Source organism: Micromonospora sp. WMMA1363 (genome assembly GCF_030345795.1).
In the GTDB taxonomy this organism is placed as follows: Bacteria; Actinomycetota; Actinomycetes; order Mycobacteriales; family Micromonosporaceae; genus Micromonospora.
On sequence record NZ_JAUALB010000001.1, the window covers coordinates 1,130,208 to 1,584,741 of the forward strand.

The 454,534-nt window shown below is 71.4% G+C and carries 405 protein-coding genes, 1 tRNA gene, 35 pseudogenes and 1 riboswitch (2 of these 442 only partly in view); of the genes and pseudogenes, 231 read left to right on the forward strand and 210 right to left on the reverse strand.

Going from position 1 to position 454,534, the window contains the following annotated elements; genetic code table 11:
• From QTQ03_RS05175 to QTQ03_RS05200, 6 genes and pseudogenes are all read left to right on the forward strand, one after another.
• Window positions 1-847: the 3' portion of a cytochrome P450 gene (locus QTQ03_RS05175; RefSeq protein WP_289276970.1), read on the forward strand. Its footprint begins 377 nt before the window's first position; the window shows 847 of its 1,224 coding nt (coding positions 378-1,224); its start codon lies beyond the left edge, outside the window; its stop codon occupies window positions 845-847.
• 76 nt (window positions 848-923) lie between these two features.
• A pseudogene (gene lipP1 / locus QTQ03_RS05180) lies at window positions 924-1,847 on the forward strand (LipP1 family hormone-sensitive lipase); the annotation flags it as partial.
• Between the two features lie 121 nt (window positions 1,848-1,968).
• Window positions 1,969-3,081 carry an alpha-hydroxy acid oxidase gene (locus tag QTQ03_RS05185; RefSeq protein WP_289276971.1) on the forward strand — a complete coding sequence of 371 codons (1,113 nt, stop codon included), beginning with the start codon at window positions 1,969-1,971 and terminating at the stop codon, window positions 3,079-3,081.
• Window positions 3,082-3,084: 3 nt separating this feature from the next.
• On the forward strand, window positions 3,085-4,404 hold the full coding sequence (locus QTQ03_RS05190; RefSeq protein WP_289276972.1) for an aminotransferase-like domain-containing protein: 1,320 nt from the start codon (window positions 3,085-3,087) through the stop codon (window positions 4,402-4,404).
• A gap of 74 nt (window positions 4,405-4,478) precedes the next feature.
• A complete protein-coding gene (locus QTQ03_RS05195) occupies window positions 4,479-4,730 on the forward strand; it encodes a hypothetical protein (protein WP_289276973.1) in 252 nt (83 codons plus the stop codon).
• 105 nt (window positions 4,731-4,835) lie between these two features.
• Window positions 4,836-6,080: a D-alanyl-D-alanine carboxypeptidase family protein gene (locus QTQ03_RS05200; RefSeq protein WP_289276974.1), complete on the forward strand. Its 1,245-nt coding sequence runs from the start codon at window positions 4,836-4,838 to the stop codon at window positions 6,078-6,080.
• A 174-nt stretch (window positions 6,081-6,254) separates the two neighbouring features.
• Here QTQ03_RS05200 and QTQ03_RS05205 read toward each other — a convergent pair whose 3' ends face one another.
• From QTQ03_RS05205 to QTQ03_RS05220, 5 genes and pseudogenes are all read right to left on the reverse strand, one after another.
• Window positions 6,255-7,850, reverse strand: coding sequence for an ABC transporter permease (locus QTQ03_RS05205; RefSeq protein WP_289276975.1), 1,596 nt, complete (start codon window positions 7,848-7,850; stop codon window positions 6,255-6,257).
• Entirely contained in the window at window positions 7,847-8,731 is an 885-nt protein-coding gene (locus QTQ03_RS05210) for an ABC transporter ATP-binding protein (RefSeq protein ID WP_289276976.1), read from the reverse strand. The genes QTQ03_RS05205 and QTQ03_RS05210 overlap by 4 nt, the downstream gene beginning before the upstream one ends.
• A gap of 357 nt (window positions 8,732-9,088) precedes the next feature.
• Window positions 9,089-9,652, reverse strand: a pseudogene (locus QTQ03_RS05215) (IS3 family transposase); the annotation flags it as partial.
• A 43-nt stretch (window positions 9,653-9,695) separates the two neighbouring features.
• Window positions 9,696-9,986, reverse strand: a pseudogene (locus QTQ03_RS30220) (IS3 family transposase); the annotation flags it as partial.
• Window positions 9,983-10,303, reverse strand: a complete 321-nt coding sequence (locus tag QTQ03_RS05220) for a transposase (RefSeq protein WP_502889683.1) — start codon at window positions 10,301-10,303, stop codon at window positions 9,983-9,985. The gene QTQ03_RS05220 and the pseudogene QTQ03_RS30220, both read right to left, overlap by 4 nt.
• Window positions 10,304-10,404: 101 nt before the next feature.
• On the opposite strand from QTQ03_RS05220, the gene QTQ03_RS05225 reads away from it, so the two are divergent.
• Together QTQ03_RS05225 and QTQ03_RS05230 are read left to right on the forward strand one after the other, a co-directional pair.
• Window positions 10,405-10,797 carry a type II toxin-antitoxin system RelE/ParE family toxin gene (locus tag QTQ03_RS05225; protein WP_289276977.1) on the forward strand — a complete coding sequence of 131 codons (393 nt, stop codon included), beginning with the start codon at window positions 10,405-10,407 and terminating at the stop codon, window positions 10,795-10,797.
• Window positions 10,797-11,111 (forward strand): helix-turn-helix domain-containing protein, encoded by a 315-nt coding sequence (locus tag QTQ03_RS05230; protein WP_289276978.1) that lies wholly within the window; start codon window positions 10,797-10,799, stop codon window positions 11,109-11,111. Before QTQ03_RS05225 ends, QTQ03_RS05230 begins: the two co-directional genes overlap by 1 nt.
• A 203-nt stretch (window positions 11,112-11,314) precedes the next feature.
• On the opposite strand, the gene QTQ03_RS05235 is transcribed toward QTQ03_RS05230, so the two are convergent.
• On the reverse strand, window positions 11,315-12,655 hold the full coding sequence (locus tag QTQ03_RS05235) for a sigma-70 family RNA polymerase sigma factor (RefSeq protein WP_289276979.1): 1,341 nt from the start codon (window positions 12,653-12,655) through the stop codon (window positions 11,315-11,317).
• 117 nt (window positions 12,656-12,772) lie between these two features.
• On the opposite strand from QTQ03_RS05235, the gene QTQ03_RS05240 reads away from it, so the two are divergent.
• From QTQ03_RS05240 to QTQ03_RS05255, 4 genes and pseudogenes are all read left to right on the forward strand, one after another.
• Entirely contained in the window at window positions 12,773-13,057 is a 285-nt protein-coding gene (locus tag QTQ03_RS05240; RefSeq protein WP_289276980.1) for a type II toxin-antitoxin system Phd/YefM family antitoxin, read from the forward strand.
• A complete protein-coding gene (locus QTQ03_RS05245) occupies window positions 13,057-13,359 on the forward strand; it encodes a type II toxin-antitoxin system RelE family toxin (RefSeq protein WP_289276981.1) in 303 nt (100 codons plus the stop codon). Before QTQ03_RS05240 ends, QTQ03_RS05245 begins: the two co-directional genes overlap by 1 nt.
• Window positions 13,360-13,630: 271 nt before the next feature.
• Window positions 13,631-14,869 carry a hypothetical protein gene (locus QTQ03_RS05250; protein ID WP_289276982.1) on the forward strand — a complete coding sequence of 413 codons (1,239 nt, stop codon included), beginning with the start codon at window positions 13,631-13,633 and terminating at the stop codon, window positions 14,867-14,869.
• Window positions 14,870-15,246: 377 nt separating this feature from the next.
• Window positions 15,247-16,447: pseudogene (locus tag QTQ03_RS05255) on the forward strand (RtcB family protein).
• A 123-nt stretch (window positions 16,448-16,570) separates the two neighbouring features.
• On the opposite strand, the gene QTQ03_RS05260 reads toward QTQ03_RS05255, so the two are convergent.
• The 4 genes from QTQ03_RS05260 to QTQ03_RS05275 all read right to left on the reverse strand — a co-directional run bounded on the left by QTQ03_RS05260 (window position 16,571) and on the right by QTQ03_RS05275 (window position 20,343).
• Window positions 16,571-17,449 carry a Gmad2 immunoglobulin-like domain-containing protein gene (locus tag QTQ03_RS05260; protein WP_289276983.1) on the reverse strand — a complete coding sequence of 293 codons (879 nt, stop codon included), beginning with the start codon at window positions 17,447-17,449 and terminating at the stop codon, window positions 16,571-16,573.
• Entirely contained in the window at window positions 17,446-18,987 is a 1,542-nt protein-coding gene (locus QTQ03_RS05265; protein ID WP_289276984.1) for an ATP-binding protein, read from the reverse strand. The genes QTQ03_RS05260 and QTQ03_RS05265 overlap by 4 nt, the downstream gene beginning before the upstream one ends.
• A gap of 12 nt (window positions 18,988-18,999) precedes the next feature.
• A complete protein-coding gene (locus QTQ03_RS05270; protein ID WP_289276985.1) occupies window positions 19,000-19,680 on the reverse strand; it encodes a response regulator in 681 nt (226 codons plus the stop codon).
• 90 nt (window positions 19,681-19,770) lie between these two features.
• A complete protein-coding gene (locus QTQ03_RS05275; protein ID WP_289276986.1) occupies window positions 19,771-20,343 on the reverse strand; it encodes an AMIN-like domain-containing (lipo)protein in 573 nt (190 codons plus the stop codon).
• Between the two features lie 335 nt (window positions 20,344-20,678).
• Here QTQ03_RS05275 and QTQ03_RS05280 point away from each other — a divergent pair, with 335 nt between their 5' ends.
• Window positions 20,679-21,500, forward strand: coding sequence for a S1 family peptidase (locus QTQ03_RS05280; protein WP_289276987.1), 822 nt, complete (start codon window positions 20,679-20,681; stop codon window positions 21,498-21,500).
• Between the two features lie 113 nt (window positions 21,501-21,613).
• Here QTQ03_RS05280 and QTQ03_RS05285 read toward each other — a convergent pair whose 3' ends face one another.
• The gene (locus QTQ03_RS05285) at window positions 21,614-22,936 is read right to left on the reverse strand and encodes a right-handed parallel beta-helix repeat-containing protein (RefSeq protein ID WP_289276988.1); all 1,323 of its coding nucleotides are present in this window, start codon (window positions 22,934-22,936) and stop codon (window positions 21,614-21,616) included.
• 524 nt (window positions 22,937-23,460) lie between these two features.
• Here QTQ03_RS05285 and htpG point away from each other — a divergent pair.
• From htpG to fxsT, 7 genes are all read left to right on the forward strand, one after another.
• On the forward strand, window positions 23,461-25,371 hold the full coding sequence (htpG, locus tag QTQ03_RS05290; protein WP_289276989.1) for a molecular chaperone HtpG: 1,911 nt from the start codon (window positions 23,461-23,463) through the stop codon (window positions 25,369-25,371).
• A 175-nt stretch (window positions 25,372-25,546) separates the two neighbouring features.
• Complete coding sequence (locus QTQ03_RS05295) at window positions 25,547-26,449, forward strand: DUF4231 domain-containing protein (RefSeq protein ID WP_289276990.1); 903 nt, start codon at window positions 25,547-25,549, stop codon at window positions 26,447-26,449.
• Between the two features lie 233 nt (window positions 26,450-26,682).
• Window positions 26,683-29,184, forward strand: coding sequence for an FxsB family cyclophane-forming radical SAM/SPASM peptide maturase (locus QTQ03_RS05300; protein ID WP_289280687.1), 2,502 nt, complete (start codon window positions 26,683-26,685; stop codon window positions 29,182-29,184).
• Window positions 29,181-30,035: an AAC(3) family N-acetyltransferase gene (locus QTQ03_RS05305; RefSeq protein WP_289276991.1), complete on the forward strand. Its 855-nt coding sequence runs from the start codon at window positions 29,181-29,183 to the stop codon at window positions 30,033-30,035. Before QTQ03_RS05300 ends, QTQ03_RS05305 begins: the two co-directional genes overlap by 4 nt.
• The gene (locus QTQ03_RS05310) at window positions 30,032-30,709 is read left to right on the forward strand and encodes a TIR-like protein FxsC (protein WP_289276992.1); all 678 of its coding nucleotides are present in this window, start codon (window positions 30,032-30,034) and stop codon (window positions 30,707-30,709) included. The genes QTQ03_RS05305 and QTQ03_RS05310 overlap by 4 nt, the downstream gene beginning before the upstream one ends.
• A complete protein-coding gene (locus tag QTQ03_RS05315) occupies window positions 30,696-31,838 on the forward strand; it encodes a TIR-like protein FxsC (protein ID WP_289276993.1) in 1,143 nt (380 codons plus the stop codon). The genes QTQ03_RS05310 and QTQ03_RS05315 overlap by 14 nt, the downstream gene beginning before the upstream one ends.
• On the forward strand, window positions 31,835-35,770 hold the full coding sequence (gene fxsT, locus QTQ03_RS05320) for an FxSxx-COOH system tetratricopeptide repeat protein (RefSeq protein WP_289276994.1): 3,936 nt from the start codon (window positions 31,835-31,837) through the stop codon (window positions 35,768-35,770). The genes QTQ03_RS05315 and fxsT overlap by 4 nt, the downstream gene beginning before the upstream one ends.
• Here fxsT and QTQ03_RS05325 read toward each other — a convergent pair.
• A pseudogene (locus QTQ03_RS05325) lies at window positions 35,764-36,716 on the reverse strand (alpha/beta fold hydrolase). The gene fxsT and the pseudogene QTQ03_RS05325 sit on opposite strands and share 7 nt — an antisense overlap.
• Window positions 36,717-37,282: 566 nt before the next feature.
• Between QTQ03_RS05325 and QTQ03_RS05330 the strand changes: the two are divergent.
• On the forward strand, window positions 37,283-38,620 hold the full coding sequence (locus tag QTQ03_RS05330; RefSeq protein ID WP_289276995.1) for a nicotinate phosphoribosyltransferase: 1,338 nt from the start codon (window positions 37,283-37,285) through the stop codon (window positions 38,618-38,620).
• Window positions 38,621-38,662: 42 nt separating this feature from the next.
• Here the strand turns inward: QTQ03_RS05330 and QTQ03_RS05335 are convergent, their stop codons facing one another.
• Both QTQ03_RS05335 and QTQ03_RS05340 read right to left on the reverse strand, forming a co-directional pair.
• On the reverse strand, window positions 38,663-39,379 hold the full coding sequence (locus QTQ03_RS05335) for a hypothetical protein (protein ID WP_289276996.1): 717 nt from the start codon (window positions 39,377-39,379) through the stop codon (window positions 38,663-38,665).
• Window positions 39,380-39,499: 120 nt separating this feature from the next.
• Entirely contained in the window at window positions 39,500-40,270 is a 771-nt protein-coding gene (locus QTQ03_RS05340) for an FkbM family methyltransferase (RefSeq protein WP_289276997.1), read from the reverse strand.
• A gap of 256 nt (window positions 40,271-40,526) precedes the next feature.
• Here QTQ03_RS05340 and QTQ03_RS05345 point away from each other — a divergent pair, with 256 nt between their 5' ends.
• The 4 genes and pseudogenes from QTQ03_RS05345 to QTQ03_RS30225 all read left to right on the forward strand — a co-directional run.
• The gene (locus QTQ03_RS05345) at window positions 40,527-41,147 is read left to right on the forward strand and encodes an L-threonylcarbamoyladenylate synthase (protein ID WP_289276998.1); all 621 of its coding nucleotides are present in this window, start codon (window positions 40,527-40,529) and stop codon (window positions 41,145-41,147) included.
• A 30-nt stretch (window positions 41,148-41,177) separates the two neighbouring features.
• Window positions 41,178-42,260: a PIN domain-containing protein gene (locus QTQ03_RS05350; protein WP_289276999.1), complete on the forward strand. Its 1,083-nt coding sequence runs from the start codon at window positions 41,178-41,180 to the stop codon at window positions 42,258-42,260.
• A 426-nt stretch (window positions 42,261-42,686) separates the two neighbouring features.
• A complete protein-coding gene (locus tag QTQ03_RS05355) occupies window positions 42,687-43,664 on the forward strand; it encodes a YHYH protein (RefSeq protein ID WP_289277000.1) in 978 nt (325 codons plus the stop codon).
• A gap of 151 nt (window positions 43,665-43,815) precedes the next feature.
• Window positions 43,816-43,887 (forward strand): annotated as a pseudogene (locus QTQ03_RS30225) (ester cyclase); the annotation flags it as partial.
• A gap of 168 nt (window positions 43,888-44,055) precedes the next feature.
• Here the strand turns inward: QTQ03_RS30225 and QTQ03_RS05360 are convergent.
• Window positions 44,056-44,493 (reverse strand): hypothetical protein, encoded by a 438-nt coding sequence (locus QTQ03_RS05360; RefSeq protein ID WP_289277001.1) that lies wholly within the window; start codon window positions 44,491-44,493, stop codon window positions 44,056-44,058.
• Window positions 44,494-44,904: 411 nt separating this feature from the next.
• Here QTQ03_RS05360 and QTQ03_RS05365 point away from each other — a divergent pair.
• Window positions 44,905-45,282, forward strand: a pseudogene (locus QTQ03_RS05365) (putative PEP-binding protein); the annotation flags it as partial.
• Between the two features lie 227 nt (window positions 45,283-45,509).
• Window positions 45,510-46,580 (forward strand): IS110 family RNA-guided transposase, encoded by a 1,071-nt coding sequence (locus tag QTQ03_RS05370; RefSeq protein ID WP_289277002.1) that lies wholly within the window; start codon window positions 45,510-45,512, stop codon window positions 46,578-46,580.
• An 18-nt stretch (window positions 46,581-46,598) separates the two neighbouring features.
• On the opposite strand, the pseudogene QTQ03_RS05375 reads toward QTQ03_RS05370, so the two are convergent.
• Window positions 46,599-47,851 (reverse strand): annotated as a pseudogene (locus QTQ03_RS05375) (D-alanyl-D-alanine carboxypeptidase family protein).
• Between the two features lie 326 nt (window positions 47,852-48,177).
• Here QTQ03_RS05375 and QTQ03_RS05380 point away from each other — a divergent pair.
• The gene (locus QTQ03_RS05380) at window positions 48,178-49,812 is read left to right on the forward strand and encodes a hypothetical protein (RefSeq protein WP_289277003.1); all 1,635 of its coding nucleotides are present in this window, start codon (window positions 48,178-48,180) and stop codon (window positions 49,810-49,812) included.
• A gap of 26 nt (window positions 49,813-49,838) precedes the next feature.
• Here the strand turns inward: QTQ03_RS05380 and glpK (QTQ03_RS05385) are convergent, their stop codons facing one another.
• Window positions 49,839-51,362 carry a glycerol kinase GlpK gene (gene glpK / locus QTQ03_RS05385; RefSeq protein WP_289277004.1) on the reverse strand — a complete coding sequence of 508 codons (1,524 nt, stop codon included), beginning with the start codon at window positions 51,360-51,362 and terminating at the stop codon, window positions 49,839-49,841.
• A gap of 38 nt (window positions 51,363-51,400) precedes the next feature.
• Complete coding sequence (locus QTQ03_RS05390; protein WP_289277005.1) at window positions 51,401-52,168, reverse strand: IclR family transcriptional regulator; 768 nt, start codon at window positions 52,166-52,168, stop codon at window positions 51,401-51,403.
• A 187-nt stretch (window positions 52,169-52,355) separates the two neighbouring features.
• Between QTQ03_RS05390 and QTQ03_RS05395 the strand changes: the two genes are divergently transcribed.
• The 4 genes from QTQ03_RS05395 (at window position 52,356) to QTQ03_RS05410 (ending at window position 58,341) form a co-directional block, all read left to right on the forward strand.
• The gene (locus tag QTQ03_RS05395; protein ID WP_289277006.1) at window positions 52,356-53,195 is read left to right on the forward strand and encodes an MIP/aquaporin family protein; all 840 of its coding nucleotides are present in this window, start codon (window positions 52,356-52,358) and stop codon (window positions 53,193-53,195) included.
• A 40-nt stretch (window positions 53,196-53,235) separates the two neighbouring features.
• Window positions 53,236-54,753 carry a glycerol kinase GlpK gene (gene glpK, locus QTQ03_RS05400; protein ID WP_289277007.1) on the forward strand — a complete coding sequence of 506 codons (1,518 nt, stop codon included), beginning with the start codon at window positions 53,236-53,238 and terminating at the stop codon, window positions 54,751-54,753.
• 74 nt (window positions 54,754-54,827) lie between these two features.
• Complete coding sequence (locus QTQ03_RS05405; RefSeq protein WP_289277008.1) at window positions 54,828-56,552, forward strand: glycerol-3-phosphate dehydrogenase/oxidase; 1,725 nt, start codon at window positions 54,828-54,830, stop codon at window positions 56,550-56,552.
• A 118-nt stretch (window positions 56,553-56,670) separates the two neighbouring features.
• Window positions 56,671-58,341 (forward strand): right-handed parallel beta-helix repeat-containing protein, encoded by a 1,671-nt coding sequence (locus tag QTQ03_RS05410; RefSeq protein WP_289277009.1) that lies wholly within the window; start codon window positions 56,671-56,673, stop codon window positions 58,339-58,341.
• 7 nt (window positions 58,342-58,348) lie between these two features.
• Here QTQ03_RS05410 and QTQ03_RS05415 read toward each other — a convergent pair whose 3' ends face one another.
• From QTQ03_RS05415 to QTQ03_RS05425, 3 genes and pseudogenes are all read right to left on the reverse strand, one after another.
• Window positions 58,349-60,187, reverse strand: coding sequence for a glycoside hydrolase family 15 protein (locus tag QTQ03_RS05415; RefSeq protein ID WP_289277010.1), 1,839 nt, complete (start codon window positions 60,185-60,187; stop codon window positions 58,349-58,351).
• Between the two features lie 192 nt (window positions 60,188-60,379).
• A pseudogene (locus tag QTQ03_RS05420) lies at window positions 60,380-60,857 on the reverse strand (DUF421 domain-containing protein); the annotation flags it as partial.
• 126 nt (window positions 60,858-60,983) lie between these two features.
• Complete coding sequence (locus tag QTQ03_RS05425) at window positions 60,984-61,511, reverse strand: MarR family winged helix-turn-helix transcriptional regulator (RefSeq protein ID WP_289277011.1); 528 nt, start codon at window positions 61,509-61,511, stop codon at window positions 60,984-60,986.
• A gap of 39 nt (window positions 61,512-61,550) precedes the next feature.
• Here QTQ03_RS05425 and QTQ03_RS05430 point away from each other — a divergent pair, with 39 nt between their 5' ends.
• Window positions 61,551-62,414 carry a potassium channel family protein gene (locus QTQ03_RS05430; RefSeq protein ID WP_502889697.1) on the forward strand — a complete coding sequence of 288 codons (864 nt, stop codon included), beginning with the start codon at window positions 61,551-61,553 and terminating at the stop codon, window positions 62,412-62,414.
• Window positions 62,415-62,496: 82 nt separating this feature from the next.
• Window positions 62,497-64,044: a metallophosphoesterase gene (locus QTQ03_RS05435; protein WP_289277012.1), complete on the forward strand. Its 1,548-nt coding sequence runs from the start codon at window positions 62,497-62,499 to the stop codon at window positions 64,042-64,044.
• 125 nt (window positions 64,045-64,169) lie between these two features.
• Here the strand turns inward: QTQ03_RS05435 and QTQ03_RS05440 are convergent, their stop codons facing one another.
• The 3 genes from QTQ03_RS05440 to QTQ03_RS05450 form a co-directional block, all read right to left on the reverse strand.
• Window positions 64,170-64,769, reverse strand: coding sequence for an STAS domain-containing protein (locus tag QTQ03_RS05440; protein WP_289277013.1), 600 nt, complete (start codon window positions 64,767-64,769; stop codon window positions 64,170-64,172).
• A 361-nt stretch (window positions 64,770-65,130) separates the two neighbouring features.
• The gene (locus tag QTQ03_RS05445) at window positions 65,131-65,286 is read right to left on the reverse strand and encodes a hypothetical protein (protein WP_289277014.1); all 156 of its coding nucleotides are present in this window, start codon (window positions 65,284-65,286) and stop codon (window positions 65,131-65,133) included.
• A gap of 421 nt (window positions 65,287-65,707) precedes the next feature.
• Window positions 65,708-66,139 carry a VOC family protein gene (locus QTQ03_RS05450; RefSeq protein ID WP_289277015.1) on the reverse strand — a complete coding sequence of 144 codons (432 nt, stop codon included), beginning with the start codon at window positions 66,137-66,139 and terminating at the stop codon, window positions 65,708-65,710.
• A 261-nt stretch (window positions 66,140-66,400) separates the two neighbouring features.
• Here QTQ03_RS05450 and QTQ03_RS05455 point away from each other — a divergent pair, with 261 nt between their 5' ends.
• The 4 genes from QTQ03_RS05455 (at window position 66,401) to QTQ03_RS05470 (ending at window position 72,024) form a co-directional block, all read left to right on the forward strand.
• Window positions 66,401-68,287 carry a glycoside hydrolase family 15 protein gene (locus QTQ03_RS05455; RefSeq protein WP_289277016.1) on the forward strand — a complete coding sequence of 629 codons (1,887 nt, stop codon included), beginning with the start codon at window positions 66,401-66,403 and terminating at the stop codon, window positions 68,285-68,287.
• Between the two features lie 58 nt (window positions 68,288-68,345).
• A complete protein-coding gene (locus QTQ03_RS05460; RefSeq protein WP_289277017.1) occupies window positions 68,346-69,194 on the forward strand; it encodes a slipin family protein in 849 nt (282 codons plus the stop codon).
• Window positions 69,195-69,607: 413 nt separating this feature from the next.
• Window positions 69,608-71,296, forward strand: a complete 1,689-nt coding sequence (locus QTQ03_RS05465; protein ID WP_289277018.1) for a serine/threonine-protein kinase — start codon at window positions 69,608-69,610, stop codon at window positions 71,294-71,296.
• Window positions 71,293-72,024, forward strand: coding sequence for a hypothetical protein (locus tag QTQ03_RS05470; RefSeq protein WP_289277019.1), 732 nt, complete (start codon window positions 71,293-71,295; stop codon window positions 72,022-72,024). The genes QTQ03_RS05465 and QTQ03_RS05470 overlap by 4 nt, the downstream gene beginning before the upstream one ends.
• Window positions 72,025-72,105: 81 nt before the next feature.
• Here QTQ03_RS05470 and QTQ03_RS05475 read toward each other — a convergent pair whose 3' ends face one another.
• Window positions 72,106-72,594, reverse strand: coding sequence for a hypothetical protein (locus QTQ03_RS05475; protein ID WP_289277020.1), 489 nt, complete (start codon window positions 72,592-72,594; stop codon window positions 72,106-72,108).
• 177 nt (window positions 72,595-72,771) lie between these two features.
• On the opposite strand from QTQ03_RS05475, the gene QTQ03_RS05480 reads away from it, so the two are divergent.
• Window positions 72,772-74,046 (forward strand): lycopene cyclase family protein, encoded by a 1,275-nt coding sequence (locus QTQ03_RS05480; RefSeq protein ID WP_502889698.1) that lies wholly within the window; start codon window positions 72,772-72,774, stop codon window positions 74,044-74,046.
• A gap of 15 nt (window positions 74,047-74,061) precedes the next feature.
• On the opposite strand, the gene QTQ03_RS05485 is transcribed toward QTQ03_RS05480, so the two are convergent.
• The 4 genes from QTQ03_RS05485 to QTQ03_RS05500 form a co-directional block, all read right to left on the reverse strand.
• Window positions 74,062-74,289 carry a hypothetical protein gene (locus QTQ03_RS05485; protein WP_289277022.1) on the reverse strand — a complete coding sequence of 76 codons (228 nt, stop codon included), beginning with the start codon at window positions 74,287-74,289 and terminating at the stop codon, window positions 74,062-74,064.
• Between the two features lie 35 nt (window positions 74,290-74,324).
• Window positions 74,325-74,561, reverse strand: a complete 237-nt coding sequence (locus QTQ03_RS05490) for a preprotein translocase YidC (RefSeq protein ID WP_289277023.1) — start codon at window positions 74,559-74,561, stop codon at window positions 74,325-74,327.
• 220 nt (window positions 74,562-74,781) lie between these two features.
• On the reverse strand, window positions 74,782-75,651 hold the full coding sequence (locus tag QTQ03_RS05495; protein ID WP_289277024.1) for a pentapeptide repeat-containing protein: 870 nt from the start codon (window positions 75,649-75,651) through the stop codon (window positions 74,782-74,784).
• A 238-nt stretch (window positions 75,652-75,889) separates the two neighbouring features.
• Window positions 75,890-76,297 carry an SSI family serine proteinase inhibitor gene (locus QTQ03_RS05500; RefSeq protein WP_289277025.1) on the reverse strand — a complete coding sequence of 136 codons (408 nt, stop codon included), beginning with the start codon at window positions 76,295-76,297 and terminating at the stop codon, window positions 75,890-75,892.
• Window positions 76,298-76,682: 385 nt separating this feature from the next.
• Here QTQ03_RS05500 and QTQ03_RS05505 point away from each other — a divergent pair, with 385 nt between their 5' ends.
• Genes QTQ03_RS05505 through QTQ03_RS05540 form a run of 8 tightly spaced genes read left to right on the forward strand, consistent with a single transcriptional unit; the run spans window position 76,683 to window position 86,197 of the window.
• Window positions 76,683-79,478 carry a beta propeller repeat protein gene (locus QTQ03_RS05505; RefSeq protein WP_289277026.1) on the forward strand — a complete coding sequence of 932 codons (2,796 nt, stop codon included), beginning with the start codon at window positions 76,683-76,685 and terminating at the stop codon, window positions 79,476-79,478.
• A gap of 25 nt (window positions 79,479-79,503) precedes the next feature.
• Window positions 79,504-80,385, forward strand: a complete 882-nt coding sequence (locus QTQ03_RS05510; protein ID WP_289277027.1) for a carbohydrate ABC transporter permease — start codon at window positions 79,504-79,506, stop codon at window positions 80,383-80,385.
• The gene (locus QTQ03_RS05515; protein ID WP_289277028.1) at window positions 80,382-81,707 is read left to right on the forward strand and encodes an ABC transporter substrate-binding protein; all 1,326 of its coding nucleotides are present in this window, start codon (window positions 80,382-80,384) and stop codon (window positions 81,705-81,707) included. The genes QTQ03_RS05510 and QTQ03_RS05515 overlap by 4 nt, the downstream gene beginning before the upstream one ends.
• Complete coding sequence (locus QTQ03_RS05520) at window positions 81,704-82,759, forward strand: ABC transporter ATP-binding protein (protein ID WP_289277029.1); 1,056 nt, start codon at window positions 81,704-81,706, stop codon at window positions 82,757-82,759. Before QTQ03_RS05515 ends, QTQ03_RS05520 begins: the two co-directional genes overlap by 4 nt.
• 38 nt (window positions 82,760-82,797) lie before the next feature.
• A complete protein-coding gene (locus QTQ03_RS05525; RefSeq protein ID WP_289280689.1) occupies window positions 82,798-83,667 on the forward strand; it encodes a carbohydrate ABC transporter permease in 870 nt (289 codons plus the stop codon).
• Between the two features lie 56 nt (window positions 83,668-83,723).
• Entirely contained in the window at window positions 83,724-84,095 is a 372-nt protein-coding gene (locus QTQ03_RS05530) for a hypothetical protein (RefSeq protein ID WP_289277030.1), read from the forward strand.
• Window positions 84,096-84,148: 53 nt separating this feature from the next.
• Entirely contained in the window at window positions 84,149-84,769 is a 621-nt protein-coding gene (locus QTQ03_RS05535; protein ID WP_289277031.1) for a GNAT family N-acetyltransferase, read from the forward strand.
• A 9-nt stretch (window positions 84,770-84,778) separates the two neighbouring features.
• Window positions 84,779-86,197, forward strand: coding sequence for an RtcB family protein (locus QTQ03_RS05540; protein ID WP_289277032.1), 1,419 nt, complete (start codon window positions 84,779-84,781; stop codon window positions 86,195-86,197).
• Window positions 86,198-86,204: 7 nt separating this feature from the next.
• Here QTQ03_RS05540 and QTQ03_RS05545 read toward each other — a convergent pair whose 3' ends face one another.
• Window positions 86,205-86,633, reverse strand: coding sequence for an archease (locus QTQ03_RS05545; protein ID WP_289277033.1), 429 nt, complete (start codon window positions 86,631-86,633; stop codon window positions 86,205-86,207).
• 147 nt (window positions 86,634-86,780) lie between these two features.
• On the opposite strand from QTQ03_RS05545, the gene QTQ03_RS05550 reads away from it, so the two are divergent.
• The 3 genes from QTQ03_RS05550 (at window position 86,781) to QTQ03_RS05560 (ending at window position 89,526) form a co-directional block, all read left to right on the forward strand.
• Window positions 86,781-88,316 carry a multicopper oxidase family protein gene (locus QTQ03_RS05550; protein ID WP_289277034.1) on the forward strand — a complete coding sequence of 512 codons (1,536 nt, stop codon included), beginning with the start codon at window positions 86,781-86,783 and terminating at the stop codon, window positions 88,314-88,316.
• Window positions 88,317-88,457: 141 nt separating this feature from the next.
• The gene (locus QTQ03_RS05555) at window positions 88,458-88,970 is read left to right on the forward strand and encodes a mycothiol transferase (RefSeq protein ID WP_289277035.1); all 513 of its coding nucleotides are present in this window, start codon (window positions 88,458-88,460) and stop codon (window positions 88,968-88,970) included.
• Window positions 88,971-89,175: 205 nt separating this feature from the next.
• Window positions 89,176-89,526 (forward strand): nitroreductase/quinone reductase family protein, encoded by a 351-nt coding sequence (locus QTQ03_RS05560; RefSeq protein ID WP_289280690.1) that lies wholly within the window; start codon window positions 89,176-89,178, stop codon window positions 89,524-89,526.
• 136 nt (window positions 89,527-89,662) lie between these two features.
• On the opposite strand, the gene QTQ03_RS05565 is transcribed toward QTQ03_RS05560, so the two are convergent.
• Complete coding sequence (locus QTQ03_RS05565; RefSeq protein WP_289277036.1) at window positions 89,663-90,313, reverse strand: TetR/AcrR family transcriptional regulator; 651 nt, start codon at window positions 90,311-90,313, stop codon at window positions 89,663-89,665.
• A 115-nt stretch (window positions 90,314-90,428) separates the two neighbouring features.
• Here QTQ03_RS05565 and QTQ03_RS05570 point away from each other — a divergent pair, with 115 nt between their 5' ends.
• From QTQ03_RS05570 to QTQ03_RS05585, 4 genes are read left to right on the forward strand one after another with little or no spacing between them, the layout of a single operon-like run.
• A complete protein-coding gene (locus tag QTQ03_RS05570; RefSeq protein WP_289277037.1) occupies window positions 90,429-91,916 on the forward strand; it encodes a flavin-containing monooxygenase in 1,488 nt (495 codons plus the stop codon).
• Window positions 91,909-92,787 carry an SDR family NAD(P)-dependent oxidoreductase gene (locus QTQ03_RS05575; RefSeq protein WP_353890567.1) on the forward strand — a complete coding sequence of 293 codons (879 nt, stop codon included), beginning with the start codon at window positions 91,909-91,911 and terminating at the stop codon, window positions 92,785-92,787. The genes QTQ03_RS05570 and QTQ03_RS05575 overlap by 8 nt, the downstream gene beginning before the upstream one ends.
• Complete coding sequence (locus QTQ03_RS05580; protein WP_289277038.1) at window positions 92,784-93,455, forward strand: alpha/beta fold hydrolase; 672 nt, start codon at window positions 92,784-92,786, stop codon at window positions 93,453-93,455. Before QTQ03_RS05575 ends, QTQ03_RS05580 begins: the two co-directional genes overlap by 4 nt.
• The gene (locus tag QTQ03_RS05585; protein WP_289277039.1) at window positions 93,428-93,646 is read left to right on the forward strand and encodes an alpha/beta fold hydrolase; all 219 of its coding nucleotides are present in this window, start codon (window positions 93,428-93,430) and stop codon (window positions 93,644-93,646) included. The genes QTQ03_RS05580 and QTQ03_RS05585 overlap by 28 nt, the downstream gene beginning before the upstream one ends.
• Here QTQ03_RS05585 and QTQ03_RS05590 read toward each other — a convergent pair.
• A complete protein-coding gene (locus QTQ03_RS05590; protein ID WP_289277040.1) occupies window positions 93,643-94,809 on the reverse strand; it encodes a low temperature requirement protein A in 1,167 nt (388 codons plus the stop codon). The genes QTQ03_RS05585 and QTQ03_RS05590 overlap by 4 nt on opposite strands.
• Before the next feature lie 219 nt (window positions 94,810-95,028).
• Here QTQ03_RS05590 and QTQ03_RS05595 point away from each other — a divergent pair, with 219 nt between their 5' ends.
• From QTQ03_RS05595 to QTQ03_RS05605, 3 genes are all read left to right on the forward strand, one after another.
• Entirely contained in the window at window positions 95,029-96,105 is a 1,077-nt protein-coding gene (locus tag QTQ03_RS05595) for a CapA family protein (RefSeq protein ID WP_289277041.1), read from the forward strand.
• A 197-nt stretch (window positions 96,106-96,302) separates the two neighbouring features.
• Window positions 96,303-97,388 (forward strand): S-(hydroxymethyl)mycothiol dehydrogenase, encoded by a 1,086-nt coding sequence (locus QTQ03_RS05600; protein WP_289280691.1) that lies wholly within the window; start codon window positions 96,303-96,305, stop codon window positions 97,386-97,388.
• A 324-nt stretch (window positions 97,389-97,712) separates the two neighbouring features.
• On the forward strand, window positions 97,713-98,426 hold the full coding sequence (locus tag QTQ03_RS05605) for a hypothetical protein (protein WP_289277042.1): 714 nt from the start codon (window positions 97,713-97,715) through the stop codon (window positions 98,424-98,426).
• Window positions 98,427-98,507: 81 nt separating this feature from the next.
• On the opposite strand, the gene QTQ03_RS05610 is transcribed toward QTQ03_RS05605, so the two are convergent.
• Both QTQ03_RS05610 and QTQ03_RS05615 read right to left on the reverse strand, forming a co-directional pair.
• On the reverse strand, window positions 98,508-99,953 hold the full coding sequence (locus tag QTQ03_RS05610; RefSeq protein ID WP_289277043.1) for an MFS transporter: 1,446 nt from the start codon (window positions 99,951-99,953) through the stop codon (window positions 98,508-98,510).
• A 36-nt stretch (window positions 99,954-99,989) separates the two neighbouring features.
• Complete coding sequence (locus QTQ03_RS05615) at window positions 99,990-100,226, reverse strand: hypothetical protein (protein ID WP_289277044.1); 237 nt, start codon at window positions 100,224-100,226, stop codon at window positions 99,990-99,992.
• Window positions 100,227-100,362: 136 nt separating this feature from the next.
• On the opposite strand from QTQ03_RS05615, the gene QTQ03_RS05620 reads away from it, so the two are divergent.
• Window positions 100,363-101,556 (forward strand): geranylgeranyl reductase family protein, encoded by a 1,194-nt coding sequence (locus QTQ03_RS05620; RefSeq protein WP_289277045.1) that lies wholly within the window; start codon window positions 100,363-100,365, stop codon window positions 101,554-101,556.
• A 60-nt stretch (window positions 101,557-101,616) separates the two neighbouring features.
• Here QTQ03_RS05620 and QTQ03_RS05625 read toward each other — a convergent pair whose 3' ends face one another.
• Together QTQ03_RS05625 and QTQ03_RS05630 are read right to left on the reverse strand one after the other, a co-directional pair.
• A complete protein-coding gene (locus QTQ03_RS05625; RefSeq protein WP_289277046.1) occupies window positions 101,617-102,276 on the reverse strand; it encodes a nucleotidyl transferase AbiEii/AbiGii toxin family protein in 660 nt (219 codons plus the stop codon).
• Window positions 102,273-102,613 (reverse strand): annotated as a pseudogene (locus tag QTQ03_RS05630) (hypothetical protein). The gene QTQ03_RS05625 and the pseudogene QTQ03_RS05630 overlap by 4 nt, the downstream one beginning before the upstream one ends.
• Before the next feature lie 504 nt (window positions 102,614-103,117).
• Between QTQ03_RS05630 and fdh the strand changes: the two are divergent.
• The 8 genes and pseudogenes from fdh to QTQ03_RS05670 all read left to right on the forward strand — a co-directional run.
• Window positions 103,118-106,325: pseudogene (gene fdh, locus QTQ03_RS05635) on the forward strand (formate dehydrogenase); the annotation flags it as partial.
• Window positions 106,326-106,439: 114 nt separating this feature from the next.
• On the forward strand, window positions 106,440-107,453 hold the full coding sequence (locus QTQ03_RS05640; protein ID WP_289277047.1) for a 4Fe-4S dicluster domain-containing protein: 1,014 nt from the start codon (window positions 106,440-106,442) through the stop codon (window positions 107,451-107,453).
• Window positions 107,450-108,541: an NrfD/PsrC family molybdoenzyme membrane anchor subunit gene (gene nrfD, locus QTQ03_RS05645; RefSeq protein ID WP_353890568.1), complete on the forward strand. Its 1,092-nt coding sequence runs from the start codon at window positions 107,450-107,452 to the stop codon at window positions 108,539-108,541. The genes QTQ03_RS05640 and nrfD overlap by 4 nt, the downstream gene beginning before the upstream one ends.
• A 139-nt stretch (window positions 108,542-108,680) precedes the next feature.
• A tRNA-Sec gene (locus QTQ03_RS05650) sits at window positions 108,681-108,776 on the forward strand.
• A gap of 18 nt (window positions 108,777-108,794) precedes the next feature.
• Window positions 108,795-110,096, forward strand: coding sequence for an L-seryl-tRNA(Sec) selenium transferase (gene selA, locus QTQ03_RS05655; protein WP_289277048.1), 1,302 nt, complete (start codon window positions 108,795-108,797; stop codon window positions 110,094-110,096).
• Between the two features lie 2 nt (window positions 110,097-110,098).
• The gene (selB, locus tag QTQ03_RS05660; RefSeq protein WP_289280694.1) at window positions 110,099-111,850 is read left to right on the forward strand and encodes a selenocysteine-specific translation elongation factor; all 1,752 of its coding nucleotides are present in this window, start codon (window positions 110,099-110,101) and stop codon (window positions 111,848-111,850) included.
• Between the two features lie 257 nt (window positions 111,851-112,107).
• On the forward strand, window positions 112,108-112,305 hold the full coding sequence (locus tag QTQ03_RS05665; protein ID WP_018255788.1) for a hypothetical protein: 198 nt from the start codon (window positions 112,108-112,110) through the stop codon (window positions 112,303-112,305).
• 102 nt (window positions 112,306-112,407) lie between these two features.
• A complete protein-coding gene (locus tag QTQ03_RS05670; protein ID WP_289280695.1) occupies window positions 112,408-112,578 on the forward strand; it encodes an amidophosphoribosyltransferase in 171 nt (56 codons plus the stop codon).
• Window positions 112,579-112,582: 4 nt separating this feature from the next.
• On the opposite strand, the gene QTQ03_RS05675 is transcribed toward QTQ03_RS05670, so the two are convergent.
• A complete protein-coding gene (locus tag QTQ03_RS05675; RefSeq protein ID WP_289277049.1) occupies window positions 112,583-113,233 on the reverse strand; it encodes a hypothetical protein in 651 nt (216 codons plus the stop codon).
• A 142-nt stretch (window positions 113,234-113,375) separates the two neighbouring features.
• Between QTQ03_RS05675 and QTQ03_RS05680 the strand changes: the two genes are divergently transcribed.
• Entirely contained in the window at window positions 113,376-113,570 is a 195-nt protein-coding gene (locus QTQ03_RS05680) for a hypothetical protein (protein ID WP_289277050.1), read from the forward strand.
• A 60-nt stretch (window positions 113,571-113,630) separates the two neighbouring features.
• Here the strand turns inward: QTQ03_RS05680 and QTQ03_RS05685 are convergent, their stop codons facing one another.
• The 3 genes from QTQ03_RS05685 to QTQ03_RS05695 form a co-directional block, all read right to left on the reverse strand.
• On the reverse strand, window positions 113,631-114,098 hold the full coding sequence (locus QTQ03_RS05685; RefSeq protein ID WP_289277051.1) for a hypothetical protein: 468 nt from the start codon (window positions 114,096-114,098) through the stop codon (window positions 113,631-113,633).
• The gene (locus QTQ03_RS05690; RefSeq protein WP_289277052.1) at window positions 114,095-114,307 is read right to left on the reverse strand and encodes a phosphatidylethanolamine-binding protein; all 213 of its coding nucleotides are present in this window, start codon (window positions 114,305-114,307) and stop codon (window positions 114,095-114,097) included. The genes QTQ03_RS05685 and QTQ03_RS05690 overlap by 4 nt, the downstream gene beginning before the upstream one ends.
• 82 nt (window positions 114,308-114,389) lie before the next feature.
• Complete coding sequence (locus QTQ03_RS05695; protein WP_289277053.1) at window positions 114,390-115,271, reverse strand: universal stress protein; 882 nt, start codon at window positions 115,269-115,271, stop codon at window positions 114,390-114,392.
• 503 nt (window positions 115,272-115,774) lie between these two features.
• Between QTQ03_RS05695 and clsA the strand changes: the two genes are divergently transcribed.
• From clsA to gcvP, 15 genes are all read left to right on the forward strand, one after another.
• Window positions 115,775-116,386: a cardiolipin synthase ClsA gene (clsA, locus tag QTQ03_RS05700; RefSeq protein WP_289277054.1), complete on the forward strand. Its 612-nt coding sequence runs from the start codon at window positions 115,775-115,777 to the stop codon at window positions 116,384-116,386.
• Entirely contained in the window at window positions 116,383-117,315 is a 933-nt protein-coding gene (locus tag QTQ03_RS05705) for a DUF881 domain-containing protein (RefSeq protein WP_289277055.1), read from the forward strand. Before clsA ends, QTQ03_RS05705 begins: the two co-directional genes overlap by 4 nt.
• Window positions 117,312-117,644 carry a small basic family protein gene (locus QTQ03_RS05710; RefSeq protein ID WP_130325434.1) on the forward strand — a complete coding sequence of 111 codons (333 nt, stop codon included), beginning with the start codon at window positions 117,312-117,314 and terminating at the stop codon, window positions 117,642-117,644. Before QTQ03_RS05705 ends, QTQ03_RS05710 begins: the two co-directional genes overlap by 4 nt.
• Before the next feature lie 10 nt (window positions 117,645-117,654).
• Window positions 117,655-118,587: a DUF881 domain-containing protein gene (locus QTQ03_RS05715; protein ID WP_289277056.1), complete on the forward strand. Its 933-nt coding sequence runs from the start codon at window positions 117,655-117,657 to the stop codon at window positions 118,585-118,587.
• Between the two features lie 62 nt (window positions 118,588-118,649).
• Window positions 118,650-119,030 carry a glycine cleavage system protein GcvH gene (gene gcvH / locus QTQ03_RS05720; protein ID WP_289277057.1) on the forward strand — a complete coding sequence of 127 codons (381 nt, stop codon included), beginning with the start codon at window positions 118,650-118,652 and terminating at the stop codon, window positions 119,028-119,030.
• 214 nt (window positions 119,031-119,244) lie between these two features.
• Window positions 119,245-119,694, forward strand: coding sequence for an oxoglutarate dehydrogenase inhibitor Odhl (gene odhI, locus QTQ03_RS05725; protein WP_289277058.1), 450 nt, complete (start codon window positions 119,245-119,247; stop codon window positions 119,692-119,694).
• A 50-nt stretch (window positions 119,695-119,744) separates the two neighbouring features.
• Window positions 119,745-120,440 carry a transcriptional regulator FtsR gene (gene ftsR / locus QTQ03_RS05730; protein WP_289280696.1) on the forward strand — a complete coding sequence of 232 codons (696 nt, stop codon included), beginning with the start codon at window positions 119,745-119,747 and terminating at the stop codon, window positions 120,438-120,440.
• A gap of 173 nt (window positions 120,441-120,613) precedes the next feature.
• The gene (locus QTQ03_RS05735) at window positions 120,614-121,078 is read left to right on the forward strand and encodes a bifunctional nuclease family protein (protein ID WP_289277059.1); all 465 of its coding nucleotides are present in this window, start codon (window positions 120,614-120,616) and stop codon (window positions 121,076-121,078) included.
• Between the two features lie 171 nt (window positions 121,079-121,249).
• On the forward strand, window positions 121,250-121,825 hold the full coding sequence (locus QTQ03_RS05740) for a MerR family transcriptional regulator (protein ID WP_289277060.1): 576 nt from the start codon (window positions 121,250-121,252) through the stop codon (window positions 121,823-121,825).
• Between the two features lie 951 nt (window positions 121,826-122,776).
• Window positions 122,777-124,021: a nitric oxide synthase oxygenase gene (locus QTQ03_RS05745; protein WP_502889700.1), complete on the forward strand. Its 1,245-nt coding sequence runs from the start codon at window positions 122,777-122,779 to the stop codon at window positions 124,019-124,021.
• A gap of 3 nt (window positions 124,022-124,024) precedes the next feature.
• Window positions 124,025-125,260: a globin domain-containing protein gene (locus QTQ03_RS05750; protein ID WP_289277062.1), complete on the forward strand. Its 1,236-nt coding sequence runs from the start codon at window positions 124,025-124,027 to the stop codon at window positions 125,258-125,260.
• On the forward strand, window positions 125,253-125,879 hold the full coding sequence (locus tag QTQ03_RS05755; protein WP_289277063.1) for a hypothetical protein: 627 nt from the start codon (window positions 125,253-125,255) through the stop codon (window positions 125,877-125,879). The genes QTQ03_RS05750 and QTQ03_RS05755 overlap by 8 nt, the downstream gene beginning before the upstream one ends.
• A 334-nt stretch (window positions 125,880-126,213) precedes the next feature.
• Window positions 126,214-126,516, forward strand: coding sequence for a ParB family protein (locus QTQ03_RS05760; RefSeq protein WP_289277064.1), 303 nt, complete (start codon window positions 126,214-126,216; stop codon window positions 126,514-126,516).
• Window positions 126,517-126,598: 82 nt separating this feature from the next.
• Complete coding sequence (locus tag QTQ03_RS05765) at window positions 126,599-127,495, forward strand: NAD-dependent protein deacetylase (RefSeq protein ID WP_289280697.1); 897 nt, start codon at window positions 126,599-126,601, stop codon at window positions 127,493-127,495.
• 118 nt (window positions 127,496-127,613) lie between these two features.
• Window positions 127,614-127,711: riboswitch (glycine riboswitch) on the forward strand.
• 71 nt (window positions 127,712-127,782) lie between these two features.
• Complete coding sequence (gene gcvP, locus QTQ03_RS05770; RefSeq protein WP_289277065.1) at window positions 127,783-130,602, forward strand: aminomethyl-transferring glycine dehydrogenase; 2,820 nt, start codon at window positions 127,783-127,785, stop codon at window positions 130,600-130,602.
• 92 nt (window positions 130,603-130,694) lie between these two features.
• Here gcvP and QTQ03_RS05775 read toward each other — a convergent pair whose 3' ends face one another.
• The gene (locus QTQ03_RS05775) at window positions 130,695-130,895 is read right to left on the reverse strand and encodes a DUF5999 family protein (protein ID WP_289277066.1); all 201 of its coding nucleotides are present in this window, start codon (window positions 130,893-130,895) and stop codon (window positions 130,695-130,697) included.
• A gap of 97 nt (window positions 130,896-130,992) precedes the next feature.
• On the opposite strand from QTQ03_RS05775, the gene QTQ03_RS05780 reads away from it, so the two are divergent.
• Window positions 130,993-132,228, forward strand: coding sequence for a chorismate-binding protein (locus QTQ03_RS05780; RefSeq protein WP_289277067.1), 1,236 nt, complete (start codon window positions 130,993-130,995; stop codon window positions 132,226-132,228).
• 103 nt (window positions 132,229-132,331) lie between these two features.
• The gene (gene def / locus QTQ03_RS05785) at window positions 132,332-132,835 is read left to right on the forward strand and encodes a peptide deformylase (RefSeq protein WP_289277068.1); all 504 of its coding nucleotides are present in this window, start codon (window positions 132,332-132,334) and stop codon (window positions 132,833-132,835) included.
• Between the two features lie 138 nt (window positions 132,836-132,973).
• On the opposite strand, the gene QTQ03_RS05790 is transcribed toward def, so the two are convergent.
• A complete protein-coding gene (locus QTQ03_RS05790) occupies window positions 132,974-133,750 on the reverse strand; it encodes a TSUP family transporter (protein WP_289277069.1) in 777 nt (258 codons plus the stop codon).
• 191 nt (window positions 133,751-133,941) lie between these two features.
• On the opposite strand from QTQ03_RS05790, the gene QTQ03_RS05795 reads away from it, so the two are divergent.
• Window positions 133,942-134,721, forward strand: a complete 780-nt coding sequence (locus QTQ03_RS05795; protein WP_289277070.1) for an endonuclease/exonuclease/phosphatase family protein — start codon at window positions 133,942-133,944, stop codon at window positions 134,719-134,721.
• 189 nt (window positions 134,722-134,910) lie between these two features.
• On the opposite strand, the gene QTQ03_RS05800 is transcribed toward QTQ03_RS05795, so the two are convergent.
• The 4 genes from QTQ03_RS05800 to QTQ03_RS05815 all read right to left on the reverse strand — a co-directional run bounded on the left by QTQ03_RS05800 (window position 134,911) and on the right by QTQ03_RS05815 (window position 138,054).
• Window positions 134,911-135,528, reverse strand: a complete 618-nt coding sequence (locus QTQ03_RS05800; protein ID WP_289277071.1) for a hypothetical protein — start codon at window positions 135,526-135,528, stop codon at window positions 134,911-134,913.
• 454 nt (window positions 135,529-135,982) lie between these two features.
• Window positions 135,983-136,723, reverse strand: a complete 741-nt coding sequence (locus QTQ03_RS05805; RefSeq protein ID WP_289277072.1) for an alpha/beta fold hydrolase — start codon at window positions 136,721-136,723, stop codon at window positions 135,983-135,985.
• A 36-nt stretch (window positions 136,724-136,759) separates the two neighbouring features.
• Window positions 136,760-137,716: a coiled-coil domain-containing protein gene (locus QTQ03_RS05810; protein WP_289277073.1), complete on the reverse strand. Its 957-nt coding sequence runs from the start codon at window positions 137,714-137,716 to the stop codon at window positions 136,760-136,762.
• Between the two features lie 62 nt (window positions 137,717-137,778).
• Window positions 137,779-138,054: a hypothetical protein gene (locus tag QTQ03_RS05815; RefSeq protein WP_289277074.1), complete on the reverse strand. Its 276-nt coding sequence runs from the start codon at window positions 138,052-138,054 to the stop codon at window positions 137,779-137,781.
• A gap of 100 nt (window positions 138,055-138,154) precedes the next feature.
• Here QTQ03_RS05815 and QTQ03_RS05820 point away from each other — a divergent pair, with 100 nt between their 5' ends.
• On the forward strand, window positions 138,155-138,793 hold the full coding sequence (locus tag QTQ03_RS05820) for a hypothetical protein (protein WP_289277075.1): 639 nt from the start codon (window positions 138,155-138,157) through the stop codon (window positions 138,791-138,793).
• 110 nt (window positions 138,794-138,903) lie between these two features.
• Here the strand turns inward: QTQ03_RS05820 and QTQ03_RS05825 are convergent, their stop codons facing one another.
• From QTQ03_RS05825 to QTQ03_RS05840, 4 genes are all read right to left on the reverse strand, one after another.
• Window positions 138,904-139,212 carry a YlcI/YnfO family protein gene (locus QTQ03_RS05825; RefSeq protein WP_289277076.1) on the reverse strand — a complete coding sequence of 103 codons (309 nt, stop codon included), beginning with the start codon at window positions 139,210-139,212 and terminating at the stop codon, window positions 138,904-138,906.
• A 180-nt stretch (window positions 139,213-139,392) separates the two neighbouring features.
• Window positions 139,393-139,806 (reverse strand): PIN domain-containing protein, encoded by a 414-nt coding sequence (locus tag QTQ03_RS05830; RefSeq protein WP_289277077.1) that lies wholly within the window; start codon window positions 139,804-139,806, stop codon window positions 139,393-139,395.
• Entirely contained in the window at window positions 139,803-140,120 is a 318-nt protein-coding gene (locus tag QTQ03_RS05835) for a hypothetical protein (RefSeq protein ID WP_289277078.1), read from the reverse strand. Before QTQ03_RS05835 ends, QTQ03_RS05830 begins: the two co-directional genes overlap by 4 nt.
• Window positions 140,117-140,476, reverse strand: a complete 360-nt coding sequence (locus QTQ03_RS05840; RefSeq protein WP_289277079.1) for a hypothetical protein — start codon at window positions 140,474-140,476, stop codon at window positions 140,117-140,119. Before QTQ03_RS05840 ends, QTQ03_RS05835 begins: the two co-directional genes overlap by 4 nt.
• Window positions 140,477-140,721: 245 nt before the next feature.
• Here QTQ03_RS05840 and QTQ03_RS05845 point away from each other — a divergent pair, with 245 nt between their 5' ends.
• The 8 genes and pseudogenes from QTQ03_RS05845 to QTQ03_RS05880 all read left to right on the forward strand — a co-directional run bounded on the left by QTQ03_RS05845 (window position 140,722) and on the right by QTQ03_RS05880 (window position 146,864).
• On the forward strand, window positions 140,722-141,327 hold the full coding sequence (locus QTQ03_RS05845; protein ID WP_289277080.1) for a DUF4913 domain-containing protein: 606 nt from the start codon (window positions 140,722-140,724) through the stop codon (window positions 141,325-141,327).
• Between the two features lie 16 nt (window positions 141,328-141,343).
• Complete coding sequence (locus QTQ03_RS05850; protein WP_289277081.1) at window positions 141,344-142,054, forward strand: hypothetical protein; 711 nt, start codon at window positions 141,344-141,346, stop codon at window positions 142,052-142,054.
• A 252-nt stretch (window positions 142,055-142,306) separates the two neighbouring features.
• The gene (locus QTQ03_RS05855; protein ID WP_289277082.1) at window positions 142,307-142,615 is read left to right on the forward strand and encodes a hypothetical protein; all 309 of its coding nucleotides are present in this window, start codon (window positions 142,307-142,309) and stop codon (window positions 142,613-142,615) included.
• A gap of 170 nt (window positions 142,616-142,785) precedes the next feature.
• A complete protein-coding gene (locus tag QTQ03_RS05860) occupies window positions 142,786-143,928 on the forward strand; it encodes an IS701 family transposase (protein ID WP_289279559.1) in 1,143 nt (380 codons plus the stop codon).
• Window positions 143,929-144,346: 418 nt separating this feature from the next.
• Window positions 144,347-144,919, forward strand: a complete 573-nt coding sequence (locus tag QTQ03_RS05865; RefSeq protein ID WP_289280698.1) for a transposase family protein — start codon at window positions 144,347-144,349, stop codon at window positions 144,917-144,919.
• On the forward strand, window positions 144,882-145,532 hold the full coding sequence (locus QTQ03_RS05870; protein WP_289280699.1) for a transposase: 651 nt from the start codon (window positions 144,882-144,884) through the stop codon (window positions 145,530-145,532). The genes QTQ03_RS05865 and QTQ03_RS05870 overlap by 38 nt, the downstream gene beginning before the upstream one ends.
• Window positions 145,486-145,863, forward strand: a complete 378-nt coding sequence (locus tag QTQ03_RS05875) for a transposase (RefSeq protein ID WP_289277083.1) — start codon at window positions 145,486-145,488, stop codon at window positions 145,861-145,863. Before QTQ03_RS05870 ends, QTQ03_RS05875 begins: the two co-directional genes overlap by 47 nt.
• 108 nt (window positions 145,864-145,971) lie before the next feature.
• A pseudogene (locus QTQ03_RS05880) lies at window positions 145,972-146,864 on the forward strand (IS982 family transposase).
• Window positions 146,865-147,117: 253 nt separating this feature from the next.
• On the opposite strand, the gene QTQ03_RS05885 reads toward QTQ03_RS05880, so the two are convergent.
• Window positions 147,118-148,707, reverse strand: a complete 1,590-nt coding sequence (locus tag QTQ03_RS05885) for a DUF6194 family protein (RefSeq protein ID WP_289277084.1) — start codon at window positions 148,705-148,707, stop codon at window positions 147,118-147,120.
• Between the two features lie 64 nt (window positions 148,708-148,771).
• Between QTQ03_RS05885 and QTQ03_RS05890 the strand changes: the two are divergent.
• Window positions 148,772-149,520: pseudogene (locus tag QTQ03_RS05890) on the forward strand (MerR family transcriptional regulator).
• Between the two features lie 240 nt (window positions 149,521-149,760).
• A complete protein-coding gene (locus QTQ03_RS05895; RefSeq protein WP_289277086.1) occupies window positions 149,761-149,970 on the forward strand; it encodes a hypothetical protein in 210 nt (69 codons plus the stop codon).
• A 195-nt stretch (window positions 149,971-150,165) separates the two neighbouring features.
• On the opposite strand, the gene tnpC is transcribed toward QTQ03_RS05895, so the two are convergent.
• Window positions 150,166-151,611 carry an IS66 family transposase gene (gene tnpC / locus QTQ03_RS05900; protein ID WP_289277087.1) on the reverse strand — a complete coding sequence of 482 codons (1,446 nt, stop codon included), beginning with the start codon at window positions 151,609-151,611 and terminating at the stop codon, window positions 150,166-150,168.
• A gap of 137 nt (window positions 151,612-151,748) precedes the next feature.
• On the opposite strand from tnpC, the pseudogene QTQ03_RS05905 reads away from it, so the two are divergent.
• A pseudogene (locus tag QTQ03_RS05905) lies at window positions 151,749-153,041 on the forward strand (Tn3 family transposase); the annotation flags it as partial.
• Window positions 153,042-153,300: 259 nt separating this feature from the next.
• On the opposite strand, the gene QTQ03_RS05910 reads toward QTQ03_RS05905, so the two are convergent.
• The gene (locus tag QTQ03_RS05910; RefSeq protein ID WP_289277089.1) at window positions 153,301-154,299 is read right to left on the reverse strand and encodes a tyrosine-type recombinase/integrase; all 999 of its coding nucleotides are present in this window, start codon (window positions 154,297-154,299) and stop codon (window positions 153,301-153,303) included.
• A gap of 803 nt (window positions 154,300-155,102) precedes the next feature.
• The gene (locus QTQ03_RS05915) at window positions 155,103-155,732 is read right to left on the reverse strand and encodes a hypothetical protein (RefSeq protein WP_289277090.1); all 630 of its coding nucleotides are present in this window, start codon (window positions 155,730-155,732) and stop codon (window positions 155,103-155,105) included.
• Between the two features lie 227 nt (window positions 155,733-155,959).
• Between QTQ03_RS05915 and QTQ03_RS05920 the strand changes: the two genes are divergently transcribed.
• Complete coding sequence (locus tag QTQ03_RS05920; protein ID WP_289277091.1) at window positions 155,960-157,612, forward strand: FAD-binding oxidoreductase; 1,653 nt, start codon at window positions 155,960-155,962, stop codon at window positions 157,610-157,612.
• Between the two features lie 25 nt (window positions 157,613-157,637).
• Here QTQ03_RS05920 and QTQ03_RS05925 read toward each other — a convergent pair.
• Window positions 157,638-157,842 (reverse strand): annotated as a pseudogene (locus tag QTQ03_RS05925) (oxidoreductase); the annotation flags it as partial.
• 126 nt (window positions 157,843-157,968) lie between these two features.
• Here QTQ03_RS05925 and QTQ03_RS05930 point away from each other — a divergent pair.
• Window positions 157,969-158,628: a hypothetical protein gene (locus QTQ03_RS05930; RefSeq protein ID WP_289277092.1), complete on the forward strand. Its 660-nt coding sequence runs from the start codon at window positions 157,969-157,971 to the stop codon at window positions 158,626-158,628.
• Window positions 158,629-158,700: 72 nt separating this feature from the next.
• Here the strand turns inward: QTQ03_RS05930 and cydB are convergent, their stop codons facing one another.
• Complete coding sequence (gene cydB, locus QTQ03_RS05935) at window positions 158,701-159,699, reverse strand: cytochrome d ubiquinol oxidase subunit II (protein WP_289277093.1); 999 nt, start codon at window positions 159,697-159,699, stop codon at window positions 158,701-158,703.
• Window positions 159,700-159,713: 14 nt separating this feature from the next.
• A complete protein-coding gene (locus QTQ03_RS05940) occupies window positions 159,714-161,126 on the reverse strand; it encodes a cytochrome ubiquinol oxidase subunit I (protein ID WP_289277094.1) in 1,413 nt (470 codons plus the stop codon).
• 198 nt (window positions 161,127-161,324) lie between these two features.
• On the opposite strand from QTQ03_RS05940, the gene QTQ03_RS05945 reads away from it, so the two are divergent.
• The 4 genes from QTQ03_RS05945 (at window position 161,325) to QTQ03_RS05960 (ending at window position 165,194) form a co-directional block, all read left to right on the forward strand.
• On the forward strand, window positions 161,325-162,095 hold the full coding sequence (locus QTQ03_RS05945) for a lysophospholipid acyltransferase family protein (protein ID WP_289277095.1): 771 nt from the start codon (window positions 161,325-161,327) through the stop codon (window positions 162,093-162,095).
• Between the two features lie 157 nt (window positions 162,096-162,252).
• Entirely contained in the window at window positions 162,253-163,026 is a 774-nt protein-coding gene (locus tag QTQ03_RS05950; RefSeq protein WP_289280700.1) for a glycerophosphodiester phosphodiesterase family protein, read from the forward strand.
• Window positions 163,027-163,042: 16 nt separating this feature from the next.
• Window positions 163,043-164,431 carry an MFS transporter gene (locus tag QTQ03_RS05955; RefSeq protein ID WP_289277096.1) on the forward strand — a complete coding sequence of 463 codons (1,389 nt, stop codon included), beginning with the start codon at window positions 163,043-163,045 and terminating at the stop codon, window positions 164,429-164,431.
• Between the two features lie 94 nt (window positions 164,432-164,525).
• On the forward strand, window positions 164,526-165,194 hold the full coding sequence (locus QTQ03_RS05960; protein ID WP_289280701.1) for a thymidine kinase: 669 nt from the start codon (window positions 164,526-164,528) through the stop codon (window positions 165,192-165,194).
• Window positions 165,195-165,362: 168 nt separating this feature from the next.
• Here the strand turns inward: QTQ03_RS05960 and QTQ03_RS05965 are convergent, their stop codons facing one another.
• The 4 genes from QTQ03_RS05965 to QTQ03_RS05980 all read right to left on the reverse strand — a co-directional run bounded on the left by QTQ03_RS05965 (window position 165,363) and on the right by QTQ03_RS05980 (window position 167,653).
• Entirely contained in the window at window positions 165,363-165,821 is a 459-nt protein-coding gene (locus QTQ03_RS05965; protein ID WP_289277097.1) for an Rv0361 family membrane protein, read from the reverse strand.
• Between the two features lie 125 nt (window positions 165,822-165,946).
• Entirely contained in the window at window positions 165,947-166,141 is a 195-nt protein-coding gene (locus tag QTQ03_RS05970; RefSeq protein WP_289277098.1) for a hypothetical protein, read from the reverse strand.
• A gap of 2 nt (window positions 166,142-166,143) precedes the next feature.
• Window positions 166,144-167,133: a tyrosine-type recombinase/integrase gene (locus tag QTQ03_RS05975; RefSeq protein ID WP_289277099.1), complete on the reverse strand. Its 990-nt coding sequence runs from the start codon at window positions 167,131-167,133 to the stop codon at window positions 166,144-166,146.
• A 94-nt stretch (window positions 167,134-167,227) separates the two neighbouring features.
• Entirely contained in the window at window positions 167,228-167,653 is a 426-nt protein-coding gene (locus tag QTQ03_RS05980) for an Hsp20/alpha crystallin family protein (protein WP_289277100.1), read from the reverse strand.
• A gap of 278 nt (window positions 167,654-167,931) precedes the next feature.
• On the opposite strand from QTQ03_RS05980, the gene QTQ03_RS05985 reads away from it, so the two are divergent.
• From QTQ03_RS05985 to QTQ03_RS06010, 6 genes and pseudogenes are all read left to right on the forward strand, one after another.
• A complete protein-coding gene (locus tag QTQ03_RS05985) occupies window positions 167,932-169,089 on the forward strand; it encodes an ISAs1 family transposase (RefSeq protein WP_289277101.1) in 1,158 nt (385 codons plus the stop codon).
• A 389-nt stretch (window positions 169,090-169,478) separates the two neighbouring features.
• Window positions 169,479-171,245 carry a reverse transcriptase/maturase family protein gene (locus QTQ03_RS05990; protein ID WP_289277102.1) on the forward strand — a complete coding sequence of 589 codons (1,767 nt, stop codon included), beginning with the start codon at window positions 169,479-169,481 and terminating at the stop codon, window positions 171,243-171,245.
• A gap of 187 nt (window positions 171,246-171,432) precedes the next feature.
• A complete protein-coding gene (locus QTQ03_RS05995) occupies window positions 171,433-171,597 on the forward strand; it encodes a hypothetical protein (protein ID WP_289277103.1) in 165 nt (54 codons plus the stop codon).
• 1 nt (window position 171,598) lies between these two features.
• Window positions 171,599-172,937: pseudogene (locus tag QTQ03_RS06000) on the forward strand (amino acid permease); the annotation flags it as partial.
• Between the two features lie 113 nt (window positions 172,938-173,050).
• The gene (locus QTQ03_RS06005) at window positions 173,051-173,518 is read left to right on the forward strand and encodes an HNH endonuclease (protein WP_289277104.1); all 468 of its coding nucleotides are present in this window, start codon (window positions 173,051-173,053) and stop codon (window positions 173,516-173,518) included.
• A 225-nt stretch (window positions 173,519-173,743) separates the two neighbouring features.
• The gene (locus tag QTQ03_RS06010; protein WP_289277105.1) at window positions 173,744-174,268 is read left to right on the forward strand and encodes a hypothetical protein; all 525 of its coding nucleotides are present in this window, start codon (window positions 173,744-173,746) and stop codon (window positions 174,266-174,268) included.
• Between the two features lie 73 nt (window positions 174,269-174,341).
• Here QTQ03_RS06010 and QTQ03_RS06015 read toward each other — a convergent pair whose 3' ends face one another.
• The 5 genes and pseudogenes from QTQ03_RS06015 to QTQ03_RS06030 all read right to left on the reverse strand — a co-directional run bounded on the left by QTQ03_RS06015 (window position 174,342) and on the right by QTQ03_RS06030 (window position 177,468).
• The gene (locus tag QTQ03_RS06015) at window positions 174,342-175,292 is read right to left on the reverse strand and encodes a CU044_5270 family protein (RefSeq protein WP_289277106.1); all 951 of its coding nucleotides are present in this window, start codon (window positions 175,290-175,292) and stop codon (window positions 174,342-174,344) included.
• A complete protein-coding gene (locus QTQ03_RS06020; RefSeq protein WP_289277107.1) occupies window positions 175,289-175,888 on the reverse strand; it encodes an RNA polymerase sigma factor in 600 nt (199 codons plus the stop codon). The genes QTQ03_RS06015 and QTQ03_RS06020 overlap by 4 nt, the downstream gene beginning before the upstream one ends.
• 533 nt (window positions 175,889-176,421) lie before the next feature.
• A complete protein-coding gene (locus QTQ03_RS30230) occupies window positions 176,422-176,724 on the reverse strand; it encodes a C2 domain-containing protein (protein ID WP_353890627.1) in 303 nt (100 codons plus the stop codon).
• Window positions 176,724-177,027: pseudogene (locus tag QTQ03_RS30580) on the reverse strand (MAB_1171c family putative transporter); the annotation flags it as partial. The gene QTQ03_RS30230 and the pseudogene QTQ03_RS30580, both read right to left, overlap by 1 nt.
• A 54-nt stretch (window positions 177,028-177,081) precedes the next feature.
• Window positions 177,082-177,468, reverse strand: coding sequence for a hypothetical protein (locus tag QTQ03_RS06030; protein ID WP_289277109.1), 387 nt, complete (start codon window positions 177,466-177,468; stop codon window positions 177,082-177,084).
• Window positions 177,469-177,790: 322 nt separating this feature from the next.
• Between QTQ03_RS06030 and QTQ03_RS06035 the strand changes: the two genes are divergently transcribed.
• The 4 genes from QTQ03_RS06035 (at window position 177,791) to QTQ03_RS06050 (ending at window position 182,194) form a co-directional block, all read left to right on the forward strand.
• On the forward strand, window positions 177,791-177,997 hold the full coding sequence (locus QTQ03_RS06035) for a hypothetical protein (RefSeq protein ID WP_289277110.1): 207 nt from the start codon (window positions 177,791-177,793) through the stop codon (window positions 177,995-177,997).
• 1,059 nt (window positions 177,998-179,056) lie between these two features.
• Window positions 179,057-180,397 carry an IS110 family RNA-guided transposase gene (locus tag QTQ03_RS06040; protein ID WP_289277111.1) on the forward strand — a complete coding sequence of 447 codons (1,341 nt, stop codon included), beginning with the start codon at window positions 179,057-179,059 and terminating at the stop codon, window positions 180,395-180,397.
• A 134-nt stretch (window positions 180,398-180,531) separates the two neighbouring features.
• Window positions 180,532-181,263 carry a DUF2785 domain-containing protein gene (locus QTQ03_RS06045; RefSeq protein WP_289277112.1) on the forward strand — a complete coding sequence of 244 codons (732 nt, stop codon included), beginning with the start codon at window positions 180,532-180,534 and terminating at the stop codon, window positions 181,261-181,263.
• Window positions 181,264-181,336: 73 nt separating this feature from the next.
• Window positions 181,337-182,194, forward strand: a complete 858-nt coding sequence (locus QTQ03_RS06050) for an alpha/beta fold hydrolase (RefSeq protein ID WP_289277113.1) — start codon at window positions 181,337-181,339, stop codon at window positions 182,192-182,194.
• Between the two features lie 200 nt (window positions 182,195-182,394).
• Here the strand turns inward: QTQ03_RS06050 and QTQ03_RS06055 are convergent.
• Window positions 182,395-182,490 (reverse strand): annotated as a pseudogene (locus tag QTQ03_RS06055) (sigma factor-like helix-turn-helix DNA-binding protein); the annotation flags it as partial.
• A 197-nt stretch (window positions 182,491-182,687) separates the two neighbouring features.
• Here QTQ03_RS06055 and QTQ03_RS06060 point away from each other — a divergent pair.
• The 7 genes from QTQ03_RS06060 (at window position 182,688) to QTQ03_RS06090 (ending at window position 191,448) form a co-directional block, all read left to right on the forward strand.
• Window positions 182,688-184,034, forward strand: coding sequence for a cytochrome P450 (locus QTQ03_RS06060; RefSeq protein ID WP_289277114.1), 1,347 nt, complete (start codon window positions 182,688-182,690; stop codon window positions 184,032-184,034).
• A 390-nt stretch (window positions 184,035-184,424) separates the two neighbouring features.
• Window positions 184,425-186,830 carry a sensor histidine kinase gene (locus tag QTQ03_RS06065; protein ID WP_289277115.1) on the forward strand — a complete coding sequence of 802 codons (2,406 nt, stop codon included), beginning with the start codon at window positions 184,425-184,427 and terminating at the stop codon, window positions 186,828-186,830.
• Window positions 186,831-186,894: 64 nt separating this feature from the next.
• Window positions 186,895-187,329, forward strand: a complete 435-nt coding sequence (locus QTQ03_RS06070; protein WP_502889701.1) for a roadblock/LC7 domain-containing protein — start codon at window positions 186,895-186,897, stop codon at window positions 187,327-187,329.
• Window positions 187,326-187,718, forward strand: a complete 393-nt coding sequence (locus QTQ03_RS06075; RefSeq protein ID WP_289277116.1) for a DUF742 domain-containing protein — start codon at window positions 187,326-187,328, stop codon at window positions 187,716-187,718. The genes QTQ03_RS06070 and QTQ03_RS06075 overlap by 4 nt, the downstream gene beginning before the upstream one ends.
• The gene (locus QTQ03_RS06080) at window positions 187,699-188,307 is read left to right on the forward strand and encodes a GTP-binding protein (protein ID WP_289277117.1); all 609 of its coding nucleotides are present in this window, start codon (window positions 187,699-187,701) and stop codon (window positions 188,305-188,307) included. Before QTQ03_RS06075 ends, QTQ03_RS06080 begins: the two co-directional genes overlap by 20 nt.
• A gap of 586 nt (window positions 188,308-188,893) precedes the next feature.
• The gene (locus QTQ03_RS06085; RefSeq protein ID WP_289277118.1) at window positions 188,894-189,814 is read left to right on the forward strand and encodes a terpene synthase family protein; all 921 of its coding nucleotides are present in this window, start codon (window positions 188,894-188,896) and stop codon (window positions 189,812-189,814) included.
• 14 nt (window positions 189,815-189,828) lie between these two features.
• Window positions 189,829-191,448, forward strand: a complete 1,620-nt coding sequence (locus QTQ03_RS06090; protein ID WP_289277119.1) for a prenyltransferase/squalene oxidase repeat-containing protein — start codon at window positions 189,829-189,831, stop codon at window positions 191,446-191,448.
• Between the two features lie 90 nt (window positions 191,449-191,538).
• Here the strand turns inward: QTQ03_RS06090 and QTQ03_RS06095 are convergent, their stop codons facing one another.
• From QTQ03_RS06095 to QTQ03_RS06135, 9 genes are all read right to left on the reverse strand, one after another.
• Complete coding sequence (locus QTQ03_RS06095) at window positions 191,539-193,041, reverse strand: aminopeptidase P family protein (RefSeq protein WP_289277120.1); 1,503 nt, start codon at window positions 193,039-193,041, stop codon at window positions 191,539-191,541.
• Window positions 193,042-193,148: 107 nt separating this feature from the next.
• Window positions 193,149-193,640: a MaoC family dehydratase gene (locus tag QTQ03_RS06100; RefSeq protein WP_289277121.1), complete on the reverse strand. Its 492-nt coding sequence runs from the start codon at window positions 193,638-193,640 to the stop codon at window positions 193,149-193,151.
• A 42-nt stretch (window positions 193,641-193,682) separates the two neighbouring features.
• A complete protein-coding gene (locus tag QTQ03_RS06105; RefSeq protein ID WP_289277122.1) occupies window positions 193,683-195,041 on the reverse strand; it encodes a hypothetical protein in 1,359 nt (452 codons plus the stop codon).
• Window positions 195,038-195,994 carry an ornithine cyclodeaminase family protein gene (locus QTQ03_RS06110; RefSeq protein WP_289277123.1) on the reverse strand — a complete coding sequence of 319 codons (957 nt, stop codon included), beginning with the start codon at window positions 195,992-195,994 and terminating at the stop codon, window positions 195,038-195,040. Before QTQ03_RS06110 ends, QTQ03_RS06105 begins: the two co-directional genes overlap by 4 nt.
• Window positions 195,991-196,851 carry an HpcH/HpaI aldolase/citrate lyase family protein gene (locus tag QTQ03_RS06115; protein ID WP_289277124.1) on the reverse strand — a complete coding sequence of 287 codons (861 nt, stop codon included), beginning with the start codon at window positions 196,849-196,851 and terminating at the stop codon, window positions 195,991-195,993. Before QTQ03_RS06115 ends, QTQ03_RS06110 begins: the two co-directional genes overlap by 4 nt.
• A complete protein-coding gene (locus QTQ03_RS06120; RefSeq protein ID WP_289277125.1) occupies window positions 196,848-198,101 on the reverse strand; it encodes an 8-amino-7-oxononanoate synthase family protein in 1,254 nt (417 codons plus the stop codon). Before QTQ03_RS06120 ends, QTQ03_RS06115 begins: the two co-directional genes overlap by 4 nt.
• Window positions 198,101-198,907 carry a cupin-like domain-containing protein gene (locus tag QTQ03_RS06125; RefSeq protein WP_289280703.1) on the reverse strand — a complete coding sequence of 269 codons (807 nt, stop codon included), beginning with the start codon at window positions 198,905-198,907 and terminating at the stop codon, window positions 198,101-198,103. Before QTQ03_RS06125 ends, QTQ03_RS06120 begins: the two co-directional genes overlap by 1 nt.
• A 79-nt stretch (window positions 198,908-198,986) precedes the next feature.
• A complete protein-coding gene (gene dmpG / locus QTQ03_RS06130) occupies window positions 198,987-200,000 on the reverse strand; it encodes a 4-hydroxy-2-oxovalerate aldolase (protein ID WP_289277126.1) in 1,014 nt (337 codons plus the stop codon).
• Entirely contained in the window at window positions 199,997-200,926 is a 930-nt protein-coding gene (locus QTQ03_RS06135) for an acetaldehyde dehydrogenase (acetylating) (protein ID WP_289277127.1), read from the reverse strand. Before QTQ03_RS06135 ends, dmpG begins: the two co-directional genes overlap by 4 nt.
• A 716-nt stretch (window positions 200,927-201,642) precedes the next feature.
• On the opposite strand from QTQ03_RS06135, the gene QTQ03_RS06140 reads away from it, so the two are divergent.
• Complete coding sequence (locus QTQ03_RS06140) at window positions 201,643-202,941, forward strand: MFS transporter (protein ID WP_289277128.1); 1,299 nt, start codon at window positions 201,643-201,645, stop codon at window positions 202,939-202,941.
• On the forward strand, window positions 202,938-204,356 hold the full coding sequence (locus tag QTQ03_RS06145; RefSeq protein WP_289277129.1) for a hypothetical protein: 1,419 nt from the start codon (window positions 202,938-202,940) through the stop codon (window positions 204,354-204,356). Before QTQ03_RS06140 ends, QTQ03_RS06145 begins: the two co-directional genes overlap by 4 nt.
• On the opposite strand, the gene QTQ03_RS06150 is transcribed toward QTQ03_RS06145, so the two are convergent.
• Window positions 204,335-204,547 carry a hypothetical protein gene (locus QTQ03_RS06150; RefSeq protein WP_289277130.1) on the reverse strand — a complete coding sequence of 71 codons (213 nt, stop codon included), beginning with the start codon at window positions 204,545-204,547 and terminating at the stop codon, window positions 204,335-204,337. The genes QTQ03_RS06145 and QTQ03_RS06150 overlap by 22 nt on opposite strands.
• 114 nt (window positions 204,548-204,661) lie before the next feature.
• Entirely contained in the window at window positions 204,662-204,820 is a 159-nt protein-coding gene (locus QTQ03_RS30235) for a hypothetical protein (RefSeq protein ID WP_353890569.1), read from the reverse strand.
• Here QTQ03_RS30235 and QTQ03_RS06155 point away from each other — a divergent pair.
• Window positions 204,797-205,297, forward strand: coding sequence for an MmyB family transcriptional regulator (locus tag QTQ03_RS06155; RefSeq protein ID WP_353890570.1), 501 nt, complete (start codon window positions 204,797-204,799; stop codon window positions 205,295-205,297). The genes QTQ03_RS30235 and QTQ03_RS06155 overlap by 24 nt on opposite strands.
• A 304-nt stretch (window positions 205,298-205,601) precedes the next feature.
• Here the strand turns inward: QTQ03_RS06155 and QTQ03_RS06160 are convergent, their stop codons facing one another.
• The 3 genes from QTQ03_RS06160 to QTQ03_RS06170 all read right to left on the reverse strand — a co-directional run bounded on the left by QTQ03_RS06160 (window position 205,602) and on the right by QTQ03_RS06170 (window position 208,530).
• On the reverse strand, window positions 205,602-206,465 hold the full coding sequence (locus QTQ03_RS06160) for an SDR family NAD(P)-dependent oxidoreductase (protein WP_289277131.1): 864 nt from the start codon (window positions 206,463-206,465) through the stop codon (window positions 205,602-205,604).
• Window positions 206,462-207,805: a flavin-containing monooxygenase gene (locus QTQ03_RS06165; RefSeq protein WP_289277132.1), complete on the reverse strand. Its 1,344-nt coding sequence runs from the start codon at window positions 207,803-207,805 to the stop codon at window positions 206,462-206,464. The genes QTQ03_RS06160 and QTQ03_RS06165 overlap by 4 nt, the downstream gene beginning before the upstream one ends.
• 74 nt (window positions 207,806-207,879) lie before the next feature.
• A complete protein-coding gene (locus tag QTQ03_RS06170) occupies window positions 207,880-208,530 on the reverse strand; it encodes a TetR/AcrR family transcriptional regulator (protein ID WP_289277133.1) in 651 nt (216 codons plus the stop codon).
• 75 nt (window positions 208,531-208,605) lie between these two features.
• Between QTQ03_RS06170 and QTQ03_RS06175 the strand changes: the two genes are divergently transcribed.
• From QTQ03_RS06175 to QTQ03_RS06185, 3 genes are all read left to right on the forward strand, one after another.
• Entirely contained in the window at window positions 208,606-209,955 is a 1,350-nt protein-coding gene (locus QTQ03_RS06175; protein WP_289277134.1) for an MFS transporter, read from the forward strand.
• Between the two features lie 119 nt (window positions 209,956-210,074).
• Window positions 210,075-211,193, forward strand: a complete 1,119-nt coding sequence (locus QTQ03_RS06180; RefSeq protein WP_289277135.1) for a coiled-coil domain-containing protein — start codon at window positions 210,075-210,077, stop codon at window positions 211,191-211,193.
• 313 nt (window positions 211,194-211,506) lie between these two features.
• The gene (locus tag QTQ03_RS06185) at window positions 211,507-211,848 is read left to right on the forward strand and encodes an RNA polymerase-binding protein RbpA (protein WP_046564157.1); all 342 of its coding nucleotides are present in this window, start codon (window positions 211,507-211,509) and stop codon (window positions 211,846-211,848) included.
• Between the two features lie 88 nt (window positions 211,849-211,936).
• Here QTQ03_RS06185 and QTQ03_RS06190 read toward each other — a convergent pair whose 3' ends face one another.
• The 9 genes and pseudogenes from QTQ03_RS06190 to kdd form a co-directional block, all read right to left on the reverse strand.
• Window positions 211,937-212,449 (reverse strand): FxsA family protein, encoded by a 513-nt coding sequence (locus tag QTQ03_RS06190; protein ID WP_289277136.1) that lies wholly within the window; start codon window positions 212,447-212,449, stop codon window positions 211,937-211,939.
• A 102-nt stretch (window positions 212,450-212,551) separates the two neighbouring features.
• Window positions 212,552-213,340: a polyprenol monophosphomannose synthase gene (locus QTQ03_RS06195; RefSeq protein WP_289277137.1), complete on the reverse strand. Its 789-nt coding sequence runs from the start codon at window positions 213,338-213,340 to the stop codon at window positions 212,552-212,554.
• Window positions 213,341-213,372: 32 nt separating this feature from the next.
• Window positions 213,373-215,012: pseudogene (gene lnt, locus QTQ03_RS06200) on the reverse strand (apolipoprotein N-acyltransferase).
• An 810-nt stretch (window positions 215,013-215,822) separates the two neighbouring features.
• Window positions 215,823-217,166, reverse strand: a complete 1,344-nt coding sequence (locus tag QTQ03_RS06205) for a glutamate mutase L (RefSeq protein WP_289277139.1) — start codon at window positions 217,164-217,166, stop codon at window positions 215,823-215,825.
• Entirely contained in the window at window positions 217,163-217,561 is a 399-nt protein-coding gene (kal, locus tag QTQ03_RS06210; protein WP_289277140.1) for a 3-aminobutyryl-CoA ammonia lyase, read from the reverse strand. Before kal ends, QTQ03_RS06205 begins: the two co-directional genes overlap by 4 nt.
• Complete coding sequence (kamE, locus tag QTQ03_RS06215) at window positions 217,558-218,328, reverse strand: lysine 5,6-aminomutase subunit beta (RefSeq protein ID WP_289280705.1); 771 nt, start codon at window positions 218,326-218,328, stop codon at window positions 217,558-217,560. Before kamE ends, kal begins: the two co-directional genes overlap by 4 nt.
• A gap of 2 nt (window positions 218,329-218,330) precedes the next feature.
• On the reverse strand, window positions 218,331-219,890 hold the full coding sequence (gene kamD, locus QTQ03_RS06220; protein WP_289277141.1) for a lysine 5,6-aminomutase subunit alpha: 1,560 nt from the start codon (window positions 219,888-219,890) through the stop codon (window positions 218,331-218,333).
• Between the two features lie 59 nt (window positions 219,891-219,949).
• A complete protein-coding gene (locus tag QTQ03_RS06225) occupies window positions 219,950-221,515 on the reverse strand; it encodes an amidohydrolase (protein WP_289277142.1) in 1,566 nt (521 codons plus the stop codon).
• A 5-nt stretch (window positions 221,516-221,520) separates the two neighbouring features.
• The gene (kdd, locus tag QTQ03_RS06230; RefSeq protein WP_502889702.1) at window positions 221,521-222,582 is read right to left on the reverse strand and encodes an L-erythro-3,5-diaminohexanoate dehydrogenase; all 1,062 of its coding nucleotides are present in this window, start codon (window positions 222,580-222,582) and stop codon (window positions 221,521-221,523) included.
• A 145-nt stretch (window positions 222,583-222,727) separates the two neighbouring features.
• Between kdd and QTQ03_RS06235 the strand changes: the two genes are divergently transcribed.
• On the forward strand, window positions 222,728-224,122 hold the full coding sequence (locus tag QTQ03_RS06235; RefSeq protein WP_289277143.1) for a KamA family radical SAM protein: 1,395 nt from the start codon (window positions 222,728-222,730) through the stop codon (window positions 224,120-224,122).
• Window positions 224,123-224,331: 209 nt separating this feature from the next.
• On the opposite strand, the gene QTQ03_RS06240 is transcribed toward QTQ03_RS06235, so the two are convergent.
• On the reverse strand, window positions 224,332-224,526 hold the full coding sequence (locus QTQ03_RS06240; RefSeq protein ID WP_289277144.1) for a CsbD family protein: 195 nt from the start codon (window positions 224,524-224,526) through the stop codon (window positions 224,332-224,334).
• Window positions 224,527-224,700: 174 nt separating this feature from the next.
• On the opposite strand from QTQ03_RS06240, the gene QTQ03_RS06245 reads away from it, so the two are divergent.
• The gene (locus QTQ03_RS06245; protein ID WP_289277145.1) at window positions 224,701-225,312 is read left to right on the forward strand and encodes a histidine phosphatase family protein; all 612 of its coding nucleotides are present in this window, start codon (window positions 224,701-224,703) and stop codon (window positions 225,310-225,312) included.
• On the opposite strand, the gene QTQ03_RS06250 is transcribed toward QTQ03_RS06245, so the two are convergent.
• The 3 genes from QTQ03_RS06250 to QTQ03_RS06260 all read right to left on the reverse strand — a co-directional run bounded on the left by QTQ03_RS06250 (window position 225,242) and on the right by QTQ03_RS06260 (window position 227,678).
• Window positions 225,242-225,748: an Lrp/AsnC family transcriptional regulator gene (locus QTQ03_RS06250; RefSeq protein WP_289277146.1), complete on the reverse strand. Its 507-nt coding sequence runs from the start codon at window positions 225,746-225,748 to the stop codon at window positions 225,242-225,244. The genes QTQ03_RS06245 and QTQ03_RS06250 overlap by 71 nt on opposite strands.
• Before the next feature lie 86 nt (window positions 225,749-225,834).
• Window positions 225,835-226,977 (reverse strand): acyl-CoA dehydrogenase family protein, encoded by a 1,143-nt coding sequence (locus tag QTQ03_RS06255; protein WP_289277147.1) that lies wholly within the window; start codon window positions 226,975-226,977, stop codon window positions 225,835-225,837.
• Complete coding sequence (locus QTQ03_RS06260) at window positions 226,974-227,678, reverse strand: aminopeptidase P family N-terminal domain-containing protein (protein ID WP_289277148.1); 705 nt, start codon at window positions 227,676-227,678, stop codon at window positions 226,974-226,976. The genes QTQ03_RS06255 and QTQ03_RS06260 overlap by 4 nt, the downstream gene beginning before the upstream one ends.
• Before the next feature lie 170 nt (window positions 227,679-227,848).
• Between QTQ03_RS06260 and QTQ03_RS06265 the strand changes: the two genes are divergently transcribed.
• Entirely contained in the window at window positions 227,849-228,067 is a 219-nt protein-coding gene (locus QTQ03_RS06265; RefSeq protein WP_289277149.1) for a hypothetical protein, read from the forward strand.
• 59 nt (window positions 228,068-228,126) lie between these two features.
• Entirely contained in the window at window positions 228,127-229,038 is a 912-nt protein-coding gene (locus QTQ03_RS06270; RefSeq protein ID WP_289277150.1) for a 5'-3' exonuclease, read from the forward strand.
• Between the two features lie 61 nt (window positions 229,039-229,099).
• On the opposite strand, the gene QTQ03_RS06275 is transcribed toward QTQ03_RS06270, so the two are convergent.
• Window positions 229,100-230,137, reverse strand: coding sequence for an ABC transporter substrate-binding protein (locus tag QTQ03_RS06275; RefSeq protein ID WP_289277151.1), 1,038 nt, complete (start codon window positions 230,135-230,137; stop codon window positions 229,100-229,102).
• A gap of 65 nt (window positions 230,138-230,202) precedes the next feature.
• Between QTQ03_RS06275 and QTQ03_RS06280 the strand changes: the two are divergent.
• The 5 genes and pseudogenes from QTQ03_RS06280 (at window position 230,203) to QTQ03_RS06300 (ending at window position 235,953) form a co-directional block, all read left to right on the forward strand.
• A pseudogene (locus QTQ03_RS06280) lies at window positions 230,203-231,304 on the forward strand (FecCD family ABC transporter permease).
• The gene (locus QTQ03_RS06285; RefSeq protein WP_289277152.1) at window positions 231,301-232,326 is read left to right on the forward strand and encodes a FecCD family ABC transporter permease; all 1,026 of its coding nucleotides are present in this window, start codon (window positions 231,301-231,303) and stop codon (window positions 232,324-232,326) included. Before QTQ03_RS06280 ends, QTQ03_RS06285 begins: the two are co-directional and overlap by 4 nt.
• Before the next feature lie 29 nt (window positions 232,327-232,355).
• Window positions 232,356-233,165, forward strand: coding sequence for an ABC transporter ATP-binding protein (locus tag QTQ03_RS06290; RefSeq protein ID WP_289277153.1), 810 nt, complete (start codon window positions 232,356-232,358; stop codon window positions 233,163-233,165).
• Complete coding sequence (locus tag QTQ03_RS06295) at window positions 233,162-235,324, forward strand: penicillin acylase family protein (protein WP_289277154.1); 2,163 nt, start codon at window positions 233,162-233,164, stop codon at window positions 235,322-235,324. The genes QTQ03_RS06290 and QTQ03_RS06295 overlap by 4 nt, the downstream gene beginning before the upstream one ends.
• 38 nt (window positions 235,325-235,362) lie before the next feature.
• Complete coding sequence (locus QTQ03_RS06300) at window positions 235,363-235,953, forward strand: GNAT family N-acetyltransferase (RefSeq protein ID WP_289277155.1); 591 nt, start codon at window positions 235,363-235,365, stop codon at window positions 235,951-235,953.
• Window positions 235,954-235,995: 42 nt separating this feature from the next.
• Here QTQ03_RS06300 and QTQ03_RS06305 read toward each other — a convergent pair whose 3' ends face one another.
• Genes QTQ03_RS06305 through QTQ03_RS06335 form a run of 7 tightly spaced genes read right to left on the reverse strand, consistent with a single transcriptional unit; the run spans window position 235,996 to window position 241,587 of the window.
• A complete protein-coding gene (locus QTQ03_RS06305; RefSeq protein ID WP_289277156.1) occupies window positions 235,996-236,685 on the reverse strand; it encodes a RibD family protein in 690 nt (229 codons plus the stop codon).
• On the reverse strand, window positions 236,678-237,337 hold the full coding sequence (locus tag QTQ03_RS06310; protein ID WP_289277157.1) for a GTP cyclohydrolase II: 660 nt from the start codon (window positions 237,335-237,337) through the stop codon (window positions 236,678-236,680). Before QTQ03_RS06310 ends, QTQ03_RS06305 begins: the two co-directional genes overlap by 8 nt.
• 11 nt (window positions 237,338-237,348) lie before the next feature.
• Window positions 237,349-238,299, reverse strand: a complete 951-nt coding sequence (locus QTQ03_RS06315; protein ID WP_289277158.1) for a lysylphosphatidylglycerol synthase transmembrane domain-containing protein — start codon at window positions 238,297-238,299, stop codon at window positions 237,349-237,351.
• A gap of 48 nt (window positions 238,300-238,347) precedes the next feature.
• On the reverse strand, window positions 238,348-239,175 hold the full coding sequence (locus QTQ03_RS06320; protein WP_289277159.1) for an SAM-dependent methyltransferase: 828 nt from the start codon (window positions 239,173-239,175) through the stop codon (window positions 238,348-238,350).
• A complete protein-coding gene (locus tag QTQ03_RS06325; protein WP_289277160.1) occupies window positions 239,172-240,206 on the reverse strand; it encodes a glycosyltransferase family 4 protein in 1,035 nt (344 codons plus the stop codon). The genes QTQ03_RS06320 and QTQ03_RS06325 overlap by 4 nt, the downstream gene beginning before the upstream one ends.
• Complete coding sequence (locus tag QTQ03_RS06330) at window positions 240,203-240,601, reverse strand: 6-pyruvoyl trahydropterin synthase family protein (protein ID WP_289277161.1); 399 nt, start codon at window positions 240,599-240,601, stop codon at window positions 240,203-240,205. The genes QTQ03_RS06325 and QTQ03_RS06330 overlap by 4 nt, the downstream gene beginning before the upstream one ends.
• A 5-nt stretch (window positions 240,602-240,606) precedes the next feature.
• Entirely contained in the window at window positions 240,607-241,587 is a 981-nt protein-coding gene (locus tag QTQ03_RS06335) for a zinc-dependent alcohol dehydrogenase (protein ID WP_289277162.1), read from the reverse strand.
• A 91-nt stretch (window positions 241,588-241,678) separates the two neighbouring features.
• On the opposite strand from QTQ03_RS06335, the pseudogene QTQ03_RS06340 reads away from it, so the two are divergent.
• Both QTQ03_RS06340 and QTQ03_RS06345 read left to right on the forward strand, forming a co-directional pair.
• A pseudogene (locus tag QTQ03_RS06340) lies at window positions 241,679-242,392 on the forward strand (CDP-alcohol phosphatidyltransferase family protein); the annotation flags it as partial.
• A 192-nt stretch (window positions 242,393-242,584) separates the two neighbouring features.
• Window positions 242,585-244,264 (forward strand): annotated as a pseudogene (locus tag QTQ03_RS06345) (sulfatase-like hydrolase/transferase); the annotation flags it as partial.
• Window positions 244,265-244,377: 113 nt separating this feature from the next.
• On the opposite strand, the gene QTQ03_RS06350 reads toward QTQ03_RS06345, so the two are convergent.
• Genes QTQ03_RS06350 through QTQ03_RS06360 form a run of 3 tightly spaced genes read right to left on the reverse strand, consistent with a single transcriptional unit; the run spans window position 244,378 to window position 246,523 of the window.
• The gene (locus QTQ03_RS06350; RefSeq protein ID WP_502889843.1) at window positions 244,378-245,091 is read right to left on the reverse strand and encodes a methyltransferase domain-containing protein; all 714 of its coding nucleotides are present in this window, start codon (window positions 245,089-245,091) and stop codon (window positions 244,378-244,380) included.
• 56 nt (window positions 245,092-245,147) lie between these two features.
• Window positions 245,148-245,852, reverse strand: coding sequence for a TIGR04282 family arsenosugar biosynthesis glycosyltransferase (locus tag QTQ03_RS06355; RefSeq protein ID WP_289277163.1), 705 nt, complete (start codon window positions 245,850-245,852; stop codon window positions 245,148-245,150).
• Window positions 245,849-246,523 (reverse strand): glycosyltransferase family 2 protein, encoded by a 675-nt coding sequence (locus QTQ03_RS06360; RefSeq protein ID WP_289277164.1) that lies wholly within the window; start codon window positions 246,521-246,523, stop codon window positions 245,849-245,851. Before QTQ03_RS06360 ends, QTQ03_RS06355 begins: the two co-directional genes overlap by 4 nt.
• A gap of 145 nt (window positions 246,524-246,668) precedes the next feature.
• Between QTQ03_RS06360 and QTQ03_RS06365 the strand changes: the two genes are divergently transcribed.
• Window positions 246,669-248,069: a hypothetical protein gene (locus QTQ03_RS06365; RefSeq protein WP_289277165.1), complete on the forward strand. Its 1,401-nt coding sequence runs from the start codon at window positions 246,669-246,671 to the stop codon at window positions 248,067-248,069.
• A gap of 70 nt (window positions 248,070-248,139) precedes the next feature.
• Here the strand turns inward: QTQ03_RS06365 and QTQ03_RS06370 are convergent, their stop codons facing one another.
• On the reverse strand, window positions 248,140-249,267 hold the full coding sequence (locus QTQ03_RS06370; protein WP_289277166.1) for an NAD-dependent epimerase/dehydratase family protein: 1,128 nt from the start codon (window positions 249,265-249,267) through the stop codon (window positions 248,140-248,142).
• A gap of 245 nt (window positions 249,268-249,512) precedes the next feature.
• Between QTQ03_RS06370 and QTQ03_RS06375 the strand changes: the two genes are divergently transcribed.
• The 5 genes from QTQ03_RS06375 (at window position 249,513) to QTQ03_RS06395 (ending at window position 253,309) form a co-directional block, all read left to right on the forward strand.
• Window positions 249,513-250,850 carry a molybdopterin-dependent oxidoreductase gene (locus QTQ03_RS06375; protein ID WP_289277167.1) on the forward strand — a complete coding sequence of 446 codons (1,338 nt, stop codon included), beginning with the start codon at window positions 249,513-249,515 and terminating at the stop codon, window positions 250,848-250,850.
• Window positions 250,843-251,313: a hypothetical protein gene (locus QTQ03_RS06380; RefSeq protein ID WP_289277168.1), complete on the forward strand. Its 471-nt coding sequence runs from the start codon at window positions 250,843-250,845 to the stop codon at window positions 251,311-251,313. Before QTQ03_RS06375 ends, QTQ03_RS06380 begins: the two co-directional genes overlap by 8 nt.
• Before the next feature lie 136 nt (window positions 251,314-251,449).
• Window positions 251,450-252,193 (forward strand): hypothetical protein, encoded by a 744-nt coding sequence (locus tag QTQ03_RS06385; protein WP_289277169.1) that lies wholly within the window; start codon window positions 251,450-251,452, stop codon window positions 252,191-252,193.
• The gene (locus tag QTQ03_RS06390; protein ID WP_353890572.1) at window positions 252,193-252,819 is read left to right on the forward strand and encodes a DUF6529 family protein; all 627 of its coding nucleotides are present in this window, start codon (window positions 252,193-252,195) and stop codon (window positions 252,817-252,819) included. Before QTQ03_RS06385 ends, QTQ03_RS06390 begins: the two co-directional genes overlap by 1 nt.
• A gap of 28 nt (window positions 252,820-252,847) precedes the next feature.
• Window positions 252,848-253,309, forward strand: coding sequence for a Rieske (2Fe-2S) protein (locus QTQ03_RS06395; protein WP_289277170.1), 462 nt, complete (start codon window positions 252,848-252,850; stop codon window positions 253,307-253,309).
• 96 nt (window positions 253,310-253,405) lie between these two features.
• Here QTQ03_RS06395 and QTQ03_RS06400 read toward each other — a convergent pair whose 3' ends face one another.
• Window positions 253,406-254,305: a siderophore-interacting protein gene (locus QTQ03_RS06400; protein ID WP_289277171.1), complete on the reverse strand. Its 900-nt coding sequence runs from the start codon at window positions 254,303-254,305 to the stop codon at window positions 253,406-253,408.
• 233 nt (window positions 254,306-254,538) lie between these two features.
• Here QTQ03_RS06400 and QTQ03_RS06405 point away from each other — a divergent pair, with 233 nt between their 5' ends.
• The gene (locus tag QTQ03_RS06405) at window positions 254,539-256,011 is read left to right on the forward strand and encodes a coiled-coil domain-containing protein (protein WP_289277172.1); all 1,473 of its coding nucleotides are present in this window, start codon (window positions 254,539-254,541) and stop codon (window positions 256,009-256,011) included.
• 448 nt (window positions 256,012-256,459) lie between these two features.
• Here the strand turns inward: QTQ03_RS06405 and QTQ03_RS06410 are convergent, their stop codons facing one another.
• Entirely contained in the window at window positions 256,460-257,092 is a 633-nt protein-coding gene (locus QTQ03_RS06410; protein ID WP_289277173.1) for a MerR family transcriptional regulator, read from the reverse strand.
• Between the two features lie 2,051 nt (window positions 257,093-259,143).
• Between QTQ03_RS06410 and QTQ03_RS06415 the strand changes: the two genes are divergently transcribed.
• The gene (locus QTQ03_RS06415; protein ID WP_289277174.1) at window positions 259,144-259,914 is read left to right on the forward strand and encodes a helix-turn-helix domain-containing protein; all 771 of its coding nucleotides are present in this window, start codon (window positions 259,144-259,146) and stop codon (window positions 259,912-259,914) included.
• 666 nt (window positions 259,915-260,580) lie between these two features.
• Here QTQ03_RS06415 and QTQ03_RS06420 read toward each other — a convergent pair.
• The 9 genes from QTQ03_RS06420 to QTQ03_RS06460 all read right to left on the reverse strand — a co-directional run bounded on the left by QTQ03_RS06420 (window position 260,581) and on the right by QTQ03_RS06460 (window position 274,972).
• On the reverse strand, window positions 260,581-261,939 hold the full coding sequence (locus tag QTQ03_RS06420) for a cytochrome P450 (protein ID WP_289277175.1): 1,359 nt from the start codon (window positions 261,937-261,939) through the stop codon (window positions 260,581-260,583).
• Window positions 261,936-262,490: a flavin reductase family protein gene (locus tag QTQ03_RS06425; RefSeq protein ID WP_289277176.1), complete on the reverse strand. Its 555-nt coding sequence runs from the start codon at window positions 262,488-262,490 to the stop codon at window positions 261,936-261,938. The genes QTQ03_RS06420 and QTQ03_RS06425 overlap by 4 nt, the downstream gene beginning before the upstream one ends.
• Window positions 262,490-262,951 carry an acyl-CoA thioesterase gene (locus tag QTQ03_RS06430; RefSeq protein ID WP_289277177.1) on the reverse strand — a complete coding sequence of 154 codons (462 nt, stop codon included), beginning with the start codon at window positions 262,949-262,951 and terminating at the stop codon, window positions 262,490-262,492. Before QTQ03_RS06430 ends, QTQ03_RS06425 begins: the two co-directional genes overlap by 1 nt.
• 4 nt (window positions 262,952-262,955) lie before the next feature.
• The gene (locus tag QTQ03_RS06435; RefSeq protein ID WP_289277178.1) at window positions 262,956-268,730 is read right to left on the reverse strand and encodes a type I polyketide synthase; all 5,775 of its coding nucleotides are present in this window, start codon (window positions 268,728-268,730) and stop codon (window positions 262,956-262,958) included.
• Window positions 268,727-269,716: an enediyne biosynthesis protein gene (locus QTQ03_RS06440; RefSeq protein WP_289277179.1), complete on the reverse strand. Its 990-nt coding sequence runs from the start codon at window positions 269,714-269,716 to the stop codon at window positions 268,727-268,729. Before QTQ03_RS06440 ends, QTQ03_RS06435 begins: the two co-directional genes overlap by 4 nt.
• Window positions 269,717-269,721: 5 nt before the next feature.
• Window positions 269,722-271,686, reverse strand: coding sequence for a CRTAC1 family protein (locus QTQ03_RS06445; RefSeq protein WP_289277180.1), 1,965 nt, complete (start codon window positions 271,684-271,686; stop codon window positions 269,722-269,724).
• Between the two features lie 4 nt (window positions 271,687-271,690).
• Window positions 271,691-272,665 carry a DUF1702 family protein gene (locus QTQ03_RS06450; protein ID WP_289280709.1) on the reverse strand — a complete coding sequence of 325 codons (975 nt, stop codon included), beginning with the start codon at window positions 272,663-272,665 and terminating at the stop codon, window positions 271,691-271,693.
• Between the two features lie 191 nt (window positions 272,666-272,856).
• Window positions 272,857-273,834, reverse strand: a complete 978-nt coding sequence (locus tag QTQ03_RS06455; RefSeq protein ID WP_289277181.1) for a DUF1702 family protein — start codon at window positions 273,832-273,834, stop codon at window positions 272,857-272,859.
• Between the two features lie 61 nt (window positions 273,835-273,895).
• Window positions 273,896-274,972, reverse strand: coding sequence for a carboxymuconolactone decarboxylase family protein (locus tag QTQ03_RS06460; RefSeq protein WP_289277182.1), 1,077 nt, complete (start codon window positions 274,970-274,972; stop codon window positions 273,896-273,898).
• Between the two features lie 240 nt (window positions 274,973-275,212).
• Between QTQ03_RS06460 and QTQ03_RS06465 the strand changes: the two genes are divergently transcribed.
• Window positions 275,213-276,277 carry an NAD-dependent epimerase/dehydratase family protein gene (locus QTQ03_RS06465; RefSeq protein WP_289277183.1) on the forward strand — a complete coding sequence of 355 codons (1,065 nt, stop codon included), beginning with the start codon at window positions 275,213-275,215 and terminating at the stop codon, window positions 276,275-276,277.
• Here QTQ03_RS06465 and QTQ03_RS06470 read toward each other — a convergent pair.
• The 3 genes from QTQ03_RS06470 to QTQ03_RS06480 all read right to left on the reverse strand — a co-directional run bounded on the left by QTQ03_RS06470 (window position 276,201) and on the right by QTQ03_RS06480 (window position 279,571).
• Window positions 276,201-277,289 (reverse strand): carboxymuconolactone decarboxylase family protein, encoded by a 1,089-nt coding sequence (locus QTQ03_RS06470; protein WP_289277184.1) that lies wholly within the window; start codon window positions 277,287-277,289, stop codon window positions 276,201-276,203. The two genes, QTQ03_RS06465 and QTQ03_RS06470, sit on opposite strands and share 77 nt — an antisense overlap.
• A gap of 99 nt (window positions 277,290-277,388) precedes the next feature.
• Window positions 277,389-279,044 carry an FAD-dependent oxidoreductase gene (locus QTQ03_RS06475; RefSeq protein WP_289277185.1) on the reverse strand — a complete coding sequence of 552 codons (1,656 nt, stop codon included), beginning with the start codon at window positions 279,042-279,044 and terminating at the stop codon, window positions 277,389-277,391.
• Entirely contained in the window at window positions 279,041-279,571 is a 531-nt protein-coding gene (locus QTQ03_RS06480) for a DUF5987 family protein (protein ID WP_289280710.1), read from the reverse strand. Before QTQ03_RS06480 ends, QTQ03_RS06475 begins: the two co-directional genes overlap by 4 nt.
• A 400-nt stretch (window positions 279,572-279,971) precedes the next feature.
• On the opposite strand from QTQ03_RS06480, the gene QTQ03_RS06485 reads away from it, so the two are divergent.
• The 3 genes from QTQ03_RS06485 to QTQ03_RS06495 are packed head-to-tail and all read left to right on the forward strand — an operon-like array spanning window position 279,972 to window position 282,029.
• Entirely contained in the window at window positions 279,972-280,568 is a 597-nt protein-coding gene (locus tag QTQ03_RS06485) for a hypothetical protein (RefSeq protein WP_289277186.1), read from the forward strand.
• 1 nt (window position 280,569) lies between these two features.
• Window positions 280,570-281,226 (forward strand): copper resistance CopC family protein, encoded by a 657-nt coding sequence (locus QTQ03_RS06490; RefSeq protein WP_289277187.1) that lies wholly within the window; start codon window positions 280,570-280,572, stop codon window positions 281,224-281,226.
• On the forward strand, window positions 281,223-282,029 hold the full coding sequence (locus tag QTQ03_RS06495) for a TIGR03084 family metal-binding protein (protein ID WP_289277188.1): 807 nt from the start codon (window positions 281,223-281,225) through the stop codon (window positions 282,027-282,029). The genes QTQ03_RS06490 and QTQ03_RS06495 overlap by 4 nt, the downstream gene beginning before the upstream one ends.
• A 135-nt stretch (window positions 282,030-282,164) precedes the next feature.
• Here the strand turns inward: QTQ03_RS06495 and QTQ03_RS06500 are convergent, their stop codons facing one another.
• Genes QTQ03_RS06500 through QTQ03_RS06510 form a run of 3 tightly spaced genes read right to left on the reverse strand, consistent with a single transcriptional unit; the run spans window position 282,165 to window position 284,748 of the window.
• Window positions 282,165-282,728 carry a GerMN domain-containing protein gene (locus QTQ03_RS06500; RefSeq protein WP_289277189.1) on the reverse strand — a complete coding sequence of 188 codons (564 nt, stop codon included), beginning with the start codon at window positions 282,726-282,728 and terminating at the stop codon, window positions 282,165-282,167.
• Entirely contained in the window at window positions 282,725-284,077 is a 1,353-nt protein-coding gene (locus QTQ03_RS06505) for a sensor histidine kinase (protein WP_289277190.1), read from the reverse strand. Before QTQ03_RS06505 ends, QTQ03_RS06500 begins: the two co-directional genes overlap by 4 nt.
• Window positions 284,074-284,748, reverse strand: coding sequence for a response regulator transcription factor (locus tag QTQ03_RS06510; protein ID WP_289277191.1), 675 nt, complete (start codon window positions 284,746-284,748; stop codon window positions 284,074-284,076). Before QTQ03_RS06510 ends, QTQ03_RS06505 begins: the two co-directional genes overlap by 4 nt.
• 155 nt (window positions 284,749-284,903) lie before the next feature.
• Between QTQ03_RS06510 and QTQ03_RS06515 the strand changes: the two genes are divergently transcribed.
• The 6 genes from QTQ03_RS06515 (at window position 284,904) to QTQ03_RS06540 (ending at window position 289,285) form a co-directional block, all read left to right on the forward strand.
• A complete protein-coding gene (locus tag QTQ03_RS06515; protein WP_289277192.1) occupies window positions 284,904-285,332 on the forward strand; it encodes an STAS domain-containing protein in 429 nt (142 codons plus the stop codon).
• A gap of 12 nt (window positions 285,333-285,344) precedes the next feature.
• Window positions 285,345-285,689, forward strand: coding sequence for a hypothetical protein (locus tag QTQ03_RS06520; RefSeq protein ID WP_289277193.1), 345 nt, complete (start codon window positions 285,345-285,347; stop codon window positions 285,687-285,689).
• A complete protein-coding gene (locus QTQ03_RS06525; protein WP_289277194.1) occupies window positions 285,686-286,234 on the forward strand; it encodes an STAS domain-containing protein in 549 nt (182 codons plus the stop codon). The genes QTQ03_RS06520 and QTQ03_RS06525 overlap by 4 nt, the downstream gene beginning before the upstream one ends.
• Window positions 286,235-286,308: 74 nt before the next feature.
• On the forward strand, window positions 286,309-286,605 hold the full coding sequence (locus tag QTQ03_RS06530) for a BON domain-containing protein (RefSeq protein ID WP_289277195.1): 297 nt from the start codon (window positions 286,309-286,311) through the stop codon (window positions 286,603-286,605).
• A gap of 258 nt (window positions 286,606-286,863) precedes the next feature.
• On the forward strand, window positions 286,864-287,427 hold the full coding sequence (locus QTQ03_RS06535) for a sigma-70 family RNA polymerase sigma factor (RefSeq protein ID WP_289277196.1): 564 nt from the start codon (window positions 286,864-286,866) through the stop codon (window positions 287,425-287,427).
• Between the two features lie 418 nt (window positions 287,428-287,845).
• Window positions 287,846-289,285, forward strand: coding sequence for a PepSY-associated TM helix domain-containing protein (locus QTQ03_RS06540; RefSeq protein WP_353890573.1), 1,440 nt, complete (start codon window positions 287,846-287,848; stop codon window positions 289,283-289,285).
• 71 nt (window positions 289,286-289,356) lie between these two features.
• Here QTQ03_RS06540 and QTQ03_RS06545 read toward each other — a convergent pair whose 3' ends face one another.
• Window positions 289,357-289,719, reverse strand: coding sequence for a MaoC family dehydratase (locus QTQ03_RS06545; protein WP_353890574.1), 363 nt, complete (start codon window positions 289,717-289,719; stop codon window positions 289,357-289,359).
• Between the two features lie 85 nt (window positions 289,720-289,804).
• Window positions 289,805-290,977, reverse strand: coding sequence for an acyl-CoA dehydrogenase family protein (locus QTQ03_RS06550; RefSeq protein ID WP_289277198.1), 1,173 nt, complete (start codon window positions 290,975-290,977; stop codon window positions 289,805-289,807).
• 77 nt (window positions 290,978-291,054) lie between these two features.
• On the opposite strand from QTQ03_RS06550, the gene QTQ03_RS06555 reads away from it, so the two are divergent.
• Together QTQ03_RS06555 and QTQ03_RS06560 are read left to right on the forward strand one after the other, a co-directional pair.
• Complete coding sequence (locus QTQ03_RS06555) at window positions 291,055-291,204, forward strand: hypothetical protein (protein ID WP_289277199.1); 150 nt, start codon at window positions 291,055-291,057, stop codon at window positions 291,202-291,204.
• Window positions 291,205-291,282: 78 nt separating this feature from the next.
• Window positions 291,283-291,969 carry a TetR/AcrR family transcriptional regulator gene (locus QTQ03_RS06560; RefSeq protein ID WP_289277200.1) on the forward strand — a complete coding sequence of 229 codons (687 nt, stop codon included), beginning with the start codon at window positions 291,283-291,285 and terminating at the stop codon, window positions 291,967-291,969.
• A 208-nt stretch (window positions 291,970-292,177) separates the two neighbouring features.
• On the opposite strand, the gene QTQ03_RS06565 is transcribed toward QTQ03_RS06560, so the two are convergent.
• Together QTQ03_RS06565 and QTQ03_RS30240 are read right to left on the reverse strand one after the other, a co-directional pair.
• On the reverse strand, window positions 292,178-294,010 hold the full coding sequence (locus QTQ03_RS06565) for an AMP-dependent synthetase/ligase (protein WP_289277201.1): 1,833 nt from the start codon (window positions 294,008-294,010) through the stop codon (window positions 292,178-292,180).
• 315 nt (window positions 294,011-294,325) lie between these two features.
• Window positions 294,326-294,581: pseudogene (locus tag QTQ03_RS30240) on the reverse strand (transposase); the annotation flags it as partial.
• Window positions 294,582-295,331: 750 nt separating this feature from the next.
• On the opposite strand from QTQ03_RS30240, the pseudogene QTQ03_RS06575 reads away from it, so the two are divergent.
• Window positions 295,332-295,778, forward strand: a pseudogene (locus tag QTQ03_RS06575) (esterase/lipase family protein); the annotation flags it as partial.
• Between the two features lie 7 nt (window positions 295,779-295,785).
• On the opposite strand, the gene QTQ03_RS06580 reads toward QTQ03_RS06575, so the two are convergent.
• Window positions 295,786-296,568 carry a transposase family protein gene (locus tag QTQ03_RS06580; RefSeq protein WP_289277203.1) on the reverse strand — a complete coding sequence of 261 codons (783 nt, stop codon included), beginning with the start codon at window positions 296,566-296,568 and terminating at the stop codon, window positions 295,786-295,788.
• Window positions 296,569-296,735: 167 nt separating this feature from the next.
• Between QTQ03_RS06580 and QTQ03_RS06585 the strand changes: the two are divergent.
• The 4 genes and pseudogenes from QTQ03_RS06585 to QTQ03_RS06600 form a co-directional block, all read left to right on the forward strand.
• A pseudogene (locus tag QTQ03_RS06585) lies at window positions 296,736-297,005 on the forward strand (lipase); the annotation flags it as partial.
• A gap of 461 nt (window positions 297,006-297,466) precedes the next feature.
• Entirely contained in the window at window positions 297,467-298,945 is a 1,479-nt protein-coding gene (locus tag QTQ03_RS06590; RefSeq protein ID WP_289277204.1) for a S1 family peptidase, read from the forward strand.
• A gap of 224 nt (window positions 298,946-299,169) precedes the next feature.
• Window positions 299,170-301,029 (forward strand): transketolase, encoded by a 1,860-nt coding sequence (locus QTQ03_RS06595; protein WP_289280711.1) that lies wholly within the window; start codon window positions 299,170-299,172, stop codon window positions 301,027-301,029.
• Window positions 301,030-301,114: 85 nt separating this feature from the next.
• Window positions 301,115-301,303: pseudogene (locus QTQ03_RS06600) on the forward strand (DUF2267 domain-containing protein); the annotation flags it as partial.
• A gap of 117 nt (window positions 301,304-301,420) precedes the next feature.
• Here QTQ03_RS06600 and QTQ03_RS06605 read toward each other — a convergent pair.
• From QTQ03_RS06605 to QTQ03_RS06630, 6 genes are all read right to left on the reverse strand, one after another.
• On the reverse strand, window positions 301,421-302,419 hold the full coding sequence (locus QTQ03_RS06605) for an ABC transporter ATP-binding protein (RefSeq protein ID WP_289277205.1): 999 nt from the start codon (window positions 302,417-302,419) through the stop codon (window positions 301,421-301,423).
• Window positions 302,416-303,399 carry an ABC transporter ATP-binding protein gene (locus tag QTQ03_RS06610; protein ID WP_289277206.1) on the reverse strand — a complete coding sequence of 328 codons (984 nt, stop codon included), beginning with the start codon at window positions 303,397-303,399 and terminating at the stop codon, window positions 302,416-302,418. The genes QTQ03_RS06605 and QTQ03_RS06610 overlap by 4 nt, the downstream gene beginning before the upstream one ends.
• On the reverse strand, window positions 303,396-304,277 hold the full coding sequence (locus tag QTQ03_RS06615) for an ABC transporter permease (protein ID WP_289277207.1): 882 nt from the start codon (window positions 304,275-304,277) through the stop codon (window positions 303,396-303,398). The genes QTQ03_RS06610 and QTQ03_RS06615 overlap by 4 nt, the downstream gene beginning before the upstream one ends.
• Window positions 304,274-305,218 (reverse strand): ABC transporter permease, encoded by a 945-nt coding sequence (locus QTQ03_RS06620; RefSeq protein WP_289277208.1) that lies wholly within the window; start codon window positions 305,216-305,218, stop codon window positions 304,274-304,276. The genes QTQ03_RS06615 and QTQ03_RS06620 overlap by 4 nt, the downstream gene beginning before the upstream one ends.
• Before the next feature lie 18 nt (window positions 305,219-305,236).
• Window positions 305,237-306,775, reverse strand: coding sequence for an ABC transporter substrate-binding protein (locus QTQ03_RS06625; RefSeq protein ID WP_289277209.1), 1,539 nt, complete (start codon window positions 306,773-306,775; stop codon window positions 305,237-305,239).
• Window positions 306,776-307,359: 584 nt separating this feature from the next.
• Window positions 307,360-307,953, reverse strand: coding sequence for a hypothetical protein (locus QTQ03_RS06630; protein WP_289277210.1), 594 nt, complete (start codon window positions 307,951-307,953; stop codon window positions 307,360-307,362).
• Window positions 307,954-308,560: 607 nt separating this feature from the next.
• Between QTQ03_RS06630 and QTQ03_RS06635 the strand changes: the two genes are divergently transcribed.
• Together QTQ03_RS06635 and QTQ03_RS06640 are read left to right on the forward strand one after the other, a co-directional pair.
• Window positions 308,561-310,144: a beta-1,3-glucanase family protein gene (locus QTQ03_RS06635; protein WP_289277211.1), complete on the forward strand. Its 1,584-nt coding sequence runs from the start codon at window positions 308,561-308,563 to the stop codon at window positions 310,142-310,144.
• A gap of 438 nt (window positions 310,145-310,582) precedes the next feature.
• Window positions 310,583-310,969 (forward strand): DUF2267 domain-containing protein, encoded by a 387-nt coding sequence (locus QTQ03_RS06640; RefSeq protein ID WP_289277212.1) that lies wholly within the window; start codon window positions 310,583-310,585, stop codon window positions 310,967-310,969.
• A 177-nt stretch (window positions 310,970-311,146) separates the two neighbouring features.
• On the opposite strand, the gene katG is transcribed toward QTQ03_RS06640, so the two are convergent.
• From katG to QTQ03_RS06655, 3 genes are all read right to left on the reverse strand, one after another.
• Window positions 311,147-313,402 carry a catalase/peroxidase HPI gene (gene katG, locus QTQ03_RS06645; protein ID WP_502889704.1) on the reverse strand — a complete coding sequence of 752 codons (2,256 nt, stop codon included), beginning with the start codon at window positions 313,400-313,402 and terminating at the stop codon, window positions 311,147-311,149.
• A gap of 3 nt (window positions 313,403-313,405) precedes the next feature.
• Window positions 313,406-313,807, reverse strand: coding sequence for a Fur family transcriptional regulator (locus QTQ03_RS06650; RefSeq protein ID WP_289280712.1), 402 nt, complete (start codon window positions 313,805-313,807; stop codon window positions 313,406-313,408).
• A 193-nt stretch (window positions 313,808-314,000) separates the two neighbouring features.
• Entirely contained in the window at window positions 314,001-315,014 is a 1,014-nt protein-coding gene (locus tag QTQ03_RS06655) for an SDR family oxidoreductase (protein ID WP_289277214.1), read from the reverse strand.
• Between the two features lie 225 nt (window positions 315,015-315,239).
• Here QTQ03_RS06655 and QTQ03_RS06660 point away from each other — a divergent pair, with 225 nt between their 5' ends.
• Window positions 315,240-317,027: a glycoside hydrolase family 15 protein gene (locus QTQ03_RS06660; protein WP_289277215.1), complete on the forward strand. Its 1,788-nt coding sequence runs from the start codon at window positions 315,240-315,242 to the stop codon at window positions 317,025-317,027.
• Here QTQ03_RS06660 and QTQ03_RS06665 read toward each other — a convergent pair.
• The 5 genes and pseudogenes from QTQ03_RS06665 to QTQ03_RS06685 all read right to left on the reverse strand — a co-directional run bounded on the left by QTQ03_RS06665 (window position 317,011) and on the right by QTQ03_RS06685 (window position 322,356).
• Window positions 317,011-317,415 (reverse strand): hypothetical protein, encoded by a 405-nt coding sequence (locus QTQ03_RS06665; RefSeq protein WP_289277216.1) that lies wholly within the window; start codon window positions 317,413-317,415, stop codon window positions 317,011-317,013. The genes QTQ03_RS06660 and QTQ03_RS06665 overlap by 17 nt on opposite strands.
• 1 nt (window position 317,416) lies before the next feature.
• The gene (locus QTQ03_RS06670) at window positions 317,417-318,505 is read right to left on the reverse strand and encodes an enolase C-terminal domain-like protein (RefSeq protein ID WP_289277217.1); all 1,089 of its coding nucleotides are present in this window, start codon (window positions 318,503-318,505) and stop codon (window positions 317,417-317,419) included.
• A pseudogene (locus QTQ03_RS06675) lies at window positions 318,502-320,079 on the reverse strand (FAD-binding protein); the annotation flags it as partial. The pseudogene QTQ03_RS06675 and the gene QTQ03_RS06670, both read right to left, overlap by 4 nt.
• An 86-nt stretch (window positions 320,080-320,165) precedes the next feature.
• On the reverse strand, window positions 320,166-321,932 hold the full coding sequence (locus tag QTQ03_RS06680; RefSeq protein WP_289277218.1) for a thiamine pyrophosphate-dependent enzyme: 1,767 nt from the start codon (window positions 321,930-321,932) through the stop codon (window positions 320,166-320,168).
• Between the two features lie 241 nt (window positions 321,933-322,173).
• The gene (locus QTQ03_RS06685; protein WP_289277219.1) at window positions 322,174-322,356 is read right to left on the reverse strand and encodes a hypothetical protein; all 183 of its coding nucleotides are present in this window, start codon (window positions 322,354-322,356) and stop codon (window positions 322,174-322,176) included.
• 310 nt (window positions 322,357-322,666) lie between these two features.
• Between QTQ03_RS06685 and QTQ03_RS06690 the strand changes: the two genes are divergently transcribed.
• The 3 genes and pseudogenes from QTQ03_RS06690 to QTQ03_RS06700 form a co-directional block, all read left to right on the forward strand.
• The gene (locus QTQ03_RS06690; protein ID WP_289277220.1) at window positions 322,667-323,797 is read left to right on the forward strand and encodes a hypothetical protein; all 1,131 of its coding nucleotides are present in this window, start codon (window positions 322,667-322,669) and stop codon (window positions 323,795-323,797) included.
• Between the two features lie 205 nt (window positions 323,798-324,002).
• Entirely contained in the window at window positions 324,003-324,641 is a 639-nt protein-coding gene (locus QTQ03_RS06695) for a hypothetical protein (protein WP_289277221.1), read from the forward strand.
• A gap of 465 nt (window positions 324,642-325,106) precedes the next feature.
• Window positions 325,107-326,162 (forward strand): annotated as a pseudogene (locus QTQ03_RS06700) (hypothetical protein); the annotation flags it as partial.
• A 622-nt stretch (window positions 326,163-326,784) separates the two neighbouring features.
• Here the strand turns inward: QTQ03_RS06700 and QTQ03_RS06705 are convergent.
• On the reverse strand, window positions 326,785-327,666 hold the full coding sequence (locus QTQ03_RS06705; RefSeq protein ID WP_289280713.1) for a hypothetical protein: 882 nt from the start codon (window positions 327,664-327,666) through the stop codon (window positions 326,785-326,787).
• 121 nt (window positions 327,667-327,787) lie between these two features.
• Between QTQ03_RS06705 and QTQ03_RS06710 the strand changes: the two genes are divergently transcribed.
• On the forward strand, window positions 327,788-328,375 hold the full coding sequence (locus QTQ03_RS06710; RefSeq protein WP_289277222.1) for a hypothetical protein: 588 nt from the start codon (window positions 327,788-327,790) through the stop codon (window positions 328,373-328,375).
• Between the two features lie 67 nt (window positions 328,376-328,442).
• On the opposite strand, the gene QTQ03_RS06715 is transcribed toward QTQ03_RS06710, so the two are convergent.
• From QTQ03_RS06715 to QTQ03_RS06725, 3 genes are all read right to left on the reverse strand, one after another.
• Window positions 328,443-329,387, reverse strand: a complete 945-nt coding sequence (locus QTQ03_RS06715) for an NAD(P)-dependent alcohol dehydrogenase (protein ID WP_289280714.1) — start codon at window positions 329,385-329,387, stop codon at window positions 328,443-328,445.
• 185 nt (window positions 329,388-329,572) lie between these two features.
• Window positions 329,573-329,782 carry a hypothetical protein gene (locus QTQ03_RS06720; protein ID WP_289277223.1) on the reverse strand — a complete coding sequence of 70 codons (210 nt, stop codon included), beginning with the start codon at window positions 329,780-329,782 and terminating at the stop codon, window positions 329,573-329,575.
• Between the two features lie 47 nt (window positions 329,783-329,829).
• On the reverse strand, window positions 329,830-330,114 hold the full coding sequence (locus tag QTQ03_RS06725; RefSeq protein WP_289277224.1) for a hypothetical protein: 285 nt from the start codon (window positions 330,112-330,114) through the stop codon (window positions 329,830-329,832).
• A 38-nt stretch (window positions 330,115-330,152) separates the two neighbouring features.
• On the opposite strand from QTQ03_RS06725, the gene QTQ03_RS06730 reads away from it, so the two are divergent.
• Complete coding sequence (locus QTQ03_RS06730; protein ID WP_289277225.1) at window positions 330,153-331,400, forward strand: MalY/PatB family protein; 1,248 nt, start codon at window positions 330,153-330,155, stop codon at window positions 331,398-331,400.
• A gap of 53 nt (window positions 331,401-331,453) precedes the next feature.
• On the opposite strand, the gene QTQ03_RS06735 is transcribed toward QTQ03_RS06730, so the two are convergent.
• Entirely contained in the window at window positions 331,454-332,230 is a 777-nt protein-coding gene (locus QTQ03_RS06735) for a peptidase (protein WP_289277226.1), read from the reverse strand.
• Window positions 332,227-333,510, reverse strand: a pseudogene (locus QTQ03_RS06740) (VWA domain-containing protein). Before QTQ03_RS06740 ends, QTQ03_RS06735 begins: the two are co-directional and overlap by 4 nt.
• Window positions 333,511-333,930: 420 nt before the next feature.
• Here QTQ03_RS06740 and QTQ03_RS06745 point away from each other — a divergent pair.
• From QTQ03_RS06745 to QTQ03_RS06755, 3 genes are all read left to right on the forward strand, one after another.
• On the forward strand, window positions 333,931-334,575 hold the full coding sequence (locus tag QTQ03_RS06745; protein ID WP_289277227.1) for a DUF4360 domain-containing protein: 645 nt from the start codon (window positions 333,931-333,933) through the stop codon (window positions 334,573-334,575).
• 224 nt (window positions 334,576-334,799) lie between these two features.
• Window positions 334,800-335,441, forward strand: a complete 642-nt coding sequence (locus QTQ03_RS06750) for a cyclodehydratase (RefSeq protein ID WP_289280715.1) — start codon at window positions 334,800-334,802, stop codon at window positions 335,439-335,441.
• 104 nt (window positions 335,442-335,545) lie between these two features.
• Window positions 335,546-337,570 (forward strand): discoidin domain-containing protein, encoded by a 2,025-nt coding sequence (locus QTQ03_RS06755; RefSeq protein WP_502889705.1) that lies wholly within the window; start codon window positions 335,546-335,548, stop codon window positions 337,568-337,570.
• A gap of 130 nt (window positions 337,571-337,700) precedes the next feature.
• Here QTQ03_RS06755 and QTQ03_RS06760 read toward each other — a convergent pair whose 3' ends face one another.
• Complete coding sequence (locus tag QTQ03_RS06760; protein ID WP_289277229.1) at window positions 337,701-339,116, reverse strand: NAD(P)-binding domain-containing protein; 1,416 nt, start codon at window positions 339,114-339,116, stop codon at window positions 337,701-337,703.
• A gap of 75 nt (window positions 339,117-339,191) precedes the next feature.
• Window positions 339,192-339,689 carry a GNAT family N-acetyltransferase gene (locus QTQ03_RS06765; protein WP_289277230.1) on the reverse strand — a complete coding sequence of 166 codons (498 nt, stop codon included), beginning with the start codon at window positions 339,687-339,689 and terminating at the stop codon, window positions 339,192-339,194.
• Between the two features lie 102 nt (window positions 339,690-339,791).
• Between QTQ03_RS06765 and QTQ03_RS06770 the strand changes: the two genes are divergently transcribed.
• The 6 genes from QTQ03_RS06770 to QTQ03_RS06795 all read left to right on the forward strand — a co-directional run bounded on the left by QTQ03_RS06770 (window position 339,792) and on the right by QTQ03_RS06795 (window position 342,962).
• Window positions 339,792-340,172: an ArsR/SmtB family transcription factor gene (locus QTQ03_RS06770; protein WP_289277231.1), complete on the forward strand. Its 381-nt coding sequence runs from the start codon at window positions 339,792-339,794 to the stop codon at window positions 340,170-340,172.
• Between the two features lie 69 nt (window positions 340,173-340,241).
• Window positions 340,242-340,928 carry a metalloregulator ArsR/SmtB family transcription factor gene (locus tag QTQ03_RS06775; RefSeq protein ID WP_289277232.1) on the forward strand — a complete coding sequence of 229 codons (687 nt, stop codon included), beginning with the start codon at window positions 340,242-340,244 and terminating at the stop codon, window positions 340,926-340,928.
• A complete protein-coding gene (locus QTQ03_RS30245; protein ID WP_353890575.1) occupies window positions 340,925-341,581 on the forward strand; it encodes an arsenate reductase ArsC in 657 nt (218 codons plus the stop codon). The genes QTQ03_RS06775 and QTQ03_RS30245 overlap by 4 nt, the downstream gene beginning before the upstream one ends.
• A 36-nt stretch (window positions 341,582-341,617) precedes the next feature.
• A complete protein-coding gene (locus QTQ03_RS06785; RefSeq protein WP_289277233.1) occupies window positions 341,618-342,379 on the forward strand; it encodes an MIP/aquaporin family protein in 762 nt (253 codons plus the stop codon).
• Complete coding sequence (locus tag QTQ03_RS06790; RefSeq protein WP_289277234.1) at window positions 342,376-342,558, forward strand: hypothetical protein; 183 nt, start codon at window positions 342,376-342,378, stop codon at window positions 342,556-342,558. The genes QTQ03_RS06785 and QTQ03_RS06790 overlap by 4 nt, the downstream gene beginning before the upstream one ends.
• Window positions 342,555-342,962, forward strand: coding sequence for an arsenate reductase ArsC (locus tag QTQ03_RS06795; protein WP_289277235.1), 408 nt, complete (start codon window positions 342,555-342,557; stop codon window positions 342,960-342,962). Before QTQ03_RS06790 ends, QTQ03_RS06795 begins: the two co-directional genes overlap by 4 nt.
• A 110-nt stretch (window positions 342,963-343,072) precedes the next feature.
• Here the strand turns inward: QTQ03_RS06795 and QTQ03_RS06800 are convergent, their stop codons facing one another.
• A complete protein-coding gene (locus tag QTQ03_RS06800) occupies window positions 343,073-343,636 on the reverse strand; it encodes a PadR family transcriptional regulator (RefSeq protein ID WP_289277236.1) in 564 nt (187 codons plus the stop codon).
• Window positions 343,637-343,731: 95 nt separating this feature from the next.
• Here QTQ03_RS06800 and QTQ03_RS06805 point away from each other — a divergent pair, with 95 nt between their 5' ends.
• Together QTQ03_RS06805 and QTQ03_RS06810 are read left to right on the forward strand one after the other, a co-directional pair.
• Window positions 343,732-344,148 carry a nuclear transport factor 2 family protein gene (locus QTQ03_RS06805; protein ID WP_289277237.1) on the forward strand — a complete coding sequence of 139 codons (417 nt, stop codon included), beginning with the start codon at window positions 343,732-343,734 and terminating at the stop codon, window positions 344,146-344,148.
• A 16-nt stretch (window positions 344,149-344,164) separates the two neighbouring features.
• Window positions 344,165-345,190, forward strand: coding sequence for an LLM class F420-dependent oxidoreductase (locus QTQ03_RS06810; RefSeq protein WP_289277238.1), 1,026 nt, complete (start codon window positions 344,165-344,167; stop codon window positions 345,188-345,190).
• A gap of 139 nt (window positions 345,191-345,329) precedes the next feature.
• Here QTQ03_RS06810 and QTQ03_RS06815 read toward each other — a convergent pair whose 3' ends face one another.
• The 4 genes from QTQ03_RS06815 to QTQ03_RS06830 are packed head-to-tail and all read right to left on the reverse strand — an operon-like array spanning window position 345,330 to window position 350,034.
• Window positions 345,330-346,640: a toxic anion resistance protein gene (locus QTQ03_RS06815; protein WP_289277239.1), complete on the reverse strand. Its 1,311-nt coding sequence runs from the start codon at window positions 346,638-346,640 to the stop codon at window positions 345,330-345,332.
• Between the two features lie 10 nt (window positions 346,641-346,650).
• Window positions 346,651-347,793: a hypothetical protein gene (locus QTQ03_RS06820; protein WP_289277240.1), complete on the reverse strand. Its 1,143-nt coding sequence runs from the start codon at window positions 347,791-347,793 to the stop codon at window positions 346,651-346,653.
• A 10-nt stretch (window positions 347,794-347,803) separates the two neighbouring features.
• The gene (locus QTQ03_RS06825) at window positions 347,804-348,403 is read right to left on the reverse strand and encodes a hypothetical protein (RefSeq protein ID WP_289277241.1); all 600 of its coding nucleotides are present in this window, start codon (window positions 348,401-348,403) and stop codon (window positions 347,804-347,806) included.
• Window positions 348,400-350,034, reverse strand: a complete 1,635-nt coding sequence (locus QTQ03_RS06830; RefSeq protein WP_289277242.1) for a vWA domain-containing protein — start codon at window positions 350,032-350,034, stop codon at window positions 348,400-348,402. The genes QTQ03_RS06825 and QTQ03_RS06830 overlap by 4 nt, the downstream gene beginning before the upstream one ends.
• A 225-nt stretch (window positions 350,035-350,259) precedes the next feature.
• Between QTQ03_RS06830 and QTQ03_RS06835 the strand changes: the two genes are divergently transcribed.
• The gene (locus QTQ03_RS06835; protein WP_289277243.1) at window positions 350,260-350,499 is read left to right on the forward strand and encodes a CPCC family cysteine-rich protein; all 240 of its coding nucleotides are present in this window, start codon (window positions 350,260-350,262) and stop codon (window positions 350,497-350,499) included.
• 36 nt (window positions 350,500-350,535) lie between these two features.
• Here QTQ03_RS06835 and QTQ03_RS06840 read toward each other — a convergent pair whose 3' ends face one another.
• Both QTQ03_RS06840 and QTQ03_RS06845 read right to left on the reverse strand, forming a co-directional pair.
• Window positions 350,536-351,012: a nitroreductase family deazaflavin-dependent oxidoreductase gene (locus QTQ03_RS06840; RefSeq protein WP_289277244.1), complete on the reverse strand. Its 477-nt coding sequence runs from the start codon at window positions 351,010-351,012 to the stop codon at window positions 350,536-350,538.
• Window positions 351,013-351,258: 246 nt separating this feature from the next.
• Complete coding sequence (locus tag QTQ03_RS06845; protein ID WP_289277245.1) at window positions 351,259-352,071, reverse strand: SAM-dependent methyltransferase; 813 nt, start codon at window positions 352,069-352,071, stop codon at window positions 351,259-351,261.
• A 113-nt stretch (window positions 352,072-352,184) separates the two neighbouring features.
• On the opposite strand from QTQ03_RS06845, the gene QTQ03_RS06850 reads away from it, so the two are divergent.
• From QTQ03_RS06850 to QTQ03_RS06860, 3 genes are all read left to right on the forward strand, one after another.
• The gene (locus QTQ03_RS06850; RefSeq protein ID WP_289277246.1) at window positions 352,185-352,745 is read left to right on the forward strand and encodes a TetR/AcrR family transcriptional regulator; all 561 of its coding nucleotides are present in this window, start codon (window positions 352,185-352,187) and stop codon (window positions 352,743-352,745) included.
• 180 nt (window positions 352,746-352,925) lie between these two features.
• Window positions 352,926-353,747: an NAD-dependent epimerase/dehydratase family protein gene (locus QTQ03_RS06855; RefSeq protein WP_289277247.1), complete on the forward strand. Its 822-nt coding sequence runs from the start codon at window positions 352,926-352,928 to the stop codon at window positions 353,745-353,747.
• Window positions 353,747-353,959, forward strand: a complete 213-nt coding sequence (locus QTQ03_RS06860; protein WP_289277248.1) for a hypothetical protein — start codon at window positions 353,747-353,749, stop codon at window positions 353,957-353,959. Before QTQ03_RS06855 ends, QTQ03_RS06860 begins: the two co-directional genes overlap by 1 nt.
• 84 nt (window positions 353,960-354,043) lie before the next feature.
• Here the strand turns inward: QTQ03_RS06860 and QTQ03_RS06865 are convergent, their stop codons facing one another.
• Both QTQ03_RS06865 and QTQ03_RS30585 read right to left on the reverse strand, forming a co-directional pair.
• Window positions 354,044-354,949, reverse strand: coding sequence for a haloalkane dehalogenase (locus tag QTQ03_RS06865; protein WP_289277249.1), 906 nt, complete (start codon window positions 354,947-354,949; stop codon window positions 354,044-354,046).
• A 114-nt stretch (window positions 354,950-355,063) separates the two neighbouring features.
• Window positions 355,064-355,219: a hypothetical protein gene (locus tag QTQ03_RS30585; RefSeq protein ID WP_502889844.1), complete on the reverse strand. Its 156-nt coding sequence runs from the start codon at window positions 355,217-355,219 to the stop codon at window positions 355,064-355,066.
• 72 nt (window positions 355,220-355,291) lie between these two features.
• Here QTQ03_RS30585 and QTQ03_RS06870 point away from each other — a divergent pair, with 72 nt between their 5' ends.
• The 6 genes and pseudogenes from QTQ03_RS06870 to QTQ03_RS06895 all read left to right on the forward strand — a co-directional run bounded on the left by QTQ03_RS06870 (window position 355,292) and on the right by QTQ03_RS06895 (window position 361,234).
• Window positions 355,292-356,182, forward strand: coding sequence for an SDR family NAD(P)-dependent oxidoreductase (locus tag QTQ03_RS06870; RefSeq protein ID WP_289277250.1), 891 nt, complete (start codon window positions 355,292-355,294; stop codon window positions 356,180-356,182).
• Between the two features lie 66 nt (window positions 356,183-356,248).
• On the forward strand, window positions 356,249-356,830 hold the full coding sequence (locus tag QTQ03_RS06875; protein ID WP_289277251.1) for a TetR/AcrR family transcriptional regulator: 582 nt from the start codon (window positions 356,249-356,251) through the stop codon (window positions 356,828-356,830).
• A gap of 336 nt (window positions 356,831-357,166) precedes the next feature.
• A complete protein-coding gene (locus tag QTQ03_RS06880) occupies window positions 357,167-358,084 on the forward strand; it encodes an oxidoreductase (protein ID WP_289277252.1) in 918 nt (305 codons plus the stop codon).
• 30 nt (window positions 358,085-358,114) lie between these two features.
• Window positions 358,115-359,108 (forward strand): annotated as a pseudogene (locus QTQ03_RS06885) (AraC family transcriptional regulator ligand-binding domain-containing protein).
• 312 nt (window positions 359,109-359,420) lie between these two features.
• A complete protein-coding gene (locus QTQ03_RS06890; RefSeq protein WP_289277253.1) occupies window positions 359,421-360,575 on the forward strand; it encodes a sensor histidine kinase in 1,155 nt (384 codons plus the stop codon).
• The gene (locus QTQ03_RS06895) at window positions 360,572-361,234 is read left to right on the forward strand and encodes a response regulator (RefSeq protein ID WP_289277254.1); all 663 of its coding nucleotides are present in this window, start codon (window positions 360,572-360,574) and stop codon (window positions 361,232-361,234) included. Before QTQ03_RS06890 ends, QTQ03_RS06895 begins: the two co-directional genes overlap by 4 nt.
• A 118-nt stretch (window positions 361,235-361,352) precedes the next feature.
• On the opposite strand, the gene QTQ03_RS06900 is transcribed toward QTQ03_RS06895, so the two are convergent.
• From QTQ03_RS06900 to QTQ03_RS06940, 9 genes are all read right to left on the reverse strand, one after another.
• On the reverse strand, window positions 361,353-362,156 hold the full coding sequence (locus QTQ03_RS06900; protein ID WP_289277255.1) for an ABC transporter permease: 804 nt from the start codon (window positions 362,154-362,156) through the stop codon (window positions 361,353-361,355).
• Window positions 362,134-362,982 (reverse strand): 2-aminoethylphosphonate ABC transporter permease subunit, encoded by an 849-nt coding sequence (locus QTQ03_RS06905; RefSeq protein WP_289277256.1) that lies wholly within the window; start codon window positions 362,980-362,982, stop codon window positions 362,134-362,136. Before QTQ03_RS06905 ends, QTQ03_RS06900 begins: the two co-directional genes overlap by 23 nt.
• Entirely contained in the window at window positions 362,979-364,121 is a 1,143-nt protein-coding gene (locus QTQ03_RS06910) for an ABC transporter ATP-binding protein (protein WP_289277257.1), read from the reverse strand. Before QTQ03_RS06910 ends, QTQ03_RS06905 begins: the two co-directional genes overlap by 4 nt.
• Window positions 364,122-364,203: 82 nt before the next feature.
• Window positions 364,204-365,247, reverse strand: a complete 1,044-nt coding sequence (locus QTQ03_RS06915; RefSeq protein ID WP_289280717.1) for a 2-aminoethylphosphonate ABC transporter substrate-binding protein — start codon at window positions 365,245-365,247, stop codon at window positions 364,204-364,206.
• A complete protein-coding gene (locus tag QTQ03_RS06920; RefSeq protein ID WP_289277258.1) occupies window positions 365,247-365,948 on the reverse strand; it encodes a phosphonatase-like hydrolase in 702 nt (233 codons plus the stop codon). Before QTQ03_RS06920 ends, QTQ03_RS06915 begins: the two co-directional genes overlap by 1 nt.
• Complete coding sequence (locus QTQ03_RS06925; RefSeq protein ID WP_289277259.1) at window positions 365,945-367,063, reverse strand: TIGR03364 family FAD-dependent oxidoreductase; 1,119 nt, start codon at window positions 367,061-367,063, stop codon at window positions 365,945-365,947. Before QTQ03_RS06925 ends, QTQ03_RS06920 begins: the two co-directional genes overlap by 4 nt.
• Before the next feature lie 147 nt (window positions 367,064-367,210).
• On the reverse strand, window positions 367,211-367,951 hold the full coding sequence (locus QTQ03_RS06930) for a GntR family transcriptional regulator (RefSeq protein WP_289277260.1): 741 nt from the start codon (window positions 367,949-367,951) through the stop codon (window positions 367,211-367,213).
• Between the two features lie 52 nt (window positions 367,952-368,003).
• Complete coding sequence (locus tag QTQ03_RS06935) at window positions 368,004-368,261, reverse strand: hypothetical protein (protein ID WP_289277261.1); 258 nt, start codon at window positions 368,259-368,261, stop codon at window positions 368,004-368,006.
• A 117-nt stretch (window positions 368,262-368,378) separates the two neighbouring features.
• Entirely contained in the window at window positions 368,379-369,488 is a 1,110-nt protein-coding gene (locus QTQ03_RS06940) for an alkaline phosphatase family protein (protein WP_289277262.1), read from the reverse strand.
• Between the two features lie 305 nt (window positions 369,489-369,793).
• Here QTQ03_RS06940 and QTQ03_RS06945 point away from each other — a divergent pair.
• Window positions 369,794-370,318: pseudogene (locus QTQ03_RS06945) on the forward strand (HD domain-containing protein); the annotation flags it as partial.
• Window positions 370,319-370,598: 280 nt separating this feature from the next.
• On the opposite strand, the gene QTQ03_RS06950 reads toward QTQ03_RS06945, so the two are convergent.
• The 11 genes and pseudogenes from QTQ03_RS06950 to QTQ03_RS07000 form a co-directional block, all read right to left on the reverse strand.
• Entirely contained in the window at window positions 370,599-371,036 is a 438-nt protein-coding gene (locus QTQ03_RS06950; RefSeq protein WP_289277263.1) for an SRPBCC family protein, read from the reverse strand.
• 11 nt (window positions 371,037-371,047) lie between these two features.
• Window positions 371,048-371,383: a hypothetical protein gene (locus tag QTQ03_RS06955; RefSeq protein WP_289277264.1), complete on the reverse strand. Its 336-nt coding sequence runs from the start codon at window positions 371,381-371,383 to the stop codon at window positions 371,048-371,050.
• 50 nt (window positions 371,384-371,433) lie between these two features.
• Window positions 371,434-372,789 carry a carotenoid oxygenase family protein gene (locus QTQ03_RS06960; RefSeq protein ID WP_289277265.1) on the reverse strand — a complete coding sequence of 452 codons (1,356 nt, stop codon included), beginning with the start codon at window positions 372,787-372,789 and terminating at the stop codon, window positions 371,434-371,436.
• 16 nt (window positions 372,790-372,805) lie between these two features.
• Entirely contained in the window at window positions 372,806-374,197 is a 1,392-nt protein-coding gene (locus QTQ03_RS06965; RefSeq protein WP_289277266.1) for an MFS transporter, read from the reverse strand.
• A 128-nt stretch (window positions 374,198-374,325) separates the two neighbouring features.
• On the reverse strand, window positions 374,326-374,886 hold the full coding sequence (locus tag QTQ03_RS06970; protein ID WP_289277267.1) for a TetR/AcrR family transcriptional regulator: 561 nt from the start codon (window positions 374,884-374,886) through the stop codon (window positions 374,326-374,328).
• Window positions 374,887-374,957: 71 nt separating this feature from the next.
• On the reverse strand, window positions 374,958-375,500 hold the full coding sequence (locus QTQ03_RS06975; protein WP_289277268.1) for a carboxymuconolactone decarboxylase family protein: 543 nt from the start codon (window positions 375,498-375,500) through the stop codon (window positions 374,958-374,960).
• Entirely contained in the window at window positions 375,500-376,891 is a 1,392-nt protein-coding gene (locus QTQ03_RS30250; RefSeq protein ID WP_353890628.1) for a thiamine pyrophosphate-binding protein, read from the reverse strand. Before QTQ03_RS30250 ends, QTQ03_RS06975 begins: the two co-directional genes overlap by 1 nt.
• Window positions 376,886-377,092, reverse strand: a pseudogene (locus tag QTQ03_RS30255) (thiamine pyrophosphate-binding protein); the annotation flags it as partial. The pseudogene QTQ03_RS30255 and the gene QTQ03_RS30250, both read right to left, overlap by 6 nt.
• A 51-nt stretch (window positions 377,093-377,143) precedes the next feature.
• Window positions 377,144-378,070, reverse strand: a complete 927-nt coding sequence (locus QTQ03_RS06990; protein WP_289277269.1) for an IS3 family transposase — start codon at window positions 378,068-378,070, stop codon at window positions 377,144-377,146.
• The gene (locus QTQ03_RS06995) at window positions 378,067-378,426 is read right to left on the reverse strand and encodes a transposase (RefSeq protein ID WP_289277270.1); all 360 of its coding nucleotides are present in this window, start codon (window positions 378,424-378,426) and stop codon (window positions 378,067-378,069) included. Before QTQ03_RS06995 ends, QTQ03_RS06990 begins: the two co-directional genes overlap by 4 nt.
• 336 nt (window positions 378,427-378,762) lie before the next feature.
• A pseudogene (locus tag QTQ03_RS07000) lies at window positions 378,763-379,970 on the reverse strand (IS110 family RNA-guided transposase).
• A gap of 253 nt (window positions 379,971-380,223) precedes the next feature.
• Here QTQ03_RS07000 and QTQ03_RS07005 point away from each other — a divergent pair.
• Together QTQ03_RS07005 and QTQ03_RS07010 are read left to right on the forward strand one after the other, a co-directional pair.
• Window positions 380,224-380,604, forward strand: a complete 381-nt coding sequence (locus QTQ03_RS07005) for a hypothetical protein (protein ID WP_289277271.1) — start codon at window positions 380,224-380,226, stop codon at window positions 380,602-380,604.
• 438 nt (window positions 380,605-381,042) lie between these two features.
• Complete coding sequence (locus QTQ03_RS07010) at window positions 381,043-383,196, forward strand: MMPL family transporter (protein WP_289280719.1); 2,154 nt, start codon at window positions 381,043-381,045, stop codon at window positions 383,194-383,196.
• 110 nt (window positions 383,197-383,306) lie between these two features.
• Here the strand turns inward: QTQ03_RS07010 and QTQ03_RS07015 are convergent, their stop codons facing one another.
• On the reverse strand, window positions 383,307-384,935 hold the full coding sequence (locus QTQ03_RS07015; RefSeq protein ID WP_289277272.1) for an alkaline phosphatase D family protein: 1,629 nt from the start codon (window positions 384,933-384,935) through the stop codon (window positions 383,307-383,309).
• Window positions 384,936-385,218: 283 nt separating this feature from the next.
• Here QTQ03_RS07015 and QTQ03_RS07020 point away from each other — a divergent pair, with 283 nt between their 5' ends.
• Window positions 385,219-386,178, forward strand: a complete 960-nt coding sequence (locus tag QTQ03_RS07020) for an alpha/beta hydrolase family protein (RefSeq protein ID WP_289277273.1) — start codon at window positions 385,219-385,221, stop codon at window positions 386,176-386,178.
• Between the two features lie 89 nt (window positions 386,179-386,267).
• On the opposite strand, the gene QTQ03_RS07025 is transcribed toward QTQ03_RS07020, so the two are convergent.
• Both QTQ03_RS07025 and QTQ03_RS07030 read right to left on the reverse strand, forming a co-directional pair.
• A complete protein-coding gene (locus tag QTQ03_RS07025) occupies window positions 386,268-386,492 on the reverse strand; it encodes a hypothetical protein (protein ID WP_289277274.1) in 225 nt (74 codons plus the stop codon).
• Between the two features lie 141 nt (window positions 386,493-386,633).
• Window positions 386,634-387,377 (reverse strand): SDR family oxidoreductase, encoded by a 744-nt coding sequence (locus QTQ03_RS07030; RefSeq protein WP_289277275.1) that lies wholly within the window; start codon window positions 387,375-387,377, stop codon window positions 386,634-386,636.
• Between the two features lie 86 nt (window positions 387,378-387,463).
• Between QTQ03_RS07030 and QTQ03_RS07035 the strand changes: the two genes are divergently transcribed.
• Window positions 387,464-388,072 carry a TetR/AcrR family transcriptional regulator gene (locus tag QTQ03_RS07035; RefSeq protein ID WP_289277276.1) on the forward strand — a complete coding sequence of 203 codons (609 nt, stop codon included), beginning with the start codon at window positions 387,464-387,466 and terminating at the stop codon, window positions 388,070-388,072.
• A 161-nt stretch (window positions 388,073-388,233) separates the two neighbouring features.
• Here the strand turns inward: QTQ03_RS07035 and QTQ03_RS07040 are convergent, their stop codons facing one another.
• The 4 genes from QTQ03_RS07040 to QTQ03_RS07055 are packed head-to-tail and all read right to left on the reverse strand — an operon-like array spanning window position 388,234 to window position 392,600.
• Window positions 388,234-389,256 (reverse strand): 3-oxoacyl-ACP synthase III family protein, encoded by a 1,023-nt coding sequence (locus tag QTQ03_RS07040; RefSeq protein ID WP_289277277.1) that lies wholly within the window; start codon window positions 389,254-389,256, stop codon window positions 388,234-388,236.
• A complete protein-coding gene (locus QTQ03_RS07045; RefSeq protein ID WP_289277278.1) occupies window positions 389,253-389,909 on the reverse strand; it encodes an SRPBCC family protein in 657 nt (218 codons plus the stop codon). The genes QTQ03_RS07040 and QTQ03_RS07045 overlap by 4 nt, the downstream gene beginning before the upstream one ends.
• Window positions 389,881-391,566, reverse strand: a complete 1,686-nt coding sequence (locus QTQ03_RS07050; protein WP_289280720.1) for a thiamine pyrophosphate-binding protein — start codon at window positions 391,564-391,566, stop codon at window positions 389,881-389,883. Before QTQ03_RS07050 ends, QTQ03_RS07045 begins: the two co-directional genes overlap by 29 nt.
• A gap of 17 nt (window positions 391,567-391,583) precedes the next feature.
• On the reverse strand, window positions 391,584-392,600 hold the full coding sequence (locus QTQ03_RS07055) for a GlxA family transcriptional regulator (RefSeq protein WP_289277279.1): 1,017 nt from the start codon (window positions 392,598-392,600) through the stop codon (window positions 391,584-391,586).
• A gap of 904 nt (window positions 392,601-393,504) precedes the next feature.
• Here QTQ03_RS07055 and QTQ03_RS07060 point away from each other — a divergent pair.
• Both QTQ03_RS07060 and QTQ03_RS07065 read left to right on the forward strand, forming a co-directional pair.
• Entirely contained in the window at window positions 393,505-395,175 is a 1,671-nt protein-coding gene (locus QTQ03_RS07060) for a right-handed parallel beta-helix repeat-containing protein (RefSeq protein ID WP_289277280.1), read from the forward strand.
• 381 nt (window positions 395,176-395,556) lie between these two features.
• Entirely contained in the window at window positions 395,557-396,687 is a 1,131-nt protein-coding gene (locus QTQ03_RS07065; RefSeq protein WP_289277281.1) for an oxalate decarboxylase family bicupin, read from the forward strand.
• A 77-nt stretch (window positions 396,688-396,764) separates the two neighbouring features.
• On the opposite strand, the gene QTQ03_RS07070 is transcribed toward QTQ03_RS07065, so the two are convergent.
• Together QTQ03_RS07070 and QTQ03_RS07075 are read right to left on the reverse strand one after the other, a co-directional pair.
• The gene (locus QTQ03_RS07070) at window positions 396,765-398,807 is read right to left on the reverse strand and encodes a LuxR family transcriptional regulator (RefSeq protein WP_289277282.1); all 2,043 of its coding nucleotides are present in this window, start codon (window positions 398,805-398,807) and stop codon (window positions 396,765-396,767) included.
• A gap of 328 nt (window positions 398,808-399,135) precedes the next feature.
• Window positions 399,136-399,777: a response regulator transcription factor gene (locus QTQ03_RS07075; RefSeq protein WP_289277283.1), complete on the reverse strand. Its 642-nt coding sequence runs from the start codon at window positions 399,775-399,777 to the stop codon at window positions 399,136-399,138.
• Between the two features lie 65 nt (window positions 399,778-399,842).
• Between QTQ03_RS07075 and QTQ03_RS07080 the strand changes: the two genes are divergently transcribed.
• The 3 genes from QTQ03_RS07080 (at window position 399,843) to QTQ03_RS07090 (ending at window position 402,612) form a co-directional block, all read left to right on the forward strand.
• Window positions 399,843-400,568, forward strand: coding sequence for a sensor histidine kinase (locus QTQ03_RS07080; RefSeq protein ID WP_289277284.1), 726 nt, complete (start codon window positions 399,843-399,845; stop codon window positions 400,566-400,568).
• 75 nt (window positions 400,569-400,643) lie between these two features.
• The gene (locus QTQ03_RS07085) at window positions 400,644-401,504 is read left to right on the forward strand and encodes a manganese catalase (protein ID WP_289277285.1); all 861 of its coding nucleotides are present in this window, start codon (window positions 400,644-400,646) and stop codon (window positions 401,502-401,504) included.
• On the forward strand, window positions 401,497-402,612 hold the full coding sequence (locus QTQ03_RS07090; RefSeq protein ID WP_289277286.1) for a putative manganese transporter: 1,116 nt from the start codon (window positions 401,497-401,499) through the stop codon (window positions 402,610-402,612). The genes QTQ03_RS07085 and QTQ03_RS07090 overlap by 8 nt, the downstream gene beginning before the upstream one ends.
• A 46-nt stretch (window positions 402,613-402,658) precedes the next feature.
• Here QTQ03_RS07090 and QTQ03_RS07095 read toward each other — a convergent pair whose 3' ends face one another.
• Window positions 402,659-403,693, reverse strand: coding sequence for an LLM class F420-dependent oxidoreductase (locus QTQ03_RS07095; protein ID WP_289277287.1), 1,035 nt, complete (start codon window positions 403,691-403,693; stop codon window positions 402,659-402,661).
• A 27-nt stretch (window positions 403,694-403,720) separates the two neighbouring features.
• Window positions 403,721-404,812, reverse strand: coding sequence for a Zn-dependent alcohol dehydrogenase (locus QTQ03_RS07100; protein ID WP_289277288.1), 1,092 nt, complete (start codon window positions 404,810-404,812; stop codon window positions 403,721-403,723).
• Window positions 404,813-404,914: 102 nt separating this feature from the next.
• On the opposite strand from QTQ03_RS07100, the gene QTQ03_RS07105 reads away from it, so the two are divergent.
• The 3 genes from QTQ03_RS07105 to QTQ03_RS07115 all read left to right on the forward strand — a co-directional run bounded on the left by QTQ03_RS07105 (window position 404,915) and on the right by QTQ03_RS07115 (window position 407,039).
• Window positions 404,915-405,592 (forward strand): TetR/AcrR family transcriptional regulator, encoded by a 678-nt coding sequence (locus QTQ03_RS07105; RefSeq protein ID WP_289277289.1) that lies wholly within the window; start codon window positions 404,915-404,917, stop codon window positions 405,590-405,592.
• Window positions 405,593-405,669: 77 nt separating this feature from the next.
• Window positions 405,670-406,596: an SDR family NAD(P)-dependent oxidoreductase gene (locus QTQ03_RS07110; protein ID WP_289277290.1), complete on the forward strand. Its 927-nt coding sequence runs from the start codon at window positions 405,670-405,672 to the stop codon at window positions 406,594-406,596.
• Window positions 406,593-407,039 (forward strand): pyridoxamine 5'-phosphate oxidase family protein, encoded by a 447-nt coding sequence (locus tag QTQ03_RS07115; protein ID WP_289277291.1) that lies wholly within the window; start codon window positions 406,593-406,595, stop codon window positions 407,037-407,039. Before QTQ03_RS07110 ends, QTQ03_RS07115 begins: the two co-directional genes overlap by 4 nt.
• A 15-nt stretch (window positions 407,040-407,054) precedes the next feature.
• On the opposite strand, the gene QTQ03_RS07120 is transcribed toward QTQ03_RS07115, so the two are convergent.
• Both QTQ03_RS07120 and QTQ03_RS07125 read right to left on the reverse strand, forming a co-directional pair.
• Window positions 407,055-408,563 carry an aldehyde dehydrogenase family protein gene (locus tag QTQ03_RS07120; protein WP_289277292.1) on the reverse strand — a complete coding sequence of 503 codons (1,509 nt, stop codon included), beginning with the start codon at window positions 408,561-408,563 and terminating at the stop codon, window positions 407,055-407,057.
• Window positions 408,564-408,597: 34 nt separating this feature from the next.
• Window positions 408,598-409,386 carry an SDR family oxidoreductase gene (locus QTQ03_RS07125; RefSeq protein WP_289277293.1) on the reverse strand — a complete coding sequence of 263 codons (789 nt, stop codon included), beginning with the start codon at window positions 409,384-409,386 and terminating at the stop codon, window positions 408,598-408,600.
• Between the two features lie 145 nt (window positions 409,387-409,531).
• Here QTQ03_RS07125 and QTQ03_RS07130 point away from each other — a divergent pair, with 145 nt between their 5' ends.
• The 4 genes from QTQ03_RS07130 (at window position 409,532) to QTQ03_RS07145 (ending at window position 413,018) form a co-directional block, all read left to right on the forward strand.
• Window positions 409,532-410,278: an enoyl-CoA hydratase family protein gene (locus QTQ03_RS07130; protein ID WP_289277294.1), complete on the forward strand. Its 747-nt coding sequence runs from the start codon at window positions 409,532-409,534 to the stop codon at window positions 410,276-410,278.
• Window positions 410,279-410,314: 36 nt separating this feature from the next.
• Window positions 410,315-411,157 (forward strand): CoA transferase subunit A, encoded by an 843-nt coding sequence (locus tag QTQ03_RS07135; RefSeq protein ID WP_289277295.1) that lies wholly within the window; start codon window positions 410,315-410,317, stop codon window positions 411,155-411,157.
• A complete protein-coding gene (locus tag QTQ03_RS07140; RefSeq protein WP_289277296.1) occupies window positions 411,154-411,885 on the forward strand; it encodes a CoA-transferase subunit beta in 732 nt (243 codons plus the stop codon). Before QTQ03_RS07135 ends, QTQ03_RS07140 begins: the two co-directional genes overlap by 4 nt.
• Before the next feature lie 71 nt (window positions 411,886-411,956).
• Window positions 411,957-413,018: an NAD(P)H-dependent flavin oxidoreductase gene (locus QTQ03_RS07145; RefSeq protein ID WP_289277297.1), complete on the forward strand. Its 1,062-nt coding sequence runs from the start codon at window positions 411,957-411,959 to the stop codon at window positions 413,016-413,018.
• Here the strand turns inward: QTQ03_RS07145 and QTQ03_RS07150 are convergent.
• Entirely contained in the window at window positions 413,002-414,135 is a 1,134-nt protein-coding gene (locus tag QTQ03_RS07150; RefSeq protein ID WP_289277298.1) for an acetyl-CoA C-acetyltransferase, read from the reverse strand. The genes QTQ03_RS07145 and QTQ03_RS07150 overlap by 17 nt on opposite strands.
• A gap of 58 nt (window positions 414,136-414,193) precedes the next feature.
• On the opposite strand from QTQ03_RS07150, the gene QTQ03_RS07155 reads away from it, so the two are divergent.
• Both QTQ03_RS07155 and QTQ03_RS07160 read left to right on the forward strand, forming a co-directional pair.
• Window positions 414,194-415,399, forward strand: a complete 1,206-nt coding sequence (locus QTQ03_RS07155; protein ID WP_289277299.1) for an acyl-CoA dehydrogenase family protein — start codon at window positions 414,194-414,196, stop codon at window positions 415,397-415,399.
• Window positions 415,396-416,499, forward strand: a complete 1,104-nt coding sequence (locus QTQ03_RS07160) for an acyl-CoA dehydrogenase family protein (protein ID WP_289277300.1) — start codon at window positions 415,396-415,398, stop codon at window positions 416,497-416,499. The genes QTQ03_RS07155 and QTQ03_RS07160 overlap by 4 nt, the downstream gene beginning before the upstream one ends.
• A 279-nt stretch (window positions 416,500-416,778) precedes the next feature.
• Here the strand turns inward: QTQ03_RS07160 and QTQ03_RS07165 are convergent, their stop codons facing one another.
• Entirely contained in the window at window positions 416,779-417,168 is a 390-nt protein-coding gene (locus tag QTQ03_RS07165) for a hypothetical protein (RefSeq protein ID WP_289277301.1), read from the reverse strand.
• A 346-nt stretch (window positions 417,169-417,514) separates the two neighbouring features.
• On the opposite strand from QTQ03_RS07165, the gene QTQ03_RS07170 reads away from it, so the two are divergent.
• Window positions 417,515-418,021, forward strand: coding sequence for an SPFH domain-containing protein (locus QTQ03_RS07170; protein WP_289277302.1), 507 nt, complete (start codon window positions 417,515-417,517; stop codon window positions 418,019-418,021).
• Window positions 418,022-418,219: 198 nt separating this feature from the next.
• On the opposite strand, the gene QTQ03_RS07175 is transcribed toward QTQ03_RS07170, so the two are convergent.
• Window positions 418,220-419,551: an IS4 family transposase gene (locus QTQ03_RS07175; protein WP_289277303.1), complete on the reverse strand. Its 1,332-nt coding sequence runs from the start codon at window positions 419,549-419,551 to the stop codon at window positions 418,220-418,222.
• A gap of 125 nt (window positions 419,552-419,676) precedes the next feature.
• Here QTQ03_RS07175 and QTQ03_RS07180 point away from each other — a divergent pair.
• From QTQ03_RS07180 to QTQ03_RS07195, 4 genes and pseudogenes are all read left to right on the forward strand, one after another.
• Window positions 419,677-420,093, forward strand: a pseudogene (locus tag QTQ03_RS07180) (SPFH domain-containing protein); the annotation flags it as partial.
• 150 nt (window positions 420,094-420,243) lie between these two features.
• On the forward strand, window positions 420,244-420,528 hold the full coding sequence (locus QTQ03_RS07185) for a DUF4339 domain-containing protein (RefSeq protein ID WP_289280721.1): 285 nt from the start codon (window positions 420,244-420,246) through the stop codon (window positions 420,526-420,528).
• Between the two features lie 88 nt (window positions 420,529-420,616).
• Window positions 420,617-421,708: a TFIIB-type zinc ribbon-containing protein gene (locus QTQ03_RS07190; RefSeq protein ID WP_289277304.1), complete on the forward strand. Its 1,092-nt coding sequence runs from the start codon at window positions 420,617-420,619 to the stop codon at window positions 421,706-421,708.
• A gap of 281 nt (window positions 421,709-421,989) precedes the next feature.
• Window positions 421,990-422,403: a nitroreductase family deazaflavin-dependent oxidoreductase gene (locus tag QTQ03_RS07195; RefSeq protein WP_289277305.1), complete on the forward strand. Its 414-nt coding sequence runs from the start codon at window positions 421,990-421,992 to the stop codon at window positions 422,401-422,403.
• A gap of 49 nt (window positions 422,404-422,452) precedes the next feature.
• Here QTQ03_RS07195 and QTQ03_RS07200 read toward each other — a convergent pair whose 3' ends face one another.
• Entirely contained in the window at window positions 422,453-423,016 is a 564-nt protein-coding gene (locus QTQ03_RS07200) for a GNAT family N-acetyltransferase (RefSeq protein WP_289277306.1), read from the reverse strand.
• 282 nt (window positions 423,017-423,298) lie between these two features.
• Between QTQ03_RS07200 and QTQ03_RS07205 the strand changes: the two are divergent.
• A pseudogene (locus QTQ03_RS07205) lies at window positions 423,299-423,531 on the forward strand (IS5/IS1182 family transposase); the annotation flags it as partial.
• Between the two features lie 119 nt (window positions 423,532-423,650).
• Here the strand turns inward: QTQ03_RS07205 and QTQ03_RS07210 are convergent.
• Together QTQ03_RS07210 and QTQ03_RS07215 are read right to left on the reverse strand one after the other, a co-directional pair.
• On the reverse strand, window positions 423,651-424,757 hold the full coding sequence (locus QTQ03_RS07210; protein WP_289277307.1) for an NAD(P)H-dependent flavin oxidoreductase: 1,107 nt from the start codon (window positions 424,755-424,757) through the stop codon (window positions 423,651-423,653).
• A gap of 17 nt (window positions 424,758-424,774) precedes the next feature.
• Window positions 424,775-426,457 carry an acyl-CoA synthetase gene (locus tag QTQ03_RS07215; RefSeq protein WP_289277308.1) on the reverse strand — a complete coding sequence of 561 codons (1,683 nt, stop codon included), beginning with the start codon at window positions 426,455-426,457 and terminating at the stop codon, window positions 424,775-424,777.
• 63 nt (window positions 426,458-426,520) lie between these two features.
• Between QTQ03_RS07215 and QTQ03_RS07220 the strand changes: the two genes are divergently transcribed.
• The gene (locus QTQ03_RS07220; RefSeq protein ID WP_289277309.1) at window positions 426,521-427,321 is read left to right on the forward strand and encodes a crotonase/enoyl-CoA hydratase family protein; all 801 of its coding nucleotides are present in this window, start codon (window positions 426,521-426,523) and stop codon (window positions 427,319-427,321) included.
• Window positions 427,322-427,362: 41 nt separating this feature from the next.
• On the opposite strand, the gene QTQ03_RS07225 is transcribed toward QTQ03_RS07220, so the two are convergent.
• Window positions 427,363-428,910 carry an acyl-CoA synthetase gene (locus QTQ03_RS07225; RefSeq protein WP_289277310.1) on the reverse strand — a complete coding sequence of 516 codons (1,548 nt, stop codon included), beginning with the start codon at window positions 428,908-428,910 and terminating at the stop codon, window positions 427,363-427,365.
• Window positions 428,911-429,000: 90 nt separating this feature from the next.
• Between QTQ03_RS07225 and QTQ03_RS07230 the strand changes: the two genes are divergently transcribed.
• From QTQ03_RS07230 to QTQ03_RS07245, 4 genes are read left to right on the forward strand one after another with little or no spacing between them, the layout of a single operon-like run.
• Window positions 429,001-430,002 (forward strand): OB-fold domain-containing protein, encoded by a 1,002-nt coding sequence (locus QTQ03_RS07230; RefSeq protein WP_289277311.1) that lies wholly within the window; start codon window positions 429,001-429,003, stop codon window positions 430,000-430,002.
• Window positions 430,003-430,016: 14 nt separating this feature from the next.
• Window positions 430,017-431,069: a thiolase family protein gene (locus tag QTQ03_RS07235; RefSeq protein ID WP_289277312.1), complete on the forward strand. Its 1,053-nt coding sequence runs from the start codon at window positions 430,017-430,019 to the stop codon at window positions 431,067-431,069.
• Window positions 431,066-432,283, forward strand: a complete 1,218-nt coding sequence (locus tag QTQ03_RS07240; RefSeq protein ID WP_289277313.1) for a thiolase family protein — start codon at window positions 431,066-431,068, stop codon at window positions 432,281-432,283. The genes QTQ03_RS07235 and QTQ03_RS07240 overlap by 4 nt, the downstream gene beginning before the upstream one ends.
• 21 nt (window positions 432,284-432,304) lie before the next feature.
• Window positions 432,305-433,936: a GMC oxidoreductase gene (locus tag QTQ03_RS07245; RefSeq protein ID WP_289277314.1), complete on the forward strand. Its 1,632-nt coding sequence runs from the start codon at window positions 432,305-432,307 to the stop codon at window positions 433,934-433,936.
• A gap of 35 nt (window positions 433,937-433,971) precedes the next feature.
• Here the strand turns inward: QTQ03_RS07245 and QTQ03_RS07250 are convergent, their stop codons facing one another.
• Window positions 433,972-435,198, reverse strand: coding sequence for a cytochrome P450 (locus QTQ03_RS07250; protein ID WP_289277315.1), 1,227 nt, complete (start codon window positions 435,196-435,198; stop codon window positions 433,972-433,974).
• A gap of 114 nt (window positions 435,199-435,312) precedes the next feature.
• Here QTQ03_RS07250 and QTQ03_RS07255 point away from each other — a divergent pair, with 114 nt between their 5' ends.
• The gene (locus QTQ03_RS07255; RefSeq protein ID WP_289277316.1) at window positions 435,313-436,476 is read left to right on the forward strand and encodes a steroid 3-ketoacyl-CoA thiolase; all 1,164 of its coding nucleotides are present in this window, start codon (window positions 435,313-435,315) and stop codon (window positions 436,474-436,476) included.
• A 48-nt stretch (window positions 436,477-436,524) separates the two neighbouring features.
• Here the strand turns inward: QTQ03_RS07255 and pgfA are convergent, their stop codons facing one another.
• The 3 genes from pgfA to QTQ03_RS07270 form a co-directional block, all read right to left on the reverse strand.
• Entirely contained in the window at window positions 436,525-437,514 is a 990-nt protein-coding gene (gene pgfA, locus QTQ03_RS07260; RefSeq protein ID WP_289277317.1) for a cell envelope lipid trafficking protein PgfA, read from the reverse strand.
• A gap of 111 nt (window positions 437,515-437,625) precedes the next feature.
• A complete protein-coding gene (locus tag QTQ03_RS07265) occupies window positions 437,626-438,420 on the reverse strand; it encodes an SDR family oxidoreductase (RefSeq protein WP_289277318.1) in 795 nt (264 codons plus the stop codon).
• On the reverse strand, window positions 438,417-439,577 hold the full coding sequence (locus tag QTQ03_RS07270; protein ID WP_289277319.1) for an acyl-CoA dehydrogenase family protein: 1,161 nt from the start codon (window positions 439,575-439,577) through the stop codon (window positions 438,417-438,419). The genes QTQ03_RS07265 and QTQ03_RS07270 overlap by 4 nt, the downstream gene beginning before the upstream one ends.
• Before the next feature lie 67 nt (window positions 439,578-439,644).
• Here QTQ03_RS07270 and QTQ03_RS07275 point away from each other — a divergent pair, with 67 nt between their 5' ends.
• Genes QTQ03_RS07275 through QTQ03_RS07295 form a run of 5 tightly spaced genes read left to right on the forward strand, consistent with a single transcriptional unit; the run spans window position 439,645 to window position 445,448 of the window.
• Window positions 439,645-441,228, forward strand: coding sequence for a FadD3 family acyl-CoA ligase (locus tag QTQ03_RS07275; protein WP_289277320.1), 1,584 nt, complete (start codon window positions 439,645-439,647; stop codon window positions 441,226-441,228).
• The gene (locus QTQ03_RS07280) at window positions 441,225-442,070 is read left to right on the forward strand and encodes an enoyl-CoA hydratase (RefSeq protein ID WP_289277321.1); all 846 of its coding nucleotides are present in this window, start codon (window positions 441,225-441,227) and stop codon (window positions 442,068-442,070) included. The genes QTQ03_RS07275 and QTQ03_RS07280 overlap by 4 nt, the downstream gene beginning before the upstream one ends.
• A 14-nt stretch (window positions 442,071-442,084) precedes the next feature.
• Window positions 442,085-443,269, forward strand: a complete 1,185-nt coding sequence (locus QTQ03_RS07285; RefSeq protein ID WP_289280722.1) for an acyl-CoA dehydrogenase family protein — start codon at window positions 442,085-442,087, stop codon at window positions 443,267-443,269.
• A complete protein-coding gene (locus tag QTQ03_RS07290) occupies window positions 443,266-444,273 on the forward strand; it encodes an acyl-CoA dehydrogenase family protein (RefSeq protein ID WP_289277322.1) in 1,008 nt (335 codons plus the stop codon). The genes QTQ03_RS07285 and QTQ03_RS07290 overlap by 4 nt, the downstream gene beginning before the upstream one ends.
• Window positions 444,270-445,448, forward strand: coding sequence for an acyl-CoA dehydrogenase family protein (locus tag QTQ03_RS07295; protein WP_289277323.1), 1,179 nt, complete (start codon window positions 444,270-444,272; stop codon window positions 445,446-445,448). Before QTQ03_RS07290 ends, QTQ03_RS07295 begins: the two co-directional genes overlap by 4 nt.
• On the opposite strand, the gene hsaB is transcribed toward QTQ03_RS07295, so the two are convergent.
• Genes hsaB through hsaA form a run of 4 tightly spaced genes read right to left on the reverse strand, consistent with a single transcriptional unit; the run spans window position 445,358 to window position 448,868 of the window.
• Entirely contained in the window at window positions 445,358-445,897 is a 540-nt protein-coding gene (gene hsaB, locus QTQ03_RS07300; protein ID WP_289277324.1) for a 3-hydroxy-9,10-secoandrosta-1,3,5(10)-triene-9,17-dione monooxygenase reductase subunit, read from the reverse strand. The genes QTQ03_RS07295 and hsaB overlap by 91 nt on opposite strands.
• 7 nt (window positions 445,898-445,904) lie before the next feature.
• The gene (gene hsaC, locus QTQ03_RS07305) at window positions 445,905-446,804 is read right to left on the reverse strand and encodes an iron-dependent extradiol dioxygenase HsaC (RefSeq protein WP_289277325.1); all 900 of its coding nucleotides are present in this window, start codon (window positions 446,802-446,804) and stop codon (window positions 445,905-445,907) included.
• Window positions 446,801-447,679, reverse strand: a complete 879-nt coding sequence (hsaD, locus tag QTQ03_RS07310; protein ID WP_289277326.1) for a 4,5:9,10-diseco-3-hydroxy-5,9,17-trioxoandrosta-1(10),2-diene-4-oate hydrolase — start codon at window positions 447,677-447,679, stop codon at window positions 446,801-446,803. Before hsaD ends, hsaC begins: the two co-directional genes overlap by 4 nt.
• A 13-nt stretch (window positions 447,680-447,692) precedes the next feature.
• Window positions 447,693-448,868, reverse strand: a complete 1,176-nt coding sequence (gene hsaA / locus QTQ03_RS07315; RefSeq protein WP_289277327.1) for a 3-hydroxy-9,10-secoandrosta-1,3,5(10)-triene-9,17-dione monooxygenase oxygenase subunit — start codon at window positions 448,866-448,868, stop codon at window positions 447,693-447,695.
• A gap of 160 nt (window positions 448,869-449,028) precedes the next feature.
• Between hsaA and QTQ03_RS07320 the strand changes: the two genes are divergently transcribed.
• From QTQ03_RS07320 to chsH3, 4 genes are all read left to right on the forward strand, one after another.
• Window positions 449,029-450,171: a 3-ketosteroid-9-alpha-monooxygenase, oxygenase component gene (locus QTQ03_RS07320; RefSeq protein ID WP_289277328.1), complete on the forward strand. Its 1,143-nt coding sequence runs from the start codon at window positions 449,029-449,031 to the stop codon at window positions 450,169-450,171.
• Window positions 450,168-450,440 (forward strand): hypothetical protein, encoded by a 273-nt coding sequence (locus tag QTQ03_RS07325; protein WP_289277329.1) that lies wholly within the window; start codon window positions 450,168-450,170, stop codon window positions 450,438-450,440. The genes QTQ03_RS07320 and QTQ03_RS07325 overlap by 4 nt, the downstream gene beginning before the upstream one ends.
• The gene (locus tag QTQ03_RS07330) at window positions 450,437-451,456 is read left to right on the forward strand and encodes a ferredoxin--NADP reductase (RefSeq protein WP_289277330.1); all 1,020 of its coding nucleotides are present in this window, start codon (window positions 450,437-450,439) and stop codon (window positions 451,454-451,456) included. The genes QTQ03_RS07325 and QTQ03_RS07330 overlap by 4 nt, the downstream gene beginning before the upstream one ends.
• A 112-nt stretch (window positions 451,457-451,568) precedes the next feature.
• Complete coding sequence (gene chsH3, locus QTQ03_RS07335; protein ID WP_289277331.1) at window positions 451,569-452,402, forward strand: enoyl-CoA hydratase ChsH3; 834 nt, start codon at window positions 451,569-451,571, stop codon at window positions 452,400-452,402.
• 22 nt (window positions 452,403-452,424) lie between these two features.
• Here the strand turns inward: chsH3 and QTQ03_RS07340 are convergent, their stop codons facing one another.
• The 3 genes in view from QTQ03_RS07340 to QTQ03_RS07350 are tightly spaced (each overlapping or abutting the next) and all read right to left on the reverse strand, a layout consistent with a single transcriptional unit that may run on beyond the window.
• Window positions 452,425-453,594: a lipid-transfer protein gene (locus QTQ03_RS07340; RefSeq protein WP_289277332.1), complete on the reverse strand. Its 1,170-nt coding sequence runs from the start codon at window positions 453,592-453,594 to the stop codon at window positions 452,425-452,427.
• Complete coding sequence (locus tag QTQ03_RS07345; RefSeq protein WP_289277333.1) at window positions 453,591-453,980, reverse strand: MaoC/PaaZ C-terminal domain-containing protein; 390 nt, start codon at window positions 453,978-453,980, stop codon at window positions 453,591-453,593. The genes QTQ03_RS07340 and QTQ03_RS07345 overlap by 4 nt, the downstream gene beginning before the upstream one ends.
• On the reverse strand, window positions 453,977-454,534 hold the 3' portion of the coding sequence (locus QTQ03_RS07350) for a bifunctional MaoC family dehydratase N-terminal/OB-fold nucleic acid binding domain-containing protein (protein WP_289277334.1). It continues 363 nt past the right edge of the window; the window shows 558 of its 921 coding nt (coding positions 364-921); its start codon lies off the right edge, out of view — the gene reads right to left on this strand; it ends in the stop codon at window positions 453,977-453,979. The genes QTQ03_RS07345 and QTQ03_RS07350 overlap by 4 nt, the downstream gene beginning before the upstream one ends.

Genomic DNA, 454,534 nt, shown 5'->3' on the forward strand with positions numbered 1-454,534 from the left:
GGCAGAAGCCGGGAGCAGTGCCGTCGACTTCGTGACGGACTTCGCGTACCCGCTGCCGGCCCGGGTGATGGCCGAGTTCATCGGCATTCCCGAGACCGACCTGTCCTGGTACCGGGAGCGGGTGGACCGGATCGACGAGTACCTCGACGTGGCCGGCAAGACCCCGCAGCGGCTCACCGCCGCCAACACCGCCGCGGCCGAGCTGCGGGCCTTCTACGCGGACCTGCTGGCGCACCGCCGCCGCACCCCCGGTGAGGACCTGATCAGCGGGCTGGTCGGGGCCGTGGACACGGGCGGCGTCGAGCTGACGGACGACGAGCTGATCAGCAACCTGATCGTGTTGTTCAACGCGAGCTTCGTGACCACCGTCTACATGTTCAGCAACGGCCTGCCACTGTTGCTGGCGCACCCGCAGGTGGCCGCGGCGCTGCCCGGTGACCCGGGGCTGACCGGCCGGTCGGTCGACGAGATCCTGCGGCTGGAGGCGCCGGTTCACTTCCTGGCCCGGGCGGCGCCGCGGGATTCGGTGCTCGGCGGGATCCAGATCGCCCGCGACCAGAACGTCCTGCTGGTCATCGCCGCGGCCAACCGCGACCCGAGCCGCTTTCCCGACCCGGACCGGTTCGACCCGCACCGCTCCGGACCGCCGTCGCTGGCGTTCGGCATCGGCCCGCACTACTGTCTCGGCGCCGCCGTGTCCCGCCTGGAGGGTCGGCTGGCGCTACCCCGGCTGCTGTCGCGCTTCCCCCGGATGCGCATCGATGAGCCCCCGACCTACAGCGGCAGCCTGTTCCTGCGCGGCATCGACAAGCTCCTGGTGAGCACCGGGAGAGAGGAGCAGCGGTGAGCAACTGTGGCGAGCCAACGATCGGACCCGCGGCCGGGACGCCCCGGGTGGCCGCCGCGCGGGGCGTGGTGGCGGAGTGAGCCTGCATCCCCAGGCTGAGGCGTACCGCGCCGCCCGGAAGGCGGCCGGCATCCCGCCGCTGTACAGCCAGACCCTCGCCGAGGCCCGTGCCGCCGACCTCGCCGCGATCCGCGCCGGATCCGGTGCGGTCGAGCCGGTGTACCAGGTACGCGACACGCACGTTCCCGGCCCCGTCGGTGACCTACCGGTCCGGATCCACCGGCCGGCCGGCGTCGGGCCGCTGCCCACGCTGCTGTACTTCTTCGGCGGAGGGTGGACGCTGGGTAGCGCCGACACCGCCGACGGGATCTGCCGGCGGCTGGCCAACGCGGTGCCCTGCCAGGTGGTCACGGTCGGCTACCGGCTCGCTCCCGAGCATCCTTTCCCGGCGGCGGTGCACGACTGCCACGCGACCCTGCGCTTCGTCGCCACGCACTCGCAGGAGTTCGGCGCCGACCCTGCGCGCCTCGCCGTGGGCGGCGACAGCGCGGGCGGCAACCTGGCCGCCGCGGTCACCCTACTGGCCCGCGGTGACGGCCCCGGGCTGGTCGCGCAGCTGCTGGTCTACCCGAACACCGACCAGACCGCCGAGCCGGGCGGCGACGACGACCCGCTGCTGTTCAACCGCCGCTCGGTCGCCTGGTACCGAGACCACTACCTGGCCACTCCGGCGGACGCGCGCCACCCGCTCGCCTCACCACTGCTCGCCGAGGACCTGACCGGCCTGCCGCCGGCGCTGGTGGTCACCGCGGAGTACGACCCGCTGCGCGACGAGGGCGAGCGGTACGCCCACCGGCTCCGCGACGCGGGCGTCCCGACCACTCTCACCCGGTACGCCGGGATGGTGCACGGCTTCTTCGCCATGCCCGGGACGTTCGACGATGGCCGCCGCGCCCAGGAACAGGCCGCCGCGTTCCTCCGGGACCACTTCGGCCGCAGCCCCGGCGCGGCGGTCGCCGCGCCGGGGGACGCGGTTGCGACCGGGGCGGGCGACGCGGACGGCGCCGGTCGGACCGCGACGGTCGACGGCGTCGGAGGGGCGCTGGGCACGGTGGTCGGCGATGGCTGACAGCGCGCTGCCGAAGCCGGACGTGCCGCCCGCCCCCGCCGGGCTGGCCGACTTCGCCGACCTCGCCCGTGCCGTGCTGCCGCCGGAGGTGTGGGACTTCGTCGACGGCGGCAGCGGCGCCGAGACCACCCTCGCCGCGAACCGCCGCGCCCTGGATCGGGTCGGCGTGCTGCCCCGGGTGCTGCGCGGCGTGCACACCCCGTGCACCGAGGCCCGGTTGCTCGGCGCCAGCCACTCGCTGCCGGTGGCGGTCGCACCGATGGCGTACCAGCGGCTGCTGCACCCCGACGGCGAGGTCGCGCTGGCCGGGGCGGCCGGAGCGGCCGGTGTCCCCTATGTGGCCAGCACGCTGAGCAGCGTCTCGATCGAGGAGATCGCCGCGGTCGGCGGGACGGTCTGGTTTCAGCTCTACTGGCTGCGCGACCGGGGGCTCGTCACTGACCTGCTGGACCGGGCACAGGCGGCCGGGTGCACCGCGCTGGTGTTCACCGTGGACGTCCCGATCCTCGGCCGGCGGCTGCGCGACGTGCGCAACTCCTTCACCATCCCGCCGCACATGGTCGCGAACCGGTCCGTCGGCCCGGACCACCGCGCGCCCGCCGCCACCCTCGGCGTGTCCGCGGTGGCCGCGCACACGGCGGAGTTCTTCGCGCCGGCGGTGACCTGGTCCGATCTGGACTGGCTGCGGGAGCGTACGGCTGTGCCGCTGGTGGTCAAGGGTGTCCTCGACCCGCGCGATGCCGTCCGCGCAGCGGAGGCCGGGGTGGACGCGGTGGTGGTCTCCAACCACGGCGGGCGGCAGCTCGACGGCGCGCCGGCCACCGCCGCCGCGCTGCCCGAGGTGGTGGCGGCGGTCGCCGACCGGTGCGAGGTGCTGCTCGACAGTGGCGTCCGGGGCGGCGCCGACGTGTTGCGGGCCCTCGCTCTCGGCGCGCACGGCGTGCTGGTGGGGCGCCCGATGCTCTGGGCGCTCGCGGCCGGGGGCCGCGCCGGCGCGGAGATCGCGCTGTCGCTGCTGACCGGCGAGTTCCGCGACGCGCTGGCGCTGGCCGGGTGCGCCGATCCGGTCGCCGCCCGCGACCTGCGAACGACGACGGTGGAGTGAGTCGTGACGGTGGACCTTCGCCTGTCCGACCTGCACCCGGCGCTCGACGATCCCGCGCTGAACTCGATGAGCTTCCTCAACGAGATCGCGCAGCGTTACCCGGACGCCGTGTCGCTGGCCGCCGGCCGGCCGTACGAGGAGTTCTTCGACGTCGCCGCGCCGAACCGGTATCTGGACACGTTTCGCCGGCATCTCACCGAGGACCTCGGGCAGAGCCCGGAGCAGGCGCGCCGCACGCTGTTCCAGTACGGGCGGACCAAGGGGATCATCCACCACCTGGTCGCCCGCAACCTCGCCGTCGACGAGGGGATGACGGTCGACCCGGAGGCGATCGTGGTGACGGTCGGCTGCCAGGAGGCGATGGTCCTCGTGCTGCGGGCGCTGCGGGCCGGCCCCGAGGACGTGCTGCTCGCCGTCGCGCCGACGTACGCCGGGCTCACCGGCGCGGCGCGCCTGCTGGACCTGCCGGTGCGCCCGGTGGCCGCCGGCACGTCCGGGCTGGACGCGGTGGACCTGCGCGCCCAGCTGCGCCGCGTCCGCGCCGACGGGTTGCGCCCGCGTGCCTGCTACCTGACGCCGGACTTCGCCAACCCCTCGGGGCTGAGCGTCGCGGAGGACAGCCGGCGGGCGCTGCTGGAGCTGGTCGCCGAGGAGGGACTGCTGCTGATCGAGGACAACCCGTACGGCCTGTTCCCGGCCGGGGACGATCGGCGGCCGCCCACGCTCAAGTCGCTGGATACCGCCCGCCAGGTGGTCTACCTGGGGTCGTTCGCCAAGACGGTGCTGCCGGGCGCCCGGATCGGCTATGTCGTGGCCGACCAGCGGGTGGCCGGGCTGGACGGCACGGTCGGTCTTCTCGCCGACCAGCTCGCCAAGATCAAGAGCATGGTCACGGTGAACACCTCACCGATCGCCCAGGCGGTGGTCGGGGGCGCGCTGCTCGAACACGGCTGCAGCCTGGTCGCCGCCACCGCCCGTGAGCGGGCCGTGTACGCCCGGAATCTCCGTCACCTGGTCGATGGCCTGCACCGGCGCTTCCCGGCCGGGTCGCCGGTGCGCTGGACCGTACCCGCCGGGGGCTTCTTCGTTGTCGTCACCGTGCCGTTCCCGGTCGATGACGCGTTGCTGCATCGCTCGGCCCGCGAGTACGGGGTGCTGTGGACGCCGATGGCGCACTTCTACGCCGGCAGCCCGTCCGTGCCCGCGCTGCGGTTGTCGGTCAGCGCGGTCACCCCGGCCGACATCGACCTCGGACTGGACCGGCTGGCCGCGCTGGTCGCCGACGAGCTGGCCGGTAGGGCAGCGACGGCGGAGCTCGGTTGACACACCGCGTTCATCGCATGGCAAACCGCGACGGCCGTGTTCCGCCGTCCTCGGTGGACAACCATAATGGGTGCATGGTCGCCTGGGAGTACGCTCTGCTGGTCCGCCGCTATCAGGGGCAGGGTCGGAGTTTCCACGTCAGCTTCACCTGGTACGGCCCGGACGGGTCGCGTCGGGACGTCACCGCGTATGGCGACACCGCGGTCGCGCACCTCAACCGTGTCGGGCGCGAGGGGTGGGAGCTGGTCTCCGCGGCCGAGGACGTGAACAATGTCCAGGGCAGCACCGAGGTGCACCGCTATCATCTGAAGCGTCCCATGCCGTGACCGCCGGCGATGGCGCACGGCCCGCACCCGGCGAGTGACAGCCGGTTTCCCTCGGTGCGGCGGGTCCGCTTCCACCCGGCCGATCTTGTTGACTAGGGTCGGGGAATGCGAGTTCGGCTGCTGGTGGCTACCGCGTGCGCCCTCCTCGTGCCGGTGGCCGTTCCCGCGCCGGCCACGGCGGCGCCGGCGCGTACCGGTGCCGCCGAGACACCCTGTCCACGCGTCGCGGTGTCGACGTCCGCGCCGTCTCGACCGCCCCGGCCGTCCCCGCCCCCGGCGGTGGCGGAGGACCGGGTCGTCGGCGGACCGGCGCTGGCCGCCTCCGGTCTGGTGATCCCGGCCGGCGCGCGGTCCGCGCCGGCGGTGACCGCGACCTCGTGGCTCGTGGCCGACCTGGACACCGGCCAGGTGCTCGGGGCCTGCGGCCCGCACGAGTACGCCACCCCGGCGAGCGTGCAGAAGCTGCTGCTGGCCGCCGCCGTGCTGCCCCGCCTCGACCCGGAGCGGGTTGTCACGGTGACCGGCGAGGACCTGGACATCGAACCCGGCTCGTCGGCCGTCGGTCTCGTCCCCGGTGGGCGATATCGGGTGGAGACGGTCTGGCTCGGTCTGCTGCTCCAGTCGGGCAACGAGGCGGCGAACGTGCTCGCCCGCCTCGGTGGCGGCCAAGCGGGCCGGGCCGGTGGTGTCCGGGCGATGAACCAGCTGGCGCAGCGTCTCGGTGCCCGGCAGACGCACGCGGTCACCCCGTCCGGGTTGGACGGGCCGGGGCAGTTCACCAGCGCGTACGATCTCGCGTTGATCGCCCGGGTCTGCTTCGCCGACCCCGCGTTCCGCCGGTACGCCCTGACCGAGACGCACCAGATCCCGGCCCAGCGCCAGCCGCGCGCCAACGGCTTCCAGATCCAGAACGAGAACCAGCTGATCTACCGCTACCCGGGTGCTCTGGGCGGCAAGACCGGCTTCACCGACCTGGCCCGGCACACGTACGTCGGCGCGGCCGAGCGGGACGGCCGACGCCTGGTCGTGACGCTGCTGGGCGCCGAGTCCCGGCCCGCGCGAGGTTGGGAGCAGGGGACCGCCCTGCTCGACTGGGGCTTCGCGCTGCCCCGGGACGCCGCGGTCGGCCGGCTGGTCGAGCCAGGCGAGCTGGACGAGTCCACCTCCGACCCGCCGCCGAGGCCGGTACCGCCCGTGGCCGACGCCCGCCCCGCCGCGGCGTCGGGCTCGGCCCGCAACGGTCTGGCCGGGGCGCTGCCCGCGGCGGCGGCGGTGGCCGGCGTGGGTGTCCTGCTGGCGCTCGCGATGCGCCGCGCCCGCGCATCCCGGCGACGCCGAGGTCGCGCCTGACCGCAGCTGGCCAGAGCCGCCGGCAGGGCGACCGGTACCGGGAGACCGGGCCAGGGGAGCGGGCTTGGAGCACGCGGGTGAGCGGCGTCGACGACGGCGTGGCCACGCCGCGCTTCCTCGGCAAACCACGTCGGCCGCCGGCGGTCGCCGCTCGTCGGCGGTGGGTAGCCGGATTCAGCCGCGCAGGTCGCGCCGCCGGAGGCCGACGGCGCCCAGGCCGGTGGCGACCAGCGCCAGCCCGACCATGGCGAGGGCCGCCAACCAGTTCGGCTCGCTGGCCGGCACGGCCGCGAGGTGCGCGAACGGCGACAGGTCACCCACCCAGGCGGGTGCGTCGACGCTGTCGGCGAGGACCTGGAGCAGGAAACCACCAGCCGCCGGCAGGGCACCGAGACCGGCCACCACCCGGGGCGCCCAGCCGAGGCCCAGCACCGCGGCGCCCAGGCAGAGCAGCACGACCGGCAGGACGTTCAGCGTTCCGGCCAGCGCCGCGCCCGGTGGCAGGGCCGCGTCGACGGTCGCAGCGCCGGCCCAGGTGGCCATCGCCGCCACGGTGAGCAGCACGACCGACCCGGCCAGGACGGTCAACACCTCGGCACCGAGCAGACGCGTCCGGGTGACCGGGAGGGCGTACAGCGGGGTGAGTCGCCGTTCGACCTCGGCCGTGGCGAACGCGGCCAGGCGGACCGCGGCGAACCCGCCCACCGGTACGGCGAGCAGGGCGAACAGGGTGGCCGCGTATCCGCGGACGCTGCCCAGGTCAGCAAAACCGGCCTGGGCAGCCAGGTCGGCGAAACGCGGGTTGTCGGCGAGGAAACGCGTCATCGACGTCGCCAGGACCCCGATCAGCAGGAAGTACGCGCCGACGCCGGCCGCCCAACCGGCGAGCGGGCGCAGCAGCCGCCGCACCGCGAACCCCGACACCGAGCCGAGGAGGCGACGACGGGGCGGTCGGCCGGTGACACCGGCCACCAACCCACCGCCGACGTCCCGGCGGCCGGCGAGCAGCACCGCGGCGACCGCGACGGTGGCCGTGGCGGCGGACAGCACCACCAGCGGCAGTGTCCGGTCGTCCAGGTACGGCCGGGTGAGCGCCAGCAGCCCGAACGGGGACAGCCACCGCAGCCAGGCCAGCGTGGTGACCCCGTCGCCGACCATCCGCGCCACCAGCCCGACGCCGAGCACCGCCACCGTGGCGCCGGTCGCGCCGGCCCGGGTGGGGAACACCTGGGCAGCGAGAGCGGCCAGCGCGACCGCGAACATCCCGGCCAGCGCGAGACCCGCGCCGTGCCGGACCGCTCCGGGGGCCGGGGTGCCGACGGCGGCGAGCGCCCCGGTGACGGCCACGCCGACGGCCACCATCACGGCGGCCAGCACGAGCAGGTGCCGGCGCAGCACGGTGGGCGGCGTCAGCCGCCCGGCGAGCAGCAGGCTCCACCGGCCGGACTCCTCCTCACCGCGGGTGATCCGGGTGGTCGCCAGCAGCCCCCACACCGACAGCAGGACGGCGAGCACCGTCCCCGTACGCCAGACGGTGAACCCGCCGGCGGTGTCCAGCGCGACGGGCTCGCCGAACAGCGTCCGGATCGCGGGGTTCTCGGCCAGTGCGGCCAGTGCGGCGGCGTCGGCTTCGGTGCCCATCGTGCTCTCGTAGGTCGTGGCGACCAGGGCGGACATGCCGGCGGTGACGGCGAGGAGCAGCAGCCCGCCGCGTCGGACCTGGTGCGCCGCGAGGCGGGTGACGGGCCAGCCGCCCGTCATGGTGCTCATCGTTCCTCCCCGTAGTAGTCGAGGAAGATCTCCTCCAGGGTGGGCTCGCGCATGCTGATGGCCGTGACGTCGGCCGTCGCGATCTGCCGCAGCGCCGGGCCGGGCGGCCCGGTCAGCGTGAACCGCAGGGCGGCGTCATCGCGTTCCACCGCCCCGACGCCCGGGACGTCGGCGAGCTCCGGCGCCCGGCCGGCGAACCGGACCAGGACCTCGGTGCGGTGCAGCGCCCGCAAGTCGGGCACCGACGCGACGTCGACCAGCCGGCCGGCCCGGAGGATCCCGACCCGATGGCAGACCGCCTCCACCTCGGCCAGCTGGTGGGAACAGAGGAAGACCGTGCGGCCGTCGGCCCGGGCCTCGGCGACGGCCCGCCGGAACTCCCGTTCCATCAACGGGTCCAGCCCGCTGGTCGGTTCGTCCAGAACCAGCAGCGGCGCTCGGGTCGCGAACGCGGCGACCAGGGCCACCTTCTGCCGGTTGCCCGTCGAGTACGTGCCAGCCGGCTTCGACAGGTCGAGCGCGAACCGTTCCACCAACTCGTCCCGGTAACCGCGGTCGACGCCCGGCCCGACGGCACCGAGCAGTTCCAGCACCTCGGCCCCGGTCAGCCGCGGCCAGAGCGCCACGTCGGCCGGCACGTACGCGAGCTGCTGGTGCGCGGCGGCGACGTCGGTGGCGTCGACACCGAAGATCCAGGCCCGCCCCGACGTGGGTCGGGCCAGGCCGAGCAGCAGCCGGATGGTGGTGGACTTCCCGGCGCCGTTCGGGCCGAGGAAGCCGAAGACCTCACCGGCGGCGACGGTCAGGTCCAGCCCGTCGAGGGCGGCCACCGGACCGTACCGTTTGGTCAGGCGTTCGGTGCGGATGGCGGGCTCGCTCACTGCGGCCTCCCGGGGCGGTCGGGGCTATGACTGCCGACCAGACTTCCCGGCGCACCGACGTCAGCGTAGTGCCGGTCGGCAACCCCGGCCGGGGCGGCAGCCGGGAATGGTAGACAGGGTCGGTGCGGGGACGACGGCAAGCCCTGCGGGGATGCGCGGCCCTGCTCGCGTCAACACCAAGACCAAACGAATCGCACGTCAAATGCACGGACGAGCAGGCTTCACCCTGCTCCGCCACCGCATCCTCCTCGGATAACAGCACCCTCCGTCACCACCGAAAGTGAGACAGGGCCGTTAACTTGACACTCCCTTCGCTGGGGTTGACCCGGTTTGACGGACAGGGTCGGTAAGTTGATCTCACGCTACCTTGCTCGTTGGCCTGCGGGAATAGGCCGTCGCCTCATACTCGGCCGGGCTCATGTAGTCCAGGGTGGAATGGCGGCGGCGGGTGTTGTACCACCCCTCGATCCACTCGAAGATCGCCGCACGGGCGGCGGCCCGGGTCGGCCACGCCCTCCGGTCGAGCAGTTCGGCCTTGTAGAGGGAGTTGAACGCCTCGGCCATCGCGTTGTCGTAGGACTGACCCCGCCCACCGACCGACAACCGCACCCCGTTGCGGTCGGCCAGCCGGGCGTACTGCGCACTCGTGTACTGGCAACCCCGGTCGCTGTGGAAGATCACCGGCCCGGTCGGGCGTCGGACGGCGATCGCGTTGGACAACGCCTGAGCGGGCAGATCGGTCCGTAGGTGGTCGGCGGTCGCCCAGCCCACAACCCGGCGTGAGGCGATGTCGATGACGGTGGCGAGGTACAGCCAGCCCTCCCACGTGTGGATGTAGGTGATGTCGCCGCACCAGCGGGTGTCGACCCGGCCGGCGGCGACGTCGAAGTCCCGGCGGATCAGGTCCGCCGACAACGCCGCCCCCCGGGTCGGGCACGGTCGTGGTGCGCCACCGCTTCGGCGTGCGGCCGCACAACCCGGCGCCCCGCATCAGCCGGGCGACCCGCTTGCCGGAGTGCCGCCGCCCCTGGGCGGCGAGTTCGGCGCGGACCCGGGGTGCGCCGTAGGTGCCGGCCGAGTCGGCGTGGATCTGCGCGATGCGGGCGGCGAGGTCTGCGTCGTCGCGTTCCCGCCGCGACGGCCCGGCACGGTGCTGGTAGTAGGCGGACCGGGAGACCTCCAGCAGCTCACAGGAACACTTCACGTTCCCGTCGGGCCGCGCCTTCTCCGCCTTGATGAACGGGTACACGTTCACCGGGTCTCCCTCACGAAGAAAGCCGTGGCCCGTTTCAGGATGTCGACGTCCTCGCGGAGCCGGCGGTTCTCCCGCCGCAGCCGCGCCAGCTCGTCGCGCTCGTCGCTGGTCAACCCGTCGCTGCGGGTGCCGGCGTCGATGTCGGCCTGCCTGACCCACTCACGGACCGCGGTCTCGGTCAGGTCGAAGTCCCTCACGACCTGCGCCACCGATCGGTCACCCCGCCGGCACACCTCGACGATCTCCGCCTTGAACTCCGGCGTGAACGCTCTGCGCGGCCGGCGTGGTTTCTTGCCCATGCCTTCCATGATGAACATCCTCCCGAGGAGCACACAGCCCCTCTGACCTGGGATGTCCGTCAAACCGGGTCAGGCCCACGCATGCTGCCCCGAGGTATAGGTTGGGCTATAGTTTGCTCATGCCTCACGGCCCTGCCCGCCGCTGGGCGATCAGGACAACCAGCGATGTCCGTGACTGGTTGCGGTCGCTCCGCCAGACCGATCCGGCGACATACCGAGCGGTCAACGTAGCGATTGACATGCTCGCGGAGACCGGTCCGGGGCTAGGGCGTCCGCTGGTCGACACGCTCAGAGGTTCGACCATCAGCAATCTCAAGGAGCTGCGGCCGAGGTCCGGGCGGGACGTCGCCATCCGGGTTCTGTTCGTCTTTGATCCCTGGTCGCAGGCGGTGCTGCTGGTGGCTGGCAACAAGGCCGGAGCCTGGTCCCGATGGTACGAGGAAGCGATTCCGGTCGCCGAGGTCGCGTACGAAGGCTGGCTCGCCTTCGAGAGGAAGCGGAGGGAGAGCTGATGAGCGACTTCCATGACTGGGACGACATCCGTGCCGAGTTGCACGATGGGGACGACAACGCGCTCGATGTGGAGCGTGCTCGCACCGAAGCGTGGATCAGCGCGTTCCACCTGGCCGAGGAGCGTAAGCGTCTCGGGCTCACCCAGCGGCAGGTGGCCGAGCTGATGGGTGTCACGCCCGGCCGGGTCGGCCAGATCGAGAACGGCGATCTGGAGGCCAACGAGGTCGCGACCCTGAGCCGGTACGCGCGAGCGCTGGGCGCCCGGATGCGGATCATCTTCGACTACGGCAGCGACCTCCGGCAGATTGCCTAACCCTGCGCCGGAACGGTGAGCCGGGCTCCTGGCTCGGGCAAGGGCAGCGGCAGTGGTGCGCCGGCGATGGTCGCGGTGTGGTTCGCATGGTGGTGCCTCCGGCCCACCGAAACGGATACCCAAACGGAGGGGTCCGAGAGCCGCAAAGGCGCAGTTCAAGGCCGATTTTCTGGCGTCCTGCCACGCCCCGCGCCCGACTCCCCTCACGCCGGGGCGGTCCGGCGAGCGGGTCCCGCAGCGCCGCCATGCGGCTCCACCATGTGCGGCCAAGCGTCGTGGACGTCGTGCGCTTGGCGGCGAAGGTGTTCGAGTGCTTCGGCGAGGCGGGTTTCGACCTCGTCGGGCGGGAACCCGACGCGCCGAGCGATCTCGTGGACGTCAGCGTCGTGCAGGTATCGGAGCTCAATCAACCGACGTTGCTCGGGACGGAGCGGACCGAGTAGTTCGTGGACAAGGTCGGCGCTTTCGATCTCGAACGATTCGCTCTGCGATGGTGCGGGCAGGATCGCTTGGATCGGCTGGGTGTCTCGTTGATGTGGGATGTTGATCGAGATGGGCGTGGAGGCCCGCCATGCCTGGAGGCTTTTCTCCAGGGTGCTTGCCGGTACGCCCAGGCGCGCGGCGAGTTCCGTGTTCGTGGGATCCCGCGCAAGTTCCTGGGTCAACGCGTCGCGTGCGGTGGTGACCGCTGTTCGGCCCAGGGGTGTGCGGAGTGTCCCGGAGAGGGACAAGGAGCGGGCGTGTGCGCGGATAGACCCGGCAATCCATTTGCCAAGATAAGGGATGAAGTCGCCATACTTGGGGTCGCAGCGGTCAACGGCACGGATGAGCGCCTCGCACGCGACCTGCTCGGCGTCATCGCAGGTTACCCGGTAGTGCTGGTACCGGCGGGCCAACATGCGGGCGAGATCGAGATGCTCGACGATGAGTTGATTACGGAGGGCCTCGTGCTCGGCCAGTCCAGGCTGGAGGTTGCGGAGGGTCGCGAACATGTCCCGGAGCCGGCGGTCCCGCAAGGTCGGCCGCAGCGTGCGGAACTGCGCGGCGACGTCCTGGTACCGGACCCACGGTGTGGTGTGCCGGCGGACAAGGGTGCGAAGGACGTCACCGTCGGGCTTCACGCGGTGCTCATACGCGCGGACGGCGCTCGCCGTGCACCCGACGGTGGCGGCGAACCCCGCCCGGGTGTAGCCGAAGAAGACGCGCACAGCCGTCACATACTCGTGGACGGAACGGTGCGCCGCTGGGTCGATCGTCGTGATCGGCCGATACTCGTACCACGTGGCCACATCGTTGAAGTTGACGCCGTCGACGGGCATGGCGTCCAGGAGATCGAGCAACAACGGCCTCGGTGGCCTCCGCAAGCCCTGCTCGTACGAAGCAACACTCGCGACGCTCCGGCCGACGATCGTGCTCAGCTCGGCTTGGCTGAAACCGTGTTCGCGTCGAATCCAAGCGATGAACGCACCGACGTTCGGCCACGGCGACCCAGAGTCGGGGATCCCGGACGATAAGGGGTGGCGGGGGTGGCGCCGGACAGCCATAGGAGGGTCCTCCGAGGCATCGATTCGTGATCCGGACGTTCAACGAGCGGGCAGGGGCCGGGTCGCGATGCGAAGTCAGATTGGTCATAATTAGGACCGGTCGCTAGAATGGCCGTCATGGAGACCATTCCCATCACGGAAGCCAAGGCCCGAATCGCCGAACTCGCCGACCGGGTCGCCCGGGAGCATGACCACTTCACGATCACCCGCAACGGCCGCGCCGACGTGATGCTGATCTCGGTGGCCGAGTACGAGTCGATGCGGGAGACGCTCGACCTGCTGTCCGACGACGAAGCCCTCGCAGACCTGCGCCAGTCACGGGAGGACTTCGCAGCCGGCGACACGTTCTCGGTGGACGAGGTTCGTGCCGAGTTGGAGCGGCGTCGAAGCAGGGCGGCCTGATGCCTCCGGCGCACGAGCGCACCGACGAGCCGCTCAGCCCGTACACGGTGATGTTCTCCCGGCAGGCTCGCCGCAACCTGCACGAGGACCTGCCGTTGGAAGTGGCGGTCGCGGCGACGGAAACCATCCAGCGGGCGATCGCGATCAACCCGTATCGGGTGGGTAAGCCTCTCGACCAACCCTTCGACGGCTTCCACTCCGCCCGGCGTGGCACCTACCGGATCGTCTACCGGATCAACGAGGCAAAACGAGTCGTGGAGATCCACTCGATCCGCCACCGGCGCGACGCCTACCGTTCGTAGCACCCATGGTCAGCTCCGGCGACGCCGCCGCTGTGGCCGCGACGGCACGACACTCCTGAGCTGGGCTCTCAGCGCTGTAAGCTGGGCGGATTCAGTGGCAGGGACTCATCGGCGATGGTGGCGGTGTGGTGCAGGGTCCCTCTGGAATGTGGACGACGGCGGTAGTGTCGCCGTGTCGTCCTGGGTAGGGTGTGCTGCCGTGCCCGTTTCTCGTAAGCGAAAGAAGAAGTCTCAGTCCGGTCGCCGGTCCCAGCGTCAGCCGGTGACCCTGATGCCTGACAGGGTTGCCCAAGTCGACGCAGTCACCGAACTGTTCGGCTTCCGTCGGAGCGTCACCGAGCATCGTGCAGCGCTGGCCGCGGACACGGCCCGCCTGATGGTGGACGCTCTGATCGCGGGCGCCCCAGGGTTGTCCGATGACGGCCTTGAGGATGACTTCTGCATTCGCTACGGCGCGGCGATGGGGCAGTTCGACGGTGGTCGACTGGAAGACCTGGTCAACCCGGAAGACCTCGCCGGGGCGCTGCTATCAGCGATCGATGAGCGGCTGCACGAGGCGGTGGAGTCCGGCGCTGACGTCGCTGTTCTGCAGCGACTGCTGACCGTCGTCGCCGGCGTGGTGCCGCCGCCGCTGTGTGCGTTCGCTCGCGATCTGGTCGCCGGACATGTCGACGGCCGGGCGGCAGGAAAGGTGGCACGGGGGCGGGCCCTGACCGGTGAGGTGCTGTGGGGGCATGATGCCTACGGCAGCCGCTGGGCGGTGGTGGCACCGTTCGCCTCGGTAGGCGGCCGGGACCGGTGGTATCTGTGGGACGTGGACACCTGCGGGTACGAGATCGCCACCGTGTACAGCGGCTTCTATCCCTCGGCCGAGTCCGCGTTGGCCGCTTGGTCGGAGTCAGTTGGTCACGCGGCAGCTGAGGCGACCCTGACGGCGGTGGACGACGCGGAAACGCTCGGTGCCCTTCTGGGCGGCGAGGTCGAGCAATTCCGGATCGGCGGTGAGAGCCAGGAGCAGTACTCCGAGTTCCTGCGCAGTCGGCGGCTCGGCCGAGCCGCCCGGGAGGCGGCGCGCGGGGTGCGCGGGCGGGCTTGCGGAGGGCTGACGGTGCAGGAGGCGAGTGAAGGGTTCGCCCAACGGCTGCGGCGGATCGGCTACCACGACCGGCCGGCCGGCGACGGCTCGGGCGAAGGTCCGGCGGGGGCTGACGATCTCGCTGCGGAGTTGGCCGATTCCTGGTTCCAGCGTGATCACCCCAGGCTGTATCCGCTCTGCTCGCCGCACAAGGTCGCGGCAACGGTGCTGCACCTTTGCGATTACTACCAGGACGACTTCGCCGCCGAACTCGTCGCAGTGCTACCCGAATGGATCCGCTTCCTGGCCGAGCAGACCGGGATGGCGGAGGAGTTGACCGATCGCTGCCTTGCGTACGCCTCGGGCGAGCTCAAGTTCCCCGGGAACCTCGACGATCGAGAACGGCCGAATCTCATGGCACGAGTAGCCGAGTAGCTCCGCCAAGCGCCCACCGCACTGATCTCCCCGAGCGACCGCGCGGTCGCAGGGTGCCGGGAGCTGGAACGACCCGAGTCTCGCGTCAGCGGGCCGCACCGGCGGTCCGAGCGCCGCGGCGCAGTCATCGGCCGCCACCCGATCCCTGTGAGCTGGGCAAACTCAGCGGTAGCGGGTCACCGGCGATGGTGACGGTGTGGTTCGCATGGTGGTACCTCCGGCCTGCCTGTCGACGCCGGCGGCGGGGCGCGTACGCGGTTGTAGCGCGCCCCAGGGTGGCGGGCAGCCACCACGAGGCTGGCCGGGGTGAACCCGGCCAGCCGCTCCGCCGTCCGGCCCGGCAGGGGCCCGACCACCACCGACACGAGGAGACAACGATGGGTTTCACCCCGCTCGCGGGCACCCGGGCCCCGGTCCGGGTCTGGACCGACCCCTACGGCATCGAACCGCAGGCGGCCCGGCAGCTGCGCAACATTGGCGCGCTGCGGTGGGTCGAGGGGGTTGCCGTGATGCCCGACGTCCACTTCGGCAAGGGTGCCACGGTCGGCTCGGTCATCGCCATGCGGCAGGCGGTGTCGCCGGCCGCGGTCGGCGTCGACATTGGCTGCGGCATGTCCGCTGTCCGTACCTCGCTCACCGCCGACGACCTGCCGGACGATCTGGCCGGCCTGCGGTCCGCCGTCGAGTCGGCGATCCCGGTGGGTTTCGCCCAGCGGGACACGCCGGTTGACCCGCGGCGCGTCCGCGGGCTGGAGCAGCGCGGCTGGGACGACTTCTGGCGGCGGTTCGGTGAGCTGGACCGGCGGGTGGCCCCGTTGGAGACCCGGGCCCGGCGGCAGCTGGGCACCCTCGGCGGCGGCAACCACTTCATCGAGGTCTGCCTGGAGCAGGGCGGCACCGACGCCGGCCGGGTGTGGCTGATGCTGCACTCGGGGTCCCGCAACATCGGCAAGGAACTGGCCGAGCGGGCATGTCGCGGTGGCGCGGCACCTGCCGCACAACGCCGACCTGCCCGACCGGGACCTGGCGGTGTTCCTCGTCGGCACCCCGGAGATGGACGCCTACCGCCGGGATCTGTGGTGGGCGCAGGAGTACGCGCGGCGCAACCGCGCGGTCATGCTCGCCGTGCTCTGCGAGGTCGTCCGGGAACGCTTCGCGCACGTACGGTTCGACGAGCCGGTGAGCTGCCACCACAACTACGTGGCGGAGGAGACGTACGACGGCGTCGACCTGCTGGTCACCCGGAAGGGGGCGATCCGGGCGGGCCGGGGAGAGCTGGGCATCATCCCGGGGTCGATGGGGACCGGCTCGTACATCGTGCGCGGCCGGGGGAACCCGGACGCCTACCACTCGGCGTCGCACGGTGCGGGGCGGCGGATGTCGCGGGCGCAGGCGAAGCGGACGTACGGCACGGCGGATCTGGCCGCGCAGACCGCCGGTGTGGAGTGTCGCAAGGACGCCGGGGTGGTGGACGAGATCCCGGCCGCGTACAAGGACATCACCGAGGTGCTGGCGCAGCAGGAGGACCTGGTCGAGGTGGTGGCGCACCTCAGGCAGGTGGTCTGTGTGAAGGGCTGACCCGCCGTCCGGGACGCCGGCCGGTGACGAACCGGTCGGCGGCGGCGCGTGGCCGACTACGTTCGCGGTGAACGGTCGCTGCCCTCGATCTGCGTGTCCCGGTGAGTGTGCCGGGAGGCCGGTTCAGCGGCTCGGGGTGAGCAGCACCGGCACGGCGACGGTGTGGGTGCGCGAGCCGTCCTTCGCGGACACCTCGTACACCTCGACGGTGCCGGCCTGCTCGCGGTCCACCCGGTAGTTCACCGCGACCCGGTAGTCACCCCGGCAGCCGGAGCCGCAGGCGGCGGTGGTGAACGTGGTGGCGATCTCGCGGCGTGCGCCGTCGAGGACGCGGACGCTGACCGTCGCCTCGTACGCGTCGGCAGTGCCGGTGACCGTCACCGGGCTGGTGACCGGCGTGCCGATGACGGGGGTGGTCACCACGATCGGCGGCAGCAGGTCGACGTAGTCGGCACGGTCGACCGGGTCGGCGGTGCCGAGGCGGACCCGCCGCACGGTGGGGAACTGGGTGAGCGTCCAGACCACCTGCGCCTCGCGCAGCCGTACCGCGGCTGACCCGTCGGTCGCCGGCACCGCCGGAAGCACCGCCGTCCCGTCGGCGATTCGGGTGACCTCGACGCCCGCCGGCACCAGCGTCGTCAGTCCGGTGCCGGCCTCCGCCGCCGTTGGTCCGGTGGCCAGTTCGGTCAGTGCCAGGCGGGACGTCGCGACTGTCGCCGGACGGGTCCGCCGGGTCGGGGCGATCCGGCCGTCCCGGGCGTACCACAGCTCGATGGTGACGGTGCCTGTCGGGGCGGCCCGGCCGATCGGTGCCGACGCCGTGGCGACCGGATCGGGTTCGGTGGGCGGCGGCTGGCTCGGGCTCGTGCGCGACGGCGTGGTGGCGCCGGGCGCGGTCGGCGGCGCGGTAGGCGCCGGCCCGAGCGAGCCCGACCGGGACTCGGCGCACCCGCCCACCGCGAGCAGGACGGCGACGATCACCGTGCGTGTGCCTCGTCTCATCGCGCACCGTCCGGCGGTCGGGCACCCGGTTCGTGGCTGATGGCATCGGTCGGTGCGTCTCGGCTCAGCGGCAGGGTGTGTGGCTCGGCCGCCGGGCCGGTGTCGCGTGGTGGTTCGGCGGTGTGGCGCGGCGTCGCCGGGCGGGTGGTGAGCGGTGACTCCGGGCCGGCGGGAAGGGTGAGCCGGAAGCGGGTTCCGTCGCCAGGTGTGCTCCGCACATCGAGCCGACCGCCGAGCAGGCGGGCGTTCTCCCCCGCGATCGCCAGGCCGAGCCCGCTGCCCCGGACGGACCGGGACGGATCTACCTTGTAGAAGCGGTCGAAGAGCCGGGACAGATGCTCGGCGGGGATGCCCGGGCCCTCGTCGGTGACGTCGAAGACGACCTCCGAGTCGGTCGGTCGGGCGGTTACCCGCACTTGGCCGCCACCGTGTTCGACCGCGTTGGCGACGAGGTTCGCGAGGACCCGTTCCAGGCGGCGGGGGTCGGTACGCAGGTCGACCGGTGCCGCGTCGACGACCACCCGCTCCGACCATCCCCGCGCCCGCAGGATGGACCGCAGCAGCGCGGCCGGGTCGACCATGGACACGGTGAGCGACTCCCGTCCCGCGTCCAGGCGGGAGATCTCGATCAGGTCCTCCACCAGCCGGCGTAGCCGGACCACGTCGGTGACCAGCAGCTCCCCGGCGCGTCGGGCGTCGCCCGGTAGCTGTTCCAGATGCTGGCGCAGCAGCGAGGCCGCGGCCACCAGCGCGGTCACGGGGGTACGCAGTTCGTGCGTGACGTCGGCGGTGAACCGCCGCTCCCGGTCCTGCGCCCGGGACAACGCCTCGATCTTGGTCTGCAACGCTTCGGCCATCTCGTTGAACGAGGCCGCCCACACGCTGAACTCGTCCCGGCCGTGTACCGGCAGCCGGGTGGCGAGCAGCCCCTCGGTGAGCGCGCGGGCGGCCCGGCTGGCCCGGCCCACCGGGTCGAGGGTGCGGCGGGCGAGGACGTGTCCCACCGCGGCGGCGAGCATTACGACCAGCGCCCAGCCGACCAGCAGCGCCGTGCGGAGTTGGTCGAGGTCGGCCGCGATCTCGTCCTCGACGGTGACCACGTACAGCTCGGCGGTGGAGCCGGGGACGCGACCACCGACCAGCAGCAGCCGGGGCCGGGCTTGTGGTGTCGACCGCTCGTAGCCGAGCTGCCCGGCGGCCACGGTCGCGCGCAGCTGCGCGCTCAGCGGTGGCGCGTACGCCGGGTTCGACGGGTACGTCCCGCCGTCGACGAGCAGCACGTGCCGGCCGCTGCCCTCGAAGCTGGTCAGCAGCTCACCGCGGCGCTGCCCGGTCAGCGGCACGAACTGTCCCGCGAGCACCAACTGGTAGCGGGCGTCGGCTGCGGCCTGCTGGACCGAGGCGTCGAAGCGAACCTGCCGCAGCAGCGCGTACGACCCGCCGGCGAGGAGCCCGGCGGAGACCCCGGCGACGAGGACGAACGCCACCGTCAGCCGTCGGCGCAGGCGACCGGGAACGAGCGGGTCCGCTGTCCGCACCGTGCACCTCCCTCATGCCGGTGACAGCTTGTAGCCGACGCCGCGGACTGTCCGGATCAGTCCGGGATCGGCCGGGTCGTCTTCGACCTTGGCCCGCAGCCGCTGCACCGCCACGTCGACCAGCCGGGAGTCACCGAGGAAGTCGTGGTTCCACACCCGCTCCAGCAGCAGTTCCCGGGAGAAGACCTGACCGGGTCGACGGGCGAGTTCCAGCAGCAGCCGGAACTCGGTGGCCGTCAACGCGATCTCCCGCCCCTGTTTGCGGGCCACGAAGCTGGCTGGGTCGATCTCCAGCCCGCCGACCGTGATCGTGGTCGGCGCGGGCAGGGCGGCGGCCCGGCGCAGCACCGAGCGCACCCGGGCGACCAACTCTGGCAGGTCGAACGGCTTGCGCAGGTAGTCGTCGGCGCCGCATTCGAGCCCGACGACCACGTCGATGGTGTCCGTGCGCGCGGTGAGCATCAGGATCGGCACCTGGCTGGTCCGCCGGATCTCCCGACACACCTCGAAGCCGTCCAGGACCGGCAGCATCACGTCGAGGACGATCAGGTCGACCGGCCGGGCCCGCCACGTGGCGAGCCCCGACCGGCCGTCCTGGGCGGTGTCTACCCGGAAGCCTGCGCGCCGCAGACCGAGGGCGGTGACCTCACGGATGGCGGTATCGTCCTCGACGACCAGCACCCGGCCTTCCATGTGGTGAGCGTAGCCCCCACCCGGGTGCCAGCCGGCCTGACGAAACGGTCGATGTCCAGCACCCGTCCGGCGCCGGACCCGCCGCCGTGGTCACTCCTGCCACTGGTGCGCGACGTCGAGCACGATCCGGCTGTGGGTACCGGGGCCGGCCAGGGTGAACACCCGGAACGGCAGCCGCGCGCGCACCCCGACCGCGAAGGTGGTGTAACCCTCGTAGCTGCCACCGAACACGACGTCCCGCAGCGTCTGGTAGCGCAGCACGTTGGCAGTGTGCTCGCCGACCCGGTAGGGAACGGTGGCGACGTAGCCGTCGTCGTGCGCCGGTGCCTGCAGCGAGACCCGCAGCAGCTCGCCCCCGGCGGTGTACGGCGACAGCGCCAGCCCCTCGCCTCCGGTCCACGTCTCGCCGTAGGTGACCGTGTAGCCGGTCACCGGGCCGGTGAACTCGAAGACCACCCGATCGAAGCAGCTGTGTCGGCCGGTCCGCACGTCGACCAGCGGGGCGGTGCTCAGTGATTCGGCGGCCTTCGTCCCGCTGCCCCAGGTGATCCCGCAGTAGGGCGACCCGGTGGCCATCGCGCTGGTCGGCGCACCGGTGGTCGCGGCGGCGCCCGCGCCGGCGACGACTATCGCCAGCACCATGAGTCCTCTTCCGATCCGCATCTGTCTCCTCCTGCCGTTCGTGGCTTTCCCCCTGGCGGGTCCGCCGGGAGCCGACGGTCCGGTGTCGCCGGTGGACGGGGTGTGCACGGTCCGGTGTCGCCCGGGCCCGGATCCACGGTGGAGCGCGTCCGCCACAGCAGCTTCACCGTGCCGTAACGCCCGGGTAACGGCTGCCCGTGGTGACGCGGCATGGGTGGGACGCTGGGCCGACCGTCTTTGGACATAGACAGCAGACGATATGACGCTTCCGGTATGTCGGACATCTGTGGTGGTCGATCTAATATTCACATATATCGATGGATGGCGGCGATGCCGCCGATGACCAGGGGAGAGAGATGTTCAGACGACAACTCTTGCGTACGGCCGGAGCCGTGCTGGCGGCGGCGCTCGCGGCGGCCGGGGTGCAGGTCGCCACCGGTGCTCCGGCCGCCGCACGTACCGTCTTCGACGACGCGAGCCGGGCCGGCGAGTTCCGCGCCAACCTCGACCAGACCGCCCAGGACTGGAACAGCTCGGTCACGCCGTTCGTGGTCGGTGGCCGGCCGGCCACCGAGAACTACCCGTGGCTGGTCTACACCTCCGGCTGCACGGGCACGTTGATCAAAGCGAACTGGGTGGTCACCGCCCGGCACTGCCCGACGCCTTGGGCGGTCCGCGTCGGCAGTGTCAACCGCACCAGCGGCGGCACGGTGGTCGGGGTGAGTCGGTCGGTCAGCCACCCCACGATCGACGTCAAACTGCTGCAACTGTCCAGCTCGGTTGGGTACGCCCCGGCACCGATCCCGACCACCTCCGGCGCGGTCGGCACCGCCACCCGAATCATCGGCTGGGGTCTGACCTGCCCGTTCCGGGGCTGCGGCTCCGCGCCGACCACCGCGCACGAACTGGACACCTCGATCGTGTCGGACGGCAGTTGCATCGGCATCAACGGCCCGTACGAGATCTGCACCAACAACACGGGCGGTAACTCCGGTGCCTGCTACGGCGACTCCGGCGGCCCGCAGGTGCGCATGATCGACGGGGTGTGGAACCTGATCGGCGCCACCAGCCGCTCGGGCAACAACAACGCGATCTGCGCCACCGGCCCGTCCATCTACGGCGACCTGTCGTCGATCCGATCCTGGATCAACACCCAGGTTGGCGGCCTACCCGCCTGACGCGTTAGGAAGGAAGGGTCCCTCGTCGACACCCAGCGTGGCGCGCGGGACCCTTCCCTGGCCGATCCGGCATGGTGTCACCCCGCCCGGGCGTCGGGGTGAGTCTCCCAGAGCTAGCAACCGGGCACGTTGCGGCAGTTGGTGGGCCGGTTGTCGGCGACCCGCGTGCGGTCGAGGGTCACCTCGCCCGCGTCGTTGAGAATGCCGCCGGGGCGCAGCGTGGACACGTTGCGCGTCACCCTGCTCTTGACCAGGGTGACGTCTCCGTCGCCGGTGTTGTAGACGCCGCCGGCCCGGGAGTCCGCACCGACCGCCCGGTTGGCTTTGACGAAGGTTCGGCGGGCCGTGACGGTGCCGCTGTCGTTGTGGAATCCGCCGCCGTCGCCCTCGGCGGTGTTGTCCGCGATCACGCTGTCGTCGATCAGGATCTCACTGTCGTCGATCAGGTAGAGCCCGCCACCGTGGATGTTGGCGTGGTTGCGCGCGACGACCACGTGACGCAGGGTGACCCGGGATCCGATGGTGAATAGTCCGCCGCCCTCTTCGGCGGCGGTGTTGTCGGTGATGCGCGAGTGGGTGACGGTGGCGGCGGAGCCGGGGCCGATACCGATCCCGGCGGCGCCGGTGAGTGCCGTGCTGTTGCCGGAGATGGTGCTGTCGTGCACCAGCAGTTCCCCGGCGATGCTGGCGATCCCGGCGCCGCCGTCCGTGGTGGTGGTGTTGTCGGCGATGCGCGACGTGGTCACCGTCGCGGAGTTGGTGTTGTGGAGACCGCCGCCGAGACGCTCGGCGTCGTTGCGCGCGATGGCCGAGTTCTTGATGGTGACCTTGCCGAGATTGGCGATGCCGCCGCCGTCTCGCCCGCCGGTGTTGTCGACGATGGCGCTGTGGGTGACGGTGGCGGTGCCACCGGGCCTGACGAGGAGTGCCCCGCCATCGGTGTCGGGCGCGGAGTGGCCGCCGCGCAGGGTGAGGCCGTCGAGGGTGAGTCGGCCGCCGGCGGCGACCGTGGCGATGCGGAACGGTTCGGTGCCTGGTGCCCGGGCGACCGTCGTCCGGTCACCGACGACGGTGACCGACTGGGTGATCGGCGGAAGCCCGCTGCCGCGCCGGTGGTCGGTGAGGGCGTAGGCACAGTTCGAGGCCAGTCTGAGGAGGCCGCCGCCGGTACGGTTGGCGCGGTCGATCGCCGCGACCAGACGGTCCGCGTCGCAAGGCACCGTCGTGGTCCTGGGTTCGGTTCTCGTGCCGGCCGGTCCGTCGGTCCCGTCGCGTGGCTGACCGGAGTCCCATGCCGGTGCGCGGCCGCTGTCGTCGGCGGCGAGCGTGCCCGCGCTGACCTGGGTCTGAGTCCTCAAGTCGGTGCCCCGCCCGCCGGCCGTCGCCGGTCCGGCTCCCACCGCGATCAGGGTGACCACCCCGGTCAGCCCGAACACGCCAGTGGCGAACCGCCGTCTGGGACGGGCGGGCGCGGATCCGAGGTGCGGGCAGCGGGTTGCCGCGCCGTGGTGCGGTCAGACATCTCGGCCGGATCCTCTCTCCAGCGAGCCCGTCGCGGTACGACCGGACGGGCAGGTAGGTGTGTTGTCCCGTGGGTCCATCCGACACATCGTATGAGAGGAATTCACAGCCTGTAGGCGGTAAGACACGATTGCACGATAAGTATGAAGAACAGCTGCTATATCAGGTAGCTCCCTATGCCCGCGGACGGTCCGTGACGGGTCCGACCGGCGCCGCCGTCCCGCCGTCTCGACCGGTGGTGGCGCGTCGCTCCGGCAGGCGGGCCGGCCGGACCCCGGGGACACCGGCGGCGTACTGGTGGTCCCGGCGCGGGATGTCGTGGAGAAGGCGTCGCCAGCCTTACGGCCGGAACCACGGACGCCGGCCGGATCGCCCTCCGTGGGTGCTCGTATTCTTTCGGCGAACGACTTTGTGGGCGGCACGGACGAAAGGACACGGTGTGAGCACCGAGACGTTGGAGTTTCAGGCCGAGGCGCGTCAGCTACTCCAGCTGATGGTCCACTCGATCTACTCGAACAAGGATGTCTTCCTGCGGGAGCTGATCTCGAACGCCTCGGACGCGCTGGACAAGCTGCGCCTGGCGTCGCTGGTCGACAAGGACCTCCAGGTCGACACCTCCGACCTGCACGTCGCGATCGAGGTCGACCGGACGGCGCGCACCCTGACCGTGCGGGACAACGGCGTCGGCATGTCCCGCGACGAGGTCGTCGAGGTGATCGGCACGATCGCCAAGTCCGGTACCGCCGAGCTGTTGCGCAAGCTGCGCGAGTCGACCGACGCCGGCGTGTCCCAGGAACTGATCGGCCAGTTCGGGGTTGGCTTCTACGCCGCCTTCATGGTCGCCGATCGGGTGGAACTGGTCACCCGCCGGGCGGGGGAGAGTGTCGGTACTCGGTGGGAGTCGACCGGCGAGGGCACCTACACGATCGCGCCGGTATCGGACGCGCCGCAGGGCACGGCCGTCACCCTGCACCTCAAGCCGGCCGACACCGAGGACAACCTGCACGACTACACCGCCGAGTGGACCATCCGGCAGATCGTCAAGCGATACTCCGACTTCATCGCCCACCCCATCCGGATGGCCGTCGAGCGGCCGGGCACCGACGGCGGCGAGCCCACCACCGAGGTGCAGACCCTCAACTCGATGAAGGCACTGTGGGCGCGGTCCCGCGACGAGGTCGAGCCGGCCGAGTACCACGAGTTCTACAAGCACGTCAGCCATGACTGGGCGGACCCGCTCGAGGTCGTGCACATGCGGGGCGAGGGCACCTTCGAGTACGAGGCGCTGCTCTTCCTACCGTCGCATGCCCCGCTGGACCTCTTCTCCCCGCAGGGCCGCCGCGGGGTGCAGCTCTTCGTCAAGCGCGTCTTCATCATGGACGACTGCGAGGCGTTGATGCCGCCCTACCTGCGTTTCGTCAAGGGCGTGGTGGACGCACACGACCTGTCACTGAACATCTCCCGGGAGATCCTCCAGCAGGACCGGCAGATCCAGGTCGTCCGCCGCCGCCTGGTGAAGAAGGTTCTCGCCACGGTGAAGGACCTCAAGGCCAACCAGCCGGAGCGGTACCGCACCTTCTGGACCGAGTTCGGCGCCGCGGTCAAGGAGGGCCTGGTCGACGACACGGAGAACCGGGACACCCTGCTGGAGATCGTGTCCGTGGCCTCCACCCACGACGCGGCCGAGCCGACCGACCTCGCTGGCTACGTCAGCCGGATGAAGGACGGGCAGGCGGACATCTACTACGCCACCGGCGAGAACCGCGCCACCATCGAGAACTCCCCACACATGGAGGCGTTCCGCGCCAAGGGCTACGAGGTGCTGCTGTTCACCGACCCGGTCGACGAGGTCTGGGTGGAGCGGGTCGGCCAGTACGACGGCAAGACCCTGCGCTCGATCGCCAAGGGCCAGGTCGACCTCGACACCGAGGAGGAGAAGGAGGCGGCCGAGGCCGAGCGGGAGCGGCAGCGCACCGAATACGCCGACCTGCTCACCTGGCTGGGGGGCGCGCTCGCCGACCAGGTCAAGGAGGTCCGCCTGTCGTCCCGGCTCACCACCTCCCCGGCCTGTGTCGTCGGCGACGCCCACGACCTCACGCCCACCCTGGAGAAGATGTACCGGGCGATGGGCAACGAGGTGCCGCAGGTCAAGCGGATCCTGGAGCTGAACCCGAGCCACCCGCTGGTCAGCGGCCTGCGCAAGGCCCGCGAGCAGGGCGGCACCGAGGAGTCGCTGACAGAGACCGCGGAGCTGTTGTACGGGATGGCGTTACTCGCCGAGGGCGGTGACCTGGCGGACCCGTCGCGGTTCACCCGGATCCTGGCCGAACGACTCGCCCGTACCCTCTAGGAACGACTCGTCCGTCTAAAGCGGATCCGCCGGGCCGTCGGCGTCCACGTCGGCGGCCCGATGGATGGTGACCTGGGGTTTCCTCCCGCTCGCCAGGCGCTGACCGGGTGCCCGGCTCGCACCGGCGGCATCGCGACAGCCGGGCGCGCACGACGGGGTGACTTACCATGCGAGAGTGTCGACCGTCGATCCGCAGGCCGCGCTCGAGGCGGTCTGGCAGCAGCAGGGAATCTGGTCCGCGGCGGCAGACACGGTCCGTCGGCGGATCGTCCGGGGCCGGCGCCTGGTCGCCGGCCTGACCGTGGTCGCCGCTGTCGCCGGCACCGCTGCCGCCCAACTCGCGGCGGTGCACCTGGCGGCGAGCCGGGCGCTGGCGATCGTCGCCGGCGCCGCGCTGGGCCTGGTACCGCTGGCGGCCCGGTCCGCCGGCCGCGAGCCGGTGCAGGTGTGGACGCGGCTGCGGGCGGTCGCCGAGTCACTCAAGGCCGAGGTGCACCGCCGGCTGGCCGGCGTGACCCCGTACCGGGGGGCGGACCGCGACGCGGTCCTGCTGAGCCGCGTCGACGCGGTTCTGGACGAGGCCGGTGACCTGGTTGGGCGCACCGTCGATGTCGCGCCGCCGGCCCGACCGCTGCCGGCGGTGTCGGACGTCGAGTCCTACCTTGTGTTGCGGGTGGGGCGTCAGGTCGAACGGTACTACCTGCCGGAGGCCCGGCGGATGGCTGCCGCCATGCGCCGGATCCGGGCGGCGACGACCGGGCTGACCGTCGTCGGCGCGCTGCTCTCCGCCGCGGTCGGTGTGCTCGGCGACGGGCTTAGCTTCGCCGCCTGGGTGGGCGTTGTCGCCACGGTCACGACGGCCGTCGTCGGGTACGGCGCGGCCCAGCAGTACGAGCAGCACCAGATCGAGTATGCCCGCACCGCGGACCAGCTCGCCCGGCTACGCCGGGCCCGGCGGGACCGGGGCGGTTGGACAGACGACGACGCGGTCGTCGCCGAGGCGGAACGGCTGATCGCACTGTCCAATGAGGCATGGACTGCCAGAACGCTTGAAGAAGATGGCATACCGCACCGCTGAGGCTACTCGGCGTGTTGTAGAATCATCGATAGCTGTCAGAGCTGCCGTTCGGGTGGCTCCGCTGACCCACAAGTCCGATGGGGGGACTCACGTGGATCGCAACGCAGGCCGGCCGATGGCCATCGCTCCGCTGGCCGATCTCCGGCATACTCCGCTTGGCAAGATCCCGCTCTCTCGCGCCCGCACCGTGGCGCTGCCTGACACCCGCACCGGGGACCGGCCGGCCCGTGTCGATGTTGCCGCCTTCGGCTCTTCGATCTGACGCCGGTGAGCCCGCGACGAACGCGACGCCTGGGCGGTCCGCGCCGGCCACGACCCTGAGCCAGTACGTTCTGAAGATCGTCAGCCGGTGCGATCTGTCCTGCGACCACTGCTACGTCTACGAGCACCCTGACCAGTCCTGGCGCCGGCAGCCGCGCACGATGGCTTCCGCGACCGTGACAGCCGCCGCCCAGCGCATCGCGGAGCACGCGACGGCGCACCGGCTGGACGCCGTACGGGTGGTGCTGCACGGCGGTGAGCCGCTGCTCGCCGGGGCGGCCGCGCTCGCCGCCACCGCCGCCGAGCTGCGGCGGCGGCTCGACCCGGTGACGCGGCTGGATCTGCGCATGCAGTCCAACGGTGTGCTGCTCACCGAGGAGATCGCCGAGGTGCTCGTCACGCACGGCGTCGCGGTCGGTGTCTCCCTCGACGGCGACCGGGCCGCCAACGACCGGCACCGCCGCTATGCGAGTGGCGTGAGCAGCCACGGCAAGGTGCTGCGGGCGCTTGCGCTGCTGCGCCGCCCGGAGTACCGGCCGAGCTATGCCGGGCTGCTCTGCACGGTCGACATCGACAACGACCCCGGCACCGTCTACCGGGCGCTGCTGGCCGAGGAACCGCCGCACATCGACTTCCTCCTGCCGCATGCCAACTGGGATCGTCCCCCGCCGCGCCCGGCGGGCGCCACCCCGTACGCCGACTGGCTGCTCGCGGTGCACCGGGCCTGGACCGCCGACGGGCGTCCGGTGCCGATCAGACTGCTGGACTCGCTGCTCGCCACCGCCGCCGGTGGCACCACCCGCACCGAGGCGGTCGGGCTCGCGGCCGTCGACCTGGCCGTGATCGAGACCGACGGCAGCTACCAGCAGGTCGACTCGCTCAAGTCCGCGTACGATGGGGCGCCGGCGACCGGGCTGGACGTGTTCACCCACCCGGTCGACGCGGTCGCCGTCCACCCGATGATCGCCGTCCGGCAGGCGGGGCTCGACGGGCTGTGCGCCACGTGCCGGGGATGCCCGGTCGTGCGCCAGTGCGGCGGCGGCCTCTTCGCCCACCGATACCGCACCGGCGCCGGCTTCGACAACCCGTCGGCCTACTGCGTGGACCTGGCCCGACTGATCCGCGGGGTTACCCGCGACCCGCTCCCGGCACCGTCGTCGGCGGCCGGGCCGGATGCCACGCCGGCGGCGACATCGAGTCGAGCATCCGCGCCTCCGGAAACGTCGGCGCTGCCGGGGCCGGCTGGTCCGGACCCCGCCATGCCGCCGGCGTCGGGCCCGTCATCCGCCGACAGGCCGGTCGTCCGGACGGTGGAGAACGGCGCCGGTCCCGACGCGCTGGACCCGGCGGTGCTCGACGATCTCGGTACCGGGCGCGGGACAGATGCCTCGGTGCGCCAGCTCGCCGCCGTCCATCTGGCGAAGACACGGGCGCTGTTGGTCGCCCTGAGCCCGGCGGTGGCCGGGCATCCGGTCGCCGCCGCGGCCTGGGACCGGCTGGTCGAGCTGGACGTCACCGCGCCGGCGGCGGTGCGGGAGGTGCTGGCCCACCCGTTCGTCCGTCGGTGGGCGCACCGGTGCCTCGAGATTCCGGCGCTGGCCGACCTCGGTCACCTCGCCTCGGTGGCCGCCGCGGCGGCGGTGCGCGCCCGCGCCGCCGTCGACCTCGTCGTGCCGGTCCGCGACGGAGTGCTCAGCCTCCCCACCCTCGGCGCCCTGGCCCTGCCGGGGGTGTCCGGCCCGGTCACGCTGTCCCCGGTGGGCGGTGGATTCGTGGCGCGCGTGGACGGGCGGACGGTCCCCGTCCGGCCTGACGACCCCGCGCCGGGCTGGCGCCCGGCGCGCTGGCTCGACGGCCACGGCGTGCTGATCGAGGACACCGACCCGTACCGGGACTGCTACCAGGACCTGGTGGTGGCGCCGCGGCTGCCCGCCGACTCCGCCGCGCGCTTGGGCGGACAGCTCACCGCGGCCCTCCGGCGGGTCGACACCGAGGTGGCGGCGTACGCCCCCGGGGTGCGGGCCCTGCTGCGCGCGGTCGTCCCGTTACGCCGGGACCGGCGCGGCCGACAGCGCAGCGCCGCCGCCGCCTCCGCCTTTGGCGCGGTGGCCGTCACCGCGGTGCCCGACGACACCGCCCTCGTCGTGCTGCTCGTCCACGAGGTGCAGCATGTCAAGCTCGACGGGGTGCTCGACGTCTGCGAACTGGTCGATCGCCGGGACGCCCGGCTGCTGACCGTGCCCTGGCGGGACGACCCGCGCCCGGTGGAGGGCGTGCTGCACGGCACCTACGCCCATCTCGCGGTCGCCGACGTGTGGCGCCGGCGACCGGGCCCGGAGGCCGCAGCCCACCACCGCCGCTACCGCGACTGGACCGACGGCGCGCTTGACGCGCTGCTCGGGCTCGGCGTGCTGACACCGGCGGGAGAGCGGTTCGCCACCCGGATGCGCGCCACGGTTGACCGCTGGAGATGACCGTCGGCCGCGACCTCCTGGCCGCCGACCTGCGGGCGTTGGGCCTGCCGGCCGGCGCGACGGTGTTGGTGCACGCGTCGATACGCCGGATCGGGCCGGTCGCCGGTGGCCCGGCGACCGTCCTCGCCGCCCTGCGCGACGTGCTCGGCGACGGGACGGTGGTGGTGCCGACCCAGACCGCCGGGAATTCGAACACGTCGCCGGCCTTCCGGGCCGCCACCGCCGGTCTGAGCACTGCGGAGGCGACCGGCATGGAGGCACGCATCCCGCCGTTCGACCCCGACCACAGCCCGGCGGAGGGCATGGGCGCGTTGGCCGAGCACGTGCGACGGCTGCCCGGGACGGTGCGCAGCCGGCACCCGCAGACGTCGTTCGCCGCGCTCGGCCCGGCCGCCGCCGCCCTGACCGCCGTGCACGACCTGGAATGCCACCTGGGTGAGCGGTCCCCGCTGGGTGCCCTGTACGCCGCCGACGCCCGGGTGCTGCTGGTCGGCGTCGGCTACGCGAAGTGCACCGCCTTCCACCTCGCCGAGTACCGCCTGGCCCGCCCTGCCGCCGTGCGTCCGTACCGCTGCTACGTCCGGGACACCGAGGGCCGGCCCGTCCGGCGTGACTTTTTTGCGCTCGACCTCGACGACTCCGACTTCCCGCGCATCGGCGCGGCGTTGGACGATCGCCTGTGGGTGCGGCGCGGACCGGTGGGCACCGGAACCGCGCGGCTGTTGCCGGTGCGGGCCGCCGTCGACTTCGCCGGCGGTTGGATGAGCCGGCATCGAACGCGACCGGGGTTTTGTAGCTGTCGATATTGTAGTCGCGTGGTGGTGTCCCCTTCGGACGGGAGCGGCGGGTGACCGAGGAAGAGTTCCGGGTGGACCCGCGTGCCCCCGTGTTCTTTCTCAGTTACGCCCGAGCCAAGCAGCGGCCCGCCGAGCCGCCGCGGGACACCAACCGGAAGGTCTTCCAGCTCTATGTCGACCTGTCCGACCACGTGTCGGAGCTGCTGGGGCTGCCGGCGGGTGGCACCGCCGGCTTCTTCGACCGGGTCCTCGACGGCGGCCAGGTGTGGGCCGACGACCTGGCCTTCGCCGCCGGGCACTGCCAGGTCTTCATCCCGCTGATCTCCCCGCAGTACCTGCGCAGCGTGTGGTGCGCCCGGGAGTGGAACGCTTTCGCGCGCCGTCGGCAGGTGCGGCGCCCCGAAGCGCGGGCCACCGCGGGGGAGCGGCCGATCGTCCCGGTGAACTGGTCGGTGATGGGTCGTCGTCGCCTGCCGGAGGCGATCCGCCGCCGGCAGATGTTCTCGCCGACCGGGCTGCCACCGGACATCGCACCGCAGTACCAGCAGGAAGGCATCTACGGCCTGCTCAGCTTGGGCAGCAACGGCAAGGACGCGTACGACGCGGTGGTGTGGCGGCTGGCGCAGCGGGTGGTGCGCGCGGTGGACACGCACTGGGTCGAGCCGTACGTGTCGGACATCGAGGAGCTCGGCGAGAAATTCGAGGAGGCCGGGGATGAGCTGGATTGACGCCACGCCGTCCCGCACCGGCCGGGAGACGTACTTCTTTCTCAGCTACGCCCACTCGGTGCCGCTGTCGGCGGCGGCCCGGCCGGACACCGACTACTGGGTCACCCGATTCTTCCAGGACCTGCACGCGGCTGTGCAGCGTGGCGCGCGACGCGGCGACGCTCTCGACATCGGGTTCTTCGACGGGCTCGTTGCCCCCGGCGCCGATTTGAAGGAGACGCTGACCGACGCGCTCAGCCGCACCCATGTCTTCGTCCCGCTGTACTCGCCGAACTACTTCAGCAACTCCTGGGCGGTCGGCGAGCGAGCCGCCTTCCGGTCCCGCCTGGGCCGGCTGCGGCCGGGCGAGGCCGACCGGCACATCCTGCCGGTGCTGTGGATTCCCTTCCCGCCGTGGGACGACCGCCGCGAGATGGCCGAGGCGCTGGGACCGGTCGGTGGGCCCGCCGAGTACGCGGAGAACGGGCTGCGGGCGCTGTGCAAGCTCAGCGCCTACCGACGGCAGTACGACCTGGTGCTCAGCGCGATCGCCGAGCGGATCATCGCGGTCACCGAGACCGCACCGCTGCACCGCTCCCGCGCCGCCCCGGTGGGCGCCGTCCCGGTCGAGGACCGGGGGGACCCGGCGCTGGTCGTGACCACGCTCGCCACCGCCGACGGGCGGCGGTGGCGGCCCTTCGCCGGCCGGCACGTGCTGACCATCGCCGACTACGTGGCCGCCACCGCCCAACGGCTGGGACTGCCGACCCGGGTCGTCGAGTTCGCCGGTGCCCGGGATCGCGCCCCGGACAGCCCCACCATTCTGCTGATCGACGCCGGTCTGGGCGTGGCGGCCGTCCGGGACGCGGTGGTCGGACTGCCGCGCTGGGTGGTGCCGCTGGTCGTCGCCGGCCCCGGAACGACCGCCGACGAGATCGGCGCCGTGCTCCGCGACGCACCTTTTCCGGAGGTACGGCCGGTGCGCGGTGTCGACGAGTTCGAACGCGGCGCGCCGTTGCTGGTGATCGAGGCGCGTAAGCAGTTCCTCCGGCACGGCCCGATCTACCCGCAGGACGGCCCGGGCGCCCCCCGGCCGAGTCTGCGCCCGACCCATCTATCCGACCAGTGGCGGCGAGGGGAAGACCGATGACATCTCAGCGCGACGGTCAGGTCGTCACCTTCTACTCGTACAAGGGTGGCACCGGACGCACGATGGCCCTGGCGAACACCGCCTGGATCCTCGCCGCGAACGGCCAGCGGGTCCTTGTCGCCGACTGGGACCTCGAGTCTCCCGGGCTGCACCGGTTCTTCGCGCCGTTCCTCGACCCCGAGCAGGTCGCTTCCACCGGTGGCGTGATGGACCTGATCGTCGAGTACGAGTGGGCGAACCTGGAGCGCCGCCGGAAGGCGAGGGAGGCTGACCAGCCCGAGACGGTGGAGTCCCGACCCAGCGATTGGCACCGCCATCTGGCCAAGGTGCAGAAGTACGCCTTCTCCATCGCCTGGGAGTTTCCCGGCGGGGGTGGCCTCGACCTGTTGCTCGCTGGCCGGCACAACCCCGACTACGCCAGCGCCGTCACCGGCCTGAACTGGGACAACTTCTACAACCGGCTGGGCGGGGCGCTCTTCTTCGACGCGCTGCGTGAGGACATGAAACGCCACTACGACTGGACGTTGGTCGACAGTCGCACCGGTATCAGCGACGTCGCCGAGATCTGCACCATCCACCTGCCGGACGTGCTGGTCGACTGCTTCACCCTGAGCGACCAGGGCATCGACGGGGCCGCCACGGTCGCCGACCGGGTCCGCGGCTACGAGGGGCGCCGGGCGCGGCGGGTGCTGCCGGTGCCGATGCGGGTGGACGAGGGGGAGAAGGGCAAGGCGGACGCCGGCCGGGCGATGGCGATGCAGCGTTTCGCCGGCCTGCCGGGCGGCATGACCGACGCCGAGCGGCGGGAGTACTGGCTCACCGTCGAGGTGCCCTACCGGGCCTACTACGCGTACGAGGAGACCCTCGCCACCTTCGGCGACATTCCGGGCAGCCGCACCACCCTGCTGTCCGCGTACGAGACGCTGACCAGCCATGTCACCGGCCGGCGGATCACTACGTTGCCCCGGATGGACGAGACGCTACGCCGCGGCACGGTCGCTCGCTTCGAACGCAAGCCCGCTGTCGCCGACGAGCTGATCGTGCTTCGGCACGTCCCCGCGGACACCGCGTGGGCGGAGTGGGTGCAGGCTGTCCTCACCGCCGTCGACCTGCGGGTGGTCACGGCGGCGGTGGGAGACCCGCCGCCGCGGCGGCCGGGCACCGTAACCCGCGAGGTCACCCTGGTCTCCCGGGCCGAGCGGGCGGCGCACGGTGAGCAGGCGGACCGGCGCCGGGCCGGCGCGGCGCTGACCGTGTACGTGGACAGCAGCACGCCCTCGCCGGACACGCCGATCGGCAGTTGGGTGTCGCTGCACGAACTGTCCGCCGACGAGGCCGTCGACCGGCTGGTGCAGCTGCTCGGGGCGGCCCCACCGCCCGGCCACGGGCGGCCCTTGGTGCGCACCGCCCGCTACCCGGGTACCCGGGCGGCGGTGTTCAACCCGCCCAGCCGCAACCTTCGCTTCACCGGCCGGGAGGAGCTGCTGGGCCGGCTCCGTGAGGAGCTGAGGGCCGCCGGGAGTACGGGCATCCCGGTGGCGCTGTGCGGTGGGCCGGGCATCGGCAAGACCCAGCTCGCCGTCGAGTACGCGCACCGTTTCCGCGGCGCGTACGACATCGTCTGGTGGATCCACGCCGACCCGCCGCAGTTCGTCGACGAGCGGATCGCCGATCTCGGCGCCGAGCTCGGCCTGCCCCGTCAGCCCACCGTCCCGGAGATGACCCGGGCCGTGCGGCAGCGGCTCGGCCGCCCCGAGCGCCGCCCCGACGGGGGTCCGTCGGAGCAGTGGCTGCTGGTCTTCGACAACGTCGACCAGTACGAGCACGTCCGTGACTATCTTCCGCAGGGCGTCGGGCACGTACTCGTCACCACCCGCAACCCGGACTGGGGTGACCTGGCCCGGGCACTGGACGTGGAGGCGTTCCAACGGGCGGAGAGCGTCGCGCACCTGAGGGCCCGCGTCGGCGAGCGGTCGATTACCGTCGCCGAGGCCGAGCAGGTCGCCGACGCGGTGGAAAACGTGCCGATCTTCGTCGCGATGGCCGGTGCGTGGCTGGCGGACACCGGCACCCCGGTCCCCGACTACCTGGCCGGTCTGGAGCGCACCGGCCCCGCCGAGGACATCTGGGACTTCTCCCTGCAGCGGCTGCGGGAGGGCTCGGCGGGCGCGTACCGCCTGTTGCAACTCGCGTCCGTGCTCGCCCCGGAGATCTCCCTCGAGCTGCTGTACAGCGACCAGGTCGCCAAGGTTGTCGCCGCCCACGACCCGGTGGTCGCCGCCCGGGTCGCCGACCGGGTCTCGGAGCGGGACATCGCCGCCGCGCTGGTGCAGCGCGTCAACCGGCTCGCCCTGGTCAAGGTCGACCTGCACGCGCAGCAGGTGCAGGTGCACCGGCTGCTCCAGGTGGCGCTGCGGGCTCGGATGACCCCCGAGGAACTGGCCGGCGTGAAGCACGACGTGCACCGCATTCTCGCCGGCTCCCGTCCCTCTGGCGAGGTGGAGGATCCGGCCGCCCAGGCGCGCCTCCGCCTGCTCTGGCCGCACCTCGACGGCGCGGACGCGCTCTCCTCGCCCGACGACGAGGTGCGCCAGCTCGTCATCGACCGGATCCGCTACATTTACTTCAACGGTGGTTACGCGCAGGGCTGCCGGTATGCCGAGCAGGTCGACGCCGCCTGGATGCGGCTGCTCGACCAGCTTGCCCCGGACACGGCCGAGCGCCGGGCACTGCAGGTACAGCTGCTGTATCTCCGGTTCAACCGGGCCAATCTGCTGCGCGGCCTCGGTCGGTTCGACGACGCCCGCCGCCTCGACGAGGAGACCCTCAGCGCCCAGGAGAAGCTGATCGGATCCAGCCATCCGTACACGCTGATGACCGCCGGCGGCTACAGCGGCGACCTGCGGGCCATCGGCCGTTACTCCGAGGCGCTGGAACGGGACCTGCGTACGTACGCCGCCTCGGTCGACGTGTTCGGCGAGGATCACCGCCGCACGCTTACCGCCGCGAACAACCTGGCCGCCTCGTACCGGCTGATGGGGGACTTCAAACGGGCGCTCGACAGCGACGAGGCCACCTACCGTCGGCTGCGGGTGGTGCTCGGCCCGGGGCATCCGCGTACCCTGCTCACCGCCAACAACCTGGCCCGCGACCTGCGGGAGGCCGGTGACTACGAGGGGTCGGTGGCGCTGGTGCAGACCGTGGTCGCCGGGTACCGCGACCTCTTCGGCGACCAGTCCCGCGACGTGCTCACCGCCCAGATGAACCTCGCCGCATCGCTGCGCAGCACCGGTGGGACGGCCGAGGCGGCACGGCTGCTCGACGACGTGTACGAGCAACTGCTGGCCGGGTTCGGCCCGTCGAACCCGGACACCGTGTTCAGTCGGTTGTCCCGGGCGGCGAACCTGATGCTGGCGGGGGAGGGGGAGCGGGCCCGGCTCGAACTGACCGAGACCGAGGAGCAGTTGGTGCGGGTCTTCGGGGAGGGCCACCCGTACGTGCTGGCGTGCCGCAACAATCTCACCGTGGCGTTGTGGGACGCCGGGGAGGTGGCAACGGCCCGGGAGATCGCGGCGGCGACGGCGACGGCGGTGACCGCCGCGCTGGGCGAGACCCATCCGTTGACCATGGCGGTCGCCGGTAACCTCGCTGTCTTCACGATCCTGCACGGTGAGCTGGAGGCCGGGCGGGAGCAGCTACGCGTCGTCGTCCGCCGGCTGCGCGAGGCCCTCGGCGAGGATCACCCGGACACCCTGCGCGGCCGCGGTAACCTGGCGCTCGCCGAGCAGACCGGCACCGGTGGCGCCGGCAGCATCGAGCGGATGCGGTTGGCCGACCGGCTGGCCAACCGGATCGGCCAGCATCACCGGAGCGTGGTGAACCTGCGGGAGGGGCGGTACGTGCGCCGGGTGGTCGACCCGCATCCTTACTGACCAGTGCGCGCCCCGATCAGGACATCCTGGCTCGCCGCCGCCGCGTCGTCGACGGTGAGCCAGCGCAGGATGCGCGGCAGCGCCTCCATCGCGTCGAAGTGCGCCGCACCGGCCTGCACCTCCAGCTCCGCCCCGGGATGCGGGAGGCCATCCACCGCGTGTGGCTGACCGGGGCGAAGGTGTCCTCGGCGCCGTGCCAGAGCGTCACCTTTGTCACCGAGGTGTCGATCAGCCCGAGGTCGAATTTCCAGTCCCGGCGCAGCGCGAGCACGTCGTCGATCCACCCGTACGGGCCGGCGCGGAGTGCGTTCTCGAAGGTGTCGGCGAGCATCCGGCGTAGCGCCGGATCACGAATCACCCGTCGGTCGGCCGTGGTCATCTGCGCCGTGATGTCCTCGAGCAGCCGCCGTGGGTCCTCGCTGGCCCGCTGTGCCCGGCGGCGGATCTCCTCCACCAGGGCGGCGGTGTCGGAGCGGCCGGCGCCGAAGCCGTTGACGTTGTCGTCGTTCATCCCACCGAACCAGTCCAGCTCCGGTGCGTCGGAGGGAGCGAACCCGACCAGCGCCGCCACCCGGGTGATCCGGTGCCGCAGCGCGGGGTCCGCGGCGCAGGCCAGGGCGTGCGGCCCACCACCGGAGCGGCCGGCGACCGCGAACCGGGGCAGGTCCAGGGTGTCGGCGATGACCTCGACGTCGCGGGCCGCGTCGGCCACGTCGCGGCCCTCGAACCGGTCCGAGTCGCCGTAGCCGGGGCGGTCGTAGGTGATCAGTTTCACCCCGAGTCGGTACAGGACGATGCCCCGCGGTCTCGGCCCCTTGCGGCTGCCCGGTGTGCCGTGCATGAGGAAGACGGGGTGCCCGTCGGGTGCCCCCGAGACCTCGAACGCGAGTCGCTTGTTGTCCGCGCGATAGGCGATTTCGGTCGCCGGCTCCCCTTCTCGGACCACTCCAGCCTGCCTTCCGGTGCTGCTGACCAGCGAATATCCGTCATGTCGGCCCAGAGCGAAGATGATTGATCGGCGGTGAACGACTCCACTCGGCAGTTGAGCGTATCGGTCGGCCCGGCCACGCCGCTATCCACTGGTTCGACAACCCGCCGGATCTGTCGGAAAGGACACCGCCGGGCCGGTCCGTGGTGGAACTTCCACCGACCCGTTTCCGATCGAATCCGGTCGACGTCGTGCTGCGCATCGTCGCTGTTCGACGCGGGTTTCGGTCAGTCGACGAACGGGCCGGCCGCTGACCGCGGTCGTGGGCCGTCTTTTCGACCACGCCCACACGGGGCGCTGTCACGTCGGTGAGCTGCGCGGCCCGGCCGGTTCGTGGTCGTCGGCGCCGGTCCACGTCCGGCGCACCGCCCTGCGGTCCGTCGACGTGCCGACGCGGCGTGCGGGGACGGAGGTGGCGGTGGGTGATGTCCGCGTTTGTCGGACACACACCGTCGGGTCGAACACAGTGAAAACCTGGGGGTGGCCGGTCCGGGGCCGGACCAGCGAGCACCATGGGAGGTGACATGACCGGGTTGCGTACCGACCTCTACGAGCTGCGGATGGCGGCCAGCTACCTGTGCCGGGGGATGACCGACCGCGCCACCTTCAGCCTCTTCGCCCGTCGGCTGCCGCACCGGCGCGGCTTCCTGGTCGCCGCCGGGCTCGACGAGGCCCTGACGTTCTTGGAGACGTTCTCCTTCGACGACGACGAGCTGGTGTACCTGCGCGACGTCGGCGGTTTCGACCCCCCGACCCTGGCGGCGCTCGCCGTGCTGCGGTTCACCGGCGAGGTCTGGGCCGTGCCGGAGGGCCGGGTGGTGTTCGCCGACGAGCCGCTGCTCGAGGTGACGGCGCCGATCGCCGAGGCGCAGCTGGTCGAGACCGGCCTGCTGAACCTGATCACCTTTCACACCACGGTGGCCAGCAAGGCGGCCCGCTGTCGTATCGCCGCCGGCGGCGCGCAGCTGATCGACTTCGCGTTCCGGCGCACCCACGGGGTGGCGGCCGGCGCCGGCGTGGCGCGGGCGTCCGCGATCGCCGGCTTCGCCGCGACCAGCCACGTGGAGGCCGCCCGCCGGTACGGGCTGCGGCCCTCCGGCACGATGGCCCACTCCTACGTCGAGGCGTTCCCCGACGAGCGGGCGGCGTTCCGCGCGTTCGCCGTCGACTTCCCCAACAATCCGATCTTCCTGGTCGACACCTACGACACGCCTGCCGGGGTGCGCGCCGCCGTCGACGTCATCACTGAGCTGGGCCTGACCGGGCCGCTCGGCGTCCGGCTGGACTCGGGGGATCTTGCCGTCCTGGCCCGACAGACCCGTGCGATCCTCGACGAGGCGGGGCTGACCCAGGTCCAGATCGTGGCCAGCGGCAGCCTCGACGAGGACGTCATCGGGGGACTGGTCGCCGAGGGCGCGCCGATCGACGGGTACGGCGTCGGCACGAAAATGGGGGTCTCCTACGACGCGCCGTCCCTGGACAGTGCCTACAAGCTGGTCGCCTACGGCGACCGGCCGGTGCTGAAACTGTCGCCGGGCAAGGCCACGCTGCCGGGGGCCAAGCAGGTCTTCCGGGATCGCACCCGCACCGCCACGGACATCGTCGGGCTGCGCGACGAACCATCACCCCCGGGCCACGAGGCCCTGCTCGTGCCGGTCATGCGCGGCGGACGCCGGCTCGACGCCGCCGATCCGGGCGGCGCGGTCCGTGCCGCCCGGGAGCGTTTCGACGCCGACCTGGCCTGGCTGCCCGAGGCGGCGCGCCGGTTGGCGGACCCGCTGCCGCCCACGGCCACGGTCAGCCCGGGGCTGGCGGCGCTGCACGAGCGGGTCGCCGGGCAGGTCGGCGTCGGCGGACACTGACCGCCGTGCCGCCCGCGCCGGCCCCGCGACCCACCGTGACGGTCACGGCGCCGCTGGCGTAGCACTCGTCCCGCCCGGCGTGGGCACCGGGTCGGGCGCCGGAACACCGGTCGCCGGTGGCTGCCCGAACATCGCCTCGCCCTTGGCGAACCAGGCGACACCGAAGGCGAGCACCGCGACCGCCTCGCACCAGAACAGCGGCCTGAGTAGCTCGCGGGTGGATTCCGCAAGCGCGTTGCTGGCCACGGCGGCCACGATCGCGGTGAGGATAAGGCCGCCGCAGGCGTAGTACAGGACGTTGCGAACCGGTTCGTGCGTCTCGTGGGGATGCCGCCGGGGGAACAGGACGATGCAGAAGATCGCCAGGATGGCGAACAGCGCCGCGGCCGCGACCTGGTGCACGCGCCCGACGAGGACGTCGTTCGAGGAGATCGTCGCGTCGGGCTGCTGGGTCGCGGCGGGGAAGAGGGCGACCACGATCGCCAGCCCACCGGCGACGGTGCTGAGCAGGTCGTCGAATTTCCGGCGCCGGTAGGAGATCAGGAAGACGCCGATCGCGCACAAACTACCGACGAGGACGTCCCGCAGCGGCGTGTAGTAGTACGCGCTGATGGAATCGAGCAGCGTCAGCCGGCCGGTGACCAGCGCGTGGCCGACGATCAGCACAGCCGGCAGCGCGACGCCGACAATGCCGATGCCGAGGCGCAGGCGGCGTACCGTCTGGGTGTCCTGCGGTCGTCTGGTGGGCGAGGAGTCCACGGTCGCCTCCCGATGTTCGCAGCATCACGGGCGGTACCTGCTCGGCATGCGCCGCTGACACCAGTGCATGTCAATCCGCGGCGCGTGTCAACCGCCGGCGCGTGGTGTTCCACGGTGGTTCTACGGCGTGCAGTACACGTCGCCGGAGTTCGCGGCGTGCGGCAGGGTGTCCAGGACGGCCGCCATCGCGGTCGCGGACATCCAGGCCGGTTCGGCCAGGGCCATGGTATCGCCGAGGGCGAGGTTGAACCGGGTGAAGCCGAGCGCGGTGGCCCGGTCGAGGCCGGCCCGGGCCACCCCCCGGTCGATCGTGGTGAACTCGAAGGACAGCGCCGGCAGCGGGCGGGTGAGCCCGGCCAGCACCGCGTCCTCGAAGCCCTCCACATCGATCTTGACGAACGCCGGTACGCCGTGCTCGGCGATGAGTGCGTCAAGGGTGGTGGTCGGGACGTCGATCCGGGCGTCCCAGGTCTCCTGCCGCCACCCATCGGCGCCGCCCGCCGCCTGGACGAAGCGCGGTGACGCGGTGGAGACGGTGGGGTTGGCGGAGTTGACGTGTAGTTCGAGGGTGCCCGGGGTGGCGCCGCAGGCCGCCTCGACCAGGATCACCCGGTCGTCCCCGCCGTACAGGGCCCGGATCGTCCTGGCGCACAGCGGTTGCGGCTCGACGGCGACCACGCGGGCACCCAGGCGGCGGAAACCGCCGGTGCGGTCGCCGACGTGCGCGCCGACGTCGAAGACGAGGTCCTCGGCGTGGACGAACTGGGCGTAGAAGCGGTCCATCGCCGCCGCTCGCTTCGGATCGCCGTACGCGACGTCCAGCGAGCGGCGGAGTGGGGACGCGGCGGGGTCGGCCTTGACCGACTCGACGACCTCGGCGTTGACGTGCACGGGCGGACCCTAGCGCCCGGCACCCGGGAACGGGTAGCCCCCCGGCCGATGCCGGCACCCACTGTGCCGTCGACGGCGACACCCGGTGATGTGGCGCGACCGCGCCGCACGCCTCCACGGACCGGACGACAGCAGTTGTTCGTGTGGCGGAATCCGGACCTCAACGGCCGCGGCGCGGAACTCAGTCGCCGCTGGCGCGTCGGCTCTGGGAGGACGGCGGTGCGGACGGCGCTCCACACCGCATAGGCTCGGGCACATGGCGAGGTACTACGACGTACACCCGGACAACCCCCAGCCCCGGATCCTGCGGCAGGTCGTCGACCTTGTCCGGGACGGCGGCCTGATCGCCTACCCCACGGACTCGTGTTTCGCGTTCGGCGCGCGTCTGGGCAACCGCGACGGGATCGACCGGATCCGCGGCATCCGGCACCTCGACGATCGGCACCATTTCACGCTGGTGTGTCGGGACTTCGCGCAGCTGGGCCAATTCGTGCACGTGAGCAACTCGGTCTTCCGGCTGGTCAAGGCATCCACCCCGGGCAGCTACACGTTCATCCTGCCGGCCACCAGGGAGGTGCCGCGCCGGATGTTGCATCCCCGCAAGCGCACCGTCGGCGTTCGGGTCCCCGCGCATTCCGTCACCCAGGCGCTGCTGGCCGAACTCGACGAGCCGCTGGTGTCGAGCACCCTGATCCTGCCCGGCGAGGACGAGCCGCTGACCCACGGTTGGGAGATCAAGGAACGGCTGGACCACGCTCTCGACGCGGTGGTCGACGCGGGTGACTGTGGCAAGGAGCCGACGACGGTGGTCGACCTGTCGCAGGACGAGCCGGAGATCCTGCGCCGGGGAGCCGGCGACCCGTCCCGTTTCGAGTAGTCGCGGCACGGCGGGCGTAGGCTGGCTGCCGTGGATCAAGAGGACCGTATCGCCCTGTTCCTCGACTACGAGAACCTCGCCCTGGGGGTACGCGACCACGGCGGCGGTGTCGCCTTCGACTTCCGCCCCATCGCCGACGCCCTCGCCGAGCGTGGCCGGGTCGTGGTGCGCCGGGCGTACGCCGACTGGTCGTACTTCGACGAGGACCGGCGGATGCTGACCCGGTCCCACGTCGAACTCATCGAGATGCCGCAGCGCATGGGCGCCTCCCGGAAGAACGCCGCTGACATCAAGATGGCCGTCGACGCGGTGGAGTTGGCCTTCGAGCGGGACTACATCGCCACGTTCGTGATCTGTACCGGTGACAGCGACTTCACACCGCTGGTGCACAAGCTCCGTGAGCTCAACAAGCGCGTCATCGGTGTCGGCGTCGAGAAGTCGACGTCGGCGTTGCTTCCGCCGGCCTGCGACGAGTTTCTCTACTACGACCGTCTCGAGGGTGTCGAGATCCCGTCGCCCCGCGGGCGGCGTGGTCGACCCACCCGGGTGCCGACCGTGGAGCCGCCGCGGGTGGTGCAGCAGCCCGAGCCGCAGCCCGAGGACGCGGAGCCGGTTCGGGACGTCGACACGCTCGCCGCCCTCGTGGCCCAGACCGTGGCTGGCCTTCAGGGCAGCGCCGGCGGTGAGGTGACCGCCTCGCGCCTGAAGCGCACGCTGCTGCGCAAGGACCCGACCCTCAGCGAGTCGGACTACGGGTTCCGCACGTTCGGCGAACTGCTGCGGCACCTCGCCGAACACAACGTGGTCGAACTGGCCGAAGGCCCCGCCAAGGGCGACCCGGAAGTGTCCCTGCCGGAGCATGGTGAACGGGAGGTCGCCTTCGGGCTGCTCCGGTCAGTGGTGCTGGACCTGGCCGGTGGAGACGGAGACGGCACTGTCCCCCTGTCCGGCCTGAAGAATCAGCTGCTGCGGGTGCGGCCGGACTTCAGCGAGAAGAAGCTCGGCTACCGCGGCTTCCTCCAGTTCTGCCGGGCGGCCGCCACCGGCGGGGCCGTCGACCTGCGGTGGAGTCCCGAGGCCGACGACTATCTGCTGACAGCCGCGACCGGCTGACCGCCCGTCCGGGTGCCGGGCACCGGATCCGGCCGCGAGCGGGTCGGAGCAGGCCCGGCCGGGGCAGTCCGTTCGGACACGACCAGGGGGCCGGACAGGTGAGCCGCACCGCGCAACGCGATCGCCGCCGAGGCTGCGGCATCCCGTCCGGCGCGTCCTGACCCGGGTTCCCGGGCCTGCTTCCTGGGCCTGCTTCCCGGGTCCGCGACGGGCCGCCAAGGCAGGCAGTCTAGATCAGCTGAGGACACGGGCTAGATCAGCTGAGGACACGGGCAAGCGGCGGACGCTGTGGTGCCCCGGGCCAAGGAACCTGACGAAGTAGTCCCTGTGCGACGCCCGGGGCCCGGACAGCGGGACCCGACCGTTCGCAGCCGGCCCACAGGCGGACCACAGCCGACACCGGAACTCGGCGGGCACGGTGACGACATGACTCCTCCTCAGCACGGTCCCGGTCGACCCACCCGCCGCATCTTCCTGCTCGGTGGACTCGCCGCCGCCCTCGGAGTGTCGGCGTGCGGCCGGACGGTGGTCACCGGCGTCAGCGATCCCTCGGCGCCGGCTTCGGCCGGTTCCATCGACTCGTCCAGCACTGCCGTGTCGACCGGGCTGACCGGCAGCTACTCGATCGCCGACACCGTTACCGGGACGCAGATGGACGTCACGGTCACCGCGGACAGCAGGGTCATCCGCGCCAACGGCCTGCCAAACCACCAGACGGGCAGCTTCCCGAACGTCAACAACCCCAACACCATCTCGGCGCAGACCTACGAGTTCCAGCTTCCGCTGCGCGGCACACGGGCGGATCGCGCCACCCAGCTCGTTTTGCCGCAGCCCTTCGGCATCGCGACCAACGGAGTGTTGTTCGACCCCCTCGCCGCCGAGTGGTACCGGCGCGACCGGACCTCCGGCTGGACGATCGAGGCGATCGGTCCCAAGGCCACCCTTGGTCTGGACGACAACAACGCCCACGTCCAGCCGACCGGGGCCTACCATTACCACGGCCTGCCTACCGCGGTGCTCGGCAACCAGGGCGGAGCTGGCCACTCACCCCTCGTGGGCTGGGCCGGAGACGGATTCCCCATCTACGCGAGATTCGGATACACCGACCCGATGGACCCGACCTCCGGCGTCGCGGAGTTGACCCCCTCGTACCGACTCCGCTCCGGCGTCCGAGCGGACGGCCCGGGCGGAGCGTACGACGGCACCTACACCGAGGACTTCGAGTACGTCGCGGGACACGGCCCACTCGACCTGGCCAACGGACGATACGGAGTGACGCCCGAATACCCCGACGGCACCTACCACTACGTCCTCACCGAGTCCTTTCCGTTCATTCCCAGGTACTTCGTCGGCACCGTCGCGGACGGCTTCGGACCTGCGGGCCGACCGGGTGGACGGCGGTAGCCGCCGGTTTCCCGTAGCGCGGCCCCCGTGGCACCGAGGCGGTCACGTCAATTTGGGGTCGACTGTGGCCGCTGCCGGTTCGGGTCGCCCCCATCCATCCACCGAACCTCTCCGAGGAGCATGATGTCCCCCGACCCTTCCGCCCGAGGACGTGCTGCGCGCCCGGGAGAAACTCGTCCTCGACCACGTCGAGGACGAGGTCCGCCAGGAGTGGGACAACGTGCCGGCCGGATCGGTGGTGCCGCCGCCGGTCGACGGCACCTTCGACTGAAGCGTGGTTTGTCGGCGGCGGGCGGGTCGTCAGTGTCCGCCGCGCGCGCCCCACGAATCTAGGTGATTCGTGGGGCGTGCGTCGGCCAGACCGAGACTGTGTCTGTCGGGATCGTCTGGGTCACCTGGCGGGTGGACCGTCCACGATGGGTCGGGGCCAGGTAACGGTCACCGTGATGACAACCTCTTCACTCGCACCCGCCTCGACGACACCGGACGCGCCCACGAAGCTCTCCGTGCCACCGGTGATCGCGAACAGTCGGACTCCCTCCTCGGGATCCAGGCCCATGGCGGTGATCTGGCCGTGCGGGGTGTCGAAGATGCCGGACACCTGCCTCGTGACGTGCTCTCCCTCGACGGTCACGACGGTTGCCAGCTCGCTCCAGGTCCCGAAGGGCTTGCCCGTCCTCGCCGTGGTTGCCGTTCCGTAGTTGATCCGTACGTCGCCGACCTGTGGGCGGCGCGACTCGGAGCTGTCCAACGTCGAGGTGGCCTCGAGGACGAGCTCGATCACCAACGTTTTGCCGCGCGAGCGGTCCCAGTCGCGCGAGTGCCCCATGTCGCGCGGGCGCGTCCTCTCCGAATCCGCCGATGCGGCTGTCGGCGCGATCGTCGCAATCACGGCGAGTGCTGCCAGGCCAACCCCTGCGACCCGACCAGGACGGCTAGACATGACCATAGTCTCCTCACGATTAATGGACGGAAAGTCCCTCACAACAACTTTATGGAGAACTTTTCACGTCTGTGGTGTGTTGCCGCTAGAAGTGCCCGATCGTGAGGCGAAGCCGTCGTGAGGGTTCGTCCGTGGCCGGTTTCTCGATGCCGATGACCGGTGATCTCACTGTGGGGGCCAGCGGGCCGGTGTCGGCGCGTCGGCCACGAACCGATGGGTGAGCCCGATGACGAGAACGACCACCGGAACATTGACAAAGAAGACCGCCAGCTCACCTCATCGGTGAGAACCCACCGACGGCGGGCCGAGTGCCAGAACCTCGGCGCGGGTGCCGACAAACCGCTGCCGTTCCTCGTGAACGGCGAGGAGCCGAACCCGGCGCTGGGCGTACGCGGCCTGCGGTTGTCCCGGCGGCGGCCGGACGCGCTCCGTACCCAGCTCAAAGGCGACTCCACAGGCGGCCCGGGGACACGGCGGCCGAGGTGTGGGTGATGGCGCCGATGGTGGCGACGGTCGCCGAGGCCGCCTGGCCTCGGGGTGACCAGCCTGTCCATGGCTCCGCGAGCCGTGCCCGAGGTACGGGAGGCGCTCGCCGCGCACACCCTCGCCGACTGCCGACGGCTTGCCGCCGAGGCGTTGTCCGTGGCGGACACGGCGCTGCTCACCGCCACCTGACAGAGATGATGTTCATGAGCACCTCCCGCCCGGGGTCTGACCCACCACCTGACTGACTTCGGGTCCTTAACGGGATTTGTCGGCCTCGGTCGGGAGGTGCTCGTGCACTCACTGGACGTGGCGTTGTGACCTAATAGGAGCCTGGCCAGAGGCCCCATCTCTGTCTTGTCCGCGTTGCCCGGCTGGTGCGTGCCGCCCTGCCCCCAGTCACGAACGACAGGACGACGATGCCTCCCATTACACCCGATGAAGCCGCGATCGAGGTCGTCGGTGGAGTCGACACCCATCAGGACACGCACACCGCGGCGGTGATCGACCTGGTCGGACGGGTGCTGGGCACCCAGCAGTTCCCCGCCACGCGGGCCGGCTACGCCGCCCTGCTGGCCTGGATGCACGGACACGGCCGGCTGAGCCGGGTCGGGGTCGAGGGCACCGGCGCCTACGGAGCGGGGCTCGCCCGCGTGCTGCGCGACGACCACGTCGACGTGATCGAGGTCGACCGCCCGGACCGCAAGACCCGCCGGTTCCAGGGCAAATCCGACCCGATCGACGCCATCCAAGCCGCCAGGGCGGCCCTGGCCGGAGAACGCACCGGCACCCCCAAGCAGCGTGACGGCCGCGTCGAGGCCCTGCGTAACCTGCGGGTGGCCCGGCGCAGTGCGGTCGAGCAGCGCGCTGACACCCAACGCCAGATCAAGTCCCTGATCGTCACCGCCCCCGACGAGCTGCGTGCCCGGCTGCGCGGCCTGACCGTCAAACAGCTGATCGCCACCTGCGCGAACCTGCGCCCCGACCGGGCCGACGCCGCGACCCCGGCCACCGCCGTCAAGATCGCCCTACGCTCCCTCGCTCGCCGCCACCAGCAGCTCGCCACCGAGATCGCCGACCTGGACGAACTACTGCAGCCCCTCGTCGCCGCCATCAACCCCGGCCTACTGGCCGCCAACGGCCTCGGCGCCGACACCGCCGGCCAACTGCTGGTCAGCGCCGGCGAGAACCACGACCGGCTCACCTCCGAGGCCGGGTTCGCCATGCTCTGCGGCGTCGCCCCGATCCCCGCCTCGTCCGGCAAGACCACCCGGCACCGCCTCAACCGCGGCGGCGACCGGCAGGCCAATGCCGCCATCTACCGCGTCGTGCTCTGCCGCCTGCGCTGGGACCCCCGCACCCGCGCCTACACCGAACGACGCACCAAAGAAGGCCTGTCCAAGAAAGAGATCATCCGGTGCTTGAAGCGCTACATCGCCCGCGAGCTCTACCAGATCATCACAGCCAACGATCTTGAACTCGCCGCTTGACATCCATAGGAGCATCCGTCACCGGCGGCGGGCCGTCCGACCGGTCCCGGACGTTCCGCCGTCGGGCGCCCGCCGTGCCCGGACCCGCCGTCCGACCGTCGCCCCCAGCACGACGGTCAACAGGAGAGCGGCGCCCAGACCGAGGGTGGCCGGCAGCGGCAACGAGGACGAGCCGCCGGCCCCACCGTGCTCGCCTCCGGCGGCGATCACGACGCGGTTGTCCTTCTGCTTCCTCTCCTCGGGCGCGACCAGCCGGCCGACGGACGTGTCGGGGGAGAGGGCGAAGCCCCAGTCGAGCAGCGCAGTCGCCTCACCCAGGCTGCCCAGCGGCGCGGTCTCCGCGCCGAGCAGGGTCACGGCGAGCCGCCGGCCGTCGCGTTCGGCCACCCCCACGTACGTCTGCCGGGCCAGGTCGGTGAAGCCTGTCTTTCCCCCGAGCATCCCCGGTAGCTGCCCAGCAGGGCGTTGTCGCTGGTGATGGTGAGCGCCGGTCGTTCCGGCTGGGCTGGCACGTGTGTCACCCGGGTCGCCATGTACCGCCGGAAGTCCTCCCGGGCGAAGGCGACCCGGGCGATCAACGCGAGGTCGTACGCGCTGGTGTACTGACCGGGGCCGTCCAGGCCGGAGGGGGTCGCGGCGTGGGTCTGGTACGCGCGCAGCCGGTGTGCCTCGTCGTTCATCATCTGCACCCCGCCCGCCCGCCCGGCGGTCCCACCGCCGACCCGGGCCAGCACGTTGGCCGCGTCGTTGCCGGACTCGAGGAGCAGCCCCAACCACAACTCCTCGACCGAGTACCGGCCGCCCGCCACCACCCCCATCAGCGAGCTCTCCGGATCGAGGTCGTGTAGATCCGCGCGCCGCACCTCGACGATCTCGGTCGGATCGAGCCGCGGCATCAGGGCCGTGGCCAGCAGCAACTTCTGAACGCTTGCCGGCGTGCGGTGCTCGTGTGGTCCGCAGCCGCCCAACACCAGACCATTGGTGAGGTCGGCCACGACCCACGAGGTGGCGGTGACGGCCGGTGGCTTCGGCGCGCCCGCGGGTGCCGCCAGCCCGGCTGTCGCCAGCGCGTCCCCGCCGACCGCACCGTGCGTGGGGTCGACCGGTGGCGGCGACGGAGTGTTGCTCGGGCGTGCCGGCGGCTGCACAGCCGGGCACGGTCGGTGCGGTGCGGCCGCCGCCCGGCGGGGCGTCACCAGCGCTCCGGCGGGCGAGACGAGGAGGGCACTGAGCGTCACGGCGACAGCACGGCAAAGGTTCACGTCACGCACAGTAGTTGCCTGCCCGGGCCTTCGCTCCGGTTGGGCAAAGCACGTGGTATCGACGCTTCGGCGAGCCCTGAACGGTTCCCGCCGGTGGGGGGCGGTGTGTTCACCATTGCCGGTGTCGTCCGCAACCCCTGCCGATCGTCCGTTCGTCGGGGCACTAGGTCCGAGCCTGGTCCGACGTGGGGAACGGTGGGCAGGTGTCCGGGCGGCGGGGCGGTAGGCGTTCTCGGCGACACCGTGCCACCCGCGCCGCAACGGTGTACTGCGGGGCGCGGCCGGTTGCGGTGAATCGCCGCGGATCGTGATGGCCACCGGGCATCCTACGGACGATGCACATCACACTGGCCGACCGCCGTCCGGGCACTGCGCTGCTGCTGCTGGCCGCGGTGCCGTCGATGCTGGAGATGGCGGTGTTGGCCGGGCTCGGGTTCTTCGCCCCGCAGCCGTTGGCTCCGCAGGTCACCGCGGTGTGGCCGTACGACTCGTACCACGACCTGCGCTGGTTGTTGGTCTACCACGATTCGTGGGTGACGTTCGCGCTCGGCCTGGTGATCGTCATTGCCGTGCGGGGCCTGCTGAGCGCCGGCCTGACCGCGCTGGCATGGCCGCCGGAACTGCCCCGCCCGTCGTGGCGCTGGCTGGTGTCGCGCAACCTGGAGGTCGCCGCCCTCGCCATCGTGATCATTTCGCCGTGGGCGGCGATCTCCGTCGCGTTCTCCGCCGTGGCGCTCTCCTGGTATCTGTTCGCCTCGGTGGTTCCGATCCTGCTCATCGCCCCGTTCCTCCAACGCGCCGGGGTCGTCCGGCGCTGGTGGCGGGGCCTGCCCTCGGTCGCCCTGCTGGGCTGGTCGCTGCTGAACTTCCTGGTGCTCACCCTGGCCGGTGCCGTGATCGTGAGCGTGCCGGCCTGGGCGCGGATCTTCGTGGCGGGCCTGGCCGGTGTGGTGAACGCGCTGCTGTGGCGACGCACGGTGTGGGCCGCCGCCCGCCGGCCGGTCCGGTGGGCGCGGGTGCCGGTGGCGCCGATCGCGATCGTGATCACGATGGTCGCCGCGGTCGGGATGCCGCCGCTGGCCAAAGTAGCCGCCGGTACGGGGACCTGGCGGCCGCCGCTGGTCACTCGGCCGCTCCCGGAGCGGGTGCCGTACGCGGTGATCGTCCTGGCCGGCTTCGAGTCGAGGTGGGACGGACAACCGCCGGTGGACCCCCGGGTGGCGCGCTTCTCGTACGCGGGTACGGACGACTCGGGCCGCCCGTTGCCATACCGGGCCGAGGACACCCACCGGTCGCTGGACTCCAGCGCGGCGCTGCTCGCCACGCAGATCGACGCCCTGCACCAGCGGACCGGCCGGCCGGTGGCCCTCGCCGGAGAGAGCGAGGGGGCGCTGGTGATCCGCACCTTCCTGGACAAGCTGCCCCGCGGGCCGGTGGAGGTGGCGATGCTGTTCAGCCCGCTGATCTGGCCCGGTCGTGCCTTCTATCCCCGCCCGGGGCGCGACGGGTGGGGCGTGGTGACCGGCTGGGAGCTGCGCGCCATCGCCGGGGTGTTGAACATGTTCCGGAACGTCGACGCGGGGCCGGACGAGCCGTTCGTCCGGTCGGTGATCGTGGAGGCGCCCTTCTACCGCAACCGCATCCTGTGTCCCGTGCCCGGCGTCCGCGTGATCGCGTTCCTGCCGCTGGTCGGAGCGGCCGAGGCGCCGCCCGGCGAGTACTCCAGGGTGCCCGTCTACGAGGTTGCCGCCCTGCACGGAGACGTGCTGAGCCGGGAGGACGTGTACCAACAGGTCATCAGGTTTCTCAGCGGCGAGCGGGTCGACCAGCCCCTCAGGGTGTACGAGGTGGTGCAGCGGCTCGGTGCGGCCTGGCAGCCACCGCCCCTCGTCCTCGAGGTCAACCCGCTCTGGTCGGTGGGCCGTGAGGGTGATCCGGCGGTGACCGGTCGGATCTGCGAGGCCTCGTGACGGGCGCGGGCCGGCGCCGCCGCGGATCAGCCGTCGCCGGCGCGTGCCTCGGGTTTGATCCAGCCGAAGGTCCGCTCCACCGCACGTCGCCAGTTCTCCCGCTCCTGCGCGCGAACCGCGTCGTCCATCTTTGGTACCCAGCGGGCGGCCGGGTGCCAGTTGCGGCGCAGGCCCTCCAGGTCGGGCCAGTACCCGACGGCGAGCCCAGCCGCGTACGCGGCCCCGAGGGAGACCGTCTCGGCCACCATCGGGCGTACCACCGGCACCGCGAGCACGTCCGCGACGAACTGCATGAGCAGGTTGTTCGCGGTCATTCCGCCGTCGACCCGCAGGGCGGTCAGGTCCAGCCCGGAGTCGGCGTTCATCGCGTCGACCACCTCCCGGGTCTGCCACCCGGTCGCCTCCAGCACCGCCCGGGCCAGGTGCCCCTTGGTGATGTACGAGGTGAGTCCGACGATCACGCCGCGTGCCTCGCTGCGCCAGTGCGGGGCGAACAGCCCGGAGAAGGCGGGCACGATGTAGCAGCCGCCGTTGTCGTCGACCGTCCGGGCGAGGGTCTCGATCTCCGGTGCGGTGCTGATCAGCTCCAGCCGGTCCCGGAACCACTGCACCAGGGACCCGGTGATCGCGATGGATCCCTCCAGGGCGTACACGGCGGGCTCGGTGCCGATCCGGTAGCCGACGGTGGTGAGCAGGCCGTGCCGCGAGTGCACCGGTTCGGTGCCGGTGTTCAACAGCAGGAAACTGCCGGTGCCGTAGGTGCACTTCGCATCGCCGGGGGCGAAGCAGGTCTGGCCGAACAGGGCGGCCTGCTGGTCGCCGAGGGCCGCCGCGATCCGCACCCCGGGCAGGACGGTGGTGGCGGTGCCGTACACCTCGGACGAGGATCGGATTTCCGGCAGCATGGCGGCCGGCACGTCGAAGAAGGCCAGCAGTTCGGGGTGCCAGTCGAGGGTGCGCAGGTCCATCAGCATGGTGCGGCAGGCGTTGGTGACGTCGGTCAGGTGCAGGCCGCCGTTCGGGCCACCGGTGAGGTTCCAGATCAGCCAGCTCTCCATCGTCCCGAAGAGCACCTCGCCGCGTTCGGCGCGCTCGGCGAGGCCGGGGGTGTGGTCGAGCAGCCAGCGAAGCTTCGGGCCGGAGAAGTACGTGGTCAGCGGCAACCCGCAAAGCTGCTGGACGCTCTCGGCGCCCGGGGCGCGGGCCAGCGTCTCCACCACCAGATCGGCGCGGGTGTCCTGCCAGATGATCGCGGGAGCGACCGGTGCGCCGGTGCGCCGGTCCCAGACGACCGTGCTTTCGCGCTGGTTGGCGATGCCGATCGCGGCGATCCGGTCGGCGGTGACCCCGGCCTGGGCGAGTGCGCGCGGGACGACTTTGCCGACGTTGCGCCAGATCTCCATCGCGTCGTGCTCGACCCAGCCGGGCCGGGGGAAGTGCTGCTGGTGCTCCCGCTGGGCCACCGAGACGAGGTTGCCGCGGCGGTCGAACACGATGCACCGGGTGGAGGTGGTTCCCTGGTCGATGGCGACGACGTAGCTCTCGGTCATTGCTCCGTCCTTCGTGAAGCCGGGTGGTGGGTGGCGGATCACCAGCGCGCGGCGCCGAGATCGCGGGACACGGCGCGGGCGGCGTCGCGGACGTACGCGACGAGGGCCGGGCGGGGTTTGCCCGGCCCGTCGCAGATGCGGTCCACCGGGCCGGAGAGCCCGATCGCGCCCACGACCAGGCCGCCGTAGCCGCGGATCGGCGCGGCGATTCCGGCCCTGCCGGGGGTCATCTCTTCGATTTCGGCTCCCCAGCCCCCGTCCCGGATCTCGCTGAGGGCCCGGGTGAGGGCCCGCGCGGTGACCAGGGTGCGGCGGGTGTACGGCTCGGGCTCGCCCCGCACGACGGCGTTGGCGGCGCCCACGTCGTAGGCGAGCAGGACCTTTCCGAGCGCGGTGGCGTGCGGGGGCAGCAGGGACCCGACGTCCAGCGTCTGGAGGGTGTCGTCGGGCCGGAACACGTGGTGGACCACCAGCACCTTGCCGTCCAGCAGGGTGCCGATGCGGACGGCCTCGCCGCTGCGTGCGGCGAGCGGGTCGGCCCAGTTGATGGAACGGGAACGGAGTTCGTTGACGTCGAGGTAACTCGTGCCGAGGTGCAGCAGGGCGGCACCGAGCTGGTACTTGCCGGAGTTCTTGTCCTGTTCCACGAACCCGACGTCCTGCAGGGTGCGCACGATGCCGTGCGCGGTGCCCTTGGGCAGGTCGAGGGAGCGGGCGATCTCGCCGATGCCGAGCCGGCCGGAGCTGCTGGCGATCAGCCGGAGGATCGCCGCGGCCCGCGCGATGGACTGCACCTGACCCGGCATGGGGCGGAATGGTAATCGCGTTCGGGCTATCGCAACAGTGTTCGGCATTGTCGACCGTGGTTCGTTGACCCGCCTCCCCAGGTTTCCTACGGTTCACCGCACGGCGACGTTCGACACCTCGCCGACATCGCACCGGCCCTTCCCGTCCCCCAACTCCGGAGGGCCGCCACCCCCACCTGGAGGCACCATGGCACCGCGTGTGAGAGCGCCGGGACTGCTCGGCGAACTGGCGGCCGAATTCGCCGGCACCGCGATCCTGATCCTGTTCGGCGTGGGCGTCGTCGCCCAGGTCGCGGCCGCCGGCACCGGCGAGTTCGACAGCATCGCCTGGGCCTGGGGCCTCGGCGTCACGCTCGGCGTGTACGTCGCCGGTCGGATCAGCGGCGCGCACCTCAACCCGGCGGTCACCCTCGCCCTCGCCGTCTTCAAGGGCTTCTCCTGGCGCAAGGTCATGCCGTACGCGCTCGCCCAGACCACCGGCGCGTTCGTCGCGGCCCTGATCGTCCGGTGGAACTACAGCGAGGTGCTGTCCCGGTTCGACCCGGGCCTCACCAGCAAGAGCCAGGGCGTGTTCTCCACCCTGCCGGGCGCCGGCGTCACCGAGTGGGGCGCGCTGCGCGACCAGATCATCGGCACGGCGATCCTGCTGTTCCTGATCCTCGCCGTCACCGACGCCCGCAACTCCCTGCCCGGCGCCAACCTCGCCCCACTGATCGTCGGCCTGGTCGTCGTCGCGATCGGAATGGCCTTCGCCGCCAACGCCGGGTACGCCATCAACCCCGCCCGCGACTTCGGTCCCCGCCTCGCGTCGTTTCTCACCGGGTACGAGACGGCCTTCCTCGACACCAGCGGATATCCGTACTTCTGGGTGCCCATCGTCGGGCCGCTGGTCGGCGGCGTCCTCGGGGCCGGCCTCTACGAGCTGATCGTCGGCCGCTTCCTGCCGAGCGACGAGCCGGAGCCGGGCGCCGTCGGCACCGAGACCGCGACCGAGACGGTTGCGGCGCCCGCGCCCGCCCGCGTCTGATCGACACACACCTCCGGAACCCGCAAAGGAGACCTCCCGCATGGCTGACTTCGTCGGCGCGGTGGACCAGGGCACCACCAGCACCCGCTTCATGATCTTCGACCACGGCGGCAACGAGATCGGCCGCCACCAACTCGAACACCAACAGATCCTGCCGCGGGCCGGCTGGGTCGAGCACAATCCGGTGGAGATCTGGGAGCGGACCCAGACCGTCATCCAGACCGCGATGAACGAGCGCGGCCTGACCGCCGCCGACCTCGCCGCGTTGGGCATCACCAACCAGCGCGAGACCACCGTGGTGTGGAATCCGCGCACCGGTCGTCCCTACTACAACGCCATCGTCTGGCAGGACACCCGGACCGACCGGATCGCCGCGGCGCTGGAGCGCGACGGCAAGGGCGACGTCATCCGCCGCAAGGCCGGGCTGCCGCCGGCGACGTACTTCTCCGGCGGCAAGATCCAGTGGATTCTGGAGAACGTCGACGGGGTTCGGGCTGCCGCCGAGCGCGGCGAGGCGGTCTTCGGCAACACCGACACCTGGTTGCTGTGGAACCTCACCGGCGGCACCGGGGGCGGCGTGCACGTCACCGACCCGACCAACGCCAGCCGCACCATGCTGATGGACCTGGAGACGCTGGACTGGGACGACGAGCTGCTGTCGTTCTTCGACATCCCACGTGCCATGCTGCCGGAGATCCGGCCGTCGTCGGACCCGCGCTCGTACGGGACAACCGTCCCGCACGGCCCGTTCACCGGCCCGGTCCCGCTCACCGGCGACCTCGGCGACCAGCAGGCCGCCACCGTCGGGCAGGTCTGCTTCGCCCCCGGCGAGGCCAAGAACACCTACGGCACGGGCAACTTCATGCTGCTCAACACCGGCACCGACATCGTCCGCTCCGAGGCGGGGCTGCTCACCACGGTCTGCTACCAGTTCGGGACGGACGCCCCGATCTACGCCCTCGAAGGCTCGATCGCGGTCACCGGGTCGGCGGTCCAGTGGCTGCGTGACCAGCTCAAGATCATCAGCTCCGCGGCGCAGAGCGAAATCCTCGCCGGCCAGGTGACGGACAACGGCGGGGTGTACTTCGTTCCGGCGTTCTCGGGGCTGTTCGCCCCGTACTGGCGCTCCGACGCCCGCGGGGCGATCGTCGGCCTGTCCCGGTACAACACCGACGCGCACATCGCCCGCGCCACGCTCGAGTCCATCTGCTACCAGAGCCGCGACGTGGCCGAGGCGATGGAGCAGGACAGCGGGGTGCACCTGGAGAGCCTCAAGGTCGACGGCGGCGTCACCGTCAACGACCTGTGCATGCAGATGCAGGCCGACATCCTCGGTGTGCCGGTGAGCCGGCCGGTGGTCGCCGAGACCACCGCGCTCGGCGCCGCGTACGCCGCCGGTCTCGCCGTCGGCTTCTGGAAGAACACCGAGGAGCTGCGCGAGAACTGGAACGAGAGCCGGCGTTGGCAGCCCACCTGGTCGCCAGAGCAGCGCGAGACGGGGTACGGCCGCTGGAAGAAGGCGGTCCAGCGCACCCTCGACTGGGTCGACGTCGACTGATCACCACCATCCACCGAGGAACCGGGCGGCCGGTGCCCGTCGCCGGTCGCCCACAGGCAGGAGAGAGAAGAAGGATGCACTCCGCGACACTGTCCCCGGCCGCCCGTGAGCGGTCCCTGGCTGCGCTGAGCGGAGGTCAGGAACTGGACGTCCTGGTGGTCGGCGGCGGCGTCACCGGCGCCGGCTGCGCCCTCGACGCCGTCACCCGGGGCCTGTCGGTCGGCCTCGTCGAGGCCCGCGACTGGGCCAGCGGCACGTCGAGCCGCTCCAGCAAGCTCATCCACGGTGGCCTGCGTTACCTGGAGATGCTCGACTTCGGGCTGGTCCGCGAGGCGCTGCGCGAGCGGGGCCTGCTGCTGCAACGGCTCGCCCCGCACCTGGTCCGTCCGGTGCCGTTCCTCTACCCGCTGCGGCACCGTGGCTGGGAGCGGCTGTACGCGGGCGCCGGCGTCCTGCTCTACGACACGATGAGCATCTCCGGCAGCCACGCCCGGGGCGTACCGGCCCACCGGCACCTGACCCGGCGCGGCGCGGTCCGTGCCTGCCCGTCGCTGCGTCCGGAGTCGCTGGTCGGCGCGTTGCAGTACTACGACGCCCAGGTCGACGACGCCCGGCTGGTGACCTGCCTGGTGCGCACCGCCGCCGCGCACGGCGCGCACCCGCTGTCCCGGGCCCGGGTCGTGGGATTCCTGCGCGACGGTGACCGGATCACCGGCGCGCGGGTGCACGACCTGGAGACCGACCGGGTCTTCGAGGTCCGGGCCCGGCAGGTCATCAACGCCACCGGGGTGTGGACCGACGACATCCAGTCTCTCGTGGGCGAGCGCGGGCCGGTGCGGGTCCGGGCGTCGAAGGGCATCCACCTCGTGGTGCCCCGCGACCGGATCCACTCCACGACCGGCCTGATCCTGCGTACCGACTCCAGCGTGCTGTTCGTGATCCCGTGGGGCCGGCACTGGCTGATCGGCACCACCGACACCGACTGGGACCTGGACAAGGCACACCCGGCGGCCACCAGCCGTGACATCGACTACCTCCTGGAACGGGTCAACGAGGTGCTGGCCACCCCGCTGACCCGCGACGACGTCGAGGGCGTGTACGCGGGCCTGCGCCCGCTGCTGTCCGGGCACTCGGACGCGACCGCCAAGCTTTCCCGCGAGCACACCGTGGCCAGCCCCGCGCCGGGTCTGGTGATGGTCGCCGGCGGCAAATACACGACCTACCGGGTGATGGCACGCGACGCTGTCGACGAGGCCGTGCGGGAGTTCGGCGACGGGGTGCCGGCCTCCTGCACCGACCGGCTGCCCCTGCTCGGGGCCGAGGGATACGTCGCCCGGTGGAACCAGCGCCGTCGGATCGCCCGGCAGCACGGCCTGGCCGTGGAACGGGTCGAACACCTGTTGCGCCGCCACGGCGCCGCCATCGACGAGGTGCTGGACCTGCTGCGGAAGGATCCGACCCTCGCCGAGCCGCTGGACGGCGCCGACGACTACCTGCGCGTGGAGGTCGTCCACGCGGCGTCGGCGGAGGGCGCCCTGCACCTGGAGGACGTGCTCACCCGGCGAACACACATCTCGATCGAGACGTTCGACCGGGGCCTCGCCGCCGCCGGCCCGGCGGCGCGGCTGATGGCGCCGGTGCTCGGCTGGGACGCCGAGCGGGTGGACCGTGAGGTGGCGCACTACGGTGCCCGGGTGGACGCCGAGCGGAGCGCGCACGAGCAGCCCGACGACGAGGCCGCGGACGCGGCCCGGCTGGGCGTACCGGACGTGGTGCCGCCGGTGGCCCTCGTGGCCTGACCCCGCCCCGGCGGTCCGCGCCGCGCGTACCGCCGGGCGGGCCGGCCCGAGTTTGCCGGGCGGTCCGGTGGGAATGCGGGCGACGTAACCAGCCGACCGACGGCCGGAGGAGCCCGACGTGTCACACCAGGGTCTGTCCACCTCGGTTCCGAAACGGCTCACGCCGGTCGCCGGTACGCCCCTGTGGTGCGACGCCCGGGACTTCGGGCTGCGCGGCGACGGGGTGACCAACGACCAGCCCGCCCTGGCGGCGCTGGTGGACCGGCTCGGCGAGGGCTACGCGGCCGACGGGCGCGCCCGTACCATCTACTGCCCGCCCGGGATCTACTCGATCCGCGACGCCGGCACCGTCTGGCGCAGCGGTGTGTCGATGGTCGGGGCGGGTCCGGCGGCGACCCGCTTCCTGCTCAGCAACGAGGGCAACCGGTCGGATCCGGTGCCGCTGGCCTTCTGGACCACCGTGCAGCACGGGGCGGACCGGGACCGGCACATCGCCGAGTGCACGTTCGCCGACTTCGAGATCGACGGCTCGGGCGTGGCGATGACCGCGTACAGCTACCTCGCCAAGGGGCTGGGCCTGCAGTACGTCGTACGGGGCGTGTTCCGCAACCTCTACATCCACCACACCGGCGCGACCGGGCTGGGCTGCGACTTCCTGCAGGACACCGTGATCGACGGGGTGGTCGTGGTCGGCTGCGGTCGCCTGGACAACGGGCTCCAGATGGGCGGTGCGGGCATCGGTATCGGCGTCGGCGGCTGGGGCGACGTCGAGCGCTGCACCATCACCAACTGCACCACGCTGGCCAACGGCACCAACGGCATCTTCCTCGAACTCCAGAAACCCGACTGGACGCCGCCGCGCGGCTATCGGATCGTCGGCTGCCACAGCCAGGCCAATCGCTTCGGCATCTCCGACTGGGGCACCGACGGCCTCGTGGTCTCCGCCTGCACCCTCACCGGGAACCTGGAGGCCGGCTTCGACGTCTCCGCCAACGGCACCGCGAGTGTGGCCGGACGTGGCGGGATCCTCGCCGACTGCGTGATCGACCGCAACGTCGGCAACGGCATCAGCATGGGGAACACGCCCGGGCCGTACACGATCCGGGGCAACCGGATCAGCGGCAACGGCGGGTACGGCTACCACGAGCACGACCAGGGCAACGGCTTCCGGGGTGCCGCCACGAACGTGGTGATCGACGGCAACGAGTTCTGGGCCAACGGCCTGGACGCCGTTCGGATCGACCAGCCGATGGTGGACGCGTTCGTGGTCGGCAACCGGATCCGCGACAACGGCAGGCGCTGCGCGCCGGCCAGCGTCGGCTCGGGCGACTCGGTGCGGTTCGGGCGGAAGGCGGTGACCGACATGGACGCGAACTGGCCGACAGATGGGCACCGCGGCAAGGTCGTCGAGGTCGGCGGCCGAACGGCGGTGGTCGCCGGGAACAGCGAGACCCGGCTCACCCTCGCCGAGGTGCGGCCCGACTCCTCCACCGCCTGGAACGAGGACACCCCGCCACCGGGCAGCCACTACCGGCTTCCCGCCCCGCCACGGCTGCGCGCGGGTGTCACGGTGAACGCGGCGGTGGACTCGGCGACCGTGCGGGCCAACCGGGTGTGGGACACCGGCGCCGGCACCCAGACGCACGGGCTGTGGATCACCGAGCGGGGCAGTTGCGTGGCGTGCCGGATCGAGGACAACGACCTCGCCGGCAACGCCGAGGCGGCACTCCGGCTGGACACCCCGCCGGTGGGCGGCCGGTGGACCCGCAACCACACCGACGAGGGCTGAGCGCGGGCTACCGGCCCCGGCCCTCGGCGTCGAGCAGGCCGTCGAGGGCGAGCGCGGTGGTGATGAGGGAGAGGTGGCTGAACGCCTGCGGGAAGTTGCCGATCTGCTGCCCGGTCAGGGCGATCTCCTCCGCGTAGAGGCGGAGGTGGTTGCTGAAGGTGAACATCTTCTCGAAGGTGAGCAGGGCGTCCTCCAGACGTCCGGAGCAGGCGAGGGCGGCCACGTACCAGAAGGTGCACATGTTGAACGTGCCTTCGTCGCCGGGCAGCCCGTCCGGGGCGGCGGACGGCTTGTACCGGTGCACGAGGCTGTCGGAGACCAGGTCCTGCTCGATGGCGCGCAGGGTGGACTGCCAGAGCGGGTCGCTCGGGGTGACGAAGCCGACCGACGGCATGACCAGCAACGCGGCGTCGAGGACCTGCTCGCCGTACGCCTGCACGAAGGCGCGGCGGCCCCGGTGGTAGCCCCGCGCCATGATCTGGTTGTAGATGGCGTCCCGCGACGTCACCCAGCGGGTGACGTCGCCGGGCCGGCCGGTGCGGGAGACGAGGCGGATCGCCCGGTCGAACGCCACCCACGACATCAGTCGACCGAAGGTGTAGTCGCGCGGGTGGCCGCGACTCTCCCAGATACCCGCGTCGGGCTGGTCCCAGTTGTCGCAGAGCCAGTCGACCATCCGGACCGTGCTGCGCCACACCTGGTGCGAGGCGCGGATGCCCTGCTCGTCGGCGAAGAGCATGGCGTCGAGGGCCTCCCCGTGGATGTCGAGCTGAAGCTGGTCGGCCGCGCCGTTGCCGATCCGCACCGGCCCCGACCCGAGATAGCCCTCCAGGTGGTCGAGGATCTCCTCGTGCAGGTCTGACGAGCCGTCCACCCGATACATGATCTTCAGGGGCGCGGCATTGTCACCGGCCTCCCGGATCCGCCCGTCCAGCCACTCCGTGTAGCGGGCCGCCTCCTCGGTGAAGCCCAACCCGAGCAGGGCGTGCACCGAGAAGGACGTGTCCCGGATCCAGGTGTAACGGTAGTCCCAGTTGCGGGCGCCGCCGAGTTCCTCGGGGAGCGACGCGGTCGGTGCCGCGATCATCGCACCGGTCGGTGCGTACGTCATGAGCTTCAGCGTGATCGCGGACCGTTCGACCATCTCGCGCCACCGACCGGTGTACCGGGACCGTTCGAGCCAGCGGCGCCAGTAGTCGCGGGTCTGCTCGAACAGCACCTGCACCTCGTCGATGGCGAACGCGCGCGGCGGGCCCGGGGCGGCGGTCTCCATGATGATCGCGCCCGTGTCGCCCTCGTTCATCGTGGCGAAGGTGAGCAGGTCGTCGTTCCGGTTCTGTAGGTCCTCCACCGGGATCAGCCGCCCGTCGGGGCGGGACGTGTGCAGCGTCAGGGTCGTCGACGGGGCCCGGAAGACGCTCCCGTCGGGGTGCACCTCCAACTCGTGTGGCTCGCGTCCGTAGTTGAACCGCGGTCGGCAGGCGGTGCGGAAGCGCATGCTGCCGCGCACCATGTTGATGACCCGTACCAGGCGGTGCTGTTCGGTGGGGCGTTCGTCCGTCACCGGCATGAAGTCGATGATTTCCCCGACCCCGTCGGTGCTGATGAACCGGGTGATCAGGATCGGGGTGTTGGGGAGGTAGAGCTGTTTGCTGACGTAGCGCACGCCGTCCGGGACGATGGAGAAGTAGCCGCCGCGGGACCGGTCGAGCAGGGCGGCGAAGATGCTCGGCGAGTCGAACCGCGGGGCGCAGAACCAGTCGACGGTGCCGTTGCGCGTGATCAGGGCAGCTGTCTGGAGGTCCCCGACGAGGCCGTGATCCTCGATGGCCGGGTAGTCCTCCACACCCGCCTCCCCGCTCGTCTACGACACCATCGGAGGCTAGAGCGGCGCCGGCGTCGTCGGGGGCGGACGACGGCCGGTCACCCGCCCGGGGGAGACGCGGACGGCCAGCAGGCGGCGGCACGGTCGCAGGTGGTGGGCGGGTCGGGCCCACGGCCAGGTCAGCGGCCCGCCGCCGGCGCCGCCGCCCCGCGGACGCATGATCACGCTGAACTCGCCGTCGGACTCCATTCGGACCTCACGGACGTCGGCCACGTCGTCGATCCCCTGCTGGCGCAGCTTGGCACACAGCTCCTCCTCGCTGATCAGTTCCCGGCGCATGTTGTGGCGCAGCAGCCGGCCGTCACGGACCAGGACCAGAGACCCGGGACGGATCAGCCGGGCGAGCAGCGGGACGTGGTAGGCGAGCGTGTCGAGCAGGTAGGCCCAGCCGATGATCACAGCGACCAGCAGCACCCCGTCGGCCAGCGACGTGTAGTTGTTCGCCATGCCGTTCTGGGCCGCGTCCGCGATCAGGACGATGACCAACAGATCCGTGACACTCGACGTGCTGCTCTCCCGCTTCAACAGTATCCGGAGCAGAAAGAAGAGCGCGAGGTACATGACGCTGCCGCGGGCGACGATCTCCAGCAGGGGGGGTGTCCGGGGTGAACATCGCCCGCCAGTCGACCACGGCACCGGCTACCCGCCCGCGGCGTCGTCATGCCGCCGTGCGGGCCGGAACACGTGGTGTCGCCCACGGCGTCACGCCTGCGCCGGCACGTCCGCCTCGTCGGTGAACGACGGCCGGACGGCCCGACTATGCCGGCGGGGTGGCCGGCCCGGTGCACCGTTCCCAGCGCCGCCACCACTGTCGCTCGTCCGGTTCCCCGGCAGCGGTCACCAGCGCCTCGATCGACTCGACCGTGCCGCTACCCGGTCGTCTCCCGATCGTCGTGACCAGCCGACGGATCTCGTCGGTACGGTGGCGGATCACCTCACCCACCAGGTCCCTGCCGGAATCGGTGAGGCTGAGCCAGGAGACCCGGCGGTCGGTCTCGCCGGCCCGCCGCACGACCAGGCCGCGGCGGACGAGACGATCACACGCGCGCGTGACGGTGGACGGATGGAGGTGCAGCGCCGCGGCGAGGTCGACGACCCGTAGCGGCCCCCGTGAGGCGAGGACGACGACGGTTCGGTACTGCGACGTGGTGAGGTCGACCTCGAGGGCGGCGAGCGTCCGGGCGGTGATGCCGACCAACGTCCGGCTCAGCGCCGCCAGCGCGTCGACCAGCGCCTCCGCCTCCACCGCCGGCGGCAGCTCGGTCGGCTCCACGTACAGTCTCATCGGGCAATGGTTGCACGTGTACACGGATCTTCGTCGGGGGTGACCATGGGAAACGCCGGCTCCACCGGCGGGCCGGCGGGGTGGATCGGTCGCTGGGAGCGCCTGACCGCGCTGCCGTTGACCGTTCTCTCGCTGGTGTTCTTGGCGGCCTACGCCGCGCCGATCCTGGATCCGCAGCTCGATGCCGTCTGGGCCCGTGCCTGCCGGGTGACGAACGTTGCCGTCTGGCTGCTGTTCTGGCTTGACTTCGGCGTCCGTCTCGTCCTGCACCCCGAGCGGCGTCGATTCCTCCGGGAACACCTGTTCGACCTGGCGGTCCTGGTCCTGCCGATGCTGCGTCCGCTACGCGCGTTGCGGCTGGTGACGGTGGTGCTCACGCTCAGCCGGCGGACCGAGATCTGGGTGCGCGGCCGGCTCAGCCTCTACGTGGGGGCGACCACGCTGTTGCTGGTACTGGTGGCCGCCCTGGCGGTTCTGGACGCCGAGCGGCGCGCGCCGGAGTCGAGCATCACGAGCTACAGCGACGCTCTCTGGTGGGCGGCGGTGACCATCACGACCGTCGGCTACGGGGACTTCTATCCGGTCACCGCGGAAGGACGGCTGGTGGCGGTCGGTCTGATGATCGGTGGCATCGGGCTGATCGGCTTCGTGACCGGCTCGCTGGCCAGCTGGATCGTCGACCGGATTTCGCGCCGCGGCCAACAGGTTCCGGGCCGCGGCCAACAGCAGGCCGCCACCGCCGAGGACGTCGCGGCGCTGCGCGCCGAGATCGCGGCGCTGCGCCGGCGTCTGGAGGCCTCGGGTATGCCCTCCGACCGGTCGGCGGCGCCCGGCCAACCGACGCCGCCGACGAACCGACCGGCCGGCTCGTCGGCGGTGGTCGCACCCGAGTCCGGCGGGTAGCCTCTCGGGGCGGAGACGGTCGCGTCCGCGCACCGCACCGACGGCCCGACACCCCCTCGACCCGACCTGATCGGACCGACACGTGACGCCACAGCCCGACTGGTTCGCTCGACTCCCGCGGCGTCCGGCTGCCGACCGACCGGACCCGGCCGACGACCGACGGCGACGGTGGACCCGCTTCGGGCGGCGGCTGGCGACCGCCGTCGCGGTGCTGGCGGTCGCGCTGACCGGGGCGTACGCGGGCGTGTTCTTCGGCGCGCGCAGCAGCGCGGACGTCGGTCCCTTCCGGGTCGAGTTCCGGCTCACCCCGGCCACCGAAGGCGGCACCCAGGTTGCCGTCCCGCCGCTGGGCGCGCTGTTCCTCGACAGCCACGCCGGACCCACCCGGCTCACCGTCCGGCTCGACTCGCTCGACCAACGGCGTACCCAGGCGCTGATCGAGGACCCGCAGGGCCTGGCGGCGTCCAGCCGGTCGGCGCCGGAGGACGTCCGCGACGCCGTCCAGCGGTTGGCGCTGCGGACGCTCGCCGTGTCGACCCTCGGCGCGTTGCTGCTGTCCGCGCTCGCGTTCCGGGACACCCGGCGGGTCGCCTGGTCCGGCGCGCTCGCCCTGACCGTCACCGCCGGTGTCCTCGGCACCGCGGCGTCCACCATCCGGCCGCAGGCGCTCGACGAGCCCCGCTACGAGGGGCTGCTGGTCAACGCCCCCGCACTCGTCGGTGACGCGCGGCGGATCGCCGACGACTACGAACGCTACGCCGCCCAGTTGCAGCGCCTGGTCGGCAACGTCGGCCGGCTCTACACCACCGTCTCCAGCCTGCCGATCTACGAGGCCCAGCCGGACACGACCCGGGTCCTGCACGTGTCGGACCTGCACCTGAACCCCGCCGCGTGGCCGATGATCCGGACCGTTGTCCGGCAGTTCGACATCGACGTGGTCGTCGACACCGGCGACCTGGCCGACCGGGGCAGCGAGCCCGAGCCCGCGTACGTGTCCATGGTCGGCGAGCTCGACGTGCCGTACGTCTACGTCCGCGGCAGCCACGACTCGCCCGCCACGGTGGCGGCGGTGGCCGGCCAACCGAACGCGATCGTGCTGGACGACCAGGTGGTCACGGTTGCTGGCGTGACCGTCGCGGGCATCGGCGATCCCCGCTTCACCCCCGACCAGCAGCACGCCGAACTCGAGGAAGCGCCCGCCGAGAACGTGGACCCCGGCGGGCAGTTGGCGGCGACCGTCCGGACGACCGGGCACGCGGTGGACATCGCCGTGGTGCACGACCCGGCGTTCGCGCCCCCGCTCAACGGTCACACACCCCTCGTCCTGGCCGGGAGCACCCACGACCGCCGGGTCGACGTGCTGCCCCCGATCGGCGGCCGGGACGCGACGCGCCTGATGGTGCAGGGCTCGACCGGCGGCGCCGGCATACCAGGGCAGGAGGACCCGAAGCCCGGCCCGATGACGATGTCCGTGCTCTACCTCGACGAGCGGCAACGTCTGGCGGCGTACGACGACATCCGGGTGAGCGGCACCGGGACGACCCAGGTGAGCCTGGACCGACGCGTGATCGAGGGGACGGATCCGACCGCCTCCGACGCCCCGCCGGCCACCGACACCGTGCCCCGGTGAGAACGCCACGCCCCACGGTGGTGCGCGGACGGTTCATCGCGCCAGGTTGTCCCGGTCCCGTTCGGCGTCCTCCCGGTCCCGTTCGGCGTCGACGCCACAGATCCTCCGGTCGAAGCGGGGCGGGCTCAGGCCCGGGGCACCGCCGTGGTCGACGACCCAGCCCGCCCGGTCGCGTGTTCGACCGCCTCGTCGCGGCTGTCGAAGACGGGCAGCACCCCCTCCAGGCGCAACGTCCGCAGGACGGTCCGGAGGAACGGCGAGGGGGCGGCGAGGCTCACCGCGGCGCCGCGGGCGACGGCGTCACGATGGGCGCGGACCAGCAGACCCAGCCCGGTGGAGTCGATCAGGCGCACGTGGGTCACGTCAACCACCACGCTCCCGCCCATGTCGGCGGCGTGCCGCAGCGCGGTTCGTAGAGTGTCCTCGCCGTCCACGTCGATGTCACCAGCGCACGTGATCACAGTCGCGCCACCGCTGTGGTCGATGCCGAGGATCCCGCCGGGGCCCGGTGCGCTGTCGTCCACCGGCGCACCGCCGGATTTCGACGACAGCGTGCAGTGGGCGCAGCGGTGGGGACCCTCGGCGAGGGGCGAGCCGGTCCAGCCGAGGTCGGACACGAGCGTCCAGACCACGCCACCGTCCGCCGGAGCGTCTGGCGTGTCGACCGTGTCTCCGCAGATGTCACAGATCAGTGTCGTCTGATCGTCGCACCGGACGACCGTCATCGTGCCGGTCCTTCCTCTGTCCGCGGGCCAGGTCGGTCCGGTGTCGCCGTCCCCGCCAGGCCCGTGGCCCTCGCTCTGTCGGTCCACAACCTGCCGCGCGGGATCGTCGGTCACCCCGCGAAATCATGACGGTTCCGTGACAATCTGTCGTCGGTAGGCCGCGTCGGGGGGCCGGTAGGGCCGCCCCGACCGGCCGTATCGGCTGGCGTCGACATGCGGCCGGAGCAGCGGGTACGGCGGCACGGTCCCTCGCCCGCGCCGGTCTTCCGACAGTCGGGGTGGCCCCGTGAGTGGTTACGGACAGGTACCTGCCGGGCTCGCGCCCATGTGGCTGCCCGCGCCGGCACGTCGTCCGGTCGGATCAGAACGCGCGGTGGCGCGGATGCGGGATCCAGCCGAGGAACCGCTCCCGCAGAGCGGCCGGCGGTGCCCGTAGGTCGGCGGTGGCGGCGGTCAGGCAGGCCGCCAGGTAGACGCTCAGGTTCGCCGGCTGTGGGCCGTACTCGCGCAGCAGCAACCTCCGGCGGGGTGGGCACGGCCAGCTCTGCCCGCACGGCCGCGCAGGCGCGGGTCGTCCCGTTGCTCGACCGACGCGTAGAACGCATCCAGGTCGGCGTGCAGGACGGTGGCCTCGGTCGACACGGACAACATGTTCGCACACATGTTCGGAATAACGCGCTGACCTGCACGAACGGTGTCGCCGACGAGTCCGGCCCCGGCCCGTCCCTCGGCGCGGTGCACCCTCCTGCCGACGGCCGCTGCCTCCGCCGCACCGTCCGGGAAGCTGACCCAGCTACCGCGACTACCCTGCTGGAGCGCGGCGCCGGGCCCCGACCCGGCGGGGCGCAGGTCCGCGGTCCGCCGGCGGTGGCGGTACGGCTCGGCCGGCCGGGCTCATACCTGTTCTCCGCCGGACCGTCGAACGGATGTGCGGGAGGTCAGGGCTGCGGAGCGGTGATGTTGACCATCCAGGAGATGCCGTACCGGTCGACGCACATGCCGAACTCGTCGCCCCACATCTGCTTTTCCATCGGCACGGTGACAGCGCCGCCAGCGGACAACTCGTCCCAGTAGCCGTGCAGCTCGTCGGCGTTGTCGCCGCTGAGGCTGATGGCGATGGTGGTGCCGGCCCGGTGCTCCGTCCCGGGCGCGGTGTCGGCGGCCATCAGCGTCAACCCGCCGTTCGACTTCAGGAGGCTGTGCATGATCTGGTCGGTCAGTGCCGGGTCGGTCTCGCCGAACTCCCCGAATGTGGTCAGGAAGAGTTCGCCGCCGAACACGGAGTGGTAGAACTCCATCGCTTCGCGGGCGGTGCCGGAGAAGTTGACGTATGGGTTGAGCTGCGTGTGCACCGTGTCCTCCTTGGTCACGACGTCAGCGTCCTCCTTGGCCACGACGTCAGCGCCATCGTCGCAAAGAGAGGCGGGCCGCCCAACGAGGCGCGCCCGGGCGCGCCTCGTTGGGCACGGGAAACGCGCCCGTCGTTCCGGCACTGGGTACGACCGCCAGCCGGGCCGCACGGACCGCCGCCCACCGCGCCAGCGGTCGGCATCGATCGGAGATCGGCGGACCGATGTGTGCCCCGGGCGAGCGGGGGTAGTCCGCGGTCGGCGAGAGCACGGGGGGATGGCGTGGATTCGTACCCTGCGGTGGAGGCGCACGGCCTGATCGGTGATCTGCAGACCGCGGCGCTGGTGACGACGGACGGCACGACCGACTGGTTCTGCGCCCCGCGGTTCGACTCACCCAGCGTCTTCGGTGGTCTGCTGGACCGGTATCGGGGTGGCTACTGTCGGGTCTCGCCGGTCGGCGACAACTACGTCGCCAAGCAGCTCTACCTGCCCGGTACGCCGATTCTGATCACCCGCTTCATGAGCGAGGACGGCGTGGGAGAACTCGTGGACTTCATGCCCCTGGCGGGTGACCAGCCCACCGACCGCCACCGACTGGTCCGGATGCTCCGCATGGTCAGAGGCACCATGCGGTTCCGCGCCGACTGCCGTCCCCGGTTCAACTACGGCCGGGATCCGCACGACCTCGAGACCCACCCGGGCGGAATCGTCTTCCGAAGTCCCACCATCTCCCTCACGCTCAGCCACGTCCACTATCCGGATCGGCTGGCCGATCAGCCGGACATTCGGCGCAGCGAAGACGGCGTCTGCTTGTTCGCGACCCTGCACGAGGGAGATGCCGGGGGTGTGGTCCTGGAAACCGCCACGAGGCCAGACCCGCCGCGTCCCGTCACCGCGGGCGAGGTGGAGGACATGCTGGTACGGACCCGGGACCACTGGCGGGGCTGGCTGGCGCGCTCCCGCTACAGCGGGCGTTGGCGGGAGATGGTCGAGCGGTCCGCGATGACCCTCAAGCTCATGACGTACGCGCCGACTGGCGCGCTGATCGCCGCCCCCACCGTCGGACTGCCCGAGCGGATCGGTGGCGAGCGCAACTGGGACTACCGCTACACCTGGATCCGCGACGCGTCCTTCTCGATGCGGGCGCTCCTCGGTCTGGGTTTCGTCGACGAAGCCGCGCGGTACATGTACTGGGTGCGGGACCGGATCCGGGACGCCGGCAGAGACGGTCAGCCGCTGGAAGTCATGTACGCGGTCGACGGCGCGCCCGTACCGGCGGAGAGGTCGCTCGACCACCTCGAGGGGTACCGCGGGTCGGCGCCCGTGCGGGTGGGCAACGGCGCCGCGAAGCAACTGCAACTCGACGTCTTCGGCGAGGCACTCACCGCGCTGCACATCGCCGACCGCCGCGGACTGCACCACGGCGACCAGACGTGGGCGAGCGCCGTGCGGCTGGTGGACTGGCTCTGCGACAACTGGGACCAGCCCGAGGACGGGATCTGGGAGACCCGCGGCGGTCGCCAGGACTTCACGTACGGGCGGATGATGTGCTGGGTCGCCCTCGACCGGGCCGTCCAGCTCGCGCACGGACGCCGGCACCCCGTCGACCTCAGCCGCTGGACCCGGGTCCGTGACCGCATCTACCACCAGGTCATGAGGCGGGGTTTCCATCCCGGGCGTCAAGCCTTCGTGCAGCACTACGCCACCGACGTGCTGGACGCGTCGCTGCTTGTCATGCCCGCCGCCGGGTTCGTCTCGCCCACCGACCCGCTGTGGCGGTCGACGCTCCTGGCGGTGGAGGCCGAGTTGGTCTCCGACAGCCTTGTCTACCGATACGACCCGAGCGCCGCCCCCGACGGCCTGCCCGACGATGAGGGCACCTTCACCATGTGCACGTTCTGGTACGTCCAGGCGCTCGCGGAGGCCGGTCGGCTGGAGGACGCCCGGCTGACCTTCGAGAAGATGCTCACCTATGCCAGCCCGCTCGGCCTCTACTCCGAGGAGATCGCGCCCACCGGCGCGCAGACCGGAAACTTCCCGCAGGCCCTCAGCCACCTCTCGCTGATCAGCACCGCCACTCTCCTCGACCGGCTGGTCGACACCCCGCCGGTGACGATCCCCGGGCACGGGGCCGGGCCGTCCGGCTCGCCGAGCTGGGAGGACTAACCGGAGGCGCAGCGGGAAAGGCCCGCCGAGTGGATGCGTTTCTCGGATCGGGGGTGCCATGACGGCCACCGTCGTCGGCGTGGTGATCGTGCTCGCGATCCTGGTGCTGCTGGGCGCGTTGAGCATTCGGATCGTCCAGCAGTACCAGCGCGGCGTCGTGTTCCGGTTCGGTCGTGTGGTGGCGGTCCGGGAGCCAGGCCTGCGACTGATCATCCCGATCGCCGACCGGATGGCGCGGGTGAGTATGCAGACCACGGTGATCGACGTGCCGGCGCAGGGCGCCATCACCCGGGACAACGTCACCCTCACCGTCGACGCGGTCGTCTACTACCGGGTGGTGGACCCGGTCAAGGCACTGGTGAACGTGCGCCAGTACCCCGCGGCCGTGCTCCAGATCTCGCAGACAGCGCTGCGGTCGGTGATCGGCAAGGCGGACCTGGACACCCTGCTCGGTGATCGGGACAAGGTCAACGCCGACCTGAAGGCGGTGATCGACACGCCGACGGAGGGCCCATGGGGGTTGAACATCGAGCGGGTCGAGGTCAAGGACGTGGCCCTGCCGGAGGGCATGAAGCGGTCGATGTCCCGCCAGGCCGAGGCCGAACGGGACCGCCGGGCGCGGGTGATCGCCGCCGACGGTGAGTTCCAGGCCTCCCGTCGGCTGGCCGACGCGTCCCGGGCGATGGCCGGCACCCCGGGGGCGTACCAGCTGCGCCTGTTGCAGACCGTGGCGGACGTGGCGGTGGAGAAGAACAGCACCCTGGTGATGCCCTTCCCGGTGGAGCTGCTGCGCTTCTTCGACCGGTACGCGCGTACCGGCCCGGCGGAGGAGGGGTCGGTCCCCGGCGAGGCCGCGTTGCAGCCGACCGGCGATGGTCACCGTGGCGACGCCGGCCGGCGCCGGTAGCCGGCCGGCCCGGCCGGGCGACAGGATGTTCAGCTCACCGCCGGTCCGTCCGACTGCCCGGGTACGACGAGGACCGCGTCGTCGCCGGCGAGCCGCGGCGCGGCCCTCGTCAGCAACCTGACACGCAGCCAGCGGCGGGTCGTCATCGTCCGGACGGTCGCCCGTGGTGGGGTTGCGCTGCTCGTCGCGAGGTGTCCGGCGGGATACCAGCCTGGTGACAGCACGTTGGTTGCCCCCTCCTGCTACCACTGAGGTGTTCGCAACCGACCAGGTGCACGCCGTTGCAGCGACGGCCCCGGCCGACGTCCGGGTCGGGAAGCAACCGTTGCGCCGATGGCCCGGCCTGCCGGCCGGACGACAATGACCAGCAGGGCGGCTCGGTGGCCCGCCCCGCGACCCGAGGAGGTTCGGACGTGACCGGCTGGCGGGTCTCCGGCTACACGCCGGTGCGGCAGCTCGGGGCGGGCGCGTCCGGGCGGGTCGAGCTGGCCGTGCACGACGGCACCGGGACGCCGGTGGCGATCAAGTACCTGACCAGTGCGGTCGGGGGAGACCCCTCCTTCCGGGAGACGTTCCGCGCCGAGGCCCGGCTGCTGGCCGAGATCGACAACGCGCATGTCTCGCGCCTCTACGAGTACGTCGAGTCGCCCGCCGGCGCGGCGATCGTCATGGAACTGGTCGACGGCGTGTCGCTGCGCCAGATGCTGCGCGCCAACGGCGCGACCACCCCGGAGGCGGCGCTGGTGGTCCTGAAGGGATCCCTGGCCGGGCTCGGCGCGGCGCACGCCCACGGTGTGGTGCACCGGGACTACAAGCCGGAGAACGTGCTGCTCACCGCCGAGGGGGCGAGCAAGCTCGTGGACTTCGGCATCGCCCTGCCGGCCGGTACCGGCGCCGGCGGCACGGTCAGCGGCACGCCCCGATACATGGCGCCCGAGCAGTGGACCGGCGCACCCGCCAGCCCGGCCTGTGACGTCTACGCCGCGACCGCCACCTTCTACGAGTGTCTCGCCGGGCGGCCCCCGTACGACGGCCGGGACCTGCTCACGCTGCGTCGGCAGCACGCCGAGGCTCCGATCCCGCTCGATCCGACCCCGGTGCCGGTGCACGACCTGCTCCGGCACGGCATGGCCAAGCGCCCGGACGAGCGCCCCCAGCCTGCCGAGGTGTTCCTCGAAGCGCTCCAGCGGGCGGCGGCGGACGCCTACGGGCCGGAGTGGGAGGAGCGTGGCCTGCGGGAACTGGCCCGCCGGGCGGCTCTGCTCGCCGCCCTCTTCCCGTTTCCCGAGGGCAGCGGCGGCGCCACCAGCGTGGCGACCACGACGCTGGGCTCCGGCGTCGGTCGGTGGGGCTGGCTGCGCGGCGGCCGTCCCCGGCCGGCCGTGCTCGCCGGCGCGGTTGTCGCGGCCGGGCTGATCGGGGTGGGCGGCGCCGGGTTGAGCTACGCCGCGCGGGAGGACGGCGGCCGCTCCGCCGCTGCCGCGAAGCCGGCCGTGAGCACCGTGGTCACATCCGGGCCAGGCCCGACACCCGCTCCGACGGTCACTGGTACGCCGACCAGCACCGCGGCCGCGCCGACACCGGGCGGCACCCCGGGCGCCCCGACCACCACCGCCCCGACCACGCCGGGTGCGCCGGTGACCACCGCACCCGCGACCACCCCACCAGCACCCAGCCCCACGCTGTCGACCAGCCCGCCGCCTCCGCCGGACAGAGCCGCACCGACCGTCGGCAAGGTCACCGTCAGCCCCACCCGGCTCGACCCGGTGGGCTGCCCGTACGGGCCGACGGCCAGCACGGTCACCGCCACGGTCTCCGACGACCGGACGGCCGCGGGGGACCTGCGGGTGCGTCTCCGGTACCCGCTGGGTGGGGTCGACACGTATGTCCGGCTGACGTCCGACGGCCGGGGTGTGTTCACCGGAGTGATCGCCGACCTTCCCCGCCCGGTCCGTAGCACGCCTATCCCGGTCCGGGTGGCCGCGACCGACCGGGCCGGCAACACCTCGGCGGAGAGCGCGCCGGTCTACGTGACCCTCAACCGCTTCTGCGGCCAGGGGCTGACGATGCCCGACACACCGACGGGGGGCGGCCTGCCGTGACCCAGCCGACCGACCGGACCACGCCAGGTGGGTGGGGTCCCGACGACGGCGCGACCGTGCGTCTGGGCGGTCCGCACCCGTCGGACGAGCCGACCGCGGACCTGGACGCCGCGACCGTCCGACCCGGAGTCGAATCGACCGTCCACCTCGGCGCGGCGACGCTGATACCCGGTGGGTCCGCCCGCGGACCGGGTGGCGACGAGCCCACCACCGGTCTGAGCGGGACCGCCGGGCGCGAGGTGCGGTTCGGGCCCGGGGTGCCCGCCGCGCCGCCGTCAGCGCCGCCCTGGCCGGTGGTTCCCCCGCCGGTACGGCGCCGGCCGCTCTGGGGGCGGGTGACGTCGGTGCTGTCCACCCTGCTCACGGTGGCCTTGGTAGCGGTCGTCGGGTGGTACCTGTGGCAGCGGATCAGTCCGCTGGAGATCACCGGTGTGACCGTGGCGGTGCCCGAACCGGCGGGTGAGAGCTGCGACGTCACCGTGGACGTGGTCGCCACCGTCACCACCAACGGCCGGGCGGGGGAGATCCGCTATCAGTGGCTACGCTCCGGTAGCGCGCCGGGCGCCGTGCTGACCGAACGGGTGGGCCGTGGGCAGCGTGCCGTGGAACTGACGTTGCGGTGGTCCTTCGCCGGGGTGGGCAGCACCTCGGAGACGGCCACGGTCAACATCACCGGGCCTTCGCCGGCGCAGGCCCGGACGGTGGTCACCTACGACTGTCGCCGCTGACGGCGGACGACGTCCAGGCCATGGCGGGCCGTTCCTGCGGTGCCGGAACCAGGGCAGGACGGTGCGTGCGGGTCGGTGACGTCAGCGGGTCGCGGCCAGGGCCGCGTGCCGCCGGCGGCGGGCCAGGATGAGGGCGCCGCCGGCGGCGGAGCCGAGCAGCGCGATCCCGGCGGCGACCGATCCCGCGCCGCCGCCGTCCGGGTGGCCCCCGGCCCGGGCGTCGCCGACCGGGGTGACGGTGAACGTCGCACTGCCGGCGGCGCTGCCGTCGCCGCAGGTGGCGGCAACCGTGTAGGTGCCCAGAGGGAAGCCGGCGGTGGAGAGTTCGGTGCTCAGTCCGCCGTCGGCCGCGGTGGTGGTGGACCGGCCGTTCTGGTCCCGGTCGGGACCGACGACGTGGAAGATCGCGTCACCCGACTTCGGGTTACAGGTGGTGGTGAGCACGACCGTTCCCCCGACCGGGGTGGTCGTCGGTGACACGCTGGTCTCGGCCCACGCGGCGCCGGGTGGCACGAGGGTGCCGAGGCCGACGCCGACCGTCGCCGACACGAGGACCGTCTTCGCCTTCATGCGCGTCTTCCCTCACTTCCCGTCCGTTGCTGGGTGGGACGTCGCCCGGTGGTCGACTCCGCGACCGGCGCCGGTGTGCCCAACCCTAGGAGGGTTGGCCGCCGGATCCGGTGAAATGAGAAATCATCGCTGCCGCCACGTCCCCGGCCTGGCGCCGGCCACCATCCGGCCCGGGCGGTGTGGCAGCGTGGAGGCGTGCACCGCTGCGGACCGATCGACGTGGACCTCGCCCTGGTCGGTGGTGGCGGCGCCGCCTCCCTCGTGCTGGCCGCCCTGGACCGGCGCCGGGTCCGTGACCTGCGGATCGCCGTCGTCGACCCGGTGCACCGGCGTGGCCAGGATCGCACCTGGGCGTTCTGGGACGAGCCCGGCAACGACCTCGACCCGCTGCTGGCCGCGAGCTGGCACCGGGTCGAGGTGGTGACGCCGTGGCGAAGCCGCGTCCTCGACCTCGCCCCGCTGCGGTACGCGATGGTGCGCTCCCGCCCGATCTACGACCGGGCGGCCGAGGCGGAGCGGCGACTCGGCGCGGTCCGCGTCGATGCCCCGGCCGACGTGCTGGACGACGGCGGCGGGCGGGTCACCGTACGCGCCGACGACGGTACACCGCTGGTCCGGGCGTCCTGGGTGCTGGACTCCCGGCCCCGGCCGCCCCGCCGGGCTGGGCGCACCAACTGGTTGCAGCACTTCCGGGGCTGGTGGCTGGCGGCGGACGTCCCGCTGTTCGACCCGGACCGGGCGATCCTGATGGATTTCCGTACCCCGCAGCCGGCCCGGGGGGTGTCGTTCGGCTATCTGCTGCCGGTGAGCAGCCGGTACGCCCTGGTCGAGTACACCGGGTTCACCCCGACCCTGCTCAGCGACGCCGGATACGACGCGGCGCTGACCGACTACCGGGACCTGCTCGGTTTGGATCCCGCCCGGCTGACCGTGCGGGAGGTGGAGAACGGGGTGATCCCGATGACCGACGCCGCGTTCGACTCGCGGCCCTCGCCCCGGGTGACCCGCCTCGGCACGGCCGGCGGTGCCACCCGTTCCTCGACCGGCTTCACATTCTCCGCCATGCGCCGGCAGGCCGAGCAGGTCGCCGCCGCGCTGGCGGCCGGTCGCCCGCCGGTGCCGGCGCCCGCGTACCCCGGGCGGCACCGCTGGATGGACGCGGTCGCGTTGCGGGCGTTGGATCGCGGCTGGGTCGCCGGCCCGGAGTTCTTCGACCGGCTGTTCGACCGTAACCCGGTCGAGCGGGTGCTGCGCTTCCTCGACGGGACCACCACCCCGGCGGAGGAGGCCGCGGTGATGGGTTCGACCCGCCTGCTGCCGATGGTCGCCGCGACCGTCGGTGATGCCGCGGCCCGGCTGCGCGACCGCCTCGTGCCGGCCCGGCGCGCGGCCACCTGGACCGTCCCGCCAGCCGTGGTCGGCGATCCGGTGCGGGAGAGCGACACCGGCTGACCGGTCAGTGCCGCTTCACTCCCGGTTCGGGTCGGTGGTCCCGGAGACGTCCGCCACGTCGTACCCGGCGCGGCTGATCTCACGGGCCGACCGGCGGTCCTCGGCCGGCAGTTCGGCGAAGTCGTCGCCCACGTCCTCGGTGGTGTGCAGCGATTCTCCCGGCGGTCGCAGCGACGCCTCCATCGCGGTGGCGCCGTCCGGCTCGTCCGTGTCGGCCAGGTCGAAGCGGTGTTCGTCGGTCATGGCGCACTCCTGCCCCGTCAGTCTCGTCGGAAACGTCAGCGAGCCGCGTCCGGGTGACCCGGCATGTTCGACCCGCCGCTGCTGCTCCCCGACGCGCCGCCCGCCATCCCGGAGCCGTCGTCCTCCGTGACGATGTCCGGTTTCGGCGCCGCCGGTTTCGGCGCCGGCACGTCGGTGCCCGCGTCGACCTGGACGAGTCGGGCCTGACCGGCCTCGTCCTCGGCGTGCTCCGGATCAACCGGCAGCTCACCGTCCCGTGCTCGGTATCCCACGTCTGCCTCCCGTCGGCGACGGTGCCCGTACCCGAGGTCGGCTACCCGGGTACCCCGGGGGGAAACGTCGGCCGGCCACGATCCCCGCCGGGCGGGCACGGGCGGTGCTGCCGTGCCCGAAGTGGCGACGGCGTGTCGCCCGGGCCCGGCAGCCGGTTCGTGGTGCCGGCGATGGGGAGTACCGCCCTGCCCGCCGTGCACCGGCTACGGCGGCCCGCGGTCAGCGGCGCCGTCGCCCGGCCGTGCCCGTGGGTGGGCGACGTGGGACCGGAGTGAGCCGTAGCGCGGTCCAGTGCGCGGGACGGGAACGGCCGGGCGGTAGCCCGGTGTTCCGGTCGCCCCCAGCCGCGTCGAGCTGGGACTGGTGCACGAAGAGACCGGCGGACAGGTCGGTACCGCGCAGGTCCGCCCCACGCAGGTCCGCCCCGGTCAGGTCCGCCCCGGTCAGGTCGGCGCCGCGCAGGTCGGCCCCGATCAGCACGGCGCCGCGCAGGTTCGCTCGTCGCAGGTCGACCCGTCGCAGGTCGGCCCCGATCAGGACGGCGCCCCGCCGGTCGATACCGGGCCGGCCGCCCCGGGCGTGCTCCCCCACGCGGGACAGCAGCGGGTTGACCCGGCCCCGGTGTGCGTCGACGTCCAGCGCTCGTAGCGTCCGGGTGTCACCACCGGCCAGGAGATCGGTCTCGGCGAGCGCCTCGGCCAACGCGGCGCGCAGCTGCGGTGGCGGGTCCAGCGCCAACGCCTCGGTCAGATACCAGAGCAGCTCGTGCAACGGCCGTACCACGGCGAAGGCGTCGAACATCGCCTGGCCGACATCCGGGCCGTCCCGCCAGCCCCGCCCGCTGAAAGTGACCTGGGTCACCCGCTGACCGGCTCCGAAACAGTCGAACACGGTGCAGCCCGGAAACCCTCGGTCGCGCAGGTGGGCATGGATGCCGCAGCGGAAGTCGGCACGCAGGTTCGGGCAGGGTCGGCCGGCCGGCTTGTCGACCGCGAAGTCCGCCGAGGCGGCGAACGCCGGGGCGACGCAGCACAGCCCCACGCACCGGGAACAGTCGGCGCGCAGCCCCTCCGGGCTGGTTTCGGACACGCTGGCGCTTCTCCTGCTCTGCCTGCTCGGCCGCTTGTCGACGCCGTCCATCCTTCCACGCGTTTCGCTGGACGACGGATGTCGAAAAGTTCATGGGAGTAGCCAGCCCCAGCTGGGGCTGGCTACTCCCATGATATCCCGAGCGACGTCGGGCCGTCCCGATCAGGTGGGGACCAGGTGTCCGGCTGCGCCGATCGGGGCCGCGCGGCGCCCGGGGGAGCGGGCGCCGCGCGGCGGATCAGAAGGCGAACAGGGAACCGGTCTCGCGCAGCAGCTCACACTGGTTGCCGAAGGTTTCGGTGTACGACACCGGGCGGTCCCGCCACAGCCCGAGGGCCCGGACGGTCACCGGGGCGTACTCCAGGGTGCAGAAACCTGGGTTGACGCTCAGTGCGGCGAGGTTCCCGTCGACGGCGGCGACGTCCTGGCAGGCGGACGCCGCCCGGGGGTGCGTACCACCGGCCGGCTCGCAGCGGAGCACGGTGGCCCGGGGCACGCCGGTGGCGTGTGGCGTGGCGGTCAGCAGCAGCACGGAGGTGGCCTGCTCGGTGGAGGCGGCGTGGGCGGGGGCGGCCGCGACGGTGAGCGCGGCGGCGCCGAGGACGGCCGCCGCGCAGAGCGCGGCGACCCGCTGGGCGAGGGACATCGTGGGTCCTTCCGTTGGGGCCCGGGTAGGGGCCGGTCGTCGGCCCGGCCGTCGTGTGGCCGGGCCGACGACCACCCTATGTGGATACTGTGAACCCATTGCGTAACAGGCTGTTACGTCGGTTCGATCGATGTCAGGTGCCGGCGGGCCGTGTCGTGGCCTTGCGGACCTCGCCCTGCATCCCGCCGTGCCGCGCGTCTGCGCCGGATCCGGTGCGAGCTGGCGGTGAGCTCCATCGCGTCCCACACCGGTGTTGCACGGAAATCGACGCAGAGGATTGTGTCCCCCATCACCCTCTGACATCCTCCTGCATGGACGTTGCCAGCGACGGTCGCCAATCCGGGTGCCGCGCTGCGGCGATGCCTTCTCTCCTGGAGGGACCCTCGTGAAGCGCAGACGTCGCCACCTAATCGCAGGACTAGCGGTCGCCGCTCTCGTCGCGACGACGGGTGCCGCGGGCATCCACTTCACCGGCGCCGAGGTGCCGGCCGCCGCGGCGGCCGTCGGGGACGGCGAGCTGCCGCACGCCCTCGGTGGCCACCTGGAGCGGCTGCGGCAGGCGGTGCCGGGCGACGCCGGCATGTCGCCGGACGGCCCGGGCGGCGCCGCCCAGCAGGAGTTCCTGGAGCGGGCCTATCCGGCGAGCACGATCAGCATCGTCCAGGCGGACCGCTCGAAGGCCGCGTACGCCGCGGCGGAGCGGCGGTTCCGGGGCTCGCAGCGCTGGGTCAACGTCGGCCCGAGCGAAGCTCTCTACCCGTTCACCGAGTACCGCAACGCCTTCAACTACGTGCCCAACGAGTACGTGGCGGGCGGCCGGGTAACCTCGATCGATATCAGCCCGGACTGCAACAGGCTGCTCTGCCGGGCGTACGCCACCCCGGCCGGCGGCGGTGTCTGGGGCACCCTGAACATCCTCGCCCCCAAGCCCACGTGGTTCTACCTGGGTGGCCCGCTGGGCATCAACGCCGCCGGCTCGGTGAAGATCGACCGGAACGACCGCACCGGCCTGACCATCTACGTCGGCACCGGCGAGGCGAACACCTGCGGCTCCGGCTGTGTGGCCGGCGTCGGGCTCTACAAATCGACCAACGGCGGTCTGACCTGGCAGGGACCGCTCGGCAAGGACGTCCTCTCCGGTAAGGGCCTCGCCGAGATCACCATCAAGCCGGGCGATCCGAAAACCATCTACGTCGCCACCACCATCGCGCTGCGTGGCATGTCCAGTGCCTGCTGCACCGGGGTGACCCGGCCGGTGCCGGACGCCGAGAAGTGGGGCCTGTACAAGACCACCGACGGCGGAAAGAACTGGACCTTCATCCATAACGGCTCGGTCGACGGCGCCGACTGCACGGGCAGCGCCGCGGAGTACGCCAACACCGCCACCTGCTCCCCGCGTGGCGTTCGTTACGTCAAGCTCGACCCGAACAACTCCGACATCGTGTACGCCTCGTCGTACGCCCGAGGTGTCTGGCGCTCACCGGACGCCGGCGCCACCTGGACCCAGATCAAGCCGTCGCTGAATCCGGCGGTCTTCCAGACCCGTGCCGCCATCGACGTCACCGCCCTGCCCGACGGCGACACCCGCATGTACGTCTACGAGGGCAACTTCGGCAATCCGTACTCGCGGCTGTTCCGCAGCGACGACGTGGCCGCCGGCGCCCCCACCTTCGCCGACCTGACCAGCTCGAACCCGGCCGATCCGGGCTTCGCCACCTACAACCAGTGCACCGGCCAGTGCTGGTACGACGTGTTCGTGCACACCCCGGCCGGGCACCCGGACATCGTCTACACCGGTGGCGCCTACGTCTACGGCGAGACGGTTGCCCACAAACGGGCGGTCATCCTCTCCACCGACGCCGGGGTCAGCGGCACCGACATGACCTACGACGGCACCGACGAGTTGCACCCCAACGGCCTGCACCCGGATCAACACGCGATCGTCACCAACCCGCGCAACCCGTACCAGTTCTTCGAGGCCAACGACGGCGGCATCATGCGTTCCAGCGGAACGTTCGTCGACCGCTCGTCCTGGTGCGACAACCCGGGGCGCAACCTGACCACGCAGGCCCAGCAGGACCGTTGCCAGCAGATGCTCTCGAAGATCCCAGCCAGGCTGGAGGGGATCAACAAGGGCATGACCACGTTGCAGTTCATCAGCCTGTCGGTCAGCCCGCACGACGCGGACCTGCTCCAGGGCGGCACACAGGACAACGGCACCTGGGAAAACAAGGGCGACCGGCGGCGCTGGGTCAACACGATGATCGGTGACGGCGGAGCCTCCGGCTTCGACGTTGGCAAGCCGGAGTTCCGCTTCCACACCTTCTTCGACGCCTCGCCCGAGGTGAGCTTCGGCAACGGCGACATCAGCAGCTGGATCTGGACCGCGGACCCGATCTACGGCCAGCCGGGCAACCTGTTCTACGCCCCGGTGATCAGCGACCCGAAGGTCAGCGGCACGATGTTCGCCGGCACCGCCCGGACCGTCTACCGCACCAAGACCTTCGGCCTGGGCGATCGGACCCTCGACGAGGCCAACCGGATCTGCAACACCTGGACGGGCACCTTCGAGGCCCAGTGCGGCGATTGGCAGGAGCTGGGCACCATCCGGCTCACCGACGCCGCCTGGGGAGATCGGGCCGGCGGTGCCGTCTCGGTGGTCCAGCGGGTCGACACCGACTCGTCCACCGCGTACGCGGCGACCAGCACCGGCCGGGTCTTCGTCACCCGTAACGCCGACGCCGAGCCAGCGTCGGCGGTGACCTGGACCCGGATCGACAACGTCAGCACGCCGAACCGGTTCGTCACCAGCATCCACATCGACCCGGCCGACCGGGCCCGGGCGTGGGTGTCCTACAGCGGGTTCAACTCGAACACCCCGGCCACCCTCGGGCACGCGTTCGAGGTGAAGGTGGACGGCGCGACGGCCACCTGGGCCGACCGGTCGTACGACTTCGGAGACCAGCCGATCACCGACCTGGTCCGGGACGACGTCACCGGTGACCTGTACGCCTCCACCGACTTCGGCGTCCTGAGGCTGGCCAGGGGCTCGACGAGCTGGGCCAAGGCAGCCGGCGGCATGCCGAACGTCGAGGTTGCCGGGCTCACCATCGTGCCGGGCAAACGGGTCCTCTACGCCGCCTCGCACGGTCTCGGCGCCTGGCAGCTGAAACTGAAGTAGGTAGATCATCGAACGCACCGACCGGGTGGGGGGTCGCACGAGCGGCCCCCCACCGCTGCCCGGGGTGGCCCGCCGCAGCTGGCGTACGCTCGGCGCGGCGTTCGTCGTCCTCGGGTTCGTCCCGCCGCTGCTGCTGCTGGTCTCCGGGTCGCTCACCGAGCCCGGCCTGCCGCCGTCGCCCACGCCGCGGCTGCTCCCGGACCCGGTCGCCACCACCGGCTACCAGCAGGCCCTGGAGATCGGCGGTCTGCTGCGGGCTTCGCTCAACTCGGTGCTCGTCGCGGCCATCGCCGTGCCGCTGAGCGTGCTGGTCGCCTCGCTCGCCGGCTTCGCGCTGGCCCGGCTCGCCCCCCGAACCGCCGCCACCGTCGTCGCGGCTTCCCTGGTCGCCCTGATGGTGCCGGCGACCGCGCTGCTCGTGCCCCGGTTCGCGATCTTCCGCGCGCTCGGGCTGACCGATACCCTGGTGCCGTTGATCGCTCCGGCGTTGCTGGGCACCTCGCCGCTCTACGTCCTGGTCTACTACCTGGCGTTCCGGGCGCTGCCGCGGGACCTCTACGACGCCTGCCTGGTGGCGGACCTGTCTCCCATGCGCATCTGGTGGTTGGTCGCGTTGCCGCTGGTCCGCCCGGTCACTGCCGCGCTCACCGCCCTCACCTTCCTGGTGACCTGGTCGAATTTCCTCGACCCGCTGATCTACGTCTACGACCGCGAGCTGTTCACCCTGCCGTTGGCGCTGCGCTCGCTGTCCGTGCTGGACCCGACCGACTTCCCGGTCTTCCTGGCCGGCGCGGTCCTCGCCACCGGGCCGGCTCTGCTGGTGTTCGCGTTCGCCCAGCGTCGCTTTCTCCACCACGACGATCCGATCCTCCACCACGACGATCCGACGGGACGGGACCGCCGATGAGACCGAAGACCCGACTGGCCCTGCTGCTCTCCGCGGTGCTGCTCGCCACCGGGTGCGGCGCCGGCTCCGGCGCCGCCGAGCCGAGGGGCGCGGTGCAGCTGCTGGTCTTCGGCGCCCCCGAGGAACTGGCGGCGTACCGCACGCTCACCGAGGCGTACGAGAAGGCGCGGCCCGGCACCGAGGTGCAGCTGATCGAGGCGAGTGACCGCAAGGATCTGCTGGCCCGGCTCGCCACCTCGGTAGCCGGGGGCGCCCCGCCGGACCTTTTCCTGATGAACTACCGCTTCTACGGCCAGTTCGCGGCGAAGAACGTGGTGGAGCCGCTGGACGAGCGGATCGCCCGCTCCGACGCGATCAACCCGGCCGACTACTACCCGGTGGCGATGGACGCCTTCACGTGGGGCGGCAGGCAGCTCTGCCTGCCGCAGAACGTTTCCAGCCTCGCCGTCTACTACAACCGCACGCTGTTCCAGAAGTACGGCGTACCCGAGCCGCGGGCCGGGTGGACCTGGAACGACATGGTCGGCGCCGCCATCGCGATGACCCGGGACTCCCGTGGCGTGGTGGTCAGGGGCACCGAGAGCGAGGGGGCCGCCGCGCGTCCGGTCGTGCACGGCGTGGCCGTGGAGCCGTCGATCATCCGCCTCGCTCCGCTGGTCTGGTCCAACGACGGCGAGATCGTCGACGACCCGGACCGGCCCACCCGGCTGAACCTGGACACCCCGGCCGGCCGGGAGGCCCTGAAGAACCTGGTGGACCTGCGTCAGGCGTACGGGGTGGTGCCCACCGACGAGGAGGTCGAGGCCGAGGACGACGAGTCTCGTTTCGCCAACGGCCGGCTCGCGATGCTGTTCTCGTCGCGCCGCTCCACCACCACGTTCCGCTCGATCACCGACTTCGAGTGGGACGTCGCCCCGCTGCCGGTCTACCGGAAGCAGGTGGGTGTGCTGCATTCGGACGCGTACTGCATGACCCGGGGCGCCGAGCGCAAGGACGCCGCGTGGCGGTTCCTGGAGTTCGCCATCTCCGAGCAGGGACAGCGGATCGTCGCGGCCACCGGCCGAACCGTCCCGTCGCACATCGGCGTCTCGCGGTCCCCGGCGTTCCTCGGTCCGTCCCAGCCGCCGCGCAGCGCCAGGGTGTTCCTCGACGCGATCCCCACCGTGCGGGCCCTGCCGACCGTGTCCACCTGGCCGGAGATCGAGGACGTGACGCACGGGATCCTGGAGAACGCGGTGCACCGCGGCGACCGGCTCGACGAGGTCATCCGTGACCTGGACCGGCAGACCCGCCCGCTGTTCGCCCGCGGCGAGCACGGGTGAGCGGGGCCGGCCTGTCCCTCGACGGGGTCAGCGCCGCCTACCGCGGCGATCAGGTCCTGCACGAGGTGGACCTGACCGTCCACGGGGGCGAGCTGCTGGTGGTGCTCGGCCCGTCCGGCGCGGGCAAGTCGACTGTGCTGCGGGTGGCGGCCGGTCTGGAGCCGGTCACCGCCGGCCGGGTGCGGATCGCCGGCCGGGACGTGACCACCGACCGGCCCGGCCTGCGCAACGTGTCGATGGTCTTCCAGTCCTACGCGCTCTTTCCGCATCTCACCGTCGCCGAGAACATCGCCTTCGGCCTGGAGGTCCGGGACACCCCGCGGGTGGTCGCCCGGCAGCGCGCCCGAGCGGCGGCCGAGACGGTGGGCTGCGCCGCCCTGCTGGCTCGCCGGCCGGGGCAGCTCTCCGGCGGGGAGCGGCAGCGGGTGGCGCTGGCCCGGGCGTTGGTGCGCGAGCCGGCCGTGTTCCTGCTCGACGAGCCGCTGTCCAACCTCGACCTCGCCCTGCGCGTGGAGATGCGCGCCGAGCTGCGAGCCCTGCACGACCGGCTCGGCGCCACCATGGTGCACGTCACCCACGACCAGACCGAGGCGCTGGTGCTCGCCGACCGGATCGTCGTGCTGCGCGACGGGCGGGTCGAGCAGGCGGGTACCCCCGACGAGATCTGGCGGGCGCCGGCGAGCGTGTTCGTGGCCCGCTTCGTCGGTTCACCGGCGATGAACCTGCTTCCCGTCGACGGTCCCGTCCACCCTGCCGGGGATCCCCCGCCGGGCTTGCCGGCCGGCCTGCGGATCGGGTTCCGTCCGGAGGCGGTCACCCTGGGCGAGACGGTGGGCGCGGCGGCTACCGTCGATCGGGTCGAGGTGGTCGGCGAGGACGCGTACGCGTACCTCACCCTCGCCGCCGGGCACCCGGTGGTCGCCCGGGTGCCCGCCGACCGGCGGCCCGGCCGGGGCGACGCCGTCCGCGTCGGGGTTCGCTGGGCCGACACGCACGTCTTCCACGCCGACTCCGGCCTGCGGTACGCCCCCGTGAGGGTCGCGGGGACATGACGCGACCGGATGCCCGCTCCCGCCGGCAGTTGGCGATGATGCTCGCGCCGTACCTGGTCGGCCTGGTCGGCCTGGTGCTGCTGCCCGCCGCCGGCACGCTCGCGCTGGCCTTCACCGACTTCGACCTGCTGAACCCACCGATGTGGGTCGGTCTGGACAACCTGACCGAGCTGGTCGCCGATCCGGTGTTCCGGGTGTCGCTGGCCAACTCGCTGGTGTTCGCGCTGGTGGCCGTGCCGCTGCGGGTGCTGCTCGCGCTCGGCTTGGCGCTGCTGCTGCACCGTCGCGCCGCCGGTGTGGGCACCGCCCGTGTCGCCGCGGTGCTGCCGACCGCCGTGCCGGAGATCGCCTACGGCCTGCTCTGGCTTTGGCTGCTCAACCCGCTGTACGGCCCGATCAACCAGCTGCTCCGGGTCGGCGGCGAGAATGGGTTGACCGTGCTCGGCCGCACGCCGCCGCAGTGGCTGACCGACCCGACCGACGCCCGCGCCGCGATCATCGTCATGAGTGTGTTCACCATGGGGGAGACCTTCGTGGTGCTGCTGGCAGCCCGGCGGGCGTTGCCCCGCGACGTGTACGAGATGGCCGCGCTCGAGGACGCCACCGGCTGGGACGTGTTCCGCCGGGTCACGCTGCCGTTGATGGCGCCGGTGCTCGCCCTGCTGGCGGTCCGCGACGCCATCGCCAGCCTGCACTTCTCGTTTGTCCCCGCCTTCGTGGTCACCGACGGCGGACCACCTCCGTACGCCACCACGTACCTGTCGCTGTTCATCTACCGCACCGGCTTCGAGTACCTGCGATACGGCTACGCCGCCGCCGCGACGCTGGTGATGATCCTGCTGACCGTGGCTGCGGTGGTGGTGCAGTGGCGGCTGTTCCGCCGGTACCGGGCCTTCTACCGGCTCTGACCGGGGAAGCAGGTCCGGGTTGCCGCCGTGTTCCAGGTGACGGGAGAGTTGGCGTCATGCGCGCAGTGTCGGTCCTGCTCGCCGCGATTGGCCTGGTCTTCAGGCTGACCGCCACCGGGGACGCCGGTTCGGGTGGCGAGCCGCCGCCGACACCGTCTCCCGGCGGCGACGCGGTCGGAATGCCCTTCGGCCCGCGCACCCTCACCGGGACGGTGGAGCGTGCCGGGGACTGCACCATGCTGCTGGTCGGCGAGCGACGCTGGGCGTTGACCGGGGAAGCCGCGGCGGCGTTGCGCCCGGGCACGCGGGTCACGATCCGCGGCAACCTCGCCCCCCGGCCGGCCGCGTGTGGCGACCGGGACCTCGCCCAGACGGTCGCCGTCACCCGGGTCGACCCGGGTGACGAGGAAATCCCGCGGCGGACGTGATCAGGTCGTGCGATGATCGCCGACCGGGGTCACGGCGGATGGGGAGGACGGTCGTGGAGGTGCGGCGGATCGGGCCGGAACTGGCCGACGCGGCGGCTGGGGTGCTCGCCGAGGCGTTCGACGGGTATCCGTGGACCGCCTGGACCGTGGCGGCCGACCGACACCGGGAACGGTTGGCCGGCCTGTTCGCCGCGACGGTGACGACGGTCGGAGTGCCGTACGGGGATGTGTGGGCTGCGCTCGACGGAAGTGGCCGGCCGCGGGCGGTGGCCGTGTGGCTGCGGCCGGACCGGCCGGTGCCGGATCGTGTCTGGGCCGAGGTTTCCGCGCGCGACGCGGAGCTGGCCGGTGACCGGCACCGGGCAATGGTCGCCGCCGAGGCGGCCTGTGTCCCGCTTCAGACGGCGGAGCCGGCTTTCCTGCTGGCCACGGTCGGTGTGTGCCCGGCCGACCAGGGCCGGGGAACCGGCGGGCGGCTGCTGCGCCCCGGGCTTGCCGAGGCGGACCGGTCCGGCCTGTCGGCGGTGCTGGAGACGTCGGCGTCGGCGAACGTGCGGTTCTACCGGCGGCTCGGATTCGAGGTGACCGGGCAGGTGACTGTGCCCGGCGGTGGTCCCCCCGTGTGGGCGATGCGCCGTCCCGCGCCGGCGTGTAGGCCTCGCCGGACCGGGTAGGTCGCGCGGATGGAGCTGGTCGAGGAGTCGCCGTATCGCTTCCGGATCGACCGGCACGACCCGATGCGGGTGCCGGGGGTGGTGTTCGCGACGGAGTCGCTACTGCCCGACGCCGGAGCGGACAAGTCCCTGGAGCAGGTGGTCAACGTCGCCACCCTGCCGGGCATCGTCGACGCGTCGTACGCGATGCCGGACGTGCACTGGGGCTATGGGTTTCCGATCGGCGGGGTCGCCGCCACCGACGTCGAGGCCGGCGGGGTGGTGTCGCCGGGCGGGGTGGGATTCGACATTTCTTGCGGGGTGCGGCTGCTCGCCGCCGACCTCGACCTCGCCGCGCTGCGCCCGAGGCTCGAGGCGGTGATGGACGGGCTGGGCGACTCGACGCCGCGCGGCGTGGGCAGGGGCGCGGTGTGGCACCTGTCGGGGAGATCGGAACTCGAGGCGGTGTTGCGCGGCGGGTCCCGGTACGCGGTCGAGCGTGGCTTCGGCGTCGAGCGGGACCTTGAGCGCTGCGAGGACTACGGCGCGGTGGACGACGCGAACCCGGCGCTGGTGGGCGAGCGGGCCATCGAGCGGGGTGCCCGACAGGTGGGCAGCCTCGGTTCGGGCAACCACTTCCTGGAGGTGCAGTCGGTCGAGGAGGTCTACGACGAGGCGGTCGCCGGCGTCTTCGGCCTGCGGCCGGGTCAGGTCACGGTCATGATCCACTGCGGTTCCCGGGGCCTGGGCCACCAGATCTGCACCGACTATGTGCGGACGATGGAGGCGGCGATGCGCCAGCACCGCATCCAGGTGCCGGACCGGCAGCTCGCCTGCGCCCCGGTCGACTCGCACGAGGGCCGTGCCTACCTGGGCGCGATGGCTGCCGCCGCCAACTACGCTCGGGCGAACCGGCAACTGCTCGCCCATGCCGCCGGCACGGTCTTCCGGCGCGTCACCGGCAGCCGCCTCGACCTGGTGTACGACATCTCGCACAACCTCGCGAAGCTCGAGACCCACGGAACCGACGGGGACGCCCGCCGCCTCTGCGTGCACCGCAAAGGCGCCACCCGGGCGTTGCCCCCGGGACATGCGGACCTGCCCGCCGACCTGCGTGACGTGGGCCAGCCGGTGCTGATCCCGGGCTCGATGGGCACCGGCTCGTACGTGCTCGCGGGGGTGCCTGGGGCGCCCGCGTTCGCGTCCACGTGCCACGGCGCCGGCCGGGTGCAGAGCCGCAAGCAGGCGGTCAAGGCCGAGCGCGGCCACGATCCGCGCCGCCAACTGGCGGCGCGGAACGTCGCCGTACGCGGGGTTTCCCGAAAGGGACTGGCCGAGGAGATGCCGGCGGCCTACAAGGACATCTCGGCGGTGGTCGAGGCGGCCGAGGGCGCCGGGCTGTGCCGAAAGGTGGCCCGCGTGGTCCCGATCGGAGTGGTCAAGGGCTGACTGCCCGTCACACGTCGAGGGTCACCGTGCAGGACCATCCCGGTCCGTCCGGGCTGAACCGCAGCTCGTGCAGGGCGACCGCCTTGGGCACCGAGCCGACCAGCTCCACCTCGTCGGTGTCGACGGTGTGCCAGCGGACCCGCAGCCCGCCGGCGCCGTCGTCGGTGACCTCGGTTTCCAACGGCAGCTCGCCCGCGGTGTCCATCCGGAAGATCACCTCATCGAGGACGCTCACGAGGAGATCCTCGTCCTGCTCGGCGCGGGCGTGGAACTCCCGCTCGTCCTGCGGACGGGCCCCGCCCGGGTCGGTGAACATGTCCACCAGCGCGGTCACCGCCTCGGCCACGCAGGACTCCCGGGTCGGCGCCCACGCCTCGATCCGGACGTCCGCGGTGTGTGGGACGCACCGGTGGCCACGCTCCGGTCGGGGATCCACCTCCCGATCATCCGGCACGGTGTCCTCCGACGGGGCGGGGTTCTCTCCGGGGCATCCCGGAGAGAACCCCGGAATTCGGTCCGGTGGGTGGCCGTCCGACCGATAGGAAGGGAAACTACAGGTACCGACGCTACTGGAGGTACCACCGTGGCCGTCCGACGACCATCCTTGGTCCGACTCCTGCTCGGCCTGCTCGCCGTCAGCCTCGTCCTCTGCTGTGGTGGGGTGGCGGCCGGCGGTTGGGCGTACGTCCGGGTCGGCACCGACACCGTCGGCCAGGTCGACTTCGTCCGCCCGCTCGCGGTCCCGCCACTCGCCGAATCGCGGGTCGACGAGCGTGGGCGCCGCGTTTTCGACCTGCTCGCCCGCGCCGGGCGACGGGATTTCCACGGCGATGGCCGACTGACCCACACGGCTGGCTTCGACGGCGACTTCCTCGGTCCCACGCTGCGCGCCCGGCGCGGTGAGCAGGTGGTGGTCAACGTGGTGAACCGGCTGACCGTGTCCACCAGTGTGCACTGGCACGGCATGCACCTGCCGGCGCGGATGGACGGCGGACCGCATCAGACGATCCGGCCCGGAGCCACCTGGTCGCCCACGTGGACGGTGAACCAGCCTGCCGCCACGCTCTGGTATCACCCGCACCCCCACGGGGAGACCGAGGACCATGTCTACCGCGGTCTCGCCGGCCTGTTCCTCGTCGACGACGAGTGGGAGGCAGCGCTGTCGCTACCGCGCCGCTACGGCGTCGACGACGTCCCGGTGGTCGTGCAGGACCGCAGTTTCTCCGGTGACGGGCAGTTCCGCAAGACCCGCAACATGATCAACGCGATCGGGGTACTCGGTGACACGCTGCTGGTCAACGGGACGGTGGGGCCCTATCTCGACGTCACCACCGAGCGGGTACGGCTGCGGCTGCTCAACGGCTCCACCGCCCGGCTGTACAACTTCGGCTTCGCCGACGACCGTCCGTTCGACCTGATCGCGAGCGACGGTGGACTGCTCCCACGCCCCGCCCGGCTCACCCGCGTCCAACTGTCGCCGGGCGAGCGGGTCGAGATCGTGGTGACGGTTCGGCCGGGTGAGCGGGTGATCCTCCGCAGCATCGCACCGGACTTGGGCGCCGGTTTCCTCGCCGACCGTTTCGCCGGTGGCCGGGACCGCTTCGACGTGCTGCAACTGCGGGCCGCCGACCGGCTCACCCCGGCGCCGGTAGTGCCTGCCGCGCTGGCCCCGGTGGACCGGATCGACCCCGCCTCGGCGGCCGTGACCCGCCGCCTCGAATTCGCCGGCCGCAGTATCAACGGCCGGTCGATGGACCTGGACCGCATCGACTTCGCCGCCACCCGGGACACAACCGAGGTGTGGGAGGTGGAGAACACCGACGGCACCCCGCACAACTTCCACGTCCACGACGTGCAGTTCCAGGTGCTCTCGGTCGCCGGGGCGGACCCGCCGCCGGAGCTTTCCGGCTGGAAGGACACCGTCTATCTGGCACCCCAACGGCCGGTCCGGATCGCGATGCGCTTCACCGACCACAGCGACCCGAACCTGCCGTACATGTACCACTGCCACCTGCTGTACCACGAGGACGCCGGGATGATGGGCCAGTTCGTGGTGGTCGAGCGGGGCCAGCGACCGGGGCGCCCGCCCGTGCGCAGCGCCCACGGCGGGCACGGTTGACGCGGCCGGCGCGGGTCACCGCGGGAACGCCGTACGGTCGGCCGATGCGGATCACCGAGCTCACCCACCGCGGCTACGCCCGGAGCACGACGGGCGGGTACTCGTGATCGACCGAAACAATCCCATCCGAGGAGGAGTGACATGTCGCTGACGTCGTACGCGGCGGACGAGCGGGAGATGCTGCTGGCGTTTCTGCAACGCCAGCGGGACCAGGTGCTGCGCGGTGTCGCCGATCTGCCGGAGGAGGCGTGCCGGGTGGTCACGCCCGGCGGCCTGACCGTGCCACGGCTGGTGGGTCACCTGCGCGACGTCGAGCGATGTTGGCTGCGACAGCGCTTCGCCGGCGAGAAGGACCTGCCGGCGTTCGGACTGGACACCGACCACCTGGGCGGGCCACCCTCTCCGGATCGGGTGCCGCTGCCGGAACTGGTGGCGGCGTACGTGGCCGAGTCCCGGCGCTGCGACGAGGTGGTGGCCGCGCACCGCCTGAACGACGTGGCGGCGGACGGCCGGCACACGCTGCGTTGGATACTGCACCACCTTCTCGCGGACACCGCTCGCCACCTCGGTCACCTCGACCTGCTCTGCGAGGTGGCTGGCACCAACACCGGGGAGGCGCCGGTTCAGTCGGTCGGGACTGCGGTGCCCGGCTGAGTCGGCCACCGTCCGCACCCGGCCGGTGGTGCGGACGCTGCCGCGCTGGACGGTCCTGGCCGACCCCGAGGGCAACGAGTTCTGCCTGTTCCGCAAGCACTGAGCCGCTGGGGCCGGCCCGGTCTGCCGGAACGAGCACGGGACGGTCCGCCGGTCCATAGCCTGACAGCAGGTACCGGTCGTGGAACGGAGGACCAGCGTGAGCATGGAGGCGGCGAGGGACGCGTTCGCCGGCGAACGCGAAGTCGAGATCACGGTGACCGGCCGGAACACCGGCCGGCAGATCTCTCACCCGGTGTGGTTCGTGCAGGACGACGAGGCCATGTTCCTGGTGCCGATCACCGGATCGGACAGCGACTGGTACAAGAACGTCCAGAAGACCCCGATGATCGAGGTGTCCACGAACGGCGCCGCGGTGAACGGTCCCGCCACCCCGATCACCGACCCGAACCGGGTCGAGCACATCGTGGCGATGTTCCGCGAGAAATACGGCCCGGACCAGGTGGAACAGCACTACCCGAAGCACGACGTCGCCGTCCAGGTGCCGCTCGGCTGACCCGACCGCGCATGGCCTTACCGGTAGCCGACCAGCTCGCCCCGACCAGCTCGCCCCGACCGGCTCGCCCGCACTCGGCCAGCCCCGCGGTCGTTTGCTGGCGGCGATCGGACCTGGCATTCGGCGGAGGCGCCGGTCAGGTCGGTGGTGGGGTGGCGTTGTGGTAGATGGCGGCGAGCCAGACGTCGAGGAGGACGTCGACCACGTCGGACTCGGCGACGGCCGGGCCGTCGCCGGCGAAGGTCGTGTACCAGACGCGTTCGTTCATCGAGGTCAGCGCGATGGCGAGATCCCGGGCGGGCCGTCCGGCCGGGGCCGCGCCGCGCTTCCGTTCGGCGTCGATCGCCGCCTCGACAACTCCCACCCAATGTTCCAGCACGGTGGCCCAGAGCCGGCGCACCTCCGCGTTGGTGCCGCGCACCTGGGCGCAGGCCAACACCACCGCCCGGTGGCCCCCGAACGTCTCGTGGAACCGGCCGATCAGCTCTCGCCAGCGGGCGCACGGGTCCTCGGCGAGCCGGTCCAGCACGTCCCCGACGGCGGTGTCGGCCTCCTCGATGACCCGGTCGAGCAGGGTCAGCAGGACCGCGTCCTTGGACGGGAAGTAGAAGTAGAACGTGGGGCGGGAGATCCCGGCGCCCCGGGCCAGGTCGTCGATGGAGATGTCGGCGAACGGGCGCTGATCGAGCAGCCGCTCGGCGGTGGCGAGGATGGCCGACTCCCGATCGTCCCCGGCGGACCGGGCCGCGCGGCGACCCCGTGGCGACGACGTCGCGATGGGTGTCATGACCGTGGATGTTACACCCGCTCGACACCCTGTCGATTGTTCTCGACAGGGTGTTGACGCATGTCGATGTCGGTGGATAGTGTCCGGCATCACCGCCCTCGTCACGGGAGACGACATGTCCACCAGCGACCACGTCGACGTGCTCATCGTCGGTGCCGGCATCTCGGGCGTCGGCGCCGCCTGCCACCTGCGGCGCAACTGTCCGGACAAGACCTACACGGTGCTGGAGGCCCGGGACGCCATCGGCGGCACCTGGGACCTGTTCCGCTACCCGGGCATCCGGTCGGACTCCGACATGTTCACCCTCGGGTACTCGTTCAAGCCGTGGACGAACCCGAAGGCGATCGCCGACGGGTGGTCGATCCGGGAGTACGTCCGCGACACCGCGCGCGAGCACGGCGTCACCGAGCACATCCGTTTCCACCACCGCGTCGTCCGCGCCGCGTGGGAGAGCCGCACCGCCCGGTGGACCGTCCACGCGCACCGGGCGGACACCGGCGCGGACGTCACCCTCACCTGCTCGTTCCTGCACATCTGCGCCGGCTACTACCGCTACGACGAGGGCTACACGCCGGACTTTCCCGGCGTCGAGCGGTTCACCGGGCGGATCGTGCACCCGCAGCACTGGCCGGACGACCTCGACCACACCGGCAAGCGGATCGTCGTGATCGGCAGTGGCGCCACCGCGGTGACGCTGGCGCCCGCGCTGGCCGAGCAGGCCGCCCACGTCACCATGCTCCAGCGCTCACCCACGTACATCATCGCGCTGCCGTCGCGTGACACGGTTGCCGACGCGCTGCGCCGCGTCCTGCCCGAGCGCGCCGCCTACTCGGCCATCCGATGGAAGAACGTCCTGGTCACCACCGCGCTGTTCCAGCTCAGCCGCCGGTTACCCGGCGTCGTGAAGCGGCTGCTGCGCCGGGCCGCGCGGAGCCGGCTGCCGGCCGGATACGACGTCGACCGGCACTTCTCACCCCGCTACGACCCGTGGGACCAGCGGCTGTGTGTGGTGCCCGACGGTGACCTGTTCACCGCGATCTCACGGGGTCGTGCCTCGATCGTCACCGACACCGTCGACACCTTCACCGAGACGGGTGTCCGGCTCCGCTCCGGCACCGAGTTGGCGGCCGACGTGATCGTCACCGCCACCGGGCTCAACCTGCTCGCCCTCGGCGACACCGAACTCACCGTGGACGGCGCGGTCGTCGAACCGGCCCGTACGGTCGCGTACAAGGGCATGATGCTCTCCGGCGTCCCCAACTTCGCGATGACCATCGGCTACACCAACGCCTCCTGGACGTTGAAAGCCGACCTGGTCGCCACGTACGTGTGTCGGCTGCTGACGCACCTGGACCACACCGGTCAGCAGATCGTCATGCCGCTGCCGCCACCCGACGGCGAGTTGCACCCGATCCTCGACCTGACCGCCGGCTACGTGCTGCGCAGCGTCGACGCGCTACCCAAACAGGGGGCGCGGGCGCCGTGGCGACTGCACCAGAACTACCCCAGGGACGTGCTGGTGATGCGCTATGGCCGGCTCACCGACCAGGGTGTCCGGTTCTCCGCGTCCGGCACCTCGGAAAGGAGTGCCCTCCGTGCGTAGGTTCGACTTCACCAGCGGCACGGCCGTGGTCACCGGAGCCGCCAGCGGGATCGGCGCGGCCCTCGCCCACGAACTGGCCCGCCGCGGCAGCGACCTGGTCCTGCTCGACCGGGACGTCGCGCGCCTCGACGCCGTGGCGGCCGCGATCCGCGCCGGCCATCCGGAGCGGCGGATCGACCCGTACGTCGTCGATCTCGCCGACGACGCCGCCACCACCGGCGCCGCGGCGGAGATCCGCGCCCGGCACCCGCGGATCCGGCTGCTGGTCAACAACGCCGGCGTCGCCCTGGGTGGACGCTTCGACCAGGTGACCCTGGACGAGTTCCAGTGGGTCGTCGACATCAACTTCCGGGCCGTCGTGCAGCTGACCCACGCGCTGCTGCCCACGCTGAAGGCCGAGCCCGGATCCCACCTGGTCAACGTCTCCAGCCTCTTCGGGCTGATCGGCCCACCCGGGCAGGCCGCGTACTCGGCCAGCAAGTTCGCCGTGCGCGGCTTCACCGAGGTGTTGCGCCACGAACTCGTCGACGACGGTGTCGGCGTCACCTCCGTGCACCCCGGCGGGATCGCCACCCGGATCGCCGAGAACGCCCGCATCGGCAGCGGCGTTTCCTGCGACGAGTTCGAGGAGAATCGGCGGACGTTCGACAGGCTCCTGAGCATCCCGCCGGCAAAGGCGGCGCAGGTGATCCTGCGCGGCGTCGAGCGGCGCCGGGGCCGCGTCCTCATCGGCTGGTCGGCGAAGCTGCCGGACCTGCTGGCCCGGGTCGCTCCCGCCTCGTACGGCAGGCTGCTGGCGGTCGGGGTCAACCGGGCGGCCGGCGGCCCGGCCCGCCGGCCGGCGACCGACCCGTCCGGGGAAGAGGTGTGACCGCCCCGCGGCGGCACCGGCACGTCACCGTCGCCGGGCGGCGGGTCTGCCACCGGGTGGACGGCGACGGCCCGCCCGTGCTCCTGCTGCACGGCATCGGGCGGAGTATGCGCGACTTCGACGACCTGCACGAGCGGCTCGCGTCGCGGTACCGGGTGCACAGCGTCGACCTGCCCGGGTACGGCGGATCACTGCCGATGACCGCCCCCTACACGCTGCCCGAGCTGGGCGCGTTCGCCGGCCGATACCTGGATGAGGTCGGCGTGGACCGGCCGGTGCACCTGGTGGGAAACTCCCTCGGCGGGGCGGTGGCCATGCAGTTCGCGGTCACCGAACCGGCCCGCACCGCCAGCCTGGGCCTGATCACACCCGCCGGCTTCGGCCGGGAGGTGACGATTCTGCTGCGGCTGCTCGCCCTGCGGCCGTTCGGGCGGCTGCTGCTGCGGCCCAGCCGGTGGTCCGTCCGCCATGCCGAGCGCACCCTGTTCCACGACCCGGCGTTCGCCACCGCCGAGCGGATCGCGTACGCGCTGGAGGTGGCCCGCCAGCCGCACGCCGCGCGGGTGATGCTGGAGACCGCCCGCAACCTCGGCACCTTCCGGGGGTCCACGAGCAGTGGCGGGAGGAACTGCTGGCCCGGATGGAGCGGCTCGACCGGCCCACGCTGATCGTGTGGGGTGACCGCGACCTGATCCTGCCCGCCACTCACCTGGCGGCGGCGCGGGCGCGGCTGCCCCGGGCCCGCACCCACCTGTTCCGCGGCTGCGGGCACATGCCGCAGATCGAGCGGGCGGAGGAGTTCCACCACATGCTGGTCGACTTCTGGTCCGCTGACCGGGTCAACCCGGGCAGCGACTAGGCGCCGGCGGTGCGTGGCGCCCGGCGCCGCGCCAGCACCGTGACCGCGGCCAGGCCGAACAGCAGGGTGGCGACCACGTACACCGGGCCGGGCACCAGCGGGGCGAGCAGCACGAGCACCGCGGTGACCGGGAACGCCGCCGGCGCCGTCCCGTACGGGCGTGGCCGCACGTGCAGCAGCCACAGGGTGACCAGGAAGACGGCCACCGGCGCCGACACCGCGTAGCCGACGGTCAGCGGACCGGTGTGCGCGAGGTGCCGCTCCCGGTCGATCGCCACCGCCATACCCGCCCCCACCGCCGCGATCGACGCGAAGATCAGGTAGTGGCCGTACCCCCAGGCGAAGGTGCGGCTCAGCTTGGCCGGCACGTCGACCGGCCGGTCGAAGTAGAGCCACCACAGCGCGAACACGATCACCGCCCCGGCCGCTCCCAGGCTGTCGAGCCCCTCGTCGCCGGCGTCCACCCCGGTCTGCACCGCGACCGAGGTCGCCAGCACCACCTCGCCGAGCACGATCAGCGTGAACAGCCCGTACCGCTCGGCGATGTGCCGGGGGTGCCACGGCGTCGCACCGGGGCGTTCGGCGATCACCGGTACCAGCAGGTCGACCGCGGCCAACAGCAGGAAGGCGGCCAGCCCCCAACCGCCGGGTAGCAGCAGCCGAACCAACCAACCGATCTGCACGGCGGCGACGCCGATCGCGTAGCGGCGGGCCGCGGCCCGGTGCCCCGGGTCGCCGATCGCGGCCCGCGTCCACTGCGTGACCGTGCCCAGCCGCATCACCACGTACCCGTAGGTGATCGTGCTGAAGTCAGCGTCGGTGAAGGCGCGCGGCACGCCGGCGGCCAGGATCAACGCTCCGCCGATCTGCACCAGCGTGGTGATCCGGTAGACGTCGTCGTCGGTGTCGTACGCGGAGGCGAACCAGGTGAAGTTCATCCACGCCCACCAGATCGCGAAGAACACCATCAGGTAGCTCACCACCGCCTGGGCCACGTGATCGGCGGAGACCTCGTGGTGCAGGTTCGCCGCCGCCTGGGCCACCGCGACCACGAAGCACAGGTCGAAGAACAGCTCCAGCGGCGTCGTCGAGCGGTGCTCCTGGTCCCGCTGGCGGGCCACCATCGGTCGGTACCACGGCCGCAGCGGACGCGTCGTGGTCACCCCGGTCTCCTCGCGCCGTGCGCCGGGCGGCGCCCGCTGGTCGGAGTGCGCCGTGCCGGCGCTCCGCCCTCACGATAGGTGGCCGCGGGTTCTCGCCGGGCCGGTTCGCCGCAGGACCCGGTCGTGCGGGCAAGCCAGGCCGACACCCCGACCTCCGACCCGATCTCCCGGGTAACCCGAGACGGGTGAGGTGGCGGCCGGACGGGGAACACCCCGCCGATGGGTGACGTGACGCTCCTGCTCGGCGGCGACGTGATGACCGGCCGCGGCGTCGACGCGATCCTGTCCCGGCCGGCCCCGCCGGACCTGCGGGAACCGGCGGTACGCGACGCCCGCGAGTACGTGGCCCTCGCCGAGGGCGCCGGCGGGCCGGTACCGCGTCCGGCGCCGCCGTCGTGGCCGTGGGGTGACGCCCTCGACCTGCTCGCCGCGGCCGCCCCCGACGTGCGGATCGTCAACCTGGAGACGGCGGTGACCGGACGGGGGACGCACGATCCGGCGAAGACCATCCACTACCGGATGCACCCGGCGAACGTGACCACCCTGACCGCCGCCCGGCTCGACGTCTGCACCCTCGCGAACAACCACTGCCTCGACTTCGGTCCGGTCGGTCTCGCCGACACCCGGGACACGCTGGCCGGCGCCGGGTTGGCGATCGCCGGCGCCGGGCCCGACGCGACCGTCGCCTGGCGTCCCGCCGTGGTGCCCCTCGTGGACCGCCGTCTGCTGGTCTGGTCGGTCGCCGCGCCGTCGGCCGGGGTGCCGCCGCACTGGGCGGCGACCGCCGACCGGCCGGGGGTGGCGTACCTGCCGGCGGTCTGCACCGCGTCGGCGGACGCGCTGGCGGCTCGGATCGCCGCCGTGGCCGGGCCGGGAGACCGAATCGTGGTCTCGGTGCACTGGGGCACCAACTGGGGGTACGACGTCCCGGCCGAGCACGTGGCGTTCGCCCACCGCCTCGTTGACGCCGGTGTGGATCTGGTGCACGGCCACTCCTCGCACCATCCGCGCCCGATGGAGGTGTACCGGGACCGGCTGGTCCTGTACGGCTGCGGCGACCTCGTCGACGACTACGAGGGCATCGGCGGGCATGAGGAGTACCGGCCGGAGTTGCGCCTGCTCTGGCTGCCCACCCTCGATCGGGCCACCGGCCGGCTGCGCGGGCTGCGGGCCGCCCCGGTGCGCATGCGCCGGCTGCGACTGGAACGGGCGGGCCCGGCGGACGCCCGCTGGCTCGCCGACCGGCTTGCCCTGCTCACGGTCGACGCCACCGGCCTGCTCACGTTGCGCGGGTAGGCGGTCCACCGCCGGCGGCCGGTGGCGTAGGGGCCGGGTCAACACCCCGGTCCCGTCGACATGGGCCGATGCGGTGATGGGCCGGACGGCGTGGTCGGCGGTAGGTTCGCGGCAGAGCGTGATCCCGTGCGGTGCGCCGTACCCTGGCGACGCCGCCCTCGACGGGCGCCGACCTCGGCGTGGAGCAGGAGGAGAACGTGAGCCAGCACGTCCGGGGAGTCGTCTCCCGCCGCAGGGGCGCACCGGTCGAGGTCACCACGATCGTGCTGCCGGACCCGGGGCCGGGCGAGGCGGTGGTGGCTGTCCGGTCGTGTGGGGTCTGCCACACCGACCTGCACTACCGCGAGGGCGGTATCACCGACGAGTATCCGTTCCTGCTCGGGCACGAGGCCGCTGGCGTCGTCGAGCGGGTCGGCGCGGGGGTCGACTCCGTCGCCCCCGGCGACTTCGTGGTGCTCAACTGGCGGGCCGTCTGCGGCGTATGCCGGGCCTGCCGGCGTGGCCGCCCCTGGTACTGCTTCGCCACCCACAACGCGGCCAGCAGGATGACCCTCACCGACGGCACCGACCTCACGCCGGCCCTGGGCATCGGCGCCTTCGCCGAGAAGACCCTGGTCCACGCCGGACAGTGCACCAAAGTCGACCCGGCTGCCCGACCGGCCGCGGTGGGTCTGCTCGGCTGCGGCGTCATGGCGGGCCTCGGTGCGGCGATGAACACCGGCGGGGTCACCCGGGGCGACTCCGTGGCGGTCATCGGTTGCGGTGGGGTCGGGGACGCGGCGGTGGCCGGCGCGGTCCTGGCCGGTGCGACGACGATCGTCGCCGTGGACACCGACGCCCGCAAGCTCGACTGGGCCCGCCGGTTCGGCGCCACCCACACCGTCGACGCGTCGTCGGAGGACGTCGTCGAGGCGATCCGGTCCGTCACGGGTGGGTTCGGCGCCGACGTGGTCATCGACGCGGTCGGCCGGCCGGAGACGTGGAAGCAGGCGTTCTACGCCCGCGACCTCGCGGGCACGGTGGTGCTCGTCGGCGTGCCGACTCCGGAGATGGCCGTGGATGTGCCGCTGCTGGACGTCTTCGGCCGTGGCGGCGCGCTCAGGTCCAGTTGGTACGGCGACTGCCTGCCGAGCCGGGACTTTCCGCTGCTCACCCAGCTTTACCTGCAGGGAAGGCTGGACCTGGACGCGTTCGTCACCGAGGAGATCGCGTTGGACCGGGTCGAGGATGCCTTCGCCCGGATGCGCCGCGGGGATGTGCTCCGTTCGGTGGTGGTCTGCTGACGGCGGCCCGGGTCTGATCACACCGTTCACACACGCCGGCCTCGTATCACCGTCGCGTCGTGTGCTGTCCGGTTATGTGCCAGCCGTGTGAGATCGCCAGGTGTGCGCCAGGTGGCGGTCTGTGGGCTTGGTGCCTTCGCCGTCGGGTGTCCGGAAACCCCGTGACCTGACTCGCAGCGCCATGAGCAGGGCGCATTTCCGGAATGGCGGGCGGGTCAGGCGGGTTGTGTCCCCCGTACCGCCGGAGTCCAAACCTCCCGGCGGCGTAGTTCCCCCGAGGAGTGCTCATTCCCGGAGCGCTTCGCCTGACCGAAAGGGCACATCGTGAAGTACGACTTCACTCGATGGCTCCCGGCCATCGCGAAGGACCCGAACCGCAAGTTTGCGCTGAGCGTGGCGGGCGTGGCCGCCATCGGTGGCTTGGCCGTCGCGCCGGCGGCCGTGGCCAGTCCGATCACCAGCGGCCCGCACGAGGGCGCCGTTGCGGCGATCGAGCTGGCCACCGGCAAGCAGGCCGAGTCAGCTCCGACCGCCGAGCCGACCGCCGAGCCGACCGCCGAGGCGACCGGCGGCACCGACCAGCCCGCAGCCGACAAGCCGAGCCGCGAGGAGCTGACTCCGTACGGTGTGCAGGGCGCCCAGTCCCGCATCCCGCTCGACGACGCCCAGCGCGAGAACGCCAAGGCGATCATCGAGGTCGCCAAGGAGACCGGCGTCGGCGAACGGGGCGCGGTCATCGGCATCGCCACCGCGCTGCAGGAGTCGAAGCTGTACAACCTGGGCCACCTGGGCATGTACAACGACCACGACTCGCAGGGCCTGTTCCAGCAGCGTCCGTCGTCGGGTTGGGGCACGCCCGAGCAGATCACCGACCCCGAGTACGCGGCCACGGCGTTCTTCGAGGCGCTCAGGAACGTCGGCGGCTGGGAGGACCTGCCGCTGACCACCGCGGCGCAGACGGTGCAGGTCTCGGCGTACCCGTTCCACTACGCCCAGTGGGAGGAGCAGGCGGCCGACATCGTCGTGCAGCTCTGGTGACACCCCCCGTGCGGCCGAACGGCCGGTCCCCGCCCGGGGACCGGCCGTTCCCGTGTCCCGCCCGGAACGGCGCCGTGGGGATCAGCGGCGCTCGCCGGCGCTGGCGACCAGCGCCGCGACCAGCGCGAGGGCGAGGATGCCGGTGGCCAGCAGCAGGGAGTGGCGGAACGCGGCCGACCAGTCGCCGCCGCTCGTCCGGACCGTGGAGAAGAAGACGGATCCGACGCCGGCGACGCCGGCGGCGGAGCCGATGCGTTGCCCGGTCTGGAGCATCCCCGCGCCGCTGCCGGCCCGGGGCACCGGCACCTGGGCCAGGGTGAGGGTCTGGTTCGGCCCGTGTACCAGGCCGCCGCCGAGCCCGGCCAGCAGGAGCGGCGCGGCCGTCCACCACGGGGTGGGCACTCCGGCGGGAACCCGATCGCCCGTCAGGGCGACGGTGAGCAGGCCGGCGATGACGGTGAGCAGGCCGACCGCCACCAGGGGCCGGTGGTAGCGGTTGACGAGTCGACTGCCGAGCGCCGACGCGGCGGCGAGGCCGACCGCGAACGGCGTGATCGCCAGGCCGGTGACGAGCGCGCTGTAGCCCAGGCCGTGCTGCAGGTACAGGGCGAGGACGAAGAAGATCGCGGCGAAGGTGCTGTAGTAGAACAGGGCGATCAGCGCGCCGAGCCCGTACGAGCGCAGGCCGAACAGTCGCAGGTCGAACAGCGGGTCCCGGGCGTACCACCGTTCCCAGCCGGCGAAGGCGGCCAGCGCGAGCAACCCGGCTGGGACGAGCAGCCACTTCGTCTGGTTCCGCCAGTGGTCTTGCACCAGGGGCAGCAGGACGAACAGCACGCCGAGCCCGAGCAGCAACACGCCGACCGGGTCCCACCGGATGCGGTCGGCGCCGGTTCGGGCGCGATGGGGCAGAACCCGCCAGCCGAGAACAACGGCGACGAGCCCGATCGGCACGTTGACGAAGAAGACCCACCGCCAGCCGTGTTCGGGGCCGCCGAGGTGGATGAGCAGACCGCCGAGCAGTGGACCGACGGTGGTGGAGATGCCGATGCTCGCCCCGAGAAGTCCGAACGGCCGGGCCCGCTCGGAGTCCCGGAACAGTTCCTGGATCAGCCCGGCGACCTGCGGGTTGATCATGCCTGCGGCGGCCCCCTGAAACAGGCGGGCGGTGACCAGCCAGGCGGGGGAGGGTGCCACTCCGGCGGCGGCGCTGGCGACCGTGAACAGTGTGATGCCGACCACGAACGCGGTACGTCGTCCGCGTGCGTCACCGAACCGTCCGGCGGGCACGAGCACGAGCCCGAACGTCAGCGCGTATCCGGCGAGTACCCACTGCACGTTGCTCGGGGAGGCGTCGAGCGCACGCTGGATCGATGGGATGGCGACGTAGACGATGCTGATGTCGAGCAGGGTCATGAAGGCGGAGAGCAGACCGACAGCGAGAGCCGGCCCGCGGCGGCGGCGCCGCAGCGGTGGGCTGCCGCCGACCCGGTTCGTCGTCGGGCCCGGGGACGGACGGTCACGCATGCCTCGACCGCTACCCCGAGCCCGGATACCGAACCGTCACGCCATCTGGCGTGCGCAGAACCGCGGGCCGAAGTCCAGGCCGGCCATCGGCGAGTCCTCGCGGTGCAGCAGGTTCTTCTCGGTGAGCTGGTGTAGGGGCGCGAGCAGCTGCTCCTCGGTCAGCCCGGACTCCTCGGCGATGAGGTCCGGGTAGGGAACCTGGCCGCGCGCCTCCAGCGCCGCGACCGCGTCGTACACCCGTTCCTCGACCTCCGACAGTTGCACCTGCTGCATGGTCCTCCTCCTTCGGTACCCGCCCACGGCGCAGGCGGCCTGCGCCGCGGTTACCCGGCAGGTGACCGAAGATGCCCACCCGATCGGGCGGTGTCGGCGTCGTGCCGATCCGCGTGCCGTGCCCTAGGCTGCAGCGGTGACCGTCTGGGATCTCGCCGTGGTGGGCGCGGGCCCCGCCGGCCTGTCCGCCGCGTACGTCGCCGCCCGTGCGGGCGTCCGAACGCTGGTCGTCGAACGCGCCACGCATCCGCGTTACAAGACCTGCGGGGGCGGCCTGATCGGCACGTCGTTGGCCGCGGTGGCCAGCCGAATCGAGGTGCCCGCACACGACCAGGTGGACCGGGTGACGTTCACCCGGGACGGGCGACGTGGATTCACCCGCCGCCATGTTGGTGGCCCGCTGGTCGCGATGGTCCGCCGGGAGGAGTTTGACGACCGGCTTCGGGCGGCCGCGGTCTCGGCCGGGGCGGTGCTGCGACAGCGGGTCGCGGTCCGCGCCGTCGAGCAGGAGCCCGAAGGGGTACGCCTGCGGCTGGCCGACGGGGACGCGGTGACCGCCCGTACGGTGGTCGGCGCGGACGGGTCCTCGGGGGTGACCGCCCGGTACGTGCGGGTTCGCCATCGGCAGATCGACCTGGGGCTGGAACTGGAGCTGCCGGTGCCGCCGGCGGAGCGGGACCACTGGCGTGGCCGGGTGCTGCTCGACTGGGGCCCGCTGCCCGGCTCGTACGCCTGGGTCTTCCCGAAGGGGGACCTGCTCACCGTCGGGGTGATCGCGGCGCGTGGGGCGGGCGAGCGGACCCGGGCGTACCTGCGGTCCTTCGTCGCCCGGCTGGGGCTGGCCGGCGTCGAGCCGGTCCAGGACTCCGGACACCTCACCCGCTGCCGCAGCGAGGATTCTCCGCTGCGGCGGGGGCGGGTGATCGTGGCGGGTGACGCCGCCGGGCTGCTGGAGCCGTGGAGCCGGGAGGGGATCAGCTACGCCCTGCGCTCGGGTGCCCTCGCCGGTGCGGCCGTGGCCGCCGACGACCTGACCCGTTACGAGCGGGCGGTCACCGACGACCTGGTTCCTTCGATGCTGGCCGGGCACCGTCTCCTGGACGCGTTCACCCGGCGGCCGGAGGTGTTCCACTCGTTGCTGGCGACGCCGCCCGGGTGGCGGATGTTCGTCCGGTTCTGCCAGGGACGGGCCAGCTTCGACGAGACCCTGTCCAGGGTGCCGGTGCGAGCTGCGTTGGCGCTGGTGAACCGGCTGCCCACCCGGGCGGTCGACGTGCTTGCGCCGGCTTCCAGCACCACCGACCCATCGTCATACCACCCAGGATCCTAGGATGGCTACCGGGTGTGCGCCCCACGACACGAGCGTCGAGTAGCACCGGAGTCACCGGAGTCACCGGGGCCAGCCAGCGAAGCGTTGCCTGACGTGGGCGACGTCGACGGCGTCCAGCCCGTAGCGGACGAACCGGGACTCGGCGAGCCGGTCCAGATAGCGCCCGACCGCGCGGACGTCGTCCGGGTCGAGGGCCGGGTCGAGCTGCCGAGCCAGCGCCAGGAGCCCGGCCACGTCATGCCGGTCGAGGACCGCCGCCACGTCGATGTAGTCGCGGACCTCCCGTCGGTTCACCAGGGCGGCCGTCTTGCTGGCGACGAGATCCCGTACGTCCATCACCGGGCCGAGATCCATCACGACCGGGCTGCGGTGCCGGTCCAGTCGGGCCAGACTGAGCCGGAGCCGCCGCCCGTCCCGGCTGACCACGAAGTCCCGCATGTCCCGGTCGAATCCGTCGAACAGCCCGGGCAGGTCGCTGTCGGGATCCGCGTCCGCCACCGCGAACCCGGCGCGTTCCAGTACCGCCCGGACATCCCCGGCCGCTGCCGCGGCGGCCCCCTCGACGTCGGCGAAAAGGTCGACGTCCTCGGTTGGGCGGGTCACCAGCCCGTACGCTGCCCAGGCCACCCCACCGCCGAGCACGAACCGGTGCGGCCCGGCCGCTGACAGCGCCAGCCGGGCCACCTCGCGGTAGAACCCGTGCAGGTGGTCGGTGGTCACCCCGAGCGTAAGCCCGGGTGGCGGCTCTCCCACGCCTGTCGTACGCCCGGGGCAAGTTGAGCAGCCGCCACACCCGTTGCAGCGTGCGCCCGTCGATCAGGCCGCGGAGGTCGTCGCTGCGGGTGGTCTCCCGGAGGACGTTCTCATACATCCACAGCACGTGGTCCGGGTCGTCCAGGTCGAAGCTCCGGTCCGGACACCACATCAACCGCACCGGCAACTCGATCATGCCGTGGGTCGGGCCGGTCAGTTCGGCGAGGGTGCGGGTCACGACGACGGGTCGGCCCGGACGCGCCAGGTGAGGCACGGGGGCCGTGGTGGGGGAGCGGACCTGCACCCCGTCAGCGTAGCGCCGGTGCGGCCGGCGGCGTGCCACCGGCATGGTCCGGCGTCCGGCGGTGGACGTTGTGGCGCGTCGGCTGGTCGCTTGGCGGCCGAGAGCTGGCCGCGGGCGGCTGCGGTGTCCGGGCTGTGACCGCCGTCACCAGCCATGGCGGAAGACGTTGCCCGGGCGGCGTGTTGAGTCGAGCGTCGGTGTGTCCAGTGTCCCCGGGCCTCACCCATATCGCCTTCGCGGAATACCGTCCGGCTGGAGCCGCGTCGTGCCACTCGCCGAGAGGCGACCTGCACGCCGACACGCGGCGCCGCCCCGTGCCCCTACCAGGCACGGGGCGGCGCCACACATGCGGCGTCCCCACCGTCGAGGTCCGGGCCCGGACGGGGGAGACCCAACCCAACGCCAGCCGGGCGGCACACGCCGGCTCGGTGAACCGGTCGCGCGACCGGGGCGACTGTCTTATGTTCAGGAGGTCAGCATCGGTCGGTGGAGAGGAGGAACGCGGTGGGTCTGCGCTCCTTCCTCGCGGGGTGGCCCGTTTACCGGCAGCTCACCGGCGCCGACCGGCTCGGCCGGGGCGCCGCGGCCCAGTCGGCGCGGTCGGCCGAGTTGGCCGCCCGGACCGGGACCGCCGACCGGACCGCCCGGTCGGTGTGCCCGTACTGCGCGGTGGGATGCGGTCAGCGGGTGTACGTCACCGACGAGCAGGTCGTCCAGATCGAGGGCGACCCGGACAGCCCGATCTCGCGGGGGCGGCTGTGCCCGAAGGGGGCGGCTAGCAAGAGCCTGGTGACCAGCCCGTTGCGGGAGACGCGGGTGCGCTACCGCCGGCCGTACGGCACCGAGTGGGAGGATCTGGACCTCGACACCGCGCTGGACATGATCGTCGACCGGATCCTCGACGCCCGCGCGCAGACCTGGGAGGACGTCGACAGCGAGGGCCGCCCGCTGAACCGGACGCTCGGCATCGCCGGCCTCGGCGGGGCGACGCTGGACAACGAGGAGAACTACCTCATCAAGAAGTTGTTCACCGCGATGGGGGCGCTCCAGATCGAGAACCAGGCCCGCATTTGACACTCCGCCACCGTCCCCGGTCTGGGGGCCAGTTTCGGTCGTGGTGGCGCGTCCGCCTTCCAGCAGGACATCGCCAACGCTGACGTCGTCATCATCCAGGGCTCCAACATGGCGGAAGCCCACCCGGTGGGTTTCCAGTGGGTGGTGGAGGCCAAGCGGCGTGGGGCCAGGGTGTTCCACGTCGACCCGCGGTTCACCCGCACCAGCGCCCTGGCCGACAGTTACCTGCCGATCCGGGCGGGCACCGACATAGCGCTGCTCGGCGGCGTGGTCAACCACATTCTGAGCAACGAGCTGGACTTCCGGGAGTACGTACTCGCGTACACCAACGCGGCCACCATCGTCAGCGAGGATTTCGTCGACGCCGAAGACGGCGACGGCATCTTCTCCGGCTTCGACCCGCGGACCGGCACGTACGTACAGGACAGCTGGCAGTACGCGGGCCATGAGCAGGACTCCGGCGGCGGGCACACCGCGACGGAACGGGATGTCGCGGCGGGCATGCAACACGAGTCACACGGCCCACGGGTGCACGGCACCGCGCAGCGGGACGAGACGTTGCGGCACCCGCGCTGCGTCTACCAGATCCTCAAGCGGCACTTCGCCCGCTACACGCCGGAGATGGTGCAGCGGGTGTGCGGCATCCCCCGGGAGGGGTTCCTGGAGCTGGCCCGCGCCTGGACGGAGAACTCCGGCCGGGAGCGCACCGGCATCCTCATCTACTCGGTGGGCTGGACGCAGCACAGCGTCGGCGTGCAGTACATCCGCACCGGCGCCATCATCCAGCTGCTGCTGGGAAACATGGGCCGGCCGGGCGGCGGGGTGCTCGCCCTGCGCGGGCACGCGAGCATCCAGGGTTCCACCGACATCCCGACCCTGTTCAACCTGTTGCCGGGCTACCTGCCGATGCCGCACCACGCCGACCACCCGACGTTCGACGACTGGGTGAACAGCGTCGTCCACCCCAACCACAAGGGCTTCTGGGGCAACGCCCGGTCGTACGCGGCGAGCTTGCTGAAGGCGTACTGGGGGGACGCGGCGACCCCGGACAACGACTTCTGCTACGGATACCTGCCCCGGCTGACCGGTGACCACGGCACCTACCAACAGGTGCTCAACATGATCGACGGAAAGGTCAAGGGATACTTCCTGCTCGGCCAGAACCCGGCCGTCGGCTCGGCGCACGGCCGGGCGCAGCGTCTCGGTATGGCCAACCTGGACTGGCTGGTCGTCCGTGACCTGTTCCTGATCGAGTCGGCGACGTTCTGGCGCAACGGCCCGGAGGTGGCCACCGGGGAGATCGTGCCGGAGCGGTGCGGCACCGAGGTGTTCTTCCTGCCGGCCGCCGCGCACGTGGAGAAGGAGGGCTCCTTCACCCAGACGCAGCGGCTGCTCCAGTGGCGGGAGAAGGCCGTCGATCCACCGGGCGACGCCCGCTCCGAGCTGTGGTTCTTCTACCACCTGGGGCGAAAGCTACGGGAGAGGCTGGCCGGCTCGACCACCGCCCGGGACCGACCACTGCTCGACCTGACCTGGGACTACCCCACCCACGGCCGGCACGCGGAGCCGAGTGCCGAGGCGGTGCTACGGGAGATCAACGGGTACGACGTGGGGACCGGTCGCCCGTTGTCCGGGTTCAGCGAGGCCCGCGACGACGGCACGACCGCCGTCGGTTGCTGGATCTACGCCGGCGTGTACGCCGACGGCGTCAACCAGGCGGCCCGCCGCCGCAGCCGCCACGAGCAGGACTGGGTGGCCGCCGAGTGGGGCTGGGCCTGGCCGGCGAACCGCCGCCTGCTCTACAACCGTGCGTCGGCGGACCCGCAGGGCCGGCCGTGGAGCGAGCGGAAGAAGTACGTGTGGTGGGACGCCGACGCGGGTGAGTGGACCGGCTGGGACGTGCCGGACTTCGAGCGGACCAAGCCGCCGACATACCGGCCACCGGCAAGGGCCACCGGGCCGGCGGCCCTCGCCGGTGACGACCCGTTCGTCATGCAGGGCGACGGGAAGGGCTGGCTGTACGCGCCGTCGGGCGTGCTGGACGGTCCGCTGCCGACGCACTACGAGCCGGCCGAGTCCCCGGTGCGCAACCCGCTGTACCAGCAGCAGGCCAACCCGACTCGCAAGGTGTACCCGCACCCGGTGAACTCGGTGAACCCGAGCCCGCCGCAGCAGCACGGCGACGTCTTCCCGTACGTGTTCACGGTCAGCCGGTTGACCGAGCACCACACCGCCGGTGGGATGAGCCGCACCGTGGCGCCCCTGACCGAGTTGCAGCCGGAGATGTTCGTCGAGGTGTCCCCGGCGGTCGCGGCGGAGTGCCAGCTGGTCCATCTGGGCTGGGCGCACCTGGTCTCCGGCCGGGCGGTGGTCGAGGCGCGGGTGCTGGTCACCGACCGGCTCACGCCGTTGCGGGTGGACGGGCGGCTGATCCACCAGGTGTGGCTGCCGTACCACTTCGGCTACGAGGGGCTGGTCACCGGCGACTCCGCCAACGACCTGTTCGGCATCACAGTGGACCCGAACGTGCTGATCCAGGAGAGCAAGGTCGGCACCTGTGACGTCCGCGCGGGCCGCCGTCCAACCGGGCGGGCGCTACGTGAGCTGGTCGCCGACTACTGCCGCCGGGCCGGGATAGTGGCGGGTCACCCACCGCCGACGGTGACGCCGGGCACGCTGCCGACGACCGGATCCGGCGAGCGGTCGGGTCCGGTCACCGACACCGCGGCGGGGGACAGCGACGGGGGTGCCGATGTTTCCTGACCCGAACAGCCGGTCCGGGCCCCGGGGCCCGGCCCCGGAAGCCGGCTGGCCTGACGCCCCGCCCCGGGTGGGCTTCTTCACCGACACCAGCGTCTGCATCGGCTGCAAGGCCTGCGAGGTGGCGTGCAAGGAGTGGAACGACGTGCCCGGATCGGGGCTGGACCTGCTCGGCATGTCGTACGACAACACCGGCGCGCTGACCGCGAACTCCTGGCGCCACGTGGCGTTCGTCGAGCAGCCACTGCCCGCCGGGCAACCGTCGTCCCGCGTGGCTGTCGGTGGCACGGACAGCGCGTCCCCGACGACGGTGGCCGCGGGCACCGGCCCGGGCGCCCCGTCGGGCGCGCCCGACGGGGCCGTCCGGGCCGGGACCGAGTTCCTCGGCATGCCCGGGTCACAGCCGCCCGGGCGAGGCGTCGGTGCGCAGGAGCGTACCGAGTTCCGCTGGTTGATGATGTCCGACGTGTGTAAGCACTGCACATATGCCGCGTGCCTGGACGTCTGCCCGACCGGTTCGCTGTTCCGCACCGAATTCGGCACGGTCGTGGTGCAGGAGGACATCTGCAACGGCTGCGGCTACTGCGTGTCCGCCTGCCCGTACGGGGTGATCGACCGGCGCCGGGACGACGGTCGGGTGTGGAAGTGCACGCTGTGCTACGACCGGCTCGGCGCCGGGATGACCCCGGCGTGTGCGCAGGCCTGCCCCACCGAGTCCATCCAGTATGGTCCCCTCGACGAGCTGCGGGAGCGGGCTGCCGCCCGGGTGGCGACCCTGCACGAGGGTGGCGTCACCGAGGCCCGCCTGTACGGGCACGAGCCGACCGACGGCGTGGGCGGCGACGGCGCGTTCTTCCTGCTGCTTGACGAGCCGGAGGTGTACGGTCTGCCGCCGGAGCCGGTGGTCACCACGCGGGACCTGCCCCTGATGTGGAAGCGGGCCGGGCTGGCCGCCCTGGCGATGGCGGCGGCGGCCGTCGTCGCGTTCGTCGGAGGTTCCTCGTGAGTCCGCCGGCCAACGGCCGATACCACCGGCCCCGCGTCCGGCTCGACGGGGCCGGTCCGGAGGTTCCGGGCGCGGCCGGTGTCGGCCGGGACCCGGCGGGGCGGGCGGCCGGGCGACGCGGTCGAGGCGGGGAGGAGGTCCGCGTCCCCACGGCGGAGTTCACCTCGTACTACGGGCAGCCGATCCTCAAGGCACCGGTCTGGACGCGGGACATCGCCGGGTACCTGTTCACCGGTGGCCTGGCGGCCGGTTCGTCGTTGCTGGCCGCCGGCGGCCAGCTCACCGGCCGACCGGCGCTTCGCCGAGCCGGGCGGGTCACCGCGTTGGCGGCGGTCACCGCCAGCGCGGGTCTGTTGATCAGGGATCTGGGTCGGCCGGAACGGTTCCACCACATGCTGCGGGTGGCCAAGCCGACCTCCCCGATGTCGGTCGGCACCTGGATCCTCACCGCCTACGGACCGGTCGCCGGGCTCGCGGCGGTCGCCGAGGTGGCGCCGTGGCTGCCCCGCCGCGGGCCGCTCGGGCCGCTGCGTGGGGTGCTTCCATGGGTCGGGCACGCCGCCGGGCTGACCGCGGCGGTGACCGCGCCCGCCCTGGCCACGTACACCGGGGTGCTGCTGGCCGACACGGCCGTGCCCTCGTGGCACGAGGCGTACCCGGAACTACCGGTGATCTTCGCTGGTAGCGCGTTGGCCAGCGGCGCCGCCGTGGGCCTGCTCGCCGCGCCGCCCGACCAGGCCCACCCGGCTCGCCGACTGGCGGTGGCCGGCGCGGTGCTGGAACTGTCCGGCGTGCACCGGGTGGAGACCCGGCTCGGCCTGCTCGGTGAGCCCTACACCACCGGGCGGGCGGGTCGGTTGCTGCGCGTCGGCCGCGCGTTGACCGCCGCTGGGGTGACCGGGGCGCTGCTTGGCGGGCGCAGCCGTGCGGTGTCTGCGCTGTCGGGGGCGGCGCTGCTCGCGGCGTCGGTGGCCACCCGGTTCGGGATCTATTACGGCGGGGTCGCCTCGGCGCGGGACCCGAGGTACACGGTGCTGCCGCAGCGGGAACGCGCCGCCCGGCGCCGGGCGGCGGCCGGCGAGGGCTGACGGCCGGCGAGGGCCTCCGGCGAACGACGGTCGACCGGCATCGGGTGCCGCGGTCCCGGGCACGTGCCGTCGACCGCGCGGTCCGGGCGTCCCGGCATCCGATCCGGATTCGCTGCGGCGGTGTGGTCAAATGCTGTGTGGAGACGTTCAGGCGGCTGGTGCTCCTCCCGGTCTTCAAAACCGGTGTGGCCCGGGATCCGGGCCAGGCGGGTTCGATTCCCGTCCGTCTCCGCCAAGCCTGGTGGGAGCAGACGTGACAGCCGACGGCAACGCCGATCCGCGCCGACGGGTGCCGCGCACCGACGCACTGCTGGCGGATCCGCGGTTCGCCGGCGTCGGCCGCGACCGGGTCAAGGCGGTGGTGCGGCGGGCGCAGGAGCGGGCCCGGCGGGGTGAGATCACACCCGAGGAGGTGCCGTGCGCCGCGCTGGCCGCCCTGGGCGTGTCACCGGCACCCCGGGCGGTGCTCAACGCGACCGGGGTCGTGCTGCACACCAACCTCGGCCGCGCGGCGCTGTCCCCGGCGGCGGTCGCCGCGGTCGTGGCGGCCGCCGGTCACACCGATGTGGAGCTCGATCTGGCCACTGGCCGGCGGGCCCGGCGCGGACGGGACGCCCTCGACGCGCTCGCCGCCGCGGTACCCGCCGCCGGGGCGGTGCACGTGGTCAACAACGGGGCTGCCGCCCTGGTGCTCGCCGCCACCGCCCTCGCCGCCGGCCGGGAGATCGTGGTGAGCCGCGGTGAACTGGTGGAGATCGGTGACGGTTTCCGCCTGCCCGATCTGCTGGAGAGCACCGGTGCCCGGTTGCGCGAGGTGGGCACCACGAACCGCACCAGCCTGGCCGACTACGCCGCGGCGCTCAGCCCGCGGACCGGTTTCGTGCTCAAGGTGCATCCGTCGAACTTCCGGGTCAGCGGCTTCACCTCGGCGGTGCCGGTGGGGGCGCTGTCGACCCTCGGGGCGCCGGTCGTCGCCGACATCGGTTCCGGGCTGCTCGTCCCGGAACCGCTGCTGCCCGACGAGCCGGACGCCACGACCACCCTGCGGGCCGGGGCGGCGCTGGTCACCGCCAGCGGTGACAAGCTGCTCGGCGGACCGCAGGCCGGGTTGCTGCTCGGCGACGCCGAACTGGTACACCGGTTGCGCCGCCATCCCCTCGCCCGGGCGTTGCGGGTGGACAAGCTGACCCTCGCCGCGCTGGGGGCGACCCTCGCCGACCCGGCCCTCACCCCGACCCGGGCGGCGCTGTATGCCGACGCGGCCGCGCTGCGGGAGCGTGCCGAGCGGCTGCGCGAGGCCCTGGTCGCTGACGGGTGCAAGGCGGAGGTGGTGCCGGTCGCCGCGGTGGTGGGTGGCGGCGGCGCCCCGGGCGTGGAGCTGGACTCGTGGGCGGTGAGCCTGCCCGAGTCGTACGCCCAGCCGCTGCGCACCGGAGCGCCGCCGGTGCTCGGCCGGGTGGTCCGGGGCCGGCTGTTGTTGGACCTGCGCTGCGTTCCCGCCGCTGACGACGCCGCCGTCCGCGCCGCCGTGCGACGTGCCCCGGTGGACGGTTGAGCATGCTCGTGGTGGCCACCGCCGGGCACGTCGACCACGGCAAGTCGACCCTGGTGCGGGTGCTGACCGGGATGGAGCCGGACCGGTGGGCCGAGGAACGTCGCCGGGGAATGACCATCGACCTCGGGTTCGCGTGGACGGCACTGCCGTCGGGGCGTACGGCCGCGTTCGTCGACGTGCCCGGGCACGAGCGGTTCGTGCCGAACATGCTCGCCGGGGTGGGCCCGGTCCCGGCGGCGCTGGTCGTGGTCGCGGCCGACGAGGGCTGGATGCCGCAGTCCGTCGAGCACGTGGCCGCGCTCGACGCGCTCGGCGTGTCCGCCGGACTGCTGGTGGTGACCCGGACGGACCTGGCCGCGCCGGGGCCGGCGCAGGCGCGGGATCGGTTGGTCGGTACGTCGCTGGCCGCGATCGACGCGGTGGCGGTGAGCGCGGTGACCGGCGCGGGGCTGCCGGAGCTACGAGCGGCCCTGGACCGGCTGGCCGGCACTGTGCCCGCCCCGGCGACGGACGCGCCGGTGCGGCTGTGGGTGGACCGCAGCTTCACCGTCCGGGGCAGCGGCACGGTGGTGACCGGGACGTTGGGCGCGGGCCGGATCGCCGTCGGCGAGGAGCTGGAACTCGCGGCCACCGGTGAGCCTGTGCGGGTACGCGGGCTACAGGCCCTCGGCGTCGCCCGGGGCGAGGTCGCCGCGGTCGCCCGGGTGGCGGTGAACCTCCGCGGCATCTCCCGTGAACGCCTCGGTCGGGGCGACGCCCTGCTCACGCCGGGCCGGTTCGGCCGCACCGACCTGCTCGACGTCCGGGTGACCGGTGACCTTGCCGCCGATCTGCCGGCCACGCTCACCCTGCACGCCGGCTCCGCCGCCGTGTCCGCCCGGGTCCGCCCGCTGGGTCCGGACACCGTCCGGCTGCGGCTGGCCCGCCCGCTGCCGCTGCTGGTCGGCGACCGGGCGTTGCTGCGCGACCCCGGTCACCACCACGTCGCCGGTGGCGTGACCGTGCTGGACGTGGCGCCTCCGCCGCTGCGCCGGCGGGGCGCGGCGGTCGCGCGGGCAGCCGTGCTGGCGACCGTGGACGGTCGCCCGGATCTCCCCGGCGAGCTGCGCCGTCGTGGGCTGGTCAGCGCCGGCGACCTCACTCGGATGGGTGTCGTGCCGGCCGGTCGGCCGGTCACCGGGCAGTGGCTGGCCGACCCGGAGCACTGGCGGCGACTCGGCCTCCGGCTCGCGGCGGAGGTCGACCGGCACGCCCGCGCGCACCCGCTGGATCCCGGCGCCCCGGTGGAGTTGTTGAGGCAGCGCCTCGACCTGCCCGATCGGACGCTCGTCGCGGCCCTCGTGCAGCCACCGTTGCGGTTGGACGCCGGCCGGGTCACAGCCGGGTCGGCCGACGCGTTGCCCGAGCCGGTGGCCCGGGCCGTGGCGCGGGCCCGCGCGGCGTACGCGCCGCACCCGTTCCGAGCCCCGGGGGCGGAACGTCTGGCCGAACTGGGACTGGGCCCCCGGGAGATCGGCGCCGCGGTGCGGGCCGGGGCGCTGCTCCGGCTGGCGGACAACGTGGTGCTGCTGCCCGGGGCGATCGACGACGCCGTGCGAGTGCTTGCCGGGCTGCCGCAGCCGTTCACGCTCAGCACCGCCCGGCAGGCGTTGGACACCACCCGTCGGGTGGCCGTGCCCCTGCTGGAGTTGCTGGACCGGCGGGGTGTGACCCGCCGGCTGTCCGACGACATGCGGGTCGTCGTGGGCCGATAGGGCGGTTGCGGGGGACTGCCAGTGGTCGGGTGCTGGCGTACCGGGGTGGCCGACGCGAGCCGCTGATCGACCTTCTGTCTCGGCCTGCTCCGGCTCGGCGCCCTGGTGGACGCGGCGCTCTGTCGACCGGCATTCGCCGGTCCGTGGTCGGCCGGCCCTGTCGATCCTGTTTTTCCCGCTGGTCTCGTGCCGCGGGCGCGTGCTCGGGTGGGTCCCAACCGGCCCCGGGGCGGATGGCGGTCCCCTAGCGTCGAGCCATGGACCCTTCCGCGATCTGGCGGGACCGGCAGCACCGGTGGCGGATCGAGGCGTACCGGGCACCGGACCTGCGCTTCGCGATCTTCGCCACCAACGGCACCACCGAGTCCGCGCCGCTGTGGTTGTTCGGGATGTCGGCGCTGGCCCGCTGGCTGATGAGCCACAAGATTTCCCTCGATGACCTGGAGGTCGACTGAGACCTGAAGGTCGACTGAATGCCTATTAAGGGGGAGAATGCATGATTTGTGCCCGCCCGGGATGGCGCGCAGCTAATGTCGCTGGGCGTGAAGGACCGAGGACTGCGCAGCGCCGTCGCGGTGCTGGCCGGGCTCGCCGTGATCTACTTCGGCACGTCCGGCCGCGACCCCGAGGACGGCGAGGGGATCTCCGGCGGCCTGGTGGTGCTCGCCCTGCTCGCGGCCCTGCTGGTGTGGCACCTGACGAAGCCGGGCGGCAACGCGGCGAAGTGAAGGCTCAGCGGGCCGCCGCCCGCGCGACCTCGCCGGCGGACTCCTCGCCGAGCGCCACCCGAACCAGGGCCGACGCCAGACGGCCGAAGTCCCCGTCGTCGACCAACCCGGCAAGCCGCTCCGGGCTGCCGGGCAGGCCCAGCCGCTCGGCCCCACTCAGTGCGCGCCGGTCGGCGTACGGGCGCAGATCCGGCCACACCGCCTGAGCCTCGCGCAGGAAGATGTCCGCGCCGGTGGGCCCGATGCCGGGGAACTCGGTCAGCAGCCGGCGCAGCCGGGCGGGCTGCCCCTCGGCCGCGCGGTGCAGCCGGCGCAGGTCGCCGTGCCACCGGTCCAGGCAAAGCCGCGCGCCCGTGCCCAGCATCGTCGCGGTCCGCTCGTCGTAGCGGCGATAGTGGCCCCGGCCCAGGGCGTCCACCCGGTCCTGCCAGCCGGCCGCCTCCATCGCCTGCGGTGTGCGGTAGCCGGCGGTGAACAGTTCCCGGGCAGCGGCAACCGCCACCTGCGCGCGGATCCGGGTGCTCAGCAGGGTGGTGAGCACCAGCAGCTGGTAGAGCGGGCCGGGCCGGTCGGCCAGGTGAACACCGGCCTCCTCGGCGTACGTGCGTCCCCGCCGCTCCAGCAGCGCCCGTGCGGTCCTCCGGTTGTCGCCCACTGTGGGGGCGTACCCGCGACGCGCCGGGTTAGCCGCACCGGTCGCCACCGACGTCGGTCCGGCATGGCACCGGGGGCGGTGGGTACGCGGCAGGGGAGGCGGCGTACGCCGTGCGCCGTCGGCCACCGGGAAGGAGACACCCGTGACGAACCCGCAGCAGCAGGAGTTCCGGCGCAACGCTCGGGGCTCGACCAGCCAGGACAGCAAGGGGCCCCGGCCGACGGGTCATCCGCTCAACCGTGGCTCGTCGCACGGTGACGAGGGCCGTCCGGTACCCAAGGGGCAGGTGTCCCCGTATGGCCCCGCGCCGGAACCGGTCGCCGAGGATGAGAGTTGACCGCCGACGCCGTCGCGCTGCCCGTCCCGGCCGGGACGGGCAGCGCGACGGCGTCGGCGGTCAGGCGCGCGGCGACCGCAGCCGGCTCAGGGTGACGGCCGCCGCCAAACCGAAGGCCAGGTGCGGGATGAGGTCGGCGAGCCAGTCGGAGCGTCGCCAGCTGCGCGGGTCGGCGACGCCGAGCGCGGTCAACGTTCCGTCCGACATGGTCATCACCCCACCACCGAGCAACCCGCTGGCCGTCGCCAGCGGCAACCGCCGGCCGTGGGTCAGCAGCGCGAACGCGACCCCGGCGGTGACACCGAGCCCGTAGCCGAACAGGGGCCCGAGACCCGACCGGCGGTTCGTCGCCTGATCCTCGGGCCCCAGGTCGACGTGCGCGAGGTCGGCCATTCGGCGGGCGCTTTCCTCCGGGGTGCTGCTGGCCGGTCGGGCCCGCAGCGTCATGTCCAGGTAGGTGACCGCGTTCAGGGCGGTGCTGCCGACCGCGCCGGCGATCGCCCCGTCGGCCAGGTCCGCCATCCTCACCTCGGGTCACCGGCTTCCCGTTCGCCCTTGGGACCGTAGATCCGCTCGCCGCGGACCACGCCGCGCTGACCCCGGTCCTGCTGCAGGATCCGGTTGGCGACGTCGTTCGCCTTGCGGTCCGGCACGTGTCGTCCGGAATCGTCGATCGCGTTCCGGATGCGGGCGCGCTGCTTGTCGTAGGCGTTGCTGCCCGGCCGTGGTCCTGCCATCGCTGCCTCCTCCGGTCGTCCTCGCCGTTGCGTGCCGGGCTCGGTCTACCCGTCGACGCGGCGGCCAACCCTGCCGAGGTGGTCAGCGTGGCGCGCGGACCACCGCCACCGGACAGTCGGCGTGATGCAGCACGGACTGGCTGACCGAGCCGAGCAGCAGCCCGGTGAACTCGCCCCGCCCCTGCCCGCCGACCACCATCAACTGGGCCCGCCGGGACGCCTCGGTGAGCAGCCGGGCGGGCCGGCCCCGGATGGTCTCTCGGCGGAGCGGTACGTCCGGCCACCGCTCGGCGATTCCGGCGAGTGACTCGGCGAGCACCCGCCGCTCCTCGTGGCGCAGTTGCTCCTCGTCGTAGACGAGGGGCAACATGTCGCCGGGACCGCCGGAGACCGGGTACCGGTAGGTGTGCAGTGCCATCAGCTCGGCGTCGCGCAGCGACGCCTCCGCCACCGCGAACTCCACCGCCAGCCGGGACACCTCGGACCCGTCGACGCCCACCACCACCGGCCCGTCGGTACGGTCGGCACCCCGGGCGACCAACACCGGGCAGTCGGCGTAGGTGGCGACCTGGACCGCGACGGAGCCGACCACCAGGCTGGTGAACCCGCCGAGCCCCCGGTCACCCAGAACGATCATCACGGCGGTCGGCGACTCGCCGAGCAGGACCGCGGCGGCCTCCCCGTCGATGATCCCGCCGGTGACGCGCAGCCCCGGCGCGGTCGCCTCGGCCTCGGTGACCGCGGCGGCGACCAGCTGCTCGGCCTGCTGACGCAGGCCCGCGCCGGGTGGGCCGCCGGCGGGCGTCTCCAGCGGTACGCGCAGCAACGGCCAGATGAACCCGTGGACGACGCGCAACGGTCGGTTCCGGCGGTACGCCTCGACGGCCGCGAGGCGTACCGCCCGCAGCGCCGGCTCGGACCCGTCCACGCCGACCACCACCGCCGCACCGTTGGCCGAGTTCACCGTTCACCCCCGCGGCCAGTATCCCGGTCACCGTACGGTCGCGGGGCGGTACCGCCCGAACCAGGTCGTGGGCACGTCGACCACGGGGGGAGGGGCACCGTCGCGGGTCGACGTGCCCACGACCTGGCACTGTGCGCGAGCCGCCCGACGCGTCGGTGGAGCGACCGGACCGGCGTCGTGGACGGTGGCGCCCCGGCGTGGGTGGGGCGCTCGCCGGTCCGGCTAGCGTCCTAGGACGCCGTACGCGACGTGACGCCGCCCACAGACAACCGACAACGCACCCCACGGCCGACACACGCATCCGAGACGGTGTCGAACGGACGGATATAGTGGCAGCGCAACTCGACCGGCCTGTGATCACCTACGATCACGGGCCGCGCCGAAAGTCAGCCCCGGAACCGGGGCCGCAGGGGAGCCGGGGTCAGCCGGCCCGACAGTGCGTACGACCCTCGGTACCGTCCGGTCTCGGTCGGGTCGCCGGAGCGCGTCGCGGAGGAGGTTCGGTGTCGCGTCGGCCGGCTCGGGCAGGGCACCCGCGAATCCCCGGCTACCTGGGCGACCAGGTCCTCACCCTGCCGAACCTGATCAGCTTCGTCCGGTTGCTCGGTGTTCCGCTGTTCCTGTACCTGCTGCTGGTGGCACGCGCCGACGTGGCCGCGATCGTGGTGCTGGCGATCGGCGGCACCACTGACTGGGTGGACGGTTGGGTCGCCCGGCGGCTGGGCCAGGTGAGCCGCGTGGGCGAGCTGCTGGACCCTCTCGTGGACCGGCTCTACATCCTGGCCACCCTGGTGGCGTTCACCGCCCGCGAGGTGGTCATGTGGCAGTTCACGGTGGCGCTGGTGGCACGGGAGCTGCTTCTGGTGGGGTCCCTCGCCGTGCTACGGCGCCACGGGTACGGGCCGCCACCGGTGCACTACGTCGGCAAGACCGCCACCTTCCTGCTGTTGGCCGCGTTCCCGATCCTGCTGCTCTCGACGGCGGTGCCCGTCACGGCAACGGTCGCCGGCGCGATCGGGTGGGGCCTCGCGTGGTGGGGCCTGGCACTGTATTGGGTGGCCGGCGGCATGTACGTGGTGCAGGCTGGCCGCCTGGTCCGTGAGGTGGGGCGATGACCAGCACGCCGACGGAGGACGCGGAGCGCAAGGCACGGGTTTACGCCCCGGATTTCCTGACGGAGCTGTTCCGTAACCCGCTCGATCCGGGATACGCGGACGCGGCGGCTCGCCGGCGGGTGACACCGCCGGCGAGGTGGTGGCAGTGGTCGACCCGGTCGGTGAGTTTCGTCGTCCTGGTGCTGCTGGGTTTCCTGTTCGCGGTCGCGTACCGGCAGACGGTGGCCGAGGCGCCGGGACGCAGCCAGGCGCGGCAGGGCCTGGTCGAGCAGATCAAGCAGCGTGAGAGCGAGACGGACCGGCTGTCGGAGCGGGCCGAAGACCTGCGGGCGGAGGTGGCCCGGCAGCGGGCCGCCGCGCTGGGCGACTCGGCGGCCGCCCGGCTGCGGACGTTGGAGGCGGGGACCGGACTGGGCCGGGTGAGCGGTGACGGCGTGGTGGTGCGGCTGGCTGACGCGCCGCCGGACGAGGACCCGGTTACCGGTGCGAACGTGACGTCGGGGCAGATTCTCTATGTCGATCTGCAGTGGGTTACAAACGACCTGTGGGCGGCAGGCGCCGAGGCTATCGCGATCAACGGGCAGCGGTTGACGGCGACATCGACGATCCGGTCGGCGGGACAGGCAATCTTGGTGGACTTCCGACCGGTGACAGCGCCGTATGAGGTCTCGGCGATCGGCCCGGACGAGATGCGGGAGCGGTACGAGCGCAGCCGCAGCGCGTCGGCGATGCGGGCGGTGGCCGCGGACGAAGGGACCTCGTTCGGGGTGCGGGAGGCCGAGGACCTCACCCTGCCGGCAGCTCCGGAGCCGCGACTACGCTACGCCCAGCCGCCGGCCAGCCCGACGCCGACGCCGTCGGGTCGGTCGGCCAGTCCCGGGGCGTCCGGTTCTTCGGCGCCTACCACTGCCTCCGGAGGTAATCGATGATCGCGGTGTTGGCGTTGCTCGCAGGCGTGGGGCTCGGGTTGTGGCTCGACCCGACGGTGCCGGCGGCGTTGCAGCCGTACCTGCCGATCGCGGTGGTGGCGGCGTTGGACGCGGTGTTCGGCGGGGTGCGGGCGAAGCTGGACCGGATCTTCGACGACAAGCAGTTCGTGGTGTCGTTCATCTCGAACGTGCTGGTGGCCGCCCTGATCGTGTATCTGGGGGACCAGTTGGGCGTGGGGAGCCAGTTGTCGACGGGTGTGGTGGTCGTGCTGGGGGTGCGGATCTTCGGGAACGTGGCGGCGATCCGTCGGCACCTGTTCCGGGCGTAGGTTCGTGGCGATGAGTAGTGACGAGCACACCGAGACCGGCACCGGTTGGCCGCAGCCGGTGGAGCCCGGTCGTCCGTCCGGTCCCGTGGCGGATCCGGACCCGCGGCCGGACGCACCGGATCCGGACGAGTTGAGCCCGCCGGCGACGGATTCTCCGGCGCCCCACTCGGTGGAGCCGGCGGGGCCTCCGGCGCCGGCGGATGGATCCGGGTCGGCTGAGGCTCCGGTGGTGTCGGGCGGGCGGTGGCGGGTCAGTTCGGCCACGATGATGATCGCGGTGTTGCTGGGGTTGCTGGGGTTCACCCTGGTGGAGCAGCTGAGAACGACGTCGGTGGATCCGACGACGTCGGCGGCGCGCCAGGAGGACCTGGTGCGGATCCTGTACGACCTGAACGCGCGGGAGGATCGGCTGCGCCAGGACATCGCGACGTTGGAGGACAGCCAGCGCCAGCTGCGCTCCGGTCAGATGGGTCTGCAGGCGGCCCTGGAGGAGGCGACCCGGCGGGCGGACGAGCTGGAGATCCTCGCGGGGACGCTGCCGGCGACCGGGCCTGGGCTGTCGGTGCGGTTCGAGGCCGGTGGTGGCAAGCCGATCTCGGCGACGCGGGTGCTGGACGCGGTGCAGGAGTTGCGGGGCGCGGGCGCGGAGGCGATGCAGATCTCCGGTGGTGACCGGGCGACGGTGCGAATCATCGCGTCGACGTTCTTCCTGGACGGGGAGAACGGGTCGTTGATCGTGGACGGACGTCGGTTGACGGGTCCGTACACCATCACGGTGATCGGGGATCCGGCGACCATGCGTACGGCGTTGAACATTCCGGGCGGGGTGGTGGCGACGGTCGTGGGTGACGACGGTACGGTGATCGTCAAGGATCGTGGGGTCGCCGAGGTGTCGGCGCTGCACGCGCCGATCAAGCTGGAACACGCCCGTCCGGTCTCGTGACCGGCGCGGCCGCGCCGGTGTCCTTCGGGGCCGGTGCGTCGATGGGATGAAGGACGCGTCTGGTGATTCCTGAGGATCTGCGGTATACCGCCGAGCACGAGTGGGTGGCGGGTGGTGGCGACGGCGCTGTCCGGGTCGGCATCACGCACTTCGCGCAGGACGCGCTGGGTGACATCGTGTACGTCCAGTTGCCCGAGGCGGGCGCGGTGGTGGCGGCTGGTGAGTCGTTCGGTGAGATCGAGTCGACGAAGAGTGTGTCGGAGATCTACGCCCCGGTCGGTGGGACGGTGTCGGCGCGCAACGAGGCGCTCGGCGACACTCCTGAGGTGATCAATACTGACCCGTATGGTGCGGGTTGGTTGCTGGAGATCGCCCCGGACGATCCGGCTGCGGTGGACGCGCTGCTGTCGGCGGGTGCGTACCGCGAGCTCACGGAGAGCTGAGCGTGCCCATTGCCGGTCGGCGGTTGGATCCGCGCGTCCGGTTGCCCTGCTTTTCGGCGCTGGCTAGGCTCGCCCAGTCGACCGAGAATCCGATAGTTGAGCGTTGCGGAATTGCCTTCCCTGGCACGGGGAGCCAGCCGCCGGGTGAGAAATGGCCCGGCGGCCAGACCCGCCACTACCGTGCGCCGACCGAACAGATCCGTGAGGTGGTCCCATGACTCGCCCAGACGACGAGTTTCCCCCACTCGACGTCACTTCGACGCTCAATCTCGGTTCGCTCGACGAGGTTCTGGAGGGTCCGGACACCGATGTGGTGCCGAGCAGGATGTCCGGTTCGTTGCCGCCGGGGATGGCGCTGCTGGTGGTCCGGCGGGGTCCGAACGCGGGTGCCCGGTTCCTGTTGGACCACGATGTGACGACGAGCGGCCGGCATCCGGACAGCGACATCTTCCTTGACGATGTGACGGTGTCGCGGCGGCACGCCGAGTTCCATCGGGATGGTGGAACGTTCACGGTGCGAGACGTGGGGAGCCTGAACGGCACCTACGTGAACCGGGAGCGGGTCGAGGCGGCCACGTTGAGTAACGGCGATGAGGTGCAGATCGGCAAGTTCCGGGTGGTGTTCATTGCCGGCCCGCGTCCGGTGGAGGCCGGCCGGGGGTGAACGAGCCTGCGGCCTCCGCCGCGCCGGGGTCGGCCCGTGCCCAGCCGTTGATGAGCATCGGCGAGGTGTTGGCCCAGTTGCGGGTGGACTTCCCGGACACGACGTTGTCGAAGCTGCGGTTCCTCGAGGCTGAGGGTCTGGTGGAGCCGCAGCGGACGGCTGCGGGGTATCGGAAGTACAGCTGGGACGATATGGCGCGGTTGCGGTTTGTGTTGACCGCGCAGCGGGACCAGTATCTGCCGTTGCGGGTCATCCGTGAGCAGTTGGCGGATGGGGACGTGCTGGGTGAGGCGCCGGGGCGGTCGCGGCCGACGTTGGTGGCGGTGGGTCCCGGTGGTGAGGTGCCGGGGCGGGAGGCGGAGGCCGAGTCGTCGGAGTTGCGGCTGGGCCGGGCCGATCTTGTGGCGCGTAGCGGGGTGGACGAGTCGACGTTGGCGGAGTTGGAGCGGCTCGGTGTGGTGGTGTCGGATCCGCCGGGCTGGTACGACAGCGATGCGCTGACCATCGCGCGGGCGGTGGCGGGTCTGGCGGCGTACGGGTTCCAGCCGCGGCATCTGCGGGGGTACCGGTCGGCGGCGGATCGTGAGGTGGGTTTGTTCGCGCAGTTGGTGGCGCCGTTGGCGCGGCAGAATGATCCGGCCGCGCGGGCGCGGGCGGCGGAGATGGCGCGGGAGTTGGTGGCGTTGTCGCAGCAGTTGCACGCGGCGTTGGTGCGGGTGGGGTTGCGGTCGACGTTGGGCCGCTGATCGGGTCTGTGCGAAAGATCTGGTCGGGGAAGCGTGCCGTAGGCTTGCCGGGGTAAGCCCTCTCTGGCGCGGGGCGCGGCGCTCGCGAGCGTGTGGGACGGCCGTGTCGCGGTCCGTGTACCGTGCAGGGAGGGTTGCGGTGCGGCGTAGGTGACAACGACACGGAGGCGGCGGTGCGCGAGCTGAGCGTGGTCGGGGTTCGGGTGGAGCTGCCGAGCAACCAGCCGATCGTCCTGCTCAGGGAGGTCGAGGGGGACCGCTATCTGCCGATCTGGATCGGCGCGGTCGAGGCGACGGCGATCGCCTACGAGCAGCAGGGGGTCAAGCCGGCGCGTCCGTTGACGCACGATCTTCTGCGGGATGTGTTGGCGGCGTTGCAGGCGCCGTTGCAGGCGGTGGAGATCACCGAACTGAAGGAGAACGTGTTCTACGCCGACCTGTTGATCGGGGACGGTGTGCGGGTGTCGGCGCGGCCGAGTGATTCCATTGCGTTGGCGTTGCGGGTGGGGGCGCCCATTCGTTGTGCCGAGGAGGTCCTCAGTGAGGCCGGGATTGTGATTCCGGACGAGCAGGAGGACGAGGTGGAGAAGTTCCGCGAGTTCTTGGATCAGGTGCGCCCGGAGGATTTCGCCGGCTGACCGCCGGGCCGGTTCCGTCACGGTGAGTGATGATGGGTTCGGTGTGTGGTGCGCCCGGCGTGTCGGGCTGTTGTTCCGTGGTAGCCGTCCGATGCGGCGTTAGGGTTTGCGTATCGAGGGGTGCGCGTCCCGGAATCGACGTGTCACCGCACGGGCGGGGAGGTTGTCCGGATGCAGGAGCCGCGGGATCCCGATTCGGGTACGGAGCAGGGCACGTCGCTGTCGGCGACGGACGGTGACGGCGCGGTGGGCTACCGCGGTGTGACGGCGTGCCACGCGGTGGGCATCAGTTACCGGCAGTTGGACTACTGGGCGCGGACGGGTCTGGTGGTGCCGAGTGTGCGGGACGCGTCGGGTTCGGGGACGCAACGGTTGTACTCGTTCCGGGACTTGGTGGTGCTCAAGGTGGTGAAGCGGCTGTTGGACGCCGGGGTGTCGTTGCAGAACATCCGGAAGGCGATCGAGGCGCTGCGGTCGCGGGGGGTGGCGGACCTGGCGGGCATCACGTTGATCTCCGACGGGACGACGGTGTACGAGTGCCGGTCTCCGGAGGAGGTGGTCGACCTGTTGCAGGGTGGCCAAGGGGTGTTCGGCATCGCGATCGGCGGGGCGTTCAAGGAGATTCAGGGTTCGCTGTCGCATCTGCCGGCGGAGCCGGCGGGTGTCGCACCGGCGGCTGCCGAGCCGGCTGCGGATGTGGTGGGTGACGAGTTGGCGGCGCGTCGGGCGCGTCGACGGGCGGGTTGATGGTTTCGTGAGTTGGCGGGTGAATGCCCGGGCGGGTACGACGCGCCCGGGCATTTTGGTGTTTGGCGACTGCTGCGGGTTGTCGCCGGTGGTGTGGGGCTTGGGCACGGGTCCTGTCGGGTGGACCGCCGGGCGCGGGTACTCGACGGCGGAAAGTGTCACCGTGCCGCCGCTTGCGTGCGGCCAACGGGACTGTCTTGTCCACGGTGGAGCGTAGCGCGGGGGGCCGTGACCATGTGCGCTGCACGCGCTACTCACCATTGATCAAACGGGTGGCATTTTATCACTCTCCACGCCAAGTTGTTGTCGGCATTTTGATAGGGCGGCCGTGACCGGACACGCGTGACCCGCTATCGTCCCTGACGCGTCCTCCCGGCGTCGGCGTCCATCGCGGACCTTGAAGCCTTGGTTCGGACGGGCGAGACCCTCACGCGTTGACCCAGCGCGAGCCCGACACCTCTGGAAGGAACCGACCGTGACGGTTACCGAAGAGCCCGCCCCCGGTCCCACCACGACCGCGTCGGTGGTGCCAACTCGGTGAAGGCGGGCCGTGAAGCTGTTCACAGCTTCGCCGCTGGAGTGCGCGATCCTCTGTGTCGTGTCGATCCGCAGTCCTCCCGCATCGCCTGGAAGAACGCGGGGTGGTCCCCGAGCGGTGACGGCCAGGGGCGGTCGCACGGGCTGCGGCAAAGCCTGTGTCCAGCTGGCCAGCGGCGCGGGCCTGGTGAGGACGCCGGCCCGCCCGCCTGAACAGGAGATCGTGCTTGTTGCCGGCAATGGTCTGACCTGTGTCAACTGTGATGTTTCCAAGCTGGACTCACCTATTGACAGCCGAGAAGTTCCCAGGAACTCTAGTCCCGTTCGCCGGCCGAATCCGTGTCATCACGCAGCGTAGCAGGCCAGCGGGAGAAGTGACGTACGACCATGCGGGGACGCAGCGGAACCTGCCCAATGATCGGGAATGAGCCAAAATTGACGACCGGCAGCGTTGCCGCTGGCGACAGCCGAGTGGGGTGCCCCGCGCGCCACACCACCCCACCTTCAGTCGACCCAGTCGAGGACCTCTCCACCGAGGCAGTGAAGTTTATCACCGCCTACTACAGAGAGCGGCAGATCCCCAACGTCGCCGACCGAATCTCCGGTGTGCTCAACGAGATCGCCACGACCGGTACCTACTGGCAGACAAGGAACGAGCTGACATATGGCGCCAAGGTGGCGTGGCGGCAGTCCGTACGGTGCATCGGCCGGGTCCGCTGGGCGGGCCTGAAGGTCCGCGACCGTCGCACCGTCACCACCATTGACGGCATCGCCAGCGAACTGACCGAACACCTCCGAATAGCGGACAACGGGGGGCGGATCCAGTCCGTCATCACGGTGTTCGCTCCGGATCATCCGCTGGCAGGACCACGAGCCCGCGTCTGGAACGACCAGCTGATCCGGTACTGCGGGTGGCAACTGGACGGCCGGGTGCTCGGCGACCCCGCACAGGTCGACATGACCGACGCCGCGCTGCGGCTTGGCTGGCGGCCACCCGCCGTCCCCGGCAGATTCGACCTGCTGCCCTGGGTGATCGAGACCGTCACCGAGGACCCGACGCTCGTCGACGTCCCCCGGGAGCTCGTGCGAGAAGTCGCGTTGACGCACCCTCGACACGCCTGGTTCGCGGACCTCAGGCTCCGGTGGCACGCCCTCCCCGTGATTGCCAACATGCGCTTGCGTATCGGTGGCGTCGACTACAGCTGCGCCCCGTTCAACGGGCACTACCTCGCCGATGAGATCGGCACCCGCAACATGGGTGACGTCGACCGGTACAACCAGCTGAGGGCGGTGGCCGCGGGGTTGGGGCTCGACACCAGGGACGAGTCCACCTTGTGGCGGGAGCACGCCGCCCTGGTCATCAACCAGGCGGTCCTGCACTCCTTCCAGGCCGCCGGCGTGCGGATCTCCGACCCGCACGCCGAGTCGGACCTGTTCATGCGTTTCTGCGCCGCCGAAGAGCGAGCCGGCCGGCCCGTCTACGGCGACTGGTCCTGGATCAACGGGTCGGTCGGGTGGGCCGCCCTGCACGCCGTGCACCACCGCTACTACGACACCCGGGTGCCTAACCCGAACTTCTGGCCAGGTGCCCGCACGCCGTACTCTCCGGAGCCGTCTCTGCGTGAGCGCCACTACCTTGCCAACCGGCAGGAGGGCTGACACATGGACATCGAGGCGCTGCGCCAGAGCTGGAACCAACTCGCCGTGGCCGGTCCCGAAGCAGCGAAGTACTTCTACGCGACTCTGTTCGTGATCGCCCCGGAGACCCGGGCCATGTTCTCGGCAGACATGCAGTACCAGGAGGACAAGCTGCTCGCCGCGCTCGGGCACATCATCACGAGCGTCGACGACCCGGACGCGCTCACCACGTTCGCGCATCGTCTCGGCGCCGACCACAGACGGTTCCACGGAGCCGACTCCGAGGGCCGGCCGGTGCAACTGGCGGAGCGGCACTACATCTGGGTCGGCCAGGCTCTCCTGGCGACACTGGAGCACTTCATCGGGCCCCGGTGGACGCCAAGCCTGAGAGCCGAGTGGGCCGGGGCGTACGAGGCGGTCGCGAAGCTGATGCTCGCCGGCGCCGCCGAATCCGAACAGGTCGCGCCCCCGTTCTGGCAGGCCGAGGTGATCAACACCGAGCGCCGCCGCGCCGACATCTGCGTGTTCACCGTCCGACCGAACTACCTGTGCGACTACCTGCCCGGACAGTCCCTGCCGACGCAGGTATCGACCATGCGTACCTGGCGGTACCTGTCACCCGCCAACGCGCCCCGCCCAGACGGAACACTCGAGTTCCACGTCCGGGCGGCGGGCCGGTTTTCGACCCATTTGGTCAGGCGGTTGGCGGTCGGCGACACGCTCCTGCTGGGACACCCGGTTGGCACCGCCCTGTCGTCATACCACCGCGCACCCCACCGGCGGCTCCTGCTGATCGCCGGCGGCACCGGCGTGGCGCCCCTGCGGGCCGTCGCCGAAGAGCTTCAGCAAGGCTCTGGGCGTCCCACCACTCTGGTGGTGGGGGGAAGAACCCCCGACGATCTGTACGATCACCAAGCACTCCTGAAGCTGGCCGCGACGTCGCCGGCGGCGGTATGGTCGGCCAGCCGCGGCGAGCAGTGGCTCCGCTACGTCCCCACCGTGGAACTTGGTTGGGGCTGGGACGGTCACGTGGGTCGAGCCGTCGACACCGCCCTCCGGCTCGGCTCGTGGACGGACGCGGACATCCTCGTCTGCGGGTCTCCCGCGATGACCCGTGCCACGGTCACTGCCCTCACCGCCTCCGGTGTTGGCCCCGACCGCATCTTGACGGAAAGGTACGACCACTCGCTCTACCCACCTCTGTCGGCGGCGGCGGGCCGGCGCCGCGTGACCTCACCCAGACAGGAGTCCGATGACTGACGACGGTGCCCGACACAACGCACCGGACGCGAAGCAACCGCAGCCCGGCGAGGTCACCCAGCGGGTCAACCTGGTAGAGACCCGTCGCTCCCGCGGCCAGCAGTGGTATTCGGCCGCTCAGGTGGCCGCGGTGGCTCGCTTCGCAGACGACCGGATCGCGCTGCTCAACGGCGAGATCGACCGCAAGGGGCGCGAAGTGCGCGGCCTGCTCAACCAGATCGAGATGCTCCGCCACGGAACCCTGCCGAGCATCGCTCCGCAGGCGGCCGACCCAATCGCCGTCGAGCTGACCATGCGCGCTCAGGAGGAAGCCAACCGCACCATCGGCGACGCCAGCGCGGAAGGCGCGGAGATCCTCGCCGAAGCTCGGCGGCAGGCCGAGGACATCATCGCCCACGCCCACCAACAGGCCACCCAGATCACCGAGGTCAGTGAACTCCAGCGCCAACTACAGAATCTGCAGGCGAGGCACGACGCACTGGTGACCGCCAGTCAGGCTACGCACGAGAACCTGACCCGGTGGCAGTCGTACCTGGCCGACCAGGCAGAGCAACTGCGGGCCAGCGCGCAGGCGGCTGGGGAGGTCGGCGAACAGCTGCAGTTGGCGATCAAGGAGTAACGGACGTGCTCGTCTCGTTCCCTGGATCGCGGGAGGACGACGACCGACGCCCCGACGCCGGTAGCACCACCGCGGTACGTCGACATCATCACCGAAGGCACGGCGCGGCTGCCGCGTCGGTCTGATCGGAGTGCGGGCATGGCGCTACTCATGCCGTGGGGGCAGGCGGCGGCGCCGCGGGGCAGGATCCCGAGGAGTGCTGCGGAACGCCGGATCCACCATCACCTCAACGGCCGCCGCCAGCGAGCGATGTTGGTTGATCTCGGTGTCCAGTGAGTCCGTCGCCCCCGCCGGTGCTCTGGTCGTGACGGCCAGTGGGACATGATGTGCGGTCATGACCTCGCCGAAGCCCGTGAAGATCACGATCGAGGTGTCGAGCGTGACCTACGAGCGCGTACGAGCAGCACTGCGGTTCCTCCTCGACGACGCGACAGGCCAACAGGAGGACGTGCGAGGCCTCAGCGAGCTCACCGAACGGGCTCTGATCCGGGAGACGAGACGGTTGGAGCGCGACTACAACGCCCAGCTGGCGTTCCCCACCGACACCACGCCGATCCGCCGGGGACCGCGGGGTCGCGCGCCGATCGACCGGCAACGCTGGGTGGACAAGTGGTGGAACGATCGGGAGGCGTTGTGAGCATGATCAACCGTGGTCGGGGCGACCGGGACGGCGATGGTGTCGTTCCTCGTGGTGGGCGGTGGTTGTGGGGTGCGGCAGCATTGGTGGGGTGAGCGAACGGATCGAGGAGCTGGCGCGGCTGGTCGGCGGCGGTGGGGTGGTGGTGCTCAGCGGTGCGGGCCTGTCCACCGAGTCGGATATTCCGGACTATCGTGGGCCCAGCGGCCCGGCCCGGCGGCGCACGCCGATGACGTACCAGATGTTCACCCGAGACGCGCAGGCGCGGCGGCGCTACTGGGCGCGCAGTCACCTGGGGTGGCGGAACGTCGCCCGGGCGGCCCCGAACGACGGCCACCGCGCGGTGGCCCGGTTGCAACGCGCCGGGTTGGTCGATGGGGTCATCACGCAGAACGTCGACGGGCTGCACACGTCGGCGGGCAGCAGCGGTGTGCTGGAGCTGCACGGCCGCCTGGCCGACGTGGTGTGTCTGGACTGCGGTGACGGCACCTCCCGGGAGGAGTTGGACCGACGGCTGTCGGAGGCCAATCCGGGCTTCGACGGGCCGATAGCCGCGACCAACCCGGACGGGGACGTGGATCTCGCCGACGCGGCGGTGGCCGGGTTCCAGACGGTCGACTGCGCGGTGTGCCGTTACGGCATGCTCAAGCCGGACGTCGTGTTCTTCGGCGAGACGGTGCCCGCGGGGCGGGTGACCCGTTGTTTCGCGATGGTGGAGTCGGCCCGGCTGCTGCTGGTGCTGGGGTCGTCGTTGACGGTGATGTCGGGGCGGCGGTTCGTGCTGCGGGCGGCGAAGCTGGGCATCCCGGTGGCGATCGTCAACCAGGGCCCCACCCGCGGCGACGGCTACGCGACGTTGCGGCTGGATGCGCCGCTGGGTGGGCTGCTGTCGGCGTTGGCCGACCGGCTGGACGCCGACCGGTCGGGCGGCGCCGGCGTGGGCGCGACACTTACGGCCGTGGAGCCGCTCGCGCGTTGATCCTCGACGGGTGGTTGGCAGCGTCGGGCACCAGGTGCCCGCGGGTCGTGCCGATCCCGCTGCGGGGGACACGGCAGCCGCGGGAAACCCCGGCGCTGGTAGCGTTGGCCGCGCCGGTAGCACCCACGTGGGAGAGACCCCCGGAAACCATCCGGACGGCGCCGAAGGGGCAAATCCTCCCCGGAACCTCTCAGGCAAAAGGACCGCGTGGGCAGGCACTGTGGAGCGTCCGTGGGCGTGACAGAGGGGGAGGCCGACCTGTCGACCTCGCCCCGGGAGCGCAGTCCATGACCGCAGAGCAGTTCGCCGCCCGCCACGTCGGCCCCGACCCGGACGACGAACGCCGGATGCTGGACGTCGTCGGCCACGGCACGATCGACGAGCTGATGGACGCGGCGATCCCCGAGGTGATCCGCTGGCAGGGCACCCTCGACCTGCCGGAGCCCGCCACCGAGCACGACGCGCTCACCGAGCTGCGCGCCCTGGCCGCCCGCAACACCGTCGCCGTGTCCATGATCGGGCTCGGCTACCACGGCACCCACACGCCGGCGGTGATCCGCCGCAACGTGCTGGAGAACCCGGCCTGGTACACGGCGTACACCCCGTATCAGCCGGAGATCAGCCAGGGCCGTCTCGAGGCGCTGCTGAACTTCCAGACCATGGTGACCGATTTGACCGGCCTGGCCACCGCGAACGCCTCGATGCTCGACGAAGGCACCGCGGCGGCCGAGGCGATGACTCTGGCCCGCCGCGCGTCCAGGAGTAGGAGCAGTGTGTACGTGGTCGACGCGGACACCCTGCCGCAGACCGTCGCGGTGATCAGGGGTCGGGCGGAGCCGCTCGGCATCGACGTGCGGGTGCTCGACCTCGACGTCGAGGAGCTGCCGGCGGAGTTCTTCGGCCTGCACCTACAGTATCCGGGCGCGTCCGGGGCGGTCCGCGACCACGCGGGTCTGGTCGGGGCCGCCCACACCGCCGGTGCGCTGGTGACCGTGGCAGCGGACCTGCTGGCGCTGACCCTGCTGCGTCCGCCCGGCGAGATGGGCGTGGACATCGCCGCCGGCACCACCCAGCGGTTCGGCGTCCCCATGGGGTTCGGGGGGCCGCACGCCGGCTACCTGGCGGTGCGGGCGGGGCTGGAGCGGATGCTGCCCGGCCGGCTGGTCGGCGTGTCCAGGGACGCCGACGGCAACCCGGCGTACCGACTGGCGCTGCAGACCCGCGAGCAGCACATCCGGCGGGAGAAGGCGACCAGCAACATCTGCACCGCGCAGGTGCTGCTCGCGGTGATGGCCGGCATGTACGCCGTCTACCACGGCCCGGCCGGGCTGCGGGCGATCGCGACTCGTACGCACGAGATGGCGGCGCGGCTCGCGGCCGGGCTGCGCGCCGGCGGCGTGGTGGTCGCGGACGTGGCGTTCTTCGACACCGTGACCGCGACCGTACCCGGCCGGGCCGCCGAGGTGGTGGCCGCGGCGGCGGCGGACAACGTCAACCTGCGGCTGGTCGACGCCGACCGGGTGGGGATCTCCTGCGACGAGACCACCACGGATGCGCACGTGCAGGTGGTGTGGGCGGCGTTCGGGGTGCCGGCGTTCGACGGGGCGGTCGGCTCCCACCTGCCCGCCGGGCTGGCCCGCACGTCGCAGACGCTCACCCACCCGGTGTTCCACAGCCACCGCTCCGAGACGGCGATGCTGCGCTACCTGCGGCGGTTGGCCGGCTTCGACTACGCCCTGGACCGGGGCATGATCCCGCTGGGCTCGTGCACGATGAAGCTCAACGCCACCACGGAGATGGAGCCGGTGAGCTGGGCGGAGTTCGCGCACATTCACCCGTTCGCACCGGCCACCCAGACCACCGGCTACCGGGAGATGATCGCCCAGTTGGAGGGTTGGCTGGCCGAGGTGACCGGTTACGACGCGGTCAGCGTCCAGCCCAACGCCGGCTCGCAGGGGGAACTGGCGGGGCTGCTGGCGATCCGGGCGTGGCACCGCGACCGCGGCGAGGGGCACCGGGACGTGTGCCTGATCCCGTCGTCGGCGCACGGCACCAACGCCGCCTCCGCGGTGATGGCGGGGATGCGGGTGGTCGTGGTCGGCTGCGACGCCGGCGGCAACATCGACCTGATCGATCTGGACGCGAAGATCGACAAGCATCGGGACGCGCTCGCCGGGATCATGGTGACGTACCCGTCGACGCACGGCGTGTACGAGACGGGCATCGCGTCGCTGTGCGCGAAGATCCACGACGCGGGCGGACAGGTGTATGTCGACGGCGCGAACCTCAACGCGCTGGTCGGGTTCGCCAAGCCGGGGAGGTTCGGGGCGGACGTGTCACACCTGAACCTGCACAAGACGTTCTGCATTCCGCACGGCGGCGGCGGGCCCGGCGTGGGCCCGGTGGCCGTGCGGGCACACCTGGCGCCCTTCCTCCCCGGCGACCCGCTCGCCGCCGGAGACGGCGCGCCGGCGATCTCCGCGGCGCCGTACGGGTCGGCGGGAATCCTGCCGATCCCGTGGGCGTACCTGCGGATGATGGGCGCGTCCGGGCTGGCCCGGGCCACCGGGGTGGCGGTGCTCGCGGCGAACTACGTGGCGGCGCGGCTGCGCGGTCACTTCCCGGTGCTGTACGCGGGTAACAAGGGCCTGGTGGCCCACGAGTGCATCCTCGACCTGCGGCCGTTGACGAAGGCGACCGGGGTGAACGTCGACGACGTGGCGAAGCGGCTGGTCGACTACGGCTTCCACGCGCCGACGATGTCCTTTCCGGTGGCGGGCACGCTGATGGTGGAGCCGACCGAGAGTGAGGACCTGGCCGAGCTGGACCGGTTCTGTGACGCGATGATCGCGATCCGGGCGGAGATCGACAAGGTGCGGTCAGGGGAGTGGCCCGCTGACGACAACCCGCTGGTCAACGCGCCGCACACGGCGGCGATGGTGTCGGGTGACGAGTGGCCGCACCGGTACCCGCGGTCGGTGGGCGCCTACCCCGGCGCCGTCGACCGGGCGGGGAAGTACTGGCCGCCGGTGCGGCGCATCGACGGCGCGTACGGGGACCGGAACCTGGTCTGTTCATGCTTGGCACCGGAGGCGTTCGAGAACTGACACGGGTGCCGTCGACTCCGCTGGGCAGGTCCTGGACCGGGCGGAACCAGCCTGGGGCCGACGTGGACAGGAAAGTGACGCGTAGTGGTTGGTCAGGCGACGAGGGCGTGGCGGGCCGGGCCACGGTGCGGGGCGATCGTGCGCCCGTCCGGGAGCAGCTCGCCGGTGTCCTCGAATAGGATGACTCCGTTGCAGAGCAGGCTCCAGCCCTGCTCAGGGAAGCAGGCGATGACTCTGGCGGCGTCCCGGTCGGTCGCTTCGGCGGAGGGGCAGGTGGGTCGGTGCTGGCACATCGGGTTTCTCCGGACTGTGGGGGCACTGTGTCATGGTTCACATGACCAGTGACGCACAGTACCAAGCGAAAGCGACCGGTATCGAGCAGGTTCACGGGTGCGGCGTGTGGAATCCACTGAACGGACGAGACGGCTTGGACCAGACGTCATGAGAGCGCTCCCGCGGGGGATGGTCGACACGCCCCCCGGGGCGCCGGCCGGCTGCCGCCGTAGCCTCACCGAATTGGCCCGCTGGGAATGGCGGCCCGCCGACGGCGGCGACCCCGCCGCACACGCCCAGGAGTTCCTCGCCGCACACGGCCTGGCCGCCGCCGACCTCACCCGCCCGGTCGGCGGCCACACCCCCACCGGTGTGTGCGGAGCCGCCCTGTACGTCTCCGCCGCCGCCGGCGCGGCCATCACCGCCGGCGGGGTTCGCCGCGCCGCCGGCGCGGCGAACCCCGCGACGACGCTGCCCGAGGTCGCCGTCGTCGTCTACGGCCACACCGCCGCGCCCGCACCGACCCGCCGGCCCGCCACCGACTGGAGGCTGGACGCCTGGACGGAGAGCTGGACCGAACGTCAGCACGCCGACGCCGTGCGCGCCGTGCAGACCGCCATCGGACGCGGCGACGTCTACCAGGTCAACCTCGTCGGGCACGCCGCCGCCCCCTACACCGGTGACCCGCTGCCGGTCCTCGCGCGCCTCGGGACGCTGCCCGGCGCCCGCTACGGCGGCACCCTCTCCGGCCCCGGCTGGGCCATCGGCTGCGCCTCCCCGGAGACGCTGGTCGAGGTCACCGGCGGGCGGGTACTCACCCGACCGATCAAGGGCACCCGACCGGCCACCCCCACCGGCCGGACCGAACTGCTCGCCTCGGCCAAGGAACGCGCCGAACACGTCATGATCGTCGACCTCAAGCGCAACGACCTGGCCCGCGTCGCCCGCACCGGCAGCGTCCGCGTCGACGAGCTGTTCGCCGTACGCCGCTGGTGCGACCTGTGGCAGGCCGAATCCACCGTGTCGGCCACCATCGGCGACGGGCTCGGTTTGGCCGACCTGCTCCGCGCCGTGTGCCCCGGCGGGTCCGTCACCGGCGCGCCGAAGCTCGCCGCCCTGAAGCAGATCGCCGCCCTGGAGCCCGTCGGCCGCGGCGCCAGCATGGGCGCACTCGGCTGGGTCGCCCCCGGCCGGGTCAACCTCGGCCTGACCATCCGCACCGTCGCGGCCGACGCCGACCGGCTGCACCTGTGGGCCGGCGGCGGGATCACCTGGGACAGCGACCCGGATGCCGAGGTCGCCGAAGCCGCCGCGAAGTCGGCCCCGGTCCGCGCCACCCTGGCCGCTGGCTGACCGGCGTCCCGCCCCGCGACGTACCGGCGGCCAGACGCGAAGCCACCAGCGGAACCGACAGCGTGACCACCGGCACCGGACAGGCCAAGATAATCTTGCCGGCATGACGATGCGCCCAATCCGGATCATCGGCGACCCGGTACTGCGGACCCCCACCGAACCGGTGACCAGCTTCGACGCCGAGCTGCGCGCACTGGTCGCCGACCTGATGGACACCCTGCTCGGTGCGCCCGGCCGGGCCGGCGTAGCCGCCCCGCAAATCGGCGTCAGCGCGCAGGTGTTCGTCTACGACGCCGACGGGCACCGCGGCCACCTGGTCAACCCCACCCTGAAGCTGTCCGACGAGCAGCAGCACGACGACGAGGGCTGCCTGTCCATCCCCGGTCTGTACTTCCCGACCCCACGGGCGATGCACGCCACCGCTCACGGCTTCGACCAGCACGGCGAACCGCTGACCGTCGCCGGCTCCGGATTCCTCGCCCGCGCCCTGCAACACGAGACGGACCACCTCGTCGGGCGCCTCTACGTCGACACACTGCGCGGCGAAACCCGCCGTCGAGCGCTGCGGGAGATCCGCGCCGGCCGCTTCGACTCACCCCGCCGGTAGCGGACGCGGTACCAGCCACCGCACCCACCGTGCGGTCAGCGGGAACTCCCGCGCCGCGAGCCCCGGCAGCGTCGCCGGCACCGCCCCCCGTGGCACAGCATGATCACCCCGGGCCGGATCCGGCAGTCCGCGGCGGGGTCAGCCCACCCACTGGTCATAGCCGAGCCTGACGACCAACGCCAGCACCACCACCAGCAGCACCAGCCGCACGAACCCGGACCCGCGACGCAACGCCATCCGCGCCCCGAGCATCGCCCCCGCGACGTTGCACACCGCCATCGCGGCCCCCAGCAGCCACCACACGTGCCCGATCGCGGCGAACACCACCAGCGCACCCAGATTCGTGCCCGCGTTGACCACCTTCGCCATCGCCGACCCGTGCACGAAGTCCGCGCCCACCAGCGCGGTGAACGCCAGCACCAGGAAGGTGCCCGTGCCCGGCCCGATCAACCCGTCGTACAGGGCGACGCCCACCCCGGCCACCGCGACCGCTGCCACCATCCGGACCCGGGTGCGCCGCTGCGGCTGCGCCACTACCCCCAGCCGTGGCCGGGCCACCACGAACACCGCCACCGCCAGCAGCACCACCAGCACCACCGGCCGGTACGCCGCCGGCGGCACCGCCCCGGCCAACACCGCGCCCAGCCCCGCGCACAACACCGCCAGACCCGCCGCCGGACCGGCCACCGCCCAGTCCAGCTTGGTCCGCCGCGCATAGGTCACCGCCGCGGTCGACGTGCCCGCGATCGCCGCCAGCTTGTTCGTGCCCAACGCCGTCGCCACCGGCATTCCCGGCGCCCCCAGCAGCAGCGCCGGCAGCAACAGCAGACCACCACCGCCAACAACCGCGTCCACCCAGCCAGCAAGCGCGGCAACGGCGAGTAACGTGGTCAGTGCCACCGGGTCCAGGTCCACGGGCGGTCATTCTGCCCACCCCGGCCCGCCGACACGGACCGGCTGTGGCAAGCCTCACGACCGGCGCGTCGCCGCACGCGGATCACCGACCCCGACGCTGCCGCAACCACACCCCCGCGGCGCCGACCGCCACGAACACAACAGCACCCCGAGCACCCGGCAACCGTGCCACGGCGGCATACAGTGACACAGTGCGCCTGGTCACCTTCAACCTCCTACACGGCCGGTCCCTCACCGACGGGCTCGTCGACCCCGACCGGCTCACCGCCGCCGTCAGCGCACTCGACGCCGACATCCTCGCCCTGCAGGAGGTCGACCGCGACCAGAGCCGCAGCGGCAAGCTCGACCTGACCGCCATCGCCGCCCGCGCCCTCCACGCCCCCGAGCACCACTTCGCCGCCGCCGTCGTCGGCACCCCCGGCGAACAGTTCCGCCCGCTCACCCACGACGACGACGGCCACGGAGAACCCCGCTACGGCGTCGGACTGGTCACCCGACACCCCGTCACCACCTGGCGGGTTACCCGTTTGAAGCCCGCACCCGTCCGCTCACCCGTCTACGTGCCCGGCCCCGGCGGCGGGCTCATCCTGCTACGCGACGAACCCCGCGTCGTGCTCGCCGCCGTGCTCACCACCCCCCACGGCCCGCTCACCGTCGCCGCCACCCACCTGTCGTTCGTGCCCGGCTGGAACGCCTACCAACTCCGGCAGACCGTCCGCGCGCTGCGCACCCTGCCGGCGCCGCGGATCCTCCTCGGTGACCTCAACCTGCCCGCCGGCGCTGCCCGGCTACTCACCGGCTGGTGCCCGCTAGGCCGCCGCCCCACCTACCCGGCAGGCCAACCCCGCGTCCAACTCGACCACATCCTCGCCGACCGCCACGGCCTCGCGTTGCTCCCGCCGGTCACCGCTGTACGCACCCCCCTGTCGACCATCTCCGACCACCGGCCACTGATCGTCGACCTCGGCTAGCGACACCCGTCGAACCCCGGACTCCGATGCCGGCACATCAGGTCCCGGAACGGGATGCTGCACCCGGCACCCCGTGCACAGGTGCCCCGTCGGCGATCCAGCCGCAACGCCCGCCGGCGTAACCTGACCCGCCCGCCTCGCCGCCACTGAACCTCTATCGGGAAGTCCCGGGCCCACAGGGACGGTGCCTCAAGATTCGGCAGTAGCCCGCCGCTCATGTACTGCTGGCCGCCGCCTGCCAGCGGCAAGGACTCGAAGGCAGCCCACCACTCCGGCCGTCAACAGCACCAGACCACTGACGATGTGGGCCACCCGGGTCGGCCAGGGCAGGATCGCGGGGGTGGTGAACCGACCGACGACGAACGGCTCGAGCACTGCTCCGACGGGGACGACAAGGCGGGCCGCCACCCCCCACGGATCCAACCGGCGAGCGGTCGCGCCCATCAGGCCGAGCGGTCCGCCCACCACCATCGCCGCCAGGAGCCAGTGCACGTTGGCCGCCCAGACGTTCAGATCGAACATGCCGAAGGCCATCCCCACGCCGTAGTGTACGACGCAAGCGGTGAGCAAGGCGACGACCCCAGCGGCAGCAGCCGGCGCGGGGCGTCGGACGAGCCACCCGGACACCACTGCCAGCCCCGCCCAGACCGTCCCCGCGTTGACCAACTGGCCTACGGTCAACCGGCCGGCCAGCAAGATGTCCGCCTTGCCTTCGAACTGGCTCGAGGTCGTCACGTTCGAGGCAAGCGACACCAGAGCCAGCACACTCGCGGCGACAACGACCCGGCTCCACCCCCGTCGGTTCATAGCCAGAGGCTACGCACCTGCAGTTCGGCCCCTGCGACGGGTCGCAGTCGACCAGGAGCACACGCTGATGTGCGCGAGCCGGGTACGTCGGATGCACACCGTACTAGCTTGATCTTTAACCTGGGTCGGTTTGTAGTGACCCTGGCTGATCATCCCGCAGCCCTTGGTTGATCATTCTTCTTGTCGAGGGAAGTGCGGCGCTGGCAGCAGCGCCGCGATCCGGCCAGTCGACGTCGTTAGCCGTCGGTGAAAAGGGCTGTTGATAGCGGCTTTGCGGTCGGCGTCGGTGGGCAGGTTGTACGCCTGGGTGGTTCGAGGCGGGCGTGTCCCATGGCGGTCAGCCGGTCCTACCGCGTATCGCTATCCGATAGCGTCGTCAGCAATGCCATTGATAGCTGCTACGCGGTAGCTATCCATATCCTCGCAGCTCACCGGGCTGCGAGGGCGCAGGGTTTCACCACGTGACGCTCTTGCGAAGGAAGGTCTCCAGCTGTTCGGCGAAGCCCGGTGCTGCGGCGACGAAGTGACCAGCGCCCGGATGCACGCTGCGCGTGCCACCGAGCGCATCCGCGAGAGCGTCGCAGATCCGCTCAAGCGCGGCTGCGTGGTCCCCGGACGCGACGAGTACTGGGACTCCGGCGTTCCGGATTGTGTCAAGCTGCGGGTGCGCCTCACTGGTCGGCCGACCACCGTGCGCCCGCCGAACGCTGGCAACCACGTCCTCGGGGAGCGGTCCGTCCCCGATGGGCGCGCCCGCGAGATGGAGGAACTCGCGCAGCTCGGTCGGGTCCACATCCATCCCGTGAGTGAGGACCGCATCGCCGATGCGCCCAAGCCGCGCCACCTCGAGATCGTCAGGGACAAGGTAGTTGAGCGGTGGCTCGATCAACGTGAGCGAGCGCACGCGGCCCGGCGCGGCAGCGGCCGCAATCAACGTCCCGAGAACGCCGTAGGAGTGGGCGACAACGTGCGGCCGGCCGACGAGCAGCGGTGCCAGATCCAGGGCGTCCACCTGGAAGTCCTGGCGCTCCTGCGGTGGGGGACTCGGCGGATAGCCTCGGCGATGGACGTATCCCAGCGTCCACCGGGCGGCCAGCGGAGCGATAGCGCCCCACGTCGTCCGCGGGCCGGCACCGCCATGCACCAGCAGGACCTCCGGCCCCGAGCCATCGCGCACCACCACGATCTCGCCCACGAAAACGAGCGTAGAGCAGGTCGTCCAGGTCGCCGTTCACCGCTTCCCACCCTCCGGGCGGGCTTGGTCGAGTTGGGTCTGCAGGCGGTCGGCGCGGGCTTCGGCGGTCTGGGCGCGGTTGGTGGCGGCCGCCGCGGTGTTCTCGTGTCGGATGGCGTCGGCGCGGGCGTCCTGGGCGGCCTGCTCGGCGGCGCGGCGCTCGGTGTGTAGCTGTTCGGCCTGGCGGCGGACCTCGGCGAGGGTGGCCCGTTCGGCGTCGAGGTCACGGCGGGCGTTCTCGGCGGCGGTGGCCTCGGCTCGTTCGGCGCGGGTGGTCTCCGCCCGCAGGGCCTTCTCGCCCGCGCGCAGCTCGCCGGTGAGGGTCTTGATCTCAACGCGGGCGTCGCGTAGTTGCCCGCGCTGGTCCTCGTGGCGTTCTTCGAGGGCGCGGCGGCGTTCGGTCTCCCGGGCGGCGGTGGCGGCGCGGGCTTCGGCTTCGGCCTCGGCGCGGCCCTGGGCTTGGCGGGCGTCGGCGACGTCCCGGGCGGCGCGGGCGACCGCGGCGTGCCGGTCGGTGTGGGCCTGGGCGCGGTCCCGCTCGGCGGTGTGGGCGGCGTTGAGGGCCTGGTCCCGCTCGGTCTCGGCGGCCTGGGCGCGTTGCACGGCGGCCGTCATCGCGGTTTCGGCCTCGGCGATGCGGGCCAAGGCGCCGGTCTCGACGTCGCGTACCGCCGGCAGGACCGGCTCCAGCCGGGCCGCCAGGGCGGTCAGCGCCGGCGTCAGGTCGGCGACGGTGGCCCGCCACGCCGTCAACGGCGTGTCCAGCCCGGTGGCCAGCTCCGCCGCCCGGTCCGCGGCGGCCATCTCCTTGCACGTCCGGTTGCCTGGCTGCCATCGCGTGTCATCCGGCGCGCAGAACTCCTTCGGACGGCCGAAACCGCTGTAGACCAGCACCTTCTGGCACTGGAGGTAGCCGCAGCGCCGCTCACGCGGTCCGGACTCCGACCTCGGCACGGCCGATTCACCCACACGCGACTCGCTGAGCCTGGCCCGGTGGTGGGAAAGGGGCGCCCCGGTTAGCGGGCGGCGCCCGGGGGAGAGCCCTCGCCGGGCTGCGGGGTGTGCGCGGCCACTCCTCGACGTCGCCGGCGATGCAGCGGGCGGCGTGACGGCCGGCGCCGGGCCCAGCCCGGACGGCCCACTGCGCCCGGGCGGCGTCGCGGGCTGCGACCCGTCGCGGCGGCCTGGTCCACGACGTCACGCCGCCACGCGGCCGCCACCTCCTGAACGTGCCGCTCGCGGCGACGGGCCGGGTACGGCGGCTCGGTCAGCGCCGCCTCCAGCAGCGCCATCAGGTAGCGGCCGCCGTACTACCCGCCGTAGCCGAGCGTTGACACACCCTGCGCGTACGGTGACCCTCTACGTTGACCGACCCCCTCGGGAGAGCCAGCCATGGGCCTGTTCAGCCGCCGTCAACCCACTCCGCCGCCGCCGGACGACGACGACCGCGCCATCGGCGAGTTGATGGACCGCCACCACCATCGGGCGAGCATCCTCGACGGCAACGACAGGATGATCATCGATCCGGGCCAGGTGCTGGAGAACTTCGCGCTGACGATGGAACGCCTGGACAACGACATCGACACCGTGCTGGAGAACTTCGCGCTGACGATGGAACGCCTGGACAACGGCATCGACACCCCCGTCGGAGTCTCCGACGCCGCCTCGTTCGAGGAGGTCCTCGGGATGGTCCAGACGGGGATGGGGTCCTTCCTGGCAGTGCACCTGCTCAACACGGCGATGCGGATCATGTCCGCGCGCTACCCGGAGGAGCTGGTCAGACTGCCCCTGCCGGAGCAGTACGACCTGCGGAAGCTGGTACCGGTGCTGACGTTCACCGACGAGCAGCACGAGACAGCCCGCCAGATCTTCAATCAGCGGACCCGCAGCGCCACCGATCTCCAGGCGGAAGACCTCGACGAGACCTGGTCACACCTGAACGAAGGCGACCAGGTCCAGATCATCACCGCCCTGTTCTTCATGTACGGCAACAAGATCGGCGCGATGAAGTACCGCACCGGCATCCGATAGCACGCGACGACCGCCGGACCTGCGGCTTTGTAGCTGCCCGGCGCGTGGCGAGCCTGAAAGGGCAGGGCTCCTGGCCCGGAGCTGACGAGGTCGGGAGCGCCGCCGCTCTGTCAGGCGGCGCGGCCTGCCTGGGTGGCGTGGGCGATCGCGCGGCGCAGCGCCGACAGCGACACCGGCCGGTCGTTCTCCAGCTCGGTCAACCCGACCTCGATCCACTCCCGGATCAGGGTGGACGGCTTGACGCCGGCCGCGTCGGCGGCCGCACGCACCCGCTGGTCCAAGTCGACGGGAAGGCGCACCCCGCGCATCACCATCGGCTCGACCTCGGCCGCCGGCGGTAGCTCCACCACGGCGGTGTCGTCGTACTCGACCTCGCCCCGGGCGAACGCCTCGGCCGCCCGCACCACGTCCTCGCTCATCACGCGTTCCTCTCCCATGCCTCGAACCGCTTGCGCTCCGCCGGGGTCATACCTCGTTCCGCCCCTGGTCAGACGTCGTCGGGTGGAATGGCGTGTACCTGGCCGGCGGGGATGACCGAGGAAGCCAGGTGCGGCTCGCTGGTGAGTAGGCGCCGTGGTCGAGGTCGGCGTACGAGCCTGTCACGGACCTTGTCCAGGCATGTGGATCACGGGTAGGCCATCGCCGTAGCGGTGGCCTTCGCTGGTCAGGATCGACGCTCGATGCTCCAGTGCTGCCCTCACCGTGGTGGCTAGATCGGCGCGGCTGGTGACCTCGCGCCAGTAGGCCAGTTCCAGCCAGTCCTCACCCCAGGTCGGCAGCACCGCGCAGGCGGCCATGCCCAGCAGCGCGTGCAGGTCCTCCCGGCCCTTCGGGTCGGCCAGCAGCGCCAGGGCCTCGGCAACGGTGACGCTGGTGATGCCGACCCGCTGCCGGTCGGTGACGACCTCTGCCACCGGCTCGACGGCGTGGATCGACCCGGCCACGTACGCCAGCACCGCCGACCGGTCCAGCACCAGGGTGATCGGAGGCCACTCGTGGCCTCCAGCGCTCACGCGGCTGGTGCCTGCTGGTCGCCGCCGGACAGTTCGCTCTCCATGTGCTCGCGCACCTGCTGCCGTAGGGCGCCGATCCGCTCGGGCGTCCACTCGGCCTGCACCGCGTACCGGCGAGCACGAGCAGCAGCCATCCCTTCCTCGGTGAGGATGACGCCCCGGCGGGCCTGCTCGTCGCGGAAGTCCTCCCATGCCCGTTGAGCGCGCACCGCCCCGGTCACATAGGCACTTGCCTTCCCCTTGCCCTGACTCTCCAGGGTCTCGGCCACGTCCGGAGGTACGGAGATCGACAACTTGCGGAACGACTCAGTCATACCGGCATCCTACTTCGGTAGCACCCGTCACGTCGGTGCACTACCCCCTCGGGGCGGAGCCCGGCGTTGACGACGCCCGCCAGGGCCGGCGTCCTCGCCCGCGCCGCCGGCGGCGACATCGCCCTCGGCCACGCCGCCCGCACCGCCATCGCCCACCAGGCGCACCACAGCCCTGGGAAGTGCCGCTGCCGCCGGTACGACGGGAACGAGCGTACCGGCCGCGCCGACTCCAACGGCACCGACCAGGCATCGGTCAGCGGAACCCGCCGCTCGCCCCCATCGGTGCGGAACGCCAGCTCAACCCCGTCACCGACCAGCGCGGAGCCCCCAGGCAGTACCCGCAGCGACGACAACATGGCGGCCGTCTTCGGCGGGCGCGGCGAATCCCTCGGCGGCCAGCTGCGCGGCCGTGGGCCGTGGCTGGTACGGGTACGCCGTGGCGATCCGGGCGGCGGCCTCGATCGCGTTCGCGTCGCGGGAGCACCGCCCCCTGGCAGAACAGCCCCCACGCGGGGGCGATCCGCGCCTCGATCGCCCACTGGGACCCCGACAGCCGAACCGCCTGGACCCTCACCCCCGACACCCCGCCGGAGCCCATCACATGACCACCCCGGCCCCCAGCCCCGGCCCTGTCGACAACCCGGTCGCCGGCCTCAGCGCACTACTCGGTCAGCTCGCCGGCGACCCCGCCCCGCCGGCCGCCGAGCCGCCGCCCGAGGAACCGGCCAGCCCGGTGTACCGCAACGTGGAAGCGTTCATCGGGGACTACCTCGCCCACGTCGTCGAGCGCCGCATCGCCTCCGGCCCGGACTCCGGGCTGAACTGGTGCCCCCGATGGTGGGCACATCCCGAGGCGATCTCCCGCCTGTACGCGCTGTGGCGTGCATGGGAGACGCTACGGGTCAACGACCCGCAGACCGGCATGAGCATCTGGTGGCGCGACCACCTCGACCCGCACCTCACCGCGCTCACCGCCGAATACGGCCCGTTCAACCGATGCAACCCGACCAAGCACACCGAGACTCGGCCGCTTCCGGTCGAGCTGGCACCGCCGGAGGTGCTCGCTCAGCTCCCCGACGGGTCAGTCCGGCAATACCTGGTACGTGACATTCCAGACCGTGAGGCTAGCCGAACCGCAGCCACTCGACCTGGTCCTTACCGAAGCGGACTACCGCGCCCGTTGCTCCTGGCGACAGTGGATCGGTGAGGTCACACGCGGGGCCGTGATCAGCCACGATAGCCTTAACCGCTACCACAGGGATGATCCCAATTGGCAGCGCAGCTCGGGGGTGCGGCCGTGGTGGTTGTGTCATGATCCGCTGGTGATGAACTCAGCAGTTCGAGTGTGGGCCGCTGCGCTCGTGCTTCCCCTCAGCCTTGTCGCCTGCGCTGACCGTCCCGGTCTGGCGGGAGCCGAGCCGACACCGCCCGTGTACCGGCTGGTCGACGATCTGTGTGCGAAGCTTGACCCCAAGCACCTGACCGACCTCGGCAACGGTGAGTCGAAAGTGCGGAACAAGCCCGACAGGCCAGACCGTTCCATGAGGAGCTGCTCGCTCGGCGCTGTCAACCGGGACCCCGTCTCCCTATATAAGGTTGACGTCACCACCAGGATTTTCGAGGGGCCTGACCAGGAGGCCGATGAGCTGCGGAACTGGCCGGGACCCAAGGCAAGGGGCGACTGGCGGGACGTACCGGAGTTGAATGGATCGGCGCGGGTGTGGATTCTCCCAATTGACAACCTCACCGACCCACCGTCTCCCTTCACCGGACCTATACAGAGCAGGCAGACCTGGCTGCGCGCCGTCCACGACGGCGCATCCATCCTGGTGCGGCTCGACTTCACGGCGGAACGCGTGCCGGACGACACCACCACCGAAACCGTCGCGGTGGCATACGTGCGGCAGGTGCTGGCCCTGATGGCCCAGCCGTAGTTTCCAGCCCGGATCGCGCCGACCGCCGACGCCGGATCCCGGCGAGCCTCGACCGCCAACCGGGTCGCACGCTCACGAAGCTCATCGTTGTACTTCTTCGGTGCAGGCATCGCTGGTGTTCCTCCCAGGTTTCGATGTCTCCATCAAACCCGGTGCGGGACAGACAGCGGCATCAGGCAGCCGTTGCCCGGGGGCGGTGCCGGGATCAACCGGCGGACAGCCACACTGGACGGTCGAAGGTAGCCTGACCCGATGCTTCCCGACGACCCCACCCAACACCAGCCGCCGCCGGGCCCACCGCAGCCCGGCGCGTACCCGCCACCGCACGGCGGCCCGCAGTACCCGCACCAGCCGTACCCCCCGGCGGGCTACCAACAGACCACCGTCGCCTCGGGCGGGATCCCCGGCTGGATGCACGTCCTCTACGCCGTCGGCGGTTTCCTTACCTGCGGTGTCGCCTGGATTATCTGGCCGATCCACTGGTGGTTCGCCCAGTCCAAGAGCCGCTCGACCACCACCGTGACTCAGGTCGCGCCGCCGCACCATGACCCGCCGCTGTAGACCAGGACGCAGACAAGCGCCCGCCGGGTACGTGGTCCTTGGCGGGCGCTCCCATCTCCCTCAGCCGTGGCGGCTGCGTGTCGGCCCCGCCGCAACCGCTTTAGTACTGCAACGGCGGGTCGTAGCTTCGGGTGCTGATCATTCGTTGGTTGGTTGTGGTGGATGCGCGGGTGGTCGGGTCGTGGGATGCCGGGTTGGAGGAGTTGTTCTTCCGGTTCGCGCATCGGTTTGAGCGGGTGGAGCCGCGGCGGCGGGCATGGGCGTATGTGCGGGGGCTACTGGCACCGTTGGAGCGGCGTAACGGCTGGACCCTCGCGGAGCAGGCTGGGCATGTGTCGCCGGACGGGTTGCAGGGCATGTTGTGCAGCGCGGCGTGGGACCGGGACGCGGTCCGCGATGACGTGCGCGATTACGTGGTGGACCAGATCGGCGATGCGGCCGGGGTGCTCATCGCTGACGAGACGGGGTTCGTCAAGAAGGGCCGTGCGTCGGCGGGGGTCCAACGGCAGTATTCGGGTACGGCGGGCAAGACCGAGAACTGCCAGATCGGCACGTTCCTGTGCTACGCCACGCCGCGGGGTCGGGCGTTGATCGATCGGGAGTTGTACCTGCCGAAGTCGTGGACCGGTGATCGGGACCGGTGCCGGCGCTCGGCGATCCCGGACGCCGTCGGGTTCGCGACCAAGCCGCAGCAGGCGCAGGCCATGCTGGAGCGGGCGGTCACCGCGGGGGTGCCGTTTTCGTGGTTCACGGCCGATGAGGCCTACGGGCAGAACCCTGGCCTGCGGGGCTGGTTGGAGGATCGGGACATCGCGTACGTGATGGCCACCCGACGCGACGATCGGGTGCCCTCCGGGCTGCACACCACCACCGGTGTCGACGAGCTGATCGGCAGGGTGCGTGCGGGCGCGTGGCAACGACTGTCGTGTGGTGACGGCGCGCACGGGCCGCGCCGCTACGACTGGGCTCGGCTGCCGATCCGCCGCACCTTTGCCCACGGCCGCCGCGGCTGGGTCCTGGCCCGACGCTCGATCACGGATCCCGGCGACATCGCCTACTACGTCTGCTTCGGCCCCCGCGGCACCCGACTACGCGACCTGGTGCGGGTCGCCGGTAGCCGTTGGTCGGTGGAGGAATCGTTCCAGACCGCGAAGAACGAGGTCGGCCTGGACCAGTACCAGGTCCGCCGCTACGACGCCTGGTACGCCCACATCACCCTCGCGATGGCCGCCGCCGCGTTCCTCGTCGTCACCCGCGCCCTCGAAGCCGCAAAGGGGGCACCACCGCAAACGAGCGCAGCCAGATCCCGCTGAGCAGCAACGAAATCCGCCGCCTGTTCGCCCACCTCGTCCTGACCACCCGCCGTCGAGCCGACCACATCCTGCGCTGGTCCGACTTCCGCCGTCGCCGCCAGGAACAAGCCCGAGCCGCCCACTACCGCAAACGACTCAAACCGCCATAAGTCACGACCCGCCGTTGCAGTACTAGGGGGCCGACCGGGATACGCCGGAGACCGGCAATAGGTCGGTGAATCCGCTGGTTAGCGGTCGGTGAGGAGGCTTTTGTGTCCGCGGCCAGTAGATACTGGCTCTGGCACGAAGTTGGTGAAAGCCGGGATCGGCTCGACCCCGGCCGCCGGGTGTGATCCACTATGGACGATCATGTTCATGGTGTGATGATCATAGCTTGGGAGGGTTGCTGCCCCATCTCGCGGCCCTGCGGATCCGGCACGTGCGTGCCGAGGGACGGTCGGTTTGGCTGGAAGCTGACGTTTCGGCTGCTGACGCAGGGTGCCCGGCCTGTGAGTCGAGGTCGGTGCGGGTGCACAGCCGCTACCAGCGTGTCCTGGCCGACCCGGCGATCGGTGGCCGGCCGACGCTGCTACGCGTACGTGTCCGCAGGTTCTTCTGCGACAACACCGTCTGTGAACGGCAGACCTTCGCCGAACAGGTGCCGGAGCTGACCACACCGTATGCTCGCCGCACTCCGCTGCTGCGCGGTGTCCTGGAGAAGATCGCCTTGGCGTTGGGTGGCCGGCCGGGCGCGCGGATGACCCGTCTGCTGGCCGTGGAGGTGTCCCGCACGACCATGTTGCGGCTGGCCCGGGCGCTGCCAGTGCCGGATCCCGGCACTATCGCGGTGGTCGGGGTCGACGATTTCGCGTTCCGTAAGGGCAACACCTACGGCACCGTCATCGTCGACATGCACACCGGTCGACCCGTCGACCTGCTGCCCGGACCGCCACGCCGACACGTTCGCCGACTGGCTGCGCGCACACCCGGGTGCTCAGGTGATTTGTCGTGATAGGGCCAGCGGCTATGCCGAGGGTGCCCGGCTCGGTGCGCCGGACGCGATCCAGGTCGCCGACCGTTTCCACCTGCTGCAGAACCTCACCCAGGCGGTCGACCGGGTCGTTCGTGCCCACCGTGCCTGCCTCAAGGACCGACCCGAGGCCGACGCCGTCGCGCAGCCGCGCCCGTCCACCGAGGGTGAGCCGGGCCGCCGGGCCGAGGTGACCCGGCAACGGCACGCCGAGATCCATGCCCTGCACACCACCGGCATCGGCACCACCGCGATCAGCCGCGCGTTGAACCTCGACGGCAAGACGATACGCCGCTACCTACGCGCGGCGACCGCGGACGAGCTGCTCACCGAGACCGTCCCACGACCCCGTGACCTCGACGAGCACACCGCCTACCTCGTCTCCCGGTGGGGAGCAGGGCTGCACCAACGCGGTCCGGCTGACCACCGAACTGCGCGAACGCGGCTACCGCGGCAGCGCCCGCACGGTGCGCCGACTGCTGCAGACCTGGCGCGACGGCACAATCAAACCGACCGCCGTGACCGCGGTCGCGCCGAAACCCAGGCAAGTGACCGGCTGGATCATCCGGCCCGCCGGCGATCGCACCGAAGATGAGCAGTGCGGCCTGACCCGGATCCTTGAGCGGTGTGACAGCCTGCGCACCGTCGACCGGCTGGTCAGCGACTTCGCCGGGATGCTGCGCCAACGTCAGGGCCAGCACCTGGACACCTGGATCGCCCAGGCCAAGGAAAGCGGCGTCGCGCAGCTGGCCGGCTTCGCCGCCGGCCTGTTCAAGGACTACGACGCCGTCCGCAACGGCCTCACCCTGCCCTACAGCAGCGGCGCAGTAGAGGGCAACGTTTGTCGATTGAAAGCGATCAAAAGGCAGATGTACGGCCGTGCGAACTTCGACCTCCTCCGGCTCCGCGTCGTCCTCGCCGAATAGCCACCGCAGATGAGGCGGAATCACGAACTTCGTGCCTGGTCTAGACGAGTAGTTCCGAAGTCAGGGGTCGATGTGTGGGCGTGAAGAGAGGGTGCCCATGATCATGTTGTGACGCAAGACCTGGACACCCTCTTGACCGCACTGTACGTGAAGATCGACGACAGCATCCGCACGCCCCGGTGGCGAGGCCGGCCGCCGCTGTTGACCGACTCCGAGTTGGTGTGCCTGGCCGTGGCGCAGGTCCTTCTCGGGGCCCGCTCGGAAGCACACTGGATCCGCTACGCCCGCGTCCATCTCGCCGGTATGTTTCCCTACCTGCCGCAACGGTCGGGCTACAACAAGCGGCTCCGCGCGGCGCTTCCGCTGGTCAAGAAGGTGATCCGGGACCTGCCCGCGACAGTGACTTCTGGTTCGACAACCACTGGATCGTCGACTCCACCCCCATCCCGTGCGGGATGTCGCGGCCGACCGCGCAACGCTCGGACCTGGCCGGCTGGGCCGGATACGGCTACTGCGCCTCACATTCCCGGTTCTTCTGGGGTCTACGGCTGTACCTGGTGTGCACCCCGACCGGGATGCCGATCCTGTGGGCCCTGGCGAACCCGAAGATCGGCGAGCGGGAGGTCCTCGCGATGATGCTGGAGATCGAGGCGGACGTGGTGGCCGAGCACGACGGGATCCTGCTGATCTCGGACAAGGGCTTCGCCTCCAGACCGTTCGAGCGGCAGTTGGCCGAACAGGGCATCGAACTGCTGCGCCCGTCCCGCAAGAAGGAGAAGGCCCGCTACGGCGAACCGATACTCAAGAAGGTCCGCCAGTTGATCGAGTCGGTCAACGACACCCTCAAGGGCCAGCTTGACCTGGAACAACACGGCGGACGGACCTTCGCCGGCGTAGCCGTCCGGGTCGCTCAACGCCTCCTGGCCATGACCGCCGCGATCTGGCACAACACCAAGACCGGCGCACCCGTCACCCGATCACTGATCGCCTACGACCACTGACCGACATTCGGAACAACTCGTCTAGATACTCCCCATAGGCGGCCATTTACCGCCCCGCTGGTGGTCGGGGATCTCCCCGTGGATGGCCAGATGCCTCCCCGCTGATCATGTCCAAGTGCTGGTCGGTGAGGGTCGACCGGTGAAACGCGGCAGGGAGATCGTGGAAATCTTGGAGGCGTACGACCTCACGGGTGGAGAGGCGCCCGAATTGCGACGCCTTGGAAGCCGGGCGGGATCGCAGCATTTACTTCGGTCATCGACTCCTGCGGTGCTCGCGATCAGCGGCGCGGGCACGTGCTTGTGTCAGCAGCCGTTCTACCGCGTCCGCGGTGGCTGGACCCGGGTTGACCAAGCTGGCCCACCCCTGCACGGCGTAGGCGGGGTGGGGCATCAGTTGATCGGTCTGTGCGAAGTCGAGCTTGTCGCTGTGGGCGGCGAACTCCTCTGGTCCGTAGCCGAACAGGTTGCGGAACTCGGCGCGCCCTACCTCGATGTTGAGCCGGTATCGTCCGGGCTCGGACAGCCGGGATCGTTCGTCGAAGCCGGGGACGTCGTGTCCGACAATCGTGGCGAACGGTCGCATCCGGCGGTCCTCGCCGGCGAAGAAGAACCGGTCGCCCCAGGTGTAGGGCGGCATCTCGGAGCCCGGTTCGATCCGGGTCTCGGTTACTCCGGGCCGGCCGGCGATGCGGGCTGCGTCAGCCGCGCCGGGTTCGGAGCCGATGTGCAGGATCGCGTCGCAGGTCTCGATCGTGCCGGCGTCGAGTGGGGAGTACCCGAGCAGGTCCGTCACGCGGGCGCGCAAGTCGCTGTCGGCGGGCGGTGCGAAGATGCCGGTCTGCGGGCCGAGGTGCTCCTCGTAGGTGCCGGCTTCCGGTTGGCCGAGGCCGACCGGGCCGCTCGCCCCGAGGCTTCCGGCCACGTAAAGGTATCTGTCGCCGAGCAGTGGCGAGACGATCGAGCCGGCGCCGTTCCACTGTGCCGCGAGGTCCTGGCCTTCCCAGTGGGTGTCCCACCGGCTCGGGTGTCGCTGTAGGTGTGCGTTGTTGGCCCAGACCAGGACCGGTCCGCGGTCGCGTTCGGTGGCGAGGATGTCGAGCAGGTTCTGCGCCATCAGCGCGTCTCGCGCCGCGAGTAGGTGGCCGATCCGCTGGGACTGGGTGCCCGGCTCGGCCATCGCGGCGTGGTAGGTGAGCAGGCCGATCGCCGTGGTGGCGAGCACTCTGGCTCGGTTCCACGCCTCGGCGGAGGTGTCGCCGATGAGGCGGGGCGCGTCGGCGTATAGCTGGGATCGCAGGTCCTCGGCGAGGCCGCGTAGCGCGGCGGCCTCGGGTGAGCGGCCTGGTGAACGCGACGCGTCGTACATGATTTCCGGGGCGCTCCAGCGGTCGTCCTCGCCGACCAGGCGGTCCAGGTCCGCGGTCGCCGCGCCGAGGTAGGCGCACAGCTCACGCAGCAGCGGGCCGGGGCTGGGCGCGCCGGTGATCTCGGTCGGGGCGTCGAAGCCATGGAAGGTGACGCGCTCTGCGGGTGGCAGTTTCTCGTTGTGCTCGCGTAGCCAGTCGACCAGTTCGCGGGTGGCCGGGTGAGCACCCCAGCCGTGACTGATGCCGGTGCTCAGGTCCACCTCGTCGCGGTGGCCCTGGATGTAGTCGTCGACGGCGAGGCCGGCGGCCCGGTCCGACTCGATCGCGATCGACCGGAAGCCGTGCCCGGCGAGTGTTTCGAGGATCCGGTTACGTAGGCGGGGGAATGCCGGCTCACCGTGGTAGGGCTCACCGATCGCGAGCAGGTGCGGCCGGCGAGCGCAGACAAGGGACAGCAACTCGGTGTCGAAAGCCATGACCTCAACCGTATCGTTGAACTAGCGTGTGAAACTTCGCCTCAATTCTCCTCGGGAGTGCCGCTTGAAGCCTCAAACTCTCAGGTACCGGCCCGTGGATCTGGGCCGAGCAGTCGGGCTGTCCGCGCAGGCGGTCCGCAACTACGAGCAGGCCGGGATGATCCCGCCCGCCGCCCGCACGGCCAGCGGCTACCGGGTCTACACCGATGACCACGTCAGCGCGCTAACCACTTACGTCGCGCTCATCGCCGGATACGGCCACCGCGCCGCCGGCGAGATCATGAAATCGGTCCTCGGCGGCGACCTCCCGACGGCGCTAGCCGTGCTCGACACCGCTCACGTACAGCTTCACCGTGACCGCGAGACCGTGGAACGAGTCGCCTCAGCGGTCGTCCTGCTCGCCTCTAGCCCGCCTGCACCGCAGGGCGCCGATGGAGCCGTCTCGATCGGGATCCTCGCCCATCGGCTCGGTGTCACACCGGCCACCCTGCGCAAATGGGAACGAGCCGGCATCCTGGCCCCAGCCCGGTCACGGACCGCGCGCGCCTACAACGCCGACGACGTACGCGACGCCGAACTCGCCCATCTGCTACGCCGCGGCGGCTACCCGCTGCAACACATCGCCGCCGTGATCGAACAAGTCCACGCTGCCGGCGGCCCAGGCCCGCTGGCAGCGTCGATCGACCAGTGGCGCGAGCGGATCACGGCCCGCGGCCGGGCGATGCTCACCGGCTCGGCCCGCCTCGCGGACTACCTGTCCTCCTCGATCTGACGCACAACAATGCGTGTGAAGCCATCGGCCCACCAGGCTGATGCCGCCGAGCAGCGTTGCGCCCATCAGGAACTCTCCGGCGTCGAGCGGCGGTGACCTCTACGTCTCGCGGGCAGCATCAAGACCGAGCGGCGCGATCAACTTGAGCACGGCGACCACATAGATGATCTCCATGGTGCGGAGAAGGGGCCAGCCGACGCCCCGCTGATCGGCGGCGACAGGGTCAGCGTCATCGGCATCCCGAAGAACCGGCAGTCCGATCCCTCGATGACGGACAACACGTGATCACCGAAGGCCCTGACTACGTCCGCAACGACTCGGCCGGCGCCGACCTGGCCGTGTTCGTCCGCATGGTCGACGACCTCGGCGCCGACGAACTCATCCACGCCGCGAACCGGCTCTCCGACGAACGCTACGCCGACCTGGTCATCTCCACCGCCCACAAGTGGGTACCGGTAGTCCTGGCCGACAAACCAACGGATACGGCGTGAGCTGGGCGGGCCGATGCCGAACTCGCCCGCCGCCCAACGCGCCGCAGAAGCCGACGCCGCACACTCCGCCCAGCGCCTCACCGACCTGCGGGAGCAGTACGCGGGAGCAGTACGAGGTCAGGGCCGTTCCGGCGCTGCGGGACCTCCCGACGCGCAGCGCTGGCGGCCGCGGTGGGCTCGTCTTCGGGTGACTGATCAGGTGGTGGCTGTCGTGGTGGGTAGCCAGGGACGGCCGGCGGCGAGTTCGGTGAGGACGTGCATGGTGTTGCGGCCGTGTGCGGTGGCGGTGGCGAGGTAGGAGCGGATCAGCGCGAACTGTTGCGCTCCGTCGAGGGTGCGTAAGCTCCCGGATACTTTCTGCCGGATCTTGACCATGCGGATCTGCTGCTCGGCGCGGTTGCTGTCGAACGGGGACCGTAGGTCGACCGAGAAGCGCAGGTAGTCGTCGATCCGGTCGCGCATCCGCCGGGCGAGGGCGGCGAGTTTCCGGCCGGTCTTCGATGTCTCGTGGTGGTGGTCCTTGACGGCGACCAGGGCGGCCTGGCGGAACAAGCTGGTCTGCTCGGCCAGCAGGCCCGGTTCGATCCCGGCCTCGTCGCGGGCACGGACCGTGTCAGCGGCGGTCTTGAGCGCCAGTAGCGCGTCGGTCGCCTGACCGGGCCACACCGCCTGCGGTGCCACCTCGCCAGCGGCGGCCAACTCCCGCAACAGGTGCGCGCAGCACAACTGGTGTCCGGCCGGGGTGTAGGTGTCGTACGGCGCCCACGCGTCGTGCACGGCGATCCCCGTCATGGAGGTGACCTGCCCGGCGTCGATACCCGCCCGGCCACGTTTCGGGTGCACCCACACCAGGGTGTATCTCCCGGTGGTGGCCACATGCGTCCAGTGCAGCCTGCCCGCGACCCGCAACCCGGACTCGTCGACGTGCACCACCGGCGCCGCGACGAGCGCGTCACGGACCTGGTCGACGAACTCCGAATCCGCCAGGACGTCACCGGCGCGGGCGTGCGCGACGGCGACCGCGCCGACCGACATCGGCACCCCGAACAGATCGCCCATCGCCCGCGCGGTGCGGGCCTGCGCCCCGAACAACGCCTGCTGCAGATACACCGCAGCCGCGGTGGCCCTCGGCCCGTACTGCACCGGGGCATCCACCCCTACCGGAGCCTGGCCGGCGGTGACATGCCCGCACCGGCACCGCCGCGACACGAGCCGATGCTCGGTCACCCGCACGCCGACCTCCGGCAGGTCGAACACCTCCCGGACGGCCACCCCGGTCACCGGCGCCGCATCCAGGCCCTCACCGCACCCACCGCAACCGGCCGGCTCGTACGCGATCCGCTCGTGCGGATCATCCACCTGCCGCAACGTACGACCCTCATGGCCGGGCTGCCCACCCGGCCGCCGACCCGACCGCCCCCGCAACGACTTCGGCGCAGGTTTGGCCAGGCCGTCCGACGACGGCGGCCGCGACGAGTTCGACGAATCCTGCCCCAGCCGGGCCCACAGATCCGCGTTCTCCGCCCGCAACACCGCGTTCTCCCGCCGCAGCCCGGCGTTGTCCCGCTCAAGCTCAACGATCCGAGCCTCCATCCAGGCAAGCCGCTCAAGCAGCTCAACGATGGACGGCGTTCCGGACACCCCACCATGATCCAAAACAGACAGCGCGGGTCAAGGCAACCCGCCGAGGGACGACCACCTGATCAGTCACCGCTGATATAGCTGTTCCGCCCTGTCGACATCCGCATCCTCCTCGCGCAGGCGCGCCAACGACACCGAGCCTGACGGACCTGCGCCGGCAGGTGGAGGCGATGCTGCCGCGCGTCGACATGGGCGAGTTGCTGCTGGAGGTGATGACCTGGCAGCCGCAGTTCCCGGCGGCGTTCACCGCGGTGTCCGGCGGTGAGGCCCGGCTGGCCGACCTGCACGTCACGATCGCGGCCGCGCTGACCGCGCACGCGCTGAACGTCGGCTACAACCCGGTGGTGTCCGGGGCGCCGGCGCTGACCCGGGCCCGGATCAGCCACGTCGACCAGAACTACCTGCGCGCCGAGACGTACGCGGCGGCGAACGCCCCGCTGATCGAGGCGCAGGCCGGGATCGACCTCGCGCAGGCATGGGGCGGCGGCCTGGTCGCCGCGGTGGACGGCATCCGGTTCGTCGTGCCGGTCCGCACGATCCATGCCCGGCCGAACCCGAAATACTTCGGCCGGCGCCGCGGCACGACCTGGCTCAACCTGATCAGCGACCAGGCCGTCGGGCTGGCCGGGCGGGTGCTGTCAGGCACTCCACGCGACTCGCTGCACATGATTGACCTGCTGTTCCGGCAGGACGGCGGCCGCCGTCCCGAGGTGATCGTGTCGGACACCGGCTCCTACTCTGACGTGGTCTTCGCCCTGTTGCGGCTGCTCGGCTTCGACTACCGGCCCCAACTGGCCGACCTGCCCGACACCAAGCTGTGGCGCATCGACCAGGGCGCCGACTACGGGCCGTTGAACGCGACCGCCCGCGGCCGGATCGCCCTCGACCGGGTTCGCCGGCACTGGCCGGACATCCTGCGGCTGGTCGCCTCCATTCATGTTGGCGCGGTCAACGCCTGCGACGCGATGCGGATGCTGCAACACGGTGGCCAGCCCACCCAGCTCGGCGACGCCCTGGCCCACTTCGGCCGGATCTTCAAGACGCAGCACGTGCTTGCCTACGTCGACACCGCCTCCTACCGCCGGAACATTAAGAGCATCCGCAACCTGCAGGAGAGCCGGCACAGCCTCGCCCGGCACGTCTTCCACGGCCGCAAGGGCGAGTTGCACCGCGCCTACACCGAGGGTATGGAAGACCAGCTCGGCGCGCTCGGCTTGGTCCTGAACTGCATCACGCTGTGGAACACCGTCTACCTGGACGCGGCCCTGGCCCAGCTGCGCGCCGACGGGTACCCGGTCCTGGACGCCGACGTGCCGCGGCTCTCCCCATACGTCAGCGCCCACATCAACGTGCACGGCCACTACTCGTTCCACCTCCCCGACCTCGGCGGCCAGCGCCGGCGTCCGCTGCGCAACCCGGACGCAGGCTAGAGGTGGCAGCGCTCCGGTGGCCGGATAGAAGACCGCGTCGATCGTGCCGAAGAGCGCAGCGAGGACGAGGAGAAATGCCAGCGGCGTGCCAGCGGTGGCGACGAACGCCGCAGCGACCAGCATTAAGACGCTGCGGGCTGCGTCGCTGAACAGGGCGAGGCGTTTGGCGCCGAGGCGGTCCACCAGTACGCCGCCGGCCCGCCTCGGCAAAGCCCACCGGATTCGTCACCGGCGACGCGAACCGAACTCCCCGCGATCCTCACTGCCCGGCCGCAGCCAACCCCGCCAGCGCCCGGTGCGTCCGGTTCGACCGTACCGCCGCCCGCTGCTGACTCGCCGTCACCTCGATGTACGCCTGCGACGACGCCAGCGACGCGTGCCCAAGCAACCGCATGATCTCCGCCGCACTCGCCCCGTCCTCGGCCAGGCGCGTCGCGAACGTGTGCCGCAACGCGTGCAGGCGCGCACCCTGCGGCACCCGATCACCGATGCCGGCGCGCCGGTAGCAGGAGTCCGCCAGGTACTGCAACCCGCCCCGGCGCAGCGGCTCACCCCGGCGGTCCACCAGCAACGGGGAGCCCGGCGCTACGCTACGGGAACCAAAGCGACGACGGCGACTGTCCAAAAAGGTCAGCAGGAGCCCGTCCAGCTCCGGCTCGATCGGCACCACCCGCGGTCGCCCGCCCTTGCCAGCGACCTGCAGCCGCCGCTCGCCGGCCCTGCCGGTCAGCGAGCCGACCCGCAGGGCCAGCAGTTCCGACAGCCGTAGCCCCGCGCACAGCGCCAGGGCCAACACCGCCAGGTCCCGCTCCGGCCACGGGTCCCGCTGTCGACCGTCGGGACGGGCTACCGCCGTCAGCAACTGCTCCGGTGTGTCGGCGCCACGCAGTGGCTTGGGTTGGGGGAGCGGGGCGCGGGGTCGGCCCACGGCCGGCATCGGGTTGCCACCGACGATCCCGTCGGCGACAAGAAAGCTGAAAAAGCTGTTCCACGTCGACCAGGCCCGGTGCACCGAGGCGGCGGACCGGGAAGCGGCGAACCGCGCGAACGCCGCCCGCAGGACCCGGGGAGAGACAGCTTCCAGCACCAGGGCGCCGAGGGGGAGGGGAGGGGTGACCTCCTCCGCAACCAGCGCCGCCACCGTGCGCAGATCCCGACGGTAGGCGGCCAGGGTGTGCGGGGAGGGTTTGCGGGTGGCCCGGGCGGTCAGGAACTCCTCGATCAACCATTCTACCGAATCATCCCCTCTATCATGCATAAGCAATATTATGCATGATATTCATACTCATGACCAGAAAAGGGGGGGGGGGGAGGGAGACGGTGGCACGCACCCGCCGTGTTCCGACCGGCGGCGCAGGCGGTCCACGCTCGCCGCGGCGAGCGTGGACAGGTGTTCTTCGTCGAGCCGCCGGAGTCCGACTGGCCAGCGGTGGATCGGTCACACCGAACCGTCGATCATCGGCCAACCGTGCCGGAACGGTCACGGGTCGGCAACCGTAGACCCGTGACCGTGTGTCTGGTGGGGTGTGCTGGTCGGGGGCCGGACTGACGTTCTCCCCGGTAGAGCAGGAGCCGCGAGGGTCGACTTGACATAATGTGGATTATCGAATCGCGTGGAAGCGAGGGGGTGCGAGAGTCAAGAGTCGATACTGACTGGGAAGACCGCCCGTCAACACGGCTCGATGAGCAGCTATCCGCACGCCCGGCTGAAACCAGGCCGCTCCCGACTCGGGCAACGGCGGCGGAGCGCAACGTCCAGCCTGACGGGGTGATCGGCGCGGCGACCATCCACCACCCTCCCGACGAGATCCCGCCGCCACTCGACCTCAACGGACAAGGCCGCCGCGCCGCCACAGACTTGCCGGTACCGCTGCAGGCAGATCCGGGTCACGGTCACTCGCTCGATCGATGGCCGGCTTATGGCGCGTAGCTGGTTGCCCCGCAGTGCCGACCGGCTACCTGTGAGCGTACGGATTCGGGCTCAGGAGCATGCGGTGGCGGCGGGCACCCCTCGACCCTGCATCGCTGAGACGGGCCGTACGCAAATCCCGACCGCCATCATCATCCGATCCTCTCGGTCCCGGATGGTCCCGACGGCTGGTGGGCGGGAGGGTGGTGGCGCTTCGAATGCTTGATCAGTCCAACGCCCAGCGCCACGTACCAGGCTGCGAGGACCGCCTGAAATCCGGTGACTATCGCCGGCCCGAGGAGCCAGGGAAAGGAGGCCAGGGCCTGGGTGACTCCCGCGGCGAGCCCGATCGCGCCCACGAGGGAACTGTCGGTGCTGCGGACCATGGTGAGCCCGAGCGTGGCACCGGCCGCGGCGAGTATCAGACTCACTGCGTGGGCGCCACCAGCCCAGGTAGTGACTACCAGAGCGAGGGTCTGTGGGTCGCCGGCGACGTCAATGTCGTAGGCCGGGTAGACCAGCCGTCCATGTGTCACGCCGGTGACAATGGCGACCGGTGCCGACAGAGCGAGCAGGCTTGTCGCGGTGGCGACGCCCGGACGCCGATCGGCGCCCATTCCTCGCCACAGCCCGATCGCACCGGGGACGAGCAGCGCCGCCCCGATGACCGTGAACTCATTTACCAGAATGAGTGCGGTGCGATGGGACTCCGCCCATCGCGGTAGGTCCGCGACCAGTGACGGTGGCCACGCCGTTGCTTGGCAGCCGGCCGCAGCGGCCACGAGGAGGCCCGCGGCGAGAAGGGCGACGCCGCCGGCCGGTCACCGGGGCTGGCGGTCTGCTCACGACGCCGACACTATCGGGGCACGGTCACTCGACGATCGTGATGAAGATCACGAACTCTCCTCGACCGTGACCGCATGCAACGGGGACACGGAGCCGGCGCGCGGGGACACCCGGCGTCGAGTACGTTACGGCGAGTCGAGTTTGGCGACATTGGGGAGGCCGAATGCCCGCGAAGCGTCGTTCCTGGTGGGGCTGGGGATACGTCGAGGACGCGGTGACCGGCGCGGAGGCCGCGAGGCTGGCCGACCGGGTACGGGTCCTGCTACCCGACGCCGACCTGACCCCGCACGAACCGCCGCCGGTGGCCGAGTTGGAGCTGCGGCAGTCGCGGGTCAGCCCGCCGGCGGCGCTGGCACACCTGTGCTCGACCGAGCAGGCCGACCGGGCGGCGCACGCGCACGGCAAGGCGTTCCGGGATGTGGTCCGGAACCTGCACGGCGACGTGCGGTACCCGCCGGACCTGGTCGCCCGCCCAGCATCCGAACGGGATGTCGTCGACGTGCTGGATTGGTGCGCGCGGGCCGGCGTGGCGGTCATCCCCTACGGCGGCGGCTCGTCGGTCGTCGGCGGTGTGGAGCCCCGGGTGGGCGACGGCTACCCCGGCGTGGTCAGTCTCGACCTCGGCCGGCTCGACCGGGTGCTGGAGGTCGACCGGACCAGTCGGGCGGCTCGGGTCCAGGCCGGCGTGTTCGGTCCGGCGCTGGAGGATCAGCTCCGCCCGTACGACCTCACACTGCGGCACTTCCCGCAGTCGTTCGAGTTCTCCACGCTCGGCGGCTGGTTGGCGACGCGGGCGGGTGGGCACTACGCGACGGTTCTCACTCACATCGACGATCTGGTGGAGGCGCTGCGGGTGGTCACCCCGGCCGGCATCAGCGAGTCCCGGCGGTTGCCGGCCTCGGGTGCCGGGCCGTCGCCGGATCGGTTGTTCCTCGGCTCGGAGGGTGCGCTCGGTGTGATTACCGAGGCGTGGCTTCGGGTGCAGCATCGGCCGCGCTGGCGGGCGGACACGGCGGTGCACTTCGACGAGCATGACGCCGCGGTGGCAGCGACCCGGGCGATCGCCCAGTCCGGGCTGCATCCGGGCAACTGCCGGCTGCTCGACCCGGCGGAGGCGCTGCTCAACGCTGGCGCCGCCACCGGCGGCGGGGTGCTCGTGTTGGGCTTCGAGTCCGCGGACCATCCGGTCGGGCCTGCGCTGGAGCGGGCCGTGGAACTGTGCCGCGACCATGGCGGGACGGTGCCCGATCCGCCCCGGGACCACGACGCGTCCGGGCCTCGGGGGCGCGGCGCCGTGGACGCCTGGCGGTCGTCGTTTCTGCGGATGCCGTACCAGCGCGATGCGCTCGCGGCGCGGTCGATGATCGTGGAGACCTTCGAGACCGCCTGCACCTGGGACCGGTATCCGGCGCTGCGTGCCGGGGTGCTCGACGCGGTGGGCGTGGCGTTGCGGGAGGTGGGCGCGGCCGGCGTGGTCACCTGCCGGCTGACCCACGTGTACCCGGACGGGCCGGCTCCCTACTTCGGCGTGTACGCCGCCGGCCGGTGGGGTGGATTGCTCGCCCAGTGGGACCAGATCAAGCACGCCGTTTCCGAGGCTCTGCTCGCCTCGGGTGGCACGATCACTCACCACCATGCTGTCGGGCGCGACCATCGGCCCTGGTACGACCGGCAGCGTCCGGACCCGGTGGCGCTGGCGCTGCGCGCCTCGAAGGCCGCCCTCGATCCGTCGTGGGTGCTCAATCCCGGCGTTCTCGTTGATCCGGGAGGCGTGGGCGGCGATCTGCACTTGGTGCCCGGCCGTACGGCCGGGTAGACGCGAGGTCGGCCAGGAGGTCCGGTTTGGCCAGGCCGACAGTGAGGGTGTCGGTGGCGGCCTTGACGGCGGCGTAGTTGGACCGGGGCTGCCGAGGTGGCGGCGGCCTGCTGGGCGACCAGAACGTAGCCGACGACGTCGACGTGGCGTAGGTCGGTGGGGTCGAGGTCGACGAAAGGGCCGATGGGGCTGGTGACGCCGGCGGTTGCCGGAGCTCCTGGCGTCGGGCCGCTGTTCCGCTGCCTCGGCGGGGGCGGACATGGACGATCATGGCGCGGGCGCTGGGGTGATCGTCTGCCTGTCCCACCGGCCTGGTATCAAGGCGGCAGTCAAACAGGTGTACGGAAGAGGGCGTGATGGCAGGGCAGGGTTTGTCCACCGAGGACGTGGCGGGCATCCGGGAGGCGCTGGCTGCGGGGCGTAAGCCGAAGGTGGTGTTCACGGCGTCGGCGGGGCAGATCGCCGGGCAGGTGGGTCAGGTGGTGGCGTTGACCGACCCTGAGGTGTCGGAGGAGTTCGTCGTGGTGCGGTTCGGGCGCGATGAGTTGCCCTTTCCCCCGTCCGATGTGGCGGTCGCGCCGCGCGGGGTGAGCCGTAGGACGCCGGAGCCGAAGCCGGCCGAGGAGCTGGCGGAGCCGGAGTTCGTGCTGGGCACGCCGCCGGCGCCAGGCGGGGCGGAGCCGGGATCGGCGGTGGAGGCGGCGAAGCCGGCGCGGCGGGCGGTGAAGGCCGGGAAGCCCAAGGTGCCGGCGGGGCTGACGGTCACCCTCGCGTACGTCGAGGGCGAGTGGACGGTGGCGGCGCAGCAGGGCGCGAAGGTGCTGGCGAAGCCGTACGTGGTGAGGCCGGCGGAGGCGTTGCGGATGGTGGCGCTGGTGGACGTGCCGGGAGTACACGAGGCGGTGGAGCAGATCCTGGCGGCCGAGCGGGCGGAGGCGGAGCGGCAGGCGGAGAAGTTGCGGGCGGAGTTGGCGGAGGTGGAGGCGCGGCTGGCGGAGCTACGCGAGGCCGGCTGACCCGGCATCGGTGTTGGTCTCCTCCGTGCCCGGCCCGAGGCGGGTGGAGCCGCCTCGGGCCGGGCACGGGGGTCAGTGCTGGGGGATGTTCGCGACGCCGATGCGCTTGCGGAACACCCAGTACGTCCAGCCCTGGTAGGCCAGCACGATCGGGGTGAACACGACCGCCACCCAGGTCATGATTTTGAGGGTGTAGGGGGTGGAGGCGGCGTTGGTGGCGGTGAGCGTGCCGGCGGCGTCGAGGGTCGACGGCAGCACGTTCGGGAACAGTGCGGAGAACAGGGTCGCCACGGCCAGGCCGATCGCCACGGCGGTGCCGGTGAACGCCCAGCCCTCCCGGCGTGCCCGGGCGGCGGCGAGGCCACCGAGCAGGGCGAGGGCGGCGCCGACGGCGAGGACGACGGCGGCGGCGCTGGAACGGATGGTCAGGGTCCAGGACAGGAAGGCCACCGCGACAACAGCGGTGCCGACACCGAGTTTGACCGCGAGCGCGCCGGCTCGGTCGCGGATGTCGCCGGTGGTCTTGAGGGCGAGGAACACCGCACCGTGGGTGAGGAACAGTCCGAGGGTGGTCAGGCCGCCGAGCAGGGCGTACGGGTTGAGTAGGTTGAAGAACCCGCCGACGTATTCGTGGTCACCGCTGAGCGGCACTCCCCGGAAGATGTTGGCGAAGGCGACGCCCCACAGGACGGCCGGGATCAGAGAGCCGAAGAAGATGGCCCGATCCCAGCGGCGCTTCCAGGATGCCTCGGGGCGCTTGTGCCGATACTCGAACGCCACGCCGCGGGCGATCAGGGCGAGCAGGATCAACAGCAGCGGCAGGTAGAACCCGGAGAACAGGGTCGCGTACCACTCGGGGAAGGCGGCGAACATGGCGCCGCCCGCGGTGAGCAGCCACACTTCGTTGCCGTCCCAGACCGGGCCGATGGTGTTGATGAGGACGCGGCGTTCCCGGTCGTCGCGGCCGAGGACGGGCAGCAGCATACCGACGCCGAAGTCGAAGCCTTCGAGGATGAAGTAGCCGGTGAACAGGACGGCGACGAGAAGAAACCAGACGGTGGTCAGTTCCACGTGGGGCTCCGGGGTCAGTAGGCGAACGCGAGCGGGCGCTCGGCGTCGTCGGTGTCGTCGTCTGCGGGATGCGGGGTGATGGCGGGTACGCCGGCTTTTGCGTAGCGGATGAGTAGTTTGAACTCGACGACGGCGAGGGCGGCGTAGATGAGGGTGAAGGCGGTGAACGAGGTGAGGACCTCGGTCAGCGACACGCTGCGGGATACGCCGTCGCGGGTGAGCATCTCGCCGAAGACGATCCACGGCTGGCGGCCCATCTCGGTGAAGATCCAGCCGAAGGAGTTGGCTAGCAGCGGTAGCAGCGGCATGACCAGGCCGGCGCGCAGCAGCCAGCGGCTGGTGGGGGTGCGGCCCTTGCGGTGGGTCCAGAGCACCAGCAGGGCGATGGCGGCGGCGGCCAGTCCGAAGCCGATCATGAAGCGGAAGCTCCAGTAGGTGACCGGGATGATCGGCGTGTAGCTGCCGGCGCCGTACTGGGCGGTGTATTGGGCCTGCAGGTCGTTGATGCCCTGGACGGTGCCGTTGGGGTCGCCGGTGCCGAGGTACGACAGCAGGTACGGGATCTTCAGAGCGAACAGCTCCCGGGTACCGTCGAGGCTGCCGACGGTGAGCACGGAGAACGAGGCGGGGCTCTCGGTGGTGTAGAGGCCCTCGGCGGCGGCCATCTTCATCGGCTGAACCTGGGTCATGATCTTGCCCTGGATGTCGCCGGTGATCACGACGGCGGCGGTGGAGATCAGGGTGACCCAGGCGCCGAAGCGCGCGGCGAACCGGTAGGCCGGCGTGTCGGCCGAGTCGCGGTTGCGGATCAGGTGCCACAGGGCGACCGCCACCAGCAGGGAACCGGCGACGAGGAACGCGCCGGCGATGGTGTGCGGGAAGGTGATCAGGGCGACCTTGTTGGTGAGTACGGCGACGAAGTCGGTCAGTTCGGCGCGGCCGGTCTCCGGATTGATCCGGTAGCCGACGGGGTTCTGCATGAAGGAGTTCGCGGCGAGGATGAAGTACGCCGACAGGTTGGTGCCGATCGCGGCGGCCCAGATGCTGGCCAGGTGTAGTCGCTTGGGCAGTCGGTCCCAGCCGAAGATCCACAGGCCGATGAAGGTCGACTCGAGGAAGAACGCCACCAGGGCCTCGATGGCCAGCGGCGCGCCGAAGATGTCGCCGACGAAGCGGGAGTAGTCGCTCCAGTTCATGCCGAACTGGAACTCCTGGACGATGCCCGTGACCACACCCATGGCGAAGTTGATCAGGAAGAGCTTGCCGTAGAACTTGGTGAGCTTGAGGTACTTCTCGTCGCCGGTGCGGTGCCACCGCGTCTGGAGGATGGCGACCAGCACGGACAGGCCGATGGTCAGCGGTACGAAGAGGAAATGGTAGACGGTGGTGACACCGAACTGCCAGCGGGCGACGTCCAACGCGTCCACCTGTGAAACCCCCAGCTGTGGATACTACAAGACGTAGTACATACTACTGCTCGTCGTAAGGAAGTCGGCAGGGGCGGGGGTCCCGAAGCGACCCGGGACCAATGACCCTGATCACCCGGCCCCCCGACCCGGCGCCGGGTCGGGGGGCCGGGTCTCCCCCGCCCCGGCCCCCGCCGGGCGTGCGACTATTACGCGCTGATGAACACCGCACGCTCGCCCTGGCGCCCACCACTGATCTGGCGGGCCGCGCAGCTGCTCGCCAGCTGCGTCGTCGCCCCCCTGGCCCGGCTGGAGGTCACCGGACAGGTGCCGGCGCATTTGCGGCGTGGGCCTCTCGTCCTGGCCGCCAACCACATCAGCCCGTTCGACCCGATCGTGCTGGCCGCCGCCTGCCGGGCCGCTGGCGTTGCCCCGAGGATCATGGCCACCGGGGGGCTGTTCCGCGCCCCTGTCGTCGGCGCCGCCATGCGGCGGGCCGGGCACATCCGCGTCGACCGGGGTACCAGCGCCGTACACAAGGCCCTCGACGACGCGGCGGCGGCCGTGGCCGGCGGTTCGGTGATCCTCGTCTACCCCGAGGGAAGGATCGGCCTGGACCCCGGACTGTGGCCCGAACGAGGCAGGACCGGCGTCGCCCGTCTCGCTCTGGCCTCCAACTCTCCGGTGGTCCCGGTCGCCCAGTGGGGCTCCCACGAGGTACTCCCCTACCGGGCGCCCAAGGGGCTGCTCCGCGGCGTCGCCCGCTCCCTGCGCCGACGCCCGGTGGTGCGGGTGCACTTCGGCACCCCCATCGACCTCGCCGACCTGACCCACGGGGCACCCGGCGCCGCCCGCCGCGCCACCGACCGGATCATCGACGCGCTCACCGACACGCTGGTGCCGCTGCGGCCGGACGAGCCCGACCGACCCCGCCACGTCGACCCCGGCCGGCCGGTCGACACCAGCCGCTCCCACCCCCGCCGGCGCTGACCGGCACCGGCGCGCCGACGCCGGATCGGTCCGGACCGGCATCCACGCGGCATCCCGCCGCGGATGCCGACACCGAGCGCGACGGCCTCGCCACCATCCATCTCCGGTAGAGCGGATCGGCCGCCCACCGGTCACTTGCGGGCCACCCGCGCCCGGCATACTGCCTCGCGTGCCACACCCCTACCTCGACGCACCCGCACCACTGGCGTTCGCCCACCGCGGCGGCGCCGCCGACGGCGACGAGAACACCGCCGCGGCCTTCACCCGGGCCATCGACCTCGGCTACCGGTACGTCGAGACCGACGTGCACGCCACCGCCGACGGGGTGGCGGTGATCTTCCACGACGCCACGCTGCGCCGGGTCACCGGCGAACCCGGCCGCATCGCCGACCTGCACTGGGCCGATCTGGCGACGATCCGGGTCGGCGGGGCGGCGGTGGTACCCCGGCTGGACGAGGTACTCGACGCGTGGCCGCAGATCCGGTTCAACGTCGACGTCAAGGCCGACGGCGGGGTCGAGCCGACCGTGGCGACCGTGACCCGGGCCCGGGCCGGCGAGCGGGTGCTGCTGGCCTCGTTCAGCGACGCCCGGCTGGCCCGGATGCGGGCCCTCACGCAGGGACGGGTGGCCACCAGCCTCGGTATGCGTGGCGTCGCCCGGCTGCGGATGGCGTCGCTGACCGGCCGGCCACTGCGGCTGCCCCCCTCGGTGGTCGCCGCGCAGGTGCCGGTGCGCTACGGGCGGATCCCGGTGGCCGACCGGCGGTTCCTCGCCCACTGTCACCGTATCGGCCTGCAGGTGCATGTCTGGACGATTGACGAACCTGCCGAGATGCACGAGTTACTGGACCTCGGCGTGGATGGCATCATGACCGATCACGTCGGCGTGCTGCGCGACGTCTACCGCAGCCGCGGCCACTGGGCCGCCTGACCCGCCGAGGACCGCGATGGCCACCACCGCCACCACCGTGGATGACGTCCCCACCCCGTCGAGCACCCGCCGGGAACGCACCGGCTGGTACGTCTACGACTGGGCGAACTCGGCTTTCCAGACCACCGTCATCACGGTTTTCCTCGGCCCGTTCCTCACCACCGTCACCGAGCTGGCCGCCGGCTGCGAACTCGGCGCCGACAGCTGTGCCGGGTACGTGTACCCGCTGGGCGTCAAGGTCGCCGCCGGATCGTACTACCCGTACCTGATCTCGCTGTCGGTCCTGCTCACCGTCTTCGTGCTGCCGGTGGTCGGCGCCATCGCCGACCGATCGACGCACAAGAAGCGGCTACTCGCCGGCGCGGCCTTCACCGGCGCCGCCGCGACCATCGCGATGGCTTTCGTCACCGGTGATCGCTATCTGCTCGGCGGGGCGCTGTTCCTCGTCGCCAACATCTCCTTCGGCGCCGCTATTGTGGTCTACAACTCGTTTCTACCGCAGCTCGGCGGCCCGGACGAACGCGACGGCATCTCCAGCCGCGGCTGGGCGTTGGGCTACCTCGGCGGTGGTTTGCTGCTGGCACTCAACCTGGTGGCGGTCACTCTGCTCAGTGAGGACGGTGACCCGCAACGGACCCTGGACCTGGCTCGCTGGTCGATCGTGTCGGCCGGGGTGTGGTGGGCACTGTTCACCCTGGTGCCGTTGCGGTGGCTGCGGGACCACCCCACCGCCGCGGCGCTCGCCGGGGGCGGCAACGTGCTCACCGACGGTTTCCGCCAGCTCGGCCGCACGCTGCGACAGATCAAGGCGTACCCGCTGACGCTGTTCTTCCTGTTGGCCTTCCTGGTCTACAACGACGGCATCCAGACCGTCATCACCCTGGCCAGCCAGTACGGCACCGAGGAACTGCGGCTGGACCAGAGCACCCTGATCGTCACCATCCTGCTGGTGCAGTTCCTCGCCTTCGGCGGTGCGCTACTGCTCGGCGCGCTCGCCCGGCGGATCGGCGCGTGGAAGACCGTCCTGCTGAGCCTGCTGCTGTGGACCGCCGTGATCCTCGGCGCGTTCCGGCTGCCCGCCGAGGCTCCGCTGCCGTTCATGGTCCTCGGCGCGGCCATCGGTCTGGTGCTCGGCGGTAGCCAGGCGTTGAGCCGGTCACTGTTCAGCCAACTCATCCCGGCGGGCAAGGAGGGCGAGTACTACGGCTTCTACGAGATCAGCGACAAGGGCACCAGTTGGCTGGGTCCGCTGGCGTTCGGTCTGGTGTTCCAGCTCACCAGCTCCTACCGGGTGGGCCTGGTCTCCCTGCTGATCTTCTTCGTCATCGGGTTCCTGCTGCTGCTGGCCGTGCCGATGCGCCGGGCGATCGTGGCCGCCGGTAACATCCCACCGCGAGTGCTCTGAGCCGGTCCCGGGCCACATCACGCACCGGGGGCGAAACATGGTCGATGGGCTAGGCTGCCCGAACGTGACAGACGACGCCGCCACCCCGACCTGTCTGGTGCGCCCGCTACCGGGCCCCGACGAACGAGCCACCGGCCGCGCCGCCGACGGACGGTCCCTGCACGCGGCGGCGCTGCGGTTCTACTGGGGACCGATGGACTGCGGCAAGTCCACGATGGCCCTGCAGATGAACTACAACCACGCCCGGCAAGGACGTCGTGGGCTGGTCACCACCCGCATCGACCGGTCGTTGGGCCCGCAGGTCACCACCCGCATCGGGCTGGCTCACGAGGCGATCGAGGTCACCGAGGACCTGGATCTGCGCACCCTGGTGCGCGGCACCTGGGCCGAGGACGTCCGCGTCGACTACCTCATCTGCGACGAGGCGAGCTTCTACAGCGTGGCGCACGTCGAACAAATGGCCGAACTGGTCGACAGCTACGACGTCGACGTGTACGCGTTCGGCCTGGCCACCGACTTCCGGTCCGGTCTGTTTCCCGCCGCGCAGCGGCTGTTCGAACTCGCCGACTCGGTGGCCCGCATTCAGGTTGAGGTGCTGTGCTGGTTCGGCCGGGAAGGGCTGCTCAACGCCCGCGTCGTCGACGGCCGGGTGGCCCGGGAAGGCGCCCAGGTCGTGATCGGCGACACCGCCGAGTCGGCGGAGGTCCGCTACCAGGTGCTGTGTCGCCGGCACTACCGCGCCGGGGAGCTGGGCATCGGCTGATCCGGCGTGCGGGATCCGTTGGAACCGATTTCCATGCTGGTCAAGGGTCACCTTGTCGGTGACCGTCGGGTTCGGGTTCCAGTCGTTCGGGCTGATCCTGTCCGCGGCGGAGAACATCGGTGCCGCCTGGCAGAGCTATCCGCCGCCGAACGCGAGCAGCCGGCCTAGCTAGTACGGGTCGCCGCACACCCGCCAGCGACCGGCCTCTTTCACGACGGTCAGCTCCCGCTGCTCGGTCATGCCGCTGCCGCGGACCAGCCGGACGGTGACCGTGCCGTGGGCGCGGCCGCCGCGGGTGGCCACCGACACGTCGAGAATCTCGTAGGTCTCGACCGTCGGCGGGGTGCGGACCCAGCTGGTGAAACCGAGTTGGCTCCACCGGGTGCGGGTGTCGGCACACAGCCGCTCGTACGCGCCGTCGGTGTCTCCGGCGGTGACCGACCGGAGGAACTCGTCGGCGGTCTCCCGTACCGGGCCGCTGGCCTGGGTCACCACCTGCACGTTCCACGCTCCCAGACCCGCGACGCCGACGAAGCACAGTCCGACGCCGACGCCCACGACCATCAGGCCGGCGCGCAGCGGCCGGTGCGGCCGCACCGGCCGGCTCCACGGCTGTTCAGCGCCCACCTGTCGACCGTAGGCAACGGGCCGGCCCACGCGCAGGGAAGTTGGCCTGTCACCCGCGCCGGATTGTCTACCGTCAGGCGGCCGGTACGGCAGCGTCGTGGTCGTCGGGAGTCACTGCTGGTGGTCTACCCGCCGGTCGCCGGCGGGCACCCATGCCAGCCGTCACCACCCGCATCCGTCATCTCCGGCACCCCGTCCCAGCCGGAAACGCCCCGCCAGCTCATCCGACTCGAACGGGTGGACATGGCGGCGGCCGAGGCGTCGCGGCAGCAGATCTTGGTCCGTGCGACGTCGGCGTACCGTGCGGTCTGGGTGTACACGGTCAGCCGCGGCGACGCGAGCGGGCCGCCCAGATCGCGTAGGCCGGGTCCCGGTCCAGGTTGTACCGGTCCCGGTCGTAGCGACGGGTGGTGCGTGGGTCGGCGTGTCCCATCGCGTCCTGCACGTCCTCCAGCGGCACCCCCTCGGCGCGGGCGGTGGTGGCGAAGGAGTGCCGCAGCGAGTGCGGTGACAACCGCGCCCAGGCCGCGATGCCGGCCTCCCGGGCCAGGCGGCGCACCAGGCGGAACACCGAGTGCCGGTCGAGGCGGGCGCCGGTCGCGGTGACCAGCAGCGGGCCGGTCAGCTGGTGGACCGGCCCGCCCCGGGAGGCGGCCCGCTGCGACAGGTATGCGTCCAGCGTGTAGGCGGTTCCGGGGGTCAGCGCGCGCCGGCGGGCCTTGCCGCCCTTTCCGACGAACCGGATGCTGCGGTGGCCGCGTTCGGCCCCCAGGTCGGTGACGTCGAGCGAGATGAGTTCTCCCACCCGTAGCCCGAGGTCGGCGAGCAGGGCGATCACAGCCAGGTTACGGGCGGCGGTCGGGCCGGTGGCGGCCTCGGCGGCGGCGAGCAGCGCGTCGACCTCCGCGGGGGTGAGCCCGACCGTGTTGGAGTGGTCGCGGTCGATGCGGGGGCGGTCCGCGCCGGCGACCGGGTTCGCGTCGACCGCGCCCAGCTTGACGAGGAAGTCGTACCAGCTGGATACCGCGGAGAGCTTACGGCCGACGGTGGCCGGGGTGAGCGGCTTGCCGGTGCGCGCGGCGAGAGTGGCTTCCAACGTTCGGGCGAACTCGTTGACGTGCAGGAAGGTGGTGCGCAACGGATCCAGCTCGTGGCCGGCGCACCAGGCGAGCCAGTCGGCCACGTCCCGCTGGTAGGCGCCGCGGGTGTGCTCGCTCAACCGCCGGTTACGCAGCCACGCCTCGGTGAACTCGGCAGCCGGTCCGGCGGGTAGGGCCGGCCGGTGTCGCGTGGGCGCGTCGGGGAGGCGCATGCGAGAAAGGCTCTCAGTATTCGGCGAAGAACGGGCGCAGGCGCGCCCGGCGGGCCGGCCGCTGCCGGCCCGCCGGGCGGGCTGCCCCTGGGTCTCAGGCGTTGATCTGCCGGTGGCCGCTGCCGCCCGCGGTGACGGTCACCCGACGCGGCTTGGCCCGCTCCGCGACGGGAATGCGCAGCGTGAGCACGCCGTTGTCGTAGCCCGCCTCCAGCTTGTCGGTGTCGAGCGTGTCGCCGAGAAGGAGCTGCCGGGTGAAGGTGCCCATCGGCCGCTCGGCGGCGACGAGTTCGACCGCGTCGCCGCTGGGGCGGCGACGCTCGGCGCGCACGGTGAGCACGTTGCGCTCCACCGTGCACTCGATGCTGTCCGAATCCACGCCCGGCAGGTCGAACGCCGCGTAGAAGTACTCCCCGTCGCGGTAGGCGTCCAGGTGCATCATCGCCGGTCGGGTCGCGGTGCCGAAGAACTGCTCGGCAAGCCGGTCGATCTCCCGGAACGGATCAGTGCGCATCAGCATGGTCATGCCTCCTCGGTCTCCACTGGCCGTAGTAGGAGGTTGAGTCACCTCGACTCAACCTCCTACTGTGATAGCTCACCGCATGGGCGGCGTCAACTCCGGCCACATCCGTCGTGCGTGTTCCGCAGGGCTGTTGCGTAGTCGATCAAAGGGCGGTTGAACTGGGGTTTCGCAGGGGGTTCGGCGAGGTCCGGGGTCCATGTGGGACGGGTACGGCCCGTTGGTGATCATGGTGTTTGCGAAGACAACCGTGATCGAGAACAGGACCGTACCCGCTGATGTCATCATCACTGACCGAGATCGTGCTGCCGCACCGACCCCCCAGCCTGCCGTCACCGGTTGTGGTCACCGGTAGCGACCGTGACAGTGACCGCCGCAGCTTGTTCGTGGCGTTGGCGGTCATCAACGACCCGCGCGATCCGCGGGGCCGGCGGTATCCGCTGGTCAGTGTCCTGGCGGCGGCGGTGTGCGCGGTACTCGCCGGGGCGTGCACGTTCGCCGCGGTCGCGGACTGGATGCGCTTCCAGGACGAGTCGGTGTGGACCCGGCTCGGGTTCGACGGCCGGGTACCGGCCGCGACGACGGTGTGGCGGCTGCTGATCCGGCTCGACGCCGAGGTGTTGTCGCAGGTCCTCGCGTGTTGGTTGCGGGAGCGGGCCGGGCCGGTCGTGATCGGCGGGCGCCGGGGGCGACTCGTCATCGCCATCGACGGGAAGGTCGCCCGGGGTGCCCGCCTCGCCGACGGGCGGCAGGTGCATCTGCTCTCGGCCTACGACACCAGCACCGGGATCGTGCTCGCCCAGGTTCAGATCACGGCGAAGTCGAACGAAATCCCGGCGTTCACCCCACTACTACGCCTGGTTGCGGCCGTGCTGGGATCCCTGAAGGACGTCCTGGTCGTCGCCGACGCGCTGCACGCCCAGACCGGGCACGCCGATCTGCTCGCCTCCGCCGACGCTCATCTGATGGTCCCGATCAAGGCCAACCAACCCAAGCTGTTCGCCCAGCTCAAGGCCCTGCCCTGGGCGCAGGTCCCGGTCGGGGCACAGACCCGCGAGACCGGTCACGGCCGCAAAGAGACCCGCACCGTCAAGGCACTCACCGTCAAGACCCCCGGCGGGCTGGGCTTTCCCAACGCCGAACAGGCCGTCCGGATCACCCGGACCCGCACGATCAAGGGCAAGACCACTCGCGAAACGGAGTACCTGACTATCTCGCTGCCCGCCGACCAGGCCCAACCCGCCGACCTCGGCACCTGGGCGCGCTCTGAATGGCATATCGAGAACCGCCTGTGCGCCACGCAACGCCTCGTCTGTATTCCCGGCTCAGCCGGGAGAGATTGGAGGGACATCTCTGGGTCTGATGGCTTACCCGGATGCCGAAAGGCGAAGGGGATCAGAGCATGCCAGCAAACCATCGGCCGTGTCCAAGCGTGAGGAGCGGTGCGGTGGGAGACCCGCGTGATATGGCGAAAGCTGAATTGCCTGAAGCCCAATCTCCAGCGAGGCAGATTTCGACTCCGTCGGCACCACGCTCGAAGCCGACGCCGCGCTCTGCACCGGCATGTATCTACGGGGCTGGTGCAACCTCCGGGCGCTGGGCGATGCCCAACGAGGGCATTTAAGGAGATGAGTGGGACGCCTACGTCACGCTGTCACGTACGACGAGGACGAACGTGGGATCGCCTAACGGGCGCGAGCCCTATGGCGACGGAGGCCCCGTAGTAGTCGCCGGAGTCACGACCGGCCAGGGAGGACGGGAAAGCCGTCCGCACGGGCGAAGGGGGCCAGGTGATCGGACACCACAGAACTGGGAGGTATGCGTAATGCAGAGCGCCGAAACGGTGCTGGGTGTCCTGCGTGAGCGCGGCAGGCGTGGCCTGCCGCTGGAAGAACTGTATCGACAGATGTTCAACCCGCAGTTGTATCTGCTGGCCTACGGACGCATCTACGCCAACAAGGGTGCGATGACGCCCGGGGTCACCCAGGAGACCGTGGACGGCATGTCGCTGGGCAAGATCGGCCGCATCATCGAGGCGATGCGCCACGAGCGTTACCGGTTCCGTCCGGTGCGCAGGGTCATGATCTCGAAGAAGGGCGGCAAGCTCAGGCCCCTCGGCCTGCCTACCTGGTCAGACAAGCTGGTCGGCGAAGTGGTGCGCCTGCTGTTGGAGGCCTACTACGAGCCCCAGTTCTCCGACCGGTCCCACGGATTTCGTCCCGGCCGGGGCTGCCATACCGCGTTGCGGGAGGTGGCCAACACCTGGACCGGAACGGCCTGGTTCATCGAGGGAGACATCGCCGACTGTTTCGGGAGTCTCGATCACGAGATCTTGATCTCGATCCTGGCGGAGAAGATCCACGACAACCGGTTCCTGCGGCTGGTGCGCAACATGCTCACCGCCGGATACCTGGAGGACTGGAGATGGGGCGCCACGCTGTCCGGCGCGCCGCAGGGTGGGGTCGCCAGCCCGATCCTGTCCAACCTCTACCTGCACAAGCTGGACGTCTTCGTCGAGAAGGTTCTGATTCCCGAGTACACCCGAGGGGGACGCCGGGCACGTAACCCGGCCTACCTTGAGGTGGCCAACCTGCTGGCGACGGCCCGTCGACGCGGCGACCGAGCCGAGGCCCGGACGCTGCTCAAACGGATGCGCACCCTGCCCAGTTCCGATCCTGACGATCCGGAGTACCGGAGGCTGCGCTACTGCCGCTACGCAGATGATCACCTACTCGGGTTCACCGGACCGAAGGCCGAAGCTGAGGAGATCAAGCAGCGACTCGCGGCGTTCCTGCGAGACGAACTCAAGCTGGAACTGTCGCACGAGAAGACGCTGATCACCCACGCCCGCTCCAGCGCGGCGCGGTTCCTCGGCTACGACATCACCATCCAGCACGACAGCCGCAGGATCGTCCGTGGCCGCCGTTCGGCGAACGCGGCGATCGGGCTGCGCGTGCCCAAGGACGTGATCAAGGCCAAGTGCTCCCGTTACCTCGCAAGCGGCAAACCCGCCCACCGGGGTGCCCTGATCCACAACGATGATCACCCAATCATCGCCACGTTCGGGGCCGAGTATCGGGGCATCGTCCAGTACTACCTGCTGGCCGGTGACGTTCACCGGCTGCACCGCCTCGAATGGGTCATGAAGACCTCCATGCTCAAGACCCTCGCAGGCAAGCACCACTCGACGGTGTCGAAGATGGCGGCCCGACACAAAGCCAAGATCGAAACACCGCACGGGTTGCGCACCTGCTTCGAGGCACGCATCGAACGCGACGGCAGGCAACCACTGGTAGCACGGTTCGGGGGCATTCCACTCAAGCGACAGAAAACGGCGGTCATCTCCGACCGTCGGCCGCTCCAGGTGAGTTACCCGCACAAGGAGCTGATCAGCAGGCTCCTGGCGAACACGTGCGAGATCTGCAAGCAGACGGACAACATTCAGGTTCACCACGTCCGAAAACTCGCTGACCTCGCCAGAACCGGAGACGCACAGCCCGACTGGATGCAGCTCATGGCACGACGACGCCGCAAGTCCCTCGTGGTCTGCGGCTCATGCTACGACCGCATCCAGGGCTGGCAGTCGGCCTGAACGCTCACGCAGCAGTCACTGGAGAGCCGGATGATCAGGAAACTATCATGTCCGGTTCGGAGGGAGGCCGCATGGAAAAGGACCTGCCCAACAGGCACCTCGCCATGCGGCCGACCCTACACATCACGTCCGAGACGTCACGCTACGTGAAGACGCCCACCAGGCCAGGACCCACAACGGTCCTGCCGTGTTCGCCACCCTCCGTAACACCGCAATCGGATACCACCACACCGACGGCGCCACCAACATCGCCGAAGCAACTCGCCGGGCCAGTCACCGCCCACACGAGCTCATCGACGCCGTGACTACCGGAAAACCGACCGTGACCAGCAGCAACACGACAATGCAATAGCCCTGGCGTGTTCCGGTGGGTCGGGGAGGAATTCGGGTGTCGCTGGGCATTCCTGGCCATATTCATGCTCATCGCCGAGGTGACGATCTGGTTTCCTGTTGTCCTCACGTTCGGCGCGGTCTCCCTGGCGTGCACCGGTCCGCATGCGACGCTCGACCGGAGGCTGTCCGAGGACCGGCTCTACATCCTGTTGATCGTGCTTGCGGTGTACTGGCTCGCCATCGCCGTCCGCGGGGTGGCCGCGTTCGCCCGTATCGCGAAGTGGGGCGGCATCGTCGGCACCATCATCCCGGCCGCCATCCTCGTCGCCCTCGGCTTCGCATACCTGCTCGCCGGCGGGCGTCACAGATCCCGTTGCGGTGGAGCGATGTGGTCCCGGACCTGAGTCGATTCAGCAACCTGGTGCTCGCCGCGAGCATCGTCCTGTTCTATGCCGGCATGGAGATGAACGCGGTCCACGTACAGGATGTGAAGAACCCGGCCCGGAACTATCCGCTCGCGGTGCTGATCGCTGCGTTGGGAAAAACGAGCATCTTGGTGCTGGGCACGCTGGCGATCGCCTTTGTCGTGCCGCGATCAGACATCGACCTGACCCAGGGCCCACTGGTCACCTTTGCCGATATCCTGAGATTGGCTGGTCTGTCGTGGGCCGCGCCGATCATGGCCCTCGCGCTGGCCATCGGCGTCCTAACCGCCATCGTCACCTGGGTCGCCGGCCCGTCGACCGCCATGCTCGCTGTGGCGAAGGCCGGTTACCTGCCGCCCTTCTTCCAGGCCACCAACAAATACGGAATGCCCACCCACATTCTGCTGGTCCAGGCACAATCACGTGACCGCCGTGGCGGTGGTGTTCGTGTTCATGCCCTCGACGCAGACGGCCTTCCAGATTCTCAGCCAACTCGCCGGACTCCTCTACCTGGTCATGTATTTGGCCATGTTCGCCTCGGCGATCCACCTACGCTACAGCCAACCTGATCGGCCGCGGCCGTACCGGGCACCCGGCGGGCTGGTGGGTCATCGGCGGAGCCGGCTTCGTCGCCTCGGCACTCGCACTCGCCTCCAGCCTCGTACCGCCAAGTCAGATCGGCGTCGGCAGCCCAGCCCGGGTACCTCGGTCTGCTCATCGGACTGGCCGCCTGCTCATCACGGTCCCACTCATCGTGTACGCCTGGCGCAAGCCGCACTGGCGCGACCCGGCCAGTGACGTCGCACCGTTCGCCTGGGAGGCGCACGGCGGCAACAGCGTCCGGGGCCAGGCCGCGGTCACGCACGTCGCCCGTTCCTTGAACCTCCATCTCTACGATGCCGCGCACATCGCTGGTGCGACCAGGACGCCGTGACACTTCTGGTCGCTTCCGCCGGCACATGATTCTCACGGGCTGCATTCTCTCGGCGACGCGCGCGCCTGAATACCGCCGTCGAGGGGGTCTTGCGCCTGACCTACGGTGAAGCCGTGCTCTCTCAGATCACCGGCCTTTCCCGACACTTCACAGAGGAAACCCTCCGAGCCTACCTGCGGAGCCGTTCCATACGTCTTGACAACGGATGTCTGATCGTGCGGGGCTACGGCAACCGGCGCGGCGTGCACCAGAAGCTCGCCGGCCGGGCCTGGGCGCACGTCGCGGCCTATGTGATCTTCGTGGGCGGCTACGATCCCGCCCTCGAGATACACCACGACTGCGGGGTTCCGGACTGTATCGAGCCGACGCATCTTCGCCAGCTCAGCCACGCGGAGAACTGCCGAGAACGTCGCCAGCGCCCCCAATGCCGCAACGGACATGACCGGGAAATCGAATCGGCGACGGGTCGCTTCCGCCGGGCATGCCGGATCTGCAACAGGCAGGCGCAGAAGCGCTGGCGCGAACGTCAGGCTGCCCTCGTGGCTGAGGGACGGGCGGCCTACGGCCGCCTCGGTCCCTGACCCGTCGGGTCGCATGCCCTGCGGCGGGTGGACGAATCACGCTGTACCGTATGAACCCGCCGGCACCGCCGCGAACTCGGCTCTTTCTCGGCAGAGCTGACGAGGACTTGCCCGCCGAGTTCGAGAACCACGTCCGATACCTGAAGTAGATGGGTCGGCGCTCTGGGTGACGGTGGGGTAAGTTCGCGTTGCCGGAGCAAGCGATCTACTTCTATGGGAGAACTTGTGCTGCACAAACTGGCAATGGCCGTGATCCTGGCGTCGACCACCGCGCTGACCGCGCTGTCGGCTCCTGCTGCCGCGTCCACCAGGGACGAGACGATGGGGGCCGCCAGCAGCAACGCCACCTACTGGGTGGAGGAGAACCCGCCGCCGCCTTCGAGTGGCGCGCTCGAGCTCGCGGCCGAATTGCGGGAGGCGATGGCGCCGTCGGCGAGCGGGGGCGGCTGCAGGAACACCCAGGGCGTGGGTGTCTGCATCAGTTGGACCAACAACCAGCTCAAGGGCGACTTCTACGTCAACTACTGGAGCGGCGTGACGTACCGCGGCACCGCTCGCGTGTACATCAGTGTCAACGGCAGCCATCACTACAAGTACACCGTCGCGACGGACCACACTGGCCGCTATCCGGTTGCCACCCACAACACCGGATCCGGAAGCAGCGGATACGCCTACACCATCGTCGACACCTTCAACCAGAGCGGCTCGGTGGTCGGGGGCGGCATCAGTCCGTTCCAGTACTGGCCGTGACTGTCCTGGACGGATGAGGGGTGGCCATCTGTGCCCACCCCTCATACCGGCTGTCAAGATCCGAGGTGCGGCGTTACGGCACCTGGCCCGCGCGGTCAACGACGACCACGTTGATGATCACCTCACGTCGGGATGGCTGGACAGCGTTCTCGGCCTTCGACACGACCTGCCAGCCGAGGAACCGATACGTCTGCGGATCGAAGATGAGGTCGTACCGGTCGATCTTCCCGACGAGGGACACTCCTGTGCCGGAGCGGCCCGCACCGTCGGTTATGGTGGGAATCGCGACGACCCCGGGGATCCTCGTTGCCGCCTCGTACAGAGCGGCTCGCGTCGACGCGGGCAGATACCCACGCCGGATCAGCACTCCAACGTTGGCGAACATCTGTTCGTCGCTCGGTGCGCCGCCGTTCATCCGTTGTAGGTAGTCCACCATTCTGGTGGCGTCTGTCGGCAGATCGTCCAGGTGTGCCGGCGCTGGAGCACATGGGCGGGTGGAGTCCAGGAGAGTGCCGTCCGGCGCCCACTCCGCGGCCCGTCCGTTCCGGCAACCGGGAATCACCGTGGACTGCCGACCGCCGGGCGGCGGGTCGCTGACCCAAATAAGGCCGTCGCGGGTGCCGTCGACCGACATCCACGACCGGGTGGTCGTCGCTGCAGGCTCGTCCTGCCCGACGACGGGAGCGAAACCCTTCGTGGTCGTCAGGATGAACTGGTCGGAGCGCGGGATCGGATTCGGGTCCGCCCGAGCGGCGTCAGCAGCCCGGTAGAGAATCTCCGCCGCTTGGGCGCTCGCGGCGGGTGGTTCTCCGCCGATGCTGACCACCGCGCCGACGAGCAGAGCAAGGACCCCGGTGGTGGCCGCAGCAGCCACCACGGCGAGCTTCCACGTCCGGACCCGCGTCGGCTCAGCCGATGCGACCGATGCGGCCACCTTACGGATCACCTTCCCCCGCAGGTGCGGCGGCGGATGCACTGGTTCGAGCAACGTTCTGACCTGGTCGATCATCTGCTGGTCGTTCACATCGTCTCCTCTACCGCCCGCGTCGGATCGTGGCCGCCGAACGCGCTGCTGACCTTGCGTCGGGCGCGATTGAGCCGCGACCGCACTGTCCCCACGGGGATGCCGATCGCCTGGGCGGTCTCCTCGTAGCTGAGCTCACCCCACGCGATGAGCAGCAGGACGTCGCGATCTCTGGCGGACAGGTCGGCCAGGGCCTGGGCCAGCGGCGCCCGGAGCGCGTGGGCCGCCGCGCCAGCCACCGCCAGCTCCGCGGGATCCGGCACGACATCGGCCACGCCGCACCGCGCCATCGCCCGGTAACGCGCCTGCTCTCGCCGTCGGTGACGCGAAACCTCCTTGGTCAGAATCCCGAACAGCCAGGGCCGCGCATCCGGGCGGTCCGCGTCGTAACGGTGACGGCGCCGAAAGGCGGCCAGAAACGTGTCGGACACCACGTCGTCTGCCGCATCAGCACCCACCCGGCCATGGGCGTACCGGTACAGGGCCGCCGCATGCCGGTCATAAAGAACAGTGAACAGGGAGTGGTCCGCCAACGATGCCCGCACATACCAGGCATCCGACTCCTGCTCCACGACGAACTGCTGCTCAAACAGCATGATCGGCAAATCGACCAGCTCGCTCCACGCCAGACCACCTCCACACGTACCGCTTCCTCCACCCATGTGTCGCCACTCGAGGCCCGGCGAGTTCACGCGGCCCACGAACCGCCGCCGCCGTACGTCGGTGCCGACGGATGCTCACCGACCGGGGGTGAGGAGACGCCGGTACAGAATGGCGGCAAGAATGATCTTGTGCGCGCGTGGACACGCGCCGACCATTCGGTGCGCCCAGCCCGTGTGCTCCAGCCAAGAGCGGCACGTCGGCTGCTCGGCAGGACGCCCCGGCAACCCGGAGTGGTTCTCCGCCGGTCGAGGACGACGTGCCGCCACGGGCGAGAGCCGGGGTCTCTCGATTGCCCCCGAGGTCCTCAGCGATCTGCGCGATCGTCGCCCTTGGCCGGGACCTGTACAACGCGACCGCGTCGGCCCTGAACTCGGCGGGCTAGGGCCTGTCCTGTCTGGCACGAAGCAGATGGGCCGCTTCGGCGACAACGCGCCGGCCAGGCAGGTGACCGGCGCCGTCAGGAGCTCTACGACGACAACCGCTCGTCACGAACGACATCGAGATTGATGAAGCGGGGTCCGTCGGTGCACAGCGGCACGAATGCTTCGTGGGTGGCGTTGCTCACGGCCAGCTCGGAGTTCACCGCCGCGTCGGCGTAGGATTCGAACTCAAGCATCTCCATGTAGTGGGTGGGGTCGTCGCGGTCGCGGCAGACCCGGGTGCGCTTGGCGGTACGCAGAGCGTCGCTTGCGTTGATCCAATCGGTCAGGAGTTGGTCCACCTCCTCGGGACGGTTGGTCCGGTAGTCGATGATCTGGATGAAAGTCATGACAGCAGCATGCCGACCGACAACGCCATCAGACTGATCCGCATAGCGCCCGGCGTGACCGACGGCTGGCCTCAGCACAGCCCGACGGCCAGCAGATGCACCGACTGCGTGGGACACCGACAGAATGTGCCAGTAGCCCAGCGCCACCTCAGGCGGGACATCAACTGTCGCGGGCTCCGGCCGGGCCGCGACGTAGACGGCGACCATCGTGGCCGTCACCGCCACGCCGGCAGCCACGACCGGCAGTTGGAAACGCGGGCGCACCAGAGCAGGTACATACCCCGATCCCCCGCCGACACCCACCCGCACGGTGCCGGCCCACGGTGCCCAGAACATCTGGCTGGTCAGCCCGGGCGTTCATCGGCCCGGCGGTATCTCCGTAGCGGCGGCGGCACGTCCGGCTGGCTGGTTCTCAGGCCGCCTGGGCGGGTGTCGGTCAGCAGCCTGCCTGAGCGCCTGGCGCAGCCCCTCCGGTGGCGGCACCCCAGAGCTCGCGGTGTCGTCGCGGTACAGCCGGCACGCCAGCGCCGGACGCTGATCCGGCTCGGTGAACGGGTCCCGCCCGTCGATGAACACGCTGGGCGAGCCGGTGAAGCCGATCTGCTCGGCCTCGTCCTGATCTTCGATGATCCGCGTGGTGAACTCCACCGTCGTCAGGCCCACATCATCGAGCGCGCGGCGCAGCACCTCGGCGGCGGGTCCTTCGTTGGGGCAGTCGGCGACCACGAGCAGCTGCACGTCCATGCATCCATCATGCGCCGGGGTCGTCGCGGTCGGCCGGCGGCCCCGGACAGGACCAGCGGGCCGCCATGGGCTCGCGCAGCGGCCCGGTAGCCGTCAGCGTGCTGGCCGCGACCGCGTCACCGCCCACGGCCTGGTCCTGGAGATGCTGGCCGGCCCGCTGCCCGGTATCTACGACCCCGGCGGCGCGGGCGCATGTTGTTCGGCTTCTTCGCCGCCATGACCGACACTGAGCGAGAGAGCATCCGCGACGCACGCTCGAAGGACTCGATGCGGCCGCTGGCAAGGGAAGGAACGGCGGCCCCCGCCGGTCATCACTGACGACATGCTGCACACCGTGTGCTCCGGCCGCCGGGCGACAGGCGAGTCCGTCGAGCAGATCCGACCGGACCTGATCGTCCCCACCGGCAAGCGCAAAGGGCAGAACCCGGGCCTGGCCAGCATCTACCGGGCGCTCGCAGAGCACGAGCGGGCTCAGACGTACCCCGAAGCCGTCAACCAGGCCCACGCCGACTCCTGTCACCAGCACTGACATGCTGCCGAACAGCCTGCGGAACGACGGTGCCCGCTTCTGTTGCCGACGACGCGCGGCTGGCCCACAGTTTCCAGTTTCGCCCGACAGGAGCCGGCGCCCGTTACGGCCGGTATCCGGAGCAGGGTGGGGTGAGCTTCGGGGGACAGCGGGCCGTCTCAGTAGTCACTTGATCTGCCATAACCGGAGGAACTTGACAGATCAGGTTCCACAGCGGGTCGCCGTGCTCGATGCGCCGCAGCGCCCGATACTCCTTGATCGCGTGGTGAGCGCGCTCTGCTGCCGCTTGGGCACGCGCAGCTTCCCGGGGACCAGGGCTGCGGGTACGGGTTCCGACTACACCACAGCAAGTACTTACGCACAAGAACTGTCATTATGATGTAGCGACTCTTTGTCCGGTTTCTAGGATGGTCACCCTGATTATCGGATTAGAAATTTCGATAATCTGATAATCAGGATCGCGTGCGTGTCCCGTCTTGGGTTGAGGCGGATCGGTGCAGCGGCCAGCCGCAGTGACGATCTTGGCTGGGGTCTGCCAGGCGAACGGGATCGACGCACGCGACGCATCAACCAGGGTGCCGACTACGCGCTGACGAACAAGGCCACCCGCGGGCAGATCGACCTGGACAAGGTCTCTCGCCATTGGCCGGACATCCCTGCGGGTCATCTGCTCGATCCACACCCCGCACGTCCCGCGTGGGTAGCCGTAGATCACCCTGCGGTCACGGACCGTGTGGCTAGCCCGGAGAGGTTCGCCTGACGGCGGATACTGGCTGGTGGCCGCAGGCGTCTGCGGGATAGCCTCGCCGACTGTGACTGACTGGAACAAGTCACCCGGTCTCTTCGCGACGCCACGCAGGCGTGAAAATAGCGGCCGGGTCGCCCGCCGACGTCGATCGATCTTGGGACATGTGTAGCCCGTGAACAAGTCTGACGCCGGGGCCCGGACCTGAAGGGTCAACGCATTGTTGCTTCGAGCACGCCGGTCAGATTTTCGGTTCCCGACCGAGGCCCCCGGGCGGCCCACCTGTTGTCCGTTGCGCGCGAAGGGCGGTATCGATGCGGGCGTCTCCCGAGGAGATCCCTGACGAGGAGTACGAACAGGTTCTGGAGCGGGTCGCCGCGGTCGATGTCGCCAAGGATTCGGGCATGGTGTGCACCCGGCTGCCCAGCGGGGCGGGTGTGCGGCGGACCAGCCGGGTGTGGCAGGTGCCGGCGACGACCAACGCGGTCAGCGACCTCGCTGCCCAGCTCGCCGAGCTGGGGATCGAGAAGGTGACCGTCGAGTCCACCTCGGATTATTGGCGGATCTGGTACTACCTGCTCGAATCGGCGGGTCTGGACGTGCAACTGGTTAACGCCCGCGATGTCAAGAACGTGCCGGGCCGCCCGAAGACGGACAAGCTCGACGCGGTGTGGCTGGCCAAGCTCACCGAGAAGGGCATGCTGCGACCCTCGTTCGTGCCACCGGCTGCGATCCGGGTACTTCGTGACTACACCCGGATGCGGGTCGACCTGACCAGGGACCGGACCCGCAACTGGCAGCGGCTGGAGAAGCTCCTCGAAGACGCGTTGATCAAGGTCACCTCGGTGGCCAGCAAGCTGCAGACGCTCTCGACGCGGGACATGGTCGAGGCGCTGATCGCCGGGCGCAGCGACCCGCAGGAACTGGCCGGCCTGGCACGCGGGCGTCTGCGCGGCAAACACGCGGCCCTGGTGGAAGCGCTGACCGGACGGTTCGACGAGCATCACGGCGAGCTGGCCCGGATCCTCCTCGACCAGATCGACCGCCTCGACACACAGATCACCCAGCTCACCGCCCGGATCGGCGAGCTGGTCAACGACATCGGCCCCGCCCAGCCGGCGGTGCCGCCGGACTCCACCGGCGACGGATCGCCCCCACCCGCGGCCAGCGCGGTGCAGCGCCTGGCCGAGATCCCCGGATTGAGTCCCGAGACCGCCCAGCTGATCATCGGGGAAGTCGGTCTGGACATGACTCGATTCCCCACCGCCGGGCATCTGGTGTCCTGGGCCCGGCTCTGCCCCCGCACCATCCAATCCGGCGCCAGCAGCAGCGCGGGCAAAGCCGGCAAGGGCAACCCGTACCTCAAAGGCGTCCTCGGCCTGGCCGCCGGCACCGCCGCCCGCAGCGGCGGCAGCTTCCTCGCCGAACGCTACCGGCGCATCGTCAAACGCCGCGGTAAAGGCAAGGCCCTCGTCGCCGTCGCCCGCTCCATCCTGGTCATCATCTGGCACCTGCTCGCCGACCCGACCGCCCGCTACCAGGACCTCGGCCCCGACTACTACGACCGGCGCGTCAACACCGACCGCAAGCTCAACACCCTCGTCCGGCAACTCGAAGCCCTCGGCCATACCGTCACCCTCAACGCCACCACCTGACCGACCCGCCACCAACCGGTCCAGGCGCCGCCGGCCCGGTGATACCGCCTGCCCAAACCCCGACGTGGTCAAGGTCATTTTCCGGTCAGATCTACGCCGCGGATTGTGCGTTTCCCACCGGTCAGGATCTCGATGTGCTGATCGCTGAGCTGGCCTTGTGCTTGAAAGACCCGGACCCGCAGGTACGCGACGGCTACCCGTACGTGGTGCTGCGCACGTGGATCGAACGCGACGTGATCGCTGGTGAACGGCGGGCATCGCTGGGTGACGAGATGGCCGCCCGGTTCACCGATCCACAGACCGAGGCCCGCACCTTCGCGCCGCTGGTCCTCGACATGATCGTCAGCCGGGGTGACTTCCGGCAGACCTGGCTGGACGCGTTCACCGCCTGGTATCCGGCCGAACTCGACCTGCGTGGCTACGACGAGAAGTTGGGCTGGCTGCACGCGGTAGCGCACGGCGCGGACCTGCTCGGCGCGTTCGGCCGCCACCCCGGGGTGGAACCGGCCGCGATGCTCGACCTTGCCGCCGCGCGGATGCTCACACCGACCGGGTATCTGTACGCGGAGCGGGAGGACGACCGGCTGGCCCGGGCGATCGCGCTGACCCTCACCCGCCCCGAACTGACCCCAGACCGGTCGGTCTGCTGGCTCGACGCGATCGGGGCGGACTTGCGGGCCGTGGCCAGCGGCACCACCCCGGTCTACGTCTCCAACGCACTGCGCACCCTGCGGATGCTGTACCTGCTGGCCGACCGTGGCGTACCGGCGCAGGCAAGCGGCACCCGGCGACCGCTCGCCCACGCGGACGCGGTCAAGCAACGCCTCGTCGAGGTGCTGGAATCCGACGCGAAGTCGATCGGCTGAACCGCACGGGCCTGTCCCCTGCCCGATCGCAGGATGCGACCGCGGACTTCCCTCAACCAGATGGGGCCCACGCTTGCCGGAATTCTTCACCTCCTATGACGGCACCCGGCTGGCGTATCACCGAAGCGGCGACGGTCCGCCGCTGGTCGTGATACCCGGTGATCCTGGCCGGGCCAGCACCTACCTGGGAACCGTGGGTGGCCTGGACGCACACCACACCCTGATCATCCTCGATCACCGTGGCACCGGAGCGTCCAGCGATCCCGTCGATCCGGCGACCTTGCGCGGCGACCGGCTGCCCGCTGACGTCGAAGTGCTCCGCGAACATCTGCGGCTGGGAACGTTTGACCTGCTCGGGCACTCCGCCGGGGCGCAGGTCGCCGTCTTCTACGCCGCTGCCCACCCACATCGGCTGCGGCGCCTGGTACTGGTCTGCGGCGGACACCGCACCACCGGGGCGGTCATCGACGGCGGCTTCGCGGCCGCCTGCCAGGCCCGCCGCGAACAGTCGTGGTATCCGGCCGCCCGCACCGCCCTGGACATCCGGACCGCACGCGGCGCACACACACCGCCTCAGGTCATCGCCGCGATGGCACCGTTCTTCTACGGCTCCTGGGACGCCTCGGCCCAGGCACACGCCGCCGCCGAAGCGTCCCAGCGACGCGACCCCCAGGCAGCACACCGCTTCCACCACGGCCTACACATCGACACCACCGCCATGACAGCCGCTCTCGGCGTGCTGCCGTTCCCGGTACTCGTACTCGCCGGCGAGTACGACCCGCAGCCGGTACCCCAGGAAGCCGCCCAGCTGGTCGCCGTGTTCCCCGACGCGCAGCTACATGTCCAGATCGGCGCCGGGCACTACCCTTGGGTCGACGACCCCACTGCGTTCACCACTACGGTGGCCGGCTTCCTCGGCCACGTCCCGTAGTCCACGACGCCAACGACGACAACGACGACAACGATGACAACGGCGCAGTAGCGGACCGGCGCACCGTGGGGTGCCGGTCCGCTACCCGCGTTCGCCGTAGTCGTCAGGGACGCCGCCGTCGAGATGGCCCCATGGCCGCCGGAAGGCCAAGGACAAGACGTGACGGTCAGGTCCTGCTCCATCCGGCGGCATCGCCGGGTGGCGAGGGCCGTGCGGCCACAGGCGAGGCGGGCCTTGACGGTGCCGCTGGGCGTGTCGGTCTGCGCGGCAATCTCGGCGATTGACAGGTCAGCCACGGGACCTACATCGCCGCCGGACAGTGAAACAGACACACATTGCACGCTGGCGGTTGCACAGTGCACACTGAGCGGCGCTTGGCTTGAGCCGCGAGTCAGTCTGTTACGACACCGTCCTGTTGCGACACCGTCCACGTGGGGAGGCGCTGTGGAGGTACTTGATGTCTAGAGCGATGCCAGGAGTGCGAGCCAGTACGGTGCCGGCCTGGAGGGCGCTCCCGTCGGTTCTCCGCGATGCCCACCGAACGTTCGTCGATGTTGGGAACTGGTCCAACGGCGACGTCGTGCGCATAGGGCTGGGTGTCTCTCGTCCGTATCTCGTCACCAATCCAGCCCACGTGCATGAGGTGCTGCAGCAGAAGGCGGCCATCTATCCGCGGGGTGACGACACGGCGATGTGGCGCTCCGTGCGCAAATTCGTCGGCGACGGCATCCTCGCCGAGGGAGCGACGTGGGCGGCCAGCCGGCGAACCCTGGCACCACTGTTCCGGCCAACCCGCATCAACGCCATGGTCGACGCCATGGCCGACGCGATCGCAGTCGCCGTGGACGAACTCGACGCCTCGGCCGCCACGGCAATCCCCATCGACGTCGGCCGCGAGTTGTCCAGGATCGTCTGCGGCGTGATTACGCGAACGTTCTTCGCCGGTCGGATCACGGTGGAGCAGGCTCTTACGATCATGGCGGCGCAGGAAACGATCGTCACCGCGATGGCGCCCCGGATCCTGGCGCCATTCGTGCCGTGGTGGCTCCCGATGCCCGGCGACCGCCGCTTCCGCGATGCCGTGCGGGCCATCGACGACATCTTGCTGCCTGTTCTGCGCGGCGCGCTACGCGAGCCAGGCGACGGAGACGACCTCCTCTCCGCACTGGCCCGAGGGCGTACCGAGGACGGCGATCCCCTGAGTGAGAAGCAGATGCGCGATGACCTGGTGTCCATGGTCGCGGTGGCCACCGAAACCAGCTATGTGGCGCTCACCTGGCTCTGGCCGGTCCTCGCCAACCATCCCGACGTGGCGAGCAAGCTCTACGACGAGATCGAACGCGTGGTGGGTGCCGGCCCCGTCCGCGCCGACCACCTGCCCGCGCTGACCTACACCAAGATGGTCCTCGAGGAACTCCTGCGTCTGTATCCCGCGGGCTGGTTCGTGCCGCGCCGCGCCGCCGCCGACGATGTCCTCGGTGGAGTCCGGATCGACAAGGGCGCCACCGTGATCCTGTCCCCCTATGCCACCCAGCGGATGACCGCTTGGTGGGGCCCGACCGCGGAACTGTTCGACCCCGAACGGTTCGCCCCCGGCCGCGCGGCCGGGGGCGAACGCCATCGCTATGCCCACTATCCGTTCGGCGTGGGCATGCACCGTTGTCTTGGCGAGCATCTGTTCAACCTGGAGGCCGTCCTGATCGTGGCCACGCTGTTGAACAGGTTCCGGTTCACCGTCACCGACCCCAGCATCCCGCGCATCAAGGTCGCCGGATCCTTGCGTCCCGCACGCAGGGTCGAAATGATCCTGATCCCTGTCGAACGTTCGGCCACTCGATAGGGGCGAGCGGATCCGCACACCTACCGGCAATCGGCGGCCCGCGGCGCCGATGTGGACGCTTCCGACCGGGAACGGCGATCGGGCGTGTGGCCCGCGACAAGGACCTGCCCCTGGCCGACGCTGATCATTGGCGCGGTAAGTGCTGGCAGTGGAATTCCCAGCGCCGCGCCAGGGCGGCGACCCGACCGCCTGGCTCCTCGCGGCAGCACAATGGCGGCCACCTGCGCTGATGTGAACGCCTGTTGGGTCACGGCCCGTCGGTCCCCTCCCGCCGGGGTTGTGCGGTCTTGAGCAAATAGTCTGACAACTGCTAGCGTGCGTCAGTCTGCACGACAACTTGTTCGGCATGCCCCGCCGGCAAGTTCCTAATGCCCGGCATGGGACGGTTAAATGCGGCCTCGCAGCACGAATTTGCGCAACAAGGTTATTGCCCTCCTTGCCTCACTCGTTGCCCTCTGGGCCTTTGCCGCGTGGGTGACATTGCGGGAAGGGGTGAACCTGCTCGGCGTGCAGACGATCAACAGCCAGATCGTCCTGCCGAGCGAGCCCCTGCTCCTGGAGTTGCAGGTCGAGCGGCGCCACGCCGTCGCCTACCTCGGCGGACCGACGACCGCACGACGCGAGGCGTTCGAGGCCGCCAGCAGCGCCGTTGACCGGAACACCAACTCGTTCAAGGCCGCAGCGCGTAGTTGGAAGGCCAGACTGGCCGGCGACGCCGACACCGAACGACACGTGGACGCGACGATCGCTGCGCTGGACGGCCTGTCAAACGTCCGTAAGTCCATCGGCGACCGATCCGTCGACCGGGCAGCCGCCGCTACCTCCTACAGCACCGTCATCGAGTCACTGTTCCAGCTCTATAACGTCGTGGGCAGCATTGACGACCCGGAAATTAAGGAAGACGGCCAGCACCTGATCGAGTTGTACCGTGTCCGCGAGCTGATCTCGCAGGAAGACGCACTTCTTTCGGGCGCGCTGGCCGCCGGAAGGATTACCCCCGGCGAATACCTTCAATTCACCCAGCTGGCCTCCGTGCAGCAGTATCTTGCTGATCAGGTCGAGGTCAAGCTGCGAGAACCTGACCGGACGCTGTTCCGCCAGCTGATCGCTGGCGAGTCGATCGCTGACCTGCGGCGCGTAGAACAACAGGTCATCTCGGCCGACCGCGAGCAGACCAGGATTGCCGTCACGGCAGCGGAGTGGGACCGCGTCTCCGACGCCGCGCTGACCGAGATGCAGGACATGGTGCTCGACAGTGGGCACGCCCTTGTGGACCGGTCGACGCCAGTCGCTATCGGGGTGATCGTCCGCTTGTTCCTGGCCGCGGGTCTCGGTCTGCTCGCTGTCATCGCCTCCATCGTCGTGTCCATCACCACCGCGCGGGCTCTCGTGGCCCAGCTGCAGCGGCTTCGCGATGCCGCCCACCAGCTCGCCGAGGAGCGACTGCCCCGCGTGGTCGCCCGGCTCCGCGGAGGCGAGCAGGTGGACGTATCCGCAGAGGCCCCACCACTGGACTTCGGCGACGACGAGATCGGGCAGGTGGGCCAAGCATTCAACCGCGTCCAGGAGACCGCCATCCGGACCGCGGTGGAACAGGCCGAACTACGGCGCAACGTGCGCGAGGTGTTCCTCAACCTTGCCCGACGTACCCAGGCGCTCGTCCACCGGCAGGTGACGCTGCTCGACGACATGCAGCGGCAGGAGGAAGACCCGGACACGCTCGAGGGCCTGTACGGAGTCGACCACCTCGCGACCCGGATGCGGCGCAACGCGGAGAACCTGATCGTGTTGTCCGGAGCGAAGCCCGGCCGCGCGTGGCGGAAGAGCGTTCCCATGATCGACGTTGTGCGTGGCGCCATCCAGGAGGTCGAGGACTACCGACGGGTCGATGTGCGGCACGTCGGCTCCGTCAGCCTGGCCGGCCGATCCGTCAGCGATGTGATCCATCTGTTGGCAGAACTGATCGAGAACGCCCTGTCGTTCTCGCCGCCGCACACACGGGTCAACGTGAAGGGGCAACTGGTCGGTAACGGCTACGTGATCGAGATCGAGGATCGCGGCCTCGGCATGAGCCAGGAGGATCTCGCCGCCGCCAACGCGCAGATCAACAGCCAGGAAGAGTTCAACCTGGCCAACGCCTCTCGACTGGGCCTGTTCGTGGTGAGCAGCCTCATCCACCGGCACGGAATCCACGTGCAGTTGACGGAATCGCCATATGGCGGTACCACTGCCGTCGTTCTCATCCCCACCGACCTCGTGACCGAGGTCTCCGACAACGAGCTCCCAGCCGCTTCTCGGGTAGGCGGGCGAGTGTCGGCTGCGACCCGCCGCAGCGACGATGGTGCACAAGCAGGCGGCAACGCGCTGCCTGCCAGCGCGATCGGTCTTGCCGATCCGCCCGCCCCCGCCGCGGACCGTCAGCGGGCGCGAAGCGGCCGGGCACGGAAGGACCTGTCGCCGTCGGTCGAACCTGCGCCAACCGCGACCGGCGTTCGGGCCTCCGCCAATCCGGCCACGCCTCCGGCGACCTCGCACACCCCGGGCGGCCTGCCACTGCGGGTACGTCAGGCCAGCCTCGCGCAACAGTTGCGGGATTCCACGGGTGCACGTACCGGTGCCGGCTCAGACGATGAGGACGCGCCCCGACCACCCGAGGAGGTGCGCAAGATGATGAGTTCCTACCAGAGCGGTACCCAACGCGGCCGCACCGATGCCACGCGCCTGCTCGACGACGAGTCCGGCCAGGCGAGCGACCCCGGTGGAGGCCCGAACGACGTGCCGGCGGCGGATGAATAGCCCAGTAACTAACCGGAGCTGCGAGATCACACTTCGGCCGCTGGCCGGACAGAAAGAGGACAACGTGGTGCACAGAGAAGCCGCGAGCCCTGACCTGGCCTGGTTGCTCAACGATCTGGTCGGGCGCGTCAGGCAGGCGGAGAATGCGGTCGTCCTCTCCGCGGACGGTCTGGTGCTGGCCGCCTCAGAGGGGCTGAGCCGCGACGACGGAGACCATCTGGCGGCCATGGCGGCCGGGATTCAGAGCCTGGCCAGAGGAGGGGCGGAACGATTCCACGGCGGCTCCATCCGCCAGACCATCATCGAGATGGCCGACCGGTTCCTGTTCGTCACCGCGGCTGGTCGTGGCGCATGTCTCGCGGTGCTGGCCTCCGGTGACGCTGACGTGGGTCTCATCGCCTACGAAATGGCCATGCTCGTCACCCGGACAGGCAAGTATCTGGCGTCGCCGGCGCGGAACAGCGATCAGCCGTTCGAGGAGAGTTTGACGCGACGATGACCCTTCCCCCAGACGAATCCGCGCAGGAGCTGTGGGTCGACGACGCAGCCGGCCCGGTCGTTCGACCGTACGCGCTGACGCATGGGCGAACCCGACCTATCAAGGGCAGTCTGCTCGACCTGATCTCGCTCGTGACCACCGTCCGATCGCCGGCCGCGCACGACGTCGGCATAGGACCTGAGCAGCTCCGAGTGGTCAGCATGTGTCGACGTCCACTGTCGGTGGCGGAGGTCGCGGCACACCTCAACCTTCCCGTCGGCACCGTGCGGGTACTCCTCGACGACCTGCTCGACCGGCAACTCGTCCAGGTCCGCGAGCCCCGGCCTACGACAGATCTTCCCGACGACAGCATCTTTGAGGCAGTTATCAATGGACTTCGAGCGCTCTGACGGACCTGCGGGCGGCAACCGGGTACCGACCGCCACCAAGATCCTGATCGCCGGCGGGTTTGGGGTGGGCAAGACCACCATGGTCGGCACGGTCAGCGAGACCAAACCCCTGCGCACGGAGGAAGTGCTCTCCGAAAGGGGTGTCGGGGTCGACGACATCTCCGGCGTGGAGGAGAAGAGCACCACCACGGTGGCGATGGACTTCGGCCGGATCACCATCAGCGAGGATCTGGTGCTCTACCTGTTCGGCACGCCCGGACAGGACCGGTTCTGGTTCGTCTGGGACGAGTTGGCGCTCGGCGCGCTCGGCGCGGTCGTCCTCGCCGACACCCGCCGACTCGCCGACTGCTTCCCGTCCGTCGACTACTTCGAGCGGCAGGGCACCCCGTTCATCGTGGCGGTGAACTGCTTCGACGGTGCCCGGCAGTACAGCCTCGAAGAGGTGCAGATGGCGTTGGACCTCGACCCGGATGTGCCGGTGATGCTGTGCGACGCCCGTAAACGGGAGTCCAGCAAGGAGGTCCTCATCACCCTGCTTCAGCACGTGATGAAGGGACGGAGGCGCGAGCCCGAGTCGGTGGGGCCTTGAGGTTGGAGGAGGGTGACGCCGCCGAACTGATTCCCCGCATCCGCGCCTTCGCGGGATGACCCGATGGATGCTCCATGACGGACCAGCGGCCGTCCTGCCGGCGTTGCGGGTCGCGCGAGCTGCCCACGCCGGCGGCGCGTACCGACCAGCGGATGGGCGACAAACTGACGGGCCACCGGCACGGGTGAAGACCCCTCGCGCGCTCACGACCCGTCGATCCAGTGCCACCTTCGGTAGCTGCCCGAGAGTCTGACGGCTTCGAGCGGAATGTCGCGCCACCTGGCGTGGCGGGGGCATGCATGCGATGATCATCCATGCCCTTGCTTCACCAGACCGGTGGCCGGGCTACCGCCCCAAAGCGTCCGGGTGAACGACGGATCGGTAAGGAGCTCAATGTCTGAGGCGAACGCCGTCGCCGGCCGGGCCGTAGCCAGCGTCTCCTCTTGCACGAGGCCTCCATCATCATGGCTACGCTGCTGAGCCGGTATCGGTTCCGGCTCAGCCGACCTCACGCCACGGCTCGGTGCATCGCCGCGGACCGGCCGAACACGCCCGCTCTGCCATCGTGCGGAAGATCCTCGGTCTCGTGACTCCGACCCCGCACGTACCGCTCGCCGCCGGCGACGCGCTCACCGCAGCGGAGCAGGGACGGGCCTGCGCGTTGGCGGTCAGCCTCGAACGTGACCTACACGAAGTCGTGTCCCACCACCAGGACCTGTTCGTCGGCCGGCCGTTCGACCCTGCGCTCGTCAGCGGCATCGCGATGTCGGTTGCCTTCACCGCGCCCGAGTGCACCTTCGAGCAGCTGCGGCCTACCGCTCGGACTGTGTTGTGGGTGTTCGCGGCGGACTGGCACGTCGACTATCTGGCGCAGACGGAAAGGGACGTCTCGGCTCTCGTCGCTGGCTGCCTCGCGGTCGCGGATGGCAGCCGCCGCGACGACGAGCACCCGCTGGCGCGGCTGCTTGCCGACATTCGGGACGAGTTGGCTGTGGCACCGGGGTTCGCGGCCGTGTATCCGATGTGGCGAGAAGAACTCGGGCGCGTGTTCGCAGCGATGGCGCTGGAGTTGAGGTGGAAGACCACGCACGAGGCGCCACCAGCCTCTCGACGTTCGGCTCCGACGCTCGACGAGTACCTGGCCAACGCCGACAACGTCGCCGGCGTTCTGGTCAGCGTGACGCACTGGGCTCACCTCGCTGACCCGGACAGCCTCGATCACCTCGACGACCTGAGAGCGGCCAGCCGGGCGGTGCAGCGCGCGATCCGGCTGATCAACGACCTGGCGACGTATCGGCGTGACCTCCAGTGGGGAGATCTGAACGCACTCATGTTGGTGAGCGACTCCACCGAGGTGACCACCAGGCTCGCGGCGGTCATCGAGGCCTGCCACGACCTGATTCGGCCCCTGGAAACAACCTGCCCCCGGCAGGCCGCTTTCCTGAGACGGCAGGTTACGTTCACCAGCGGCTTTTATCAGCTGTCAGACTTTTGGGGCAACCTGTGATCAGCGAGGGGACCGTGCCCACCGGCGCCGTGAACGGCGACATCGGGGCCGCCGTTCGTGATCTGATCGCCGGGTTGGAAGCGGAGCCGTGGGGTCAGGTTGCCCCCTCGGTGCACGAGACCGCACGGTTCGTGACACTGGCACCGTGGCTCGACGGGCACGCCGATCGCATCGCGCACCTGCTGCGCGCCCAGCGGACGGACGGAGGGTGGGGCCCGCCGCAGGGGTACGCACTGGTTCCCACCCTGAGCGCCACCGAGGCGCTTCTCGCGACCCTCCGGGCAATAGGGGCAGGGGCACAGCGGGATCATGGGGCGGCGCGCCTGGCCACCGCGGCCGCCCGAGGCATGCAGGCGCTCAGCAACTGGCTCCGCGCAGACCTGCTGGTGCCGGACACACCGGGAGCGGACCTCATCGTGCCGTCCCTGGTGACAGAGATCAATCAGCACCTTGACCGAATCGAGCATGCGGCGGCGCCCTGCCTCGAACCCTGGCAGGGCGTGCGGTTGGGTCTGCCGGCGGGCATGGACGAGGCCCGCCTACTCAAGGTCCGGCAGGCCTTGGCGGCTGGAGCTGAGCTGCCCGGCAAGTTGCTGCATTTCCTGGAGGTCTTGGGCCCTGCTGCCCGGCGCGCCGCGGGTATCCGCCCGGTGGGGCCCGGCGCCGTCGGTGCCTCGCCGGCGGCAACGGCTGCCTGGATCGGCGGCCCCGATTCACTCACCCCCACCGAGCCCGCCCTGGTCCACCTGGCGAACGTCGCTGATGGTGGACCTGTCCCCTGTCCGTTTCCCATCACCGTCTTCGAACAGGCGTGGGTGGTGAGCGGACTGGCACGCGCCGGCATGCGGATCGCGGTGCCCCCGGGCATCGTGGCGAGCCTGGGCGCGGCGATGGGCCCGAAGGGGACCCGCACCGGGCCTGGACTTCCCGCCGACGCGGACACCACGTCGGTGGCGCTGTATGCGCTCGGACAGCTCGGCCGGCCACTGGACCCCGGATGCTTGTGGACGTACGAAACCGCGGACGGGTTCTGCACGTGGCCAGGCGAGGACGGGTTCTCCGTCACCACCAACGCACACGTCCTGGATGCCTTCGGTCAGCACGTGCACGGTAACGCCCACCCCGCGGCTCGGTACGTGGCAGCCATCGAGCGGCTGACGACGACCCTGCGAGAGCACCAGCTGCCCGATGGACAGTGGCACGACCGATGGCACGCCTCGCCGTACTACGCCACCATGTGCTGCGCCCTCGCCCTCGGTGAATTCGGCCGCCGCCCCATCGCGGTCGACGCGGTGGTGAAGGCCGTCGACTGGATCGTGTCCACCCAACGGTCCGACGGGTCGTGGGGGCGTTGGGGCGGCACCGCCGAGGAGACCGCTTATGCGCTGCAGGTGCTCCTGACCGCGTCCCCGGGCACCGCTGGAGTCCACGCGGCGACGAGGCGCGGCTGGGCGTACCTGCGTGACGCGGCGGGCCACAGCCCCCGTCCGCCGCTCTGGTATGGCAAGGAGCTCTACCACCCGACGGCGATCGTCCAGGCCGCGGTGCTCGCCGCACTTCACCTCGCACGACAGCAGCCGGAGCTGACCGCAGCGGCATCACCACAACCACCCCCAACCGTGACAGGCTGGTGAAGGGCGCCGGATCGCACCGGTCTGGCGGGCCGGACGGGGCGAGGCCCACGGCCGGAGCACGCCGGTCGCGGGCCTCGCCCCGACGTCGGGTCAGGCGTTCGCCCACACCCGCGTGATCCACTCCTCCACCTCGTGGGAGGTACGCGGCATCGCCGCGGACAGGTTCTCGCAGCCGTCCTCGGTCACCAGCACGTTGTCCTCGATGCGCACGCCGATGCCGCGGAACTCCTCCGGTGCCAGCAGGTCTTCAGCCTTGAAGTAGAGGCCCGGCTCGACCGTGAGGATCATGCCCGGCTTCAACTCGCCGTCCATGTAGTCCTCGCGCAGCAACAGCTGACAGTCGTGCACGTCCATGCCCAGGTGGTGGGAGGTGCCGTGGACCATCCAGCGACGGTGCCAGCCGCCATGCTCCCGGTCCAGGGTCTGCTCCAGGGTGACTCCCTCGGGCAGCAGCCCCCACTCATGCAGGATCCGGGCGATCACCGCGTTCGCCGCGGCGTGGATGTCACTGAACTTGTTGCCCGGCTTCACCGCGGCCAGTCCGGCCTGCTGCGCCTCGTACACCGCGTCGTAGATCCGGCGCTGCACGTCGCTGAAGCGGCCGGTGACCGGCAGGGTGCGGGTGATGTCGGCGGTGAACAGGGAGTCGATTTCGATCCCGCAGTCGATCAGGATCAGATCGCCCTCGCGGACCTCACCGGTGTTCCTCGTCCAGTGGATGGTGTTGGCGTGGTCACCGGCGGCGCAGATCGACTCGTAGCCGACGCCGTTGCCCTCGTGCCGGGAGTACAGGCCGAAGACACCCTCGACCCAACGCTCACCGCGACCCTTGCGGACCGCCTCGGGTAGCGAGGCGATGATCGCGTCGAAGCCCCGGTGGGTGGCGGCGACCGCTTTGCGCATCTCGGCCACCTCCCACTCGTCCTTGACCAACCGCATCGCGGACAGGTGGGCGGCCAACTCCGCGTCGGCGTCCTCCCGTTCCTGCGCGGACCCGGTCGCGCCCGCCTGGGCGCGGACGGCGTCGACCAGCTCGGCGAGCTGTGGGTCGGCCGCGCGGACCACCCGCATCCGGGCGGCAGCGTCGTCCTTGGCCAGGTCGTCGGCGAGCGATTCGAGGTGGCGCGCGGTGATGCCCAACTCCGACTCCCGGTCGGCGATGGTCGGCCGGGGACCGACCCAGAACTCGCCGTAGCGGGAGTCGGCGTAGAACTCCTCGCTGTCGCGTGGGGCCAGCGGGCGGAAGTAGAGGATGGCCTGGTGGCCGCCGCCCGGCTGCGGATCGAGCACCAGGACGCTGTCCGGGTCGGCGTGCGCGCCGAGGCCGGAGAGGTGGGCGAAGGCGGTGTGCGGGCGGAACGTGTAGTCGGTGTCGTTGCTACGCACCTTCAGGCCGCCGCCGGGGATGACGAGCCGTTCGCCGGGGAACCGTTGCGACACAACGGCGCGGCGGCGGGCGGCGTGGTCTGCCACCTCGGCGCGGGGCGTGGGCTCCCGGTCGGGGGTGGCCCAACCGGAGGCGATGAAGTCACGGAACTCGTTGCTGCTGGGAATGCCGCGGTGGCTGGCCTTCGCCTGCTTCTCGCTCGTCATGCCGTCATACTGCCAGACCCGGCCGCCGTCGCCGCCCGGCGGATTCCCGACGACGGTCGGTGGTCCGGGGGGCCGCGGTACCGTTCGGAACGCCGCGGCCCCCCGGTTCAGCCAGCGTCGCAGCAGCGGACCAGAAAGGACCGCTCGAAGACGATCACCGGCTCGCCGGTCGCCTTCGTGCCCGTCGTCTCCACCGTCACGATGCCGTTTCCGGGCCGCGACTTCGACAGTCGCTTGTGCAGGATCCGGCTCGTCGCGTAGAGGGTGTCACCGACGAAGACCGGCTCCTTGAGGCGCACCTTGTCCCAGCCCAGATTGGCCACCGCCCGGGCGGAGAGCGCCTGCACGGTCATCCCACCGATCAGGCACAGCGTAATACCGCTGTTGACCAGCACCCGACCGTACTCGGCGGCGGTGGCGTAGTGCTGGTCGAAGTGCAGCGGGTGCTGGTTCATGGTCAGCAGGGTCAACCACGTGTTGTCGGCCTCGGAGATGGTACGCCCCGGCCAGTGCCGGATCACCATGCCGGGCTCGAAGTCCTCGTAGTCCCCGCCGTGTTCCTCGACGTACTCGTTGTCGTTGACTCGGCGCAGCGTCATACGTTGGTTCTCCGGAGGTTCGGTGGACGGGATCAGGGGCGGTCAGATCGCCACCATGGCGTTGTCGGCGCTGCTGGTCCACCCCCGGACGCTGACGATGCCGGCGGAGCCGTCGGTGAAGTAGCGGCAGAACAGCCCGGCCGGGCGACCACCGAACAGCAGCGGCCCCAGCACCGGGGCGACGTCGACATCGTGGGGTTCGTCGGCGCCGTCGGCGATCAGCGCCACCCGGCAGGTCCGGGGCGCGACGTACTCCTGCACGACGCTGGACCCGTCGGCCGCGGCGGCCACGGCGGATTCCCACGCCGAGCGACCCACCTCCCGACCGATCACCACCTGCTTGCCACACTCCCCCAGGGCCTCCTTGAGCACCAGTCGCTCGCGGTTGTTCACCACGTACGGCAGCAGGTCGACCTGCTGACCCCCGCACTCGGTCTTGCGGTCGGAGAGCACCCGGGTCCACGGCAGGTAACGGTCGACCAGCTCCCGCTCCGCCGTGGTCATCCAGGGCCGACCCTCCGACAGCAAACCCATGGTCAGCTTGCTGTGCATGAAGGTCGACGTCTGCGTTCCCACCAGCAGACAGCCGTGGTCCAGGGCGTCCTGCACCGGTGCCGTCGCCACGCCTGCGTCGGCCCAGTCCGGGATGGTGAAGTTGCGCAGCCCGACCGGATAGCGCAGGTGCGGCGGGCGGTCCCACGCCTCGTGCAGGTCCTCCGGCTCGAAGAAGCGGGTGGTCAGCCCGTGCGCACGGTGGTGCTCGGCCTCGACCTCGAAGTACCGGCTGGTCGCTCCCTCGACCCGGGCGCTGCCGACGATGGCCACCCGGGGCGCCACCGCCAGCTCCGCGCTGAGCGAGCGGAACATCGTGGCGCGCACGGCGAACGGCTCCGGCGAGTGGAACGGCGCGCGGCCGTCCTCGTCGGCATACAGCGCCCGCCACACGTCGAGGCGGCTCTGCGTCTCGACCACGCCGCCGAGCGCGCCGCTGACGTTGAACTCCAGGAACCGCGGCCCGTCCGGCCCGATGATCAGGTCCGGCCGCACCACGCAGTGCGGGTACCCCTCGTCGAGGAGCAGGTCGCGCATCCAGAGCTGGTCCTCGCTGTCCGGCATGCGGTAGACCGCCAGCCGCTCCCGCGTGCTGGGTGCTGTCTCCAGGGCGGTACGCCGCAGCAGCTCGACCAGAACGCCGGCCACCCGGAAGATCTCCGCGTACGAGGCGCTTGGGATGGTCATCGGCGCGGCGGGCAGCACCGGCTGGTACGGCCAGCCGGTGTCTTGCAGTCCGCTGCGCAGCAGGTGCCGGATGGTGTCCACCGGTGCGGCTGGCGCCAGCCGCCGGTCACCGAACCACGGGTGCCCGGCCGACCCGGCGTCGACCTGCTCAAACCCGCTCATCCGACGTCCCCTCCCCCGTTGTGCAACGCCACGGCCGCGGCGGTGTCCTCGATGGCCATGCCCACGGTCCGCAGCACCGAGCTCCGGCCACCGACCTCGACCTCGCCGCCGACGAGCCGGCCCAGCTCGTGCAGGTCGTCCGGGCCGAGCAGGCCGGCGGCCAGCGCGGCCCGGACCTCCCCCGCGCCGTCCAGCGCGGCGGATTGGTCTTCGACCACGGTCACCGCGTCACCCAGCAGGGCCGGGTCCAGCTCGATCGCGTCCGGGTGGGTACCACCGATCACGTTGACGTGCGCCCCTCGAGCCACCCAGTCCGCCGCCACCACCGGGGTGCTGTCGCCGGTGGAGGTGGCCGTGCAGATGATCGGGGCGTCGGCGACGGCGGCCCGCGCGCTGTCGCAGACCGTCACCCGGATCGCCGTTGTCGCCCGCACCTCGTCGGCGAGTTTCTCCGCGCCGGCGCGGGTCCGCGAGAAGACCCGGACGGTACGGATCGGACGGACCGTCGCCACCGCCCGGATGAGGGCGCGGGCCTGCACGCCCGCGCCGACGACGGCGAGGTCGTCGGCGTCGGCGGCGGTGCAGAAGCGGGTGGCCAGCGCCGCGACCGCCCCGGTACGCACAGCGGTGAGTTCGGCGCCGTCCAGCAGCGCCGTGATGCGCCCGGTTTCCAGGTCGGTGAGCGCGACGATCCCGTGGATCAGCGGCAGGCCCCGCCCGGGGTTGTCCGGGGTCAGTGTGGTGATCTTGACGCTGCCCACCCGGCGCCGCTCCCAGACCGCCGGGCTGACCAGCAGCACCTTCTGCTCGCCGTGCTCCACGACGGTGCGGGCCGGGGACCGGGTCCGGCCGGCGGCCAGGTCCACGAACATCTCGGCGAGCACGTCGACAACCCGGGTCATCCGCCGCGGACCAGCCATGTCCGCTGCGCCGACCGTCACCGGTGCGGTCATCCGACGCCGCCGAACCGGGCCTGCCAGGCGTCCTCGCGGGCCACGGTGGCGCGGGCCATCCGGGCGAACGGCGGGCCCACCATGTTGCCGTCCAGAACGGCGATGCCACCGTTGGCCGCCCCGACGGTCGCCGCGACTCGCCGGGCCAGCCGCAGGTCGTCGGCCTGGGGTCGCAGGGCCTGGTTGATGGCGGCCAGCTCGCCCGGGTGCACCGTCGCCTTACCGTGGAACCCGAGGGCCCGAACCCGTGCTGTCTCCGCGGTGAGCACGGACGGTTCGGAGAGCCGGAAGTTGGCGGTGTCGACGCAGGCCGTGCCGTGGCGCGCGCAGGCCATCGCCATCGCCTGCCGGGCCGCGAGCATCGCCTCCCAGGTGATCTCGACGTTGAGCGTGGCGGCCAGGTCGGCCGAGCCCAGCACCATGCCGTCGGCCTCCCGGGCGATCGCGTCGATGTCGGTGACCGCTTCGACGGTCTCCACCGTCACGTAGATCTCCGGCTGCGCGCCGGCCGAGGCCAACATCCGTCGCAGTAGGGTGACCTCGGCCGCCGAGGTCACCATGGTCATCATGACGATGCCGGGCCGTACCGTGCTGTCGGTGAGCATCAGCAGGTCGTGGACCGCAGCGATGCTGCCCAGTTCGTTGATGCGTACGGCGACGTTCGCCGGCTGCGGCGCCTTCTCCAACGCGTCCCGGCAGACCACCCGCGCGGCCGGCTTCTCGGCCTGCGGGACGGAGTCCTCCAGGTCGATCAGGTGCACGTCCGCATCGTACGACCACGCCTTCACGACCCGGTCCAGAGACAGTGCCGGGGTGTAGAGGATGCTGCGCGGGATCGCGCGCACCACGGCGCTCACCGGGTCGCTGGCTTGTCGAGTGCGGCGGCCGGGCGCGCCCCGGCCCGCACCAGGACCGTGCAGAGCCGCCGGATCTGCTCCTCGGTCTGGCCGGCGCGGAGCATCACCCGCAACCCGGCCGTCCCCCGGGCAACGATCGGGAAGAACACCGGCGAGGTGTAGAAGCCGGCCGCGAAGACCTGCTGGGCGGCCTCGACGACCGTGTCGTCTCTCATCGGCACCAGCCGGATCGGGTACGACTCGCCCGACTGCCTGGTCGCCAGCAGCGAGTCGAACAGCGCGATGTTGGCGCGCAGCCGCCCCTGAAGCTGGTCGAGCTCCGCCGTGCGGTGGATCTCAGCGGAGGCGAGCGCCGCGCCGACCGCGGCGGCGTTCATCTTCTGTGAGTAGCCCAGCGGGCCGGCGAAGCGTTCGACGAGCCGGCGCGTCTCGTGTGGGTAGCCGTCGAGCAGGATGGCCGTGCCGCCCGCGCCGAAGCCCTTGCTCAACGTGGCCACCGAGATGGTCCGCTGGTCCAGCACCGGCGAGTGGGTGCGCACGTAGCCGATGCCCCGCTGTCCGTACGCCGACAGCGAGTGCGAGTCGTCGTAGAAGACCAGCATGTTGTATCTGTCCTGCAACTCGGCCAGTTCCTTGACCGGTGCGTAGCCGCCGAGGCTGTCGGAGCCGTCCACCACGTAGCAGACCCGCTGGTAGGTGCGGCACATGTCCTCGAGGTAGTCGAGGTCGTGGTGCTTGCAGGTGACCACCTCGGACTCGTCGGCGCAGCTCGGCTTGGCGTTGGCCAGCGACACGTGGGCGTTCTTGTCGAACACCATCAGCGGCCGGGTGCCGTTGCCGAGGTGGCCTGAGGCGACCAGCGGTAGCAGGCCGGTGCTGGCCGCCGCGGTGGAGATCGCGCTGATCACCGTCGCCCCGAACAGTTCGCTGAGCGACTCCTCCAGCTCCAGCAGCACCGGCGTCTGCACTCGGGTACGCGGGATGCAGTGGTCCAGTACGTTGAACCGGCGCAGCGCCGTGACCGCCCCGTCGATGACCTTCGGATGTGTGTCCAGGTCCAGGTAGGAGCAGACGGTGAAGTTCACGAACTGGTGGCCGTCGGCCGTGGTGAACACGCCGTCGGAGAGGCCACCGACGATGCCGGCGACCCCGTGTTCCTCGGACATGTTCCAGAAGGTGTTGCCGATGCCGATGAGCTTGTCGTTGTTTCGGTAGCGGTGCGTGGGGGTGATGGTCTTGCGATCACTCATCACGAGTTCACCTCGGTGGGCTTGTAGCTGTAGACACCCTTGACCCGCCGGTAGGCGTACGTGTAAAGCGCGACGCCCAGTACGTGTGGCCTGCGGATAATCTTCTTCGACTTCAGCCAGAAGTTGACATTGATGTTCAGTTCGTCCAGCGACTCGGCCTGGTGCCACCAACCGAGCGGCAGATAGAGCATGTGGCCGGGTTCGAGGACGAAGTCGCGGCGCTGAGCGAGCTTGGGCGCCAGCCTCGGGTAGCGGCCGAGGTCGACGTTGTCGAGGTCGAACACCCGGGACTTGTCGCCGAACCCCCGCAGCACCGACCGGGGGTAGTACTCACGGGATCCGGGCGGGGCGATGATGAACCGCTTGCGGCCCTCCAGCGCGATGTTGAAATTCTCGAACTCGTCGAAATGGTTCTTGGTGAAGACGCCACGGTGGCTGATCCACAGGTTGGCCGCGTACAACGAGCTGCCGTAGCCGAAGAACTCCTCCGCGTCGAAGCCGGTCACGGCGTTGACGTCGGCCGGGCTGTTGCGGATGTTCGACACCACCCGGTGCCAGGTGTCCGACTCGGTCAGGTTGCGCTCGTCGGCGAAGAAGTCCCGCAGCTTGATGTCCCGGGTCTCCCAGCGCCCCGGGTGGTTCTTGTCGCCCGGCTCGGTGAACAGGGTGACGGTCATGTCGGCCAACCGGGCCGCCACGCCCTCGCGCCCGAGCCCCCGCACGCTGTCCGGCAACGAGATCACCACCGGCACGTCGGCCTTGAACAGGCCACCGGGGCCGAGTGCCTGGAACTCCTCGAACGTCATCCGGGCGACCGGTACGCCCGACTCCTGCGAAACTGCCATGTCCTCTGTCCTCACTGCTGGCGGGCGCCCACGCGCTCGGTCACCGGGTGGTCCGGCGGGCACTCAGCTCCGCCACCACGTCCACGATCAGGTCCTCCTGGCCGGCGATCGCCTGCCGCCGGCCAAGTTCGAAGAAGACGTCGCGCGGGTCGACGCCGGCGGGTGCGCAGAGCTCGACCACCCGGTGCTTGAAGCCGGAGAACACCCCGGCCAGCCCGCTGACGATACTCATCGAGGCGGTCACCGGCGGCGCGGGCATCAGCTCACGCTCGGCCAGATCAGCCGCGTCGAGCAGCGCGTACAGATCGATGCCGGTGGTGAACCCGCTGCGTTCCAGCACCGGCACCAGCACTTCGAGCTGGGTGTTACCCGCTCCCGCTCCGAAACCGCGGGCGCAGCCGTCGATGATCCGGGCGCCCGCGTCGGCGGCGGCCACCGAGTTGGCGACGGCCATGCCGAGGTTGTTGTGCCCGTGGAAGATCACCGGGACGGCGTCGACCGCCTTGACCATCGCGGTGATCCGTGCCGTGACGTCCGAGGGCAGGAAGTGGCCCGCCGAGTCCATGATCCCCACCGCCTGCGCGCCGTACCCGACGGCGCGGGCGACGTGTTCGGCCAGCTCGTCGGGGGTGGCCATGTGGCTCATCATCAGCACGCACTGAGCCTCGGCGCCGGCCTCCCGCAGGAAGCCCAGATGCCGTTCGGCCAGCGAAGTCTCGGTGGCGTGCACCCCGATGCGCACGACGTCGGCGCCGTGCCCGATCGCCCGCCGCAAATCGGTGGAGGTGCCCCAACCGGGCAGCATGAACACGCCGAGCCGGCTGTGCCGCAGCGCCTCGCGTACCGTCGCCAGCATCTCGTCGTCACTCACCGCGGCCTGCCCGACCTGCATCGACGAGGCGCCGAGCCCGTTGCCGTGGCCGACCTCGACCACCGGGATCCGGGCCGCGTCAGCGGCCTCCGCGTACCGGCGCAGAGCGGTCACCCCGAGCTGGTGCCGGACCGCGTGCTGGCCGTCGCGCAGGGTCGGATCGTGGACCAGGACCTGCGTCACCGCGTCACCTCCGCCCGGCGGTCGCGGCCCAGCCGCGCCGCGTGCTGTTCGGCGACCAGCACGGCCGCCGCGTTGATCATGTCGAGATTCCCCGCGTACGACGGAAGTACGTCGCTGTGCGCCATGACCTGCACGGATACGCTCACCCGGTCACCGACCACGGCGCAGGCGGTGACCGCGTACCCGGGAGCGAAGGAACGCACCCGCTGCACCACCGGCTCGACGGCCGCGCGCACCGACGCGACGTCGACGCCGGGGATCCGGGCGTGCACGGCCGTGCGGAAGGTAGCCGGCGGCACCGCCGGGCTGATGTTCAGGATCGCCTTGACATCGGTCACCCCGGAGAACGCGCGGACGGCCTGCCCGGTGGCCGCCACGTACTCGTCGAGGTTGAGCCTGGTCGCGCGGCCGGCGGACGCGCTCGCCACGGTGGAGACGACCTCCAGGTACGACACCGGAAAGCGCTCCGCGAGCGCGTGCACGATCGGCACGGAAGCCTGGCCACCACAGCTGATCAGGTTGACGTTGCGTCCGGTCACCGCCTCGAGCCCGGTGAGGGTGGGCACCACCATCCGCCCGACCTTGCTGGGGGTCAGGTCGACCACGAGCGTGCCCAGCGGCTCGAGCAGCCGCCAGTGCTCCCGGTGGGACACGGCGTTGGTGGCGTCGAACACCACATCGAACGGACGCTCGGCGGCCAGGACGGCGTCGATTCCGTCAGCCGTGGTGGGGTAACCGAGGCCCTCGGCGTAGCGTAGCCCCGCCGATTCCGGGCTGCGCCCGGCCACCAACCGGCACTCCAGGGCAGGCGAACGATCGACCTTGCTGACCAGATCCTGGCCGATCGCCCCGGTGCCGATGACGGCGACGGTCGCGGTCGCCGGGACGTCCAGCCCGGTGCCGGGCACTTCCGCGACCAGACTCACCGCCGGCCTCCGTGGGATCGGCGGCCACGGCTCAGGTGGCTGTCAGCATCCGGATCGTCGGTTCTCATGGGGGTCGTCCTCACCGTTCGTTCGTTGCGTGGTCGCTGTGCCCTGCTCGTCGCTGTGCCCTGCTCACCGAGCGGCGAGCAGGGCACAGCCGGGGCTGCCCGCGGAATACCAACGGGGACAGACGGCCTCGGAATGTTCGCCTTCGCCCTCGCGCCGAGCCATCGGACGGTGGAGTGCCGGGTCGACAGTCGGGTGCCCGGCAGCCGGGCTCATCCCTGCCGTGCCGTGGGGCAGCCTCACCGCGAACATCGAACCGCGCATGGGACGTGGGACCTCGATGCCGTACCCGGTGGCACCCGCGACGACATGCCTTGCCCGAAGGCCGGAACCGCCGTTGTCGCGGGTCGACTGGCGACACCGCGAGTGTCAGGCGACGGTGCTTGATGGACCGACCCGAAGCGACGCACCCACGCACCATACAGACCGCTGTGGACTTGTGGTGAACGGCCTTGTCCACCATGGCCGGCCTGACACCCCCCCGAACTCCCTCGGCACCCGCGGAACGGCATCGACTATCCTCGGCAGTCCCGTGCGTCGTGGTCGCATGGGACACCCACACGGTTGCGGGCCGACGCTCGCTGACGGCCGGGACGCACACCGGACGAAGGGGACCCGATGGAACACCGGTCGCACCGCCACAGCGCGCCGTGAGCGCGGTGACGGCCGCCGCGAAGGCGAGTGGGGCCCGACCTCGGCTGAGCCCCGACTTCTTTCGGCTGTGGTGGGCCGACGGCATCTCCGCCATCGGAGACGGCGTCACCATCGCCGCCGCGCCGCTGCTGGCCACCCGGTTGACCGACGACCCCCGCCTGATCGGCGCGGCGTCGGTCGCGTTCACCGCGCCGTTCGTGCTCTTCGGAATCCCCGCCGGCCTCCTCGTCGACCGCCTCGACCTCCGCCGCACGATGATGTGGGTAAACCTGGCCAGGGCCGGGCTGCTCGCGGTGCTCGCCGCCGGGATCCTCGGCGGGTGGGCCGGCCTGCCGCTGCTGTACCTCTGTATGTTCCTCCTCGGCACCGGCGACGTCTTCTGCCGCAACGCCGCGCAGGTGCTCGTCCCCCGGATCACCCCGAAGGGGGACCTGGCGGTCGCCAACGCCAGGATCATGGCCGCCCAGGAGGCCGGTGCCGGCTTCGTCGGACCGTTGATCGGCGCGTTGCTGTTCGGCGTGGCGGTCGCCCTGCCGTTCGGTCTGGACGCGGTCACCTTCCTCTGCTCGGCGATGCTGCTCAGCCGCATCCGCTACCGCGGGCCGGCCACGGCGCCAACCGCCACCGCCGGGGTGCTGTCGGAGATGCTCGCCGGCGCGAGGTGGCTGTGGCGGCACTCCCTGCTACGCAGTCTCGCCCTGCTCTCCTGCCTGATCAACCTCGCCGGCAGTGCGATGCTCGCCGTGCTCGTCGTGCACAGCACGGAGGTGCTGCACCTGAGCCCGTTCGGCTACGGCGTCATGCTGGCGTGTCAGGCTGTGGGAGCCGTGCTCGCCTCCCGGTTCGCCCCCGTGCTGACCGACCGGTTCGGCCGGGAAGGCGCCCTGGTCGCCACCGCCGTCCTGATCGCCACCAGCGAGTTGGTGCTGGCCACTGCGCCGTCCCCGTACGCGGCCGGCGTCGCCCTCGCGCTCTTCTCCTGCGGCACGGTGACCTGGAACGTGGTGGTGGTGGTGCTGCGGCAGACGCTGGTCCCCACACACCTGCTCGGCCGGGCCAACAGCGTGTACCGGCTCATCGCCTGGGGTGGCCTGCCGATCGGCGCGGCGACCGGCGGCGTCCTTGCCGCCGCAGCCGGCACGCCCGCCGTGTTCGGCGCGGGAGCGGCGGCCATGGGGGTCATCGCGGTGGCGCTGCTGCTGGGGGCCCGCCGCCACTGGATCCGCCGGATCGAGCCGGATGCGCGGCCCGCCACCGGGCACGACGTCGAGGACCGAGCGAAGGACGAACGATGACGACCATCCCCCCGCACCCGCCACACCGGTCGTCGTTGGGTCGCGCGTACGTTGATCAGCTGGCCCAGCAGGCACCCCCGGGCGATCCCACCGCCGGCGTCCTGGAGAAGGCCGGTCTGGCTCCGTTCCGCGACCGGTTCCTGGCCGGCCCCGCGTTCCTCGCCGAACCCGAGCGGGACACCGTCGCCCGGGACCTGCGGATCGTCTACGACCTCCTGCGGTCCCTGCCGGATCGGCTGCACGACGGCGACCTCACCACGCTCGCCGGCGCGGTCGGCATGGACGCCCGGCAGTGTGCACTGATCACCCGCAGTGCCCGCACCGGCTCGCTGCTCCCGCTCGGCCGCGGCGACCTCTACCACGACGGTACGGGCTTCAAGCTGCTCGAATTCAACATCACCAGCGCGCTGGGCGGCTTCTGGAACGCCGACCTCAACCGCGCGATGCTGGCGCACCCGCCGCTACGTTCGTTCGTGCGGGAACACGCGCTGGACTACCACGACACCCTGGCCAGCATCGTGCGCACCATCCGTGCCGAGTGCGCCGAGGTGATCCCCACCGACCGGCCACCGGTCGTCGCCGTGGTGGACACGGAGGAGAACTTCGCGGCCGTGGGCGACCGCTTCGTGGTGTTCGCCGCGATGCTGGCCGACCACGGTGTCGAGGGCGTCGCCTGCCACCTCGGCGAGTTCACGTACCCGAACGGACAGCCCACCGTCGACGGCCGAGCCGTCGACGTCGTCGTACGCTACTTCCTGGTCGAGGACCTGTCCGACGCCACGTCGGCGGCCCTGCTGGAACCGCTGCTGACCGCCGTCGAGCAGGGGCGGGTCGGGCTGTTCAGCCGGCTCGACGCCGAGCTGTACGGTAACAAGGGCACATTGGCGATGCTCTCCGACGACCGGCACCGCGACCGCTTCGACGCCGCCGAACTGGCCTGCATCGACCGGGTCCTGCCGTGGACCCGGTACGTACGCCCACTCGCCACCGCACCCGACGGCAGCCGCACCGACCTGCTCGGCTACGCCCACGCCCACCAGCACGAGCTGGTTCTGAAGCCGACCCTGCTACACGGCGGCCACGGCGTCGTTCCCGGCTGGACGGTGGACCCGGCCGAGTGGGACAAACATGTCAGCTCGGCCATGGACGGCCCGTACGTGCTGCAACAGCGGGTCCGCCCGACCGCCGACCCGTTCCCCGACGGCACCGGCGGCGTGCAGGACCTCGTTGTCAACTGGGGTGTCTTCCTCGACAAGGACGGCTACGCGGGCGCGTTCGTCCGCGCCAGCACCGACCCGGAGGTGGGGGTGGTCAGCTTCGGCGCCGGCGCCAGGACCGGTTGCGTCTTCCACGGCGGCTGGGCGCAAGGCTCCGCCGCTGGGCGGGCCGCGCCTCAGCGTACGAGGCGGCGCTGAAGCTGCTGGCAGGGCAGGGCAGGGCAGGGCAGGGCAGCCGCGGCGCCGACTCCGGATGACTCCATCAGGACAACCGCCCCATCCAGCTCGTCGCTCGCGTGCGGGGCGAAGGAACCGATGAGCCCGAGAAACCAGGCCAGGGGGTTGTCGAACACCCGGGTCGAGCGCAGGCCAACGACGAGCGTGGCCACTGCGAACACGGTGATCGGTAGGGCGGCCTGACCGACGACGGGGCGAGGGAGGCGATCGGAAGCTGCGCGGCTACGGCAAGCGCCAGACCGGACCAGAGACAGACGCAGGGCTCCCTACACCGTGGCAGGGGCAGCGGTCACCGTGAGCAGGTCGGCGAGCTTCTGGCCCACCTGGTCCATCAGCCCGGCGTACCTGCTGTCGTACTCCGCCACTACGTCCTTGTCGGTCGGGCGACCGGAGTGGGCGAAGTGGTTGGTGCCGCTGGTGAACACGCCGGGGACCACGATGGCCGCGCTCGTCGGCCGGTCCCCGGTGACGCGAGGCCGCGAGGCCGCGAGGCGAGCTTCGTCTACCGCTGGTTCACCGACCCCGGCGCCCGCACCGTCCACCCGGCCGACGACCATCCCCACCACTCCCGGGTCTTCGTCGCCGACCTCCAGGCCGTCGCGGCCCGGCGTGGCCGCGACACCGAGGTGAAACAGTTGGTGGATGACCTGCGGCGTCGCAGTCACGAGTTCGCCACTCTCTGGGACACCCACGACGTCGCCCTCCGGCGGACCGACCACATGCGCATCGCCCACCCCGCAGTGGGCGTCATCGAGCTGGACTGCCACAGCCTGTTCAGCGAGGACGGCTGCCAGCGCCTGCTGTGGTTCACCGCCCCGCCCGGCACCGAGGGCGCCGGTCAGCGGGAACTGCTCTCCGTCATCGGCGCACAGGACATGGCCGCCGCGAACGGGTCCGGGTGACTGCGGGGCCTGACCAGGTCTCGCGGCCCATCGGCGGGCACCCACCCGTCGCATCCTGCTCGACCGTCCCGATTCACGGCGGGTCTCTGCACCGCAGCGGCCCGTCCGCCGGCGTACCGGCGGACGGGCCGCTGGAGGCGTTGGGCGCGCCTCCCGGATCTCGTTGAGCCACGAGAGGCGATATCGCCAACCCGCCGCCAGTCGCCAGCCGGGTCCGCCGCGGGCCGGCGATGATCCGGGAGTCGCGCCCTGATCCTGGTGGCGGCGCCCGGCCGGCCGGGCGCCGCCACCAGGCAGCCGACGGTCAGCCTGAGGCGTCGCGGTGGCGGCGGACCAGGCCGGCGGCCAGGGGCGCGCCGTCCAGGTCCCCGGCGGCGATCCGCCCCGCGACGGTACGCCGGACCAGCCGCTCAGCGAGGGCCGGTGCGTGCCGTGCGAGGGCCAACTCGACCCGTCCCCTGGTGGTGGTGGCCACGTCGCGGGGGGGCCGCCGGGTGGTGGCCGCCCGCAGGATCGCCGCCACCACCCCGTGCACCGGCTCCAGCCGGGACACCCCGGCCAGGGACAAGCCGGCGGCCGCGGTGCTGTCGTGGATCGGCGAGGCGACCATGCTCGGGTAGACGACGCTCACGCCGACGTGCGTGCCGACTTCGAGGCGCAGTGATTCGGCGTACGCGACGAGCGCTCGCTTGCTGACCCCGTACGCGGCCGCGAGGGGCAGCGGCAGCAACGCCATCCGGCTGGCCACGAACACGACCCGGCCGCGGGCGGCCTCCAGGGTGGGCAGAGCGGCCGCGGTGGTCCGCCACGCGGCCAGCAGGTTGACCTCCAACTGCTGGCGGACCACCGCGTCGGGAGCCAGCTCGGCCGGGGCCGGTCCGCCGACGCCCGCGTTGTTGATCAGCAGGTCGAGCCCGCCGAGTCGGTCGACCGCCGCGGCGACAGCGGCGGGAACCGCCCCCGGGTCGGTCAGGTCGCAGGCGAGGACGGGCACGTCCACCCCGTCGAGGGGGCGCAGGTCCAGCCCGACGACCCGGGCGCCGGCGCCGGTCAGCGCCGCGCAGAGGTGGCCACCGAACGTGCCGCGGGCCCCGGTGACGAGTACCCGTCGCCCGGTGAGGTCACGGGCGCGCCGGCCGATCCGGGCGCCGTTTCCGGTCGCCGTCATCGGGCCACCGTCGGATGCAGCGGCCGGACCCGGCCGGCCCGTCGGGCCGCCCGCCGGGTCCCCTCGACGAGTTCCCGGCGCAACTGTGCCAGGTACGCGTCGAAGTCGACCCGCATGGCGGGACGGCGCTCGCCCCACCGGTCGCGGGCGGCGCGCAGCTCGGTGGCGATGTGTGCCCGCTGGACCGCGGGCGACGGCAGCGCGTACGTGCCGGCGAACTGGGCGGCGACCAGCTTGGCCTGCGCCTCGACCAGCGGGAACGCGGCACCGGTGGACTGCATCAGGCCGACGAACGCCAGCCCGGACGCGTCCAGGTGGAAGACGTGCCGGTACAGCGGCAGAGTCTGCGCGCCGTCGCCCAGCAGCGCCGGGTCGAGGAAGGGAACGTCGATCTGGTAGCCGGTGCACCACACGATCAGGTCCACCTGGTCGGCGTGGCCGTCGTCGAAGGTCACCAGGTCGCCGTCGAATCCGGTGATGCCGGGACGCGGCTCGATCTCGCCGTGGGTCAGCCGCGACAGCAGCCCGTCCGAGAGGGTCGGATGGTCCTGCAGGAACCCGTGCGCCGGTGCGGGCAGCCCGTAACGTGCCGGCGGCCCGACGGCGGCGGTGAGCATGGCCTGGGTGAGGCGCTGGCGCAGCCGCCAGGGCAGCCGCCGGGCCAGTGCCCCGTTGAGGGTGTCCGAGGGGCGGCCGAACAGGTGTTTCGGCACCACCCACACACCTCGACGCAGCGACAGCAGGGTGCGTGCGGCGGCGTGCGAGGCGTCGACGGCGATGTCCATGGCCGAGTTGCCGCCGCCGACCACCAGGACCCGCCGGTTGGCGAGCTGTTCCGGGCCGCGGTAGGCGTGACTGTGCAACTGCCGCGCGGTGCAGGTGCCGGGGTAGGCGGGCAACGGTTTCGGCACGCGGTTGTGTCCGTTGGCGACGACGACCGCGTCGACGGTGACGTGCGTGGGTCCGTCGGGGCCGTCGGCGTGCACCGTCCACCGACCGTCTGGCGCGGGGGCCACCCGGTCGACGGTGTGCCCCAGTCGCACGCGTTCGTGCAGTCCGAACCGGTCGGCGTAGCTGGCGAGCCAGCCGGCGATGCTGGCGTGGTCGGGGTAGTCGGGCCAGTGCGCTGGCATGGGATGGTCGGCGAACTCGGTACGGGTGCGGCTGGTGTTCAGGTGCAGGGTGCGGTACGCGGGCGAGCCGGCCGCCTCGTACACCCACAGGCCGCCGACCTGGTCGCCGGACTCGAAGGCCACGGCGGGCAGATCGGCGTCGGCGAGCGCTTTGAGCGTAGCCAGTCCGGCCGCGCCCGCGCCGACGACCGCCACGGTGGGCTGCATGGACGACTCCTCCCCTAGGTCGACACTCAATTAATCCAACACGCGTTGGATAATGCCGGCACGTTTGCAGATCGTCAAGGGCTGGGCGGACCGTAGAGGGCGTCGAGGAACCGGTGCACGAACACGCGGAACTCACGCCGCTCGCGCGCCCCCGACCCGACCCCGGCGGCGAGGGCGGTCACGTGCCCGTGCACCGCCCACACGAGGCTGCGCACGGCCACCTGCGGCGTCGGTTCGACCAGCGCCCCGACCCCGGCCGCCGCGGCCAGCAGATCGACGACCAGCGCGTACAGCGGCGCCGCGTAGCGGGCGTCGAGGTCGGCGTGCCGCTGCGGCTCGAGCCAGCGCCGCAGCCACAGCGCGGTGGTCTCCGGACGATCCTCGAGAAAGTCGACGAACACGTCGACCAGGTCGTGCAGGGCCACCAGCGCCTTCTCCGGGCCGGCCGCCAGGGCCTGGCGTGCCCGCTGCGCCGCCTCCCGCAGCACCTGCTGCTCGGCGGTGAACACCCGGGCGAAGCAGGCGTCATAGAGCTGGGCCTTCGTGCCCGCGTGGTGGGCGACCGTGGCCACGTCCACGCCGGCGGCGGCGGCGACCTCCCGCAGCCCGACGGCGTCGAAGCCCCGCTGTGCGAACAGGTCGGTCGCCGCGGCGAGCACCCGCTCGCGGGTCGGCGGCGTGTCGGTGCGGCGGGGCCGACCCGGTCGGCGACGGGGCGTGGTCATGCCCGCCATTGTGCCCCTACAATCCAGCAACCGTTGGATTGAGGTGGGCCGACGAGCCCGGACGGGAGACCTGCGATGACCGCTGCTGCCCGGCAGCACACCGACGACGCCGTCGCGCTGCCCCGTGGACCCCTGGTCGGCTTCGCCGCCGGCTCGGTCGGCATGGGTATCTGGGTCACCGTGCCCGGCCTGCTGCTGTTGTACTTCCTCACCGACGTGCTGGCCGTCGCTCCGTGGCTGGCCGGGTTGGCGCTGCTGCTGCCCAAGGTCGCCGACGTGCTGCTGCATCCGTGGATCGGGCACCGCTGCGACATCGAGCAGGCCCGCCGGGGTGACCGCCGCCGGCTGCTGCTGCTCGGCTGTGCCCTGCCGGTGGCCTTCGCCGCCCTGTTCGCCGCGCCCGCCGGCCTGACCGGCGGGCCGGCCGCCACCTGGGTGGCGGTCGCGTTCGTCGCCGGCAACCTGCTGTTCGCCACCTACCAGGTCCCCTACCTGGCCACCCCGGCCGACCTACGGATCGGATACCACGAGCGGACCCGGCTGATGGCGTTCCGGATGGTGGTGCTCACCCTGGGCATCCTGGTCTCCGGGCTGCTGGCCCCGCTGTTGGCCGGCGGGGACGAGGCCACCCGGGCCGGCTACCAGCGGATGGGGGTGCTGCTGGCCGCCGGGATGCTGGTGACCATGTTGGTCGGGGTCGTCGGCATCGCGCGGCTGCGCCGGGTCGCCGTCGCCGGAGTCACCAGGCACACCGGCGGCTGGCGGGCGCTGGTGTCGGCGCTTCGGGACCGGCAGTTCCGGGCCCTGGTGGGCGCCTACCTGGCCATGTCCACCACCACCCACCTCGTGCTGGCCGGGGTGCCTTACTACGCCGAGTACGTACTGGGCCGCCCCAACCTGACGGTGGTGCTGGTGGCGGCGTTCGTCGCGCCGGCGCTGCTGGTGACTCCGGCCTGGCTGGCGATGGCCCGTCTGACCGGCAAGCAGCGCGCGTTGCTGACCGCCCAGGGTGCCTTCGCCAGCGGCTCGCTGGTGCTGGCGGTCGGCGCGCCGGCCGGTCTGCCGGTGCTGGTCACGGCGGTGGCGGTGCTCGGGGTGGCGTTCGCCGGCATGCAGCTGCTGCCGTTCTCGATGGTGCCGGACGTGATCCGTTCGGCCGGTGGTCAGGCCGGCGCGGGCACCTACACCGGGGTGTGGACCGCCACCGAGGCCACCGGCGCCGCTCTGGGGCCGTGGGCGTACGCGTTGTGCCTGGCCGCCGGCGGGTTCGTCGCCTCCACCGCCGGGGCGGCCGTGACCCAGCCGGCCGCCGCGCTGGACGCGATCCGGTGGGGCTTCGGGCTGCTGCCGGCCGCCCTGATGCTGGTGGCGGTGCTGCTGCAACGCCGCTACACACTCGACCGTGCGGCCCGCGCCGCGACGTGAGGCCGTCCCAGCCGCCACGGTGCACCGGGACGCGACCGGCCCGGTGGTGTCGCCGGCGAGGTCGACGTGCCGGCGCGACCGGCGACCGGGCCGACCGGCGGCACTAGACTTCCCGTTCGATGGACGAGCAGGCCGCCCCCACCGACATCCGTCCCTGCGCCCACTGTGGACGGGAGGTGCCGCAACGCGCAGGCGCGGGGCGGCCGTTCCGCTACTGCCGGGACAACGACGGCGCCTGCCAGCGCGCCGCCCGGAACAGCCGGATGCGGCACCGCCACGCGCCGGGACTGCCCGGGCAGGTGGCCCGCACCTGGGAAGCGGTGGACCGGCTCGACCAGGTCGTGGCGACCCTCACCGAGGCACTGCACGCCGAGCTGTCCCCGGTCGGGGTGGAACGTCAGCTCGCCCAGTCCCGCGCCGACGCGGCGACGCAGGTCGCGGCGGCGCAGACCGAGCGGGACGAGGCCCGCCGCGACGCCGAGGACGCCGCCGCGTCAGCCGCCCGCGCCCGCGAGGCGGCGCGGGCCGCCGGCGCCGAGCGGGACGCAGCCCGCGCCGACGCAGCCCGCGCCACCGAAGCGAGCACGGCCGCGGTCGAGCGCGCCGACCGGGCCGAACACGCCCGGGACGGTGCGCGCCAGGAGGCCGGGGCGGCGCAGGCGCTGCGGGCCCAGGCGGAACGGGACCGCGACACCGCCCGCGACGAGCTGCGGGCCCTGCGCGCCGACCTGGAGACTGAGCGCCGCCGCGCCGGCGACCTCGCTCGGGACCGCGACGCCGCCCGTGCCGACGCCGGGCGGGCGGCCCAGGCGGCGGCTGAGGCGACCGACGCCGCGCAACGCCACCGGACCGACGCCGAGCGGGCCCGCGCAGACGCCGAGCGGGCCCGCGCCGAGGTGCAGCGGGCCCGGGCCGAGGCCACGGAGGCGGCGCAGGCCCGCGAGCGGGCGGTGGCCGACCGGGACCGGGCCGGCACGGAGCACCGGCAGGCCGCCGCGGAGGCCGAGCGGACCCGGGTGGAACTGGTCACGCTCGCCGAGGCGCTGCGCGCCGAGCTGGCCACCGCCCGCGCGGCCGGGGCCGCCGCCGAGGCCCGGCTCGGTGAGCTGGCGCAGCGGCTGCGCGTGGCCGAGGGTGACCGGGATGCCGCCCACCGCCGTGTCGCCCAGCTCGCCGATCAGGTGGGTCAGCTGGCCGCCGCGGTCGCCCACCGCGAGCCGAGCACCCCCACCGGTTGACCGCCACCGCCCGCACCGACGCGTCGCCGGTTCACCCGGCCCTCAGAAGCTGCGCCCGGCGGGTGGTCGGGAAACCGACCGGCGCGGCCCCGGCCGTGCCGGGCCTCCACCGTCGCTGGGCGACTAACATCTCCGCTGCCGGCACACTCCACCTTTCGGCCCGGTCGGGGACGACCCCGCCGGGTCACTGCCATGGCCGGCTACCCTGGATCGGGCCCTCCGGCGCGGCAGCGCTTCCAGGACGGGAATGGCCCGGCGGACACCGCCTGTTACACCGAGAAGACCAGCACCACGGACGAGGGGAAAGACGATCATGGGCGAGCGCATGCTGCGCGGAAGCCGCCTCGGGGCGGTCAGCTACGAGTCCGACCGCAACACGGAGCTCGCGCCGCGTCAGACCCGCGAGTACCTGTGCGCCAAGGGCCACCAGTTCGAGGTGCCGTTCGCCGTCGATGCCGAGGTCCCCACCACGTGGGAGTGCAAGTTCGACGGCAGTGTCGCCCGGCTGGTCGACGGCAGCGAGCCGGAGCAGAAGAAGGCCAAGCCGCCGCGCACCCACTGGGACATGCTGCTGGAGCGGCGGTCGATCGCGGAACTGGAGGACATCCTCGCCGAGCGGTTGCAGGAGGTCCGTACCCGCCGCGGCCGCGCCTGACACACACCGCGCGCCCCCGGGAGTCCTTCTTCCCGGGGGCGCGCGGTGTGTGGGTGGGCACGAGGGTCACGCGACTCGAGCGCGGCGGTCAGCCCTGACGGGGCTCCACGATCTCGCCCTCGATGGCCCGCCCGCCGTCGACGACGGGCGGCTCGGCCGGCGGCTGGTACGGCGCGCCCCGGCGCACCCGCACCCGACGCGGGCCGAACAGGTCACCGGCGACCATCGACGACACCCGCCGCTCGGTGGCACGTCGCACTCCGGAGCGGGCCAGCCGCCGCACCGGCGGCGGCAGCAGCAGCAGCCCCAGCGCGCCACTGAGCAGACCCGGGATGGCCAGCAGTAACGCCCCCGCCAGACCTACCAGCCCGTCGGTGACCTGCGGCCCCGGCGGCTGCCCCGCCTGTGCGGCGGCACGGAAGCCCCGCCAGGCGCGCGTCCCCTCCCGGCGCAGCAGCACCATCCCCAACAGCGACGCCGCGAACACCGCCAGCACCGCCGCGCCGAACCCGACGGCCCGCCCCACGGCGACGAACACCGCCAGTTCCGCTATGACCGCCAGCAGCAGGGCCAACGGTACGAACCTCAGTCCTCGGCGCATCTCACCTCACCCGCCCGGTCGTGACGCCCAGATGTCGGTTCCGCCGGCTGCCGGGCGGCCCCCGCGGCGTCGTCCCGCCCGTCCAGCATGACACGCCCGCGCTCAGGGCCACCGCGACTGGCCGGTGGAGGTGCCGTGCAGGCCGCGCCGCACCGCGCGTCGCCGGTCCGCCACCGCCCATCCGGTGATCCGCCACAGCGCCTCCGCCACGATCAGCGGGCTCATCTTGCTGCTGCCCCGCTCCCGCTCGGCGAACGTGATCGGCACCTCCACGATCCGCACACCGGCCTGGTGGGCGAGACGGGACAGTTCCACCTGGAACGAATACCCCTGTGAGCACACCGACTCCAGATCGATCGCGGCCAGCGCACTGAGCCGGTACACGCGGTAGCCGCCGGTGGCGTCGGAGACCGGCATCCCGAGGGCCAACCGCGCGTACAGGTTGCCGCACCGGGACAGCAGCAGCCGCCGCAGCGGCCAGTTGAGCACCCGCGCCCCGCGGGTCCACCGGGACCCGATCACCACGTCGGCGTCACGGGCGGCGGACAGCAGCGCCGGGAGGTCCTCCGGGGCGTGCGAACCGTCGGCGTCCATTTCCACCACGGCGTCGTAGCCGCGATCCCGGGCCCACCCGAACCCCGCCAGGTACGCTGCGCCGAGCCCCTGTTTGCCTTCCCGATGAAGTACGTGTACCCGCGGATCAGTGCCGGCTAGGGCGTCAGCGAGCGCCCCGGTGCCGTCCGGGCTGTTGTCGTCGGCGACGAGGACGTCCACCGCCGGCGCCGCCTGGTGCACACGGTCCACGATCTGCGTCAGGTTGTCGGCCTCGTTGTAGGTCGGGATCACCACGAGCACCCGCCCCACCTCGGGGTGACCGGTCTCGTCGCCCACCGTCGCATCCCCTTCCACCGGCGTGCCGGCCGTCACCGATTCCCGGCGCGCTCCAGTACACGCCGGGGCTCTCCCGCGCCCGCTGTGTGCTCCCGCCGGCGCCGGACCGCGGCCGCCGCGAGGGCCGCCACCGCCAGGCCGGTCAGCGCCACCTCCGGCCACAGCCCGACCCGGGTGGCCAGCGACCGCCCGTCGGCGAGGCGAAGCTGCCGCACCACGACTGCGCGGGTGTTGAACCCGGTGGCATCGCTTACCCGCCCGTCCGGGGAGACGAACCCGGACACGCCGACGGTGGAGGCCATCAACGCCGGTCGGCCGTGCTCGACCGCCCGCAACCGCACCATCGCCAGTTGCTGGCGGGCCTCGGCCACGTCGAAGGTGGCGTTGTTGGTCTGCACCACCAGCAGCTGCGCGCCACCGACGACGGTGTCGCGGACGACCTCGTCGTAGGCGACCTCGAAGCAGATGACGTCACCGAGCACGGCGGGACCGGTACGGAGCACGCCCGGGGCGGCCCCGGGCACGAAATCCGCCCGTACCCGGTCGACCTGGCTGCTGACCAGACGGGCCACCTCCCGCAGAGGCACATACTCGGCGAACGGCACCGGACGCCGTTTGGTGTACAGCTGCCGCAGGTCCGGCCCGCTACCCGGACGCCACAGCAGTCCCGCGTTGCGCACCTGCCCCTGGTCGGGCCCACGCAGCACCGCCCCGACCAGGATCGGCGCCCCGATCGCGTCGGCGGCCGACTGGATCCGGGCGCCGGCGGTGGCGTCGCGCAGCGGGTCGATGTCGCTGGAGTTCTCCGGCCACACCACCAGATCCGGGCGGGGTCGGACGCCGTCGGCGACCTCGGCGGCCAGGTCGACCGTGGCGTCGACGTGGTTGTTGAGCACCGCCCGGCGTTGGGCGTTGAAATCCAGCCCGAGCCGGGGCACGTTGCCCTGCACGATCGCCACGGTGACCGGATCCCCACCGCCCCCGGCCCCCACCGGCACGAGCAGCCCACCCGCCGGCACCGCCAGCGCGGCGGCAGCCACCACGGCCACCGGCACCCACCGCCGGTCGACGGCGGGGCGACGCCGCGTCTCGTGCCACCACCACACCGCGGCGACACCGCACCCACCGGTGAGCGCCGCCGCGAAGGTGACCAGCGGCGCCCCGCCCACGGCGGCGAAGCGCAGCAACGGCGACTCGTCCTGGCTGAACGCCAGCCGGCCCCACGGGAACCCGCCGAACGGGGTGCGGTCCCGCAGCGCCTCCTGCGCCACCCACAGCACGCCGGTCAGCGCCGGCCACGCCCACCGAACCCGGTCCGCGAGGGGCGACACCCACGCGGTGGCCGCGCCCAGCAGCGCCAGGTAGCCGGCCTGCAACAGCGACAGCAGCACCCACGGCAGGTAGCCGGTGTGCAGGTTCGTCCAACTCAACATCGGCGCGAACAGCGCCACCCCGGTCAGGAAACCCAGCCCCGCCCCGGCGCGCGGTCCCCGCCGGTGCGCCGCGGCGGCCAGCAGGGCCACCCCGACCGGCGCGAGCGGCCACACCCCGTACGGAGGGAACGCGAGCAGCATCGCCAAACCCGCCGCTGCCGCCGCGGGCACGGCCACCAGGTGCGGCAGCGGGCCCGGCGTCGTCTGCGTGGCCGTCACCGGCACCTCACCTCGATCACGCACCGAAGGCTACCCGGCCAGGGTGGTGTGGCCCGGCCGGTGGCTCGCCGGCGAGGTGCGTCACCGCGGAGGTGTACGCCGCCAGCCGGTCCCGGCGGGGTGCCGTCCGCGACGGTCACGACGTCGACGTTCGGCCCGGCGAACACGCCAGCGAAATACCCCTGCTCGCGGATAGGCCACGAACACGCCCAGGTCGACGGCGCTCACCGCCTCGGCCGCGCGACAGGGACGAAATCGGGGCGCGGCGTGAGCCGCGCCCCGATGCTCCCAGGCCCTTCCCGGCCGGTGGGGCGAGGATGCGACGCGCCGACCTTCGGACCGACCCGACGCTGGGCTGGCTGCCCCCGCCTGACCGTTGTCTACTGGCCGTGCTCCTCATCCTGCCCGTACACCGGTAACCGCGGCCGGTTCGCGCCGCCCCGCCGACCCCCGCCCGCTGGACCTGGCCGCCGCGACCACGTGCACGTGTCGCTCGGCCAGCGGACGAAGGGACGAAGCGAACAACAGCCGCTTCCCGTAGTAGGACTCAAAGACGGTACGTGCTACCCCCGGGCGCTGTCAACCCAGCCCCGACGAGTCGCGGCGTGAACCCCCGGCGTGTCGCGTCGGCTCGACCACGGGCCGAGGAAGATCGGTATACAGCGCCCGCACCACGCTTCCCTTCCGGCGGCCTTGGGGATTCGAGCCTGCCGACGTCCCCGGTCCGGTGCGCTTGTGCCACGGAACCGGAACAACCAATGGCGCTGTTCGTTCTCGTTCGGGTACACCCAGCAACGGATCGGACCGCACGGGTGCCTCCACCACGCCTGTCAGCAAGGGCCCCCTTCCTGCACACGCAACGCGAGGGCACGGGCCGCGGCCGGGTGGTCGGCGGCGAGCAGCCCGGCCGCGGCCAGAACATAGTCCACGTCGACGACCGGCCGGGCGGCGCGCGGCAGCGGCCACCCACCGGCGTGGTCGGCGAGCACCGCGGCGAGCACGGCAACGGCGTCGGCGGGCGGAGCGTGCCGCAGCACCCCGCCGGAGCCGACCAGCAGCGTGACGTCCCGCAGATCCCGGCCGGCGCGTTCCCCGGTAGCGGCGCCGCGGGCGTGCCGCCGCAGCGCCACCGTGGCCGCGAAAACGGCGATCCGCGCGTCGACCGCCCGCTCGGCGGCGTCACCGGGAAGGTAGCCCGGATCCGCGGCGCGGGCCACGGCAGCCGCAGCCAGCCCATCGGCCCCACCAGGGTCGAGCAGGCGTTCCTCCACCGCCGCCCGCACCACGCCCGGCGCACTCCACCGCATCCCCAGGTCACCCTCGACGGTGCGGGCCCGCCACAGGCTACCGGCGACCTCCCGGCCGGGACCGGTTTCCCGCTCGTCGGGGGTGAGCACCGAGTAGACGTCGGTGGTGGCGCCACCGACGTCGACGACCGCCAGGTCCCCGCCGAGGGCGTCGGCGAGCACCTCCACCCCGGTCAACACCGCGTCGGGGGTGGCCGCCCCGACCAGCCTGGAAAACCGCGGACCGCGGGACAGCCGCTTACCGCCGATCACGTGCCGCAGGAACACCTCCCGGATCGCCGCGCGCGCGCCGGCGGGGGCGAGCACCCCGATCCGGGGCAGCACGTTGTCGGCGACAGTGACCGGCACCCGCGCGGCGGCGAGCAGGTCATGCAGGTCGTCGCGGACATCGGCGTTGCCGGCCAGCACCACCGGCACCCGCCAGCGGGCCTTCGCCAGCCGGGTCGCGTTGTGCGCCAACGTGTCCGCGTCACCGCCATCGGTGCCGCCGACCAGCAACACCACGTCCGGACGGGCAGCGCGCAGCGCCGCCAGGTCGGCCCCGCCGAGCCGGCCGGCGGCCACGTGCACCACATTCGCCCCGGCCGACAGGCCGACCCGCCTACCCGCCTGCGCCGTGACCAGACGCTCGTGGCCGATCACCGCCAACCGCAGCCCGCCGCCAGCCGACGAGCACACATACCACGGGGCGTCGCCGGCCGACAGCCCGGCGGTGGCCGCGGCGACAGCAGCGTCGAGGCCGTGCAGCACGTCGCTGTTCACCGTCGTGGGCGCCGCCGCCGCCGAGACCAACCCACCGCCGTCGAGGTCGACCACCGCCACCTTGGTGTACGTGGAGCCGACGTCGGCGCAGACGGCGACGGTCACGCCGGCGTCGGGACGACCACCGTGCCGGTGGCGGTGACCGCGACGACCGGCGGGTCGAGCACCTCGGCCGCGGACTCCCCCTTGTCGGGACGGCCCCGGCACACCACCACACAGCTCAACTCCAGCGTGCGGCTGCGGCTGCCCACCCGGCTGACCCGCGCGGTCACCTCCACCACGTCACCGGCGCGGACCGGCGCGGCGAACCGCACGTCGGAGTACCCGGCGAACAGCCCCTCGTCGCCGTCGGTGCGGATACACACCTCGGTGGCCACATCACCGAACAACCCCAGCGCGTACGCCCCGTCGACCAGGTTCCCGGCATAGTGCGCGTGCGCGTACGGCACGTACCGCCGGTGTGTCACCGTCAACCCCAGCCGGGGATCCTGCCCGCTCATGCCACCTTCTTCCTGTTCGTGATCAGCGCGTGCACCAGATAGCTGGCCACCTCACCCGGAGTGGTGCCCCGGCCGAAGATCCGGTCCACCCCCAGCTCGTCGGCCATTGTCTCGTCGAACCGGGGCCCGCCCACGATCAGCAACGGCCGTCTGCCGGTCGGCATCGCCTCCCGGAACGCCGCGGACATCTCCCGGGTGTTGTGCAGGTGCGCGTCGCGTTGGGTGACCACCTGCGACACCAACACCGCGTCCGCCCGTTCGGCGCGGGCCGCCTCCACCAACTCCGGCACGCTCACCTGGGCACCCAGATTGGTGACCTTCAACTCCCGGTAGTACTCCAGGCCCTTCTCCCCCGCGATGCCCTTGACGTTGAGGATCGCGTCGATGCCCACGGTGTGCGCGTCCGTCCCGATACACGCCCCCACCACCGACAGCTTCCGCCGCAGCTGACGCTTGACGGCGGCGTTGACCTCCTTCGCGCCCAGCAGCGGATAGTCCCGCTCCACCACCTGCACCGCAGACAGGTCCACCAGGTGGCTCACCCGCCCGTACACCACGAAGAAGGTAAACCCGTCACCCATCTGCTTCGCGTGCACCAGCATCGCCGGGTCGATGCCCATCTTCCCGGCCAGCTGCACCGCCGCGCCCTCGGACCGCTTGTCGTGCGGCACCGGAAGCGTGAACGACACCTGCACCATCCCGTCGCCGGTCGTGTCCCCGTACGGCCGGACGATCGTCTTCCCGCCGCCGCCATCCCCCTCGAACACAGTCACGCCGCCGCCTCCAGGATCTCGGCGGCCGGGTTGTAGTAGTCGGCCTCCTGCCGCGCCACCCCGTCCAGACCCTTACCCCGGTCCGCCGGCCGCTTCATGATCCCGAACGTGCCCTCGGCGATCGCCGTCAGCAGCGACTGCTCCCCGATCCGCTCCAACAGGTCCACAGCCTCACCCAGCACGCGGTGAGCGCGCCGCTGGATGAACCCGCCAGGCGCCGGAACGAAGTCCTCACGCAGCCCACCGGCCGCACCGAGCACGTAGCGCACATTCTGCAGGGCGATGTCCCGGTCCGACAGCCACGGCGTCACCACCGCCTCGGTCATCATCCCCACCAGCAGGATGCCCTGCCCCGTCATCGTGCCGACCAGATTGAAGAACCCGTCCAGCAGGTTGCCCCGGAACACGTCGCCGGTCATGTGCTTCGTCGGCGGCATCCACTTCAACGGCGCGTCCGGGAACAGCTCCCGCGCCAGCAACGCGTGCGCCAACTCCAGACGGAACGACTCCGGCACATCCGGGTTGATCTCGAACGCGTGCCCCAGCCCCAACAGCCCGTCCGGCAACCCCGCCTCGTGCGCGAAGTACTCGTTGAGCAGCTGTGACACCGTCACCGTGTGCGCCTCATCCACCGCGTCGGCGGTGGTCAGGTAGTTGTCCTCGCCAGTGTTGATGATGATCCCCGCCCGGGCGTGCACCTGCCGCGAGAACCGCTGGTCGACGAACGTGCGGATCGGGTTGATGTCGCGGAACAGAATCCCGTACATCGAGTCGTTGAGCATCATGTCCAGCCGCTCCAGGCCAGCCAGCGTCGCCATCTCCGGCATGCACAGCCCCGACGCGTAGTTCGTCAACCGCACATACCGGCCCAGCTCCTTCGACGACTCGTCCAGCGCCGCCCGCATCAGCCGGAAGTTCTCCTGCGTCGCGTACGTACCGGCGAACCCCTCCCGGGTCGCGCCCTCCGGCACGTAGTCCAGCAACGACTGCCCGGTGGAACGGATCACCGCGATGACATCCGCCCCCGCCCGCGCCGCCGCCTGCGCCTGCGGAATGTCCTCGTAGATGTCCCCTGTCGCCACGATCAGGTAGATCCACGGCCGCTGCCGCGGATCCCCGTACCGCTTCACCAGCCGGTCCCGCTCGGCACGGCGACGATCGATCCGCCGGACGCCGGCGGCGACTGCCCTACGGGCAGCCCGACGCGCCGCCGTCGCCGCCCGCCCCGTCGGCTGCGTGAACCGCACCGACCCGGCAGCGGCCTTCTGCGCCAGCAGCGTCACATCCATGATCTGCTCCCGGGCCAAGGCGTCGAACACCGGCACCGCCACCCCGTGCCCCAGCCCCACATCGGCCACCACCGCGTCCACCAGACGGTTCACCCACGGGATGCCGTCCGGGTCCGCGCCGGACACCCCGGCCAGCCGCAGCACTGCCCGCTCCACCGACACCGTCGTGTGACTGCGCGCCAGCTCCACCACCGGCGCCCCCACCCGGGCCGCCAGCTCCCGCGCCCGCGCCACCAGCGCCGGATCCAGATCAAGCTTGGAACTCACACCGTCACCCCACCCCGCCGGCGACGACGCTTCGCGCCCCGCCGCGATGGTCCGCTCCCTCACAACGACCCTTCCTCATAAATCACCTCACCACGCAGCACCGTGCGCCGGCACACCGGCAACGGCGTCAGATCCTGCGGACCGCGCGTCTCCGGATCGTCGGACTGCACCACCGGCAGCCCCCGCTCCACCCCCGCCGGGGTGTCCCACACCGCGAACGTCGCCGGCGCACCCAACGCCAGCACCCCGTCGCCGTCCAGGTGCACCGCCCGCCACCCACCCCGGGTGTGCGCCGCGAACGCCGCCCGCACGCTCATCCGCTGCGCCGGATTGTGGTGTGCCGCCGCTGCCCGCACCGCCCCCCACGGGTCCAGCGGTGTCACCGGCGAGTCCGACCCGAACGCCAGCGCCACCCCGACCGAGTGCATCGCTCCCAACGGATTCGACTCCAACGACCGGTGCAGACCCAACCGCGACTCGTACATCCGGCCCGCCCCACCCCACAACCGGTCGAACGCCGGCTGCACCGACGCGACGACCCCGAACTCCACGAAACCGGCGATCAGCCGCTTACTCATGATCTCCGCATGCTCCACCCGGTGCCGCGCCGCCCGCACCCGGTCGGTGCCCAACGTCCGCGCCGCCGCCGCGAACCCATCCAGCACCGTCGCGATCGCCGCATCCCCGATCGCGTGGAACCCGCCCTGCAGGCCGTGCGCCGCGCAGTCCAGCAGATGGTCACGCACCTGGTCGACCGACAGATACCCGTGCCCGCACCCGTCCCCGTCCAGGTACGCCTCCGACACGTGCGCCGTCCGCGCGCCCAACGCACCGTCCGCGAACAGATCCCCACCAGCGCCCACCGCACCCAGGTCCCGGGCCCGCGCCGCCCCGCCCAGCTCACCCCAGTACCCGTACACCTCCGGCAGCCCCGCCCCGGACATCGCCAACAGCCCGGTGAAATCCTCCTCGTCGGAGATCTCCGGGCCACCGCACTCGTGCACCGCCGCGATCCCCAACGACGCCGCATGCGCCAGAGCCACCCGCTGCGCCTCGACCCGCTGCGCCCGACTCACCGACGCGAACGCCGCCGCCCGCACCACGTGGTGCGCGTCCCGCCGCAGCCACCCCGACCCGTCGTACCCCGCCGCGGCCACCACGTCCGGACACGCCGCCAGCAACGCCCGCGACACCAGTGCCGAATGGATCGACGCCTGCGACAGGTACACCCGCCGGCCACCGGCCGCCCGGCCCAGCTCGTCCGCGTTCGGCGGCTCGGACACCGGCCAGCCCGACTCGTCCCAGCCGTGCCCCAGCACCACCGCGTCCGCCGGCAGGTCACCGGCGAACGCCGCCACCGCGTCCAGCAGCCCCGCCGCCGACCGCACACCGGACACGTCCAGACCCGACAACGCCAGCCCCGTGTCGGTGGCGTGCACGTGCGCGTCCACGAACGCCGGCGTCACCAACGCCCCGGCCAGATCCACCACCCGGTCGGCGGCCGGCGCTTCAGCGTCCGACCCCAGCCAGGCGATCCGGCCACCGGACACCAGCAGGGCCGTCGCGTTCGGGTCCGCGGGGCAGTGCAGCATCCCGCCGCGGTACAGAGTCGAGGGGTTCGTCATGGCACTCAGTCTGCCGCCAGCCGCGCCTCGAACAGCCGGCGCACCCCCGGCTCGGCGCGCAGCAGCTCCAGCGCCAACTCGGCGTGACCCGGCACATACCCGTTGCCCACCAGCATCGTCACATCCGCCGCCAAGCCCTCCGCGCCCAGCGCCGCCGCGGCGAAACTCGTCGCCATCGAAAAGAACACCACCGTGCCACCGTCGGCGGTGGCCAGCACCGCGCCGTGCTCACACCCCGGCACGTCCACGCACACCACGGTCACGTCCGCCGGTGCCCCCAACGCCGACGTCACCGCCGCCGCCAACGACACCGGATCCCGCGCGTCCGCCAGCGCCACCACGTCGGCAAGCCCGGCCGCCTCGAGCGCGTCCCGTTCCGCGGCCACCGGAACCACCCCGACCGTACGCGTCGCACCCGCCCGCCGTGCCGCCGTCAGCGACAGCGACCCGCTCTTGCCGGCACCGCCCACCACCGCCACGCTGACCGGCCGGGCGTCCCCCTCGCGCGCCCGGTCGGCCACGTACCGCCCCACCACCCGCGCAGTGAGCGCCGGCGCACCACACACGTCCAGCACCGCCAGGGACAACTCCGGGTGCAGGTCCGCCGGCAGCACCGCTGCGATCGAGCGGGCGAACAGGACCGCGTACCCGTCGCACGGCACCTGCTCGCTACGCCCGTCCCAGCCGGCCAGGCCGTCGACGATGGCCAGCGGCGTCAGCGTCAACGAGACCAACGTCGCCACCCGATCACCCGGCCGCAACCCCAGCGGCGATCGCCGGCCCACCTCCTCCACGGTGCCGATCAGCATGCCGCCCGAACCCGTCACCGGGTTCTGCATCTTCCCCCGGGCCGCGACGATCTCCAGCACCTCGGCGCGGACCCGCTCCCCGTCCCCACCGTGCTTCTCCCACAGCTGCCGGAAGCTCGCCGCGTCCAGGTTCAGCCGTTCCACCCGGATCCGCACCTCGTCCGGCCCGATCACTGGGCTCGCGTCCAGCCGCCGAGCCGCCTGCGGCAGCACCCCCGCCGGCTCCAGAACGCGGTGCAGACCCACCGGTGACGTCACGCCGACCTCCCCTGTCCTGCCGCCCGAACCCCGGATCAGGATTCGCGTCGCGGGAAAACTTCCGGCAGAATAATTACTGCACCGGATATTTTCCAGTAGCGTACGGGACCACTGATCATCCGCACCACACCCCGGAGGAGGGGCCGTGACCCAGACCCAACCGGCGCCGACCACCCCCGCGCCGGCCCCCACCCCCACCGCCGGCCAGCCATACGAATACCGACGGGCCCCCCTCGTCGAACCCGACTGGACCCGCTTCCCCGGCTGGCGCCACGTCACCCGCGACCAGTGGGAATCCGCCCAGTGGCAACGCGTCAACTGCATCAAGAACATCAAGCAGCTCCGCGCCGTCCTCGGCGACGACATCGACGAGGCCTTCTACGCCGACCTCGAGGCCGACCAGAAGGCCCTGGCCACCATGTCCATGCTGGTGCCGCCACAGATGCTCAACACCATGGCGCCGTCCGTCCCGATGACCACTGAGGCGTTCTACGCCGACCCGATCCGGCGCTACATGATCCCCGTCGCCTCCGACCGGCGCACCGACTGGCCCTCACACCCCTACGCCAGCCGCGACTCACTGCACGAGCACGACATGTGGGTCGCCGAGGGCCTCACCCACCGGTACCCCACCAAGGTCCTCGCCGAGCTACTCTCCACCTGCCCGCAGTACTGCGGGCACTGCACCCGGATGGACCTGGTCGGCAACTCCACCGCCGCCGTCGACAAGCTCAAGCTCACCCTCAAGCCCGTCGACCGCTACGACGCCCACATCACCTACCTCAAGGCCCACCCTGGGGTCCGCGACGTCGTCGTCTCCGGCGGCGACGTGGCCAACGTGCCCTGGCGCAACCTCGAGTCATACCTGATGCGCCTGCTCGAGATCGAGACCATCCGCGACATCCGGCTCGCCACCAAGGCGCTCATGGGCCTGCCCCAGCACTGGCTCCAACCCGACGTGGTCGAAGGCCTCGAACGGGTAGCCCGCACCGCCGCCCGACGCGGCGTCAACCTGGCCATCCACACCCACGTCAACCACGCGCAATCCCTCACGCCGCTGGTCGCCAAGGCTGCCCAGACCGCCCTCGACGTCGGCGTCCGCGACGTCCGCAACCAGGGCGTCCTCATGCGCGGTGTCAACGCCACCACCCCCGACCTGCTCGACCTCTGCTTCGCTCTACAGGGCGAAGCGGGCATCCTCCCGTACTACTTCTACATGTGCGACATGATCCCGAACGCCGAACACTGGCGGGTCCCGGTCTGGTACGCCCAGCAACTCCAGCACGACATCATGGGCTACCTGCCCGGCTACGCCACCCCGCGGATCGTCTGCGACGTCCCGTTCGTCGGCAAGCGCTGGGTCCACATGCTCACCGAGTACGACCGCGACCGCGGCATCTCCTACTGGACCAAGAACTACCGCACCTCCATCGAGTCTGCCGACCTGGAGGCTCTGAACAAGCAGTACGCCTACTACGACCCGATCGACACCCTGCCGGAGGCCGGCCAGGCCTGGTGGCACGCCCACCGCGACGACTGACCGCCGCCTACGCCGTCACCCCGGGTCCCCAGGGCCCGGGGTGACGGCGTTCCCGGCCCACCCGCGAAGCCGGCGGACAGTTCCACAGTGGTGCGGGACGGACACCGCATCCGCATCCGCCGCCATGCCACCAGGCACGGGCTGTCCGCGGCCGGACCGGTGACAGCGGTGCCCCCGGGGACACGTCCCCGGGGGCACCGCGCCGCACGTCACCGTCGGACGGCGCGCTTCATGTCACGCCCCGCCTGCTTGACGTCCTCGCCCGCCTGCCGGGCCCGCGCGTCACCCCGCTGCGCGACTCCCTCGGCGCGCAGCCGATCGTCGCCGCTCACGTCACCGATCCGCTCCTTGGCCGCACCGGTCACCTCGGCGGCCTTGTTCCTGGCCTTGTCGGCGAAGCCCATCGCTGCTCCCCTCGGTCGATTGTCTCGGCGCTGTCATGGGGTTCCCGGCCTGCCGAGTGTTATGTGTTCCGGGGAGGGCGGAGTCACGTCGCCTAAGGCATCCTAGGAAGATAGACTGGTAGCTCGGACTGCCGACACGGTGCGAATCGGCCGGACGGATGGTTGACTGTGCCGGTGAGCGAGATCCTCCTCATCCGGCACGGCGAGACCACCTGGAGCGCCAGCCACCGGCACACCTCGTACACGGATCTGGCGCTGACCCCCGACGGCGAGCGGCAGGCCCGCGCGCTCGGCGAGCTGCTCGCCGGCCGGCGGTTCGCCGCCGTCGTCACCAGCCCCCGCGCCCGGGCCCTACGCACCGCCCAGCTCGCCGGCCTCACCGTCACCCGGGCAGAAGAGGACCTCGCCGAGTGGAACTACGGCGAGTACGAGGGCCGCACCACCGCCGGGATCCGCGCGGAGCGCCCAGACTGGACGATCTGGACCGACGGCGCCCCCGGCGGTGAGTCACCCGACCAGGTCGGCACCCGGCTGGACCGGGTGCTCGCGCGGGTCACCCCGCTGCTGGAGCACGGGCCGGTGGCGCTGGTCGGTCACGCGCACAGCCTGCGGGTGGCCGGAGCGCGGTGGATCGGCCTGCCGCCGGTCGCCGCCGGTCGGCTACGGCTCGACACCGCCACCGTCAGCGTCCTCGGCCACGAACACGGCCAGCAGGTCATCCTGCGCTGGAACCAGCCGTCTCCCCTGTCGTCCGGGTCCGCGACCGCGACGTCCGCCCGGCATTGATCCTCGGCGAGCGGCCCTCGTACGGCGTCGACAGCACCACCGTCGTCCGGGTGGTCACGTTCGCCGCCATCCGGATCTCCTGAAGCACCCGTTCCAGGTCCGCCGGGCCGGCCACCCGCACCAGCAGCAGGTAGAAGTCCTCCCCCGCCACCGAGTAGCAGGAGTCGATCTCCGGCAGGTGGGCCAGCCGCTCCGGCGCGTCGTCGGGTTGCGACGGGTCGAACGGACGGATCGCCACGAACGCCGTCAAGGGCAGGTCCAGCGCCTCGAAGGAGACCCGGGCCTCGTACCCCTTGATCACGCCGCGCTGCTCCAGCCGGCGGACCCGCTGGTGCACAGCGGACACCGACAGCCCCACCTTCTCCGCGAGATCCGTGTACGACAGCCGACCGTCGACGGTCAGCGCGGCGACGATGGCGCGGTCGATCTCCTCCACGGCGAGCAACCTACCGGGAAAACGCCGCACGTGCGACGACAGGCCGACCGACCACCACGGTCGGTCGGCCAGCCCGTCACGTACCGTCAGCTCTTGGCGAGAGCGCGGGAGATCACCAGGCGTTGGATCTGGTTGGTGCCCTCGACGATCTGGAGCACCTTCGCCTCGCGCATGTAGCGCTCGACCGGGTGGTCGGCCACGTAGCCTGCGCCACCGAGCACCTGCACCGCGTCGGTGGTCACCCGCATCGCCACGTCGGTCGCGAACAACTTCGCCTTGGCCGCCTCGATCGAGTACGACCGCCCGGCGTCGCGCAGCCGAGCCGCGGCCAGCATCAGCGCCCGCGCGGCCGAGATCTGGGTGGCGGCGTCGGCGAGCATGAACCCCAGCCCCTGGAAGTCGACGATCGCCCGCCCGAACTGCTGCCGCTGGATCGCGTACCCGACGGCGTAGTCCAACGCCGCCTGGGCGAGGCCGACCGCGCAGGCGGCGATGCCCAGCCGGCCCGAGTCCAGCGCGGACATGGCGATGCCGAAGCCCGCGCCGTCCCCGCCGATCAGACGGTCGGCCGGCACCCGCGCGTCGTCGAAGGCGATCTGCGCCACCGGCGACGCGTGCAATCCCATGGTCCGCTCCGCCGCCTGCGGGTGGATGCCGGCGGTGGACCGGTCGGCGAGCAGGCAGGAGATGCCCTTCGGGCCGGGCCCGCCGGTGCGGCAGAAGACGTTGTAGAAGTCGGCGACCCGGGCGTGCGTGATCCACGCCTTGGTTCCGGAGACGACGTAGACGCCGCCCTCCCGCACGGCCCTGGTGGTGAGGGCGGCGGCGTCCGAGCCGCCCTGCGGCTCCGACAGGCAGTACGCCCCGAGCAGCTCTCCGCCGATCATGTCAGGCAGCAGCTTGCGCTGCTCGTCCGTGCCGTACCGGGCCAGCGGGAAGCAGGACAGCGTGTGCACGCTGACCGCCTCGGCAACCGCGAGCCACCGGCTGGCCAGGATCTCCAGCACCTGCAGGTAGACCTCGTACGGCTGGGCGGCACCGCCGTACTCCTCGGGGTAGGGCAGGCCGAGCAGGCCCGCCCGGCCCAGGGTGCGCAGCACCTCCCGGGGGAACTCGGCGCGCTCCTCGAAGCCGGCGGCCCTGGGCGCGAGTTCCCGGTCGGCAAGGTCGGTGGCGAGGTCGAGCAGGTCGTGGGCCTCGTCGGTGGGGAGGATCCGGTCGACAGTCATAGCGCGATGAGCTCCGTGGGGGTGGTGTTGAGCCGTCGTACGCCGTCCGTCGTGCAGACGACGATGTCCTCGATCCGGGCACCATGCCGCCCGGGGAGGTAGATACCGGGTTCGATCGAGAAGGCCATTCCCGGCTCCAGCGCCCGGGTGTTGCCGGCGGCGACCTCGCGCTCGGTGCGCCCCGGCCGCAGCCACTCCCCCATCCGCTGGTGCACGGCGTCGATCGCCGCGCCGGCCTCGGCAAGGGCGGCCACCTCGGCCGGGGACCTGCGGATGCGCAGCTCGCGCAGCACGTCGGAGGCGAGGCGCTGAGTCGCGCCGGGCAGCGCCGCGCGCAGCGCGAGCACCTGCTCCGCCCACATCCGGTCCGCCAGTCCGACCGCCGCGACCGGCCCGCCGAGGGCCGCCGCGACCAGCGGGTACGGGTCGGTCCCGTCGCCGTGGTCAACGATGCGGACACCGGTGGCCGGCGCCGGGGACGCTTCGGCGGCGGGCCGCTCCAGGGTGGGCACGATCAGCGTGGGCGTTCCCTCGGCGGGCACCACCAGCAGGGTGAGCCGCTCCCCGGGGTGCGCGTCGTACCCGGTCAGGTAGCACAGATCCGAGCCGGGGCTGAGCAGCAGCGCGTCCAGGCCGGCGGCGGCGGTGGCACGCCGCGCGGCGGCCAGCCGGCCCGGCGGGTACAGCGCGTCGAGTCCCACCCGGTCAGCTTAACGCTCGTTCGGCCCGCCCCGGTCCGGGCGTCGGCTCACGACCTCGGCTACCGGCGGAGCGGGCGCCCCACGCCAGCCTTGTCGGGTTGCGGCGCGCCGACGCCGAGACACCGATAGCCTCGGGACAGACCGTGACCGGGCGGGAGGGACCGACGACCGTGGCAGCGAGCGATCCGGGCCGGGCCGGGATCCGCAGCCGGCTGCTCTGGTCCGGCATCCTCGCCGTGATCGGCTTGATCCTGCTCTTCGTCGGCCTGACCGTCGCCGACGGCACCGCCGCCTGGATCGAGGTGGCCGTCGCCATCGTGCTGTTGCTGGTCAGCTACGGACTCCAGTACGTCGCCCGGCGGGAGGGCGTCTACCGGGACCGCGGCTGACCCCGCCACCGGCGTCGGCGTCCACCCGGTCGTCGGTGCGGTGTGCCACGCTGTCGGGCGTGACAGCCCCGATCATGCTCGTCGACGCGCCCAGTCTCTACTTCCGGGCGTACTTCGGTATCCCCGAATCCGCCGCCACCACGCCGGACGGCCAACCGGTCAACGCCGTCCGGGGCTTCCTCGACATGCTGGCGACCCTGATCCGTAACCGCCGGCCGGGCCGGATGGTCTGCGCGATGGACCACGACTGGCGGCCCGCCTGGCGGGTGGCGCTGCTGCCGTCGTACAAGGCGCACCGGGTCGCGCCGGAGGGCGGCGAGGTGGTGCCCGACACGCTCGCCCCGCAGGTGCCGGTGATCCTCGACGTGCTCGACGCTGTGGGCGTCACCACCCTCGGTGCCGCCGGGTTCGAGGCCGACGACGTGCTCGGCACCCTGTCGGTCACTCAACCCGGGCCGGTCGAGGTGGTCTCCGGCGACCGCGACCTGTTCCAGTTGGTCGACGACGCTCGGGACGTGCGACTGCTCTACGTGGGGCGGGGCGTGGCCAAGCTGGAGGACTGCGACGACGCGGCGGTCCGCTCCCGCTACCGTGTGCCGGCCGCCCGGTACGCGGACTTCGCCGCGCTGCGCGGCGACCCCAGCGACGGGCTGCCGGGCGTGCCGGGCGTCGGCGAGAAGACCGCGGCCCGGCTCGTCGACCGGTACGGCGACATCGACGGCATTCTCGCCGCGCTGGACGACCCGGACTCGGGCTTCGCACCCGGGCTACGGACGAAACTCGCCGCCGCGCGGGACTACCTGACGGTCGCACCGAAGGTGGTTAGGGTCGCCCTCGACGTGCCGCTGCCGGACCTGCCCACCGACCTGCCCGCTGCCCCGGCCAACCCGGAACGACTGCTCGAACTCGCCGAACGGTGGAACCTCGCCGGATCCGCCCGCCGCCTGGTCGACGCCATCGCCACCCGGTAGGCCACCACGCGGCCCCACCGGTCACCGCCCGGCGGCTGCCGGGCGGTGACAACGACCGCGGTCAGGTGGTGACCTTCTTCGCGCCCTTGATCGCGGTGGCCAGGTTCTCCAGCAGCGGCGCGGCGCCGGAGTACGAGAAACGCGGTACGGCGTCCCACGGGGTGACCTGGCCGGCCCGCACCGCGGGCAGTTGGGTCCAGGTGGGCTTGGTGGCGAGATCCGCGGGCTGCAGCGCGGTGCTCCGGTTGTCCAGCAGGATCAGGTCGGCCGGGAACTTGCCGGCGTTCTCCCAGCTGAGCGCCTCGAAGTAGTCGCCCGCCTCGAGTTTGGTGGGCACCACGATGTCGACGCCCAACTCGGCGAAGTACATCAGGTCGGTGCTGACCTTCGGGTTGGACACGTAGAACACGTCGGGGCTGCCGGAACAGGCCATCACCCTGAGGCCCGGGTTGGCCCGCACCGCCTGGCGGACCGACTCGGCGGCGGCCTCGAAGCGGGCCTTGGCGTCGGTGACCCTCGCGGCCGAGAGGTCGGCGCCGAGGGACTCGGCGAGCTGCGCGTACCGCTCGATGGGCGTGGTCATCGGCACCCGGGCGGTGGTGATCGCGGCGACCGGGGCGAGGGGAACGATCTTGTCCTTGCTCTCGTCCGGCACGTACCAGAGGGCACCCGGGTCGTACATGTGGGTGACCAGCAGTTGCGGGTCGAGAGCGGCGTACTTCTCCAGGTTGAACTCACCCCAGACGTTGCCGAGGATCTCGACGCCGGCCACGTCCAGGTCGCCGGCCTGCGGATCCTTGCTGCCGTCGGAGCGCGTCGTCTCGCCGAACACGCCGACGATTTCCTTGTCGAGGCCGAAGTCGACCAGTGCGGCGGCCACGCCGGTGAAGGCGACCACCTTGCTCGGGCGGGCGGCGGCAGAGAGCTTCTCGCCCCGGTCGTCGGTAAAGGACCAGGGGCCGCCGGAGCTACCGCCGGTGGACGGTGCTGCGGTGTCGTCGCGGCCGCAGCCGGCGAGGAGGGCGGCCACGCCGGCGCCACCTGCGGCGGCGAGCAGGCCACGACGGGAGAGTCGGCGGGCGGAGACGGGATGCGACATGGCAGGGTCTTTCGTCGGGGTCGCAGATGACCATGGACAGCGCGGTTAGGTTAACCTAGCCTAAGATGCTGTCAAGTCCGGCTTGCGCACCGCACCACCTCGGAGCTCACCCTGTCCGTCACGCACCCACCCCGGTCCGACCTCGTGGCGGCGAGCCCGGCCGCGCCGCCACGCCGAGATCGCGTCGCCGCCCGCACCGCCGGGCTCGCCGCCGCCGGGCTCCTACTCGGCGCGGTCGTGGCGCTCAGCATCGCCGTCGGCGCGAAGGCGCTACCCCTCGCCGAGGTGTGGCGCGGCCTGCTCGACCCCGCCGCCGCCGAGTACCCCGTGGTGCACCGCATGCGGCTCCCCCGCACGCTGCTCGGCCTACTCGCCGGCGTCGCGCTCGGCGTGGCCGGCGCGGTCATGCAGGCGCTCACCCGCAACCCGCTCGCCGATCCCGGACTACTCGGTATCAACGCCGGGGCCTCAGCGGCGGTCGCCACCGGCGCGGCCGTGGTCGGCGTCGCGGGTGTCCGTGGGCAGGTGTGGTTCGCGCTGCTCGGCGCCGCCACCGTCACCGCCGCCGTCTACCTGATCGGCGGCGGTCGGGGCGCCACCCCCGCCCGGCTGGCCCTTGCCGGAGCGGCGCTCAACGCCACCCTCTACTCGTACGTGAGCGGTGTCATGCTGCTCAACACCGCCTCACTGGAACGGCTGCGGTTCTGGACCGTGGGGTCCCTGGCCAACGCCGAACCCGCCACGGTCGCCACGGTGACCCCGTTCATCGCGGCCGGGCTGCTGGTCGCGCTCGCCGCCGCCCGGCCGCTCAACGCGCTCGCGCTCGGCGACGACACGGCGCGGGCGCTCGGCGCCCGGCCCGCCCTGATCCGGGGCGCGGTCGTCGTGGCGGTCACGCTGCTCTGCGGTGCCGCCACCGCCGCCTGTGGACCCATCGTCTTCGTCGGGCTGCTCGTGCCGCACCTGGTGCGCGCGCTCACCGGGCCGGACCTGCGCTGGCTGCTGCCGTACTGCGCGGTGCTCGCGCCGGTGCTTCTGCTCGGCGCCGACGTCCTCGGTCGGGTGCTGAGCCGGCCCGGCGAGCTCCAGGTCGGCATGGTGACCGCGGTGCTCGGCGGGCCGCTCTTCCTCTGGCTGGTGCTCCGCCGGCGGGTGGCACACCCGTGATCGTTCTGCGTACCCCCGGCGGCTGGTCGCTGCGCCTGCGGCCCCGTGCCCTCGCTGTCGGCACCACCTGCGCACTGCTCACCGTCGCGGTGGGCGTGCTGGCGCTCGGTTACGGCGACTACCCGATGAGCGCCGCCGACGTGCTGCGCACCCTGGCGGGAAACGGCACCCCCGCCGAGGACTTCGTCGTTCACGAGCTGCGGCTGCCCCGCCTGGTCACGGCTGCCGCCGTGGGCGCCGCGCTGGCGCTGGCCGGCGCGGTCTTCCAGTCACTGGTCCGCAACCCGCTCGGCAGCCCCGACATCCTCGGCTTCACCCAGGGCGCGGCCACCGGCGCGCTGCTGGTGGTCGTCGCCGGCGGGAGCAGCGCACTGCTGTCCGGCGCCGCCGTGGCCGGCGGGCTCGGCACCGGCGTGCTGGTGTACGCGCTCGCCTGGCGGCGCGGCGTGCACGGATACCGGCTGGTCCTGGTCGGCATCGGGGTCGCCGCGATCCTCACCGGCGTCAACGGGTGGCTGCTCACCCGCGCCCCGCTGATGGACGCCGCCCGCGCCGTGCTCTGGCTCACCGGCAGCCTGGACGGACGCGGCTGGTCGCACGGCGTACCGGTCGCCCTGGCCGTGCTCGGGACGGCCGTCGTGCTCGCCGGCGCCGGGCCGGCGCTGCGGCTGGTCGAACTGGGCGACGACGCCGCCACCGCCCTCGGCGTCCAGGTGCGGCGGCTGCGGCTCGCCCTGCTCGCCACGGCCGTGCTGTTGGTCTCCCTCGCCGCGGCCGCCGCCGGCCCGGTCAACTTCGTCGCGCTCACCGCGCCGCAGCTGGCTCGGCGGCTCACCCGCGCCCCCGGGCCGAACCTGCTGCCCTCGGCGGCCCTCGGGGCGCTGCTGTTGGTCTCCGCCGACCAGGTGGCGCAGCGCGCCTTCGCCGGCCACCAGCTGCCGGTGGGCGTGGTGACCGGGATACTCGGCGGCGGGTATCTGATCTGGTTGCTCGCCAGCGAGCGCCGGGCCGGCCGGTTGTGACGGCACCGAACGAGAACGGAGCACCGAGCATGCAGTCCCGGTTGCGCGGCACCGCGATGACCCTCGCCTACGAACGGCGGACCATCGCCCGCGACCTGACCGTCGACATCCCGGACCAGTCCTTCACCGTGGTCATCGGGCCGAACGCGTGCGGCAAGTCGACGCTGCTGCGGGCCCTGTCACGGTTGCTCAGGCCGGCCGCCGGCGCGGTGCTGCTGGACGGAGAGGACATCCAGCGGCGACCGGGGCGGGCCGTGGCCCGCGCCCTCGGCCTGCTGCCGCAGTCGTCGATCGCGCCGGACGGCATCGGCGTCGCCGAGTTGGTCGCCCGGGGCCGCTACCCGCACCAGGGACTGCTGCGGCAGTGGTCCCGCGAGGACGAGCGGGTGGTTACCGAGTCAATGGCCGCCACCGGCGTCACCGACCTCGCCGACCGCCCGGTCGACGAGCTCTCCGGCGGGCAGCGGCAGCGGGTGTGGCTCGCGATGGCCCTCGCCCAGCAGACCCCGCTGCTGCTGCTGGACGAGCCGACGACCTATCTGGACATCGCCCACCAGATCGAGATCCTCGACCTGTGTGCGCGGCTGCACGAGGAGCAGGGCCGCACGCTGGTCGCCGTGCTGCACGACCTGAACCACGCCGCCCGGTACGCCACTCATCTGATCGCGATGCGCGACGGGCGGGTGGTCGCCGCCGGAGCGCCCCACGAGGTGGTGACCGCCACCCTCGTCGGGGAGGTGTTCGGACTGTCCTGCCGCGTCATCGACGACCCGGAGACGGGCACTCCGCTGGTCGTCCCGGCGGCCCGGCGCCGCGTCGCGGACGAGGTCACGGCGTGACCGCCCGGGTGTTCCGGGACCGGTGGGGGGTGCCGCACCTGCGGGCCGACGACCCCGCCGAGCTGGCCTTCGCACAGGGCCGGGTCACCGGGCACGACCGGGCCTGGCAGATCGAGGTCGAACGGCACCGGTCGCTCGGCACCAGCGCCGCGTTCCTCGGCGCGGACGCGGTGCCGTGGGACCGTTTCGCCCGCCGGACCCGCCTGGACGACACCGCCCGACGGTGCCACGCCCGGCTCGACGCGGCGACCGCCGCCTGGGTGGGGCGATACGTCGACGGGGTCAACGCCGGGCTCGCCGACGGCGCGGCCCGCGACCCCCGGTTCGGCGCCGTCGCGCTCCCTCCCGGCCGGTGGGAACCATGGACGCCGCTGGCGATCTGGCTGACCCACCACGTGCTCTTCGCCGGTTTCCCCGGCAAACTCTGGCGCGAGCACGTCGCCCGCCGGCTCGGCCCGGCCGCCGTGCCACTGTTCCACGCGGACGGGCCGGCCAGTTCCGGCAGCAACGGCTGGCTGCTCGCCGGTTCGCGGACCGCCACCGGCGCCGCGTTGCTGGCCGGCGATCCGCACCGGTACATCGAGGACCCCGGGATCTACCAGCAGATCCGCCTGGCCTGCCCGGAGTACGACGTGGTCGGCCTGGCCGTGCCCGGGGTGCCGGGCATCGCCCACTTCGGACACACCGGTGCCGTCGCCTGGGCGATCACCAACGCGATGGCCGACTACCAGGATCTGTACGCCGAACGGCTGCGCCGCCACGGCGGCGGTGTCGAGGCGTACGGGCCGGACGGCTGGCGGCCCGCGCGGACGCACACCGAGCCGATCGAGGTGGCCGGCGGCGACCCGGTCGAGGTGGAGGTCGTGGAGACGGATCGGGGACCGGTGGTGGTCGGCGGACCCGACTCGTCCGAGGCGATCAGCCTGCGCTACCCGTCCCGGGCCACCGGTGAACTGGGGTTCGCCGCGCTACCGGCGCTGCTGCGCGCCCGGACGGTCGCCGACGTGGACGCGGCGGTGGACCGCTGGGTCGAGCCGGTCAACGTCGTCCTCGCGGCGGACACCGCGGGCGGTCTGCTGCACCGCGTCGCCGGTGCGGTACCCGACCGGCACACCGACAACCGGCTTGGCGTCGTGCCGGCGTGGGCGCCCGCGTACGCCTGGCGGGGCTGGCACCCGATGCCGCGGGCCGACGTCCGGGACGTCGCGGTGATGGCCAACGAGTGCGGCGTCTCCGCTCCGCTCGGCGTGGAGTTCGCGCCCCCGCACCGGGCCCGGCGGATCCGGGAACTCCTCGACGCCTCGTCCGGCTGGAGTGCCGGGCGGATGGGCGAGGTGCACACCGACACGTACCTGGCCCCGGCCGAGCCGCTGCTCGCGCTCCTGGCCGACCTGGCCGACCTTCCGCCGGAGGCCGCCACGCTGCGGGACCGGCTGCTGCGCTGGGACCGTCGGATGGCCGCCGCCAGCGGCGACGCGGGAGCGTTCGCCGCCCTCCGGTCGGCCCTGGTCCGGCGGATCGCCACGCATCCCGCCCTGGCCGCGCTCGCCGAGCCGCCGGCGTACCCGGAGGTGTTCGCGCCCTGGCTGGCGGTATCGCCCCGGGTGGCGATTGCGCTCAACACGCTGCTGGTTCCCGGCGCGCTACCCGGACTGGACGCGTCGGCGCTGACCCGGGACGCGCTGCTGGAGGTCGCCGGCAGCGACCAGGACCCCGCCGTCGGCGGGACGGGCGCCCGGTGGGGTGCGCGGCACCGGCTCGCACCGTGGCGGGCCCTGCCCGATCCCGGGCCGGGCGACCCGCCGTCGGATGCGGACACCGGGCCGGACGCGGAGACCGGGCCGGAGCTGCCGGTCGGGCCCGACCGCGGCGCCGCCGGCGGGCCGGAGCTGGACGGAGACCACGACTGCGTGCTAGCCACGTCCAGCGTGCCCGGGTTCACCGACCTGTGCCTGCGTGGGCCGGCGGCGCGGTACGCCTGGGACCTGGCCCGACGCGAGGACAGCCGCTGGGTGGTGCCGCTCGGCGCGGACGGCGTGCCCGGCACCGCGCACCACGACGACCAGCTGGCGGCGTGGCGGCGCGGGGAGCTGCTGGCGGTGGTCACCGACTGGGCCGAGCTGACCGAGGAACGTGGCACCGACGAGGGCCGTGACTGAGCGGCACGGGCCGAGGAACACGACGCGTGAGGAGTGACATGGGTGCCCCGGCGGTGTTCGGGCGGGATGTCGCCGGCTTCGGCCGAATCGAGCTGCGGGCGGTGGACCCGGGTCGCGACGCGGACCTGATCCACGGCTGGGTGAGCCAGGAGCGGGCGCGTTTCTGGGGCATGCGCGACGCCGGCCGGGACCGGGTCGCGGAAATCTACCGGCACGTCGACTCGCTGCCCACCCACCACGCGTGGCTCGCGTACCGGAACGGGATGCCGGCGGCGCTGTTCCAGACGTACGAGCCGGCCGCCGACCCGGTCGGCGAGGTCTACGACGTCCAGCCCGGCGACCACGGCGTACACCTGATGATCGGCCCCCCGGTTCGCCCGGAGCGCGGCTTCACCGGCCAGCTACTCGGCGTGCTCGTCTCGTTCGTCTTCGCCGACCCGGAGCACCGGCGGATCATCGCCGAACCGGACGCGCGCAACGATCGAGCGGTGACCCGCCTGCGCCGAACCGGCTTCGTCGACGGGCCGCTGGTCGACCTGCCCGACAAGCAGGCCCGCCTGATGTTCCTCGACCGTCCGAGCCGAGCATCGGCGGATGCGTCGCACCGTCGGAGCGCGGCGGTGCGCTGACGCCAGGCAGGAGACGGCCTGCCCGGGGGGACGAAACTCACACTAGCCGGTGCAGCGGTCGGAGAGCGCGTAGCGGACCAGCGCGACGTCGCCGATCTGGCGGACCTCGGCGACGCGGGCGCGGCGCCGGGCATGCCAGGGGAAGCGGCCGTCGCCGACGAACCGGGGGGCGCGGCTGTCCCCGACGAAGAACGGCGCCACCACCAGATGCAGCTCGTCGGCGAGCCCAGCGGTGAGGAACTGCGCGTGCACGCTGGCGCCGCCCTCCACCATCAGCCGCCGCACGCCCCGGCCGGCCAGGTCGGACAGTGCCCAGGCCAGGTCGGCCGGCTCCCCGGCATCGACCACGGTAGCCCGGCCGCCGATCCGCTCCCGGGTCTTCTCGGTCGTCGCGGTCGTGCAGTAGACGATCCGGTCGGTGTCGCCGACGGTGAAGAACCGGGCTCCCGGATCGAGGTCGCCGCAGCCGGTGAGGGTCACCCGGGCCGGCGAGGCGGGCAGCCCCCGGGCGACCCGGGCGGCGCGGCGGGCGGCGGAGCGCACCAGCAGGCGCGGGTCGTCCCGCCGGACCGTGCCCGCCCCGACCAGGATGGCGTCACACCCGGCCCGCACCTGGTCGATCCGGTCCAGGTCGGCGTCGTTGGACAGCAGCAGTCGGTCCGCGGTGGCGTCGTCGATGTACCCGTCGATCGACGCAGCGCAGCTGAGCAGGACGTACGGGCGCTCAGTCATGGACGAAAGGCAGATCGAGGGCGTGGTCGCCGCGGGTGACCTTCGCCGCGAGGTATCCGGCGTTCACCGGTGAGAGGAACACGCCGGTGGGCACCCGGTCGGCGACGGCGACCCCGAGCCCGCTCAGCTGGCTGGCCTTGTCCGGGTTGTTGCTGAGCAGGGCGATCCGGTCCACGCCGAGCGCGGCGAGCATCTGCGCCGCGACCGTGTAGTCCCGCTCGTCCTCGCGGTGGCCGAGCGCGAGGTTCGCCTCGTACGTGTCGAGTCCGGCGTCCTGCAGCGCGTACGCCTCCAGCTTCGCGTACAGGCCGATGCCCCGCCCTTCCTGCCGCAGGTAGAGCAGATAGCCGCCGGTGGCGGCGATGCGTTCGACCGCCTCCCGAAGTTGCGGGCCGCAGTCGCAGCGCTGGCTGCCGAACACGTCCCCGGTGAGGCACTCGCTGTGCGGCCGAACCAGCGGCACCGACCGGTCCGCCTGTGCCGTCGCCTCGGTCGTGCGGGCCCGGTCGCCGAGCCCGAAGGCCAGATGCTCCCGCCCGTCGGTCAGGCCGTCGAAGGAGAAGACCCGGGCCGCGGCGACGTAGCCGTCGGAGAAGCGCAGTGGGACGGTGACCTGCGTACGGATGGTGGTGGCGGGCAAAGCTGGAAGCATCGGACTCCTCGTCAGACGGTGCCGGCCGGCACGCGGACACGACGGGCCACCAGGACGGCGGCACCGGGAAGGCTCGCGACGAGCACCAGTGCCCCGTAGACCATGGCCGCCGCGACGCCCTCGGCGGCGGAGAGGCCGGCGGCACCGAACGCCCATGCGGCCACCCCCTCCCGGGGCCCGAATCCGGCAACGTTCGCCGGCACGCCCATCGCGAGCAGGGCGAGCAGGGTCAGGGGTACCAGCAGGGACAACGGCGCCGTGGAGCCGGCCGTGCGGGCGGCGAGCACGAAGGTGGCCAGGTGCCCGGCAACCGCGACGGCCGAGGCGACCAGCACGCCGAGCCAGGTACGGCGAGCGAGCAGGCCGGCGCGGACGTCGGCGACCGCGGCGCGCACGGCCCGCGCCCGACGGGACGGGCCCGTCACCGGCAGCACCCGAGCCAGCAGGAGGGTGCCGAGGCCAACCGCCACCACCGCCGCCGCGACGGCCGGCAGGTACGGCCGGACCGGGGACGGGAACGCGGCCAGCACGACCGCCGCCACCGCGGCCAGGACCACCTGCCCGGCGGCGCGCTCCCAGACCACGGCCCGGATGCCCCGGCCGACGTCGCCGGAGTCCCGGCCGTGGCGGACCGCCCGGTGCACGTCGCCAAGGATCCCGCCGGGCAGAGTCGCGTTGAGGAAGATCGCCCGGTAGCAGTGCGCCACGGCGGTGCGCAGCGGCAACCGCACCCCCAGGCCTCCGGCGACCAGGCTCCACCGCCACGCGCAGCAGACCGTCGTGAGCACGCCGATGGCCAGCGCCACGGCCAGCGCTGGAACGTCGATCAGGCGCAGCCCGTCGAGGAACGGGCCGGCCCCGACCCAGCACAGGAGCGCGGCGAGCACGCTGACGCCGCCCAGCATCCGGGCCCACGCCCAGGCCCGCCGGTACGCCGGTACGCCGGTCGCCTCCGAGTCCATCCGGACCTCCTCACGATCTTTCTCGTGAGTAGGCACGCACCGGAGCGGTCACGGGTTCACCGCAGGCACGGCAAGCAGGTCGCGGTGATCGATCAGCACGTGGAGCCGACCCGCGGCGAGGTCCGCACGGCGGCGCACGGCGTACGCCGTGACCGGGCCGGCCAGGTCCGGTCGCTGCTCGCAGGCGGCGGTGAGCCAGCCGCCGAACCACTCGTCGACGAGGCCCGCGTCCGCCGGGCCGAGCCGCCACGGGCTGGACCGCAGCGCCACGTCGGCGCCGTGCCGGTCGAAGGCGACGGCGGCCGCGTCGACGGCGTCCGGTCCGAGCAGGGTACGGCCGGCTACGGCCCGGCGCTGGTGGTCGTCGAACGCCGCGGCGATCTCCGCGTCGAGCGGGTCGGCGGGAGCGAACCGGACGTGGCCGGCCACGGACAGGGCGAACAGGGTGGGCCGACCGGCACAGGCCGCGGCGAGCCGGTCCACCTCGTCCGCGGTCAACATGTCCAGCAAAGCGGAGGCGGTGACCAAAGACGCGCCGGCCAGGTCGGCAGCGGTGAGCCGGGTCAGGTCACCGGGACGGGTCTCGACGGTCACCGGGCTGCCGTCGCCGGCCGCCGGGGGCGGGTCGGCGGCGGCGCGGGCGAGCAGGTCGGCGTCCCCGTCGTGCAGGATCCAGTGCTGCGGGCCGGGCAGCCGCGGGGCGAGCCAGCGCCCCATCGAGCCGGTGCCGCTGCCGAGGTCGTGCACGACCAGCGGGGTGGCGCCCGCGAGCCGGGCCCGGACCAGGTCGACCAGGTCCGTCGCGCGGGCCGCGGCGTCGGCCGGCTCGCGCAGGGTGAGCCAGTCCGCGAAGCCGACCGGCAGGTCCACTGTCATGCCGTTCCTTCCAGCGCCGTCGCCAGCGCGGTGGTGGTGGTCGTCCAGTCGGTCAGGGCCGCTCGACGGTGGTGGGCGGCCCGGCGGAGCCGTCCGCGCAGGGCCGGGTCGGTGAGCCAGCGCCGCAGCGCGCCGGCCAGCGCCGCCGGGTCGCCGGGGGGCACAAGCAGCCCCGGCGGCGTGCCGTCCGGGGCGCGGCCCAGGGTGTCCGGCAGCCCGCCGGCGGCGGTGGCGAGCACCGGCACAGCCCGGGCAAGGGCCTCGGTCACCACCATGCCGTACGTCTCGACGCGCGAGGCGAGCAGCAGCAGGTCGGCGGCGGCGTACGCGGCGTCCAGCGCGGGCCCGGCACGCGGCCCGGCCAGCCGCACCCGCCCGGCGAGCCCGTTGCCGGCGATCCGCCGCCGCAGCCGGTCGACGAACCCCGGGTCCCGGCTGAGCGAACCCACCCAGACGCAGCGCCAGGGCAGGTCGGCCACCAGGGCGAGGGCGTCGACGAGGGTGTCGTGTCCCTTGAGCGGGGTGACCGCCGCGACGCAGAGCAGCTGCCCGCCGGCCGGAGACCCGGGCGCCGGCGGCGCCGGGTCGACGCCGGGCGCGGCGACGCGCACCCGGCCGACGGGCAGCGCGTACCGGTCGAGCAGCCACCGCCGGGTCCAGCCGCTGGTGGTCACGACCAGCGTCGCGCACCGCAGGGCCGCGGACTCCGCGGCGTGGTCCAGCGGCAAGTGCACCAGCACGACCAGGCGCAGCCGCGTGGCCCGCGGGCCGAGCACCTCCGGCACCGTCGAGGCGACGAGGCCGTCGAGCAGGACGACCGCCCCGTCCGGCAGGGCGTCGAGCAGCCCGGCGAGGCCGACCCGGTCGACGGGTTCCGGGTGCGGCCAGCCGCCGGGCACCGGGTGCTCGTGGACGACCCAGCCGCCGGCGGCGAGGCCGTCGAGGACCCGGCGGTCGTAGCGGTTGCCGCCGCTCGGCGTGGCCGGATCGTCGACGTCGCCCGGCAGCACCGCGTGGACGGTGCCCGTCACAGCGACCGTTCGTAGCTGGCCCAGGCGACGTGTGACTCGTGCAGGGTCACCGTGATGCCGGCCAGGTCCCGCGCCCCCGAGCCGAGGTCACCGGCGTGGGCGCGGTCGGCGAGCCGGTCGGCGATGGTGCGGGCGAGCACCTCGGTGGTGGTGTTCACGCCCGCGAAGTCCGGCTCGTCGTCCAGGTTGCGGTAGGTCAGCTCGCCGAGGACCGCCCGCAGCTGCTCGGTGGCCCGGCCGATGTCCACCACGATCCCGTCGGAGTCGAGGTCGGGACGACGGAAGGTCGCGTCGACGACGAAGGTGGCGCCGTGCAGGCGCTGCGCCGGGCCGAACACCTCGCCCCGGAAACTGTGGGCGACCATCATGTGGTCACGGACGGTCACGCTGAACATGGTTCTCACTCCTCGTCGTACGTGATGAGGTGACACAGGGCCGGCAGCCGCCCGTCGGCCAGCCGGGGCAGCACGTCGGGCAGGTCGGCGAACCGGGACTCCCCGGTGAGCAGGGCGTCGAACACCGGGTCGGCGAGCAGGTCCAGGGCCAGCGCGAGCCGGTCGTGGTAGCCGCGGCTGCTCCGCCGGGACGGCGCCACCCGGCCCACCTGGCTGCTGCGCAGCGTGAGGCGCCCGGAGTGGAACTCAGCCCCGAGGGGCAGCGTCACCTCGCGGTCGCCGTACCAGCTCAGCTCCAGCACGGTGCCCTCCGGCGCCACCAGCTCCAGGCACCGTCGCAGACCGGCCGAGGTGGCGCTGGCGTGCACCACCAGATCGCGCCCGGTCGCCGCGTCGGCCGGCGGGGCGAATCCGACGCCGAGGGCATCGGCCAGTACCGCCCGCCCCGGGTCGACGTCGACGAGCTGCACCCGCACGCCGGGGAACCGGGCCAGCAGGGCCGCGACGGCGGCCCCGACCATACCGGCACCGACCACGGTGACCCGGTCGCCGACCAGCGGTGGGACGTCCCACAGCGCGTTCACCGCTGTCTCCACCGTGCCGGCGAGCACCGCGCGGGCAGCCGGCACCTCGTCGGGTACGACCGCCACGGCGTCCGCGGGGACCACGTACCCGGTCTGGTGCGGGTGCAGGCAGAACACGGTGCGACCACGCAGGTGGGGTGGGCCGTCCTCGACCGTGCCCACGCTCAGGTAGCCGTACTTCACCGGGGCCGGGAAGTCGCCCTCCTGGTGGGGGGCGCGCATCACGGCGTACTGGCTGGTGGGGACGCCGCCGGTGAACACCAGCGTCTCGGTGCCACGGCTCACCCCGGAGAAGCGGGCGCGGACGAGCACGTCGTCGGGGCCGGGGGCAGACAGCGGCGCCGGTCGGATCTCCCCCTCGCCGGGTGTCCGCAGCCAGAAGGCCCGGGCCGTCCACGTCACCGGCTGCTCCTTTCCGCGCCCCGGCGAACCGGACCGCCGTTTCCTGCGTAGTTCCCTGGCAGAAGCTGTCGATCATAAACACGGAGGCACGGTGGCCACGGTTCGAAACGGTCCGCTAGTCGGGCTGGGTGTCCAGATTGTTCTTCTTGCTGGGCTCGCCGGGACGGCCGGTCTCGGGCGTGCCGGCTGGCTCGCCGGCCTCGTGTACGGGCTGGTGGTGTTCCTGGCGCTCAGCCGAGGCCTACACCGGGCGGGTAGCCGCACCCTCGGACCGGCCGACCGGGTGACCCTCGCCCGGGCGGTGCTCGTCGGCGCCGTCACCGCGCTGGTGGCCGACGGGCTCGCCGGGCGCTCCGTGCCGGTCGGGCTGCTCGCCGGCCTCACCGCGGTGGCGCTGGCGCTGGACGGGGTGGACGGCTACGTGGCAAGGCGCACCGGTACCACCAGCGCGCTCGGTGCGCGGTTCGACATGGAGATCGACAGCGTTCTCGTCGCCGTGTTGAGCCTGCATGTGGCGCCGGCGGTCGGGCCCTGGGTGCTCACCGTCGGCGCGATGCGGTACGCGTTCGTCGCCGCCGGCCAGGTGCTGCCATGGCTGCGTCGACCGCTGCCGCCACGGTACTGGCGTAAGGTCACCGCGGCGGCGCTGGGCGTGCTGCTGCTGGTCGCCGCGTCGCAGGTGCTGCCGCCGCCGGTCGCGGCGGCACTGCTGTCGGGGGTCCTCGCGATGCAACTGGAGTCGTTCGGTCGGGACGTGCTCTGGCTCTGGCGGCGCCGCTGCGCGCCGCCCGTCTCCGAGCCGGTTGTGGGAACGCGGGCGACGGGCAGGCCGGTCGTCACCGCGCCGGTCGCGGCCAGGCCACGACCGGCCGCCGCCGGTCTGCCGGATGCCGATCCGGACCGCCCGGCCGCCCGCCGGGAACTCGTCGCCGTCCACGACTGATTCGTCGCCGTCCACGACAGGTCAAGGAGCACCGTGCAACAGAACGCAGACTCCGTTCCGTCCCCCGGACCGGACCCGGGGCGTACCCCGGAGGAGGCGGTCCGGCCGGCGCGGTGGCGGCGGGGCGCCGGGTGGCTGGCCACCAGCGTGGCCGTGCTGGTGGTGCTGGTCGCCCTGGGCGCGCCGCACCGGCCCGGTCAGTTCACCTGGACCACGCTCGTCCGACTCCCCCTGGAGGGCCTGGTGCTGGCGGCGGTCCTGCTCGCGCTGCCCGTACGGGCCCGTCGCCCGGTAGCGGTGCTGGCCGGGGTGACGCTCGGGCTGCTGGTGGTCCTCAAGGCCGCCGATCTCGGCTTCGGGTCGACGCTCGGCCGTCCGTTCGACCTCGTGCTCGACTGGGCGCTCGTCGACGAGACGTTCTTTCTCGTGAGCGGTTCGGTCGGGCGGGCCGGCGCGGTCGCCGTCGCCGTCGGCGCGGTGCTGCTGGCCGGCGGACTGCTCGCGACCCTGACCTGGGCGGTGCTGCGACTGGCCCGGCTGCTGGCCGACCATCCGGGCCGGGCCCGGCGGACGCTGGCCGCGCTGGTGGTGGTGTGGCTGGTCACCGCCGCGACCGGGTTCAGGATCGTTCCCGGCGTGCCGGTGGCCGACGCGGCGGCGAGCACCCTGGTCGGTGCCCACGCCGCGCAGGTGCAGGCGCGCCTGCGGGACCGGGCGGTGTTCGCCGGCGAGGTCGACGCCGACCCGTACCGGAACGCGTCGGGTGACGAGCTGCTGACCGCGCTGCGCGGCCGGGACGTCGTGGTCGCCTTCGTGGAGAGCTACGGGCGCGACGCGGTGCAGGAGGAGGAGTTCGCCAACGTCGGCGTGGTGCTCGACCAGGGGCAGCGGCGGTTGACCGGCGCGGGCTACGGCACCCGTAGCGCGTTTCTCACCTCCCCCACCACCGGCGGCGGCAGCTGGCTCGCGCACGCCACGTTGCTCTCCGGCCTGTGGATCGACAACGACCAGCGGCACCGCGCCCTGCTGGCCAGCGACCGCACCACCCTCGGCGGTGCCTTCCGCCGGGCGGGCTGGCGGACCGTGGGCGTCATGCCGGCCGCCAACCAGCCCTGGCCGGAGGGGTCGTTCTACGGCTACGAGCAGTTCTACGACGAGTACAGCCTCGGCTACCGGGGCCCACGGTTCGGTTTCGCTCCGATGCCTGACCAGTACACCCTGTCGGTCTTCCAGCAGCGGGAACGGACCGACCGGGACCGCCGCCCGGTGATGGCCGAACTGGCCCTGGTCTCCAGCCACTCGCCGTGGACGCACATCCCCCGGCTGGTCGACTGGGACGCCCTCGGTGACGGCCGGGTGTTCCGCGACGCCACCGAGCGCAACTCGTCGAAGCAGCCCCGCGCCGGCTACCGCCGCTCGATCGAGTACACCCTCGGCGCCCTCATCTCGTACGTTCAACGGTACGGCGACGACGACCTGGTGCTGATCCTGGTCGGCGACCACCAACCCGCACCGGTCGTCATCGGCCAGGACGCCAGCCGGGACGTGCCGATCAGCATCGTCACCCGGGACCCGGCCGTGCTCGACCGGATCACAGGGTGGGGCTGGCCGGACGGGTTGCGGCCGGCACCCGACGCGCCGGTCTGGCGGATGGACACCTTCCGAGACCGCTTCCTCGCCGCCTTCTCCCCCGGCCTCGACCCGCCGGCTGCGGTCGCCGAACCGGCCCGCTGACCGCGGCGCGCCACGTGTCGCACACCGCCCACCCCTCGGCGACCAGGCACGGGCGGTCCGATCGGCGTCGCCCGGGCCGACGCGATGCGCCGGCGGTGGGGACGCGGCGCCGGTCAGGACCGGCCGAGGACGCCGAACCACCGGCCGTCCCGGTCAAGCAGATCACGCACCACGAGGCCGACCGTGGCGGCGACGCCGGGCAGTGCCAGCTGGTCGAGGCGGGCCCACCGGAACCACGGGCCACACCGCAGGACGCCGTCGGTGGTCCGGTAGGCGACGTGGCTCTCACCACGCCACAGGCCGGGCCCGGACGGTTCCACCTCGACCAGGATGGTGCCGTGTGGGTGGACCAGCTCCCGGCACCGGCGCAGCAGGGCGGCCGGGTCACCGCCGATCCCGATGTTGCCGTCGATGAGTAGCGCGTGCCCCCAGCGGCCCTCGCCGGGCAGCGGGTCGAACACGTCCCGTCGCAGGGCGACCGCCCCCCGCGCCCGGGTACGGCGGACCGCCTCCGCGCAGACGTCCACCCCGACGGTGGTGACGCCAGCCGCCATCAGCGCGCGGGTGACCCGGCCCGGCCCGCAACCGACGTCCAGGGTGGGGCCGCCGCACCGGCGCAGAACCGCCCGCAGCGCTGGCTCCGCCGTCGCGTGCCAACGATCGGTCGGGAGGCGGATCCACGAGCCGTCGTTGCCGGCCAGCCAGTGTGCACCGGACGTGGTGGCCAGCGCCGCCGCGAAGCCGTCACGGACCGGTTCCGCCGCACGGCCGTCGACCGTGCGGCCCCCCGGAACGACCGTGGCCCCGCCGGCCTCGACCGGGCCGATCAACGGTTGGCCGGCGGTGGCCGACTCGGTCGCGGGTTGACCGGCGGCGAGCAGGGTCACCGCGAACCGCCCGGAAGCAGCACCGGCCGGACGGCCGCGACCTGACGCGCGAACCGGCTGTCCGGCACGGTCGCGGCCACGGCCAACGCGTCGGCCCACTCGTCGACGTCGCGGACCACCGGCAGTGGCTGCACCCGCAGGCCCCGGCCGGACAGCGCCACGGCGGTGCGTCGCCCGGTCTCCGGGGTGGACATCGGCACGCCGCGCAGGACGGCGGCGTGCCGGGGCTCACGCAGCCCCAGCGCCCACCACCCGCCGTCCGCGGCGCGGCCGAGCAGGGCGTCCGCGTCGGCCAGCCGCCGCGCCGCCGCGCCGAGCAGGGCCGGGGTCAGCTGCGGCGTGTCCATGCCGATCTGGAGCACCGGCTGACCGGGATAGGCGACGGCGACGTCCGCGTACGCGGCGGCGAGCCGGTCACCCAGGCTGACGCCGCGCTGCGGCAGGACCACCCAGCCGGTGGTGACGGCGCACAGCACGGCCGCGTCCTCGGCATCGGCATCGGCATCGGCATCGGCATCGGCAAACCGTCCGTGCAGGGCGAGCACGGGAGTCACGCCCGGAGTCGCCGCGACCGTGTCGAGCGTGTCACGCAACGCGGCGGCGGCCACCCGCGCCGCCTGCGCGGGGGTGGCGGGTGGGCACAGCCGGGTCTTCACCGCCCCGGGCACCGGGGACTTCGCCACCACGAGCAGGACGGTCACCGGGTGCCGCCCATGGTGCGCAGCACTCCGGCAAAGTCCCGGGTCGCCCGCAGGGTGCCGCGGAGCGACCCGGAGACCTTCGACCGGGTGCCGGCGGCGCGGTGGGCGTACGTGACGTCCACCTCGCGGATGCGCCAACCGGCGGCGGCCGCCCGAATCAGCAGTTCGAGCGGGTAGCCGAAAGCCCGGTCGGTCACCCCGAGGTCGAGCAGCGCATCCCGCCGGGCCACCCGGATGGGGCTCAGATCGCGTAACGGAACCCCGCGCTGACGCAGCAGCGCCGCGATCAGTGCGGTCCCGGCCCGGGCGTGCCACGGCCAGGCGCCGGCCGACACCGGGCGACGGCGCCCGACCGCGAGGTCCGCCGAGTCGTCCGCGACCGGGGCGACCAGGGCCGGCAACTCCGCCGGGTCGAAGGAGCCGTCGGCGTCCAGAACGCACACCAGCTCGGTCTCGGCGGCGACGATGCCGGTGTGGACGGCGGCGCCGTAGCCACGGCGGGGTTCGCGCACCACTCGGGCGCCATGCCGGGCGGCCACCTCCGGCGACCCGTCGCGCGACCCGTTGTCCACCACGACGGCCCGGTACCCGGGCGGCAGCGCGGTGAGGACGCCGGGCAGCGCCGCCGCCTCGTCGAGGCAGGGCAGGACGACGTCGATCTGTGTGGGCATGCGTCCGACGCTAGGACCGCGTCGGGTCCAAGGCGGTCGAAACGTGCTTACGGATCGCTTACCGGGCGACGGATTCTTACCGACCGGTGACGGGATGGCGCTTCGCCGGCGCCGCGGCAGCCGGGACCCGTACCGTGCGGTCGTCATGACGTCCACTCCGACGCGGCCCACCGCCCGTTCCGTGCCGCCCGCCCGCCGAGGCCGGGCCGATCTGGTGGTACTCACCGTCGAGGTGGCGCTGGTGGCGGCCGCCGTGGCGGTCGGGGCGCTGCTCAACGCCCGGGATGCCGGCCTGCACGCCGACGCGGCCCCGCTCTACGCCACGTGGCAGCCGCACGTCGGCTGGGGTACGCCCGCGGCGGTGCTGGTCGCGGCCGTCGTCCTCAGCCGGGGCGTGCGGTGGGCGCAGGTTGCCCCCTGGGGTCGGCTGCTCGCCGTGGGCTATCTCGCGGCGGTCGCGTGGACGCTGTCCCTGGCCCTGGTCGACGGCTGGTCGGCCGGTCTCACCGAGCGGCTGACCCCGCAGGCCGAATACCTGCACGAGGTTCCCCGGGTCACCGACGTGGCGACGATGCTGGCCGGCTTCACGGGGCGGATCCTCGACTTCCAGCCCGGCTCGTGGTCCACCCACACGGCCGGACACCCACCCGGCGCGCTGCTGGTCTTCGTGGGGTTGGACCGGGTCGGGCTGGGCGGCGGCGCCGCGGCCGGGTTGGCCTGCGTGCTGGTCGGCGCCACCGTCGCCGTGTCGGTGCCGGTGACCCTGCGGGCGCTGGGGGCGGCCGAGGCCGCGCGGGCCGTGCTGCCGTTCCTGGTGCTGCTGCCGGGAGCTGTCTGGGTGGGAGCGTCGGCGGACGGCCTGTTCGCCGGCGTGGTCGCCGCCGGATTGGCGCTGCTCGCGGCGGGCGGCCGGTGGGTCGCCACTGTCGGTGGGCTGGTGCTGGGCTTCGCGCTGCATCTGTCGTACGGCTTCGCGCTGGTCGCGCTGCTGGCGGTGGCCGTGCTGGCCCTTCGGGGCCGACCTGGCTGGGGGGCGTTGGCTGCCGCCATCGCCGGGGTCGCCGTCGTCGTCGCGGCGTTCACCGCCGCCGGATTCTGGTGGTGGGACGGCTACCACCTGGTGGTCGAGCGCTACTACCAGGGCTGGGCGGCCGACCGGCCGTACGGGTACTGGGTGTGGGCGAACCTGGCGGCGTTGCTCCTGTCCGCCGGCCCGGTGGTCGGCCCGGCGCTGCGCCACGCGTCGCGGGCCGCGACCCGGTCGGCGCGCGCCGCGTTCGTCGGGCGGCCGTGGCCGGCGGTGGTGGTCGGCGCGGTGCGGGGTGCCGGACCGACCACCGTGCTTCCGGCCGCCGCGGCGCTGGCGGTCCTGGCGGCGGACCTGTCCGGTCTCAGCAAGGCCGAGGTGGAACGGATCTGGCTACCGTTCGCGGTGTGGCTGCTGGTCGCCGCCGCGCACCTGCCGGCGAGCACCCGCCGCTGGTGGCTCGGCGGCCAGGCGATCACCGCGCTGGCCGTCAATCACCTGCTATGGACGGTCAGCTGACCGGCTGCCGATCCGACGTGCTCCGCGCCACGCGCCGACCGCGCCTCCGGATGCCGGCCCGACCGGTCGTTCAGGCCGGCAGCGCGGTCGGCTCGGCGGACACGGCGGACACGGCCGGGGCCGGCAGGGGCGGGCCCGCGGCGGGCCGGGCGGCCGGTTCCCGCAGCGGATCGTGGGCGAACGCGACCACGCCCTCGGCGAACCCGACCCGCGCGGTGTAGCCGAGCAGGTCGGCGGCGCGACGCGGGTCGGCGACGACGTGGCGTACGTCGGCGGCGCGGGCACCGCCGACCACCAGGGGCGCCGGCCCGCCCATCGCCGCGGCGAGCGTGTCGGCCAGTTCGCCGACGGTGTGCGGCTGGCCAGAGCAGACGTTGACCGGCACCAGGCCATCCGGGGGCGGGGCGGCCAGCGCCAGCAGGTTCGCCCGTGCCACGTCGGTGACGTGCACGAAGTCGCGACGCTGGCGGCCGTCCTCCAGCACCCGGGGCGGCCGGCCGGCGGCCAGGGCGGAACGGAAGATCGCGGCCACGCCCGCGTACGGGGTGTCTCGGGGCATCCGAGGGCCGTAGACGTTGTGGTATCGCAGGGCCCACACTCCGCCGCCGGTCTGGCGGGCCCAGGCAGCGGCCAGGTGCTCCTGCGCCAGCTTGCTGGCCGCGTACGTGCTGCGCGGCTCCAGCGGCGCGTCCTCGGGCACCAGGGTCGGGGTGAGCGGAGAGTGGCAGGCCGGGCAGGTTGGCTCGTACCGGCCGGCGGTCAGGTCGGCGGGGCGGCGCGGGGCCGGGCGCACGGCGCCGTGGGTCGCACACCGGTATCCGCCCTCCCCATAGACGACCATGGAGCTGGCCAGCACCAGCCGGGTCACCCCGGCCCGGTACATGGCCGCCAGCAGCACCGCGGTGCCGTAGTCGTTGTGGCTGGCGTAGGCCGGCGCGTCGGACGGATCGTGCCCGTGACCGACCATGGCCGCCTGGTGACAGACCGCGTCCACGCCGGGCAGCAGCCGGTCCAGCAGCCCCGCGTCCCGGATGTCACCGACCTCCGGCCGGTGGGTGCGCGACCAGGCGGGCAGCGCACCGCCGTGCGCCTCAGGCAACAGCGCGTCCAGTCCGACCACCTCGTGCCCCTCGGCGACCGCCAGGTCGACGACGTGGGACCCGACGAAGCCGGCGGCGCCGGTGACGAGTAACCGCATCCGATCACGCTAGGCCGGCCGTGTCGGCCGGTCGGCCGACACGGCCGGCCCGTCACGACTTCGTAAGAAGTCACCCCGGACGGCGGACACCCGACCACCTCGACGCCGCCCGGCCCTGGTCGGCGCCGGGCAGGATCCCGGCGCGGCTGCGGTAAGCGGCTCGTAATGACGTAACCGGGACCGAGCCGCCCGGGCCGGGTCTAGCGTCGCGGATGGAGCCACCAGGCGAACGTGAGGAGCGAACCATGTCCGGTCGAGGCTACGGCGATCGGCCCGCGGGGTACGGCTTCCCGGCCTCGTTGTGGCGCGCACTCGCCCGACACCGCCCGCCGGGCACCGACGCCGCCGCACGGGGCTGGCGCAGCCCGCTGCGCGGGCCGTGGCTCACCTCCGTGTACGGGGTCGTCCTCCTCGTCGCGCTGCCCGTGGTGTTCCTCACCGGCCTACTGGACCACCTGGCCTACGGGCCGCAGTTCGGCCAAGCGTTCCCGCGCGACGTGGGCTGGCTGCGGCTGCCGCCGTTGGACTGGCCGACCCACCCGTCCTGGCTGTTCCGCTTCACCCAGGGGCTACACGTGACCCTCGGGATCATGCTGGTCCCGGTGGTGCTGGCGAAGCTGTGGTCGGTGATCCCGAAGCTGTTCGACTGGCCGCCGGCGCGCTCGCCCGCGCAGGTGCTGGAGCGGCTCTCGCTGCTCCTGCTCGTCGGCGGGATCCTCTTCGAGATCGCCACCGGCCTGCTCAACGTCCAGTACGCCTACCTGTTCGGCTTCGACTTCTACACGGCGCACTACTTCGGTGCGTGGGTGTTCACGGCGGCGCTGGTGGCGCACGTGTCGCTGAAGCTGCGACGGATGCTCTCCGCGTTGCGGGCCCGGCCCGCGGCCGCCGAGGCGCGGACGGGCACGGCGACGACCGTGCCGGAGCCTCCCGACCCGGATGGACTGGTTGCCGCACGACCCGGGCCACCGACGGTGAGCCGACGCGGCGCGGTCACTCTGGTCGGCGGCGGCGCCCTGCTGCTCGGGGCGCTCACGGTGGGGCAGAGCCTGGACGGGCCGCTGCGGCGCACCGCCCTGCTCCTGCCCCGGGGCCAGGATCCGGGGAGCGGTCCGAACGGCTTCCCGGTCAACCGTACCGCTGCGGCAGCGGGAATCTCCGCCAGCGACACCGGCCCCGGCTGGCGGTTGGGGCTGCGAGGCGGCGGACGCGAGGTCACCGTCGACCGACCGGCTCTGCTCGCCATGGCACAACACACCGCACGGCTGCCGATCGCCTGCGTGGAGGGCTGGTCGACGCGGCAGACGTGGACCGGCGTCCGGCTGAGGGACCTCGCCGCCCTGGTCGGGGTGACCGACCCGGTGTCGGCCCAGGTGCGTTCCCTGGAGCGGGCCGGCCTGTTCAACCAGGCCACCCTTCAGGCCAACCAGGTCCTCGACGCGGACTCGCTGCTGGCGCTGCGGGTCAACGGCGCCGACCTGTCGGCGGACCACGGGTACCCGGCCCGGGTCATCGTACCGGCCCTACCCGGCGTGCACTGCACGAAATGGGTGGCCACGATCGACTTCCGGTCCGATGGTTGAGCGCGCGTCCCGGTTCCGGACGGCGTACGGGGCCGGGCCGGCGCACCTGCTGGTCCTGCTGGCCTGCTTCACCCTCACCGGTTGGGTGGCGCTGCGGCTGTCCGGCGAGGCGGATGCCATTCGGATGCTGCTCTGGTTCCTCGGCGCGGTGGTCGCCCACGACCTGGTTCTCTTTCCGGTCTACGCCACGATGGACCGCGGGCTGCGGCGGTTCGCCCACCGGCCGGCGGTGGTCAACCACATCCGGGTCCCGGCCCTCGCGTCAGCGCTGCTGTTCCTCGTCTACCTGCCCGGGATCCTCGGTCTCGGGGGGTCGACGCACACGTCGGCGACGGGCCGGGAGCCGACCCCGCTGGTTGGTCGCTGGCTGGTGCTCAGCGCGCTGTTCTTCGCGCTGGGCGCGATCACGTACCTCGTGCGGCGGCGCCGCGGGCCGTCGGCGGGCGACCGGACCCGGCGCTGACCTCACCCGCCGCGCCCACGGCTGGTTGGCGGCCCGGGTCGGGACCCGGATGGGCGGACGCATCCGCACCGGATCTCCGCGGTGGATTGAACGACCCGGGCCAGGCAACCGTACGTCCGGGTGGAGGGAGATGCCCATGAAGCGGATGACCCCGATGCTCACCCTGGCGTCCGGAACCGCGCTCGCGGCCGGGCTGTTCACGATGAGCGCCCAGGCCGCGCCACCGGCTCCGACCCCGGCCGCGGACGCGGGACAGGCGAGCCCCACCCCACCGGCCGCCGACGCGGCGGCGCCGACGGCCACCGGCTCGGCCGAGGAGTCGACCGGTGCGCCCGCGCTGCCCGGCGCCCAGCCGGGTGCGACGTCGCCACCGCCCTCCACGCCCGGCCCCACGCCGGGAACCACTGCGGGGGACGGCACCTGGACCGGCCGTCTGGGCACAGGGGCCACCATCGCGCTGACGGTCCGGCAGGGCCGGGCGGTGGCGTACGTCTGCGACGGCAGGCACCTGGAAATCTGGCTGCGGGGCGCGGTCACCGACGGCGAACTGGCTCTCCGCGGCGCCGACGGCGCGCGGCTGACCGGCACGATCGACGGTGACCGGGTCAGCGGCGAGGTACGCGCCGCCGACGAGCGGTGGGCGTTCACCGCCACCGAGGGCACGTCCCCGGCGCTGTACCGGGCCACGGCGCAGGTCCGCGACGCGGGCGTGGACGGTGGCTGGATCCTGCTCGCCGACGGCACCCAGGTCGGGGTGGTGACCTGGAACCGGAAGCCGGTCCAGGCGCCACCGCTCGACCCGGCCTTCGGTACCACGGTCGTCAACGGAATCGCCATCACCGCCGTACCGGTCGTCCCCGAGCCCGGGCCCGGCCGGTGATGGTGGAGCACCACCGGGGCGACAGCCACGGGCTGCCCGACCTCGGCGCGGCACCGACCGGCCAGGTGTTGCCGGATCCCCTCGCCGACCCACCCGCCGCCCCGCGCGCGTCCATCGTCGTGCCACTGCTGGTGGGTGCGGCGGTCGCGGTGACGCTCGGCGCCTACGGCCGTACGCACACCCCGACCGGGGTCGCGGTCAACCTGGCCGGCTTCTCCGGGCCGCAGACGGTGAAGGTCTGGCTGGGAACCGGCGCGGCGTTCCTCGCCGTGGTGCAGCTGCTGTCAGCACGGGCCATGTGGGGTCGGCTCGGTGCCGTCCCGCCGTCCTGGGCCGCCACCGCACACCGCTGGTCGGGTCGGGTCGCCTTCCTGCTGGCGGTGCCGGTCGGGGTGCACTGCCTCTATGCGCTCGGCTTCGCCGAGACCGACCTGCGGACACTCGCGCACTCGGTGTTCGGCTGCTTCTTCTTCGGCGCGTTCACCACCAAGATGCTCGCGCTGCCCCGCCGGGGGCTGGCCGACTGGGTCCTGCCGGTCGTCGGCGGGGTGGTCTTCGCCGTGCTGATGCTGGTCTGGCTGACCTCGTCGGTCTGGTACTTCACGACGTTCGGGTTCCGGTGGTGACGTTGCCCCGTCTGGAAAGGACACACGGATGACGGAGGACAGGGGCACGGCGACGCGCCGGGCGCTGCTGGCCGGGACCGGGGCGGCAGGGGTAACCACCCTGTTGACCGGCTGCCAGACCTACGGTGCGCCCCCGGCGGCGCCCGGGACTGCCGGACCGGCCACGGCGATCGGGGACGGTGCCGCCGAAGGGGCGGCCGACGCTCCGGCGCTGGCGAGCCTCGCCGACATCCCGGTCGGCGGGGGTCGCGTCTTCCCCGACCGGGGGGTGGTGCTGACCCAGCCCACGGCGGGCATGGTCAGGGCGTTCTCCGCCCGGTGCACGCACCAGGGCTGCACGGTCACCTCGGTGGCCGACGGCACCATCCTGTGTGCCTGCCACAACAGCCGGTTCGACATCGCCGACGGGTCGGTGCGCGGGGGTCCGGCCGAGCAGCCGCTGCCACCGACCGCGGTGAGCATCGACGGCGGCACCATCCGCATCCCGTGACTCCTCCCTACCCGCCCCACCGTTCTTGCGCTCTGTCCGTTCTGCGCGGCTCAGCCGGTTCGTCCGGACAGGATGTGCGGGCTCGGCGGAGTGCGGTCAGGCGGGGTCGGCGCGGCCGAGGCGCCAGTAGCCCATGAAGGCCACCGCCCGCCGGTCCACGCCGCACTTCCCGACCAGGTGCCGGCGCAGGGTACGGATCACGCCGGCCTCGCCGGCCAGCCAGGTGTACACCGGCACGGGCGCGGTCGTAGCCGGCACCTCCCAGAGGATCTCGGTGTCGACGTCGACGACCTGCTCCCCGGCTCGGCCGGGCGCGCCGGAGAGCAGGTCCGCCGCGGCGGCCGAGACCGCCGGCACCAGCCGGGCGCCGTGCGCGTCACCGCCGCGGGCGAACCAGCTCACCGCGACTCCCGGCGGCGCCGCCGTCGGCAGCACGTCGTCAGCCTCCGGGACTTCCAGCAGCGCCCGGCCGCGGGCGGTCGCCGGGAGCCGGTCCAGGATGGCACAGATCGCCGGCGCCGCCGTCTCGTCGCCGGCCAGCAACAACTTGCCTGCGCCTTGCGGCCGAAACTCGACACCACCGTGGTCGCCGTCGAAGCCGGCGTCTGGCCCGAGCATCACGATCCCGTCGCCGGGGCGGGCCCGCCGCGCCCAGCGGGTGGCCGGGCCGCCGTCGCCGTGCAGGACGAGATCGACGTCCACCTCGGACCGCTCCGGCCGGACCAACCGTACGGTGTACGTGCGGATCGGGTTGCGGTCCCGCTCGGGCAGGGCCCGCCACCGCGGGTACCAGTCCGGGCCTTCCGGCAGCCGCGCCCCACGCTCGCCCGGCAGCGGGAACGCCAATTTGATCCGTTGGTCGTAGCCGTTGTCGGCGAACCGGTGAAGGTCCGGCCCGGTGAAGGTGACCCGCACGAACGACGGGCTGAGCCGGCGTACCGCGCCCACCTCGACGGTGAACAGCCGCCAGGGGGCGACGGGCAGGGTCTGGGTCATGGGCCTCTCCGGGTGTCAGGCAGACGGCAGTGATTAGGTTAGCCTTACCTGAAGCTGAACGCGACGCGGGTCCGGACGTCCGAGCCGGACCGGCCGCTTGGCCACCTCTGCTTGCGACTGACGGGGCAGGGCTTCAACCCACACCCCGGCGGCGGTAGCGTGTCGCCACATCGTCGCCCGCGGGGCCGCACCTGTCCCCGCGTGGCGCTCGCGATCCTACGGAGGATTCCAGCATGTCCCACGGCGACGAGCCGTTCGCGGTTCGCGGCGACAACCCGTCGCGCCCGAGCTTCGACCTCATGCTGCGCGGCTACGACAAGCGGCAGGTGGACCGGCACCTCGACCAGCTCGAAGGCGGCCTGTCCCGCGCCGCGACCGACCGCGCCGAGGCGCGCACCCGGGTCGAGGAGTTGACCGCGCAGGTCGCACAGCTCGAGGCGGAGGTCACCGAGCTGCGCGAGCGACCCCCACGGGTCGACCGGGCCGCCTTCCGCGACCTGGGTCCGATGGTCGAGCAGATCCTGGCCCTGGCCGAGCGGCAGGCCGAGGCGATCGGCGAGGCGGCCAGCGAGCGGGCAGCCGAGCTGGAGGCCCGGGCGGAGAACTCGCTCACCGACGCCCGCGAGCGCGCGGAGCGGATGACGCGCGAGTTCGAGGAGGAACTGGCCGCCCGCCGCGCCGAGCAGGAGAAGGTCGACGAGGAACGGCGCGCAGCGGCCAAGACCGAGTTGACCGAGATCCGCGCCGCCGCCGAACAGCTACGGGAGGCCGGCGAGGCCGCCCACGAGCGGGCCCGGCAGGAGGCCAGCCGGATCGAGGAGCAGAGCGCCCAACGGATCGAGCAGGCCCGGGCCGAGGCCGAGGCGTTCCTGACCTCGGCGCGGACCCAGATCCAGCAGGAGGTGCAGGCGGCCCGCACCCGTACGCAGGAGGACCTGACGCGCTGGCAGACCACCGTGGAGCGGGAGCTGAGCGATCGCCGCGCCGCCGCCGAGCAGGAGCTGACCGAGCAGCGCGGCGCGGTCGAGCGGGAGTTGGCCGGCCAGCGCAGCGCCGCGGAGCAGGAGATCGGCGCGCTGATCGCCGAGGCGCAGCAGTACGCCGCGAAAGTACGTCAGCGTGCCGACGAGCAGGCCGCCGCCCACCAACAGCAGCTCAACACGGTACAGCAGGGGATCCGGGACCGGCGGGAAACACTCACCCGGCTCCAGTCCGAACTGGAGGGCACGCAGCAGCAGCTCGAGCAGGTCAAGCAGGAGGGGGGCGTGACCGAGCGCGAGCTGGCAACGGTCCGCCAGCGCCTCGGCGAGACCCGTCGGGAACTGGCCGACCAGTCGCACCGGCTCGAGGAGGCCCGACGCTCGGCGGATTCCGCCGAGAAACACGCCAAGGAGGTGCGGGCACGGGTCAAACGGGAGGCGAAGCGGGTGGCCGACCTGGCCGCGGCGGCAGTGATGGCGGCCGCCGCGGGCGGCGCCGAGACGGCCGAGTACCCGCAGGTGGTCGCACGCACCGGCGGTGACGGCACGGGCGACGGGCGAGCGGAGCCGGATCCGCAGACCCGCGATGGTGCCCACCGGACGTCGAACGGGGCATCCGAGCAGCCCGGTGAGGACACCGCCGACGAGCGCCAGTCCGACGCGGAGCCGCGGGCGTCGGCGGCGGACCCGGCCGGGGAGGTAGCGACGGTTCCGGCCGGCGGATGATCGCCCCGACCACGACGACGCGGACGGGTGCGGAGCGGCCAGGCCGAACGGCTATTTGGCGGTCCTTTTCCGCCGACACCGCTCGGCCGGCGAGAATCGCCATCGGCTGGCGTGGAAGTTTCACGATCGCCCGGTCGCACCCGGCCGAACGGATATTCAACGGTCCCTTTCGCCGACACCGCTCGGCCGGTAAGAATCCCAACGGCTGGCGCGGAAGTTTCGCGTTCGCCGACGCCGAATGCCGGGGCATTCCCTAGCCGTCCCGTCGCCCAGACACCCCGACGGGGCGACGGGGGCGAGCCCACGGGCAATCCCCGACCCCGGAGGTATCACGAAAAGCGACTTCCCGCGCACAGGACGTGGTGGCAGGGCCACCCGGACGTCTCTCGGGTGTCGCAGTCGAGCTTCGCTGAGGTGGTGCGACTGACTCAAGGACGAACACGCTCCGCTATGGAACTTGCGACTCCGAGCGATGGCGGCTACCGACATGATGGGTCAGCGCCATCCGGCGCAGCGCGGTGAGCGCCACATCCAGCAGCACCAACCGTGCTGTCAGACGCATGCGCGCCTCCACGTCGGGCGGCTCGGCCGGCAGTTCCCCGGCCTCGGACGCGCCCAGTTCGCGCGCGGCCGACGCGTAGGCGTCGAACACCTCAACCCCGTCCGACCAGCCCAGCCCACGCAGCATGACCAGCACCTGGGCCAGGGTCTGCCGCTCCGCCGCGTCGGTGTCCACCTGCCAGCCGAGCCGGTCGACGTACTCGTCGACCTCCCGGCGCACCTCGTCCTCACCGACCACAGTGGGCATCGACGTCACCGTGACATTGATCACAGTGCATAGCCCATGCAGCGGCCATCCCCGCGAGTCGATCGCGGCCAGGACCTCGCGCACATCCGAGATCCCGAGCCGCCCTGGTCCAGTGAGCACCTGGATGAACCGCAGCCGGGCAAGGTGCTCCTCGGCGTACTCCGCCTGGTTGCGACCTGTTCGAACGCCCGGCTGGAGCAGCCCCTCACGCAGGTAGAACTTGATTGTCGGGACCGACAGACCGCTCTGCTTGCTGAGCTCCGAAATGCGCATCGAATTCCATTACACTCGCTGCCGACCTCGTACGCCATAGTGTCCCACAACGACTCACCGCCAGCGAGAGCATCGATCGGACAGAAACTCCTCAGCCGCCGCTACTCCGGTGACTCCCACTGTCCGTCCACCCATCCCGCTCCACTGGGATTCTCATTTCCCACGGTTACGAAGCGTCACCGCGGGCGGGCGAGAGGCAGTCCACCGTCGCCACCCACAATCACGTCCACTAATACAATCCGTGCCGACCCACCAGTCCACCCCTCACGAGTCGAATCGACCGGGAACCGACCGGGGACGAAGGATGAGGGATCACGCACCGGCTGAACGAACACGACGACCACCCGTTGACGATTCGGCCCGGCCGGCGAACCGAATGTCGTCACGAAGCGCCCACCGCACACCAACCTCGGGAACGGTCAGCAATCGAGCTGAATCGCAATATCGGCCACAGTGCCATAGAACTGACAGATCAGCGTCGGATTCGGCTAGCAGCCGAGCACGGCGACCTTCATCACAGAAACCACATCGCGGAGACGAAGCGACGGCATCCGCCACCAGGCGCATTTCGTTCGACGTCCGGCCGCCGAAAGGGCGCCGACGCGGGACGGCCGCCGCTGGCCTGAGGCCTGGGCGACGTCGGCGACACCGGCCAGGCGAAGCAAGCTGATCGCGTTCCTGCTCAGGTCGGGCTCGGGTACGCGAGGGCGGGACCGCGGCGCGTCCTGTCGCTCCCGCGACCCAGTCTCCGGCACCGCTGCCCGCCGCTGGTTTCGCCCCCACCTCCGGACGGACCCGACCGGGTCATCACGACGACCTGGCAGCCGCCGGGACGCCGCCGGCCGGGCCACCTGACGGCGATTCAACGCGCGCCGGGCCCGAACCCAGCAGCCCCGGGCTGACCCGCGACGCTCACCGCCGAACAGGTCGGAGCGCGCCCTGTCACCGCTCACCGCCTGCTTCTTCCACGTTGCTCTGCCTCCGACCCGACGTCACGTTCGGTGAGCACCGGCAGCCTCACCCCACCCAGAGGAGGATCTGGCGATCCCCGCCGTGGCGGGCCAGAGCGTTCCGGCGCCACGTCGACCTTGACACTCTGCGCGGTTCGCCGTCCGGGGTACGTACATCGTCGAGATCGTTGGACAGCCGAGCCGCGCGCCGCCAGCCGCCGCGCGGCTCGGCTGCGTCGGCGGAGCGCCGACCGGGAGCCCGCCGACGCACCGCGGCGCACTCCGCACCGACGCCAGGCTGGTGCCGGTCGACCCGCAGCACCCGGTCGACGCCGGGTGCGCGTCGACTCGGCCCGGTCTGTTTCGCCGCGGACTTCGCGTCCGGCCGCGGTGGGGAAACCGTGCCCATTTATGTGCGGACGGAGTCCCTGTTCGGGGCGTCCGCGATCGTCGGTCGCGCGGGATCCTCGGACGCCGAAGCCAGCACAAGGCTCATACGACGTGAACGCCTCAAGGCGGCAGGCCTCCCACCGGGAGAACCTGACGGTCGCCACCGACGTACCACACCGTTTGGTCGGCCCGGTATCCACATTCAGCCCCTAGCCGGGATCACCGTTTGTTTCGCACGGGTGTGCTAGAGGTCACACCAATCGCACCTCATGGATAGCAGTTATATCCGGTATCGACCAACGCCAGTCAAAGCCGCCCACGGACCAGAAAAACGGATAGCAGGGATAACCACTGCTCGCAAGCCGCAGGCCGCAGCAGCAAGCCTGCGCAACGGCCACAACGGACGGTAGCGGCGTCGTCACGTGGATATTGCACGGGCGGCGCAGCTTGGGCTAGCATCCTCGCATCATTAGAGCGACGATTGCGGGTGCAATTAGTAGGCCGGGACGTTGCGCGTCACAGGCATCCCCTCTGCCACGTTGACCGTTAGGTAACGAGACGCCACGAAGCGACCCGGCGACCTATGGGTCGAACAGCCTGCGGGCAATAGATTCATAGGCATGCATTGGCGTCCATGATTGTTGCTCATATCGTAAGGGGGACGAGTTGCTGGATCCAGGCACTAGGGCCGCCGAACGTGTCATCGCCTTCATGCATGACAATCTCGGGGAGCAACTGACCATCGATGACATGGCTCGGGCAGCATTCTTCAGCAAGTTCCACTTCTCGAGGATCTTCCAGCGAGCCACGGGGATCTCGCCCGGACGGTTCCTCTCCGCACTGCGGCTCCAGCGGGCCAAGCAGTTGTTGGTGTCCACCTCGCTGAACGTCGCGGACGTCAGCCTGCGGGTCGGCTACGCCAGCGTCGGCACGTTCAGTTCACGATTCACCCGCAGCGTCGGGCTCTCCCCGACCACGTACCGGCGCCTGGGCGGTTACACCTCCCACGTCCCGGTGGCCGACACGCACTCGGTGACCAGCCGGCCAACCGGCAGCCTGCGGGGCCGGGTGGTGCCGGCGTCGAATGTCCTGGTCGACCGCGTGTTCGTCGGCGTCTTTCCCGACCGCATTCCGGAGGGCCGACCGGTGCAGTGCTGCGTCCTCAACGAGCCGGGCGAGTTCGTGCTGGACCGGGTGCCCGTCGGAGTGTGGCACGTGCTGGCGCACTCGGTGGGACCGGACCTACTCGGTCAGCCCTCGGCGGAGGTCGGCGCCGTGGGTAGCAGCGGGCCGATTTTGATCAGACGGGACGGCGTGGTGGAGCTGCAGCTGTCCCTGCAACCGATGCGGATTCTGGATCCGCCGGTCCTGCTCGTGCTCGAGGACGTGCGCCGCTCGGCGATGCAGCGGACGGAGACGCGACACGGTCCCGCCGCGGCCGACCGGGACGTGCGGGAGCCGGTAGGCGCGGGGCTGCGCTGACCGGCGACGCCTCCTCGACCGGCGCGGGATCGGCAGGCTGCCGCTGACCCCGCGCCGGTACTGCGCACGTCGAAGAACGAAACCACCGCCGAGACCACTCTGCTGCTCGCGAAGATGGTCCGCCACAACGGTCTCGGCCTCGATGGCTTCGTCAGCATCTGCACCACGGCCCCACCTGATCAGCTGCTTCCGGCGGTGGCAGCCGCTGGCCCGCCGCCGCGCTGCCCGGTGCGGCTCGCCCCGCTCGCCCGGGTCCCCACCGCGCCGCTCGCCACCGGCCCCGTACCGCCGTGGCGCTCGGCCCGATCGCAGGGTTCCCGTGCCGGACGGCCGCCGAGGGTGGTACCCGGAACACAGCCCGACCGGCCGCCAAAAATGCGCTCGACGGCCGGTGGAACCATCACGGCTGCGGCCCGCACGGAACTCGCCGGCAAGTCGGCGAGGTCCTGCCGCGGTTGCACAGGCGGCCCCAGCGACAGGCGGAGAGCCGACGCCTCCACCGACGAGGTCGCCGAGGCTCTCGCCACGCGGGGCATCCCGCGGATGCGGATGGCCGCCCGGTACGGCGGCCATGAATCCGACCCGGCGCCGTCGTCGACGTGCTGTCCCAACTCGGCCGGGCGACGGCTCGACCGGCTGCGCACCAGCCCGCCTCCCGGTGCTGGTTCAGCTGATCGTCCGTACCGTCATCGACAGACCGTCACGGACCCGCAACGACAGCATCGGCTCGGCGATCACCTGTTGGCCGGCCGACGCCACGAGCTCGAACTCGCGCGACACCATCGCCACCACGAACACCGCTTCCATCAGGCCCAAGTGGTTGCCGACGCAGAACCGCGGCCCGGCGCCGAACGGGACGTAGGCGTACCGGGGCCGGGCCGTGGTCACCTCCGGGTCGAACCGCCCCGGGTCGAACCGCTCCGGCTCGGGCCAGAACGCCGGGTGCCGGTGCAGGGTGTACGGGCAGATCAGCACATCCGCTCCGGCGGGCACCGGATACCCGTCCACCACGTCGACGTCGCGCGCCCGGCGGGACAGCATCCACACCGGCGGGTACAGGCGCATGGCCTCGCTGACCACCATCTTCGTGTACGTGAGCCGCCCCAGGTCGGCGTACTCGGGCAGCCGGTCACCGAGCACCTCCACAGCCTCCTCGCGCAGCCGGCGCCGCACCCAGGGGTTCCGGTCGACCAGATGGAAGGTCCACCCGAGCGTGCTCGCCGTGGTCTCGTGCCCGGCCAGCAACAGCGTCACCAGCTCGTCGCGCATCCGCTGACGGGCCACCCGGGAGTCCGCCTCGTCCCCGGTGGAGGCGATCAACCGGGACAGCGCGTCGTCGGCCTCCGCCACGTCGCCACGGGTGGTCCGGTCGGCCACCAGCCGCTCGACGATCCGCTCCAGTTCCCGGCGGGCCCGCCGGAACCGCAGCTGCTGCGGCAGCGGCACCCACATCGGCAGCACGCTCATCGAGGCCATCTCGAACATGGCCTGGTTCTGCATCTCTTCGAATGCCTCCCCGACGGTGGTGAAGGCGTCGAGGTCGGCGTCGAGCAGCGTCCGGCCGAGGACACCGAGGGTCAGCGCGGTGAACTCGTCGGTCAGGTTCACCGGGCCGTCGCCTCGGCGCCCGCGCAGCCGGGTGAGAAGCCGGTCAGCCTCTTCCGCCACCGCGCCGGCCTGGCCGGCGATCCGCTTGGCCTGGAACACCGGCTGGATCACCCGCCGCTGCTTGCGCCACAGCTCACCCTCGCTGGTCAGCAGGCCGTCGCCGAGCGCCCGCCGGGCGTGTACCAGGCCCAGCCCCTTGACGTAGTTCTGGCTGTTGTCGGCCAGCACGTGCTTGGCGTGGTCGGGATGGTTGAAGAAGTACAGCGCTCGGGGCCCGACCCCGAGCCGGACGGCGTCGCCGTAGCGGGCGGCGGAGGTCATCAGGCCGAGCCGGTCCCGACCAAGCTGCCACAGCGAACGGAGCAGGGCAGCACCGGTCGGACCGGGATACCTCCGGCCGGCCGCCACCAGCGTCATGTCGCCACCCCACTCCGCTCGGCCACCCCACTCCGCTCGGCCGCCACCCGACGGAACCGGCCACGGAAGAACACCACGGGGTCGTCCTCGCCACGCCGCTCGACCGACAGCAGCCGGCCGGTGAAGATGCTGTGGTCGCCCCCGTCGTACACCTGCCAGACAGCACACTCGAACCGGGTCAACGCCCCGTCGATCAGCGGCGCCCCGGTCACCCGGCCCGGCGTCCACTTCACCGCCTCGAACTGCGCGGCGCCCAGCGGGCGCCGGCGGTCGGCGAAGTGCCTCGCCACCGGCTCCTGGCCCTCGGCGAGCACGGAGACGCCGAAGACCCCGACGGCGAGAAGCCGGTCGTGCATCACGGCCCCACGATCCACGCAGACCAGCACCAGCGGCGGATCCAGGGAGACCGAGGTGAACGAGTTGGCGGTCATGCCGTGGGGCAGCGAGCCACCGACCGACATCACCGTCACCCCGGTCGCGAACGTCCCGAATGCCCCGCGCAGCGCATCCGGGTCAGTCGTCGTGACGGACGCCAGATGATCAATGCTCATCATGTCCTCCTGGTTCCCGCCAGCTGCGGCCCACCCGGGGCGCGGTACGGGCGCAGCGCCCGCACCAGCGCCTCCGGGACGCGGGTCGGCTGCGTGCGGGTGTTCGGTCCCCGCATGCAGGCCACCCGCTGCCGGCCCCGAGCGACGAGCGTGCCGCCGCCCGGGTCAAGCCGGACGTAGTCGAAGCTGAACTCCAGCTGGGTCTGTGCCAGGTCGACCAGCCGCATCCGGATCGACAGCTCGTCGAAGGCGGTGATCTCAGCGAAGAACTCGCAGTCGACCTTCAAGGTGAACAGCTTCAGGTCGTCGCGGACGTCGGCGAGCACCTCCGGAGCGCGCTCGAACAGGAACATCTCCCGGCAGCGGCCCTGCCAGCGCAGGTAGTTGACGTAGTAGACGTTGCCGACCAGGTTCGTCTCCTCGAACCCGACGGTGTGCCGGTACTCGAAGTAGTCCTGCACCGCCTCAGCCGTCCTTCCCGGTCAGCACCGCGAAGACCACCGGTTCGGTGTGGTCACGCAGGGTCACTGGCGCCGTGGCGATCCGCAGGTCCCCGGAGGCGAGCAGCACCCGTCCGTCCCGGCCGCCGGAGAGCAGCGACAGCGGGGAGCGCTGCGGCAACCCCACCTTCTGCAGGCACTCGGTCGCCGTCCAGACCCGGGTCGCCGCGACGGCGAGGTCCTCGCCGGTCTCGGCGGCGATCAGGTCGGCCAGGCCACGGTTCGGGCCCAGCAGCCCGTCCCACTCGGGCGCCGGAAGCGCCACCACCGGCTCGACGTCACAGCCGAGCGGGCCGACGCCCAGCACACACAGGGTGAGCCCCGCGCCGTGCGCGGCGGACACCTGCCGCTCGCCGTCGAGCTCGGGTCGCCCGTCGGGCCGGTACCGGACGTCGACCGCCCGGCCCAGCGTCCGGCCGGCCGCCCGGGCGGTGCGGCCCCGCCCGGCGACACCGGCGCCGCCGTCGGTGGGGGCGTCGGGCTCGACCGTCACCGCGATCGGGGTGCCGAGCAGATCACCGAACTCCCGTTCCAGGTACGGTCCGAGCAGGGTCGGCACCCAGCGCAGGTCGCTCCGCTTACGGACGGCCTGCAACCGCAGCCCGTCCCAGCGCTCCAGGACCCGGCCGGCGCCGTCCCGGACGGCGATGTCGTAGATGTAGGTGTCCCCGTCGCGGCTGCGTTCGCGGGCGCAGTAGCGCACCTCTCCCGCTGCCGCCAGGGCTGCCCCACCCGGGTGGACCCGCTCGATGCCGGCGGGCAGCAGCGTGGCGTGCGGCACGCAGACCTGGTTGCCGTGCATCAGCGCGTCCCGCATGCCAGGGTCGCCGAGGATCAGCTCCGCCGGCAGGAAACCGGCGAACCAGTCCGTGTCGCCGCGCACCGCGAGGTCCGCATCGACGTCCCGGGCGGAGGCCCGGTGGTAGCGGCGAAGCCGCTGGAACCGGTCACCCTGGAACAGGATGTCGCCGTAGAGGTCGCGGTCCGGGGCGAGTGGTACCTCCGGTAGGCCGGGCCCGACCTGCTCGGGCGGACCGTCCGGCGTCGGGGCGTCGACGAAGCGCAGGCGGGCACGGAAGTGGTCGGCGGCGAAGCCGGTCTCCGCGCTGCGGATGCTCACCTGCACCGTGTCGTCGTCGGTCACCACCGCCGCCACCCGGATCGTGGTGCTGCCGTCGGGCGGCACCACGATCGGCCGGGCGAACTCGACGTTCTCGATCAGCGGGACCGACCGCCGGCCGGTCAGCGCGGTCGCGACCTGGGACATCGCCTCCATCCCGAAGACCGCAGGGAACAGCAGGTTGCCGTCGAGCAGGTGGTCGGGCAGATAACGGTCGATGTCCGGGCTGAGGGTGGTTTCGGAGACCAGTTCGACGCCCGGATAGTGAACCGGCAGCCGGTCGACGAAGCGCAGCAGGGGTAGGTCGGGGATGTTGTACCGAACGGTGTCGATGTCCTGCGTGCGACCGCTGATGACCACGACCGTCGGCGCGGCGGCGTCCACCAGCAAGCGCCGCATGATCTCCACGCCCTGGTCCAGGGTGATCGGCGTGACACCGTCGCGTTCCAGAGCCTCCACGACGGACAGCCGCTCCCCCATTCCCGTTCCGGACCAGACCGACCACTCGAGACAGAGCGCGCGGCATTCTGGGTGGCGGCGGCCGAACTCCGCGGTCAGCTCCGCGAGCCAGTCGTTGGCCATCGCGTAGTGCGCCTCGCCGCGCAGTCCGCTGCGGCCGATGATGCTGCCGAACGTGACGAGAGCCTTCAGCCGATCCGCGTCGACCGCGTTCAGGACCGCCCGCAGGCCGTCGATCTTCGGCGCGAACGTCCGCCGCACGGCCGCCTGGTCGAGGCTGGCCAGCGCCGTCGGCTCGTTGCGACCGGCGCCGTGCAGCACGCCGGTGACCGGGCCGAGCGCATCGGTCACCTCAGCCACCGCCGCCCGGACCTGTTCGGCGTCGGTGACGTCGGCACGGGCGTAGTGCACGGTGAGCCCCTGCTCGGTCATCCGCCGCAGGTTCGCCGCCAGCTCCTCGTCGCCGGCCGGGTCGGAGCGGCCCAGCACGGCCAGCCGGGCCCCCGTGTCGCGTCCGATCACGATCGCGCACTCGGCGGTGATGCCCTTGCCCCCACCGGTGACCAGCAGGACGTCGTCCGAGCCCAACGGTGACACGGGCCGCGCCGGCCGCACCGGCATGGCCCGCAGGGTCGGCACCAGCCGACGTCCCTGCTCGTCATAGTGGACCTCGGCGAACTCCTGGGTCGCGGCGATCTCGGCCAGCACCCGCTCGACGGCCGGCCCGGCTGCCGGAGTCCGCACTATGGTCACCCGGACCTGCGGCGCCTCCAGCCGGAGGGTCTTGGCCAGGCCGGCCGCCCCCCGACCCGGCTGGACGAGAACGAATCGGTCGCCGAGCTGGCCGCCGAGGACGGCCCGGGCGCCCTGGCGGGCGAGGTCCAGATGCTCCTCGGCGCAGTCGGCGGGCAGACAGACCAGCACACCGGAGCCGAGTTGCCCGCGTTCGAGGCCGCGCCGCAGCTCCTCGGCCAGCGGATCGTCCGCCGCGGCGTACACCCGCCAGTGGCCGTTCTCCTCGGCCGGCCCGCGGGCCGGCAGCGGGACCGGGTCCAGATCCAGCCGGAACGGCCGGGACCAGGGGGCTGCCCCGACAACCGCCGGCTCCCGCTCGGTGTCGATCGGAAGGGCGGTCCGGTGTAACTCGCCGAACGCCTCCGCGAGCTCCCGCAGGGTGGCGGTGGCGAAGTTCGTCGGCGTCTCGGCGGCCCCGATGCCGAGACGCTGGGCGGCCTGGTTGACCACCTGGCCGACAGTGATCGAGCTGAGGTGCAGGTCGTCGAGGAGCCGACTGTCGTCGCGCACCATCTCCAGCGGCAGTTCGGCACGTTCGGCGGCCAGCCGCCGGAGCAGTTCCAGGCCGGATTCCCCGCTCTCGGCGGAAGCGGCGGGCGGCGTGGCGACCGGTGGCCCCGCCGCGGTCGGGACCGCGCGGACGTCAACGGCGGGAGCCGCCTCGCAGGGGCTGGCGAAGAAGCTGAACTCCTGCCCGAGCTGCACCGGCCGGATCAGCCGGCCGTGGAACAGACCCGGGTGGACGTCGGCGGCACCGATGACGTACGCGGCGGCGACGACCCGCAGCACGCTGGTCAGCGACTCGTCGTCGGTGTCCAGCGCCACGGCCGGCACCTCGGTCACCGCGGCGGCCAGACCACTGAGCACCCGCCCGGGCCCGACCTCAACGATCAGGTCGATGTCCTTGGCGGCGAGGGCCACGGCTTGGGCGAAGAGCACCGGGTCGGTGATCTGCCGGTGCAGGAGCGCCGGGATGTCGGTGTCCGGGGCGAGAACCTCACCGGTGACGGTGGAGACCACCGGTTCGCGGAGCGGTCCGAAGCGCTCGCCGGCCAACCGGTCGCCGAAGGCCGCTGCCGCCGGGGCCACCAGCGGAGAGTGGAACGCGTGCGACACCGACAGCCGGGTGGCTCCGATCCCGGCCTCCCGGGCGGCCCGACTCACCGCCTCGACGGCGTCGACCGGGCCGGCGACGACCGTCTGCTGGGGGCCGTTGTAGCCGGCGACAACCACCGGCTGCCCGGCCAGCAGGCCTGCCACCGGGTCTGGCGCGGCGGCCAGGCTGGCCATGGTGCCGGAGGCGCTGTGCTCGGCCATGGTCCGGCCGCGTACCGCAGCGACCCGCAGCAGGGTCTCACCGTCCATCGCGCCCGCCCAGTGCAGCGCGGACAGCTCGCCGAGGCTGTGCCCGACGGCTACCTGCGCGCCGATCCCGAGGTCGCACAGCACCCGCAGGCCAGCCATGGATCCGGTGACGATACGGGGCTGGGCGACGGCGGTGGCGACCATGTCGCCGGTGGTCGGCAGGGCAGCCCGCTCGTACACCTCCTCGGCCCGGCCGAACCGGCGGCGCAGCGCGCCGCCGCTGGTTCCGCGACCCGAGCCCTGGCCGGGGAAGAGGAAGCCAATGCGCCCCTCCTCCACCACGTGCCCGCACAGGGCGCGCCCGTCGGCGGTGAGGAGCCGGGTCTCACCGGCGTCCAGCGCCTCCCGGACGCGCAGTAGCTGGTGCTCCGCGTCCTCCGGGGAGGACACGACCAGCGCCGCCCGCCAGGGCCGGTCCTGCTGTTCCCGGTGCAGGGTGGCGGCCAGATCGGCGAGCTGGGCGTACGCGAGCTGGGGAACGAACTCGATCAGCTGCTGTACCCGCTCGCGCAGGAGGCCGGCCGAGTCGGCGTCGACCACCAGCAGCTCCATGTCCTGCACCGAGCGGCGCAGGTTACGGCTGCGGCTGTCCAGCCGGACACGCCGCTTCGGCTCCCGCTTGTCCAGCACCACGTGGGTGTTGATGCCGCCGAAGCCCATCGCGGTGATGCCGGCGCGCACCGGGGTTTCCGCCGGCCACGGCTCCGCCTGCCGCAACACCCGCAACGCGGCGTCGTCGGCGGTGAGCAGCTCGTGCGGGTCGACACAGCCGATCGCCGGCGGAAGCAGCTCGTGGTGCACCGCCATGGCGGCTTTGATCAGACCCGCGACCCCGGCCGCCGCCTTGGTGTGCCCGATCATGCCCTTCACGGAGCTGATCGCGGCCTTCGGCGCCCGGGGGTCGGCCGACCGGCGGGCCATCGAGAGGGCCCTGAGCTCGGTGGCGTCCCCGACGGCGGTGCCGGTGCCGTGGCCCTCGAACAGTCCGACGGTGTCGATCCCGAAGCCCGCCCGCTCGTACGCCCGACGCAGCGCCAGCTGGTAGCCGTTGACCTCGGGACGGGTGATGCCGCCCTTACCGTCCGAGGAGATACCCCAGCCGGCGACGGTGGCGTACACGCGGTGCCCGGCCTCGAGGGCGTCCCGCTCGCGCATCAGGACGATCATCCCGCAGCCTTCGCCGGGCCAGAAGCCGTTGGACTTGCGGTCGTAGACGCGCATCTCCGTCCGGGCCAGCGCACCGGTCTTGGCGAAACCGATGATCTCGAAGGGGTCGATGGAAATGTCCACCCCCCCGGCCACCGCGACGTCCACCTCGCCGTCGAGCAGCGTCTTGCACGCGGTGGCGACGGAGAGCAGCGAGGACGAGCAGGCGCCGTCGACGGTGTACCCGCCGCCCTTGAGATCGAAGTGGTTGCAGATCCGGCCGGCGATGGTGTTGGACAGGCCACCGGCCAGGGTGTCCTCGTCGATGCCGGGGAACGGCGCCTTGTAGCGGGCCTCGAAGTCGGCGAGGAAGGTGGCCAGTTGGTCGTCGTCCCAGTCCTGTTCCTTGAGCGCGGCGGCCACCATCCGCTGCACGTACGGCCACCGCAGCCGCATCTGGTTGGCGCGGGAGAACTCCCCGGTGAGGCTGTTGCCGACCACCACGCAGGTGCGCTCGCGGGGCAGTCCCTCGGCCATCGGGAAGCCGGCGTCGGCCAGGGCCGTGGCGGCGACGTCCAGCGCCAGCCAGTGGGTGAGGTCGGTGGACCGGTACGTGCTGCCGGCGATCTTGTAGGCGATCCGGTCGAACTCGTAGCCCTCGATGACGGCGGCGGTCCGGGCGTAGAAGCGGTCCGGGGCGGCCGGATCAGGGTCCCAGTAGTCGTCGAGCCGCATCCGCACGTCCGGAAGGCGGCGGAAGGCGCGCCGTCCGGCGACGGCGTTCTCCCACAGCTCGCCGGGCGAGGTGGCGTCGGGATAGCGGTTGGCCATCCCGACGATGGCGATCCTGCTCATGCCGGCACACGCTCCTTGCCGGATTCGGGGGCGACGACCACGGGAACGGCCGACGTCCGGGCGAGCGACGGTGCCGCCTGGGCCTCGCGCCGCTCGCGGGCCTGGTTGACGAAGTGCAGCGCCCAGTGGAAGCCGCCGCGGGAGGCGCAGACCAGGGCGGTGGCGAAGAAGATCCCGTACGCGATGCCCGCGCCGGTGAGGAAGCCGTAGACGACCGCGACGCCGGCGCCGAAGGCGAACTGCGCGGCGGGCGGGGACGGGCTGGTCCCCGGGTCGGTGACCATGTAGTTGGTGAACAGCACGAAGGCGGTGCCGGTCATCATGGCCAACGCGCCGGGGATCGAGGTGTCCAGGACCATGCCGCGGACGACGGCCTGGAGCACGAAGAACGACGTCCAGCCGAGGATGAGCCACATCCGGCCGGTCAGCTTCCCGTTGATCATGGTGCCGCCGACGATGATGATCGCCGGGACGAACCAGTCCCAGAAGCCGGTGATGTGCTCGGTGAAGTGGTACGGCGGGGCGATGCTGGCCCACGGAAAGAGCAGCAGGATCATCGCGATGCCGAAGTTCGACGGGTTCATGTAGTGCCGCATCCGGCCCCTGAGCGGTGCGCGCAGCACCCACTTCGCGCCGATCGCCACGGCCACGCCGAACATCAGCACCAGGATCTGGTCGTTGACGTAGATCAGCATGTTCACCGCGAGGCTGGTGATGTGGGCCGGATAGAGGAACTCGACGAGCCCACGCAGTCCGTTGCCGAGGTAGCGGGGGGTGCGGCCCTCTGCCCGGGCGCCCACCGTCTCCAGGACGATCTCCAGCGTGTAGCCGGTGGCGAGCGCCACGAACGGCCACAGCCATGGCTGCTCGAAGCCCAGCACCGTGTAGCCGACGATGTTGAACACCGTGATCGAGATCGCGAAGTTGCGCAGCGCCTTGATAACCTTGGGATCGTGGCGGGGGCCAGAGGGCGTGGTCGCGGCCATGTCGCTCACCTTTCCTGGGCCTGGGAGCCGAGCCGCAGCGTGTGCCAGCCCGGGGCCAACCGAATTTCCTGCTGCCGGACCTCGCCGGCGCGGTCGCGCCACCGCAGGTCCACCCGGACCGGGCCGGTGATGTCACGGCCCAGGCCGACATGCGCCTCGTGGCTGCGCTTGCCGGAATGGCCGCTGCCACCGTCGACGCGGGTGACGAAGGTGCGCCCGTCGGCGGTGGTGACCCGAACCTGGGCGCCGACCACCGGGGAACCCGGCGCCGGCCGGCCAGCCTCGGACACGGCCGGACCGTCGTGGACCAGCCGGAGCCCGAGGAAGGCCCCCGGCGACGGGCTCTGGTTGTGATAGAAGACCGGCTCGTCCCACTGCCGGGCCACGGCGAAGTCCAGCCGGCCGTCGCCGTCGGCGTCACCGGTGGCGATGCCGCGGGTCGGCACCGGGATGTCGAGGCCCAGCTCACCGGCGAGATTCACGTAGCGGCCGCCCGGATCCTTGACGAAGAAGTGCAGCCGCTGACTGCCGCCGATGTCGTCGCCGGAGTTGACGTGCGGCCACCACAGCGGGTGGCGCAGCAGCTCGTCGTTGGCGGTGGCCAGTTCCTGGAGCTGCGGCCAGCGGTTCACCTCACCCTTGACGAAACCGGTGGCCTGTGCGACGACCAGGGTGCCACCGTTGTCGAAGTCGGCCAGCTTGGCGTCCCAGCCCCAGCCCGACCAGGCGAGGCCGAGCGGCGCGCTGCGGTCGGCGTACGGGGCGCGACCCTCGGCGAACTGCCTACGCAGGTCGGCGTTGTCCGTCGCGGTGTCGATGAACGCGAAGTGGCTTTCTTCGATGCCGAACGACGTGGTGATGTTGCTGACGAACATGTCGTACCGGCCGTCGCCGTCGAGGTCACCGAAGTCGACGCCCATGCCCTTGAACGAGTCCAGGCCGACCCGCTTGGACTTGGGCACCAGCGCGCGGCCGACAGCGCTCTCCACCAGCGCGAACTTCAGCTCGCCGGGGGTGGAGCGGTTGTGCAGCAGCCGGTCCGGGCCGAAGTCGTGCGCGATGTAGAGCTCGGGCAGATGGTCGCCGTCGAGGTCGTTGGCGCCGGCCGCGAGCGCCCAGCCCTTGGACACCGCGCGGGGCAGGACGTCGTCGATCTGTTCGAAGGTGGCTGTCGGTTCGGGGCCGCCGCTGCCGCCGGTGAAGCGGAAGAAGTAGTCCTCGCCACCGTTGATGCCGTGGGACATCGAGTCGTTCATCTCGACCCCGCCGCTGACGGTGTCGTCGAGGACCGCGCTGTGCGGGAAGTAGTTGCCGACGTAGATGTCGACGTGGCCGTCGCCGTCGAAGTCGTCGACAGCGACGGTGTTGGTGTTCCACAGCGGGCCCTCGTACCGGTCGGCGGCGCCGGGCACCAGCTCGGTCGGCTGGTACGCCGCGGCGCTCAGTCCGGTGACGCCGGCCTTCGTCAGGTAGAGGATCGGCGTCCGGCCCCAGAGGTAGACCAGAAGGTCCATCCGGCCGTCCTCGTTGAAGTCGCCGGGCACGCAGCCCATCGGCGCCATCGGTGTGGTCATCGGCAGTGGGTCCGGGCGCAGCGCGAAGGGGGTGTACCGGTCGCCGCTCGAACCGGGCACCGGGGTGATGCTGACCTGGTCGGTGCGGGGGTCGGTGACGCAGAGGTCGTTGGCCAGCCCGTCGCCGTCCAGGTCGTTCATCGCGATGGCGGAGCCGACCGACGAAATCCAGGCGTCGATCTGCTGGTAGTCCTGATTGACCCGGCGGATGGTCTGCTGCGGGAACCCGCCCGGCAGCGCGATCGCCGTCGGCGTGAACCGGTAGCGGTCCGCCAGCTCCGACCGCTCGTCGGCCGAGGCGTACGGCAGCCGGGAGGCGAGGAACAGGCCCACCATCAGCACGAGAGCCAGCGCCCCGGCCAGTTGGCGGCGCAGCCATCTCACTGTCATCGACATCTTGTCAGTTCCTTCCGATCACGACGAACTCGTCCGCCACGGCCCGCCGCCAGACCTCGTAGCCGGGCGGCCCGCCCGGCGTGTCGCCTCGCGGCCGGCGGCGTTCGGCCAGGTCGGCGGCTTCGACCACGGTCATCCCGCACAGTGCCCGGGTCGCCACCTCGTTGTGCGGGACCACGAGCCCCGCCCGGACGCGGGCCGAGGCGGCGAAGACACTGCCCTGGGAGACGTGCGTGTGGTACGCACCGGCGCGCCGCCGGAACGCCCGCAGTTCCTCCTCGTCGGCCCCGCCCGCGTACGTGGCCGCCAGTCCGGCGCCGCTGTACAGGTCCGCCCGCCGGCCGGGGGCGAAGCCCTCGATGGTCTCGGCGACCCGCTCGGCGTCGGTACCGCAGACGAACCAGAGCGCCCGGCCGATGCCTTGGTCGATGGCGTGGTCGGCGTAGCCGCGGTGGGCGTCGCCCGGTGGCCATGGGAAGGCGGCCTCCCGGTACTGGCCGTACACGTACCGGTCGGTGGCGAAGTACGCCTGGTGGAAGCCGAGACCGTCCAGCACCAACCAGCGCACCAGCGGGTCGGGGGCGGTCAGCGTCCACCAGCGGAACCGCGGTAGCCGGGCCATCGCCCAGCCCACCCCGACGTACGCCATGTAGATGTGGGCGTCGCCGGGTCCGGCGAGAAACCGGGCCACGTGACGACGTGGACCGGGTAACGCGTCGAGCACCGCCAGGGCCATCGCCGCACCCTCGTACGCGAACCCGCGGAATCGCGTCGGGGTCACGTCGAGTCGCCGCGACAATGGGTCGGGCGATGGCGTCTCCGCCGCGTAGGAATATCCGGTCAGGAACGTGCGCCCTACGGTTTCGAGCATTTCCCGCGCGGCTGGATTCTTGGCTTTGAATCCACGCACGTCGAGGTTCGTGGCCGACATGTCGGGTGTGAGAATGCGACGTCTGAGCGTCCGCCAGGCACTGGTCACGGTCTCCCCCAAACGAGGACACGCTAGCCCTCTGACAACTGTGGATGAAACGGTGCCAGCGGCCGGTACGTCGCGTCTTCTTCGATTGTGCTAATCGAGGAAAAGATTATCGACGACAACGACGGAAGCGGATAGTGCCAGTACCCACGAATGCATAAGCCTCATTGCCGAATGGGCTGGGAGCGACGGGATCAACCGGGGGTCGCCGCCGCGTGGAACCGCGCCCGCACCCGGTTGCGCCAGATCTCGTACGGCGGCACGTGTCCGCCCACGGCGTCGGGGACGGCGACCTCGTCGGCGAACTCGGCGGCGGCCTCCACCGTCATCCCGGTGAGCCCGGCCAGGGCCGATCGGGTGTGCTCCGGGACGCACCCGGACCAGGAGCGGGCCTTGGCCGCGAACACCGCGCCCTGGGCCAGGTCCGAAGCGTGCTCGCCGGCGGCGCGGCGCAGCGGCTCGGCGGCGCAACCGCCGGCGAAGGTGGCGGCGAGCCCAACCCCGCTCCACAGGTCCGGATGCCGGTCGGCGGCGAACCGGCCGACCGCCGCCGCCACGTCCGGAACCCGCCCCCCGTGGACGAACCACAGGGCCCGGCCGACGCCCTGGTCCACCGCCCGGGGGAAGTAGCCCGCCGCCCCCTGCCAGGGGTACCGGGCGAGCCGCTCCTGCCGGTCGACGACGCGCTCGGTGTCGAAGTAGGCCCGGTCGAAGCCATACCCGTCCACCGCCAGCCAGCTCATCGTCGGGTGGTAGGGGATCCCGCTCAGGTCGGGCAACACCTTCCGCCAGAGGAGCCGTGGGAGCCGGGCCATCGCGAAACCGATGCCGATGTACGCGAGGAAGACGTGCGGCCGACCCGGACCGAGGAGCAGCGCGCGGGTCCGGTTCGAGCGACCCGGCATGACGTCCAGCACGGTGCAGGCCATGGTGGCACCCTCGTACGCGAAGCCGCGCAGATCCTCCTCGACCAGTTCCAGCCGCCGTTCGAGCTCCCATTGGTCGCGGGTGTCGATGCCCCACTCGAAGCCGCAGATCACCGCGCGCGGCACCGACTCGAGCCGATCGGTGGTCGCCGACGGCGTCGCCGGGAAGTTCCGCCGCCGGAAGGAGACATCGGCCAGGGACGGCGCCAGCAGCATCCGGCGCACCGAGCCCACCGCGCTTGCCATGAATCCTCCCCAGATTCGGTGGCGGGTGGCGCCCGGGGCCGCCCGCGAGAATCGAAGCCGCTCAACGGTGGAGCAGGTACGACCGTGGCACATGGTGGCTGCCCACCCGGCGGGCGGCGGCGAAGCTCGACCAGGCGGCGGCCTCCACCAGGCTGCGGTCGTCGGGATGGTGGGCGCGAAACTCGTCCACCACCTCCTCGTCGACCTGGTAGGAGGCGAACGCGGTGAGCAGGGCGAGCCGACCGGCGGCGCGATCGGCGGGGGACAGGTCGACGACCGAGTCCTCGCACCACTGCCGGCTGATGCCGGTCTCCTCGCCCCGCCAATCCGCCAGCCGGCGGAGCACCCGCTCGCGGACCGCCGGCGTAAGCGTCCGTTTGCCGGCCGCTTCGAAGGCAGCGTATGAGCGGGCCACGGCCGCGGCCACGGCCGGGTTGCCGGCGGCCCACCGGGCATCGGCGGGCAGGTCCGCCGGCGGCAGCAGGGACAGCGCGCGGCCCGGCGGATACGGCTCGCGCAGCGTCGGGCGCAGCAGCCGGCTGATGCCGAACTTGAGCCGGCGGCGGGCGCTCGACCCCAGACCAGGAGGCAGCAGGAAGTTCGCCAGGAAGACGTTGACCATGCGGGTCAGGTAGTGGAAGGCGACCAGGACACCGACCAGCTCGGGACGGTCCGCCTCGCCGAACGGGGCGTCGGCGACCCCCGGCAGGTCGGCCAGGTGCGCCGAGCGGGCCCAGCCCGCCACCTGCCGGACCGCCTCGTCGCGCACCTGCTCGACCCGGTCGGCGACGATCGCCTCCGCGTCGCCGGCGTCGCCCAGCTCGTACATCCCGGTGCTGTGCATGTCGGCGCAGTACGGGCAGATGTTGGCCACCGAGACGGCGGCGGCCACCGCCTCCTTTGCCAGCCGGCCGGCGTTGCCGGTGGCCAGCAGCGGTTCCCGCATGAGCATCCAGTACGCGGCCAGGACCGGCGGCGCCGACGAGTGCAGCAGCACCGGCGGATTGACGATCCGCATCTCCTCGGCGGCTTGGCCGTAGACCGCACCCACCACCCCCGCGGCCGTCGGGACCGGCACCGGCCGGACGTACCTGACCTGGCGCTGGACGACCGACGAGACTACCCGTCCGGCAACCATTGCCCGCCTCCCCTGGAACATCGCCGGAGGTGACGGCACGGCGGCCGACGACACGGCGATGGTGTGTAGCTGTTCGCTCACAAGGATGCCTCGGTCGCCGTCAGCTGGGATATTCCAGATTGCGCAGCCACTCGCGGTCGGACCGTCGCCCCTGGACGGCGCACGTCACGAGAAGAGCCAACCCCGCCGGCCGCCGATAATCGCCGCACGGGCCCGTGAACCGACAGGAGTGTCTTCGCGATGACGGTGCTGGTGACCGGTGGTACGGGGTTCCTCGGGTCGCACTCGGTGGCGGCGCTGGTCGCGGCGGGGCATCCGGTGCGCCTGCTCGTCCGGGACCCGACGCGGGTGCCGGTGGCGTTGCGGCCGCTGGGGGTGCAGCCCGCCGCGGTCGAGGTGGTCACGGGCGAGGTGACCGACCCGGCCGCCGTGTCCGCCGCCGTCCACGGATGCACGGCGGCTCTGCACGCCGCGTCGGTGTACAGCTTCGACACCCGCGACCACGCCCGCTTGCGGGCGGTCAACGTGCGCGGCGCCGAGCTGGTGCTCGGCGCCGCCGTCGCCGCCGGGCTCGACCCGGTCGTGCACGTCTCCACCTTCGGCGCGCTGGTGCCAGCGCGGCGGAGCCCGATCACTGCCGAGGCGGAGGTGGGCGAGCCCCGGGAGACGTACCTGGCCAGCAAGGCGAGTGCCGAGCGGGTGGCCCGGCGGCATCAGGCCGCGGGCGCGCCGGTCGTCGTGACGTACCCGCTGGCGGCGCTCGGACCGCACGACCCACACCTGGGTGACCAAACCGCCCGGCTGCGCAACGCCTTACGTGGGCTGATGCCGATCTGGCCGCGCGGTGGCTTTCCGGTCGGTGACGTACGGGACGTGGCCCGCCTGCACGCCATGGTGCTCGAGCCGGGGCGCGGCCCCCGCCGGTACCTGGGGCCGGGTCGCTACGTGGACACCCGGGAGTACCTGGACGTGCTTCGCCGGGTGACCGGGCGGGCGCTGCCCGCGGTACGTCTGCCGGCCGCCGCGATGCTGCCGGTCGGCGCGGTGACCGGGCTGGTGCAACGCGTCACACCCGTGCACCTACCGGCCGAGTACGGCGCCATCTACACCTGCGCGGTGGCCGGGCCGGTGGACACCTCGGCCACCGACCGGCTGCTGGACGGGTCGCCCGTGCCGTTCGAGCGCACCGTCGCCGACACGGTGGCCTGGTTGGCGGCTACCGGCCGGGTCAGCCCCCGCCAGGCCGGTCGGCTGGCCGCCGGGCGTCCCGGGCCAGCCGGGCGCCCAGCTGCCGGGCCGCGGTGAGGCTGGCCCAAGCGGTCACAGCCACCAGGTCCGCGTCGCCGGGCGCACGGCGCCGATGGTCGTCGACCACCGCGTCGTCGACCTGGTAGGAGGCCATCGCGGTGAGCAGCGCCAGCCGCGCGGTGGCCCGGTGCCCCGGGGGCAGCGCGGCCACGGCGTCGGCGGCCCAGGCCCGGCTGAGGCCGGGCGGGCTGCCGTCCCAGGCGGCGATGCGCTCCCCCACCAGATCCCGCACCGGCGTCGGCACGACCGCGTCGGCCAGCTCGTCCACCGTCGCCGACGCTCGTGCGAACGCGGCGGCGACGGTGGGGGTGCCGGTGGCCCAGCCAAGGTCCGGTGGGAGCGGCGCGGTCGGAAGCAGATCCAGGGCGTCACCGGGCGCAGCCGCCCGGCGGGCCGCCGGGCGCAGCAGCACGCCGAGGAGCCGGCGGGCCCCGCCACGCAGCCGACCGGGCAGAACCGCCGGCATCGGCGAGGCGTCGAGGAAGACGTTCACCATCCGGTTCAGGTAGTGGAAGGTCACCGCCACGCCGATCACTTCGGAAGCCGCCTCGGCCGGGAACGGCGGCGCGTCGCCGGTGGCCGAGGCGTCGTCGCGTAGCCAACGCACCAGTTCGCGGACCCCCGGGTCGCCGATCGAGTCGACGCGGTCGGCCGCAACGGCGGCGGCATCCGATCCCCGGACCAGGCCCTGCATGGTGGAGGCATGCACGTCCACGCAGTACGGACACGCGTTGCCGACGGAGACAGCCGCGGCGACCGCCTCCCGGGCGGCACGGGTGCAGCGGCCCCGGGCGACCAGCGTCTCCCGCAGGATCACCCACGCGGCGGCCAGCGCCCGCGGCGCCGGCGCGTGCAGCGCCACAGGCGGGGCGAGGACGCCGAACTCGCGCTCCAACGGGTCGTACACCCGGCGCACGGCCGGCGGCGCCGACGACGGGAAGACCGGGCGGAGGTACCGAACGCGCCCCAGCGAGCGGCGGACGGCAGCCCGGGCGAACCTGTTGACCACGGTGCCTCCTCGATACGGTCGTCGGAGCGGCGCGCCGCCGGTGTGAGCCGGTGCCGGGATACGTCCGGCGGGGCGGCGAACGACCCCGCCGGAAGACGGCTACCGACGTGTCGCGCCGCCCACCAGAGGCAGCACCGCGTCCCGGCCGGCCGTCGCGCCGTCCGGCGCGGGTGCGCCGTAGCGCACCGGGACACCGCGCTGCCGGGCGGCCTCGACGATGCCGGGGACCGCCCGTTCGGCCAGCGCCGCGATGGTCATCGCCGGGTTGACCGTCAGCGCGCCCGGCACCGCCGAGCCGTCGGTGACGAAGATGCCCGGGTTGCCACGCAGCTCGTGCCGGTCGTCCAGCGCCGAGGTAGCCGGGTCGTCGCCGATGCGGCAGGACGCAAGCGGATGCACGGTGTACGCCCCGACCACGTCGTTGGTCCACGGCATGACCCGGGCCAGACCGTCGCGTTCCAGAATGTCCCGCACCTCCGCGTCCGAGGCGGCCCAGCCACGCAGCGTGTTCTCGGTGGGCCGGTAGCGCAGTGACCCCCGCCCGAGCATCTGCTGGGAAACCCGGACCGAGTTACCGGTGGGCGGGGGCGGTCCGAAGACGCCCTCGTTGTCGTCCTCGCTCATCGTGAAGACGGTCAACCAGGACTTCCAGTGCCGGAGCAGTTCCTTCTTCGCCACGCCGAACCAGGCCGGCCCGGTCGGGTCGGGCACCTGGGCGAGGATGGTGCCGAACCCGGGTGGGAAGTAGAGCTGCTCCAGCGAGTAGCGCAGGTACTCCGGTAGCGACCCGTCCAGTCGGTCCCAACTGGCCACGCAGGGTCCCTTGCCGATCTGGTACGCCTCGTACGGCACCCCGTCGGAGCGACTGAGCCCCAGCACGTCACGCACCCGCTCCTCGTCGATGACCGCGGTGTTCAACCGCTCCCCGTTTCCGGAGAAGTAACGTCCCACCGCGGCCGGCATCGGACCGAGGGTGTCGGCGGAGCGTTGCAGGATCACCGGCGTCGCCCCGGCGCCGGCGGCCAGCACGACGATCTTCGCGTCGATCACGCCGCAGCCCGCCTCGACCCGGTAGTCGACGTCGTCGATCACGGTGTAGTGCAGCCGGTAGCCACCGTCGTCGGTCCTGGTCAGCTTCTGCACCTCGTGCAGCGGCCGGATCTGCGCGTTGTGGGCCAACGCGGCCGGCAGGTAGTTGAGCAGCAGCGAACGCTTGGCGTCGAAGCGGCAGCCGGACATCATCCAGTTGCAGTTGACGCACTTCTCGTTGTCGATCGCCACCGGCACCGGGTTCGCGGTGCGTCCGGCGTGGTGGCAGGCCGCGGCCCACAGGCCGCCCGCGTACGGCACCTCCGACCACTCCTGCCGGGTGACGGGCAGCGCCTCGGCGACCCGGTCGTACCAGGGATCCAGGGCGTTGCGGCTGATGACGGCCGGCCACATCCGGCGGCCGATGCTGCCGTGCCGCTCGAAGACGAACCGCGGCGCACGCGGCATCGCGGCGAAGTAGACCACGCTGCCACCACCGACGCAGTTGCCGGCCAGCACGCTCATACCGTCGGCGACGGTGAAGTCGAAGGCCCGGGTGGACGACGCGCCGAACTTGAAGTCCTGGTCGAAGTCCTGCCCGGTGAGCCACGGTCCGCGCTCCAGCACCACGACCCGGGCGCCGCCAGCCGCCAGGTGGTAGGCGGCAATCGCGCCGCCGAACCCGCTGCCGACCACCACGACGTCAGTGCTCTCGATGGCCGTCATGCCGGACTCCCTGAGGGTGTCGTGTCGGGGTGGGGGCGGGCGAGCTGCCGGCCGTAGGAGAACTCCGGGAAACGCCACAGGTTGTCGGCCCCCGGCGGCTTGAACCCCATCGTGGTCATTCCCGGATGCCCGGCGGCGAGGGCCTCGGTGGTGTGCAGATGCGCGGCGGCGTCGAAGGCGATCGTGCTGAACATCGCCACGCTCACCCAGACGTCTCGCTGCGGGTGGGCCGGGTCGGTCAACCGCGTCACCAGGTCGGTGCGATCGGTGAAGGAGAGGGCGACGAACGGCGGCACCGTCGAGTCGAGACGCAGGCCGCGCTCGGCCGCGTACCCGCCGGCGTGCCCGTTGAGCGCCTCGGCGAGGTTGTCCAGCGCGGGAGCCATGCCGCCCTCGTCGGTTCGGAGCACGGCGACGGCGCCGGAGGCGACCGCGCCGCCACCGTCGGCCGCGCCGGCCACCGCGACGTCGTCGGGGAAGCGTTTCTCCCCTGGAAGAATGGTGTCGGCAAACGCTTCGAGCGTCATTGTCGTCACGTCGTGCTGGGCGCTGTCGTGCACGGGTCATCCCTCCTTTCACATGCGCGTCGGGATTAAATGACGGGAAGCCGGGCCGGCTGGCCGGACGAGGTCGACTCGAAAGTCTCTCCGGCCGCGTCCACCACGGCCGGATTTCGCATCCACGGCGCCGGTCTCCGCCGCTACAGCTTGCGTCGACCACCGTTCCAACGCATCTTCGGACGTGCGCAGCCGACGCTCGCGCCCCGGCAGTGGCACACGGCGCGGGCCGTGGCCGGGAAGCGCCGTCAATGCGGGCGGGAATTGCACACACAGCATCGCGGACAACTGCGCAAAATTGAAGACGAACGGGATCGGGTGCACCGTTAGCCTGGCCGGGAGAGCACTAGCCAGGAGGGACGGAATCCGCATGGCAACCGTCGTCAGTACACCGCGCCGAAACGGTCTCGTCCGCCGGCTCAACGGGCGACACCACCGGTCGGCGCTCATCGCGTACCTGGTCGTGGTGCTCGCGCACTGGGCCGAACACCTGGTGCAGGCGTACCAGATCTGGGTGCTGGGAATGCCCCGACCGCAGGCGCGGGGCGTCCTCGGGCAGTGGTTCCCCGGGCTGGTGACCTCGGAGTGGCTGCACTACGGCTACGCGCTGGTCATGCTGATCGGTCTGTTTCTGCTGCGGCCCGGCTTCACCGGCCGCTCACGCACCTGGTGGACGGTGGCGTTGCTGTTCCAGTTCTGGCACCACATCGAGCACCTGCTGCTGTTCGCGCAGGCGCAGACCGGGGTGTTCCTGTTCGGGCGGACGGTGCCCACCAGCATCATCGAGGTACTGGTCGGCCGGGTCGAGCTGCACCTGTTCTACAACAGCGTGGTCTTCATACCGATGGTCATCGCGATGTACCGGCACCTGCGTCCGTCCGACCCGGAGTTGCACGCGGCGTCGTGCAGCTGCCTGGCAGCGCAGCAGCGCGCTCTCGGCCAGCCGGCTACGCCGGCCCCGGTCTGAGATGGCCCGCGCGGCGTACGCCCTCGCCGTGCTGTCCGTGGCCGCGCTCGTCGTCCTGGCGGGACCGCGCGCGGCCCACGCGGACGAGCGGCTCACCACCAGCGACCCGGCCGCCGACGCGACGCTCGCGACGACGCCGGCGGCGGTTGAGCTGACCTTCACCGGGGAGCCGGAGCTCACCGACTCGCACGTCGTGGTGCTGGACGCCCGGGCGGCGGAGGTGAGCACCGGGGAGCCGCGGCGGGCGGACCGGTGGACGCTACGGCAACCGGTCACCCCCGGGGTCACCGGGGACCTGACCGTGGCCTGGCACGTCAGCTTTCACGACGGCGGCGAAAGCCGCGGCACGCTGCGGTTCAGCGTCGGGACCGGCCGCCCGCCCGCACCGGCCGGGCCGGCGTTGGACCGAGCCGCCACCGATCTCCTCGACTCCCATCTGCACACCGTCGATCCGCTCAGCGCGGTACTGCTCCTCGTCAACGGGGTGGTGGTACTGGGCGCCGCCACCCTGCTCGCGGTCCGCGATCCGCGCCGCCCGCGGCCATGGCGCCTGCCGGCCGATTTCGGCGGGCCCGGGCCACCGACCATCCTCCCGCGGACCGGCGATCCCAACCCGGCCCGCGCCGACGACCAGACAACCGGAAGGGGTACGACGTGACCGATCAGCAGGACGTGATGGCCGCCCTGGTGGCCGAGGGCAACGAGGTCGACGGGCTGGTGGCCGGGTTGGCCCCGGAACAGTGGGCGCTGCCGACCCCGGCACCAGGATGGACGATCGCCCACCAGATCGCCCACCTGACGGCCACGTTCCGCATCGCCGGGATGGCGGCAGCGCAGCCGGACGCCTTCACGGCGATGCTCTCCCGGCTCAGCGGCGACTTCAACGGCAACGTGGAGGCCGCCCTGTCGGAGTACCTCGACGACCCGCCGGAGGTGTTGCTGCAGCGGTGGCGGGCCGAGCGGACCGCCGCCGTGAAGGCGCTCGTCGCGGTGCCGTCCACCCAGTTGGTGCCGTGGCTGGTGCGCCCACTGCCGCCGGGTGTCCTCGCCGCCGCCGGGATGCTGGAGCTGTTCGGGCACGGGCAGGACATCGCCGACGCACTCAAGGTCCGCCGGACGCCGACCGACCGGGTCGGGCACCTGGTCGGCTTCGCCGCCCGCACCTGGGACTTCGGCTATTTGGCTCGGGGCCTGACGCCACCGGACGCCGAGCTGCGTTTCGAGCTGACCGCCCCGTCGGGCCGGGTGTGGACCTTCGGTCCGCAGGATTCGCCGGCGACGGTGACCGGCTCCGCGTGGGACTTCTGTCTGTTGGTCTCCCGCCGCCGCCACCGCGACGACCTGGCCCTGCAGGCCACCGGTGAGATCGCCGATCGCTGGCTCGACATCGCCCAGGCCTACCGGGGCCCGGCCGGCCCGGGCCGGAGCCCGGGCCAGTTCGCCGAACTGGACGGCCGCTGACCAGGCCCCAGCCACCGGGGTTGCGGCGCCGTCGGCCGGCTGAACTGGCCGGCGGAGCCGCACCCCAGGTCGGGGAGCCTCCAGCGCGCCCGCCGAAGGCCGTACGCGTGACGGCCGCGGACGCTGCCGATGCCGTCAACCGGGGCGGGTGAGCTCGGCGTAGTCAGCGGCGACGAGGGGCACCTGGGACAGCGACCCGTCGGCGCGGGGCACCCCGAGTGGCTGGCCGTCCCGGATGAACGACACCGCGTCGACCTCCGCGTGGGCGGTCAGGGTGCAGACGATCTGCCCGAACGCGAGGACCTCATCGCTGCGGCCGGTCTCGTCACCCGTCGCGGGGAGGTCGATCTCGGCCCGCGTACCGGCGAGCCGAACGCCCGCAGCGGCCACGGCCCCGGGCAGCGCGGTGATCAGCCCGGAGTCACGCTCGGCCGGGCTCGGCCCGGCGAGCAGGTGCTCGAGCTGCTGGTCGACCGTCGGCGGGGTGTCGATGCGCCGGACGACCTTGACGAGGTGGTCGTCGCGCACGAAGCAGAGCGCCTCGTCTACCTGGCCGGTCGGGACGGTGGAGGTGGTCGCACCGGGGGTGGGGAACACGCCGGGCGGCGCCTCCACGGCGCGCGGCCGGTCGTCGGTGGGGACGCCGCAACCGGCGAGGAACAGGACGAGCAGCACGGCCCCCGCCGCCCGGGCGGTCACTCGACACTCCCGGGCAGTTCCACCCGGAAGCGGGCGCCGCCGCCGGGCCGGTCGTCGACCGTGGCGCGTCCGCCGTGCGCCGCGGCGTGCTGCGCGACGATGGCCAGACCGAGCCCGGTGCCGTCGGTGGCGGCGCGGGCGTGCGCGGCGCGCCCGCGGACGAACCGGTCGAAGATGGCCTCCCGGTCCTCGACCGGTACGCCCGCGCCCGCATCGTCCACTTCGATCACGCCGGCGCCGCGGGCGGCCGACAGGCGCACCGCGATCGGGCCGCCGCCGTACCGGACCGCGTTCTCCAGCAGATTCACCAGCAGCTGCTCGATCCGCCGCCGGTCGACCCGCCAGTCGGTTGGCGTGCCGGGTTCGACGTCCACCAGGTCCGCCGGCAGCGCGCGGCCGCGGCACAGTTCGCGGGCCAGCGCCGCCACGTCCACAGGCTCCCGCTGGGCGGGCTGGTCGGCGCGGGCCAGCTCGATGAGGTCGTTGACGAGCTGCTGGAAGCGGTCGATCTCGTCGACGACCAGTCCCGCCGCGGTCGCTGTTCGCTCATCGTGGTGTTCACGCCGGCGGGTGAGCACGCTCGCGGCGGCGGCGAGGGTCTGCAGCGGGGAGCGCAGCTCGTGGCTCACGTCGGCGGCGAAGCGCCGGTCCCGTTCGATCCGCCGGGCCAGTTGGTCGACCATGTCGTTGAACGAGGTCGACAGGCGGGTCAGGTCGGAGTCGGTGGTCGGGGCCAGCCGGATGGTGAAATCGCCGCCGGCGATCTTCTCGGCGGCGTCCGCAACCGCGGTCAGCGGGCGGAGGCTGTGCCGCGTCGCGTACCAGCCGAAGGCCGCGCCGGAGCCCGCGACCATGATCGCCACGGCGGTCAGCGCCAGCGCGAGCACCTGGAAGGTCTCCTCCAGTTCCCGCAACGAGGTCAGCTCGTAGTAGGTCGCCCGGTCCGACAGGGGCACGCCCACCAGCAGGGTGAGCTGCCCGGCCAGCCGAACCCGCTGCACGGCGGGCCGGCCGCCGCGGACCCACTCGTGCAGCGCGTCCGGCACGCCGGTCGCCGCAGCCTCGGCGGTGCGCGCGTACCAGGCACCGTCGAGGTGCAGCAGCGGCCGCCGGGTGCTGCCGGTGTCCAGCGACCGCAACACCTCGACGACGTCGGGGTGATCGGTGTCCAGCCCGGTGCGCACCACGGCCGCGTCGAAGTACGCCACGCGTACGGCGGTGTGTTCCCGTTCGTCGAGCAGGGAGCGCCGGGTCAGGTCGTACGAGATCAGCGCCATCGACGACGCCAGCAGCGCGGCGCCGACGGCGAACCCGGCCGTCACCCGCGCGCGGAGCCCGAGCCGTCTCATCGTTGCAGCTTGTAGCCGAGGCCGCGCAGGGTGACCAGGTATCGCGGGTTGCCCGGCTCCGCCTCGATCTTCTGGCGCAGCCGCCCGACGTGGACGTCGACCAGGCGCTCGTCGCCGGTGTCGTACCCCCAGACCCGCTGGAGCAGCTGCTGCCGGGACAGGACCCGCCCGGCGTGCTCCGCCAGTTCGCAGAGCAGCCGGAACTCCGTGCGGGTCAACGACACCGGCTGTCCGGCCCGGCGTACCTCCCCGGCGTCGGGACTGATCTCCAGGTCTCCGATGACCTGCACGGCGACCGGGCCCGACCGGGTCCGCCCTCGGCGACGCAGGGCCCGCAGCCGCGCCGACAGCTCCTTGATGGCGACCGGCTTGACCACGTAGTCGTCGGCGCCGGCCTCCAGCGCCGCGACGATGTCGTGCGTGTCGTCGCGTGCGCTGATCACCACGATCGGGACGTCGTCGTCCCGGCGCAACTGTCGGATGCACTCGAACCCGTCCAGCCCCGGCAGCATGAGGTCGACCAGCACGTAGTCGGCCGGCTCCGACCGCTGGGACCGCAGCCCCTCCTCGGCGGTCGCCGCGCCGCGCGCGGCGTACCCCTCCTCCTCCAGCGCGAGCAGCAGCGCCAGCCGGATTCGGTCGTCATCCTCGATCACCAGTACGGCTGTCATAACGGCATCCTCCCTGCCTGTGCTCCAGGCGCCCAGCCGCGGTCCCCCGCCGCAGGATTTGTCACGCGACTGTCATCCAACCGCGCCGGCCGCGACAAGATCCACTTAGAGGGTGTAATGCGGGCCTGGACAACCGTGACGCAAGGAGGGCAGGTATGACCGCGCCGCAGGCCGTCCCGCCGGAGTGCACGGTACCCCGGGTCGAGGTGGGCATCACCGAGGACCTACACCTGGACACGCTCCCAGAGGTCGGTGCCGTCTTCGACCGGATCCTGTCGCTGGATCCGCACGAGGTGGTGGTCGATCTGTCCGGATGCCGGCACATCGACGCCGCCGCCATCAGCCTGCTGCTCGACGTGCACCGACGGCTGACCCGCCGCCGCGCCGTTCTCGTCCTCCGCGATCCCAACCCCCGGATCCGCAGCATCCTGCACACCGCCCGCGTGGACGCCGCGCTCCCGATCGTCAGCTCCAGCCCCGATGGAGCGACAGCGCCCCCACGCCCCGCCGGAGCACCCAGCCGGACCCTCTCCACGGTCCACGGTCGCGCGCGAGTCGCCGTACCGCCCCGGGCCGCCAGCTGAGAGGAGGCAGCCGTGACCGGCAACGCACTCATCCACGCCCTCGTCGTCGGCCTCGCCGTCGGGGCACTCGGACGGCTCGTCCTCCCGGGACGGCCGGCCGCACCGGTCTGGCTGACTCTCGCGGTGGGCGTCGGCGCCGCACTGCTCGGCACCATCAGCGCCCGCGTCGCCGGGCTCGACGTCGCCGGGCCCAGCCTGCTCCGGCTGGGCGTCCAGGCCGGCTTCGCCGGTGCCGCAGTCGTCCTCGCCGTCGCCACCGCGGGGCGGGCACCGCGCACCGCGGAGGGTGCCACGACCCGGTGGCGGACCGCCACCGACCCGACCGCGCCGACGGACCAGGAAGGGAAGCACCCATGACCGTCGTGCCGGACGAGAACACGATGACCCTGATCTGCGACGGTTGCGGCGACACCGCCGCGAGCACCGCCGTCGTCCTGCCCGACGCCGAGGTGGTTTGGACCCTGGTGTCGGAACACGGGTGGAGCGGCTCCCCCTTCGCGACCGGCCCGCACCGGTGCCCGCGTTGCACCCCGCTCCCCGCCCCTGGAGAGGCGGCGGCCGGCACGCACCCCCTCGGGGCCGAGGATCTCGAAGAGATCGGCGACCCGGTGCCGGCCGCCGCCGAACCGGACACCGGGGCGTTGCAGGCGGCACTCGCAGCCGTGGAGGAACACGACGGCCGGGTGACGGTGGACCTCTCCGCCGTCGAACAGATCGACTCGGTCGGTCTCGGCCTGCTGGTCCGCGCCCGGCAGGAGGCGCGCCAGCGGGGCGCGGTGCTGTGCCTCCGCGCCCCGTCCCGGTTCGTGTTGACCGTGCTGCACACGATGCGCCTGGAGACCGCGTTCCCGGTCGTCGCGGCCCGGTCCGGAACCGCGTCCGAGCCCGAGGTGCTCGTCTGAGCGGACCGCGTCACACGGTTGACGACCGCGCCTATCCGCTCCCCCGCGAACCCGCCCGAGATGAGGACGCCGACATGGTCATGCCCTGGTCCACGCCCGAGAACGACCCCTTCCACCCCACCTGGGACCCGCCGCAGCCGGATGACGAGGACACCCGGCTGGCGGCGCTCGCCGCGCAGCGGCTCAGCATCGACTGGACGACGCGACGCCAGCAGATCACGGTGACGGTGCAGAACCGGGTGGTCATCCTCGCCGGCAAGGTCGCCCACGTCGACGCGCGGACGGCGGCCGGGGAACTCGCCTGGGACGTTCCGGGCGTCGCCGACGTCTGCAACACCCTCCGCGTGGTGGAACGAGGCCGAAGGCGCTGACCCCGCCGCGGCCAACCCGGCCCGGCGGAGCGCGGGCCCGCGTGTGGACCGGTGGATCGGGACGGCGGGGCGGCGATCGATCAGGCCGCCCGGGACTTCGTCCACCAGGGTTGATCCGGCACCAGAGTTTGATCCGGTCGCCCGGCCGGCACGTACCGGTGGAGGGAGCGGACGACAGCGCGTACGGTACGCTACCGCCCGATCACTACGACGACTCGTCGAGGCCGCCGTCGGGCCGCGGCGGACGCGGAGGTTCCGGTGACGGACGACGACACGGAGGTCACGGCGTGGGCACTGGCCGCCGGCCGGGGTGACCGCGACGCCGCCACCCGGTTCGTGCGGGCGACACAGCTACAGGTCCGCCGTTTCCTCGCCGCACTGGTCTCGCCGTCGGAAGCCGACGACCTGGCGCAGGAGGTGTTCCTGCGGGCGGTACGGTCGTTGCCGTCGTTCGCCGGCCGGTCCACCGCTCGGACCTGGCTGTTCGCCATCGCCCGCCGGGTCGCCGTCGACCATGTCCGCGCCGCGACGGCTCGACCACGTACCGTACCGATGTCGGACTCGTTCGACGCTGCGGACGTGGCGCGCAGCGGCTTCGACCGGCAGGTCGCGCTGGAACACCTCGTCGCGGCGTTGCCGGCCGAGCGGCGGGAGGCGTTCGTCGCCACCCAGATCCTCGGCCTGTCCTACGCCGAGGCGGCGCAGGTGTGCGAATGCCCGGTCGGCACGATCCGGTCACGAGTGGCGCGGGCCCGCGAGGATCTGCTCACCGCCGTCGATGATGCCCGGGACGTCCGGCGCGGTGGTGCTACGGCCGGCTGAGCCAGCCCGAGCCCGCTGGCCGGCCGAAACTGTCGGGCACCTGTTCGGCCACCTCGATGGCACGGCCAACCCGAAAGCCGGCACCCCTCGACAACGTATCGTCACCGCCCGGCCGCTCGCACCGGACGTCGCGACCGCGTCGTCGCCGGCCGCCGCGCGGGTGGGCCGGCCGGCGGCGGGCCTACCGGCGGTCGGTGTCGACGGCGTGGTCCCGCTCGCGCGGGTCGTGGCGGTCGGTCGCGCTCGACCGTCGACGGAACCGGTCACGGTAGACGCCGAAGCCCAGGGAACCACCGGGACATCACACCCGACTATCCGACGGGAGATGGCGACCGGGCGCCGCCTGACACCACCGCTCCTCGAGGCGTGAGCCGGTCGACCCAATACTCTTCCACTCCGATCGGAGAAGTAGATGTCCATGATCAAGTTGTCCGGAGATTCCACCGCGGAATCCGGCGCCGACCGGAGCGCCGCCCCGCGACCGGCCCGGCCGAGCACACCCCTCGCGGCGCTGCTGGTCCGGCTGCACTTCTACACCGGCATCCTCGTCGCCCCGTTCCTGGTCATCGCCGCCCTGACCGGCCTCGCATACACCGTCACACCGCAGTTGGACCAGGCACTGTACGGCGACAAGCTCACTGTCGCCGGCACCGGCGCCCAGCCGAGGACGCTGGCCGAACAGGTCACCGCCGCACGAACCGCGCACCCGGACGGCATCCTCGCCGCAGTGCAGCCCGGTGCCGACGGCAGGACCACCCAGGTGGTCTTCTCGCAGCCCGAGCTGGGCGATAAGCAGCACACGGTCTACGTCAACCCCTACACGGCCGAGGTGACGGGACAGCTAACCACGTGGTTCGGCGCCACCCCGGTCACCACCTGGCTGGACGACCTGCATCGCAACCTGCACCTCGGCGACGTCGGCCGGCACTATTCCGAGATCGCCGCGAGCTGGCTGTGGCTCCTCGTCCTCGGTGGCGTCGTCCTGTGGTGGCGCCGGCGAACCACCGGCCGTGCCCGGATCCGGCACCTGCTGCTGCCGGACCTGGCGTCCCACCGGGGGGTTCGCCGCACCCGGAGCTGGCATGCCACCATGGGCGTCTGGCTCGCCGTCGGCCTGCTCTTCCTGTCCATGACGGGCCTCACCTGGTCGAGATTCGCCGGCGCGAACTTCGGCGCCGGCCTCGACGCCCTCGACGCCGGTCGGCCCGCGCTCGACACGAGCCTGGGCACCGGTCCAAGCGACAGCGGCGGGGAGCACCAGCACGGCTTACCCGGAGTGGGCGGACCGGCGGACCCGGCGACCTTCGACCGCGTCCTCACCGTCGCCCGCGACGCCGGGCTGTCCGGCCCGATCGAGATCGCCCCCGCCGAGGAGCCGGGGGCTGCCTGGACCGTCGCCCAGACCGACAACACCTGGCCCGTTGCCCGGGACCGCGTGGCCGTTGACCCCACCGACGGCGCCATCACCGCCCGCAGCAACTTCGCTGACTGGCCGCTGCTCGCCCAGCTCAGCAGCCTCGGGATCCAGGCCCACATGGGGCTGCTCTTCGGGCCGGTCAACCAGGTCCTGCTCGCCGGGCTCGCCCTCGGCCTGCTCTGCGTCGTCGTCTGGGGCTACCGGATGTGGTGGCAGCGCCGTCCCACTCGGGCTGACCGACGCGCCCCGACGGGCGCCCCACCCGCCCGGGGCGGCCTCCGTGGTCTGCCCGTCTGGGCGCTGCTGCTCGGCGTGCCGCTGACCGTCGCCGTCGGCTGGGCGCTGCCCTGGTTCGGCGGGCCGCTGCTGGCCTTTCTCGCCGTCGACGCCGCACTGGGGATCGCCGCCCAGCGGAGGTCGGCGGGCCCGGTCGACGGGTGACCACGACACGAACCACGGAGGGGCCAGGGCGTCAACCGGATTCCCTTCCGTTCAGACGTGGAGGCGACCGATCAGACGTGGAGGCGGCCGACCGTCTCCGCTACGCAGACCGGTTTGCCGCCGGCGTCACTGTCGACGGTGACCGTGGCAACGACCTGGACGGCATCGCCGACCGCGGTCACCTCGTTGATGGTGGCGGTGGCCCGCACCGCGCCGCCGACCCTTACCGGCGCGGGAAACCGCACCCGGTTGAGCCCATAGTTCACCCCCATCCGCACGCCCTCGACCCCGTACAGGCGGGAGACCAACACCGGCAGCAGGGACAGGGTCAGGTAGCCGTGCGCGACGGTGCCGCCGTACGGCCCGGCGGCGGCGCGCTCCGGGTCGAGGTGGATCCACTGGTGGTCGTCGGTGGCGTCGGCGAACAGGTCCACGCGGCGCTGGTCGACCGGGTACCACGCCCCGGGCCGAGGATCTCGCCAACCGCGCGGGCCAACTCGTCAACGGAGGAGAAAGTCCTCATGCCAGCTGTGCCCCCACTTTCGTGTAACCGCGCAACAGGTCGCGAGCGATGATGAGCCGTTGCATCTCGTCGGTGCCCTCGAAGATGCGGTAGAGACGCACCTGCCGGTACCAGCGCTCGATCGGCAACTCCCGGGTGTAGCCCATGCCACCGTGGATCTGGAGTACCCGGTCCACCACCCGGTTGACCATGCCCGCGCCGTAGAGCTTCGCCATGGAGGAGGCGTGCCGAGGGTCGAGGCCGGCGTCGACTGTCCAGGCGGCGCGCAGGACGAGCCAACGGGCTGCCTCCAGCTCGGTCTCCGAGTCGGCGATCATCCACTGGATCGCCTGGTTGGTACCGATCTTCGCGCCGAACGTCTCGCGGCTGTTGGCGTGGTCGATCGCCATCTGCAACGCCCGCTCGGCGATCCCCAGCGCGTGCGACGGGATGGTGTAGCGCCCCTTGCCGATCCACTCCATGCCGAGCGCGAAGCCCTGCCCGACCTCGCCCAGGATGTTGCGGTGCGGCACCCGGACACCGTCGAAGAGCAACGACGCTGGCCCACCCTCGCCCATGGTCGGAATGAACTCCGACCGCCACCCCATCGCCCGGTCCACCAGGAACGCGGTGGCGCCGCCGTCGCGTACGTCCTTCTCCCGGTCGGTCACCGCCACCACGATCGCGAAGTCCGCGTCGTTGCCGTTGGTGATGAAGGTCTTCTCACCGTCGAGAATCCAGTCGTCGCCGTCCCGCCGCGCGGAGAGTCGGATGTTCGCCGCGTCCGAACCGGCGCCCGGCTCGGTGATGGCGAAGCAGGAGATCCGCTCCCCCTCGATCGTCGGAACGAGGAACTCCTTCTGCTGCTCCGCCGTGGCGTGGAAGAGGATGTTGTCCGCCTCCCCGCCGAACCGGAACGGCACGAACGACCGGCCCAGCTCGGTCCAGATCAGCGACTGGGTGACCGCGGGCAGTTCCATCCCGCCGTACTCCGCCGGGGTGGCCAGCGCCCAGAAGCCGAACCGACGCGCCTTGAGCTGGAGTTCCCGCAGCTCGCCGCGTTCCAGGCCAGGCCGGTGGGCCCGCTCGCGGCGCAGCAGCTCCTGCTCCAGCGGCATCACCTCCCGCCGGATGAAGTCGCGGGCCGTGTCCCGGACGGCCCGCTGCTCGTCGGAGAGCGCGAAGTCCATGTCCCCTCCCGGTGCTCGTGGTGCGATGGGCGTCAGCGGAAGCCGCCGTTCGACGTACGGGCCCGCTGACGTACGGCATGTCGTCACTGCCCAGGAAGGCGATCGCCGCGGCGATGTCGGCCAGCTGGGCAACCCGGCGCAGCGGCGCCTGCTCGGCGGCCCGCCGCTGCGGCGAGCTGGCGGACCGCCGGCTGTTCGGCGAAGCGATGGAGGTCCATGCACAGTAAACTAGCGACGCAAGTTTTCGGCTGTCCAGACCTGAATCTGGCAGAGTTCGGGCGGACCACCCCGCAGAGGAGACCGACATGCCCCGCCCGAGACAGGCGCTACTCAGCCGGCAGCGGATCGTCGAGGCCGCCGCCGCGCTGATCGATGCGGAAGGGCTGGCGGGATTCTCCACCCGCCGGCTGGCCGCCGAGCTCGGCGTGCGCGGGCCGTCGCTGTACAACCACTTCGCCACCAAGGACGAGATCCTCGACGCCGTCGCCGACAGCATCACGGTGCGGGTGGACGTGTCGTTCTTCGGTGACGTCGACTGGCGGCAGGCACTGCGCCGGTGGGGCCACTCCTACCGGGCGGCACTCGCGGCCCATCCGCGCATCGTGCCGTACCTGGCCCAGGGGCCGGGTCGACGACCCGCCGCCCTGGCCATGGCGGACGCCGTCTACGGAGGCTTGGTCGACGCGGGCTGGCCGCCTGCCCGGGCGACCCACGTCGGGGCGCTCATGCGCTACTTCGTGGCCGGCTCGGCGCTGGGCTCGTTCGCCCGTGGCTTCGTCGAGGACCCGTCGGTCTATGCCGACCAGTATCCGCACCTGGCCCAGGCCCACCGCCTCGCCGAACACCAGCAACAGGTCGACGAGGGCGCCTTCGCCCTGGGCCTGGACGCGCTGATCGCCGGCCTGTCCGGCACGTACGAGGAGACCGTCGGGCCGCTGCCGCCCCTGGCGAAGGAGACCGAGGCGGACGAGAGTCACGACCTACACCGCTAGTCTTGGCGACGTACACGGGGCATCCACGGATTGCCGGGGCCACGGCGTCCTCCGGCAGCCATCGAGGTGTACGACCCAATTGCCGAGGGGATGGCCGCTCCCGGCACGACTGCCGTCTGGTGGGTGGCGTCGACCGGCTGCTGCGGCCGCCCGCCCGGTGGACGTGCCGCCCGCGCCGGAGTGACGACGGATCCGGCGCACGAGCGGATCAGTGGCCGCGGTAGAGGGATTCGATGTCCGCGCGGTAGCGCTGCTCGACGACATCGCGTTTGATCTTCAGGGTAGGGGTGAGTTCCCCGTCGGCCTCGGTGAAATCCCGGGGCAGAATGGCGAAGGTCTTGACCTGTTCCGCCCGCGACACCGTCCGGTTGGCCCGGTCGACGGCAGCCTGGATCTCGCCGCGCAGGGCGGGATCGTCGCGAGCCTGGTCGATCGAGCTGTCCGGCCGGCCGTGTGCGGACCGCCAGCGCTGCCAGACCTGCGGATCGATGGTGACCAGCGCGGTCACGTAGGGGCGGCCGTCGCCGACGAGCACGCACTGGCTGACCAGCGGGTGCGCCCGGATCGCCTCCTCAATCGGCCCGGGTGCGAGGTTCTGGCCGGCCGCGGTCACGATGATCTCTTTCGCGCGGCCGGTGATACGCAGGAAGCCGTCCGGGTCGAGGCGACCGAGGTCGCCGGTGCGCAGCCACCCGTCCGCGGTGAAGGCGGCCCGGGTGGCGTCCGGGTTGTTCCAGTAGCCCGGGAAGACGACGTCGCCGCGGGCGAGCACCTCGCCGTCGTCGGCGATGCGGATCTCCATCCCGGGCAGCGGCCGACCGACGGTGCCGATCCGCTGTGCCGACGGCAGGTTCGCCGTCAGGGCCGGTGATGTCTCGGTGAGGCCGTACCCCTCCAGCACCAGGATGCCCGCCCCCCGGAAGAAGTGCCCCAGCCGCTCGCCGAGGGGCGCGCCGCCGACGATCGCCGTCCGGCACCGTCCGCCCAGCGCCGCCCGTAGCTTCCGGTACGCCAACAGGTCACCGGCCCCGCGCGCCAGCCGCAACAGCGGACTCGGCCCGCGCGGGGTGTCGAGGGCGCGGCTGTAGCGCACCGCCATCCGGTCGAAAACGGCGAACAACCAGCCGCGGTGCGCGTCGTCGGCCCGCTGTCGGGCTCGGTTGTACATCTTCTCGAAGACCCGTGGCACCGCCAAGACGAACGTCGGACGATGTCGGCGCAGCTGCTCCAACACCCCGGCGATGTCGGCGCTGTGTACCAGGGTCGACCGGCTCTGCACCACCCCCACCTGGATCAACCGGGCGAACGCGTGCGCCAGTGGCAGGAACAGTACCGTCGACGCCCCGGGGTGCAGCAGCTGGGACAGTGCCGCGACCGCGCCGGTCACGTCGCACCGCAGGTTACGGTGAGTCAGCACGCAGCCCTTGGGACGGCCGGTCGTGCCGCTGGTGTAGACGATCGTGGCCACGTCGCCATCGGTCACCCGCTCACGGCGGGCGTCGATCCGCGCTTCTTCGACGGCGCGGCCCCGCCCGGCGAGGGCGATCAGGTCGCCCGCTTCGATCTGCCACACCTCGCGCAGCTCCGGCAGGTCCGACCGACGGCTTGTGGCCAGCTCGGCGTGTGCGGGCGTCTCCAGCACGCAGCCGACCGCGCCCGAGTCCGACAGGATCCAGCCGAGCTGGTCTGCGCTCGCCGTCTCGTAGACCGGCACGGTCACCGCCCCGATCGTCCACAGCGCGTAGTCGACCAGCGTCCACTCGTACCGGGTGCGGCTCATCAACGCGACGCGGTCACCGTGTCCCACTCCCGCCGCGAGAAACCCGCGGGCGAGGCTCAGCACGTCGTCGCGGAACTGCTCACACGTCACCGGCAGGTCGCCGCCGCGCAGCGACCGCCGCGCGGGCCACGCCCGCGACACGGGGGCCGGGCGGACGAACTGGACCGCGTGCGGAGCCTCCCGGGCATTGATCCACACCCGCTCCGCCAGCCCCGCCGACACCGCACCGACCTCCACCGGCGCGACCGCAACGTCCCGCACGTCGACCTCCCCCGTCACCCGCGACACCGGCACACCGGAGGCGGTAGCCGGCCGTACGTCACCATCCCGCCGCCAACGGCTCAGCGGCGGCGGTCGGCGAAACCGGCCCCCCGCCGGAGTGGCCGGCGGCGTACCACGATCGAGTTCATCCTTACCCGTCATCGAGCGCGACGAACTGCGGAGCTTCGTCGGTGCCACCGTCGAGGGTCTCCCGCGGGGGCGCCCGGCCGGCTCCTTCGTCCCCGGGCGGATACCCGGCACGGCACCGGCCATGCGCCGGACCGGCCAGGTCCGGCCCGGTGGGCCTCAGCGGGTGTCGGTGACGATGCCGTCCGCGGTCCAGGCGGCGAAGTAGCCGTAGACGGTCTGCCGGGGCGGGACGTCGTGGGGCAGGTGGCGCCAGGCGATGCCGGTGCGGTTGACGTGGCGGATCGCGTTGACGATCTCCCGCAGGTCGTGAGTGGCGGTGCGTCCGCCGACGCCGGCGTCGGTGCGGGTCTGGCCAGGCGGTCAGGTGTGGTGCGACCAGCGCCCAGCGGGCGTCGGACAGGTCGGAGGGGTACGCGGTCACTCATCAGTCAGGGTAAATGGTGTCGATAGTCGTAGCTCGTCCGCCCAACTGTTCCGCCACCTGAACGACCGACTTCAACCAAAGCGCGGAGACCACATAGAAGCGTCCAGTCAGGCCGCCTGACAGCATCGCAAAGTCTCACAGTCGCGCAACGGCCCACCCGACCCATGGAGCGGCGGATGCCGTGCGGTTGTCAAGCGTCGCCGACGTCACCGCTACCGTCGGTGCCCTGTCCGGGTGGAAGATGACGCCGCCGATAGTCCTGACCTGCTCGGGGGCAGCCACTCGCGCGACACCCGGACCGACGACGCCGGCGCCCGCCGACACCGCGACGGGCACAATTGGCCCTATAGGATCCGGGGCACCTCGGGGCGAACCCTGACGAAGATCATGGTTATTCAATGATGACCCGAGCAATTTTCACGGCTAGCGTCGGTCGGACATGGACATCCGACACCTTTGGAGGGGAGGTCCCGTGGAAATTCACGCAGCGACAGCTCCGAGCCGATCCGAACCTGGCCACGTCCCGGGTGGGAGAGCGGCGCCGTTGACCGGCCAGCGACCGGGCCCACCGACCATCGGTCCCATCCTGCCAACTGCGGCCAGCGAATGCGGACTTCCTCGAAGGCTGCAGTGTACGGACGGCGCGTGGGCAGTGCCAACACGTGCGTCAATGCTCTCCGCCGACGGTGCGACCCTCGCCGCCGCTAGCCAACACAGCCTTGGGCTGTGTGGATCGAAGGAAACCCCATGAAACGCTTCATCCGTACCGCTGTCGTCGCCGCGCTGGTAGCGACGGCGTCACTGATTGCCCCGTCGTCCGCAGCCGCCGCCGCCCGGAACCCCGTCGTCTTCGTCCACGGAATGACCACCGATGCCAGCGATTGGAACGCCTGGATCGACATGTTCATGGCGGACGGCTACCGGAGCTCCGAGCTGCACACCTGGTCCTACGACTGGAAACAGTCCAACGCGACCATCGCAGCGGAACTCCAGACCAAGGTGCAGGACGTGCTCGCCGCGACCAGCGCCACCAAGGTTGACATCGTTGCCCACTCCATGGGCGCCCTCAGCTCCCGCTGGTACATAAAGAACTACGGCGGAACAGCCACCGTAGACGACTTCGTTTCCGTGGCTGGCCCCAACCACGGAACCAATGTGGCCGTATTCGTTCCCGTGCCCGACGTAGACCAAGGAGGGTCATTCAAAACCCGGGTGCGGCGGTTCTGAAGATCTCCAGGGCGGTGGCGGTGCGTAACACGTCGGGGAAGTCGGTCATGATCCGGTGGTAGCCGGTCTTGAGGATCTTCCAGTTCTTCAGATGACTGATGGCGCGTTCGACGGCGGCGCGGAGCCGGTTGACGCTGTAGTTGTACGCCTTTTGCTGGGCGGTCAGTTCCCCACCGGGTGGTTTCTTGTGCGGGGTGATCGGGCCGGTGCCCTGGTAGCCGCCGTCGCCGATCATGCCTGGTCCGTCGGTGAGGTGGCTGGCCCAGCGTTCGGCGATGCCGGAGATGAAGAACGCCGCCGCGTCGTGGCGGGCGCCGTTGACGGGTTCGCCGACGTCGGCGACGCGGCCATCGAGGTTGGCGATGACCTGCACGTTCTGCCCTGACAGGTGTTTCTTGCCGGAGAACAGTCCGTGGTAGGACTCGCGTTCGCCGACCGGGGCGACGAACCCGTCAACCAGCACACCGTCACGGCGGGTCTGCTCCAGGCGCTGGTCGACCTCAGGACGGGTGACCCAGCGCAGGATCGGCTGCAGGATCTGGTGATAGCGGGTGATCGTGGCCTGCGAACAGCCGAACACCTCGCCGAGGACCTCGTCGGGCATGTTGTGCCGGAGTCCGAACAGCACCGCGATCACCGCCGTGGCCAGCGGCAACACGTGCGGACGCCCGACCGGCGGCTTCTCCCACTCATCGCCCACGATCTCGCGAACCCGGCCGATCAGGTCAGCGAGCCGGTCGGTCGGGAGTCCTGTCATACTTTCACAGCGCAGCGGCTGACCCTCGATCAACTTCCACACAAAGCTGATCTATCGGATCCCAGCCGCTGCGTCTACTCCGGACAGTCAACCCGGGTCACGGGCACCCTCGAACCTCACTCAACGTGACATCCATGGGTGTCGACCGAGTTTTGAATGGCCCTCAAGGAACCGACGTGCCCGTGTTCTGCCCTGTCTACAAGTCATGCCGGGAAATGTTTTGGGGCAGCAGCTTCCTCCGCTCCCTGAACTCGGGAGACGAAACCCCGGGAAGCGTGAGCTACGCCACCCTCTGGTCCACCTGCGATGCAGTAATCAAACCCGACATTTCAGCAAAGCTCCGTGGTGCGGTGAATATCTCGGTGGGCTGCAGAGAGCATACTGACACGAACGAGGACTTCAGTAACTACACCAAGGTCCGGGACTTCATCGCCTAACAGCGTCCGGCGGGCGACCACAGCTCGGCCGGCGCACGGCGACCCTCCAGCCCAAGAGCTACCTCCACCAGCCAGGGGTGGGTTCTCGATCATCTGAGAACCCACCCCTGGCTGCTACTCGTCCCCGCTGGCCCGGATTCAGCGCAGTTCGCCCCCCGGGGATCGCGTCTGGTTCACCTCCGCTCGAAGCTCGCCACACGTCTGAACAACCGGCGGTATGAGCCGTTTAATATAGATCATTTTCTGTTCATACAAGTTACGTTGTCGCTGGCCCGCCTGACCGGGCCGGCGCCGGGGCCGAGACGACGAGCGGCCACGGAACCGGCCCGTCCGGCAGGCCCGGTCGCCCCCGGCCGCGCCCCTGACCCCGCGGCGCGAGCAGGCCGGCACCGGCGGCACTGTCCTGTCCGCGGCGTCACCCCCCATCTTGGGCGCCGCGGCCACTTGCGAGGAGGCTATGAATGAGACGAGCTTTCGCCGCGGTAGCAGCAGCGGTCCTGCTGCCCGTCGGTGCCCTCACCGTCGCGGCGTCACCCGCCGTCGCGGCGTCACCCACCACCGCGAGCGCCGTCCCCGCCCGGGACGCGGCGTCGTCGGAGATGCTCGCCGCGATGCAGCGCGACTTCGGCCTCACCATTGACGAGGCCCGCACCCGCATCGCCCGCGACGAGAAAGGCAGCCGGACGGACGCGGGCCTGCGCCGGTCGCTGGGCGCGGCGTACGCCGGTGGCTGGCTGTCCGCCGACGGTCTCGTCGTCGCCGTCACCGGTAAGGCGGCTGCCAAGCAGGTCAAGGACGCCGGGGCACGGGCGACGATCGTCCGTCGAAGCAACGCCGAGCTCGACCGGATCAAGTCGACGCTCGACCGGCACGCCACGAAGGCGTCCGCCGAGGCGATCCCCGGCTGGTACGTCGACGTCACCACCAACACCGTCGTCGTGCTCGCCCGCGGCGACGCCCGCGCCGCCAAGGCGTTCGTCCGGGCCAGCCGGGTCGACGCGTCCGCGGTCCGGGTGGTCACCACCACCGAGACGCCGCGCACGCTCTACGACGTCCGAGGCGGCGACGCGTTCTACATCGGCGGACGCTGCTCCGTCGGCTTCTCGGTGACCGGCGGGTTCGTCACCGCCGGGCACTGCGGCACCGCCGGCACCCCCACCCAGGGCTACAACCAGGTCGCCCAGGGAACCTTCCAGGGCTCGTCGTTTCCCGGCGACGACTACGCCTGGGTCGCGACGAACTCGAACTGGACCCCGCAGCCGTGGGTGAACGACTACTCCGGCGGCACCGTGACCGTGGCCGGCTCCACCGAGGCCGCGATCGGCGCGGCGGTCTGCCGCTCCGGCTCGACCACCGGCTGGCACTGCGGCTCGATCCAGGCCAAGAACCAGACGGTCGTCTACGAAGAGGGCACGGTCACCGGCCTGACCCGCACCAACGTCTGCGCCGAGCGCGGCGACTCGGGCGGGTCGTGGCTCTCCGGCCAGCAGGCGCAGGGCGTGACCTCCGGCGGTTCCGGCGACTGCACCTTCGGCGGGACCACGTACTTCCAGCCGGTCAACGAGATCCTGTCACGGTACGGCCTGACCCTGCGCACCAACGGTGGTGGCGGTGAGCCGCCGGCCACCGGCTGCACCGGCTTCGATGCCACCTACACCGGCAGCGTCTCCTCCGGGCAGAGCGGGTACCAGCCGAACGGCAGCTACTACTACTCGTCCGTCTCCGGCACCCACCGCGGCTGCCTCGACGGGCCGACCGGGGCCGACTTCGACCTCTACCTGCAGAAGTGGAGCGGCTCCAGCTGGGTCGACGTGGCCAGCTCGTACACCTCCGGGCCGGACGAGTCGCTGACCTACAACGGCACCGCCGGCTACTACCGCTTCGAGGTGCACGCGTACAGCGGTTCCGGCAGCTACACGATGGGCATCACCAAGCCCTGACAGCCCGCCACACCGCTGCTGGCGGGTGCGGGGCTCGAGCCCCGCACCCGCCAGCAGCGTCTATTACCGGGATAGTTCGGTGGTTTCCGGACACATGCCAGCTCTGTTGACTACCGTTTGTCCGACGTCAGCCGGCGACGCCCGTCCCCCACCGCTCGGGGCCGGGCAGCTCGACGGGGGCCGGACTGACGGAAGGCTCACAGCTGGAGGCGATGCCGGTGACCATGGAAGCAGAGCGGATGCTCCACGCGGAGGAGGTCGGCGAGCTGGCCGACCAGCTGCGGGTGGACACCATCCGGTGCAGCACCCGCGCCGGCTCCGGGCACCCCACGTCGAGTCTGTCCGCCGCCGACCTGCTCGCCGTGCTGATCTCCCGGCACCTGAGGTACGACTGGACGAACCCGCGCAGCCGCGCCAACGACCACCTGATCTTCTCCAAGGGGCACGCCTCGCCCCTGCTCTACGCGGTCTTCAAAGCCGTCGGCGCGATCAGCGACGAGGAACTGGTCGACACGTACCGACAGTTCGGGTCACGCCTGCAGGGGCACCCGACGCCGGCGCTGCCCTGGGTCGACGTCGCCACCGGCTCCCTCGGCCAGGGACTACCGGTCGCCGTCGGGATCGCGCTGGCCGGCCAGCACCTGGACCACCTTCCGTTCCACGTCTGGGTGCTCTGCGGCGACAGCGAGACGGCCGAGGGCTCCATCTGGGAGGCCCTGGACAAGGCCGGGCACTACGGGCTGCGCAACCTCACCGCGATTGTCGACGTAAACCGGCTCGGACAGCGCGGACCGACCGAGCTGGAGTGGGACCTGGACACCTACCGTCGGCGCATCGAGGCGTTCGGCTGCCAGGCGCTCGTCATCGACGGCCACGATCTGGCCGCCATCGACGACGCGCTGAGCCGGGCCCGGCAGGCGACCGGCCCGACCGTGGTGCTGGCCCGGACCGTCAAGGGCAAGGGTGTCCCCGAGATCGAGAACCAGCCCGACTGGCACGGCAAGTCGCTCAAGCCCGACCAGGCCGAGCGCGCCGTCGCCGCGCTCGGCGGCGTCCGGCAGACGCGCGTCAGCGGACCACGGCCCGAACCGGTGCCGCCCGTTCCCACACCCACCGCCGCGCCACCCGCGCTGCCACGGTACGACCGGGGAACGAAGGTGGCGACCCGTAACGCGTACGGCGAGGCGCTGCGCGCGGTGGGCGCTCGGCCGGATGTGGTCGCCCTCGACGGAGAGGTCAGCGACTCCACCCGGGCGGACCGGTTCGCCGAGGCGTACCCGGAGCGGTTCTTCGAGATGTTCATCTCCGAGCAGCAGTTGGTCGCCGCGGCCGTCGGGCTTCAGGTGCGTGGCTACCGCCCGTTCGCCTCCAGCTTCGCCGCGTTCCTGTCCCGCGCGTACGACTTCATCCGGATGGCCGGCATCTCACGGGCCGACATCGTCCTGTCCGGTTCGCACGCCGGGGTGGAGATCGGCGCGGACGGCCCCTCACAGATGGGGCTGGAGGACCTGGCCGCCCTACGCGCCGTCCACGGGTCCACCGTGCTCTACCCCAGCGACGCCGTGTCCTGCGCCGCCCTCGTCGCGCGGATGGTCGACCACAGAGGCGTCACCTACCTGCGCACCACCCGCGGCGCGCACCCCGTCCTCTACGACAACGACGACAGCTTCCCGATCGGCGGCAGCAAGCTGCTGCGCACCGGCGGCGACGACCAGGTGGCGCTCGTCGGCGCCGGGGTGACCGCGCACAACTGCCTAGCCGCCGCCGACCGGTTGGCCGGCGAGGGGATCGGCACCCGGGTGATCGACCTCTACTCGGTCAAGCCGGTGGACCGCGACCGGCTGCTCGACGCCGTACGGGCCACCGGCGGCCGACTCGTCGTCGTCGAGGACCACTACCCGGAGGGTGGGCTCGGTTCCGCCGTACTCGAAGCCCTGGCCGATCTGGCCGAGGTGCGCGTAACCCACCTGGCGGTTCGCGGGCTGCCCACCTCCGGCACGCCCGCCGAGCTGATGGACCAGGCCGGAATCGGACCGGAGGCCATCACCAGGGCGGCCCGGGCGCTGGTTTCCGGAAGCCGCTGAACCAGGTGCGCAGCCCGTCGTTGGCACCGGTCGCGCTTGGTCGGCCGCCGTCAGCCGGGCCACCCTGACCACTCTGGCCGAGCGAATCGACGGCGGCGAGGCGCGCGACCTGGCCGAGCAGCTGCCCGCCGGGCTCCGGCCGTACGCCTTCGGTGCCAGCGAGGCCGCCGAGCGCTTCGGACTCGACGTGTTCGTCGAACGAGTCAGCGGACGCACGGACGTCGAGGTTGACACGGCGAGGGACGGGGTGACGACCGTCTTCGACATCCTCCGGGAGGCTCTCGACCCGTCCGGTTACGAGCAGGTGGTCACCCAGCTGCCCGCGGAGTACGGCGACGGCCGACCAGACCGCGCCGTATGTCCGGTGCCGGCCCTGAGGGCGGCGGCGAGCCTATCCGGGGACCTCCGCCCGCATCGCGCGAACGGCCTCCCCCGCGAACAGGCAGGCCGCTCGGTGGCCGGCACCCACCTCGGTGAGCACCGGGTCGGTCCGGGCGCAGTCGGGCCGGGCCTGGGGGCATCGGGTACGGAACCGGCAGCCACCGGGCGGATCGATCGGGCTTGGGATGTCGCCGTCGAGGATGATCCTGCGGCGGCCCCGCTCCACCCTCGGATCGGCCACGGGGACCGCCGACAGCAGGGCCGCTGTGTACGGATGGGCGGTCTTTCGCCAGATCTGCGCCGGCGTGCCGCTCTCCACGATCCGACCCAGGTACATCACGGCCACCTGGTCGCTCATGTGTTCGACGGCGGCCAGGTCGTGGGCGATGAACAGGTAGGTCAGGCCCAGCTCCCGTTGCAGGCCACGGAGCAGGTTCATGATCTGCGCCTGCACGCTCAGGTCGAGGGAGGCGATGGGTTCGTCGAGGACCACGAGGTCCGGCTCGCCGGCCAGCGCCCGGGCGATGCCCACCCGCTGCCGTTGTCCGCCGGAGAGTTCGTGCGGGTGCCGGTCGGCGACATCGCGGCGCAGGCCCACCATGTCGAGCAGCTCCGCCACGCGGGCGCGGCGGGCGGCCGCGCCGCTGGTGAGGCGGTGCACGACCAGTGGTTCGGCGATGCTCGCCCCCACGGTGTGCCGCGGGTCGAGGGATGCCTGCGGGTCCTGGAAAACCATGGCGACCCGGCGGCGCAGCCCGCGCAGCCGGCGCCGGGACCATCGGGTCACGTCCTGCCCGGCCACCCGGACCCGTCCAGACGTGGGGTCGACCAGACGCAGCAGGGCCAAGCCGGCGGTGGACTTGCCGCTGCCGGACTCGCCCACCAGACCGAGCGTCTCGCCACGCCGCACCCGCAACGACACCCCGTCCACCGCGCGCACCACACCGGCCGGTGTCGGAAACCACACCGTCAGGTCGTCCAGTTCGGCCACGACGCTGTCCGTCGTCATTCGTCCTCCTGGTGGGGCCGGTAGAAGGTCCGGACGTGGTGATCGGTCGAGACGGGAACCAACGACGGCAGCTCGTGCTCGCAGCGGGCGTCGCCCCGCACCGGGCAGCGGGGCCAGAAGGCACAGCCGGGAGGCAGGTCCAGCGGGCTGGGCGGCGTCCCCGGGATCGTGACCAGCTCCGCGTCCCCGGCGCCCGGTTCGGGCCGCGCGGCGAGCAGTGCGGTCGTGTACGGGTGCGTCGGGGCGGCGAAGACAGCGTCGACCGGTCCCCGTTCGACGATGCGGCCGGCGTACATGACGGCCACGGTGTCCGCGGTGCCGGCGACGACGCCGAGGTCGTGGGTGATCCAGACGACGGCCGTGCCGAGGCGCCGTTGCAGGTCGGCGACCAGCTCGACGATCTGCGCCTGGGTGGTGACGTCGAGGGCGGTGGTGGGCTCGTCGGCGATCAGCAGATCCGGCTCGCAGGCCAGCGCCATCGCGATCACCACCCGCTGACGCATACCGCCGGAGAGCTGGTGTGGGTAGGCGTCCACCCGGTCGGCGGGCGACGGGATACCGACGAGTTCGAGCAGTTCGATGGCGCGGGCCCGGGCTGCGCGCCGGGTCAGGCCGAGGTGTTCCTCGCCGGCCTCGCCGATCTGGCGGCCCACGGTGAGCACCGGGTTGAGCGACGTCATCGGGTCCTGGAAGACGAACCCGACGTGCCGGCCGCGGATCCGCCGCCGGCGCTGCTCCGGCAATCCGACCAGGTCCGTGCCGAGCAGGTGAACGCGCCCGGCGACGCGGGCCGAGCGGGGCGCGAGGCCGGTGGCGGCGAGCACGCTCATGCTCTTGCCGCTACCCGACTCGCCGACCAGCGCGAGGGTCTCCCCCGCCCGGACCGACCAGTCGACCCCGGCGACCGCCCGGGCCGGTCCCCGGCGGGTGCCGATCGTGACGGTGAGACCCTCGACGGCCAGTACGGGCCGCTCGCTCATCCGGCACTCCTCCTCGCCTCGCTGACGGTGAGCTGACGGGGGTCGAGCACGTCCCGCAGCGCGTCCCCGACCAGGTTGAACGCGAGGACGGTGAGAAAGATCGCGGCACCCGGGAACACCCCGAGCCACCACGCCTCGGTGACGAAACCCCGTCCGTCGTAGAGCATCCGGCCCCACGCCGGCGCGGGTGGCTGGACGCCGAGCCCGAGGAAGGACAGTGCCGCCTCGGACAGGATGGCGAAGGCCAGCGACAGCGACGTCTGCACGATCACCGGCGCCGCGATGTTGGGCAGCACGTGCCGGCGCATGATGCGCAGGTCGGACGCGCCGACCGAGACCGCGGCCCGGACGAAGACCTGCTCCCGCACGGAGAGCACGCCGGCTCGGGTGACCCGGGCGAAGATCGGGGTGTACACCACCCCGATCGCGATCATCGCGGTGAGCAGGCCCGGACCCAGGACCGCGACGATCGCCACGGCCAGCAGCAGGACCGGAAACGCGAACAGCACGTCCATGCACCGCATGAGCGCGTTGTCGAGCCGGCCCCGGTAGTACCCGCCGAGCAGGCCGAGGGTCACGCCCACCGCCAGGGCGATACCCACGCTGACCACTCCGACCTGCAGCGAGACCCGGGCCGCCAGCAGAACCCGGCTGAGCACGTCCCGGCCGAGTTCGTCGGTGCCGAAGGGGTGGGACCAGCTGGGCGCCTGGAGCATCCGGTCGACGTCCACCTCGTTGACGCCGGAGGGCGCCAGCCACTGCCCGGCCACCCCCACCACGACCAGCAGCGCGAGCACCGCACCGCCGGTCACGGCCAGCGGGTCGCGGCGCAGCGCCGCGACCGCCCGGCGCCACGTCGGATCACCGGCGCCGCTCATCGGAACCGGATCCGTGGGTCGAGGCGGGCGTAGAGAACGTCCACCAGGAGGTTGACCACCAGGAACGACGCGGCCACGAGGAGAACCGCGCCCTGTAGCACGGGATAGTCCCGGGCCTGCACCGCGTCGTAGGTGAGTCGACCCACGCCGGGCCAGGCGAACAGCACCTCGATCACGATCACGCCGCCGAGTAGGCTCGCCAGCTGCACCGCCACGACGGTGACAACCGGGATCAGCGCGTTGCGCAGGACGTGACGCAGCACCACCACCCTGGTCCGCAGGCCCTTCGCCTCGGCGGTGCGGACATAGTCCTCGGCGAGGACCTCGAGCACAGAGGAGCGGATGAACCGGGTGAGGATCGACGCCGTGACCAGGCCGATGGTGGCCGCCGGCAGGATCACGTGGGAGGCCCACCGGGCGGGGTCCTCGGTGAGGGCCACGTAGCCGGAGGGCGGCAGCCAGCCAAGCACGCCCGCGAAGAGCAGGATGCCCAGGATGCCCATCCAGAAATCCGGCACCGAGACACCGAACTGGCTGAACACCCGCGCCGCGTGGTCGAACACCGAGCCGCTGCGCAACGCCGAGAGCAGCCCCAGCGGGAACGCGACCAACATCGCGAACACGAGCGCGGTGAAGGCCAGGGAGAGCGTAGCCGGCAGCCGTTCCAGCACGATCGACGTGACCGGGCGTCCGCTGCGGAAGCTGACCCCGAGGTCGCCGGTCAGGGCGTTTCCGACGTAGCTGAGGTACTGCACCGGCAACGGCCGGTCCAGCCCTGCCCGGGCCCGCAGCGCCTCGTACGTCTGCGGGTCGAAGCGGGTGCCCAGCGCCACCCGGACGGGGTCACCCGGGACGAGCTGCAGCAACAGGAACACGACCAGTGTCACGCCGAGCAACACGACGCCGGACTGGAGCAGCCGGCGGAGGACGAAACGGGTCACCGGACCTCCCCTGCCGGTTCACCGGGTGAGGGCGACGTCGCGGAACCGGATCGCCCGATCACTGCGAACCTCGTAGCCGGTGACCTGCTTCGACCAGCCCTGTACCACGTCCGGGTTGTAGAGGTAGATGTAGCTCGCGTCGTCGACGATCTGCTTGGCCACCTGTTCGTACTGCCGCTTGCGCGCTGCCTGGTCGGTCTCGGTCCGGGCTTGGTCGAGCAGCCTGTCCACGGCCGGGTTGCGGTACCCGTGGAAATTGAACGTCCCGCCACTGTGGTGCTGGGCGTAGTAGAATTCGTCGGGATCGATGTTGCCGAGCCAGCCCAGCATGAAGGCATCGAAGTTGCCCTTACCCTGCTCGTCCAGCCACTGCGCGAAGTCCAGCGTGCGGATCTTGACAGTGATGCCGACATCCTTGAGCTGCGCCGCGATGACCTGCGCCGCGGTGACGGTCTCCGGGTACTCACTGGTGACCATCAGGTCCATGGTCAGGGCGTCGGCGCCGGCCTGACCAAGCAGTTGCTTCGCCTGCGCCGGGTCCCGCCGGTAGGGCGCATAGTCGTAGTAGAAGGCGCTGTTCTTCGGGATGGCGGTCTGGTTGACCGTCGCCAGCCCGAACTTGGCGGCCTTGGTGATCGCGCCCCGGTCGAGCGCGAAGGCGACCGCTCGACGTACGTCGACGTCGTCGTACGGCTTACGGGCCTGGTTGAGCGCCAGATACCAGTAGTCGCTCGACGGCGCCGAGCGCACCACGGGGTCGTCACCGTCACGCAGCGTGGAGACCTGCTGGGGCGGTAGGTTGTCGGTCCACTGCACCTCGCCACCGCGTAGGTTCTGCAGGGCCACCGTGGGATCCTTGACGAAGGTGAAGGTCACCCCGTCCAGCTTGGGCGGGGCGCCCCAGTACCGATCGTTGCGGGCCAGCTTGATGCTGTCGCCGGAGGTGTACGTGGTCACCGCGAACGGGCCGCTGCCGACCGGCTTCGTCGTGATCGTGCCCGACTCCACGTTGGACTGTTCGACGATTGCCACGCCCTTGAAGCCGCCGAGGTTGGCGAGCAGGTTCGGGGTGGGCGCGGTCAACGTGACGACGACGGTGGTGGAGTCGGGTGCGGTGACCGACCTGACGGTGGCGAACCGGTACGCCGCGTTCAACTTCTCGTTGATGATGCGGTTGTACGAGTAGACGACGTCCTCGGCGGTGAGCGGCGACCCATCGGCAAAGGTCACCCCCTCGCGCAGGGTGAAGGTCCAGGTCAGCTGGTCCTCGCTGGTCTTCCATCCGGTCGCCAGCGACGGTTTCATCGCCAGGTTCGCGTCCGGCTCGACGAGGGTGTCGTAGACGTTCTCCAACACTTGGAAGCTGTGGTAGGCGGAGGTCTTGTGCGGGTCGAGCTGGTCCGGCTCGCCGCCGATGGCGGCGGTGAGGACGCCCCCGGCGGGGGCGGAGGTCCCGCTTCCGTCGACGTCCACGCCCTCTCCCGCGCTGCAACCGCCGACAGCGACGAGCATCAGGGCAAGTGCGGCGCCAGCCGTCCGGAATCTGGTGCTGGACATGGTCCCCCCTGGACTCTTCCCGGCAAAGTGAACGACCGTGCGAGTCTCGTCTCTGAGCTGGAGGATGTCAAAAATGGCCGCACATTGCCGACGTCGCCGACCTTCCGCGCTTCCGGCTGGCCGCAACGACGCCGGCTGGCAGACCGGGAAGCGGCCGTGGCTTCCTCTGGAGACTCGAACGGCCAGGGCGCAGGCGGCCCGGCGGTACGACACCGGACTGTCGTGTCGGGTCAGGTCGGATCGGATCGGAGCGGATCGGGTGCGGATCGACAAAGATCCCAACGGGCATCCCAACCACACACAAGGGATGCAGGTAACGGCGTCTGTCCCGCACTCCCGCGGGTCAGACGCCTTCTGGTCTTGTGCGTCCGAAAGGGCTCGACTTCCAACCATCGAGCAACCAGCCCCAGGCCCTAGGCGAAACAAGGACGCTCGGGCGGCAAGACGGAACGCGTGGATCTTGATCAGATCGTCACAGAGTCGATCGTGGACCTACTGCCTGACATTCCCAGGAGCAGCCAGTGCGGATGAGATCTCCGGCACCCGCAGGTCAGTCGTCGGCTGCCTGTCTGGTCGAGCCACCGTTAACGTCGCCAGTCGGGACCACTCGCGTCCGCGAGGCGGATGGTGACCAGATCGGAGGGCGCGTCCTCGGACTCCTTCTCGACGACGATGGTGCCGGTCGCTCCGAGAAAGCACCCATCCCCGCCAGTGATGACATTCACCCACCTCCTTGGACCCGGCGCGCCTGACTGGACAGTCAGGTGCTGACTCATCAACGTCCCGATTTCGTTGATCTCCCATGCCGCCTGGCTCAGGAGGGTCTCCTCTTCCCCGTCGGCCATGAGCCAGGTGCCCTGGTCGCCGAACCTGCCAACTCTGACGCCGCCCTTCAACAGGTATCCGGTCGACCCCCTTGTGTCACCGGCACGTGGGCCACTCGGTTGAACATCGCTGAATTCGTAGACGTTGTCGGTTGTGAGCTCGATACGCCTGGACTGTGGACAATGCTGCAAACGTGCATGGTCGTCGTCGGCGCGTGGACGTTCGTGGCCGACGGTGGATTCGCCACGATCAGACCAGTGATTGGTGTGCGCATAAGACGGTGTTGCGGTGAGCGTCAGGGCGGAAGCGGCACAGGCGGTCACGCCTAGACCAAGAAGTCTACTCTTACGCATTGAGTTCCTCTCTCGCCAATCGGAGCAGTGGATCATCAGAGCACAATGGTGAACCTACTTCAGTTTTCAACTGGCGCGTCGCCTTCTCAGCCGACGGGCTGGCACTTCACCCACTGGGAGGACGGCCAGACCACCGAGCAGGTGGCCAGTCCCGCACAGGTCACCAGCGCACACCGACGGTCTGATGGAGCCGGGGCGGTGGTGTGGGCTGGGCGTCCCAGTCGGAGCTCCGCACTGCTCGCGGCACTCGTCGGCCTGACTGCCCATGCCGGCCAGTTCGGCATGAGCGGCGCGCAGCTCGGCGTCCAGGTCACAGCGCGCCCCCACGGAATCGACCGAGCCACCCAGGAACCCGACCCCACGGGGGGAGACAGACCGCTGGCCGGCACCCGAACCCCGGGTGTCGGCCAGCGGCGCGCACCCGAGGCTGGGCCTGACCGAAGAGTCCCGCCGCGGTGGAGACCTCAACGGTGCGCTGACTGGCGAGAAGACAGCCAACAGCCCCAGCCGATAACATCATCGTCTATCTATTGACACATGTCGTTAACCGTTGGACGCTATGAGAGAGCGCTCTCCTCATGCCCATCCGTCACCCGAGGAGTTAGCCGTGGGCATCCGAAGAAGACTCCTGGCCGTCGTCTGCGCCCTGGTCACCGCCGCACCCGTGACCGCCACCGCCTCCCCCGCCCAGGCCGTCGGCCCGGCCCTGCTCCCCGTCACCGTCACCAACAGCACCGGCCGCGCCGAGGCCGTCCACCTCTACGTGATCGGCGCCCAACTCGCCACCGGCCGCCTCGGCTACGTCAACCAGGCCGGCACCTTCATCCCCTGGTCCGGCGGCCAGGTCCCACCGACACCCGCACCGGACGCGTCGATCCCCGGTCCCGGCACCGGCGGCAGCACCACCGTCCGGTTCCCGCGCGGATTCTCCGGCCGCGTCTACTTTTCCTTCGGGGAGAAGCTTCGGTTCTTCCTCACCCCCCACGGCCTGGTGCAGCCCGCCCCGTGGACATCCGGCGACGCCAACCAGAACATCCTGTTCGACTGGAGCGAGTTCACCTACAACGACGCCGGACTATGGCTCAACAGCTCGCAGGTCGACATGTTCGCGGTGCCGCACGCGGTCACCGTCACCGGCGCCGACGGCGTCACGAAACGCACCGGCGACGTGGTCGGCAACGGTCGCAACGCCATCATCGACGACGTCCGCTCGCAGCCCGGCTGGACGAACACGATCCGCACCCGGGCCGACGGCACGGTGCTGCGCGTCCTGGCGCCCGGCAAGGCCGCCGGGGCAGGCCTGCTCGGCGCCACCTACCTGGACTCGTACATCGCCTGGGCGTGGAACGCCTACACCACCCGGACGCTGACCGTGATCCCGTTCGCCAACCAGCCGAACGTCCGGTACGTCGGCCGGACCTCCGGTACCGTCATGACCTTCACCAACAGCGCGGGCCAGGTGGTCGCCTCCTTCAACCGTCCCTCGTCGGCCAGCGTGTGGGGTTGCGACGGCGATCTGCCCGCACCCAACGACCAGGTGGTCGGCCCGATCTCCCGTACGCTCTGCGCCGCGCTGAACCGCGGCACCCTCGGCACCATCGACACCCAGCCCAGCGCCAACCCCACCGAGTTCTACCGCAACAGCCCGACCAACCACTACGCCCGCGCCATCCACGCCAATATGGCCGACGGCAAGGCGTATGCCTTCGCCTTCGACGACGTCGGCGCCTTCGAGTCGCTCGTCAATGCCGGCGACCCCCGCTCGGCCGGTCTGATTCTCAGCCCGTTCGGTGCGGACAGCCCGATCGGCGGCGGGCCGCTGGTGAGCGACTGGAACAACAAGTGCATCGACGTGCCGGGGTCCAACTTCGTCGACCGGGCACGGCTGCAGATGTGGGGCTGCAACGGCACGGATGCCCAGCAGTGGACGTTCAGCGGTACCGCGGTAGAAAGCCAGAACGGCAAGTGCATGGACGTCGACGGCGGAGCGACCGGAAACGGCGCGGTCGTCCAGCTCTACACCTGCAACGGCACCGGGGCGCAGCAGTTCACCCTCACCGCCGCCGGTGACCTGGTCAACCTGCAAGCCGGCAGGTGCGTCGACATCAAGGACTGGGACGGCGGCGACGGCGCCCGGCTCCAGCTCTGGGACTGCGCCGGAACCGCCAACCAGAAGTGGCGGACCGGTTGACCGACCCGGCGACCAGGACAGCCGTCGTCAGGGCCGCCCGCAGCCGCGGAACCGGTGGCGCCTGTCGGTGCCCCAACCGGGCGGGAGCACAGCGTCGGACGCAACGTACATCGTGTCCCGCCCACGGTTCGGCAGGTGGCGGGCCGGCCGGGTCCGGCACGATCAGGACAACCAGGTCGTGCACCGACCGACCGGGTGCCTTCGGCGGCACCCGGGACGATCCGTCCCGACGTCCACTCCGGCCGAGGACAACTGCCGGGGTGAACCCCGGTCGCACCATGGATCGCCGAGTCCGTGGCAACCGATCACCGGGCAAGGGCTTCCCCTCCGGCGGACCGGGTAGTCCCTGCCAGCGGCGTCGCCGCCCCCACCGCGACGACGCCGCCATGGGCGCCGGAGTCCCGACCAGCAACGCCGGGATGCGGGGAAGGAGCAGGCATGGAGTACGACCAACTGATCGCGACGGTACGTCAGCGCGCCGGTCTCGGCGACGAGGAGGCGGTGCGGTCCGTCCACGCCGTTCTGTCGGTGCTCGGCGAACGGCTCGCCGGTCGGGAGGCTGACCATCTCGCGGCGCAGCTACCCCAACGACTGGACCTGTACGTCACCCGCAACCCCGAGGGACGCGGGTGGGACGTCGGCGACTTTCTCCGGATCGTCGGCGAACGGGAGCGGTGCGCCGACGCGGATCTGGTGCGCCAGCACGCCCAGGCGGTGCTGCGCACCCTCGCCGAGGCACTCGACGACGACGAGCGCGCCGACCTGCTCGCCCAGCTTCCCGCCGGGATCGTCGACCTCTTCGGCGTCCCTACCCCCCGCAGCTGACCACCGCGAGGCCGACCACGACGGCGTACGGCCCGCCGCCTCCACCGGCGGTGTGGCACGTACACCGGCATCGTCAAACGTGACCGGCTCGTGGCACGCGCACCGAGGCGAACTCGGCGCCGGGTTGTCGCCGTTGTCCGGCCGGCCCGCGAGGGCCGGCCGGACAACGGGGGTTGGTTAGGTGAGGTCGTATCGGTCGAGGTTCATGACTTTGACCCATGCGGTGATGAAGTCGTGGACGAATTTCTCTTGGGCGTCGTCGCTTGCGTAGACCTCGGCGAGCGCGCGGAGTTCGGAGTTCGCGCCGAAGACGAGGTCGACGCGGCTGCCGGTCCATTTGATCTTACCGGTGGTGGTGTCGTGGCCGTGGTAGGTGTTCGGGTCCTGGGTGGTTGGTGTCCAGGTGGTGTCAAGGTCGAGCAGGTTCGCGAAGAAGTCGTTGGTGAGGGTGCCGGGTTTCGTGGTGAACACGCCCAGTGGTGACTGTCGGTGGTTCGCGCCGAGCACGCGTAGGCCACCGACGAGGACGGTCGTCTCGGGTGCGCTGAGGGTCAGCAGGTTCGCCCGGTCGACGAGGAGGAACTCGGCTGGTAGGCGGTGGTCTTTGCCGAGGTAGTTACGGAAGCCGTCCGCGGTGGGCTCGAGCGCGGCGAAGGACTCCACGTCGGTGTGTTCCTGCGAGGCGTCGGTGCGTCCCGGGGTGAAGGGAACCTCGACGGCGTAGCCGGCGTTCCGGGCGGCCTGTTCGACGCCCACGCCGCCGGCGAGCACGATCAGGTCGGCGAGTGAGACCTGTTTCCCGCTGGTCTGGGCGGTGTTGAACTCTTCCTGGATCTTTTCCAGGGTGTGCAGCACCGTGGCGAGTTCGTCGGGGCTGTTGACCTCCCAGCCGCGCTGCGGCGCCAGGCGGATGCGGGCCCCGTTCGCGCCGCCGCGTTTGTCGCTGCCGCGGAACGACGACGCCGACGCCCACGCGGTGGAGACCAGTTGGGCCACCGACAGTCCCGAGGCGAGGATCCGGTCACGCAGGGCGGCGACGTCCTCGGCGTTGACGAGGTCGTGGGTCACCGGCGGGACCGGGTCCTGCCACAGCAGTGTCTCGGTCGGGACCTCCGGGCCGAGGTAACGGGTGACCGGGCCCATGTCGCGGTGGGTCAGTTTGAACCACGCCCGGGCGAACGCGTCGGCGAACTCGTCCGGGTTCGTCAGGAACCGCCGGGAGATCCGCTCGTAGACCGGGTCCACCCGCAGCGCGAGGTCCGTGGTCAGCATCGTGGGTTTACGCCGCTTCGCCGCGTCGAACGCGTCCGGGATGATCTCCTCGGCGTCCTTGGCGACCCACTGGTGCGCGCCGGCCGGGCTCTGCGTCAGCTCCCACTCGTAGCCGAACAGGATCTCGAAGAAGCTGTTGCTCCACCGGGTCGGCGTCGTGGTCCAGGTGACCTCCAGACCACTGGTGATCGTGTCCGGTCCCTTACCGGTACCGAAACCACTCTTCCAGCCCAGGCCCTGCTCCTGCATGGAAGCGGCCTCCGGCTCGGGACCCACGTGCTCGGCCGGACCCGCGCCGTGGGTCTTACCGAACGTGTGACCACCAGCGATCAACGCGACGGTCTCCTCGTCGTTCATCGCCATCCGGCGGAACGTCTCCCGGATGTCCCGAGCCGCCGCCACCGGGTCCGGACTACCGTTCGGGCCCTCCGGGTTCACGTAGATCAAACCCATCTGCACCGCCGCGAGTGGATCCTCCAACTCCCGGTCACCGGTGTAACGCTCGTCACCGAGCCAGGTGGACTCAGGACCCCAGTACACATCCTCGTCGGGCTCCCACACATCCTCCCGACCACCAGCGAACCCGAACGTCGCAAAACCCATCGACTCCAGAGCGACGTTCCCGGCAAGGATCATCAGATCAGCCCACGACAGGCTCCGGCCGTACTTCTTCTTCACCGGCCACAACAGCCGACGCGCCTTGTCCAGGTTCGCGTTGTCCGGCCAACTGTTGAGCGGAGCGAACCGCTGCTGCCCGGCACCCGCACCACCACGACCGTCACTGATCCGGTACGTACCCGCACTGTGCCACGCCATCCGAACAACCAACGGACCATAATGACCGAAATCCGCCGGCCACCAATCCTGCGACGTCGTCAGGACCTCCGCAATATCTCGCTTGACAACCGCCAGATCAAGCGCCCGGAACGCCTCACGGTAGTCGAACTCCCCACCGAACGGATCAGCCACCACCGGATTCTTAGCCAAAACCTTCAAATTCAACCGACTCGGCCACCACCCCCGACTCCCCCCACCCTCAGTCGGATGCGGAGCACGCCCACCAACCGGACAGCGAGCCTCACTACCCGCCTCCACATCATGAACAACGCCATCATGGTTCTCAGCCACGGGAATCCTTTCGGGTGGGGTCAGATGTTTCATGAACTAACTGGGTGTGGTGGAACAGTCGAGGCACAGACCCCAGTAGATGACCTCGGCCTCGTCGATCGAGAAGCCGCTGTCACCGGACGCGGTCAGGCAGGGCGCCTCGCCGACGGCGCAGTCGACGTCGGCGATTGCTCCACACGACCGGCACACCACGTGGTGGTGGTTGTCCCCGACCCGTGACTCGTAGCGAGCCACGGAACCGGATGGCTCGATGCGCCGCACCAGACCTGCCGCCGTCAGCGCCCGCAGCACGTCGTACACGGCCTGGTGGGACACCTCAGGAAGCTCCCTACGCACGACACTGATGATCGACTCCGTGTCGGCGTGCGGATGCGCGCGCACCGCGCCCAGCACCGCGACCCGGGGGCGGGTCACGCGCAGCGCGGCCCCACGCAACATTCGTTGGAGGTCCGGGATCGCTGCCACGTCCACAGTCTGGCCTGTTTTCTGGAATCAGTCAAGAAAATAGGCCGCACGTCACCGGGCGTCGGCACCCACGGGACGAGGCAGCGCCGCGCGCCGCCCTGAGCTCGTCGAGGTCAGCTCCCGCCCGGCCACACCTCCGCGACGGAAGCTCGGCGGACCGGCGGGATCAGTGCCGCCGCCAGGCCAGGACGCCCAGCCCCGCGCACACCAGCCCAGCGGTGGCGACCAGCCGGTGCCGGGACAGCCACGCCTGGGGGCTGCGCCCGTGGGAGCGGTCGGAGAAGTCACCGCGGGCGCCGTAGTCGTGTCCGCCCGGTCCGTCCAACGGACGCCAGAGGTTGCCCGGACGGTCGCCGGCGATGGGCGGTCCGGTCTGCTGCGACGAATAGCCGGTCCGGGCGAGGTACCGGTCCAGCAACCCGGGAACGACCCGGTTGCCGAGAATGGTCAGGACGGTCGGCATGCCGACCCAGTACGCACGGCGTTCCGGCCGTTTGGCGGCGGCGACGATCGCCCGGGCGGCGACGATCGGCTCGTAGATCGGCGGCACCGGCTGTGCGTGTCGGGGCAGCCTGGACACCAGCCAGTCGAACTGCGGGGTGTTGAGCGCCGGCATGTGAACCATGGTCACCCGCACCTTGCTGCCCTCGTGCAGCAGTTCGCAACGCACCGCCTCGGTGAAACCGACGATGGCGTGTTTCGCCCCGCAGTAGGCGGACTGCAGCGGGATGCCGCGATAGGCCAGCGCCGATCCGACCTGCACGATGGTGCCGTGGTTCCGCGGTGTCATGTGGTCCAGGGCCACCCGGGTGCCGTGCACGCAGCCGAGATAGGTAACCTCCGTCGCCCGCCGGAACTCCTCCGGCCGCGTCTCCTGGAACGTCGCGAACACGGAGCTGAACGCGTCATTGACCCATAGGTCGATCGGCCCGAGCTCCGCCTCGATCCGCTTGCCGGCGGCGGCCACCTGCTCGTAGTCGGCCACGTCGACCTCGATCGGCAGCGGCCGGCTGCCGGCGGCCCGCACCTCCTCGGCTGCGGCGTCGAGCCCGGCCCGTCCCCGCGCCAGCAGGGCGATGGCGATCCCCTGCTCGGCGAGCAGGCGCACCGTCGCCCGTCCCACACCCGCACTGGCTCCGGTGACCACCGCCACCCGGACGTCCTGCCGGTTACGCCGCATGTCGCCCCTCCTGTCGCCACGATCCCACCTGGCTGTACCCGCCCAGACGGCCACTAGTCCGGTTCGGCGGTGGTGACGCCGTGCTGGATCACCGGCCACGTGTGGCAGAGGCATGGCCGGGTATCCGACGACATGCCTACCGGCGTCCGAGAAACGGAGAAGCGAGATGTCCGAAAGTCACCGGTCGACCAGCGCCACCGCCTCGGCTGATCGGAACCGGCCGAGATGAACGCTGGTGCGGAAGAGAAAACTGGTAAGGAAGAGTGGACCGCCGAGACACCGCCGGCCGTTCTGCGGGAGTACGCGCTGCTGGCCGACGGGTACCGGGGAGCGTTGATCGGCCCGCACGGGGACGTCGGTTGGCTCTGCGCGCCGGGCTGGTCCGACCCGGCGGTGTTCAACGCGCTGCTCGGCGGTGCGGGGCGCTACTCGGTGGGCCCGGCTACGACCCGCTTCTCCTGGGGCGGATACTACGAGCCGGGTTCCCTGGTCTGGCGCAGCCGATGGGTCACCGGGGACGGCATCATCGAGTCGCGGGAGGCGCTGGTCTTCCCCGGCGACGCGGACCGGCTGGTGCTGCTGCGCCGGGTCCACTCGCTGGGCCGACCGGCCCGGGTCCACGTGGAGTTGGACCCGCGCGCCGAGTTCGGCCGGGAGCGGGTCCGCAACGTGGTCCGGCACGGCACCCAGGTGCTGGCCCAAACCGGCGGGCTGCACCTGCGCTTTCACGGGGGCACGGACCTGCGCGACGATCCGGACGGCTTCCTCATCGGCGAGCTGGACCTGCCCGCTGGCGCTCGGCACGACCTGGTACTGGAGCTGTCCGCCACCCCGCTGCAGGCGCCCTGCGAGGCACCGGACGAACTGTGGCGGATCACCGAGCAGAGCTGGAGCACGACGATCCCGTCCCTGGCCGGCCCCGCGGAGCGGGACGCGACGCTGGCGTACGCGGTGCTGCGCGGGATGACCCAGTCGGGCTGTGGCATGGTGGCCGCGGTGACCACCGCGCTGCCCGAGCGAGCTCTGGCCGGGCGCAACTACGACTACCGGTACGCCTGGATCCGGGACCAGTCCTTCGCCGGCCAGGCCGCCGCCCTGGTCGGTCGCTACGACCTGCTCGACGACGCCGTCACGTTCCTGACCGAGCGGGTGCTGGCCGACGGCGACCGGCTGGCGCCGGCGTACACCGTCCACGGTGCGCCGGTGCCGCGTGAACAGCCGTTGCGGTACCCGCCGGGGTATCCCGGAGCGCACGTGCGGACCGGCAACTGGGTACGGGAGCAGTTCCAGTTGGACGCGTACGGCGAGGTGCTTCTGCTGCTCGCCGCGGCGCAGCGGCACAGCCGCCTCTCCCGCGACTCCCACCACGCGATGGAGGTGGCCGTGACGGCCATCGAGCGACGCTGGTCGGAGCCGGACTCCGGCATCTGGGAGCTGCCGCCGCAGCAGTGGACCCACTCGAAGCTCACCTGTGTGGCGGGGCTGCGAGCGGCGGCTCGCGGGGTCACAGCGGGACTGGCCGGCCGCTGGTCCGCCCTGGCCGACCGGATCCTCGCCGACGCCGCCGCGCACGGGTTGCATCCGGCCGGGCACTGGCAGCGGGCGTACGACGACGGGCGGGTCGACTCCGCGCTGCTGCTGCCCGGCATCCGGGGCGCGCTGCCGCCGCATGATCCGCGCACCGAGCGCACTCGGCAGGCGGTCATGGCCGGCCTGGCGGCGGACGGCTACCTGTACCGGTTCCGGCCCGACCGGCGACCCCTCGGCGACGCCGAGGGCGCCTTCCTGCTCTGCGGGTTCGCCGCGGCGCTGGCCGCCTGGCAGGCCGGGGACACCGTCGGGGCCAACCGCTGGTTCGAACGCAACCGGGCGGCGTGCGGCCCACCGGGTCTGTACACCGAGGAGTACGACGTGCAGCAGCGGCAGCTACGCGGGAACCTCCCGCAGGGGTTCGTGCACGCGCTGATGCTGGAGACCGCGGTGACGCTCGGTCAGGTCACCCCCTGCGGGTGACCGGCCGATGCCAGCCACACCCGTCCTCCCGTCGCGCGGCCCAGCGGCTCAGGACGGCCCACCCGGTGGCGATCACGGCGTCGGTCAGGGCGGCGGACCGCTGCCGCCGGTCGACGGCGGCGAGGGCGACGGCGGTGCCGGCGTGCAGCACGTCGACCACCGCGCCGAGCGTGAACACGACTGGCGTCGGCCGGTACGCCGTGACGGCCGCCTGCGCCACCTGCCGGGCACCGAGCACGCGCAGCGTCCGCTCGGCCGCCGTGGTGACCGGACCGACCGGCCGCAGCAGTTGGCCGGGCATGAGCAGCAGCGCCGTCCCCCAGGCCAGCCGGACAGCCGTGACCGCGCCGCGCACCGGGAAGCGATCGTCCTGGTGTCGGGGAGGCATCTCAGGCCACCCGGTACTGTTGCGCCCGGTCCGGCCGGAACTCGACACCGTTGCCGGGCCGGTCCAGTGGCGCCGGGGCGCTACCACCGGTGGCGCGCACCGCGCCGTCGAAGAGCATCGACTCGATCCGCACGTGGTCGTGGAACCACTCCAGGTGCCGCACGTTCGGTGTGGCCGCCAGGACCGGCAGGTGCTGGTGCGGGGCGCAGTGTGCGGAGACCTGGAGCCCGGCGGCCTCGGCGACCGCGGCGGCGCGGACGAACTCGCTGATCCCGCCGCAGCGGGTGACGTCGACCTGGAGGCAGTCGACGTACGGGGCCATCCGGTGGAAGTAGACCAGGTCGAAGCCGTACTCACCGGCCGCCACGTCGGGCGAGACGTGGTCGCGGACCAGGCCCAGCCCGGCCAGGTCGTCGGAGCTGACCGGCTCCTCGTACCACCGCACGTCCAGGTCGGCCGCGGCCCGAGCCACCCGGATCGCCTGCTTGCGCTGGTAGGCGCCGTTGGCGTCGACGTACAACTCGGCGTCGTCGCCGATGGTCCGCCGGGCCGCCGTCATGCGGGCCAGATCCCGCCCCACCTCCGTGCCGCACGACTCCCCAATCTTGATCTTCACCCGGGGAATGCCCTGCTCATGCACCCAGTCGGCGAGCTGCCGGTGTTGGCGCTGCCCGTCATAGGTGGTGAAGCCGCCGCTGCCGTAGACCGGAACCTCCCGGCGGGCGGTTCCGAGCAGCCGGGCCAGCGGCAGGTCGTGCCGGCGGGCCTTGAGATCCCACAGTGCGCAGTCGGCGGCCGACAGGGCGAGCCCGGCGACCCCGGGCCGACCCGCGTTCCGCAGCGCGCGCTGCATGCTCGTCCAGGCCGCCGGCACGTCGTCCGGGTCCAGGTCGGCGACCACCGGCGCCAGTAGCTCCGCCACCACCGCGGCGGCGGCTGCCGGCCCGTACGTCCAGCCCACCCCGGTGTGCTCGTCGGCGTGCGCCCGGACCAGTACCAGGGTGGTGCTGGTCCAGGCCAGCGTGCCGTCCCCCTCCGGCTCGTCGGTGGGTACCTGGTACGCCTCGGCCGCCAGCCGAATCCGGGTCACCGTGTCCTCCCTCGGATCAACGCAGCCAGCGAAGCGAGCGTGGCCGTCCCGACCAGACCCGCCGCCGCCCAGCGGGAGATCACCGACGGCGGCCCCGGCCGGTCGCCCCAGCTCCGTTCTGGCCGCTGCGGCACGGCGTCGCTGTGCAGGCCGGCGCGCAGCAGCTCGGCCAGGTGGATCGCGGACCGGCCGCCGGAGGCACTCTGCTCGAGCTGGGTCCGGCAACTGAACCCGTCGGCGAGGATCACGTCCGTCTCCGCGGCGTCCCGGACGGCGGGCAGCAGCACCCGTTCCGCGCACGCCTCGGAAACCTCGTAGTGCCCCTGCTCGAACCCGAAGTTCCCGGCCAACCCGCAGCAGCCCGAGTCGAGGAACTCCGCGTCCACCCCGGCCGCGGACAGGACGGCCTGGTCGGCGGCGGTGCCGAGGATCGCGTGCTGGTGACAGTGCGTCTGGATCAGCGCGTGCGCCGGAATCCGTGGCGGCTGCCAGTCCGGGCTGTGGTCGTGCAGCACCTCGGCCGTGGAGCGCCAGCCGTCACCGATCGTGCCGCCCCGGGCGGCGCCGTCGAGCATCTCGAACAGCAGCCGGGACCGGCCCCGGGTGGAGTGCTCCTCCTCCCGGGTGACCATGTAGGAGGGACACATCACGCCGCCGGAGTGCCGGCGGCACTGGCCGACCCCGACGCAGCGCAACACCGCCTCGCCGAAGCTGCCACCGTCGTCCGGATATCCGAAGACGGTCTTCACCGCCCCGTGGTCGTAGTCGGCACCCAACCGCAGGTGACTGTCCAGTGGGTAGGGCGGCACGACCTTGCCGGGGTTCATCCGGTCGTCCGGGTCGAAGACCGCCTTGAACTGGCCGAAGGCGCGGGCGATGCGCGCGCCGTACATCTTCGGCAGCAGTTCGCCCCGGGCCTGTCCGTCGCCGTGTTCACCGGAGAACGAGCCGCCGTAGGAGACGACGAGGTCGGCGGCGCGCTCGACAAAGGAACGGAACTGCCGGACGCCGTGGGCGGTGCGCAGCCGGAACGGGATTCGGGGTGTGCACACAGCCCTGGCCGAAGTGACCGTAGACGGAGGCCTGCTGGTAGCCGTACTCGCGGTAGAGCCGCTCCAGGTCCCGACGATGTTGTCGACCACCTTTCCGGTGCGCTGGGCGGTGGCACCGCAGGAGTTGTTGCCGATCATGCCGCCGAGGGTGCAGTGGTCGTGGGTGGCGGGACGGGGTCCGTACTCCAGCCCGGTCGACGTGAGCTGGGCGTTGAGCTGGTCGAGCACGATGCCCGGCTCGACCAGGCAGGTACCCGCCTCGGCGTCGACCTCCAGCAGCCGGTGGCAGTATTTCGACCAGTCGAGCACCACCGCGGTGTTGGTGCACTCGCCGGCCAGGCTGGTGCCGCCGCCTCGGGAGACCAGCGGCGCCCGGTGCCGGCGGCACACCGCCACCGCGGCCACCGCCGCGGCCACCGACCGGGGAATCACCACCCCGAGCGGCACCTGCCGGTAGTTGGAGGAGTCGGTGGAGTACGTGGCGCGGGAGCCGGCGTCGAAGCGCACCTCCCCGTCGACCTCGGCCCGCAGGTCCGCGGCGAGGTCGACGAGGTCGACGTCGGGTACCGGGTCGGGTGGCCGCCGGACCGGGTCGGGCAGCACCGCGGTCATGACCGCAGCTCGTTGATCTTGTCCCGGGCGACCGTGGCAAGGGTGGCGACCCTGTGCGGCTGCCCGCGCAGGAACGCCTCGGTGAAGTATTTCGCCTGGTCGTACTTGACCTTGCCGGGCATCGGCGGTTCGTTCGGGTTGACGTCGCAGTCCACCAGGGCCGGTCCGGGGTGCGCGAGGGCCTCACGGATCGCTGCCGGCACCGCCTTCGCGTCGGTGACCTTGACCCCGAAGGCGCCACACCCACGGGCCCACGCCGAGAAGTCCGCCTCGGGTTGGCCGTGCCGCACCGCATACTCGGGGTAGCCGAGGACGATCTGCTCCCAGAGGATCTGTCCGAGGGCGTTGTTGTTGTTGATCACGACCTTGATCGGCAGCTGGTGGCGGACGGCGGTGAGGAACTCGGCCATCAGCATGGCGAAGCCACCGTCGCCCACGAAGGCGATCACCTGCCGGCCCGGGTGCGCGTGCTGGATGGCGATCGCGTACGGCAGCCCCGGAGCCATCGTGGCCAGGTTGCCGGAGAGGTAGAACTCGCGGTCGTCGCGGATCGTCCAGTGTCGGGCGGCCCACGTGGCGATGGTGCCGGAGTCGCAGGCGAGGATGGCGTCGTCGGCGGCGGCCTCGTCGATGCAGCTGACCAGGTACTGCGGCGCCACCGGGTCCCGCCGCGGGTCCTCCAGGCCCGCCATCTCGGAACGCCAGGCATCCATCCTGCGCTGGTACTTCTCCAGGAACGACCGGTCCGAGCGGTGACCGAGTAGCGGGAGCAGCTGACGCAGCGCCAGTGTGGCGTCGGCACATACGGGTGCCTCGACCGGCAACCGCATGCCGATCAGGCTCGGGTCGATGTCGATCTGCACCACCCGGGCCTGCCCGGGTGCGGGCAGGTACTTCGCGTACGGATAGGACGTGCCGACCATCAGCAGGGTGTCACACTCCTCCATCAGGTCCTCGCTCGGCGCGGTGCCGAGCAGGCCCAGCCCGCCGGTGGTCAGCGGATGGTCGTCGGGCACCACGAGCTTGCCGGACAGGGTCTTGACGATCGGGCTGGCCAGCGCCTCGGCCACCGCCAGCACCTCCGCGCGGGCGCGCCGGGCGCCGACGCCGACCAGCATGGCAACCTTGCGGCCTTGCTTGAGCACCTCGGCGGCCCGGGCCAGCTCGGTGGGGTCCGGGGGCAGCTGCGGATACGACACCACGGTCGCGCTCATCGGCGGCTTGCCCGGGCTGACGTGCCGGTAGGGATCCGCGGAGACGGGGGCGACCTGGACATCGTTGGGGAAGCTCAGGTGCGCCACGGTCCGCTTGCTGACCGCGTCGCGGATTGCCAGGTCGACCACGGCCGGCAGCTGCTGCGGGTTGGTGACCATCAGGTTGTACGAGGCGACGTCGTGGTAGAGCTGCGTGGTGTGCACCTCCTGCTGGTAGTAGGAGCCGAGCACCGAGGTCTCCTGCATGCCGGTGATCGCCAGCACGGGAATGTGGTCGAGCTTGGCGTCGTAGAGCCCGTTGAGCAGGTGGACGGCGCCGGGGCCGGAGGTGGCCGCGCACACCCCCAGCCGCCCGGTCGACTTGGCGTACCCGGTGGCCATGAAGGCGGCAGCCTCCTCATGGTGTACCAGGAAGAAGTTCAGCTTCTCGCGCTGCCGGCGGAAGCCCTCCATCAACCCGTTGATGCCGTCACCGGGCAGGCCGAACACGGTGTCGACGCCCCAATCCACCAACCGGCGGGCCAGGCTTTCGCCCACGATCTCCAGCATGTCGTCCTCCTCGTGCCCGGGCGCCCACCGACCGGTCTCGTCCTGCCACAGCGGCCCGCCGGTTGATCAGTTCGTAGTACCGCAACGCGGAACCCGCGGACGGACCAGCGGATACCCGGCATCCGGGCCCGCAAACCGACACGTCCGGGAGGAATTCGGACGGGCCTGCGGGGCGGTCCAGGCCGACGTCCCGGTCACCGACCAGCCACTGAACGGTTTCGCCGCACCGACCTGCCGTCGCTCACCCGCGCCAGCGGGAGCGGGCCGCCAGGTAGCCGAGGAGCAGACCTGCCGTCAGGGTGAGCATCCCGCTGGCCGACGCCGCCGCGCGGAGCCGGCCGAGGCCCGCCCGCGGGTCGACGACCGTGCCGGCGACGTCTCCGGCAGCACCTACCAGCACGTCACTGAGCCGACCCATGTTCATGACGCCACCACTCCCTCCGCGAGTACACAGACAGCTCCCGCCGCGAGTACACCCAGCCTCTACCCACACCGGCGGTGTCGAAACGGCGTTGATCTGCCGCGCCGGCTACCACCTTCGTCGCCCCCGGTCGCCGGACCGTGGTTCACGCACGTCGACCGGGAAGCGGCCCGGCCGGCGGACAGCCGCACCCCAGGCGACCTCGCCGCGTCCGACATCGCCCGGCTCCGCGTTGACTCCGGTTGCCAGAGTGGGTACGGGCATCAGGTGATGTCCGGTGCGGGCGGCACGGACAGCACAAAGGAGCGCGGCCATGGCAGCAGCAGGAAGAGCCCGCGGCAGGCGTACGGCTACGGCCACGTTGCTCGCGCTGGTCGTCGGCGCGACGCAGACCGGCCCGGCACCCGCCGCGGCGGCGCCGGCAGGTGTCACCGCCACCGTCTACTCCTACCTGCCGACCAAGTCCGAGTACCGGGTCGACAGCAGGTACGCGACGGTCTCCACCGGCGGAGGCGTCGTCGTGCGCCGCACCGGCACCGGGGCGTACACGGTGATCCTGGAGGAGGCGGCGTCGGACGGCGGGGTGGCACACGTGACGGCCTACGGTGACGCTCCGGTGCACTGCACCCTCGCCAGCTGTCACCGAGCCCCGTTCGGCGGTGCCGACGAGCACCTTCAGGTACGCTGCTTCTCCGCTGGCGGCACCCCGACCGACAGCCGGTTCGTCGCGACCTTCAGCGACAGGCGACGCGCCAGCCAGGGCCGGCTGGCGTGGTTCGCCACCGACCAGGCGGCCCCCGCCGGTCCGCGGATTCTGGACAGCGTGCACAGCTACGACTCCACCGGCGGGTCGATCACGTACGAGCGTTTCGGCACCGGCCACTACACGTTCCAGATGAACGCGAACCCGGCCGGCGAGGACGCCTGGGCGTTCCCGATGGTGCATGTGACCGCGGTCGCTGGCAGCGCGGTGAACTGCCAGATTGCCTGGCCCGACCGATGGGAGGTGTGGTGCGTCGACGTCAGTGGCACTCCGATCGACGCTCGTTTCGCGCTCAGCTACGGTAAGCGGGTCGACCTGCTCGGCCACGCCACCGGCGTGCGCTTCGCCACCGGCACCCTCTACGGCGAGGAGGCTACCGGTGGAGAACTACACGGCGACAGCTACAACTCGACCCGGTCCGGCTCCGGCGCACGACGGATTCTGCTCGACACCGGTCGTTACGAGATCCAGTTCGTCGATGTCGGAACCACGTACGGCACCCCCTTCGGCAACGCCCACGTCGGGAACAAGTGGGGCAGTGTCCCGCGTGGCCACTGTGTGGTGCGCCACTGGCGGTCGACCGGGTTGGACGCGGTGGTCCAGCTCAACTGCTACGCCTGGGGTGGGAAACCGGCCGACCTCAACGCTCGGGTGTCGTACACCACCTGGCCGGCGGGCTGAACCGGAAGCCCGCCGACCCCGGTCGAGGGGCGCCCCGCAGGACGGCGCGTCCACCCGTGGTGCGACGTTCCCGGGCGTGGGTCCCGGTGGGCACAGGCTGAAGGTCCCGGGTCGGGCGGGGGATTCGGCCCTGCTGCGGGTGCCGGTGAACGGCGACGATGAAACGGTCATCGGGCAGTTCTCCGCACTCCTACAGGAGCGATCAATGAAGCGCCGGACGTTGGATCTGCTGTTCAGCCTCGGCGGGCTGGGCCTCGCGGTCCTCTTGCTCGTCGTGGGTATCGTCCTTACGTCGAACGCCAACTTCGCCAACACCTACGTGCACGACCAGCTCGCCGCACAGCACATCAGTTTCAAGCCGGCCGACAAGCTGAGCGACGAGGAGAAGAAGTCGGAGTGCCTGCGCGAGTACGCCGGCGTGCCGTTGACCACCGGTAAGCAGGCCGAATGTTACGCCAACGACTTCATCGGGCTGCACCTGAAGTCGATCGGTGACGGCAAGACGTACGCCGACCTCGGCGAGCCGCAGAGCCAGCTGAGGGCCCAGGTGGCTGAGGCCGAGAAGAACGACGCGGCCAACCTGGCCGACCTACAGCAGCAACTCGCCGAGGTCAGCGGCCAGCGGGACACCGTGTTCAAGGGTGAGACGCTGCGCGGTGTGCTGCTCACCTCGTACGGCTTCAGCGAGTTCGGCCGCAAGGCGGAGCAGGCAGCCCTGGCCATGTACATCGGCGCGGCGCTGCTGTTCCTGCTGTCGGTCGCTGGTCTGGTCCACGCGTTCCGCACCCCGAGCAGCGAGGCGTTCGCCACGCCGGAGCCGGCCAGGAAGCCCGTCACCACCTGAGTCCGCCCTGCTCTGTCCGTTCGCGCCCCCGGTCTTCCCCTCAGGAGACCGGGGGCGAACGCTGTTGACGGCCCAGCGGCACCAACCGCCCGGAGCCTCGGCGACCTGGAACGACGGTGGACGATGCGGCCCGCTCGCCGTGGTCGAGCGTCGCCGTCTGCTTTCGGCGCCGCGAATGCGACGATCCGGTTCTCGGGCGGCATCGGTCGCAACCTCGACCCAGTTCGGGCCGAACTAGCAAAATAGGCCCGAAAGGCTACTTTTCCTCGCGTTTGCGGCCACGTGTCCGGCTGCGGCGGCACGCTGGTCACGGCAGCCGCCGAACCCGCGCCGGCCGGGTGGGTGGCTGTGGCCGTGGCTGAACGCCACCCACGCCGAGGTCGCTCCCGGTAGGTCGCACGACGGCCAGGGCGACCTCGCTGCCACGACAACAAACCCGATTACCAAGACTGGAGACTGCACGTCATGTACACCCGACACGCTCTATGGGGAAGATCCGCCCTGGTGGGGGTGGCCGCTCTCGCCGCCCTCGGCCTGTCCGCTCCGGCCGCTCTCGCCGGACTACCGACGGCCGCTCAGCCGTACCCGGCCGCGTCCGAACTGTGCCCGGTGGGCATCGCCCAATGCTCGCCGTACCCCGCCCTGTTCGACACCAGCGCGAACGGGGCGTACAACGCCGGGTCGGTGGACGACCTGTTGAACGGCGCGGCCGTCACCCAGGCCAACGCCCACTGGCAGTACAACCTGTACGCCGAGGCGGCGGACTTCAAGGGCCTCACCAACCTGGCCAACGTCTGGCGGTCTGTCGCCGACGTCGAGTACTGGGACCACTACAAGTCCGAGATCATGATGTCGGAGATCTACAGCAACCAGGACAACCTGTACAACCTGCGGGTGGCGATCACCCAGGCCGTGCAGGCCAAGCAGGCGTACCTGGCCTGGGCGGCCGAGGCGCCGGACCGCAAGTCGTACGAGACGCTGCGTGGCCTCGCCAAGTGGCAGGCCGAGGCCGCTGCCCTGCTCACGCAGGCGGAGCGCAGCCTGGCGGAGGGCATGGGCAAGGTGCCCTACGCCCCGCCCGTCAAGGACGTCCCGCTCAAGGTCACGCCGGGGCCGAACTACAGCGAGCCGTTCTACACCACGCTGACGGGCGCCTCCGACTCGGCGCTGGGCGTGGCGGCCTGGCAGTGGGGGCAGTACGAGACCATCGCCGAGGTCGCCGTCTCCACGGGTGAGGCGAAACTGGGCGCGCTGCTGGCCGGACTCGGAAATCAGGAGGTGCAGAACTACCGCAAGGTCTCCAACCTCGCCGGATTCGTCAACGGTCCCAAGATGAACCTTGAGTTCTCGATCGTGTCGGAGCAGGGTGCGATCGACTACTACACGGCCGCGATCACCAGGGCAACCCAGCTGGGTGACCCGGCAGCGGCCAGCCTCTTCCTCGACATCAAGACGGACGAGCAAGGGCACAAGATGACCTTCGAGATCGAACTCGCGCGCCTGATGGGCAAGGACCACAAGGGCAAGGACCACAAGCGCGACAAGCACGAGGACCACAAGGGCGACAAGCACGAGGACCACAAGCGCGTGTACGGCGGCCTACGCGAGGATGCCGGCCTGCGCGCGGACGGCATCCTGCGCGAGGACAGCGGCCTGCGCGCGGACGCCTTGGACGGCCTTGGTTTCGACAACTTCGTCGGGACCGGGACCGCACGCACTGACGGCTTCTCCAGCGGTGCGGACGGCCTCCTCGGGCGACTTCTTCCTCACTTGTTCGACAAGCGCGAGGACCACAAGGTCCAAGACCCCGCCGTCCACGAACTCATCGAGGACTTCACGGCCAAGGGTGGCAAGCACGAGGGCCACAAGGTCGAGGAGTACAGCGGCAAGAAGGCCTGGTCCCCGGTCGAGTGACGCACCGGGAGGGCGCATGCCCTGACTAGACGGGTGGCGAAGAGGTGCCGCAACTGGCCTCCTCGCCACCCGCGTGTTCCCGGTGTGCGAGGAACCGGACGGCACCGCGTTCGCCTGGACCGGTCGCCGTTTGGGGCCGCCGGTTCTCACCACCAGGTTCGACCTACTCCAGCTCGCCCGGCCCCCGTCTGTGCGAATGGAGTCGCGTGGCGGCCACGTTCGGTCGTGATCAGCGGTTGGTCGTGAGGTCGGCACAGTTCGTCTCGTCGGGTAGCAGCGGCCGAAGGGTGACGGTCCACCGTCGACCACCCGAGGTCCACGGAGTCGCCGAGTTCGCCTCCGCGGCGACCGTGAGCAGCGTCCGCGCCGCGCCGCCGGTCACCGTCACGCAGCCAAGCCCGAGATCCGCGCCGAGTTCGCCACCGGGCAGTTCCGGCCCCGGCCAGGGCACCTCGCGCTGGCCGCCGAGTTCACCGTCGCCGACCCACGGCTCGGCAACGCCGGCGACGGCGGTCGGCACATACGGCTGGGAGGCACTGCCCTGTACTGCCGCTAGCGGACCCGATGCGCTGGTCAGCGACGCGACGAACTTTCGCAGCCTGTCCCGAGCCGCCCGCTGGTCGGCGGTCAGACCCGGCTCGCTGCCACCCGCCTCGGCGAAGGCGTAGACCTCCAGTTGCTCGCTCCCGTTCACGCCGAACACGGTGAACCGGGTCGAGGTTGCGTCGGCGACCGACGGCGTGCCGAGATCCGCGTCGTCACCCACGCCCCCGGCGCGGGCCAGCGTGATCAGGTTATCCACCTCCGCGGCGCTGATCGTGCCCAGCCGCAGGTTGGGCAGCGCCGGGCCTGGATAGAGCAAAGGGACCGGTCCATCGATGATCACCCGGCCGTCACCGTAGACACTGATGGCGGGCAGACGGGTGACTGCCACGGCCGGCGTCACGAACCCGCCGACGGCCTCCATCCGAAACATCACGGCCTCGGCGGGACGGGACACCGCGGGCAGGTCGGAGTCCCCCGCGCCGGCGGCACCACGCTGTTGGCCGCACGCCGTTGCCAGCAGCAGCACCGGAACGACCACCAACCGGCCGCTTCGACGAATACTCATGCCGATCAGACGCCACCGGACGTCGAGCGGTTCCCACGCCACTGACGGATGTTCCCGTGGGCGGACCACCGGCGGCTGGCCCGGGTGCCGCACCGGGTCGCCGAGCAGGTTGCAGCGACAGGTGAGCTCGCGTCCCGCGGAGACGCGTCTCGACTCCCGGCGCACCCCGGTAGTAGTGGTGTCCCGCCCCCGGGGCGAAGACCGCGTCGAGGACGCTGACGGCGGCGGCGACGTCGACGTGCGTGTCGAGCGGGCGGACATCGACGCCCGCACACGCCGCCGCCACGACCGGTCCCGCCGGCTCCGGTGCCGGCGCCGGGTAGGCGAGGGCCGCGACCGGATCGGCCAGTGGGTCGGGAGCGAACACCTGCCGGGTCGCTGCCTCAACCAACTCGGTGATGGCGACGACCGCCTCCGCCGGATCGTCGGTGAGAACACGCGGGCCCTCGGTGGGCAGCAGTTCGGCGATGACCTCGCCGATGACGGCCTCCGGCACGTCGGCGGGCAGGACATCGGCGACGATCTCGGCGAGCGGGCCGACAACAGGGTCAACGGGCTCGGACACGGCGGCCTGCCTTCGGGCGTGCGAGAGAAGATGCAGCGACGCTGGTGTCCGGAGGCCGGGCGTCTGTCCGGAGGCCGGGCGTCGGCCGGTCACTGTCCCGGCGCCGCGCACCGGGACAGTGACCGGCCGATGACGTGTCGATGAACAGCCGACGACCGGAGGTTGGCGTATGTCAACGCCACCTCCGGGCGCAAGGCTGGTCACCCGGGCATCAGCCCGGCACCCGAATAATGATCTTTCCCCTCGACCGTCCCGACGCGCTCAGGTCATAGGCCCGGTTGATCTCGTCGAGCGAGAACGTGTCTCCGATGTACGTCGATACCTTCTGCTGCTCCATCAGGGCACTGATCTGCTTCAGCTGCTTCAGTCCTCGGGTTGGTACGAGGACGAAGGTGGCGCGCCTACCACCGGTGGAGACATAGCCCTTGAGCTTTCCGGTCAGGTTCCGGAGAGAAGGCACGGTCGATACGAACAGCCCTCGTTCGGTGAGGATGGAGAAATAGGCCTTGTAGTCCTCATTCCCCACCGTGTCGAGGATCAGGTCGAACGGACCGTGGCTGGCGGGGGCGATGACCCGCTCCTTGGTGTAATCGATGACGTGGTCCGCGCCCAGGCTCTTCACCAGTTCGACGTTGCGCGTGCTGCACACGCCGACGACCTCCGCGCCGAGCGCCTTGGCCATCTGCACGGCGAAGGTTCCGATTCCCCCAGAAGCCCCTACGACAAGGACCTTCTGCCCGGGTGTCAGCTTCCCGTAGGTGGTGAGTCCGTGCCAAGCGGTGATCCCGGCGGTGGGCACACCCGCCGCCTGCTCGTGTGAGACGTCGTCCGGCTTCTTGATGACCTGGCCAGCGGGAACTGCGAGGTACTCACTCGCGCATCCCTTGCCAGGGCCCCTCAGGGCGAAGACCGGATCTCCCACCTGACAGCTGGTGACCTTCGCCCCTACCGCTTCCACCACGCCGCTGAAATCCGCCCCCGGCTTGTACTGAAGGCCGAGCCGTGACATCGTCCTCAGCCATTTCCAGTCTGACGGATTGACACACGTGGCGTGCACCTTGATCAGCAACTCGTTGGCCTTCGGTCGGGGCCTCGGCCGCTCCCCGACTATCAGCCCTCGGCCCTTTTCCAGGAAAGCCGCTCTCATCGTGTTCATGTACGTCACGCAACCTTGGTAATCTCTCGTTGCCGATGATGTCGCCCATCACCCGGCGACAACCGCAACGGCCCGGAGCGGCGCGGGCGTCGCCTGTCGCGGACCGGCCCGCACCGCTCCGAAAGGCTTGCGGTCGTCCACGGCGAGCGTACTCGCACAGCACCGCGTTGGTTGCGAGATGCCCCTCACCCCCGCGCGGAGGCGCCGACCTTCGCCGGTAGCCCATCGCGGTACTCTGTGGCGGGCGCGACGACCTCAAGGCTTCCGCCATGCTCCAGCACGGCAGCGGCGAACAGCTGATCCGCACCATCGGCCAGGCAGGAGAGCCCGATGAGGTCCGAGCCGGCGGGCGCGACTCGGTCGAGCTGCGCCTCGATTCCAGCGGCAACCAGCACGGAAACATCAGACGACAGTCCTCGGTGTCCACTTACCGCTACCCGCGTCAACGTTCCTCCCGATAGGTGGCGTACAAGCGTTCATCCAGCTCGGTGACCGCGCGGCTTGACCGTGCGCCAATAGTGTTACGGAACGTGGCGACAGCGCGGGTGACTCGCTCTGAATCATAGGTCTGCCCCACGTCGAACGCCTCGGCGGCGAGCTTGCACGCCTCGTCCACCCTGCCGGACCTGTGGTCACCACGCTGCCCGACGTGGCACGGCTGGACATCGACCGCCACGACCGCCCGGTGCGGTGGCGCGTACACCCAGTCGGCTCGTGGACATACCACGACATCCTCCCGTCCGGATTCGATCTAAGGTGGGCGGCATGGCAAGCCCCGTACCATCCGCCAACGGTTCCGGAGCACAGAATCCGCTCACCCGCCTGAGGCTGGACGAGCTTCGGCAGCGCACCAGCGTGAAGTGGCGCAAGCACCCGCCGGACGTGCTTCCCCTCTGGGTGGCGGAGATGGACGTACCGCTCGCTCCCCCGGTGGCCGACGCGCTCCGTCGCGCCGTCGACGTCGGTGACACCGGGTACCCGCACGGGACGGCGTACGCCGAGGCGGTCGGTGACTTCGCCGCCCAGCGCTGGGCCTGGAACGACTTCCGGGTCGAACGCACCACGATCGTGCCCGACGTGATGATGGGCATCGTCGAGGTGCTCCGGCTGGTGACCGACCCCGGCGACGGGGTCGTGATCTGCTCCCCCGTGTACCCGCCCTTCTACGCGTTCGTCGGCCACGCCGACCGGCAGGTGATCGAGGCCCCGCTCGGGCCCGACCTGCGCATGGACCTCGCCGCGCTCGACGAGGCCTTCCGCCGGGCCCGAGCCCACGGCCGCCGGCCGGCGTTCCTGCTGTGCAACCCGCACAACCCGACCGGCGTCGTCCATCGTCGGGACGAACTCGAGGCCGTCGCCGAACTGGCATGCCGGCACGGCGTGCGGGTGGTCTCGGACGAGATCCACGCCCCCCTGGTGCTCCCCGGGACGGACCTCACCCCCTACCTCACGGTGGCCGGCGCCGAGGACGCGTTCGCCCTGATCTCCGCCTCGAAGGCGTGGAACCTCGCCGGCCTGAAGGCGGCGCTCGCGGTCGCCGGTCCACGGGCCGCCGCCGACCTGGTCCGCATGCCGGAGGAGGTCAGCCACGGCCCCAGCCACCTGGGCGTCGTCGCGCACACCGCCGCGTTCCGCGCTGGTGGGCAGTGGCTCGACCTGCTTCTCGACGGCCTCGACGCCAACCGCGCGCTGTTGGCGACGCTGCTGGCGGAGCACGTCCCGTCCGTCACCTACCACCGCCCCGAGGGCACGTATCTCGCCTGGCTGGACTGCACCAGGCTGGGCTCCGGCTCGGGGCAGGCGGCCGGCGGACCTGGCGTGGTCAGCGATGTCGCCGGGCCCGCGAAGATGTTTCTCGACCGGGCGCGGGTCGCGCTCAGCTCCGGGCACGTCTTCGGCACCGGCGGGGCGGGCTTCGTGCGCCTCAACTTCGCCACCTCACCCGCGATCCTCACCGACGCCGTCACCCGGATGGGTCACGCGGTGCGGGCGCAGCACGCACCGCCGCGCTGAGCCGTGACCGGCACCGGTGGTCGCCGCCTCGGGGCGGCGACCACCGGTGCCGGTCACGGCCGACGCGGGCGGCGGGTGAGCCCGAAGCCGACGACGCCGGCCGCGGCCGCCAGGACGCCGCCCACCGTGCTCCAGATCCACCGCGAGCCGAGGTCGGGCAACCAGTCGACGTATCCGCCGTCGTGTTGCGCGGTCGGTTGTGCCGTCGGTTCGGCGCTGGCCACCGTGCCGGCCTTGGTGGGCGGCACCAGCGGCGCCTTCAGCTCGCCGTCGTCGCGGGAGTCCTGCCCGTCCGCGCTGACCAACAGCTGCACGTCCATCGGAAGGCCGAGGTCCGCCTCCGGCAGATCGGCCACCGACAGCCGGACGTAGTACGTCCCGGGCAGCGGGTCGGCCGACCAGGGCTCGGCCCAGGACCGTACCTGCCGCAGCGTGCAGCCGAGCGACACGCTGCCGGCGGCGGCGTCGACGGTGGGGGTCTGGGCACCGGACGTGCAGGCCTGGCGGCGCCGTAGCCCGTCGAAGACCTCCACCGTCCAGGTCGACGCGCCGCCGCGCGACTTCGGGAACGACACGGTAGCGGTGATCTCGTGCCGTTCACCGACGGCTGCGGGGTACGACCAGTACAGGTAGTCGCCGATGGCGGCGTCGACCTGGGCCGGCTGCCCGGCGGCGATGCCGGCGGCGGTCAGGAAGGAGGTCCCGGCCCGGGTGACCGGGGTGGCACCCGGAGAAGGTGTGGGCGTGGCCAGCACCGGGGCCGGCGTGGCCAGCAGGGCCAGACCGGCGGCGGCCAGCGCGGCACCGCCACGGATCGTCGGGGTGTTCATCGGTTCTCCCTCCAGGTCGCCACCCACCAGCGGGTGAGCAGGCCGGCGACCAGTCCGGTGAGCAGGCCGGCCACGGTCAGCAGCACCAGCAGTACCCAGCCCCGGCCAAAATCCGGAGCGGTCGGGGCGGGGGACGCCGCGACCACGTCCACGGTCAACTCGACCGGCATGCCGGGCGTCGCCTCGGTGCCCGGCCGGGGCGCGAACGCGTTGCTCACGACCAGGCAGACGATGGTGGCCGGGACAACCGAGGTGGCGTCCGGCGGTGGCGTACCGTCCGCCTACTCCTCCCCTGCCGACCAGCGCAGACCGGCGGAGACCACGTCGGTACGGCCGCTGCCGGCGTCAACGCCACGCACCAGTTCCCGACCGTCGGCGGCGGTCGCCCGCAGCAGCACCCCGTAGTCGGGGTTGACCGGACGGTCCAGCGACACGCTGACCGAGGCGCGCAGTTCCTGCCCGGGCCGGACCGGCACCCGGTACCACCGATGCTCCGAGAATGTCTCCCGGTCGCTGTACACGCCTGCGCCGAGCAGGGGCGCGTCGTCGCACGCCGAACGGCCGGCGATCACGGCCGGGGCGGCAGTGTGGGTGTCCTTCGCCCGTTCGACGAGTTGCTTGATCCGACCGGTCAGCTCGTCGGCGCTCTGCGCGGCGGTGTACGTGCCTCCCGTGGCCGTGGCGATGCAGAGCAACTGACGGCGCACCTTCTCGTCCGGGGCCAGGCCGAGCGTGTCGACCACCAACTTCGTACCCTGCGCTGCCAGTTCCCGGGCCACCTGGCAGGGGTCCGGCGGGGAGCAGGTGTCCTCGCCGTCGGTGATCAGCACGATCCGCCGGGCGGTCGTGCCGGTGCCGAGATCCTGGGCCGCCGAGCGCAGCGCCAGCCCGACCGGGGTGAACCCGGTCGGGCGCAGGGTCGCCACCGCGGCCTTGGCCTGTACCCGATCGACCTGGCCGACCGGCACGATCTGCTGGGTGTCCAGGCAGCCCTGCTTCTTGTCCTTGCCCTGGTAGGTGGCGCCCAGGACGCGGATGCCGAGCTGGGTCTCTTCGGGCAGTGCGTCGACCACTTCGTTGAATGCCTGCTGGGCAACGGAGATCCGGCTACGTCCGTCGATATCCCGGGCCCGCATCGAGCCGCTGACGTCGAGTACCAACTCGACCCTTGGCGGCTCGGCCGGGGTTTCCTCGTTTGCGCGGGCCGGCGTCGGACCGGGCATCAGGGTCGCCGCCAGCAACCCGATGAGGACGGCCGCCGATCGCTTTTTCTGGATCACCGGGCGGAGTGTAGGTGCTGTCCACTTCGGAGGATCATCCGGGTCGGCGTCCGCGCGACGGCGCGGACATCCGGGGAAACATGTAATATTTTCACGGGTTGCGGTGAAGGACCTATCGGTCATTTCCACCGTGCTGGCGAGGCGGCGACGGGCGTCCGACCTCCCCGCCCTGTCGTACGGTATGACCTCAATGAAATATGCCCAGGACATTGATTTGCATTAATATTGCAAAGGTCGTCGACACGGTGCGAACCCCCTCTCCCAAGCGCCCGTAGCCTCGGGTGCGCGGTCCCGACTGGACTTCCGAAACCCCTCACCACCCCCCTTTCGACCGAAAGATGTCCGGCTTTCCCGGGGTGCCGGACAGTCCACCTCCAGTCGGTGCCGCCGATGGCACACCGAGGCACAGGAAGGGCCCCCATGTTCAGTTGGCTTGCGACCGGAGGTCTGATCCTCTCCCTGCTCACGCCCACGAACCCGGTGGTGGAGTTCCCCGAGCCCGTAACTCCTCCCCCCAACCACATCGTCATCGACCTGGTCACCGTCAACGGCTCCGGCTGCCCGGCCGGCACCGCCGCCGTCGCCATGTCGCTCGACAACACCGCCTTCACCGTCACCTACAGCCAGTTCCTCGCCCAGGTCGGGGTCGGCGCGGGGCCGACCGACTGGCGCCGTAACTGCCAGCTCAACCTTCGGGTGCACGTGCCGCAGGGCTTCACCTACGCGGTCGCCCAGGCCGACTATCGCGGCTTCGCCGCCCTGGCCGACGGGGCAACCGGGGTAGAGCGAGCAAACTACTACTTCCAGGGCATGTCACCCACGGCCTACTCGACCCACACCTTCGCCGGCCCAATGATCGACAACTGGCAGGCCACCGACGTCACCGACGTCGCCGCTCTGGTCTGGCACCCCTGCGGCGAGCAACGAAACTTCAACATCAACACGGAGCTCTGGACCCTCGCCGGCACGTCGGACACCAGCACGACGACGAGTTTCATGACGATGGACTCGACCGACGGAGCCATCTCCACCATCTACAACCTCGCCTGGAAGACCTGCCCGTAACGACACCTGACACGCGCCGGCCGGGTGCCCACGGCGACCGGCCGGCGCGTGCCGCGCCCACCGTTCCCGCATCCCTTCCGCACTGTCACCACCCGCCGCGTCGCCGGCTCGCTGGCCCGCGGTCCCACACCACCACCTCGACGCCCGGCACGGGGCGGGACCTGCGGTGACCGTCCGTCCGGGCGTCGTCCACACCGATTCGACATCAGCTATGGAGGATGACGATGTCTCCGACGTCCCGACGACTGCGTGTGCTGGTGGCTGCTGCCGCCGCCGTTGCGATCAGCATGGTCAGCGCGTCTCCCGTATCGGCTGACGACACCGCTGTCGACTTCGCCTGCCAGGCCCGGCCGCCCATCGTCCCGGCCCAGACCTTCGGCCTGTCAGCCGGCGTCGACGCGACCGCACCCGCCACGGTCGCCTCCGGCAGCTCCTTCACCGTCGCGCTCGCCCCCGCACCGCTTACCGTGCCCGGCTCGGTGGGCGGCTACACCGTGCGGGAGATCCGTGATCTCAAGCTTTCCATTCCCGTCCCCGCCAACGCGACCCTGACCGGGCAGCACCTCTCCGGCGGTTCGGGGCTGGGCAGCGCACCGCCCACCGTCGGCGTGGCCAACGGCAGGGTCGTCGTGACGGTGCCCGGCCCGATCAGTGGAGGAAGCACGTTCACGCCGCCCACGCTGACGCTGGCCATGACCGCCGGTGCGTCCGGCACGACCGTCGAGACGAGGGTCGCGGGCGACAGCTACGGCAACCCTGGTCTCACCTTCACCGCCCGGGTGCCGATCCTCTTCTTCACGGCCAACGTCCCGACGTCGTGCTACCCCTCGCCCAGTCCGGTGCTCAGCTCGACGACGGTCGTCTGATGAGGAGCAGAGCGTTCCGGCGTCCGGGCAATCCGCTGGCTCGCTCCCCGCGAGTACCCGGCGTGCTCTCCACTCGGCCCCCACGTCGTGGCCGTCGGAGTTTCGTGACGTGGGCTGTGGTGATCACCGCGGCCACCCTGCTGCTGGGTACGTCGGCACCCGGTTCAGCGGACGAGTCCGGCTGGTGGGTCCCGACCGCCCGGCCGGCGCCCGACTCCTCGATCGACGTCATTGGCGCCCCGTTCACCGGCACCGACGCGGAGGGGCAGGTGAGGGGCTTCGTCGACGCGCACAACCACCTGATGTCCAACGAAGCCTTCGGTGGGCGGCTGCTCTGCGGCAAACCGTTCTCCGAGCACGGCATCGCCGACGCGCTCAAGGACTGTCCGGAGCACTACCCGGACGGCTCGCTCGCCCTCTTCGACTTCCTCACCAACGGCGGCGACGGCCGGCACGACCCCGATGGCTGGCCGACATTCAAGGACTGGCCGGCCCACGACTCGAAGACCCACCAGCAGAACTACTACGCCTGGATCGAGCGGGCCTGGCGCGGTGGCCAGCGGGTCCTCGTCAACCACCTCGTCACCAATCAGGTGATCTGCTCGCTCTACTTCTTCAAGGACCGCAGCTGCGACGAGATGACCTCCCTGCGGCTACAGGCCCGCAAGACGTACGAGATGCAGGACTACATCGACCAGATGTACGGTGGCCCGGGCAGGGGATGGTTCCGCATCGTCACCGACAGCGGGCAGGCCCGCGAGGTCATCCGCCAGGGAAAGCTGGCCGTCGTCCTGGGGGTCGAGACCTCCGAGCCGTTCGGCTGTAAGCAGATCCTGGACATTCCCCAGTGCACCAAGGACGACATCGACCGCGGACTCGACGAACTGTACGGCCTCGGGGTACGCAGCATGTTCCTGTGCCACAAGTTCGACAACGCCCTGTGCGGGGTCCGGTTCGACTCCGGCACCACCGGCACCGCGGTCAACGCCGGTCAGTTCCTGTCGACCGGAACCTTCTGGATGACAGAGAAGTGCACGGGTCCGCAACAGGACAACCCGATCACCATCGGTGCCATACCCGGACTGGAGAAGCTGCTTCCGCCCGGCGTGCGGCTTCCGTCGTACCCGGCGGAGGCACGGTGCAACATCCGCGGGCTCACCGCGCTCGGCGAGTACGCCCTGCGCGGCATGATGGAGCGCAAAATGCTGGTCGAGATCGACCACATGAGTGTCAAGGCCACCGGCCGGACCCTGGACATCCTCGAGTCCGTCTCGTACCCCGGGGCGATCTCGTCGCACAGCTGGATGGACCTGAACTGGACCGAACGGGTGTACGGCCTCGGCGGGTTCATCGCCCAGTACATGCACGGTGCCGGGCGGTTCATCGCGGACGCATACCGCACGAAGGCGCTGCGGGACGCTTACGGGGTCGGCTACGGCTTCGGCACCGACATGAACGGTTTCGGAAACTGGCCGGGCCCCCGTGGCGCGGACACCCCGAACCCGGTCCGGTACCCGTACCGTTCCGCCGACGGCGGTGCCGTCCTCGATCGGCAAACGACCGGCGAACGCACCTGGGACATCAACATCGACGGTGCCGCGCACTACGGTCTGGTACCCGACTGGGTGGAGGAGATCCGGGTCCTGGGGGGCCAGGGGGTCGTGGATGACCTCCTGCGCGGCGCCGAGTCGTACCTCGGCACCTGGGCAGCGTCGGAGGGCCACGCGCCCGGGGCGAACCTCGCTGCGGGCTCGTCCGCCTCGGCCAGTTCCACGTTGTGGAGCCCGTTCACCACCTTCGCCGCCCGTCGAGCCGTGGACGGCAACCCAACGACACGCTGGGCGAGCTGGTGGAGCGACGACCAGTGGCTGCGGCTGGACCTCGGGTCTCCACACCTGATCCGGCGGGTCACCCTGAACTGGGGGCCCTCCTACGCCAAGGCGTACCGCGTCGAGGTGTCAACCGACGGCAACGTCTGGCGGACCGTGTCGTCCACGTCGGCCGGTGACGGCGGTCTGGACACGGTGACGTTCGCCGCCACGTCGGCCCGCCACGTCCGCGTCCACTGCCAGAAACGCGGGACCCTGTTGGGCTACTCGCTGAACGAGGTCGGCGTCTACGGTACGTGAGGAAGCGCAACGGACCAGGTGGGCGTGCATCACCCTGTCCGGCCCTGGGCCGGAGGCGATCGCGGCGGGCAGCGGGTACGGCTGCTCGACGGATGGCAGGTGGTGCACGCCCGCCACCGCGGTGGGGCCATCAGCTGCCACTGCGGCCACCAGTTCGGCCGCCGGACGGGGTGTCGGGGTTGATCAGGTTCAGCGGAGCGGTCGGCGGGCCGTCGGCGGTTCCGGTGACGAGCCCCGTACCGGCCGGCCGGGCCGTCGGGGCGGGACCACAGCAGCTGTCGGTGCCGGTCGAGTCGGCGGGGCTGCTGTTGCAGACCCCGGTCTCGGGCAGGTCGAGCTGGACGTCGCGGGCGGCGGCCCAGTCGCCGGCGAGCGCGGCGACCACGGACCGGACCTGCTCGTAGCCGGTGGCCATGAGGAAGGTAGGCGCGCGGCCGTAGCTCTTCATGCCGACGGCGTAGTAGCCGGGCTCGGGGTGGGAGAGCTCGTCGACGCCGTGCGGCGGGACGGTGCCGCAGGAGTGCTCGTTGGGATCGATCAGTGGGGCGAGGGCTCGGGTGGCGCCCATGATCGGATCGAGGTCCAGGCGCAGTTCGGCGGCGATGGTGTGGTCGGGTCGGAAGCCGGTGGCGGCGACGACGCGGTCCACGGTGATGGACTCGGCGGAGCCGTCGGCGTGCCGGACGACGACGGCAACCCGCCCGGCGCTCGGGTTGATCGCGTGAACGGAGAAGCCGGCGAGCAGGCGGATGCGACCGGCGGCGACGTAGTCGCGCAGCCGGGAGCCGAGCGCCCCGCGGGCGGGGAGGGCGTCTGCGTCCCCGCCGCCGTAGCTGCGGGTCGGAGATGCCGAGCGGATGGCCCAGGTAACCTCCGTGCCCGGTTCCCGCACGGCGAGGTCGGCGAGACAGAGCAGAGTGTTGGCGGCGGAGTGGCCGGCACCGACGACCAGGGTGTGGCGGCCGGTGAACCGGGCGCGGTCGGCACCGAGCACGTCCGGCAGGGCGTGTTCCAGGAAGGCGGTGGCGGTCTGCTCACCGCGGGCAGGCAGGCCGGAGGCGCCCAGAACGTTGGGGGTGCCCCACGTGCCGGAGGCGTCGATGACAGCCCGGGCGAGGATTTCCTCACCGGTGGCGAGGCGGATCAGGAAAGGAGCGCGCTCGCGGCCGGCGGTGCGGAGCCGGTCGTAGCCGAGGCGGCTGATCGCCTCGACCCGGGCCCGGTAACGCACCCGCGGCTTGAGCTGGGACAGGTCGGCAAGGGGTTGCAGATAGTCGGCGACGATCTCCGCACCGGTGGGCAGGGCTTCGAGGTCGGGGGCGACCCAGCCCGCGTCGTCCAGGAGCCGCCGGGCGACCGGATCCAGGGCGTACCGCCATGGGGAGAACACGCGGACGTGGCCCCACTGGCGGACGGCGGCACCGGCGCTGTCGCCGGCTTCGAGGACGGTGTGGGGCAGGCCGCGTTCGTACAGGTGGCCGGCGGCCGCGAGGCCGACCGGGCCGGCGCCGACGACCGCGACGGGTAGCTGGTCCAGGGCGCTCATCAGGCAACTCCTTGGCTTGAGATTCATCGAATCAGCAGGGTGCGGTGACCCGCCGGCTACCGGGGAGGGCGGGTGTCAGGTGACGACGGGGCTGCGACGTTCGAGGAGGACCACGTCACGCCACCGGCCGTGGTGGCGGCCGACGCGTTCGCGGGTGCCGATTGTCCGGAACCCGGCGCCCTGATGCAGGGCCAGGCTCGCGGTGTTCTCGGGGAAGATGCCGGCCTGGATGGTCCAGATCCCGGCGGAGTCGGCGGAGGCGATCAGGGCATCCAGAAGGATCCGGCCGGCGCCGGTGCCCCGCGCGACGGGGTCGATGTAGACGGAGTGCTCGACCACCCCGGCGTAGACCGCGCGGGTCGAGGTGGGTGAGACGGCGATCCAGCCGATGACGTGGTCGCCCGGGTCGACGGCGACGAAGCGGTGCCCCGGCAGCCGGCCGGCGTCGAACGCCGTCCAGGTCGGCGCGTTGGTTTCGAAGCTGGCGTCGCCACTGTCCAGGCCGGCCTGGTATACGGCGAGGACCCGCTCGGCGTCGTCCGCGGTCATGGGGCGGACGGTGATGTCGGCCATCTGCAGGCTCCGTTCGGGTGAGGGCCACCTCGGGGCACCTTGTCTTGACGTCCATCGAACCAGAGGTTTGCACATTGATTAGAGAGATGTCAACCTAGAGGCATGTCGAAACAGCAGGGGTCGCCACCCGTCGACCTCACCACCGACACACCGTGCTGCCCACCGCTCGCGCAGCGCCGGGTTCCCGCCGAGACAGCCGCGATGCTCGCGCCCGCGTTCAAGGCACTCGGCGAACCGGTACGGCTGCAGCTGTTGTCGATGATCGCCTCCGCCGAGGACGGCGAGGCGTGCGTGTGCGACCTGACTCCAGCGTTCGACCTGACCGGCCCGACGATCTCCCATCACCTCAGGACGCTGCGCGAGGCGGGCCTGGTCGATGCCGAGCGGCGGGGCACCTGGGTCTACTACCGCGCCCGGCCGCAGATCCTGGGCCAGCTCGCCGCCCTGCTGTCGATGGAGTCGACCCCCGCGTCCGGTCAGTAGGCGCACGGCACCGACACCCGCGGCGAGGTCAGCTTGACTCCACCATCTTGCTCAGTAATAATTGAGTCAATGAACGCTGATCCGTCCACCCTCGCGAAGCGAGCCCGGACCCACGCCGCCCTCGGCGACCCGGCGCGCCTGGCGATCGTGGACGCGCTCACTCTGGGCGACGCCTCCCCCGGAGAGATCGCCCAGACCCTCGGCATGCCGACGAACCTGGTCGCCCACCATATCAAGGTCCTCACCGACGCCGGCCTGGTCACCAAGAGTCGTTCCACGGGAGACCGACGCCGCATCTACCTGCGACTCCACCCGGAGGCTCTCGCCGCCCTCGCCGCCCCACGCCTGACCGGCGTCGGCCGGGTGGTGTTCGTGTGCACCCACAACTCGGCCCGCTCCCAGCTGGCCGCAGCCCTGTGGAAGCAGCGCACCCGCCGCGCTGTCGCGTCCGCGGGCACGAAGCCTGCCGAGCGGGTCCACCCCCGCGCGGTCGCCGTGGCCCATCGCCACCACCTCGACCTCGACCCGACCGGCACCGCGCACGTCGCAGACACCGTTCGTCGGGACGACCTGGTGATCGCCGTGTGCGACAACGCGCACGAGGAACTGACCGGCCCGATCCGGCCCCGCCTGCACTGGTCCGTGCCCGACCCGGTGCGCGTGGACACCGACGAGGCGTTCGAAGCGGCGTACGCCGACCTCGCCGACCGCGTCGACCGGCTCGCTCCCGCCGTTCTGCCCGGAGGTCGCCGGTGACCGACACCACCGCCCGCCGGCACCAGGAGATCACCCTCGACCAACAGGTCGCCCTGCGCACCGCCGCAACCCGGCTGGCCGAGGAGTTCGCCGGCAGCTACGGCACCGAGACCGTCGAGCGGTTCCTGCGCAGCAGCTACGACCAGTTCGCCGCCGCCACCATCCCCAACTACCTTCCGCTGCTAGCCGAACGTTTCGCCCGGCAGCGGCTGCACGCGCTGGCCCGGGTGGAGGGACGTCACCGCGACGCGCGTCCGGTCGTGCTGTTCCTGTGCACCCACAACGCCGGCCGCTCCCAGATGGCCCTGGGCTTCGTCACCCACTTGGCCGGCGCCCACGCGGTCGCGTGGTCCGGCGGCAGCGAGCCCGGCATCGAGGTCAACCCCGCCGCGGTCGCGGCGATGGCCGAACGTGGGATCGACATCTCCGAGGAGTTCCCCAAGCCGTGGACCGAGGAGGTTGTCCGCGCCGCCGACGTGGTGGTCACCATGGGCTGCGGCGACGCCTGCCCCATCTTCCCCGGCACCCGCTACGAGAACTGGAACGTCGACGACCCCGCCGGTCTGGACGTGGCCGACGTGCGGCCGATCCGGGACGAGATCGAACGCCGGGTCCGCCGGCTGCTCGGCGATCTGGACATCACCACCAGGTAACCGGCACCTCGGCGCGCTGAGGTGCCCGCACAGATCATGGGAGAGATCAAACTGATGACCATCGCACTCTGGCGGCGCCTGCTGGCCGAGTTCACCGGCACCGCCCTGCTGGTCACCGCCGTGGTCGGCTCCGGAATCATGGCCGCCGCCCTCTCCCCCGGCGACGTCGGCCTCCAACTGCTGGAAAACTCGATCGCCACCGCCTTCGCGCTCGGAACGTTGATCCTGATCTTCGGCCCGATCTCCGGGGCGCACTTCAACCCGGTCGTGTCCGCCGCCGACTGGCTCCTCGGACGCCGCGCCGGCACCGGCCTGACCGCCCGCGATCTCGGCGCCTACGTAGCGGCCCAGATCCTCGGCGGGATCACCGGATCCGTGCTGGCGAACCTGATGTTCGGCCTCGCCGCAATCGACTTCTCCGGCAAGGACCGGGCCGCCGGGCACCTCTGGCTGGGCGAGGTCGTCGCCACCGCCGGGCTGGTCCTACTGATCTTCGCTCTCGCCCGCTCCGGCCGCGCGCCGATCGCCCCCGCCGCCGTCGGTGCCTACATCGGGGCGGCGTACTGGTTCACCTCGTCGACCTCGTTCGCCAATCCGGCCGTCACCATCGGCCGGGCGTTCACCGACACCTTCGCCGGCATCGCCCCCGCCTCGGTGCCCGGGTTCGTACTGGCGCAGTTGGCCGGACTCGCCGTCGGCGTCGGTCTACTCGCCGCCCTCTACCCCGACGCCGGCGACGCCGCCGACCAGGTGGTCGTCCCCGCCGAGCCGGCAGCGACCGTCAGCCGACGGTCATGACACGTCGACCGGACCAGCGCCGGTCCCTTCCCTCGGTGACCGAGCGGCGACACCGTCCCGGCCGCAACCCGCTGATCGACCACGACAGCACTCTCGGCCACGTCCCGTCCGGCAACGCCGACGATGCGCCGGTCGTCCGGACCCACAACCCGCACCGCATCAGGAGAGGCACCTCATGAGCGACAAGCCCAGCGTCCTGTTCGTCTGCGTCCACAACGCCGGACGCTCCCAGATGGCCGCCGGCTGGCTCCGCCACCTCGCCGGCGACACCGTCGAGGTCCGCTCCGCCGGCTCCGCCCCCGCCGACCAGGTCAACCCCGCCGCCGTCGCGGCCATGCGGGAGGTCGGCATCGACATCACCGGCCAGGCCCCCAAGCTCCTGCAGTACGAGACCGCGGCGTCCTCCGACGTCATCGTCACCATGGGCTGCGGCGACGCCTGCCCCGTCTTCCCGGGCAAGCGCTACGAGGACTGGAAACTCGAGGACCCCGCCGGCAAGGGCGTCGAGGCGGTCCGCCCGATCCGCGACGAGATCCGCGACCGGGTGCAGAAACTGCTCGCCGAGCTGCGTCCCCCTGCGTGACACCCTCCCCACGCCCGCCCACCGGCTTCTGCCGGCGGGCGGGTCGCCGCGGCGGTGGCCGCCCCGGGCCATCGGGGCGGATGGCGTCGGGGACCTGTCTGCCGGCGCCGTCAGTGCGGCAGCGGCGCCCGGGCGCGTAGCAGCGCGGCGACCTGCTCGCACCACTCGCGGTTCTCCTGTTCGAACCGGCGGCCGCGCAGGCACGTCAGGTACGGCCCGATCCGGTCGCCTTCGCGCAGGAACGTCTCCTCGTCCAGCTCACCGCGCAGCCGCTGCAGCATTCGATCGCAGATGTCCACCTTCGCCGCCGCCACGACCGCGCGGTCCTCGAGCTGGGCGATGACCGGCGTCGGGTCGAGGCGGTCGACGGCCTGGACCATGACCAACAGGTCCTCCCGGACCGACGACGGTTTCGACGGCGTGGCCGCGAACGCGGCCAGCTCCGCCAGGCCGGCGTCGGTGATCGTGAAGAGTCGCTTGTTGGGCCGGTCCCGCTGGATGACCTGCCGGCCGGCGACCAGTCCCTCGCGCTCCAGCTTGGCCAGCTCGACGTAGAGCTGCTGGGGCACCGCGTACCAGAAGTTCGCCAGCGACACGTCGAAGACCTTGGCCAGTTGGTACCCGCTGTACTCGCCGTCGAGCAGTGCCGCCAGCACGGCGTGGCGCAGCGCCATCGGCCCGACCTCCCGCTTCCCTCATCCCATAGTCAGTGATATGACTACTCCTACAGTTGACTATAGAACGCAGCAGGGGACCAGAGGAGGCAGCGGTGAACACCGTCGAGCGATTCCGTGCCGCCGTTGAGGATCGAGACCTGACCGCGTTCGACGGGTTGTTCGACCCGGACGTGCGCTTCTTCAGCCCGGTGAAGTTCACGCCGTTCGAGGGGGCGCAGGCCGTACACGGGCTCCTCAACGTGCTCCTGCGCACGTTCGAGGAGTTCCGGTACGTCGGGCAGTTGGCCGGCGAGGCCGAGATCGGCGCGGCGGGCCGGCCGGTCGAGTCGCACATCCTCATCTTCCGCGCGGCCGCGGGTGGCAGGCAGATCCACGGCCTCGACCTGCTCCAGCTCGGCGACAACGGCCTGATCGTGGAGTTCACGGTCATGGTCCGCCCGCTGTCCGCCGTCAATGCCCTGAGTGAAGCGGTCCTCGCCGGCCTCGCCGCCGACGGGATCGCCCTGTGATCCGGAAGGACGCGCGATGAAACTCGGCTACACCACCGGCTACTGGTCCGCCGGCCCACCCGCCGGTGTCACGGACGCAATCGCGGAGGCCGACCGCCTCGGCTTCGATTCGATCTGGGCCGCCGAGGCGTACGGGTCCGACTGTCTCACCCCGCTCGCCTGGTGGGGCGCCGGCACCTCCCGGGTGCGGCTGGGGACCAACATCATGCAGATGTCGGCGCGGACGCCGACCGCCGCGGCGATGGCGGCGCTCACCCTCGACCACCTGTCCGGCGGCCGGTTCATCCTCGGGCTCGGCGCCTCCGGTCCGCAGGTCGTGGAGGGATGGTACGGCCAGCCGTACCCACGGCCGTTGGCCCGCACCCGGGAGTACATCGAGATCGTCCGCGCTGTCCTCGCCCGTACCGGCCCGGTCGAGTACGACGGCGCGTTCTACCAGCTACCGCACCGCGGCGGCACCGGCCTGGGCAAGCCGCTGAAGTCCACCGTCCATCCGCTCCGCGGCGACATCCCGATCTTCCTCGCCGCCGAGGGGCCGAAGAACGTGGCGCTGGCCGCCGAGATCGCCGACGGCTGGCTACCGTTGTTCTTCTCCCCCAAGGCGGACGGCTTCTACCGCGCCGCACTGGCGGAGGGCTTCGCCCGACCAGACGCCCGCCGCGACCCCGACACGTTCGAGGTCGCCGCGACGGTGCCGATCGTCGTCGACGACGACGTGGAGCGGGCGGCAGACCAGATCCGACCGTTCGTCGCGCTGTACGTCGGCGGCATGGGCGCCAAGTCGGCCAACTTCCACCGTGACGTCATCGCCCGCCTCGGATACGAGCGGGAGTGCGAGGTCATCACCGAGGCTTACCTGGCGGGCAACAAGCGGGAAGCCGTCGCCGCCGTGCCGACCACACTGGTGGAAGACATCGCGCTGATCGGGCCGGCCGCGAAGATCAAGGACGAGCTGCCACGGTGGCGCGAGACGGTGATCACCACCCTGTTGGTCCAGGGCGGCCCGCGGCAGCTACGCCAGATCGTCGAGTTGGTCGACTGACGCCACGTCGACCCGGACGGCCACGTCGACCCGGACGGCCACGTCGACCCGGACGGCCACGTCGACCCGGACGGCGGTGCGGGCCAGCCGTGGCAGAGCAAGCCTCGCGATCGCGGCGTTGACCAGTGACCGTCGCTGGTCAACGCTGCTGCGGCACCACGGCCGGGGCCTGCTCCAGCACGGCGGTCGGCAGCTGCGGCCCGGCGGGCAGCGCCACCGGTTCCTTGGCCCGGGTGACCAGCTCGACCACCGTACGGCTGAGCCGCTGCGAGGACTCCGACATGGACTGGTTGGCGGTCACGATGGCGCCCATCACGTCCGCACGCTTCTGCTGACCGTAGCGGACCGCCTCCTCGATGCCGCGGGCCTGCGCGTCGATCGACTCGGCGACCTCCAGAATGGTCTCCGGGCGGACGGTCGGGGTCTGGATCACCCGGGCGATCTGCGGGACCGCTGTCTTCGACGCGGACGCGTACGCCGACAGCACGTCGTTGGCCCCGTCGGCGACCGCCTGCTGCATGTCCGCGGCCTGGTTGGCCTGCAACAGCAACGCCCACTGGGCGATGGTCAGCTTCATCGTCGGGATGGTCAGGTTGATCAGCAACGCCAGCCGCTGCCCGAGGCCGTAGTTGAGGGTGCGGATGTTGCGCACCTGCGGCGAGGTGGACCAGGCCACGAAGAGCCGCTGCTGGAACTCGTTGATCCGCACCTCGAGCACCTGGATGAACTCGGTGACCACGGAGAGCCGCTCACGCCGGTCCCGCTCGTCCGGTGCGCCCGGGGTCACGACGATCGTGTTCGCGTCCGCGAGTGCCTCGTCGCGTACCAGCTCCATCACCGCGATGGCGCCGACGAGCTGCCCGATGGCCGCCTCGTTGGCCTTGTAGAGCTCGTCGCAGAGCACCACATTGCGGCGCAGCTGCAACTGTTTGTCGCTGAGCTGCCCGGCCACCCGGTCGAGCTGCTGTTCGACGGTGCGCGCCTCCTCGAAGAGCATCTCCAGCAGGTCGCGGCCCTTGCGGAACAGGCCGCGGATGGCGTCGGAGAACTTGGTGAAGGTCTCCCGCACCTTCGGGTCGCTCGGGTCGTACGTGCGGCGGAAGCTGCGCATCCGGTCGTTGATCTGGTGCATGATGCTGGTCAGCTCCGGGATGTCGACCCGACCCACCTCCCGGAAGATCCGGCCCACCTGGGTGTTGACCTGGTCGAGCGCCTGGTTGCCGAAGCCGGCCAGGGCCTCGGTGTTGACGACCATGGTCGGGTAGAGCTGCCGGGCCGCCGACCGGGCCTGCTCGAGCTGTGCCGGGTTCAGCAGGTCCGTGCAGGCGAAGGTGGCTGGCTCCGCACTGGCTGACAGGGCGGTGGTGATGGCGGAGTCGGCGGCACCGGCCGGCGGATCGGCCCGGCCGCCGACGATGCTACCGAAGTCGATCTGCAGTTCCTCGGTCATGATTATCCCTTCACGCGCAGGTGTTGGCGTCCTTCATGCAGCTGAGCAGTGCGAGCGTCACGTCAGCGGCGGGCGCGGGAGCGGCGCGGATCTGGTCGGCCAGGCCGATGCCCGGGAAGTCGCCGACGTCGTTGGCGCCGACCCGCACGGCCGAGCGGAATCCGTACCGCTTCCAGGCGATGTCCTGGATCTTCGGGTCCTTCATCGCGTCGATGAACCGATTCGCGTCCGGGTCGAGGGCCAGCACCGGGTGGTCGCTGTAGATGGTCGGGTCCGGGTAGAGCACCCGGACGTTCTTGAGCAACGTGGACGCACCGTCGCCGCTCTGCACCACCTGCTGGATGAGCTGGTTCTCGTAGCCGGCGTAGAGCGGCGCCTTGAACTCGCCGCCCTGGGTGAGCCACTCCCGGAACCCGGAGTCGGAGCTGCGCGCCTGCAGGCCCTGCGCGTCGTGTAGGGCACGCAGGGTGGGCAGCGCCTTCCGGGCCTGGGCCAGGCTGGGCGCGGAGAAACCGTCGGCGGTGGCGATGACGCCGAGCTCGAGCTGGGCCAGTGTGAATCCGCTGTTGGACTTGGCCGGGTCGGTACTGGCCACGGTGATCGGGCCACGCAGGTCGGCCGCGCCGATCGCCTCCCAGGTGCCCCGCTTGATCACGTGGTCGAGCAGCAGGCGTTTCATGTCGACGACGTAGTACCGCTCGCCGCGGCGCTGGACGATGCCCGCACGCACCAGCGCCGCCGTGCCGCGCGGCCCGGCGTAGATCACCTCCGGCGACTGGAGCAGGTTCTCCGCCCGGTAGCCGGAGAACGCGCCGGGGTGCTGGGCCTCGAACACCCCCTGTGCGCTGGCGCTGGACGGCCAGAGGCAGTCCAGCTTGCGAGCCTTGATCTCGTCGGTGCTCAACTGCACCTGGTCGTACGAGCCGAGCGGCGCGAAGGCGACCTCCAGCCGGTAGTCGTCCCGCAGGATCCGCTTCACCTCCGGGTCGGCCATCAGTTCGGACTTCTCCGAGCCGCCGACGCAGGTGACAGTGACGGGCGCGGCGGCGGCTGACGGGGTGCGGGTCGACCGTTGCCAGAGCGCCGCCGCGCCGACGCAGACGGCGATCACCGCAACCAGTCCGACCAGGAACCGGGGGCTCGGCAATCTCAACGTAACTCCTTCATCGGCCCAGGTCGGGCAGGCTCGGCGGGGCGACGGTGTCCAGGTTCGCGGCGTACCTCGCGATCTCGCCCTGGTTGACCAGGCGGACGCTGTCCAGGGCGAAGTCGGCGAAGCGACGGAAGGCCGCCTCGCCGTCGCTTCGCAGCCGCTCGGGATCGTGGTACAGGACCGGCTGGCGCTGGATGTCGAGGTACTGCCGGACGGCTCCGTCCAGGCTGCGCAGGTGTCCGCCGACCTGGGCGGCGGTGGAGTAGAGGTTGTCCGGCGAACGTTCCCGCACCCGCTCGAACAGCTCCGGTACGTACCTGCAGGCGTCCTCCAGGGCGCGGCGGGCCTCGGCGCGGCGGACCTCGCCGCTGAGCCGCTCGATGCCGCGGATCACCCCCAACGCCTCCTCGACCCTGACCCGGGCCTCGTCGGCGTAGCTGTCCCGGTCGACCCGGGCGGCGGTGCGGTCGTCGAGCATCAGATAGAGCCCGAGCGCGGTGCCCGCGGCCAGCAGCGGTGACCACAGCAGGCTGTCGGTGATCGCCAGCGTCGCCACGAACGCCACCACCGCGGCGACCAACGCCACCGGGGCGGCGAGCCGATGCCTCACCGGTATCCCGCCGCCTGCCGCAGAGCCGCCACCAGGTCGTCCTGTCGGACGGCGGTGCCGTTGGTGGCGGTGGCGACCTCCTCGAGCTGGCGGGGGTCGGCGTCCCGGCCGAAGGCGATGGCGACCACCGGCGCCCCGGTGGACCTCAGCGCGTCCAGCGCCGGCCGCCGGTCCTTCGTGCTGGACTGCCCGTCGGTCATCAGCACGACCAGCCGCTTACGGTCGCCAACCGGTGTCCCGGCGAGCGCCCGTGCGGCCTCGTCCAGGCAGGCGTACATGTTGGTACCGCCGGCGGGCCGGTAGTTGGTCACCTTGCCGGCCAGGTCGCGCAGCGCGGCGACGTCGTTGCCCTGCACCTGCCAGGGGCTGCCGCCGGTGACCCTGCTGTTGAAGATCGTCACGGTGGTGCGGTCATCGGGGTGGGTCTGCAGGAAGTTCCGCGCCGCCTGCTCCGGATCGAAGATCTGCCCGGCGGCGGCCTGAATGCCGGTCCAGCCGTCGTTCTCGCCCATCGAGCCGCTACCGTCCAGGCAGTACCAGACGTCGACCGGCCGACGGTAGCGGGTCTGGTAGCGGTCCAGCGCGGCCTGGATGACCGGTGCCGACGGAAACTGGATGCCCTGCTCGTTGATGGTGCCCTGGATACCCCACTCCGGGTTGAACACGGCGGGATCGGGCTTGTCCAGGGTGAGCCCCACGCCGGCCGCCGGTCGGCGACCGAGTTTGAGCAGCGCCGCCTGGGCGTCGGCGTCCCGCAACAGGTGTTCCTGCAGCTCGGTGAAAATCTGGTGGGCAGTGTCGTTCCCGGCCTGGGGAAGAAAGCCCAGCGGCGCGTCGCTGACCGCCAGCGAGCCCCGGGGGTACGCCACCAGCAGCGGCTCCCTGCCCTCCTTCGCCAGCTCGATGTTCTTCTCGATGACCAGGTCCTCGTAGGTGAACATGGCCCGGCACTGGTCGGGGTGAGCGAGGCACTCGGTCATCAGCGTTCCGGTCGACGGCGGGGTCTGGTCCATCGCCTTGACGAACCGGGTGACGCCCTGCTCGACTGCGGGCGAGTCGAGCTGCTGCTGGGTGAGCGAGGTGCCGGGGCCGTTGCCGGCGAAGTGGTTCAGAAAGCCGAACAGGACGGTGGCGCCGGAGTTCGACTGCGTGGGATTGGTGATCCAGACCCGGGTCTTCCCGGACTCGACGGCACGCAGGATGTCACCGATCGGGACGTCGGTGCGACCGGCGAAGCCGAGCTTGGTCATCTCAGAACGCCAGGCGGCGAAGACGACCGGGGTGAGGAACATCGGCCGGACGTCGCGCAGGGTATTGGCCTGGTCGCCGAGCTGGAGAAAAACGCTGGAGGCGAACCAGTACGCGTCGTGGTCCCGGCTGCCGCCGGCCAGCAGCCGAGCCTGGTCCACCGAGCCCTTGTAGGTGACGTCGCACGCGTACTGGCGGGCGGCGCACCACGGCTTGACGATGGTGTCCACCACACTCTGCTGTTCGCTGCCGGCGACGATCCGCAGTGCACCGTTGGTCGACGCACCGCTCCGCTCGGCGGAGCGCGTCCCGATCGTGCAGCCGGCGACCAGCACCAGCATCACCGCGGCCAGCGCCATGAACCTCGTGGCCCGCACCTGCACCCCATCTCTCCCTGATCGTCATCCACCACCTTCGGGTGGACCGGGCTCGTTGATAGCACCGGCATACCAACGCCAGAGCCAACATCTGGTGAACTCGTGACCCGGGTTCCGACGTGACCGGGTTCCATCGGTGGCGGATCACCCTCCGGTCGACGGTCGACGGATCGCGCTCCGCGGTCCAACCCGGGGTGCCCTCGGGCGGATTGTCATGGGAGGCTTGCCGGCGTGATTCAGCAATCCGTCGACGGGTGTCCCTGCTGCGGCTACCGGACCGGCTGCACGACCTGCCCGGTCTGTTTCTGGACCGATGACGGGCAGCGGGACGCGGACGCCGACGTGGTCTCCGACGGCCCCAACGGGGAGATCAGCCTGAGCGACGCCCGGCTCAACTTCGCCATCTACGGGGCGAGCCACCGACGGTACCTCGACGTGGTTCGCCCGCCCCGCAGCGACGAGCTGCCGTAGCGATGCCGACGAGCGACCGCTCCGCCGACCTCCACCTCACGAGGGATTCGGCACCAGGCGCAGGAAGGGTAGCCGACGACCCACCTCGCGGAAGTCGTCGGCACTGCCGTCGACGGCAAAACCCAGCACGGCGCAGAGTTTCCTGGCCAGGACCGGATTCCGCTCGCCGTACCGGGCCATGGCGAACTCCCCTTCCCCGGGGCGAAGCGGGACGGCGACGGCGCGGGTCCGCCGCCGTCCCACCTGGATGGTGACGCCCGGGTTCGCGAGGACATTCCGGTACCACTGGGCCCGGACGCCGAACCCGGAGCAGACGAGATAGCTGTCCCCGTCCCGGCCGACGACCTCGATGACGACGTCGCGCCGGCGCCCGGAGACCCGCCCGGTGTGTACGAGGTACAGAAAGCGCCCACCCAGCCTCGCGCCGAGGCCGACACGGTAGAGGTACACCGGGAGACGGAACATCAGCCGCCGCATCCCGGTGGGTGCTTTGGGTTTCCCGATGCTCTCCATGGCCACCCTCCCGGTGCTGTCGTCACCTCTCGCCGCGCCCCCGCCGATCGGGCGGCGCCCTACCTACCTCGGCCTGGATCAGATCAGCAGGCCTACGGACGTCCCGCGACCGGTGCGATTCCGCCGCTGCCCGCGGTCGGTCATCCATGGTGGCACGAATCCGGCCGCACTCCTGGGCGCCGCCCGCGTCGCCGCCCTCCGGGTCGGCGAGGTATCGGTCGCCGCGGGCCAGGAGTGCGACGGCGGCTACGGCTTTCTGCCGAGGCCGGCATAGATCGAGGCGTCCGCGTCGGCGGCCGTCGGGTCGTCAGAGTCTGGCCGCCAGCGGGGCGCGGCGACCACGCCGGGCTCCACCGGCTCGAGACCGGCGAAGAACCCGTCGACCTGAGCATACGGGCGCAGGTTCATGTCCACGCCGTTCTGCCGCAGCAGGGCGGCGGAACGATTCATCTTGTCTGGACTGAAATCCGCCGTGAGGTGGGTCAGTGCGAGGTAGCTGCCGGACGGAAGGGCTTCGAGCAGCTCCGCCAGTATCCGGTCTGGTCGGTCGTCGTCCGGGATGAGATGCAGCAGCGCGATCAGCAGGAGCGCCACCGGCTGGTCGAGGTCGAGGGTGGACCGCAGCCGTGGCGACGACAGGATCCGGCCGACGTCGCGAACGTCGGCGTCGATGTAGTCGGTGCGCCCCTCCGGACTGCTGGCCAGGAGCGCCCGGGCGTGGCTCAGCACGATCGGGTCGTTGTCGACGTAGACGACCCGGGCGTCGGGTGCGCTCGCCTGGGCTACCTGGTGGACGTTCGGTGCCGTTGGCAGGCCGGTGCCGATGTCCAGGAACTGCCGGATGCCGACCTCGGCCGCCAGGTGCCGGACGACGCGGGTCATGAAGGCTCGGTTCTCCCGGGCTGTGGTCCGGATCTGCGGGTTGATCCTGAGGCCCTGTTCGGCCAGCACGCGGTCGGCGGCGAAGTTGTCCTTACCGCCCAGCACGTAGTCGTACACCCGCGCCGGGTGTGGAATGTCGGTTCGGAGATCGACCGGATGCTGCCGCAGCTCACTCATCGCACCATTGTGGCACTGACCATAGTGGAGCGGTACGGGTCCGGTGACGGACTTGACGGTCCTCCCGTCGGGAACTTAGTTAGCCGACTAACTGGTTGATCGGAGGCTCTCAGATGCCCAACCGGCAGGCCAACAAACGTTCCCGGTTGACCGAGGCCACGGTCAGGCTCGTGCACCAACAGGGATTCGGACGCACCACGCTCGCCGACATCGCCAGCGAGGAAGAGGTCCCGCTGGGCAATGTGTACTACTACTTCAAGACCAAGGAGGCCATCGGCGAGGCCATCGTCGCGCAACACGCCGAGCACTACACCGCGCTGCGCACGCAGTGGGAAGAGAGCGGCGACGCACGGTCACGGTTGGTGGCCTTCGTGCGAATGACAGCCAACAACCGCGTACAGCTCGCCCAGAGCGGTTGCCCGGTCGGCACGCTCTGCGCCGAGCTCCACAAGACCGGCGGCCCACTCGCCGAACGGGCCGGCGCCATCTTCGAAGAGCTGTTGACCTGGCTGACAGCGCAGTTCCGCCTGCTCGGTCACGACGACGCAGCCGGTTCGGCCCTGCACCTGCTGTCCGCGCTGCAGGGCGTCTCGTTGGTCGCACACAGCGTCCGGGATCCCTCCCATGTCGACCGGGAAACCGACCGACTCATCCGTTGGATCCAGAGTTTGTGAGCCACCAGCCGCGAGGAGTATCCGTGCAACACACGACCGACCGTCACCGGTCCGCCCCCGGGCGCCGCTTACCGCGCTCTCCGGTCCCGTCGCCGCCCTCGCCCGTCCCCTGGCCGCCGCCCGTCCCCTGGCCGCCGCCCGTCCCCTGGCCGCCGCCCGTCGCCCGGTCGGAGCGGAGTCGTGACCACGGCGCCACGCCGAACGCGCGTCCTGGTCACCGGCGCTACCGGCTTCCTCGGTCACAACATTCTCACCGCGCTGACCAACCACGCCGACGTCACCGTCGTCGCCGCGTGCCGCACACCCGACCGGCTACCCGCCGCCTTCGTCGGCGAGGTCCGCCTGGGTGACCTGCGCGATCCCGGCTACCGCAGGACCGTCGTGGACGACGTCGACGTGGTCTGCCACGCCGGCACCTGGGGGGCCTTCTGGGGGCACGCCACACTGGAACGCCGTCAGTTCTTCGCACCCAACCGGGACCTCATCGACCAGGCGGTGCACCGGGGTGTACGCCGCTTCATCCAGACCAGCACCGTCGCGATCGCCGCCCGGCCCGACCGCGGGCAGCCGGTGGACGACTTCTCGCCGACCCGCCGCACGGGCTTCTGGCCACACCTGGACCGCCTCATCGACATCGACGACCACATGCGCCGGCACAGCAACCAGGGGACCCAGATGGTCACCATGCGCCTCGGGCACTTCGCCGGCGCCGGCAACAGCCTCGGCATGGTGCCCGCCCTCGTGCCCCGGTTGCGGACCGGACTGGTGCCCTGGCTCGCCGGTGGCCGCGCCCGCCTCGCCCTCGTGGCCGGCACCGATCTGGGCGAGGCATTCGCGTTGGCCGCCACCGCCGACCGTCTCGACGACTACGAGTCGTTCAACGTCTGCGGACCCACCTTCCCCACCGCCCGCGAGGTCATCGAGTTCATCGCCGACGAGACCGGCTCACCGCGCCCCTGGTTCAGTGTCCCTACGCCGCCGGCTACGCGTTCGCCTGGCTGATGGAGCGGCTGCACCCGATCCTGCCCGGGTCGTCCCCGTTCCTGACCCGCTCGCTGGTGTACGTCTCGGAGGACTGGTCCTGCAACACCGAGTACGCCGAACGAAAGCTCGGATACACCCCACACAAGGACTGGCGCGTCGCCGTGCGTGAATCAATCGCCGACGCCAGGGCCAGGGGCTTCCCATGGCCCGCGTTGGCCGTCCGATCGTAGTCGGTATGCCACCCGGTGGCATCCATCCCGGCTGACCGCGGGCGCGATGCCGACAGCCACCGGTTTGTTGGGGTGGGGTTCGCGTCAGCGGCCGGGGCGGCGGGGATTCAGGGTGACGAAGTCGGCAATGGCGACGCCGAGTTGCTTCCCCGCGTCCTCCTGCAGGAAGTGGCCGCCGCCGGGGATGGTGACGGACTCGGCGCCGGGCACCGTGCGGTGCAGGATCGGCCCCATCGCGGCGGTGACCGGGTCGTGGTCACTGAACGCCACCAGGAACGGCTTGTCCCAGGTGGACAGGCGCTGCCAGGCTGCCCGATTGGCTGCGGAGGCCGGGTTGTCGGGCGTGGTTGGGACGAGATCCGGCATGGCCCGGGGCGCGGCCTTGTAGGTCTCGTCCGGAAAAGGTGCGTCGTACGCGGCGAGGACCTCGGGCGGGAGTGTGGTGTGACAGCCGGACTGGACCAGACGCGCCACGTCCAGGGCCGGCGCGGCGCGCACCGCACTGCGGAAGCGCAGCCACACGTCGGGCATCTGCTGGTCCCCCGTCGGCAAGCCCGTGTTGGTGGCGACGAACCGCGCCATTCGGTCGGGGTTCTCGGTGGCCAGCCGCAAGCCGATCAGGCCGCCCCAATCGTGCCCGACGACGGTCACACCGTGCAGGTCCAGCACGTCGAACGCGAGCGAACGCACCCACTCCACGTGCCGCGCGTAGCTGTGCTCGGCGACATCGCCCGGCTTGTCGGAGCGGCCGAAGCCGATCAGATCCGGCGCGATCACGCGCAGCCCGGCGTCGGCCAGGATCGGGATCACGGCGCGGTACAGGAACGACCAGGTCGGCTCGCCATGCAACAGCAATACCGGCTCGCCGTTGGCTGGCCCGGCCTCAACGTAGGCCATCCGCAGGCCGTCGACGACCTCGACATAGCTCGGCTGGTACGGAAAACCGGGGACGTCGGCGAACCGCTCCTCCGGAGTGCGCAGCACCCACATCGGCACAGCCTCGCACAGTCGCCACAGCCACGTCGATAGTGAAATGCCCGAGGGCGTTGGCCACGCACGATGGCAGCCGTCCCGCCAACACCACCCTGAGCGTGGGACGTCCGGTCAGCCCGCGGCCGGCATGTCGATGATGGTGCCGTCCTTGTCGAGCGTGTGGGTACGCCAGTACACGTCCCACTCGTCGTCGACCTTCTGCGGCACCTTGCCCTCCGGGAATCGCCGGTATCCCGCAGGGGGCTCCGCACCGTTCGAGATACGGATAGATCATCCGTATGCGTGCTACAGTCGAATCAAGCGGATGACCTATCCGCATAAAGGTGGAGGTGATGAGCCATGAAGAAGACGGCTGTGGTCACGGCCGGAACGGCCGGTATCGGGTTGGAGACGGCGCTGGGGCTGGCTGCTGCCGGGTTCTCGGTCACCACGGTCGGGCGCAACGCCGCTCGGGGCGCCCAGGCGGTCGACCGAGTCAACGCGACGAGCCCGGCACACCCCGGCCGGTTCCTGTCCGCCGACCTCGCCTCGCTCGGCGAGGTGCGGGCACTCGCCGACCGGGTCGCCGCCGACCATGCCAGCTCGGGCGAACCGCTGACCGTGCTGGTCAACAACGTCGGGGCGATGTTCGCGGACCGACAGGACCTGGACGGTGTCGAGGCATCATTCGTCGTCAACCACCTCTCGCCATACCTGCTCACCGAACTGCTGCTGCCCACGCTGACGGCCGGCGCGCCGAGCAGGATCGTGAACGTGACCTCGGGCGCGGTCGCGGCCGCGAAGCGGGTGTTCGACGCCGTCGAGCCACCCGGTGGCTACTACGGCTTCCACTGGTACGGTCGCGCCAAGCTCGCCAACCTCGCCTACACGCTTGACCTGGCAACACGGCTGGACGGCACGGGCGTGTCGGTCTTCGCCGCCGATCCCGGCGGCGCCGCGACCGACATGACCAACGGCACGCTGGCCGACCCGAAGATCGTCTCGCCCGCCCTGCGGCTGCTGTGGCCGCTGGTGCGCCGCACGTTCGAACGGTCGACGTCAGGTCCGGCCTCCGTGGCGGCCAGGCCCTCGATCGTCGCCGCCACCGACGAGGCCCTGGCGGGTCGAACCGGCATCGTCATCGGCGCCCAGGCGCGCCCGGTGACGCCATTCCGGGTGGCGACCGACCCCCGCGTCGCCGAAGCCGTGCGCCGACTCAGCGAACGACACGCGCCCCTTGCGGCCACCTGAACCTGCCCGCGAGCCGGCACGGGCGGCGGAGGCATTCGGATGGCCTATCCGACTAGCATGTCCCCCATGGCGACCACACCGCTACGCAGGGACGCGGCCCGCAACTGGGACCGGATCGTCGCCGTCGCCCGTGCCCTGGTCGACCAGGGCACGCAATTGCAGCTCAACGACGTCGCCCGGCGCGCCGGGCTCGGTGTCGGCACCGTCTACCGGCACTTCTCCACGCCGGAGGCGCTACTGGAGACCATCGCCACTCCCTGTCTCGAAGCCCTGGCCGCCCATGGCGAGCAGGCCCTGGCCGACACCGACCCCTGGCGCGGGCTGGAGGGTTTCCTGACCCACACCGTCGAAGCGCAGGTCACCGATGCCTCCCTGGCCCCGGTCACCGCCGCACCGGTCGACGCTCTGCCCCGCACCACGGCACTCAAGAGGTCGCTGTGGTCGGCCGGCGCCACCCTGCTCGACCGGGCCCGCGAGGCCGGGGTGGTCCGCCCCGACCTGGCCTCCGCCGACCTGGTCCCGCTCATGTGCGGCATCGCCTACGCCGTGCACGTCCACGGCGGCGATCCCTCCGACCGGGTCGGCACCGCTCATCGCTACCTGGCCACGCTGCTCGGGGGTCTGCGAGCCACCCCTCCGGTCTCCTGAGCCGCGTCCCGCCGCTCAGGAGACCGGAGGCCAACCCACGCTCCATTCCGACACCACCCGGACAGAAGCCCGGCGGCCCGCCGCCGGATCATGTTCGCCCCCGGCACGCCGGTGCCGGTCGCCCCACCCCAGTCTTGGACGGGTCACGTCACCAGGCGGACCACCGGGACGGGATGAAGCCGACCCGCCGAAGGACCTCACCAGGTGTGAAACGGCGGGCGACGGCAACACGGGTCCTGTCGTCATGCGACACGATCTTGGCGCGATCCGCTAATGCCGCGTCGTCCTTCGCGGCCCAGACTTGCTGACACGGGACGACGAAGGAGGAGAGATTCGGTGAGGTACACCCGCGAATCGGTGCCGGACCTGACGGGCAGGACGACGGTGGTCACCGGCGCGAACGGTGGTCTGGGTCTGGAGACCGCGAAGCTGTTCGCCAGCAAGGGCGCCCACGTGGTGATGGCGGTGCGCAACCAGGAGAAGGCGGCGAAGGCGGTCGAGGAGATCCGAGCAGAAGCCCCGGCGGCGTCCCTGGAACTGGTCGAACTCGACCTGGCCTCGCAGGCGTCCGTGAAACGGGCCGCCGAGCAGATCCTGGCCCGGCACGAACGGATCGACGTCCTGGTCAACAACGCGGGACTGATGGCACTGCCAGAGCGGCGGACGGCCGACGGGTACGAGATGCAGTTCGGGGTCAATCACCTCGGACACTGGACGTTGACGGCGCTGCTGATGCCGGCGATCCTGGCCGCCCCCGCCGCCCGGGTGGTGACCGTGACATCGACGGCCCACCACATGGGCCGACCGCCCGATCCGGACAACCCGCACCTGCACGGTACCTACGACCCGTGGCGTGCCTACGGCCAGTCCAAGCTCGCCAACTACCACTTCGGTCTCGGTCTGCAGCGGGAGTTCGACCGGGCCGGGGTGAGCGCCCGCAGCCTCATCGCGCACCCCGGCCTGACAGCCAGCGACCTGCAGACCCACACCGTCGAACAGGGTGGTGGCGGCTGGCTGGGCCCCTTCTTCGCCTGGATGGCCCGGCGCACCGGCATGGGTGTCGAGAACGGTGCGATGCCCCAGATCCGCGCCGCAACCGACCCGGATGCCAAAGGCGGACAGTTCTACGGCCCGCGATTCGGCAACAACGGCCGCGCCGTCCGACTGCCGGTCCTGCGTCCCGGGGCCGACGCCGCCATCCGAACGCTGTGGCAGGTCTCCCAACGGGAGACGGGCGTCGCGCTCACGGTGTGAGCACGCCGGGGTCGACCAGGAGAGGGCGCGATGCTGACCACCGAGCACTACAGACTGGACCCGAACGCGCGGGTGCTGCTGTCCGACCTGGGCCTGTCCGTCGGCAACATTCTGCGCCCGGGCCGGGCTGCCGGGAGACGCGCTCTCCACCGCCCCGGTCTCCGTCACACCGGACCAGTTCGTCACCCTGTGGGAGGCGATCGCCGCCGAGGCCGACGATCCGCAGCTGCCGATCCGGATCGGTCGGGCCATCTCCGTCGAGGCGTTCCAGCCGCCCGTCTTCGCGGCGCTCTGCAGCCCGAATCTCAACGTGGCCGCCGCCCGCATCGCCAAGCACAAGGCGCTCATCGGACCGCTACGACTGATCGTCACCCCCACCGAACGAGGGCTTGAGGTGGAGTTGCGGTGGCCGCCACACCACCGGCCGCCCGAAGCCCTGACGACGACCGAGCTCGTGTGGTGGGTCGCCCTGGCCCGCCTGGCCACCCGGGCGACGGTGGTGCCGGTCGCCGTCACCAGTGCGCAGCCACCGGCTGCCGCGGCCGCGCTCGCCGACTACCTCGGTGTCCGGGTACGGCGATCGCGGCGCTTCACCATCACCTTCAGCGCCCGGGACGCGGCCCGTCCGTTCCTCACCGCGAACGAGCCGATGTGGGAGTTCTTCGAGCCCGAACTCCGCAGACGGCTCGCCAGCCTCGAGACGGGCGCGACAGCACGCCAGCGGGTACGGGCCGCCCTGCTCGAACTGCTGCCCAGCGGCCGGGGCACCGTGGACAGCGTGGCCCGCGAGCTGACGGTCGGAACTCGGACCCTGCAACGTCGACTGAAGAACGAGGGCACCAGTTTCCAGGCCGTGCTCAACGACACCAGGGCCTCGCTCGCCCACCACTACCTCGACGAGGGGCACCTGTCGGTGAGCGAGATCGCGTTCTTGCTCGGCTACGACGAGCCCAGCTCGTTCTACCGGGCGTTTCACGCCTGGACCGGCCGCACCCCCCTGGCCGTCCGGACAGACCGCGACTGACCACACAGGCTGGCGGCTGACCCGGACCACGGTCCAGTTGTCACCCGCGGGGTGCTGACCGCGCGCCGGCCCGTCGGCGGATCCATAGCCTCGGACGGATCGGACGGAGCCGTGGCGCTCCGGGCACGGATTCTCGCGAAGGAGCCGCGGTCCCGCTCGGCGGCGGCGAGTTCGGGCCGACGGCGAGCCCTTCGCGGTGCTGACCGGCACGGTGTGACGATCGGGTACCGGTGGCTGCCTCGCCAGCAGGGCGATGTCGTGCACCGCCGGCGGCGCACCAGCCTGGCCGGTACGGCCCGCTAGGCTGCCCACGTGATCGACCTCCAGCGGATCCCGGGCCGGTGGCGACCGAGCGACGTCACGGTACGGGACCTGCCGTTCCCGCTGCTACTCGCCGCCGCGGCGCTGGTGCCGGCACTCCACGTCCCCGGGACGCAGCTCGGTGACCTGCCAACCCGCCCCCTGGACGCGCTCGCCGTTGCGGTCGTCGCCCTCGAGTGCCTTCCACTCGCCGTGCGGCGACGGTGGCCGGCCGGCTGTCTCGCTCTGGTGTCGCTCGGCTTCGCCGTCGACCAGCTACTCGGCTACCACACGGTCGCGGGTATCGCACTGCCGGTGGCATTGCTGAGCGCGGGAGCTCATCTGGAACGTCACCGGCGTGCCGTCGCGGTCGTCGGGTCCGGGGCGTACGTGCTGCTGGCGGTCGCGCTCGACCGGCTCGGATCGCCGGAGGGACTTGCCGGGTTCGTAACGTTCTACCTGGTGCTGGCCATCGCGTGGGGCGCGGGGGCGTGGCTACGGCTCTCCCGGGCCGCCGAGGCAGAACGCCGCCGCCACGTCGCCGAGACCACCCGCACCGCGGAACGCACCCGCATCGCCCGCGAGCTGCACGACGTCGTGACCCACCACGTGACGGCGATGGTCGTGCAGGCCGAGGCGGCGCGGTACCTCACGGCGGCTCCCGAGCGCCTCGACCAGACCCTGGCGGCCGTCTCCGACACCGGCCGGCGAGCCGTCACGGACCTGCGGCACCTGCTCGACCTGCTCAACCCGGACCACGGCACCGGGCCGGTGACGCCGTCCGTGGGCGAACTCCACACCCTCGTGGAGCAGACCCGGCGGGCCGGCCAACCGGTGGAGTTCACCGAGGAGGGCAGTCCCCGCGGCACGACCGGCAGCGCCGGGGTCGCGGCATACCGGGTCGTGCAGGAGGCTCTGACGAACGCCCTCAAGTACGCCTACGGCAGCCGTACCGTGGTCCAGGTGCACTACGGCTCAGTTGGGATCACCGTGGAGGTCAGCACCGCCGACTCGGGGTCGGGCGCCGCCCCAACCGGCGGGAGCGGGCGGGGTCTCACCGGGCTCCGCGAACGAGTCGGCCTACTCGGCGGCGAGTTCAGCGCGGAACGGCGGCCGGGCGGCGGCTTCGTCGTGCGGGCCCGCATCCCCACCGGGAGCCCCTCGTGACCGCGCCGGTCCGGGTCCTGGTCTGCGACGACCAGGCGCTGATCCGCACCGGGTTCACGACGATCATCGACGCTCAGCCCGACCTCGAGGTGGTGGGCGAGTGCGGGGACGGGCGCGCCGCGGTCGACCTCGCCGGCCGCCTGCACCCGGACGTGGTGGTGATGGACGTGCGGATGCCGGTCCTCGACGGCATCGGGGCGACTCGTCTGCTCGCCGGTGCCGGCGTGGCGCATCCCGTCAAGGTGCTCGTGGTGACGACGTTCAACCTGGACGAGTACGTGTACGAGGCGCTGCGGGCGGGGGCGAGCGGGTTCCTGCTCAAGGACGCGCCGCCGGCGCAGCTGCTGCACGGGATCCGGACCGTCGCCACCGGCGCGGCGCTGCTGGCCCCCGAGGTGACCCGCCAACTCGTGGGCAGGTACGCCGCGCGGATCCGGCCCGCCGAGAACACCCCGGACAGCATTCCGCTGACCCCGCGCGAACTGGAGGTACTCCGCCTCATCGCCGACGGCCTGTCCAACAGCGAGATCGCCGCGACGCTGGTGATCAGCCAGGAGACCGTCAAGACCTACGTATCACGCATCCTCACCAAGCTCGACCTGCGCGACCGCGTGCAGGCGGTGGTCTACGCCTACCGGCATGGCCTGGTGCTGACCTGAGAATCCGCGCGACCCGCGCTCCACGCCAGTTGTCGGCGGTGCCGCACCAGGGACCGTCACCGGTCCGGCACCGCCTGGACCGGCGGAGGGCACGTCGAGACGGACGGTCAGGACCGGGTCATCGGCGACCGCCCGGCCCACGGGCCACCCTTCCGAGCGCCAGCAACGCCACCAGCGTCGCACCGAGCAGGATCAGTGTCGCCGCCGCCGCGTCGAACGTGCGCCCGCGGTCGGTCAGCGTGAATACGGTGACCGGCAGGGTGCGCCAGTCCGGCGGGTACACCATGATCGTGGCGCCGACCTCGCCCATCGACAACGCGACCGTAAGTGCCGCGGCCGCCGACATGGCCGGCAGCAGCATCGGCAGGCGGACCCGCCAGAGCACCAGGGCGGGCCGCGCTCCCAGCGAAGCGGCGACCTGGGCGTACGAGTCGTCGATGCGGGTGAGCGCGCTGGACACGGTGGCGTAGGAGAATGCCAGGACCAGCACCAGGTGGGCGATCAGCACGATCCAGCGGGTGCCGTTGAGCAGCAACGGCGGCCGGCTGTACGCGACCAGCAACCCGAGCCCGACCACCACCGACGGGATGGCCACCGGCAGGTGCAGCAGCGCGTCGGCGCCCCGCCGCAGCCAACGGGGTGCCGCGGCGAGGGCGAGCGCCGCCCAGGTACCGACGGCCACGGCGGCCAGCCCGGCGGCGGCCGCGGTCTGCAGGCTGACCAGCAGGCTGGCCTGGTTCTCGCCGGTCAGCGCGGCGCTCAGGTGGGCGGTGGTGAAGCCACCGGGCAGGACACCGTTCCACTCGGCGGCCAGGGCGGCGGCCACCAGCACGGCCAGTGGCGCGGCCACGATCGACAGGAAGACGGCGGCGAACAGCGTCCAGACCGACCACCGGCCGCTACGGGACCAGATCAGCACCACGGTCTCCCTTGCGTGCGAAGATGCGGCGGTAGAGCAGGTAGAGCACGACGGACAGCGCGACCTCGACGACGGCGACCACGCAGGCGCTCGGATAGTCGAACGTGACCACCCCCTTGGAGTGCACCAGCATCGGCAGCGTGATGACGTCCTTGGCGCCGATGAAGAGCACGATGCCGAACTCGTTGAGCGTCATCAGCAGGGTCAGTGCCCCACCGGCGGCGACGGCCGGGGCGATCTCCGGCAGCACGACCCGGCGCAGGACCTGGCCTGGCCGAGCGCCGAGGGACGCGGCGACGGCGAGGCGTTCCGCCGGCAGGTGGTTGAGGGCGGCGAGCGCCGGCCGCATCACGAACGGTGCGTAGAAGGTGATCTCGGCGAGGACGACGCACCACCGTGAGTAGAGGAAGTCACCGAGTTGCAGCACCCCGGCGGCGCCGTAGAGGAAGGTGAAGCTGAGGGCGATCAGGAAGGAGGGGAAGGCGAGCAGGGTGTCGACCATCCGGGAGACCGCACCGGCGCCGGGGAACGGGACCAGCGCCAGCACCACGGCGAAGAAGGTGCCGAGCACGACGCAGCCGGCGGTGGCGGCGCCCGCGACGAGCACCGTGTTGCCGATGGCCCGGTGGAACTCGCCGGCACCCAGCACGGACCGCCAGGTCTCCAGCGTGGTGACACCGTCCTCGTTGGTGACCGACTGCACGGCGACGAGTACGAGCGGGTAGATCAGGAAGCCGGCCAGCACCACCAGCGGCGGAAGTGCCCAGAGCAGCGGGGAGATCCGGGCGGCGCGGGCGGGCCTGGCCACGGCGACGGCTGCGGTGGTCATACCCCACCTGCCAAACCCTGCGGGACGAGGCCGGCTGCGCCTCCGGTCGGGGGACGGGCGCCCGTCGACGCCACCACGGCGGCGCCGCGCTCCGGCAAGGTGACCCGCACCGGAGAGCCGACCTGCGGGAGCCCGTCGACGCTGGGGACGTCGGCATGCACGCTGACTCCGCCGGTTCCGTCGGCGTCGAGCCCGTCGATCAGGCAGGTCAGCCGGTAGCTGGCACCCCGCCACTGCAGGCCGGTGAGGACGGCTTCGAGGCCGGGCCCGTCACCGCGTACCCCGATGGTGTGCGGCCGAACCGCGATCCGCACCCGAGCACCGGGGGTGAGCGGCGCGGAGGCGGTGGCGGTGGCGGTGACCATGCCCACCTGAACCGTGCCGTCGACGTCCCGCACCGTGGCCGGCAGCAGGTTCGCCCCGCCCAGGAAGGCGGCGGTGAACTCGCTCGGCGGCTGCCGGTAGAGACCCTGGGCGGTGTCGAGATCGAGCAGTTCGGCCTCGCGCATGACGGCGATCCGGTGCGCCAGGGTGAGCGCCTCGGTCTGGTCGTGGGTGACGTAGAGCATCGCGACGTCCGGCAGCTCGTCCCGGAGTTGGCGCAGTTCGTCGAGCATGTCGGCGCGCAACTGCGCGTCGAGGGCGGAGAGCGGCTCGTCGAGCAGGAGCACCGGCGGCCGGATCGCCAGCGCGCGGGCGATCGCCACCCGCTGCTGCTGCCCACCGGAGAGCTCCCGCGGGTAGCGGCGGCCGTAACTGTCCATGCCGACCAGTTCCAGCATCTCCTTGACGCGCCGGGCCGACTCGGCGCGCGGCACCCGCCGGGCGCGCAGGCCGAACGCGATGTTGTCGGCGACGGTGAGGTGCGGAAAGAGGGCGTACTGCTGCACCACCACGCCGAGACCGCGCTTGTGTGGGGGCGCACCGGTGACGTCCCGTCCGTTGAGCAGGACCCGGCCGGACGCTGGCCGGACGAAACCGGCCAGCGCCTTGAGGGCGGTGGACTTGCCCGACCCGGAGGGGCCGAGCAGGGCCACCGTCTCGCCGGCGGCCACCTCGAGCGAGAAGTCCCGCAGCGCCGTGACCTGCCCGTAGCGGACGCTGACGCGGTCGAACTGGACCGCCGGCGACTCGGTCATGCGGTGTTTCCTCCTTGGGCCGGCCTTCCCGGTCCTCGCCCGCGAGGCCGTCGGGGCGGCACGGCTGGTTCGGTGCGGCCGGTCATGCCAGGCCGAGTGCCGTGTTGTAGGCCGCGATGTCCGCGTCCATCTCGGTCAGGATCTTCGCCCAGTCGGCCGGCCAGATCTCCACGTCCTGCAGCGCCTGCTCGACCTGCTGGAACTGGGCGTCGGTGGGCTTGATGTCGGCGCGCGCCGGGACGCCGTAGGCCTGCTGGGACACCTGCTCCTGCGCGGGCTTGGCGAGCAGGAAGTCGGCGAGCTTGCGACCGGCGTCGGCGTGCGGGGCATCGGCGGCCAGGCCCATGGTGTACGGGATGGCGAAGGTGGAGGCCCTGCCGTCCGGACCGGCCGGGAAAAAAATCTTGAAGTTGGACCTGTCGTTGTTGATCGACGCGAGGTTCATCTGCACGTCGCCGTTGGCCACGTAGATTTCGCCCTTGCTGACCTTGGGCTGCAACTTCCCGGTGGAGGACGACGGCCCGACGTTGTTGGCCTCGAGCTTCTTCAGGAACTCCAGGGCCTTGTCCTTGCCGAGGATGTGCTGCAGGTGCAGCAGCACGGCGGTGCCGTCACCTGCCTGGCCGGGCGTCGAGTACTGCAGCTTCTTGGCGAACGTCGGGTCGAGCAGCTCGTCGAAGTTCTTCGGGGCGACGTCGACCTTGTCGGGGTTGTAGATGAAGCAGAGGTAGTTGTTCACCAGCGGCACGTAGGTGTCGGTGGCACCGGTCACCTGGTCGGCGCCGGCCGGCGTGTAGGGCTGCAGCAGCCCGTCGGCGTCGGCCTTCTGAATGTAGGGCGGCAGCGTGACGACCAGGTCCGCCTGGACGTTCGACTTCTCCTTCTGCAGCCGGGAGACGACCTCGCCGGAACCGGCCTCGATCATCTGCACCGCGATGCCGGTCTGCTTCTCGAACTCCACGAACTGCCTGCCGTACCAGTCGCCGAGCCCGTCGGCGGAATAGACGGTGACGGTCTTGTCGCCGCCGGCCTCGCTGGGGGCGGCGGTGCCCGAGCCGCACGCGGCGAGCGCGAGCGAGGCCACCGCGAGGGTGGCGAGGGCCAGAGGGGTACGTCGCATGGTGATTACTCCTGGGGAATGTCGGTGGGAAGGAGAAGGGTTTCGAGATCGTTGACGGAGTTGAGAACATGGGTGGCGCCGGCGCCACGCAGCGCGGCGGCGTCGTGCGCGCCGGTGAGCACGCCGGCCACGATGGCGGCGCCGGCGCGGCGGCCGGCGAGCACGTCCGAGGCGGTGTCGCCGACCGTGGCGACCTGCCGGACGTCGTCGATACCCAGCCGCAACAGCGCGGTGAGCACCAGGTCGGGATAGGGCCGCCCACGCCCCGCCTCGGCCGGCACCAGGGTCAGGTCGGCGAGGTCACGCCAGCCCAGGGCGGTGAGGATCCGGTCGGCGGTGGCTCGGGAGAAGCCGGTGGTGAGCGCGGTGCGCACCCCGGCGGCCCGGAGCTTGGTGAGCAGTTGCTCGGCCCCGTCGATCGGCGCGCAGAGCCCGGAGTCCACCAGGAGCTCGTACGCCCGCTCGAAGGCGTCGTTGAGGCGCTGCGCCGCCGCCTCGTCGTCGCGGGTGAGGTGCCGGAAGACGGTGATCTTCGATTCACCCATCGTGGCCCACACGTAGCGCAACGCGGCGTCGTGGTCGGTGATCGTCGCGCCGGCCTCGTCCAGCGCGCGGGTGAAGGCCTGCTCGACGAGGCCGTCGTCGGCGACCGTGGTGCCGGCCATGTCGAAGCAGACGAGTCGCGTCGTACCTACCGAGGTGCTCACCAGTCCAGCTCCTTTGCGGTCTGCTCGGCGATCGCCGGAGCGCAGGTCATGCCCCGCCCGCCCGGCCCGGTGACCAGGACGGCGTTGCCGCCGACCGGCCGGCGTTGCACGATCTCGGCCGGATCGAGGCACTGGGCGTAGACACCGTGCCAGCGGCGCCGGATCGCCGGCAGCGGCCGGCCGAGCAGCGCCGAGGCGACCTCGGCGAGGTGCTCGTAGGGCTCCTCGACCTGGTCGAACGCGAACGGCTCGGCGTACGCGTGGGTGTCGCCGATGGTCAGGCCGCCGTCCAGACGCTGCACCATCAGCAGCTGCATGGCGTGCTCGGCGGCGACCGTCGATTGCGGCTGGGTGGCGGTCAACGCGTCGAGCTGCGGCCCGCGGAAGCCCGGGTAGTAGCGGAAACTGTCGGCGTCGGCCACCGAGGTGGTCAGCGGCTCGTCGAGCGGCGCGGTCTGGGCCATCTGCAACCAGACGCGGCGCACCGGCAGGTCGGGCGCAAGTTCGCGGACCAGACCGGCGAGCACCGCGCCGGTGGCCAGGACGACCTGGTCACCGGAGTGCACGGTGCCGTGGTCGTCCCGGACCCCGCCGGCGGTGAGATCGCGCACCTCCCGGCGGGGCAGCCACTGGTAACGGCCGCTGGCGGCGAGCGTCGCGCGCAGCGCCGGCAACGCCACCCGGGATTCCACCGCAGCGTCGCGTTCACACCAGAGCGCGGCGGCGAAGTCGCCGCGCAGGGCCGGGTTGACGGCCCGCGTCTCGTCCCGGTCGAGCAGCTTGAATCCCCGGGCGGCGGCGTCGGGAGCGGAGGCGGCGGCCTCGGCGACGGCGACCTCCTCGGGGGTTCGGCACACGGTGAGCGACCCGTTGGCCCGGAAGCCGATGCCGGTCACCTCGGTGCCGATCACCTCCCAGAGCTCGCGGGCCCGCAGGGCGGCCTCCAACTCGGCCCCGGAGGCGCGCCCGGAGACCCAGACCAGGCCGAAGTTGCGGACGGTGGCGCCGCGTACCTCCGCTTCCCGCTCCAGGTGCAGCACCTCGTGCCCGCGCCGGACGGCCTGCCAGGCGTGCATGGTGCCGAGCACCCCGCCGCCCACGATGATCAGTCGCATGTTCTCTCCCTTGCTCGGCGACGAGCCTCAGGGAGGGCGCTGACCTAAAGATGCCGGGAACATGACTCGCTGGTAAACGACCCCGAAAGGTTCGGACCTTTAACGGGGCGCGCGACCCACGACCGGCCGATCCCCCGGCCCCGAAGGTCAGCCGATCAGCCGGGTGACGAAACCGATCCGGTCCCCGCGGTACAGGGACCGAACCCGCTCGATCGGCACGCCGTCCTGGTCCGCCGAGACCCGCTGCATGAGCAGCATCGGCTGGGCCGGGTTCGTGCCGATCAGCATCGCCTCACGCGGGCTGGCCAGCACGGTCTCGATGCGCTCGGTGGCCTCGGTGTATCGGATGCCGTACCGATCGGTCACGTGCTGGTAGAGCGAGCCGGTGCCGTCGAAGCCGTCCATCAGATCGGCGAACCGGCGCACCGGCAGGTAGGTGCTCTCCAGCCCCAGCGGCTCACCGTCGGCAAGCAGCACCCGCTCCAGGTGCACCACCTCGTCGGTGGCCTCGATGCCCAGGTCCGCGGCGAGCGGGCGACCGGCGGGCCGGCGCTCGACGGTGACCACGCGACGGCCCGGCTGGTGACCCATCTCGCGTAGCGCCTCGGTGTAGCTGTGCAGGACGAGCGGCTGGATCAGCTTGGGAGCGGCGACGAACGTGCCCCGCCCCCGGTACGCGCGCAGCCGCCCCTCCATGGTCAGCTCGGAGATCGCCTGCCGCAGCGTGGAGCGGGCCACCCCGTACGCCACCGCGAGCTCGCGCTCGGCCGGCAGCAGGGCGCCCTCCCCCAGCTCGGCCAGCAGGTTGAGCAGCTGGTTCTTGACGACGAAATGTTTGGGCACCCGGCCGTGCTCGGGCACCCCACCGCGGACCGCTTCAACCGTCACCGGCCGACCCTACCGCCAGGGGGTCGGACCGCCCGACCCCCTGGACAGTCGATCAGGAGACGCGCAGGTCGTCGATGACCCAGTACCAGTTGTTGCTGGCATCGTGGTACCGGAACTTGACCACCATCCGGTTCGCGCCGGCCGGCACGGTCACCGGCAGCGACTCGACCGTGGCGCGGGCATCCGCGCTGTACCGCTTCACCAGCCGGTCGGCACCACCGTCGAAGGAGACCAGCACGTCGGCCTTCTGCGCGCCCTCCTGCCGGTAGTGGGTCGCGTAGTTCAGGTGCACGGTGCTGCCGGCCGTCACCGGGAACGCCGGGGAGACGAGGGTCGAGTCGAAGCTGCCGCCGCCGAACCAGTCGGCGAACTCGTCGCTGTCGGCGACCGCGAAGACGCCACGGGTACGTAGGGCGTTCTCCCGCTCCTAGCCGGCCTGGGCACGGCTCCAGAACTCGTCGGTCGCGAACGCCCAACCGCGCCACTCGGTCATTCCGCCGCTCGGCATCCTGCTACGGTCCACCGACCAGCCGGCCGGCGCGTCCGGTGTCCAGCCGGCCAGCGAGGCCGGGATGCCGATCTCGTCGACCCGGGTGCGCAGCGCCAGTGTGTCGAACGGGTCGGTCGACCTGGTCCGGACGCTCTTGCCGTCCAGCGCCACGGAAACGCCGAAGTGCTCCAGCGCGGTGCTGGCGACGTCCACCTGACGAACGTCGCTCGGCCGCGACCCGGCCGTGATCCCGGCGCCCTTGGCCAGCAGGAACGTGCGCCGCTCGTCGACGCCGCAGCCGCCGTGGCCGCCGAACGGCACCCGGTGACCGTGGTCGGTGGTGACCACGACCAGCCAGTCCTCGGAGGCATACGTCGGCCGAGCCGCGATCGCCGCCAGCATCTGGCCGAGTTGCCCGTCCTGCTTCTCGATGGCGGCCCGGTACGCCGAACCGGTGCCCCGGGTGTGCGCGACCACGTCGGTGTTGCCCAGGTAGACGAAGGCGGCGTCCGGGTCGCCGGTACGCAGCCGGTTCACCGCGTCCGCCGTGATCTTGGCGTCCGCCGCGGCGTAGTCGCCGGCGTCGAGGGTGAAGCGGGTGTCGATCGCGCTGGAGAACGTGCCCTGCGTGTGCAGCACCGCCCAGTCAACCGCGGAGTACGTCTCGTACGACGGATCGGCCGCCTCCAGCCGGCTCAGGAAGTCCGGATAGGTGCCGTACCGCTTGCCGGCGAACGTGTTGTCCCGGACGCCGTGCCGGTCCGGCCACACGCCGGTGGCGATGTTGGACCAGCCGGGGCCACTGGACGAGTCGGCCGTCGAGGGGCACTGCACGAGGCTGTGGCCGAGCGAGCCCTGCGCGGCGAGCGCGTCGAGGTTCGGGGCGTTCGCCGCTTCGACGCTCTTCCAGTTCACCCCGTCCATGCCGACGACGAGCAGCTTCTTGGTCAGCGGCGCGGACTGCGCGGCGGCGGGGACGGCACCCCCGGCCAGGGTGGCGACGGCCAGGGTGGTCGCCAGCGTGAGCGACCAGTACGTGCGTTGCATCGTTACCTCCATCGGCTAGCTCCGCGCCACATCGAAACTGGTCAAAGTGAACGGGAGTTGCCGAAGGAGCGGTCCTCCGAATATCAGGTTCGAACCAATTTTGGGCGAAGATGCTAAGGAGACACGCACGAGCGGGCTGGCGGACGGCCCCCTGCACAACCCTCGGTCCGGTGCCGCGGGACGGCACACCTGTCGAGGTGCCGCTGCTGCTGCCAGCGAACCCGTGCCACCGGCGCGGTCGACCGACCTACCAGCTCCCTGCCCACCGCAGCAACGAGTCGAGGCCCACCATTAGGGTGACCGTCATGTCTGCCGTGTTCGACGCCGATGGTCTGCTGAGCTTCCTCGCCGGGCTCGACGGGGTGTACGATGCCCCTCCCCCGCTGGGCGACCCGGTTGACCTGCTGGCACACGGTCTGCAGTGCGCGGCGGTCCTACGAGACGAACGACCGGACGACCTCGGGCTCCAACTGGCGGGGCTGGTCCATGACATCGGGCATGCCGTCGGCGACGATCCCGACCATGCCCGGGTGGGCGCCGACTTCGTCCGCCCCGCCCTCGGCACGCGGGTGGCGGACCTCGTCGCACTGCACGTCCCGGCAAAGCGCTACCTCGCCGCGACCGAGGCCGACTACGAGCTGTCCGAGGCGAGCCGACTGAGCCTTCAGCGGCAGGGCTCCGCGATGACCAGCGAGGAACGGGAACGCTTCCTCGCCCATCCCGCGGCGACCGACGCCGTGACGTTGCGCCGCGCCGACGAGGCGGCCAAGGTCGTCGGACGCCCGGTCCCCGGTCTCGACGTGTGGGCGCCGCGCCTGCGCGAGTACGCCGGCAGCGCCGTGCCAGTGCACGGTGACGTCCCGGTCGACCAGCGTGACCTCGAGTCCGGTGAGTTCGCCGACGTGCGGGTCACGGTGTCCGGTGTGGTCGCCGGCGACCGGTCCACCGCCTGAGTCCATCCGGGCGGAGTGGCGTCCGGCGAGGATCGCGGCGACCGCCGCGACCACGGCCAGGGTCAGATCGACGAGGAACAGCGGTTCGAACCTGCGGAGGTCCTTCGCCAGGCACACGGTGGCCGGCCCCGCGCGGGGCCGGCCACCGTGTGCCTGGTCAGTGGCTCGATTCCACGGCCGTCTTGAGGGCGGCGAGCCAGGCGGTGAGGGAGGACGCCAGCGCGCTGCGCATCCCGTCCGGATCGGCGGTAACGGGCGGTCCGTCCCAGGACTCGGCGGTGTGCACGTGCACGCCGTCACGGCGGGTTTCGAATGTCCACACGTGAATGCCGTCGATGCCGTGCGCAGGCCCGCCCCAGGCGATGCGCCGCAGGGGCCGGACGTCGCTGATCGTGGAGACGATCGACAGGCCCTGGGTCTGCCAGGCGAACGTGCTGCCCGGGCTGACCGGGCCTTCGAGGCGCGCCTGGTCGATGTCGTGCTGCCAGGTCGGCCACCGGTCGACGTCGGTGTGCAGGCGCCACACCGCCTCCAGCGACGCGGCGACGACGATGGATGCCTCGACGACAACCACTGCGTCTTGGTCGACGTGCACGGCAATCCCCCTCAGTCCCACAGGGACACGGCCACGACGGCCGCGGCGACCGGCACCAGCAGCCAGGGCTCCGCGAGCACAAGCAGTGCGGTCATGGCCAGCGCCGCGTAGAGCAAAGCCCTGGCCACCTTGCGGCGGTTACGCCGGGCGGCCTTCTTCGCCGTCTGGTCGACGTCGCCGAGCGGCGCCGGGCCACGCGGGGGCACCGGGCCACGCGGGGGCACCGGGCCACGCGGGGGCACCGGGCCACCAGCGGGCACCGGGTTCACCGCGACAGTCGGGTCGGCTCCTACAGTCGGCGTGTTCTCGACACTCATGTTCTCGACATTCACGTTCTCGACACTCATGGCACTACTCCCATCGTTAGAGTGGTTGATTACTCACTGGCGTGGCGAGATCAGGCGATCTGCTCGTCGGGGATCCACGAGCCGTGGATGCCGGCGGTGACCCGCCGCGGCAGGCGGATCGTGGCGATCGGGTCGCGGTGCAGGTCACCGGCGTCGAGCACGAGCAGGCTCGAGGCGTCCCGGTGCAGGTCGCTGGTGACGGTGAGCAGATATCCGTCGTCCTCACGGGTCGCGCCCGTCGCGGGAACGAAGACGGCCTCGCTGGGCAGCACGCCGGCACCGACGTCGAGGATCTGCCGGGTGCCGTCGCGCCGGTCGTACCTGACCACGCCGTGGTTGCCACCCCGGTCGTCGGGGAAGGCGATGGCGTACTGGTAGCGGTGTTCTCGACCGAGCAGGTCCTCGTTGATGGTGGGAAACTCGACGTTGAGGTCGTCGCAGGGGCTCTCGACGACGGTGCCGGTGGCCGGGTCGACGGTCCACCGGTGGTTCACCGACCTGGTGATCGGCTCGCTGTGCCGTGGGCCGCCGTTGCCGGCCCACCAGTTCCAGGACAGCTTCCACCCCTCGCGGTCGACGGTGGGCCCCTCGATCACGATGCGACCCTGGGCATCCTCGTAGGCGTTGGCGAAGTGCAGCGCCTGCCCCGGCTCGATCGCGTACCAGCGGATACGCGCGGCACCGCCGGCTCCACGGGGCATGACGCCCAGTCGCGGCGCGATGTCGTCACTCCAGCGGTACGGGATGCCGGACGTCTCGGTGTGGTCGAACGTCACCGACATCTCCAGGAACACCACGTGGTTCTCGGTGATGGCGAAGTCGTGCTTGAGCGCGGCGCTCGCACCCGGCACCTGCTCGCTGAGCACGATCTCCCCGTCCGCGGCAGCAACGTGGTACGTCAGGAACGGCGGCACCGGCGAGGAACCGAAGAAGTGCAGCTCGCCGGTGACCGGGTCCTGCTTGGGGTGCGCGGTCATCGCCGTGGTCAGCCTGCCGGAGAAGTCGTAGCCGCCGACGGTCTCCAACTCGCGGGTCAGCTCGAACGGATAGTTCGCCTCGCACAGCGCCAGCAGCCGCCCGGCGTGCTCGACGATGTGGGTGCCGGCGGTGCTTGCCGAGTAGTCCGGGCCCCGCTCGGTCAGGTACGGGGCACCGTCCAACGCCGGCGTGCGCACCCACCGGTTGCGGTACCACTCCGCGTGCCCGTCGCGCAGGCGAATACCGTGCACCATGCCGCTGCCCTTCCACCAGTGCGTCGGGGTGATGCCCGGCTTGGGGTTGTGGCCGTTGCGGACCAGTTGCCCGGACAGCTCCGGCGGCAGCTTCCCCTCCACCGTCAGGTCGAAGCTGGTTGCCTCGTCGACGACCGGCGTGTAGTGGCCGGTCAGGTACGGCTTGGTGTCCATGCTGGATTCCTTTCGATCAGCGCCGGGCGATGCCGGCGGGAACGGTGAACAGTGCCGCGAGCGCCGCGAGAGCGGCGATCACGAATCCGGTGCGAAACGACCACCGGAAGCCTTGGGCCAGGGCCTCGACACCGCCGTGGCCACCTCGGGTTGCGGCGACGCTCGCCGCCGCGGTCAGCAGGGCCAGCCCGAGGCCGCCGCCGACCTGTCGGGTGGTGTTGACCAGGCCGCTGGCCAGGCCGGACTCATCGGGATCGACCCCGTTGACACCCAGCGTGGTCAGCAGCACGAACGCCAGGCCCAGGCCGACGCCGATGAGCAGCATGGGGCCGAGCAGATCAGCGACGAACGACGCGTCCGAAGGCACCACGCCCAGCCAGGCCAGTCCGGCGGCCAGCACGGCGAACGCGCCGACCAGGCTCGTGCGCCCACCCAGTCGGGCGGCCACCCGTGGCGCCAGCCCGGACGCCACCACGGTGGCTCCGGCCAGTGGTAGCTGTGACAGCCCGGCCGTCAGTGGGCGGTAGCCCAGAACCTGTTGCTGCAGCAGCGGCAGGTAGAAGAACAACCCGATCCAGACGGCGCCGAGCAGCAGCATCAGGGCGTTGGCCGGGCCGACCGGGCCGCTACGCAGGATGCCCAGCCGCACCAGCGGATCGGCGGCGCGCCGCTGCCATCCGACGAACATGGCGAGCACGACCACGCCACCCGCCAGTGCGGCCACCGGCAGGGGTGCACCCCAACCGGCTCGCGGACCGGCCGACAGCGCGTAGACCAACGCGGTCACCCCGACCGTGACCATCAGCGCCCCGGCGGCATCCAGCCGACGATGCCCGGCAGGCACGTCGCGCGGCACCAGCGAGGGAGTCACGACGACTGTGACGAGCGCGAGCAACGCCGTCAGCACGAAGATCGAGCGCCAGCCCAACGTCTGCGTCAGCACTCCGCTGAACAGCACTCCGGCTGCCCCGCCCAGACCCGACACCGCGCCCACGATGCCGAGCGCCCGTCGCCGCTGCGCTGGCGCCGCGAACATCACCACCGTGATCGCCAGTGCCGTCGGCGCGAGCAACGCCGCCCCGATTCCCTGAGCCGCACGTGCGGCCAGCAGCACGGGTTCGGTCCATGCCCCGGCTGCCGCCAGCGATCCGGCCGTCAGGACCACGCCTCCCGCCAGCAGCACGCGACGCCGTCCCAGTAGGTCGCCTAGCCGCCCGCCCAGCAACAGCAGTCCACCGAACGGCAGCAGGTATGCGTTGATCACCCAGGACAGACCCGCCGGGGACATGCGCCACTGGGTGGCGATGGCGTCCAGCGCCACATTGACGATCGAGGTGTTGAGCACCACCAGGAACTGCGCGAAAGCCAGCAGCGCCAGTGCGCGGGACCCAGCCCGTGGTGTCGTCATGGCCGACTGCCTGATGTCCGTTTCCATAACCTCGCTCCGAAGAAGGATTGGCCAATCACTCACTCATAGGAGTGGTCGATCACTCACCCGGTGTCGGCTGTCACGTCCGACCGGAACCGCATTGATCGTCAGTGCCGCAGGCCCGCCGCCAGCGTCCTGGCCCAGGGCGCGTCGAGGTCCTCCGCGCCCATGGTCACCACCAGATTGCACAGCGCGCCCCTGGCGACGAACTCCTGCACCTGCTCCTCGCTGCCGCCGGACACGCTCCGCGCGTACTCGACCAGCCGGGCATAGCCGTCACGCACCGCGCGGCGCACCTCCGGAACCGACACGGCGGCGCACTGCGCGTGCATCTGCACCAACAGTAGATCCTGATCGCGGATCAACATGGCATAGGCGTCGGCCATGGCGGCCAACACGACCTCGGGCGAGGCGCTCCGGGCGGATGCCGCACCCTTGCTGATGCTGTCGCGGATCCGCTCGAAGGCCCGCTCGACCACCGCCGCGAACAACGACTCCTTGTCCGGAAACAGCCGGTAGAGGTATGCCTGCGAGATTCCCGCCCGTTTCGCGACGTCCACCGTGGTGGTGCCGAAGTACCCACGGCTGGCGAACGCGCCGATGGCCGTGGAGAGCACATCCTGCCGGCGCTCCTCGGCGGTGGACAGGGTACGGGCTTGGCTTGGCATGTGAGTAGTTAACCACACCCTCTCTTCGTGCCGCAACGGGCGCGGCTCGCCGAACAGGGTGGCCAGCAGGATCAGCCGCGCTCGAGCGGAATCTCGAAGGCGGTGACCATGTAGCCCATCAACGAGTACAGCCCACACAGGGCGACCACCTCGACGATGCCAGCGGTGCCGTGCGCGGCCACGAACCGATCCTGCACGTCCCCCGGGACCGGCCGCGCGGCGACAACGGCATCGACCACCTCCAGCGCAGCCCGCGTCGCGTCGGGAAGATCGTCGGGGATCTCGCCGGACGCCAGCCGGTCGATCGTGGTGGGACTGACGCCGGCGAGCCGGGCCGGCCGTTGGTGGTGTGACCACTCGTAGGAGAGGCCGCAGCGCCGTGCGAACCGGAGGATGACGAGTTCCCGCACGTCGTCGGGGAGAGTCGCATGGAACCGTAGGTGTTCGCCGAGTGCGCCGACCTTGACGGCCACCCCGGGATTGTTGAACATCCGCACGTAGACGTCCCCGAGCGTAGCCCGGCCGTCGGCGTGGGCCCGCGCGTCAGCCATACGCTCGTAGGCGGCACGGTCGTCACCCCGCAGGCGCTCCGTCGGGTCAGGCAACGTCGCCATCAGTCGTTGTCCTCCCACTCCTGCTGGCGCTCCCGCCAGACCCCGGCCGGGGTCGGGTAGGTCTTGTCGATGACGAGGTCGATGAGGTACGGCCCCGACGCGGCGAGCCCCCGGGCAACGGCCGCCGCGATCTGTCCCGGCTGCTCGACCCGCTCCCCGTCGGCGCCCACCGAGCGGGCGAATCCCACCCAGTCGATGCCCGGAATGTCGGTCAGCCGTTCCGCGCCCGGACCGATCTTGGATGCGCGGTACCAGATGTTGCCGTAGGCACGGTTGTTCATCACGGCGACGACAACAGGGATTCGCTCACGACTCGCGGTGTGCAGCTCCATACCGTGCATCAACAGGCATCCGTCGCCGGTGGCGATCAACATCGGCTGCCCCGGCCGGGCCAGCTTGGCCCCGATGCCGAGCGGGATGGCACCCCCCATCGGTCCGAGGTTGGTGAGGGAGAAGTGGGTGCCGGGCTGGCGGATGTTCCAGTACTCGGCGAACCAGGCGCGGTGGGCACCCGAGTCCACACACAGCACGGCGTCGTCGGGAAAGGCGGCCCGCAACTCCGCCACCACCCGAGCCGGGTGCATCGGTATCGCGTCGCTGCGGGTGTCCTCCGGACGGTACCGGGCGTCCCCGCCGGCCCGCACCCGCTGAAGTAGCGCGTGCCTGGCGTCGCGTCCCGCCGCCAGGCCCGGCGCGTCCCGCACGGTCGCAAGGCGCTGGAACACCTCGGCGGGATTGCTGACCACGGCCAGGTCGCACGGCCAGGTACGACTGATCGGCGCCGGGCGGCTGTCGATCTGGACGAGCGCGCGGGACGGCAGCATGGCCGGGTCCCACTGCAACGTGTCACGCTGCGACAGGCCCGAACCGACCACGACGAGGACGTCGACGTCGCCCGAGCGGATAGCGTCGATCGCCCACCGGGTGCCGCCGTAGCCGAAGACGCCGAGCGCGAGCGGGTGAGTCTCGGGTAACGTGCCCTTGCCCGACAGCGTCGTAGCCACCGGCACGTCGAAACGTTCGACGAACGCCCGTAGCGTGTCGGTCGCCCCCGACTGCTGCACGCCCGGGCCGGCGAGCACGACGATCCGTCGGTTGTCGGGATCCTCAAGCAGGGTTACCAGCTTCTGGAGGGCCTGCTCGTCAATGGTCCGCGGGTGCAGCAGCGACTCGGGCAGGCGCCTTGGCTCGGCGTCCAGCTCCGCCCGCTGGACGTCGAGGGGCACCGACAGGTGGGCCGGGGTCCGCTCGGTCATGACGTGGGTGATCGCGCGTCGTAGGTGTTGGGGAACGACCCGGCGCGACGACAGCGACAGCGACATCCCGGTCACCGGCCGCAGCACGTCGAGGTCGTCGAGTGCCGCGCCCGACGCGTCCTGGAAGCCGCCCATGCCCTCCCACGAGCGAGGCACCTCGCCGCTGATGACGATCACCGAGCTGCGGTCGGCCTTCGCTCCGGCGAGCGCGGTGGCCATGTTGAGCACACCGGGACCGCCGATGCCCAGGCAAAGTCCGATGCCGCCGGAGGCGCGGGCGTAGCCGTCTGCCATGTATGCGGCACCGCCCTCGAACGCTGCCACGATCGCACGTAGGCCCGCGGTCTCGGTGAGCGGTGAGCTTCCCCCGCTTTGCTGGAGCGGTGGTTACCTGCTGCCGGCTGGCGCAGGGGTGGCGATAGGTGGTTCGGCTGGTTGCCTCTGGTGGGTGTGCCAGGCGGTCTCGTACTCGTTCGGGCTGAGGTAGCCCAGTTCCTTCTGGATGCGGCGGGTGTTGTACCAGCCGTCGATGTAGGCGAAGATCGCGTTCTCGGCCTCGTCGCGGGTCCGCCAGCTCGTGCGGTAGACGAGTTCGATCTTCAGCGTCGACCAGAAATTCTCCATCAGGGCGTTGTCGTAGCTGTCGCCGACGGAGCCCATCGAGGGCAGGATCCCGTTGTCCTGTAAGCGTTCCGCGAACCGGAACGATGTGTAGTTCGACCCGCGATCTGAGTGGTGGATCAACTGGCCGTCGCGGACGTCGCGCGACCAGATGCCGTATTCGAGGGCGGCGAGGATCAGGTCGGTGTCGCAGCGGTTGGAGGTCTTCCAGCCGACGATTCGGCGGGAGAAGACGTCGCGGACCGCGGCGAGCCAGAACACGCCTTCGCCGCAGGGGATGCGGGTGGCGTCGGCGACCCAGAGCCGGTTCGGCCCGGTGGCGGTGAACTGCCGCCCGACAAGGTCCGGCGCCGGTGTGTGCCGTGGGTCCTGCCGCGTGGAGCCGCCGCGCCAGCCGCGGCGCAGGAACGCGCCCTGCCAGCCCTGCTGCGTCATCAGCCGCTCGACGCGTTTGCGACCCACGTAGATGCCGTCGCGGCGTAGCTGGCGGTGGACCCGGTCCGCGCCGTAGGTGCGCCCGGAGGTCTCCCAGATCTCGTGAATGTTGGAGATCAGGCCCAGGTCGACCACGTCGCGGTCGCAGGGCGCCTCGGCCTGCTTGACCCACGCGTAGTAGGTCGAAGCGCCGATGTTCAGGACCCGTAGCAGGAGCGCGACCGCGAACTGGTCACGGTGTTCATCAATGAACGTCATGACCGTCGCCGGGTCGGGTCGAGCTCCGCCGCGAAATACGCGCTCGCCGCTTTCAGGATCTCGTTGGCCCGCCGCAGCTCGGTGACCTCCCTGCGCAGCCGGCGGTTCTCCTCGACCATCTCGCTGGTCGGCCGGTCGTGACGCTCACCCGTGTCAGCCTCGGCCTGACGGATCCAGTTCCTGAGCGCCTCGTGATGCACGCCGAGCTGCTCGGCCAAGCGCCGGATCACCGGCTTCGGGTCCGATTCGCGGTACAAGCGCACAGCGCGCTGACGGAGCTCATCGGGGTACTTCTTCGGTGCTGCCACGGATACTTCCTCCCCCACGGCCATCAGACCATGGTCAAGAAACTCCATGAAAGCGGGGGTGGCTCACGGCGCCATGAAGGGGTCGTTCAGTCCTCCGAGGCCGATGAAGGCGTGCCGCACCCCGTGGTCGCGCAGCATCGTGATCAGGTACTCGGTCACTCGCACCAGGTCACTCCTCGCGTGGGTCGTGAATCGCCGCCGGATCGAAGTGGGAGACGTCCACTGCTGACACGAAACGAGAGCCGGCACGACACAGTCGTCACACCCGTATCGTACGAACTTAAGGCGTAAGTAACGGCGTAGGACCATTACTGGCAAGGTTCGGTCGACAGCGCGACCGGTGGTGTCGGCGCACCACCCGGGGGGGTGTCCCTATGGGTTTTGTCAAGCCGCGAGGCGGGGTTCGTCCGCCGGTTTCGGCTGGTATGGGGTCTTGGTGCGCAGCATGGCGTGTAGGACGTCGACGCGGCGTCGGGCGAGGCAGATGAGGGCGGCGTTGTGTTTCTTGCCCTCGGCGCGTTTCCGGTCGTAGTAGGTGCGGCTGGTCGGGTCGGTCAGGGCGGCGAACGCGGACAGGAAGAACGCGCGTTTGAGCTGCTTGTTGCCGCCCTTGGGTGGGTGCTCGCCGCGGATGCTGGTGCCGGAGCGGCGGGTGACTGGGGCCAGGCCGGCGTAGGCGGCGAGGTGGCCGGAGGTGGGGAAGGTGGTGCCGTCGCCGACTTCGAGCAGGATGCGGGCTGCGGTCCTGACGCCGATGCCGGGCATCGAGGTCAGGACCCCGGCAAGAGGGTGCGCATCAAGCATCCCCTCAACCTGTTCGGCGACTTGGTCACGCTGGTGCAGCAGGTCACGCAGGTTGTCAGCCAGTCGCGGCAGGACGGTCTCGGCCGCCGCGGTGCCAGGCACGACGACGGTCTGCGCGTCGAGCGCGGTGAGGATCTGCGCGACCAGGCGTACGCCTATGCGTGGCGCACGCTTCTTGACCATCTCGACCAGTTTCGTCCGGCCGGCCTTGCGCAGCCCGGCTGGTCCACCGCACTGCGACAGCAGCTCCAGCACGGCTGGATGCTGCAGTTTCGGGCCCAGGACCCGCTCCAGCGGCGGGTGGATCTGGGTGAGCAGACCACGAATCCGGTTGGAGATCCGGGTGACCTCGCCGGCGAGGTCGTCGTCGTAGCCGACCAGGACTTCCAGCTCAGCGAGGGCGTCGTCGCCGGCGTCGACGCGGCGCAGCGTGTGCGGCAGGGTGCGGGCGGCGTCGGCGATCACGTAGGCGTCGCGGGCGTCGGTCTTCGCGGTGCCGGGGTGCAGGTCGGCCAGTCGGCGCATGACCAGGCCGGGCAGGTAGGCCACCTGATGCCCACACACGCGCGGGCCACCGCCACGGGCAGCGCGCCGATCGATGCGGGCTGGTCGACCACCATCAGGACCCGGCCGTGCCGGGCGAGCTTGTCGAACAGTTTCCGCAGGCCGGCCTCGGTATTGGGCAGCGTAGCGTCGTGCAGCCGCTTCCCTTCCGGGGTTAGCGCGACCGCATGGTGTCCTTCCTTGCCGACATCCAGTCCGATAAAGACGCCGTACTCGTCGTACAACGCTGTGCCTCCCCAACTGCTACCGTGGCTCGGCCGCTGGTCAGCGTCGGACTGCCGGCATCCACGTTACGAAGAGACCTACCCCGCACGCGGGGCGGCCGGGTCCCTATCAGCGGTCCGCCGACGCCACCCGGCCCGGCGACAACACCCCCCGGATCATGCGTACGACAGGGGCGGTTAGTCATACCGAGCCGGGCGACCGAGCAGTCCCCGGCTGGGGACGATCAAAAAGGTAACGGGTAGCGTCGCGGCCATGCGGACACGACACGTCGGACGACTCTCGCTGCAACTGGACTCGATCTACTGCGCGGTCGCCGCGGTGTCGCTGATCCTGTTCGTGGGCCCGGTGTCCGAGCGGACGACCGCGCCCCCGGTGGCCACCGTCGCGATCGCGGTTGCCGTGGGCGGCTGGGCATTCGCGCTGCACCGCGTCGCCCGTCGTCCTCGGCTGCGCGGTTGGCTGGTCGGCGTGCTCGTTGCCAACGTTGTCGCGGCAGCGGCGATCGCGACGGTCGCGGCGACCCGGCCATGGGACGGTGCGTTCACTGTGCTCCTCGCCGCCGTGGCAGTCGAGGTCGCAGCATTCGCGGTTAGCCAGGCCGTGGCCCTGCGCAGGGACGCACCGGGCGTTTGAGTCACGGTCTGCTCCGACGGCATTTCACCTGAACAGCGGAACCAAGGTCGGTAGCCGGGTCCCGGGAGCCGAGATGGCCGATGATTCGGTCTATGTCACGTCCAACCGCGCACTGTGGGATGAGTGAGCGAACAGCCGTACCTCCGGCGCGTGACAGGACACCGGCACTGGTCGCCCAGGCCTGCACGACCATCGATGTCGGTCGCGACGCTGCCCGGGCGGTCCGCTTCCGACCGTGGCCGCGTGAGTCCCCGGCCGCTCCTGCTCGACGTCCGGGAGAACCGAGGCGGAGTTGCCACGGTTCCCGCCCCGCGCGAAGGCCAACCCGATGACCGGGGCGCCCCGTCCACGAACACTGGCATCGCTGCGGGTCGCTCACCTGCGCCGCGGGTCGCACCCACCGGTGTCGACAAGCCGGACGATGACGGGGTCGCGGTGATGCCTACTCGCAGGATCGGCACGCTGGTCGCGGTGGTGGTGACACTCGGCTGGCTCGTGATCGGCGGCCTGGCCCACTCGTTCCCCGGACGCCTCGACCAGGTCGAGACCGACAACTTCCAGGCGTTCCTGCCCGCCAGCGCCGAGTCACAACAGGCCCAGAGCCAGAGTGGTGACATCACCGGCGCGAACACCACGCCCGCCCTGGTCGTCTACCAGCGCCCGGCCGGGATCACCGCCGCGGACCAGGAGCGGGCGATGTCAGACATGACACGCTTCCTTCAGGTGCAATGGGTTGTCGGGCCACTCGCTCCACCCATCCCGAGTCAGGACGGACAGGCTCTGCTGCTGGTCGTCCCGATCGACAACGCCGTGGGGCAGGCAGAGAACGACGTTGTCGATCAGCTGCGCACCATCGTCGGCGACGGCCAGGACGGGCTGACCACCGAGGTCACCGGCCCGGCCGCGATCCGCGGTGATCTGATCACGGTACTGGCGGCGGTCGGTGGCCAGCTACTGGTGGTCACCGTGGGCGCGGTGCTGGTTGTCCTGCTGATCGTCTACCGCAGCCCGGTGTTGTGGGCGTTTCCGCTGATCGCCGCCGCGCTCTCGTACGTGTTGGCCACGGTCTTCGTGTACTGGCTGGCCGATGCGGATGTCGTCCAGTTGAGTGGGGAGTCCCGGGGGATCCTCACCGTACTGGTCTTCGGCGCGGGCACCGACTACGCCTTGCTGCTGATCGCTCGCTATCGGGAGGAGCTGGTCAGGACCGCGCGTCCCGTGGACGCGATGAAGGTGGCGTGGCGCGGTGTCGCCCCAGCGATCATCGCCTCCGGCTCGACCGTGATCCTCGGCCTGCTCGCCCTGCTGCTGTCGATCCTCAGCTCCACCCGCGCCCTCGGACCGGTGTCCGCCATCGGCATCGCCTGCACCCTGCTGGTGATGCTCACCTTCCTTCCGGCCCTGCTCGTCCTCGGCGGGCGGCGGGTGTTCTGGCCACGGATCCCGCGCCCCGAGGAGAAGGCCGTCGGCACCGAGCACCGCCTGTGGGGTGCGATCGCCCACCTCGTCGGCCGGCGGGACCGACTCGTGTGGGTGATCGCGGCCATCGGCCTCGGCGTGGCCGCGCTCGGAGTCACCCAGCTCGGAAAACAGGCGATCAACCAAGACGACCTGCTGTTCTCCGGCCACCGGGCGTCGGTCACCGGGCAGCGGGTGCTCGACCAGCACTATCCCGGCGGGACCGGCAGCCCGGCCATCATCGTGACCAACGCGGAGACGGTCGACCAGGTCACCGCTGCGGCGCGTCAGGTGTCGGGGATCTCCACCGTTCAGCCGGTGTCCGCGCAGGGTGGGGCCTCGGCGACGTCACCAGACCCGGGGGCGGCACCGAAGGTCGTCAACGGACGCGTGCAGCTGAACGCGACCACGACCGACCCGCCGGACACCGACAGCGCCGAGCAAACCGTACGTCGGCTCCGCACCGCGGTCCACGCGGTACCCGACTCCAACTCCCTGGTCGGTGGTTTCACCGCCACCAACGTGGATACCGCCAACGCGGCCGACCGGGACCAGCAGGTCATCTTTCCGGTCGTCTTGGTCGTGATCCTGATCTGCCTGGCGATCTTGTTGCGCGCTCTCCTCGCGCCGGTGCTACTGGTCCTGACCGTGGTGCTGTCGTTCTCCGCGACCGTGGGCATCTGCGCGATCGTGTTCCGGTATCTGCTCAACGTCCCCAAGGTGGACCCGGAGTTCCTCCTGTTCGCATTCGTCTTCCTGGTCGCGCTGGGAGTCGACTACAACGTTTTCCTGATAAGCCGGGTGCGGCAGGAGTCGGAGCGGCGGGGTACCCGGCCCGGGATTCTTTCCGCACTCACCGTGACCGGCGGTGTCATCACCTCAGCCGGCATCGTGCTCGCGGCAACGTTCGCGGCGCTGACCGTGCTCCCCGTGCGGATCCTGGTGGAGCTGGGTATCGCCCTTCCGGTCGGGCTCCTCATCGACACGGTCGTGGTGCGTTCACTGCTGGTGCCCGCGCTGTCCCACGACATCGGTCACCAGATCTGGTGGCCGGGTCGGCTGGCACGGGCCGGCGGTGAACCGTCCGGCGCGGGTCCGCCGGACGGCAACCGAACCAGCGGTCACCCTGGTTGAGTCAGGACGAGCCAGCCCAGGGTGTCTCCTGGATCCCGTCGAGGCGAGGCGGGCGGCGAGCCGGCAAGGCAGCGGTTCGAAGCGGGCGCTGCGGTGACGGCGCCGACCGGTCAGACCAGGGGTGAACTCTCCTTGTGCAGCTTGGCCGACCCCGCGGCGACTGACCAGCCGGCCACCCAGCGACTCGAGGTGACACGCTTGGTGCGGTCGGCCAGGTGGTACCAGTCCATTCGGCACTGCTGCTTGGTGACGTCCAGCACGCCGTAGCCGTGGCCATCCAGCTCGGTCCAGCGTACGTGGGGATTGGTCGCGCGGAGCAGTCCGGCGCCGAGTTTGCTGACCACGTTGTCGGCGGGCAGTCGCAGGAAGTCGTCGACGTTGTCGGTGGTCACCGACGGCACGACGAACTCGGCGGCGGCCGGCGACCACGGGCCGGTGGCCTTGGTGGTCACCTCGTTGGCCCAGGAGGTGTGGATGTCCCCGGTGAGGAAGACGACGTCGTGGGTCCCGGTGGCGCGCAGGTGGTCGACCAGCTCGTTACGGTCGGCGTTGTACCCGTCCCACTGGTCGGTGTTGAGGACGAGGCCGTTGTCCGGGACGCCCATCAGCTCGCCCAACGGGCCGAGCAGCCAGGCCGGCAGCGCGCCCACGTCGAGCCGGGAGATCATCACCGAGCTGCCGACCAGTTTCCACCGTGCGGCCGAGGCGGCCAGGCCACTCTTGAGCCACGCCATCTGGTCGTCGCCGGTGATGGTCCGGTTCGGGTCGTCGACTCCGGTACCCCGGGTCGGCTTCGACCGGTACGTCCGGAGGTCCAGCATGGACAGGTCGACGAGCCGGCCGAAGCGCAGCCGCCGGTAGATGGCCCCGTCCGCGCCGAGGCGGACCGGCATCCACTCCTGGTACGCCTGCCGCGCCGCGGCCAGCCGGACCGCGAAGTCGCCCTCGGTGCCCGGGGTGTGGTTCTCCGCACCGCCGGACCACTGGTTGTTGGCGCACTCGTGGTCGTCCCAGGTGATCGCCCACGGCACCGCGGCGTGCAGAGCCTGGAGGTCCGGGTCGGTCTTGTAGGTGGCGTGCCGGATCCGGTAGTCGGCTAGGGTGAGCGTCTCGTGCGGCGGGCTCACCGGACGGATGACCTTGCCCGCGGTACCGAGCTGACCCGTGCCGTACTCGTAGAGGTAGTCGCCCAGGTGCACCACCAGGTTCAGGTCGCCCCGCTCGGCCAGGTACCGGTACGCCGCGAAGTACCCGCCCTCCCAGTTCGCGCAGGAGACCACCCCCAGCCGCAGCCGGTCGATCTCGGCGTTCACGGCCGGTGCGGTCATCGTCCGCCCGATCGGTGACCACGCACCGTCGTACCCGAAGCGGTACCAGTACGTGGTGGCCGGCGACAGCCCACGCGCGTCGACCCGGACGGTGTGGTCCCGCGCCGGTCCGGTGACAAACGTCCCCTGCGCCACCACAGCCGCGAAATCCGGATCGGCGGACACCTGCCAGGACACCAGCGCCTCCGGACCGACACCAGAACCCGGCTGGGCCTGCTCGGTCGGGGTCAGCCGCGTCCACAACAGAACCCTGTCGGCCAACGGATCGCCGGAGGCGACGCCGTGCCGGAACAGACCCGAAGCGGCATGAGCGGAACTGCCGGTGGCGAGCGTGGCGCCGGCGAGCACGGCTGTGCCGGCGGACGCACCGGCCACACGCAGAAGGGTACGACGGTCCAAGCAATTCGTCATGGTCTTTATCTATACCGGCATTCACGTCCGATCCGCTGCCCTCCGGACTGAGTGTTCGCTTAGCTTTCCGACAGCATTCGCGCGGCCGGCAACATGTGGGCGTCGGGGTGGGCCGCGTAGCCCCCCGGTTCGGTCGGCAGCGTGACGCGTTGACAAAGCGGAACGCCACTCCGTATAGTTTCGGAACAGCGCTCCGCTTTGCTGTTGCCGCAGCGGGGCGCCCCTGACCCGCCTCTCGAACGCACGAGACCGGGCGACAACCCGACGAAAGGGAATCGACGTCATGAGTGAGTCGACTCAGGCAGCCGGCATGTCCGGCGCCCCCACACCTGTCCTCTCCGTCAGTCCAGTGGTGCTGTCAGCTCCCGACCGCGCCGTGGACCTTCAGGTGCGCGTCTCCGCACCCATGACCGGAGGCGAGCTGCCGATCATCCTCCTCTCGCACGGACACGGCCACTCAAACCACCTGTCGTCACTGAATGGCTACGCCCCGCTCGCCAACTACTGGGCGACGCACGGCTTCGTCGTGATCCAGCCCACCCATCTGAGCTCGAGGACGCTGAGCCTGGATCCCGACCATCCCGAGGCTCCGCTGTACTGGCGGTCGCGCGCCGAGGACATGAAGCGCATCCTCGATCAGTTCGACGGTGTCGAGGCCGCCGTCCCGCAGCTCCGCGGGCGCCTGGACCGAGACAAGGTCGCCGTGGCCGGACACTCGACGGGTGGGCACACCGCGAGCCTGCTGCTGGGCGCGCGGCTAACCGACCCCCACGACGGCACAGAGGTGAACCTGGCCGAACCCCGGATCAAGGCGGGTGTGCTGCTCGCCGCGCCGGGTAGGGGGGGCGATTCCCTCACCGAGTTCGTGGTCGAGAACTACTCCTTCTTCTTGACCACGGACTTCTCCACGATGACGACGCCCGCGCTCGTGGTCGCCGGCGACAAGGACGCCTCCGCCCACCTGACGGTTCGGGGCCCGGAGTGGCACACCGATCCGTACGTCCTCTCCCCCGGCCCCAAGTCCCTGCTCACCCTGTTCGGCGCGGAGCACGGACTCGGCGGTGTCGCCGGGTACGACGTCGCCGAGACCACGGACGAGAACCCCGAGCGGGTCGCCGCGGTCCAGCGGCTCGCCTGGGCCTACCTCCGCACCGAACTCCACCCCGGGGATTCCGCCTGGCAGGAGGTGCGTGACGAACTGACCGCCGGACCCACCCCGGTCGGCCGGGTCGAGTCCAAGTAACGGGTTCGCAGCGGGCGCCGACCTGACCAGGAGGGTGCTCGCAGCTCGTCGGTGATCGACCCTCGGATCTTCGCGATCGACGAGCACGGTCACCCGATACCGCCGGGTGCTGGACCCGGGACGGCATGGTCATGCTTCAGGATGTCGGTGGCCCGGGGAGCGTCTCGGCCGCCGGTGTCGCGGATACCGGCGTAGACGGTGTGTCCGGCACGGGCCAGGGCGCGGGCGGTGAGGGCACCGAAGCCGCTGGATGCTCCGCTGACGACGATGACCGTCGGGGACTCGTCTCCTTGACCACCGCTTCTTCCTTCCATCCCTGGTGCCCGTTCGGAACCGGGGTCGAATGCCGGGGCGGAGGCGGGCTTCGTCGCCAACCTCCAGTTGGTGGATGGTCCGGCCCTGGCCCGGACGGGGTGCTGGTCATTGGCGGTCCGACCAGCGAAACCGCGGTGGATTCAGATCGCGCCGCCGTTGGCGTACAGCACCTGGCCGTTGATCCAACGGGCCGGGCCGGCCAGGAACGCCACCAGCTCGGCGATGTCCTGCGGGGTGCCGATGCGCTCCAGCGGCGGCTCGGCGGCCATCCGGGCCAGCGTCTGCTCATCCTTGCCCTCGAGGAACAGGGCCGTCGCGGTCGGGCCGGGCGCCACCGCGTTCACCGTCACGTCCCGGCCCCGCAGCTCGCGGGCGAGGATCAGGGTGATCGCCGAGACGGCGCCCTTGCTCGCCGAGTAGGCGCTGTAGCCGGGGCGGGCGAAGCGGGTGAGCGAGCTGGAGAAGTTGATGATGGCGCCACCGGGGCGTACCCGACGGGCGGCCTGTTGGTCGACGGCGAAGGTTCCACGCACGTTGACCCTTAGCATGCGGTCGAGCTGATCCAGGTCGAGTTCGGCCAGCGGCGCCAGGGTCATCATGCCCGCGGCGTGCACCACCACGTCGACGCCGCCGAACTCCCGCTCGGCGGCGTCGAAGAGGCCGGCCACCGACGTCTCGTCGGCCACGTCGGCGGCGACCGCGATCGCCTTGCCGCCGGCCTCCCGGGCCGCCCGCACCGCGGCCTCCGCCTCGGTCTGGTTGCCGCGGTAGTTCACGACGACGGCGTACCGGTCGGACGCGAGCCGTTCGACGACCTCACGACCGATGCCCCGGGAGCCGCCGGTGACGATCGCGACCCGCGTCGCGTTGGTCGAGGTGGTCATGGGATGTCTCCTTGATCTCGCTGTTCTTGTACGCTGTGTCCATATAAGCAAGCCGTAGACACAGTGTTCATATAATCGAGGAATCAGTGACCGAGCTCACGCCAAACGCCGACCGGCCACCCCGTCGTGGTCGTGGCCGCCGCCCCGCCGACCAGGTCCGGGCAGAGATCCTCACCGCCGCCGGGAACCTCCTGCTGGCCGAGGGAATGGCCGGCTTCACCATCGAAAAGGTCGCGTCCCACTCGGGGGCCAGCCGGATGACGATCTACAAGTGGTGGCCCTCCAAGGGCGCGCTCGCCCTGGACGGCTACTTCACCGTCCTCGCGCCCACCCTGGCCTTCCCCGACACCGGCGACATCATGGCCGACCTCACCAGCCAACTTGTCACCTTCGTCCACCTGGTCCGCGACACCCCCGCCGGACGGGTCATCAGCCAGCTCATCGCCCAGGCGCAGACCGACCCGGAACTGGCCGCCGCCTACCGCCGGCGCTACTCCGGGCCGCGCCGGGCCCTCGCCGTAGAGGCCCTGAACCGAGCCGTCGCCCGGGGACAGCTCCGCGCCGACATCGATCCCGAGTCCGTCGTCGACCAGCTCTGGGGCGCCTGCTACCACCGGCTACTCATCCCCGACCAGCCCCTCACGGAAGACTTCGCCCGGACGCTGGTCGACAACCTCGCTCGTGGGCTGAGCTGACGCCCGCGCGCCGTCACGAGGTGCCCGGCAAGGCGGAGACTGGCCCGGACACAACACCGGTATCCGGGCCAGTCTCCAACGTGCCGGTCGTCGTCTGGGCCCGCGGCAGGCCGGCCAGGGTCTTGCACAGGTCCCAGGACCCGCGGTCGCCGGACGGCCTGCTAGCCACGCCCCTTCCATCGGATCGCCGCCGCGCCGGCGTAGTCGCCGGCGTGAGCGAACCCGCCGAGAACAACCAGCGCACCATCAGGCACCTGACCAGTGGTGGCGGCATCGTCCAAGGTGATCGGCATCGCCGCGCCAAAGAGGTTGCCGAACCGGTCGAAGGTGTCCGGATGGCGCTCCGCAGGCAACCCGAGCGCCTCGCGCCAGGTGCGCAGGAACGTCCTGTTTGGCTGGTTCGTGATCAGAACATCGATGTCGGCACCGGTGGCGCCCACCTCCCGGCACACGTCCAGAACCACATCGGGTACCAGGCGGTTGCCCCGTTCCAGGACAGCGGCGACGCCGTCCTCCGAGAAGCCGACACGCGGCTGCGCGTCGCCGGCCTCCCAGTATCTGCGGCCGTCCTCGCGCTCCAGCCGCATCTGCCCGGCGTACGCCGTCAGATGATGTGCCCGCAGACCCAGCACTGGGGAGCCGCTGGAACCGGTGGTCAGGTAGGCGACCCCGCAGCCGTCGCCGGGTATCGCCGCCTGGGCGAGGCCGCGTACCCGGGACTGGGTGAACAACTGGCCGGCCGTGGTCTGCCCGTTGCAGATCAGCGCCCGCCGCGCGTCGGTCGTACCGAGGATCTGCCGGGCAAGCTGCAGCATGTGCACGAAGGAGGCACAACCGCCGTTGGCGACATCGATCATCCACGAGGGGCGCAGTCCCAGCCGTTGGGCTACCTCGCCCGCGGCACCGACGAACGGGATGTCCGGGAGTTGGCTGTGCATGAGCAGGACATCCACGGCACGAATCTCGTCCCGGCCCCACCGATCGACGAGCGACGCGACAGCGCCTTCCACCAGGTCGACATTGGTCTCGCCCTCGGCGACATGGTGTCGTAGCGGCGGAACCTTGAACATCGGGCCGTCCCTGAGCTGGTCCTGCGCACCCGGATACTCGGTGAAGAACGACGCCGGCACGGGCGGCCCCGGAAGGTGGCCGGCGACATCCCGGAGCCGGACCGCCGCTGTCATGGCGTTCCCACCTGCGCGGGCGCCGGCACGTTGATCGCGAGGCCGTTTCGGTGCCGGTGCTCCAGGATCGCCCTCAGGTTGCCCATTTCGATGGTGTGCCCGGCGTAGAAGAGGTCCCAGAAGTCGCCGACCCAGGGCCGCTCCGGGGTGGGCGCGAGCGAGGGGTGCGGGTTACGGTCGTAGTGCGGGTGGCGGCAGTTGGTCCAGGTGATCAGCGAGCCGGACCGGCCAAGCACCAACGATGCCGGCACGACTCGCATAAGGTAGATCATCCATAGCGTTTCGCCCTGGTCCCAGGCGCAGTGGTAGTCCACGGTCATGGCATCGGCGTTGGCCTCCACCCGGCAGAAGATGCGGGTGTCCGGAGCGAGCCGGTCGAAGCCCCACCAGAGCCCTGGCGTGCTGGTGGGGGCGAATCCACGCAGGCTGAATGTCCACTCCTCCAGGTGGTGACCCTGCCGCAGGTAGTCGAAGGCCGCCTCCGGCGGGCAGTCGACGTGTTGGTGGATCGTGCAGTATGTGCCGTACACCTGCTGATGCGGATAGGACTCGCGGGTCATCCGGGTGCATTGGGCGGTAACGTCGGCCGGGGTCGTGGTCTCCACCCGGATCAGGCCGGAGATGTCAGCCAACGTGGACGGCACGGTCGTCATGTTCGCGCTCCTGGTTGTCGACGGGTGCCTGGCCGGCGGCCAGGAACGGGCGGAACGGCGGCAGTTCAGCGGGATCGAAGTCCATGGCCACGAGAGCGGGACCACCGCCGGCCTGACCGGCCAGCAGAGCGGCGCGCAGCTGAGGTGCGGAGGTCGCGTGGGTCGCCGGAAGTCCCGGAAACATCGCGGACGCACCGGCGGCGATGTTGGACGGTCGGAAGGTATTGATACCGCTGGCACCGTCCTGGTAAAGGTCCTCGCGGGTGACGCACATGGCGTGCGCGTTGTTGTTGAAGATCACGAAGGTGACGGGAGCGGTGGTCTCCAGGGCGGTGTGCACCTCCGTGCCGTGTGCGTAGAACGCACCGTCTCCCGCCAGGACGTACGTCCGTCGTCCGGTGGCCAGCGCCGCGCCGATCCCCGCGCCGAAGGTGTAGCCCATGCCGCCCATTCCCGTCGCCACCACGAAACGTCCCCGAGGAGCGGGCGACAGCAGGTGGATCGCGGCTGCACCCGCGTTGCCGGCGTCGACGAAGACGTGGACGTCGGGAGGCAGGACGGAGGAGATCACGTGGAGGGCGTCGGCGTATTCTGCCAGCGTCTCCCCGGACGACCGCGTGCCGGACAGCAGGGCCGGCCCGTGGTGGGGCGGACGTGGCCGACGATGGGGGCCCAAGCGCAGCGACAGGGCGCGCAGTGTCGGTCGTGGAGAACCGGTCAGTGCCAGGCCGGGGATGTACGGTGGCTCGGGGTCAACGCAGATCACCGGGGTCCCCGCCAGCGCCTCTTCCAGTCCACCCCGCGCCAGGACGGGCAACCGGGTGCCCGCCAGCAGGCACACGTCGGCTCGCCGCAGTAGTTCGGCGACGGTGTCGTGCCCCATCACCCCGGCGACACCAGCGAATGCCGGGTGGCGATTGTCGAAGGCGTCCCTGGCGTCCGGGGTGACCGCCACCCACGCGCCGAGCCGTCCCACCAAACGGCCCAGTTCCCGCTGGGCACCGGACGAGGCCACGCCCTCGCCGGCGATGACCAGCACCTGCCGTGCCTCGCGAAGCAGGGCCGTCGCCTGGTCCAGGGTCGACGACGGCGCCTCGGTGGCCGGCACCGGGACGGTGGCGACGCCGGCCGAGGGAGCCTCGACCAGTGCCTGCTGCACGTCCTTGGGTAGCAACAGCACCGCCGGCCCCTTCGGCTCCTGGCACGCCGCGGAGATCGCCTCGGCCAGGGCGACGTCGATGCTGGCCGGGTCGTCCACCCGGGCACAGAACCAGGAGACGGGCTCGAACACCGCCCGGGCGTCGAACGAGCCCGCCAGACCGCTCGAGTCCTGGAAAGCCCCACGCCCCTCCTGGGCCGTGGGTGGTTGGCCGACCAACGCCAACATCGGCACCCGCGAGGCGTACGCCTCTGCCAGCCCAGGCACCAGATTCATCGCGCCGCCCCCGGAGGTCGCCGCCACCACGCCGAGGCGACCGGTGACGCGGGCTGCCCCATCGGCCATGGTGGCGGCGGAGAACTCGTGCTTGGCCACGACACCACACGTCGCGCCGTCGGTGCCGCGTAGCGCCTCGTACAGGTCCTCGATGTTCGCACCGCTGACACCGAAGACATGGCGGACACCCGTCCGGGCCAGCGCCGCGGCGATCCGGTCCACGACGCGTACTGGGCCCGTCACGCCCGGCTCCCCGCGGCGACGGGCGGCTCGATCAGCAGACCGGCCGGCGACAGGACCTGGAATCGTTGCCGATAGGCGCCAGGCGTCAGGCCCACCGCCCGATCGAACGTCCGTAGGAACGTCTCCACCCGGCCGAAGCCGCATCGGCGGGCGATCTGGCTGATGGACAGGTCGGTGCTCTCCAACAGTTCCCGGGCTCGGCTGACGCGCGTCTGGACAACGTACTGTCCGGGTGTCATGCCGACCTCTCGCCGGAAGACCCGGGAGAAGTTCCGCGGGCTCATGTGCGCCCGCTCGGCGAGTTCCGGCACCGCGAGTGGGTGGTCGACGTGGGCCCGCACCCACTCTTGGGCCGCCCGGATCGGCACCCGGTCAGCCAGTTGCGCGTCCAGCATGCCGCTGAACTGTGGCTGGCCGCCGTCGCGTTTGAAGAAGAGCACCAGATAGCGAGCGATCTCCAAGGCGAACTCCGCGCCGTGGTCGGCCTCCACCAGCGCCAGGGCCATGTCGATTCCCGCAGACACTCCCGCCGAGGTCACGTAGGGCCCATCCCAGATGAAGATGGGTCCGGGGTCGACGGTCACCGCCGGATACCGGCGGGCCATGTCCTGGCAGTATGCCCAGTGCGTGGTTGCCCGGCGGCCGTCGAGCAGCCCAGCCTCGGCCAACAGGAACGACCCGCCGCATACCGACGTGACCCGCCGCGCCCGTTCCGCGGCCCGCCGGATCCAGCGCAGCAGGTCTTGGTCGGCGAGCGCTTGGCCCAGCCCCCAGCCGCCCGGGACCAGCAGGTTGTCCATCCGCCCCTCGCCTGTCTCCAACGGCGCGGCCTCGATCATCAGGCCCGCGGAGGTACGCACCAGGGGGGCGGCCGCCGAGACGTACTCGATCCGGTATCCCGCCTCCGGGTCTGGCAGGAACCGGTTCACGGTGTCGAATACCTCGACCGGGCCGGTGACATCCAGTGCCTGGACTTCGGGATAGACCACTACAACAACTCGTCGTCTTGCCACGATCACAGCCTGTATTCCGACCCTGGATGGCGGCAACGACAGACTCTTGACGATTTCGGCCAGGAGCCGAGGTGACTGCCGACCAACGCTCTCGCCGACTTCTCGGCGGCCGTCGAGAACCAGCGCTGGCCTACACGAACGCAGCCGGTCGCCGCGGTCGCCTGTCGACGCGGGCGGTTAGGCCGGCGCCCCGACGGGCTGCAGTGCCCAGGCCTCGGCCGGAGACACGGCGGCGGCGGGTTTCCGGGCCGGCGGGTCGACGCGGGGGCGGACGTCTGCCTGCGCGTCGACACGGGGGCCGGACGGTCTGGGTGAACACCGACGACGGTGACACCAAGGTCCGACGGGCACGATAGGCGGCCCTCAACGATCAGGTACTCGTCCGCGGCGGCGACAGTCCTGGCGGGATCAGGTTGGGCTTCGTCCGTAGTGATCACCCCTCCATCTTTCACACCTCCTGCGAGTCATCTTCCGAAATTGCGCTATATGTTCCTCATGTCCGTCTAGCGTGAGGTTAATCCGCTTTCACCGTCGCTGAGGTGGGGGCGTCATCGCGCATGAAGGGGTAGGTGGAATGCTCGAGTCGGATCGTGAGCGGGTGTCGGGTTTGGTGCGCTCGCCGGTGTCACGTCGGTATTGGAAGCAGGCGGTGCTGGCCGCGGCGGGGGTGGCCGCGTTGGTCGGCGCGTCGACGGCTGTTGGTGCCAGTGGTGGGGCTGGTGCGGGTCCACCGGTGTCGGCGGTTCCCGGTGGCACCGTGGCGAAGGACCTGGGTGTCGCGGGTTTGGCGACGGCTGGTCAGGGGAGCCCTGGCGGCGATGGGGCCGCTGACCCTGGTGACGGGGATGGTGATTACTGGGCCGCGCGTGCCGGGAACCCGGATGACGTGGATGAGGCCCCTGTCATGGCGGACGAGGGTCCTGCCGGGTTCGCTTCGGCTGGGGGGGCCGTAGGCGCGACCACGCAGGCCAGGACATCCAAGACCAGCAAGACCGCCAAGGACGCCAAGACCGCCAAGACTGCCAAGGACGCCAAGGCGATCAAGGCCGAGAAGGAGGCGGAGCGGGCGAAGCGGGACGCCGAGAAGGAGGCCGAGCGGGCGAAGCGGCAGGCCGAGAAGGCGGGCGCGAAGGCGGCTGGTGCTGCCGGGGGGAATGCGGCCGGCGCCGTGAAGGAGGCCGCCAAGGCTGCCGGCGGAAGTGCGCAGGACGGTGCCCGGGGGGTTCGGATGGTGCCCGCCGCGTCGGTCGTCTCAGCGCCTGCCGGGGCCGGTGCGTCCGCGGTCGACGCCGAGCCCCTCGAGGACGGCAAGCCCGACGGGAAGGGTATGCCCGGTGGGAAGGGCAAGCCCGGTGGGAAGGGCAAGCTGGATTCGGCCGGTAAGCGGGGCGCGGATGGCGATCACCGGGATGGGGACCACGGGGGTAAGGGTGTGTCGGTGCCGTGTGATCCGAACGCGTTGATCGCGGCGATCACCACCGCCAACAGTGCGGGTGGCGGCACCCTGGACCTGGCCCGTAAGTGCACCTACACCCTCACCGCCAACCAGGACGGCAACGGACTACCCGTGATCGTTCAGCCGATCACGATCAAGGGGAACGGGTCCACCATCGCCCGCGCCGCCAACGCCGACCAGTTCCGCTTCTTCGAGATCGACTCCGGCGGTATCCTGCGGCTGAAGCACCTCACCCTCACCCGCGGCAAGACCGCCGAGGACGATGACGGTGGCGCCGTCTACGTCAACGTCGGTGGGAAACTCGACCTCGACCACACCACCCTGGACAACAACACCGTCGACGACGTCGGTTCGGACGACGGCGGGGCGGTCTTCAACGACGGTGGCATCGTCACCATCCGCTCCAGCACCCTGAAGAACAACTCCGCCTCCGACGGCGGCGCCATCTTCACCGGAGTCGGCGACGTCACCATCACCACGTCGAAACTCATCTCCAACACCTCCGACCTCGACGGCGGCGCCATCTTCGACGACTCGGGCACCACCACGGTCAGCAAGAGCCGGATCAGCCACAACCACTCCCGCTCCGTTGGTGGCGGAATCTACAGCGACGAGGGCGTACTCAAGATCGACCGCAGCGCCGTCACCCACAACACCACCGAGGGCGACGGCGGCGGCGTCTACAAGGACACGGACTCGATATACGTGTTCAAGAGCACCATCGCCGGCAACGTCGCCGCCGAGGCCGGCGGCGGCTTGTTCCTCGGCGACGATGGGGCGAACATCACAGAGAGCAAGATCCTCAACAACACCGCAGCCGACGGAGACGGCGGAGGCGTCTTCTACATCGGCGGCGACACGGCGGCGTTCCGGCGCACGGTGATCAACGGCAACCAGGCCCTCGGTACCGGCAGCACGGGCGGCGGCATCCACATCCAATCCGCCACCGGTGTCGTCGCGCTCACCGACGTCAAGATCACCAACAACACCGCCACGGACCCCGCCGGCGGCGTCGAGAACAACGGCACCGTCACCAGCACCGGTAAGGTCATCATCGTCGACAACGTGCCCACCAACTGCGCCAACGGTGGCAACCCCGTCCCCGGCTGCTTCGGCTGACCAACCCACCACCAGCACCACCCCGCCGCGGGCGGCCCCACACGGGGGCCGCCCGCGGCACACGTGGCCGGCACCCAACCCGCCCCGGAGCCGGACCCGGACAACGACGAAGCGCCCCGCCCACGACGTGGCGACCACGACGAGTAACCCTGACCCGTGGGGTGAGCGCGTTCCGGGCCTCGATGGGCGTCGAGAGGTCACGTCCGGGCTGGCGCTCGGCGCCGCCTCAGGCCGGTGCCCGTGTCACGGCCTGGGACGCGGGTCGGTCTTGTCCTGAAAAATCACGTGGTCACGGGATGTATGGCGTCACCCCTTCGGGCGACCATCAGGGCACGACAAGATTGCCGACCTCGGCTCGGCCGTGAGGGAGGGAGACGTGTCATGTCCGACGTACCGCAGCCGCAGTGGGACGGGGAGGGAGGAAACGACCCGGGTCCCCGCAACATCCTCCTCGATCGCCAGAATCCCGACCTGCTCGTGGCGCCCAAGACCGACCGCGGGACCGTACCCAACCTGAAATTCTCCTTCTCCATGGCCCACACGCGGATCGAGCAGGGCGGCTGGACGCGTGAAGTGACCCAGCGGGAGCTGCCGGTCGCCAGCACGTTGGCTGGCGTGGACATGCGGCTGGAACCTGGGGCCTACCGGGAGTTGCACTGGCACAAGCAGGCCGAGTGGGCGTACGTGCTGGACGGCAGCTGCCGGATCAGCGCCGTCGACCAGGAGGGGCGCAACTTCCTCGACGATCTACGCAAGGGCGATCTCTGGTTCTTTCCGAAGGGAGTGCCGCACCACATTCAGGCTCTGGACGAGGGCGTGGAGTTCCTCCTCGTCTTCGACGACGGCCAGTTCTCGGAGAACAGCACCTTCCTGATGAGTGACTTCTTCGCGCACACGCCGAAGAGCGTACTCGCGAAGAACTTCGGTTGGTCCGTCGAGCAGATGGCGAACATTCCGGAGCGGGAGAAGTACATCTTCCAGGGCCAGGTACCTCCCTCGCTCGACGCCGACCGGGTGATCAGCCCGACCGGGGATGTGCCCCGCACGTTGACGCACCGCATGCGCTCCCAGGCGCCACATCGATTCGAGGGCGGATCCGTCCGGATCGCCGACTCGACCAACTTCGCCGCCGCCACGATCAGCGCGGCGTTGGTCGAGGTGGAGCCCGGCGGGTTGCGTGAGCTGCACTGGCACCCCACCGACGACGAGTGGCAGTACTACATCTCCGGGTTCGGACGGATGGGAGTCTTCGCCAGCTCAGGCGTCGCCCGCACCTTCAACTTCCAGGCCGGTGATGTCGGATACGTTCCCTTCGCCTACGGGCACTACATCGAGAACCTCGGTGACGAGCCGCTGGTGTTCCTGGAGATGTTCCGCAATCCACGCTTCGAGGACATCTCCCTGGCCCAGTGGATGGCGAACACACCACCGCAGATCGTCGCGGACACCGTCAACATGCCGCGGTCGACGATCGAGGCGCTGCCCAAGGACAAACGCACGGTCGTGCGGTGACGCCGCGGGGCCGGCGATCGATCGAGGTCTGCCGCCGGCCCCGCTGGGACCGGCTTCCTCCGGTCGCTGGCGGTGTCCTACGCCGCTCGGGTGTGGCTTTCGCGGTTGGCCCAGAGCCGGGCGAGCTCCACCCGGCTGCGGATGCCGAGCTTGGCGTACACACCTCGCAGATGAGTGTCGACCGTGTGGAACGAGACGTAGAGGAGGGACGCGGCCTGTCTCTTCGTCGCACCGGTGGCCAGCAGCTCCGCAACCCGGGCCTCGCGAGTGGTCAACGCTGCGAAGCCGTGCTGCGCGGCCGTGGCTCGGCGACGGCGTCGGGCGGTACCGAGTTCGGTCTCCCAGTGTTGCGCCCGTTTCTGGTCGCCGGTGGCACCGAGCCGGCCGAACAGAGCGGCGCTCTCCGTCACCGCCGCGCGGGCCTCGGCCGGCGGCGTCTTCGGCAGCCGCGCCACGTCGAACAGGGCATCCGCCAGTGCGGTCCGGGCACCCGTCGCGCGTAGGCGTGACACCGCCTCCGCCAGCGCCGCCGGGTCTCGTTCGATGAGCCCGTGAGTGTGCCGTTCGATGCCCCGCCACAGGGCGCTTGCGGTTTGGGCCGCGACAGTCCCCGCGAATCGTTCGACGGTCCGCGCCTGCCCGAGGTCACCGATGGCGAGCGCTGCCCGCACCAGTCGAGTCGCCTGCTGCGGCAGCAGCACCAGCGGCCGCAGCGACCGGGCCAGGCCCGTGACGGCCGCCAGGACGAGGTCGGGGTGCCGCGTCGGGTCGGGATCGGCCGCCGCGGCGCAGCGAAGGGCGAGCCACGGCATGTCGTCCGGCCAGTCCTGTCCGGCGTTCTCGGGGTTGAGCAGTTCTCGTGCCCGGTCCGCTCTCCCCTGGCGGAAGAGCACCTCGGCAACGACGGCGAGCAGGTCGGCGCGGACCGGGTCGGGCAACCTCCGGCGCGAATGATCACGCAACGCGAGTCGGGCCTGCGCCTCAGCCTCCGACAGTTGGCCGACGGCGAGCCGCAGCTGACAGCCGAGTGCCACGAGCGTCGGCCGGACCGCGGCACCCAGGCTTCCGACCTCCTCCACGGCCAACCGCAGGGCCGTGCGGGCGTTGTCGAACTCACCGGCGGCGAGCTGGACAACGATCCGCTCCACCCGCAGCGCCGCCGCTTCGGATCGGGCATGTGGAGATCTCGGGTCGACCGAGCCCACTGCGCGCGTGGCCGAGGGCACGTCGCCGCGGGACAGGGCCGCGGCCGATCGCGCCAAAGCCAGCCGTACGTCACTACCGGGTGTCGGTGTCGTCGGCCGGGCCCGTTGCGCCCGACGGAGCAGCGCTGGCGCCTCGGGGTGACCGACCCGGCTGGCCACCCCGGCTGCGGTGGCGAGAAGCCATGCGCGATCGTCCGGGGGCAGTTGTCGCTGGGCGAGCGCCTGCCGCAGGTACCGCAGCGCCTGGGACGGACGCTCGGCCGCATACCAGGCGCCCATCCGGCCGTGCAGCAGCGCCATGTGTTGCGCCGTGTCACGGCCGGCGGCGATCTTCTCGGTGAGTACCGTGAGCGCCTCTGCGGCGCGGTCGGCGAGCATGAGATTGTCGACAGTGGCCAGCGTCCAGGCCCGACACAGGCCGGGCTCGACCCTGGCGTCCGGCCGGGCAAGCACCGCGGTGAGCAGGTCCGCGGCGACAGACGGATCGATCGCCGGCGAATCGGCAAGGGCGGATACCAGTTCCAGGTCGACCGGGTAGCCGGCGCGGACCGCCTGCAGCACCTGCCCGGCGGCCAGCGCTGGGAGCCCCGCCGACGCAAGTACGTCTGCGGCCCGCTGACGCAGCGCGGACACCAGCGTCGGCGGAGCCGCCCGCAGGACTTCGTCGCGAACCGCCTCCGTGGACGGAGACAGTCCGTGGCCGGTGTCCCGCAGAACTCCCCGGACGACGAGATCTTCCAGGTCGCCGCAGAGGTCGGTGCCCGAGCGGCTCACCATCCGCTCGACGAACCACGACTCGCAGGGCGTCGTCGATATCGCGGCGACCCGGGCCAGCCACGTCTGGGCCGCCGACAGTCCGGCGAGATGCTCCCGGACCACTACCGGCGCGTTGCGGCGCGACGACGACTTGGGCACACGGCACCTCCCCTGTCCGCTCGGCACGCCACAGCAGGCCAGTACCGTCACCGCGACGCTATCTCCGGCCGGTCTCGCCCAAGCCGGAAACTGGCGCTTCGTCGAGTCGGCCGAAACCTCACCCAGCACTTTCGGACCGCCGGCCACGAACGATGCCAACCATCCCCGTGGCCGCCGAAGCACGCAGTCGGTCAGACCTACCTCAATCGGATACTCGGCTCGACAGTCGTTTGGCGGTCCAAACGTGGATGCGCTGTTCGGAGCGGCGGAAAGTCCAGCGTGGCCGGAGCTGGTCGGCGGCTACGAACGGCCGGAGAGCGGTGTGCGGTCAGTCCGCGAGCAGGCCGGCATGGCCGGCCAGGGCCGCGGCCTCGGCTCGGCTGGTGACCCGGAGCTTGCGCAGCAGAGCGGCAGTCATCCGCTTGACGGTGCGCTCGGAGACATGCAGCAGGACGGCGATCTCGAGTGTCCCGCGCCCGGCAGCGATCGCACGCAGCAGTTCCCGCTCGTCGTCGTCCAGGTCGACCCGCGGGACCCGGGACGGGCGGAGCAGTCCCCGCAGCAGGTCCCCGGGCAGCACAGCCCAGCCGTCGAGTACAGCCAGCAGCGGGGGAAGCAACTCCTCCGGCTCCGCGCTCTTCGGCAGGAAGCCCTCGGCGCCTGCCCGCAGGGCGTCGAGGGCGGGCGCCGGGTCCGTCGCGCCGGACATGGCGACCACCCTGACCCGCGGTGTCGTCCGCCGGATGGCCGCCACCGCCCGCACACCGCCCGGCGGCGGCATGTGCAGGTCGACCAGCACCAGGTCAGGCAGGCACCGACTCACCAGGGACGCGGCTGCCGCCGCGTCACCGGTGGACCCGACCACGGATGCCCGCCCGGCCGTGGCCGCCGGCAGCAGCAACTCCAGCCCGCGCACGAAGAGCGGGTGATCGTCGACGACCGCGAGCCGAAGGGCAGGGGCGGCGGGCATGCCTGATCCCTTCCCGAAGGGGTACGGATCATGCGGGTATGCACCGAACGAGGGGAGTCGGTTGGATGCGTGCATGGCAGGGGCTGCTCAGGGGGTTCCGTCGGTCCGGTCCGGCCCGCGCCGACTGCCCCGTGGTCGGCGCCGAATCCGAGCTGCTGCTGCGGGTGCTCTGCCACGAGTTTCGTACCCCGGTCAGCACACTCGCGTCGGTGACCCGGGCGCTCACCGACGATCGGCGCCCGCTGTCCGGCGACGAGCGTCGCGCGCTCAACGAACTCGCCCGCGACCAGGCCGGGCACCTGCAGAACCTGCTCCGCGACGCGGCCTCCAGCACCAACGCCCTCCTTCTCGCCACGCGACCCGAGGCGACCACCGTGCCGCTGGGGAAGATCCTGCGCGGCGTCGCCCTCCTCGTGCCCGACCACCGACGCCGCATCCGGGTGACCCGGCGGGCCGGCGCCTGTCCGGTCCCCGAGCTTCGCACCCGGCAGGTGCTGGTGAACCTGGTGGACAACGCGCTGCGGCACGGGCCGACCGGCGGGCAGGTGGGCGTCTACGCCGCGCTGCGCCGCGGCGGCCTCCGCATCCTCGTCACCGACGAGGGATGGCTGCAACCGGCGCTCTTCGAGGCGATCCGCCGACCGGCCCCCGGCGCCGGGACGTCCGGCCTCGGGCTGTGGATCGTGCGGCAGCTCGTCACCGCCGACCGCGGTCGGATGCGCGTACTCCGGCTCCACCCCCGGGGCGTGGCCCTGGAGATTCTGCTCCCCGGCGGGCCGCCGACGGGTTGACCCGGCCGGGCCGCCGGTTGGCCCCAACAGGCCAGCGCCGCGGGAAGTCCCTCGGCACCGACCGAAGGGGGATCGATGTTCAGCCACATCAAGGACCTGCAGTTCGAGGCGAAGCCGGACGGCCCGGACGCGGCCTTCGCCCGCCGGCTGCAGGAGATCCTGGGCGGCAAGTGGGGCGAGATGACCGTCGCCAACCAGTATCTCTACCAGGGGTGGAACTGCCGCCTACCCGGCAAGTACAAGGATCTGCTGCTCGACGTGGGCACCGAGGAGATGGGCCACGTCGAGATGATCGCCACGATGATCACGCGGCTGCTGGAGGCCGCGCCGCTGTCGGTGCAGGAGGCCGCCGACGACAACCCGATGGTGGGGGCGATCTACGGCGGCTCCAACCCGGCGCACTTCATCCAGGGCGGCGGTAGTGCCCTGCCCACCGACAGCAACGGCGTGCCCTGGAGCGCCGTGTTCGTCACCGCCAGCGGCAACTTGATGGCCGACTTCCAGCTCAACGTGGCCGCCGAGGCCCAGAGCCGGCTCCAGGTCTCCCGCCTGTTCAACATGACCGACGACCCCGGCGTCAAACAGCTGCTGCGTTTCCTGCTCGCCCGCGACACCACGCACCAGAACATGTGGCTGGCCGCGATCGAGCAGCTCCAGGAGGACGGCCTCGAGGAGATGCCGGTGCCGGACGCGTTCCCCGACTCGAAGGAGTTCACCGAACGGTTCGGCTACACGTACCTGAACCTCTCGCCGCGCCCCGACGGCTCCGCCGCCGAGGGGCGCTGGGCGTCCAGCCCCGCGCCGGACGGCAGGGGCGAGTTCCGGTACGACCCTGAGCCGCGGGCCCACGCACCCGAGCCGGTACTGCCTCCGGGCGACCCGCGCCTGTACGGCACCAACCCGGTGCCGGTACCGGAGGGGGTGTGCGGTGACTGACGTCGTCCTGCGGCCGCTCGCCGACGCGTTCATGCAGGTGGGCGTCTACGTCGCCGTAATGGTTGCGCTGTTCGGCTGGCTGCGCTGGCGCTACGGCGACCGGGTCACCGACGGGCTGACCCGCCGCCGCCGCCGGCTCGGCCCGCTGGTGGGCGCGTTGCTCGGGGTGACCCCGGGCTGCGGCGGTGCGATCATCCTGATGCCGCTGTACGCCCGCCGCAAGGTGTCGTTCGGAACGACGGTCGCCGCCCTCGCCGCCACGATGGGCGACTCCTCCTGGGTGGTGCTCGCCTGGAACCCGATGTTCGCCCTCCAGTTGCACGCGCTGCTCTTCGTGGTCGGACTGGCCACCGGGTACGTCGTCGACGCGCTCGGCATCGACCCCGCCCGGTCCGTACGCCGGACGCCGACCCCGGGGATGTCCCTCGAGCCGGCCGGGCTCGCCGCCGCCGGCGGACCGGACCTGGCTGTCTCCCGGCGGCTGCTCGGCGGCCTGCTGCCCCGGGTGCCCGCGTCCACCGCGTTCTGGGGCCTGACCACACCAGCGTTCGTCGTGTCGGTGCCGGTGGTCTTCCAGATGGTCAGTCCCGAGGCGCTCACCCGGATCCTCTGGGGCATCGACCCGTACCTGGGGCTGGGGGTGCTGGGCACGCTGACGGCCGCGCTGATCTTCGCCGCCGGCCGGGGCCGGCTGGCCGACGACTCCCTGGAGACGGCGCAGCCGCGCTCCTTCGCGGCGGCGCTCCGGCACAGCGCCCACGAGGCGTCCTTCGTCACCGTCTGGGTCGCGGTGGCGTACCTGGCCTGGGAGGTCGTCACCCACACCACCGGCTTCGACGGCTCGCAACTCGCGCTCACCGGTCTGCTCGGCGTGCTGGTCGGCGCCACCGTCGGCCTGATCCCGGGCTGTGCGGTGCAGATCGTCTTCACCGGCCTCTACGTCAGCGGCGGTATCCCTCTGCCGACCTTGGTCGCCAACGCCATCAGCCAGGACGGCGACGCGCTGATCCCGCTCGCCGCACTGCGCCGCCGCTCAGCGGTGCTGGCCACCGTCATCACCACGGCCCCGGCGGCCGCGGTGGGCGCCGCCCTGCTCGTCCTGCTGTGACACCCACCGGGTCTGAGGGGCCACCGCGACCTCACGCGGAGGAGACTCATCTCAGCTCGTCGACGAGGACGCGCAGGCTGCCGACCTGTCGCACCCGCTCCGCGCGGGTGGCGGCCATCGGGCTGACCAACAGTGTGCTGACCCCGGCCGCCGCGAACGCGGCGAGCCGCTGCCGAACGAAGTCGACGGGTCCCACCAGTGCGGTGTCGCGGACGAGGTCGTCGGGGACCGCCGCCGCTGCCTCCGCCCTGCGTCCGGACAGGTAGCAGTCCTGGATCAGCCGGGCCGCATCCTCGTAGCCGTATCGGCGGGCGAGGTCGTTGGAGAAGTTCTTTCCCCGGGCCCCCATCCCACCGATGTAGAGCGCGAGTTGGGCCCGATGGTGGGCGAGCTGCTCCGCCGGCTGGTCGGTGACGGCGAAGGGAACCGAGGCCAGGATGTCCAGTGGGCCCAGCCCGGGCTCCCGCCGGGCTAGGCCGGCGTCCAAGGCGGCGCCCCACACCCGGGTCGCCCGCTCCGGGTGGAAGAACAACGCCTGCCAGCCGTCGGCTATCTCGGCGGCCAACGCGACGCTGCGCGGCCCCACCGCGGCCAGGACGACCGGGATCCGGCTCCGCACCGGACTGTTGATAATCTTGAGTGCCTTACCCAACCCGGTCCCCCGCCCCGGCGGCAGCGGGACCTGGTGGTGACGGCCCTGGTAGTTCAGTGGCTCCCGGCGCCAGACCTGCCGGCAGATCTCGACGACCTCGCGGGTCCGCCCCAACGGCGCGTCCCAGACCACGCCGTGAAAGCCCTCGACCACCTGCGGGCCGGACGTGCCGAGCCCGAGACAGAACCGGCCACCGGACACGTGGTCGAGACCCGCGGCCGTCATCGCGATCAGCGTCGGAGTGCGGGTGTAGAGCTGCATGACACCGGAGGCGATCTGCAACCGCCGGGTGCGCGCGGCGATGAACCCGAGGTGACTCACCGCGTCGAAGCTGTACGCCTCGGGCACCGCGACGAGGTCCAGCCCGGCGGCCTCGTAGTCGACGAGTTCCTCGACCACCTGCGCGAACCCGCCGCTGTAGCCGGTCATCACGCCGAGGCGCATCACCCGCGCCGCTCAGCCGACGCCGTCGTAGTTGATGACCTGCCGGATGACGTCGCCGCGCCCGAGAGCGGCGAGGGCGTCCCCGACGTCCTCCAGCCGCAACCGGTGGCTGATCATGCCGGCGAGGTCCAGCCGGCCGGCCCGCCAGAGATCGAACAACCGGTCGAAGTCTCGCGGCACCTGAGCCGCCCCGTACAGCGAGGAGGTGATGGTCTTGCCCTCGAACAACAGCTCGAAGGGGCTGAAGGCGACCTGCTGGTCGGCCCGCCCGGCACCGACGACCACGACCGTCCCACCCCGGCGCGCCGCCGTCCAAGCGGAACGGAGCGTCTGCGGTACGGCCACCACGTCGAAGACGGTGTCGAACCCCTCGCCGCCGGTGAGCTGGGCGGACAGCTCGCCGATGCCGTCCGGGCCGCACCCGTGGGTCGCCCCGAACCGCAGCGCCACCTGCTGCTTGGCCTCGACGGTGTCGACGGCGACGATGACCGCGGCGCCGGCGAGACGCGCTCCCTGAATCGCCGCGACGCCCACGCCGCCGCAGCCGATCACCGCGACGGTTGCCCCGGGCTCGACCCGGGCGGTGTTGACGACGGCACCGACGCCGGTCATCACGCCGCAGCCGACCAGCGCGGCCACCTCGTACGGCACATCGGCGGCGAGTTTCACGGCACCGGCCCGGGGAAGCACGATCTCCTCGGCGAACGCGCCGCACCCGGCCATCGCGAACACCGGAGTCTGGCCCGCCAGGAAGCGTGGTTGGGCGTACCCGGCCAGCACGTGTGTCATACACAGGTACGGTTCCCCGCGCCGGCAGGAGGGGCAGGACCCACACGCCGGCAGCCAGTTGACCACGACCCGGTCCCCCTCAGCCAGGTCGTCGACGCCGTCTCCGACCGCGACGACGTCACCGGAGGCCTCGTGCCCCAGCACCACCGGCATCGGTTGTGGCAGCACGCCGTCGCGCGCGGAGCGGTCGGAGTGGCACACCCCGGCCGCTCGAACCCTGATCCTGACCTCCCCGGCACCGGGCCCGATCACCGACACGTCGTCGCGGATCTCGGCCCTGTCGGCACCGACCGCGTGGAAGACCGCCGCCCGCACGAGACCACCTCCAGTGGAACTGAAACGTGTTCTAGGTTAGCGGCGACCCGCGGACCGGGCAAGCGACTGGGTGCGGCCGGGGCGACCGGCCATAATTCGACCGTGACCGCGACGAAGAAAGCCAGCAACGCCAGCCTGCCGTCGGAACGCCGGGCTCACCTCGTGCACCTCGCCGGCGAACTGTTCGCCGAGAAGGGCTTCCGGGCCACCACCGTGCGGGAGATCGCCGACGCGGCCGGCATCCTCTCCGGCAGCCTCTACCACCACTTCGATTCCAAGGAGTCGATCGGCGACGAGATCCTGTCCGGTTTCCTCGACGAGGTGCTCACGGGATACCGCGAGGCGGTCGCCGGCACCGACGACCCGCGCGCCGCGATCGAGCAGTTCGTGCGTTCCAGCACGGCGACGCTGGCCCGGCACCGCGCCGCCCTGACCATGCTGCAGAACGACTGGAGCTACTTTCGCGCCCAACCTCGCTTCGACTACCTGCGCACCGCCACCCGTGAGATCGAGCGCCTCTGGGTCGACCAGTTGGAATGGGGGAGGCAGAGCGGGCTCTTCCGCTCCGACCTGGACGCCCGGCTGACCTACCGGCTGCTGCGGGACGTGCTGTGGATACCGACGCGCTGGGGGCAGAGCGGTGGCAACGGCTGGGACACCGACCAGATCGCCGACGCGATCCTCCGCCTGATCTTCGACGGCATCGTGGCCCCGCCCACCGGGTCGTCCGGCACGCCGCGGCTCGATCGCCGGCGTCGGCCGAAGTCGGCGGGAAGCTGATAGGCTACCAAGCAAGCGTTTGGTAGACCGGAGGGCCCGGCGGATCCACCTGACCGTCCGAGGACGAGGGAGCGCCAATGACAGATCAGCGGTTCGGGTTGGCTGGCGCGGTCGCGATCGTGACCGGGGCGGGTAACGGTCTGGGGCGCGCGGAGGCCGTCGCACTGGCGGCGGGCGGCGCCCGGCTCGTCCTCAACGACCTACCCGGTGACGCCGTCGCGGCGGTGGCCGCCGAGATCGCTGCGGCGGGCGGCGAGGCCACGGTGTGCACGGGCGACATCGGCGAGTGGTCGACCGGTGAGTCGCTGCTGACCACGGCCCTCGACACGTACGGCAGGCTGGACATCCTGGTCAACAACGCCGGCGTACTCCGCGACCGAATGGTCTTCACGATGTCGGCGCATGAGTGGGACCTCGTCCTACGGGTACACCTGCGGGGCCACTTCGTGACCACCCGCTTCGCCACCGCCCACTGGCGCGAGCGCAGCAAGGCGCTCGGCTCCCCGGTGTACGCCCGGATCATCAACACCTCCTCCGAGGCGTTCCTGCTCGGCTCGCCGGGCCAGCCGAACTACGCCGCCGCGAAAGCCGGCGTCGTGGCGCTCACCGTCGCGACCGCGCGCAGCTGCGCCCGGTACGGCGTACGGGCCAACGCCATCTGTCCACGGGCGCGCACCGCGATGACCGCCGACCTCATGGGGCCCACGCCGGACGGGGTGGCCGACCCACTGTCCCCGGAGCACGTGGCACCGCTGGTGAGCTACCTCGCCAGCCCGGCCGGAGCCCGGATCAACGGCGAGGTCTTCGTGATCCACGGCGGCGTGGCCGCGGTACTGGCGCCGCCCACGGTACGCGCGAGCTTCCAGACCGACGGCGGGTCCTGGTCACCGCACGCCCTGCACGACGCCCTCGGACCACTGTTCCGCCAGGACCCGCCCGGGGCTGGGTTCGCCTGCGAGGCCACCCTGCCGCTGGCCACGACCACGTTCGGCGAGGGCACGTGAACGACCGCGCCACCATCGCGATGACCCCGGGCGAGGCGGCGGACCTGCTGTCGCGGTGCCGCAAGGTCCAGCTCGCCACGATCAGCCGCGACGGCACCCCACACCTGGTCACCATGTTCTACGCCATGTCCGACGGCATGATCGCGTTCTGGACCTACCGCGCCTCGCAGAAGGCGCGCAACCTGGCCCGCGACCCCCGGCTGACCTGCCTGGTCGAGGAGGGCGAGGAGTACTTCGACCTGCGCGGCGTGCAGGTGCGCGGTCTGGCCCGGCAGGTCGCCGACGTGGTAGGGGTCGGTCGGATGATCAGCGCTCAGCTGCCGGACCTACCCGCCGTCGGCCAGGACGACCACCTGGTCCGGGCGGCGGGCAAGCGCGTCGCGTACGTGGTGGAGCCGCTGCGGGTCACGAGCTGGGATCACCGCAAGCTTCTCGGACCATGACGCCCGGCCAGGCACCTACATCAGCTCCTCCGTGGTGGGCAGCAGAACGGTCTTCAGCTCGGTGAAGGCCTCCGCCGAGCTACGCCCGCCCTCGCGCCCGAGGCCGGACTTGCCGAATCCGCCAAAGGCCGCGTGTGGTTCCACCTGGTAACCGTTGACCCCAACGGTGCCCGCCCGCACGGCTCGGGCCAGGCGCACGGCTCGCTTCACATCCGTGGTCCACACCGTGGCGGCCAACCCGTACTCGGTGTCGTTCGCGAGCCGTACCGCCTCCTGCTCGTCGGCGAACGGAATCACGCCGAGCACCGGGCCGAAGATCTCCTCCCGGGCGATGGTCATGTCGTTGGCCACGTCGGCGAAGAGCGCCGGCGTCACGAAGTTCCCGGCGGCCAGGTCTCCCCCGACCCGTTCACCGCCGCACACCAGGCGCGCACCCTCCGCCTGTCCGTGCGCGACGTACCCGAGCACGCGCTCGAGCTGCCGTCCGTTGATCAGAGGTGACGCGGTGGTTTCGGCGTCGAACGGGTCTCCGTAGCGCACCAACGCGGTCGCCCCCGCAGCGATCGACAGGAACTCGTCGTAGACCTCCCGCTGGACCAGTGCTCGACTGTGGGCGACACACGCCTGACCGGACAGTCCGACGGTGACCGTGCCCATGGTGACCGCCGCCGCGGCGTAGACGTCGGAGTCCGCGAATACGATCGACGGGCTCTTCCCACCGAGCTCCAGACTCACCCTGGTAATTCCGTCGGCGGCGGCGTGCAGGATGCGCCGGCCGACGGCACGACTGCCGGTGAAGGTGATCTTGTCGACCGATGGGTGGGTGACCAGTGCCTCGCCGGTCGGTTCACCCGGCCCGGTGACCACGTTGAGCACACCCGGCGGCGCGCCCGCCTCGTCGATGAGTTGCGCCAGCCGCAGCACCACGAAGGTGGCGTACTCCGACGGCTTGAGCACCACCGCGCATCCCGTCGCCAGCGCTGGCGCGATCTTCTGCGCGGCCAGCAGCAGCGGCGCGTTCCACGGGATGACCGCCGCCACCACGCCGATCGGCTCACGCAGCGTGAACACCAGGTGATCGCCCCCCTGATAAGGGGGTAGCGTCTCGCCGCCGAGTTTGTCGACCCAGCCGGCGTGATGGTCGAAGACATCGGCCGCACACCCGGGCGACATCACGTAGGCGTCGCTGAAGCTCAACGGGACGCTGTTGTCCAGCGCCTGGAGCGCAAGCAGCTCGTCGGAGTGCTCACGGATGAGGTCAGCGATCCGCCGCAGGACCCGGATGCGTTCCCTCGCCCGGCAGCGCGGCCAGGGCCCCTCGTCGAAGGCGTGGCGGGCGGCCCGGACAGCGGCATCGACGTCGGCGGCGTCCGCGACCGCGAACTCACCCACCTCCTCGCCGGTCGCCGGATGCGTGTGCCGCCACGTCCTACCGTCGCGTGAGGATCGCCAGGCCCCGCCGACGAGCAGGTGGCCGCGGCCCAGTCCCACCGCGTCCCGCCGCGGCTTGATCGAGATAACCATGCCCACCTCCGCGGTCGACCATGTATAACGTGTTCTATTTATCGGCAGGGTACGCCGAACCCGTGACGGCTGCCAGGTACCCGGGCCACTCTCCCCCGCCGTGCAGAGCCAGTGCCGCTCCGCTGACGTACGAGGACAGCGGCGACGCCAGGAACAGGCAGGCGTCGGCCACGTCCCGCGGCAGGGCCAGCCGACCCATCGGGATCGTCCGGGCCACCGCCGCGGCACCTCGCGAGCCGCCGTAGTGCGGGTTGGACACCTCGGTCTGCGCCGGGCCGACCACGACGGTGTTCACCCGCACCTTCGGCGCCCACTCCATCGCCAAGCTGGCGACCAGGTGGTGCAGGCCGGCCTTGGCGGCGCCGTACGCCGCGGCCCCGGGCGACGGGCGCACCCCGCTGACGCTGCCGACCATGAGGATCACACCCCCGTGCCGTTGCCCCTGCATCACCGCGTTGGCGGCCTGTGCCACGTGCAGCGGCGCCACCAGGTTGAGTTCGATGACCTTGGCGTGCAGTCGGGGCGACGCGTCGGCGGCGCGGACGGAGGGCGCGCCGCCGGCGTTGTTCACCACCACGTCGAGCCGCCCAGCCACCTCGACCGCGAGCGCGACGAGTCGGCCGGCCTGCTCCGGATCACGGACGTCGAGCGCCGCGAACCGGGCCGCCCGCCCGTCCACCCGGGGCAGTTCGGCCGGTTCACGCCGGCCGCACACCAGGACCTGTGCGCCGGCGGCCAGGAATCCGCGGGCGATGCCCGCACCGATCCCGCGGGTGCCGCCGGTAACCACCACGCTTCGTCCGCCGAAGTCCAATGCGTCCACGGATTCCATGGTAGCTTCTCACCAAGCAAGCGTTAGGTTTGAGGCTGGTACGGGTTCCGAGAACGTCGGTGGATCCCGAGAACATCTGCGAGTCCTAGAGCATCCACGGGTTCAGAGGCACCCGCGGGGATTAGGAGCGTCTGCGATGGGCATCGACATTCGCGGCGACGGCCGGATCGCCGAGGTGGTCATCGACGTTCCCCCGGTCAACGCGCTCCCCGCCGACGACTGGTTCGCGCTGGCCGACGCCGTCCGGACCGCCGCCGCCGACCCGACCGTCGCGGCGGTGATGCTCACCGCCGCGGGGCGGGGGTTCTGTGCCGGCGTGGACCTCAAGGAACTGCACCACAGCACCGACAACGCGGCACTGATCGGCGTCAACCGAGGCTGCTTCGCCGCCTTCGCGGCCGTCTACGACTGCCCGGTTCCCGTGGTGGCGGCGGTGCACGGCTACTGCCTCGGCGGCGGTGTCGGCCTCGCCGGCACCGCCGACATCGTCGTGGCCGCCGACGACGCGACCTTCGGGCTACCCGAGGTGGACCGGGGCGCGTTGGGCGCCGCGACGCACCTGTCCCGCCTGGTGCCGCACCAACTTATGCGGGCAATGGTCTACACCTGCCGGACCATCACCGCCCAGGAGCTGCACCGATTCGGGTCGGTGCTGGAGGTGGTGCCACGGGAGCGACTGGCCGCGACGTCCCGGCGGGTGGCCGAGGAGATCGCGGCCAAAGATCCGCTGATCATTCGGCGGGCGAAGGAGTCACTCAACGGGATCGACCCCGTCGACATCCAGCGGTCCTACCGCTACGAGCAGGGCTTCACCTACGAGCTGAATCTCGCGGGTGTGTCCGACCGCGCCCGGCAGTCCTTCCTGGACCGAGATGGTCGGTGACGCGAGACCCAGCAGAGGGAAGGTGACCTGACCGGCATGGCCGACAAGGTGATGAGCATCGCGGAGGTGATCGGCGAGTTACGCTCCGGCATGACCGTCGGCATCGGGGGATGGGGGTCACGGCGCAAACCGATGGCGCTGGTCCGCGCCATCGCCCGGTCGAGCATCACGGATCTCACCATCGTGTCCTACGGCGGGCCCGACGTCGGGCTGCTGGTCGCGGCGGGGTGCGTACGGCGGGTGGTGTCCGGGTTCGTCTCCCTCGACAGCATCGCCCTCGAACCCCACTTTCGACGGGCGCGGCAGTTGGGGGCCGTCCAGCTCACCGAGCTGGACGAGGGGATGGTGCACTGGGGGCTGCTGGCGGCCGCGCACCGGCTTCCCTACCTGCCGATCCGCGCCGGGCTGGGCTCGGACGTCCTACGGGTCAACGCCGGACTGCGCACGGTGCGCTCGCCCTACTCCGACGGCGAGGAGCTGGTGGCCATGCCCGCCCTCGCACTGGACGCCGCGCTGGTGCACCTCAACCGGGCCGACCGGCACGGCAACGGGCAGTACCTGGGCCCGGACCCATACTTCGACGACCTGTTCTGCCTCGCCGCCACCCGCAGCTTCCTCTCCTGCGAGCGGTTGGTCGACACGGCCGCGCTGCGCTCCGCCGGCCCCGCGCAGAGCCTCCTGCTCAGTCGGATGATGGTGGATGGTGTCGTCGAGACCCCGCACGGAGCGCACTTCACCAGCTGCGTGCCGGACTACGACCGCGACGAGGCGTTCCAGCGCGAGTACGCGGGCTCCGCGGCGAGTCCGCAGGCCTGGGACCGGTTCCGGGACCGATACCTCGACGGAGACGAGGCGCACTACCAGCAGGCCGTGTCGTGACCGGGGCCAGCCGGGCCGAGGTCTGCGTGGTCGCCTGCGCCGAGGCGTGGCGTGGCGACGGCGAGATCCTCGCCAGCGGCATGGGGGTGATCCCCCGCCTGGGCGCCCGGTTGGCCCGCCACACGTTCGCTCCGGACCTGGTGCTCACCGACGGTGAGGCCACGCTGGTCGGCGACGACGGGGCGGAGGGGTGGCTTCCCTACCGCGCGGTGTTCGGCATCGTCGCCGCCGGTCGTCGCCACGTCATGATGGGCGCCAGCCAGCTCGACCGGTACGGCAACCAGAACATCTCCTGCATCGGCGCCTGGGCAAGGCCCACCGCCCAACTGCTCGGTGTGCGGGGCGCCCCGGGAAACACCATCAACCATCCGACCAGCTACTGGGTGCCCCGCCACGGCCGGCGGGTCTTCGTGGACCAGGTCGACATGGTCTGCGGGATCGGGTACGACCGGGCCACCGCCATCGGCCCGCCGGGCAACCGGTTCCACGAGATCCGCCTGGTGGTGACCGACAAGGCGGTGCTCGACTTCCGGTCGCCGGACCGCGGGATGCGGTTGCGCTCGGTCCACCCCGGCGTCGGCGTCGACGAGGTCGTGGCCGCGACCGGCTTCCCGTTGCACATACCGGATGATCCGCCGGAGACCAGAACCCCCACCGACGCGGAGCTACGGCTCATCCGCGACCGGCTGGACCCGGCCGGGCTGCGGGATCGCGAGCTGGGGCGGTAGGTCCGCGGCGCCACCCACCCGGGAACCCGGTCCCGCCCACCGGTCCGGCGACCACCACCGAGGAGGCACCCATGTCCCCGGTACTGCGCACCCGGCTGACCGAGCTGGTCGGCGTCCGGCACCCCATCGTGCAGACCGGCATGGGGTACGTCTCCGGTGCCCGGCTGACCGCGGCGACGGCCAACGCCGGCGGTCTCGGCGTCATCGCCTCGGCCACCATGAGCCTCGACGAGTTGCGCTCCGCGATCCGCGAGGTACGTCGTCGCACGTCCGCGCCGTTCGGGGTGAACCTGCGCGCCGACGCGACGGACGCGCGCGAACGGGTCGAGCTGGCCATCGCGGAGTCGGTACGGGTCGTCTCGTTCGCGCTCGCGCCGCGGCGCGACCTCATCGCCAGGCTCCGGGACGCCGGCGTGGTCACCATCCCGTCCGTCGGCGCTCTCCCGCACGCGGAGAAGGTGGCCGCCTGGGGCGCGGACGCCGTCATCGTCCAGGGCGGCGAGGGCGGCGGGCACACCGGAGCGGTCCCCACCAGCCTGCTGCTCCCCCAGGTGGTCGACGCCGTCGACATCCCGGTGGTCGCGGCCGGCGGCTTCTTCGACGGCCGAGGACTGGTCGCCGCGCTCGCCTACGGCGCGGCGGGTATCGCCATGGGCACCCGGTTCCTGCTGACCAGCGACAGCACGGTCGGGGCGTCGGTGAAGCAGGCCTATCTCGACAGCGGCCCGACCGACACCGTGGTCACCACGCGGATCGACGGGCTGCCCCACCGGGTGCTGCGGACCCGATTCGTCGAGCGACTGGAGCGATCGGGACGGATCACCGCGGTGGCCGGAGCCCTCGGGCGGGCCGTCGCACTGCGCCGGATCACCGGAACGACCTGGCCGGCCCTGGTCCGCGACGGCTTCGCCGCCCGCCGTGGCCGGGAGCTGTCCTGGGCCCAGACGCTGCTGGCCGCCAACACTCCGGTCCTGCTCCGGGCGGCGATGGTCGACGACCGAGCCGACCTCGGCGTGATGTCCGCCGGGCAGGTGGTGGGGCTGATCGACGACCTGCCCTCGTGCGCGGAGCTCATCGACCGGATCGTGGCCGAGGCCGACGAGTGCCTGGCGCGGCTCACAACCGCTCGATGACGGTCACGTTGGCCTGGCCGCCGCCCTCGCACATCGTCTGCAACCCGTACCGGCCGCCGGTGCGTTCCAGCTCGTGCAGCAACGTGGTCAGCAACCGCGCGCCGGTCGCGCCGAGCGGGTGCCCCAAAGCGATCGCCCCACCATTGACGTTGACCCGGTCCAGCTCGGCGCCGGTCTCCCGTTGCCAGGCGAGCACGACGCTGGCGAACGCCTCGTTGATCTCGATCAGGTCGATCTGGTCGAGGCTCATCCCGGCCCGCCGCAACGCGACCTCGGTCGCCCGGATCGGCGCGGTCAGCATCAGCACCGGGTCGTCACCGCGCGCGCTCAGGTGGTGGACGCGGGCACGTGGGCGCAGCCCGTGCACCCGCAGCCCCCGCTCGGAGGCGACCAGCACGGCGCCGGCCGCGTCGGCGAGCTGGCTGGCGAGGGCCGCGGTGGTCGTACCGCCGGGGCGCAGCGGAGCCAGCGCGGCCATCGCCGCCGGGGAGGTGTCCGTTCGTGGGCACTCGTCGGCCGTGCACCCGCCGTAGGGCACGATCTCGGCGGCGAACCGTCCCGTCTCCCGGGCCCGGACCGCCCGCTGGTGGCTGAGCAGCGCGTACCGTTCCAGCTCCGGGCGGGTGATCGCCCACCTGGCGGCGATCAGGTCGGCGCTGCGGAACTGGGAGACCTCTTCGTCTCCGTAGCGCGCCGCCCATCCGGCGGAGCCGGCGTACGGGCCGTGCGGGGCCATCGCGCTGGCGATCGGCACCTGACTCATGCTCTGGACACCACCGGCGACCACAAGATCGGCGGTGCCGCTGAGGACTGCCTGGGCGGCGAAGTGCACCGCCTGCTGGGACGAACCGCACTGCCGGTCGACCGTGACGCCCGGCACCTCCTCCGGCAGGCCGGCCGCCAGCCAACACGTGCGGGCGACGTCACCGGACTGTGGACCGACGGTGTCCACGCAACCGAACACCACGTCGTCGACCGCCGCCGGATCCACACCCGCCCGGTCGAGCAGGGCCGCGACGACATGACCGCCGAGGTCGGCCGGGTGCACCCCGGCCAGCCCACCGCCGCGCCGCCCCACCGGGCTGCGTACCGCCTCGACAAGGTATGCCTCGCTCATCATCGATCCCTCCGGTAGGCTAGAACGTGTTCTAAATCTAGCCGGACGGGGGCGCACCGTGCACCTCACCTACTCGGCCGAGCAGCAACGGCTCCGCACTCGACTACGCACCTACTTCGCCGAGGTGATGAGTCCAGAGTTACGGGAGGCGCTCACCACAACCGGCGGCGAGTACGGTGACGGCACGGCCTACCGCGAGGTCGTCCGCCGGCTGGGCCAGGACGGCTGGCTCACCCTCGGCTGGCCCCGGGAGTACGGCGGTGGCGCACGATCCATGCTGGACCAGCTCGTCTTCACCGACGAGGCGGCGATCGCCGGCGTGCCGGTGCCGTTCCTGACCATCAACACCATCGGGCCGACGCTGATGCGCTTCGGCACCGAGCAGCAGCGTACGGACTACCTGCCCCGGATCGCGGCCGGCGACCTGCACTTCTCGATCGGCTACTCCGAGGCGGAGGCCGGCACCGACCTCGCCTCGCTGCGCACCACGGCGGTTCGCGACGGTGACACCTACGTCGTCAACGGCCAGAAGATGTGGACCAGCCTGATCCAGTACGCCGACTACGTCTGGCTCGCCTGCCGCACCGCGCCGGAGGCACCCCGGCACGAGGGACTCTCGATTCTCATCGTGCCGACCGACGCGAGCGGCTTCTCCTGGACCCCGGTGCGGACCGTCGCCGGGCCGACCACCAGCGCCACCTACTACACCGACGTCCGGGTGCCGCGCTCCGCGCTGGTCGGCGAGGAGAACCGGGGCTGGCCCCTGATCACCAACCAGCTCAACCACGAGCGGGTCGCCCTCACCTCGGCGGCACCGATCCGACACGCGCTGCGTGAGGTGCGTGACTGGGCCCTCGCCACCACCCTGCCCGACGGGCGACGCATCATCGACCAGGAGTGGGTCCAGCTTCACCTCGCTCGGGTACACGCCAAGGCCGAGTTCCTCAAGGTCTACAACTGGCGTCTCGCCGCCGAGTCGACCGGCGGCCCCGACCCGGCCGACGCATCGGCCACCAAGGTGTACGGCACCGAGTTCGCCATCGAGGCGTACCGACTGCTCATGGAGGTGCTCGGCGCGAACGCGCCGGTACGGCAGGGCTCGCCCGGTGCCCTGCTGCGCGGACGCGTGGAACGGCTGCACCGCTCCGCCCTGATCCTCACCTTCGGCGGCGGCACCAACGAGGTCCAGCGGGACATCATCGCCAGCGCCGGACTGGGCCTGCCTGCGGCCCGCCGGCACAGCCGACGGCAGGAGCGGTCATGAGATTCACCCCGAGCGAAGGCCACCGCGAACTCGCCGCGCTGACCAGGCAGATCCTCACCGACCGGGTCACCGCCGACCGACGTCGTGAGATCGAGGCCAAGGGAGTCTGCCTCGACCGGCCGCTGTGGCGGGAGTTGGCCGACGCGGGAGTACTCGCCGCCGCGCTGCCCCGCCAGGTGGGCGGCGACGGGCTCGGCCTGCTGGAGCAGTGCGGGATCCTGGTCGAGGTGGGCCGGACGGTCGCGCCCGTGCCGTACCTGTCCGGCATCGTCACCGCGGCGGCCGGACTGGCCGCCTTCGGCGACGACACGCAGATCACCCGCTGGGTCACCCCGGCCCTGGCCGGTACGGCGGTCCTGACCGCCGCTCTCGCCGAGGACGACGGCGTACGCGCCGAACGTGCCACCGGCCGTTGGGTGCTGACCGGTGCGAAGACCACCGTGCCCGCCGCTCCGGACGCCGATCTGTTGCTCGTGCCGGCCACGGTCGACGGCACGACCGCAGTGTTCATGGTCTGCCCCGACGACCCGGGGGTGACCGTGCAGCCGCAGCAGGTGGCCGGCGGCGAGGGTGCCGGGTGGCTCGACCTGGCCGGGGTGGCCCTTCCCGACGACCGGCTGCTCGGCGGCGTCGCGGACGGCAGGGCGGTCGCGTCGTGGCTCGCGACCCGGGCCACCATCGGCTCGTGCGCCATCCAGCTCGGGGTGACCGAACGGGCCCTGGAGCTGACCGCCGAGTACGCCCGCACGCGGGTCCAGTTCGGCCGGCCGATCGGCACCTTCCAGGCCGTGGCGCAGCGCCTCGCCGACGCGTACATCGACGTCGAGGCGATCCGGCTCACCCTGTGGCAGGCGGCCTGGCGCCTCGCCGAGGGGCTGCCGTGCCCGACTGAGGTGGCGACGGCCAAGTTCTGGGCCGCCGACGCTGGACACCGGGTCGCGCACACCGCCGTTCACATCCACGGTGGGGTCGGCATCGACCTCGACCACCACCTGCACCGTTACTTCCTCGCCGCCAAACACCACGAGTTCCGTCTGGGTGGCGCCACCGCCCAGCTACGGGCGATCGGGGCCGCCCTCTCCTCAGCGGACCTGGATTGAGTACCGCGTCCGCCGGTGGGTCACCTCGGGCACTTGACAGAACCTCCTGACCGCCCTGCGACCGCTGCCGCGCGCACGGTCGGCAGCCGAACTCGTCGTTGCCAGCCACTCTCCCGCGGCGGCTCGCCCGCCTGCCGTCCGGCGACAGCGGCGGCCGTGCAGGGACGACAAGGTCGCCGCTTCCAATGTCGCGGAGCAAGATTGACACTGGTACGGGCGAACGGCGCATCGCCGTCAACAACGAACCCGCGGTGACTGCCTGTCAGACGAACGCTCGGCTCAGGCCAGGAAGCTCAGGTAGGCCATGAGCCCGCCGTAAACGACGAAGGCGGCACCCATGCCACGCAGCCCCGACGGCGATCCCCGTCCCTGTTTCGCAGGTCGGAGCACCCGTTGAGGAATCCAGTAATATGCGATTCCACGGATAGCGAAGAAGATTCCCAGCAGGGTGACGAGCACCGCGAGGAGGCTACCCCAGGTGAAGTGGATAGCGAGCACGCCAAAACCGACGAAGAGGTGCACCATGCCAGATATGTTCACTGCCATCAAGTCTGACCGGTCCGCCACTTCAGTGAGTTGCAGATAGAACGGGGTTGCGACGATGAACGCAATTCCTGCGGTCAGCAGATACAGTGAAAGGATCTTTCCGAGGATCAGAGTCGTATTCATGTTTCACCCGGGTGTCAGCGGTGCAAGCGACATGCTCGCCACAGGCTACCGGCAACACGCCCCTTGATCCGAGATGGTGAATGATCAGGGGCAAATGCGCGCCGGCTACGACTGCTATGACACGAACCGGCGTGACGTTGCACCCTTTTCGGTGAACAGGGAGATGACAGCGTCACGAACAAACCCACAGTCAGTGATCTGTCGCCCCGTCGCCACACCCCATCCAACACGCCCAATACGTTAACCGAATGGTCCACCGTCGTCCAGCCCCACAGCCCCGGCGTCGTTCGATAGCGTCCGATGCGATCCGGGTCTGCGAGATGCCGTGGAGGGCGAAGACGCCAGGATGGACCGCCGCACGAGCGCCAGCGCCGCGGAGTTCGGGGAGGCTCTCTCTCGGCTCGGGCGGTTCGTGTATGCGACCCTCGGTCACCGGCTGGTCACCCACACCATTCGCAACCGCACCGGGCGTGGCGATTGGGGCTTCGAATGGGCTGGCGGGCGCGTGCTACGGTCGCCCGCGTCATCGGTGATCTCGCAGAACGAGGGGGACGCGATGGGGCTGATGGACAAGCTCCGGGGCGAGTTCGTCGACATCGTGGAGTGGTTGGACGACAGCCGGGACACGATCGTCTGGCGCTTCTCTCGGTACCAGAACGAGATCAAGATGGGCGCCCAGCTGGTCGTCCGCGAATCGCAGACGGCGGTGTTCGTCAACGAGGGGCAGATCGCCGACGCATTCGGCCCTGGCACCTACACGCTCGAGACCCGGAACCTGCCCGTCCTGGCCACCCTCAAGGGCTGGAAGTACGGCTTCAACTCACCCTTCAAGGCCCAATGCCACGTAGCCTAGTTTGATCATGCTGCGTGGGGTTGAAGTCGGTAGATGTGGACGGTGGCTGAGCCCTGGTGGCGGATGCTGGCTGGCTCGTCGCGTTTCTTGACGCGGTAGCTGTTGTGGCGGGCGCGTTTGACGGCGCGGGGGCAGGTGCGTTCGCGTCGGGTGGGGATCAGGAGAGCGGCGATCTGGGCAAGGTGGGTCGGTAGTCGGTCAGTCCAGTCCTGAGGGGGGAATGTCCGCCGTCCCGGTGGCGGTGCGGCGGATCAGGCGCAGGGCCTTGGTGAAGGAGATCCGATCTGGATCGAGGTCAGCGGCGGCGGACGCTTTCGCGGTCAGTGCGCTGATCGCGTGGTGGACGATCAGGTAGGCCCAGATCTCCTGATGGGCCAGGTCCGGCAGGCGGGACCGCAGCACCCGTCCGGGACCACGGAGGTGGGTTTTGAGCTGGTCGTTGGCGGTTTCTTCCTCCCAGCGTTCGTGGTACGCGGCGGCCAGTTCGTCGGCGCGGGCGTCGGCGGGGTCGATGATTGTGGTGATCAGGGCGATCAGTTCGCCGGTGCCGTTACCGACGCGGTCGGGTACGTCGTACTCGACCACTCTGGCGAGGTGGACGACCGGCAGGCCCTGGTCGTCGAACGCGTCGGGAACAGTGTTGATGTCGGTCAGATCAGCCTCGCCGCGGGCGGCTGCGAGGAGCCGTTCCCGTCGACCGCCATGGACAGTCGGCTTGATCAGGACGGTGAGATAGGTGCCGTCGGACAGGACCTTGACCACGGGCAGGTCGAGCTGGTTCGGGGTCCGCCACAGCAACGCCGCGCCGGTGGCCTGGGCGGCATCCCACGCCTGCCAGGAGTAGAACCCCCGGTCAGCGGTGAGCAGTTCGTCGGACCGCAGCCGCGGGTACAGGCGCTGCGCGAGGGTCTTCTCTCCCACGGCGTAGCCGCCGATCTCGGCGGCGACGAAGGCGTGGGTGCCGCACTCTGCGAGGGCCACTACCCGGGCCTTCGGGAACGCCGAACGGTTTTCCCCCGACCCGGCGTACCCCAACTCGGCCGCGTTCTCGTCGCTGTCGGGCAGGTCGACCTCGAACCCGTCGATCGCCAGCAGCCGCCACCGGCGCAGGAAAGACCCCCGCGCGGTGCCCAGCGCGGCCACCTGCACGTGCGGGCCCGCCTCACCCGCGACCGGCCCGCACGTGCGCTCGAACACCTCGGCGAACACCTGGCGACCCAACCGTTTCCGCGCCTGAGTGATGGCGCTGGACGTCGGCACGCTCCACCCCGCACTCCAGCACCCGAACCGGTCCAACGACCCGGTGACCCTGCTCGCGACCTCGGTGTAGTCATCGTCGGGGAACAACGCCAGCCCCAACGTCAGATACGCGGTCACATGCGCCGGCAGTTTCCCGTCCGACCGCTTCTCCCGCACCCCGCACACCTCAACCGCCGCGTCGACCTCCTCCCGCGACACCTGCGAGATCAACACCCCGAGCGTGACCTGATCCGACCGCACCGCCGGACGATCCACCACATCCACCGACATGACCCGAGATCAAAACAGCCCGCCGAACCACGGCCACCCCGCCACGCCGCACCACCCGCGAGTCCACACAAAACCGCAGGCCACACCCAAGATCAACTTAGCCTACGTGGCATTGCTTCAAGGCCGAGGTGTACTTCGTGAACACCCGGCAGTTCACCGACCTGAAGTGGGGTACCCAGAACCCGGTGATCCTGCGGGACGCCGAGTTCGGCGTGGTCCGGCTGCGGGCGTTCGGAGCGTACGCGGCGCGTGTGGTGGACGCGCAGCGGCTGCTGCGCGAACTGGTGGGCACGGATCCGCAGTTCCGCACCGAGGAGGTGCAGGACTACCTACGACAAGTCATCGTGGGGCGGCTCGCCGGCGCGCTGGCCGCCGCCGGCGTGCCGCTGCTGGACCTGGCGGCACACCAGGACGCGATCGGCCGACGGCTCGCAGCCGTGCTGACCGAGGAACTCGCCGGCATCGGCATCGCGATCCCGACGTTCGTCATCGAGAACATCTCCGTGCCGCCGGAGGTGGAGCGGGCACTGGACAGGCGAACCGGCATGAGCGCCGTCGGTGACCTGGACCGGTTCACCCGCTACCAGACGGCCACCGCGCTGGAGGACGCGGCGAACAACCGCGGTGGCGGCGCGGGTGCCGGAATCGGGTTGGGCATGGGCATGGCGGTGGGCCAGCAGGTCGCCCGATCCATGGTCGGCAGCTCGGGCACCCAGCCGCTGTCGTCGGCCCCCACGCAGCCGGGCGGTGCCGAGCCGCCACCGTTGCCCGGCCAGCCGCAGTGGTTCCTCGGCATAGCCGGGAAGCGGCAGGGCCCGTTCGACCTCGGCGGGCTGGCCCAGCAGGCGGGCGCGGGCAGGGTGGGCCCGGACACGCTCGTCTGGCGGGCCGGCATGGCGCAGTGGCAACCGGCCGGCCAACTGCCGGAACTCGCGTCGGTACTGGCCAGCGTCCCGCCGCCGCTGCCGCCGCAGTGAGCACGCGACGCCGGGGCGGAACGCGCAGTGCCGGAGTCATCGGAACGCGCAGTGCCGGAAAGGTGGCGCAGGGTGGGAGCGGGCCGCGATGAGTGACACGGCTGTCTCTTCACCGTCGTACCAGTGCGGGGGCTGTGGTGCCCGGACGGAGTACGCGCCGGGTACGGCGGTGCTGCGCTGCCCGTACTGCGGGCACCGACAGCAGATCGCCGGCGCCGGTCGGCAGGTACGCGAGCACGCCTACGACGAGCTGACCGCGCTGCCGCGTAAGCCGGTTGCCAACGTCGGGTCGCACAGGTTCGTCTGCCCGGGCTGCGGCGCCCGGACCGAGAGCGACGCGCTTGCCCAGCGCTGCCAGTTCTGTGCCACCCCGCTGGTGGCCGACGTTGCGGCGGGCGAGCTGATCGCGCCGGAGGCCGTGCTGCCGTTCACCGTGGACCGGGCGGGTGTGCGCACCGCCCTGGGCCAGTGGTGCCGCAGCCGCTGGTTCGCGCCGAACAGCCTGAAGAAGATCAGCGACGCGGAGACGCTCAAGGGCACCTATCTACCGCACTGGACGTTCGACGCGCGGACCCGAACGGACTACCACGGCCAGCGCGGCGAGCACTACTGGGTCACCGAGACGTACACGGTGACGGTGGACGGCCGAACCGAAACACGCACCCGGCAGGTGCGGCGGACCCGGTGGTATTCGGCGAGTGGCACGGTCGGCAGGGACTTCGACGACGTCTTGGTGCCGGCCACGACCTACCTGCCGGACAGGCAGTTGGATCAGCTGGCCCCGTGGCCGCTGGCCGAGGCGGTTGCGTACCACGGTGATTATCTGGCCGGGTATCACGCGGTGCGGTACGACACCGAGCCCGAGGCGGGGCTCGTCGCGGCGAAGGCGAGGATGGTGCCGGTCATCGAGCGGGACTGCCGGTCGGACATCGGCGGCGACGAGCAGCGGGTCACGTCGACGCATACGACCTACGCGGACGTGACGTACAAGCTGCTGCTGTTGCCGGTGTGGATCGCCGCGTACCTGCACGGCGGCCGGTCGTACCGGGTGCTGGTCAACGCGTGTACCGGTGAGGTCGTCGGCGAGCGCCCGTACAGTGCCGCCAAGATCACGGCGGCGGTGCTCGCCGCACTGGCGCTGGTCACGGCGATCGTGGTGGCGTACCTGATGGTGCGCTAACGCCGCCGTCGACGAAGCGGGCCGACCCGGCCTCACCCGTGGGGGCTACGCCAGCACCACGTCCGGGCTTGACCAGGACGCAGCGTCGACCCTGCATGCTGGGGCCGTGTCGATCGCCCCCCGGATGGCAACCGAGCAGGTTCCGGCACCCGTGATCCAGGTCCAGGGCCTGACGAAGTCCTACAAAGATCTGCACGCGCTGCGCGGCGTGGACCTGGATCACCCTAGCCGGGTTTGCCGGAATTACGATTGTGGAACCGGTACGCGGGCAAGGAGAGGTCATGAACGACTGGAACGACACGATCATCGAAGAGTTCCGCGCCAACGGCGGGCAGGTAGGCGGTCAGTTCGCCGGTGCGCCGCTGCTGCTGTTGCTGTTGCACACGGTGGGCGCCAAGAGCGGCCAGCCTCGCGTGAACCCGGTGATGTACCAGAAGGTGAATGGGGGCTACGCTGTCTTCGCGTCCAAGGGCGGTGCTCCCACCGATCCCGACTGGTACCGCAACCTGCTTGCCCATCCGCAGGTCAAAGCGGAGATCGGTACGGGCACGGTCGAGTTGGTTGCCCGAGTCGCCGTCGGGGACGAGCGGGAACGCATCTGGAACGCACAGAAGGCCGCCTATCCAGGCTTCGCGGACTACGAACGGAAGACCACCCGCCAGATCCCAGTCGTCGTCTTGGAGGCTACGCCGTAGGGTGCGACAGGTGCCGATGAGAGGATGTCGGACCGCACGCCGTCGCCGGTCACTGCTGCATGACCCAGATGGGCAGGGGGTCCGTCACGCTGCGCACAACGTTCCATCCGGCGCGGCGGTAGACCTCGACGTTGGCCGGGTTACTGGTCTCCAGGACCGCGGGTACGCCGTCGGCGGCGGCTCGGCGCAGCCCGGCGCTCATGACAGCGTGACCCCAACGACGGCCGGCGCTGTTGGGATGAGTTCCGAGGACACCGAGGTACCAGAATGGGACCTTCGGCAAGGCGGCGTGGACCGCCCGGTCGTAGGCGCGGACGCGGTAGAGCGCGTCGGCTGGCAGTTGAGCCGAGAGGTCGTCGTCCGAGGACATGTTCTCCGCCGCGGGCGGTTCCCAGATGGCAGCCGATAGGCCGCGCTCGATCATCCAGATGGTCTCCATCTGCACTCGCCTGTCGAAGAGGTGCCCGAAGAAGGCCGTGGCGAACTGTGAGTACGCGCGCTCGCCGGGAAAGAGGTATCGCAAGACAGGGTCTTGAGTAAACGTGGCAGCCAAGGAACTGACCACCCGGCCACGATCCGCCGGGGTGGCAACGGTGATCTCTGGAGTCGACACGGAGTCGAACTCTATCCACTCGGCCGCACTGCGTCGATCGACTACCGACTCGGTCCGGGCAAGGCGCATCGACCCATGGGACCCGGGGCGCGTCGGCCGGAGATCAGGTGCGCTCGCCTGGCGCCGTTGTAGGGGTCAGCGTCGACGTACTGGTACATGGAAGCCGTCGGGTCGGCGGGAAAGATGCACGCCGCCTCCTGGGGCGTCCGTACGATCCGATCGCCGCAGCTGCCTCTTCAATCCACCCGTTGAGGTGAAACCTTCGGCGGGCAGCTCCTCCGAGTCCGGCACGTCATTCCGGAACGGTCGGACCAGGTCGTCCCCCGGGCCGGCAAGGGCAGCGCCGGCGGGCGACCACCAGCCTTCGACGCAGTGGTCCACAAGAAGCGCAACGTCGTGGACCGCTACGTCGACCGGCTCGAGCAGTGGCGTGACCTGGCCACCCGATACGCCAAGCGCGCATCCCCCTACGGGCCAGCCTTGTCCTCATCACCGCCATCGTCTGGCTTCCATGATCGGCAGGACACACCTAGCCGGTGCTGGATGCGACACAGTCCGACCGTTCCTGGACAACGCCGGGAGCCCTTGCGGCGGTGTTCGGGGCGGACACCGCCGGGTCGAACACAGCCGGCGATCAGCGGCTCAGGCCCGCCAGCCGGTGTAGGGTCTCGTCGGCCTCGGACACCAGCGCCGTCATCACCTCGGCCACCGGGCGAACCTCGTTCAGTCGGCCCACGACCTGGCCGACCGGCATCGCGACCACGGTCGGGTCACCTGACCGCAGCAACCGTTCATGCGCCTCGCTGACCAGCATGTTCTGCAGCGGCATCGGCAGCGGCGCCGGCGCACCCGGTTGATTCCACGCCTCGGTCCACCGGCTGCGCAGCAGCCGGGCCGGCTTGCCCGAGTAGACGCGGGAACGGACCGTGTCGGCGGAGGTCGCCGCCAACAGCGCCTGCCGCAGCGCGGGCGGCGCCGAGGTGTCCAGGTACTCCCGCGTGGTCAGCCAGCAGGATCCCGTCCACACTCCGGTCGCGCCGAGCGCCACGGCCGCCGCGACCTGACGCCCGCACCCGATACCGCCGGCCGCCAGCACCGGAACCTGGTCGCCGACAGCGTCCACGATCTCCGGGACCAACACCATGCTGGCGATCTCACCGGTGTGCCCGCCCGCCTCGTAACCCTGGGCGACCACAATGTCGACGCCACCTGAGACATGCTGGCGCGCGTGCTCCACCCGACCCGCCAGCGCGGCCACCACCAGGCCACGGTCGTGGGCCCGGGCGATGACCTCCGGTGGCGGTGGGCCGAGGGCGTTCGCGATGAGGCGGACCCGATGCTCCAGCGCGACCGTCACGTGCGAGTGGGCCACCGAGTGCAGCCACCCCCGCACACCCGCTCCGGTCGCCGGTTCGGAGGTGAGCGCCGGGACGCCCAACCTGTCCAACGTGTCCGCCACGAACTCCCGGTGCCCGTCCGGGATCTGGCGTGCCAGGTCGGCCGGCTCCCCCTCGGTCGGACGGTGGGCGGGCAACACCACGTCCACCCCGTACGGCCGGCCGTCGGTGTGCTCGTCCAGCCAGGTCAGGGCGGCGTCGAGGGCGGCCGGGTCGCTGAACCGTACGCAGCCCAGGACGCCCAGCCCGCCGGCCCGGCTGATCGCCGCCGCGACATGCTCGGACGGGGTGAAACCGACGATCGGATGCTCGATGTCGAGCAGCGCGCACAGCGGTGTCCGCACGGTACCCCCTCGGCTCGTCAGTCTGCCTTCTGGTCATTGCCTTGCGCGTAGCGGTGCGCCCAGCGGTAGTCCGCCTTGCCGGCGGGGGTGCGGCCGATCTCGTCGACCAGCCAGATGCTGCGCGGCACCTTGTATCCGGCGATCCGCCCACGGAGGTGTGCGTCGAGTTCGGTCAGATCGAGTTGGCGGTCGCCCCTCGGCTGGATGAGCGCGGCCACCCGCTGCCCCAGCCGTTCGTCGGCGACGCCGATGACCAGCGCGTCGAACACGTCGGGGTGGGACTTGAGTGCGCTTTCCACCTCCTCCGGGAAGACTTTCTCGCCGCCCGTGTTGACGCAGGTGTTGCCGCGTCCCAACAGCGTCATCGTGCCGTCGGGCTCCATCCGGGCCAGGTCACCCGGCACGGCGTACCGCACCCCGTCGACCTCGGTGAACAACTCGGCGGTCTTGGCCGGGTCCTTGTAGTAGCCGAGGGGTACGTGTCCGCCCCGGGCCAACCGGCCCACGACTCCCGGCCCCGCCGGCCGACCGTTCTCGTCGAGCACGATGGTCTGTGGGCCCGGGGTGACCCTCGGGCCCACGGCGGACGGCGGTGCGTCGCTGACGATGCCGATGCCGGTGAAGCCGGTCTCCGAGGAACCGATGGACTCGGTGACCATCACCTGGGGTAGCGCGGCGACGTACTGCTCCTTGACGGCCGGAGAGAAGAGCGCGGCACTGCTGGAGATGGCGACCAACGACGAGGCGTCGTGGTCGCCCGTGCGGTACGCCTCGATGAGAGGCCGGGCCATCGCGTCCCCGACGAGCACGACCACGTTGACCCGACGGCGTTCGACGACCCGCCAGACCTCGTCCGGGTCGAAGCGCGGCAGCAGGACGACGGTGTCGCCAGCGAAGAGCGCCGCGAGGGCGGCCCACTGGGCGTTGCCGTGGATGAGCGGTGCCAGACACAGCCGGACCAGACCGACGCCTTGTTCCAGACCCCGCCTCGACTGAGCCCACTCGTCCGGCATCGGTAGGCCGGTCATGAAGTCGATGCCGCCGCCCAGCACCCGCCACACGTCCTCGTGCCGCCAGAGAACCCCCTTGGGGTAGCCGGTGGTGCCGCCGGTGTACAGCAGGTATCGATCGTCGGAACTACGTTCACCGAAGTCGCGCTGCGGCGAGGCGGCGGCGAGCGCGGTCGCGTAGCGCACCCCGCCCCCGGTGTCGGCGTCGGCGTCGGTGTCGGCGTCGGCGTCGGCGTCGGCGTCGGCGTCGGTGTCGGCGTCGGCGTCGGTGTCGGCGTCGGCGTCGGCGTCGGCGTCGGGGACAACGACGATCGAGTGCAAGTGCGGCACGTCGGGCACGACGGCGGCGACCAGATCGGTGTACCGGTGATCGTGCACCAGCGCGACCAGGTCCGCGTCCCGGAACAGGTACCGCAGCTCGTCCTCGACGTACCGGTAGTTGATGTTTACGGGGACCGCGCGCAGCTTGTACGCCGCGAGCAACGACTCGATCGCCTCGATCGAGTTACGGGCGTACACCCCGATGTGCTCCCCCGGCCCGACTCCGCGGTCGGCCAGGTGGTGGGCCAGCCGGTTCGCCTGGGCCTCCAACTGCGCGAACGTCGCCTCGCGGTCCCCACAGATTACCGCGATGCGCTCCCCGAAGGCATCGACGGCATGTTCGAAAAGATCCGCAATATTGGCCGCCATCATTTAAAAGTAGAACGTGTTATCGTCGAGCACAAGAGCATGCCGGCGTTTGCGAGGAGTATCGTGGAGCCGTCCACCGAGCCACCCCACGCCCTGGTCGAGCGACGCGGCCACGTCCTGGTCGTGACCATGAATCGGCCCCAGGCCCGCAACGCCCTGTCCGGGCCGATGTTGGCGATCATGCGGACGGCCTGGGACGAGGTCGACCAGGACCCAGACATCCGGGTGTGCGTGCTGACCGGCGCGGGCGGTGCGTTCTGCGCGGGAGCCGACCTCAAGGCGATGACCAACGCCCACCCGGGCGACCACCGCCGCACCGGCACGTTCGACGCGTCGGTGCTCGAACCGCTGCTCAAGGGGCGACGGCTACGCAAGCCGCTGATCGCCGCGGTGGAGGGCCCGGCCATCGCCGGCGGAACCGAGATCCTCCAGGCCACCGACGTGCGGGTCGCCGGTGCCAGCGCCCGGTTCGGCGTCTCCGAGGCGCGGTGGGGGCTGTTCCCGCTGGGCGGCTCGGCGGTCCGGCTACCCCGGCAGATTCCCTACACCGTCGCCGCGGACCTGCTGCTCACCGGACGGCACCTCACCGCCGCCGAGGCGAAGCAGGTGGGCCTGATCGGGCATGTGGTGCCGGACGGGCAGGCACTGACCAGGGCGTTGGAGTTGGCGGAGCTGATCGCCGGCAACGGCCCACTCGCCGTGCAGGCGATCCTCCGCACCATCCGGGAGACCGAGGGCATGGCCGAGAACGACGCGTTCACGGTCGAGTCCCGGCTGGGCATGGAGGTCTTCCGCAGCGCGGACGCCAAGGAGGGGCCGCGGGCGTTCGTGGAGAAGCGCCGGCCCGAGTTCCACGGCCGGTAGTACCGCGACCGGCACGACCGGCCGCGGCCGGGTGGACATGATCAGATCTGCCGGTCCCGCCCCGACCAGTACGGCTCACGCAGCAGCCGCTTGTAGAGCTTGCCGTTCGGGTCCCGCGGCAGTTCGTCGGTGTAGTCGACGCTGCGGGGCAGCTTGAACCGGGCTAGCCGTCCAGTCAGGAACTCCATCAGCTCCGAGGTCAACTCCGGGCCGGGTCGAATGCCCGCGGCCGGCTGCACCACGGCCTTGATCTCCTCGCCCCACTCGTCGTGCGGGATGCCGAACACCGCGACGTCGGCGACCTTGGGGTGAACCGACAACTCGGACTCGATCTCCGCCGGGTAGATGTTCACACCACCCGAGATGATCATGTCGGCACGTCGGTCGCACAGGTAGAGGTAGCCGGCCTCGTCCAGATAGCCGATGTCACCGACGGTGAACAACCGACCCACCCGAGCAGCCCGGGTCTTCTCCGGGTCACCGTGGTATTCGAACGTGCTGCCCTCCATCTCCAGGTACACCTGGCCGTGCGCACCCGCCGGCAGGTCCCGGCCATGCGAGTCGAGTATCCGCACCCGCGACCCGGGCCAGGGCCGACCCACCGATCCGGGACGGCGCAGCCACTCCTCGGCGCCGATCACCGTCCCGCCGCCTTCGGTGGCCGCGTAGTACTCGACCACCACCGGCCCCCACCACTGCATCATCCGGCGTTTGACCTCCGGTGGGCACGGGGCCGCACTGTGGATCACGGCCCGCATCGACGAGAGATCGTAGGCCGCCCGAACGCTCTCCGGCAGGGCGAGCAGCCGCCGGAACTGGATGGGCACCAGGTGGCTGTGGGTCACCTGGTGCCGCTCGACGAGCCGCAGCGTCTGCTCCGGATCCCACCGGTCGATCAGCACCGCCGGGTGGCCGAGTTGGACGGCGATCGTGGCGAAGGAGAGCACCGCCGTGTGGTAGAGCGGAGAGCAGCACAGGTGCACGTGACCGGCGAAGGGTCGCAGCCCGAAGACCTCGAAGAACCGGATGGCGTGCGGCGGCACCTGATCGGGGTCCGCGCCGCTGAGCGGACGACGCACCCCCTTGGGTCGGCCGGACGTGCCGGAGGTGTAGACCATGGGCGCGCCCAGCGTCCGGCCCGTCGGCCGACCCGACCCGCCGGCACCCAGCTCCGCCAGGGGCCGGAACCCGGGAACGGACCCGACCGCGAACCGCCCGGACGGCGCGATCCGGGCGGCCTCGGCCGCCTCGGCCGCCACCCCGGCGAATCGCTCGTGCACGATGAAGCACCGCGCGGCGGCGTCGGTCAGGATGTGCGCCACCTCGGCGCCGACCAGATGCCAGTTCAGCGGCACGACGTAGAGCCCGGTCTGCAGGGCGGCGAAGTAGACGGCGAGCAGGGCGGCGCTGTTCGGCAGCAGGACGGCAACGCTGTCCCCGGTCGCCAGCCCCGCCGTCCGCAGGCCGCGACCGATCCGATCGGCCTCGGCCGCCAGCTCGGCGTACGTCACCTGTCGGCCGTCCGACTCGACGACGGCGACCGAGCCCGGCGCCGCGTGGGCGATGTTCCACACCCCGGGATTAGCCATACCCACAACCTATAACGGTTCAACGCGCCACGAAAGCGTTGATCTTCAATACTATTGCCACCAACGTTGAAACATGTTCCACTCGTTGACGTGGAGCCCGCGCTGAGCGCACCGCTGAATATCGGATTCGACTACACCCGATCATTGGGGCCGGTCCTCAGCCGGTTCGTGACCGGTCTGACCGAACGCCGCATCGTCGGCACCCGCGGATCCGACGGCCGGGTGCACGCTCCGCCCGCGGAGTACGACCCGATCACCCACGCGCCGTTGACCGACCTGGTCGACGTGTCCACCGTGGGCGTCGTCGTGACCTGGACCTGGGTACCCCGGCCGCTGGAGGGGCAGCCGCTGACGCGACCGTTCGCCTTCGCCCTGATCCGGCTCGACGGCGCGGACACCCCCATGCTGCACGCGGTGGACTCCGGATCGGACGAGCTGATGCGCACCGGGATGCGGGTGCGCGCACGCTGGTGCGCCACCCCGGTCGGCAGCATCCGTGACATCGAGTGTTTCGAACCGACCGACGGCCGCGTCGCGACGCCCCCGCCACCCCGGTCGGTCGAGGCGCCCCCGACCGGGACGGCGGACGCCACCGCGACGACCGCAGCCGAACGGGTGACGATGGTGACCACACCCGTCCACCTACGTTACCGGCACACCGCCTCCCCCGAGGAGAGCCGCTACCTGCGGGGCCTGGCGACCGGCCGGTTGCTCGGCCAACGCTGCCCGGCCTGCGGCCGGGTCTACATCCCCCCGCGCGGCGCCTGCCCCACCGACGGAGTCCCCACCACGGACGAGGTCGAGCTGCCCGACCAAGGCACGGTGACCACGTTCTGTGTGGTCAACGTGCCTTTCGCCGGTCAGCGGGTGGCACCGCCGTACGTCGTGGCGCAGGTGTTGCTCGACGGCGCGGACATCCCGTTGCCGCATCTGGTCCTCGGCGGACCGGCCGGCGACGTACGGATGGGGATGCGGGTCGCGGCGGTCTGGCGACCACGTGACCAGTGGAGCACGAGCCCCGAGAACATCGATCATTTTCGACCGACCGGCGAACCCGACGCGCCGTACGAGTCCTACGCCCACCACCTGTGACCGGAGGAACCGCCATGACGGAGGTCGCCGTGGTCGGCTTCGCCGAGGCACCCTGCGTACCGCACGGCGGCACGACCAACGGGGTGGAGATGCTCGTGCCGATCTTTCAGGAGGTTCTCGCGGCCAGCGGTCTGCCCCGTCGGGACGTCGGCTTCTGGTGCTCCGGCTCGTCGGACTACCTCGCCGGCCGGGCGTTCTCCTTCGTCAGCGCCGTCGACGCGATCGGTGCCTACCCACCGATCGTGGAGTCGCATGTCGAGGCCGACGGCGCGTGGGCACTGTACGAGGCGTTCGTCAAGCTGCTCCTCGGCGAGGCGGACACCGCCCTGGTCTACGGCTTCGGCACGTCGTCCGCGGGTGAGCTGCGACGCGTGCTGGCGATGCAACTGGACCCGTACCTCGTCGCTCCACTGTGGCCCGACTCGGTGAGTGTCGCGGCGCTCCAGGCCCGCCTCGGCATCCAGGCCGGGCTGTTCACCGAACGGGTCATGGCCGAGATTGCCGCGCGCAGCCGTGCCGCGGCGATGGAGAATCCCAACGCCCAGGTCACCGGGCACGCGACGGTCGAGGAGCTACTCGACGCGCCCTACGTCGCCAACCCGTTGCGGGCGCACGACTGCGCACCCGTCGGCGACGGCGCGGCCGCCGTGCTCCTGGCCCGCGGCAGCCGCGCCCGCGACCTGTGCGAGCGCCCCGCCTGGATCACCGGGATCGCCCACTACGTCGACCCGCCGGGGCTGGGCACCCGCGACCTCACCACGGTGCCGTCGGCGGCGGCGGCCGCGACGGCGGCCGGCCTCGACGGCGACGTCCAGGTCGCCGAGGTGCACGCCCCCTTCACCCATCAGGAGATCCTGCTCACCCGCGCGCTGGCGCTGGGCGACGGGGTCCGGGTCAATCCCACCGGCGGAGCGCTGTGCGGCAACCCCCTGTTCGCCGCGGGGCTGGCCCGCATCGGCGCCGCGGCACGCCAGATCATCACCGGCGCGGCGACACGGACGGCGGGCCATGCCACGAGCGGCCCGGCGTTGCAGCAGAACCTCGTCTGTGTCATGGAGGCGCGATGAGCTCACCGCCCCCGTACCGCGCCGCCGTCCTCGGAGTCGGTCAGACCCGGCACCGCAGCCGCCGGGCCGACGTGTCGATCGCGGGTCTGTGCCGGGAGGCGATCGACCGGGCGCTGGCCGACGCCACGACCGACACCGCGGACATCGACGCGGTGGTCGTCGGCAAGGCACCGGACCTGTTCGAGGGCGTCATGATGCCCGAGCTGTTCCTCGCCGACGCGCTCGGCGCCACCGGCCGACCGCTGCTGCGCGTGCACACCGCCGGCTCGGTCGGTGGCGCGACCGCCATCGTGGCCAGCAGCCTGGTCCGCGCCGGCATCCACCGGCGGGTGCTCGCTGTCGCGTTCGAGAAGCAGTCCGAGTCGAACGCGATGTGGGCGCTGTCGATCACGCCACCGTTCACCATGCCGATCGGTGCCGGCGCCGGCGGGTACTTCGCTCCGCACATCCGGTCGTACCTGCGCCGTTCCGGCGCGCCGCCACACGTCGGCGCGCTCGTCGCGGTGAAGGACCGGCGCAACGGAGCACGCAACCCGTACGCACACCTGCGCCAGCCGGACATCACCGTGGAGTCGGTCTACGCGTCGCCGATGCTGTGGGACCCGATCCGCTACGACGAGACCTGCCCGTCCTCGGACGGCGCCTGCGCGGTGGTGATCGGTGACCAGGCGGCGGCCGAGGCCAGCGGCCGGCCGGTGGCCTGGATCCACGCCACCGCGATGCGCACCGAGCCGACCGTGTTCGCCGGCAAGGACCACGTCGACCCGCGGGCCGGCCGGGAGGCGGCGGCGGCCCTGTGGCAGGCGGCCGGGATCGACGATCCGTTGGCACAGGTCGACGTCGCCGAGATCTACGTGCCGTTCTCCTGGTTCGAGCCGATGTGGCTGGAGAACCTGGGCTTCGCGGAGCAGGGGCAGGGCTGGCGGCTCACCGAGTCGGGACAGACCGGGCTGGACGGCGTCCTGCCGGTGAACCCCTCCGGCGGTGTGCTGTGTTCCAACCCGATCGGCGCCTCCGGCCTGCTGCGGTTCGCCGAGGCCGCGTTGCAGGTGATGGGCCGGGCCGGGGCGCACCAGGTGCCGGGCGCGCGGACCGCCCTGGGCCACGCGTATGGCGGGGGATCTCAGTTCTTCGCCATGTGGGTGGTCGGAGCCGACCCGGCCGGTCGACGGAATCGACCAGGCCGGAGGCCACCCGACACCGACCAAGGCTAGCGAGATGGAGAGGGATCGAGCATGACAGGTACCAGCTTCACCCGACGTGACCTGCTACGGGTCACCACGCTCGGTGCCGGCGCCACCGTGGCCGGTGCCGCACTGGGCCAGCGGGCGGCTCCGGCACTCGGTGCCGTCCCCGCGCTGGTCGGCAAGACCGCCGTGGTCGTCGGCAGCGGCTTCGGCGGGGCGGTCGCGGCGTACCGGCTCGGCCAGGCCGGGGTGGTCACCACCGTGCTGGAGCGCGGCCGGCGCTGGGACGTCGACGGCTCGGGCAGCACGTTCTGCGGAATCAACGCGCCGGACTGGCGGTGTGCCTGGTTCCAGGACCGCCCGCCGCTGGGCATCAACGTCGGTGCGAAGATCGAGCGGCGCGCCGGTCTGATCGCCCGACACGCCGGCGACGGGATCAATGTCCTCAGCGGAGTGGGTGTGGGCGGCGGCTCCCTCGTCATCGGGATGTTCCTACCGCAGCCCCGACGCAGCGAGTGGGAACGCGTCTACCCGGCCGAGATCGGATACGACGAGATGGACGGTGTCTACTGGCCGCGGGCCCGGCAGAACCTCGGCGCCACGCCGATACCCGACGACGTGCAGGGCGCCGGCCCGTACCGGGGAGCGCGAGCTTGGCTCGAGTACCTGGCGGAGTTCAAGCAGACTCCGCTACCCATTCCGTTCGCGGTCGACTGGGACGTGGTCCGCGCCGAACTCGCCGGTTCCGCTGTGGCGTGCCACACAATCGGCGAGGGGCCCTACGGCAGCAACTCCGGGGCGAAGAACAGCGTGGACCGCAACTACCTGGCCTGGGCGGCCGCGACCGGCAACGTGACGACGCTGCCGCTGCACGAGGTCACCGAGATCCACGAGGTGTCCGGCCAGGACACGTTCGAGGTCAGGTGCCGGCAGATCGACGAGCACGGAACGGTGCTGGCGACCAGGACCTTCGCCTGCGACTACCTGTTCCTGGCCGCCGGCTCCGTCTACACCACGTCGCTGCTGCTCACCTCCCGGGCCAAGGGCTGGCTGCCCCGCCTGGTCAGCCCCGAGGTGGGCAAGGGCTGGGGAAACAACGGCGACTTCCTGGTGACCCGGTTCAATCTGCGCAGGGACGTCGGCTACGCCCAGGGCGGCCCGGGCAACGTGAAATACATCGACGACGACAATCCGTTCGCCGTCACGTCGATGGCGTGGGAGGCGGCACCCGTCCCGACCTGGATGCCGCGTACCACCGCGCATCTGGTGACCAGTGTGGTGCCGGAACGCGGGGAGATCCGCTATGACGCGACGACCGGGGCGGGCAAGGTCCACTGGCCCTACGGGCTGCTGTGCACCACCGCGGAAAAGGCGGCGGTCAACCTGGTGACCCGGCTGTGGTGGAAGACCGAGGGCAGCAAGGGATACCTGCTGAACGGCCTGCCGGCCTACGACCGGAACATCGGCACCGGGCTCGGCGCGGCGAACACGTGGCACCCGCTGGGCGGCATGGTCATGGGCAAGGCCACCGACTTCGGCGGTCGGTGCGTCGACTACCCCAACCTCTACTGCGTCGACGGGTCGGTGCTGCCCGGATCGACCTGCCTGGCTAATCCCTCCTTGACCATCACCGCGAACGCCGAACGCTGCATGGACAGGTTCGTCGCCGCGCATACCTGACACCGCACGGGGGTCCCGGTTGTCGGGACCCCCGCTCAGCGGTACCGCACCGGCAACTGTCGGATGCCGTTGATCCAGCCTGACCGCAGTCGCTGCGGATCGGCCACCTTGCGGATGTCCGGCAGCTGGTCGGCGATCGCGTTGAAGATCAGCTCGATCTCCAGGCGAGCGAGGTTCGCGCCCAGGCAGAAGTGCGCGCCGCTACCACCGAATCCCAGGTGCGGGTTGGGGCTGCGGGTGATGTCGAACCGCTCGGGATCCTCGAACACCGCCTCGTCGAAGTTGGCCGACCCGTAGAAGAGCGCTACCCGTTGGCCGGCGGAGATGCCCTGGCCCCCCAGCACGGTGTCGACCAACGCGGTGCGTTGGAAGACGTTGACCGGGGTAGCCCAGCGGATGATCTCCTCGACCGCACTCCTGGGACGCTCGGCCTTGAACAGTTCCCACTGCTCCGGGTGGTCGAGGAAGGCCAGCATGCCGTGGGTGATCGCGTTGCGGGTCGTCTCGTTGCCCGCCACCGCCAGCAGCATCACGAAGAAGCCGAACTCGTCGGTCGTCAGATGCGTGCCGTCGATCTGCGCGTTGACGAGTTTGGTCACCAGGTCGTCCCGCGGGCTGCGCTGGCGCTCCTCGGCCATGCCCATGGCGTACGCGAGCAACTCGGCCGCGGCGGCCAGTGGATCCACTCCGTAGGCCGGATCGTCGTACCCGATCAGCTGGTTCGACCAGTCGAAGACCTTGCGCCGATGGTGTTGCGGGACCCCGATCAGTTCGGCGATCGCCTGCAACGGTAGTTCGCAGGCGATGTCGGTGACGAAGTCGCCGCTGCCGTGCCCGGCCGCGTCGCGCACGATGCGCTCGGCGCGCTCCGCCAACGCCCCGCGCAACGCGTTGATCGCCCGGGGGGTGAAGCCACGGGAGACGATGGCCCGCAGCTTGGTGTGCTCCGGCGGGTCGGTGTTGAGCATGATGACCCGCTGGGTCTCGATGTCCTCCCGGGTGGTGCCGGCCCGGAGCCGGGCTATCGCGGTGTTCTCCCGGGTGGAGTAGGTGTCACTGTCCCGGGAGACCGCCATGACGTCGGCGTAGCGGGTGACCACCCAGTATCCGTCGTCGTCGAAGCCGGCCGATCCCCTCGGTTGGGCGTTCCACCAGACGGGGGCGGTCCGGCGAAGCTCGGCGAACTCCTTCCGGGGCACTCGGCGCACCAGGACGTCGGGATCGGTGAAGTCGAATCCCGCCGGGATGCACGGCTCAGTCATCAGACCTCCTATCATAACTTGTTCTAATATTCAAGCAGATCGAATGTCGTGTCGCCAACGAAGGATGTGCTTCGATAACGAGAACGTGTTCTCTTCCAGAAACGGGGCGGTGCGATGGGTACTCCGGTGATCGTGGACGCGGTTCGAACGCCGATCGGCAAGCGCGGCGGCTGGTTGGCGGGACTGCACGCCGCCGAACTGCTCGGCGCGGCGCAACGCGCCCTCGTCGAGCACGCGGACCTCGACCCGGACACGGTCGAGCAGGTCATCGGCGGGTGCGTCACCCAGAGCGGCGAGCAGTCCAACAACGTCACCCGCACCGCCTGGTTGCACGCCGGCCTGCCGTACCGGACAGGCTGCCTCACCGTCGACGCGCAGTGTGGATCGTCGCAGCACGCCGCTCATCTCGTCGCCGGTCTCATCGCCACCGACGCCATCGAGGTAGGCATCGCCTGCGGCGTCGAGGCGATGAGCCGGGTACCGCTGCGGGCGAACCTCGGCGTCGACGTCGGCACGCCCCGCCCGGCCTCGTGGCTGATCGACCTGCCCAACCAGTACGTCGCCGCCGAGCGGATCGCGGTGCGGCGCGGGCTGTCCCGCACGGCGGTCGACGAGTTCGGTGTGCGCTCGCAGGCCCGTGCGGCCCTGGCGTGGGCACAGGGGCACTACGACCGCGAGGTCGTGGCGGTGACCGCACCGACGCTCGACGCCGAGGGACGCCCGACCGGAGGAACCCACCCGGTCGACCGGGACCAGGGCCTGCGGGACACCACCGTGGCGGCGCTGGCCGGGCTGCGACCGGTGGTCGAGGGCGGGGTGCACACCGCCGGCACCTCGTCGCAGATCTCCGACGGAGCCGCGGCGGTGCTGCTCGTGGCCGCGGACCGGGCCCACGCGCTCGGTCTGCGCCCCCGAGCCAGGATCGTCGCCCAGTGCCTGGTGGGCGCCGAGCCCTACTACCACCTGGACGGTCCCGTGCAGGCGACCGAGCGGGTCCTGGCCCAGGCCGGCATGAAGGTCGAGGACGTCGATCGGTTCGAGGTCAACGAGGCGTTCGCCGCCGTCGTGCTGTCCTGGCTGGCCGTCCACCGGGCCGATCCGGAGAAGGTGAACGTCAACGGTGGCGCGATCGCGCTGGGGCATCCGGTGGGCAGCACCGGGGCTCGCCTGCTCACCACCGCCCTGCACGAGTTGGAACGGACCGATACCCGCACGGCGCTGATCACGATGTGCGCGGGTGGCGCCATGTCCACCGCGACCATCATCGAACGACTCTGACCGCTCCCGCCACGGCCGCGCGCCGGGCTGGTGATCGGTGGCCACGGGTCAGCCGTCGCGTGCCGCCGTACGGCGCACCACCAGTGCGCCCACGGCCAGGCCGACCAGCCCTACCAGGACGAGACCGGCGGGCAGGTAACGCCGCACGAACAGGATGCGCTGCCGCCCGCTCGCCGCGTCGTCGGTGACGCGACGCAGCGTCTCCGGAGCGAACTCGAACCTGGCGTCGAGCAACACCACGGGCTGCCCGACGTCCGGGACCAGCGTGCGGTGCGGCTCCTCCCGAACCCCGACGATCGTCCCGGTGACCGGTTCCACCCAGACCGTACGGTGGTTCCGGTAGGTTACCGACCCGGTCGTCGCACCGGGAGCGAACCGCGCGACGAGGGCCCCGACGAACTGCGGACTGGTCCGCACCGGCCGCTCGTCGACGACCTGCTCGAAGCGGTACGCCTGGAGCCCCTCGATGGTCTCGGTGCCCCGGTAGTGGATCGGCAGTGCCTCCCCGAGGTCGCTGTCGTAGTACTGGTACGTCGTTCGTTCGGTGTCGAATGGGAACCGGTAGAGCTGCCCCGAGTACCGCACCGTGCCCGGCTGGCACTCCTCGGCGGCAGGTCCGTCGACCCGGCACTGTCCACTCCAGTCGACCGCCGCGCCGGAGGTGCGATCGAGTGCGATCGCGCTGCGCACGGCGCTGACGAGCTGTCCGGTGTCCACCCGAGTCGTCTGCTGGAACACGTTCCAGACCACCGCATCGTCCCGGATCGCCTCGGCCAGCGTGGCGGTCGTGGCGGCGTCCGACTCGATGCGTGTGGTGGCCCGCAGGTCAGTCGTCACGATCTCGATCGACGGGCGTTCACCGGTCAGTTCGGCGTGCACGACCGTCGCGCCCGACGCCTCGGTGACAGACTCCGTCGGGGCCAGGTCGACAGGGATCCTGGTAACTGTCGGAGCGATGCCGAAAGCCAGCCCGAGACCGGCCAACAGCCCGACCAACCCGGCGCCGGCCAACGCAATTCCCACAACCCGCCTACTCATGTCGCCACGTCCTCTCAGTCGAGAATGAGTTGGCAACTATCAATGTAGAACGGGTTACAGTTCGGTGTCCGACCCCCCGGTTGGCGCCAGCGACACAAACCGACCAATCGGTCAGGGATGTTGACTGCTCACCGACACCACCTCGCCCGTGAGGTACGAGGCGTAGTCGCTGGCGAGGAAGACCATGACGGCCGCGACCTCCCAGGGCTGCGCCGCCCGGCCGAACGCCTCCCGCCCGGCGAGCTCGGCAAGCAGGTCCGAACTGGTCACCCTGGACAGGAAGGGATGCATGGCGAGGCTGGGCGCCACGGCGTTGACCCGGATGCCGTACGGCGCCGCGTCGAGCGCCGCGCACCGGGTGAACGCCATCACCCCCGCCTTGGCGGCCGCGTAGTGCGCCTGGCCGGCCTGGGCGCGCCAGCCCAGCACCGAAGCGTTGTTGACCACCACACCACCGCCGCCCTGCGCCAGCATCTGCCGCACCGCCGCCCGGGTACAGCGAAACGCGCCGGTCAGGGTCACGTCCAGCACCCGCGACCACTCGTCGTCGGTCATCTCCACGACCGGCCTGGTGCCGCCGAGCCCGGCGTTATTGATCATGATGTCCAGCCGCCCGAATTCGCGCACGGCGGTGGCGACGAGCGCCCGTACGGCCCGCTCGTCGGTCACGTCGCAGGGCACCGACCGGACCCGACCCGGGTAGCCGGCCGACAGCCGCTCGTGGCTCTCGGCGAGCCGCCGGACATGCTGGTCGCTGATCACCACGAAGCCGCCCTCGTCCAGGCAGCGTTCGACCACGGCCGCCCCGATACCGGTCCCAGCCGCCGCGGTCACCGCCACGACCTTGTCCGCGAGCAGGTTCCGACCGGCCGGGCGGCCCGGCGGTGGCGGCGCTTCCGGCCTCATCCGCGGGCCTGTCGGGGCAGGCCGAGAACCCGCTCGGCGATGATGCCGCGCTGAATCTCGTCCGACCCGCCGTAGATCGTGTCCGCCCGGCTGAACAGGAACAACCGCTGCCACTCGTCCAGGTCGTACGGCGCCGCACGGGCGACCGCACCGGAGGCACCACGCACCTGCATGGCCAGTTCGCCGAGTCGCCGGTGCCACCGCGCCCAGAGCAGCTTCACCGCCGACGCCCCCTGCCCCGGGCCGTGCCGGTCGGTCTCGGCCATCGTCCGCAGGGTGTGCGCTCGCAGCGCCCAGAGCCCGATGAAGGCGCGGGCGAGCGCGTCCCGCAGCAGGGGGTCGCCGGCGACACCGAGTTGGCGGGCGAGCGACACCAGACCCTCCAGTTCCCGCTGGAAACCGACCTGCTGGCCGAGGGTCGCCGCGCCCCGCTCGAACGCCAGGGTGCCCATCGCCACCCGCCATCCCTCGCCGACCTCGCCGACGACCAGGTCACGCGAGGTGCGCGCGCCGTCGAAGTAGACCTCGTTGAACTCCGAGGTGCCGGTCAGCTGACGGATGGGCCGCACCGTGACGCCGGTTTGCCGCATCGGCACGAGGAGGTAGGACAGCCCGGCCCGGCGGGACTCCGCACCCGGGGGCCCGGTCCGGGCCAGCAGAAAGCACCAGTCCGCCACGTGCGCCAGCGAGGTCCACACCTTCTGACCGTCGACGATCCACTCGTCGCCGACGAGCCGGGCTCGGGTCGCCACCGCGGCGAGATCGGATCCCGCCCCGGGCTCGGAGTACCCCTGACACCACAGCTCCTCGACGGCGCGGATCCTGGGCAGAAAGCGCCGGCACTGCTCCGCCGTGCCGTAGGCGATCAGAGTCGGGCCGAGCAGTTCCTCGCCCAGGTAGCCGACGCGGGCCGGGGCGCCGGCGCGGGCGTACTCCTCGTGGAAGGCGACCTGTTGGGCGAGTGTGGCGCCACGACCGCCGTGCTCGACCGGCCAGCCCAGACACGTCCACCCGGCGGCGGCGAGCCGCCGGTCGAAGGCCAGCCGTTCGCGGTACGCCTCGTGTTCCCGGCCCGGTCCGCCCGCGCCCCGCAGTTCGGCGCTCACGTTCTCCGCCAACCAGGCGCGCGCCGCGCGCCGGAACTCCTCGTCGTGCACTGGTGTCACCTCCCGACGCGCGCGTAGGCTCACCCTACCAAGCACTTGCTTGTGTGAGGAGGTGTCGATGGAGCCCACCATCCCCGCCGTCGTCGCCCGAGCGGCCCGGACGTACGGTGACGCCCTGGCCCTGGCCGAGCCGGACGGGCCGCGGCTGACCTTCGCGGCGCTACACGAGGCGGTCCGCACCGTGGCGCGGGCACTCATCGCGACGGGGGTGCGGCCCGGCGACCGGGTGGCGATCTGGTCACCGAACACCCACCACTGGGTGCCGGCCGCGCTGGGGATCGGCTACGCCGGTGCGACGCTGGTGCCGGTGAACACCCGATACACCGGGCCGGAGGCGTTGGACGTGGTGCGCCGCAGCGAGGCCCGCGCGCTGCTCGTGGCCGGCACCTTCCTCGGCGTCGACCGGCTCGCCACGCTGCGCGCGGCGGCGGCCGAGCAGGGCGCCGCCCTACCCGAGGTGATCGTGGAGATCCCGGTCGAACCCGGCGCCGCAGCGGCCACCGACGCGACCGGGTGGCCCGCCTTCCTGCGCCTGGCCGACACCGTACCGGCGGCCCGCGTCGACGCACGGGCGACGGCGGTGACGCCGGAATGGGTCAGTGACATCCTCTTCACCTCGGGCACCACCGGGCGCAGCAAGGGGGCGATGAGCGCGCACCGGCAGACGCTGGCCGTGGCAACGGAGTGGGCGCGGATCGGCCGGCTGTCCCCGGCCGACCGGTATCTCGTCGTCAACCCGTTCTTCCACAGCTTCGGACTCAAGGCCGGAATCCTGTCCTGCCTGGTCAGCGGCGCCACCCTCGTGCCGCAGGCGGTCTTCGACGCCGGGCGGGTGCTGCGCCTGGTCCAGCAGGAGAACATCACCGTCCTGCCCGGCCCGCCGACGATCTACCAGAGCCTGCTCGACCACCCCGACCGGGCCCGGCACGACCTGTCCACGCTACGACTCGCGGTCACCGGAGCGGCCACGGTGCCGGCGGCGTTGATCGAGCGAATCCGCGACGAACTGGGCTTCGAGACCATCCTGACCGCGTACGGATTGACCGAGGCGGTGGTGGCGACGATGTGCCGCCCGGGTGACGACCCGCGGACCGTGGCGCGGACCTCGGGACGGGCCGCGGCCGGCTTCGAGGTGCGGGTGGTCGGCCCGGACGGAGCGCCGGTCTCCACCGGCGAGCCGGGTGAGATCCTGCTGCGCGGTCCGAACGTGATGCTCGGCTACCTCGACGACCCGGCGGCGACCGCCACCGCGGTCGACCCCGACGGTTGGCTGCACACCGGTGATGTCGGGCGGCTCGACGAGCGCGGCTACCTGAGCATCACCGACCGGCTGGGGGACATGTACGTCTGCGGTGGGTTCAACGTGTACCCGGCCGAGGTCGAGCAGGTGCTCGCCCGGCTGGTCGGTGTCGCCGAGTCCGCGGTGGTCGGCGTGCCCGACCCGCGGCTGGGCGAGGTCGGCAAGGCATACGTGGTCCTTGCGCCCGACCACCTGCTGTCGACCGAGGACGTGCTCTCCTTCTGCCGCACCCGGCTGGCCAACTACAAGGTCCCGCGAGTGGTCGAGTTCCGCACCGCACTGCCGCGCAACCCGACCGGCAAACCGCTCAAGCAGGTACTTCGGCAGGAGGCAGCGCAGTGACAGACGACGAGCCGGTGCGGTTCGAGCGCCGGGGACCGACCGCCGTGGTGACGATGAACCGGCCCCGGTACCGAAACGCCCAGAACTCCGCGATGACCTACGCCCTCGACTCCGCTTTCGCCCGAGCCGTGGACGACGACTCGGTCGCGGTCATCGTGCTCGCCGGCGCCGGTGAGCACTTCTCCGCGGGCCACGACATCGGCTCGCCCGGCCGAGACGTCGACCAGACCTTCGATCGCCGGGCGGTGCTGTGGTGGGACCACGTCGGCAGGCCCGGCGCCGACCAGCGGTACGCCCGGGAGATGGAGGTCTACCTCGGCATGTGCCGGCGCTGGCGGGAGCTGCCGAAGCCGACCGTCGCGATGGTGCAGGGGGCCTGCCTCGCCGGCGGGCTCATGCTGGCCTGGGTCTGCGACCTGATCATCGCGGCCGAGGACGCGTACTTCGCGGACCCCGTGGTGCGGATGGGCATTCCCGGCGTGGAGTACTTCGCCCACCCGTGGGTGCTGGGGCCACGCTTCGCCAAGGAGATCCTGTTCACCGGCGACCGCTTCGGCGCCCGGCGGGCGTACGAGGTCGGCATGGTCAACCAGGTCGTTCCCCGCGCGGACCTGGCGTCGCACACCCTCGGCGTCGCCGAGCGGATCGCCGCGATGCCCCGTTTCGGACTGGCCCTGACCAAACGGGCGGTCAATCAGTCGGAGGACCTGATGGGGATGCGTTCGGCGATGGACGCAGCCTTCGGTCTGCACCACCTCGCGCACGCGCACAACGCGGAGGTGTCGGGCGATTCGCTGGCCGGAATGGACGCCGGCAGCATGAAGGCGAGGGCGACCTCGTGAGGCAGGCCGGCACGATGAACCTGGACCTCGACGACGAGGTCCGCGCGTTCCGGGCGGAGGTCCGGTCGTGGCTGACCGCGAACGTGCCCACCGGGCCGCTGCCGCCCATGGACACGGCCGACGGCGACGCGGCCCACCGGGCGTGGGAACGGCACCTCGCCCAGGCCCGGCTGTCGGTGGTGTCGTGGCCCACACGCTACGGCGGCCGGGCCGTCCCACCGCTGTACTGGCTGATCTTCGAGGAGGAGTACCACGCCGCGCGCGCCCCGGCCCGGATCAACCAGAACGGTCTCTTCCTGCTCGCGCCCACCCTGTTCACCCACGGCACCGCCGAGCAGCGCGGCCGCCTGCTGCCCCGGATGGCCCGTGCCGACGACGTGTGGGCTCAGGCCTGGTCGGAGCCGGACGCCGGCAGCGACCTGGCCGGGATCCGATCCCGTGCGGCACGCGCCGACGGCGGATGGCTGTTGTCGGGGCAGAAGACCTGGAGCACCCGCGCTACCCATGCGGATCGCGCGTTCGGGCTCTTCCGCACCGGCGCGGACCGCCACCGGGGCCTGACGTACCTGATGTTCGATCTGCGCGCCGAGGGCGTCACGGTCCGCCCGATCCGCCAGCTCGGCGGTGCGGCCGGCTTCGCCGAGATCTTCCTCGACGGGGTGTTCGTGCCCGACGCCGACGTGCTCGGCGAGGTGAACCAGGGCTGGGCCGTCGCGATGAGCACCGCCGGCCACGAGCGTGGGCTGTCGCTGCGCAGCCCGGGACGGTTCACCGCCGCGGCCCGGCGACTCGTGCGGCTGTGGCGCCAGACCGGTCACCCGGCCGACCCGACCCTACGCGACCGCGTCGTCGACGCCTGGGTCGCCGCCCAGGCGTACCGGATGCACGGCTACGGCACCGTCAGCCAGCCCGCGGGCGACCGGGCGACCGGCCCGACCACGTTCCCGAGCGGCTCCGCCGCCAGCATGACGAAGGTCTTCTGGTCGGACCTGGACGTCGCGCTGCACGAGGTGGCGCTCGACCTGCTCGGGCCGCACGCCGAGACCGGCGGCGTACGAACGGACACCGGCGGCGGGGCGGACGCCTGGCTGGACGGCTACCTGTTCTCCCTGGCGGGTCCGATCTACGCCGGCACCAACGAGATCCAGCGCACCGTGATCGCCGAACGGGTACTCGGCCTGCCCCGGGATCCCCGATGAGACTTGCGCTCTCCGCGGAGCAGGAACAGCTCGCCGCCGTCCTGCACGCGATGCTGGCCGAGGCGGACATTCCCGCCGTCGCCCGGCGGTGGGCCACCGACGACCACGCTCCCGGGCGGACGGTCTGGCGCCGCCTGGCGGACCTGGGAGTGACCGGTCTCGCGGTGCCGGCCCGGTGGGGCGGCCTGGCCGCGCACCCGGCGGACGTCGTCGTCGCGTGCGAGGAACTCGGACACCACGCCCTACCCGGTCCGGTCGCCGAGTCCGTCGCCGCCGTGCCCGTGCTGCTCACGACACTCGGCGACGAGGCGCTGTGCGAGTCCTGGCTGCCACGCCTCGCCGCCGGCGAGGTGGTCGGCACGCTCGCCGTGGCACCCCACCTGCCGTACGCCACGGACGCCGACGTCGCCACCCTGGTGCTCCGCGCCGACGCGCGGACGCTGCGCCTCGGGGTGCCCGGAGTACGGCTCCGCTCGGTGGACGACACTCGGCGGTTGGTCGAGGTGGCCGACGGCGCGCTGCTCGCAGCCGGCCCGGCCGTCACGCAAGCCGTCGCCCGCGCGCTCGACGCCGGCGCGTTGGCCTGCGCGGCGCAGCTTCTCGGCGCGGGCCACGCGCTGCTCGAGACGACCACCCGGTACGCCGGCGAACGTACCCAGTTCGGCCGGCCGATCGGGCAGTTCCAGGCGGTCAAGCACATGCTCGCCGACGTGGCCGTCGGACTCCAGTTCGCCCGGCCACTGCTGTACGCCGCGGCGGTGGCCGTCGCCGACGACACCCCCACCGCCGTCCGGGACGTCTCCGCCGCGAGGGTGGCGTGCGCGGACGCCGCCCTCCGCGCCGCCCGTACCGCCCTCCAGGTGCACGGGGCGTTCGGGTACGCCCGGGAGTCCGGTCTCGATTCCTGGCTGACCAGGATCTGGGCCCTGGCCCGCTCGTGGGGCACCCAGTCCTGGCACCGTGGTCGGATCATGGCCGCGCTGACCGCCGATGACCTGGCATGACGGCGGAGCAGGAGGCCCTGCGGATGGCCGTACGCGGGGTGCTGGCCCGACACGCGTCCGGCCGGTCCGTCGCGGAGACGACCGAATCGACGGCCGGGGATGACACCGAGTTGTGGCGGGTGCTGTGCGGCCAGATCGGTGTGGCGGGTCTGGCGGTACCCGAACGCTTCGGCGGGCTCGGTGCCGGCCTGGTGGAGACCCACGTCGTGTTGGACGAACTGGGTCGTACCCTCACCCCCTCGCCGATGCTCGGCTGCGCGGTTCTCGCCGGCCAGGCGTTGCTGCGCACCGGTGACGAGTCCGCCTGCCGGCGGATCCTGCCCGATCTCGTCACCGGGCGGCGGCTGGCGGCCCTCGCGTGGACCGACCACCACGGTGACTGGGACCCGCACCGACCGGCGTACTCGGTCACCGAGGGCGGCCGCCTCACCGGGGAGGCACACCACGTGCTCGATGCGCACCTGGCAGACGTGCTGGTGGTCGCCGCCGGCACGCCGGCGGGGACCCGGCTGTTCGAGGTGGACCCCCGCGGCGCCGGCGTGCGTCGGCACCTGGTCACCACAATGGACCTCACCCGGCGACTGGCGGTGGTCACGCTCGACGGGGCACCGGGACACCGGTTGGGCGACACGAACCCGCTGGAGTGGGTCCGTGACGTCGCCTGCGTCGCCCTCAGTGCCGAGCAGGTCGGTGCCGCCGCTCGGGCCCTGGAGCTGACCGTGGCCCACGCCCTGACCCGGGTGCAGTTCGGCCGGCCCATCGGCGGGTTCCAGGCGCTCGCGCACCGGCTGGCCGACCTGCGGGTGGTGGTGGACAGCGCCCGGTCGCTGTCGTACGCCGCGGCGTCGAGCCTCGACGCCGACGCGCCCGACGCCGACCTGCTCGCGGCCGGAGCCGCGGTCTACTGCGCCGAGGCGCTGGAGCAGGCAGCCGCCGAGATGATCCAGCTCCACGGGGGGATCGGCATCACCTGGGAGCACGACGCCCACCGCTACTTCAAGCGGGCGCACGGAGCGGCCCACCTGTTCGGTCACGCGCGGGCGCACGTCGCCCGCCTCGCGGAGACGGTCGTCGGGGGCGGCGATCAGATCCAGTCGGTGTGCCGGGGCCACGCGAGCAGGGTGTCCACCACCTCCGGCGGCGCGTGTGACGAGACCGGCGCGGCATCGGTGTAGCGTCCGGTGTAGAACAGCAGCGGTCGGGCGTCGCGGACGATGGCGAGGTCGGTCACCCGCCCGATCACGATGTCGTGGTCCCCGCCCGACCACACGGACTCGATGCGACAGTCGACCCAGGCGAGCACGGCGTCGATGATCGGCGCGCCGCCGGGCGACCGCACCCAGGAGACACCGGCGAACTTGTCCGCGCCGCTGACTCCGAAGACCCGCGACACGTCGCGTTGGTCCTCGGCGAGGATGTTGACGCAGAAGTGGCCGGCCCGGGCGATCCGACGCCAGGTGGCCGATCCCCTGCCCGGGCAGAACAGCACCAGCGGCGGATCCAGGGACAGGGCGGCGAACGACTGACAGGCGAAGCCCACCGGCGTCTCGCCGTCGACGCTGGTCACCACGGTCACCCCGGTACAGAAGTGACCGAGTACCCGGCGGAACCGCAGCTGGTCCACGGCAGTCTCAGCGCGGCCGGGCGAACCGGTGTCCCCAGAGACTGTGCGCCGTTGTCTCCCGCGACACCCAGGTGGCATCGTCGACGAGTAGGCCGTCCGTGCCGTACTCGATGTCGAATCCGCCCGGTGACCGAAGGTAGAACGAGACCATCAGGTCGTTCGCGTGCCGGCCCAACGTGGCCGCGACGGCGGTTCCGTTGCGCTGGCATCGGTCGATCGCACGGCCGACGTCGTCGAGTGTGGTGACCTCGACCATGACGTGCACGATACGGGTGCTCGTCGGGATGGGGGCGATCGCCAGGCTGTGGTGGCGCGGTCCGCAGCCCAGGAAGCGGATCCACAGCGGGTCGCCGCCGGGCGGCAGGCCGACCAACTCCGGCGCCAGCCGCAACGAGTCGCGCAGTCGGAAGCCCAGCAGGTCGGTGTAGAAGCGCAGACCCTCGGCGTCGTCGCCGGCGGAGAGCACGACGTGACCGAGCCCGCCGGCACCGGTGACGAACCGGTTGCCGTACGGGCTGACCGCCGGGCGGTCCGCCAGTGCCACTCCCGAGAACAGCTCCAGCGGATTGCCGAAGGGATCGTTGAAACGGACCAGATCCGCCACCCGGCGCTCGGCGAGATCGCCCGGGGTGCCCTGCTCGGTGGCGATTCCGGCCTTTTCCAGTCTCCCGGCCAGTTCGGCCAGCGACTGCCGGTCCGGCAGCTCGAACCCGGCGGCGAGCAGCGTGTCACGTGCGCCGGGAACGATGACGAGCCGGGCTGGGAAGTCATCCATCCGCAGGTAGAGCGCTGACGAGTCCGGTCCGCTGTCCGGCACCATTCCGAGCACGGTCTCGCCGAACTCACGCCACGCGTCGACGTCGGTGGCTTCGATCCGGAGGTATCCCAAGGAACGGAGTCCGCTCATGCCGTCTCTCCCGGTAGGAAGCCGATCACCAATCGGTTGAACTCGTCGAACCGTTCCAGCTGGGCCCAGTGGCCACAGCCGCCGAACACGTGCAGCCTGGCCCGTGGGATGAGCTTGAGCGCCACCAAGGCACCGTCGAGCGGGTTGACCCGGTCCTCCCGGCCCCAGACCAGCAACACCTCGTTGCGCAGTCGGTGCGCCTCCCGCCACAGCAGCCCCTCCTCGACCAGCGTCGGGTCCCGGAAGGAGGCACCCATCGACGCCATGGCGCGCAGCGCCGCCGGATCGTTGGCCATCGCCCAGCGCTCGTCGACCAGTTCGTCGGTGACGAGGCTCTGGTCGTAGACCAGCGTGCGTAGAAAGGCGACCAGCTTCTCCCGGCTCGGTCCGGGTGGGGCCGCGAACTCGACCAACCGCCGCACGCCCTCGGTCGGCTCGGGTGCGAAGACGTTGAGACTGAGCCCACCCGGCCCCATCAGCACCAGCCGGTCCGCGCGGTCGGGGTGGCGCAGGGCGAACCGCACGGCGGTGCCGCCGCCCAGCGAGTTACCGATCAGGTGGACCCGGTCGACACCCAACCCGTCGAGCAGCCCGGCGAGCGTGTCGGCGGCGTAGGTGAAGAAGTGGCCGGCGACCCCGGCCGCGTCCGACCGACCGAACCCCGGCTGGTCCACCGCGAGAACCCGGAACCGACTCGCCAACACGGGCACGTTGCCGCCGAAGTTACTCCAGGCCGACGCCCCGGGACCGCCACCGTGTAACAACACGATCGGGGTGCCACCCGCAGTGCCCGCGTCGTGGTAATGCACGAGTGAGTCGCCGACCCGCGTCGACCGGCTGGTCGACGTGGCGTCCGCGCTGACCACCACCGTCATCGAACCTCCTCGATCACAGCATCGCGTCGGCGATGTCGAGGCCGAATTCACCCTTGCCGAACATCACCATGGCCCGCTCCGGGTCGTTGATCGCGTGCACCCGGCCGGCGTGCGCGTCCCGCCAGAACCGTTGGATCGGGGTACCGGCGACGAGCGCGCGCCCGCCGGAGTTCTCGAACAGCCGGTCCACCGCGCCGATCGCCTGGCCGGTGCCGCGCACCTGGTCGCGACGGATCCGCAACCGCAGGGGCAGCGGTATCCGCGTGTCGGCGGCGACGACCTCCATCAGCTCCCGCATGTTGTGCTCCATCGCGAGGACCGCCGCGGCCAGGTCGGCCGACGCCTCGGCGACGCGGACCTGGGTGAACGGGTCCTCCGCCGCCCGCGATCCGATGTAGGCGGCGCGCACCCGCTCCCGCTGGTAGGACACGTGTGCCTGGTACGCGCCCTCGGCCATCCCGATGATCGGAGTGGTGATCGCGTACGAGAACAACGATCCGTACGGTATGCGGTAGAGGGGCGCGGTGTTGCTCCGTTGCCCGGGGCAGACGCACCGGGCGGTGTCGGCGAAACTCAGCGACCGGTGTTCGGGCACGAAGGCGTCGGCCACGACGATGTCGTTGCTGCCGGTTCCCCGCAGCCCGACGGTGTCCCAGACGTCGTCGATCACGTAGTCGTCCGCCGGGAGCAGGAAGGTCCGGAAGTCGCCGGGTTGACCGTCGGCGCCGGGAACGATGCCACCCAGCAACGCCCAGCGGGCGTGATCGCAGCCGGAGGAGAAGCTCCACCTGCCGCGGAGTCGGTACCCACCGTCGACCGCCGCGACCGTGCCGGTCGGCGCGTACGACGAGGACATCCTGACCTCGGTATCGGCCTCCCAGACGTCCGCCTGCGCCTGGTCGGGGAAGAGGGCGAGCTGCCAGTTGTGCACGCCGATCACCGAGGACACCCAGCCGGTGGAGCCGCAGGCGCTGGCGATGAGCCGGACCGCGGTCAGGAAGGTGACCGGGTGGGCCTCGTGTCCGCCGTACCGGGCCGGTTGCAACAGCCGGAAGACGCCGCTGTCCGCCAACGACTTGACCGTCTCGGTCGGCAGCGCCCTGCGGTCCTCGACCTCCTGCGCCCGTTCGCGAAGGACGGGCAGCAGGTCCCGGACCGCGTCGATGACCGCCTGAGGTGAGTGGCTCATCCGTCCTCCCCTTACCCTGCGGTGGCGCCTGGACCTGGTTGGCGTCTCCGCCGGGAACTATACTAGAACATGTTCTACTTGAGCCACCTGCATCGACGATTCGACGATTCCGCCAGGACGCGACCTGCCACCGATCAGCGGGCGGAGCGGGAGGGACCACATGAGCGACCGGGACGGCGTGCGTACCATCGATGCCGGCAGACCGCCGGCCAGGTTCGCCCGCGGCTGGCACTGCCTCGGCCTCGCCGAGGGTTTCCGGAACGGCGGGCCGCACGCGATCGAGGCGTTCGGCACCAAGCTGGTGGTCTTCGCCGACTCCGCCGGCCGCCTACAGGTGCTCGACGCCTACTGCCGGCACATGGGCGGAGACCTCAGCATGGGCACGATCAAGGGAGATGCGATCGCGTGCCCGTTCCACGACTGGCGGTGGGCTGGCGACGGCCGGTGCGCCCTGGTCCCCTACGCCCACCGGGTGCCCCCACGCGCCCGCACTCGGGCATGGACCAGCCGGGAACAGAACGGGCAGCTGTTCGTCTGGCACGACCCACAGGGAGCCCCACCCCCGGCGGAGGCCGTCATCCCCCGCGTCGATGGCGCCTACTCCGACGACTGGAGCAACTGGTCATGGAGCTCGGTGCGCATCGACGGTGCGAACTGCCGGGAGGTCATGGACAACGTGGTGGACATGGCCCACTTCTTCTACATCCACTTCGCCTTTCCCACCCGTTTCCGCAATGTCTTCGAGGGCCAGACCGCCGCGCAGTACCTGGAGACCAGGGGTCGCCCCGACGTGGTCACCGGCTCCACCTACGGTGACGCCGACGTCACGTTGCGCTCGGAGGCCGCGTACCACGGACCCGCGTACATGATCGACTACCTGTGGCACGACTACCACGGCACGACGGTCGAGTCAGTATTGATCAACTGCCACTACCCGGTCACGCCCACCTCCTTCGTCCTCCAGTGGGGGGTGATCGTCAAGCGGTTGCCCGGCCTGTCGACCGAGCAGGCCGACCGAGCCGCGGCCAAGATGGCCCGCAGCATCGGCGTGGGGTTCCTGCAGGACGTCGAGATCTGGAAGCACAAGAGTCGCATCGACAATCCGCTGTTGTGTGCCGAGGACGGACCGGTCTACCAGTTGCGGCGGTGGTACGACCAGTTCTACGTGGACGCCCAGGACGTCACCGAAGACATGGTGGCGCGCTACGAGTTCGAGGTGGACACCACCCGCGCGGTGGCCGTCTGGGAGGCCGAGGTCGCGCGGAACCTGGCCGCCCGGCAGACCGGAGCCGAGCCGTCGTGACCCGACCGGGAACCCCAGCCGACCGACGCGCGCAGCTGACGGCCGGACTCACCGCCCTCGCCTGCGAGGGCTGCGGCGCACAGGTGCTCGTCGGCAAGAGCAGCCCGCCGCAGACCAGCGTGCAGTGGACCATCCAGGCCGCCCTGGACTGCGCTGCCCGGACGCCGCCGGAGCACCGGCCGACGCTGACCCACACCTGCGTCGCCCTGCGGGACACCATCGAGCGGGCGGTACGCGACGGTCGGCTCCGGATATCGGCTCCCGCATGACCGGCCGGGACGCATACCACCGGATCAGGGTCAGCGCCGTCGTCGAGGAGACCGCCGACGCCCGCTCGCTGGTGCTGGCGGTGCCCGACGACCTGGCCGGCCGCTTCGCCTACCGGCCGGGGCAGTTCCTGACCGTACGCGTCCCACGCGGCGGTGGGGGTACGCTCGCCCGCTGCTACTCGCTGTCCAGCGCCCCCGAGTTGGGCGAGCCACACACGATCACGGTGAAGCGGGTGCCGGGTGGACACGCCTCGAACTGGCTGTGCGACCAGGTCACCGCGGGCACCCACCTCCAGGTGTCGCCGCCGGCTGGCCGCTTCGTCCCGGACTCGCTCGACGCCGACCTGCTGCTGCTCGCCGGCGGTAGCGGCATCACACCGATGGCGTCCATCCTCAAGTCGATCCTCGCCCGCGGCCGGGGACGGGTCGCCCTCGTCTACGCCAACCGCGACGAGGACAGCGTCATCTTCGCCGCCGCGCTGCGGGACCTCGAGACCCGTCACCCGGACCGGCTGTGGGTACGACACTGGTTCGACGCGGAGCGGGGTCCGCCGACCGCCGACGCGCTGGCCACACTCACCCGTCCGTACGCCGACCGGGACACGTTCGTCTGCGGACCCGAACCGTACCTGGTGGTGGCGCGGGACGCCCTCACCGGCCTGGGCGTGGCCGCCGAACGCATCCACGTGGAACGGTTCGAGGCGATGTCCGACGACGAGCCGCCCGCCGCCGCACCCGCCGCCGGCGCGACGGTCCAGGTGACGCTGGACGGCCGGACCCTGCGGCTTCCCTGGCCGGCGGGGACTCGCCTGCTCGACCTGCTCATCGACACCGGCCTCAACCCGCCGTACTCCTGCCGGCAGGGGATCTGCGGAGCCTGCGCGTGCCGGTTGGTCGACGGTGACGTCGTGCTCCTGCACAACGAGGTGCTCGAGGAACAGGACTTCGCCGAGGGCTACACCCTGGCCTGCCAGGCACTGCCGCTCACCGCCACGGTCGTCGTCGACTACTCGTGACGGCCGGTCCCGGTGTCGGCCGGCGACACGCCGCAGGACTCCGACGGGTAGCGACCCAGGACCCCGCCGGTATAACCTGTTCTCGTTTCCGACCGGTCGAGAGGGGACCCCGATGCCGATCGACCCGACCATGGCCATCGGCGCCGAACTACCCACCCGGGACCTCGTCTGGGACACCACCGATGTCCTGCTGTACCACCTCGCGATCGGCGCGGGCCCCGCGGACTTGCACTACGTGTACGAACGCGACCTGCGGGTGCTACCCACCTTCGCGGTGGTGACCGGCACGCTGCGCAACACCGCACCTCCCGTGCTCACGATGCCCGGGATCGACGCGGATCTCGCCCAGGCGCTGCACGGCCGCCAGGAACTCGTCGTGCACCGGCCCCTACCGCCCAGCGGACGGGCACCCGCCCGGTCCCAGATCGTCGAGGTGCAGGACAAGGGAACGGCCGCCGTCGTCGTGACCGAGACCCGCACCACCTATTTCACCAGTCGGTCCAGCGTGTTCCTCCGCGGCGAGGGCGGGTTCGGCGGCGCCCGTGGCGCGTCGACGCGGGTTCCCCCACCGGACCGCGCCCCTGACGCGGTCATCCACACTCCCACGTCGCGGCGGCAGGCACTGTGGTATCGGCTGTGCGGTGACCGCAACCCGCTGCACGTGGATCCGGCGTTCGCGGCGACAGCCGGGTTCCCCCGCCCGATCCTGCACGGCCTGTGCACGTACGGCATGGTGGGCAAGGCGGCCGTCGACGCCGTGTTGGACGGGAACCCGTCTCGGTTGGCCGGCTACGACGCTCGGTTCGCCGGCGTGGTCTACCCCGGTGAGACGCTGCTCACCCGGCTGTGGCGGGAGGACGGGCGACTCGTGCTGGCCACCTCGGTGGTGGAACGCGACAACGCCCCGGCGCTGTCCGACGCGGTGATCACGCTCCGGGACGGGTGACACGTCGCGGCGGAGCACCCGATCAGTCCCCGCGCGTCAGCAACAGGCCGCTGGTCGGCACGCCGGTGCCCGCGGTCACCAGTACCGGACCGGTCCCGCTGACCTGGTTGACCGCACTGCCCCGGAGCTGCCGGACCGCCTCCGCGATGCCGTTCATCCCGTGGATGTACGCCTCACCGAGTTGCCCGCCGTGCGGGTTGACCGGGAGTCGACCGCCCAGCTCGATCGTCCCGTCGGCGATGAAGTGCCGTGCCTCGCCCCGCGGACAGAAACCCAACTCCTCCAGCTGCATCAGCACGTACGGGGTGAAGTGGTCGTACAGCACGGCGACCCGCACGTCGTCGGGGACGAGACCCGACTGCCGCCAGAGCTGCTGCCCGACCACACCCAGCTCCGGCAGCCCGGTCAGGTCGTCCCGGTAGTAGCTGGTCATCACGTACTGGTCCGCCCCGCTGCCCTGGGCGGCGGCGGTGATCACGGCCGGGGTCGCCGGAAGGTCGGCGGCGCGTTCGACACTGGTCACCACCAGGGCGACCGCGCCGTCGCTCTCCTGGCAGCAGTCCAGCAGCCGGAGCGGCTCGGCGATCCACCGGGACGCCTGGTGGTCGGCGAGTGTGATCGGTCGTTGGTAGAACCATGCCCGCGGGTTCGTCGCGGCATGTCGGCGAGCCGCCACCGCCACCCGGCCGAAGTCCTCACCCGTGGCCCCGAAGACGTGTTGGTAGCGCCGGGCGACCATGGCCACGGTCGCGGCCGGGGTGCTTAGTCCCATCGGGTAGTGCCAGCCGTTGTCGACACCGGAGGAGGTCGGCGCGGTCGCAGCGGCCCGGGACACTCGGCCGAAGCGGCGACCGGACCGTTCGTTGAGCGCGCGGTAACACACCACGACCTCCGCCACCTTGGCGCCGACCGCCATCGCCGCCTGCTGCACCGTGCCGCAGGCCGCGCCGCCGCCATACCCGACCTGACTGAAGAAGCGCAACTCCCCGGCGCCGATCTCGCGGGCGAGGGCGACCTCGGCGGTGCTGTCCATGGTGAAGGTCACCAAGCCGTCGACGTCGGCCGCCGACAGCCCGGCGTCGGCGAGGGCGGCGCGCACGGCCTCCACGGCCAACCGGACCTCGCTGCGGCCGGACTCCTTGGAGAACTCCGTCGCTCCGACACCGACGATCGCGGCTGCTCCCGAGATCACTGGACCCCCCCGACCCGAACCCGACCCGTCACGTGGTCGCCCCGGCCGACCCGTCCGACCACCGCCACCACACACCCACCGGACCACACTTCGGCGACCTGCCCGGTCAGGACGAGAGTGTCGTACACGTAGCACGGCGCGCCGAGCCGCACGGAGATATCCCGCACCACCGCCGCCGGCCCCGCCCAGTCGGTCACGTACCGCTGCACCAGCCCGGTCGTGGTCAGGATGTTGACGAAGATGTCCTTCGAGCCCCGCCGGGCAGCCTGGTCCCGGTCGTGGTGCACATCCTGGAAGTCGCGGGTGGCGACGGCGGTGCTGACCACGAAGGTAGGGGTGGCCAGGATCCGCAGTTCGGGCAGCACGACGCCCACCTCCGTGTTCATGGCAGCAGCCGCCACGCGGGCAGGGTCAGCTCGGCGTCCACCCGCACGAAGTCGACCCGTACCGCGGCACCTATCCGCACCCGCGCCGGGTCTGCCGCCAGCACCTCGCCCACGACGCGGACCCCTTCGGTCAACTCGACCACGGCGACCACGATCGGCAGCCGCCGCCCCGGCACCGGCGGGTGATGGTGCACCACGAAGCTGAAGATCTCGCCCGTTCCACGCGCGACCACGTGCTCCGGCCGGTCGGTGCCGCACCGTGGGCAGGCCGGCCCGGGCGGATGGCGCAGCGCGCCGCATCCCCCGCACCGCTGGATACGCAGTTCACCAGCCGTGGTGCCGGCCCAGAAGAAGGCGGTGTCCGCCGTGACGACCGGCCGCAGCACGTCCGGTGCCGCCGCCGGGCGTGGTGGCGCCCCGGTGTCCGCGACGGCGGGGGAGTTTGGCGGCCGGAACTTCAGGACCCGGAAGGTCATCGACGCCACGGCCTCCTCGCCGACGTACCAGGTGCTCTCGGTGGTGACGAACCAGCCCTCACCGAGCGCGGTTCGTTT

Excerpts from the sequence above, each read along its gene's own strand:
- QTQ03_RS05185 (WP_289276971.1), top strand. The coding sequence starts at position 1,969 with ATGGCTGACAGCGCGCTGCCGAAGCCGGACGTGCCGCCCGCCCCCGCC.
- QTQ03_RS05195 (WP_289276973.1), top strand. The coding sequence starts at position 4,479 with ATGGTCGCCTGGGAGTACGCTCTGCTGGTCCGCCGCTATCAGGGGCAG.
- QTQ03_RS05200 (WP_289276974.1), top strand. The coding sequence starts at position 4,836 with ATGCGAGTTCGGCTGCTGGTGGCTACCGCGTGCGCCCTCCTCGTGCCG.
- QTQ03_RS05205 (WP_289276975.1), bottom strand. The coding sequence starts at position 7,850 with ATGAGCACCATGACGGGCGGCTGGCCCGTCACCCGCCTCGCGGCGCAC.
- QTQ03_RS05220 (WP_502889683.1), bottom strand. The coding sequence starts at position 10,303 with ATGTTCATCATGGAAGGCATGGGCAAGAAACCACGCCGGCCGCGCAGA.
- QTQ03_RS05225 (WP_289276977.1), top strand. The coding sequence starts at position 10,405 with ATGCCTCACGGCCCTGCCCGCCGCTGGGCGATCAGGACAACCAGCGAT.
- QTQ03_RS05230 (WP_289276978.1), top strand. The coding sequence starts at position 10,797 with ATGAGCGACTTCCATGACTGGGACGACATCCGTGCCGAGTTGCACGAT.
- QTQ03_RS05235 (WP_289276979.1), bottom strand. The coding sequence starts at position 12,655 with ATGGCTGTCCGGCGCCACCCCCGCCACCCCTTATCGTCCGGGATCCCC.
- QTQ03_RS05240 (WP_289276980.1), top strand. The coding sequence starts at position 12,773 with ATGGAGACCATTCCCATCACGGAAGCCAAGGCCCGAATCGCCGAACTC.
- QTQ03_RS05245 (WP_289276981.1), top strand. The coding sequence starts at position 13,057 with ATGCCTCCGGCGCACGAGCGCACCGACGAGCCGCTCAGCCCGTACACG.
- QTQ03_RS05250 (WP_289276982.1), top strand. The coding sequence starts at position 13,631 with ATGCCTGACAGGGTTGCCCAAGTCGACGCAGTCACCGAACTGTTCGGC.
- QTQ03_RS05260 (WP_289276983.1), bottom strand. The coding sequence starts at position 17,449 with ATGAGACGAGGCACACGCACGGTGATCGTCGCCGTCCTGCTCGCGGTG.
- QTQ03_RS05270 (WP_289276985.1), bottom strand. The coding sequence starts at position 19,680 with ATGGAAGGCCGGGTGCTGGTCGTCGAGGACGATACCGCCATCCGTGAG.
- QTQ03_RS05275 (WP_289276986.1), bottom strand. The coding sequence starts at position 20,343 with ATGCGGATCGGAAGAGGACTCATGGTGCTGGCGATAGTCGTCGCCGGC.
- QTQ03_RS05280 (WP_289276987.1), top strand. The coding sequence starts at position 20,679 with ATGTTCAGACGACAACTCTTGCGTACGGCCGGAGCCGTGCTGGCGGCG.
- QTQ03_RS05300 (WP_289280687.1), top strand. The coding sequence starts at position 26,683 with ATGTTGCCGCCTTCGGCTCTTCGATCTGACGCCGGTGAGCCCGCGACG.
- QTQ03_RS05305 (WP_289276991.1), top strand. The coding sequence starts at position 29,181 with ATGACCGTCGGCCGCGACCTCCTGGCCGCCGACCTGCGGGCGTTGGGC.
- QTQ03_RS05315 (WP_289276993.1), top strand. The coding sequence starts at position 30,696 with ATGAGCTGGATTGACGCCACGCCGTCCCGCACCGGCCGGGAGACGTAC.
- fxsT (WP_289276994.1), top strand. The coding sequence starts at position 31,835 with ATGACATCTCAGCGCGACGGTCAGGTCGTCACCTTCTACTCGTACAAG.
- QTQ03_RS05330 (WP_289276995.1), top strand. The coding sequence starts at position 37,283 with ATGACCGGGTTGCGTACCGACCTCTACGAGCTGCGGATGGCGGCCAGC.
- QTQ03_RS05345 (WP_289276998.1), top strand. The coding sequence starts at position 40,527 with ATGGCGAGGTACTACGACGTACACCCGGACAACCCCCAGCCCCGGATC.
- QTQ03_RS05355 (WP_289277000.1), top strand. The coding sequence starts at position 42,687 with ATGACTCCTCCTCAGCACGGTCCCGGTCGACCCACCCGCCGCATCTTC.
- QTQ03_RS05360 (WP_289277001.1), bottom strand. The coding sequence starts at position 44,493 with ATGGGGCACTCGCGCGACTGGGACCGCTCGCGCGGCAAAACGTTGGTG.
- QTQ03_RS05370 (WP_289277002.1), top strand. The coding sequence starts at position 45,510 with ATGCCTCCCATTACACCCGATGAAGCCGCGATCGAGGTCGTCGGTGGA.
- QTQ03_RS05380 (WP_289277003.1), top strand. The coding sequence starts at position 48,178 with ATGCACATCACACTGGCCGACCGCCGTCCGGGCACTGCGCTGCTGCTG.
- glpK (WP_289277004.1), bottom strand. The coding sequence starts at position 51,362 with ATGACCGAGAGCTACGTCGTCGCCATCGACCAGGGAACCACCTCCACC.
- QTQ03_RS05390 (WP_289277005.1), bottom strand. The coding sequence starts at position 52,168 with ATGCCGGGTCAGGTGCAGTCCATCGCGCGGGCCGCGGCGATCCTCCGG.
- QTQ03_RS05395 (WP_289277006.1), top strand. The coding sequence starts at position 52,356 with ATGGCACCGCGTGTGAGAGCGCCGGGACTGCTCGGCGAACTGGCGGCC.
- glpK (WP_289277007.1), top strand. The coding sequence starts at position 53,236 with ATGGCTGACTTCGTCGGCGCGGTGGACCAGGGCACCACCAGCACCCGC.
- QTQ03_RS05405 (WP_289277008.1), top strand. The coding sequence starts at position 54,828 with ATGCACTCCGCGACACTGTCCCCGGCCGCCCGTGAGCGGTCCCTGGCT.
- QTQ03_RS05425 (WP_289277011.1), bottom strand. The coding sequence starts at position 61,511 with ATGAGACTGTACGTGGAGCCGACCGAGCTGCCGCCGGCGGTGGAGGCG.
- QTQ03_RS05440 (WP_289277013.1), bottom strand. The coding sequence starts at position 64,769 with ATGACGGTCGTCCGGTGCGACGATCAGACGACACTGATCTGTGACATC.
- QTQ03_RS05460 (WP_289277017.1), top strand. The coding sequence starts at position 68,346 with ATGACGGCCACCGTCGTCGGCGTGGTGATCGTGCTCGCGATCCTGGTG.
- QTQ03_RS05475 (WP_289277020.1), bottom strand. The coding sequence starts at position 72,594 with ATGAAGGCGAAGACGGTCCTCGTGTCGGCGACGGTCGGCGTCGGCCTC.
- QTQ03_RS05485 (WP_289277022.1), bottom strand. The coding sequence starts at position 74,289 with ATGACCGACGAACACCGCTTCGACCTGGCCGACACGGACGAGCCGGAC.
- QTQ03_RS05500 (WP_289277025.1), bottom strand. The coding sequence starts at position 76,297 with ATGTCCCTCGCCCAGCGGGTCGCCGCGCTCTGCGCGGCGGCCGTCCTC.
- QTQ03_RS05515 (WP_289277028.1), top strand. The coding sequence starts at position 80,382 with ATGAGACCGAAGACCCGACTGGCCCTGCTGCTCTCCGCGGTGCTGCTC.
- QTQ03_RS05525 (WP_289280689.1), top strand. The coding sequence starts at position 82,798 with ATGCTCGCGCCGTACCTGGTCGGCCTGGTCGGCCTGGTGCTGCTGCCC.
- QTQ03_RS05530 (WP_289277030.1), top strand. The coding sequence starts at position 83,724 with ATGCGCGCAGTGTCGGTCCTGCTCGCCGCGATTGGCCTGGTCTTCAGG.
- QTQ03_RS05540 (WP_289277032.1), top strand. The coding sequence starts at position 84,779 with ATGGAGCTGGTCGAGGAGTCGCCGTATCGCTTCCGGATCGACCGGCAC.
- QTQ03_RS05555 (WP_289277035.1), top strand. The coding sequence starts at position 88,458 with ATGTCGCTGACGTCGTACGCGGCGGACGAGCGGGAGATGCTGCTGGCG.
- QTQ03_RS05560 (WP_289280690.1), top strand. The coding sequence starts at position 89,176 with ATGGAGGCGGCGAGGGACGCGTTCGCCGGCGAACGCGAAGTCGAGATC.
- QTQ03_RS05565 (WP_289277036.1), bottom strand. The coding sequence starts at position 90,313 with ATGACACCCATCGCGACGTCGTCGCCACGGGGTCGCCGCGCGGCCCGG.
- QTQ03_RS05570 (WP_289277037.1), top strand. The coding sequence starts at position 90,429 with ATGTCCACCAGCGACCACGTCGACGTGCTCATCGTCGGTGCCGGCATC.
- QTQ03_RS05585 (WP_289277039.1), top strand. The coding sequence starts at position 93,428 with ATGGAGCGGCTCGACCGGCCCACGCTGATCGTGTGGGGTGACCGCGAC.
- QTQ03_RS05595 (WP_289277041.1), top strand. The coding sequence starts at position 95,029 with ATGGGTGACGTGACGCTCCTGCTCGGCGGCGACGTGATGACCGGCCGC.
- QTQ03_RS05610 (WP_289277043.1), bottom strand. The coding sequence starts at position 99,953 with ATGCGTGACCGTCCGTCCCCGGGCCCGACGACGAACCGGGTCGGCGGC.
- QTQ03_RS05615 (WP_289277044.1), bottom strand. The coding sequence starts at position 100,226 with ATGCAGCAGGTGCAACTGTCGGAGGTCGAGGAACGGGTGTACGACGCG.
- QTQ03_RS05640 (WP_289277047.1), top strand. The coding sequence starts at position 106,440 with ATGTTTCCTGACCCGAACAGCCGGTCCGGGCCCCGGGGCCCGGCCCCG.
- selB (WP_289280694.1), top strand. The coding sequence starts at position 110,099 with ATGCTCGTGGTGGCCACCGCCGGGCACGTCGACCACGGCAAGTCGACC.
- QTQ03_RS05665 (WP_018255788.1), top strand. The coding sequence starts at position 112,108 with ATGGACCCTTCCGCGATCTGGCGGGACCGGCAGCACCGGTGGCGGATC.
- QTQ03_RS05690 (WP_289277052.1), bottom strand. The coding sequence starts at position 114,307 with ATGGCAGGACCACGGCCGGGCAGCAACGCCTACGACAAGCAGCGCGCC.
- QTQ03_RS05705 (WP_289277055.1), top strand. The coding sequence starts at position 116,383 with ATGACCAGCACGCCGACGGAGGACGCGGAGCGCAAGGCACGGGTTTAC.
- QTQ03_RS05710 (WP_130325434.1), top strand. The coding sequence starts at position 117,312 with ATGATCGCGGTGTTGGCGTTGCTCGCAGGCGTGGGGCTCGGGTTGTGG.
- QTQ03_RS05715 (WP_289277056.1), top strand. The coding sequence starts at position 117,655 with ATGAGTAGTGACGAGCACACCGAGACCGGCACCGGTTGGCCGCAGCCG.
- odhI (WP_289277058.1), top strand. The coding sequence starts at position 119,245 with ATGACTCGCCCAGACGACGAGTTTCCCCCACTCGACGTCACTTCGACG.
- ftsR (WP_289280696.1), top strand. The coding sequence starts at position 119,745 with ATGAGCATCGGCGAGGTGTTGGCCCAGTTGCGGGTGGACTTCCCGGAC.
- QTQ03_RS05740 (WP_289277060.1), top strand. The coding sequence starts at position 121,250 with ATGCAGGAGCCGCGGGATCCCGATTCGGGTACGGAGCAGGGCACGTCG.
- QTQ03_RS05745 (WP_502889700.1), top strand. The coding sequence starts at position 122,777 with ATGATCGGGAATGAGCCAAAATTGACGACCGGCAGCGTTGCCGCTGGC.
- QTQ03_RS05750 (WP_289277062.1), top strand. The coding sequence starts at position 124,025 with ATGGACATCGAGGCGCTGCGCCAGAGCTGGAACCAACTCGCCGTGGCC.
- QTQ03_RS05755 (WP_289277063.1), top strand. The coding sequence starts at position 125,253 with ATGACTGACGACGGTGCCCGACACAACGCACCGGACGCGAAGCAACCG.
- QTQ03_RS05760 (WP_289277064.1), top strand. The coding sequence starts at position 126,214 with ATGACCTCGCCGAAGCCCGTGAAGATCACGATCGAGGTGTCGAGCGTG.
- gcvP (WP_289277065.1), top strand. The coding sequence starts at position 127,783 with ATGACCGCAGAGCAGTTCGCCGCCCGCCACGTCGGCCCCGACCCGGAC.
- QTQ03_RS05775 (WP_289277066.1), bottom strand. The coding sequence starts at position 130,895 with ATGTGCCAGCACCGACCCACCTGCCCCTCCGCCGAAGCGACCGACCGG.
- def (WP_289277068.1), top strand. The coding sequence starts at position 132,332 with ATGACGATGCGCCCAATCCGGATCATCGGCGACCCGGTACTGCGGACC.
- QTQ03_RS05800 (WP_289277071.1), bottom strand. The coding sequence starts at position 135,528 with ATGAACCGACGGGGGTGGAGCCGGGTCGTTGTCGCCGCGAGTGTGCTG.
- QTQ03_RS05815 (WP_289277074.1), bottom strand. The coding sequence starts at position 138,054 with ATGGCGCTGCTGGAGGCGGCGCTGACCGAGCCGCCGTACCCGGCCCGT.
- QTQ03_RS05820 (WP_289277075.1), top strand. The coding sequence starts at position 138,155 with ATGGGCCTGTTCAGCCGCCGTCAACCCACTCCGCCGCCGCCGGACGAC.
- QTQ03_RS05825 (WP_289277076.1), bottom strand. The coding sequence starts at position 139,212 with ATGAGCGAGGACGTGGTGCGGGCGGCCGAGGCGTTCGCCCGGGGCGAG.
- QTQ03_RS05835 (WP_289277078.1), bottom strand. The coding sequence starts at position 140,120 with ATGACTGAGTCGTTCCGCAAGTTGTCGATCTCCGTACCTCCGGACGTG.
- QTQ03_RS05840 (WP_289277079.1), bottom strand. The coding sequence starts at position 140,476 with ATGTTGTCGTCGCTGCGGGTACTGCCTGGGGGCTCCGCGCTGGTCGGT.
- QTQ03_RS05845 (WP_289277080.1), top strand. The coding sequence starts at position 140,722 with ATGACCACCCCGGCCCCCAGCCCCGGCCCTGTCGACAACCCGGTCGCC.
- QTQ03_RS05855 (WP_289277082.1), top strand. The coding sequence starts at position 142,307 with ATGCTTCCCGACGACCCCACCCAACACCAGCCGCCGCCGGGCCCACCG.
- QTQ03_RS05885 (WP_289277084.1), bottom strand. The coding sequence starts at position 148,707 with ATGGCTTTCGACACCGAGTTGCTGTCCCTTGTCTGCGCTCGCCGGCCG.
- QTQ03_RS05910 (WP_289277089.1), bottom strand. The coding sequence starts at position 154,299 with ATGCATGATAGAGGGGATGATTCGGTAGAATGGTTGATCGAGGAGTTC.
- QTQ03_RS05920 (WP_289277091.1), top strand. The coding sequence starts at position 155,960 with ATGCCCGCGAAGCGTCGTTCCTGGTGGGGCTGGGGATACGTCGAGGAC.
- QTQ03_RS05930 (WP_289277092.1), top strand. The coding sequence starts at position 157,969 with ATGGCAGGGCAGGGTTTGTCCACCGAGGACGTGGCGGGCATCCGGGAG.
- QTQ03_RS05945 (WP_289277095.1), top strand. The coding sequence starts at position 161,325 with ATGAACACCGCACGCTCGCCCTGGCGCCCACCACTGATCTGGCGGGCC.
- QTQ03_RS05955 (WP_289277096.1), top strand. The coding sequence starts at position 163,043 with ATGGCCACCACCGCCACCACCGTGGATGACGTCCCCACCCCGTCGAGC.
- QTQ03_RS05975 (WP_289277099.1), bottom strand. The coding sequence starts at position 167,133 with ATGCGCCTCCCCGACGCGCCCACGCGACACCGGCCGGCCCTACCCGCC.
- QTQ03_RS05980 (WP_289277100.1), bottom strand. The coding sequence starts at position 167,653 with ATGCTGATGCGCACTGATCCGTTCCGGGAGATCGACCGGCTTGCCGAG.
- QTQ03_RS05985 (WP_289277101.1), top strand. The coding sequence starts at position 167,932 with ATGTCATCATCACTGACCGAGATCGTGCTGCCGCACCGACCCCCCAGC.
- QTQ03_RS05990 (WP_289277102.1), top strand. The coding sequence starts at position 169,479 with ATGCAGAGCGCCGAAACGGTGCTGGGTGTCCTGCGTGAGCGCGGCAGG.
- QTQ03_RS06020 (WP_289277107.1), bottom strand. The coding sequence starts at position 175,888 with ATGCTGTTTGAGCAGCAGTTCGTCGTGGAGCAGGAGTCGGATGCCTGG.
- QTQ03_RS30230 (WP_353890627.1), bottom strand. The coding sequence starts at position 176,724 with ATGACTTTCATCCAGATCATCGACTACCGGACCAACCGTCCCGAGGAG.
- QTQ03_RS06030 (WP_289277109.1), bottom strand. The coding sequence starts at position 177,468 with ATGGACGTGCAGCTGCTCGTGGTCGCCGACTGCCCCAACGAAGGACCC.
- QTQ03_RS06035 (WP_289277110.1), top strand. The coding sequence starts at position 177,791 with ATGCTGCACACCGTGTGCTCCGGCCGCCGGGCGACAGGCGAGTCCGTC.
- QTQ03_RS06040 (WP_289277111.1), top strand. The coding sequence starts at position 179,057 with ATGCGGGCGTCTCCCGAGGAGATCCCTGACGAGGAGTACGAACAGGTT.
- QTQ03_RS06065 (WP_289277115.1), top strand. The coding sequence starts at position 184,425 with ATGCGGCCTCGCAGCACGAATTTGCGCAACAAGGTTATTGCCCTCCTT.
- QTQ03_RS06075 (WP_289277116.1), top strand. The coding sequence starts at position 187,326 with ATGACCCTTCCCCCAGACGAATCCGCGCAGGAGCTGTGGGTCGACGAC.
- QTQ03_RS06080 (WP_289277117.1), top strand. The coding sequence starts at position 187,699 with ATGGACTTCGAGCGCTCTGACGGACCTGCGGGCGGCAACCGGGTACCG.
- QTQ03_RS06095 (WP_289277120.1), bottom strand. The coding sequence starts at position 193,041 with ATGACGAGCGAGAAGCAGGCGAAGGCCAGCCACCGCGGCATTCCCAGC.
- QTQ03_RS06100 (WP_289277121.1), bottom strand. The coding sequence starts at position 193,640 with ATGACGCTGCGCCGAGTCAACGACAACGAGTACGTCGAGGAACACGGC.
- QTQ03_RS06105 (WP_289277122.1), bottom strand. The coding sequence starts at position 195,041 with ATGAGCGGGTTTGAGCAGGTCGACGCCGGGTCGGCCGGGCACCCGTGG.
- QTQ03_RS06110 (WP_289277123.1), bottom strand. The coding sequence starts at position 195,994 with ATGACCGCACCGGTGACGGTCGGCGCAGCGGACATGGCTGGTCCGCGG.
- QTQ03_RS06120 (WP_289277125.1), bottom strand. The coding sequence starts at position 198,101 with ATGAGTGATCGCAAGACCATCACCCCCACGCACCGCTACCGAAACAAC.
- QTQ03_RS06125 (WP_289280703.1), bottom strand. The coding sequence starts at position 198,907 with ATGACGTTCGAGGAGTTCCAGGCACTCGGCCCCGGTGGCCTGTTCAAG.
- QTQ03_RS06145 (WP_289277129.1), top strand. The coding sequence starts at position 202,938 with ATGACGACCATCCCCCCGCACCCGCCACACCGGTCGTCGTTGGGTCGC.
- QTQ03_RS06160 (WP_289277131.1), bottom strand. The coding sequence starts at position 206,465 with ATGACGGCGACCGGAAACGGCGCCCGGATCGGCCGGCGCGCCCGTGAC.
- QTQ03_RS06165 (WP_289277132.1), bottom strand. The coding sequence starts at position 207,805 with ATGCAGCCCACCGTGGCGGTCGTCGGCGCGGGCGCGGCCGGACTGGCT.
- QTQ03_RS06170 (WP_289277133.1), bottom strand. The coding sequence starts at position 208,530 with ATGACCACGCCCCGTCGCCGACCGGGTCGGCCCCGCCGCACCGACACG.
- QTQ03_RS06175 (WP_289277134.1), top strand. The coding sequence starts at position 208,606 with ATGACCGCTGCTGCCCGGCAGCACACCGACGACGCCGTCGCGCTGCCC.
- QTQ03_RS06180 (WP_289277135.1), top strand. The coding sequence starts at position 210,075 with ATGGACGAGCAGGCCGCCCCCACCGACATCCGTCCCTGCGCCCACTGT.
- QTQ03_RS06185 (WP_046564157.1), top strand. The coding sequence starts at position 211,507 with ATGGGCGAGCGCATGCTGCGCGGAAGCCGCCTCGGGGCGGTCAGCTAC.
- QTQ03_RS06190 (WP_289277136.1), bottom strand. The coding sequence starts at position 212,449 with ATGCGCCGAGGACTGAGGTTCGTACCGTTGGCCCTGCTGCTGGCGGTC.
- kal (WP_289277140.1), bottom strand. The coding sequence starts at position 217,561 with ATGAGCGGGCAGGATCCCCGGCTGGGGTTGACGGTGACACACCGGCGG.
- QTQ03_RS06225 (WP_289277142.1), bottom strand. The coding sequence starts at position 221,515 with ATGACGAACCCCTCGACTCTGTACCGCGGCGGGATGCTGCACTGCCCC.
- QTQ03_RS06240 (WP_289277144.1), bottom strand. The coding sequence starts at position 224,526 with ATGGGCTTCGCCGACAAGGCCAGGAACAAGGCCGCCGAGGTGACCGGT.
- QTQ03_RS06255 (WP_289277147.1), bottom strand. The coding sequence starts at position 226,977 with ATGACTGTCGACCGGATCCTCCCCACCGACGAGGCCCACGACCTGCTC.
- QTQ03_RS06275 (WP_289277151.1), bottom strand. The coding sequence starts at position 230,137 with ATGTCGCATCCCGTCTCCGCCCGCCGACTCTCCCGTCGTGGCCTGCTC.
- QTQ03_RS06290 (WP_289277153.1), top strand. The coding sequence starts at position 232,356 with ATGCAGTCCCGGTTGCGCGGCACCGCGATGACCCTCGCCTACGAACGG.
- QTQ03_RS06300 (WP_289277155.1), top strand. The coding sequence starts at position 235,363 with ATGGGTGCCCCGGCGGTGTTCGGGCGGGATGTCGCCGGCTTCGGCCGA.
- QTQ03_RS06305 (WP_289277156.1), bottom strand. The coding sequence starts at position 236,685 with ATGACTGAGCGCCCGTACGTCCTGCTCAGCTGCGCTGCGTCGATCGAC.
- QTQ03_RS06310 (WP_289277157.1), bottom strand. The coding sequence starts at position 237,337 with ATGCTTCCAGCTTTGCCCGCCACCACCATCCGTACGCAGGTCACCGTC.
- QTQ03_RS06315 (WP_289277158.1), bottom strand. The coding sequence starts at position 238,299 with ATGGACTCGGAGGCGACCGGCGTACCGGCGTACCGGCGGGCCTGGGCG.
- QTQ03_RS06320 (WP_289277159.1), bottom strand. The coding sequence starts at position 239,175 with ATGACAGTGGACCTGCCGGTCGGCTTCGCGGACTGGCTCACCCTGCGC.
- QTQ03_RS06330 (WP_289277161.1), bottom strand. The coding sequence starts at position 240,601 with ATGTTCAGCGTGACCGTCCGTGACCACATGATGGTCGCCCACAGTTTC.
- QTQ03_RS06360 (WP_289277164.1), bottom strand. The coding sequence starts at position 246,523 with ATGCCCACACAGATCGACGTCGTCCTGCCCTGCCTCGACGAGGCGGCG.
- QTQ03_RS06365 (WP_289277165.1), top strand. The coding sequence starts at position 246,669 with ATGACGTCCACTCCGACGCGGCCCACCGCCCGTTCCGTGCCGCCCGCC.
- QTQ03_RS06370 (WP_289277166.1), bottom strand. The coding sequence starts at position 249,267 with ATGCGGTTACTCGTCACCGGCGCCGCCGGCTTCGTCGGGTCCCACGTC.
- QTQ03_RS06375 (WP_289277167.1), top strand. The coding sequence starts at position 249,513 with ATGTCCGGTCGAGGCTACGGCGATCGGCCCGCGGGGTACGGCTTCCCG.
- QTQ03_RS06380 (WP_289277168.1), top strand. The coding sequence starts at position 250,843 with ATGGTTGAGCGCGCGTCCCGGTTCCGGACGGCGTACGGGGCCGGGCCG.
- QTQ03_RS06385 (WP_289277169.1), top strand. The coding sequence starts at position 251,450 with ATGAAGCGGATGACCCCGATGCTCACCCTGGCGTCCGGAACCGCGCTC.
- QTQ03_RS06390 (WP_353890572.1), top strand. The coding sequence starts at position 252,193 with ATGGTGGAGCACCACCGGGGCGACAGCCACGGGCTGCCCGACCTCGGC.
- QTQ03_RS06395 (WP_289277170.1), top strand. The coding sequence starts at position 252,848 with ATGACGGAGGACAGGGGCACGGCGACGCGCCGGGCGCTGCTGGCCGGG.
- QTQ03_RS06400 (WP_289277171.1), bottom strand. The coding sequence starts at position 254,305 with ATGACCCAGACCCTGCCCGTCGCCCCCTGGCGGCTGTTCACCGTCGAG.
- QTQ03_RS06405 (WP_289277172.1), top strand. The coding sequence starts at position 254,539 with ATGTCCCACGGCGACGAGCCGTTCGCGGTTCGCGGCGACAACCCGTCG.
- QTQ03_RS06410 (WP_289277173.1), bottom strand. The coding sequence starts at position 257,092 with ATGCGCATTTCGGAGCTCAGCAAGCAGAGCGGTCTGTCGGTCCCGACA.
- QTQ03_RS06415 (WP_289277174.1), top strand. The coding sequence starts at position 259,144 with ATGCATGACAATCTCGGGGAGCAACTGACCATCGATGACATGGCTCGG.
- QTQ03_RS06420 (WP_289277175.1), bottom strand. The coding sequence starts at position 261,939 with ATGACGCTGGTGGCGGCCGGCCGGAGGTATCCCGGTCCGACCGGTGCT.
- QTQ03_RS06425 (WP_289277176.1), bottom strand. The coding sequence starts at position 262,490 with ATGAGCATTGATCATCTGGCGTCCGTCACGACGACTGACCCGGATGCG.
- QTQ03_RS06435 (WP_289277178.1), bottom strand. The coding sequence starts at position 268,730 with ATGAGCAGGATCGCCATCGTCGGGATGGCCAACCGCTATCCCGACGCC.
- QTQ03_RS06440 (WP_289277179.1), bottom strand. The coding sequence starts at position 269,716 with ATGGCCGCGACCACGCCCTCTGGCCCCCGCCACGATCCCAAGGTTATC.
- QTQ03_RS06445 (WP_289277180.1), bottom strand. The coding sequence starts at position 271,686 with ATGTCGATGACAGTGAGATGGCTGCGCCGCCAACTGGCCGGGGCGCTG.
- QTQ03_RS06455 (WP_289277181.1), bottom strand. The coding sequence starts at position 273,834 with ATGGCAAGCGCGGTGGGCTCGGTGCGCCGGATGCTGCTGGCGCCGTCC.
- QTQ03_RS06460 (WP_289277182.1), bottom strand. The coding sequence starts at position 274,972 with ATGGTTGCCGGACGGGTAGTCTCGTCGGTCGTCCAGCGCCAGGTCAGG.
- QTQ03_RS06465 (WP_289277183.1), top strand. The coding sequence starts at position 275,213 with ATGACGGTGCTGGTGACCGGTGGTACGGGGTTCCTCGGGTCGCACTCG.
- QTQ03_RS06475 (WP_289277185.1), bottom strand. The coding sequence starts at position 279,044 with ATGACGGCCATCGAGAGCACTGACGTCGTGGTGGTCGGCAGCGGGTTC.
- QTQ03_RS06480 (WP_289280710.1), bottom strand. The coding sequence starts at position 279,571 with ATGACGCTCGAAGCGTTTGCCGACACCATTCTTCCAGGGGAGAAACGC.
- QTQ03_RS06485 (WP_289277186.1), top strand. The coding sequence starts at position 279,972 with ATGGCAACCGTCGTCAGTACACCGCGCCGAAACGGTCTCGTCCGCCGG.
- QTQ03_RS06490 (WP_289277187.1), top strand. The coding sequence starts at position 280,570 with ATGGCCCGCGCGGCGTACGCCCTCGCCGTGCTGTCCGTGGCCGCGCTC.
- QTQ03_RS06505 (WP_289277190.1), bottom strand. The coding sequence starts at position 284,077 with ATGAGACGGCTCGGGCTCCGCGCGCGGGTGACGGCCGGGTTCGCCGTC.
- QTQ03_RS06510 (WP_289277191.1), bottom strand. The coding sequence starts at position 284,748 with ATGACAGCCGTACTGGTGATCGAGGATGACGACCGAATCCGGCTGGCG.
- QTQ03_RS06515 (WP_289277192.1), top strand. The coding sequence starts at position 284,904 with ATGACCGCGCCGCAGGCCGTCCCGCCGGAGTGCACGGTACCCCGGGTC.
- QTQ03_RS06525 (WP_289277194.1), top strand. The coding sequence starts at position 285,686 with ATGACCGTCGTGCCGGACGAGAACACGATGACCCTGATCTGCGACGGT.
- QTQ03_RS06530 (WP_289277195.1), top strand. The coding sequence starts at position 286,309 with ATGGTCATGCCCTGGTCCACGCCCGAGAACGACCCCTTCCACCCCACC.
- QTQ03_RS06540 (WP_353890573.1), top strand. The coding sequence starts at position 287,846 with ATGATCAAGTTGTCCGGAGATTCCACCGCGGAATCCGGCGCCGACCGG.
- QTQ03_RS06550 (WP_289277198.1), bottom strand. The coding sequence starts at position 290,977 with ATGGACTTCGCGCTCTCCGACGAGCAGCGGGCCGTCCGGGACACGGCC.
- QTQ03_RS06555 (WP_289277199.1), top strand. The coding sequence starts at position 291,055 with ATGTCGTCACTGCCCAGGAAGGCGATCGCCGCGGCGATGTCGGCCAGC.
- QTQ03_RS06560 (WP_289277200.1), top strand. The coding sequence starts at position 291,283 with ATGCCCCGCCCGAGACAGGCGCTACTCAGCCGGCAGCGGATCGTCGAG.
- QTQ03_RS06580 (WP_289277203.1), bottom strand. The coding sequence starts at position 296,568 with ATGACAGGACTCCCGACCGACCGGCTCGCTGACCTGATCGGCCGGGTT.
- QTQ03_RS06590 (WP_289277204.1), top strand. The coding sequence starts at position 297,467 with ATGAGACGAGCTTTCGCCGCGGTAGCAGCAGCGGTCCTGCTGCCCGTC.
- QTQ03_RS06595 (WP_289280711.1), top strand. The coding sequence starts at position 299,170 with ATGGAAGCAGAGCGGATGCTCCACGCGGAGGAGGTCGGCGAGCTGGCC.
- QTQ03_RS06605 (WP_289277205.1), bottom strand. The coding sequence starts at position 302,419 with ATGACGACGGACAGCGTCGTGGCCGAACTGGACGACCTGACGGTGTGG.
- QTQ03_RS06610 (WP_289277206.1), bottom strand. The coding sequence starts at position 303,399 with ATGAGCGAGCGGCCCGTACTGGCCGTCGAGGGTCTCACCGTCACGATC.
- QTQ03_RS06615 (WP_289277207.1), bottom strand. The coding sequence starts at position 304,277 with ATGAGCGGCGCCGGTGATCCGACGTGGCGCCGGGCGGTCGCGGCGCTG.
- QTQ03_RS06625 (WP_289277209.1), bottom strand. The coding sequence starts at position 306,775 with ATGTCCAGCACCAGATTCCGGACGGCTGGCGCCGCACTTGCCCTGATG.
- QTQ03_RS06630 (WP_289277210.1), bottom strand. The coding sequence starts at position 307,953 with ATGCGTAAGAGTAGACTTCTTGGTCTAGGCGTGACCGCCTGTGCCGCT.
- QTQ03_RS06640 (WP_289277212.1), top strand. The coding sequence starts at position 310,583 with ATGGAGTACGACCAACTGATCGCGACGGTACGTCAGCGCGCCGGTCTC.
- katG (WP_502889704.1), bottom strand. The coding sequence starts at position 313,402 with ATGAAACATCTGACCCCACCCGAAAGGATTCCCGTGGCTGAGAACCAT.
- QTQ03_RS06650 (WP_289280712.1), bottom strand. The coding sequence starts at position 313,807 with ATGTTGCGTGGGGCCGCGCTGCGCGTGACCCGCCCCCGGGTCGCGGTG.
- QTQ03_RS06655 (WP_289277214.1), bottom strand. The coding sequence starts at position 315,014 with ATGCGGCGTAACCGGCAGGACGTCCGGGTGGCGGTGGTCACCGGAGCC.
- QTQ03_RS06660 (WP_289277215.1), top strand. The coding sequence starts at position 315,240 with ATGAACGCTGGTGCGGAAGAGAAAACTGGTAAGGAAGAGTGGACCGCC.
- QTQ03_RS06665 (WP_289277216.1), bottom strand. The coding sequence starts at position 317,415 with ATGCCTCCCCGACACCAGGACGATCGCTTCCCGGTGCGCGGCGCGGTC.
- QTQ03_RS06680 (WP_289277218.1), bottom strand. The coding sequence starts at position 321,932 with ATGCTGGAGATCGTGGGCGAAAGCCTGGCCCGCCGGTTGGTGGATTGG.
- QTQ03_RS06685 (WP_289277219.1), bottom strand. The coding sequence starts at position 322,356 with ATGAACATGGGTCGGCTCAGTGACGTGCTGGTAGGTGCTGCCGGAGAC.
- QTQ03_RS06690 (WP_289277220.1), top strand. The coding sequence starts at position 322,667 with ATGGCAGCAGCAGGAAGAGCCCGCGGCAGGCGTACGGCTACGGCCACG.
- QTQ03_RS06695 (WP_289277221.1), top strand. The coding sequence starts at position 324,003 with ATGAAGCGCCGGACGTTGGATCTGCTGTTCAGCCTCGGCGGGCTGGGC.
- QTQ03_RS06705 (WP_289280713.1), bottom strand. The coding sequence starts at position 327,666 with ATGAGTATTCGTCGAAGCGGCCGGTTGGTGGTCGTTCCGGTGCTGCTG.
- QTQ03_RS06715 (WP_289280714.1), bottom strand. The coding sequence starts at position 329,387 with ATGAACACGATGAGAGCGGCTTTCCTGGAAAAGGGCCGAGGGCTGATA.
- QTQ03_RS06730 (WP_289277225.1), top strand. The coding sequence starts at position 330,153 with ATGGCAAGCCCCGTACCATCCGCCAACGGTTCCGGAGCACAGAATCCG.
- QTQ03_RS06735 (WP_289277226.1), bottom strand. The coding sequence starts at position 332,230 with ATGAACACCCCGACGATCCGTGGCGGTGCCGCGCTGGCCGCCGCCGGT.
- QTQ03_RS06745 (WP_289277227.1), top strand. The coding sequence starts at position 333,931 with ATGTTCAGTTGGCTTGCGACCGGAGGTCTGATCCTCTCCCTGCTCACG.
- QTQ03_RS06750 (WP_289280715.1), top strand. The coding sequence starts at position 334,800 with ATGTCTCCGACGTCCCGACGACTGCGTGTGCTGGTGGCTGCTGCCGCC.
- QTQ03_RS06760 (WP_289277229.1), bottom strand. The coding sequence starts at position 339,116 with ATGAGCGCCCTGGACCAGCTACCCGTCGCGGTCGTCGGCGCCGGCCCG.
- QTQ03_RS06765 (WP_289277230.1), bottom strand. The coding sequence starts at position 339,689 with ATGGCCGACATCACCGTCCGCCCCATGACCGCGGACGACGCCGAGCGG.
- QTQ03_RS06770 (WP_289277231.1), top strand. The coding sequence starts at position 339,792 with ATGTCGAAACAGCAGGGGTCGCCACCCGTCGACCTCACCACCGACACA.
- QTQ03_RS06775 (WP_289277232.1), top strand. The coding sequence starts at position 340,242 with ATGAACGCTGATCCGTCCACCCTCGCGAAGCGAGCCCGGACCCACGCC.
- QTQ03_RS06785 (WP_289277233.1), top strand. The coding sequence starts at position 341,618 with ATGGGAGAGATCAAACTGATGACCATCGCACTCTGGCGGCGCCTGCTG.
- QTQ03_RS06790 (WP_289277234.1), top strand. The coding sequence starts at position 342,376 with ATGACACGTCGACCGGACCAGCGCCGGTCCCTTCCCTCGGTGACCGAG.
- QTQ03_RS06795 (WP_289277235.1), top strand. The coding sequence starts at position 342,555 with ATGAGCGACAAGCCCAGCGTCCTGTTCGTCTGCGTCCACAACGCCGGA.
- QTQ03_RS06800 (WP_289277236.1), bottom strand. The coding sequence starts at position 343,636 with ATGGCGCTGCGCCACGCCGTGCTGGCGGCACTGCTCGACGGCGAGTAC.
- QTQ03_RS06810 (WP_289277238.1), top strand. The coding sequence starts at position 344,165 with ATGAAACTCGGCTACACCACCGGCTACTGGTCCGCCGGCCCACCCGCC.
- QTQ03_RS06815 (WP_289277239.1), bottom strand. The coding sequence starts at position 346,640 with ATGACCGAGGAACTGCAGATCGACTTCGGTAGCATCGTCGGCGGCCGG.
- QTQ03_RS06840 (WP_289277244.1), bottom strand. The coding sequence starts at position 351,012 with ATGGAGAGCATCGGGAAACCCAAAGCACCCACCGGGATGCGGCGGCTG.
- QTQ03_RS06845 (WP_289277245.1), bottom strand. The coding sequence starts at position 352,071 with ATGAGTGAGCTGCGGCAGCATCCGGTCGATCTCCGAACCGACATTCCA.
- QTQ03_RS06850 (WP_289277246.1), top strand. The coding sequence starts at position 352,185 with ATGCCCAACCGGCAGGCCAACAAACGTTCCCGGTTGACCGAGGCCACG.
- QTQ03_RS06860 (WP_289277248.1), top strand. The coding sequence starts at position 353,747 with ATGGAGCGGCTGCACCCGATCCTGCCCGGGTCGTCCCCGTTCCTGACC.
- QTQ03_RS06865 (WP_289277249.1), bottom strand. The coding sequence starts at position 354,949 with ATGTGGGTGCTGCGCACTCCGGAGGAGCGGTTCGCCGACGTCCCCGGT.
- QTQ03_RS06870 (WP_289277250.1), top strand. The coding sequence starts at position 355,292 with ATGAAGAAGACGGCTGTGGTCACGGCCGGAACGGCCGGTATCGGGTTG.
- QTQ03_RS06875 (WP_289277251.1), top strand. The coding sequence starts at position 356,249 with ATGGCGACCACACCGCTACGCAGGGACGCGGCCCGCAACTGGGACCGG.
- QTQ03_RS06905 (WP_289277256.1), bottom strand. The coding sequence starts at position 362,982 with ATGACCACCGCAGCCGTCGCCGTGGCCAGGCCCGCCCGCGCCGCCCGG.
- QTQ03_RS06910 (WP_289277257.1), bottom strand. The coding sequence starts at position 364,121 with ATGACCGAGTCGCCGGCGGTCCAGTTCGACCGCGTCAGCGTCCGCTAC.
- QTQ03_RS06925 (WP_289277259.1), bottom strand. The coding sequence starts at position 367,063 with ATGCGACTGATCATCGTGGGCGGCGGGGTGCTCGGCACCATGCACGCC.
- QTQ03_RS06940 (WP_289277262.1), bottom strand. The coding sequence starts at position 369,488 with ATGCAACGCACGTACTGGTCGCTCACGCTGGCGACCACCCTGGCCGTC.
- QTQ03_RS06955 (WP_289277264.1), bottom strand. The coding sequence starts at position 371,383 with ATGAGTGTCGAGAACGTGAATGTCGAGAACATGAGTGTCGAGAACACG.
- QTQ03_RS06960 (WP_289277265.1), bottom strand. The coding sequence starts at position 372,789 with ATGGACACCAAGCCGTACCTGACCGGCCACTACACGCCGGTCGTCGAC.
- QTQ03_RS06965 (WP_289277266.1), bottom strand. The coding sequence starts at position 374,197 with ATGACGACACCACGGGCTGGGTCCCGCGCACTGGCGCTGCTGGCTTTC.
- QTQ03_RS06970 (WP_289277267.1), bottom strand. The coding sequence starts at position 374,886 with ATGCCAAGCCAAGCCCGTACCCTGTCCACCGCCGAGGAGCGCCGGCAG.
- QTQ03_RS06975 (WP_289277268.1), bottom strand. The coding sequence starts at position 375,500 with ATGGCGACGTTGCCTGACCCGACGGAGCGCCTGCGGGGTGACGACCGT.
- QTQ03_RS30250 (WP_353890628.1), bottom strand. The coding sequence starts at position 376,891 with ATGGGCGGCTTCCAGGACGCGTCGGGCGCGGCACTCGACGACCTCGAC.
- QTQ03_RS06990 (WP_289277269.1), bottom strand. The coding sequence starts at position 378,070 with ATGACGTTCATTGATGAACACCGTGACCAGTTCGCGGTCGCGCTCCTG.
- QTQ03_RS06995 (WP_289277270.1), bottom strand. The coding sequence starts at position 378,426 with ATGGAGTTTCTTGACCATGGTCTGATGGCCGTGGGGGAGGAAGTATCC.
- QTQ03_RS07005 (WP_289277271.1), top strand. The coding sequence starts at position 380,224 with ATGCGGACACGACACGTCGGACGACTCTCGCTGCAACTGGACTCGATC.
- QTQ03_RS07010 (WP_289280719.1), top strand. The coding sequence starts at position 381,043 with ATGCCTACTCGCAGGATCGGCACGCTGGTCGCGGTGGTGGTGACACTC.
- QTQ03_RS07015 (WP_289277272.1), bottom strand. The coding sequence starts at position 384,935 with ATGACGAATTGCTTGGACCGTCGTACCCTTCTGCGTGTGGCCGGTGCG.
- QTQ03_RS07020 (WP_289277273.1), top strand. The coding sequence starts at position 385,219 with ATGAGTGAGTCGACTCAGGCAGCCGGCATGTCCGGCGCCCCCACACCT.
- QTQ03_RS07025 (WP_289277274.1), bottom strand. The coding sequence starts at position 386,492 with ATGGAAGGAAGAAGCGGTGGTCAAGGAGACGAGTCCCCGACGGTCATC.
- QTQ03_RS07030 (WP_289277275.1), bottom strand. The coding sequence starts at position 387,377 with ATGACCACCTCGACCAACGCGACGCGGGTCGCGATCGTCACCGGCGGC.
- QTQ03_RS07040 (WP_289277277.1), bottom strand. The coding sequence starts at position 389,256 with ATGACAGCGGCGGTCCGGCTCCGGGATGTCGCCGGCCACCTTCCGGGG.
- QTQ03_RS07045 (WP_289277278.1), bottom strand. The coding sequence starts at position 389,909 with ATGACGACCGTGCCGTCCACGTTGGCTGACATCTCCGGCCTGATCCGG.
- QTQ03_RS07060 (WP_289277280.1), top strand. The coding sequence starts at position 393,505 with ATGGCGGACGAGGGTCCTGCCGGGTTCGCTTCGGCTGGGGGGGCCGTA.
- QTQ03_RS07065 (WP_289277281.1), top strand. The coding sequence starts at position 395,557 with ATGTCCGACGTACCGCAGCCGCAGTGGGACGGGGAGGGAGGAAACGAC.
- QTQ03_RS07075 (WP_289277283.1), bottom strand. The coding sequence starts at position 399,777 with ATGCCCGCCGCCCCTGCCCTTCGGCTCGCGGTCGTCGACGATCACCCG.
- QTQ03_RS07080 (WP_289277284.1), top strand. The coding sequence starts at position 399,843 with ATGCGTGCATGGCAGGGGCTGCTCAGGGGGTTCCGTCGGTCCGGTCCG.
- QTQ03_RS07085 (WP_289277285.1), top strand. The coding sequence starts at position 400,644 with ATGTTCAGCCACATCAAGGACCTGCAGTTCGAGGCGAAGCCGGACGGC.
- QTQ03_RS07095 (WP_289277287.1), bottom strand. The coding sequence starts at position 403,693 with ATGACCGGCTACAGCGGCGGGTTCGCGCAGGTGGTCGAGGAACTCGTC.
- QTQ03_RS07110 (WP_289277290.1), top strand. The coding sequence starts at position 405,670 with ATGACAGATCAGCGGTTCGGGTTGGCTGGCGCGGTCGCGATCGTGACC.
- QTQ03_RS07120 (WP_289277292.1), bottom strand. The coding sequence starts at position 408,563 with ATGGTTATCTCGATCAAGCCGCGGCGGGACGCGGTGGGACTGGGCCGC.
- QTQ03_RS07130 (WP_289277294.1), top strand. The coding sequence starts at position 409,532 with ATGGGCATCGACATTCGCGGCGACGGCCGGATCGCCGAGGTGGTCATC.
- QTQ03_RS07135 (WP_289277295.1), top strand. The coding sequence starts at position 410,315 with ATGGCCGACAAGGTGATGAGCATCGCGGAGGTGATCGGCGAGTTACGC.
- QTQ03_RS07145 (WP_289277297.1), top strand. The coding sequence starts at position 411,957 with ATGTCCCCGGTACTGCGCACCCGGCTGACCGAGCTGGTCGGCGTCCGG.
- QTQ03_RS07150 (WP_289277298.1), bottom strand. The coding sequence starts at position 414,135 with ATGAGCGAGGCATACCTTGTCGAGGCGGTACGCAGCCCGGTGGGGCGG.
- QTQ03_RS07160 (WP_289277300.1), top strand. The coding sequence starts at position 415,396 with ATGAGATTCACCCCGAGCGAAGGCCACCGCGAACTCGCCGCGCTGACC.
- QTQ03_RS07165 (WP_289277301.1), bottom strand. The coding sequence starts at position 417,168 with ATGAATACGACTCTGATCCTCGGAAAGATCCTTTCACTGTATCTGCTG.
- QTQ03_RS07170 (WP_289277302.1), top strand. The coding sequence starts at position 417,515 with ATGGACCGCCGCACGAGCGCCAGCGCCGCGGAGTTCGGGGAGGCTCTC.
- QTQ03_RS07175 (WP_289277303.1), bottom strand. The coding sequence starts at position 419,551 with ATGTCGGTGGATGTGGTGGATCGTCCGGCGGTGCGGTCGGATCAGGTC.
- QTQ03_RS07185 (WP_289280721.1), top strand. The coding sequence starts at position 420,244 with ATGGTCGGCAGCTCGGGCACCCAGCCGCTGTCGTCGGCCCCCACGCAG.
- QTQ03_RS07190 (WP_289277304.1), top strand. The coding sequence starts at position 420,617 with ATGAGTGACACGGCTGTCTCTTCACCGTCGTACCAGTGCGGGGGCTGT.
- QTQ03_RS07195 (WP_289277305.1), top strand. The coding sequence starts at position 421,990 with ATGAACGACTGGAACGACACGATCATCGAAGAGTTCCGCGCCAACGGC.
- QTQ03_RS07215 (WP_289277308.1), bottom strand. The coding sequence starts at position 426,457 with ATGGCGGCCAATATTGCGGATCTTTTCGAACATGCCGTCGATGCCTTC.
- QTQ03_RS07225 (WP_289277310.1), bottom strand. The coding sequence starts at position 428,910 with ATGGCTAATCCCGGGGTGTGGAACATCGCCCACGCGGCGCCGGGCTCG.
- QTQ03_RS07235 (WP_289277312.1), top strand. The coding sequence starts at position 430,017 with ATGACGGAGGTCGCCGTGGTCGGCTTCGCCGAGGCACCCTGCGTACCG.
- QTQ03_RS07240 (WP_289277313.1), top strand. The coding sequence starts at position 431,066 with ATGAGCTCACCGCCCCCGTACCGCGCCGCCGTCCTCGGAGTCGGTCAG.
- QTQ03_RS07245 (WP_289277314.1), top strand. The coding sequence starts at position 432,305 with ATGACAGGTACCAGCTTCACCCGACGTGACCTGCTACGGGTCACCACG.
- QTQ03_RS07250 (WP_289277315.1), bottom strand. The coding sequence starts at position 435,198 with ATGACTGAGCCGTGCATCCCGGCGGGATTCGACTTCACCGATCCCGAC.
- QTQ03_RS07255 (WP_289277316.1), top strand. The coding sequence starts at position 435,313 with ATGGGTACTCCGGTGATCGTGGACGCGGTTCGAACGCCGATCGGCAAG.
- pgfA (WP_289277317.1), bottom strand. The coding sequence starts at position 437,514 with ATGAGTAGGCGGGTTGTGGGAATTGCGTTGGCCGGCGCCGGGTTGGTC.
- QTQ03_RS07265 (WP_289277318.1), bottom strand. The coding sequence starts at position 438,420 with ATGAGGCCGGAAGCGCCGCCACCGCCGGGCCGCCCGGCCGGTCGGAAC.
- QTQ03_RS07275 (WP_289277320.1), top strand. The coding sequence starts at position 439,645 with ATGGAGCCCACCATCCCCGCCGTCGTCGCCCGAGCGGCCCGGACGTAC.
- QTQ03_RS07285 (WP_289280722.1), top strand. The coding sequence starts at position 442,085 with ATGAACCTGGACCTCGACGACGAGGTCCGCGCGTTCCGGGCGGAGGTC.
- QTQ03_RS07290 (WP_289277322.1), top strand. The coding sequence starts at position 443,266 with ATGAGACTTGCGCTCTCCGCGGAGCAGGAACAGCTCGCCGCCGTCCTG.
- QTQ03_RS07295 (WP_289277323.1), top strand. The coding sequence starts at position 444,270 with ATGACGGCGGAGCAGGAGGCCCTGCGGATGGCCGTACGCGGGGTGCTG.
- hsaC (WP_289277325.1), bottom strand. The coding sequence starts at position 446,804 with ATGAGCGGACTCCGTTCCTTGGGATACCTCCGGATCGAAGCCACCGAC.
- hsaD (WP_289277326.1), bottom strand. The coding sequence starts at position 447,679 with ATGACGGTGGTGGTCAGCGCGGACGCCACGTCGACCAGCCGGTCGACG.
- hsaA (WP_289277327.1), bottom strand. The coding sequence starts at position 448,868 with ATGAGCCACTCACCTCAGGCGGTCATCGACGCGGTCCGGGACCTGCTG.
- QTQ03_RS07320 (WP_289277328.1), top strand. The coding sequence starts at position 449,029 with ATGAGCGACCGGGACGGCGTGCGTACCATCGATGCCGGCAGACCGCCG.
- QTQ03_RS07330 (WP_289277330.1), top strand. The coding sequence starts at position 450,437 with ATGACCGGCCGGGACGCATACCACCGGATCAGGGTCAGCGCCGTCGTC.
- chsH3 (WP_289277331.1), top strand. The coding sequence starts at position 451,569 with ATGCCGATCGACCCGACCATGGCCATCGGCGCCGAACTACCCACCCGG.
- QTQ03_RS07345 (WP_289277333.1), bottom strand. The coding sequence starts at position 453,980 with ATGAACACGGAGGTGGGCGTCGTGCTGCCCGAACTGCGGATCCTGGCC.